The organism is Pseudomonas sediminis, from assembly GCF_002741105.1.
GTDB classification, from domain to species: domain Bacteria; phylum Pseudomonadota; class Gammaproteobacteria; order Pseudomonadales; family Pseudomonadaceae; genus Aquipseudomonas; species Aquipseudomonas sediminis.
This window is the reverse complement of sequence record NZ_NIQU01000003.1, coordinates 1-451,289: the sequence shown is the minus strand read 5'-3', so window position 1 is coordinate 451,289 and position 451,289 is coordinate 1. Positions and strand designations below refer to the sequence as shown.

The 451,289-nt window shown below is 62.0% G+C and carries 419 protein-coding genes, 5 tRNA genes and 6 pseudogenes (1 of these 430 running past the window's edge); 238 read left to right on the top strand and 192 right to left on the bottom strand.

The genetic code is table 11. From position 1 onward, the window contains the following. A protein-coding gene (locus tag CDO35_RS10135) for a lytic transglycosylase domain-containing protein (RefSeq protein ID WP_099524437.1) crosses the window boundary here: on the bottom strand, nt 1-1,398 show its 5' portion. It extends 177 nt beyond the left edge of the window; the window shows 1,398 of its 1,575 coding nt (coding positions 1-1,398); the start codon lies at nt 1,396-1,398; the stop codon falls past the left edge of the window. A 121-nt stretch (nt 1,399-1,519) separates the two neighbouring features. Next, nucleotides 1,520-2,293, bottom strand: a complete 774-nt coding sequence (gene gloB / locus CDO35_RS10130; RefSeq protein ID WP_099524435.1) for a hydroxyacylglutathione hydrolase — start codon at nt 2,291-2,293, stop codon at nt 1,520-1,522. Nucleotides 2,294-2,365: 72 nt separating this feature from the next. On the opposite strand from gloB, the gene CDO35_RS10125 reads away from it, so the two are divergent. From CDO35_RS10125 to nudC, 7 genes are all read left to right on the top strand, one after another. Further along, nucleotides 2,366-3,124 (top strand): class I SAM-dependent methyltransferase, encoded by a 759-nt coding sequence (locus tag CDO35_RS10125; RefSeq protein ID WP_099524434.1) that lies wholly within the window; start codon nt 2,366-2,368, stop codon nt 3,122-3,124. A 58-nt stretch (nt 3,125-3,182) separates the two neighbouring features. Then, a complete protein-coding gene (gene rnhA, locus CDO35_RS10120; RefSeq protein ID WP_099524432.1) occupies nt 3,183-3,635 on the top strand; it encodes a ribonuclease HI in 453 nt (150 codons plus the stop codon). A gap of 73 nt (nt 3,636-3,708) precedes the next feature. Further along, nucleotides 3,709-4,467, top strand: a complete 759-nt coding sequence (gene dnaQ, locus CDO35_RS10115; protein ID WP_099524431.1) for a DNA polymerase III subunit epsilon — start codon at nt 3,709-3,711, stop codon at nt 4,465-4,467. 121 nt (nt 4,468-4,588) lie between these two features. Then, complete coding sequence (locus tag CDO35_RS10110; protein ID WP_099524429.1) at nt 4,589-6,832, top strand: Orn/Lys/Arg family decarboxylase; 2,244 nt, start codon at nt 4,589-4,591, stop codon at nt 6,830-6,832. Between the two features lie 202 nt (nt 6,833-7,034). Beyond that, nucleotides 7,035-7,847, top strand: coding sequence for a crotonase/enoyl-CoA hydratase family protein (locus tag CDO35_RS10105; RefSeq protein WP_099524428.1), 813 nt, complete (start codon nt 7,035-7,037; stop codon nt 7,845-7,847). 37 nt (nt 7,848-7,884) lie between these two features. Continuing rightward, nucleotides 7,885-9,564 (top strand): FimL-related protein, encoded by a 1,680-nt coding sequence (locus CDO35_RS10100; RefSeq protein ID WP_099524426.1) that lies wholly within the window; start codon nt 7,885-7,887, stop codon nt 9,562-9,564. Continuing rightward, complete coding sequence (gene nudC / locus CDO35_RS10095; protein ID WP_099524416.1) at nt 9,564-10,388, top strand: NAD(+) diphosphatase; 825 nt, start codon at nt 9,564-9,566, stop codon at nt 10,386-10,388. Before CDO35_RS10100 ends, nudC begins: the two co-directional genes overlap by 1 nt. Before the next feature lie 91 nt (nt 10,389-10,479). On the opposite strand, the gene CDO35_RS10090 is transcribed toward nudC, so the two are convergent. Beyond that, nucleotides 10,480-11,259, bottom strand: coding sequence for a TSUP family transporter (locus CDO35_RS10090; protein ID WP_099524414.1), 780 nt, complete (start codon nt 11,257-11,259; stop codon nt 10,480-10,482). 103 nt (nt 11,260-11,362) lie between these two features. On the opposite strand from CDO35_RS10090, the gene CDO35_RS10085 reads away from it, so the two are divergent. Further along, entirely contained in the window at nt 11,363-12,010 is a 648-nt protein-coding gene (locus CDO35_RS10085) for a hypothetical protein (RefSeq protein ID WP_099524411.1), read from the top strand. A 129-nt stretch (nt 12,011-12,139) separates the two neighbouring features. Here CDO35_RS10085 and CDO35_RS10080 read toward each other — a convergent pair whose 3' ends face one another. From CDO35_RS10080 to CDO35_RS10065, 4 genes are all read right to left on the bottom strand, one after another. Then, nucleotides 12,140-12,907 carry an SDR family oxidoreductase gene (locus tag CDO35_RS10080; RefSeq protein WP_099524409.1) on the bottom strand — a complete coding sequence of 256 codons (768 nt, stop codon included), beginning with the start codon at nt 12,905-12,907 and terminating at the stop codon, nt 12,140-12,142. Between the two features lie 15 nt (nt 12,908-12,922). Beyond that, the gene (locus CDO35_RS10075) at nt 12,923-13,990 is read right to left on the bottom strand and encodes a phosphotransferase family protein (RefSeq protein WP_099524407.1); all 1,068 of its coding nucleotides are present in this window, start codon (nt 13,988-13,990) and stop codon (nt 12,923-12,925) included. Between the two features lie 220 nt (nt 13,991-14,210). Next, nucleotides 14,211-14,522, bottom strand: coding sequence for an SCP2 sterol-binding domain-containing protein (locus CDO35_RS10070; RefSeq protein ID WP_003459932.1), 312 nt, complete (start codon nt 14,520-14,522; stop codon nt 14,211-14,213). A 56-nt stretch (nt 14,523-14,578) separates the two neighbouring features. Then, a complete protein-coding gene (locus CDO35_RS10065; RefSeq protein WP_099524406.1) occupies nt 14,579-15,277 on the bottom strand; it encodes a histidine phosphatase family protein in 699 nt (232 codons plus the stop codon). Between the two features lie 200 nt (nt 15,278-15,477). Here CDO35_RS10065 and sohB point away from each other — a divergent pair, with 200 nt between their 5' ends. Together sohB and CDO35_RS10055 are read left to right on the top strand one after the other, a co-directional pair. Beyond that, nucleotides 15,478-16,497, top strand: coding sequence for a protease SohB (gene sohB, locus CDO35_RS10060; RefSeq protein ID WP_099524404.1), 1,020 nt, complete (start codon nt 15,478-15,480; stop codon nt 16,495-16,497). A 72-nt stretch (nt 16,498-16,569) separates the two neighbouring features. After that, complete coding sequence (locus CDO35_RS10055) at nt 16,570-17,559, top strand: YhdH/YhfP family quinone oxidoreductase (protein ID WP_099524578.1); 990 nt, start codon at nt 16,570-16,572, stop codon at nt 17,557-17,559. Nucleotides 17,560-17,598: 39 nt separating this feature from the next. Here the strand turns inward: CDO35_RS10055 and CDO35_RS10050 are convergent, their stop codons facing one another. After that, complete coding sequence (locus CDO35_RS10050) at nt 17,599-18,036, bottom strand: hotdog fold domain-containing protein (protein WP_099524402.1); 438 nt, start codon at nt 18,034-18,036, stop codon at nt 17,599-17,601. A gap of 103 nt (nt 18,037-18,139) precedes the next feature. On the opposite strand from CDO35_RS10050, the gene CDO35_RS10045 reads away from it, so the two are divergent. Then, nucleotides 18,140-18,724: a TetR/AcrR family transcriptional regulator gene (locus CDO35_RS10045; protein ID WP_099524400.1), complete on the top strand. Its 585-nt coding sequence runs from the start codon at nt 18,140-18,142 to the stop codon at nt 18,722-18,724. On the opposite strand, the gene CDO35_RS10040 is transcribed toward CDO35_RS10045, so the two are convergent. Beyond that, the gene (locus CDO35_RS10040; RefSeq protein ID WP_099524576.1) at nt 18,721-19,488 is read right to left on the bottom strand and encodes a DODA-type extradiol aromatic ring-opening family dioxygenase; all 768 of its coding nucleotides are present in this window, start codon (nt 19,486-19,488) and stop codon (nt 18,721-18,723) included. The genes CDO35_RS10045 and CDO35_RS10040 overlap by 4 nt on opposite strands. A gap of 105 nt (nt 19,489-19,593) precedes the next feature. On the opposite strand from CDO35_RS10040, the gene CDO35_RS10035 reads away from it, so the two are divergent. Next, a complete protein-coding gene (locus CDO35_RS10035) occupies nt 19,594-20,250 on the top strand; it encodes a thiopurine S-methyltransferase (RefSeq protein ID WP_099524398.1) in 657 nt (218 codons plus the stop codon). A 56-nt stretch (nt 20,251-20,306) separates the two neighbouring features. On the opposite strand, the gene htpX is transcribed toward CDO35_RS10035, so the two are convergent. From htpX to CDO35_RS10020, 3 genes are all read right to left on the bottom strand, one after another. Further along, a complete protein-coding gene (gene htpX, locus CDO35_RS10030) occupies nt 20,307-21,179 on the bottom strand; it encodes a protease HtpX (protein ID WP_099524396.1) in 873 nt (290 codons plus the stop codon). Nucleotides 21,180-21,273: 94 nt separating this feature from the next. After that, nucleotides 21,274-21,720 (bottom strand): hypothetical protein, encoded by a 447-nt coding sequence (locus CDO35_RS10025; protein WP_099524394.1) that lies wholly within the window; start codon nt 21,718-21,720, stop codon nt 21,274-21,276. A gap of 6 nt (nt 21,721-21,726) precedes the next feature. After that, nucleotides 21,727-22,938, bottom strand: coding sequence for a pyridoxal phosphate-dependent aminotransferase (locus CDO35_RS10020; protein ID WP_099524391.1), 1,212 nt, complete (start codon nt 22,936-22,938; stop codon nt 21,727-21,729). A 278-nt stretch (nt 22,939-23,216) separates the two neighbouring features. Here CDO35_RS10020 and msrB point away from each other — a divergent pair, with 278 nt between their 5' ends. Next, a complete protein-coding gene (msrB, locus tag CDO35_RS10015) occupies nt 23,217-23,612 on the top strand; it encodes a peptide-methionine (R)-S-oxide reductase MsrB (protein ID WP_099524388.1) in 396 nt (131 codons plus the stop codon). 41 nt (nt 23,613-23,653) lie between these two features. Here the strand turns inward: msrB and CDO35_RS22935 are convergent, their stop codons facing one another. Next, on the bottom strand, nt 23,654-23,827 hold the full coding sequence (locus tag CDO35_RS22935) for a PA1571 family protein (protein ID WP_166432395.1): 174 nt from the start codon (nt 23,825-23,827) through the stop codon (nt 23,654-23,656). Nucleotides 23,828-24,116: 289 nt separating this feature from the next. Between CDO35_RS22935 and CDO35_RS10010 the strand changes: the two genes are divergently transcribed. Genes CDO35_RS10010 through CDO35_RS09990 form a run of 5 tightly spaced genes read left to right on the top strand, consistent with a single transcriptional unit; the run spans nt 24,117 to nt 28,429 of the window. Continuing rightward, complete coding sequence (locus tag CDO35_RS10010) at nt 24,117-25,232, top strand: ATP-NAD kinase family protein (RefSeq protein ID WP_099524386.1); 1,116 nt, start codon at nt 24,117-24,119, stop codon at nt 25,230-25,232. A 9-nt stretch (nt 25,233-25,241) separates the two neighbouring features. Continuing rightward, nucleotides 25,242-25,832: a DUF1287 domain-containing protein gene (locus tag CDO35_RS10005; protein WP_099524383.1), complete on the top strand. Its 591-nt coding sequence runs from the start codon at nt 25,242-25,244 to the stop codon at nt 25,830-25,832. After that, nucleotides 25,829-26,263, top strand: a complete 435-nt coding sequence (locus CDO35_RS10000) for a thiol-disulfide oxidoreductase DCC family protein (RefSeq protein ID WP_099524381.1) — start codon at nt 25,829-25,831, stop codon at nt 26,261-26,263. Before CDO35_RS10005 ends, CDO35_RS10000 begins: the two co-directional genes overlap by 4 nt. Further along, nucleotides 26,256-26,663 (top strand): DoxX-like family protein, encoded by a 408-nt coding sequence (locus CDO35_RS09995; RefSeq protein ID WP_099524379.1) that lies wholly within the window; start codon nt 26,256-26,258, stop codon nt 26,661-26,663. The genes CDO35_RS10000 and CDO35_RS09995 overlap by 8 nt, the downstream gene beginning before the upstream one ends. A gap of 8 nt (nt 26,664-26,671) precedes the next feature. Beyond that, the gene (locus CDO35_RS09990) at nt 26,672-28,429 is read left to right on the top strand and encodes an ABC transporter transmembrane domain-containing protein (protein ID WP_099524378.1); all 1,758 of its coding nucleotides are present in this window, start codon (nt 26,672-26,674) and stop codon (nt 28,427-28,429) included. On the opposite strand, the gene rhtA is transcribed toward CDO35_RS09990, so the two are convergent. From rhtA to CDO35_RS09975, 3 genes are all read right to left on the bottom strand, one after another. Next, complete coding sequence (gene rhtA, locus CDO35_RS09985) at nt 28,426-29,277, bottom strand: threonine/homoserine exporter RhtA (RefSeq protein WP_099524376.1); 852 nt, start codon at nt 29,275-29,277, stop codon at nt 28,426-28,428. The two genes, CDO35_RS09990 and rhtA, sit on opposite strands and share 4 nt — an antisense overlap. 71 nt (nt 29,278-29,348) lie before the next feature. After that, nucleotides 29,349-29,630 carry a pyrimidine/purine nucleoside phosphorylase gene (ppnP, locus tag CDO35_RS09980; RefSeq protein WP_003459961.1) on the bottom strand — a complete coding sequence of 94 codons (282 nt, stop codon included), beginning with the start codon at nt 29,628-29,630 and terminating at the stop codon, nt 29,349-29,351. Nucleotides 29,631-29,768: 138 nt separating this feature from the next. After that, on the bottom strand, nt 29,769-30,317 hold the full coding sequence (locus CDO35_RS09975) for a 3'-5' exonuclease (protein WP_099524374.1): 549 nt from the start codon (nt 30,315-30,317) through the stop codon (nt 29,769-29,771). A 184-nt stretch (nt 30,318-30,501) separates the two neighbouring features. Between CDO35_RS09975 and CDO35_RS09970 the strand changes: the two genes are divergently transcribed. The 3 genes from CDO35_RS09970 to CDO35_RS09960 all read left to right on the top strand — a co-directional run bounded on the left by CDO35_RS09970 (nt 30,502) and on the right by CDO35_RS09960 (nt 32,538). Further along, nucleotides 30,502-31,374, top strand: a complete 873-nt coding sequence (locus CDO35_RS09970) for an NAD(P)-dependent oxidoreductase (RefSeq protein ID WP_099524372.1) — start codon at nt 30,502-30,504, stop codon at nt 31,372-31,374. A gap of 247 nt (nt 31,375-31,621) precedes the next feature. After that, complete coding sequence (locus tag CDO35_RS09965; RefSeq protein WP_099524370.1) at nt 31,622-31,873, top strand: YkgJ family cysteine cluster protein; 252 nt, start codon at nt 31,622-31,624, stop codon at nt 31,871-31,873. A gap of 65 nt (nt 31,874-31,938) precedes the next feature. Then, nucleotides 31,939-32,538, top strand: coding sequence for an START domain-containing protein (locus CDO35_RS09960; protein ID WP_099524368.1), 600 nt, complete (start codon nt 31,939-31,941; stop codon nt 32,536-32,538). Between the two features lie 64 nt (nt 32,539-32,602). Here the strand turns inward: CDO35_RS09960 and gltA are convergent, their stop codons facing one another. After that, on the bottom strand, nt 32,603-33,886 hold the full coding sequence (gene gltA / locus CDO35_RS09955; RefSeq protein ID WP_037000858.1) for a citrate synthase: 1,284 nt from the start codon (nt 33,884-33,886) through the stop codon (nt 32,603-32,605). A 363-nt stretch (nt 33,887-34,249) separates the two neighbouring features. Here gltA and sdhC point away from each other — a divergent pair, with 363 nt between their 5' ends. The 9 genes from sdhC to sucD all read left to right on the top strand — a co-directional run bounded on the left by sdhC (nt 34,250) and on the right by sucD (nt 45,658). Continuing rightward, entirely contained in the window at nt 34,250-34,624 is a 375-nt protein-coding gene (gene sdhC / locus CDO35_RS09950) for a succinate dehydrogenase, cytochrome b556 subunit (protein ID WP_099524365.1), read from the top strand. Then, nucleotides 34,618-34,986, top strand: coding sequence for a succinate dehydrogenase, hydrophobic membrane anchor protein (gene sdhD, locus CDO35_RS09945; RefSeq protein WP_037000860.1), 369 nt, complete (start codon nt 34,618-34,620; stop codon nt 34,984-34,986). Before sdhC ends, sdhD begins: the two co-directional genes overlap by 7 nt. A gap of 3 nt (nt 34,987-34,989) precedes the next feature. Next, nucleotides 34,990-36,762 carry a succinate dehydrogenase flavoprotein subunit gene (gene sdhA / locus CDO35_RS09940; protein WP_003459985.1) on the top strand — a complete coding sequence of 591 codons (1,773 nt, stop codon included), beginning with the start codon at nt 34,990-34,992 and terminating at the stop codon, nt 36,760-36,762. A gap of 11 nt (nt 36,763-36,773) precedes the next feature. After that, entirely contained in the window at nt 36,774-37,481 is a 708-nt protein-coding gene (locus CDO35_RS09935) for a succinate dehydrogenase iron-sulfur subunit (protein WP_003459986.1), read from the top strand. A 249-nt stretch (nt 37,482-37,730) separates the two neighbouring features. Continuing rightward, entirely contained in the window at nt 37,731-40,562 is a 2,832-nt protein-coding gene (locus CDO35_RS09930) for a 2-oxoglutarate dehydrogenase E1 component (protein ID WP_099524363.1), read from the top strand. Between the two features lie 64 nt (nt 40,563-40,626). Then, entirely contained in the window at nt 40,627-41,862 is a 1,236-nt protein-coding gene (odhB, locus tag CDO35_RS09925) for a 2-oxoglutarate dehydrogenase complex dihydrolipoyllysine-residue succinyltransferase (RefSeq protein ID WP_099524360.1), read from the top strand. 66 nt (nt 41,863-41,928) lie between these two features. Next, nucleotides 41,929-43,365 carry a dihydrolipoyl dehydrogenase gene (gene lpdA, locus CDO35_RS09920; RefSeq protein ID WP_099524359.1) on the top strand — a complete coding sequence of 479 codons (1,437 nt, stop codon included), beginning with the start codon at nt 41,929-41,931 and terminating at the stop codon, nt 43,363-43,365. A 239-nt stretch (nt 43,366-43,604) separates the two neighbouring features. Beyond that, nucleotides 43,605-44,771, top strand: coding sequence for an ADP-forming succinate--CoA ligase subunit beta (gene sucC, locus CDO35_RS09915; RefSeq protein WP_037051889.1), 1,167 nt, complete (start codon nt 43,605-43,607; stop codon nt 44,769-44,771). Further along, nucleotides 44,771-45,658, top strand: a complete 888-nt coding sequence (sucD, locus tag CDO35_RS09910; protein ID WP_059392427.1) for a succinate--CoA ligase subunit alpha — start codon at nt 44,771-44,773, stop codon at nt 45,656-45,658. Before sucC ends, sucD begins: the two co-directional genes overlap by 1 nt. A 131-nt stretch (nt 45,659-45,789) precedes the next feature. Here the strand turns inward: sucD and CDO35_RS09905 are convergent, their stop codons facing one another. Beyond that, a complete protein-coding gene (locus CDO35_RS09905; RefSeq protein ID WP_099524356.1) occupies nt 45,790-47,874 on the bottom strand; it encodes a TonB-dependent receptor family protein in 2,085 nt (694 codons plus the stop codon). A gap of 196 nt (nt 47,875-48,070) precedes the next feature. Between CDO35_RS09905 and CDO35_RS09900 the strand changes: the two genes are divergently transcribed. From CDO35_RS09900 to gntR, 4 genes are all read left to right on the top strand, one after another. Further along, nucleotides 48,071-49,192 carry a gluconokinase, GntK/IdnK-type gene (locus CDO35_RS09900; RefSeq protein WP_099524354.1) on the top strand — a complete coding sequence of 374 codons (1,122 nt, stop codon included), beginning with the start codon at nt 48,071-48,073 and terminating at the stop codon, nt 49,190-49,192. A gap of 49 nt (nt 49,193-49,241) precedes the next feature. Further along, complete coding sequence (locus CDO35_RS09895; RefSeq protein ID WP_099524351.1) at nt 49,242-50,519, top strand: TRAP transporter large permease; 1,278 nt, start codon at nt 49,242-49,244, stop codon at nt 50,517-50,519. A gap of 57 nt (nt 50,520-50,576) precedes the next feature. Beyond that, complete coding sequence (locus CDO35_RS09890; protein WP_099524350.1) at nt 50,577-51,590, top strand: TRAP transporter substrate-binding protein; 1,014 nt, start codon at nt 50,577-50,579, stop codon at nt 51,588-51,590. A 179-nt stretch (nt 51,591-51,769) separates the two neighbouring features. Further along, nucleotides 51,770-52,789 carry an HTH-type transcriptional regulator GntR gene (gntR, locus tag CDO35_RS09885; protein WP_099524348.1) on the top strand — a complete coding sequence of 340 codons (1,020 nt, stop codon included), beginning with the start codon at nt 51,770-51,772 and terminating at the stop codon, nt 52,787-52,789. 2 nt (nt 52,790-52,791) lie between these two features. Here gntR and CDO35_RS09880 read toward each other — a convergent pair whose 3' ends face one another. Next, the gene (locus tag CDO35_RS09880) at nt 52,792-53,823 is read right to left on the bottom strand and encodes a lipase secretion chaperone (protein WP_099524346.1); all 1,032 of its coding nucleotides are present in this window, start codon (nt 53,821-53,823) and stop codon (nt 52,792-52,794) included. An 84-nt stretch (nt 53,824-53,907) separates the two neighbouring features. Further along, nucleotides 53,908-54,861, bottom strand: coding sequence for a triacylglycerol lipase (locus tag CDO35_RS09875; protein ID WP_099524344.1), 954 nt, complete (start codon nt 54,859-54,861; stop codon nt 53,908-53,910). 513 nt (nt 54,862-55,374) lie between these two features. Between CDO35_RS09875 and CDO35_RS09870 the strand changes: the two genes are divergently transcribed. Next, entirely contained in the window at nt 55,375-55,683 is a 309-nt protein-coding gene (locus CDO35_RS09870) for a hypothetical protein (protein ID WP_017676783.1), read from the top strand. A 78-nt stretch (nt 55,684-55,761) separates the two neighbouring features. Here the strand turns inward: CDO35_RS09870 and greB are convergent, their stop codons facing one another. Genes greB through CDO35_RS09855 form a run of 3 tightly spaced genes read right to left on the bottom strand, consistent with a single transcriptional unit; the run spans nt 55,762 to nt 59,501 of the window. Then, nucleotides 55,762-56,259, bottom strand: coding sequence for a transcription elongation factor GreB (gene greB, locus CDO35_RS09865; protein ID WP_099524341.1), 498 nt, complete (start codon nt 56,257-56,259; stop codon nt 55,762-55,764). Nucleotides 56,260-56,313: 54 nt separating this feature from the next. Beyond that, nucleotides 56,314-58,818: an ABC transporter permease gene (locus CDO35_RS09860; RefSeq protein ID WP_099524338.1), complete on the bottom strand. Its 2,505-nt coding sequence runs from the start codon at nt 58,816-58,818 to the stop codon at nt 56,314-56,316. Next, the gene (locus CDO35_RS09855) at nt 58,818-59,501 is read right to left on the bottom strand and encodes an ABC transporter ATP-binding protein (RefSeq protein ID WP_099524335.1); all 684 of its coding nucleotides are present in this window, start codon (nt 59,499-59,501) and stop codon (nt 58,818-58,820) included. The genes CDO35_RS09860 and CDO35_RS09855 overlap by 1 nt, the downstream gene beginning before the upstream one ends. A gap of 11 nt (nt 59,502-59,512) precedes the next feature. On the opposite strand from CDO35_RS09855, the gene CDO35_RS09850 reads away from it, so the two are divergent. The 3 genes from CDO35_RS09850 (at nt 59,513) to CDO35_RS09840 (ending at nt 61,518) form a co-directional block, all read left to right on the top strand. Further along, nucleotides 59,513-60,118 (top strand): arylesterase, encoded by a 606-nt coding sequence (locus CDO35_RS09850; protein ID WP_099524333.1) that lies wholly within the window; start codon nt 59,513-59,515, stop codon nt 60,116-60,118. A gap of 90 nt (nt 60,119-60,208) precedes the next feature. Then, nucleotides 60,209-60,490 (top strand): hypothetical protein, encoded by a 282-nt coding sequence (locus tag CDO35_RS09845; protein WP_099524330.1) that lies wholly within the window; start codon nt 60,209-60,211, stop codon nt 60,488-60,490. Nucleotides 60,491-60,561: 71 nt separating this feature from the next. Beyond that, nucleotides 60,562-61,518 (top strand): L,D-transpeptidase family protein, encoded by a 957-nt coding sequence (locus tag CDO35_RS09840; protein ID WP_099524329.1) that lies wholly within the window; start codon nt 60,562-60,564, stop codon nt 61,516-61,518. 150 nt (nt 61,519-61,668) lie between these two features. Here the strand turns inward: CDO35_RS09840 and oprI are convergent, their stop codons facing one another. Further along, entirely contained in the window at nt 61,669-61,920 is a 252-nt protein-coding gene (gene oprI / locus CDO35_RS09835; RefSeq protein ID WP_003239826.1) for an outer membrane lipoprotei OprI, read from the bottom strand. A gap of 270 nt (nt 61,921-62,190) precedes the next feature. Between oprI and CDO35_RS09830 the strand changes: the two genes are divergently transcribed. Continuing rightward, nucleotides 62,191-63,564 carry a GntP family permease gene (locus CDO35_RS09830; RefSeq protein ID WP_099524326.1) on the top strand — a complete coding sequence of 458 codons (1,374 nt, stop codon included), beginning with the start codon at nt 62,191-62,193 and terminating at the stop codon, nt 63,562-63,564. A 146-nt stretch (nt 63,565-63,710) separates the two neighbouring features. Beyond that, the gene (locus CDO35_RS09825; protein WP_099524325.1) at nt 63,711-63,983 is read left to right on the top strand and encodes a GNAT family N-acetyltransferase; all 273 of its coding nucleotides are present in this window, start codon (nt 63,711-63,713) and stop codon (nt 63,981-63,983) included. Between the two features lie 119 nt (nt 63,984-64,102). Here the strand turns inward: CDO35_RS09825 and CDO35_RS09820 are convergent, their stop codons facing one another. The 3 genes from CDO35_RS09820 to CDO35_RS23245 form a co-directional block, all read right to left on the bottom strand. Continuing rightward, the gene (locus tag CDO35_RS09820) at nt 64,103-65,179 is read right to left on the bottom strand and encodes a 3-deoxy-7-phosphoheptulonate synthase (protein ID WP_039964564.1); all 1,077 of its coding nucleotides are present in this window, start codon (nt 65,177-65,179) and stop codon (nt 64,103-64,105) included. A gap of 195 nt (nt 65,180-65,374) precedes the next feature. Next, nucleotides 65,375-65,788, bottom strand: a complete 414-nt coding sequence (locus CDO35_RS09815; protein WP_099524323.1) for a PilZ domain-containing protein — start codon at nt 65,786-65,788, stop codon at nt 65,375-65,377. Between the two features lie 184 nt (nt 65,789-65,972). Beyond that, a complete protein-coding gene (locus tag CDO35_RS23245; protein ID WP_143507320.1) occupies nt 65,973-66,182 on the bottom strand; it encodes a hypothetical protein in 210 nt (69 codons plus the stop codon). Between CDO35_RS23245 and CDO35_RS09805 the strand changes: the two genes are divergently transcribed. The 4 genes from CDO35_RS09805 (at nt 66,173) to cysB (ending at nt 69,885) form a co-directional block, all read left to right on the top strand. Further along, nucleotides 66,173-67,129, top strand: a complete 957-nt coding sequence (locus tag CDO35_RS09805) for a putative 2-dehydropantoate 2-reductase (RefSeq protein ID WP_099524318.1) — start codon at nt 66,173-66,175, stop codon at nt 67,127-67,129. The two genes, CDO35_RS23245 and CDO35_RS09805, sit on opposite strands and share 10 nt — an antisense overlap. A 2-nt stretch (nt 67,130-67,131) precedes the next feature. Then, entirely contained in the window at nt 67,132-68,037 is a 906-nt protein-coding gene (locus tag CDO35_RS09800; RefSeq protein ID WP_099524315.1) for a 5'-nucleotidase, read from the top strand. 123 nt (nt 68,038-68,160) lie between these two features. Then, nucleotides 68,161-68,661 (top strand): universal stress protein, encoded by a 501-nt coding sequence (locus CDO35_RS09795; RefSeq protein WP_099524313.1) that lies wholly within the window; start codon nt 68,161-68,163, stop codon nt 68,659-68,661. 249 nt (nt 68,662-68,910) lie between these two features. Continuing rightward, a complete protein-coding gene (gene cysB, locus CDO35_RS09790) occupies nt 68,911-69,885 on the top strand; it encodes an HTH-type transcriptional regulator CysB (protein ID WP_037003999.1) in 975 nt (324 codons plus the stop codon). Nucleotides 69,886-69,948: 63 nt separating this feature from the next. Here cysB and CDO35_RS09785 read toward each other — a convergent pair whose 3' ends face one another. Further along, the gene (locus CDO35_RS09785) at nt 69,949-70,569 is read right to left on the bottom strand and encodes a phosphoadenosine phosphosulfate reductase domain-containing protein (RefSeq protein WP_099524311.1); all 621 of its coding nucleotides are present in this window, start codon (nt 70,567-70,569) and stop codon (nt 69,949-69,951) included. 175 nt (nt 70,570-70,744) lie between these two features. On the opposite strand from CDO35_RS09785, the gene thrH reads away from it, so the two are divergent. Further along, entirely contained in the window at nt 70,745-71,362 is a 618-nt protein-coding gene (thrH, locus tag CDO35_RS09780; RefSeq protein ID WP_099524309.1) for a bifunctional phosphoserine phosphatase/homoserine phosphotransferase ThrH, read from the top strand. Between the two features lie 51 nt (nt 71,363-71,413). On the opposite strand, the gene pabB is transcribed toward thrH, so the two are convergent. After that, complete coding sequence (gene pabB / locus CDO35_RS09775; protein WP_099524305.1) at nt 71,414-72,772, bottom strand: aminodeoxychorismate synthase component I; 1,359 nt, start codon at nt 72,770-72,772, stop codon at nt 71,414-71,416. A gap of 164 nt (nt 72,773-72,936) precedes the next feature. Here pabB and CDO35_RS09770 point away from each other — a divergent pair, with 164 nt between their 5' ends. Next, nucleotides 72,937-75,651 (top strand): winged helix-turn-helix domain-containing protein, encoded by a 2,715-nt coding sequence (locus CDO35_RS09770; RefSeq protein WP_099524303.1) that lies wholly within the window; start codon nt 72,937-72,939, stop codon nt 75,649-75,651. Continuing rightward, nucleotides 75,648-78,371 (top strand): helix-turn-helix transcriptional regulator, encoded by a 2,724-nt coding sequence (locus CDO35_RS09765; RefSeq protein WP_099524300.1) that lies wholly within the window; start codon nt 75,648-75,650, stop codon nt 78,369-78,371. The genes CDO35_RS09770 and CDO35_RS09765 overlap by 4 nt, the downstream gene beginning before the upstream one ends. 108 nt (nt 78,372-78,479) lie before the next feature. Here the strand turns inward: CDO35_RS09765 and CDO35_RS09760 are convergent, their stop codons facing one another. Genes CDO35_RS09760 through rloA form a run of 3 tightly spaced genes read right to left on the bottom strand, consistent with a single transcriptional unit; the run spans nt 78,480 to nt 81,536 of the window. Then, nucleotides 78,480-79,466: an alpha-L-glutamate ligase-like protein gene (locus CDO35_RS09760; RefSeq protein WP_099524298.1), complete on the bottom strand. Its 987-nt coding sequence runs from the start codon at nt 79,464-79,466 to the stop codon at nt 78,480-78,482. Nucleotides 79,467-79,470: 4 nt separating this feature from the next. Then, the gene (rloB, locus tag CDO35_RS09755) at nt 79,471-80,997 is read right to left on the bottom strand and encodes an osmotic stress tolerance membrane protein RloB (RefSeq protein WP_099524295.1); all 1,527 of its coding nucleotides are present in this window, start codon (nt 80,995-80,997) and stop codon (nt 79,471-79,473) included. 5 nt (nt 80,998-81,002) lie between these two features. Next, entirely contained in the window at nt 81,003-81,536 is a 534-nt protein-coding gene (gene rloA, locus CDO35_RS09750; RefSeq protein ID WP_099524292.1) for a retropepsin-like aspartic peptidase RloA, read from the bottom strand. Between the two features lie 304 nt (nt 81,537-81,840). On the opposite strand from rloA, the gene CDO35_RS09745 reads away from it, so the two are divergent. The 5 genes from CDO35_RS09745 (at nt 81,841) to prpF (ending at nt 88,667) form a co-directional block, all read left to right on the top strand. Next, nucleotides 81,841-82,563 (top strand): GntR family transcriptional regulator, encoded by a 723-nt coding sequence (locus CDO35_RS09745; protein ID WP_099524290.1) that lies wholly within the window; start codon nt 81,841-81,843, stop codon nt 82,561-82,563. Next, nucleotides 82,560-83,447 carry a methylisocitrate lyase gene (gene prpB, locus CDO35_RS09740; protein WP_099524288.1) on the top strand — a complete coding sequence of 296 codons (888 nt, stop codon included), beginning with the start codon at nt 82,560-82,562 and terminating at the stop codon, nt 83,445-83,447. Before CDO35_RS09745 ends, prpB begins: the two co-directional genes overlap by 4 nt. Before the next feature lie 119 nt (nt 83,448-83,566). Next, on the top strand, nt 83,567-84,724 hold the full coding sequence (gene prpC, locus CDO35_RS09735; protein WP_099524286.1) for a bifunctional 2-methylcitrate synthase/citrate synthase: 1,158 nt from the start codon (nt 83,567-83,569) through the stop codon (nt 84,722-84,724). Between the two features lie 13 nt (nt 84,725-84,737). Beyond that, nucleotides 84,738-87,347, top strand: a complete 2,610-nt coding sequence (gene acnD / locus CDO35_RS09730) for a Fe/S-dependent 2-methylisocitrate dehydratase AcnD (protein ID WP_166432398.1) — start codon at nt 84,738-84,740, stop codon at nt 87,345-87,347. 132 nt (nt 87,348-87,479) lie between these two features. After that, on the top strand, nt 87,480-88,667 hold the full coding sequence (gene prpF / locus CDO35_RS09725) for a 2-methylaconitate cis-trans isomerase PrpF (RefSeq protein ID WP_099524281.1): 1,188 nt from the start codon (nt 87,480-87,482) through the stop codon (nt 88,665-88,667). 66 nt (nt 88,668-88,733) lie between these two features. On the opposite strand, the gene ppsR is transcribed toward prpF, so the two are convergent. Next, entirely contained in the window at nt 88,734-89,552 is an 819-nt protein-coding gene (gene ppsR / locus CDO35_RS09720; protein WP_036999666.1) for a posphoenolpyruvate synthetase regulatory kinase/phosphorylase PpsR, read from the bottom strand. A 36-nt stretch (nt 89,553-89,588) separates the two neighbouring features. Continuing rightward, the gene (locus tag CDO35_RS23015; protein ID WP_243699065.1) at nt 89,589-89,786 is read right to left on the bottom strand and encodes a hypothetical protein; all 198 of its coding nucleotides are present in this window, start codon (nt 89,784-89,786) and stop codon (nt 89,589-89,591) included. On the opposite strand from CDO35_RS23015, the gene ppsA reads away from it, so the two are divergent. The 8 genes from ppsA (at nt 89,733) to CDO35_RS09680 (ending at nt 97,844) form a co-directional block, all read left to right on the top strand. After that, nucleotides 89,733-92,105 carry a phosphoenolpyruvate synthase gene (ppsA, locus tag CDO35_RS09715; RefSeq protein WP_099524279.1) on the top strand — a complete coding sequence of 791 codons (2,373 nt, stop codon included), beginning with the start codon at nt 89,733-89,735 and terminating at the stop codon, nt 92,103-92,105. The genes CDO35_RS23015 and ppsA overlap by 54 nt on opposite strands. A 168-nt stretch (nt 92,106-92,273) precedes the next feature. Beyond that, nucleotides 92,274-93,263, top strand: a complete 990-nt coding sequence (locus CDO35_RS09710) for an alpha/beta fold hydrolase (protein ID WP_099524277.1) — start codon at nt 92,274-92,276, stop codon at nt 93,261-93,263. Between the two features lie 213 nt (nt 93,264-93,476). Then, the gene (gene rraA / locus CDO35_RS09705; protein ID WP_099524275.1) at nt 93,477-93,965 is read left to right on the top strand and encodes a ribonuclease E activity regulator RraA; all 489 of its coding nucleotides are present in this window, start codon (nt 93,477-93,479) and stop codon (nt 93,963-93,965) included. A 4-nt stretch (nt 93,966-93,969) separates the two neighbouring features. Continuing rightward, nucleotides 93,970-94,956 (top strand): zinc transporter ZntB, encoded by a 987-nt coding sequence (locus tag CDO35_RS09700; protein ID WP_099524271.1) that lies wholly within the window; start codon nt 93,970-93,972, stop codon nt 94,954-94,956. Nucleotides 94,957-95,005: 49 nt separating this feature from the next. Beyond that, nucleotides 95,006-95,257: a CrfX protein gene (locus tag CDO35_RS09695; protein ID WP_425048536.1), complete on the top strand. Its 252-nt coding sequence runs from the start codon at nt 95,006-95,008 to the stop codon at nt 95,255-95,257. 1 nt (nt 95,258) lies between these two features. Further along, nucleotides 95,259-96,083, top strand: coding sequence for a mechanosensitive ion channel family protein (locus CDO35_RS09690; protein WP_099524265.1), 825 nt, complete (start codon nt 95,259-95,261; stop codon nt 96,081-96,083). 82 nt (nt 96,084-96,165) lie between these two features. Further along, nucleotides 96,166-96,756 (top strand): RNA polymerase sigma factor SigX, encoded by a 591-nt coding sequence (gene sigX / locus CDO35_RS09685; RefSeq protein ID WP_099524262.1) that lies wholly within the window; start codon nt 96,166-96,168, stop codon nt 96,754-96,756. A 107-nt stretch (nt 96,757-96,863) separates the two neighbouring features. After that, entirely contained in the window at nt 96,864-97,844 is a 981-nt protein-coding gene (locus tag CDO35_RS09680) for an OmpA family protein (protein ID WP_099524260.1), read from the top strand. A gap of 115 nt (nt 97,845-97,959) precedes the next feature. On the opposite strand, the gene cobA is transcribed toward CDO35_RS09680, so the two are convergent. The 10 genes from cobA to CDO35_RS09630 form a co-directional block, all read right to left on the bottom strand. Further along, entirely contained in the window at nt 97,960-98,703 is a 744-nt protein-coding gene (gene cobA / locus CDO35_RS09675; RefSeq protein ID WP_099524258.1) for a uroporphyrinogen-III C-methyltransferase, read from the bottom strand. An 80-nt stretch (nt 98,704-98,783) separates the two neighbouring features. Beyond that, nucleotides 98,784-101,498, bottom strand: a complete 2,715-nt coding sequence (locus CDO35_RS09670; RefSeq protein WP_099524256.1) for a nitrate reductase — start codon at nt 101,496-101,498, stop codon at nt 98,784-98,786. Between the two features lie 63 nt (nt 101,499-101,561). Next, entirely contained in the window at nt 101,562-101,870 is a 309-nt protein-coding gene (gene nirD, locus CDO35_RS09665; protein ID WP_099524253.1) for a nitrite reductase small subunit NirD, read from the bottom strand. After that, nucleotides 101,867-104,323, bottom strand: coding sequence for a nitrite reductase large subunit NirB (nirB, locus tag CDO35_RS09660; RefSeq protein WP_099524250.1), 2,457 nt, complete (start codon nt 104,321-104,323; stop codon nt 101,867-101,869). Before nirB ends, nirD begins: the two co-directional genes overlap by 4 nt. Before the next feature lie 591 nt (nt 104,324-104,914). Beyond that, nucleotides 104,915-105,361 (bottom strand): thioesterase family protein, encoded by a 447-nt coding sequence (locus CDO35_RS09655; RefSeq protein ID WP_099524248.1) that lies wholly within the window; start codon nt 105,359-105,361, stop codon nt 104,915-104,917. 37 nt (nt 105,362-105,398) lie between these two features. Then, nucleotides 105,399-106,088, bottom strand: a complete 690-nt coding sequence (locus CDO35_RS09650) for a polysaccharide lyase family 7 protein (protein ID WP_099524246.1) — start codon at nt 106,086-106,088, stop codon at nt 105,399-105,401. 97 nt (nt 106,089-106,185) lie between these two features. Then, complete coding sequence (locus CDO35_RS09645; protein WP_099524244.1) at nt 106,186-106,977, bottom strand: ABC transporter ATP-binding protein; 792 nt, start codon at nt 106,975-106,977, stop codon at nt 106,186-106,188. Between the two features lie 146 nt (nt 106,978-107,123). Then, on the bottom strand, nt 107,124-107,975 hold the full coding sequence (gene ntrB / locus CDO35_RS09640; protein ID WP_099524242.1) for a nitrate ABC transporter permease: 852 nt from the start codon (nt 107,973-107,975) through the stop codon (nt 107,124-107,126). Between the two features lie 12 nt (nt 107,976-107,987). Next, complete coding sequence (locus CDO35_RS09635) at nt 107,988-109,271, bottom strand: CmpA/NrtA family ABC transporter substrate-binding protein (protein WP_099524238.1); 1,284 nt, start codon at nt 109,269-109,271, stop codon at nt 107,988-107,990. Nucleotides 109,272-109,648: 377 nt separating this feature from the next. After that, nucleotides 109,649-109,963 carry a hypothetical protein gene (locus CDO35_RS09630; protein WP_012018520.1) on the bottom strand — a complete coding sequence of 105 codons (315 nt, stop codon included), beginning with the start codon at nt 109,961-109,963 and terminating at the stop codon, nt 109,649-109,651. A 147-nt stretch (nt 109,964-110,110) separates the two neighbouring features. Between CDO35_RS09630 and CDO35_RS09625 the strand changes: the two genes are divergently transcribed. After that, entirely contained in the window at nt 110,111-110,503 is a 393-nt protein-coding gene (locus tag CDO35_RS09625) for a hypothetical protein (RefSeq protein ID WP_099524235.1), read from the top strand. Between the two features lie 120 nt (nt 110,504-110,623). Here the strand turns inward: CDO35_RS09625 and CDO35_RS09620 are convergent, their stop codons facing one another. Then, entirely contained in the window at nt 110,624-111,313 is a 690-nt protein-coding gene (locus CDO35_RS09620) for a crotonase/enoyl-CoA hydratase family protein (protein WP_099524233.1), read from the bottom strand. Nucleotides 111,314-111,500: 187 nt separating this feature from the next. Between CDO35_RS09620 and CDO35_RS09615 the strand changes: the two genes are divergently transcribed. The 4 genes from CDO35_RS09615 (at nt 111,501) to galU (CDO35_RS09600) (ending at nt 114,608) form a co-directional block, all read left to right on the top strand. Next, entirely contained in the window at nt 111,501-111,719 is a 219-nt protein-coding gene (locus tag CDO35_RS09615; protein ID WP_099524231.1) for a hypothetical protein, read from the top strand. Between the two features lie 90 nt (nt 111,720-111,809). Then, nucleotides 111,810-111,899 (top strand) — tRNA-Ser (locus CDO35_RS09610). A 465-nt stretch (nt 111,900-112,364) separates the two neighbouring features. After that, nucleotides 112,365-113,726, top strand: a complete 1,362-nt coding sequence (locus CDO35_RS09605) for a UDP-glucose dehydrogenase family protein (RefSeq protein WP_099524229.1) — start codon at nt 112,365-112,367, stop codon at nt 113,724-113,726. Nucleotides 113,727-113,768: 42 nt separating this feature from the next. Then, nucleotides 113,769-114,608, top strand: coding sequence for a UTP--glucose-1-phosphate uridylyltransferase GalU (gene galU, locus CDO35_RS09600; protein WP_099524228.1), 840 nt, complete (start codon nt 113,769-113,771; stop codon nt 114,606-114,608). Between the two features lie 48 nt (nt 114,609-114,656). On the opposite strand, the gene CDO35_RS09595 is transcribed toward galU (CDO35_RS09600), so the two are convergent. Next, nucleotides 114,657-115,079 carry a VOC family protein gene (locus CDO35_RS09595; RefSeq protein WP_099524226.1) on the bottom strand — a complete coding sequence of 141 codons (423 nt, stop codon included), beginning with the start codon at nt 115,077-115,079 and terminating at the stop codon, nt 114,657-114,659. A 72-nt stretch (nt 115,080-115,151) separates the two neighbouring features. Between CDO35_RS09595 and gorA the strand changes: the two genes are divergently transcribed. The 7 genes and pseudogenes from gorA to CDO35_RS09560 all read left to right on the top strand — a co-directional run bounded on the left by gorA (nt 115,152) and on the right by CDO35_RS09560 (nt 120,251). Next, entirely contained in the window at nt 115,152-116,510 is a 1,359-nt protein-coding gene (gene gorA, locus CDO35_RS09590; RefSeq protein WP_099524224.1) for a glutathione-disulfide reductase, read from the top strand. A 7-nt stretch (nt 116,511-116,517) separates the two neighbouring features. After that, on the top strand, nt 116,518-117,141 hold the full coding sequence (locus tag CDO35_RS09585) for a trimeric intracellular cation channel family protein (RefSeq protein WP_003460159.1): 624 nt from the start codon (nt 116,518-116,520) through the stop codon (nt 117,139-117,141). 2 nt (nt 117,142-117,143) lie between these two features. Then, the gene (locus CDO35_RS09580) at nt 117,144-117,524 is read left to right on the top strand and encodes a VOC family protein (protein ID WP_099524221.1); all 381 of its coding nucleotides are present in this window, start codon (nt 117,144-117,146) and stop codon (nt 117,522-117,524) included. A 169-nt stretch (nt 117,525-117,693) separates the two neighbouring features. Next, entirely contained in the window at nt 117,694-118,560 is an 867-nt protein-coding gene (gene galU, locus CDO35_RS09575) for a UTP--glucose-1-phosphate uridylyltransferase GalU (RefSeq protein WP_099524218.1), read from the top strand. Nucleotides 118,561-118,585: 25 nt separating this feature from the next. Then, entirely contained in the window at nt 118,586-119,440 is an 855-nt protein-coding gene (locus tag CDO35_RS09570; RefSeq protein WP_099524215.1) for an SDR family oxidoreductase, read from the top strand. A 108-nt stretch (nt 119,441-119,548) separates the two neighbouring features. Then, nucleotides 119,549-119,680, top strand: a pseudogene (locus CDO35_RS09565) (con-10 family general stress protein); the annotation flags it as partial. Nucleotides 119,681-119,780: 100 nt separating this feature from the next. Beyond that, complete coding sequence (locus tag CDO35_RS09560) at nt 119,781-120,251, top strand: hemerythrin domain-containing protein (RefSeq protein ID WP_099524210.1); 471 nt, start codon at nt 119,781-119,783, stop codon at nt 120,249-120,251. A gap of 65 nt (nt 120,252-120,316) precedes the next feature. Here the strand turns inward: CDO35_RS09560 and CDO35_RS09555 are convergent, their stop codons facing one another. After that, complete coding sequence (locus CDO35_RS09555) at nt 120,317-121,285, bottom strand: methyltransferase (RefSeq protein WP_099524208.1); 969 nt, start codon at nt 121,283-121,285, stop codon at nt 120,317-120,319. 24 nt (nt 121,286-121,309) lie between these two features. Beyond that, the gene (locus CDO35_RS09550) at nt 121,310-122,701 is read right to left on the bottom strand and encodes an iron-containing redox enzyme family protein (protein WP_099524206.1); all 1,392 of its coding nucleotides are present in this window, start codon (nt 122,699-122,701) and stop codon (nt 121,310-121,312) included. Between the two features lie 172 nt (nt 122,702-122,873). Here CDO35_RS09550 and CDO35_RS09545 point away from each other — a divergent pair, with 172 nt between their 5' ends. The 3 genes from CDO35_RS09545 to CDO35_RS09535 all read left to right on the top strand — a co-directional run bounded on the left by CDO35_RS09545 (nt 122,874) and on the right by CDO35_RS09535 (nt 124,929). Further along, nucleotides 122,874-124,010: a carboxylate-amine ligase gene (locus CDO35_RS09545; protein WP_099524204.1), complete on the top strand. Its 1,137-nt coding sequence runs from the start codon at nt 122,874-122,876 to the stop codon at nt 124,008-124,010. Between the two features lie 79 nt (nt 124,011-124,089). Then, nucleotides 124,090-124,434 (top strand): YgaP family membrane protein, encoded by a 345-nt coding sequence (locus CDO35_RS09540; protein WP_099524201.1) that lies wholly within the window; start codon nt 124,090-124,092, stop codon nt 124,432-124,434. Nucleotides 124,435-124,506: 72 nt separating this feature from the next. After that, on the top strand, nt 124,507-124,929 hold the full coding sequence (locus CDO35_RS09535) for a hypothetical protein (RefSeq protein ID WP_099524199.1): 423 nt from the start codon (nt 124,507-124,509) through the stop codon (nt 124,927-124,929). Nucleotides 124,930-125,244: 315 nt separating this feature from the next. On the opposite strand, the gene CDO35_RS09525 is transcribed toward CDO35_RS09535, so the two are convergent. Then, a complete protein-coding gene (locus CDO35_RS09525; protein ID WP_099524194.1) occupies nt 125,245-125,625 on the bottom strand; it encodes a Rho termination factor N-terminal domain-containing protein in 381 nt (126 codons plus the stop codon). Between the two features lie 152 nt (nt 125,626-125,777). Here CDO35_RS09525 and CDO35_RS09520 point away from each other — a divergent pair, with 152 nt between their 5' ends. The 4 genes from CDO35_RS09520 (at nt 125,778) to glgB (ending at nt 133,913) form a co-directional block, all read left to right on the top strand. Next, entirely contained in the window at nt 125,778-126,302 is a 525-nt protein-coding gene (locus tag CDO35_RS09520; protein WP_099524191.1) for an MgtC/SapB family protein, read from the top strand. Nucleotides 126,303-126,455: 153 nt separating this feature from the next. Next, entirely contained in the window at nt 126,456-128,438 is a 1,983-nt protein-coding gene (locus CDO35_RS09515) for an alpha-1,4-glucan--maltose-1-phosphate maltosyltransferase (RefSeq protein ID WP_099524189.1), read from the top strand. Nucleotides 128,439-128,454: 16 nt separating this feature from the next. Continuing rightward, nucleotides 128,455-131,754, top strand: a complete 3,300-nt coding sequence (treS, locus tag CDO35_RS09510; RefSeq protein WP_099524187.1) for a maltose alpha-D-glucosyltransferase — start codon at nt 128,455-128,457, stop codon at nt 131,752-131,754. After that, nucleotides 131,751-133,913: a 1,4-alpha-glucan branching protein GlgB gene (gene glgB / locus CDO35_RS09505; RefSeq protein ID WP_099524185.1), complete on the top strand. Its 2,163-nt coding sequence runs from the start codon at nt 131,751-131,753 to the stop codon at nt 133,911-133,913. The genes treS and glgB overlap by 4 nt, the downstream gene beginning before the upstream one ends. A 128-nt stretch (nt 133,914-134,041) precedes the next feature. Here glgB and CDO35_RS09500 read toward each other — a convergent pair whose 3' ends face one another. The 4 genes from CDO35_RS09500 to CDO35_RS09485 all read right to left on the bottom strand — a co-directional run bounded on the left by CDO35_RS09500 (nt 134,042) and on the right by CDO35_RS09485 (nt 136,808). After that, nucleotides 134,042-134,455, bottom strand: a complete 414-nt coding sequence (locus CDO35_RS09500) for a CBS domain-containing protein (RefSeq protein ID WP_099524183.1) — start codon at nt 134,453-134,455, stop codon at nt 134,042-134,044. A gap of 69 nt (nt 134,456-134,524) precedes the next feature. Next, nucleotides 134,525-135,295, bottom strand: a complete 771-nt coding sequence (locus CDO35_RS09495; protein WP_099524180.1) for an alpha/beta hydrolase family protein — start codon at nt 135,293-135,295, stop codon at nt 134,525-134,527. Beyond that, on the bottom strand, nt 135,292-136,380 hold the full coding sequence (locus CDO35_RS09490; protein WP_099524574.1) for a DUF3182 family protein: 1,089 nt from the start codon (nt 136,378-136,380) through the stop codon (nt 135,292-135,294). The genes CDO35_RS09495 and CDO35_RS09490 overlap by 4 nt, the downstream gene beginning before the upstream one ends. Next, a complete protein-coding gene (locus CDO35_RS09485) occupies nt 136,380-136,808 on the bottom strand; it encodes a hypothetical protein (protein ID WP_243699064.1) in 429 nt (142 codons plus the stop codon). Before CDO35_RS09485 ends, CDO35_RS09490 begins: the two co-directional genes overlap by 1 nt. 183 nt (nt 136,809-136,991) lie before the next feature. Here CDO35_RS09485 and CDO35_RS09480 point away from each other — a divergent pair, with 183 nt between their 5' ends. Then, complete coding sequence (locus CDO35_RS09480) at nt 136,992-139,457, top strand: glycogen/starch/alpha-glucan phosphorylase (protein WP_099524176.1); 2,466 nt, start codon at nt 136,992-136,994, stop codon at nt 139,455-139,457. Between the two features lie 54 nt (nt 139,458-139,511). Here the strand turns inward: CDO35_RS09480 and CDO35_RS09475 are convergent, their stop codons facing one another. The 11 genes from CDO35_RS09475 to glgA form a co-directional block, all read right to left on the bottom strand. Next, nucleotides 139,512-139,733, bottom strand: coding sequence for a hypothetical protein (locus CDO35_RS09475; protein WP_099524173.1), 222 nt, complete (start codon nt 139,731-139,733; stop codon nt 139,512-139,514). Between the two features lie 155 nt (nt 139,734-139,888). Further along, complete coding sequence (locus CDO35_RS09470) at nt 139,889-140,863, bottom strand: lysylphosphatidylglycerol synthase domain-containing protein (RefSeq protein WP_099524171.1); 975 nt, start codon at nt 140,861-140,863, stop codon at nt 139,889-139,891. Beyond that, nucleotides 140,860-142,062 carry a cardiolipin synthase ClsB gene (gene clsB, locus CDO35_RS09465; RefSeq protein ID WP_099524169.1) on the bottom strand — a complete coding sequence of 401 codons (1,203 nt, stop codon included), beginning with the start codon at nt 142,060-142,062 and terminating at the stop codon, nt 140,860-140,862. The genes CDO35_RS09470 and clsB overlap by 4 nt, the downstream gene beginning before the upstream one ends. Further along, on the bottom strand, nt 142,059-142,847 hold the full coding sequence (locus CDO35_RS09460) for an endonuclease/exonuclease/phosphatase family protein (protein WP_099524167.1): 789 nt from the start codon (nt 142,845-142,847) through the stop codon (nt 142,059-142,061). The genes clsB and CDO35_RS09460 overlap by 4 nt, the downstream gene beginning before the upstream one ends. Before the next feature lie 16 nt (nt 142,848-142,863). Next, the gene (locus tag CDO35_RS09455) at nt 142,864-144,132 is read right to left on the bottom strand and encodes a zinc-dependent alcohol dehydrogenase (RefSeq protein ID WP_099524165.1); all 1,269 of its coding nucleotides are present in this window, start codon (nt 144,130-144,132) and stop codon (nt 142,864-142,866) included. 182 nt (nt 144,133-144,314) lie between these two features. Further along, the gene (glgX, locus tag CDO35_RS09450; protein ID WP_099524163.1) at nt 144,315-146,429 is read right to left on the bottom strand and encodes a glycogen debranching protein GlgX; all 2,115 of its coding nucleotides are present in this window, start codon (nt 146,427-146,429) and stop codon (nt 144,315-144,317) included. Nucleotides 146,430-146,439: 10 nt separating this feature from the next. After that, on the bottom strand, nt 146,440-146,691 hold the full coding sequence (locus tag CDO35_RS09445) for a DUF2934 domain-containing protein (RefSeq protein WP_099524161.1): 252 nt from the start codon (nt 146,689-146,691) through the stop codon (nt 146,440-146,442). Nucleotides 146,692-146,707: 16 nt separating this feature from the next. After that, a complete protein-coding gene (locus tag CDO35_RS09440; protein WP_099524158.1) occupies nt 146,708-149,449 on the bottom strand; it encodes a malto-oligosyltrehalose synthase in 2,742 nt (913 codons plus the stop codon). Then, complete coding sequence (gene malQ / locus CDO35_RS09435) at nt 149,442-151,496, bottom strand: 4-alpha-glucanotransferase (protein WP_099524156.1); 2,055 nt, start codon at nt 151,494-151,496, stop codon at nt 149,442-149,444. Before malQ ends, CDO35_RS09440 begins: the two co-directional genes overlap by 8 nt. Beyond that, complete coding sequence (gene treZ / locus CDO35_RS09430; RefSeq protein ID WP_099524154.1) at nt 151,493-153,223, bottom strand: malto-oligosyltrehalose trehalohydrolase; 1,731 nt, start codon at nt 153,221-153,223, stop codon at nt 151,493-151,495. Before treZ ends, malQ begins: the two co-directional genes overlap by 4 nt. A 23-nt stretch (nt 153,224-153,246) precedes the next feature. Then, nucleotides 153,247-154,782 (bottom strand): glycogen synthase GlgA, encoded by a 1,536-nt coding sequence (glgA, locus tag CDO35_RS09425; protein WP_099524152.1) that lies wholly within the window; start codon nt 154,780-154,782, stop codon nt 153,247-153,249. A gap of 225 nt (nt 154,783-155,007) precedes the next feature. On the opposite strand from glgA, the gene CDO35_RS09420 reads away from it, so the two are divergent. Next, a complete protein-coding gene (locus tag CDO35_RS09420) occupies nt 155,008-155,490 on the top strand; it encodes a CinA family protein (protein WP_099524150.1) in 483 nt (160 codons plus the stop codon). Nucleotides 155,491-155,537: 47 nt separating this feature from the next. On the opposite strand, the gene CDO35_RS09415 is transcribed toward CDO35_RS09420, so the two are convergent. Next, the gene (locus CDO35_RS09415) at nt 155,538-156,062 is read right to left on the bottom strand and encodes a DUF4142 domain-containing protein (protein ID WP_099524148.1); all 525 of its coding nucleotides are present in this window, start codon (nt 156,060-156,062) and stop codon (nt 155,538-155,540) included. A gap of 235 nt (nt 156,063-156,297) precedes the next feature. Here CDO35_RS09415 and katE point away from each other — a divergent pair, with 235 nt between their 5' ends. Continuing rightward, nucleotides 156,298-158,436: a catalase HPII gene (gene katE, locus CDO35_RS09410; protein ID WP_099524146.1), complete on the top strand. Its 2,139-nt coding sequence runs from the start codon at nt 156,298-156,300 to the stop codon at nt 158,434-158,436. 13 nt (nt 158,437-158,449) lie between these two features. On the opposite strand, the gene CDO35_RS22880 is transcribed toward katE, so the two are convergent. The 8 genes from CDO35_RS22880 to coxB form a co-directional block, all read right to left on the bottom strand. Continuing rightward, nucleotides 158,450-158,623 (bottom strand): hypothetical protein, encoded by a 174-nt coding sequence (locus tag CDO35_RS22880; protein WP_158233724.1) that lies wholly within the window; start codon nt 158,621-158,623, stop codon nt 158,450-158,452. Further along, nucleotides 158,620-158,949 carry a four-helix bundle copper-binding protein gene (locus tag CDO35_RS09405; RefSeq protein ID WP_099524573.1) on the bottom strand — a complete coding sequence of 110 codons (330 nt, stop codon included), beginning with the start codon at nt 158,947-158,949 and terminating at the stop codon, nt 158,620-158,622. Before CDO35_RS09405 ends, CDO35_RS22880 begins: the two co-directional genes overlap by 4 nt. Before the next feature lie 122 nt (nt 158,950-159,071). Continuing rightward, nucleotides 159,072-159,296, bottom strand: coding sequence for a PLD nuclease N-terminal domain-containing protein (locus CDO35_RS09400; RefSeq protein ID WP_099524144.1), 225 nt, complete (start codon nt 159,294-159,296; stop codon nt 159,072-159,074). A gap of 130 nt (nt 159,297-159,426) precedes the next feature. Further along, nucleotides 159,427-159,891 carry a hypothetical protein gene (locus CDO35_RS09395; RefSeq protein ID WP_243699063.1) on the bottom strand — a complete coding sequence of 155 codons (465 nt, stop codon included), beginning with the start codon at nt 159,889-159,891 and terminating at the stop codon, nt 159,427-159,429. Between the two features lie 6 nt (nt 159,892-159,897). After that, on the bottom strand, nt 159,898-160,215 hold the full coding sequence (locus CDO35_RS09390) for a DUF3509 domain-containing protein (protein ID WP_099524142.1): 318 nt from the start codon (nt 160,213-160,215) through the stop codon (nt 159,898-159,900). A 410-nt stretch (nt 160,216-160,625) separates the two neighbouring features. Beyond that, complete coding sequence (locus tag CDO35_RS09385) at nt 160,626-160,979, bottom strand: hypothetical protein (protein ID WP_099524140.1); 354 nt, start codon at nt 160,977-160,979, stop codon at nt 160,626-160,628. After that, on the bottom strand, nt 160,979-163,510 hold the full coding sequence (gene ctaD / locus CDO35_RS09380; protein ID WP_099524138.1) for a cytochrome c oxidase subunit I: 2,532 nt from the start codon (nt 163,508-163,510) through the stop codon (nt 160,979-160,981). The genes CDO35_RS09385 and ctaD overlap by 1 nt, the downstream gene beginning before the upstream one ends. Then, nucleotides 163,507-164,397: a cytochrome c oxidase subunit II gene (gene coxB, locus CDO35_RS09375; RefSeq protein ID WP_099524137.1), complete on the bottom strand. Its 891-nt coding sequence runs from the start codon at nt 164,395-164,397 to the stop codon at nt 163,507-163,509. Before coxB ends, ctaD begins: the two co-directional genes overlap by 4 nt. Nucleotides 164,398-164,532: 135 nt before the next feature. Between coxB and CDO35_RS09370 the strand changes: the two genes are divergently transcribed. Beyond that, entirely contained in the window at nt 164,533-164,991 is a 459-nt protein-coding gene (locus CDO35_RS09370) for a DUF2231 domain-containing protein (protein ID WP_099524135.1), read from the top strand. Between the two features lie 79 nt (nt 164,992-165,070). Here the strand turns inward: CDO35_RS09370 and CDO35_RS09365 are convergent, their stop codons facing one another. Further along, nucleotides 165,071-165,484 carry a CopD family protein gene (locus tag CDO35_RS09365; RefSeq protein ID WP_099524133.1) on the bottom strand — a complete coding sequence of 138 codons (414 nt, stop codon included), beginning with the start codon at nt 165,482-165,484 and terminating at the stop codon, nt 165,071-165,073. 554 nt (nt 165,485-166,038) lie between these two features. Between CDO35_RS09365 and CDO35_RS09360 the strand changes: the two genes are divergently transcribed. From CDO35_RS09360 to CDO35_RS09330, 7 genes and pseudogenes are all read left to right on the top strand, one after another. Further along, the gene (locus CDO35_RS09360) at nt 166,039-166,503 is read left to right on the top strand and encodes a ferritin-like domain-containing protein (protein ID WP_099524131.1); all 465 of its coding nucleotides are present in this window, start codon (nt 166,039-166,041) and stop codon (nt 166,501-166,503) included. Nucleotides 166,504-166,585: 82 nt separating this feature from the next. Then, nucleotides 166,586-167,020 carry a DUF2383 domain-containing protein gene (locus tag CDO35_RS09355; protein WP_099524129.1) on the top strand — a complete coding sequence of 145 codons (435 nt, stop codon included), beginning with the start codon at nt 166,586-166,588 and terminating at the stop codon, nt 167,018-167,020. 120 nt (nt 167,021-167,140) lie between these two features. Further along, nucleotides 167,141-168,105 (top strand): annotated as a pseudogene (locus CDO35_RS09350) (bifunctional GNAT family N-acetyltransferase/nucleoside diphosphate kinase regulator). Between the two features lie 643 nt (nt 168,106-168,748). Then, entirely contained in the window at nt 168,749-169,366 is a 618-nt protein-coding gene (imuA, locus tag CDO35_RS09345) for a translesion DNA synthesis-associated protein ImuA (RefSeq protein WP_099524127.1), read from the top strand. Nucleotides 169,367-169,373: 7 nt separating this feature from the next. Continuing rightward, the gene (locus tag CDO35_RS09340; RefSeq protein WP_099524125.1) at nt 169,374-170,783 is read left to right on the top strand and encodes a Y-family DNA polymerase; all 1,410 of its coding nucleotides are present in this window, start codon (nt 169,374-169,376) and stop codon (nt 170,781-170,783) included. Beyond that, entirely contained in the window at nt 170,780-173,848 is a 3,069-nt protein-coding gene (locus tag CDO35_RS09335) for an error-prone DNA polymerase (RefSeq protein ID WP_099524122.1), read from the top strand. The genes CDO35_RS09340 and CDO35_RS09335 overlap by 4 nt, the downstream gene beginning before the upstream one ends. A 346-nt stretch (nt 173,849-174,194) precedes the next feature. Further along, nucleotides 174,195-175,448 (top strand): OprD family porin, encoded by a 1,254-nt coding sequence (locus tag CDO35_RS09330; RefSeq protein WP_099524120.1) that lies wholly within the window; start codon nt 174,195-174,197, stop codon nt 175,446-175,448. A gap of 33 nt (nt 175,449-175,481) precedes the next feature. Here CDO35_RS09330 and pdxR read toward each other — a convergent pair whose 3' ends face one another. After that, nucleotides 175,482-176,981: a MocR-like pyridoxine biosynthesis transcription factor PdxR gene (pdxR, locus tag CDO35_RS09325; protein ID WP_099524118.1), complete on the bottom strand. Its 1,500-nt coding sequence runs from the start codon at nt 176,979-176,981 to the stop codon at nt 175,482-175,484. 123 nt (nt 176,982-177,104) lie between these two features. Between pdxR and CDO35_RS09320 the strand changes: the two genes are divergently transcribed. Next, the gene (locus CDO35_RS09320) at nt 177,105-178,310 is read left to right on the top strand and encodes an NAD(P)/FAD-dependent oxidoreductase (protein WP_099524116.1); all 1,206 of its coding nucleotides are present in this window, start codon (nt 177,105-177,107) and stop codon (nt 178,308-178,310) included. A 46-nt stretch (nt 178,311-178,356) separates the two neighbouring features. Here CDO35_RS09320 and CDO35_RS09315 read toward each other — a convergent pair whose 3' ends face one another. The 4 genes from CDO35_RS09315 to CDO35_RS09300 all read right to left on the bottom strand — a co-directional run bounded on the left by CDO35_RS09315 (nt 178,357) and on the right by CDO35_RS09300 (nt 182,070). Next, the gene (locus CDO35_RS09315; RefSeq protein ID WP_099524113.1) at nt 178,357-179,220 is read right to left on the bottom strand and encodes a helix-turn-helix transcriptional regulator; all 864 of its coding nucleotides are present in this window, start codon (nt 179,218-179,220) and stop codon (nt 178,357-178,359) included. Nucleotides 179,221-179,425: 205 nt separating this feature from the next. Next, the gene (locus CDO35_RS09310; RefSeq protein ID WP_099524111.1) at nt 179,426-179,929 is read right to left on the bottom strand and encodes a hypothetical protein; all 504 of its coding nucleotides are present in this window, start codon (nt 179,927-179,929) and stop codon (nt 179,426-179,428) included. A gap of 164 nt (nt 179,930-180,093) precedes the next feature. Beyond that, nucleotides 180,094-180,987: a chemotaxis protein CheV gene (locus tag CDO35_RS09305; RefSeq protein WP_099524109.1), complete on the bottom strand. Its 894-nt coding sequence runs from the start codon at nt 180,985-180,987 to the stop codon at nt 180,094-180,096. Nucleotides 180,988-181,047: 60 nt separating this feature from the next. Next, complete coding sequence (locus tag CDO35_RS09300) at nt 181,048-182,070, bottom strand: zinc-dependent alcohol dehydrogenase family protein (RefSeq protein WP_099524106.1); 1,023 nt, start codon at nt 182,068-182,070, stop codon at nt 181,048-181,050. Between the two features lie 218 nt (nt 182,071-182,288). Between CDO35_RS09300 and CDO35_RS09295 the strand changes: the two genes are divergently transcribed. The 4 genes from CDO35_RS09295 to CDO35_RS09280 all read left to right on the top strand — a co-directional run bounded on the left by CDO35_RS09295 (nt 182,289) and on the right by CDO35_RS09280 (nt 189,222). Then, nucleotides 182,289-183,203: a LysR family transcriptional regulator gene (locus CDO35_RS09295; protein ID WP_099524103.1), complete on the top strand. Its 915-nt coding sequence runs from the start codon at nt 182,289-182,291 to the stop codon at nt 183,201-183,203. 186 nt (nt 183,204-183,389) lie between these two features. After that, nucleotides 183,390-184,628 carry a multidrug efflux RND transporter periplasmic adaptor subunit MexE gene (gene mexE / locus CDO35_RS09290; protein WP_099524099.1) on the top strand — a complete coding sequence of 413 codons (1,239 nt, stop codon included), beginning with the start codon at nt 183,390-183,392 and terminating at the stop codon, nt 184,626-184,628. A 29-nt stretch (nt 184,629-184,657) separates the two neighbouring features. Further along, nucleotides 184,658-187,837: an efflux RND transporter permease subunit gene (locus CDO35_RS09285; protein ID WP_099524096.1), complete on the top strand. Its 3,180-nt coding sequence runs from the start codon at nt 184,658-184,660 to the stop codon at nt 187,835-187,837. Then, the gene (locus CDO35_RS09280) at nt 187,834-189,222 is read left to right on the top strand and encodes an efflux transporter outer membrane subunit (protein ID WP_099524094.1); all 1,389 of its coding nucleotides are present in this window, start codon (nt 187,834-187,836) and stop codon (nt 189,220-189,222) included. The genes CDO35_RS09285 and CDO35_RS09280 overlap by 4 nt, the downstream gene beginning before the upstream one ends. Before the next feature lie 67 nt (nt 189,223-189,289). Here the strand turns inward: CDO35_RS09280 and CDO35_RS09275 are convergent, their stop codons facing one another. Then, nucleotides 189,290-191,143, bottom strand: coding sequence for a sensor domain-containing diguanylate cyclase (locus CDO35_RS09275; RefSeq protein ID WP_099524092.1), 1,854 nt, complete (start codon nt 191,141-191,143; stop codon nt 189,290-189,292). Nucleotides 191,144-191,365: 222 nt separating this feature from the next. Between CDO35_RS09275 and CDO35_RS09270 the strand changes: the two genes are divergently transcribed. After that, entirely contained in the window at nt 191,366-191,719 is a 354-nt protein-coding gene (locus CDO35_RS09270) for an MmcQ/YjbR family DNA-binding protein (RefSeq protein WP_099524088.1), read from the top strand. Here CDO35_RS09270 and CDO35_RS09265 read toward each other — a convergent pair. Next, nucleotides 191,705-192,427: a DUF1294 domain-containing protein gene (locus CDO35_RS09265; RefSeq protein ID WP_099524086.1), complete on the bottom strand. Its 723-nt coding sequence runs from the start codon at nt 192,425-192,427 to the stop codon at nt 191,705-191,707. The genes CDO35_RS09270 and CDO35_RS09265 overlap by 15 nt on opposite strands. Continuing rightward, a complete protein-coding gene (locus CDO35_RS09260) occupies nt 192,424-193,254 on the bottom strand; it encodes an undecaprenyl-diphosphate phosphatase (RefSeq protein WP_099524084.1) in 831 nt (276 codons plus the stop codon). The genes CDO35_RS09265 and CDO35_RS09260 overlap by 4 nt, the downstream gene beginning before the upstream one ends. A 249-nt stretch (nt 193,255-193,503) precedes the next feature. On the opposite strand from CDO35_RS09260, the gene CDO35_RS09255 reads away from it, so the two are divergent. The 4 genes from CDO35_RS09255 to CDO35_RS09240 are packed head-to-tail and all read left to right on the top strand — an operon-like array spanning nt 193,504 to nt 196,928. After that, on the top strand, nt 193,504-195,138 hold the full coding sequence (locus CDO35_RS09255; RefSeq protein ID WP_099524082.1) for a methyl-accepting chemotaxis protein: 1,635 nt from the start codon (nt 193,504-193,506) through the stop codon (nt 195,136-195,138). A gap of 7 nt (nt 195,139-195,145) precedes the next feature. Beyond that, the gene (locus CDO35_RS09250; protein WP_099524081.1) at nt 195,146-195,760 is read left to right on the top strand and encodes a hypothetical protein; all 615 of its coding nucleotides are present in this window, start codon (nt 195,146-195,148) and stop codon (nt 195,758-195,760) included. 50 nt (nt 195,761-195,810) lie between these two features. Beyond that, complete coding sequence (pnuC, locus tag CDO35_RS09245; RefSeq protein ID WP_099524079.1) at nt 195,811-196,377, top strand: nicotinamide riboside transporter PnuC; 567 nt, start codon at nt 195,811-195,813, stop codon at nt 196,375-196,377. Next, a complete protein-coding gene (locus tag CDO35_RS09240; RefSeq protein WP_099524077.1) occupies nt 196,377-196,928 on the top strand; it encodes an AAA family ATPase in 552 nt (183 codons plus the stop codon). The genes pnuC and CDO35_RS09240 overlap by 1 nt, the downstream gene beginning before the upstream one ends. Here the strand turns inward: CDO35_RS09240 and CDO35_RS09235 are convergent. Both CDO35_RS09235 and CDO35_RS09230 read right to left on the bottom strand, forming a co-directional pair. After that, a complete protein-coding gene (locus CDO35_RS09235) occupies nt 196,896-197,363 on the bottom strand; it encodes a DUF3429 domain-containing protein (protein ID WP_099524076.1) in 468 nt (155 codons plus the stop codon). The two genes, CDO35_RS09240 and CDO35_RS09235, sit on opposite strands and share 33 nt — an antisense overlap. A 68-nt stretch (nt 197,364-197,431) precedes the next feature. Next, a complete protein-coding gene (locus tag CDO35_RS09230; protein ID WP_208019950.1) occupies nt 197,432-198,643 on the bottom strand; it encodes a sigma-54-dependent transcriptional regulator in 1,212 nt (403 codons plus the stop codon). A gap of 227 nt (nt 198,644-198,870) precedes the next feature. On the opposite strand from CDO35_RS09230, the gene CDO35_RS09225 reads away from it, so the two are divergent. The 4 genes from CDO35_RS09225 to CDO35_RS09210 all read left to right on the top strand — a co-directional run bounded on the left by CDO35_RS09225 (nt 198,871) and on the right by CDO35_RS09210 (nt 202,749). Further along, entirely contained in the window at nt 198,871-200,745 is a 1,875-nt protein-coding gene (locus CDO35_RS09225) for a di-heme-cytochrome C peroxidase (protein ID WP_099524073.1), read from the top strand. Between the two features lie 33 nt (nt 200,746-200,778). Beyond that, complete coding sequence (locus CDO35_RS09220; RefSeq protein ID WP_099524070.1) at nt 200,779-201,972, top strand: catalase family protein; 1,194 nt, start codon at nt 200,779-200,781, stop codon at nt 201,970-201,972. A 181-nt stretch (nt 201,973-202,153) separates the two neighbouring features. Next, nucleotides 202,154-202,420 carry a hypothetical protein gene (locus CDO35_RS09215; protein WP_099524068.1) on the top strand — a complete coding sequence of 89 codons (267 nt, stop codon included), beginning with the start codon at nt 202,154-202,156 and terminating at the stop codon, nt 202,418-202,420. Between the two features lie 101 nt (nt 202,421-202,521). Then, on the top strand, nt 202,522-202,749 hold the full coding sequence (locus CDO35_RS09210; RefSeq protein ID WP_099524066.1) for a DUF1272 domain-containing protein: 228 nt from the start codon (nt 202,522-202,524) through the stop codon (nt 202,747-202,749). Between the two features lie 50 nt (nt 202,750-202,799). Here the strand turns inward: CDO35_RS09210 and nfuA are convergent, their stop codons facing one another. The 3 genes from nfuA to CDO35_RS09195 form a co-directional block, all read right to left on the bottom strand. Further along, nucleotides 202,800-203,384 (bottom strand): Fe-S biogenesis protein NfuA, encoded by a 585-nt coding sequence (gene nfuA / locus CDO35_RS09205; protein WP_099524064.1) that lies wholly within the window; start codon nt 203,382-203,384, stop codon nt 202,800-202,802. A 70-nt stretch (nt 203,385-203,454) separates the two neighbouring features. After that, entirely contained in the window at nt 203,455-204,474 is a 1,020-nt protein-coding gene (locus CDO35_RS09200) for an acyltransferase family protein (RefSeq protein ID WP_099524062.1), read from the bottom strand. 181 nt (nt 204,475-204,655) lie between these two features. After that, nucleotides 204,656-206,932: a fatty acid cis/trans isomerase gene (locus tag CDO35_RS09195; RefSeq protein ID WP_099524060.1), complete on the bottom strand. Its 2,277-nt coding sequence runs from the start codon at nt 206,930-206,932 to the stop codon at nt 204,656-204,658. A 152-nt stretch (nt 206,933-207,084) separates the two neighbouring features. On the opposite strand from CDO35_RS09195, the gene metH reads away from it, so the two are divergent. Both metH and osmE read left to right on the top strand, forming a co-directional pair. Beyond that, the gene (metH, locus tag CDO35_RS09190) at nt 207,085-210,795 is read left to right on the top strand and encodes a methionine synthase (RefSeq protein ID WP_099524058.1); all 3,711 of its coding nucleotides are present in this window, start codon (nt 207,085-207,087) and stop codon (nt 210,793-210,795) included. A gap of 152 nt (nt 210,796-210,947) precedes the next feature. After that, nucleotides 210,948-211,283: an osmotically-inducible lipoprotein OsmE gene (gene osmE / locus CDO35_RS09185; protein ID WP_099524055.1), complete on the top strand. Its 336-nt coding sequence runs from the start codon at nt 210,948-210,950 to the stop codon at nt 211,281-211,283. A gap of 41 nt (nt 211,284-211,324) precedes the next feature. Here osmE and CDO35_RS23385 read toward each other — a convergent pair whose 3' ends face one another. Together CDO35_RS23385 and CDO35_RS09180 are read right to left on the bottom strand one after the other, a co-directional pair. Continuing rightward, nucleotides 211,325-211,411, bottom strand: coding sequence for a small membrane protein YohP (locus tag CDO35_RS23385; RefSeq protein WP_442873392.1), 87 nt, complete (start codon nt 211,409-211,411; stop codon nt 211,325-211,327). Between the two features lie 293 nt (nt 211,412-211,704). Beyond that, the gene (locus CDO35_RS09180) at nt 211,705-211,998 is read right to left on the bottom strand and encodes a DUF1883 domain-containing protein (RefSeq protein WP_074914993.1); all 294 of its coding nucleotides are present in this window, start codon (nt 211,996-211,998) and stop codon (nt 211,705-211,707) included. Between the two features lie 139 nt (nt 211,999-212,137). On the opposite strand from CDO35_RS09180, the gene CDO35_RS09175 reads away from it, so the two are divergent. From CDO35_RS09175 to CDO35_RS23235, 4 genes and pseudogenes are all read left to right on the top strand, one after another. Continuing rightward, nucleotides 212,138-213,163 carry a DUF5924 family protein gene (locus CDO35_RS09175; RefSeq protein ID WP_099524053.1) on the top strand — a complete coding sequence of 342 codons (1,026 nt, stop codon included), beginning with the start codon at nt 212,138-212,140 and terminating at the stop codon, nt 213,161-213,163. A 15-nt stretch (nt 213,164-213,178) separates the two neighbouring features. Next, nucleotides 213,179-214,228: an RNA methyltransferase gene (locus tag CDO35_RS09170; RefSeq protein WP_099524051.1), complete on the top strand. Its 1,050-nt coding sequence runs from the start codon at nt 213,179-213,181 to the stop codon at nt 214,226-214,228. 126 nt (nt 214,229-214,354) lie between these two features. After that, a pseudogene (locus CDO35_RS23240) lies at nt 214,355-215,380 on the top strand (HAMP domain-containing protein); the annotation flags it as partial. 30 nt (nt 215,381-215,410) lie between these two features. After that, nucleotides 215,411-216,238, top strand: coding sequence for a methyl-accepting chemotaxis protein (locus tag CDO35_RS23235; RefSeq protein WP_370605062.1), 828 nt, complete (start codon nt 215,411-215,413; stop codon nt 216,236-216,238). Nucleotides 216,239-216,420: 182 nt separating this feature from the next. On the opposite strand, the gene CDO35_RS09160 is transcribed toward CDO35_RS23235, so the two are convergent. The 4 genes from CDO35_RS09160 to CDO35_RS09145 are packed head-to-tail and all read right to left on the bottom strand — an operon-like array spanning nt 216,421 to nt 220,196. Beyond that, on the bottom strand, nt 216,421-217,497 hold the full coding sequence (locus tag CDO35_RS09160) for a polyamine ABC transporter substrate-binding protein (RefSeq protein WP_099524048.1): 1,077 nt from the start codon (nt 217,495-217,497) through the stop codon (nt 216,421-216,423). A gap of 49 nt (nt 217,498-217,546) precedes the next feature. Further along, nucleotides 217,547-217,888: a cupin domain-containing protein gene (locus CDO35_RS09155; protein WP_099524046.1), complete on the bottom strand. Its 342-nt coding sequence runs from the start codon at nt 217,886-217,888 to the stop codon at nt 217,547-217,549. Nucleotides 217,889-217,922: 34 nt separating this feature from the next. After that, complete coding sequence (locus tag CDO35_RS09150) at nt 217,923-219,329, bottom strand: NAD(P)/FAD-dependent oxidoreductase (RefSeq protein WP_099524043.1); 1,407 nt, start codon at nt 219,327-219,329, stop codon at nt 217,923-217,925. Nucleotides 219,330-219,374: 45 nt separating this feature from the next. Continuing rightward, the gene (locus CDO35_RS09145; RefSeq protein WP_099524041.1) at nt 219,375-220,196 is read right to left on the bottom strand and encodes an AraC family transcriptional regulator; all 822 of its coding nucleotides are present in this window, start codon (nt 220,194-220,196) and stop codon (nt 219,375-219,377) included. A gap of 118 nt (nt 220,197-220,314) precedes the next feature. Here CDO35_RS09145 and CDO35_RS09140 point away from each other — a divergent pair, with 118 nt between their 5' ends. Further along, nucleotides 220,315-220,542: a DUF2970 domain-containing protein gene (locus CDO35_RS09140; RefSeq protein WP_099524039.1), complete on the top strand. Its 228-nt coding sequence runs from the start codon at nt 220,315-220,317 to the stop codon at nt 220,540-220,542. Here the strand turns inward: CDO35_RS09140 and CDO35_RS09135 are convergent, their stop codons facing one another. Beyond that, on the bottom strand, nt 220,543-221,571 hold the full coding sequence (locus CDO35_RS09135) for an ABC transporter substrate-binding protein (protein ID WP_099524566.1): 1,029 nt from the start codon (nt 221,569-221,571) through the stop codon (nt 220,543-220,545). Between the two features lie 465 nt (nt 221,572-222,036). On the opposite strand from CDO35_RS09135, the gene CDO35_RS09130 reads away from it, so the two are divergent. The 3 genes from CDO35_RS09130 to CDO35_RS09120 all read left to right on the top strand — a co-directional run bounded on the left by CDO35_RS09130 (nt 222,037) and on the right by CDO35_RS09120 (nt 224,719). Then, nucleotides 222,037-223,695 carry a nitrite/sulfite reductase gene (locus tag CDO35_RS09130; protein ID WP_099524037.1) on the top strand — a complete coding sequence of 553 codons (1,659 nt, stop codon included), beginning with the start codon at nt 222,037-222,039 and terminating at the stop codon, nt 223,693-223,695. Beyond that, a complete protein-coding gene (locus CDO35_RS09125; RefSeq protein ID WP_099524035.1) occupies nt 223,679-224,176 on the top strand; it encodes a DUF934 domain-containing protein in 498 nt (165 codons plus the stop codon). The genes CDO35_RS09130 and CDO35_RS09125 overlap by 17 nt, the downstream gene beginning before the upstream one ends. Before the next feature lie 141 nt (nt 224,177-224,317). Beyond that, nucleotides 224,318-224,719 (top strand): transcriptional regulator, encoded by a 402-nt coding sequence (locus CDO35_RS09120; protein WP_099524033.1) that lies wholly within the window; start codon nt 224,318-224,320, stop codon nt 224,717-224,719. Between the two features lie 86 nt (nt 224,720-224,805). Here CDO35_RS09120 and CDO35_RS09115 read toward each other — a convergent pair whose 3' ends face one another. Together CDO35_RS09115 and CDO35_RS09110 are read right to left on the bottom strand one after the other, a co-directional pair. After that, complete coding sequence (locus CDO35_RS09115; protein WP_099524031.1) at nt 224,806-226,488, bottom strand: DEAD/DEAH box helicase; 1,683 nt, start codon at nt 226,486-226,488, stop codon at nt 224,806-224,808. A gap of 288 nt (nt 226,489-226,776) precedes the next feature. Continuing rightward, a complete protein-coding gene (locus tag CDO35_RS09110) occupies nt 226,777-227,556 on the bottom strand; it encodes a spermidine synthase (RefSeq protein ID WP_099524028.1) in 780 nt (259 codons plus the stop codon). Nucleotides 227,557-227,690: 134 nt separating this feature from the next. Between CDO35_RS09110 and CDO35_RS09105 the strand changes: the two genes are divergently transcribed. The 8 genes from CDO35_RS09105 (at nt 227,691) to CDO35_RS09070 (ending at nt 236,046) form a co-directional block, all read left to right on the top strand. Beyond that, complete coding sequence (locus tag CDO35_RS09105; protein ID WP_099524026.1) at nt 227,691-229,019, top strand: flavin-containing monooxygenase; 1,329 nt, start codon at nt 227,691-227,693, stop codon at nt 229,017-229,019. After that, entirely contained in the window at nt 229,016-229,954 is a 939-nt protein-coding gene (locus CDO35_RS09100) for a bile acid:sodium symporter family protein (RefSeq protein WP_099524024.1), read from the top strand. Before CDO35_RS09105 ends, CDO35_RS09100 begins: the two co-directional genes overlap by 4 nt. After that, nucleotides 229,954-230,736, top strand: a complete 783-nt coding sequence (locus tag CDO35_RS09095) for an SDR family NAD(P)-dependent oxidoreductase (RefSeq protein WP_099524022.1) — start codon at nt 229,954-229,956, stop codon at nt 230,734-230,736. The genes CDO35_RS09100 and CDO35_RS09095 overlap by 1 nt, the downstream gene beginning before the upstream one ends. Then, entirely contained in the window at nt 230,736-231,476 is a 741-nt protein-coding gene (locus CDO35_RS09090) for a sulfite exporter TauE/SafE family protein (RefSeq protein WP_099524020.1), read from the top strand. The genes CDO35_RS09095 and CDO35_RS09090 overlap by 1 nt, the downstream gene beginning before the upstream one ends. After that, nucleotides 231,473-233,266, top strand: a complete 1,794-nt coding sequence (locus CDO35_RS09085) for an N-acyl-D-amino-acid deacylase family protein (protein ID WP_099524018.1) — start codon at nt 231,473-231,475, stop codon at nt 233,264-233,266. Before CDO35_RS09090 ends, CDO35_RS09085 begins: the two co-directional genes overlap by 4 nt. Before the next feature lie 74 nt (nt 233,267-233,340). Continuing rightward, nucleotides 233,341-234,687, top strand: a complete 1,347-nt coding sequence (locus CDO35_RS09080) for a class II 3-deoxy-7-phosphoheptulonate synthase (protein WP_036999618.1) — start codon at nt 233,341-233,343, stop codon at nt 234,685-234,687. Between the two features lie 162 nt (nt 234,688-234,849). Continuing rightward, nucleotides 234,850-235,605, top strand: coding sequence for a metalloprotease LoiP (gene loiP / locus CDO35_RS09075; RefSeq protein WP_099524016.1), 756 nt, complete (start codon nt 234,850-234,852; stop codon nt 235,603-235,605). Nucleotides 235,606-235,656: 51 nt separating this feature from the next. Then, nucleotides 235,657-236,046 (top strand): lysozyme inhibitor LprI family protein, encoded by a 390-nt coding sequence (locus CDO35_RS09070; protein WP_099524014.1) that lies wholly within the window; start codon nt 235,657-235,659, stop codon nt 236,044-236,046. On the opposite strand, the gene CDO35_RS09065 is transcribed toward CDO35_RS09070, so the two are convergent. From CDO35_RS09065 to CDO35_RS09050, 4 genes are read right to left on the bottom strand one after another with little or no spacing between them, the layout of a single operon-like run. Continuing rightward, on the bottom strand, nt 236,043-237,236 hold the full coding sequence (locus CDO35_RS09065; RefSeq protein WP_099524012.1) for a winged helix-turn-helix domain-containing protein: 1,194 nt from the start codon (nt 237,234-237,236) through the stop codon (nt 236,043-236,045). The genes CDO35_RS09070 and CDO35_RS09065 overlap by 4 nt on opposite strands. Before the next feature lie 14 nt (nt 237,237-237,250). Then, entirely contained in the window at nt 237,251-237,697 is a 447-nt protein-coding gene (locus CDO35_RS09060) for a DUF3291 domain-containing protein (RefSeq protein ID WP_099524010.1), read from the bottom strand. A gap of 16 nt (nt 237,698-237,713) precedes the next feature. Continuing rightward, nucleotides 237,714-238,658 carry a DMT family transporter gene (locus CDO35_RS09055; RefSeq protein WP_099524008.1) on the bottom strand — a complete coding sequence of 315 codons (945 nt, stop codon included), beginning with the start codon at nt 238,656-238,658 and terminating at the stop codon, nt 237,714-237,716. A 24-nt stretch (nt 238,659-238,682) separates the two neighbouring features. Beyond that, a complete protein-coding gene (locus CDO35_RS09050; RefSeq protein ID WP_099524006.1) occupies nt 238,683-238,907 on the bottom strand; it encodes a DUF1127 domain-containing protein in 225 nt (74 codons plus the stop codon). A 97-nt stretch (nt 238,908-239,004) separates the two neighbouring features. Here CDO35_RS09050 and CDO35_RS09045 point away from each other — a divergent pair, with 97 nt between their 5' ends. Continuing rightward, nucleotides 239,005-239,859, top strand: coding sequence for a LysR family transcriptional regulator (locus tag CDO35_RS09045; protein ID WP_099524004.1), 855 nt, complete (start codon nt 239,005-239,007; stop codon nt 239,857-239,859). Here CDO35_RS09045 and CDO35_RS09040 read toward each other — a convergent pair. Continuing rightward, the gene (locus CDO35_RS09040) at nt 239,854-240,621 is read right to left on the bottom strand and encodes a sulfite exporter TauE/SafE family protein (RefSeq protein WP_099524001.1); all 768 of its coding nucleotides are present in this window, start codon (nt 240,619-240,621) and stop codon (nt 239,854-239,856) included. The genes CDO35_RS09045 and CDO35_RS09040 overlap by 6 nt on opposite strands. Nucleotides 240,622-240,721: 100 nt before the next feature. Here CDO35_RS09040 and CDO35_RS09035 point away from each other — a divergent pair, with 100 nt between their 5' ends. Then, complete coding sequence (locus tag CDO35_RS09035) at nt 240,722-241,684, top strand: LysR family transcriptional regulator (protein ID WP_099523999.1); 963 nt, start codon at nt 240,722-240,724, stop codon at nt 241,682-241,684. A gap of 94 nt (nt 241,685-241,778) precedes the next feature. Here the strand turns inward: CDO35_RS09035 and efp are convergent, their stop codons facing one another. The 3 genes from efp to CDO35_RS09020 form a co-directional block, all read right to left on the bottom strand. Then, complete coding sequence (gene efp / locus CDO35_RS09030; protein ID WP_003460252.1) at nt 241,779-242,351, bottom strand: elongation factor P; 573 nt, start codon at nt 242,349-242,351, stop codon at nt 241,779-241,781. Between the two features lie 34 nt (nt 242,352-242,385). After that, nucleotides 242,386-243,528: an elongation factor P maturation arginine rhamnosyltransferase EarP gene (gene earP, locus CDO35_RS09025; protein ID WP_099523997.1), complete on the bottom strand. Its 1,143-nt coding sequence runs from the start codon at nt 243,526-243,528 to the stop codon at nt 242,386-242,388. Between the two features lie 108 nt (nt 243,529-243,636). Next, entirely contained in the window at nt 243,637-243,843 is a 207-nt protein-coding gene (locus CDO35_RS09020) for a hypothetical protein (protein WP_099523996.1), read from the bottom strand. A gap of 254 nt (nt 243,844-244,097) precedes the next feature. Here CDO35_RS09020 and CDO35_RS09015 point away from each other — a divergent pair, with 254 nt between their 5' ends. Together CDO35_RS09015 and CDO35_RS09010 are read left to right on the top strand one after the other, a co-directional pair. Beyond that, nucleotides 244,098-245,423 (top strand): type II toxin-antitoxin system HipA family toxin, encoded by a 1,326-nt coding sequence (locus CDO35_RS09015; protein WP_099523994.1) that lies wholly within the window; start codon nt 244,098-244,100, stop codon nt 245,421-245,423. Further along, a complete protein-coding gene (locus CDO35_RS09010) occupies nt 245,424-245,693 on the top strand; it encodes a helix-turn-helix domain-containing protein (RefSeq protein ID WP_099523992.1) in 270 nt (89 codons plus the stop codon). Between the two features lie 357 nt (nt 245,694-246,050). On the opposite strand, the gene CDO35_RS09005 is transcribed toward CDO35_RS09010, so the two are convergent. The 7 genes from CDO35_RS09005 to CDO35_RS08975 all read right to left on the bottom strand — a co-directional run bounded on the left by CDO35_RS09005 (nt 246,051) and on the right by CDO35_RS08975 (nt 249,830). Beyond that, a tRNA-Leu gene (locus CDO35_RS09005) sits at nt 246,051-246,137 on the bottom strand. Between the two features lie 122 nt (nt 246,138-246,259). Beyond that, a tRNA-Cys gene (locus CDO35_RS09000) sits at nt 246,260-246,333 on the bottom strand. Nucleotides 246,334-246,371: 38 nt separating this feature from the next. Then, nucleotides 246,372-246,447, bottom strand: a tRNA-Gly gene (locus CDO35_RS08995). Nucleotides 246,448-246,514: 67 nt separating this feature from the next. After that, nucleotides 246,515-247,075, bottom strand: coding sequence for a CDP-diacylglycerol--glycerol-3-phosphate 3-phosphatidyltransferase (gene pgsA / locus CDO35_RS08990; RefSeq protein WP_099523990.1), 561 nt, complete (start codon nt 247,073-247,075; stop codon nt 246,515-246,517). A 33-nt stretch (nt 247,076-247,108) separates the two neighbouring features. Then, nucleotides 247,109-248,932, bottom strand: a complete 1,824-nt coding sequence (gene uvrC, locus CDO35_RS08985; RefSeq protein ID WP_099523987.1) for an excinuclease ABC subunit UvrC — start codon at nt 248,930-248,932, stop codon at nt 247,109-247,111. 2 nt (nt 248,933-248,934) lie between these two features. Next, nucleotides 248,935-249,579 (bottom strand): response regulator transcription factor GacA, encoded by a 645-nt coding sequence (gene gacA, locus CDO35_RS08980; protein ID WP_099523985.1) that lies wholly within the window; start codon nt 249,577-249,579, stop codon nt 248,935-248,937. A 163-nt stretch (nt 249,580-249,742) separates the two neighbouring features. Next, nucleotides 249,743-249,830 (bottom strand) — tRNA-Ser (locus CDO35_RS08975). A 164-nt stretch (nt 249,831-249,994) separates the two neighbouring features. Between CDO35_RS08975 and CDO35_RS08970 the strand changes: the two genes are divergently transcribed. From CDO35_RS08970 to CDO35_RS08940, 7 genes are all read left to right on the top strand, one after another. After that, entirely contained in the window at nt 249,995-250,663 is a 669-nt protein-coding gene (locus CDO35_RS08970) for a Bax inhibitor-1/YccA family protein (RefSeq protein WP_099523982.1), read from the top strand. Between the two features lie 124 nt (nt 250,664-250,787). Next, on the top strand, nt 250,788-251,180 hold the full coding sequence (gene tusD, locus CDO35_RS08965; protein WP_099523980.1) for a sulfurtransferase complex subunit TusD: 393 nt from the start codon (nt 250,788-250,790) through the stop codon (nt 251,178-251,180). Then, entirely contained in the window at nt 251,181-251,540 is a 360-nt protein-coding gene (gene tusC / locus CDO35_RS08960) for a sulfurtransferase complex subunit TusC (protein ID WP_099523977.1), read from the top strand. After that, nucleotides 251,540-251,839 carry a sulfurtransferase complex subunit TusB gene (tusB, locus tag CDO35_RS08955; RefSeq protein ID WP_099523975.1) on the top strand — a complete coding sequence of 100 codons (300 nt, stop codon included), beginning with the start codon at nt 251,540-251,542 and terminating at the stop codon, nt 251,837-251,839. Before tusC ends, tusB begins: the two co-directional genes overlap by 1 nt. Next, nucleotides 251,836-252,171 (top strand): TusE/DsrC/DsvC family sulfur relay protein, encoded by a 336-nt coding sequence (locus tag CDO35_RS08950; protein WP_099523972.1) that lies wholly within the window; start codon nt 251,836-251,838, stop codon nt 252,169-252,171. Before tusB ends, CDO35_RS08950 begins: the two co-directional genes overlap by 4 nt. Continuing rightward, nucleotides 252,168-253,163, top strand: coding sequence for a glycosyl transferase family protein (locus CDO35_RS08945; protein ID WP_099523970.1), 996 nt, complete (start codon nt 252,168-252,170; stop codon nt 253,161-253,163). The genes CDO35_RS08950 and CDO35_RS08945 overlap by 4 nt, the downstream gene beginning before the upstream one ends. A gap of 73 nt (nt 253,164-253,236) precedes the next feature. Next, the gene (locus CDO35_RS08940; protein ID WP_099523968.1) at nt 253,237-254,235 is read left to right on the top strand and encodes a glutathione S-transferase family protein; all 999 of its coding nucleotides are present in this window, start codon (nt 253,237-253,239) and stop codon (nt 254,233-254,235) included. 53 nt (nt 254,236-254,288) lie between these two features. Here CDO35_RS08940 and cysG read toward each other — a convergent pair whose 3' ends face one another. The 6 genes from cysG to CDO35_RS08910 all read right to left on the bottom strand — a co-directional run bounded on the left by cysG (nt 254,289) and on the right by CDO35_RS08910 (nt 262,048). Further along, the gene (gene cysG / locus CDO35_RS08935; protein WP_099523966.1) at nt 254,289-255,677 is read right to left on the bottom strand and encodes a siroheme synthase CysG; all 1,389 of its coding nucleotides are present in this window, start codon (nt 255,675-255,677) and stop codon (nt 254,289-254,291) included. Nucleotides 255,678-255,820: 143 nt separating this feature from the next. Beyond that, nucleotides 255,821-257,101, bottom strand: a complete 1,281-nt coding sequence (gene serS / locus CDO35_RS08930; protein WP_099523964.1) for a serine--tRNA ligase — start codon at nt 257,099-257,101, stop codon at nt 255,821-255,823. An 80-nt stretch (nt 257,102-257,181) separates the two neighbouring features. Next, complete coding sequence (gene crcB / locus CDO35_RS08925) at nt 257,182-257,562, bottom strand: fluoride efflux transporter CrcB (RefSeq protein ID WP_099523962.1); 381 nt, start codon at nt 257,560-257,562, stop codon at nt 257,182-257,184. Continuing rightward, the gene (locus tag CDO35_RS08920) at nt 257,562-258,884 is read right to left on the bottom strand and encodes a replication-associated recombination protein A (RefSeq protein WP_099523960.1); all 1,323 of its coding nucleotides are present in this window, start codon (nt 258,882-258,884) and stop codon (nt 257,562-257,564) included. The genes crcB and CDO35_RS08920 overlap by 1 nt, the downstream gene beginning before the upstream one ends. Nucleotides 258,885-258,887: 3 nt before the next feature. Next, on the bottom strand, nt 258,888-259,514 hold the full coding sequence (lolA, locus tag CDO35_RS08915; RefSeq protein WP_099523958.1) for an outer membrane lipoprotein periplasmic chaperone LolA: 627 nt from the start codon (nt 259,512-259,514) through the stop codon (nt 258,888-258,890). Between the two features lie 125 nt (nt 259,515-259,639). Beyond that, nucleotides 259,640-262,048 (bottom strand): DNA translocase FtsK, encoded by a 2,409-nt coding sequence (locus CDO35_RS08910; RefSeq protein ID WP_425048533.1) that lies wholly within the window; start codon nt 262,046-262,048, stop codon nt 259,640-259,642. Between the two features lie 194 nt (nt 262,049-262,242). On the opposite strand from CDO35_RS08910, the gene trxB reads away from it, so the two are divergent. From trxB to infA, 4 genes are all read left to right on the top strand, one after another. Beyond that, nucleotides 262,243-263,193: a thioredoxin-disulfide reductase gene (trxB, locus tag CDO35_RS08905; RefSeq protein WP_099523954.1), complete on the top strand. Its 951-nt coding sequence runs from the start codon at nt 262,243-262,245 to the stop codon at nt 263,191-263,193. Between the two features lie 56 nt (nt 263,194-263,249). Beyond that, nucleotides 263,250-263,930: a leucyl/phenylalanyl-tRNA--protein transferase gene (gene aat, locus CDO35_RS08900; protein WP_099523952.1), complete on the top strand. Its 681-nt coding sequence runs from the start codon at nt 263,250-263,252 to the stop codon at nt 263,928-263,930. A 54-nt stretch (nt 263,931-263,984) separates the two neighbouring features. Next, complete coding sequence (locus tag CDO35_RS08895; protein ID WP_099523950.1) at nt 263,985-264,692, top strand: arginyltransferase; 708 nt, start codon at nt 263,985-263,987, stop codon at nt 264,690-264,692. Between the two features lie 136 nt (nt 264,693-264,828). Continuing rightward, a complete protein-coding gene (infA, locus tag CDO35_RS08890) occupies nt 264,829-265,047 on the top strand; it encodes a translation initiation factor IF-1 (RefSeq protein ID WP_002553999.1) in 219 nt (72 codons plus the stop codon). Nucleotides 265,048-265,142: 95 nt separating this feature from the next. Here infA and clpA read toward each other — a convergent pair whose 3' ends face one another. Both clpA and clpS read right to left on the bottom strand, forming a co-directional pair. Continuing rightward, nucleotides 265,143-267,413, bottom strand: coding sequence for an ATP-dependent Clp protease ATP-binding subunit ClpA (gene clpA, locus CDO35_RS08885; protein WP_099523948.1), 2,271 nt, complete (start codon nt 267,411-267,413; stop codon nt 265,143-265,145). Nucleotides 267,414-267,442: 29 nt separating this feature from the next. Continuing rightward, nucleotides 267,443-267,805 (bottom strand): ATP-dependent Clp protease adapter ClpS, encoded by a 363-nt coding sequence (gene clpS, locus CDO35_RS08880; RefSeq protein ID WP_003460431.1) that lies wholly within the window; start codon nt 267,803-267,805, stop codon nt 267,443-267,445. Nucleotides 267,806-268,035: 230 nt separating this feature from the next. Between clpS and cspD the strand changes: the two genes are divergently transcribed. After that, nucleotides 268,036-268,305, top strand: a complete 270-nt coding sequence (gene cspD, locus CDO35_RS08875) for a cold shock domain-containing protein CspD (RefSeq protein WP_099523945.1) — start codon at nt 268,036-268,038, stop codon at nt 268,303-268,305. 99 nt (nt 268,306-268,404) lie between these two features. Here the strand turns inward: cspD and icd are convergent, their stop codons facing one another. Beyond that, nucleotides 268,405-269,661, bottom strand: coding sequence for an NADP-dependent isocitrate dehydrogenase (gene icd, locus CDO35_RS08870; RefSeq protein ID WP_099523942.1), 1,257 nt, complete (start codon nt 269,659-269,661; stop codon nt 268,405-268,407). Nucleotides 269,662-270,182: 521 nt separating this feature from the next. Between icd and CDO35_RS08865 the strand changes: the two genes are divergently transcribed. Together CDO35_RS08865 and CDO35_RS08860 are read left to right on the top strand one after the other, a co-directional pair. After that, nucleotides 270,183-272,411, top strand: a complete 2,229-nt coding sequence (locus CDO35_RS08865; RefSeq protein WP_099523941.1) for an NADP-dependent isocitrate dehydrogenase — start codon at nt 270,183-270,185, stop codon at nt 272,409-272,411. Between the two features lie 162 nt (nt 272,412-272,573). Next, complete coding sequence (locus CDO35_RS08860) at nt 272,574-273,011, top strand: NUDIX hydrolase (protein WP_099523940.1); 438 nt, start codon at nt 272,574-272,576, stop codon at nt 273,009-273,011. A gap of 34 nt (nt 273,012-273,045) precedes the next feature. Here the strand turns inward: CDO35_RS08860 and CDO35_RS08855 are convergent, their stop codons facing one another. The 4 genes from CDO35_RS08855 to CDO35_RS08840 form a co-directional block, all read right to left on the bottom strand. Continuing rightward, on the bottom strand, nt 273,046-274,428 hold the full coding sequence (locus CDO35_RS08855; RefSeq protein WP_099523938.1) for a tripartite tricarboxylate transporter permease: 1,383 nt from the start codon (nt 274,426-274,428) through the stop codon (nt 273,046-273,048). Continuing rightward, on the bottom strand, nt 274,428-274,946 hold the full coding sequence (locus CDO35_RS08850; protein WP_099523936.1) for a hypothetical protein: 519 nt from the start codon (nt 274,944-274,946) through the stop codon (nt 274,428-274,430). Before CDO35_RS08850 ends, CDO35_RS08855 begins: the two co-directional genes overlap by 1 nt. A 131-nt stretch (nt 274,947-275,077) precedes the next feature. Continuing rightward, nucleotides 275,078-275,989 carry a hydroxymethylglutaryl-CoA lyase gene (locus CDO35_RS08845; protein WP_099523934.1) on the bottom strand — a complete coding sequence of 304 codons (912 nt, stop codon included), beginning with the start codon at nt 275,987-275,989 and terminating at the stop codon, nt 275,078-275,080. Beyond that, nucleotides 275,986-277,272, bottom strand: a complete 1,287-nt coding sequence (locus tag CDO35_RS08840; protein WP_099523932.1) for a hydroxymethylglutaryl-CoA reductase, degradative — start codon at nt 277,270-277,272, stop codon at nt 275,986-275,988. The genes CDO35_RS08845 and CDO35_RS08840 overlap by 4 nt, the downstream gene beginning before the upstream one ends. 117 nt (nt 277,273-277,389) lie before the next feature. On the opposite strand from CDO35_RS08840, the gene CDO35_RS08835 reads away from it, so the two are divergent. The 11 genes from CDO35_RS08835 to CDO35_RS08785 all read left to right on the top strand — a co-directional run bounded on the left by CDO35_RS08835 (nt 277,390) and on the right by CDO35_RS08785 (nt 289,066). Next, on the top strand, nt 277,390-278,775 hold the full coding sequence (locus tag CDO35_RS08835; protein WP_099523930.1) for an aminotransferase-like domain-containing protein: 1,386 nt from the start codon (nt 277,390-277,392) through the stop codon (nt 278,773-278,775). 87 nt (nt 278,776-278,862) lie between these two features. Beyond that, nucleotides 278,863-279,975 carry a tRNA 2-thiouridine(34) synthase MnmA gene (gene mnmA / locus CDO35_RS08830; protein ID WP_099523928.1) on the top strand — a complete coding sequence of 371 codons (1,113 nt, stop codon included), beginning with the start codon at nt 278,863-278,865 and terminating at the stop codon, nt 279,973-279,975. Further along, on the top strand, nt 279,972-280,592 hold the full coding sequence (gene hflD / locus CDO35_RS08825) for a high frequency lysogenization protein HflD (RefSeq protein ID WP_099523925.1): 621 nt from the start codon (nt 279,972-279,974) through the stop codon (nt 280,590-280,592). Before mnmA ends, hflD begins: the two co-directional genes overlap by 4 nt. Before the next feature lie 2 nt (nt 280,593-280,594). After that, nucleotides 280,595-281,458, top strand: a complete 864-nt coding sequence (locus CDO35_RS08820) for a DMT family transporter (RefSeq protein WP_099523923.1) — start codon at nt 280,595-280,597, stop codon at nt 281,456-281,458. Between the two features lie 148 nt (nt 281,459-281,606). Continuing rightward, entirely contained in the window at nt 281,607-282,977 is a 1,371-nt protein-coding gene (gene purB, locus CDO35_RS08815; protein ID WP_072424092.1) for an adenylosuccinate lyase, read from the top strand. A 78-nt stretch (nt 282,978-283,055) separates the two neighbouring features. Further along, nucleotides 283,056-284,222 (top strand): ribosomal protein uL16 3-hydroxylase, encoded by a 1,167-nt coding sequence (locus tag CDO35_RS08810; protein WP_099523921.1) that lies wholly within the window; start codon nt 283,056-283,058, stop codon nt 284,220-284,222. Further along, entirely contained in the window at nt 284,215-284,640 is a 426-nt protein-coding gene (locus CDO35_RS08805; protein WP_036999437.1) for a GNAT family N-acetyltransferase, read from the top strand. The genes CDO35_RS08810 and CDO35_RS08805 overlap by 8 nt, the downstream gene beginning before the upstream one ends. A gap of 8 nt (nt 284,641-284,648) precedes the next feature. Then, the gene (locus CDO35_RS08800) at nt 284,649-285,290 is read left to right on the top strand and encodes a DUF7931 domain-containing protein (protein ID WP_099523919.1); all 642 of its coding nucleotides are present in this window, start codon (nt 284,649-284,651) and stop codon (nt 285,288-285,290) included. After that, entirely contained in the window at nt 285,287-286,096 is an 810-nt protein-coding gene (locus CDO35_RS08795; RefSeq protein ID WP_099523917.1) for a secretin N-terminal domain-containing protein, read from the top strand. The genes CDO35_RS08800 and CDO35_RS08795 overlap by 4 nt, the downstream gene beginning before the upstream one ends. Before the next feature lie 559 nt (nt 286,097-286,655). Continuing rightward, nucleotides 286,656-288,251, top strand: a complete 1,596-nt coding sequence (locus CDO35_RS08790; protein ID WP_074678646.1) for an isocitrate lyase — start codon at nt 286,656-286,658, stop codon at nt 288,249-288,251. A 152-nt stretch (nt 288,252-288,403) separates the two neighbouring features. Then, nucleotides 288,404-289,066 (top strand): hypothetical protein, encoded by a 663-nt coding sequence (locus CDO35_RS08785; RefSeq protein WP_099523916.1) that lies wholly within the window; start codon nt 288,404-288,406, stop codon nt 289,064-289,066. 45 nt (nt 289,067-289,111) lie between these two features. On the opposite strand, the gene CDO35_RS08780 is transcribed toward CDO35_RS08785, so the two are convergent. Then, nucleotides 289,112-290,509: a pectin acetylesterase-family hydrolase gene (locus CDO35_RS08780; protein ID WP_099523914.1), complete on the bottom strand. Its 1,398-nt coding sequence runs from the start codon at nt 290,507-290,509 to the stop codon at nt 289,112-289,114. 568 nt (nt 290,510-291,077) lie between these two features. Here CDO35_RS08780 and CDO35_RS08775 point away from each other — a divergent pair. The 13 genes from CDO35_RS08775 (at nt 291,078) to nuoN (ending at nt 305,915) form a co-directional block, all read left to right on the top strand. Next, nucleotides 291,078-291,491 (top strand): NADH-quinone oxidoreductase subunit A, encoded by a 414-nt coding sequence (locus tag CDO35_RS08775; RefSeq protein WP_099523912.1) that lies wholly within the window; start codon nt 291,078-291,080, stop codon nt 291,489-291,491. 10 nt (nt 291,492-291,501) lie between these two features. Then, the gene (locus CDO35_RS08770) at nt 291,502-292,179 is read left to right on the top strand and encodes a NuoB/complex I 20 kDa subunit family protein (protein ID WP_013715478.1); all 678 of its coding nucleotides are present in this window, start codon (nt 291,502-291,504) and stop codon (nt 292,177-292,179) included. A 63-nt stretch (nt 292,180-292,242) separates the two neighbouring features. After that, nucleotides 292,243-294,024 carry an NADH-quinone oxidoreductase subunit C/D gene (gene nuoC / locus CDO35_RS08765; protein ID WP_099523910.1) on the top strand — a complete coding sequence of 594 codons (1,782 nt, stop codon included), beginning with the start codon at nt 292,243-292,245 and terminating at the stop codon, nt 294,022-294,024. 2 nt (nt 294,025-294,026) lie between these two features. Then, nucleotides 294,027-294,521, top strand: a complete 495-nt coding sequence (nuoE, locus tag CDO35_RS08760; protein ID WP_425048532.1) for an NADH-quinone oxidoreductase subunit NuoE — start codon at nt 294,027-294,029, stop codon at nt 294,519-294,521. Beyond that, nucleotides 294,518-295,864, top strand: coding sequence for an NADH-quinone oxidoreductase subunit NuoF (gene nuoF / locus CDO35_RS08755; protein ID WP_099523908.1), 1,347 nt, complete (start codon nt 294,518-294,520; stop codon nt 295,862-295,864). The genes nuoE and nuoF overlap by 4 nt, the downstream gene beginning before the upstream one ends. A 58-nt stretch (nt 295,865-295,922) precedes the next feature. After that, entirely contained in the window at nt 295,923-298,646 is a 2,724-nt protein-coding gene (nuoG, locus tag CDO35_RS08750; RefSeq protein WP_099523905.1) for an NADH-quinone oxidoreductase subunit NuoG, read from the top strand. Beyond that, nucleotides 298,643-299,635, top strand: coding sequence for an NADH-quinone oxidoreductase subunit NuoH (gene nuoH / locus CDO35_RS08745; RefSeq protein WP_099523903.1), 993 nt, complete (start codon nt 298,643-298,645; stop codon nt 299,633-299,635). The genes nuoG and nuoH overlap by 4 nt, the downstream gene beginning before the upstream one ends. A gap of 13 nt (nt 299,636-299,648) precedes the next feature. Then, a complete protein-coding gene (gene nuoI / locus CDO35_RS08740; RefSeq protein WP_003460474.1) occupies nt 299,649-300,197 on the top strand; it encodes an NADH-quinone oxidoreductase subunit NuoI in 549 nt (182 codons plus the stop codon). Between the two features lie 9 nt (nt 300,198-300,206). Beyond that, nucleotides 300,207-300,716, top strand: coding sequence for an NADH-quinone oxidoreductase subunit J (gene nuoJ / locus CDO35_RS08735; RefSeq protein ID WP_041979356.1), 510 nt, complete (start codon nt 300,207-300,209; stop codon nt 300,714-300,716). Continuing rightward, entirely contained in the window at nt 300,713-301,021 is a 309-nt protein-coding gene (gene nuoK, locus CDO35_RS08730; RefSeq protein ID WP_003460477.1) for an NADH-quinone oxidoreductase subunit NuoK, read from the top strand. Before nuoJ ends, nuoK begins: the two co-directional genes overlap by 4 nt. Continuing rightward, complete coding sequence (gene nuoL, locus CDO35_RS08725) at nt 301,018-302,868, top strand: NADH-quinone oxidoreductase subunit L (protein WP_099523901.1); 1,851 nt, start codon at nt 301,018-301,020, stop codon at nt 302,866-302,868. The genes nuoK and nuoL overlap by 4 nt, the downstream gene beginning before the upstream one ends. Nucleotides 302,869-302,881: 13 nt before the next feature. Beyond that, nucleotides 302,882-304,411: an NADH-quinone oxidoreductase subunit M gene (gene nuoM, locus CDO35_RS08720; RefSeq protein WP_099523899.1), complete on the top strand. Its 1,530-nt coding sequence runs from the start codon at nt 302,882-302,884 to the stop codon at nt 304,409-304,411. A 19-nt stretch (nt 304,412-304,430) separates the two neighbouring features. Next, the gene (gene nuoN, locus CDO35_RS08715) at nt 304,431-305,915 is read left to right on the top strand and encodes an NADH-quinone oxidoreductase subunit NuoN (RefSeq protein WP_099523896.1); all 1,485 of its coding nucleotides are present in this window, start codon (nt 304,431-304,433) and stop codon (nt 305,913-305,915) included. 128 nt (nt 305,916-306,043) lie between these two features. On the opposite strand, the gene tam is transcribed toward nuoN, so the two are convergent. Beyond that, nucleotides 306,044-306,805, bottom strand: a complete 762-nt coding sequence (gene tam, locus CDO35_RS08710; RefSeq protein WP_099523894.1) for a trans-aconitate 2-methyltransferase — start codon at nt 306,803-306,805, stop codon at nt 306,044-306,046. Between the two features lie 312 nt (nt 306,806-307,117). Between tam and CDO35_RS08705 the strand changes: the two genes are divergently transcribed. After that, complete coding sequence (locus CDO35_RS08705; protein ID WP_099523893.1) at nt 307,118-308,125, top strand: TRAP transporter substrate-binding protein; 1,008 nt, start codon at nt 307,118-307,120, stop codon at nt 308,123-308,125. 24 nt (nt 308,126-308,149) lie between these two features. Here the strand turns inward: CDO35_RS08705 and CDO35_RS08700 are convergent, their stop codons facing one another. The 9 genes from CDO35_RS08700 to CDO35_RS08655 all read right to left on the bottom strand — a co-directional run bounded on the left by CDO35_RS08700 (nt 308,150) and on the right by CDO35_RS08655 (nt 326,554). After that, entirely contained in the window at nt 308,150-310,198 is a 2,049-nt protein-coding gene (locus CDO35_RS08700; protein WP_099523891.1) for a putative bifunctional diguanylate cyclase/phosphodiesterase, read from the bottom strand. A 155-nt stretch (nt 310,199-310,353) separates the two neighbouring features. Continuing rightward, nucleotides 310,354-311,823, bottom strand: a complete 1,470-nt coding sequence (locus CDO35_RS08695) for an efflux transporter outer membrane subunit (protein WP_099523889.1) — start codon at nt 311,821-311,823, stop codon at nt 310,354-310,356. Next, entirely contained in the window at nt 311,820-314,924 is a 3,105-nt protein-coding gene (locus CDO35_RS08690) for a multidrug efflux RND transporter permease subunit (protein ID WP_099523887.1), read from the bottom strand. Before CDO35_RS08690 ends, CDO35_RS08695 begins: the two co-directional genes overlap by 4 nt. A gap of 277 nt (nt 314,925-315,201) precedes the next feature. Beyond that, nucleotides 315,202-318,294 (bottom strand): MdtB/MuxB family multidrug efflux RND transporter permease subunit, encoded by a 3,093-nt coding sequence (locus CDO35_RS08680; protein WP_099523883.1) that lies wholly within the window; start codon nt 318,292-318,294, stop codon nt 315,202-315,204. After that, nucleotides 318,291-319,520 (bottom strand): MdtA/MuxA family multidrug efflux RND transporter periplasmic adaptor subunit, encoded by a 1,230-nt coding sequence (locus CDO35_RS08675; RefSeq protein ID WP_099523881.1) that lies wholly within the window; start codon nt 319,518-319,520, stop codon nt 318,291-318,293. Before CDO35_RS08675 ends, CDO35_RS08680 begins: the two co-directional genes overlap by 4 nt. A 238-nt stretch (nt 319,521-319,758) precedes the next feature. Then, nucleotides 319,759-320,259 (bottom strand): thiol peroxidase, encoded by a 501-nt coding sequence (gene tpx, locus CDO35_RS08670; protein ID WP_099523878.1) that lies wholly within the window; start codon nt 320,257-320,259, stop codon nt 319,759-319,761. A 174-nt stretch (nt 320,260-320,433) separates the two neighbouring features. Next, nucleotides 320,434-324,117, bottom strand: coding sequence for a translocation/assembly module TamB domain-containing protein (locus CDO35_RS08665; RefSeq protein WP_099523876.1), 3,684 nt, complete (start codon nt 324,115-324,117; stop codon nt 320,434-320,436). Next, the gene (locus CDO35_RS08660) at nt 324,114-325,841 is read right to left on the bottom strand and encodes an autotransporter assembly complex protein TamA (RefSeq protein ID WP_099523873.1); all 1,728 of its coding nucleotides are present in this window, start codon (nt 325,839-325,841) and stop codon (nt 324,114-324,116) included. Before CDO35_RS08660 ends, CDO35_RS08665 begins: the two co-directional genes overlap by 4 nt. A 68-nt stretch (nt 325,842-325,909) precedes the next feature. Further along, nucleotides 325,910-326,554, bottom strand: coding sequence for a GNAT family N-acetyltransferase (locus CDO35_RS08655; RefSeq protein ID WP_099523871.1), 645 nt, complete (start codon nt 326,552-326,554; stop codon nt 325,910-325,912). A 135-nt stretch (nt 326,555-326,689) separates the two neighbouring features. On the opposite strand from CDO35_RS08655, the gene xthA reads away from it, so the two are divergent. From xthA to CDO35_RS08635, 4 genes are all read left to right on the top strand, one after another. Beyond that, nucleotides 326,690-327,502 (top strand): exodeoxyribonuclease III, encoded by an 813-nt coding sequence (gene xthA, locus CDO35_RS08650; protein ID WP_099523869.1) that lies wholly within the window; start codon nt 326,690-326,692, stop codon nt 327,500-327,502. 102 nt (nt 327,503-327,604) lie between these two features. Continuing rightward, nucleotides 327,605-328,984, top strand: a complete 1,380-nt coding sequence (locus CDO35_RS08645) for a substrate-binding domain-containing protein (RefSeq protein ID WP_099523867.1) — start codon at nt 327,605-327,607, stop codon at nt 328,982-328,984. Nucleotides 328,985-329,147: 163 nt separating this feature from the next. Then, a complete protein-coding gene (locus CDO35_RS08640) occupies nt 329,148-330,137 on the top strand; it encodes a TerC family protein (protein WP_099523864.1) in 990 nt (329 codons plus the stop codon). Nucleotides 330,138-330,146: 9 nt separating this feature from the next. Next, entirely contained in the window at nt 330,147-330,326 is a 180-nt protein-coding gene (locus CDO35_RS08635) for a hypothetical protein (protein ID WP_099523862.1), read from the top strand. A 62-nt stretch (nt 330,327-330,388) separates the two neighbouring features. On the opposite strand, the gene CDO35_RS08630 is transcribed toward CDO35_RS08635, so the two are convergent. Further along, the gene (locus CDO35_RS08630; protein WP_099523860.1) at nt 330,389-331,618 is read right to left on the bottom strand and encodes an acyl-CoA dehydrogenase; all 1,230 of its coding nucleotides are present in this window, start codon (nt 331,616-331,618) and stop codon (nt 330,389-330,391) included. Between the two features lie 149 nt (nt 331,619-331,767). Between CDO35_RS08630 and CDO35_RS08625 the strand changes: the two genes are divergently transcribed. Then, nucleotides 331,768-332,703, top strand: coding sequence for a LysR family transcriptional regulator (locus CDO35_RS08625; RefSeq protein WP_099523858.1), 936 nt, complete (start codon nt 331,768-331,770; stop codon nt 332,701-332,703). Between the two features lie 85 nt (nt 332,704-332,788). Here the strand turns inward: CDO35_RS08625 and CDO35_RS08620 are convergent, their stop codons facing one another. Together CDO35_RS08620 and CDO35_RS08615 are read right to left on the bottom strand one after the other, a co-directional pair. Beyond that, a complete protein-coding gene (locus tag CDO35_RS08620) occupies nt 332,789-333,223 on the bottom strand; it encodes a DoxX family protein (RefSeq protein WP_099523856.1) in 435 nt (144 codons plus the stop codon). A 105-nt stretch (nt 333,224-333,328) separates the two neighbouring features. Further along, on the bottom strand, nt 333,329-334,744 hold the full coding sequence (locus CDO35_RS08615; RefSeq protein ID WP_099523854.1) for an MltF family protein: 1,416 nt from the start codon (nt 334,742-334,744) through the stop codon (nt 333,329-333,331). A 274-nt stretch (nt 334,745-335,018) separates the two neighbouring features. Between CDO35_RS08615 and CDO35_RS08610 the strand changes: the two genes are divergently transcribed. From CDO35_RS08610 to CDO35_RS08595, 4 genes are all read left to right on the top strand, one after another. After that, nucleotides 335,019-335,831 (top strand): TatD family hydrolase, encoded by an 813-nt coding sequence (locus CDO35_RS08610; protein WP_099523852.1) that lies wholly within the window; start codon nt 335,019-335,021, stop codon nt 335,829-335,831. Between the two features lie 98 nt (nt 335,832-335,929). After that, on the top strand, nt 335,930-337,393 hold the full coding sequence (locus CDO35_RS08605) for a methyl-accepting chemotaxis protein (RefSeq protein ID WP_099523849.1): 1,464 nt from the start codon (nt 335,930-335,932) through the stop codon (nt 337,391-337,393). A gap of 344 nt (nt 337,394-337,737) precedes the next feature. Beyond that, nucleotides 337,738-338,199, top strand: a complete 462-nt coding sequence (locus CDO35_RS08600; RefSeq protein WP_143507316.1) for a putative pterin-binding protein — start codon at nt 337,738-337,740, stop codon at nt 338,197-338,199. An 86-nt stretch (nt 338,200-338,285) separates the two neighbouring features. After that, entirely contained in the window at nt 338,286-339,779 is a 1,494-nt protein-coding gene (locus CDO35_RS08595) for a GGDEF domain-containing protein (RefSeq protein ID WP_243699061.1), read from the top strand. Nucleotides 339,780-339,792: 13 nt separating this feature from the next. Here the strand turns inward: CDO35_RS08595 and CDO35_RS08590 are convergent, their stop codons facing one another. The 9 genes and pseudogenes from CDO35_RS08590 to CDO35_RS08555 all read right to left on the bottom strand — a co-directional run bounded on the left by CDO35_RS08590 (nt 339,793) and on the right by CDO35_RS08555 (nt 348,467). Then, nucleotides 339,793-340,590, bottom strand: a complete 798-nt coding sequence (locus CDO35_RS08590; protein WP_099524563.1) for an acyl-CoA thioesterase — start codon at nt 340,588-340,590, stop codon at nt 339,793-339,795. A 106-nt stretch (nt 340,591-340,696) separates the two neighbouring features. Continuing rightward, nucleotides 340,697-341,467, bottom strand: coding sequence for a CHAD domain-containing protein (locus tag CDO35_RS08585; protein ID WP_099523843.1), 771 nt, complete (start codon nt 341,465-341,467; stop codon nt 340,697-340,699). Between the two features lie 72 nt (nt 341,468-341,539). Continuing rightward, entirely contained in the window at nt 341,540-343,525 is a 1,986-nt protein-coding gene (locus CDO35_RS08580; RefSeq protein WP_099523841.1) for a transglutaminase TgpA family protein, read from the bottom strand. Further along, nucleotides 343,522-344,478, bottom strand: coding sequence for a DUF58 domain-containing protein (locus tag CDO35_RS08575; RefSeq protein WP_099523839.1), 957 nt, complete (start codon nt 344,476-344,478; stop codon nt 343,522-343,524). The genes CDO35_RS08580 and CDO35_RS08575 overlap by 4 nt, the downstream gene beginning before the upstream one ends. After that, entirely contained in the window at nt 344,478-345,395 is a 918-nt protein-coding gene (locus tag CDO35_RS08570) for an AAA family ATPase (protein ID WP_003460516.1), read from the bottom strand. The genes CDO35_RS08575 and CDO35_RS08570 overlap by 1 nt, the downstream gene beginning before the upstream one ends. A gap of 95 nt (nt 345,396-345,490) precedes the next feature. After that, the gene (locus tag CDO35_RS23230) at nt 345,491-346,207 is read right to left on the bottom strand and encodes a methyl-accepting chemotaxis protein (RefSeq protein ID WP_425048535.1); all 717 of its coding nucleotides are present in this window, start codon (nt 346,205-346,207) and stop codon (nt 345,491-345,493) included. A 141-nt stretch (nt 346,208-346,348) separates the two neighbouring features. Next, a pseudogene (locus CDO35_RS23225) lies at nt 346,349-346,495 on the bottom strand (HAMP domain-containing protein); the annotation flags it as partial. A 1,088-nt stretch (nt 346,496-347,583) separates the two neighbouring features. Next, entirely contained in the window at nt 347,584-348,189 is a 606-nt protein-coding gene (locus CDO35_RS08560) for a flavin reductase family protein (protein ID WP_099523835.1), read from the bottom strand. Then, on the bottom strand, nt 348,189-348,467 hold the full coding sequence (locus tag CDO35_RS08555; RefSeq protein WP_099523833.1) for a hypothetical protein: 279 nt from the start codon (nt 348,465-348,467) through the stop codon (nt 348,189-348,191). The genes CDO35_RS08560 and CDO35_RS08555 overlap by 1 nt, the downstream gene beginning before the upstream one ends. A 233-nt stretch (nt 348,468-348,700) precedes the next feature. On the opposite strand from CDO35_RS08555, the gene CDO35_RS08550 reads away from it, so the two are divergent. Beyond that, nucleotides 348,701-349,711: a patatin-like phospholipase family protein gene (locus tag CDO35_RS08550; RefSeq protein WP_099523831.1), complete on the top strand. Its 1,011-nt coding sequence runs from the start codon at nt 348,701-348,703 to the stop codon at nt 349,709-349,711. On the opposite strand, the gene CDO35_RS08545 is transcribed toward CDO35_RS08550, so the two are convergent. The 11 genes from CDO35_RS08545 to CDO35_RS08495 all read right to left on the bottom strand — a co-directional run bounded on the left by CDO35_RS08545 (nt 349,712) and on the right by CDO35_RS08495 (nt 359,314). Next, nucleotides 349,712-350,797, bottom strand: coding sequence for an AI-2E family transporter (locus CDO35_RS08545; RefSeq protein WP_099523829.1), 1,086 nt, complete (start codon nt 350,795-350,797; stop codon nt 349,712-349,714). A 74-nt stretch (nt 350,798-350,871) separates the two neighbouring features. Beyond that, nucleotides 350,872-351,675 (bottom strand): DUF4892 domain-containing protein, encoded by an 804-nt coding sequence (locus CDO35_RS08540; protein ID WP_099523827.1) that lies wholly within the window; start codon nt 351,673-351,675, stop codon nt 350,872-350,874. A 139-nt stretch (nt 351,676-351,814) separates the two neighbouring features. Next, complete coding sequence (locus CDO35_RS08535) at nt 351,815-352,678, bottom strand: alpha/beta fold hydrolase (protein ID WP_099523825.1); 864 nt, start codon at nt 352,676-352,678, stop codon at nt 351,815-351,817. Next, a complete protein-coding gene (locus CDO35_RS08530) occupies nt 352,675-353,478 on the bottom strand; it encodes an alpha/beta fold hydrolase (protein ID WP_099523823.1) in 804 nt (267 codons plus the stop codon). The genes CDO35_RS08535 and CDO35_RS08530 overlap by 4 nt, the downstream gene beginning before the upstream one ends. A 99-nt stretch (nt 353,479-353,577) precedes the next feature. Continuing rightward, nucleotides 353,578-354,210, bottom strand: a complete 633-nt coding sequence (locus CDO35_RS08525) for a LysE family translocator (RefSeq protein ID WP_099523821.1) — start codon at nt 354,208-354,210, stop codon at nt 353,578-353,580. A gap of 40 nt (nt 354,211-354,250) precedes the next feature. After that, nucleotides 354,251-355,054 carry an AraC family transcriptional regulator gene (locus CDO35_RS08520; protein ID WP_099523819.1) on the bottom strand — a complete coding sequence of 268 codons (804 nt, stop codon included), beginning with the start codon at nt 355,052-355,054 and terminating at the stop codon, nt 354,251-354,253. A 58-nt stretch (nt 355,055-355,112) separates the two neighbouring features. Continuing rightward, nucleotides 355,113-355,556: a hotdog fold thioesterase gene (locus CDO35_RS08515; protein ID WP_099523817.1), complete on the bottom strand. Its 444-nt coding sequence runs from the start codon at nt 355,554-355,556 to the stop codon at nt 355,113-355,115. A gap of 53 nt (nt 355,557-355,609) precedes the next feature. Then, nucleotides 355,610-357,277: an AMP-binding protein gene (locus tag CDO35_RS08510; protein WP_099523815.1), complete on the bottom strand. Its 1,668-nt coding sequence runs from the start codon at nt 357,275-357,277 to the stop codon at nt 355,610-355,612. Nucleotides 357,278-357,459: 182 nt separating this feature from the next. Beyond that, complete coding sequence (sixA, locus tag CDO35_RS08505; RefSeq protein WP_099523813.1) at nt 357,460-357,918, bottom strand: phosphohistidine phosphatase SixA; 459 nt, start codon at nt 357,916-357,918, stop codon at nt 357,460-357,462. Further along, nucleotides 357,915-358,262 carry a DUF4389 domain-containing protein gene (locus tag CDO35_RS08500; RefSeq protein WP_099523811.1) on the bottom strand — a complete coding sequence of 116 codons (348 nt, stop codon included), beginning with the start codon at nt 358,260-358,262 and terminating at the stop codon, nt 357,915-357,917. Before CDO35_RS08500 ends, sixA begins: the two co-directional genes overlap by 4 nt. Nucleotides 358,263-358,291: 29 nt before the next feature. Next, nucleotides 358,292-359,314, bottom strand: coding sequence for an NAD(P)H-dependent glycerol-3-phosphate dehydrogenase (locus tag CDO35_RS08495; RefSeq protein WP_099523808.1), 1,023 nt, complete (start codon nt 359,312-359,314; stop codon nt 358,292-358,294). Nucleotides 359,315-359,596: 282 nt separating this feature from the next. Between CDO35_RS08495 and CDO35_RS08490 the strand changes: the two genes are divergently transcribed. From CDO35_RS08490 to fabB, 3 genes are all read left to right on the top strand, one after another. Beyond that, nucleotides 359,597-361,495 (top strand): response regulator, encoded by a 1,899-nt coding sequence (locus tag CDO35_RS08490; protein WP_208019948.1) that lies wholly within the window; start codon nt 359,597-359,599, stop codon nt 361,493-361,495. A gap of 220 nt (nt 361,496-361,715) precedes the next feature. Further along, nucleotides 361,716-362,231, top strand: a complete 516-nt coding sequence (gene fabA / locus CDO35_RS08485; RefSeq protein ID WP_099523804.1) for a 3-hydroxyacyl-[acyl-carrier-protein] dehydratase FabA — start codon at nt 361,716-361,718, stop codon at nt 362,229-362,231. An 11-nt stretch (nt 362,232-362,242) separates the two neighbouring features. Continuing rightward, the gene (fabB, locus tag CDO35_RS08480; RefSeq protein ID WP_099523802.1) at nt 362,243-363,463 is read left to right on the top strand and encodes a beta-ketoacyl-ACP synthase I; all 1,221 of its coding nucleotides are present in this window, start codon (nt 362,243-362,245) and stop codon (nt 363,461-363,463) included. A gap of 57 nt (nt 363,464-363,520) precedes the next feature. Here fabB and CDO35_RS08475 read toward each other — a convergent pair whose 3' ends face one another. The 5 genes from CDO35_RS08475 to CDO35_RS08455 form a co-directional block, all read right to left on the bottom strand. Next, nucleotides 363,521-365,146: a methyl-accepting chemotaxis protein gene (locus CDO35_RS08475; protein WP_099523800.1), complete on the bottom strand. Its 1,626-nt coding sequence runs from the start codon at nt 365,144-365,146 to the stop codon at nt 363,521-363,523. Between the two features lie 134 nt (nt 365,147-365,280). Further along, nucleotides 365,281-365,631, bottom strand: coding sequence for a hypothetical protein (locus tag CDO35_RS08470; protein ID WP_099523797.1), 351 nt, complete (start codon nt 365,629-365,631; stop codon nt 365,281-365,283). Nucleotides 365,632-365,635: 4 nt separating this feature from the next. After that, the gene (locus CDO35_RS08465; protein ID WP_099523795.1) at nt 365,636-366,316 is read right to left on the bottom strand and encodes a phosphatase domain-containing protein; all 681 of its coding nucleotides are present in this window, start codon (nt 366,314-366,316) and stop codon (nt 365,636-365,638) included. Beyond that, on the bottom strand, nt 366,313-367,038 hold the full coding sequence (locus tag CDO35_RS08460) for a phosphatase PAP2 family protein (RefSeq protein ID WP_099523793.1): 726 nt from the start codon (nt 367,036-367,038) through the stop codon (nt 366,313-366,315). The genes CDO35_RS08465 and CDO35_RS08460 overlap by 4 nt, the downstream gene beginning before the upstream one ends. A 9-nt stretch (nt 367,039-367,047) precedes the next feature. After that, on the bottom strand, nt 367,048-369,006 hold the full coding sequence (locus CDO35_RS08455; RefSeq protein WP_099523791.1) for an LTA synthase family protein: 1,959 nt from the start codon (nt 369,004-369,006) through the stop codon (nt 367,048-367,050). Between the two features lie 103 nt (nt 369,007-369,109). On the opposite strand from CDO35_RS08455, the gene CDO35_RS08450 reads away from it, so the two are divergent. The 5 genes from CDO35_RS08450 (at nt 369,110) to CDO35_RS08430 (ending at nt 372,911) form a co-directional block, all read left to right on the top strand. After that, a complete protein-coding gene (locus CDO35_RS08450) occupies nt 369,110-369,793 on the top strand; it encodes a response regulator transcription factor (protein WP_099523789.1) in 684 nt (227 codons plus the stop codon). Continuing rightward, complete coding sequence (locus CDO35_RS08445; protein ID WP_099523787.1) at nt 369,783-371,051, top strand: sensor histidine kinase; 1,269 nt, start codon at nt 369,783-369,785, stop codon at nt 371,049-371,051. Before CDO35_RS08450 ends, CDO35_RS08445 begins: the two co-directional genes overlap by 11 nt. Before the next feature lie 81 nt (nt 371,052-371,132). Then, nucleotides 371,133-371,822 carry a class I SAM-dependent methyltransferase gene (locus tag CDO35_RS08440; protein WP_099523785.1) on the top strand — a complete coding sequence of 230 codons (690 nt, stop codon included), beginning with the start codon at nt 371,133-371,135 and terminating at the stop codon, nt 371,820-371,822. A gap of 1 nt (nt 371,823) precedes the next feature. Then, the gene (locus CDO35_RS08435) at nt 371,824-372,528 is read left to right on the top strand and encodes a lipopolysaccharide kinase InaA family protein (RefSeq protein WP_099523783.1); all 705 of its coding nucleotides are present in this window, start codon (nt 371,824-371,826) and stop codon (nt 372,526-372,528) included. Then, a complete protein-coding gene (locus CDO35_RS08430; protein ID WP_099523781.1) occupies nt 372,525-372,911 on the top strand; it encodes a diacylglycerol kinase in 387 nt (128 codons plus the stop codon). Before CDO35_RS08435 ends, CDO35_RS08430 begins: the two co-directional genes overlap by 4 nt. Here CDO35_RS08430 and CDO35_RS08425 read toward each other — a convergent pair whose 3' ends face one another. Further along, complete coding sequence (locus CDO35_RS08425; protein WP_099523779.1) at nt 372,912-373,376, bottom strand: DUF3859 domain-containing protein; 465 nt, start codon at nt 373,374-373,376, stop codon at nt 372,912-372,914. Nucleotides 373,377-373,442: 66 nt separating this feature from the next. Beyond that, nucleotides 373,443-374,453: an amidohydrolase family protein gene (locus CDO35_RS08420; protein WP_099523777.1), complete on the bottom strand. Its 1,011-nt coding sequence runs from the start codon at nt 374,451-374,453 to the stop codon at nt 373,443-373,445. A gap of 740 nt (nt 374,454-375,193) precedes the next feature. Between CDO35_RS08420 and CDO35_RS23220 the strand changes: the two are divergent. The 9 genes and pseudogenes from CDO35_RS23220 to CDO35_RS08385 all read left to right on the top strand — a co-directional run. Beyond that, a pseudogene (locus CDO35_RS23220) lies at nt 375,194-375,535 on the top strand (methyl-accepting chemotaxis protein); the annotation flags it as partial. Nucleotides 375,536-375,958: 423 nt separating this feature from the next. Continuing rightward, nucleotides 375,959-376,099, top strand: coding sequence for a PDC sensor domain-containing protein (locus tag CDO35_RS23215; RefSeq protein ID WP_372237982.1), 141 nt, complete (start codon nt 375,959-375,961; stop codon nt 376,097-376,099). Between the two features lie 140 nt (nt 376,100-376,239). Further along, nucleotides 376,240-376,641: an OsmC family protein gene (locus tag CDO35_RS08410; RefSeq protein ID WP_099523773.1), complete on the top strand. Its 402-nt coding sequence runs from the start codon at nt 376,240-376,242 to the stop codon at nt 376,639-376,641. Next, nucleotides 376,638-377,498: a pirin family protein gene (locus tag CDO35_RS08405; RefSeq protein WP_099523771.1), complete on the top strand. Its 861-nt coding sequence runs from the start codon at nt 376,638-376,640 to the stop codon at nt 377,496-377,498. The genes CDO35_RS08410 and CDO35_RS08405 overlap by 4 nt, the downstream gene beginning before the upstream one ends. A 311-nt stretch (nt 377,499-377,809) precedes the next feature. Beyond that, nucleotides 377,810-377,950, top strand: a pseudogene (locus CDO35_RS23210) (hypothetical protein); the annotation flags it as partial. 77 nt (nt 377,951-378,027) lie between these two features. Continuing rightward, on the top strand, nt 378,028-378,366 hold the full coding sequence (locus tag CDO35_RS23010; RefSeq protein WP_243699060.1) for an SH3 domain-containing protein: 339 nt from the start codon (nt 378,028-378,030) through the stop codon (nt 378,364-378,366). 119 nt (nt 378,367-378,485) lie between these two features. Beyond that, complete coding sequence (locus tag CDO35_RS08395) at nt 378,486-379,034, top strand: sigma-70 family RNA polymerase sigma factor (RefSeq protein ID WP_099523769.1); 549 nt, start codon at nt 378,486-378,488, stop codon at nt 379,032-379,034. Then, on the top strand, nt 379,031-379,744 hold the full coding sequence (locus CDO35_RS08390) for an anti-sigma factor (protein WP_099523767.1): 714 nt from the start codon (nt 379,031-379,033) through the stop codon (nt 379,742-379,744). Before CDO35_RS08395 ends, CDO35_RS08390 begins: the two co-directional genes overlap by 4 nt. Nucleotides 379,745-379,926: 182 nt before the next feature. Continuing rightward, nucleotides 379,927-380,706, top strand: a complete 780-nt coding sequence (locus CDO35_RS08385; RefSeq protein WP_099523765.1) for a DUF4394 domain-containing protein — start codon at nt 379,927-379,929, stop codon at nt 380,704-380,706. A 61-nt stretch (nt 380,707-380,767) separates the two neighbouring features. Here CDO35_RS08385 and CDO35_RS08380 read toward each other — a convergent pair whose 3' ends face one another. The 7 genes from CDO35_RS08380 to CDO35_RS08350 all read right to left on the bottom strand — a co-directional run bounded on the left by CDO35_RS08380 (nt 380,768) and on the right by CDO35_RS08350 (nt 390,721). Then, complete coding sequence (locus CDO35_RS08380) at nt 380,768-381,556, bottom strand: dienelactone hydrolase family protein (RefSeq protein ID WP_099523763.1); 789 nt, start codon at nt 381,554-381,556, stop codon at nt 380,768-380,770. A 95-nt stretch (nt 381,557-381,651) separates the two neighbouring features. Continuing rightward, on the bottom strand, nt 381,652-382,656 hold the full coding sequence (locus CDO35_RS08375; RefSeq protein WP_099523761.1) for a response regulator: 1,005 nt from the start codon (nt 382,654-382,656) through the stop codon (nt 381,652-381,654). Continuing rightward, the gene (locus tag CDO35_RS08370; RefSeq protein ID WP_099523759.1) at nt 382,653-386,345 is read right to left on the bottom strand and encodes a PAS domain S-box protein; all 3,693 of its coding nucleotides are present in this window, start codon (nt 386,343-386,345) and stop codon (nt 382,653-382,655) included. The genes CDO35_RS08375 and CDO35_RS08370 overlap by 4 nt, the downstream gene beginning before the upstream one ends. Before the next feature lie 136 nt (nt 386,346-386,481). After that, on the bottom strand, nt 386,482-388,380 hold the full coding sequence (gene htpG, locus CDO35_RS08365) for a molecular chaperone HtpG (protein ID WP_099523757.1): 1,899 nt from the start codon (nt 388,378-388,380) through the stop codon (nt 386,482-386,484). Between the two features lie 101 nt (nt 388,381-388,481). Next, nucleotides 388,482-389,729 carry an MFS transporter gene (locus CDO35_RS08360; RefSeq protein ID WP_099523755.1) on the bottom strand — a complete coding sequence of 416 codons (1,248 nt, stop codon included), beginning with the start codon at nt 389,727-389,729 and terminating at the stop codon, nt 388,482-388,484. A 69-nt stretch (nt 389,730-389,798) separates the two neighbouring features. Beyond that, nucleotides 389,799-390,245, bottom strand: coding sequence for a PaaI family thioesterase (locus CDO35_RS08355; protein ID WP_099523753.1), 447 nt, complete (start codon nt 390,243-390,245; stop codon nt 389,799-389,801). Continuing rightward, complete coding sequence (locus tag CDO35_RS08350) at nt 390,242-390,721, bottom strand: PaaI family thioesterase (RefSeq protein ID WP_099523752.1); 480 nt, start codon at nt 390,719-390,721, stop codon at nt 390,242-390,244. Before CDO35_RS08350 ends, CDO35_RS08355 begins: the two co-directional genes overlap by 4 nt. A 174-nt stretch (nt 390,722-390,895) precedes the next feature. Here CDO35_RS08350 and CDO35_RS08345 point away from each other — a divergent pair, with 174 nt between their 5' ends. Further along, a complete protein-coding gene (locus CDO35_RS08345; RefSeq protein ID WP_003460576.1) occupies nt 390,896-391,192 on the top strand; it encodes a hypothetical protein in 297 nt (98 codons plus the stop codon). 42 nt (nt 391,193-391,234) lie between these two features. Here the strand turns inward: CDO35_RS08345 and CDO35_RS08340 are convergent, their stop codons facing one another. The 4 genes from CDO35_RS08340 to CDO35_RS08325 all read right to left on the bottom strand — a co-directional run bounded on the left by CDO35_RS08340 (nt 391,235) and on the right by CDO35_RS08325 (nt 394,950). After that, nucleotides 391,235-391,630, bottom strand: a complete 396-nt coding sequence (locus tag CDO35_RS08340) for an MAPEG family protein (protein ID WP_099523750.1) — start codon at nt 391,628-391,630, stop codon at nt 391,235-391,237. Continuing rightward, nucleotides 391,627-392,361: a DUF599 domain-containing protein gene (locus tag CDO35_RS08335; protein WP_099523748.1), complete on the bottom strand. Its 735-nt coding sequence runs from the start codon at nt 392,359-392,361 to the stop codon at nt 391,627-391,629. Before CDO35_RS08335 ends, CDO35_RS08340 begins: the two co-directional genes overlap by 4 nt. A 106-nt stretch (nt 392,362-392,467) precedes the next feature. Continuing rightward, nucleotides 392,468-393,784, bottom strand: coding sequence for a branched-chain amino acid transport system II carrier protein (gene brnQ, locus CDO35_RS08330; RefSeq protein WP_099523746.1), 1,317 nt, complete (start codon nt 393,782-393,784; stop codon nt 392,468-392,470). Nucleotides 393,785-394,200: 416 nt separating this feature from the next. Next, nucleotides 394,201-394,950, bottom strand: a complete 750-nt coding sequence (locus CDO35_RS08325; RefSeq protein ID WP_099523743.1) for a 3-oxoacyl-ACP reductase family protein — start codon at nt 394,948-394,950, stop codon at nt 394,201-394,203. Between the two features lie 120 nt (nt 394,951-395,070). Between CDO35_RS08325 and CDO35_RS08320 the strand changes: the two genes are divergently transcribed. Beyond that, nucleotides 395,071-396,003, top strand: coding sequence for a LysR family transcriptional regulator (locus tag CDO35_RS08320; protein WP_099523741.1), 933 nt, complete (start codon nt 395,071-395,073; stop codon nt 396,001-396,003). Between the two features lie 60 nt (nt 396,004-396,063). Here CDO35_RS08320 and cysS read toward each other — a convergent pair whose 3' ends face one another. Both cysS and CDO35_RS08310 read right to left on the bottom strand, forming a co-directional pair. Continuing rightward, nucleotides 396,064-397,449 carry a cysteine--tRNA ligase gene (gene cysS / locus CDO35_RS08315; protein WP_099523738.1) on the bottom strand — a complete coding sequence of 462 codons (1,386 nt, stop codon included), beginning with the start codon at nt 397,447-397,449 and terminating at the stop codon, nt 396,064-396,066. Further along, the gene (locus tag CDO35_RS08310; protein WP_099523736.1) at nt 397,450-399,114 is read right to left on the bottom strand and encodes a glutamine--tRNA ligase/YqeY domain fusion protein; all 1,665 of its coding nucleotides are present in this window, start codon (nt 399,112-399,114) and stop codon (nt 397,450-397,452) included. A 160-nt stretch (nt 399,115-399,274) separates the two neighbouring features. Between CDO35_RS08310 and CDO35_RS08305 the strand changes: the two genes are divergently transcribed. Next, nucleotides 399,275-399,772 carry a peptidylprolyl isomerase gene (locus tag CDO35_RS08305; RefSeq protein WP_099523734.1) on the top strand — a complete coding sequence of 166 codons (498 nt, stop codon included), beginning with the start codon at nt 399,275-399,277 and terminating at the stop codon, nt 399,770-399,772. Between the two features lie 4 nt (nt 399,773-399,776). After that, entirely contained in the window at nt 399,777-400,511 is a 735-nt protein-coding gene (lpxH, locus tag CDO35_RS08300; protein WP_099523732.1) for a UDP-2,3-diacylglucosamine diphosphatase, read from the top strand. Nucleotides 400,512-400,644: 133 nt separating this feature from the next. Here the strand turns inward: lpxH and CDO35_RS08295 are convergent, their stop codons facing one another. Next, the gene (locus CDO35_RS08295) at nt 400,645-401,325 is read right to left on the bottom strand and encodes a MiaE family protein (RefSeq protein ID WP_099523730.1); all 681 of its coding nucleotides are present in this window, start codon (nt 401,323-401,325) and stop codon (nt 400,645-400,647) included. 157 nt (nt 401,326-401,482) lie between these two features. Here CDO35_RS08295 and CDO35_RS08290 point away from each other — a divergent pair, with 157 nt between their 5' ends. Then, a complete protein-coding gene (locus CDO35_RS08290; RefSeq protein WP_099523727.1) occupies nt 401,483-402,346 on the top strand; it encodes a universal stress protein in 864 nt (287 codons plus the stop codon). Between the two features lie 62 nt (nt 402,347-402,408). On the opposite strand, the gene CDO35_RS08285 is transcribed toward CDO35_RS08290, so the two are convergent. Beyond that, nucleotides 402,409-402,885 (bottom strand): DUF1289 domain-containing protein, encoded by a 477-nt coding sequence (locus tag CDO35_RS08285; RefSeq protein ID WP_099523725.1) that lies wholly within the window; start codon nt 402,883-402,885, stop codon nt 402,409-402,411. 404 nt (nt 402,886-403,289) lie between these two features. On the opposite strand from CDO35_RS08285, the gene acnB reads away from it, so the two are divergent. The 9 genes from acnB (at nt 403,290) to CDO35_RS08240 (ending at nt 412,592) form a co-directional block, all read left to right on the top strand. Next, nucleotides 403,290-405,899 (top strand): bifunctional aconitate hydratase 2/2-methylisocitrate dehydratase, encoded by a 2,610-nt coding sequence (gene acnB / locus CDO35_RS08280; RefSeq protein WP_099523723.1) that lies wholly within the window; start codon nt 403,290-403,292, stop codon nt 405,897-405,899. A 148-nt stretch (nt 405,900-406,047) separates the two neighbouring features. Next, nucleotides 406,048-406,257, top strand: coding sequence for a YgdI/YgdR family lipoprotein (locus CDO35_RS08275; protein ID WP_099523720.1), 210 nt, complete (start codon nt 406,048-406,050; stop codon nt 406,255-406,257). Nucleotides 406,258-406,446: 189 nt separating this feature from the next. Further along, a complete protein-coding gene (locus tag CDO35_RS08270) occupies nt 406,447-407,658 on the top strand; it encodes a CmpA/NrtA family ABC transporter substrate-binding protein (protein WP_099523718.1) in 1,212 nt (403 codons plus the stop codon). An 18-nt stretch (nt 407,659-407,676) separates the two neighbouring features. After that, entirely contained in the window at nt 407,677-408,255 is a 579-nt protein-coding gene (locus tag CDO35_RS08265; protein ID WP_036999951.1) for an ANTAR domain-containing response regulator, read from the top strand. Nucleotides 408,256-408,400: 145 nt separating this feature from the next. Beyond that, nucleotides 408,401-409,750 (top strand): pyridoxal phosphate-dependent decarboxylase family protein, encoded by a 1,350-nt coding sequence (locus CDO35_RS08260; RefSeq protein ID WP_099523716.1) that lies wholly within the window; start codon nt 408,401-408,403, stop codon nt 409,748-409,750. 133 nt (nt 409,751-409,883) lie between these two features. Then, entirely contained in the window at nt 409,884-411,113 is a 1,230-nt protein-coding gene (gene alaC / locus CDO35_RS08255; RefSeq protein WP_099523715.1) for an alanine transaminase, read from the top strand. 162 nt (nt 411,114-411,275) lie between these two features. Continuing rightward, a complete protein-coding gene (locus tag CDO35_RS08250) occupies nt 411,276-411,998 on the top strand; it encodes a 1-acylglycerol-3-phosphate O-acyltransferase (RefSeq protein ID WP_099523713.1) in 723 nt (240 codons plus the stop codon). A 146-nt stretch (nt 411,999-412,144) separates the two neighbouring features. Next, the gene (locus tag CDO35_RS08245; RefSeq protein ID WP_099523711.1) at nt 412,145-412,339 is read left to right on the top strand and encodes a hypothetical protein; all 195 of its coding nucleotides are present in this window, start codon (nt 412,145-412,147) and stop codon (nt 412,337-412,339) included. Nucleotides 412,340-412,349: 10 nt separating this feature from the next. Next, nucleotides 412,350-412,592 carry a hypothetical protein gene (locus tag CDO35_RS08240; protein ID WP_003461396.1) on the top strand — a complete coding sequence of 81 codons (243 nt, stop codon included), beginning with the start codon at nt 412,350-412,352 and terminating at the stop codon, nt 412,590-412,592. A gap of 43 nt (nt 412,593-412,635) precedes the next feature. Here the strand turns inward: CDO35_RS08240 and CDO35_RS08235 are convergent, their stop codons facing one another. Continuing rightward, complete coding sequence (locus CDO35_RS08235; RefSeq protein ID WP_099523709.1) at nt 412,636-413,361, bottom strand: amidotransferase; 726 nt, start codon at nt 413,359-413,361, stop codon at nt 412,636-412,638. Between the two features lie 297 nt (nt 413,362-413,658). Here CDO35_RS08235 and CDO35_RS23080 point away from each other — a divergent pair, with 297 nt between their 5' ends. From CDO35_RS23080 to CDO35_RS08225, 3 genes are read left to right on the top strand one after another with little or no spacing between them, the layout of a single operon-like run. Then, nucleotides 413,659-413,772, top strand: coding sequence for a PA2485 family small membrane protein (locus CDO35_RS23080; RefSeq protein ID WP_279432779.1), 114 nt, complete (start codon nt 413,659-413,661; stop codon nt 413,770-413,772). Between the two features lie 20 nt (nt 413,773-413,792). After that, nucleotides 413,793-413,993, top strand: coding sequence for a type III secretion system co-regulatory protein PtrC (gene ptrC / locus CDO35_RS08230; RefSeq protein ID WP_003461392.1), 201 nt, complete (start codon nt 413,793-413,795; stop codon nt 413,991-413,993). A gap of 53 nt (nt 413,994-414,046) precedes the next feature. After that, nucleotides 414,047-414,313, top strand: coding sequence for a PepSY domain-containing protein (locus CDO35_RS08225; RefSeq protein ID WP_099523707.1), 267 nt, complete (start codon nt 414,047-414,049; stop codon nt 414,311-414,313). A 132-nt stretch (nt 414,314-414,445) separates the two neighbouring features. Here CDO35_RS08225 and CDO35_RS08220 read toward each other — a convergent pair whose 3' ends face one another. The 3 genes from CDO35_RS08220 to CDO35_RS08210 form a co-directional block, all read right to left on the bottom strand. Beyond that, nucleotides 414,446-416,590, bottom strand: a complete 2,145-nt coding sequence (locus tag CDO35_RS08220; protein WP_099523705.1) for a 3-hydroxyacyl-CoA dehydrogenase NAD-binding domain-containing protein — start codon at nt 416,588-416,590, stop codon at nt 414,446-414,448. A 16-nt stretch (nt 416,591-416,606) separates the two neighbouring features. Continuing rightward, a complete protein-coding gene (locus CDO35_RS08215) occupies nt 416,607-417,812 on the bottom strand; it encodes an acetyl-CoA C-acetyltransferase (protein ID WP_099523703.1) in 1,206 nt (401 codons plus the stop codon). A gap of 591 nt (nt 417,813-418,403) precedes the next feature. After that, on the bottom strand, nt 418,404-419,291 hold the full coding sequence (locus CDO35_RS08210) for an AEC family transporter (protein WP_099523701.1): 888 nt from the start codon (nt 419,289-419,291) through the stop codon (nt 418,404-418,406). A 94-nt stretch (nt 419,292-419,385) separates the two neighbouring features. Here CDO35_RS08210 and CDO35_RS08205 point away from each other — a divergent pair, with 94 nt between their 5' ends. The 3 genes from CDO35_RS08205 to CDO35_RS08195 all read left to right on the top strand — a co-directional run bounded on the left by CDO35_RS08205 (nt 419,386) and on the right by CDO35_RS08195 (nt 421,626). Further along, on the top strand, nt 419,386-419,745 hold the full coding sequence (locus CDO35_RS08205; RefSeq protein WP_099523699.1) for a rhodanese-like domain-containing protein: 360 nt from the start codon (nt 419,386-419,388) through the stop codon (nt 419,743-419,745). Continuing rightward, nucleotides 419,742-420,542, top strand: a complete 801-nt coding sequence (locus CDO35_RS08200; protein WP_099523697.1) for a c-type cytochrome — start codon at nt 419,742-419,744, stop codon at nt 420,540-420,542. Before CDO35_RS08205 ends, CDO35_RS08200 begins: the two co-directional genes overlap by 4 nt. A gap of 130 nt (nt 420,543-420,672) precedes the next feature. Next, nucleotides 420,673-421,626, top strand: a complete 954-nt coding sequence (locus CDO35_RS08195) for an ankyrin repeat domain-containing protein (protein ID WP_099523695.1) — start codon at nt 420,673-420,675, stop codon at nt 421,624-421,626. Nucleotides 421,627-421,678: 52 nt separating this feature from the next. On the opposite strand, the gene CDO35_RS08190 is transcribed toward CDO35_RS08195, so the two are convergent. The 4 genes from CDO35_RS08190 to CDO35_RS08175 form a co-directional block, all read right to left on the bottom strand. Further along, nucleotides 421,679-422,476 (bottom strand): transglutaminase family protein, encoded by a 798-nt coding sequence (locus tag CDO35_RS08190; protein ID WP_099523693.1) that lies wholly within the window; start codon nt 422,474-422,476, stop codon nt 421,679-421,681. Next, nucleotides 422,473-423,423 carry an alpha-E domain-containing protein gene (locus tag CDO35_RS08185; protein WP_061239121.1) on the bottom strand — a complete coding sequence of 317 codons (951 nt, stop codon included), beginning with the start codon at nt 423,421-423,423 and terminating at the stop codon, nt 422,473-422,475. The genes CDO35_RS08190 and CDO35_RS08185 overlap by 4 nt, the downstream gene beginning before the upstream one ends. A 2-nt stretch (nt 423,424-423,425) precedes the next feature. After that, complete coding sequence (locus tag CDO35_RS08180; protein WP_099523691.1) at nt 423,426-424,835, bottom strand: circularly permuted type 2 ATP-grasp protein; 1,410 nt, start codon at nt 424,833-424,835, stop codon at nt 423,426-423,428. A 345-nt stretch (nt 424,836-425,180) separates the two neighbouring features. Then, nucleotides 425,181-425,861 carry an alpha/beta family hydrolase gene (locus CDO35_RS08175; protein WP_341795472.1) on the bottom strand — a complete coding sequence of 227 codons (681 nt, stop codon included), beginning with the start codon at nt 425,859-425,861 and terminating at the stop codon, nt 425,181-425,183. A 101-nt stretch (nt 425,862-425,962) separates the two neighbouring features. On the opposite strand from CDO35_RS08175, the gene ccoN (CDO35_RS08170) reads away from it, so the two are divergent. The 14 genes from ccoN (CDO35_RS08170) to hemN all read left to right on the top strand — a co-directional run bounded on the left by ccoN (CDO35_RS08170) (nt 425,963) and on the right by hemN (nt 439,782). Continuing rightward, nucleotides 425,963-427,402, top strand: coding sequence for a cytochrome-c oxidase, cbb3-type subunit I (gene ccoN / locus CDO35_RS08170; protein ID WP_099523689.1), 1,440 nt, complete (start codon nt 425,963-425,965; stop codon nt 427,400-427,402). Beyond that, entirely contained in the window at nt 427,402-428,010 is a 609-nt protein-coding gene (gene ccoO, locus CDO35_RS08165; RefSeq protein WP_099523687.1) for a cytochrome-c oxidase, cbb3-type subunit II, read from the top strand. Before ccoN (CDO35_RS08170) ends, ccoO (CDO35_RS08165) begins: the two co-directional genes overlap by 1 nt. 5 nt (nt 428,011-428,015) lie before the next feature. After that, nucleotides 428,016-428,195 (top strand): CcoQ/FixQ family Cbb3-type cytochrome c oxidase assembly chaperone, encoded by a 180-nt coding sequence (locus CDO35_RS08160; protein WP_017677201.1) that lies wholly within the window; start codon nt 428,016-428,018, stop codon nt 428,193-428,195. Continuing rightward, nucleotides 428,192-429,118: a cytochrome-c oxidase, cbb3-type subunit III gene (gene ccoP / locus CDO35_RS08155; RefSeq protein ID WP_099523686.1), complete on the top strand. Its 927-nt coding sequence runs from the start codon at nt 428,192-428,194 to the stop codon at nt 429,116-429,118. Before CDO35_RS08160 ends, ccoP (CDO35_RS08155) begins: the two co-directional genes overlap by 4 nt. Before the next feature lie 348 nt (nt 429,119-429,466). Then, nucleotides 429,467-430,909 (top strand): cytochrome-c oxidase, cbb3-type subunit I, encoded by a 1,443-nt coding sequence (ccoN, locus tag CDO35_RS08150; RefSeq protein ID WP_099523684.1) that lies wholly within the window; start codon nt 429,467-429,469, stop codon nt 430,907-430,909. Beyond that, entirely contained in the window at nt 430,909-431,517 is a 609-nt protein-coding gene (gene ccoO, locus CDO35_RS08145; protein ID WP_013715226.1) for a cytochrome-c oxidase, cbb3-type subunit II, read from the top strand. Before ccoN (CDO35_RS08150) ends, ccoO (CDO35_RS08145) begins: the two co-directional genes overlap by 1 nt. A gap of 6 nt (nt 431,518-431,523) precedes the next feature. Further along, a complete protein-coding gene (locus CDO35_RS08140) occupies nt 431,524-431,712 on the top strand; it encodes a cbb3-type cytochrome oxidase subunit 3 (protein ID WP_099523682.1) in 189 nt (62 codons plus the stop codon). Continuing rightward, nucleotides 431,709-432,704 (top strand): cytochrome-c oxidase, cbb3-type subunit III, encoded by a 996-nt coding sequence (ccoP, locus tag CDO35_RS08135; protein WP_099523680.1) that lies wholly within the window; start codon nt 431,709-431,711, stop codon nt 432,702-432,704. The genes CDO35_RS08140 and ccoP (CDO35_RS08135) overlap by 4 nt, the downstream gene beginning before the upstream one ends. Nucleotides 432,705-432,864: 160 nt before the next feature. Further along, nucleotides 432,865-434,277, top strand: coding sequence for a cytochrome c oxidase accessory protein CcoG (gene ccoG, locus CDO35_RS08130; protein ID WP_099523677.1), 1,413 nt, complete (start codon nt 432,865-432,867; stop codon nt 434,275-434,277). Nucleotides 434,278-434,290: 13 nt separating this feature from the next. Continuing rightward, nucleotides 434,291-434,809 carry a FixH family protein gene (locus CDO35_RS08125; RefSeq protein WP_099523675.1) on the top strand — a complete coding sequence of 173 codons (519 nt, stop codon included), beginning with the start codon at nt 434,291-434,293 and terminating at the stop codon, nt 434,807-434,809. Nucleotides 434,810-434,817: 8 nt separating this feature from the next. Further along, complete coding sequence (locus CDO35_RS08120; RefSeq protein ID WP_099523673.1) at nt 434,818-437,226, top strand: heavy metal translocating P-type ATPase; 2,409 nt, start codon at nt 434,818-434,820, stop codon at nt 437,224-437,226. A 74-nt stretch (nt 437,227-437,300) separates the two neighbouring features. Then, nucleotides 437,301-437,507 (top strand): cbb3-type cytochrome oxidase assembly protein CcoS, encoded by a 207-nt coding sequence (gene ccoS / locus CDO35_RS08115; RefSeq protein WP_099523671.1) that lies wholly within the window; start codon nt 437,301-437,303, stop codon nt 437,505-437,507. Next, nucleotides 437,500-438,183, top strand: a complete 684-nt coding sequence (locus CDO35_RS08110) for a sulfite exporter TauE/SafE family protein (RefSeq protein ID WP_099523669.1) — start codon at nt 437,500-437,502, stop codon at nt 438,181-438,183. Before ccoS ends, CDO35_RS08110 begins: the two co-directional genes overlap by 8 nt. A 216-nt stretch (nt 438,184-438,399) precedes the next feature. Next, entirely contained in the window at nt 438,400-439,782 is a 1,383-nt protein-coding gene (hemN, locus tag CDO35_RS08105) for an oxygen-independent coproporphyrinogen III oxidase (protein ID WP_099523667.1), read from the top strand. A 51-nt stretch (nt 439,783-439,833) separates the two neighbouring features. On the opposite strand, the gene CDO35_RS08100 is transcribed toward hemN, so the two are convergent. Further along, nucleotides 439,834-440,277, bottom strand: coding sequence for a hypothetical protein (locus CDO35_RS08100; protein WP_099523665.1), 444 nt, complete (start codon nt 440,275-440,277; stop codon nt 439,834-439,836). A gap of 153 nt (nt 440,278-440,430) precedes the next feature. Between CDO35_RS08100 and fnr the strand changes: the two genes are divergently transcribed. The 7 genes from fnr to CDO35_RS08065 all read left to right on the top strand — a co-directional run bounded on the left by fnr (nt 440,431) and on the right by CDO35_RS08065 (nt 446,661). Beyond that, a complete protein-coding gene (gene fnr, locus CDO35_RS08095; RefSeq protein WP_074937467.1) occupies nt 440,431-441,165 on the top strand; it encodes a fumarate/nitrate reduction transcriptional regulator Fnr in 735 nt (244 codons plus the stop codon). Nucleotides 441,166-441,207: 42 nt separating this feature from the next. Beyond that, nucleotides 441,208-441,756: an adenine phosphoribosyltransferase gene (locus tag CDO35_RS08090; RefSeq protein WP_003460975.1), complete on the top strand. Its 549-nt coding sequence runs from the start codon at nt 441,208-441,210 to the stop codon at nt 441,754-441,756. Nucleotides 441,757-441,840: 84 nt separating this feature from the next. Then, nucleotides 441,841-442,656, top strand: coding sequence for an ion transporter (locus CDO35_RS08085; RefSeq protein ID WP_099524560.1), 816 nt, complete (start codon nt 441,841-441,843; stop codon nt 442,654-442,656). A gap of 233 nt (nt 442,657-442,889) precedes the next feature. Further along, on the top strand, nt 442,890-443,726 hold the full coding sequence (locus tag CDO35_RS08080) for a metal-dependent hydrolase (RefSeq protein ID WP_099523663.1): 837 nt from the start codon (nt 442,890-442,892) through the stop codon (nt 443,724-443,726). 50 nt (nt 443,727-443,776) lie between these two features. After that, nucleotides 443,777-445,330 carry a flavin-containing monooxygenase gene (locus tag CDO35_RS08075; RefSeq protein ID WP_099523661.1) on the top strand — a complete coding sequence of 518 codons (1,554 nt, stop codon included), beginning with the start codon at nt 443,777-443,779 and terminating at the stop codon, nt 445,328-445,330. Beyond that, a complete protein-coding gene (locus CDO35_RS08070) occupies nt 445,327-446,214 on the top strand; it encodes an SDR family NAD(P)-dependent oxidoreductase (protein WP_099523659.1) in 888 nt (295 codons plus the stop codon). Before CDO35_RS08075 ends, CDO35_RS08070 begins: the two co-directional genes overlap by 4 nt. A 198-nt stretch (nt 446,215-446,412) precedes the next feature. After that, nucleotides 446,413-446,661 carry a hypothetical protein gene (locus CDO35_RS08065; RefSeq protein ID WP_099523657.1) on the top strand — a complete coding sequence of 83 codons (249 nt, stop codon included), beginning with the start codon at nt 446,413-446,415 and terminating at the stop codon, nt 446,659-446,661. A gap of 82 nt (nt 446,662-446,743) precedes the next feature. On the opposite strand, the gene CDO35_RS08060 is transcribed toward CDO35_RS08065, so the two are convergent. The 3 genes from CDO35_RS08060 to CDO35_RS08050 form a co-directional block, all read right to left on the bottom strand. Next, the gene (locus tag CDO35_RS08060; RefSeq protein WP_099523655.1) at nt 446,744-446,959 is read right to left on the bottom strand and encodes a DUF3820 family protein; all 216 of its coding nucleotides are present in this window, start codon (nt 446,957-446,959) and stop codon (nt 446,744-446,746) included. Between the two features lie 68 nt (nt 446,960-447,027). Then, nucleotides 447,028-447,621 (bottom strand): 2-hydroxychromene-2-carboxylate isomerase, encoded by a 594-nt coding sequence (locus CDO35_RS08055; protein WP_099523653.1) that lies wholly within the window; start codon nt 447,619-447,621, stop codon nt 447,028-447,030. A gap of 43 nt (nt 447,622-447,664) precedes the next feature. Further along, nucleotides 447,665-448,396: an SDR family oxidoreductase gene (locus CDO35_RS08050; RefSeq protein WP_099523651.1), complete on the bottom strand. Its 732-nt coding sequence runs from the start codon at nt 448,394-448,396 to the stop codon at nt 447,665-447,667. A gap of 89 nt (nt 448,397-448,485) precedes the next feature. Between CDO35_RS08050 and CDO35_RS08045 the strand changes: the two genes are divergently transcribed. The 5 genes from CDO35_RS08045 to CDO35_RS08025 form a co-directional block, all read left to right on the top strand. Further along, complete coding sequence (locus tag CDO35_RS08045) at nt 448,486-449,052, top strand: TetR/AcrR family transcriptional regulator (protein WP_099523649.1); 567 nt, start codon at nt 448,486-448,488, stop codon at nt 449,050-449,052. A gap of 48 nt (nt 449,053-449,100) precedes the next feature. Then, nucleotides 449,101-449,751, top strand: a complete 651-nt coding sequence (locus CDO35_RS08040) for a YceH family protein (protein ID WP_099523647.1) — start codon at nt 449,101-449,103, stop codon at nt 449,749-449,751. Nucleotides 449,752-449,762: 11 nt separating this feature from the next. After that, nucleotides 449,763-450,101 (top strand): I78 family peptidase inhibitor, encoded by a 339-nt coding sequence (locus CDO35_RS08035; protein ID WP_166432397.1) that lies wholly within the window; start codon nt 449,763-449,765, stop codon nt 450,099-450,101. A gap of 69 nt (nt 450,102-450,170) precedes the next feature. After that, entirely contained in the window at nt 450,171-450,623 is a 453-nt protein-coding gene (locus tag CDO35_RS08030) for a MarR family winged helix-turn-helix transcriptional regulator (protein ID WP_099523645.1), read from the top strand. A gap of 364 nt (nt 450,624-450,987) precedes the next feature. After that, the coding region (locus CDO35_RS08025; protein WP_099523643.1) for an Ohr family peroxiredoxin at nt 450,988-451,289 on the top strand (302 nt) is incomplete at its 3' end.

The window sequence follows — 451,289 nt, the reverse complement described above, 5'->3', positions numbered from 1 at the left end:
GCTGGCGACACGCGCGCTGCTATCGGCGGCGGCCAGGGTGAGCACCTGGCCGACTTTCAAATCATTGCCCTGCAGCTTGTTCCAGCGCTTCAGATCATGCACGGCGACCTGGTTGGCGCGAGCGATCTGCCACAGGTTGTCGCCATTCTTCACTTGATAGGTCCGGCTGGCCACGCTCTGCGCGGTGTCGCGCTGTTGATACAGCGGCTCGCTCGGCTGCGTGCCAGGTTTGCCTGGAATGGTCAGTACCTGGCCGATGCTCAGGTTGTTGCTGCTCAGGCGATTGACGTCCTTGAGCATGTTCACTGAGAGGTGATGACGATTGGCAATGGCGTGCAGGCTATCGCCGGAGCGCACGGTGTAACTCTGCCAGTCGACCATTTCCTGCGGTTTCATCAAGGCCAGGTTGGCGCTGAGCATCTCGGCTTTGTCGGTTGGTACCAGCAGATGTTGCGGGCCATCGAGGGTAATGCCGCGCTTATAGGCCGGGTTGAGCTGCAGCAGTTCCTGTTCATCCAGGTCGGCCAGTTTGGCGACGCGGGCCAGATCCATGTGCTGCTTGATCGCGATCTGTTCGAAGTAGGGTTCGTTGGCGATCGGCGAGAGGGTCACGTTATAGGCTTCCGGCGTCAGGATCACCTGTGACAGCGCCAGTAGCTTGGGCACATAGTCTTCGGTTTCCTTGGGCAGCGACAGGTTCCAGTAGTCGCTGGGCAGGCCGAGCTTCTCGTTGCGTTCGATGGCGCGACTGATGCGGCCTTCGCCAGCGTTGTAGGCAGCCAGGGCGAGTAACCAGTCGCCGTTGAACATTTCGTGCAGGCGGCTGAGATAGTTGAGTGCGGCCTGGGTCGAGGCGGTGACGTCGCGGCGACCGTCATACCAGTTGGTCTGGCGCAGGTTGTAGTAACGGCCGGTAGACGGAATGAACTGCCAGAGGCCTACCGCGTGCGCCGAAGAATAGGCCTGTGGGTCGTAAGCGCTTTCGATCACCGGCAGCAGCGCCAGCTCCATCGGCATGTCGCGTTCAGCCAGGCGTTCGACGATGTAGTGGATATAGGGGGCGCTACGTTCGCTGACGGTGTCGACATGCTTCGGATTGCTGGCGTACCACAGGCGTACGCGCTCGATGCGCGGGTTGATGCCTATCTGATCCTGCAGCTTGAAGCCGTCGCGCATGCGCTCCCAGATATCGGTGTATTCGCGGGGTTTGACTTCGCTGCTGAGCCACTCGGGCTCACGTTCCATGCCGATGGCGCGGGAGGTATCGGCAGATCGATCCGGGGTGTCGCTGGGCAGGCTCTGACAACCGGCCAGGATCATGCAACACATCACTGCGAGCGCTCGAGAGCTTCGCGCCAATGCCTTTATATTCAATGGCTTGCGTGATGATAAAGGCATTGGCTGAGGTGTTCATCCCGACGAAAAATTCGGGCGATTCTAGGAATCGAGGCGGTGCTGGTCAAGTTTTCACCAGTCCTGGACTGGTCTTTTGCGGGCCTGTCGACCTTTTTCTCAGCAGCTAGAAGTTGTCTTTCCAGGCGCGCAGGCTAGCGAATACGGCGCTTGGCTCGCTCGACTGGAGGTCGTCGCGTCCGTTGGTCGCAGCGACGACCGAAGGTTCGCCAGCACGCAGGAAAGGATTGGTGGCCAGTTCCAGTTCGATGTTCGACGGCAGGCTGATGCGGCCTTCGTCGCGCCAGCGGCTCACTTCGGCCAGGCGTTCGTTCAAGCGCGCATTGTCCGGCTCGACGGCGTGGGCGAAGCGCAGGTTGCTCAAGGTGTATTCGTGGGTGCAGTACACAAGGGTACGGGCGGGCAGGGCCGCCAGGCGGCTGAGAGACTGATGCATCTGTTGCGGGGTGCCTTCGAACAGGCGGCCACATCCGCCTGCGAACAGGGTATCACCACAGAACAGCAGGTCCTGTCCGGCGTGGTAGTAAGCGATATGACCGAGCGTGTGGCCAGGCACGGCCATGACCTGGAAGCGCAGGCCGAGCACGTCGATCTCGTCGTTGTCGTTCAGATCGAGGTCACGGGCCGGGATCTTCTCCGCCGCCGGGCCGGCGACACGTGCGCCGGTGGCTTTCTTCAGTGTTTCGACACCGCCGACATGATCGAAGTGGTGGTGGGTGATCAGGATGTCGCTGAGCGTCCAGTCAGGACGGGCCTCCAGCCAGGCCATGACCGGCGCCGCGTCGCCGGGGTCGACCACGGCGCAGCGCTTGCTGCGGGCGTCCTGCAGCAGCCAGATATAGTTGTCATTGAAGGCGGGCAGCGCGTCGATCTGAATCATTGCGGGTCGCTAAGCTGGTGATAAAGGTGCATCTTAGACACGACATGCAGAACCTGTCATGCGGAGGCAGCGATGACTGATGAGGCATTCGCCCAGGCCGACCCTGAGTGGCTCAAGCTTATCGGCGAGGCGCGCGACTGGCTTGCCGGGCCGCTCGGCCAACTGTTGCTGGAGGAAGAGCGGCGCTTGCTGGAAGAGGAGCTGGCGCGTTTTTTCGGTGGTTATCTGGTGAACTACGGCCCTGGTGCGGAGGGGCCGCCCAAAGCGGGACAGATCCAGCACAACGTGCGCCTTGGCGCGCCGATGCCAGGCGTGCAGATCGTCTGCGAAGAGCAGTCCTGGCCGCTGGGCGAGCACGCTGCCGACGTGGTGGTGCTGCAACATGGCCTGGATTTCAGCCTGTCACCCCACGGCCTGTTGCGTGAGGCGGCGCGCAGCGTCAGACCTGGCGGGCATCTGTTGATTCTGGGTATTCACCCCTGGAGCGCCTGGGGCGTGCGTCGCCTGTTTGCCCGGGACGGTTTGGCCAAGGCACGTTGCATCGCCCCGAGCCGTGTCGGCGACTGGCTGAGTTTGCTGGGCTTTGCGTTGGAGAAACGGCGGTTCGGGTGCTATCGTCCGCCGCTCGCTTCGCTGGCCTGGCAAACGCGCCTGCTGCGAATGGAGAGCTGGGGCGATGCCTGGCAGTTGCCGGGCGCCGGTTGTTACCTGTTGGTAGCACGCAAGTTGGTGGTTGGTTTGCGTCCGTTGCGGCAGTCGCGCCGCGAGCCGATGGGCAAGTTGCTGCCGATGCCAGTGGCGAAGGTCAGTCGGCGTGATCTCGACAACTGATTGCGGCAATTTGCTGCCGGCCAGACTCCGGCCAAACAATTCTGTACAGAGCTTATGAATGTCTGAAAACCATGATGTGGTGATTTACACCGACGGTGCCTGCAAGGGCAATCCTGGCCCCGGAGGTTGGGGCGCGCTGCTGGTGTACAAAGGTGTGGAGAAGGAACTCTGGGGCGGAGACCCCAATACCACCAACAACCGCATGGAGCTGATGGCGGCGATTGCCGGCCTGATCGCGCTGACCCGGCCGTGCTCGGTCAAGCTGGTGACCGACTCGCAGTATGTGATGAAGGGTATCCAGGAATGGCTGCCGAACTGGAAGAAGCGCGGCTGGAAGACCGCTTCGAAAGAGCCGGTGAAAAACGCCGATCTCTGGCAGAAGCTGGATGAGGAAGTGAATCGCCATCAAGTGAGCTGGCAGTGGGTGCGCGGGCATACTGGTCACCCCGGCAACGAGCGTGCGGACCAGTTGGCCAATCGCGGCGTCGACGACGTGCGTGCGGCGCGCTGAGCGGTTATTCAGCACCTGAGTTAAGATGCTGCGCTGAGTGTGCGGCAACCCGAATAGATGAGAGAGGCAAGGCGTGACAACCGAGAACACCGTCAAACGCTACGTAGTGCTGGATACCGAAACCACGGGTATGCCGGTCACCGACGGGCACCGCATCATCGAGATCGGTTGTGTCGAATTGCTGGGCCGCCGTCTGACCGGGCGTCACTTCCACGTTTACCTCAACCCCGATCGTGAAATCGACGAAGGCGCCATCGCGGTTCACGGCATTACCAACGAATACGTGGCCGACAAGCCACGCTTCAAGGAAGTCGCCGATGAATTCTACGAGTTCATCAAGGGCGCCCAACTGATCATCCACAACGCGGCGTTCGACGTTGGTTTCATCAACAACGAATTTGCCTTGTTGGGGCAAAGCGAGCGCGCCGACGTCAGTGATTATTGCTCGGTGCTCGATACCCTGATGATGGCGCGCGAGCGTCATCCGGGGCAGCGCAACAGCCTCGATGCGCTGTGCAAGCGTTACGGCGTCGACAACTCCAACCGCGAACTGCACGGCGCCTTGCTCGACTCGGAGATTCTCGCCGACGTCTACCTGGCGATGACTGGCGGGCAGACCAATCTGTCCCTGGCCGGTGAAGGCTCCGATGGTGATGGCAGCGGGCGTCAGCAGGCCACGCCGATTCGCCGTCTTGACGCATCGCGTCCGCGTACTCGCGTCATTCGCGCCAGCGAAGACGAACTAGCGGCGCACATGGCGCGTCTGGCCGTGATCGAAAAATCCGCAGGCGGCCCGTCGCTGTGGGCGCAGTTGGAAAAAGCGCCGGAATAACCGAACAGCGCAATTGCGACCTTTTCTTATAGCGTGATGCACAGGGGGTTCCGCCGATCGGGGGGAGCCTCTACCCTGAGGTGATGGGCAGGCCAAGCCTGCCAGCCTTCAGGACGTCACAATGTATAAAGATCTCAAGTTTCCCGTCCTAATCGTGCATCGCGATATCAAGGCCGACACTGTGGCCGGTGATCGTGTGCGCGCCATCGCTCAGGAGCTTACCCAGGACGGTTTCAGCATTCTGCCCACGGCGAGCGCCGCTGAGGGGCGCATTGTCGCGTCCACCCACCACGGCCTGGCCTGCATCCTTGTGGCCGCCGAGGGAGCGGGGGAGAACAGCCGCCTGTTGCAGGACATGGTCGAGCTGATCCGCGTGGCGCGAGTGCGCGCACCGCAGTTGCCGATCTTCGCCCTGGGCGAGCAGGTCACCATCGAGAACGCGCCGGCCGAAGCCATGGCCGATCTCAACCACCTGCGCGGCATCCTCTATCTCTACGAAGACACTGTGTCGTTCCTCGCCAGGCAGGTGGCGCGTGCGGCGCACAACTACCTTGATGGCCTGCTACCGCCGTTCTTCAAGGCGCTGGTGCAGCACACCGCGCAATCCAACTATTCCTGGCACACGCCTGGTCATGGTGGTGGCGTAGCCTATCGCAAGAGTCCGGTGGGCCAGGCCTTCCACCAGTTCTTCGGTGAAAACACACTGCGTTCGGATTTGTCGGTGTCGGTGCCGGAGCTGGGCTCGCTGCTTGACCACACTGGCCCGCTGGCCGAAGCCGAGGCGCGCGCGGCGCGTAACTTCGGTGCCGACCACACCTTCTTCGTGATCAACGGGACCTCGACGGCGAACAAGATCGTCTGGCATTCGATGGTCGGCCGCGATGACCTGGTGCTGGTGGATCGCAACTGCCACAAGTCGATCCTGCACTCGATCATCATGACCGGCGCGATCCCGCTGTATCTCTGCCCCGAGCGCAATGAACTGGGGATCATCGGGCCGATTCCGCTCTCCGAGTTCAGCAAAGCGTCGATCCAGGCCAAGATCGACGCCAGCCCGCTGGCGCGCGGTCGTGCGCCCAAGGTCAAGCTGGCGGTGGTGACCAACTCCACCTATGACGGGCTTTGCTACAACGCTGAAATGGTCAAGCAGGCGCTGGGTGACTCGGTCGAGGTGCTGCACTTCGACGAAGCCTGGTACGCCTACGCCGCTTTCCACGAGTTCTACGCTGGCCGCTATGGTATGGGCACCCAGTACGATGAGCATTCACCGTTGGTGTTCACCACGCATTCGACGCACAAGCTGCTGGCAGCCTTCAGCCAGGCCTCGATGATTCACGTGCAGGATGGCGGGCAGCGTCAGCTGGACCGCGACCGTTTCAACGAAGCCTTCATGATGCACATCTCCACGTCGCCGCAGTACGGCATCATCGCCTCGCTGGATGTAGCTTCGGCGATGATGGAAGGACCTGCCGGCCGTTCGCTGATCCAGGAAACCTTCGACGAGGCGCTGAGCTTCCGCCGCGCTCTGGCCAATGTGCGGCGCAACCTGAGCGCCGAGGACTGGTGGTTCAGTATCTGGCAGCCGGGTGAGGCCGATGGCGCCGACAGCCTGAAGACCTCCGACTGGGTGTTGCAACCGGACGCCGACTGGCATGGCTTCGGCGAAGTGGCCGATGACTATGTGCTGCTCGATCCGATCAAGGTCACGTTGGTGATGCCCGGCCTCAATGCCGCCGGCAAGCTGGAGCAGCAGGGCATTCCCGCTGCGGTGGTCAGCAAGTTCCTCTGGGAGCGTGGGCTGGTGGTGGAGAAAACCGGCCTGTACTCCTTCCTGGTGCTGTTCTCCATGGGCATCACCAAAGGCAAGTGGAGCACGCTGCTGACCGAGCTGCTGGAGTTCAAGCGCAGCTACGACGCCAATCTGCCGTTGATCGATGTACTGCCCTCCATCGCCCACACGGGCGGCGGGCGCTATCAGGGTATGGGCCTGCGTGACCTGTGCGACGCGCTGCATGGCTGCTACCGCGAGAACGCCACGGCCAAAGCGCTGAAAAGCATGTACACGGCGCTGCCTGAGCTGGCCATCAAACCGGCTGATGCCTACGACCGCCTGGTGCGCGGCGAGGTCGAGGCGGTACCCATCGATCAATTGCAGGGGCGTATCGCGGCGGTGATGCTGGTGCCTTACCCGCCGGGTATTCCGTTGATCATGCCAGGCGAGCGCTTCACGGCGGCCACGCGCTCGATTCTCGACTACCTGGCGTTCGCGCGGACGTTCGACCAGGCCTTCCCAGGGTTCGATATCGACGTGCACGGTTTGCAGACCGAGGCGGGTGAGTACAGCGTGGATTGCCTGGTGGAGTAATCCTGCCGTGGATCTGTCGGGGAGCAAGATCCTCGACAGATCAATCTCTTATCTCTGACATTCAAAGCGGTTGTTAACGTCCGGGGCGTGCCCTGCGTCACAGTGGCAAGCATCGACTTTTATGGCGCGCTTGTTATAGTTGCTCGGTTATTAATCACAAAATTGTTACTGTGCTGCCGAGCCGCGGCTGAGGATGCCTGCCATGTCCGACTACAAAGCCTTCCGCGTCGAGCTGGCGGACAAGATCGCCTATGTGCAGATCAACCGTCCGGACAAGATCAACGCCATGAATGCCGATTTCTGGCGCGAGATCATCGAGATCTTCCAGTGGGTCGATGACAACGATGCGGTTCGTGTCGTGGTGCTCTCCGGTGCTGGCAAACACTTTTCCTCGGGCATCGACCTGATGCTGCTGGCCTCGGTCGGCGCTCAGCTGGGCAAGGACGTTGGTCGCAACGCCACGGCACTTCGCCGCAAGATTCTCGAGCTGCAAGCCTCCTTCAACGCCGTAGACAACTGCCGCAAGCCAGTGCTGGCTGCCATTCAGGGCTATTGCATCGGCGGTGCCATCGACCTGATCAGCGCTTGCGACATGCGTTATTCCACGCTCGATGCGCAGTTCTCGATCAAGGAGATCGACATGGGCATGGCTGCCGATGTCGGTACCCTGCAGCGTCTGCCGCGCATCATCGGCGACGGCATGATGCGCGAGCTGGCCTTCACCGGGCGCAACATCGATGGCACTGAAGCTGCCCGTATCGGCCTGGTCAATCGCACCTATGAAAATCAGGAGGCGCTGCTGGCCGGGGTGATGGAAATCGCCGCACAAATCGCCGCCAAGTCGCCGATTGCCGTGCGTGGCACCAAGGAAATGATTCGCTATATGCGCGATCACCGGGTCGACGATGGCCTTGAATACATCGCCACCTGGAACGCCGCCATGCTGCAATCGGAAGACCTGCGCCTGGCCATGGCGGCGCACATGACCAAGCAGAAGCCGGAGTTCGCCGACTGATGCCGTATTCGCTGATGTTCGCTGCGAGGCCTAGAGCATGGTAAGTGGAGCCACATCCCTGAATCTGGTGCGCGACGAGCTGTTCGTCACCATGGAAGAGGCCGAGCAGAGCCTGGAGCATTTCATCGCCGAGCGGCACAACGGCAGTCTGTTGCAGCAAGCGGTGGAAAGCCTGCACCAGGTTCGCGGCACGCTCAATCTGATCGAGCTGGCCGGCGCCGAACTGCTGGCTCAGGAAGTGCTGGATCAGGCCACTGACATTCCCGCTGGTGCTGGTGAGGAGCGCGACGCGCAGCTCTCGGCTCTGAGCAATGCCCTGCATGTGCTGCGCCGCTATCTGGAAAACGTCGACGCCCATCGCCAGGAAATGCCTGAACTGTTGCTGCCGGCGATCAACGATTTACGTCAGGCCGGCGCGCAGCAGCCGCTGCCGGAGAGTTTCTTCTTCAGCGTTCGCCTCGATCATGCGCGGCCGCACACGGCTACTCAGCCACTCGATGGCGCGGCCAAGCTGAGCGAAGGCAAGCGCCTGCGTCACATGTATCAGGTCGGACTGCTCGGTTTTATCCGTGAGCAGAATCCGCAGGCCAGCCTCAAGCTGATGGTGCGTGCCATGGCGCGCCTGGACAGCCTGTTCGCCAACGAGCCGCGTGGGCGCATGTGCTGGATTGGTGCCGCGGCCATCGAGGCACAGTGCGACGGTCAACTGCTAGCGCGCAAATCGCGCAAGCAGCTGTTTTCGCGAGTGGATCGCGAGCTCAAGCTGATGCTCGGCAACCCACAGTACGAGGCGCCGCGCAGCTTGTTGAAAGAGTTGCTGTATCTGGTCGCGCTCGCCGACAGTCATGGCCCGCACGCCACTGCTATGCGCGAAGTGTTCGGCCTCACGCCGCTGCCGTTCACCGACCACTTGCTGGAAGAGGAATACCAGCGACTCGCTGGGCCGGGCAAGGCGGTGATGCGCTCGCTATCCACGGCGATTCGCGAAGAGCTGGCCAGCGTCAAGGACATGCTCGACCTGCTCGAGCGTGGCACCTTGCAAGGTGAAACCCTGGGCACCCTGCATGCGTTGCTGGGCAAATTGGCCAAGACCCTGGGCATGGTCGGTTTGAATTCTGCCGGCAACTCGCTCGGTGCTCAGCTGCCGCAGGTTGCCGCCTGGAGTGAAGACACGCCGCCGCAGGCGGAGCAACTGCACAAGCTGGCTGATGCCGTGCTCTATGTCGAAGGTATGGTGGCCAGCCTGGAACGTGGCGAGGGTCGCGATCTCAGGCCGGCTGCTGTCGAGCCGGGCAATGAGGCCGACTCTTTCGCCACTCATCAACTCAACGAAGCCCGTATCGTGGTGGTCGATGAGGCTCAGGCCGGTTTGGCTCTGGCTAAACGCGCGATCACTGCGTATCTGGAATCGGCTGGCGACAAGATGCACCTGTCCAACGTGCCGTTCAGCTTGCAGGCCGTGCGGGGTGGCTTGTGGTTCCTCGAGCAGCGCCGCGCCGCGATGCTGGTCGGTGCCTGCGCCGACTATATCCAGGCGCGCATGCTCGAGTCCGCGCAAATGCCGTCGGAACAGATGCTGGAAACCTTGGCGGATGCCCTGAGCAGCCTTGAGTATTACTTGGAAGCCGGCGCTGTGATGCGTCCGGAAACCCGTCCCAGCGTGCTTGATCTGGCTGAGGAAAGCGTCAAGGCGCTGGGTATGCCGGTGGCGGCCTGATGGTCTGGCGCAATACCTTTCTCGATCCTGCTCAACCAGGCGGCTGGGCACTGCTCTACAACCAGCAGCATTTTCTCGCCGACAGCAATGGTGTGCTATTTCCGCGTGACTGGGTCAAGCGCCAGGATCTGCCGATTCTCGGCGAGCAGGGTATCGGTCATTTCGGTGAGGATGCCGTTTACCTGTTGCAACTCAAGCCTTCGGCCACCCTGGAGGGCTGCACCTGGCAGAGCCTGCGTCAGTTCATGCTGCAGGGCGAAGCAGAAACCTTCCGCATGCTGGCCTACGCCGCGCAGATTGGCACCTGGTATGCCGAACACCGCTATTGCGGCAGCTGCGGTGCACCGACTCGTCAGCTTCCTGGTGAGCGGGCGATGCGTTGCGACAGCTGCGAATCGCAGCACTATCCGCGTATCTCACCGAGCATGATCGTGCTAGTGACGCGTGGAGACGAGGTCCTTCTGGCGCGCTCGCCGCGTTTCGTGACAGGGGTCTACAGCACCCTGGCAGGCTTTGTCGAACCAGGCGAGTCGGTGGAGCATTGCGTGGCACGTGAGGTCCGTGAGGAAGTCGGTCTCGAGGTGAAGAATCTGCAGTACATCGGCAGCCAGGGCTGGCCGTTTCCGCATTCGCTGATGTTCGGCTTCCATGCCGAATATGCCGGTGGCGATATCGTCATGCAGGAAGACGAAATCGAGGATGCGCGCTGGTTCCGTGTCGATGACTTGCCGCCATTACCGGCGTCGCGCTCCATCGCTCGCCATCTGATCGACCTCTACGTCGCGCGCCGCCTCGGTCTGCCCGAGCCGACGCTGCCGACTTAGCACTCCTCATGTAGGAGCRGCTTCAGCCGCGAATTTCACCGACCATTTCGCGGCTGAAGCTGCTCCTGCACGATGCTATGTCCTGGCGGAGTTAACCGACCCAGTGCTGCCAGACCAGGCGGGCGGTAAGCGCCAGAACCACAGCGATGAATACCGGGCGGATGAATTTCGAGCCGCCGCCAATCGCCGTGCGCGCGCCGAGAAAGGCGCCGACCGTCAGTGCAGCGCCCATGCTCAGGCCGAGTACCCAGGCCACCTGGCCGAATGCGATGAACACCGCTAACGCAGCCGCGTTGCTGACGAAGTTCATGGTGCGTGCGACGCCACTGGCACGTACCAGGTCGAGTGGGTACATCAGCAGGCTGCTGACCGTCCAGAACGCCCCGGTGCCAGGGCCAGCCACGCCATCGTAGAAACCTAGCCCCAGCCCCTGTGGCCACTGCCGGCCACGAGCGATCGGCAGGTCGTGCTCGGCCGGTGCCTCCGGCATGCGGCCGAACAATAGATACAGACCGCAAGCGAAGACGATCACTGGCAACATCTGATTGAGCCAGGCGGCTGGCATCCAGTGCGCGATGACAGCGCCAGCCAGGGCACCGATCAGGGTTGCCAACAACGCGTTACGCCATTGCTTCGGGTCGAACAGCTTGCGCCGGTAGAAGGTCAGGGCGGCGGTGCCTGAGCCAAAGGTGGCGCACAGCTTGTTGGTACCCAGCACCAGGTGCGGTGGCAGGCCGGCAGTGAGCAGGGCGGGGATGGTCAGCAGACCGCCGCCACCGGCAATGGCGTCGATAAAACCAGCGATGAAGGCGACCAGGGCGAGAATGGCCAGTGTGCCGGGGTCGATGGCGAGCTCGAGAGCGAAGGGCATATTTAAAGTGTCGACTTGTGGGCGAATGCGCAGCCTGCTGGCTGTTCGTCGTGGAGAGAGCTGCGCATAATGCCGGGATTTCGCCATAGAAGGAACGCAATCGATGCAATACGACGGGTTGGCCTGGGCCGTGGCGCTGTTGGCCGTATTGGCGCTGCTGGTGGCATTGCGCATTCTGCTCAATACGGGCTGGTTCCTCGGCTGGTTGCGTGGCACCTGTGGTCTGGCATTTCTCGCGTTGGCAGGGCTGGTGGGCCTGGTGGCTTACGATCTGTATGCCTATGAGCCATTGCAGCAGGGCAAGCCCTTGGTGACGCTGAGCTTCAAGGCCGACGGCCCGCAGCGCTATCAGGTGACGTTGCTCGAAGGTGGGCGCGAGCGCACGGTTACCCTGGAGGGCGACATGTGGCAGCTCGATGGTCGGCTGATTCGCTGGAAAGGTCTGGCCGAGCTGATTGGCCTTGAGCCGGGTTATCGCCTGGAGCGTCTGTCAGGGCGTTTTCTGGCCATCGAGCAGCAGGCGCTGGCGCAACACGGTCGCGTGCAGTTGGCCGAAAGCCCCTATGGTGTGGACCTGTGGCGTTGGCTGCGGCTGAGCCAGCGTGATCTGCTGCTGTTCGACCCGCAGGCGCTGCGAGTGACCTATCTGCCGATTGCTGCCGATGCCGTCTATAGCGTCAGCCTGACGCCGACCGGTTTGCTGGCTGAACCGATGAACCCGGCAGCCGAAGCCGCGTTGAAGGATTGGTAAGCGGCAGCAGAGTGTGGCGGAAGTAGTGTGCGCCGTGCGCACCGATAGACCGAACCCATCTGCGGTGCGTAAGGCGCGCACTACAAAAAAGGCACCTGTAAGGTGCCTTTGTCGTTTATGCCATCGACCTCAGGAGAGGAAGCCGCCGTCCACGTTCAGCGCCACGCCGGTGGTGTAGCTGGAGGCGTCACTGGCCAGATACAGCACCGTGCCAGCCATCTCGCTCGGGTCGGCCACGCGCTTTAGCGGGATACGTTGCAGGGCGTGCTTGAGGATGGCGTCGTTCTTGGTCAGCGCTGAGGCGAACTTGGTGTCGGTCAGGCCGGGCAGCAGGGCGTTGCAGCGGATGCCGAACTGCGCGCATTCCTTGGCGAACACCTTGGTCATGCTGATCACCGCAGCCTTGGTCACCGAGTAGATGCCCTGGAACTCGCCGGGGGAGACGCCATTGATCGAGGCGACGTTGATGATCGAGCCGCCGCCGTTTTCCTTCATCAGCTTGCCGCCTTCGATGGACATGAAGTAGTAGCCGCGAATGTTCACGTCCACGGTCTTCTGGAAGGCGGAGAGGTCGGTGTCCAGCACGTTGCAGAACTGCGGGTTGGTCGCGGCGTTGTTGACCAGGATGTCGAGGCGACCGAACTGTTCCTTGATCTGCGCGAAGACGTTGGTGATCTGCTCCATCTCGCCGATGTGACAGGCGATGGCAGTGGCCTTGCCACCCTCGGCGGTGATGGCATCGGCCACGGCCTGGCAGCCGTCGATCTTGCGGCTGGAAACGATCACGTGGGCGCCTTGCTGGGCCAGCAACTTGGCGATGGCCTCGCCGATGCCACGGCTGGCGCCGGAAACGAAGGCGATCTTGCCGTCGAGGTCGAACAGTTGGGTCTTGGACATTGTGATTACCCCGGGTTAGAGAGTGGATTTACCGATGACCTGCAGGCACATCTGCTCCAGCAGCTTGTTCATGTGAATGAACTGGGCGAAGCGCTTGTCCTGGGTCTGGCCGTGATAGAAGCGGTAGTAGATTTGCTGCACAATGCCGGCCAGGCGGAACAGGCCGTAGGTGTAGTAGAAGTCGAAGCTCTTGATCTCGATGCCGGCTTTTTCGGCGTAGTAGTCGACGAACTGCTGGCGCGTGAGCATGCCCGGCGCGTTGCTTGGCTGGCGGCGCATCAGTTGCACTGGCGCCGGGTCGCCGGCTTCGATCCAGTAGGCCAGAGTGTTGCCCAGATCCATCAGCGGATCGCCGATGGTGGTCATCTCCCAGTCGAGCACGCCGATGATCTGCATCGGGTTGTTCGGGTCGAGGATCACGTTATCAAAGCGGTAGTCGTTGTGCACGATGCCCGGCTTGTGGTGGTCGGCCGGCATCTTGTCGTTGAGCCAGGCCTTGACCGGCTCCCAGCTCGGCGCGTCCGGAGTCAGGGCCTTCTCGTAGCGATCGCTCCAGCCCTTGATCTGGCGCTCGACATAACCTTCAGGCTTGCCCAGGTCGCCCAGGCCGCAGGCGTTGTAGTCGACGTTGTGCAGCTCCACCAGCTTGTCGATGAAGCTCTTGCACAGCGCGGCGGTCTGCTCGGCGCTGAAGTTCAGCTCGGCCGGCATTTCAGAGCGCAGGATGATGCCCTTGACCCGCTCCATCACGTAGAACTCGGCGCCGATCACCGACTCGTCGGTGCAGTGGACGTAGGCTTTCGGGCAGTAGGGGAAACCGGCATTGAGCTGATTGAGGATGCGGTACTCGCGGCCCATGTCATGCGCCGACTTGGCCTTGTGGCCGAAGGGCGGGCGGCGCAGGACGAACTCCTGCTGCGGGTACTCGATCAGGTAGGTCAGGTTCGAAGCGCCGCCGGGGAACTGGCTGATCTTCGCTTCACCGCTCAGGCCTGGAATATTGGCTTTCAGGTAGGTGTCGATGACGGCAGCATCGAGTTCTTCGCCAGTACGGATACGGGTGGATTGGTCAGTGAGCGCCATGCTTATCCCTTCTACTTATGATGGGTGCCCCAGATAATTGGCTAATCTAATGCTGCACCCTGGCTGTCACAAGCAATACGCGCCGTTATAGGCGGGCGTGTTGCACCTCGATCAAACTGCCTAATCAGTCATTTTCGACCTGACCTTTCGCTTGTGCGCAAGCAATAAAAAACCGGAGTGCCAGGACTCCGGTTTTCGTGTTTTGCGCTCAGCTCGCCGATCAGACCGGGAACAGTTCGCCCAGCTTCATCGCCAGCATCATGTCGCCTTCGGCGCGCAGCTTGCCAGCCATGAAGGCCTGCATGCCGTCGGTTTCGCCACTGACGATGCCCTTGAGGGTTTCGCTGTCCATGATCAGGGTCACGTTGGCGTTCGGGTTGTCGCCTTGCTCGAGGGCGCAGGTGCCGTCTTTGACGATCAGCGCGTAGTTCTCGCCATCTTCGATGTTGAATTGGAATACCAGATCCAGGCCTGCAGCGGCGCTGGCGTTGAACTTGGACTGCATGGTTTGGGCGATGTCAGCAACACTCATGGTCTTATCCTTTTTCGGTTTTTTCGCGCAGCCTCGCGGCCGCAGTGGGCTGGAGCTCATCGATAGGTGATGAGCTCCGGCGCCTTCAGCAGCTGTAAATGCACATGGCTGTTGAAGGAAGCCAGACTCACCTCGCTGCCACGGAATTTCAGCTGGCTGAGCGAGGTATTGACGATCTGCCAATTCAGTTCGAAGGCCTTTGCCGCCGGCACGCCGGTAATCAGGCGGAGCAGGGCGGTGATGGTGCCACCGGAAGTGAACACGGCGATATTCTGTTTGCTGCCTGCCTGCTCTAGGATGCGCCGCAGGCCGCCTTCGACTTGTTCGACATAAGCCTGCCAGCTCTGCAGGCCGGGTTTGTCATGCTCGCCGGATATCCAGCGCTGGATCAGTTTGGCGAACAGGCGCTGGAACTCGGCACGGTTCTGTGCACCGTTGCGCAGAATGTGCAGGGCTTCGGGCTCTTCCGGCAGCAGATCGGGCAGCAGCGTACGAATCACTGCATCGGCGTCGAATTCGTTGAAGGCTTCGTCTATATCCAGAGTCGGCGCATGGCTCATGCGCTGCAGGGCGGCGTTGGCGGTGTGCTGCTGGCGACGCAGGCTGCCACTGACGCAACGATCAAGGGCGATACCGAGTTGTTCGAGGTGTTCGCCCAGCACTTCGGCCTGGCGTACGCCGACGGGAGACAGGACATCGTAGTCGTCTGCACCGAATGAGGCCTGGCCATGTCGAATCAGATAGATGCTGCCCACGTCCGTATTGGTCCCGGCACGTTGAATGTTTCGCGAGGGTATGAGGAAGCTCAGGGGCTGTCAACGAAAAAACATACGCTTGTTTGAATTGCTTGTATGGCTATTGCAGCAACGCTGCCGAGGTTGGCCGCTAGGCCGCTGCGCCGGTATGCTTGAGCCTTTGTGCGCTCAGGCGCCGCTGCATTGTCCGAGGGGGATCCGTGGAGTTTCTTAGCGAGTACGCCAGCTTTCTGGCGAAAACCCTGACCCTGGTGGTCGCCATCGTCGTGGTGCTGGTGGCGATCGCCGCCACGCGCGGCAGGGGGCGGCGTGGCAGTGGCCAGCTACAGGTGCAGAAGCTCAATGACTTCTACAAGGATCTGCGCGAGCGCCTGGAGCAGAGCGTGTTGTCCAAGGATCAGCTCAAGGCTACGCGCAAGGCCGAGGCCAAGGCGGCCAAGCAGGAGAAGAAAACGCCGCCCAGCAAGCCACGGGTGTTCGTGCTGGATTTCGACGGCGATATCAAGGCATCGGCCACCGACAACCTGCGCCATGAAGTAACGGCGTTGTTGTCCATGGCCAAGGCCGAGGACGAAGTAGTGCTGCGCCTGGAAAGTGGTGGCGGCATGGTGCACAGCTACGGCCTGGCTTCGTCGCAGCTGGTGCGCATCCGCGATGCAGGCATCCCGCTGACCGTATGCGTGGACAAGGTAGCAGCCAGTGGCGGCTACATGATGGCCTGCATCGGCCAGAAGATTCTCAGTGCGCCTTTTGCCATTCTCGGCTCCATTGGCGTGGTGGCGCAGTTGCCCAATGTGCATCGTCTGCTGAAGAAGCACGAGATCGACTTTGAAGTGCTGACCGCCGGCGAGTACAAGCGCACGCTGACAGTATTTGGTGAGAACACTGAAAAGGGCCGGGAGAAATTCCAGGAAGATCTGGAAACCACTCACGAGCTGTTCAAAGGCTTTGTCGGTCGTTATCGCCCGCAGCTGGATATCGACGCCATCGCCACCGGTGAAGTCTGGCTGGGTATGGCCGCGCAGGAGCGCCTGCTGGTGGATGAACTGAAGACCAGCGACCAGTACCTGGCCGAACGCGCCGCCGAGGCTGAACTGTTCCATTTGCATTTCGCTCAGAAAAAGAGCCTGCAGGAGCGTGTCGGGCTTGCGGCCAGCATGGCGGCAGATCGCTTCGTCCTGACCTGGTTGAGCCGGCTCAATCAGCAACGCTTCTGGTAACGCTTCGTTCATGATGGGCTGCACGGCCGACTCGCGTCGCGCAGCAGCGAACCACGACAAGAGGAGAGGATGATGACCGAGTTCAAGGCCTTGCTGGTCAGCGAAGGCGCCGATGGCGGTTTCCAGCGTGAAGTAGTCCAGCGCAACGTCGAGCAGTTGCCGCAGGGCGAGTTGTTGATCCGCGTGCGCTATTCCTCGCTCAACTACAAGGACGCGCTGTCTGCCAGCGGCAATCGTGGTGTGACCAAGGCTTACCCGCATACGCCCGGTATCGACGCGGCGGGTGTGGTTGAGGCTTCCAGCGCTGCCGAATTCGCCGTGGGTGACGAGGTGATCGTCACCGGCTACGACCTAGGCATGAACACGGCCGGCGGCTTCGGTCAGTACATTCGTGTACCGGCCGCCTGGGCGATCAAGCGCCCGCAGGGGCTGCCGCTGCGCGAGGCGATGATCCTCGGCACCGCCGGCCTGACCGCCGCGCTGTGCGTGGACAAGCTGGAGCAGGCTGGCGTCACTCCGGAGTCCGGTACGGTGCTGGTCACTGGCGCTACCGGCGGGGTTGGCAGTATCGCGGTCGTGCTGCTCAAGCAGCTCGGTTATCGCGTAGCCGCGGCTACCGGCAAGGCCGAGCAGGCGGATTTTCTGCGTGGTCTGGGCGCCGACGAGATCGTCAGTCGCGAGGAGCTGCAGCAAGGCAGCGAGCGACCGATGCTCAAGGAGCGCTGGGCGGGCGCGGTCGATACCGTGGGTGGCGACATTCTGTTCAATGTGGTCAAGTCGCTGCGCCACAGCGGCAGCGTGGCCTGCTGCGGGCTGACCGCTGGCGTCGGCTTCCAGGCCTGCGTCCTGCCGTTCATCTTGCGCGGGGTCAACCTGCTGGGGGTGGATTCGGTGGAGCTGCCACTGGTGGTCAAGGCATCGATGTGGGACAAGCTCTCGCTGCAGTGGAAGCTCGATCTCTCGCCGCTGTGCCAGGAAATTGGCCTGGCGGAGTTGCCGGCGTCCATCGAGCGGATCCTGACTGGCGGCATGGTCGGCCGTATTCTGGTGCGACTCGACTGAATGTCTGAGCGAGGCCCGTCGATGACGGGCCTCTGCATTTCAGGCCTGGCTGACGTACATGGTGATCTCGGCGCGAAACACCGGCTTTTCACCGACGTAGGCCATTACTGGCACCTTGACGTCTCCGGTCTGCCCCCAGTTCACCTCGCTGCCATCGGCTACCGTGCGGATGTCGCCATCGGCCTTTGCCAGGTATTCCACTGTCATGCCCTTGGGAATCCAGCGGCAACCAGCGGGAATGGAGGCGTCGGTCATGCTGCCGGCGGCAAGCTCGGCAGCATTGCACAGCGCGATAGCGTGCACGGTGCCTATATGATTCAGTACTTCGCGGCGTTTGGCGAAGCGGACCTCGGCATAGCCTGGACGCAGCTCGACCATTTGCGGGGCGATGCTGGCGAAGTAGGGGGCGACCTGACCGATCATCGTGCTGAACTGGGTAGCACCGACCTGCTGGAACATCTGCAACATCTGACTCATGACTTTCTCCTGAGTGTTTGCGATTGAAGATGAGCGCGCGCCGGAGCAGTATACGAGGATTAGAAAGTTATTCTAGAAAAATATTCTAGTCATAAGGAGCGGTATGGCTCGTCCATCACGCAAAGATGAGATTCTGCAGGCTGCACTGGCGTGCTTTACCGAGCACGGCGTCGATGTCACCACCATCGAGATGATTCGTGACCGCTCTGGCGCGAGCATCGGCAGTCTGTATCACCACTTCGGTAACAAGGAGCGGATCATCGCCGCGCTCTATATGGCCGGTACCGCGCAGTACGCCGACCTGCTGCAGCGCGGATTTGCCAGCACGACCAGCGCCGAGGCTTGCGTCAAGTTGCTGGTGACCAGCTACATCGACTGGGTGGTGGCCAATCCGGATTGGGCGCGCTTCATCCTGCACAGCCGCAGTCGGGTCGAAGCGGGGGAGATGGGCGAAGCCCTGCGCGAAGCCAATCGTCAGCATTTCGCGCAGATTCTCACGGCGCTCGCCGAGTACCGCCTGCAGGGGCTGTTCAAGGCGCTGCCGGATGACTGTTTTGCCTCGGTGGTGATAGGCCCGACGCATGACCTGGCGCGGAACTGGCTGGCCGGCCGCACCCAGAGCGAGCTGGGTGAATGCCGTGAGCTGCTGGCGCAGATCGCCTGGGACAGCGTGAAAAGCAGCGACTAGTCGAAGCGATAGATGTCCATACCCAGTGCGCCGTAGGTGAAGCCTGCGTGAATCACGGAAAAGGCTTCGCCTGCGCCACGAGCGAAGAACAGCGGTAGCAGGTGTTCTTCGCTGGGATGGTTACGTACGGCGTTGGGTGCCTGCCGGCGGTAGTGGTGCAAGGCCTCTTCGTCGTTCGCTTCGAGCTTTTCCACCACCCAGTCGCGAAACTCCTTGGCCCAGGGCGTGATGACGTCGGGGCCGGCGCGCCAATCGAGCTCGCCGAGGTTGTGGGTGATGCTGCCGGAGCCGATAAGTAATATGCCTTGTTCACGCAGGCTGCTCAGTGCACGACCCACACGCGTCTGCTGCTCGGGGCCAAGGCGGCTGGGTAGCGAAAGCTGCACCACGGGGATATCGGCTTGCGGATACATCAGCGACAACGGAACCCAGGCGCCATGATCGAATGGGCGCCGGGCATCGAGCGCTGCCGGCAGGCCCGCGTGATTCAATTGCTCCGCGATCTCCTTGGCCAGTTCTGGTGCGCCGGGAGCAGGATACTGCACAGCGTACAAGGGCGCCGGAAAGCCGCCGAAATCGTGCCAGGTCTGCGGATGCTCGCCCGCCGTCAGCAGCAGTTGCTCGCTTTCCCAGTGCGCCGACACCACCACGATCGCCTTGGGCCTGGGCAGCTCGGCGGCCAGCCTGGCCAGTGCGGGGCCGCTGGCACCTGGGTCCAGGGCCAGCATGGGCGAACCGTGGGATATGAACAGTGAGGGCAGCATGACGATCAGCTCCTGAAGTAGGATGTCGCCATCTTCGTTGCTGGACCTATCGACTTCCAGCATAAATAGTTGAGCATTCCTATCGAATTTGTGGAGGTTTCACTCATGCACGAGGCGTTCTGGCAGGAGCGTTGGGCGCGCAGCCAAATCGGCTTTCATCAGGAGAAGGTCAACGGTTACCTGCGCCGGCACTGGGCTCGGCTTGGGCTCGCCGAACAGGCGGCGGTGCTGGTGCCGCTGTGTGGCAAGAGCCTAGACCTGGCCTGGCTGGCGGAACAGGGCCACACCGTGATTGGTGTCGAACTGGCCGAGCGCGCCGTGGAGGATTTTTTCGCCGAACGTGATGTACAGCCACAGATCTCGCAGCAGGGAGCGTTCAAGATCTATCAGGCCGGCAAGCTACGTATTCTCTGCGGCGACTTTTTCGCCCTGAGCCGTGACGACGTTGCCGGGTGCCAAGCGTTCTATGACCGCGCGGCGCTGATCGCGCTGCCGCCGGAGATGCGCGAGCGCTACGCCGCTCACCTGCAGGCGATTCTGCCGCCGGCCTGTCAGGGCCTGCTGGTGACCCTGGTGTACGACCAGCAACGCATGGATGGCCCGCCGTTCTCGGTCGAGGACGCCGAGGTCGAGCAGCGCTTCACGCCAGGTTGGGTGCCGCATGAGCTGGAGCGCAAGGATGTGCTGAGCGGCAACCCGCGGTTTGTCGAGAATCAGCTCGAGGCGGTGGAGGAAGTGGTGTTTCACCTGGCGCGCCGTTAAAGCAGCGAGCAATGAAAAAGGCGACCCTGAGGTCGCCTTTTGTTTTGCGGTTTCGATCAGCCGCGGCGGCGCAGCGCCTCGATGCGATCCTCCAGCGGCGGGTGGCTCATCAGCAGACCGGCCAGGCCGTTCTTCAGGCCGCCGTTGATGCCGAAGGCAGTCAGGCTGTCGGGCATCTGCACCGGAACGCCTTGCTCGGCGCGCAGACGCTGCAGCGCGGCGATCATGGCGCCGGTACCGGCCAGGCGGGCGCCGGCTTCATCAGCCTTGTACTCACGTTTGCGCGAGAACCACATGACGATGATGCTGGCCAGGATACCCAGCACCAGCTCGGCGAAGATGGTCGCGACGAAGTAGCCGATACCGTGGCCGTCTTCATTCTTCAGGATCGCCTTGTCGACGAAGTTACCGAAGATGCGCGCGAAGAACATCACGAAGGTGTTCACCACGCCCTGGATCAGTGCCAAGGTGACCATGTCGCCGTTGGCCACGTGGCCGATCTCGTGGGCCAGCACCGCGCGCACTTCATCAGGCGAGAAGCGCTCGAGCAGACCCTGGCTGACGGCGACCAGCGCGTCGTTCTTGTTCCAGCCGGTGGCGAAGGCGTTGGACTCGTAGGCCGGGAAGATACCGACTTCCGGCATCTTGATGCCGGCTTCACGGGACAGCTCCTCGACGGTCTGCAGCAGCCACTGTTCGTGACGGGTGCGCGGCTGGGTGATGATCTGCGTGCCGGTGCTCATCTTCGCCATCCACTTGGACAGGAACAGCGAGACCAGCGAACCGGCGAAACCGAACACGGCGCAGAAGATCAGCAGGCTGCCATGGTTCTGGCCGGTGAACCGATCGACCCCCAGCAGTTTGAGGGTGATGCTGGCGATAACCAGAACCGCCAGGTTGGTGGCCAGGAACAACATAATGCGCATCATGGTGTGAACGGACTCCTCACGGGGAAAGACGTACGAGTAATGCCGGCTATATAAGGGCGCCCCCCTGGGGCTTTCAACCAGCGACTATTTCAAACTATGTCTCTTGGCCGTGTAACGTGCTCTCGAACAGCAGGCGAGTGAGGCGGGCAGTGCGCTCACCGTGCTGCTGGGCCAGGGCCTCGCGCAGCTGAAAGGCTAGTGTGGCATGGACGCGGCGCACGCTCGGCGGCAACACTTCACCTTCGCGCAGGGCATGGGGAATCGCGCGCGACAGGCGCAGAAAACCCTTCTCGGTCAACACGGCCTGATCCAGTGCGTCATAGGCGATGGTCGACTCGAAACGCAGATAGCCTTCTTCGGCCAGCCACAACAGTGCACCCAGGCAGGCCTGGTGACGCTTGCTCGGCAGGCCGAATTCGTCCGGCTCCTCGCGCCCTATCAGGTCTTCCACGTACAGCGCCATCTTGCGCGGGAAGGCCTGGTAGAGCATGAGCAGGCCGCTGGCGGCGTCCTTGTAGAAGTCGTCTATCTGCAGGTCCATGTCGGCTTACTGGCTGTATCCCTTGAGGAAGTTGCCGATACGGCCGATGGCCTGCTCCAGATCGTCGACGCGGGGCAGGGTGACCACGCGGAAGTGATCCGGCCACGGCCAGTTGAAAGCGGTGCCCTGGACGATCAGCAGCTTCTCGGAAAGCAGCAGGTCGAGGACGAACTTCTCGTCATTGTGGATCGGGCAGACCTTCGGGTCGATCTTCGGGAAGGCGTACAGCGCGCCCATTGGTTTGACGCAGCTCACCCCGGGGATGTCGTTGAGCAGCTCCCAGGTACGGTTGCGCTGCTCCAGCAGGCGGCCGTTGGGCAGTACCAGGTCGTTGATGCTCTGGTAGCCACCGAGTGCGGTCTGGATCGCATGCTGGCTTGGCACGTTGGCGCACAGGCGCATGTTGGCCAGGATATCCAGGCCTTCGATGTAGCTCTGCGCCCTGTGTTTGGGCCCGGAGATGGCCACCCAGCCAGAGCGGAAACCGGCCACGCGGTAGCTCTTGGACAGGCCGTTGAAGGTCAGGCAGAGAACGTCCGGGGCCAGCGAGGCGGTGCTGATGTGCACGGCCTCGTCGTAGAGGATCTTGTCGTAGATCTCGTCGGAGAAGATCACCAGGTTGTGCTGGCGTGCCAGTTCGACGATATCCAGCAGCACTTCCTTCGAATACACCGCGCCGGTGGGGTTGTTCGGGTTGATCAGCACCAGGGCCTTGGTATTGGGCGTGATCTTGGCGCGCATGTCGGCGATGTCCGGGAACCAGCCGGCCTGCTCGTCGCACAGGTAGTGCACCGGCTTGCCGCCGGACAGCGCCACGGCGGCGGTCCACAGCGGGTAGTCGGGTGCCGGGATGAGTACCTCGTCACCGTTGTTGAGCAGCGCCTGCATGGCCATGACGATCAGCTCGGACACGCCGTTGCCGAGGTAGATGTCTTCGATGCCGACGCCTTCGACCTGCTTCTGCTGGTAATACTGCATCACCGCCTTGCGAGCGCTGAATAGGCCTTTGGAGTCGCTGTAGCCTTGAGCGGTGGGCAGGTTGCGGATGACGTCCTGAAGGATTTCTTCCGGTGCCTCGAAACCGAACGGCGCCGGGTTGCCGATGTTCAGCTTGAGGATGCGATGGCCTTCCTCTTCCAGACGCTTGGCGTGCTTGAGCACCGGCCCACGAATGTCGTAGCAGACGTTGGCGAGCTTGTTCGATTTGCTGACCTGCATGTAAGGAATCCCGAGCTAAGGAGAGCCCACGCAAATACGCTGCAAAATTCTCTCGACGGGGAATCTTGGCAGCCTGTAACGCGGGTGACAGACTGGGGTCGAATCATACGTGGCGCCCTGAGCGCGGCAAAGGTATCCGCCCGGCTTTTTTCTGGCCTGCCACAGGGTGCACAGTGACCGAGCAGTCGCACACCGCTCGCTTTGGCAGCGGTTGCCACCAGGCGCTGGCGCAGCCTGTAACGCCGCGTATCGCCCATTACCGAGGAGGAACTCCGTTCGTGGATAAAGTCGACAAACCCCTGGATAGCTGGCGCGAAGAGCTGACCGATGAGCAGTTTCATGTCTGCCGACTGGGCGGCACTGAGCGGCCGTTCACCGGCGCTTATCACGACAGCAAAACCCCTGGCATCTACCACTGCGCCTGCTGTGGCGAGGCGCTGTTCGACTCGGACGCGAAATACGACTCGGGCAGCGGTTGGCCGAGCTATTTTCAGCCGATCAATGACGAGGTGATCGCCAGCCTCGACGATTACAGCCATGGCATGCATCGCATCGAAGTCAAATGCGCCAAATGCGACGCGCACCTGGGGCATGTGTTCCCCGATGGCCCACGCCCGACCGGGTTGCGCTACTGCATCAACTCACTGTCGTTGAAACTGGTGCCGAGCGAGTAAGGTATGCGCGCTGGGCACGTTGAGAGCCCAGCGCAGCGGATTCACGCCTGCTGGCTGACGCGCTGGCGACTTTCTTCCAGGGCGTCACAGGCCTCTTGGATCATGTCTTCGGTAATGGGCACTTCGCGGCCTTGGCCGTCGATGATAAAACCGCCCACCGGTTCCTGCTGTTGCGCGGTGGCGGGACATTGGGCGGCGTTGTCTTGCAAGCTCATGGCCTGTCTCCTCATCAGTGGTGTGCGCCAGTCTGGGACATCCAGATGAAGGCGCGGTGACAATTAGGAACCTGCTCGAAGTCTGTTGCACGTCGGCCATGCTGCGTTGAAATCGGGCTCAGAAAGCTCATTTACTACTCGTAAACTCGCTTGCTCGCCCGATTTCGCCTTGCCTGGCTCTAGCTCGAAATACTTTAAACAGATTCCAAGACGGCGGAACTCCGTCACAAAACACAGTGCAAAAATCGTATTGCAGGCTGCGTGCCAGCCTGTGTGGAACGAGGAACTCATGTCGCGTTTTCATATTGGTCTGATCATCAACCCGCTGGCCGGCCTGGGTGGCCCGGCAGCGTTCAAGGGCAGCGACGGCATGGCCGAGCAGGCGCTGGCTCTGGGTGTCGAGCCAAAAGCTGCACAACGTACGCGCACTGCGCTTGAGCAGTTGTTGACCCTGCAAGAGCGCATTGAGTTCGTCAGCTACCCCGGCGCCATGGGTGGCGATCTTTTGGCGCAGATGGGCTTCGAACATCGTTTGCTGGGTGAGTTGAGCGAAGGTGCGACCACCGCCGAAGATACCCAGCGTGCGGTGCGGCAACTGCAGGACGCCGGTGTTGCGTTTATTCTCTTCGCCGGTGGCGACGGTACCGCGCGCGATGTTTGCGCCGCTGTCAGGGACGGGCAGCCGGTGTTGGGCATTCCTGCAGGGGTGAAGATCCAGTCCGGCGTCTATGCCATCAGCCCGCGAGCCGCGGGCGAACTGACGGCGCGCCTGGTAGACGGCGGCCTGGTGCGATTGGCCAGCGGCGAAGTGCGTGATATCGATGAGAGCGCCCTGCGTGAAGGCCGTGTCACCGCACGCTGGTATGGCGAACTGTGCGTGCCGCAGGAGGGCGGTTACGTGCAGGCAGTCAAGCAGGGTGGCGTGGAGTCCGAAGAGTTGGTGCTGGCCGATCTCGCCGCCTGGCTGGAGGCGGAGTGGGAGCCAGACGCGCGCTACGTGTTCGGCCCAGGCTCGACCCTGCACGGCCTGGCGCAGAACCTGGGGCTGGAAACCACCTTGCTGGGCGTCGATGTGATCGAAGCGGGGCAGGTGATTGCGCGTGACGTCAACGAAACCGAGCTGTTCGACCTGGTCGACGGGCACCCGACTTACCTGCTGGTGACCGCAATCGGCGGTCAGGGCCATATTGTCGGCCGTGGCAATCAGCAGATCAGCCCGCGTGTGCTGCGCGCCATCGGCTTGGAGCGCCTGCGTGTGGTGGCCACCAAGCGCAAGCTGGCGACGCTGGAGGGCCGGCCGCTGCTGGTCGACAGTGGTGACGTGGCGCTGGATGATGCCTTCCCCGATGCCGTGCGGGTCTGGGCGGGGTACAAGGAAGAGTTGCTTTACCCCTTGAGTCGATAGGAGATCGAAATGCGCATGCTGGTTCTACTGTTGGCTTGGTCGCTGGCGTTTGGCGCGCAAGCCATAGAGGCTGACAAGCTGGTGCTCGATGCGCGTACGCAGGTTGGCGTGACCTTGGGTTATGACCCGGCCTACCGCACGCTGAGCTATCCGGGCGGCGACGTACCGATGGTCACCGGCGTCTGCACTGACGTGGTGATCCGCGCGCTGCGTCAGCAGGGGCTGGATCTCCAGGAGGCGGTGCATCGCGACATGCGCGGCAACTTCGCCGCCTATCCTAAGAACTGGGGGCTGAGTCGCCCGGACAGCAACATCGATCACCGCCGCGTGCCCAACCTGATGACCTGGTTCAAGCGTCAGGGCTGGGCGCTTGCGGTCGAGGATGATGCTTCGGCCTACCGTGCCGGCGATATCGTTACCTGGGATCTGGGGCGTGGCCTTACCCATATCGGCATCGTCAGTGATCGTCAGGCTGCAACAGGCACACCGCTAGTGCTGCACAACATCGGCCGGGGCACGCAGGAGGAGGACATTCTGTTCGCCTACCGCATCACCGGCCATTACCGCCCGCTGGCGCAGCAGGCGAGCGCGGCTCAATGAGCAGGCAAACGCTACCGCCCGGCCCTGCTGCAGGCGAGCGCGTGGTCCTGTTCGACGGGGTCTGCAAGCTCTGCAATGGCTGGGCGAAGTTCCTCATTCGGCATGACCGCCAGCGCCAATTTCGTCTGGCTTCGGTGCAATCGGCGCAAGGCCAGGCATTGTTGACCTGGTATGGGCTGCCGACGGACCGTTTCGACACCATGGCGCTGATCGATGAGGCGGGGCTGCATGTACGCTCGAACGCGCTGCTGCGCATTCTTGCTCGCCTGCCCCAGCCCTGGCGTGCGCTCGCCTGGCTGCGCCTGGTTCCGCGCCCGTTGCGCGATTGGTGTTATGACCGCATCGCGCTGAATCGCTACCGTCTGTTCGGTCGGCATGAGGTCTGCCTTTTGCCCAGCGCCGACCATGCCGAGCGCTTCCTGCATGACTGAGGCGCGTCTGGCGCAGATTGCCTGGCTCGCTCGGCTGGCCTTGGCGTTGGTGTTCATCTGGCATGGGCTGGCACCGAAGATTCTCTGGCTCAGTCCTGATGAGGTGGCGATGATCGGGGCCCATCACTTGCCAGACCATCCGTTGTTCGCGCCACAAGTGATCGCGATCATTGGCGGCGTGGCCGAGATTTTCCTGGGTGTCCTGCTGCTCACGGTGCGTCGCCATCGTTGGCCCTTGTTGGTCGCGGGCGCGGTATTGCTGATGCTGCTGCTTGATGTTGCGCTGCTGAGCCCCCATCTGTTGATTCAGGCGTTCAATCCGCTTTCGACCAATCTGGCTGCGCTAGCCTTGTGTGCAGTGGCCTGGCTGGCTGAAGCGCCCTCGGCTGCTGACTCCTGAGACCTGTCATGACCTCGATGCTTTCTTCTCGCCAGCGTGGCGCCATGCGTCTGGCCTGGCGCTTCATCGCGCCTTATCGCGGCCGAGTGGTGGGCGCGCTGCTGGCGCTGATGTTCACGGCGGCGATCACCCTGTCAATGGGCCAGGGCATCAAGCTGCTTGTGGACCAGGGCCTGGCCACGCAATCGCCGGCAGCGCTGCGGCACTCCCTGCTGCTGTTTTTCGTGCTGGTACTGGCGTTGGCCTTCGGTACCTACACGCGTTTCTATCTGGTGTCGTGGATCGGCGAGCGGGTGGTCGCGGACATCCGCCGGCGGGTGTTCGATCACCTGATCGAGTTGCATCCAGGCTTCTACGAGAGCAATCGCAGCTCGGAGATCCAGTCGCGGCTGACCGCCGACACCACCTTGCTGCAATCGGTGATCGGCTCGTCGCTGTCGATGGCGCTGCGTAACCTGATCATGTTGATCGGTGGCAGCGTGCTGCTGGTGGTGACCAATCCCAAGCTCAGCGGTATCGTCCTGCTGGCCCTGCCGCTGGTGGTGGCGCCGATCCTGCTGTTCGGCCGCCGTGTGCGCGCGCTGTCGCGGCAGAGCCAGGACCGCGTGGCGGATGTCGGCAGCTACGTCGGCGAGACGCTGGGGCAGATCAAGACCGTGCAGGCCTACAACCATCAGAACGAGGACAAGCGACGCTTCGGTGAGTCGGCCGAGGCCGCTTTCGATGTGGCGCGCAAGCGCATCGCCCAGCGTTCCTGGCTGATCACCGTGGTCATCGTGCTGGTACTCGGTGCGGTGGGGGTGATGCTCTGGGTCGGCGGCATGGACGTGATCGCCGGGCGTATTTCCGGTGGTGAGCTGGCGGCTTTCGTGTTCTACAGCCTGATCGTCGGCTCGTCCTTCGGCACCCTGAGCGAGGTGATCGGTGAGTTGCAGCGCGCCGCAGGCGCCGCCGAGCGTATCGGCGAGCTATTGCGCGCCAGTAACGCCATCGTGGCGCCAGAACAGCCGCAGCATCTGCCGCAGCCGGTGCAGGGACGTATCGAGTTGCAGGGCGTGCGTTTCGCCTATCCGTCGCGCTCGGACAGCTATGCCGTCGATGGCATCGATTTGCAGGTGGCGGCAGGTGAAACCCTGGCGCTGGTGGGGCCGTCCGGTGCTGGCAAGTCGACGCTGTTCGACCTGCTGCTGCGTTTTTTCGACCCGCAGGGCGGGCGCATCCTCATCGACGGTGTGCCTATCGATCAGCTCGAGCCGCGCGAGCTGCGCGCCTGTTTCGCTCTGGTGTCACAGAATCCCGCGCTGTTCTTCGGCTCGGTCGAAGACAACATTCGCTACGGCCGCCTGGATGCCAGTCAGGCCGAAGTGGAGGCGGCCGCGCGAGCGGCACACGCCCATGAGTTCATCCAGCGTTTGCCGCAGGGCTACCAGACCCATCTCGGTGAGGCCGGGCTTGGGCTTTCCGGCGGCCAGCGTCAACGTCTGGCCATTGCTCGTGCCTTGCTGGCCGATGCGCCGATCCTGCTGCTCGACGAGGCCACCAGTGCGCTGGATGCCGAGAGTGAACACCTGATTCAGCAGGCGCTGCCATCGCTGATGGCCGGGCGTACCACGCTGGTGATCGCTCACCGTCTGGCCACGGTAAAGCAAGCGGATCGCATCGCAGTGATCGAGCAGGGCCGTTTGGCTGCCATCGGCAGCCATGCCGAGTTGATCGAAAGCAGCCCGCTCTATGCGCGGCTGGCCGAGTTGCAGTTCGGTACTTAACTTTTTGGCTTGATAGTGGCGGCCGCCCCGGCCGAGGCGACGATGATCGCGCCGACGGCCAGCCACTGGCCCCAGAGCAGCTTCTCGCCGAGAAAGGCCAGGCCGCACATTGCCGCGACTGCCGGCTCCAGGCTCATCAGTACGCTGAAGGTGCGCGCTGGTAGGCGCGTAAGGGCGACCATCTCCAGGCTGTAGGGCAGGGCCGAGGACAGCACCGCGACACCCAGGGCGATGGGCAGCAGGTCAAGGCTCAGCAGGTCACTGCCGGCATGCCAGACTCCGATGGGCAGTACCAGGAGAGCGGCGACCCAGGTGCCCAGGGCAACTGTGTGGCGGCCATGCTGGGCGCCGGCTTTCTGTCCGAAGATGATGTACAGCGACCAGCAAACACCCGCGCCGAGTGCCAGGGCTGCGCCGAGCGGATCGATGGCGTGTTGCGTGGCGCCGGTGGGCAAAAGCATCCATAACCCGACGACGGCCAGGATCACCCAGACGAAATCCAGCAGGCGGCGCGAAGAAAACAGCGCCAGGGCCAGCGGCCCGGTGAACTCCAGGGCCACGGCGATGCCCAGCGGAATGCTCTGTAGCGACATGTAGAACATCAGGTTCATGCCGCCCAGCGCCAGGCCGTAAGCCAGCAGGGCGTGGCACTTGCGCAGGTCCAGACGTGCACGCCACGGTTGCATCACCAGCGACAGGATGATCGCGCCGAGCACCAGGCGCAGCGCCGTGGTGCCTTCGGCACCGACCAGCGGGAACAGGTTCTTGGCCAGCGAGGCGCCGCTCTGGATCGAGACCATGGCCACCACGAGCAAGGCAATGGGGACGAGAAGTGCGCTGCGTGGCATGGGTATGTCCTGCTGGTGAGCATGAAAGAAAAAACCGGCCGCGAGGGCCGGTTTTTCATGAGGCCTGTGGCTTAGCGGTATTCGCAGAGGTAGGCGGTGTCTACGGCTACCTTGAGCTGGAACTTGCTGTTGGCCTCGACGGTGAACTTGCTGCCGGCTTCGAAGGTGTTCCAGCTGTCGCTGCCTGGCAGCTTGACGGTCAGAGCGCCGGCAACCACGTGCATGACTTCCAGCTGGCTGGTGCCGAATTCGTATTCGCCCGGGGCCATTACGCCGATGGTGGCAGGGCCTTCAGCCATGGTGAAACCGATGGATTTGACGGTGCCGTCGAAGTATTCGTTGACCTTGAACATCTGCGATTCCTCGGAAGGGGTTGAAAAAGTTGCTGGGAGCCATGTTTAACGTCGTGTGACGACGGCCCGAAGGGTGACCGCCATGCATGGCAGGCCATAAAAGGGTCGCCAGTATGCCCAAGCGCCTTTTCTTCGTCATCAGTCTTTAAGGGGCAATACCAGTGGCAGCAGGCGGGCGGTGTTACGCGCATCTTCGAGGGCGCGGTGCTGTTGCCCTTGAAACTGCATGCCAGCCAGTTGCAGTGCACTGTGCAGACCAACCGGGCGCTGCAATTGGCGCGCCTTGGCGAAAGCCTGTTTGAGGTTGAGGTGCGGCACCTCGGTCAGCAGACTGTGCACCTGATGTTGACGCCATTCCTGCTCCAGCTGGCGGCGGTCGTAATCACCCCAGCTGCTCCAGCCGACCAGGCGTGGCGCATGCTGGGTCAGCCAGCGCTCGAACTGAGCCCAGACCTGGGGCAGGGTAGCGGCGCTGTCGATCTCGGCCTGGGTGATATGGGTGAGTTCGCGGCAGAAATCGGTCAGGCAGGGGCGGCGCTGTGGCCTGATGAAGCGTTGAAAGTGATCGCGCTCATGACCGTCTGCTCCGACCAGGCTGGCTCCGATTTCGATGATTTCCATTTCTTCCATCGCCCAACCGCCTTCGTCGGTGGTGGCCTCCAGGTCGATGACTAGCCAATGCCCCATGGGCGCTCCTTAGAACCTGTCTGCGATCTGTTGCGCTTCGGCCTCACTGCATGGAAAAGGTTCCTGGTATCAGGACCAAGTTCAAGCCCCTGTGCTGAGCGGTACCGCAGGCAGTATGGAAGGCCTTTTCGGCCAGGGCAAACGTCGTGTTAGGCTCTGGCGCCTATATCTGCAGGAGGTCACTATGGCAAAGGTCGCGTTTCTCGGTTTGGGCGTCATGGGCTATCCGATGGCTGGGCATCTGGCCCGCAACGGTCATCAGGTGACTGTCTACAACCGCTCGCCGGGCAAGGCCGAGCAGTGGATGGGCGAGTATGCCGGCAGCAGTGCGCCGACCCCGCGTGAGGCGGTGGCAGGTGCCGAACTGGTGATGTGTTGTGTCGGCAATGATGACGACCTGCGCAGCGTGGTGCTCGGCGAGCAGGGCGCATTCGCTGGCATGGCGCCGGGCGCGATCCTGGTCGACCACACCACGGCTTCTGCTGATGTCGCGCGTGAGTTGGCAGCCATCGCGGTCGAGCGTGGCCTCGGCTTTCTAGATGCGCCGGTGTCTGGCGGTCAGGCGGGAGCGGTCAATGGCGTGCTGACCGTGATGGTCGGTGGTGAGGCCGAAACCTATGCTGTAGCCGAGCCGGTCATCCAGAGCTACGCGCGAATGATGCGCCTGATGGGGCCGGCCGGTAGCGGCCAGTTGAGCAAGATGGTCAATCAGATCTGCATCGCTGGTCTGGTTCAGGGGTTGGCAGAAGCGCTGAACTTCGCTCAGCGTGCAGGGCTGGATGGTCATGCGGTGGTCGATGTGATCAGCAAGGGCGCGGCGCAGTCCTGGCAGATGGAAAACCGCTACAAGACCATGCTGGCGGGCGAGTTCGACTTCGGCTTCGCGGTCGACTGGATGCGCAAGGACCTGTCGATTGTGCTCGAAGAGTCGCGTCGCAACGGCGCACAGCTGCCGGTGACGGCGCTGGTCGATCAGTTCTATGCCGATGTTCAATCAATGGGTGGTGGGCGCTGGGATACCTCCAGCCTGCTGGCCCGCCTGCAGCGTAACCGCTGATCGTGAAAGGCCTCGACGGCAAGCGCGTGCCTCATTAGCAGGCCGTTGAAAAACGTAGGCGAGGCAGCCAGTGCAATACCGATGGCGGCCCCGCAAAAACAGGCGAAAAGCGCAGTTTACGAGTTGTAAATGAGCATTTTGATCGGACTCGCGCACGAGCCTGTTTTTAACGCAGCAATGGCAACGTAGGTAGTTTTTCAGCGGCCTGTTAGGATCGCCGCCGTTCGTTTGTAGTCGAGGTCGTTTCATGGAGTGTCGTGCTGGTTGCGGTGCCTGCTGCATCGCGCCTTCCATCAGTTCTCCGATTCCAGGTATGCCCGATGGCAAGCCGGCCGGCGTGCGCTGTATTCATCTTGATGCCGAGTTTCTCTGCGCCATCTTCGGTCGCCCGGAGAGACCTGCTGTGTGCGGAGGTTTCAAGGCAGAAGAACAGTTGTGTGCGGATGACCGCGAGAGTGCCATTCGGATGCTGGGCTGGCTGGAGCAGGCGACGGCCTGACGATTTGAACCGCTTGCGGCCCGTGCGGGTCGAAACGCAAACAGTCCTTCCGGGAGTTGCTCGAAATGATGCGTTTTTCCGTTCTGGCCATGCTGTTGTGCGCGACCGCTGCCCAAGCTGCCGAAAGGCAGTGGCAGTTGGAGCGCGAGGAAGACGGTGTCAGCGTTTATCTGGCCGATGTGCCTGGGTCGAAGTACAAGGCCTATCGTGGCGTGGTGACGATCAAGGGCGACCTGGCTGCCGTACAAGCCGCGCAGGAGGATGTCGCCGGCTCCTGCTCCTGGATCTTCAGTTGCCAGCAGCAGCGACTGCTCGAGAGTAAGGGCGACGTGAGCGAGCTGTACACCCGTTTCGAAATGCCCTGGCCGGTGAAGGCGCGTGATTCGGTGATTCAGGTGACCACACGCACCGGTGCAGATGGCGGCGTCACGCGCCTGCTCAAGGCGGTGCCGGAGCGCTTGCCGGAGGAAAATGACTTCGTGCGGGTGCAGCGTATCGATGGCGAGTGGCATCTCAAACCGCTGGGTCAGGGCGAGGTGGAAGTGACCTACGAGGTGCACACTGAACCGGGCGGCAGCGTGCCCTCCTGGCTGGCCAACAGTTTCGTCGTCGATGCGCCGCTGCAAACGCTGCAGGGCTTGCGGGCGAAGGTGGAAGGACGCTGAGCCAGGCCCGCTCCGGGCAATAAAAAAGGCTGCCATTGGCAGCCTTTTTCGTTTCGCGGCGCTATCAGTCGCGGTTAGCCGGCAGATCACGCTGCTCGTAACCGGTGTACAGCTGGCGCGGACGGCCAATCTTGTACGGACCCGAAAGCATTTCCTTCCAGTGCGAGATCCAGCCCACGGTACGTGCCAGGGCGAAGATAACGGTGAACATCGAGGTCGGAATGCCGATGGCCTTGAGGATGATGCCCGAGTAGAAGTCCACGTTCGGGTACAGGTTGCGCTCTTTGAAGTACGGATCGGTCAGGGCGATCTCTTCCAGGCGCATGGCCAGTTCCAGCTGCGGGTCATTGGTGATGCCCAGTTCGCCGAGTACTTCGTCGCAGGTCTGCTTCATCACGGTGGCGCGCGGGTCGCGGTTCTTGTAAACGCGATGACCGAAGCCCATCAGCTTGAACGGGTCGTTCTTGTCCTTGGCCTTGGCGATGAACTTGTCGATGTTGGAAACGTCACCGATCTCGTCGAGCATTGCCAGTACGGCTTCGTTGGCGCCGCCGTGTGCCGGGCCCCACAGCGCAGCGATACCTGCTGCGATACAGGCGAACGGGTTGGCGCCCGAGGAGCCAGCCAGCCGTACGGTGGAGGTGGAGGCGTTCTGCTCATGGTCAGCGTGGAGGATGAAGATCTTGTCCATCGCCTTGGCCAGCACCGGGCTGATCGGTTTGATCTCGCACGGGGTGTTGAACATCATGTGCAGGAAGTTTTCCGCGTAATTCAGGTCATTGCGCGGGTACATCATGGGTTGGCCCATGGAGTACTTGTAGGTCATGGCGGCAATGGTCGGCATCTTGGCCACCAGGCGCATGGCCGACACTTCGCGGTGCTGCGGGTTATTGATGTCCAGCGAGTCGTGATAGAAGGCGGACAGGGCGCCAACTACGCCGCACATGATGGCCATCGGGTGGGCATCGCGGCGGAAGCCGTTGAAGAAGGTCTTCAGTTGCTCATGAACCATGGTGTGGTTCTTGATGGTGCTGACGAACTGGGCCTTTTCTTCCTTGCTCGGCAGTTCGCCATTGAGCAGCAGGTAGCAGGTTTCCAGGTAGTCGGATTGCTCGGCGAGCTGCTCGATGGGGTAGCCGCGGTGCAGCAGGATCCCTTGGTCGCCGTCGATATAGGTGATCTTCGACTCGCAAGAGGCGGTCGACATGAAACCAGGATCAAATGTGAACCGACCCGTGGCGGTCAGGCTCCGCACATCGATTACATCGGGACCAACAGTGCCGGTCAGAACGGGCAGTTCGACGGGGGCATTGCCCTCGATGATCAACTGCGCTTTTTTGTCAGCCATATGTGGCCTCCTAGTTATGCTTGAAATCATCAGACAGCCCCCCACGCAGGGCCCGCACCACTATAGTGGGATAAATCCGAAAGTCAATTTGCGAGAACCCAGGCAGTAGAAGGGTTTGAACGGTATTTTCAGCGAAAAAAGGGCGCTATTTACGCCATTTGTTTAAAGGCTGCAATGCGCTTTTTGGGGTAGGGCATTGCATTGTCATTAGTCTGCTAACTGTCTATACTCTGCGGCCGACCGCCACAGGCTTTAGGGCCGTGTCATGGCGGTTGTCACTCATTGGGTGATGGGTACCTTGCCAGTGCACTTCCCAACAACTTTGCCCTGATCGTTAGGGGCTCTCAGTGTGATAAAAAAGCCGTGAATAGCCAACGACCTGTAAACCTAGACCTTCGGACTATCAAGCTTCCGATCACCGCTTACACGTCCATTCTTCACCGTATCTCCGGTGTCATCCTCTTTGTCGGTATCGCCATTCTGCTGTTTGGCCTCGACAAGTCGCTGACCTCCGAAGAGGGCTTCGCCCAGGTGAAAGAATGCCTGACCAGCCCGCTGGCCAAGTTCGTGATCTGGGGTCTGTTGTCCGCTCTGCTGTACCACCTGGTGGCCGGTGTACGCCACTTGATCATGGACATGGGCATCGGTGAGACGCTGGAAGGCGGCAAGCTGGGCTCGAAAATCGTCGTCGTAGTGGCGGCGGTAGTGATCGTGCTGCTGGGGGTGTGGATATGGTAACTAATGTCACGAATTTCTCGCGTTCGGGCCTCTATGACTGGATGGCTCAGCGCGTTTCTGCGGTCGTTCTCGCGGCTTACACGCTGTTTCTGCTGGGCTATGTGATCTGTAATCCCGGTATGGGCTACGCCGAATGGCATGGCCTGTTCTCGCATACCGCAATGCGCATCTTCAGCCTGCTGGCCCTCGTTGCACTGAGCGTGCACGCCTGGGTCGGCATGTGGACTATTTCCACCGACTACCTGACGCCGATGGCGCTGGGCAAGTGGGCGACTGGTGTGCGTTTCCTGTTCCAGGCCGTGTGTGGCATCGCCATGTTCACGATGTTCGTCTGGGGCGTGCAGATTCTGTGGGGTTTCTGATTCATGGCTAGCATCCGTACTCTTTCCTATGACGCCATCATCGTTGGTGGCGGCGGCGCTGGCATGCGTGCCGCGCTGCAACTGGCTCAGGGCGGTCACAAGACTGCCGTGGTCACCAAGGTGTTCCCGACTCGTTCGCACACCGTTTCCGCTCAGGGTGGCATCACCTGTGCCATCGCTTCGGCCGACCCGAACGATGATTGGCGCTGGCACATGTACGATACCGTCAAGGGTTCCGACTACATCGGTGACCAGGACGCTATCGAATACATGTGCTCCGTCGGCCCGGAAGCGGTGTTCGAGCTCGAGCACATGGGGTTGCCGTTCTCCCGTACCGAGCAGGGCCGCATCTATCAGCGTCCGTTCGGTGGTCAGTCCAAGGGCCCGGATAACCCGACTCAGGCTGCTCGTACCTGCGCCGCTGCTGACCGTACCGGTCACGCCCTGCTGCACACCCTGTACCAGGCCAACCTGAAAGCCGGCACCTCGTTCCTCAACGAGTGGTACGCAGTCGATCTGGTGAAGAACCAGGACGGCGCCATCGTCGGCGTCATCGCCATCTGCATCGAAACTGGCGAAACCGTCTACATTCGCTCCAAGGCCGTGGTTCTGGCCACTGGTGGTGCTGGCCGTATCTACGCCTCCACCACCAACGCCCTGATCAACACCGGTGACGGCGTGGGCATGGCCCTGCGTGCCGGCGTGCCGGTGCAGGACATCGAAATGTGGCAGTTCCACCCGACCGGTATCGCCGGCGCTGGTGTACTGGTTACCGAAGGCTGCCGTGGTGAAGGTGGTTACCTGATCAACGCCCATGGCGAGCGCTTCATGGAGCGTTATGCGCCGAACGCCAAAGACCTGGCTGGTCGCGACGTCGTTGCCCGTTCCATGGTCAAGGAAGTCATCGCCGGCAACGGCTGTGGCCCGGACAAGGACCACGTACTGCTGAAGCTGGATCACCTGGGCGAGGAAGTGCTGCACAGCCGCCTGCCGGGTATCTGCGAACTGTCCAAGACCTTCGCCCACGTCGACCCAGTCGTCGCTCCGGTACCGGTCATCCCGACCTGCCACTACATGATGGGCGGCGTGCCGACCAACATTCATGGTCAGGCAATCACTCAGGACGCCAACGGCAACGACAAGATCATCGAAGGTCTGTTCGCTGTAGGTGAAGTGGCGTGCGTGTCGGTGCACGGTGCCAACCGTCTGGGCGGCAACTCGCTGCTCGACCTGGTGGTATTCGGCCGCGCCGCTGGCCTGCACCTGGAAAAAGCGCTGAAAGAAGGCGTGGAAGTCCGTGGTGCCAGCGAAACCGACATCGAACAGTCGCTGTCGCGTCTGGCTGGCGTCAACGAGCGCAGCACTGGCGAAGACGTCGCCCCGCTGCGTAAAGAGCTGCAACAGTGCATGCAAAACTACTTCGGTGTATTCCGTACTGGCGAATACATGCAGAAGGGCATCCAACAACTGGCCGACCTGCGTGAGCGCATCGCGAAAGTCAAAATCGCGGACAAGAGCCAGGCGTTCAACACTGCGCGTATCGAAGCGCTGGAACTGCAAAACCTGCTCGAAGTTGCTGAAGCGACCGCGGTCGCGGCCGAGGCTCGTAAAGAGTCCCGTGGCGCCCACGCTCGTGAAGACTTCGAGGAGCGCGACGATCAGAACTGGCTGTGCCATTCGCTCTACTTCCCGGGCGAGAAGCGCGTAGCCAAGCGTGACGTGAACTTCGCGCCGAAGACCGTTCCGGCATTTGAACCCAAGGTTCGGACTTATTAAGGGTGACTGATATGTTGCAAGTCAGTGTTTATCGCTACAACCCGGAGAAGGACGCTGCTCCGTTCATGCAGGACTTCCAGGTCGACACCGGCGGCAAGGACATCATGGTCCTCGACGTGCTGGCGCTGATCAAGGAACAGGACGAGGGCTTCTCCTACCGTCGTTCCTGCCGTGAAGGTGTATGTGGCTCCGACGGCATGAACATCAACGGCAAGAACGGCCTCGCGTGCATTACGCCGATCTCCGCTGCCGGCCTCAAGGGCGGCAAGCTGGTGATTCGTCCGTTGCCGGGCCTGCCGGTCATTCGTGACCTGGTCGTCGATATGAGCATCTTCTACAAGCAGTACGAGAAGGTGCAGCCGTTCCTGCAGAACGATACGCCGGCTCCGGCCATCGAGCGCCTGCAGACTCCGGAAGAGCGCGAGAAGCTCGACGGTCTGTACGAGTGCATTCTGTGCGCATGCTGCTCGACCAGCTGCCCGTCGTTCTGGTGGAACCCGGACAAGTTCCTCGGTCCCGCTGCACTGCTGCAGGCCTATCGTTTCCTGGCCGACAGCCGTGACACCAAGACCGCCGAGCGTCTGGCCTCGCTGGACGATCCGTTCAGTGTGTTCCGCTGCCGCGGCATCATGAACTGCGTGAACGTCTGCCCCAAGGGTCTGAACCCGACCAAGGCGATCGGTCACGTGCGTAACATGCTGCTGCAGAGCGGTACCTGATTCGCAAGTTGCTATACCTGTAACACCTGCGAGTCCGGCTTAGGTCGGCCTCGCAGTAAAGCCAGAGCTGCAGCCCACAAAGCCGCGGCTCATACTCGAAAAATATGACGACCAGCAGGGGCATCCGGGCTGGTACCCGGACTATCTGCGGGAACCCAAGTGGCTTCATCCGAGTCGCAGCATCATGACTTTGATTAAGGCTATGCGGTATTCACGCCGGTGGTGTCCCCTTACCGAGGGTGACCAAGCATGCAAGAAAGCGTGATGCAGCGCATGTGGGACAGTGCCCACCTATCCGGTGGCAACGCTGCCTACGTGGAAGAGCTCTACGAGCTCTACCTGCACGATCCCAACGCTGTGCCAGAAGAGTGGCGCACTTACTTCCAGAAGTTGCCGACCGACGGCAGCGCTGCAACGGACGTATCGCATTCGACCATTCGCGATCATTTCGTCCTGCTCGCCAAGAATTCGCGTCGTGCCCAGCCGGTTTCCGCCGGGGCCGTCAGCAGCGAGCACGAAAAGAAGCAGGTGGAAGTGCTGCGCTTGATCCAGGCCTACCGCATGCGTGGCCATCAGGCCGCCCAGCTTGACCCTCTGGGTCTGTGGGTGCGCACTGCGCCGTCTGACCTGTCGATCAATCACTACGGCCTGACCGACGCGGATCTGGACACCACATTCCGCACTGGCGAGCTGTACATCGGCAAGGAAGAGGCAACGCTACGCGAAATTCGCGATGCGCTGCAGCAGACATATTGTCGCACCATCGGTGCCGAGTTCACCCACATCGTCGACTCCGGTCAGCGCAACTGGTTCGCCCAGCGCCTGGAAAGCGTGCGCGGTCGTCCGCAGTTTTCCGCCGAAGTGCAGGCGCATGTGCTCGAGCGCGTCACCGCTGCCGAAGGTCTGGAAAAGTACCTGGGCACCAAGTACCCGGGCACCAAGCGTTTCGGTCTGGAGGGTGGCGAAAGCCTGATCCCGCTGCTGGACGAAATCATCCAGCGTTCCGGCTCCTACGGCACCAAGGAAGTGGTCATCGGTATGGCCCACCGCGGCCGTCTGAACGTCCTGGTCAACACCTTCGGCAAGAACCCGCGCGACCTGTTCGACGAGTTCGAAGGCAAGAAGACCGAGGGTCTGTCGTCCGGTGACGTGAAGTACCACCAGGGCTTTTCCTCCAACGTCATGACCGCTGGTGGCGAAGTGCACCTGGCGCTGGCGTTCAACCCTTCGCACCTGGAGATCGTTTCTCCGGTGGTCGAGGGTTCGGTGCGTGCTCGTCAGGATCGTCGCAGTGACGCCACTGGCGACAAGGTACTGCCGATTTCCATCCACGGTGACGCGGCTTTCGCCGGTCAGGGTGTGGTCATGGAAACCTTCCAGATGTCGCAGACCCGCGGCTACAAGACTGGCGGCACCATCCACATCGTGATCAACAACCAGGTCGGCTTCACCATCAGCAACCCGTTGGACGCACGCTCCACCGAGTACGCGACCGACGTGGCCAAGATGATCCAGGCGCCGATCTTCCATGTGAATGGTGATGATCCGGAAGCTGTGCTGTTCGTGACCCAGTTGGCTGTCGACTACCGCATGCAGTACAAGCGTGACGTGGTCATCGACCTGGTCTGCTACCGTCGCCGCGGCCACAACGAGGCCGACGAGCCAAATGGCACCCAGCCGCTGATGTACCAGCAGATCGCCAAGCAGCGCACCACCCGTGAACTGTACGCTGATGCCCTGATTGCGGCCGGCGCACAGACCAGCGACGACGTGCAGGCCAAGATCGACGAGTACCGCACGGCACTGGACAACGGCCAGCACGTGGTCAAGAGCCTGGTCAAGGAGCCGAACAAGGAGCTGTTCGTCGACTGGCGTCCTTACCTGGGCCATGCCTGGACCGCGCGTCATGACACCCGTTTCGATCTGAAGACCCTGCAGGACTTGTCCGCCAAGCTGCTGGAAATCCCGGAAGGTTTCCTGGTTCAGCGTCAGGTGGCGAAGATCCTCGAAGACCGTCAGAAGATGGGTGCGGGCGGCTTGCCGATCAACTGGGGCTTCGCCGAAACCATGGCCTACGCCACGCTGCTGGTTGAAGGTCACCCGATCCGCATGACCGGTCAGGACATCGGCCGCGGTACCTTCTCGCACCGTCACGCGGTGCTGCACAACCAGAAGGATGCGGCGACCTACGTTCCGCTGAAGAACCTGTACGACGGCCAGCCGAAGTTCGAACTGTACGACTCCTACCTCTCCGAGGAAGCGGTGCTGGCTTTCGAATACGGCTATGCCACCACCACGCCGAGTGCGCTGGTGATCTGGGAAGCCCAGTTCGGCGACTTCGCCAACGGTGCCCAGGTGGTATTCGACCAGTTCATTTCCAGTGGCGAGACCAAGTGGGGCCGTCTGTGCGGTCTGACCGTTCTGCTGCCGCACGGTTATGAAGGGCAGGGGCCTGAGCACAGCTCGGCGCGTCTGGAGCGTTACCTGCAATTGTGCGCCGAGCACAACATGCAGGTCTGCGTACCGACCACCCCAGCGCAGGTCTACCACATGCTGCGTCGCCAGGTGATCCGTCCGCTGCGCAAGCCGCTGGTGGTGCTGACGCCGAAGTCGCTGCTGCGCCACAAGCTGGCCATCTCGACTCTGGAAGATCTGGCCGAAGGCTCGTTCCAGACCGTGATCGGCGAGATCGATTCGCTGGACCCGAAAAAGGTCGAGCGTCTGGTCCTGTGCAGCGGCAAGGTCTACTACGACCTGCTGGAGAAGCGTCGTGCCGAGGGCCGCGAAGACATCGCTATCGTGCGTCTCGAGCAGCTCTATCCGTTCCCGGAAGACGATCTGGCCGAAGCACTGGCGCCGTATAAGAACCTCAAGCACATCGTCTGGTGTCAGGAAGAGCCGATGAACCAGGGCGCTTGGTACTGCAGCCAGCACCACATGCGTCGCGTCGCTACTGCACACAAGAAGTCGCTGCTCCTGGAGTACGCCGGTCGTGATGCCTCGGCTGCGCCAGCTTGTGGTTATGCGTCGATGCACGCCGAGCAGCAGGAAAAACTGCTGCAGGACGCCTTTACTGTTTAACGCCTTCATCCGGCAGGTGGCGAGTGCCACCTGCCGGTAAACCGAATTTAAGGAAACGCATACAATGGCTATCGAGATCAAAGCCCCAACCTTCCCGGAATCGGTTGCCGACGGCACCGTGGCCACCTGGCACAAGAAGCCGGGCGAAGCGGTCAAGCGCGATGAGCTGATCGTCGACATCGAAACCGACAAGGTCGTGATCGAAGTACTGGCTGAGGCCGATGGTGTCCTGGCTGAAATCATCAAGAACGAAGGCGATACCGTTCTCTCCAACGAGCTGCTGGGCAAGCTGACCGAAGGTGGCGCTGCCGCCGCCGCTCCGGCTGCCGCACCGGCCGCTGCCGCTGCCGCTGCTCCGGCCCAGGCTGCTGCTCCGGCTGCCGCTGCTAGTGACGACGCCATCCTCTCGCCGGCCGCACGCAAGCTGGCCGAAGAGAACGGTATCGACCCGAACAGCATTGCCGGCACCGGTAAGGGTGGCCGTGTGACCAAGGAAGACGTGGTCGCTGCCGTCGAAGCCAAGAAGAACGCCCCGGCTGCCGCTGCCAAGCCCGCCGCTGCCCCGGCTGCTGCCGCTGCTGTAGTCGCCACTGGCGACCGCACCGAGAAGCGTGTGCCGATGACCCGTCTGCGCGCCAAGATCGCCGAGCGTCTGGTCGAAGCCCAGTCCACCATGGCCATGCTGACCACCTTCAACGAAGTGGACATGACCGAAGTCATGGCCCTGCGTTCGAAGTACAAGGACCTGTTCGAGAAATCCCACAACGGCGTGCGTCTGGGCTTCATGTCGTTCTTCGTAAAGGCAGCTACCGAAGCGCTGAAGCGTTTCCCGGCAGTCAACGCCTCGATCGACGGCAACGACATCGTTTATCACGGCTACGCCGACATCGGTGTTGCAGTGTCCAGCGACCGTGGCCTGGTGGTGCCGGTATTGCGTAACGCCGAGCAAATGAGCCTGGCTGAAATCGAGAGCGGCATCGCCACCTTCGGCAAGAAAGCCAAAGACGGCAAGCTGTCGATCGAAGAAATGACTGGCGGCACCTTCACCATCACCAACGGTGGTACCTTTGGTTCGATGATGTCGACCCCGATCGTCAACCCGCCGCAGGCTGCGATCCTGGGTATGCACAATATCGTTCAGCGCCCGATGGCCATCAACGGCCAGGTGGTGATCCGTCCGATGATGTACCTGGCGCTGTCTTACGACCACCGCCTGATCGATGGTAAGGAAGCCGTGACCTTCCTGGTAACCATCAAGAACTTGCTTGAAGACCCGGCTCGCCTGCTGCTGGAAATCTAAAAGCCAGTCTCCTCCACGGCGGCCCTGTTCTCAGGGCCGTCCGGTTTATTCGAGAAGGAATACGTTATGACCCAGAAATTCGACGTGGTAGTCATCGGTGCCGGCCCTGGTGGCTATGTAGCCGCCATCAAAGCAGCGCAACTCGGCCTTAAGACTGCCTGCATCGAGAAGTACCAGGGCAGCGACGGCAAGGTCGCTCTCGGCGGCACTTGCCTGAACGTCGGTTGCATTCCGTCCAAGGCGCTGCTGGACAGCTCCTGGAAGTACCACGAAGCGAAAGACGGCTTCGCCGTGCATGGTATCGAAGCCAAAGGCGTGACCATCGACGTCCCGGCCATGGTGGCGCGCAAGAACACCATCATCAAGAACCTCACCGGCGGTGTTGCCGGTCTGTTCAAGGCCAACGGCGTGACCCTGCTCGAAGGTCACGGCAAGCTGCTGGCTGGCAAACAGGTCGAAGTCACTGGCACCGATGGCAAAAGCCAGGTGGTTGAAGCTGCTCACGTGATCATCGCCTCCGGCTCCAAGCCGGTCGAGATCCCGCCGGCTCCGGTCGATCAAGACGTGATCGTCGACTCCACTGGTGCCCTGGAATTCCAGAGCGTACCGAAGAAGCTGGGCGTCATCGGCGCTGGCGTAATCGGTCTGGAGCTGGGCTCGGTATGGGCTCGCCTGGGTGCTGAAGTCACCGTTCTGGAAGCCATGGACAAGTTCCTCGCGGCTGCCGACGAGCAGATCGCCAAGGAAGCCCAGAAGACCCTGACCAAGCAGGGCCTGGACATCCGCCTGGGTGCTCGCGTGACCGGTTCGGAGGTCAAGAAGAAGCAGGTTGTGGTCAGTTTCACTGACGCCAATGGCGAGCAGAAAATGACTTTCGACAAGCTGATCGTGGCCGTAGGCCGTCGTCCGGTGACCACCGATCTGCTGGCTGCTGACAGCGGCGTTGACCTGGACGAGCGCGGCTTCATCTTCGTCAACGACCAGTGCGAAACCAGCGTTCCGGGCGTCTACGCCATCGGTGACGTGGTCCGTGGCGCGATGCTCGCGCACAAAGCCTCGGAAGAGGGCGTGATGGTTGCTGAGCGCATCGCTGGCCACAAGGCGCAGATGAACTATGACCTGATCCCGTCCGTGATCTACACCCATCCGGAAATCGCATGGGTCGGCAAGACCGAGCAGCAACTGAAGGCTGAAGGCGTTGCAGTCAACGTCGGTACTTTCCCGTTCGCTGCCAGCGGTCGCGCCATGGCGGCCAACGACACTGGCGGTTTCGTCAAGGTCATTGCTGACGCCAACACCGACCGTGTGCTGGGTGTTCACGTGATCGGCCCAAGCGCTGCCGAGCTGGTACAGCAAGGCGCAATCGGCATGGAATTCGGCACCAGCGCCGAAGACCTGGGCATGATGGTCTTCTCCCACCCGACCCTGTCCGAGGCGCTGCACGAAGCGGCCCTGGCAGTGAACGGCGGCGCGATTCACATCGCCAATCGCAAGAAACGCTAAGCGTTAGTGGCCGACTCGTTCGGCCACTCAAGTTGTTGTAAGCCGCCGTGGTAGGCGGGGCGTCGTGTAATCGCCTCATCGCTACGGTGGTGTTTGCAAGCAGAACCACGTCGGGTGGCCCGCGTCGAGTCCAACTCGCAGCGCAAGCCCCCGACGGACTGCTTCGGCAGTCACAGGTGGCGCGGTATCACAAGTACAGCGCCGAATGCGCAATACCTAAACGAAGACGGTAGACAAGCATGAATCTTCACGAGTATCAGGGTAAGCAGCTGTTCGCTGAATACGGCCTGCCCGTATCCAAGGGTTTCGCGGTAGACACCCCGGAAGAAGCCGCAGAAGCCTGCGAAAAAATCGGCGGCAGCGAGTGGGTCGTCAAAGCTCAGGTCCACGCTGGTGGCCGCGGTAAAGCCGGTGGCGTAAAGCTGGTCAAGAGCAAAGAAGACGCCAAGGCCTTCGCCGCCAACTGGCTGGGCAAGCGTCTGGTGACCTACCAGACTGACGCCAACGGTCAGCCGGTCAGCAAAATCCTGGTCGAATCCTGCACTGACATCGCCAAGGAACTGTACCTGGGCGCTGTAGTGGACCGCTCCAGCCGTCGCATCGTGTTCATGGCTTCCACCGAAGGTGGCGTGGACATCGAGAAAGTGGCCCACGAAACTCCTGAGAAGATCCTCAAGGCCACCGTTGACCCGCTGGTCGGCGCTCAGCCGTACCAGGGTCGCGAGCTGGCTTTCCAGCTGGGCCTGGAAGGCAAGCAAGTCGCTCAGTTCGCCAAGATCTTCGTAGGTCTGGCCAAACTGTTCAAAGATCACGATCTGGCTCTGCTGGAAGTCAACCCGCTGGTCATCAAGGCCGACGGCGACCTGCACTGCCTGGACGCGAAGATCAACATCGACGCTAACGCCATGTACCGTCAGCCGAAGCTGAAGACCTTCCACGACCCGTCGCAAGACGATCCTCGTGAAGCCCACGCTGCCAGCTTCGAGCTGAACTACGTGGCCCTGGAAGGCAACATCGGCTGCATGGTCAACGGTGCCGGTCTGGCCATGGGTACCATGGACATCGTCAACCTGCACGGCGGCAAGCCAGCCAACTTCCTCGACGTAGGTGGCGGCGCAACCAAAGAGCGCGTGACCGAAGCCTTCAAGATCATCCTGTCCGACAGCAACGTTGCTGCCGTTCTGGTGAACATCTTCGGCGGCATCGTTCGTTGCGACATGATTGCCGAAGGCATCATCGGCGCAGTGAAAGAAGTCGGCGTGAAAATCCCGGTGGTCGTCCGCCTGGAAGGTAACAACGCTGAGCTGGGCGCCAAGGTCCTGGCTGAAAGCGGCCTGAACATCATCGCGGCAACCAGCCTGACCGACGCTGCTCAGCAAGTCGTCAAAGCTGCGGAGGGCAAGTAATGAGCGTCCTGATCAATAAAGACACCAAAGTCATCTGCCAGGGCTTCACCGGCTCGCAGGGTACTTTCCACTCCGAACAAGCCATCGCCTACGGCACCAAGATGGTTGGCGGCGTGACTCCGGGCAAGGGCGGCACCACTCACCTGGGCCTGCCGGTGTTCAACACCGTGAAAGAAGCCGTTGAAGCCACTGGCGCTGACGCTTCGGTCATCTACGTTCCGGCTCCGTTCTGCAAAGACTCGATCCTGGAAGCTGCATTCGGCGGCATCAAGCTGATCGTCTGCATCACCGAAGGCATTCCTACCCTGGACATGCTGGATGCCAAAGTCATCTGCGACGAGCTGGGCATTACCCTGATCGGCCCGAACTGCCCGGGCGTGATCACTCCCGGCGAGTGCAAGATCGGCATCATGCCGGGTCACATCCACCTGCCAGGCAAAGTCGGCATCGTGTCCCGTTCCGGCACCCTGACCTATGAAGCCGTGAAGCAGACCACCGACGCCGGTTTCGGCCAGTCCACCTGCGTGGGCATCGGCGGTGACCCCATCCCGGGCTCCAACTTCATCGACATCCTGAAGCTGTTCCAGGAAGACCCGAAGACCGAAGCGATCGTCATGATCGGTGAGATCGGCGGTTCGGCTGAAGAAGAAGCGGCTGCCTACATCAAGGCCAACGTCACCAAGCCTGTAGTTTCCTACATCGCTGGTGTGACCGCTCCTCCCGGCAAGCGCATGGGCCACGCTGGCGCCATCATCTCCGGCGGCAAGGGCACTGCAGACGAGAAATTCGCTGCACTGCAGGACGCTGGCGTGAAAACCGTGCGTTCCCTGGCTGACATCGGCAAGGCCCTGGCCGAGCTGACCGGTTGGGAAGTCAAGAAGGCCTAAGCCTTCGCTGACTGCATGCAAAAGGCCACCTTCGGGTGGCCTTTTCTGTTTTTGAGCTGTATTTGCCGATACACATCACCTGGCGTCCTATCCCACAAGAGGGGTGGAGACGCGAGTCTCAGTTGCCAGCCTCAATCGAACTGGTACTGCATGCCAGCGCCGACATACCAGGCGCGCTCCGGGCCGGGTTCGTAGTAGCGGCCGTTGCTATCGCCGACGATCACCGAGCCGATGTACTCGCGATCCAGCAGATTGTCGATGCGCAGCACCTGATTGAAGGTCATTGCACCGGCCTGCTGCTCGAAGCGAACTTGCCAGTTGAACAGCGCGTAGCTGGGTGCGGTCTTGGCTGTGTTGCTGTCTTCGACATACAACTGGCTGCGGTACAGGCCTTCGATGGCGGTGCTGAACCAGTCCAGCGGTTGCCAGGCCAGCTCGCCAAACAGCGTGCGCGCGGGAATGCCTGGCAGGCGATTGCCCGACTCGATCAATCGACCGTTGCTGGTGAAGTTCTTGCTATAGGTGGCGTCGATCTGTGTATAGGCGAGGTTGGCTCGCAAGGTGTCGCTCAGGCGGCTTTCCAGGGCCAGCTCGACGCCGCGGCGGCGAGTCTGGGCGGCGTTCTGGAAGCGTGATCGGCCTCCGCTGGCTGATTCGACCACCAGTTCGTCGTCGGTATCGATCTGGAACAGTGCCAGTTGCAGGCTGGTGGCCTCGGCCAGGCGTGCCTTGAGGCCGACTTCTACCTGCTCGCTGGTGGCCGGTTGCAGGTCGAAGCCGAAGCTGTTGCCGGGGCCGGAGTAGGACAACTCGTTCAGCGTCGGCGTCTCCACGCCCTTGCCCCAGCTGGCGTAGACATTCAGGCCTGGCAACAGGGCGTAACTGGCGCCCAGGGTCGGCGTCAGTTCGCGGTAGGTCACCGAGCCACTATCGTCGCCATTGCTCAGGAAACGGTCGTCCACGTCAAATTCCACCTGGCTGTGACGCAGGCCGGCCTGCAGCTCTAGCGTGCCCAGTTGCCAAGCGGCCTGGACGTAGGGCGACAGGCTGGTGACCTCGTTGCGCTCGTCGCGGCGCAGGTTGCCTTTTACGCCCAGGGTGCTGCCGACGAAGTTTTCAAAACCCTGGCGGTCGTCTCGCGAATAGTCGTAATCCAGGCCGGTGGTGACGGTCAGCAGGCTGCTGCCCAGGTCGAACGACTGAATCCAGCGGCTGCCGATGCCGTGAAAGCGGCGCTCGAAGTCGATCACGCCCCCGCCCTGGCGGGCAGGCGTTTGCGCACCGACTGGAATCGACTGGTACTGAATCACCCGTCGCGTACCGCTATATAGCGTGCTTTGCCAGGTGCCGGCGGCAAAGCTGCGCTCGTAGTTGAGCGCGAACTGACGATGATCGACGGTCTTGCGTGTATCGAACTCCAGTGCGCTGGGCGCGGCGCTGCGGCGGTCGCTCTTCACCTGAGCCCAGGTCAACCCTTGCGGGTCTTGCGTATCGTTCTGATCCAGCTCGCTGAAGCTCAAACTGAGCTTGCTGACATCGTCCGGGTACAGAGTCAGTTTGGCGAAGGTCTTGTCGAGGATGGCGTCGCTATGGTCGCGGTAGCCGTCGGTCTCGAAGTGCGAGCGGTTGATGATGAAACCAGCCTTGTCGTTGCCACCTTCGGCTGCGACGCGGGTGCGACTGGTGCCGTAGGCGGCTTGCGAGGTGTCGAGTGACAGCTTGGGTGGACCTTCGCCATCGCGCGAGAACAACTGGATGACCCCACCGGAGTTGCTGCCGTAAACGCTGGCGAAGGGGCCGCGCAGCACCTCGATACGTTCCAGGGTGTCGAGGTCGAAGGTCGCGGCCTGGCCTTGACCATCGGGGTTGGACAGCGGCACACCGTCAGCTAGCAGCTTGATACCGCGAATACCGAAGGCCGAACGGGCGCCGAAACCTCGCGAGGAGATCTGCAGGTCCTGCGCATAGTTCTGCCGGTTCTGCACCACCAGCCCCGGCACGCCGCCGAGCGCCTCGGACAGGTTGACGCCGGGTTTGCCGAGGGTGGCCTGTTCGGCATCAATGCGGTTGATGGAGAAGGGCAGTTGCCAGCCACTGGCCTGATAGCGGCTGCCGGTGACCACCAGCGGGTCGGCCTGGTAGGTGGCGTTTTCGGCCTGTGCAGTGAGTGACCAGAATAATGGGGGCAGCCAGAAGCAGGGGCTCAGCCGATACATAAGCAAAATGTCTCTCTTGGGGCCGGTAGGCGATCTTGAACGTGTCAGCCAGCAGCGGGCCATAGCTGGACGATCATCATTAATGAAAATGCTCTACGAAATGTTGCCAGGGGAGGGTTGTCGAACGATTTGGATAGCGCTAACATTCGGCTCAAACAATGAGCGGTACCACCTTGATGGTGCCCATGGAGTTCCCATGCAACAGCAGCCTCCCGCACTGCCTGCCCGTACCACCCTGGTGGTCATGGGGGTCAGTGGCTCCGGCAAGAGCGAGATCAGCCAGGCAGTCGCCACTGCCCTCGGTTGGCGTCATATAGAAGCCGATCATTTCCACCCCCCTGAGAACGTAGAGCGCATGCGCGCGGGCACCCCGCTGAGCGACGAAGACCGTCGCCACTGGCTGGATGCGCTGTGCGAGCAGATGCTGGCCGCGCAGGCCGCCGGTGAGTGCTTCGTGCTGGCCTGCTCGGCGCTCAAGCGCGCTTACCGCGAGCGCCTGCGTCAGGCGATTCCGGGATTGCAGTTCGTGCACCTGGATATCGATCACGCTACCGCTGTGCAGCGCGTGGGTGCTCGGCCTGGCCATTTCATGCCGACTTCGCTGGTTGACAGCCAATTCGCCACTCTCGAAAGCCCGGCAGGTGAACCATACGTACGTGTCGTCGATGCGCAGCAGTCGCGGCAAACGTTGGTGGCCGAGATCCAGGCCTGGGTACGTCGCGAAGCGGCGGAGGCCGTGTCGAGCCAGGCTGAGGATATGCTCGAGAGCGAAATTGATAGCGCTAACCAAGCGGCTCAGCTAGGTGCCGAACCCATCTATGAAGGGCGCATCGCGCGCCTGTTCGATCGCCTGACAGATGGAATGATGGCGGTGCTGATGGCCTTCATGGTGGTGGCGGTGTTCAGCAACGTGGTGCTGCGCTACGCATTCGGCACGGGTTGGCCTGGCGCAGAAGAGTTGTCGCGCCTGGCCTTCGTCTGGTTGGTATTCGTCGGCGTGGCCTCCGGCATGCGGCGGGGCGAACTGATGACATTCCGCATGATTCGCGACCGCTTCCCACTGCTGGCGCAACGGCTGGTGGATTCACTGAGCTGGATTCTAGTGGCAGGAGCGAGCCTGCTCTCGGCCTTGGGTGCCTGGAATCAGGTGCAATTCGGCTGGGGCAACGTTAGTACGGTGGTTGGTTACCCAGTGGTGCTGGCGATGCTACCGGTGCTGGCGAGCATGCTGGTGCTGGCGATTCTCGCCGTGGTGCAGTTGATCAACCTCTGGCGGCGTACGCCGCAGCCGGCCCTGAGTCAGGCACACGTCGAATGATGCTAGCTCCATTCCAACAAGACGGGCACTGCCCACCGAGGACCTGCCGATGACTGTCGCGGTATTTCTTTCTTCCCTGCTGGGGTTCATGGCATTCGGCATGCCCATCGCCTTTGCCCTGATCCTTACCGCGGCCGTACTGATGTGGTACCTGGATTTCTGGGACGTGCAGCTGCTGGCGCAGAACCTGCTGGCCGGCGCTGACAGCTTCCCGCTGCTGGCGGTACCTTTCTTCATCCTGGCCGGCGAGCTGATGAACGCCGGCGGCATTTCCCGGCGCATCATCGCGATGGCCCAGGCCTACTTTGGCCACCTGCGCGGAGGCCTCGGTTACGTTGCCATCGCCGCTGCCGTGCTGCTGGCCAGCATGTCCGGTTCGGCACTGGCCGATACTGCGGCGCTGGCCACCTTGCTGTTGCCGATGATGCGCCAGCGTGGTTATCCGGTGCATTCCTCGGCAGGTCTGGTAGCTGCTGGCGGCATCATCGCGCCAATTATTCCGCCATCGATGCCGTTCGTGATCTATGGCGTTGTCACCAACACCTCCATCAGCCAGCTGTTCATGGCGGGGCTGGTGCCGGGGCTGATCATGGGCGCAGGCCTGATCGTCGCCTGGACGCTGATCGCCCGCGGTTTCACCGAGCCGACGCCGCCCAAGGCCACTGCCGCCGAGCGTCGCCGTGTGCTGATCGACGGCGCCGCTGCCTTGATGTTGCCGGTGATCATCGTTGGCGGTCTGCGTTTCGGCATCTTCACGCCCACCGAAGCGGCGGTTGTCGCTGCGGTGTATGCCCTGGCCGTTTCCACCTTGCTCTACCGCGAGCTGAGCTGGAACGACCTGATGGAGACCCTGACCCGCGCCAGCCGCACCACGGCGTCGGTGATGTTCCTTTGCGCCGCGGCCACGGTATCGGCCTACATGATCACCCTGGCCCAGCTGCCGGACGAGATCGGCGCCATGCTCGGGCCACTGGCTGATCATCCAAGACTGCTGGTACTGGCGATCATGCTGTTGATGATCGCGGTAGGCATGGTGCTCGACCTGACGCCGACCATCCTGATTCTGGCACCGGTACTGGCGCCCATCGCGATCAAGGCTGGCGTCGATCCGGTGTACTTCGGCGTGATGTTCGTACTGATCGGCTCCATCGGCCTGATCACCCCGCCAGTCGGCACGGTACTCAACGTCGTCGGCGGTATCGGCAAGTTGCGCATGGAAGTGCTGGTACGCGGCGTCATGCCGTTCTTCCTGATCTATCTGATCATCGTCGCGGTGCTGGTGGCATTCCCGTCCATCGTTACCGTGCCGTTGGCCTGGTTGCGCTGAGTTGACCCAGCGGCGCTGGCGCGCCGTCATCATTCACAACAATAAGAGGTAGTCCCGATGAAACGTCCACTGCTCGCCATCCTCACTGCTGCCATGCTGTGCAGCCCGCTCGCCAGTTTCACCGCCCATGCCGATGACGTGCGTTCGCGCATGATCCGCTTCGGTTATGGTCTCAACGAGAACAGCAACCAGGGCCGTGCGGCCAAGCTGTTCGCCGAAGAGGTGGCCAAGGCTTCCGACGGCAAACTCAAGGTGCGCACTTTCGGCGCCGCCAGCCTGGGCTCCGACGATCAGATGCAGAGCGCGCTGATCGGTGGGGCGCAGGAAATGATGGTCGGTTCGACCGCGACTCTGGTGGGTATCACCAAGGAAATGGCCGTGTGGGACACGCCGTTCCTGTTCAGTAGCGCCGAGCAGGCCGATGCCGTGCTCGACGGCCCGGTGGGCCGCCAGGTCATGGACAAGCTGGAAGAGAAAGGCCTGGTCGGCTTGGTGTACTGGGAAAACGGCTTCCGTAACCTGACCAACAACAGCCGTCCGATCAGCAAGCTGGAGGACTTCTCCGGGGTCAAGTTGCGCGTGATGCCCAACCCGGTGTTTCTCGAGACCTTCAAGCTGATGGGTGCCAACGCGGTGCCGCTGCCGTTCTCCGAGCTGTTCACCGCGCTGGAGACCAAGGCCGTCGACGGCCAGGAAAACCCATTCAACACCATCCTCTCCTCGAAGTTCTACGAGGTGCAGAAGTACCTGACCGTGACCAATCACGTGTACAGCCCGTGGATCGTCACCGTGTCCAAGCGCTGGTGGGATGGCCTGTCGCAGACCGAGCAGAACATCCTGCTGGAGGCGGCCAAGAAGGCGCGTGACTTCGAGCGCAAGGATACCCGCGAGGAGGCAGCCCGCGCCCTGGCCGAGCTGAAGGAGAAGGGCATGCAGATCAACGAAGTGGAGCCCGTCGAAGTGCAGCGCATGCGTGAGCAGGCCGCGCCGGCGATCCAGAAAGTTGTCGATACGGTCGGCCAGCAACTGTTCGATCAGGTCCAGGCTGAAGCCGAGAAGGCCGCTCTATAAGAACTTGCCCATGTTCAGGTGCGACTGACGCGCAGCCGATCGTGGGCAGGTTTGCAGTTTCGCGGGGCACGCAGGTGGTAACGCTCCTTGCATGGTGACGTTACCCCGGGCGGCGTGTCCCGCGCTTTATTCATCGGCGGGGCTGGTAGAATCGCACACTGGTAAACAATGGAGGCGCTATGACTCAACGCCGTCGCCGGTCCGCCGAACGCGTCACCCTGTCCGATGTGGCCAAGGCAGCAGGCTGTTCGCTGATGTCTGCGTCGCGCGCCTTGTCGCAGCCGGGGCGGGTCTCCGATGCGCTGCGCGAGCAGGTGATGCGCGCGGCTCAGTCGCTGGGCTACGTGCCCAATCCTGCCGCACGGGCGCTGGCCAGTTCGCGTTCGAACCTGGTGGCGGTGGTGATTCCGTCGCTGTCCAACTCGGTGTTCGTCGATACCGTCGAGGCCATCCAGCGTGTGCTGATGCCGGCCGGCTTCGAGATGATGATTGGCGTCAGCCACTATCGGGTGGAGGAGGACGAGCGCCTGCTGCGCTCCTACCTGGCGCACCAGCCAGCTGGCCTCTTGCTTACGGGGTTCGAGCGCAGCGACGCGGCGCGGGAAATCCTCGGCGCCAGCAGTTGCCCCTTGGTAACGCTGATGGAGCTGAGCGAGGAGCCGGAGGACTACTGCGTCGGTTTCTCTCAGGTAGACGCTGGCGCCGCCATGACCCGTGCCCTGGTGCAGCGTGGTTACCGCCATATCGCCTTCGCCGCGGCGCAGCTCGATCCGCGTACCTTGCAGCGTGCCGAAGGCTATCGCCAGGTGATGCAGTACCTCAATCGCCACGACCCGGCGCTGGAGCTGCTGACACCGCAGTTGTCATCCATCGGCCTGGGCGCCGAACTGCTCGACCGCCTGCTGGCGCAGCAGCCGCAGATCGATGCGGTGTTCTTCAACAACGACGACCTGGCCATGGGTGCGCTGTTCCGCGCCCGGCAACTGGGGTTGGATGTGCCAGGGCGTCTGGCTATCGCCGGCTTCAACGACCTGCCTGCGGCGGCCTGGATGCATCCGGCCTTGAGCACGGTGCGTACCACGCGTGGGCGTATCGGCGAGTTGGCGGCGAACATGCTGTTGGCGCTGATGCGTGGTGAAACGCCAGAACAGCATTGCATCGACGTCGGTTTCGAACTGGTGATGCGCGACAGCGCCTGACGTTACTGCTTCTTGCTGGCGGCTGCCAATTGCTCGGCGGCATCCAGGCGCAGGCGTTCACGCTCATCGAACCGTTCGGCGGCCAGTGCCTCGATGGCCGCACGTTTGTCACCCGCGCTAAGGCCTTCGCTGGAGTCGATTCGCGCTTTCTCTGCGAGATAGCCATCCAGGCGTTTCTGCCAGTTCTGCCGCTGGCTATCCAGCGCCTCCAGGCGCGTGGTGGCTTCGGCGCCGACCAGTTGCTGACGCATCTGGCGGATCTGCGCGGCGCTGGCGCCCTCGGCCTGCAGTCGGGCCGTGTTCTGCCGCAGTTCCTGCTGCAGTTGTGGCAATACGGCGTCCTGCAGCTCTTCCGGCAGGGAGGCGCGCAGGCGGTCGACGGCAACACCTTTGTCCTCTGCGCTCATTTTGCCGTCGTGCTGGATAGCCAGGCGTTCCAGGGTGAAGCGGTTGTAGCCTTCCTCACGGGCGAAGAAGACCTGGTGCGTCTCGTTGTCGAACAGGCGCGCACGCAGCGCTTGTACGGCAGTTTCGCGCTGGCGCATGGCTTCGAGGTTGGCCATTTGCGGCAGGTCGCGCTCCAGCATCACCAGCTCTCGCTTGTAGCTCAGGTATTGCTCCAGCAGCGTCTGTGCGCGGGTTCGCGCCGGTTCCTGTAATTGGCTGTCGATGTAGCTGCGCAGACGTGAAACGCTGGCATCCAGGCTTTCTTCACCGATGCTGGCAAGGAAGTAATCGAAGATCCGCCGGATATCTTCGCTGATGACCAGGTTGCCGGCGGCATCCACGCGAAAGCTACCGTCGACTTCGGTGCCTACGAAGGAGCTGGGCAGGGCCAGCTTGCTGACCTTCTTCTGCTTCTGCGCGTCCTCGACGCTCGGGGCCATTGCCTGGGCAGTCGGCTGCGGCGCGGGCGGCGTAGCCGTGGCGGCGGGAGGGGTGAGGTGGGTGGTTTGGTGTCCGGGTTGCAGGTAGAGCATCAACGCCAGGCTGGCGGCGATCAGTAGAGGTAGGATGAATAAGGCTTTCTTCACGGCAGCTTCCAGTGAGGCGTCGGACCGGGGTTAGAGCTGATGCCTCGTAGGGTGCGACGTACACACCCTACGAGGCTTGGCTGTTTAGAGCCCGGCGTTCTTCAGGCGGTTGGCGTGCTGGCGGTAGACCGTCACCGGGTCGGTCTCGAACAGGCTGGTCAGGCCCAGGGTCTGGTTGACCTCGTCGAGGTGGTTCATCCGGTAGTTGTCACGAATCACCTGGCCCATGCGCGAGCTGCAGCGACCGACCAGGCCGTCGTTGGCTTCGCTGCCGAAGGTCAGCGAGGACGCGCCCATCAGCAGGTCGCTTGGGTCGAGCAGGTTGGTCAGCGGGCTGGTGCCGCTCCAGGAGTAGTAACGCACGCCATTGACGCTGTAGGCGCCTTCGCCGCAGGCGCTGGTGGGAATGCCTTGCGGAAACTTCGCATTGAAGCGCGCTGCGCCCTGGCTGTTGAGCGATTCCAGTGAGCCCAGTGCATTCTGTGGCGTGGTGCTGGAGCTGCCGGAAAGGAAGTTGATCAGCGTCCCCAGGCCGTTGACGATACCCACCAGCAGCGGCGTGGCAACCGGGCCGGCCGGGCCGTCGCTGATGCCCTTGAGGAAGTCGGCGGTGGCCGAACCCTTGTGCGGTGCGCCGACGCTGGTGACGGAGGCGACCAGGTCCGGGCGCACGGCGGCGACATAGCGGGTGGTCGGGCCACCGTGGCTGTGGCCGATCAGGTTGACCTTGCCCTTGCCGCTGATGGCGACGATATCCTCGACCTGCTGCAGTAATTGCTCGCCGCGTGCTTCGGAGGTGTCCAGCTGGCTGACTTCGGTGACATAGACGCTGGCGCCATCGCGGCGCAGAGCGGCCGGGATACCGTACCAGTAGTCGACGCCGAGGATGCTGTCGAAACCGAGCATGCCGTGGCCGAGGACGATGGGGTATTTGGTCTGGGTATAGCCGGATGAACCGAACCAGAAAGCCTGGGTCTGGCCACTGGCGAGCAGGCCGGTACCGAGACAGAGGGCGAGCAGGGTTTTATTGTTTTTCATGGGCGCTCTCGATGGATTTTGTTGAGGCAGTCAGCTGCTTCCAGCAACACAGATCACGCCCATTCCGTGGCGCGTACGGCGCAAGAACGATGGCAGGAAGCATGCCAGCGTCGCTGAACCACAAGCGAAGCCTCTAACCCGGGACTTTTGCTGATATTGGTGCGAACTGGCGGCGATATCGCTGGCTAAATTCTGTTACGTGTCGACACGCAAGATCATGCGAAAGGCCGCTACTCATCTGTTCATCGTGTGATTTTTGAGGCGGTGGCGGGGCGGGTTAGAAGGGGGCAAGTGGGCCGATTAGCCGCCGCCCAATCGAAGGTTGGGGGTAACGCTGGGTGCGCCTTGACAGTTTGCCGTGGGCTTCTCTAGGATGCGCGCTGCGCCGATTTAAACAGCTACTTGCGGGGCGCCACAGGGTGTTGTCATCAGCGCCTGAAATTCCGCTAAAGCGCTGGTTCGGTGTCGCCTCTCACCGCTGCCCAGCGGGATTCTCGAGGCGGAGACGCGACCATGATCTGTCCCCAACCCCTTATTCGCCTGGCGCCCATCACTTCGGGCCTGCTGCTGCGCAATCCGCGCGTGCTGCTTGGCGGCAGTCACCAACCTACCTTGCTTCGCTATCTCGAAGGCTGGCCCAAGCGCTGGGCCGGGTCACGCGCCTTTCGCATTCAGTTCGTGCAGAACGGTGAGTCGTTGAGTCGCTTCGCGCGGGATAGTTTTGACCTGGCGGTGATCCAGGCGCCGAGCGCCGAGGACCTGGCGCAAACCGTCGGTGAGCTGGTGCGTGTGGCGCGCCAGGGGCTGATCACCCGGCGTTAGTCGGGTTGCGAAGCCGGCCATCTGCGTAGGAGCGAGCCCTCCTCGTGAAGCTCTTCAAGCACCAGTTTTCGCGAGCACTTAGGGGTAATCGATCTCGACGATGTAGCAGGTCTTCTCGCCGCTGGGGCTGTGCACGCGAACCTCGGCATCCAGTTCCTTGCCGACCAGGGCGCGGGCCAGTGGCGAGTCGATGCTGATCAGGCCTAGTTTCAAATCCAGTTCGTCGGGACCAACGATACGGTAGCGCGACTGCTCGCCGTCCTCGTCTTCGATGGTGACCCAGGCACCGAAGTACACCTTGTTCGGATCGGACGGCTTGTCGCTGACGACCTTGAGCTTCTCCAGGCGCTTGGTGAGAAAGCGCACGCGGCTGTCGATCTCGCGCAGCATTTTCTTGCCGTAGGTGTACTCGGCATTTTCCGAGCGGTCGCCCTGGGCCGCGGCCTCGCTGACTGACTGCGTCACCTGTGGCCTGCGCACATGCCACAACTCATGAAGTTCGGCGCGCAGACGCGCTTCGCCTTCGGGCGTGATCAGTGGTGTACCGGCAGGGCGAGGGGGGCGATAGCGGCTCATGGTGTTCAGGGTCTGAAGAGGGGCGCCAAGTCTAGCAAACCCCTCTCAGGGTTCTCAGCCCTCACGTAGCACGCTTAACGGGCTGGCATTGAGTGCGCGTCGGGTGCCGAGAACACCGGCCAGACCGATCAGCAAGGCACCAATCAGCGGCAGCAGAAGCAGCCAGGGGTGCGGTTGCCAGCTCATATCGAAGGCATAGCGGTAGAGCAGGAAGCTCACCAGCTCACAGCCCAGCGCGGCGAGCAGGCCGGCGGCAGCGCCGAGCAGGCCGAACTCAGCACGTCGGGCGCTGATCAGTAACTTGCGCTCGGCGCCCAGAGCGCGCAGCAGTGCACCCTGACGAATACGTTCATCCAGGGTCGCCTGCAGTCCGGCGAGCAGAACGGTGATACCGGCCGCGAGTACGAACAGCAGCACATATTCGATGGCCAGGGTGACCTGGGCGAGGATGCTACGCAACTGTGCAAGAAGGGCATCGACCTGCAGCAAGGTGACGCTGGGGAAAGCGCGGCTGAGCTTGATCAGCTCTGCATCCTGGCCAGGCGGCAGGTAGAAGCTCGTCAGGTAAGTGGCAGGTAGATCCTGCAGGGTCTGCGGCTCGAAGATCATGTAGAAGTTCGGCTGGAAGCTGTCCCAGTCCACCTGGCGCAGGCTGGTGACCTGCGCCTCGCGCTCGATGCCGCCGACGTTGAAACGCAGGCGGTCGCCGAGCTTCAGCTGCAGACTTTCGGCCAGCTCGGCCTCGACGGAAACGCCAGGCAAATCGCTGGCGTGCTCGGCCTTCCACCAACTGCCGGCGGTGATCTGATTGTCAGGCGGCAGCTGCTCCGCCCAGGTCAGGCTCAGGTCGCGTTGGATGGCGCGTTCGCCGCGACTTTCCTTGGTCACCAGTTGGCGTACTGGCTCGTCGTTGATCATGATCAGGCGACCCGGTACCACCGGATACAGTGGCGCCGGGTGTGGCGACAGTTCGGCCAGGCGCGCGGCGAAGGCATCGCGCTCGGCCGGCAACACGTTGAGGGCGAAGTGGTTGGGCGCATCTTCCGGCAACTGGTCCTGCCAGGTGTCGAGTAGCTCGCCACGCAGCAGGGCGATCAGCGCCATGGCCAGCAGGATCAGGCCGAAGGCCAGCGATTGCCCTGCTGCAGCGAGCGGATGGCGCAGCAGTTGGCCGAGGCCCAGGCGCCAGGGCAAGGCGGCGCGTTGCAGCAGGCGGCGAAGGCTTTGCAGACCGAGCAGCAGCAGACCGCCGAGCAGCAATGCGGCGAGTAGACCGCCACCCAGCAGTGCCAGCGTCAGTTTCAGGTCCAGACTCAGGCGCCACATGATCAGGCCCAGCGCAACCAGCGCCGCACCGTAGACCAGCCAGGAACTGGCCGGTACCGGCAGCATGTCGCGGCGCAAGACGCGTAGCGGCGGCACGCGGCCGAGCGCAGCCAGCGGCGGCAGGGCGAAACCGGCCAGCGCCACCAAGCCGGTGGCCATCCCGGCCAATGCAGGCCAAAGATGGGCAGGTGGTAGGTCATCGGGGATCAGGCCACGCAGCAGATAGAACAGCACGTGCTGGCCAGCCCAGCCCAGCAGCGCGCCGATCACGCAGGCAACCAGCCCGAGCAACGCCAGTTGCAGGCCGAACAGTGCCAGCGCTTCGCGTCGCGACAGCCCGAGGCAGCGCAGCAGGGCGCTGGCGTCGAAGCGCCTTGCGGCGAAGCGTGCCGCCGACAGTGCCACTGCGACGCCGGCGAGCAGCACCGCCGCGAGGCTGGCCAGGTTCAGATAGCGTTCGGCACGGCCGAGGGCGCCGCCTACCTGGCGATTACCGTCACGGGCGTCGTCCAGGCGCTGATTGGGCTCCAGACCGGCTTCTACGGCCTGGCGGTAGGCGGCCAGGGCGTCGGCATCGCCGCGCCAGAGTTCGCGGAAGCGCACGCGACTGCCAGGCTGCACCACCTCGGTGGCGGCAAGGTCGTCCAGGTGCATCAGCACGCGCGGCGTCAGGCTGTAGAAATCGCCAGCGGTGTCCGGGTCATAGGTCAGCACGCGGCTCAAGCGCAGGGTCTTGGACCCTATTTCCAGTTCATCGCCAATCTTCAGATTCAGCGCGACCATCAGGCGTGCTTCGGCCCAGACCTCACCGGGGCGCGGGCTGGAACCCGCTTCCTCTGGTGCGTAGGGTTCGGCAGCGCTCCTCAGTTCGCCGCGCAGCGGATAACGGCTGTTGGCTGCCTTTACGCTGGCCAGTTGAATGCCATCCGCAGCGGCAACCACACTGGAAAACTCCACCGCCTGGGCGTGATCAAGGCCCAGCTTGAGCCCTGCGTCTATCTGTTCCTGGCTGGCGGGTGAGCTACCGCTCAGGCGTAGATCTGCGGCGAGAAACTCACTGGCGCGCAGCAGCATGGCGTCATTCAGGCGTGCGCTGAAATAGCCAATGGCGCTGCTCGCTGCCACTGCGACCAGCAAGGCGAAGAACAGCACCCGCAACTCGCCAGCGCGGGCATCGCGCAGCAGTTGGCGGGCAGCGAGCGAAAACAGGCGAGTCAAGGGCACGCGTTTCATCAGGGCTCCACGCGGTCGATCAGGTGTCCGGCTTCAAGGCGGATCAGGCGCTGGCAGCGGTGTGCCAGGCGCTCGTCATGGGTGACCAGCACCAAGGTGGTGCCGCGCTCCTGGTTGAGCTGAAAGAGCAGGTCGCTGATGCGTTCGCCGGTGTGGCTGTCGAGGTTACCGGTGGGTTCGTCGGCGAACAGCACGTCGGGCTCGGCGGCGAAGGCCCGCGCGATGGCCACGCGCTGTTGTTCGCCACCAGAAAGCTGGCGCGGGTAGTGGGTCAGGCGTTGGCCCAGGCCGACGCGTTCGAGTAGGGCTCGGGCGCGCTGGCGGGCATCGGCGTGACCTTCCAGCTCCAGCGGTAGCATCACGTTTTCCAGCGCGTTGAGGCTGTCGAGCAACTGGAACGACTGGAAGACGAAGCCCACGTGCTCGGCGCGCAGACGTGCACGCTGGTCCTCGTCGAGCTCGCTGAGGTTGTTGCCGGCCAGCAATACGGCGCCGCCGCTGGGCAGGTCGAGGCCAGCCAGCAGGCCGAGTAGGGTGGATTTTCCGGAGCCAGAGCTGCCGACGATGGCCAGGCTATCGCCTTTGTTCAGGTCGAGGTCGAGGTCATGAAGGATTGTCAGCTCGCCTTCCGTGCTGCTGACCACTTTGCTAAGGTTCCGCGCAGCGAGAATGCTCGAAGTCATGGAGATTCCAAATGCGTGCATGGTGGCTGAGTGGTGCCTTGGCCCTGATGTTCTGGGCTCAGGGAGCGGTTGCAGGCACCCTGCTTGTGGTCGGCGATAGTATCAGCGCCGCTTTTGGCCTGGATAGCCGCGTGGGGTGGGTTGCTTTGCTGGAAAAGCGCCTTGAGGAGGAGGGTTTCGAGCATACCGTGGTCAACGCGTCGATCAGCGGCGATACCAGTGCAGGCGGCGCCGCGCGGCTCTCTGCGCTGATCGCGGAGCATAAGCCGGAACTGGTCATCATCGAGTTGGGTGGCAACGATGGCCTGCGCGGGCAGCCTCCTGCGCAATTGCAACAGAATCTTGCGTCGATGGTTGAGAAATCACAGCAGGCAGGGGCCAAGGTGCTCATTTTGGGGATGCGTCTGCCGCCAAACTATGGGGCGCGCTACACCAAGGCTTTCGCCCAGGTGTTTGCTGATTTGGCGGAGCAGAAGAAGGTGCCGCTGGTGCCGTTTTTCCTCGAGGGCGTTGGTGGCGTGCCGGGAATGATGCAGGCCGACGGCATTCACCCGACCGAGTCTGCGCAGGCAGTGTTGCTGGACAACGTCTGGCCGACGTTGAAACCCATGCTTTGAGCGCCTGTGGATGTCGGAAAACTGAGTAGGCAGAGGCTTTTCCACCTCAGGCCTTTCGGCTAATGTGGCCGACCTGTCACGGAGCCCCAGATGCCGCGTCCCGCCTGGTCCCTTTATGCCTACCAACTGATCGAGCCGGATGAGCAGCTGGATCTGTTCGCCTGTCGTGAGGTGCGTGTGCACCTGGTGGCTCGTCAGTTGCGCCTGGGTGGGCATGCTGATCGCACATTGTGTGGTGGTTTGTTGCCGGCACAACCGCGTTGGCGGACCTTGGAAAAGGCCTGGCTGCGTGATCGTCGCTTGTGCCCAGCCTGCCTGGCGACATTCGAGGCCCAGCGTCAGGGACTGTGCTCGAATTGGGCAGATGGCTGACGCCTGCCCGGCTTGCAAATCGCGGTGTACAATCGCCGTAATATCATTCAACTCTTCAAGGGACATCCCGGATGTTGTCGCGCTTTTCTGCGGTCAACCGCTGCCTGACTCTGGTCGCACTGTGCTCCAGTGCCGCAGTGCAGGCTCTCGAACTTCCACTGCCGCCGCCAGGCGAGGATGTGGTGGGCCAGGTACATGTGATCAAGGCCAAGTACGAGGACACCTTTGCCGATCTGGGAACGGCAAACGACCTCGGCTATCTGGAAATGGTCGCAGCCAACCCAGGCGTCGACCCCTGGCTGCCGGGCGAGGGCAGCGAGATCATCCTGCCGACGCGTTACGTGCTGCCGCCGGGCCCACGTGAAGGTATCGTGATCAACCTGGCCGAGTACCGTCTCTACTACTTCCCGAAAGGGCAGAACGTCGTGCATACCTTCCCACTGGGCATCGGTCGTGAAGGCTGGGGATCACCACTGGGTGTTGGCCGGGTAACGGTGAAGACGCCGAACCCGGCCTGGTATCCGCCCCAGTCGATCCGTGATGAGCACGCTGCTGACGGCGATATTCTGCCCACTGTTGTGCCGCCAGGCCCGGACAATCCACTGGGCCCATACAAGATGACACTGTCGTTCCCGGGTTACCTGATCCATGGTTCGAACAAGAAGTTCGGTATCGGCATGCGCGTCAGCCATGGCTGCTTCCGCATGCTCAATCACAACGTGCTGGAGTTGGCGGGCATGGTGCCTGTCGGCACTCCCGTGCGCATTCTGAACGAGCCGTACAAGTTCGGCGTCAGCGGTGGCAAGGTCTATCTGGAAGCGCATGCGCCGCTGGATGATGAGGGTGATCCATCCGTCGTCGACAAGCACACGGCGGTGATCAATGCGCTGCTCAAGCGTGACGAACTCAGCGGCCTGCGTCTTGACTGGGAGATGGTTCGTGAAGTGGTTGCTGCCGAGGACGGCATGCCGGTGCCTATCGCGGCACAGACCGAGAGCGTGGTGGCGAGCAGCGACAGCCCGTTCTGATCACCCCAGTTGCAAAAGCCCGCCTGCATTCGTGTACGCGGGTTTTTTATTGTCTGGTAATCGAGCTGTTCTGAGGGTGGCAGGTCATTAGTGGGTAATAAAAAAGCCGCACCAGTTGCCTGGGGCGGCTTTCGAAGAAACGAGTCGCAATTACTTGCGGCTGGCTTTTTCCAGCATGCGCAGAGCGCGCTCATTGGCTTCGTCAGCAGTTTGCTGAGCTTTCTGAGCGGCGGCCAGAGCTTCATCAGCCTTGCGGTAGGCTTCGTCAGCACGGGCTTGAGCGCGAGCTGCTGCGTCTTCGGTAGCAGTCAGGCGAGCTTCGGTTTCTTTGGACATGCTGCTGCAACCGGTAGCCAGAACTGCGGCCAGAGCCAGAGCAGAGAATTTCAGAACGTTGTTCATCGTGTTCCCCTTGAGGTGGAGTTTTCCATAAAGAGCAATTCCCCAACTGCGGGAAATTAGCCGGCGTACATACTACCTATTACTTTTAGTAAGTAAACGGAGCCAGGGCAAGAGTTGCAGGTTTTTTTTCTTCGAGCAGGGCGCTGAAGGGTAGAGCCTGCGCGGGCTGGCTAAAAAACAGCCAGTTACGTAATCCATACAGTGTAGCGATTGTACGAACTGTTATAACTGTCCCGGCGTTGAAACTAAAACAATAAAGAGGGGATGCAGATGCTTGGGAATTTGGGGCTCTTGCTGGGCTTGGCGCTACTTATCTTCATGGCGTTGCGCGGGGTGAACATATTCATCGCCGCATTGCTCTGTTCGATTCTGGTGGCACTGACCAATGGCGTCGCCGTACCAGGTGCGCTGCTCGAGCACTTTCCATTCGGCCCCTTGGGTGCATTCACCTTTGCCGGCAAGTTCTTCGTGCTGTTTCTCTGTGGGGCGATCTTCGGCAAGGTCATGGCTGCCAGCCAGGCGGCCAGCAGTATTGCTCAGGCCATCACCCGCGGCCTGGGTACGCAGCGCACGCTCTGGGTGGCGATGCTGGTGTGTGCCGTTCTCACCTATGGCGGGGTGGTGGTATTCGTGGTGATCTTCACCATGTATCCGCTGGGTATTACCTTGATGCGCGAGGCCAATCTGCCCAAGCGATTGTTCTGCGCAGCCACGGCGCTGGGTGCGGGAACCTTCACCATGACGGCCTTGCCTGGCTCACCGTCGATTCACAACGTGATCGCCGCCAGTGCGTTGGGTACCGATCTGTTCGCAGGTGCCTGGATTGGTCTGCTCGCCTCGCTGGTAATGATCGTGTTGGGTATGGCCTATCTGCAACGCGAATGGCGTCTGGCGCGCGAGCGCGGTGAAGGGTTCGAGCCTAACGCGCAGGACGAACGTATGCAGCAGTTGGCCGGTGCGCCGGGTAGCGGGCCGCATTGGGGGATGGCGCTGGTGCCGATCATCGTGGTGCTGGGAATCATCCTGCTGCCGCGCCTGCTCGCTCTGTCCGGTGCGGCTGTACCGGGTGAGGGGGCTCTAGGTGGATTGTTGGTCTTCAGTCAGTCGCAGCCGATTCTCTGGCCCAGTCTGGCCTTGGTGATCGCTACCGGTGTCGCTGTGCTGATGTTTTCGGCGTTGCGTCGTAATACCCTCGGTCTGCTGGGGCAGGGGGCGGACGATGCGATCATGCCGCTGCTCAATACCGCTGCAGTTATCGGCTTTGGCGGTGTGGTTACCCAAACCGCAGGGTTCGCTCAGTTCGCCCAGTGGATACTGGGGGTGGATCTGCCGCCGCTGTTGTCGGTGTTCGCATCGGTCAGCGTGGTATCGGGGATCGTCGGTTCTTCGTCTGGTGGCCTGCAGATCTTCATGCAGACCCTGGCGCCGCGTTACCTGGATATGGGGGTGGACCCTGAGGTGTTGCACCGGATCGCCAATATCACCGCAGGTGGTCTCGATTCGCTGCCACATTGTGGTGCAGTGATTGCGATGCTGATGATCATGGGCCTGACTCACAAGCAGGCATACAAGGATATCTTCGTCATCACGGTACTGATCCCCGTGATTGCGGCTTTGCTCTGTATCGCAGTGTTGAGCTTCTGATTGCTCGTGGCTGGGCGGTTCGCCGACTGATAAGCTTGGCCAATTGCATAGGTCGGAAGTGGCATCAGAATTTGCGCTTTTGCCGCAGCACCGGTATGAAGTAAAAATAGATGCGCCGCTAATGGTTGGCGGCTAGAGGAGTGAAGATGAGCGAGGGTTTGTCCATCCACCATGACCAGACGAGTCACCAGTTCGTGACGACCGTCGATGGTGATCGTGCCTATCTGGCCTATATGGATCTGGGCAAGCAGACGCTGGACATCTATCGCACCTTCGTACCCAACGGCCTGCGTGGCCGTGGCATCGCCGCCGCACTGACCGAGCATGCCCTACAGTACGCCGAAGGCAAGGGTTACACGGTGATTCCGTCGTGCTCCTACGTCGAGCGCTACATGGAGCGACGTGCGCGTCACCAGTAGGATCGATTTGGAGACTTACAGCCCGCGCTGAGCGTCATGGTGGGCTGAAGCCCACCCTACGTGAATGCGGATACAAAAACGCCGGGCATTGCCCGGCGTTTTCGTTGCTGCTGCGATTTTTAGCCGCGAGGGCGCTTGGGCAGTACATCCTTGAGCTTGGCGTGCATGCTGCGCAGGCTTTTCTCGGTGGTATCCCAGTCGATACAGGCATCGGTGATGGATACGCCGTACTTGAGGTCGCACAGATTCTTCGGAATCGACTGGTTGCCCCAGCCCAGGTGACTCTCGACCATCAGGCCAACGATGGAGTTGTTGCCTTCGAGAATCTGGTTGGCCACGTTCTCCAGAACCAATGGCTGCAGGGCCGGGTCCTTGTTGGAGTTGGCGTGGCTGCAATCGACCATGATGTTTGGGCGAATGCCGGCTTTTGTCAGTTCCTGCTCACAAATGGCAACGCTGACCGAATCGTAGTTGGGCTTGCCGTTGCCGCCGCGCAATACCACGTGGCCATAGGCATTGCCCTTGGTGGTGACGATGGATACGCCACCTTCCTGGTTGATGCCGAGGAAGCGGTGCGGGCTGGAAACCGATTGCAGGGCGTTGATGGCCACGGTCAGGCCGCCATCGGTGCCGTTCTTGAAGCCAACGGCCGAGGACAGGCCCGAGGCCATTTCACGGTGGGTCTGGGATTCGGTGGTACGCGCACCGATGGCCGACCAACTGATCAGGTCCTGCAGGTACTGCGGGGAGATCGGGTCGAGCGCCTCGGTGGCGGTGGGCAGGCCCATTTCTGCCAGGTCGCGCAGCAGCTTGCGGCCGATGTGTAGGCCGTCCTGGATCTTGAACGAGTCATCCAGATAGGGGTCGTTGATCAGGCCTTTCCAGCCGACCGTGGTGCGCGGCTTCTCGAAGTACACGCGCATGACCAGGAACAGGCTATCGGATAGCTCGGCAGCCAGCACCTTGAGGCGCTCGGCATATTCGTGAGCGGCCTTGATGTCGTGGATGGAGCAAGGGCCGACGACCACGAACAGGCGATGATCCTTGCCGTCGAGGATGTCACGTACCACCTGGCGACCATGGGCGACGGTCTTCAGTGCGGCATCGGTCAGGGGGATTTCGCGTTTGAGCTGATCGGGGGTGATCAGGGTTTCGTTGGAAGCGACGTTGAGGTCGTCGATCGGTAAATCAGCCATCGTGCTATTCATCGGGTCAGGTCGTCAGGTCACGGGTGCCGGCCGCCAGCGATCCCCTATGGCGGTGCACAGCTAGTTGGTGCAGGGGGAGCCGAACCTTAGCGCGTACGGGGCTGCGCGACAATGGGCGTGAAGTCCAATGGGCCTCATAGATTGGCAGTATGAGGTGGCGTTTTGCTCCTTTAGAGGGTTTATTCAGGCGAGATAGGGAAACTCCGCAGCATGCTTGGCGATCCAGTCCTGAGCGCATTGCTCGATGGCCATGGGCTGGCCCGACTCATGTTCGAGTTGTTGTCGGTAATGCTGGATCTGGCAGACCTGCTCGACCATACGCGCACGAAACAAGGTGTCTTCATCGATGAAGGCGATGCCCACCAGATAATCCCCCTCCTGCCGCCGACACCAGGCCACGACGCCGGGATAGCGGGCCTGGTCGCCTAGTAGGGGAATACGTAGCTCCACCGAGGTACCGCGACGAAAGCCCCGCGACGAGTTGCACGCGACGCCGCCGAGGCTGATATTGTTCAGCCGTTGCCGGGGAATGCAGGCTTGTTTGCGCAGTACCAGTTCTACCGGCATGTCGCTTGGATGACGCAGAAACTTACGCATGAACACCGACCTTCAATGCAGGCAAACTGATATCAGTGAGTTCAGTATAGCGACGCAATTGGAATTGACCGATCTGGATGCTGATCGCCGCCTGCTCGACCTTCCTGGTGCGTCGCTGCTGGTGTTCACAAGCACGGGCTGTGCCAGCTGCCGCTGGGCGCGTCAGGTCTTGCCTGGCATGCCGCTACCAATAGAGCGACTGTGCTGGGTCGATGCAGGGCATAACGCCGGATTGGTGACGCGCTACGAGGTATTTCACTTGCCGGCGCTGTTTCTGGTAAAGGACGGTCATTTCTTTGGCGCGCTGCACACACGTCTTACCCTTTCCGATCTGGTTACCGCCTTGGGCGAGGCCTTGCTTCGCCCGGCTGAGGAGCTTCCCTGATGTCTCAATCCCCCACGCCGCGTATTGGCATTATCGGCACCGGTGCCATTGGCGGTTTCTACGGAACGATGCTGGCTCGCGCTGGCCATGACGTGCACTTTCTGCTGCGCAGCGAGTATGGCGCGGTGGTCGAGCGAGGCCTGCAGTTGAACAGTACGGTGCATGGTGCACTGAACCTGGCCCCGGTACAGGCCTACCAGCATGTCGACGAGATGCCGCCTTGCGACTGGTTACTGGTGGGCACCAAGACCACCGCCAATGCCGAGCTGGCGCCGCTGATTGCCAAGGCAGCAGCGCCAGGCGCCAAGGTGGTACTGCTGCAAAATGGCCTGGCAGTGGAAGATGAGCTGCGTCCACTGTTGCCCGATGACCTGCACCTGCTAGGCGGGCTCTGCTACATCTGCGTTCATCGTAGTGCCCCGGGCGTGATCGAACATCAGGCGCTGGGGGCGATCAACCTGGCCTATCACTCGGGCCCTCTGGCCGACGACGAGGCGCGCCTGGCGCTGGCCGAGGAGGGCGCCAGCCTGCTGCGCAGCACCGGCCTGGATTCGGCGGCGATGCGTGATCTGGCGCAAACGCGCTGGCAGAAGCTGGTGTGGAATATCCCTTATAACGGCCTGTCGGTGTTGCTCGATGCCGACACGCAGCGCCTGATGGGCAATCCCGACAGTCGCGCGTTGATCGCTGGCATGATGCAGGAGGTGGTGCAGGCCGCTCAGGCGCTGGGCTACAGCATGCCGGACAGCTACGCAGACAAACTGCTGGCTGCCACTCAGCGCATGCCTGATTACCTGCCGAGCATGTACCACGATTTCGCCCAGGGCCGCGTGGCGGAACTGCATGCCATCTACGAGGCGCCGCTATCAGCAGCGGACGCAGTGGGTTTCGATATGCCCAAGGTGCGCGCTCTGTATCAGGCACTGCGGTTCATTCAGGCTCGCCAGGAGGCCTAAATATGGGTAAGGGGCTGGGGGACAAACTGGTGCTGGCGATCTCTTCGCGGGCGCTTTTCGATCTGAGCGAAAGCCACCAGATCTACGAAAGCGAAGGCGTGGAGGCCTATCGCCGCTATCAGATCGAGCATGAAGACGAAGTGCTGATGCCGGGCGACGCCTTTCCCCTGGTGGAGAAGCTGCTGGGGCTCAACACGCGTCTCAGCGAGCAGCGTGTGGAAGTCATCTTGGTGTCGCGCAACAGTGCCGATACCGGGTTGCGCGCGTTCAACTCCATCCAGCACTACGGGCTCGGCATATCCCGCGCCGCCTTCGTGGGTGGCCGTAGCCCCGATCCTTATCTGGCAGCCTTTGGCTGTCATCTGTTTCTGTCTACTCATGCCGACGATGTGCGCAACGCGCTGAAGGCCGGTTTCGGCGCAGCCACGCTGCTTTCCGGTGGCGCGCGGCGGGCGAACAGCAACGAACTGCGCATCGCCTTCGATGGCGACGCCGTGCTGTTCTCCGACGATTCCGAGCGCGTCTACCAGAGTGGCGGTCTCAACGCCTTCCAGGATCATGAGCGCGAAGCCGCAAGGCAGGCGCTGCCGGGCGGGCCTTTCAAACCCTTCCTGGCGGCTCTGCACAGCCTGCAGCAGGAGTTTCCCGAGGCAGACTGCCCGATCCGTACCGCGTTGGTGACCGCACGTTCGGCGCCGGCGCATGAGCGGGTGATTCGCACCTTGCGTGAATGGAATATCCGCCTGGACGAATCCTTCTTCCTCGGTGGGCTGGACAAGTCGGCGGTGCTCGAAGCCTTCGCCGCCGACGTGTTCTTCGATGACCAGACAGGACACTGCGAAAAGGCTCGCCAAGTGGTCGCCACTGGTCATGTCCCGCATGGGGTGAGCAACGAGTTGCTGCCCTGAGCCGATGCAGGCGCTCAAGCGCCTGCATATAGCCATTCGTCCTAAATAACGCTGCCAATCTTGCTTTGTCTGATGCGCTGCTAAGCTCAATAAAGGGCCTGCGCCAGCAGTCGAGGAGGCCGTGTGATCCGTTCGATACTCTATGCCACCGATCTGGGGCTTTATGCTTCCTATGTGCTGCAGCACGCCCTTGCCATGAGCCGTAGCTTCAAGGCTGATCTGTATGTGGTGCATGCGGTTGAACCCATGGGGTTGTTCGCTGAGTCCGTACTCCAGACCTACCTGGATGAAGAAACCCTCGGGGAGCTTCGTCGCAATGGGTTGAGCACGGTCATGGCCAGCATCGAGCAGCGTGTGCTGGAGGGATTTCGCGACGAGTTGGGTGATGCTCAGCAGGATCTCGAACTGATTCGTGCCGTGCGGGTGCTGCAAGGGGACCCGCCCGCGATGATTCTTGAGGAGGCGCAGAAACTTGGGGTGGATCTGCTGGTCGTAGGCAGTCATAGCCATGGTGCGGACTTGGCCGTGCCGCTGGGTCGCACCGCCGCACGGATCGTGCAATTGTCGCAAGCACCGGTGTATCTGGTGCCCATGCTGCAACACCGTGGGCATGGAGATTTGTAAAAAGGGGTAAATAATAAAACGTTCTAGGCTGTTCTATTAAACCAATAATATGGTTATATACGGCATTGGCGGCTGTTGGCCTGCCTTACCAGGCCGTTGAAAAACGTAGGCGAGGCAGCCAGTGCAAGGCGAAAACAGGCGAGGACGCGGAGTTTACGAGTTGTAAATGAGCATTCCGAGCCTGTTTTTAACGCAGCAATGGCAACGCAGGTAGTTTTCAACGACTTGTTACTGCTCTGAGGGAAACATATGAAGCTCCAGCAATTGCGCTACATCTGGGAAGTTGCGCACCACGACCTCAACGTATCGGCTACCGCTCAGAGCCTGTACACCTCGCAACCAGGGATCAGCAAGCAGATTCGCTTGCTCGAGGATGAGCTGGGCGTGGAAGTTTTCGCCCGCAGCGGCAAGCACCTGACCCGCGTGACCCCAGCCGGGGAGCGCATCATCACGACGGCCGGCGAGATTCTGCGCAAGGTCGAGAGCATCAAGCAGATTGCCCAGGAGTTCTCCAACGAGAAGAAGGGCACCCTGTCCATCGCCACCACCCACACCCAGGCGCGTTATGCCCTGCCGCCGGTGATCAGCGCGTTCATCAAGCAATACCCGGATGTCGCTCTGCATATGCACCAGGGTACGCCAACGCAGATCGCCGAGATGGCGGCCGACGGCAGCGTGGATTTCGCCATCGCCACCGAAGGCCTGGAGATGTTCAACGACCTGATCATGATGCCTTGCTACCGCTGGAACCGCTGCGTGGTGGTGCCGCAGGGGCACCCGCTGACCAAGCTGCCAAAGCTGACCCTCGAGGCGCTGGCCGAGCACCCCATCGTCACCTACGTATTCGGCTTCACCGGCCGTTCTAAACTGGACGAGGCGTTCAGTCATCGTGGCCTGACGCCGAAGGTGGTGTTCACCGCAGCAGATGCTGACGTGATCAAAACCTATGTGCGCCTGAACCTGGGGGTGGGCATCGTGGCCAAGATGGCTGTCGACGCCAAGCTCGATCCGGATCTGGTGGTGCTCGATGCCGATGACCTGTTCGAGCCCAGCGTGACCAAGATCGGTTTCCGTCGCGGCACCTTCCTGCGTGGCTTCATGTGCGATTTCATCGAGCGTTTCGCCCCGCACCTGACCCGCGACATGCTGGCCAAAGCCGTGCAGTGCCACAATAAGTCCGAGCTGGAAGAGTTGTTCAGCGGCGTCGAACTGCCGATGCACTGAAGCCTGCTCTGAAACGAAAAATGGCGCCCAATGGGCGCCATTTTCGTTTCCGCACGAGCGTGATCAGTGGCTCAGGTGCAGGCCGCACTCGCGATTGTCCTCACCCTTGGTCGGGTCGAAGTAATCGAATTCGTTCGGCAGGTCATGGGCGACCAGGTACTGATACAGATCCTTGGACGACCAGTGCAGCAGCGGAGCGACCTTGATCAGACCGTCCGGGTTGATGCTGATCGGCTCCATCTGCGCGCGCACTGCGGTGTCGGTCGCACGCAGGGCGGTGAACCAGACGCTCGGAGCAGTCTCGCGTAGGGCGCGGGCGAACGGCTCGAGTTTCACCTCCTCGGTGAACGCCGCGTGACGCGGATCATCCAGTGCAGGTACCGGGCCGTCGATGGCTTCGCGATGCGCACGCGAACGCTTGGGCAGGTAGGTGATGAGGTTGAGGTTGAGCTTGCGGGCCACTTCATCGGCGAAGCGGTAGGTGGCCTCGGTGTTGTAGCCACTGTCCATCCAGACCACCGGGATATCCGGTTTGACCTGGCTGACCATATGCAGGATCACCGCTTCGAAGGGACGGAAGTTGGTGGTGCAGATGGCGGGTTTGCCCAGTCCGATGGCCCATTGAACCAGCTTTTCTGGCTGGTTGCCGAATTCGGCGTTGAGCGCGTCCAGGTCGAGTTCCATGGTGAGGACTCCAGATCGTGTGCGTGAGGGCGCGATGGTAGCAAAGGCAGGTTATGCGGCTAAATAACTAAGACGCTTGATGTGCTTCATTCCAGTTATAAGCAGGTCGCATTGCGCCAACCAAGCCCAGCGGCTAGAGTGCCGGCTCCTTTTTGGCTCAACCGAGGAGTGGCCTGTGGAAATCGCGTGTCTCGACCTGGAAGGTGTTCTGGTTCCGGAAATCTGGATCGCCTTTGCGGAAAAAACCGGCATCGAGTCGCTCAAGGCGACCACCCGCGACATCCCCGATTACGACGTGCTGATGCAGCAGCGCCTGCGCATTCTCGACGAGCACGGCCTGAAGCTCAAAGACATCCAGGACGTCATCGCTACCCTGAAGCCGCTCGATGGTGCTGTGGAGTTCGTCGACTGGCTGCGTGAGCGTTTCCAGGTGGTGATTCTCTCGGACACCTTCTATGAGTTCTCCCAGCCGCTGATGCGTCAGCTGGGTTTCCCGACGCTGTTGTGCCACCGCCTGATCACCGACGAGACCGATCGTGTGGTCAGCTACCAACTGCGCCAGAAGGATCCCAAACGCCAGTCCGTTCTCGCCTTCAAGAGCCTCTACTATCGAGTGATCGCGGCCGGTGACTCGTACAACGACACCACCATGCTCAGCGAAGCCCATGCCGGCATCCTGTTCCATGCGCCGGAAAACGTGATTCGCGAGTTCCCGCAATTCCCTGCCGTGCACACCTTCGAAGCGCTCAAGCAAGAGTTCCTCAAGGCGTCGAATCGCAAGCTGAGTCTGTAACGCCGATGCATGAAAAACGCCGCGAAATCGCGGCGTTTTCATTTGGGGTAGTTATTCGGTTGTGGCCGGCAGGCCTTCCAGCGTTTCCAGCAGCACCTTCACCTTGGTGATGGACTCCTGATACTCGGCCTGCCAATTGGAGTCGGCGACGATGCCGCCACCGCCCCAGCAGCTGATCTTGCCGTCCTTGACCAGCAGGCTGCGAATGGCAATGGAACTGTCCATCTCGCCGCGCACGTCGAGATACAGGAGCGAGCCGCAGTAGAGCCCGCGCCGGGTCGGTTCGAGCTCATCGATGATCTGCATGGCGCGGATCTTCGGCGCCCCGGTGATGGAGCCGCCGGGGAAACTGCAGGCAATCAGGTCCAGCGCATCCTTGCCAGGCGCAAGCTCGGCGGTGACGCAACTGACCAGGTGATGCACGTTGGGATAGCTCTCCAGGGCGAACAGCTCCGGCACTTTCACCGAGCCGATGCGGCAACTGCGGCCGAGATCGTTGCGCAGCAGGTCGACGATCATCAGGTTCTCGGCGCGATCCTTGCGGCTTTCCAGCAGCTCATGTGCCTGCGCCTGATCGTCATCAGCGTCATGGCCGCGGCGCCGGGTGCCTTTGATCGGGCGGGTTTCCACCTGACCGTCGCTGACCTTGAGAAAGCGCTCGGGCGACAGGCTCAGAATGGCATTGCCATTGCCCAGACTCTGGAATCCCGAGAAAGGTGTTGGGCAGGCCTGGCGCAGTGCCATATAAGCGCCCCAGGGATCGCCTTCGCAGGGCGCCTGAAAGCGCTGGGCGAAGTTCACCTGATAGCAATCGCCAGCGAGAATGTAGCCCTGGATACGTTCGATCGCCTGGCGATAACGGTGCTGGTCGATATCGGCCTGGAACGGTTGGGTCAGGTGGAAGGGCGCAGGCGCTTCGCTATGCGCTGCTTCGAACAGCGTCTGCAGGCGCTGGCGCTCTGCCTCTGGCAGTGCCGGGTGAAACAGCAGGGCGCTGGTCTCCAGCTGATGATCGCTGATCAGCGCCCAGGCGTAGAGGCCGAAGCGCGCATCTTCAAGGTCGAGATCATCGACGCTGTGCTCGGGTAGCACTTCCAGGCGGCGGCCGAAGTCATAAGACAGGTAACCGATCAAACCACCGACGAATGGCAGCTCATGCTGCATGGGTGCTTCGGCGGCCCCTAGGCTCTGTAGCGCGCTTCGCAGGCGTTGCAGGAAGTCGTTGGCCGATTCGTCGGACATGGGCGCCAGTTCTGCCAATGGCCAGGCGCTCATAAGGTCATAGCGTCCACGCTTGGCAGTCGGTCGCCCGGCATCCAGCAGTACGGCACCGGGGGCCTGGCGAATGCGCTGGAAGTAGTCGCAGGGATCGGTGCGGTAGGGAAGAGGGTGCAGAGAGCAACTGGGCATGCGTGGCAGTCGAAAGGGATGAAAGAGCGATTGTAGTCCGCCGCTAATATTCATCCTAGAGCTTCGGTCAGGTTTGCTCCGGCAGGCTCGGCTGATTAGTATGGAGTCGTGCCAGGATGTTGAACTGTCGTACCAAAATAATAATGAATGAAAGGGTCCAGGCCATGGATGTAGTGATTGCTCCAGCCGCTGGAAGCCTGCTGCGTTCAAAGCTGTCACCGCCTCAGGCATCCGCGGACTATCTGGCAAGACCGCAGGTGGATGCCGCGCTTTCGGCCCATTCCCACGCCCGCCTGGTACTGTTTTGCGCGCCTGCTGGCTTTGGCAAGACTACGGCGTTGGCGATGCTGCTCGAGCAGCGTCGTCAGGCCGGCAGCGCTGTTGCTTGGCTATCGTTGAGCTCTGCTGATGACGAGCCAGTACGTTTCTTCCAGCAACTGATCGGCGCCTTGGGACATGCACTGCCCGGGCTGGGTGATTACGCCCTGGGCTACCTGCGCAACACCATGCGCGTGCCCGTCGAGGCGGTAATGGAAAGCCTGCTGGTGGACCTGTCGCAGCGCTCGGAACCGCTGCTGCTGGTGCTCGACGACCTGCACCTGATTCAGGATGGCGAGCTTCTCCGCGCACTCAATCGTCTGGTCAAGTTGGCGCCGCCGAATTTCACCCTGGCCATCGGCAGCCGTTCGCAACCCGCTCTGGGTCTCGCCACGTTACGCGCCAAGGGGTTGTTGCTGGAGCTGGGTAGTGACGAGCTGAGGCTCAATGCCGAAGAGATGCGTGCTTATCTGAAGCGCAGCGGCCTGCGTCTCGATCCTCAGGTGCTCGATGCGCTTTACCGTCATACCGAGGGCTGGGTGGTGGGAGTGCATCTGGTCAGCCTGTGGCTGCATAACCACCCGCAACCGACTGAGCGCCTTGCCGCGTTGGGCGCAGACAAGAATGTACTAGGCGACTACTTGCTGCGCTCGGTGTTCGAGCAGTTGCCTGTCGAGCGGCAGGAGCAGTTGTTGGCGCTCGGGGTGGCACAGCAGCTCAGCGGCGAGCTGGTCAATGCCCTGACCGCGCGTCAGGATGGCCAGCAACTGCTGGAAGAGCTGGAGGCCATGCAACTGTTTCTCCTGCCCATGGATCGCGAGCGCCAGTGGTATCGCTTCCATAATCTGTTCGCCGAGTTTCTCCGCAGCCGGCTCAAGGACCGCGATCCGGAGCGTTTCAAACAGCTGCATTTCAATGCCAGCCTGTGGTTCACCAACCACCATATGCAGAACCTGGCCATCGAGCACGCCTGCTTGGCCGAAGACGCCGAGATGCTCGCCGCGCTGCTTGACGGCTGTGGTCTGGAGCTGATCAATCGTGGTCAGCTCAACCTCATCTACAAGTGGCGACAGCATGTGCCGGACGAAATCGCTGCGCGCTTTCCGGTGCTGGTGCTGGCTGATGTCTGGACCCGCGCGGCCGAGCTGGGTCTGAAGGAGGCCAACCGCATGCTCGATGAGCTGCTGGAGCGCTGGGCCGAGTCGCGCACGAACGGGCCATTGAGTGACAAGGTGCTGGCGACCCTGACGATCAAGGCGGTGATTGCCTTGCAGAAGGATGACCTGGATACCTGCGTCGATCTGGCGCGGCGCATCGAGGTGCAGTTGGGGCAGCACACTGCGTTTCTCGAGGTGGCGATCCTCACCGTGGGTGCCCTGGCCAGCGTGATGCTTGGCCAGGCCGAGCAGGCGCGCAAGTTGCTGGCGCTGGCGCAACAGCGCAACCACTTTCTCGAAGGCCGATATCTGGACATGCAGTTGGCCAATGTGGAAGTGCTCCTGTGTCTGGAACAGGGGCGAGTAAAGCAGGCGCAGTTGCTGTTCGAGCAGTTGCGTGCGCGGATGATGCCCTGGTTCGGCGAAAAGTCGCGTGCCGTAGTTCTGCCAACCATCAGTGAGTCGCTGATCGCCTATCAGCAGGGTCGCCTGGATGGCCTGCAGGATCGGCTGCGGTGGGCGTTGGCCACGGTCGATGTGATCAATCCGATCGACCTGTACGCCCAGGCGATGCTTTGCCTGGCACGGGTTCAGCGCCAGCAGGGGGCTCCGAAAGAAGCGATCGCGACCCTGGTGCTGATGCAGAACCTGGTGGCGCGCAACCATTCCTGGCGTTTTTATGTGCAGGCCGTGGGTGAGGAGATTGCATTGATCCTGCAGGAGCCGGCGGCCGAACGCAGCAAGCGCGCAGAGCAGCGTTTGAAATCGGTGGATTGGAGCAAGCTGGAAGGGTATTACGCGCAGCGCAATTTCAATCCTGTGCCGTGGGTGCTCGGTCTGAGCCGGGTGCGCCTGCAGCAGGCGCGCGGCTATTACAGCGAGGCGCTGCATGAGATCAGCCAGTTACGCAGCCAGTTACAGGATGACCGGCATGGGCTGCAGCAACTGCGTCTGGATCTGCTCGCTGCGCTGAGCTACCAGCGCCTGGGCTACCGGGAGCGGGCGCAGAGCTTGCTGGTGCAGTGCCTGATTGGCGCGGAGCGGGAAGAGGCGCGCAGTCTGTTCATCGAGGAGGGCGAGGCTGTGCGCCAGTTGCTGCAACAGCTGGAGTCTACTGAGCGCCAGCCGGCATTGCAGGCTTTCATCCGCAGTCTGTTGAGTGCCTGGCCCGGCCAGGAGTCGCAGCACGCCCTGGACGTGCTGGAGGAGGGGTTGACCGAGCGCGAGCGCGAGGTGGTCTGTCTGGCCGCCAAGGGCATGTCCAACGAAGAGATCGGCCAGCAGTTGGCGCTCGCCTTGGGTACCGTCAAATGGCACCTGCACAACATTTACGAAAAGCTCAAGGTGCGTAATCGCACCCAAGCCATACGACGTGCACGTGAGCTGAGCCTACTCGAATCATGAACAGCCAGAATCCGTCCCGCCAATCCGCTATCCCGTTATTGCGTACCAAGCTGTATCCCTCCTATGCCGAGGGCGCTACGCTGCTGGAACGCTCGGTTTTGATCGAGCGATTGATGGAGGCGCGTGAGCAGCGCCTGATCGTCCTCAGTGCACCCGCCGGCTTTGGCAAGAGCACCGTTCTCAGCCAGCTGCGCAGTCGCCTGCAGGCACAGGGAGCGCGAGTTGCCTGGCTGTCGTGCGACGACAGCGATAGCGAGCCGGCGAGGTTGCTGCAGTATCTGGTGGCGGCTGTCGCCGCTGTTTGTCCGGGCTTCGGCAGCACTGTCACTGCATTGCTGCAGGGTGAGATCAGCTGGCCGCTGGAGACGGCGATCGATGCATTTCTCGACGATCTGAACGGGCTGTCGGAGAGCCTCTATCTGATGCTCGATGACTTCCACCGCATCCGCCATCCCACGCTTGGTCAGAGCTCGCTCTATCTGCTCGAGCGCCTGCCCAGCCACGTCCGGCTGGTAGTCAGCACCCGTTATCAGCCGCGCTTTCTCGACGAGCCGCCTTCGCTCGGCGCCTGGGCATCCTGGCTCAAGGCCGAGGACCTGCGCCTGACACGCGCTGAGACCGCTGGTTACTTGCGCAGCATCAAGCGTCTGGCCCTGGAAGACAGCGAGATCAACCAGTTGCATGCGCGTACGGAAGGCTGGATCACGGCCTTGCACCTGGCGGCGCTGGCCTTGCCGCGTCAGCAAAACCGCGCGGCCTTTCTCGCCGGGCTGTCAGGGACCGAACGCAACATCGCCGATTATCTGGCCGAAGACGTGGTAGCCAGCCTGCCGGAAACCGTGCAGCTGTTTCTTGACCAGACTTCGGTACTCGATGAGTTCAACGCCGAGTTGTGCAACGCACTCACCGGGCGCCATGACGGTGGCGACATGCTGCGCCGCCTGCAGGGCGAGCAACTGTTCGTGATCGAGCTGGACGCGCAGGGCCAGTGGTTCCGCTATCACCACCTGTTCGCCGAGTTCCTGCAGGGGCGTCTGGCCAAGCGTGGCGACCCGGCTCACCTGCTGCATGCGGCGGCGCGCTGGTGCGAAAGCCATGACCTGGCTGACAAATCGATCAAGTACGCGTTGCGCGCGCGTGACTACGCCTTCGCCGCCGAGCTGCTGGAGCGCCAGGGCGCGCGCTTGATCGCCGGCAACCGGGTATACGGCATCCTCGCCATTCTCAAGGACGTCCCGTCGCTGGTGATCACCGAGCAGCCGGTGTTCCAGATCTTCTATGCCTGGCAATTGGCTTTCGAGCAGAAGTTCGCCGAGTCCGAGGCGTTGATCGAGGAAGTCAGCGCGCGCCTGACGCAGGGGCGTGGCAAGGGCATGCATTTCGGCCCGGTCGAGCTGCTGGCTGCTGCTCAGGTGCTCAAGGCATTGGTGTTGCTCTATCAGGACAAACTCGACGCCTGCCTCAAGGTCGCCGGCCATTGGCTGGCGCTGGTACCGCAGAACCAGCCGGTATTTCGCGCCAGCCTGGCCTGCGTGCAGGCTGCAGCGTTCGCATTGCTCGGCGAGTTCGGCGAGGCCGCCAAGGCCATCGCCGTGGCGCGTGAGAGTCTGCGTGATTGCGACAGCGAATACCTGCATGTGATGGCCAGCTTGATCGAGGCGTTGATCTGCAAGGAACACGGCGAACTCGAGCGCGGTCGCTCCCTGGCCGAAGCTGCGCGGGCAAGGGTCGTGCACGTGTTTGGGCTGCGCAGTCGAGTTGGCGGCCCGCTGGGGCTGGCTTATGCCGACCTGCTTTACGAACAGGATCGCCACGCTGCGATTCTCGCCGAGCTGCCGCTGGCCACTACCTGGCGTGATGTCGCCACGCCGGTGGAGCTGATCAGCCGCGGCAAGCTGGTCATGGCGCGCGCGCGTTTTTTCGCCGGTGCAGGGGAGCAGGGGCTGGAGGAACTTGATGAGTGGTTGAGCGGTTTGCAGGGGCCCGGCTACGAGCGGGTATTCGCCATCGCCATGGGGTGCAAGGTGCAGTTCCTGCTGTGGCTGCGCCGACCCAATGAGGCGCAGCGTGTTTATCTGCAGCTGGAGCGTCATCTGGCTGTACTGCCCGTCGAGCGCTATGGCGATGCGCATACGGCGTTGGCGCTGAGCCAGGCGCGCTTGGCACTGAGCGAACACTGGGTAGAGAGAGCCCAAACCAGCCTGGAGGAATGTCTGGCCAAGCAGGGGGCGGACCACCAGCGGGATCGGCGCCTGCACCTGAGCCTGCTGCTGTCAGTGGCTTACTGGCGCAAAGGTAATGGCGAAAAAGCCTTCGTGCTGTTGCAGACGACTCTCGAAGAGGCCTGGCAATGCGGTTATCGCCGCTTGTTTCAGGACGACGCCTTGTGGCTGCTGCCGCTCTGGAATGCCTGGAGCCGCGCCGAGCCCGAGCAAGCCGCGGCCTGGCAGGGCATTGCCGAAATGCTACGCGAGCAGTGCCGCAGGTTGGCTATCGATCCTGACAGTCTCGAGGAAAATCAGGGGGTGAGTCATCGCGAGCGGGAGATATTGCGGCTCGTGGCAGCGGGGCTGTCGAATCGCGATATTGCTGAGGCGGTGCACTTGTCTGAAGCCACCATCAAATGGCATCTGCATAACCTGTTTTCCCGTTTGGGCGTACGCAGCCGCACGCAAGCCGTGCTCAAGGGCAAGAGCTTGGGGCTGCTGAGCGAGGCGTGAGGAAGGCGGGCAAATATAGGCGGGGGCGCGTTGGCGACAGGCTATTGAGCGAGTCGCGAAGTGCAGCCGGGTCTGGGCGACCCGGCTGCACTTCGCGGCGCTAGCTGGTCAGACTTCCTTGCTGACGATGTGGCCGAACAGCTCCTGGGAGAAGCGTACGCGCTCTTCGGCGTCTTCCTGAATGCCTTTGGCTTTCAGCTCTTCCAGGCGCGCTTCCACGGCATGGGCGCGGTGGGTCAGGCCGCAGTCGTTGGCGATCTGGATGTTCAACCCGGGGCGGGCGTTGAGCTCGAGAATCAGCGGGCCCTTGTCCTGATCCAGCACCATGTCCACACCGATGTAGCCCAGGCCGCACAACTCATAGCAGCCGGCGGCGAGCTTCATGAAGCCGTCCCAGTTAGGCAGTTGCACGCCGTCCACTGCGTTGGTGGTGTCCGGGTGCTTGCTGATCTTGTTGTTCAGCCAGGTACCACGCAGGGTGATGCCAGTGGCCAGATCGACACCGACACCAATGGCGCCCTGGTGCAGGTTGGCCTTGCCATTGGACTGACGTGTCGGCAGGCGCAGCATGGCCATCACCGGGTAGCCCATCAGCACGATGATGCGGATGTCCGGCACGCCTTCGTAGCTGATGCTTTTGAAGATGGTGTCCGGGGTGACCCGGTATTCGATCAGCGCACGGTCACGGTGACCACCGAGCGAATACAACCCGGAGAGGATGCTGGAGATCTGCTGCTCCAGCTCCTCGTGGCTGACGATCTTGCCGGATACCGTCTTGAAACGATCCTCGAAGCGGTCGGCGATAACCGTGATGCCATCACCGCCTGCGCCTTGCGCCGGCTTGATCACGAAGTCATTGCGCCCGGCAATGATCTGATCGAGCTTGTCGATATCCTTCTCGGTCTCGATGACGCCGTACATTTCCGGCACATCGATGCCGGCCTCGATGGCCCGCTCCTTGGTGATGATCTTGTCGTCGACGATCGGGTACAGGTGCCGTTTGTTGTACTTCAGCACGTAGTCCGCGTTGCGTCGGTTGATGCCCATGATGCCTTTGGCTTCAAGGGCCTTCCACGTCTTGATCAGGCCGAACATGGTCTTAGTCCTTGAGGAAGGCTTTGAAACGGAACAGTTCGGTCAGGCGATAACCGCGGTAGCGACCCATCGCCAGCATGAAGCCTACCAGGATCAGCAGGATCGCCGGGAAGGTGAACACGAAGTACACCAGCTCGGGCACGCTCATCAGCAGGTGCGCGATAGTGGCGGCGAACAGCGTGCCAATGGCGACCTTGAAGGCATGGCTGCCGCCACGTTCTTCCCAGGTGATCGACAGGCGCTCGATGGTCATGGTCAGAATCACCATCGGGAACAGCGCAACCGACAGACCGCGTTCCAGGCCCAGCTTGTGGCTGAACAGGCTGATGGCGGCGATCAGTACCACGACGAAGGTCAGTACTACCGACAGGCGCGGCAGCATCTGCAGCTTCAGATGTTCCAGGTAGGAGCGTAATGACAGGCCGAGCGCAGTAATCACCGTGAACAGGAAGATACCGAAGCCCAGTTGGGTTTCGCGGAAGGCGAGGGCGATCAGTACCGGAGTGAAGGTACCCAGGGTCTGCAGACCGCCGAGGTTGCGCAGAATCAGAATGACCAGCACGCCGATCGGGATCATCACCATGATCATGAACGTCTGCTGGGTCTGCAGCGGCAGGCCGTATAGCGAGTATTCGAGGAAGCTGGCGTCGGTGTTCTCGTCAGTCAGCTTGGCCAGGCGGATAGCGTTCATCTCACTGTTGTTCAGGCTGAAGCTGACGGCGGCTTGACGGCCGCCTTCGAGGCTGACCAGATCGTCATCGCCGATCCACCAGACCAGGCGGTCGGCCGGCAGGCCTTGCTCACCGGATTCGGGGTTGAAATACAGCCACTTCTGGCCGTTGAAGCTGCGCAGCCACAGTTCTGGCGATTGCGCGACTTCGGCTTGCAGGCGAATGGTGTGCACGCGTTCCATCGGCACGTGAGCGATGGACAGCAGCAGCTCGACGACCTTGGCTTTGTTGACGGTGGAGGCATCGCCGCCGAGCAGCAGCTTGACGTTATCGTCGTTGGCGTTGTTGACGCGTTTGATGGTCTCGCTGATGAAGGTCTCGACGTCCGCCGAGTGCTGGCGAATCGGAGCGAGCAGGGCTTCGGCCGCGATCTTCTCAGGGCCTTCGACCGGGATGCTGTCGCGGAAGATCGGGCCTTTTGCAGGTGTCTGCTCACCGCTGTAACGCTTGGTCAGTACCAGACGGTAATAGAGGGTTTGTTTGCCGCTGGCGCGACGGGCCGACCAGGTGACGCGGCGGTTGCCGTCGACACGGTTGACGCTGACACCGTAGTTGTTGGAGATGAAGCTCTCGTTGAGGCTTACGTAATCCTGGTTCAGCGGCGGCACGAACATCTGCAGTTTCACCGGCTCACGCGGCGTCGCCTGGAATTCGACCCTGGCATCGATGTTCCACAGATCGTCGGTCTCGTCCTCGGTCACCGGAATGCCGAGAATGAAGATTTGGTATGCCGTAATCAGAACGCCCAAGGCCACCAGCAGGGTGATCAGGACTTTCAGATGTAGGTTCAGAGAGCGCATGGGAATTACTCGCCAGGGGTTGCGTCATCGGTGCAGTTGGGTTTGCCAGCTGCATATTTAAGGCTTGGATCGACCATGGCTTCGAAATGCTTGAGCGCTTCGGAGCCGATCAGAAGCGGGTATTGGAATGCGCTTCGGTCGGTCAAGTTCACTTCGATCGTGCGCAGGGTCTTGCCCATGCACAATTCAAGGTCGATTACCGGGCGTGCCGTGTAGGTCTTGCCTTCATCGGGATCGAAGTCGCCAGCACGGCGTTTGATCTTGCTGATACGTGATAGTGGACGCTCGATGGTGCGCTCATGGGCATCATCGATGGCCAGCACGAAACGCACCCAGGTTTCTCCGTCGCGTTTGAAGCGCTTGATGTCACGGGCGCTCAAGGACGCGGTTTTTGCGCCGGTATCGAGTTTGGCGGCTACCTGCAGGTCCAGTTCTTCTACGTGGATATATTCGTTCAGACCATAGATTGACTTGCCCATGGCCAGAGCCGGGCACAAGGTCAGCAGGCAGATCAGTAAGGAGAAGGGTTTCAGTCTCATGTGTCCTTGAGAGGGTATTGCCAGGGGCAGGTGAAGGGCAGCGTCTGGCGGCATCCTGCCATACAACGGCCTGCCATGAAGTCTAGCAGCCATGGCAAAAGGCGATAGCCGGGCATGAATGTGCGGATTCTAACATGGAGATTTTCCGTGCCGACAGACGCTTATGTAGCTTTCTGCAAGTAAGGTCGCGGCTCGCTCGCCTGGTTTGGCTGGAGACATTGTCGACAATACCTTGGTCTGCTTTGACCTTTATGGCTTTTTGGCGTAATTTCATGGTCATTGTATCTCTGTGGTGTCGACAATCATGCTGCTCGAGTCCGAAGTGTCTACAGCGCCCCAGGTGGATTCGGAAACACTTTCCGAACATGTTTTCCGCTTGATCCAAGCTGCCATCGTCAAGGGCGAGATCGCCCCGGGTAGCAAGATTTCCGAGCCTGAGCTGGCGCGCACCTATGGCATCAGTCGTGGTCCGTTGCGCGAGGCCATCCACCGTCTGGAAGGGCAGAAGCTGCTGGTGCGCGTCCCGCATGTGGGCGCGCGGGTGGTATCGCTCAGTCATGACGAACTGGTCGAGCTCTACGAAATTCGCGAGTCCTTGGAAGGCATGGCCTGCCGCCTGGCCGCTGAGCGCATGACCCAGCATGAGATCGATGAACTGCGCCGGGTGCTGGAGCTGCACGAGCAGGACGCTGCGTTCAAGGCCGGTGTCGGCTATTACCAGCAGGAAGGCGACTTCGACTTCCACTACCGGATCATCCAGGGCAGCGGCAACCGCACCCTGGCCAAACTGCTGTGCGACGAGCTCTATCAGCTGGTGCGCATGTACCGCCTGCAGTTCTCCGCCACACCCAACCGGCCACACCAGGCCTTCGCTGAACACCACCGCATTCTCGACGCCATCGAAGGCCGTGACGGCGAACTGGCCGAGCTGCTGATGCGCCGCCATATCGGCGCCTCCAAACGCAATATCGAGCGCCACTATAGAGAGACGCTCGCCACTTCATCCAAGACCCGAGGTGATTCATGACCCAGCTTTCTGCCGGCCAGCGCTTCCGCCAGGCCCTCGCCGAAGAGCAACCGCTGCAGGTGATCGGCGCGATCAACGCCAACCACGCACTGCTGGCCAAACGCGCCGGCTTTCGTGCCATCTACCTGTCTGGGGGTGGTGTCGCGGCCGGCTCGCTCGGTTTGCCGGATCTGGGCATCAACACCCTGGATGACGTGCTCATCGACGTACGCCGTATCACCGATGTCTGCGATCTGCCGCTGCTGGTGGACATCGACACCGGTTTCGGCCCGTCGGCTTTCAATATCGAGCGCACCATCAAGAACCTGATCAAGGCCGGCGCCGCCGCCGCGCATATCGAGGATCAGGTCGGCGCCAAGCGCTGTGGCCACCGTCCGGGCAAGGAGATCGTTTCCTGCGAGGAAATGTGCGACCGCGTGAAAGCTGCCGCTGATGCCAAGGCCGATCCTGACTTCTTCCTCATCGCCCGTACTGACGCCATCCAGGCTGAAGGTGTCGACGCCGCCATCGAACGGTGCCTGCGCTATGTCGAGGCCGGCGCCGATGCAATCTTCGCCGAGGCGGCTTACGACCTGCCGACCTATGCACGTTTCGTCAAAGAGCTGAATGTGCCGGTGCTGGCCAATATCACCGAATTCGGCGCCACGCCGCTGTTCACCCGCGACGAACTGGCCTCGGTCGGCGTCGCCATCCAGCTGTATCCGCTGTCGGCCTTCCGCGCGGCGAACAAGGCGGCGGAAAGTGTCTACACCTCGATTCGCCAGAACGGCCACCAGAAGGACGTGATCGAGCTGATGCAGACCCGCGCCGAACTCTACGACCGCATCGGCTACCACGCCTTCGAGCAGAAGCTCGACGCGCTGTTCGCCGCCGGCAAGAAGTAACGCGGCGCACGGATTTGCTTTGTGTAGGAGCGAATTTATTCGCGATTCGCGGATGAATCCGCTCCTACGGTTCACTACCGCTGACAGTAAGCAGAACAAGAAGATTTGAGGAGATGACCATGAGCGCCACCGAAACCACGCCAGGCTTCAAGCCGAAGAAATCCGTCGCCCTTAGCGGCACCGCCGCTGGTAATACCGCGCTGTGTACTGTCGGTCGTACCGGCAATGACCTGCACTACCGCGGTTACGACGTGCTGGATTTCGCCAACCGCTGCGAGTTCGAGGAAATCGCCCACCTGCTGGTGCACGGCAAGCTGCCCAACGTTGCCGAGCTGGCCGGCTACAAGGCCAAGCTCAAGGCCTTGCGCGGCCTGCCAGCAGGGGTGAAGGCGGCTCTGGAGCAACTGCCGCCATCAGCCCACCCGATGGACGTGATGCGCACCGCCGTCTCCGTACTCGGCTGCCTGGCGCCGGAGAAGGACGACCACAACCATCCGGGTGCCCGTGATATTGCCGACAAACTGATGGCCTCCCTCGGCTCGGCTCTCCTGTATTGGTACCACTACAGCCACAACGGCAAGCGCATCGATGTGGAGACCGATGACGACTCCATCGGCGGCCACTTCCTGCACCTGCTGCATGGCGAGAAACCGCGCGAGTCCTGGGTGCGCGCTATGCACACCTCGCTGAACCTGTATGCCGAGCATGAATTCAATGCCTCGACCTTCACCTCGCGGGTGATCGCCGGCACCGGCTCCGACCTGTTCTCCTGCATCGCCGGCGCCATCGGCGCGCTACGCGGGCCGAAACACGGCGGCGCCAACGAAGTGGCCTTCGAGGTGCAGAAGCGCTACGACAGCCCGGACGAAGCCGAGGCGGATATCCGCGAGCGAGTAGGGCGCAAGGAAGTGGTGATCGGCTTCGGTCATCCGGTCTACACCGTGAGCGACCCGCGCAACAAGGTGATCAAGGAAGTGGCCCGCGAGCTGTCCGTGGAGCAGGGCAATACCAAGATGTATGACATCGCCGAGCGCCTGGAAACCATCATGTGGGACATCAAGAAGATGTTCCCCAACCTCGACTGGTTCAGCGCCGTGAGCTACCACATGATGGGCGTGCCTACCGCCATGTTCACCCCGCTGTTCGTCATCGCTCGTACCGCCGGCTGGTCCGCCCACGTCATCGAACAACGCATCGACGGCAAGATCATCCGCCCGAGCGCCAACTACACAGGCCCCGAAGACCTGAAGTTCGTGCCGCTCAAGGACCGTAAATAAGATGAATGACACCGTGAATAGCCAATACCGCAAGCGGCTGCCCGGCACCGCGCTGGATTACTTCGATGCCCGTGAGGCGGTCGAGGCGATCCAGGCCGGCGCCTGGGACAAGCTGCCCTACACCTCGCGCGTACTCGCCGAGCAACTGGTGCGCCGCTGCGAGCCGCAGGATCTGACTGCCGCGCTGGAGCAACTGGTCCATCGCAAGCGCGACCTGGACTTTCCCTGGTATCCGGCACGCGTGGTCTGCCACGACATTCTTGGCCAGACCGCGTTGGTCGACCTGGCCGGCCTGCGTGATGCCATCGCTGAGCAGGGTGGTGACCCGTCCAAGGTCAACCCGGTGGTGCCGACCCAGTTGATCGTCGACCACTCGCTGGCCGTGGAAGCGCCGGGCTTTGATCCGGACGCCTTCGAGAAGAACCGCGCCATCGAGGATCGCCGCAACGAGGATCGCTTCCACTTCATCGACTGGACGAAAACCGCGTTCAAGAACGTCGACGTGATCCCGGCCGGCAACGGCATCATGCACCAGATCAACCTGGAGAAAATGAGCCCGGTGATCCAGGCGCGCGGCGGCATCGCCTTCCCCGATACCTGCGTCGGCACTGACTCGCACACCCCGCATGTGGATGCCCTGGGCGTGATCGCCATTGGCGTCGGCGGTCTGGAAGCCGAGACGGTGATGCTTGGCCACCCGTCGATGATGCGTTTGCCCGATATCGTCGGCGTCGAGCTGACCGGCAAGCGTCAACCTGGCATCACCGCCACCGATATTGTCCTGGCGATCACCGAGTTTCTGCGCAAGGAGCGGGTGGTGGGTGCCTACGTCGAGTTCTTCGGCGAGGGTGCGGACAGCCTGTCCATCGGCGACCGCGCGACCATCTCCAATATGTGCCCGGAATACGGCGCGACGGCCTCGATGTTCTATATCGACGGCCAGACCATCGACTACCTCAAACTCACCGGACGCGAGCCAGAGCAGGTGGCGCTGGTGGAAACCTACGCCAAGACCCTCGGCCTGTGGAGCGACGCACTGAAAACCGCCGAGTATGAGCGCGTGCTGCGATTCGACCTGGGTAGTGTCGTGCGCAACATGGCTGGCCCGAGCAACCCGCATCGCCGCCTGCCGACCTCGGCGCTGGCCGAGCGTGGCATTGCCGACGAAGCCAAGCTGCAGAGCGGCAAGGTCGAAGAGGCCGAAGGTCTGATGCCGGATGGCGCAGTGATCATCGCCGCCATCACCAGTTGCACCAACACCTCCAACCCGCGCAACGTCATCGCCGCCGGCCTGGTGGCGAAGAAGGCCAATGCGCTGGGCCTGGTGCGTAAGCCCTGGGTGAAAACGTCGTTCGCGCCGGGCTCCAAGGTCGCCAAGCTGTACCTGGAAGAGGCCGGTCTGCTGCCGGAGCTGGAAAAGCTCGGCTTCGGTATCGTCGCTTACGCCTGCACTACCTGCAACGGCATGTCCGGCGCGCTCGACCCGGTGATCCAGAAGGAAATCATCGACCGCGACCTGTATGCCACCGCAGTGCTTAGTGGCAACCGCAACTTCGACGGGCGCATCCATCCCTACGCCAAACAGGCATTCCTTGCCTCGCCGCCGCTGGTGGTCGCCTATGCCATCGCCGGCACTGTGCGTTTCGATATCGAGCAGGATGCGCTGGGCACCGATGCCCAAGGCAATCCCATCACGTTGAAGGATCTGTGGCCGAGCGACGAGGAAATCGACGCCATCGTCGCCGCGAGCGTGAAGCCCGAGCAGTTCAAGCAGATCTATATCCCGATGTTTGACCTGGGCAGCGTGCAGGAGGCAGAGAGCCCGCTGTACGACTGGCGCCCGATGTCCACCTATATCCGTCGCCCGCCTTACTGGGAAGGCGCGCTGGCCGGCGAGCGCACGCTTAAGGGCATGCGTCCGCTGGCGATCCTGCCGGACAACATCACCACCGATCACCTGTCGCCGTCCAACGCCATCCTGGCCGACTCGGCCGCCGGTGAGTACCTGGCGAAAATGGGCCTGCCGGAAGAGGACTTCAACTCCTACGCCACCCACCGCGGCGACCACCTGACCGCGCAGCGCGCGACCTTCGCCAACCCGCAACTGGTCAACGAGATGGCCGTGATCGACGGGCAGGTGAAGAAGGGTTCGCTGGCCCGAGTCGAGCCGCAAGGCCAGGTGATGCGCATGTGGGAAGCCATCGAAACCTACATGAATCGCAAGCAGAACCTGATCATCGTCGCCGGTGCCGACTACGGCCAGGGCTCGTCCCGTGACTGGGCGGCCAAGGGTGTGCGTTTGGCAGGAGTGGAGGTGATCGTTGCCGAAGGCTTCGAGCGCATCCACCGCACCAACCTGGTGGGCATGGGCGTGCTGCCGGTAGAGTTCAAGCCCGGCACCACGCGCCTGACCCTGGAGCTGGACGGTACCGAAACCTACGACATCGAGGGCGATATCTCGCCGCGTTGCGAGCTGACCCTGGCGATCAATCGCCGTAACGGCGAGGTGGTTCGGGTACCGGTGACCTGCCGACTGGATACCGCGGCGGATGTCAGCGTGTACAAGGCCGGCGGCGTGCTGCAGCGCTTCGCTAAAGACTTCCTCGAAGGCGCGGTGGCTTGACCTGACGCGATATGCCGGCCCGTCAATGGGTCGGCACAACTCCTATAGGTGCGCGTAGCCCGGATGCAATCCGGGGAGAACTGCGCCGTCATTCCCGGATTGCATCCGGGCTACTTTTTCAGGGCTGCGTGTATGTCCCATTTACCGCAAGTGAAAATCCCTGCCACCTACATGCGTGGCGGCACCAGCAAGGGCGTGTTCTTCCGTCTGCAGGATCTGCCCGAGCGCTGTCAGGTGCCGGGCGAGGCGCGCGACAAGCTGTTCATGCGCGTGATCGGCAGTCCCGATCCGTACGCGGCGCAGATCGACGGCATGGGCGGCGCGACCTCGAGCACTTCCAAGTGCGTGATCCTGTCGAAAAGCACTCAGCCCGAGCATGACGTCGATTACCTCTACGGCCAGGTCTCCATCGACAAGGCGTTCGTCGACTGGAGCGGCAACTGCGGCAACCTGTCCACCGCCGCCGGCGCCTTCGCCATTCATGCCGGCCTGATCGACCCTGCGCGGATTCCCGAGAACGGCACCTGCGTGGTGCGTATCTGGCAGGCCAATATCAACAAAACCATCATCGCCCATGTGCCGGTCAGCAATGGCCAGGTGCAGGAAACCGGCGACTTCGAGCTGGACGGGGTGACCTTCCCGGCAGCGGAGATCGTGCTGGAGTTCCTTGATCCGTCCGATGACGGCGAAGAGGGTGGCTCGATGTTTCCCACCGGCAATCTGGTCGATGATCTTGAAGTGCCGGGCATCGGTACCTTCAAGGCGACCATGATCACCGCTGGCATCCCGACCATCTTCGTCAATGCCGAGGACATCGGCTACCAGGGCACCGAGCTGCGCGAGGCCATCAATGGCGACCCGGCGCAACTGGCGCGTTTCGAGCAGATCCGTATTGCCGGTGCGCTGCGCATGGGGCTGATCAAAACGGCTGAGGAGGCTGCGACACGTCAGCACACTCCGAAGATCGCTTTCGTAAGTCCGCCCAAGGACTACCGCACCTCCAGCGGTAAGGAGGTCAAGGTCGGCGAGGCCGATCTGTTGGTGCGGGCGCTGTCCATGGGCAAGCTGCACCACGCCATGATGGGCACCTGTGCAGTGGCCATCGGTACAGCGGCGGCGATACCAGGTACGTTGGTCAACCTGGCGGCCGGTGGTGGCGAGCGTGAGGCGGTGCGTTTCGGCCATCCGTCCGGCACCTTGCGGGTCGGCGCGCAGGCCAGGCTGGTCGATGGTCAGTGGGCAGTGACCAAGGCGGTGATGAGCCGCAGTGCGCGCATCCTGATGGAAGGCTGGGTGCGTGTGCCGGGTGGCAGCTTCTAACGGCTGAAACTAGAAAAGGCTCGAAGTGTCGAGCCTTTTCTCTTTTGAAACATGAGCTTATGGTGGTTATTTAAGGCGTCGTTCAACACCTTTTTCCACCAGGATCTTGGCCGAAATCTCCTCGACCGAGAAATGCGTGGAGTTGATGAAGGCGATGTTTTCACGGCGGAACAGACCTTCCACCTCGCGCACTTCGAACTCGCACTGGGCGAAGCTGGCGTAACGGCTGTTGGGCTTGCGCTCGTGGCGGATGGCGGTGAGGCGATCCGGGTCGATGGTCAGGCCGAATAGCTTGTCGCGGTACTTCTTCAACGACTCTGGGAGCTGCAGGCGCTCCATGTCGTCTTCGGTCAGCGGGTAGTTGGCGGCGCGGATACCGTATTGCATGGCCATGTACAGGCAGGTTGGCGTCTTGCCGCAGCGCGACACGCCGACCAGGATCAGGTCGGCCTTGTCGTAGTAATGGGTGCGCGCACCATCGTCGTTGTCGAGGGCGAAGTTGACCGCCTCGATGCGCTCCATGTAGTTGGAGTGCTGGCCGATGGAGTGCGACTTGCCGACGGAGTAGGAGGAGTGCGAGCTCAGCTCCTGCTCCAGTGGCGAGAGGAAGGTCGAGAAGATGTCGATCATGAAACCATTGGCGGTATCGAGAATCGCACGAATATCGCGGTTGACGATGGTGTCGAAGATGATCGGACGGGCGCCGTCCCTTTCGGCGGCGGCATCGATTTGTTGTACCATGGCGCGCGCTTTATCGACGCTGTCGATGTAAGGGCGGGTCAGTTTGGTGAACTGAATGTTCTCGAACTGCGCGAGCAGGCTCTGGCCCAGGGTTTCGGCGGTGATGCCGGTGCCGTCGGAGATGAAGAAAGCGGTACGTTTCATTTGCGCCAAAGGCCTTAAGCTGAGTTCGATTCTTGGCTATGATAGGCCGCGTTTTACGCCGGGCCCACCGGGTTCGGCATTGTTACTTATACAAGGGCAAGGCCACAATCGCGCGACTTCGGTCGTTCGACATTGCGCAGCCCAATGAGCTTTTCCAATACAGTTAGTGGAGAGATCACCTTGGTAGAGTACGTAGTTTCCCTCGATAAGCTCGGCAATCACGATGTTGAGCATGTGGGGGGCAAGAACGCATCCCTCGGCGAGATGATCAGTAACCTGGCAGGCGCCGGTGTCTCGGTTCCCGGCGGTTTCGCCACTACGGCTCAGGCTTATCGCGACTTTCTCGAGCAAAGCGGCCTGAATGCGCAGATCCACGCAGCGCTCGACGCACTCGATGTCGATGACGTCAACGCCCTGGCCAAGACCGGCGCGCAGATTCGCCAGTGGGTGATGGACGCCGAGTTCCCGGCTGAGCTGGACAAGCAGATTCGCGAAGCCTTCGCCACCATGAGCGCAGGTAACGACAACATGGCTGTGGCCGTGCGCTCCTCCGCTACCGCTGAAGACCTGCCGGATGCTTCCTTTGCCGGTCAGCAGGAAACCTTCCTCAATATCCGCGGCGTGGACAACGTGATCCGTGCGGCCAAAGAAGTCTTCGCTTCCCTGTTCAACGATCGTGCCATCGCCTACCGCGTGCACCAGGGCTTCGACCACAAGCTGGTTGCTCTGTCTGCTGGCGTGCAGCGCATGGTGCGTTCGGAAACCGGTACCGCCGGTGTGATGTTCACCCTGGACACCGAGTCCGGCTTCCGTGACGTGGTGTTCATCACCGGCGCCTATGGCCTCGGCGAGACCGTTGTGCAGGGCGCAGTGAACCCCGACGAATTCTACGTGCACAAGCCGACCCTGGAAGCGGGCCGCCCGGCGATCCTGCGCCGCAACCTGGGCAGCAAGGCGATCAAAATGATCTACGGCGACGAAGCCAAGGCTGGTCGCTCGGTCAAGACCGTCGAAGTCGATCGCGCCGAACGCGCGCGCTTCTGCATCACCGATGCCGAGGTCAGCGAGCTGGCCAAACAGGCACTGATCATCGAGAAACACTACGGCCGCCCGATGGACATCGAGTGGGCCAAGGACGGTGACGACGGCAAGCTCTACATCGTGCAGGCCCGCCCGGAAACCGTGAAGAGCCGCGCCAGTGCCACCGTGATGGAGCGCTACCTGCTGAAAGAGAAGGGCACCGTTCTGGTCGAAGGCCGCGCCATCGGCCAGCGGATCGGCGCCGGCAAGGTGCGTGTGATTCACGACGTGTCCGAGATGGACAAGGTGCAGCCGGGCGACGTGCTGGTCTCCGACATGACCGACCCGGACTGGGAACCCGTGATGAAGCGCGCCAGCGCCATCGTCACCAATCGTGGCGGTCGTACCTGCCACGCGGCGATCATTGCCCGTGAGCTGGGCATTCCGGCCGTGGTCGGTTGCGGCAACGCCACCCAGGTGCTGAAAGATGGTCAGGGCGTCACCGTGTCCTGCGCCGAAGGCGACACCGGCTTCATCTTCGAAGGCGAACTGGGCTTCGACATTCGCAAGAACTCGGTCGACGCCATGCCGGACCTGCCGTTCAAGATCATGATGAACGTCGGTAACCCGGACCGTGCCTTCGACTTCGCTCAACTGCCGAACGAAGGCGTGGGCCTGGCCCGCCTGGAGTTCATCATCAATCGCATGATTGGTGTGCACCCCAAGGCGCTGCTGAACTTCGCTGGCCTGCCGCCGGAGATCAAGGACAGCGTCGAGAAGCGCATCGCCGGCTACGGTGATCCGGTCGACTTCTACGTCGAGAAGCTGGTCGAGGGCATCAGCACCCTGGCCGCGGCGTTCTGGCCGAAGAAGGTCATCGTGCGTCTGTCGGACTTCAAGTCCAACGAATACGCCAACCTGATCGGCGGCAAGCTGTATGAGCCGGAAGAAGAGAACCCGATGCTGGGCTTCCGTGGTGCTTCGCGCTACATCAGCGAATCCTTCCGCGACTGCTTCGAGCTGGAATGCCGCGCGCTGAAGAAAGTGCGCAACGAGATGGGCCTGACCAACGTCGAGATCATGGTGCCGTTCGTGCGTACCCTGGGCGAGGCGTCGCAAGTGGTCGAGCTACTGGCCAGCAATGGCCTGGCCCGCGGTCAGGATGGCCTGAAGGTCATCATGATGTGCGAGCTGCCGTCCAACGCCATTCTGGCTGAAGAGTTCCTCGAGTTCTTCGACGGTTTCTCCATCGGCTCCAACGACCTGACCCAGTTGACCCTGGGCCTGGACCGTGACTCCGGCATCGTCGCCCACCTGTTCGATGAACGTAACCCGGCCGTGAAGAAACTGCTGGCCAATGCCATTGCCGCCTGCAACAAGGCTGGCAAATACATCGGCATCTGCGGTCAGGGGCCGTCGGACCACCCGGATCTGGCCAAGTGGCTGATGGAGCAAGGTATCGAGAGCGTGTCACTGAACCCTGACTCGGTACTCGACACCTGGTTCTTCCTGGCCGAGACTCAGCCTGCCTGATGTTCATTGCGCAGGGCGGGTGTAACCCGCCTTGCATAGAGGCGAAGTTTCAAGAAAAACGCCGCGATTTCGCATAGAAGTTGCGGCGTTTCTCTTGAGCGGCTGGCAACAGGGCCGTTCCTGGCCTGATTTCCTTTGTGGCATAGCGCCATTGCGGTCACCTGATCCATGCAAAGCAGCAGTGAGCTTTTTCCCGTCGCCCTGATCAGCGCCGAATTACGCGGTGATCTGAGCGAGGATGTCTATCTTCTCAAACCCAACAACAGCCCCGACTCTAGCGTCGAGCTGGCCCTGACCCGGCTCGGCCGCGCAGGTGCCGAAGGCGAGCGCGGCGTCCCCGTGGTATTGCTGCATGGCAGCTTTTCCAACCGGCGCTTCTGGTATTCACCCAAGGCCATCGGCCTGGGGCCTTACCTGGCGCGTGCGGGGCTCGATGTGTGGATCGCAGAAATGCGCGGCCACGGCCTGTCGCCGCGCAACGAAAACTATCGAGACAACCATGTGGCGCAGTACGTGCGCTATGACCTTCCAGCTATTGCTGATTTCATCATCGAGCAGACCGGGCAAGCCGCGCACTGGATCGGTCATTCCCTCGGCGGAGTGATTCTGGCGGCAGCCCTCGGCGGTGGTTATCTCGATGAGGCGCGTGCGCGCTCGGCAGCCTTGTTCGGCAGCCAGATCAGTCGTATCTACTGGCCGCTCAAGTTGCCGCCGGTGGAGTGGGGCGGCCGCCTGCTGTTGCGTGCCTTTCCTTACCTTTCCGGGCGCCGGCTGAAGCGTGGCCCCGAAGACGAACCGACCGGCCTCGCACTGGAAACCCTGCGCTGGCTCAAGCTATTCGGGCGTTTCGGCGATGCCGATCAGGATTGGTGGGCTGGCCTGACTGAGGTGCGCATACCGATTCTGGCCGTAGGGGCGGCAGCCGATCAGCAGGACCCTGCCTGGGCCTGTCGCAAGTTGCTGGAGCAGTGCAGTGCAGCGCCGTCGCAGTTCTTGCTGCTAGGCAAGGAAAACGGCTTCTCCAGCGACTTCGGGCATATCGAAATGCTGGTCAGCAAGGAGGCGCAGCGTGAGGTATGGCCACTGACCGAGTATTGGTTGCAGCATCTGCAACTACCCGCCGGTTTTGCCGAGCAGGCCTCTGCTATAGGATCTTGAGCTGCTGCTTGAGATCGTCCCGGCGTTTCTTCGGCACGGGCTTAGCGGTAAGATGTGACGCATCATGCGTAGGCGGTCATTTCAGGTTCGCCTGCTTGCTTGTCGTTCATTGCCGGGCGGGTTCGTAGCGATAGCCCGATGCTGAATTGACTCGCTTCAAGCAGGTCCATGAAGGTGGCTGCCTTCTCATCCATTGTCGAAAGGAGCTCTGTCATGCACTACATCACCCCTGATCTGTGCGATGCCTATCCGGAACTGGTTCAGGTCGTCGAGCCCATGTTCGCCAACTACGGCGGCCGCGATTCTTTCGGTGGCCAGATCGTCACCATCAAGTGCCATGAGGACAACTCGCTGGTGAAGGAGCAGGTCGATCTACCTGGTCAGGGCAAGGTGCTGGTCGTGGATGGCGGCGGCTCCCTGCGACGTGCACTGCTTGGCGACATGCTGGCCGAGAAGGCGGCCAAGAACGGTTGGGAAGGTATCGTCGTGTATGGCTGCATCCGTGACGTCGACGTCATCGCGCAGACTGATCTGGGCGTGCAGGCGCTGGCCAGTCATCCGATGAAAACCGACAAGCGCGGCATCGGCGACCTGAATGTCCCCGTCACCTTTGGCGGCGTGACTTTCAAACCCGGTAATTACCTGTACGCCGACAACAACGGCGTCATCGTTTCCCCGCAAGCCTTGAACATGCCGGAATAATCCGATGCAGGATCAGGATTCGGCGCTGTTGCACGCTTTCGTGCTCGATGGTCGTGGCGGTGCGCGCAGCATCAGTCGCGAAGAACTGGACACCCTGCTGCTAGGTGAACAGGAAAGCCTTTGGCTGCACTGGGATCGCAGTCAGGAACAGTCACAACACTGGTTGCGCGAGCACAGCGGGCTGGATGAATTCAGCTGCAACCTGCTGCTGGAGGAAAATACCCGGCCACGTCTGCTGCCTCTGCCCGACGACGAGCTGCTGTTGTTCTTGCGCGGCGTCAACCGTAATCCCGGTGCCGAGCCGGAGGACATGGTGTCGGTGCGAATTTTCGCTGATGCCCAGCGGGTTATCTCCCTGCGTCAGCGTCCACTGCACGCAACCGATGCATTGATTACTGATCTGCTGGCGGGCAAGGGGCCGAAGACGTCGTCCGAGCTGCTCCTGGAGCTCGCCCGTCACCTCACCAGTCGCGTCGATGATCTGATTGCCGAGTTGAGTGAGCAGCTCGACGTCGAGGAGGATGGCCTCGATGGCGATGAGCGCTATCGTCCTGATCACGGCCTGGTGTTGCAGATACGTCGGCGGGCAGCCAGCTTGCGTCGGTTCCTGGCGCCGCAGCGAGATCTCTACGCGCAACTGGCGCGCAATCGACAGCCCTGGTTCGTCGATGACGACGATGACTACTGGAACGAGTTGAACAACCGCCTGACCCGCTATCTGGAAGAGCTGGAGCTGATTCGTGAGCGCGTCGGCCTGGTGTTGGAGGCAGAAAGCCGGCGTCTTGGTGAGCGCATGAACCGCATCATGTACCGCTTCACCGTGATCACTGGCCTGTTCCTGCCACTGACCTTTCTGACCGGTTTGCTGGGCATCAACGTTGGCGGAATCCCCGGGGCGGAAAACCCCGTTGGCTTCTTCATCGCCTGCGGCCTCATGGTCCTTCTGGCACTGGCCCAATTGCTGCTTTTTCGCCGTTGGCGTTGGCTGTGATGTGTGACTCATCCGCTGGCTACTTCGTCTAGCCGTGACATCCCGTGAGGTGCGCATGCACGATCCATTCGAAGAGTCTCTACGCGATTTGCTCAAGTCCTCGTCGTCCAGCCATGACGACGATGCTTGCCTGCACCGGGTTCTCAAGACCGCCAATCGCCAGGTCGGTGCTGGTGACCTGTTCAGCCTGATAGGCCACTGGGCGCAGGCTCTGATGATCGCTCTGAACAACGGTTCGGCGCATGTCGCGCCGGTCTCGCGCCGTAACCAATCCTCTGCTTCTGCTGATAAGGCCGACTGAAATGGAACTCGATCCCTGGACCCAAAGCCTGATCTCCGCGATGACCGCGTTGTGGACCAAGGTTGCCGGATTCATACCTAACCTGTTCGTTGCACTGGTATTGGTGCTGCTTGGTTTCGTTGTCGCCAAGTTGCTCGACACGCTGCTGTCCAAGCTGCTCGGCAAGGTCGGCCTGGACCGCCTGATGACAGGTACGGGTCTGACCAAGCTGCTGGCGCGCGTCGGCATTCACGCACCGGTATCGGCCCTGGTCGGCAAGATCGTCTATTGGTTCGTGCTGCTGATCTTCCTGGTGTCGGCCGCTGAATCGCTTGGTCTGCAGCGCGTTTCCGCGACGCTTGATGTGCTGGCGTTGTATCTACCGAAGGTTTTCGGCGCCGCCCTGGTATTGCTTGCCGGTGTGCTGCTGGCGCAGTTGGTCAGCAGCCTGATACGCGGCGCTGCCGAAGGTGTTGGCCTGGAGTATGCCAATGGGCTGGGGCGTGTTGCGCAAGGCCTGGTGATCATCATCAGTATCTCGGTGGCTATCGGCCAGCTGGAGATCAAGACCGACCTGCTCAACAACGTGATTGCCATCGTACTGATCTCCGTTGGTCTGGCGGTCGCGCTGGCGCTGGGCTTGGGCAGCCGTGATATCGCCAGCCAGATTCTCGCTGGTATTTATGTGCGCGAGCTGTATCAGGTTGGGCAACAAGTGCAGGTTGGTGAGGTCGAAGGGCAGATCGAAGAGATCGGCACAGTGAAAACCACCCTGTTGACCGATACTGGTGAGCTGGTATCGGTGGCAAATCGAGTGATGCTCGAGCAACGCGTGAACAGTCGCTGACGCCAATCTGTTATTTTATGTAGCTGCCCGACAGGCGTGACCTGCCGGGCGCTTTTCGTCCTGACTGTCGGCCCGACTCGTTTTGAACAAAGCCCAGCCCTTGCCCACGCGTTACAACCCCCGCGAGCTCACTGATGAAGAGCTGGTGGCGCGCGCCCACGACGAGCTTTTTCATATAACTCGTGCTTATGAAGAGCTGATGAGGCGCTACCAGCGCACATTATTTAACGTTTGTGCGCGTTATTTAGGGAACGAAAGGGATGCTGATGATGTCTGTCAGGAGGTGATGCTTAAAGTTCTCTATGGCCTTAAGAACTTTGAGGGTAAATCCAAGTTCAAAACCTGGCTTTACAGCATTACCTACAACGAATGCATTACTCAGTATCGAAAAGAGCGGCGGAAGCGTCGATTGGTTGACGCCTTAAGTTTGGACCCGCTCGAAGAAGCTTCCGACGACAAGACACCCAAAGTCGAGGAGCGAGGCGGTCTGGATCGCTGGTTGGTTCACGTCAACCCGATTGATCGCGAGATTCTAGTGCTACGTTTTGTCGCAGAGCTCGAGTTTCAAGAGATTGCTGACATCATGCACATGGGCTTGAGCGCAACAAAAATGCGCTACAAGCGAGCATTGGATCGGTTGCGGGATAAATTTTCGGAAACCTCCGAAACTTAGTTCAGCATTCCGACCACTAAGGGAGTGGCGAAACCTGATAAAATCGCCAACAAGTTGCCGACTGAATTAACGGTGACTTATTAACCACCAAGATGGGGATTTAACGGATGAAAGTAAAAAACACCTTGGGCGTAGTCATTGGCTCTCTCGTTGCCGCAACCTCCTTCGGCGCGCTGGCGCAAGGCCAAGGCGCCGTCGAGGTGGAGGGCTTCGTCAATCGCTACTTCACCGACGTTCAGCGTGATTACGCGCACAACGAAGGCAACCTGTTCGGTGGCAGCATCGGCTACTACCTGACTGACGACGTCGAACTGGCGCTGTCCTACGGCGAATACCACGACCTGCGTGGCGAAGGTTCGCAAGGCAGCAAAAACATCAAGGGCAACCTGACCGACCTGAAGGCCATCTACCACTTCGGTCAGCCGGGTGTTGGTCTGCGTCCGTACGTCTCTGCCGGTTTCGGCCATCAGAGCATCGGTGATGCCAACAGCGGTGGTCGCAACCACTCCACCCTGGCTATCGCTGGCGCTGGTGCCAAGTACTACTTCACCGAAATGTTCTACGCCCGTGCTGGCGTTGACGCTCTGTACAACATCGACCAGGGCGACACCGAGTGGCAAGCTGGCGTGGGTGTTGGTCTGAACTTCGGTGGTGGCAGCAAGCCTGCTCCGGCTCCGGTCGTAGCTGCTGCACCTGAGCCGATGCCAGAGCCTGCTCCTGAGCCGGTAATGGAAGCTGTTCGCGTTGAGCTGGACGTCAAGTTCGACTTCGACAAAGACCGCGTCAAAGAAGAAAGCTATGGCGACATCAAGAACCTGGCTGACTTCATGAATCAGTATCCGCAGACCACCACCACTGTTGAAGGTCACACCGACTCCGTTGGTAGCGACGCTTACAACCAGAAACTGTCCGAGCGTCGTGCAAACGCCGTTCGTGAAGTACTGGTTAACCAGTACGGTGTTGACGGTAGCCGCGTGAGCACTGCCGGTTACGGTGAAACCCGTCCGGTTGCTGACAACGCCACCGACGCTGGTCGCGCTATCAACCGTCGCGTTGAAGCTGAAGTAGAAGCCCAAGTTAAGCAGTAATGCTTCTGGTGCTTTAAGAAAAACCCGGCCTCGGCCGGGTTTTTTCTTTTCTGGAATAAAAAAGCCCGCCGAGGGGGCGACGGGCAAACAACGGCCTCGCAGGTGCGTGAAGCATTCACGCATGAAGGAGCAGGGGCATGCTGATTTGGGTGCTGGCGCGGGCGACTTCGCCGATCACCAGAATGGCCGGGCTTTTCAGAGCGAAGGCCATCGCGTCGTCCTGCATCGTTGCGAGGTGGCTGCGGCATTCGCGTTGCTCGGGCAGCGAGGCGTTCTCGATCATCGCTACCGGCATCTCATCGCTCATGCCGCCAGCGAGCAGGCCGTCACGAATGTCTGCCAACTTGGCCACGCCCATATAGACCACCAATGTCGTGCCGCTTTGGGCCAGGGCTGTCCAGTTCAATGAGCTGTCATCCTGAGTATGGGCCGTGACCAGGGTTACGCCGCGAGCCACACCGCGTAAGGTCAGAGGAATACCGCAGTTGGTGGCGCCAGCCAGCCCGGCGGTAATGCCGTTGACCGTTTCCACGTCGATTCCATGTTCGCCGAGCCAGTCGGCTTCCTCGCTGCCGCGACCAAAGATGCACGGATCGCCGCCTTTCAGGCGCACCACGCATTTGCCCTGGCGTGCATAGCGCAGCATCAAACGATGAATAAACGCCTGCGGGGTGGAGCGACAGCCACCGCGCTTGCCTACCGAGATGATACGCGCGCTGGGGCAATGCTCGAGCACGGCCGGGTTGACCAGATCGTCGATCATCACGATCTCGGCCTGGTTCAGCGCCTTGACTGCCTTGAGCGTCAGCAGCTCGGGATCACCGGGGCCGGCGCCTACCAGCCAGACTTTTGTATTCATGTTTACCACCTCTCGTTGGGTGTCGCGGGGCCGCCTAGGTCGTGCGCACCGGTTTTTTGCAGTGGTGCGCACAGCGCACCCTACGCGTGTGTCGTCACTGACTGCTGGGCCAGCAGGCGTTTGATTTCGGGTACACAGGAGCCACAACTGGTGCCGCATTTGAGCGTCTGCTTTAACCCATCCAGGTCCAGGCCGCGCTCTATGCCGACACGCACCGCGCCTTCGCTGACGTTCAGGCAGTTGCACAGGATCTTGCCGCCCAGGGTGGTGCTGGAATTGCCTGGCGGCGCGGAGACCGGCGCCAGCAGCCAGCGACGCAGGTCGGCATTGGCCTGGCCGTCCAGCCACAGGCTTCTGAGCCATTCACTGGCGGCGGTTTCCCCGGCCAGACGAATGCTGACGATACGGCCGTCCTCGATGCGCACACGTTTGCCCACTGCGCGGCGCGGGTCGTCGTAGGCCAGCACCGGACCTTCATTCAGGCGCAGCAGGCGGTCGATCTGCGTCAGCAGCTGTGGCTGCGGCGCCACGGCGCTGGCGGCGCGGATCAGCAGAGCGGGGCGCTCGCGACCGGTGGGGATGAGACTGGCGTAGGCGAACGCTTCGAACAGCGGGCGCAGGGCCTCGAAGCGGCTCTGCACTTCACCTTCGACCAGGGCGAACAGCTGCCAGGGCAGTTCTACCTTATCCACCTCAACGCCGGCATGCTTGAGCTCCGGCTGTTTGGACAGTGGATCGAACGCTGGCTGGGTCAGCACGTTGGTTCCGAGCCCCTTGAGGAAGCGATCGCCCCAGTGCATCGGCAGCCAGGCCTGGCCGGGACGCACCGACTCGTCGGCCTGCACCGGCAGGATCAGGCTGCCACGGCGGCTGCGCAGTTTGATTAGCTCGCCGTCCTGCAGGCGTCGGCGCCGCAGTTCGTCCGGGTGCAGGCCGAGTACGGCGGATTCGACATGGCCGAACAGGCGTGCGGCGGTGCCGGTGCGGCTCATACCGTGCCACTGATCGCGCAGGCGGCCGGTGTTGAGGGTGAGCGAATAGCGCGCCTCGCGCTTTTCCTTCGGCGCACGGTACGGGTCGGCGTGGAACTGTGCTCGCCCGCTGGCGGTGGGAAAATTCCCGTCGGAATAGAGGCGTTGGGTGCCTTGGTACGCGCCGACCGGGAACGGCCACTGCTGAGGACCTTGATCATCCAACAGCGCGTAGCTGAGCCCCGAGAGGTCGAGGTCGCGTTTGGCGGTCAGGTGTTTGTATTCCTCGAACAGCGCCTCGCTGCTGGAGAAGTCGAACAGGCTTGGCAGGCCGGGGCGGAGCAAAGTTTCCAGGCGACGAGCGAAGTCGCAAGTGATCGACCAATCGGGCCGCGCCTCTGCGGGTGCTGGCACGGCGCGGCGCACATGACTGACGCGGCGCTCGGAGTTGGTCACCGTGCCTTCCTTCTCGCCCCAGCTGGCGGCGGGTAGCAGCAGGTCGGCGTAGCGGCAGGTTTCGGTGGTGAAGAATGCCTCCTGGACCACGACGAAAGGGCAGGCGGCCAGGGCCTCGTGCACCTTGCTCTGGTTCGGCAGCGACTGCGCCGGGTTGGTGCAGGTGATCCACAGCGCCTTGATGCGTCCGTTGTGCACGGCATCGAACAGTTCGATGGCGGACAGACCAGGCGTTTCCGGTAGGGCGTCGACGCCCCAGTAGGCGGCGACTTCGGCTCGGTGTTCGGCGTTGCCGGCCTCGCGATGCCCCGGCAGCAGGTTGCTCAGGCTGCCGGTCTCGCGGCCGCCCATGGCGTTGGGCTGGCCCGTCAGCGAGAAGGGACCTGCGCCTGGCTTGCCGATTTGCCCGGTGGCCAGGTGCAGGTTGATCAACGCGCTGTTCTTCGCTGTGCCGGACGAGGACTGATTGAGCCCCATGCACCACAGCGAGAGGAAGGAAGGCGCCTTGCCGATCAGCTCGGCGCAGCGCTGCAGAGCGTCGAGGCTGATGCCGCAGATATCGGCGGTGGCGGCCGGGCTGTAGTCGCGCACCAGGTTCTTCAGCGCTTCGAAACCTTCGGTATGGGCGTCGATGTAGGCGCGGTCGACCCAGCCTTCCCACAGCAGGATATGCAGGATGCCGTGAAACAGCGCCACATCGGTGCCGGGCAGGATCGCCAGGTGCAGATCGGCCAGTTCGCAGGTGTCGGTACGCCGCGGGTCGATGACGATCACTTTCATCTCGGGGCGGCACGCCTTGGCTTCTTCCAGGCGGCGGAACAGCACCGGGTGTGCGTAGGCCATGTTGGAGCCGGCAATCAGCAGGCAGTCGCTCAGCTCGATGTCTTCATAGCTGCAGGGCGGAGCGTCGGCGCCGAGACTGCGCTTGTAGCCAACCACCGCCGAGCTCATGCACAGCCGCGAGTTGGAGTCGATGTTGTGGGTACCGACCAGGGCACGGGACAGTTTGTTGAAGGCGTAGTAGTCCTCGGTCAGCAACTGGCCGGAGATATAAAAGGCCACGCTGTCCGGTCCGTGCTCGCGAATGGTTTCGGCGAACACCGCTGCAGCGTGATTCAGAGCGCTGTCCCAGTCCGTGCGTGAGCGGCCCAAACCCTTGCCCAGGCGCAGTTCGGGGTAGAGTGCGCGAGCGTCGAGATCGCCGGTCAGGTGCAGAGTCGAGCCCTTGCTGCACAGTTTGCCGAAGTTGGCTGGGTGGCTGGGATCGCCGGCAACGCCGAGGATTTTCTCGCCGTCGTGCTCGATCAGTACGCCGCAGCCCACGCCGCAGTAGCAGCAGGTGGAGGCGGTGATTTGTGTGGGGGCCATATTCGTGACTCCTGCAGGAAGAGGATGGGAGGGCGTCGCGGCTAAAGCCCCTCCCACATGGCGTTACGCCAGGGCCAGCAACACCCGGCCGTTTTCGACCTTGGCCGCGTGCCGGTGCGCGCAACCGACGTCCGGCGCCATGGCCTCGCCGGACTCCAGCTCGATCTGCCAGTTGTGCAGCGGGCAGGCCACACGCTTGCCGTAGATCAAACCCTGGGACAGTGGGCCGCCCTTGTGCGGGCAGCGGTCGTCGAGAGCGAAAACCTCGTCGCCGCTGGTACGGAAGATGGCGATGTCACCCTTGGGGCCGCTGACGATGCGCGAGCCGAGCAGGTTGATCTCGTCCAGGGCGCAAATATCCAGCCAGTTCATACGGTGGCCTCCTCGAGTTGCACGACCTTGATGGTGTCGAATTCCTTCTTCAGCTGTGGCGTCTCGATGCGCTCCTTCCACGGGTCCTGCTCGAACGACAGGGCGTAGTGCAGGCGCGCGGCCAGGGCCTTACGGTTGGCTTCGTCTTCTAGCACCGCCTTCTTGATGTGCTCCATGCCGACGCGCTGCATGTAGTGCACGGTGCGCTCCAGGTAGAAGGCCTCTTCGCGGTAGAGCTGGAGGAAGGCGGCGTTGTATTCGCGCACTTCCTCGGCGGTCTTCACCTTGACGAAGAACTCGGCGACCTCGGTCTTGATGCCGCCGTTGCCGCCGATGTACAGCTCGAAGCCCGAATCCACACCGATGATGCCGACGTCCTTGATGCCGGCTTCGGCGCAGTTGCGCGGGCAGCCGGAGACCGCCAGCTTGACCTTGTGCGGCGACCACATGTTGAACAGGTCGTGTTCCAGGTCGATGCCGAGCTGGGTCGAGTTCTGCGTGCCGAAGCGGCAGAACTCGCTGCCGACGCAGGTTTTCACGGTGCGGATGGATTTGCCGTAGGCGTGGCCGGAGGGCATGTCCAGCTCTTTCCATACCGCTGGCAGGTCTTCCTTCTTGATGCCTAGTAGGTCGATGCGCTGGCCGCCGGTGACCTTGACCATGGGCACCTTGTACTTGTCGGCCACATCGGCGATGCGGCGCAGCTCCGACGGATTGGTCACGCCGCCCCACATGCGCGGCACCACCGAGTAGGTGCCGTCCTTCTGGATATTGGCGTGGGCACGCTCGTTGATCAGGCGCGACTGCGGGTCGTCCTTGGCCTCGCCCGGCCAGGTGGAGATCAGGTAGTAGTTCAGCGCCGGGCGACAGGTGGCGCAGCCGTTGGGCGTACTCCAGTTGAGAAACGTCATGGTCTGCGCCATGGAGGTCAGGTGTTGCTCGCGAATCGCCTTGCGGATCTGCCCGTGGTTGAGGTCGGAGCAGCCGCAGATGGCCTTCTCGCTCTTGGGCTTGACGTCAGCGGCGCCGCCGACGGTGCTGATCAGGATCTGCTCGACCAGGCCGGCGCAGGAGCCGCAGGAGCTGGCCGCCTTGGTGTGCTTTTTCACCTCGTCAACCGAGAATAAGCCGTTTTCCTGGATCGCCTTGACGATGGTGCCCTTGCACACGCCGTTGCAGCCGCAGATTTCCATGCTGTCGGGCATGTTGGCGGTCTTGTCGGCGCCCTGATGGCCGACGTCGCCGATGGCGCCCTCGCCGAACATCAGATGGTCGCGAATCTCGCTGACGTTGTGGTTCTCGCGGATCTGGCGGAAGTACCAGCCGCCATCGGCGGTGTCGCCGTACAGGCAGGCGCCGACCAGCACGTCATCCTTGATCACCAGCTTCTTGTACACGCCGCCGATGGGGTCGGAGAGGGTGATGGTCTCGGTGCCTTCTCCCCCCATGAACTCGCCAGCGGAGAACAGATCGATGCCGGTGACCTTGAGCTTGGTCGAGGTCACCGAGCCCTGGTAGCGCGAGTAGCCGAGCTGGGCCAGGTGGTTGGCGCAGACCTTGGCCTGCTCGAACAGCGGCGCCACCAGGCCGTAGGCGATGCCGCGGTGGCTGGCACATTCGCCGATGGCGTAGATGCGCGGATCAAAGGTCTGCAGGGTGTCGTTGACCAGGATGCCGCGGTTGCAGGCGATGCCGGCGCTCTCGGCCAGCTCGCTGTTGGGGCGGATGCCAGCAGCCATCACCACCAGATCGGCTGGGATCACTTCGCCGTCCTTGAACTTCACCGCGCAGACGCGGCCTTCGCCGTTGTCCAGCAGCTCGGCGGTGTGTTTGGGCAAGAGGAAGTTCAGGCCACGGTCTTCCAGGGACTTTTGCAGCAGCTCGCCGGCGGTGCGATCAAGCTGACGCTCCAGCAGCCAGTCGCCGATATGCACCACGGTGACGTCCATGCCGCGCAGCTTGAGGCCGTTGGCAGCTTCCAGGCCGAGCAGGCCGCCGCCGATGACCACCGCGTGTTTATGAGTCTTGGCGGTGTCCATCATGGTCTGGGTATCGGCGATGTCGCGGTAGCCGATCACACCGTCCAGGTCCTTACCCGGAATCGGCAGGATGAAAGGGTTGGAACCGGTCGCGATAAGCAGACGGTCGTATTCGGCCTCGCTGCCATCGTCTGCTATCACCAGGCGTTGCTTGCGGTCGATCTTGACCACCTTGCGCCCGAGCAGCAGCTTGATGCCGTTCTCCGCGTACCAGTTGAGATCGTTGAGCACGATCTCCTCGAAGGTCTGCTCGCCGGCCAACACCGGTGAGAGCAGGATACGGTTGTAGTTGGGGTGCGGCTCGGCGCCGAACACGGTGATGTCGTAAAGATCGGGAGCGAGCTTGAGCAGCTCTTCGAGGGTGCGCACACCCGCCATGCCGTTGCCGATCATCACCAGCTTGAGTTTTTGCATGCCGGCCATCTCCTGAGTCATGGATCACGGAAAAAGGTGGCTGCCAAAAATGGCAGGCCAGAAAAACAAAAAAGGCGTCCCGCTAGTCACCTAGCGAGGACACCTTTGTCCTATCCCGTTCTATCGGGAAGCGCACTGCTCGTCGTTGAGCCGCGCGCTTTAATCAAGTTGTACGGCTAGCAATGCAGCGCTTGTGCCAATTTGCCAAAACCGCAGATTTAGCGGGTTTCAGGGTGCAACATGACCGTGCGGCGCTGCTGCGGGCGCACCTTTTCAAGGCCGTGAGCGCCGATTTGGTGCGGCGCTGGCCAATCAGCGGCTGAGTTCGACCTTGCCTGCCGTATGCTCGGCCTGTATTGGCGCCTGCGTTGTGCTGGGCAAATGGGTCGTGGTGGCGTGAGTGGGAAGGGGAAGAGTGAGGAGTGGCCAGGCGGAGAGGCTGGCGATCAGAGCAGCGCGTTGAGCGCGATGGCGCATAGCTGGCATTGCGGTTCCTCCCAAGGTAGCTCTGCACCGGGGCTGCGCAGGGCTTTTATCGTTATGCACTAAGGCGTAGCAGATGGATTAGCAACTGTCACGCCAACAGGTCGGTTATCCGACCACGCGATTGACCTTGGGAAATTTGGCGCTGAAAGGCTCTGGCATCGGCACCACCTTCGACTGCAGATAATCGAAGAACACGAAGCCGGACTTGGCCATCGCCACGAGAGCGCCATCAGCCGGACGGGTGATGCGGAAGGTGATGTCGCCACCGTACTTGTTGAAATCCATCACGCCGACTTCGAACAGCAATTGGTCGCGCGCATGAGCCTCTGCGCGGTAGGTGGTGGCCAGGTCGGTGACGATGATGCCGCTGCCTTTTCCGTCGGTTTCGCGAATACCGAACTCGAAGAGGAAACGCGCACGCGCCTCGGAAATCATCGAGATCATCGAGTCATTGCCCAGGTGGTTGGCGCCGTTGATGTCGGTGACGCGCACGGTCAGGTGGGGGCTGTAGCAGTACTGGTCTTCGGGGAAATCGAGGGTCAGGCGTGCCATGGTCGAGCCTTGGTCGAGGAGAGCGGCGATTGTAACCTCAGCGGTGCAGGCTGTTGAGGTGGTAGAACGTGACGCGACCACCTTCGCTATCCGGTCCGTAATTGTCCTGGATGTAGGCGCCGGCCTTGAAGTACAGGTACTGCTTGCTCCAGCTGCTGCTCAACTGGCGGTAGAGCGAGCCGTCGTCGCCATCCGTGCTGGCCACGCTGATGCCGATGCGTCCGCTGGGTGTGACGCGCAGGTCGTAGCCGAAGCGCTCGCCAAGCTGGATGTTCTCGGCCAGCAGAATGTTCTGCACCTCGCTGTCGCCTGGGCGGGCGCGCAGCAGTGCCTCCACCCGGCCAACCCCTCGTCGATAGTGATATTGCAGCTTGAGCAGCGGATCGTTCTGGCTGCCTGGTGCATCGGTGCTGTGGATCTGACCGATCACCACCTTGTTGCGGCTGGGCACCTGGTCGACCTGTAGCACGGCACTGAGATAGCTGTCCGAACTGGCATGCAGCCAGTTATCGAGTGTGCCGTCGTGCTGGGTTTCGCGCAGTTCGCTACGCGGATAGCGCGCATCGGGCGTGGTCGAGCCGGTAACCGGCACCCAGAAGGTCACGCTACCGTCGGCATTGCGCCGAAAGTAACGGCTCTCATAACCGTTATTCAGGCGTTCGGTGGTGATGGTGGTCGGTGCCGGTTCGGTGGGAATCGACAGATTCCAGGTGGTGAGATCGAGCACGGGATTCTCTGCTTGTCGGTTGAGGGCCCTTGTTCGTCTCTGCGATGGAGCAGAGGTTCAACCGCCCCGGCCCTTGTGCCAGGGCGGTTCATTGCGCTCAGGCGGCCGGGCGTTGCTGGCGCTGGTAGAGGAACTCCAGCACGGCGGTACGGTAGGCGTGGTACTGCGGGTCATTGGCCAGCGCCAGACGGTCACGCGGGCGCGGCAGGTCGACGGCAAGGATTTCGCCGACGGTAGCGGCCGGGCCGTTGGTCATCATCACGATGCGATCAGACAGCAGCACGGCCTCGTCAACGTCATGCGTGACCATCACCACGGTGCTTTGGGTCTGCCCGACGATGCGCAGCAGTTCGTCCTGCAGGTGCGCGCGGGTCAAGGCATCGAGGGCACCGAACGGTTCGTCCATCAGCAGCACCTTGGGTTCCATGGCCAGGGCGCGGGCGATGCCGACGCGCTGCTTCATGCCACCGGATATCTCGTTGGGGTGCTTGTGCATGGCATGGTTGAGGCCGACCATGTTCAGCGCCTGCTCGGTGCGGGCCTTGAGCTGGGCCTTGTTTTCACGTGCACCGAAAACTTTTTCAACGGCCAGGTGCACGTTGCCGAAACAGGTCATCCAGGGCAGCAGGCTGTGGTTCTGGAACACCACGGCGCGCTCCGGGCCAGGGCCGTCGATCTCGCGGCCATTGCAGATCAGCCCGCCTTCGTTGGCGTCGAGCAGGCCGGCGATCAGGTTGAGTACGGTGGATTTGCCGCAGCCGGAGTGGCCGATCAGCGCCACGAACTCGCCGCGAGCGATGCTCAGGTTGACGTCTGCCAGTGCCTGGAAGCGGCCTTTCTTGGTGTCGAAGTGCTTGCTGACAGAGGTCAGCTCCACGAATTTGTCCATCGGAGTTCTCCCGTTCTGGCGCTGTGCTCCGAATTCAATCAGATGCACTTTCATTTAAAACAAAGACTTGGCGTCTATTGTTGAACTGACTTGTAGGTTGCGTAGCCCGATTGCATCCGGGCTACGCGTTGGCCGAACGCGCCGCTTCAGCTTGCGTAGTCAAAGCGCTTGGCGATCAGCAGCAGTATCTGCTCCAGCGCCAGACCCACCAGGCCGACGATGATGATGGCGATGAGAATGTGCTCGACGTTGAGGTTGTTCCACTCGTCCCACACCCAGAAGCCCAGGCCGATACCGCCGGTGAGCATCTCCGCAGCGACGATCACCAGCCAGGCCACGCCGATGGCCAGGCGAATGCCGGTCATCAGGTGCGGCAGCACGGCGGGAAAAAGGATGCGCGTCAGCACCTTGAATTCCGACAGCTTGAGCACACGGGCCACGTTCAGGTAATCCTGCGGCACGCTGGCCACGCCGGCGGCGGTGTTGAGGATGATTGGCCAGATCGAGCTGATGAATATCACCCAGATCGACGCCGGGCCAGCCGCCTCGAACACCAGCAGGCCGATCGGCAGCCAGGCCAGCGGCGAAACCGGGCGCAGCAGGCTGATGATCGGCGCGAGCATGCCGGCGAGAAAGGTGAAACGGCCGATGGCAAAACCCAGGGGAATGCCCACCAGCGCGGCTAGGCCGAAGCCGACGCCGACGCGGCCGAGCGAGTTGAGGATGTTCCAGCCGATGCCCATGTCATTGGGGCCGTTGTCGTAGAAAGGATCAGCGAACAGCACCAGGGCGGCTTGCCAGGTGCTCAAAGGGCCTGGCAGGCCTTCACTGTACTGGGCCAGCAGCGACCAGAAGCCGATGAAGGCGATGATGCCCAGCAGCGGGGCGATACCTGCCTTGAACAGGTTGCCCAGTGCGGCGGCGCTGGGCAGCAAGGCCTGCGCAGAGAGGCGCGGTTTGGCGATCGGCGGCAAGGGTGTTTTCAGGGGCGCATTCATGCTCACCTCCGGTCAGGCTTTGATGGCGAAGGAGTCGGCGTAGGCGGCCGGATTGCTGCCGTCCCAGACCACGCCGTCGATCAACGTGCTGCTGCGCAGCGGGCTGCTCGGCACGGGCAGTTTCAGCGCGCCAGCGGCCTCGGCGTAGAGCGCGGTCTGGTTGACCTGGGCGGCCACGGCCGCGTAATCCGGCGCATCCTTGAGCAGGCCCCAGCGCTTGAACTGGGTGAGGAACCACATGCCATCGGAGTGATAGGGGAAGTTGACGCTGCCATCCTTGCAGAAGGCCATGGCGTGTTCGTCCTTCCAGCTGTTGCCGAGGCCGTCCTCGTACTGGGCGAGAAAGCGCGGCTCGATCACCTGCACCGGCGCGTTGACGTACGCCTTGCCGGAAATCAGCTTGGCGGTGCTCTTGCGGTTCTCCTCGCTGGCCTCGATGAAGCGGCTGGCATCGAGAATCGCCATGATCAGTGCGCGGGCGGCATTGGGATACTGCTCGATGAAGGCACGGGTGGTGCCAAGCACCTTCTCCGGGTGATCCGGCCAGATCTGCTGCGTGGTGGTGGCGGTGAAACCGATCTTGTCGAAGATCGCCCGCGCGCCCCAGGGCTCGCCGACGCAGAAACCGTCCATGTTGCCGACGCGCATGTTGGCGACCATCTGCGGTGGCGGCACGACGATGGTCTTCACGTCGCTCATCGGGTTGATGCCGACGCTGGCCAGCCAGTAATACAGCCACATGGCGTGGGTGCCGGTGGGGAAGGTCTGGGCGAAGGTCAGCGGGTTACCGCCTTTCTTCACGTGTTCGGCCAGTTGCGCGCCGTTGGTCACGCCGGCTTCGCGCAGTTGCTTGGACAGAGTGATGGCCTGGCCATTCTGGTTCAGCCCCATCAGCACCGCCATGTCCCGCTGCGGCCCGGCCAGGCCGAGCTGGGCGCCGTACATCATGCCGTAGAGCACGTGGGCGGCATCCAGTTCGCCGGTGTTGAGCTTGTCGCGCACGCCGGCCCAGGAGGCCTCCTTGCTCGGGTTGATGGTCAGGCCGTATTTCTCGCCAAAACCCTGGGTGGCGGCAACCACCACTGAAGCGCAATCGGTCAGGGGAATGAAGCCGACGTTCAGCGCGGCTTTCTCCGGCGCATCGGAGCCGGCCGCCCAGGCTGCGCTGCGTAGCGAAGCCGGCGCCGACAGGCCGAGCGCGGCGATGCCGCTCACGGCGCCGGCCAGGGCGATGGATTGTTTGAGGAAGTTACGGCGGCTGGTGGCCAGGGGCTTGTTCGAATCACGATCGGTCATGAATCTAATCCTTGTCAGGCGCATAAACAAAAAACGGCGTACGCCAGGCCACCTCGATGGGAGGAAGGTGACCTGACGGACGCCGTTGTCCGTGATCCTCGGCCCGCCACCGTTGGCGTGCTACACAGGATTATTGACAGGGACATAGCAAAGGGCTTGCCAGCTTTTGTATACGACGGCCGAGCACGAGTATTCGGCGCCTGACAGGCGCAATAAAGATGCTGGCCTGTCAATTCTTAGCTATTAACAATCAACAACTTACAGATTACTTATGAAGTTGTTTATCTAGTCTGGGACCCAGCCCGCGCGCGGCTCGCCCTGCATGCTTCTGAGCCATTGCCGTGCATGAGCGGGCACCGCTGAGCCTTTTTGGGTCGTCAGGAGGCTGGTTGAACGCGCGCCTCCTCGACGAAGTCGCGCAGCCAACGCAACACTTCGACGGCTTCCCAGCGAGCTGGATCGAACAGCGCATAGGCCAGCCCCTGGTAACCGACCACATCCAGTTGCCGATGGTAGCCAGCGCGCTGCAACAGCGCCTCGATCTCGGCGAAGCAGGTATTGAAGTGCTGACGATTGAAGGGGGTGCGGCTCTCGGTGACGATGCCCTCGAGCTGCAGTTCCTCGACCATCTCGCGTACCCGCTCCAGCGGCATTCGGTTCACTCGGTGTTTCAGCTGCAGTACGTCCAGCATGATGGCGCTCCTGTGCAATCGATCATTTACCTGTGATGCCAAGCCTAATTCAAAAGCACTGTACAAATAAACAGTATTGGTGAATAGTAAGGCCACTGCAGACCTATCCGCCCACAAAACGGGCGCCTTGCGAGAGGAGAATTGGCAATGCAACAGATGCTGATGACGATTGTGCTATCGGTCTTCCTGTACGGCTGCGCTCAGCCCCAGGTCGAGCGACCCCAAGCCAACGGTGCCTATCTGGTGATCGAGGGCGAACAGGCCTGGGCCGTACTGGTCTCCGATGGCCAGCGTGTCGAGGAGGTGGGGACGGTGCTCGACGTGATTCGACTGCCCAGCCATCACTCCAACATAGCTGCCAGTTACGTGATCGAAACGCCCAACTGCGGCAAGCTGCAGTGGCTGACCGAACGCCATGGCGCTGCAGAAGGTGAAACCACGCTGTTGCCGGCCGCCTTCAACGAGCAACTGAGCAAGCCCGGTTGCGTGCTCGCACAAGGCCTGAGCCGAGCCTGGACGGCCCTTGACTACTCGGGCTAATCCGTAGGGTGCGCCGCACGCACAGCCATACGCCGGCGGATTGACTGGCTAGACGCACAAAGAAAAAAGCGCCGCGACCTTAACGGAAGCGGCGCTTTTCATTTATGGGCTGCCGAGTGCTTACAGCAGATGCTGCTTGTCCATCTCGATGGCGGCATCGAGGGTTTCCAGTAGCGCCTTGCGCACCTTCAGCTTGGTGTTCTTGTGCGCGGTCATGTTGATCTTCTTCATCTGCTGCGCCACCGCCTGAGCGGTAGCCTGCAATTGTTCGGCCGGCACCACCTTGTCAAGGAAGCCGGCATCTACCGCGCCAGCCGGGTCGAACATCTCGCCATTGATCACCGAACGGTGGAACGCAGACTTGCGCAGACGATCACGGGCCAGCTCGATACCGACGTGGTGCATGGTCATGCCGATCTGCACTTCATTCAGGCCGATATTGAACGGGCCTTCCACGCCGATACGGTAGTCGGCCGACAGCAGGATGAACGCACCCTTGGCCACGGCATGACCGGCACAGGCGACGATGATCGGGTAGGGGTGAGCGAGCATGCGCCGCGCCAGGGTAGAGCCAGCAGCGACCAGGTTGATTGCATTCTGCGGGCCCGAGGTCATCACCTTCAGGTCATAGCCGCCGGAAAGAATGCCCGGCTGACCGGTGATGATGACGATGGCGCGATCCTGCTCGGCGCGGTCGAGGGCGGCATTGAACGCAGCGATCACGTCAGGCGAGATGGCATTGACCTTGCCATTGCTCAGGGTGAGGGTGGCGATGCCGTCGTCGAGTTGGTAGCTGATCAGGTCGCTCATGGCGGTTTTCCTTGTTAGAGCCTTGGGGGCGAATGTGGGCAGAAGGTACTCAGCCGCAGCGCTCTGGTAAAGCGCCGCGGCTGACTGGCTGGTCAGTGCTTTTACCTATCGCGGCGATGCCGGATGGCAATTGGTCGAACGCAAAGCCAGGCCCTTAAGGTGAGCAGCGAACCGGAGGAGCTGCCCCATGAACACCCTGTATTCCATCCTTTATATGCTTGCCGTGATCGGCCTGCTGCTGGCCTCGGTCGTGCTCAGCGAAAGCCTCTACCTGCGCAGCCCATCCGGCGTGCTGCTGCTATTCGGCTTGGGCTTGTTCATGTCCCTGGGTTTTCTGTTGTTCGGCCACATTCGCTTCGACGAGCAGCCGTGCGACGAGCACGACGAAAACCCGCTGCGCTCTTAAGCGCATGAATCCTTTAAAAAAAATTTGCCATCGGGAAAACATTCGACTACATTAGCGCACCTCGACGGGCTGAACAGCCAATCGAGATCCGGTGAAGTGTCCGAGCGGTTGAAGGAGCACGCCTGGAAAGTGTGTATACGGGAAACCGTATCAAGAGTTCGAATCTCTTCTTCACCGCCACTTTCGCAATACCTGAAGCCCTGAAAGCTAACAAGCTTTCGGGGCTTTTTGCTTTCTGGCTTGTCGCTCTCCGCTTGGCGCAAGATGGCTAATCAGCCATCCGCTCGTTTCAACTCGATGGAGCAGGTGATTGCCTGGTCCGCCGTACACTTTCGCGCAGGCTTGCGAAATATCGTTGGTTAGCGGGCTGCGCTGGCTTGGATTCGGCGCCGGCCAGCAACTCCTTGCGTAGTTGCTGGCATTTCTCGTTTGGCATGGTCGTTCCCTTTAGGCAATTAGCTTGAACGGTTATTCGTCTGGCACGGCCAGGCCGTACTCCTTACCTGCAACGCCGAAGATACAGCCAAATCAGCCAATACCTGCCGATAACAGCGGGAGGCGCCTGTCATCATTCCTTCGTCGCTCCGTCATATCGCTGCCACCGCGATTGGTTGCAATCGCAGCATAGGCCAGGAGGATGCTGCGATGCAGATATGCGTGATTGGAGCAGGGTACGTAGGTTTGGTGACGGCCACCTGTTTTGCCGAAATGGGCAATCAGGTGGTCTGCGTCGAGCGAGATCCGCAGCGCGTCGCGATGCTTGCGCGAGGTGAGGTGCCGATCTATGAGCCTGGCCTGGAGGCGATGCTCAAGGCGCAGCTGGCCGGTGGGCAGCTCAGTTTCACTTCGCAGTTGAAGGCCGGCATCCGCCGCGCCGAGGTGATTTTCATTGCGGTGGGTACGCCCAGTGGCGAGGACGGTTCGGCTGATCTGAGCCATGTGCTGGCGGTTGCCGACGAGCTGGGTGAACGGCTCGATCATGCGTGCCTTATCGTGGACAAATCCACGGTACCGGTGGGCACTGCCGAGCGTGTGGCGCAGCGCATCAACGCCGGTCTGGCGCGTCGGGAGCAACGGGCGCGGGTGACCGTGGCTAGCAATCCGGAGTTTCTCAAGGAAGGTTCGGCGGTCGAGGACTTCATGCGCCCTGATCGGGTGATCGTCGGTTGTGACGACGAGCGTGGGCGTGAGTTGCTGCGCCGGTTGTATGCACCGTTCCTACGTAATCACGACCGCCTGTTGTGCATGGGCGTGCGCGCTGCGGAGTTCAGCAAGTACGCGGCCAATGCCTTTCTGGCGACCAAGATTTCCTTTATCAACGAGATGGCGGGCATCTGCGCGCGGCTGGGTGTGGATATCGAGGAGGTACGCCGCGGCATCGGTAGCGACCGGCGCATCGGCACGCACTTCATCTATGCCGGCTGTGGCTACGGCGGCTCGTGCTTTCCCAAGGATGTGAAGGCCCTGATCCGCACGGCGGAGCACGAGGGCATCGAGCCGGGCATCCTGCGTGCGGTCGAAGCGCGCAATGCGCTGCAGAAGACGCTGCTGTTCCAGGCCCTGCGCGAGCATTTCAACGGCCGTTTGCAGGGTCGGGTCGTCGCGCTCTGGGGGCTGGCATTCAAGCCCGGTACTGACGATCTGCGCGAGGCACCCAGTTTGGTGCTGCTCGATGCACTGTTAACGGCCGGCGCCAAGGTGCAGGCTTGCGACCCTGCTGCCACGGCAGCTGTGGCGGCGCGCTATGCGTCGGCCATCGAGGCGGGGCAGTTGGTGCTCAGCGAATCGCCCTATGCCGTCACCCCGGGGGCGGATGCGTTGGTGCTGGTGACGGAGTGGAAGCAGTTTCGTCAGCCGGATTTCCCGCGTATTCGCGGGGCGATGCGTATGCCGGTGCTGTTCGATGGGCGCAATATCTATGACGCCGATCAGTTGGCGGAGCTGGGTTTTCTTTATCGAGGTATCGGTCGACCTGCAAGCGGCAGTTGTAAGGCTAGCGCGGCTTGATAGACTGAGCGCGCATTCCAACCGTCCCCATTAGGGAGTCCCATGATCAAAAAATGCCTGTTCCCCGCTGCCGGTTACGGCACGCGCTTCCTGCCTGCTACCAAGGCAATGCCCAAGGAAATGCTTCCGGTGGTGAACAAGCCACTGATTCAGTACGGCGTCGAAGAAGCGCTGGAGGCTGGTCTGAGCCAGATCTCCATCGTCACCGGTCGCGGCAAGCGCGCGCTGGAAGACCATTTTGACGTGAGCTACGAGCTCGAGCACCAGATCAAGGGCACCGACAAAGAGAAGTATCTGGTTGGCATCCGTCGTCTGATCGACGAGTGCAGCTTCTCCTACACCCGCCAGGTAGAAATGAAAGGCCTGGGCCACGCCATCCTCTGCGGTCAGCCGCTGATCGGTGACGAGCCGTTCGCCGTGGTGCTGGCCGACGACCTGTGCCTGAACCTGGAAGGCGATAGCGTACTGGCGCAGATGGTCAAGCTGTACAACCAGTTCCGCTGCTCTATCGTCGCGATTCAGGAAGTGCCGAAGGACGAAACCTACAAATACGGCGTGATCGATGGCGAGATGATTCGCGACGACATCTACCGCGTCAGCAACATGGTGGAGAAGCCCAAGCCCGAGGACGCGCCGTCGAACCTGGCGATCATCGGTCGCTACATCCTGACCCCGGACATCTTCGACCTGATCCGCAGCACGCCGCCGGGCAAGGGTGGTGAGATCCAGATCACCGACGCCCTGATGCGCCAGGCCCAGCAGGGTTGCGTGATGGCGTACAAGTTCAAGGGCCAGCGTTTCGACTGCGGCAGCGCCGAGGGTTACATCGACGCGACCAACTTCTGCTTCGAGAACCTGTACAAGACCGGCAAGGCGTTCTGATACGCCTTCAGGTAAACGAAACGCCACCCTCGGGTGGCGTTTTGCATATCAGGGGATGGGCATTTCCTCGGAGCCAGGCCCTAATGGCTGGCCGTAGCTGAACTCGACGTAATTGCCGGCCGGGTCGCGTAGGCCGCAGTAATAGCCAACCGGATAGGGTTCGTCGCGTGGTGCCCAGATCAGGCAGCCGTCGTCTTCGGCCATGGCGGCGATGCGATCGACCTCTGCGCGGCTGCCCAGGGCAAAGCCGAAGTGGCTGTAGTCATTGGCAGCCAGGTTGCGGTCTTGCCCACCCGGCATGATCACGAAGATGAACTGGTGTTCCTTGCCTGGCTCGGCCATCCAGACGATGCGTGTGCCCTTGCCGGGGCGCTCGTGGATCACCTGCATGGCGCAGAAACGTTGATAGAAGGCGATGCAGGCGTCGAGATCGGGGACGTGCAGGGCCAGATGAGTCAGGGTCGGGCGCATGTTCTCCACCTCCGGCGTTCAGCTTAGCGCGGGCCTTTACGGTATGCTCCTCGTCTGCCAAGGAGATACCCCATGAGTTACGACTTCGACCTGTTCGTGATCGGCGCCGGTTCCGGCGGCGTACGTGCGGCGCGCTTCGCCGCTGGTTATGGTGCCCGCGTTGCGGTCGCCGAGAGCCGCTATCTGGGCGGCACCTGCGTCAATGTCGGTTGCGTACCGAAAAAGTTGCTGGTGTACGGCGCGCATTTCTCCGATGACTTCGAGCAGGCCTCCGGTTTCGGCTGGTCGCTGGGGGAAGCGAATTTCGACTGGGCGACATTGATCGCCAACAAGAACCGCGAGATCGAACGCCTCAATGGCATCTACCGCAACCTGTTGACCAACAGTGGTGTCAGTCTGTTCGAAGGTCATGCGCGTATCGTCGATGCGCATACCGTCGAAGTGAACGGCCAGCGTCATAGCACTGAACGCATTCTGATCGCCACTGGCGGCTGGCCGCAGATTCCCGACATTCCAGGTCGCGAACTCGCCATCAGCTCCAACGAAGCCTTCTTCCTCAAGCAGTTGCCCAAGCGCGTACTGGTGGTCGGCGGCGGTTATATCGCCGTGGAGTTCGCCTCGATTTTCCATGGCCTGGGCGCGCAGACTTCGTTGCTGTATCGCGGTGACCTGTTCCTGCGTGGCTTCGATGGTGCGGTGCGCGAGCACCTGCGCGATGAACTGAGCAAGAAGGGCCTGGACCTGCAGTTCAACGCCGACATCGCCAGCATCGAACGCAACGCTGACGGCAGCCTGGCCGCGACGCTCAAGGATGGTCGCGTACTGGAGGCCGATTGCGTGTTCTACGCCACCGGTCGCCGGCCGATGCTCGATAACCTCGGCCTGGAAAACGTCGAGGTGAAACTGGACAAGCGCGGCTACGTCGAGGTCGACGACCTGTTCCAGACCTCCGCGCAATCGATTCTCGCCCTTGGCGATGTGATCGGCCGCGTGCAGCTGACCCCGGTCGCACTGGCCGAAGGCATGGCCGTGGCGCGCCGGCTGTTCAAACCCGATGAGTACCGGCCGCTGGATTACAGCATGATCCCCACCGCCGTGTTCAGCCTGCCGAACATCGGCACCGTTGGCCTCAGCGAGGAGCAGGCTATCGAGGACGGGCACAAGGTGAAGATCTTCGAGAGCCGCTTCCGCCCGATGAAGCTGACGCTGACCGAGAACCCCGAGCGCACGCTGATGAAGCTGGTGGTCGATGCCGACAGCGACCGTGTGCTCGGCTGCCATATGGTCGGCCCGGAGGCCGGCGAGATCGTTCAGGGCCTGGCTGTCGCGCTGAAGGCCGGTGCGACCAAGCAGATCTTCGACGAGACCATCGGCGTGCACCCGAGCGCCGCCGAGGAGTTCGTCACCCTGCGTACGCCGGTCAGCCGCTGAGGACAGCATGGAAAAGCTTTTCTATGTCGCCGACCTGTTCGGCGTAGCGGTGTTCGCCATCACCGGTGCGCTGATGGCCGGGCGCAAGTCCATGGACCTGTTCGGCGTGCTGGTGATGGCCATCGTCACGGCACTGGGCGGCGGCACGCTGCGCGATCTGATTCTGGACAACCATCCGGTCAGCTGGATTCGCGATGACACCTACATCCTGGTCGCTTCCCTGGCGGCGCTGGGCACCGTGGCCTGGGTACGCATGACCCGCCCGATTCACGAAAAGGGCCTGCTGATCGCCGACGCCTTTGGTCTGGCTGTGTTTACCGTGTATGGCACTGAACTGGCGCTGCAACACGGTACGCCGATCAGCACCGCGGTGATCATGGGGGTGATGACTGGTGTGGTCGGCGGGGTGATTCGCGACGTGTTGTGCAACGAGATTCCGCTGATCTTCCAGAAGGAAATCTACGCCACGGCCTGCATCGCCGGCGCACTGACTTTTATCGGTCTGCGTGCCCTGGGCACGCCACACTGGCTGGATACCGCAGCGGCAATGTTCGTAGTGCTGGCAGCGCGCCTGGCGGCGATCCACTGGCACCTCGGGTTGCCACGTTTTCATCTTCTGGACAGGCATTGAGCATGATCGAGAGACTGGACCATCTGGTACTGACGGTGGCGGACATCGACGTCACCGTCGACTTTTACCAGCGTGTGCTGGGCATGCGTCACGAGCGCTTCGGTGCCGGGCGTAGCGCTCTGGTATTCGGCCAGCAGAAATTCAATCTGCATCAGGCCGGGCGAGAGTTCGAGCCCAAGGCGATCAAGCCAACACCGGGCGCCATCGATCTGTGCCTGATCACCCTGTGGCCGCTGGAGCGTGTAATGGCTCACCTGGCCGAGCAGGGCGTCACGGTAGAGGAGGGGCCGGTGGCACGTACTGGCGCCGTCGGGCCAATCGAATCGGTGTATTTTCGCGACCCGGACGGCAATCTGATCGAAGTGAGCCGTTATCTCGCCTAGAGGGCGGCTTGTCGTTCGCTGCGGCACCTCGGCATCTGCGTGCTGAGGTCGGGGCGCCGCACTTCGCAAAATTGCAGCAGCGAAACGGCGCTTGCTGAAATATCTTGAACCGTAAAGGTTCTAAACGGGTCAGGTTCTATTACCGAGTCACTCAATTGGTATAGAACCCATGATCAAGAAATGTTTGTTTCCCGCGGCCGGTTACGGCACCCGTTTTCTTCCCGCTACCAAGTCGATGCCCAAGGAAATGCTGCCGGTGGTCGACACCCCGTTGATCCAGTACGGCGTCGAAGAAGCACTGCAGGCCGGGCTGAATGAAATCGCCATCGTCACCGGTCGCGGCAAGCGCTCGTTGGAGGATCACTTCGATATCAGCTACGAGCTGGAGCACGAGATCTCCAACACCGGTAAGGAAAAATCCCTCAGTGGTGTGCGCCACCTGATCGATCAATGCACCTTCTCCTACACCCGTCAGGTGGAGATGAAGGGCCTGGGCCATGCGATTCTGACCGGTCGCCCGTTAATCGGTGACGAGGCTTTTGCCGTGGTGCTGGCCGATGACCTGTGCCTGAACCTGGACGGCGACGGCGTGCTGACCCAGATGGTCAAGCTCTACGAACAATTCCGCTGCTCCATCGTCGCCATCCAGGAGGTGCCGATGGACGAAGTCTCGCGCTATGGCGTGATTGCCGGCGAGGCGTTGCGCGACGATATCTTCCGCATCGACAGCATGGTGGAGAAGCCCAACCCGGAGGACGCGCCGTCGAATCTGGCGATCATCGGCCGCTACATCCTCACGCCCGATATCTTCTCGTTGATCGAGCAGACCGAGCCGGGCAAGAGCGGCGAAATCCAGATCACCGACGCGCTGATGAAGCAGGCCCAGCAGGGCTGTGTGCTGGCCTATAAGTTCAAGGGTCGCCGCTTCGATTGTGGGTCGGCCGAAGGCTACGTGCAGGCCACCAACTTCTGCTTCGAGAATCGCCACAAGACTCATCCGGTGATGACTGCGAGCCCGCAACTGAAGGCCGTCTGAACGCCAGCGAAAGGAGGAGTGAAGGATGAACGACAAGTCCCTGCCGCCTCAGCATCAGCAGCGGCAACCTGGTGTCGAACACGCCATGCGCCCTGAGCCGATCTACCTTGCCGATGATTACCGCGCCGCCGGCAAACTGACCGGCAAGGTGGCGATCATCACCGGCGGCGACAGCGGTATTGGCCGCGCTGTCGCCGTGCACTACGCCCTGGAAGGCGCCAAGGTTGCATTGGTTTACCTGAACGAGGATGAAGATGCGCAGAAAACCCTCGAAGAGGTGAAACATCACGGCGGTGAGGCCATCGCCCTTGCTGGTGACGTGGGCGACGGCGGCTTTTGCCAGTGCGTGGTCGACGCGGTGATCGCCAAGTGGGGACGTATCGACATCCTCATCAACAACGCCGGCGAACAGCATCCCGAACACAACCTCGAGGCCCTCGACCAGGCGCAGTGGGAGCAAACCTTCCGCACCAATATCTTCGCCATGTTCCACCTGACCAAGGTCGCGCTGGAGCATCTGCAGCCGGGCTCGAGCATCATCAATACCAGTTCGGTGACGGCCTACAAGGGCAACCCGATGCTGCTCGACTATTCCTCGACCAAGGGCGCGATCACCTCGTTCACCCGCTCGCTGTCGATCAACCTGGCGCCGCGTGGCATTCGCGTCAATGGCGTTGCACCCGGGCCGATCTGGACGCCGCTGATCCCGTCCACCTTCAGCGCCGAGAAGGTCTCCGAGTTCGGCGCCGACACACCGCTGGGGCGCCCTGGACAACCTGCAGAGGTTGCCCCGGCATTCGTTTATCTGGCCAGCAACGATGCCTCTTACGTCACCGGGCAGATGCTGCATGTCAACGGCGGCAGCGTGGTCAACGGCTGATGAAAAAAGCCTGAACGACTCGTGGCAGAACCTGCCTCATTTATGTAGAGGCAATAACGCCTCGCGAGTCACTATCAGGAGGTACCAGCAATGGCGACCAGTAAAAATCCGGGTAACTTCGCAAACGATCGTCAGAAAGCATCCGAAGCCGGCCGTAAGGGCGGTCACAACAGCGGCGGCAACTTTGCCAATGACCGTCAGAGAGCCGCCGAGGCCGGACGCAAAGGTGGTCAGAAAACCAAAAGCAGCCGCGAGTCGTGACTGTCATACCAGGGCCCGCTTTGCAGCGGGCCCTGGCATTTTTGTCGATGTGATTGGTAGACCTGAGGAGAGTAACACGATGAATGCCATCGAACTGCTGAAGAAGGACCACGAAACCGTCAAAGACCTGCTGAGCAAACTGGAAGGAACCACTGAGCGAGCGGTGCAGACGCGTAAAAAGCTGCTGCTCAAGATCGAGCAGGAATTGAAGGTCCATACCGAACTCGAAGAGCAGATTTTCTATCCCGCCTTCAGGCGCGCTGGCAGCAAGGATGACGCCGTGCTGGCCATCGAAGCGAAGGAGGAGCACCGTGCCGTCGAGGCGCTGGTACTGCCCGACATCAAGGAAACGTCGCCATCCACGCTCGAATTCGCAGGCAGGGTCAAGGTGCTCAAGGAGCTGCTGGAGCACCACATCGAGGAAGAGGAGCGTGACATGTTCCCGCAGGCCCGCAAGCTGCTGAGCAAGCAGCAGTTGGAGCAACTGGGCGAATCGATGGAAGTGCTGCGCAAGTCCCTGAAGAGCGGCGCGCAAGCCAAAGCGGCTTGAGTACAAGTGGTGGCCTGCGCCTACGTATGGTCGGCGCAGGTACTACAACCCTTTTCTTACAGCGCCTAGCGCTGGCGCAGACCAGGTTGATAGGTCAGGCGCAACGCCACGCAGGCAATACGCTCAGCCTGGGCATATTCGGCTTTCTGCAACTCTTCACCGAACACATCCGGATCGATCTCTTCGTAGTCCCAATCCCAGCAGGTGTCACGCAGCGATAAGCGTATGGAATTGAGCAAAGGGTCCTCGCCATCGACGATCGCTACCCCGGTGTAGAGCAACAGCGTGCCGCCGGGCGCCAGTCTTTCCATCGCCGTATCGAAAATCGCCAGAGACAGCCCGGCGCCGTGCTTGCCGCCGCCGTGGCGATAGATGCGCTGCTGTGGATCGAGCATATAGGGCGGGTTGGCGATGATCAGATCGAACTGTCCATCCACATCGCGCAGCAGATCACTGCTCTGTATGCGCAGGTTGTAGATGCCGGCCAGTCGGGCATTCACGGCGGTGAGGTTCAGCGCTTTGGGGTTTATATCCAGTGCCATCACTTCAGCACCCGGCCGCAGCAAGGCCGCCGTGATCGCGCCTGGGCCGGCGCCGCAGCCTATATCGGCAACACGTCGTAGCGGCTGATTGCTGTGCGTCAGGTAATCGCGCAGCAGGCGGGTGAAACGGTAGGTATCGGGGCCGAAGAACACCGCGTCGCTTTCCTCCGTTGGAAAACGCGAGTGCACATAGAGTCCGTCGCCCAGGCTGGACCAGCGCACCTGGCTGATCCAGCCTTGCGCGTGAGGTTGCAGCACTTCGGCCTCGCCCATGCATTCGACGATTTCCTCATCCAGCACGCCGTCAGCGAACGGCCGGCTCCAGCCGAAAACATCGCGCAAGTCCTTGGCCAACGCATTACCCGGACGCTGGTTGACGCGCTGATGAGTGAGCGGCGTCGGGGTGACGAAGCGATAACCGCGGGCACGCAAGAGCGTACCCAGGCGTAGCAGGGCGAGACTCTGCGGGGCGTTGAAGGCGGGTTCGAGCATGCGCGGGTTCCAGGGGCAGGGCGGCTACTGGATCAGCGCCGCGAAGGTACGAGTGGCTGCCAGGCCAGCACTGGACCAGTGCTGTGCGGGCGCCTGCAGGCCGATCAGACGAGCTTCGCGGCGATAGACGTCCATACCTTGCAGCTCCTGAATCAGCTCGCGGCGTTCGCGGTCCAGCTCGCCATGCTGCGTACCGCCTGCGAGCGAGAGTGCGGGTTGTGGCCGGCGCCGTGGACGGAAGGGTTTCGCTGGCGCGTCCGGTTGCCAGCTGCCGGCAATCCAGTCGTGCAGCAGCTGGCGCTCGTAGTTGCTGAAAACACCGAACATGGCGGCGCCAGGGCCTTGCATCAGGCGCCAGAAACGGCTGCAGGCCGGGTCCGTGTCGCGGCGTATCCAGTTATTGCTTTGCAGCGCTTCGAGAAAGCTCGCCACACTGCTGGTGCTGCCCAGCCATTCGTTGACCGTGCGACCGGCGATGCGGCAGTAGTCGGAATGCACCTGGCTGGCAACCGCACGCTTTTGCTCGAACATCTGCAGCAACTGTTGCTCCAGGTCGAAGCTTTCGATCACGTCCGTCGAGCCCACACCCAGCTCATTGAGCATGTAGCCACGCAGCACACGCTGGTAGAACACCTGGGCGTCGCCCACGCGCGGCAGGTTGGTCAGCACGCTCTGTACGGCCTTGGCAGCGTGGCCGCTGGATCCGTTGTCGATGGTGACGTGCAGCTTGAAATAGTAGGCGTCGATGTCCAGCTCATTGAGCTCGAAGGCACTGATCAACAGGTGCAGCGGCAATTGTTCGTAGCCGAGGTTGTAGCCGATCACTTCAGGCAGAAACTCGTCGGCCAGCAGGCCCAGCGCCAGTTGGATCGCACCCTGGCGATACAGGCTATCATCCAGTTCCAGAGTGTCGTCACAGCCTTGGCCAGCCAGCAGGCGCTGGTAGATCAGTACGTGATTCTGCGCCGCGAGCCCATCGCCAAGTTCTTCCAGGTAGGTGCGCACCAGCGGATACACGCGATAGTCGCGCCAGTGCGGCAGAACGCCGTACAGCCAGGCACCGTCGACCAGTTTCGTTGGTGCCACTGCCCGTAGAAAGTGCAGGGCATCAGCTTTGCGCGGGAAGTAACGGCGGCCTTCACCGGCATGTCGCTTGGCGAGATAGTCAGCGTAGTCCGCTGCTACCTGCTTGTGATGACGTTGCGACCAGGCCGCCAGTTCAAAGGGGCTTTGTGGCAGCTCGCAGGGTAGCTCCGCCACCTCCTGCAAGCACTCCAGCAGAAACTCGCGCGCCTGCGGATGGCCCGGTTCGGGCTCAGCCAACAGCTGCTGATAAAGGCTCTGAAACGGGCCTGAAACGGGAGCGAGCGAAACGGGCTGGGCTCCGGGGCTGTCGATGAAACTGGCTATCGACATGAGGCAGATCTCCTGAATAAGTCCATCTATAAGAGGGCGATGTGTTGCATAGGAGCTGTTTACCCGAATAAAGATTCCCCATGAATTTTCGCTGCCGGACAACTGATCAAAGAGGTTGAACTCAGGCCTCCCGACGATTCTCCACTGCAGGAACAACGGGAGCAGGCGAGTCATGGCAGCGAGCACATTCGGCATCGAGGAAGAGTATTTTTTGACAGACCTGGCCAGCCGCTGCGTAGCGCAGCACGGGGTCGAGGCATTCGCCATATCCAGTCGTCGCGCGCTGGGCCAGCGAGTGACGCGAGAGATGTTCGCCGCGCAGTTCGAAGTGGTCACTCCAGTGCTGCACAGCCTCGATGAGGCGCGCGACTGTCTGGGCCAGGCGCGCACCACCATGGCCGCGCTGGCCAGCGAGTTCGGCTGCGGCATTCTCGCTGCCGGCACCCATCCGTTGGGGCAATGGCGCAGCGTGCAGGCGACCGATATGGCGCGCTACCGGGCGATCTTCGACGACTATCGGATCGTCGCCAGCCGCAGCGTGCTGGCCGGGCTGCATGTGCATGTCGGTGTGCCCGAAGGCGTCGATCGCATTCGCCTGATGAACCGGCTGACGCCCTGGCTGCCACTATTGCTGGGGCTGAGTGCGTCCTCGCCGTTCTGGGATGGCCGCCCGTGCGGTTTGATGAGCTATCGCCAGGCAGTGTGCGATGAATGGCCGCGCATGGGCATCCCCGATCACTTTCGCGATGACGCCGAGTACCGGCGCTACCTGAAGGTGATGACTGATACCGACTGCATCGGCTCGGCCCTCAATCTGTGGTGGAACATTCGCCCGTCATTGCGTTTCCCCACCCTGGAGTTGCGTATCGCCGATGCTTGCCCGCGTCTGGACGATGCCCTGTGCATCGCCGGGCTGTTTCGCGCCATGCTCGGCCATGCCCTGGAAGCGCCGCACGATGATTGGTTCGATGACCCGCTGACCCGCATCCTTACCCTGGAAAACCGTTGGCGCGCCAAGCGCCGGGGCCTGCGCGGGCTGTTCATCGAACCGCGTAGCCAGAGCACCTTGCCATTCTCGGCCTGGCTCGATGAGGTGCTGGCCTGCATCGGTGAGCAGGTTGCGCCCAAGGACAGCTGGATTATTAGCCACGCGCGCAAGCTGGCGCGTGTCGGCGGCAGCGCCGAGTCCCAACTCATTACCTACCGCCGCGCTCGCAGCGGTGGCGCCGAGCATCGCGCAGCGCTGTTCGACGTGGTCGACAGGCTGATGCAGCAGACCGCCCTGCAGGACGTTCGGCAAATAGCCTGAACCTTTGCCGTGCACCTGACTTTCTAAATCTCACGGGGGCCGCAATGGGCTCCGCCATCCAACGCTAAGGAGAAACGCCATGTCACTGACGCATAACGTTCATCGTCTGGAACGTGCCATCTCACTCGCCTCCGGCGCCACCGCCATCGTCGCCGGGGTTTGCCAGGGCGGCTCGTCAGGCGTGCTCAAGGCCCTTGGCGGCGCTGCGCTGCTGCAGCGCGGGATCAGCGGACATTGCGTGGTTAAAGGCTTGATCAGCGACCCCAGGAGCGAACTCCAATGCCTGCGTGAGTGCGTAGCCGATCTGCGCGCGGCGCTACCGAAACTGCAGAAGGAGATGGAGCGGGTCAAAGGGCGCCAGGAAAGTCGGCTGAATCATGCGCTGGAAGAAACCTTTCCTGCCAGCGACCCGATTTCGCCTTGAGTCGAGCGTACGGGCGATGGCGTATCTGCGCTGTCGCCATGCGCGGCCCATATCGTTCGAAGGAGGTATCCCATGAAAGACACTACTCCAGGTTCCACCGCGGAACGAATCGATGAACAACCGCTGGACTTCAGCGATGACGAAGACAGCCTCGGCACCGGCGAGCCCACCTTGCAGCCAACCGCGCGCCCATCGTCCAACCCTGAAGATGAAATCGGCCTGACCGGCGCAGCGACCCTTGGCGAAAGCGAGCACGAGGACAACGTCAGCCTCGACGATCTCAGCCCGGATACGCTGATCGATGACAGCGGTGCGCGCTCGCCGTTAGAACGCGGTGGCGATGGTGCTCTCGATGAAGAGCTGAGCGTGGTCGAGGAGAGCGAGGTCGGTGGCGGCTTTGGCCTCGACGAAGCGGAACTGGCGCGCTCGGCTCCGCTCGATGGCAAACCCTGGACCGATGAAGTGGTATCCACCGACGACGAGGGCGAGCCATGAGCGCACATACCTGTGCATGCCCGCATTGCGACTGCGCGGTCGAGTCCCGTGAATGGGTTCACGATGTAGCGGGCGAAGATCTGCTGTATTGCTGCGAAGCCTGCATGCAGCGTCATCCCAAGGGCATGGTTCCGTGCCAGAGTGCTGGCTGCGATTGCGGCGAGCGCGTGGAGCGTGAGCGAGAATTGGCGTCTTGATAGGCGTCACTCCCGCGTAGGCGGGAGTCCGGCTCGCAGGGCGTTCTGGGTTTCCGCCTGCGCGGGAATGACTAGACCTTCAAGCCGACCTAGTCATTGCCCGAGGAGGTAATGCGCTTCAGGCGCTGGCCTTGCGTAGCGCCTGCAGCAGCTCGCCCTTGCTCATGCTGGAGCGCCCGCTGATATCCCGTTTGCGTGCCAGCTCCATCAGCTCGGTCTTGGTCATCGCTTCCAGGCGCTGGCCGGGCCGGGGCACGCCTTCGCGGGTCGCCACCGCACGCCGTGCCGAGGACTTGCGAGCAGCCTCTTTGCTGGCCGCGCTGGTCTTCTGCCCGGAACCGCCGGCTTTCTCACCACCGCCGGACTGTTTGTTGACCGTGGCCCAGGCGCGCGCCTCGGCCTCGTCTTCGGGTACGCCGCGCTCCTTGTAGCTGTCCTCGATGTGCTCGGCCTTGCGCTTCTGCTTGGCGGTGTATTTGTCTTTGCTGCCACGTGGCATGAGCGTTCTCCCGACTGGTTTGGGTCTCTAAGGGAACTGAATGCCTGATTGAGCACAGGTTCCCGGTTTCGGATAACCGGCGGCAACGATGACTCGAACCTCTGCGCGCCGGACTGGCTCTGATGCAAAGCATCCATGGAGATTGAACGACGATGGACGTACTCGAACGAATTCTCACGACCCTGGCGCAGGAGTTTTCCGACCTCGGCCAGGTGGAGCACATCACCCGCGCCACCTTGCGCCTGATTCTGGCCATGTTCCTCGGCGGCCTGCTCGGCTACGAACGCGAGGTCATGGGCAAGGCCGCCGGCATGCGCACGCACATGCTGGTGTGCCTCGGCGCAGCGATCTTCGTCATGGCGCTGGAGCAGGACGGCGCCGAAGCTGATGCCATGAGCCGGGTTATCCAGGGTATCGCCGCTGGCGTCGGTTTTCTCGGCGCCGGCACCATCCTCAAGGGACAGAACATCTCGGACGTCAAAGGCCTGACCACCGCCGCAGGTCTGTGGGCCTCGGCCGCTATCGGTGTGGCAGTCGGGCTAGGGCGCGAGGCCACCGCTGTGTTGTCCACGGCGATCGTGCTGGTGGTGCTGCACCTCATGCCGCTGATGGTCTACCCGGGCGCCAGGACCCAGCCGGACGACCAGACCGATGAAAAACCGGGCGACAGGCAATAGCCCGTTAACCCTCTGAGCGGGCAAAAACTGCCTGAACTTTTCCCTCTGCCTCCACCTCGGTATTTCTGACAGGTGCAGCGCTTCGCGCGCTGTCGCAAACCTGCCTGCCAATCCCTTCGAACACGTCTGCCAGGCGTAGAGGAGCCAGCAACGATGCCGTCCCCGCAATATGCCGACCAGACCGTCAGACACGCCATTGCCCAGCCTCGGATCGCTATCGAAGCGCTACAGCCGCTCATTGAAGGCGGCCGCTTCGCCAGCAAATGCCTGAGCGGCCGGCCGTTGCCGGTCAGTGCGGTGATATTCAGCGATGGCCATGAGCAACTGGCCGCCGACCTGCTGTGGCGCGCCAATGGCGAAGCCACCTGGCAGCGCACGCCGATGCGGGCCCTGGGCAATGATCGCTGGAGCGCAGAGCTGTGTATCGAGCAGCAGGGCCGCGGTGAATTCGCCATCGAAGCCTGGCTGGACGTTTACGCCAGCTTCCGCCAGGAGCTGGTGAAGAAGCTCGGCGCCAGCGTGCCGGTGGAACTCGAACTGCAGGAGGGCGCGCAGCTGGTCCGGCGTATCGCCGCACAGGCCCCGGACGGATTGCGTACCGAGCTGGCGTCGCTGATCGAACGCATGGAGGCCTCGCAATCGCAGACCGAGCGCGAAGCGGTGCTGATCGATCCTTCGGTCAACGAGCTGATGCGCCGCGCCGAATATCGTCCGCACCTGCTGCGTACACCCAACTACCCGTTGGATGTCGAGCGCCGCCTGGCCGAGTTCGCCAGCTGGTACGAGCTGTTTCCCCGTTCGCTGGGCGACGAGCAGCGCCACGGCAGCTTCGCCGACGTGCATGCGCGCATCCCGGAGATCGCCCGGATGGGCTTCGACGTGCTGTATTTCCCGCCCATCCATCCCATCGGCCGCAGCCATCGCAAGGGGCCGAACAACAGCCTCAAGGCCGGCCCGAACGACCCTGGCAGCCCCTATGCCATCGGCAGCGAGGAGGGCGGTCACGAGTCCGTGCACCCGCAGCTCGGCAGCCTCGAGGATTTTCGCCAGCTGGTGCGCGTTGCACGAGATCACGGCCTGGAGGTGGCGCTGGATTTTGCCGTGCAGTGCTCGCCCGATCACCCCTGGCTCGAGCAGCACCCCGGCTGGTTCAGTTGGCGCCCGGACGGCAGCATTCGCCATGCCGAGAATCCGCCGAAGAAGTACGAGGACATCGTCAACGTCGAGTTCTACGCCGAAGCGGCCATGCCCGACCTGTGGCTGGCATTGCGCGATGTGGTAATGGGCTGGGTGGAGCAGGGCGTGACGCTGTTTCGCGTCGACAACCCGCACACCAAACCGATGCCGTTCTGGGAGTGGCTGATCGCCGATGTGCGTGAACGCCACCCCGAGGTGATCTTCCTCTCCGAGGCTTTCACCCGCCCGGCGATGATGGCGCGCCTGGGCAAGCTAGGATTCAGCCAGAGCTACACCTACTTCACCTGGCGCAACACCAAGGCCGAGCTGCAGAGCTACCTGACTGAGCTGAACCAGGCGCCCTGGCGCGATTGCTACCGACCGAACTTCTTCGTCAACACACCGGATATCAATCCCTATTTCCTGCAGCGCAGCGGCCGGCCCGGCTTTCTCATCCGCGCCGCGCTGGCGACCATGGGCTCCGGGCTGTGGGGCATGTATTCGGGCTTCGAGCTGTGCGAGGCCGAGCCGGTGCCGGGCAAGGAGGAGTACTTCGATTCGGAGAAATACCAGCTGCGCCCGCGCGACTACCAGGCGCCCGGCAACATCAACGCCGAGATCGCCCGGCTCAACCAGATTCGCCGCGAGAATCCGGCGTTGCAGACCCACCTGGGCTTCCAGGCCTACACCGCGTGGAACGACAACATTCTCTATTTCGGCAAGCGCACGGCTGATCTGAGCAACTTCATTCTGATCGCCGTCAGCCTCGATCCGCATCATGCCCAGGAAGCGCACTTCGAACTGCCGCTGTGGGAGCTGGGTCTGCCAGACGATGCCTCGCTGGCTGGTGAAGACCTGATGAACGGCCACTGCTGGACCTGGCACGGCAAGGTGCAGTGGATGCGCATCGAACCCTGGCACCTGCCTTTCGGTATCTGGCGAATCCAGACCGCCCGCTGAACAACGGAGTAGCACCATGGCCAAGCGCAGCGCCGGCAAGACCTTTCTCAACGACCCGCAGTGGTACAAGGATGCAGTTATCTATCAGGTCCACGTGAAGTCCTTCTTCGATGCCAACAACGATGGCATCGGCGACTTCCAGGGCCTGATCGACAAGCTCGACTATATCGCCGAACTGGGGGTGAACACCCTCTGGCTGCTGCCGTTCTACCCCTCGCCACGGCGCGACGACGGCTATGACATCGCCAAGTACAACGATGTCCATCCGGACTATGGCAGCCTGGCCGACGCCCGCCGTTTCATCGCCGAGGCGCACCGGCGCGGCCTGCGCGTGATCACCGAGTTGGTGATCAACCACACCTCGGACCAGCACCCCTGGTTCCAGCGTGCTCGCCGGGCGAAGAAGGGCTCCAAGGCGCGCGACTATTACGTCTGGTCCGACAGCGACGAGAAATACGCCGGCACGCGGATCATCTTCATCGACAGCGAGAAGTCCAACTGGACCTGGGACGCCGTGGCCGGCCAGTACTTCTGGCACCGCTTCTACTCGCACCAGCCGGACCTCAATTTCGACAATCCCAAGGTGCTCGAAGCCGTGCTCGGGGTGATGCGCTTCTGGCTCGACATGGGCGTCGATGGCCTACGCCTGGACGCCATTCCGTACCTGATCGAGCGTGACGGCACCAGCAGCGAGAACCTGCCCGAGACACACGCCGTGCTCAAGCGCATCCGCGCCGAACTGGATGCGCGCTACCCGGATCGCTTGCTGCTGGCCGAGGCCAACCAGTGGCCGGAGGACACCCGACCTTACTTCGGTGAAGACGACGAATGTCATATGGCCTTCCATTTCCCGCTGATGCCGCGCATGTACATGGCCATCGCCCAGGAAGACCGCTTTCCGATCACCGACATCCTGCGCCAGACGCCGGAGATTCCGCCCAATTGCCAGTGGGCCATCTTCCTGCGCAACCACGATGAGCTGACCCTGGAAATGGTCACCGACGACGAGCGCGACTACCTGTGGAACTACTACGCCGCCGACAGTCGCGCACGGATCAACCTCGGCATTCGCCGGCGCCTGGCGCCCCTGGTAGGGCGTGACCGGCGACGCATCGAGCTGCTCAACAGCCTGCTGCTGTCGATGCCCGGCACGCCGACCCTGTACTACGGCGACGAGATCGGCATGGGCGACAACATTTACCTCGGCGATCGCGATGGCGTGCGTACGCCGATGCAGTGGTCGGTGGACCGCAACGGTGGCTTTTCCCGTGCTGACCCGGCCAGCCTGGTGCTGCCGCCGATCATGGACCCGCTGTACGGCTACCAGACCATCAACGTCGAGGCGCAGGCGCGCGACCCGCATTCGCTGCTCAACTGGACGCGGCGTATGCTCGCCATCCGCAACCAGCACAAGGCCTTTGGCCGTGGCACGCTAACGATGCTGACGCCGAGCAACCGGCGCATCCTGGCCTACCTGCGCGTGCATCGCGGCGAGGACGGCAGCGAGCAGCAGATCCTCTGCGTGGCCAACCTGTCCAGTGCGGCCCAGGCCGTCGAGCTGGAACTGGCCGACTACCGCGACCGGGTGCCGGTGGAAATGATCGGCGGCGCCTCGTTCCCACCCATTGGCCAGCTCACCTACCTGCTGACGTTGCCGCCGTATGGTTTCTACTGGTTCTACCTGGCCGACGCCTCGCAGATGCCCAGCTGGCACCTGAAACCGGTGGAGCGTATGCCGGAGCTACAGACCCTGGTGCTGGGTCGCACCCTGAGCGAAGTGATGGACGGGCGCGCGCGGCAGACGCTGGAGCGCGAGTCGCTGCCGCTGTATCTGCCCAAGCGCCGCTGGTTCGCGGGTGAACAGCGCCCGGCCGTCAGCGTGTTGTACGTGATGCCGCTTGGCGACGACGCCAACGCGCCGCTGCTGGCCGAGGTTCAGGTGACGGGGGGGGGCGGCGTCGAGCATTACCGCCTGCCGCTGGCGGCCGTGCCGGAACGCGCCGAGGGTAACGATCTACCACAGCAACTGTCGCTGGCCCGGCTGCGCCGGGGTCGCCATGTGGAGCTGCTGACCGATGCCTTCAGCCTGCCGCAGTTCAGCCAGCAGGTTCTGCGCCTGCTGCGTGAGCAGGCAGTGCTGCGCAGCGCTGGCGGCGAATTGCAGTTCCGCGCCGAGGCGGCGCTGCTGGCGCTCGAAGGTATCGACGAGAACGACTTCAAGCTGCTCTCCGCAGAGCAGTCCAACAGCTCGGCGCTGATCGGAGGGCAGGTGCTGCTCAAGCTACTGCGTCGCGGCTTCGCCGGTATCCACCCGGAAGTGGAGATGGGGCGTTTTCTGACCGATCACGGCTACGCCAACGTCGCACCATTTCTTGGCGAAGTGGTGCGGGTCGACGAGCAAGGCCAGCCCCATACACTGATGGTGATGCAACGTTATCTGGACAATCAGGGCGACGCCTGGCAATGGACGCTCAACACCCTCGACCGCGCCATCCGCGATCAGTTGGCCGGCGGTACCGCCGATCCGGATGTCGATGCGTTGGGCGAACTGCAACAGTTCGCCGGCGTGCTCGGCAAACGCGTCGGCGAGATGCACGCGGTACTGGCGCGGCCGGTTGAGAATCCGGACTTCGGTTATCAGCTCAGCGGCGAGCGCGACAGCGCCCACTGGGCCAAATCCATCACGGCGCAGCTGCAGGAAGCCTTGCAGGCTCTGGCTCGTCAGCGGGACGCCCTGAGCCCGGCGACAGCCGAACAGGCCGACTGGCTGCTGGCCAGGGAGAAATCCTTGCTGGAAGCCGTCACCCGCCTGGCAACGCAGGCGGCAGGTGGCCTGCGCATACGGGTGCATGGCGACCTTCACCTGGGCCAGGTCCTGGTGGTGCAGGGCGATGCCTACATCATCGACTTCGAGGGCGAGCCCAACCGCTCGCTGGAGGAGCGCCGCCAGCGCCACAGTCCGTTCAAGGACGTTGCCGGCATGCTGCGCTCCTTCGACTACGCGGCCGCGGTAGCCCAGCGCAACGCCGGCGGCGTGGAAGGCGCGGCGGACGCCCAGCAGGTAGTTCGCGACGTGGTGTCACGCTACCGCGAGCAAGCGTGCAGTGCCTTTCTCGATGCCTATCGTCTGGCCGCCAACGGCCTGCCCCACGAATGGCACGAACGCGAAGGCGAGGGCGCCGCCCTCGACCTGTTCTGCCTGGAAAAGGCTGTCTATGAAATCGTCTACGAAAGCGGCCACCGCCCCGACTGGATCGATGTCCCGTTGCAGGGGCTGGTGGATCTCGCTAACCAATTGCTAGGAGTGCGACCTTGAATCAGAACAGAGTGCAGCGCCTGCAGCGCGCCGAAGATGGCGATCCGTTCAGCTTCCTTGGTCCTCACCCGCAGGGCGACGAGAGCCTGGTGCGAGTCTGGCTGCCCGGTGCCGACGCGGTGGACCTGCTGGCCAGCGACGGCTCGCCGCTGGGGCGCATGCACTGCAGCGACCCGCAGGGCCTGTTCGAATTGCAGCTGCCCCAGGCGCAGCGCTACCGCCTGCGCATCCACTGGCCGGGTAGCGTGCAGGAAACGGAAGATCCCTATGCCTTCGGCCCGCTGCTGGGTGATACCGACCTCTACCTGTTCGCCGAAGGCAACCACCGTCAGCTGTGGCGCTGCCTGGGCTCGGCACCGATGGAGCATGAAGGCGTGCCTGGGGTGCGCTTCGCCGTCTGGGCGCCCAATGCGCGGCGGGTGTCGGTGGTTGGCGACTTCAACAGCTGGGACGGGCGCCGCCACCCCATGCGTTTGCGCTACCCGGCGGGCGTGTGGGAGCTGTTCATCCCGAGGCTGCAGCCCGGCGAATGCTACAAATACGAAATTCTCGGTGAGCACGGTGTGCTGCCGCTGCGCGCAGACCCCATGGCGCAAGCCACCGAGGTACCGCCGGCCACCGCCTCGAAGGTGCCACAGGATGAAGCCTTTGCCTGGCAGGACCAGCAGTGGATGAGCGAACGCCAGCAACGCCATGCTCCGCAGGCACCGCTGGCGATCTACGAGCTGCATGCCGGCTCCTGGCAATGGCATAACGATCATGCACCCGACTGGGACGAGCTGGCAGAACGGCTGATTCCCTACGTGCAGGACCTGGGCTTCACCCATATCGAACTGATGCCGATCATGGAGCACCCGTTCGGCGGTTCCTGGGGTTACCAGCCGCTGTCGATGTTCGCGCCCACCTCACGCTTCGGCAGCCCGCAACGCTTCGCTGCCTTCGTCGATCGCTGCCACCGCGCCGGCATCGGCGTGATTCTCGACTGGGTGCCGGGGCATTTCCCCAACGATGCCCACGGCCTGGCCGAGTTCGACGGCACCGCGCTTTACGAGTACGCGCACCCGTTCGAGGGTTTTCACCCGGACTGGAACACCTGCATCTACAACCTCGGCCGCACTGAGGTGCACGGTTTCATGCTGGCCAGCGCGCTGTACTGGTTGCGCGAGTACCACGTCGACGGCCTACGCGTGGATGCGGTGGCGTCGATGCTCTATCGCGATTATTCGCGTGAAGCGGGGCAGTGGATTCCCAACCGCCACGGCGGGCGCGAGAACCTGGAGGCTATCGAATTCCTCCAGCATCTCAACGAGGTGGTGCGCAACGAAGTGCCCGACGCGTTGATGATCGCCGAGGAATCCACCGCCTGGCCTGGCGTCAGTCGCCCGGTGCAGCAAGGCGGCCTGGGCTTCAGCCACAAATGGAACATGGGCTGGATGAACGACAGCCTGAGCTATATCCAGCAGGACCCGATGTACCGCCTGCACCATCACCACCAGATCACCTTCGGCCTGCATTACGCCTTCTCCGAGCGCTTTATCCTGCCGATCTCCCATGACGAGGTGGTGCACGGCAAACGCTCGCTGCTCGGGCGCATGCCCGGTGATCGCTGGCAGCAATTCGCCAACCTGCGCCTGTTCCTCGCCCTGATGTGGAGCCACCCGGGCAAGAAGCTGCTGTTCATGGGCTGCGAGTTCGGCCAGTGGGGCGAGTGGAACCACGACCAGCAACTGGACTGGTACCTGCTGCAGTATCCGGAGCATGCGGCTGCCCAGGCGCTGGTACGCGAGCTGAATCGCCTGTACCGCGAAGAGCCGGCGTTGCACCGCCTCGATGACCAGGACAGCGGTTTTCAATGGCTGGTCGGCGATGACGCACGCAACAGCGTGTTCGCCTGGCTGCGCGAGGGCGGCGAGGGCAGTGCACCGCTGCTGGTGGTGCACAACTTCACCCCGCAGGTGCTCGACGGCTATCGCATTGGCGTGCCGCACACCGGCCGCTGGCAGGTGCTGCTCAACAGCGATGAACGTCGCTGGAGCGGTTCGGGTGCCGGCACGCAGGGGGAGCTGCACAGCGAGCAACTGGCCGCTCATGGCCAGTCCGGTTCGTTGAATCTGCAATTGCCGCCGTTGGCGACGCTGATTCTGCGTCCGGCGCAATAAACGTCGCCGCTGAAGCGCCTCGCACGAAGGGCGAGGTGCGCTTTGGAGTGATGATTCTGGTCCAGCCAAATCCATAGTGGGAGAGGTTTAGCCTATCGCGGCTAAAGCCCCTCCCACAGAGGATCGGGTCAATTCGCGGAAGTCACGCCGCGCAGCACGGTGTCGTTGGCCATCCGGCTGTGACCGGAGGCGATATTGCCCAGCGAAACGATGCCGACCAGGCGTTTTTCGCGGTTGAGCACCGGCAAGCGGCGCAGCTTGATATCGGCCATGTTCGCGGCCACATGCTCGATGTCCTCGTCGTCGAAGCAATAGCGCACATCGCTGCTCATCACCTGGCGCACCGGTGTGCTGCCGTCCAGGCCAGCGGCAACGGCACGTACGGCAATGTCGCGGTCGGTAATCATGCCGATCAGACGGTCGCCTTCGTTGATCAGCAGTGCGCCGCTGTCGATATCGGCCATCAGCGTGGCGGCCTCGCGAATGCTGCGCTCAGGTTGGAGGGTGCGGACGTTGCGGGTCATGATTTTGCTGATTTTCATCGGTGTCTCCTTTTGCAGGCTGAGTAGGCGAATGCCCAGAACGAACCGCGTCATCGAAGGCTCAACGATTCAGGAATAGCGCACCAGGTGATGCGGGTAATCGCCTACCCGCGCGCCCACCACCATTTCGCTGACCCAATCGATCAGGATGCGCGTATAGGCTTGCTGATGACGGTCCTCACTGAGCCCATGGTCGGCACCGGCCATGGTGCGATGGGTCAGCGAGTGCGCCTTGTCGAAGGCATTGCGGTAGCTCATCAGAGTGGTGTGCGGGACGAAGTCGTCATGCTCGGACTCCACCAGCAGCACGTCGCCGCGAAATTCGCAGCAGGCAGCGAGCGCCAGATTGTCCTGCGCGCGCTGCGGCGTGCGCCGGTACTCGGCCAACCGTGCAACGTCCAGTTGGCGCTTGGGCAACTGCCACTGCGCGTCCCAATACAGCGCCGGCACGCGCAGGGCCAGCCAGCGCACCGGACGCCGCACGCTGAGCAAGGTAGCGAGGTAGCCGCCGTAGCTGGTACCGATCACTGCGATGCATTCGGGGTCGACCGCTTCGTGCTCGGCCAGCAGGTCGTAGGCAGCGAGAATGTCGGCCAGGTTGTCTTCGCGCGATACGCGCTCCTGCGCCTCGACGTTGCGTTCGTGCCCACGCAGGTCGAAGGTCAGGCACACACAGCCCAGCCCCGCGATACCACGGGCGCGTGCCAGGTCGCGTTGCTGGCTGCCGCCCCAGCCGTGCACGAAAAGCACGCCGGGGACCTTGTTCGGTGGGGTTAGTAGAGTTCCGGCGATGTGCTGGTCACCCACCAGAATGTCCAGGCTCTGGCTGCAGGCACTCATAACGGCCCCACCTTGACGTACTTGGCCAGTGGGCCGTCCTCGCTGTCCTGTCCCTGATACAGGCAGATCGAGTCTGGCGGCGGTGGTGCGTCCCGATAGTATTCATGGGTCGAGGCCTCCAGCGTGTGCAACTGCGGGTTCTTGATGAACGCTTCCAGGGCGAAGATTTCCGCCGCGCTGGCCCCGCCGACGCGCCAGGATTGCTCCAGCACGCCACTGCGTGTCTGCCCTCGCGCGTTCAGTCCCTGAGCCACGTCGTAGTTGCGCCGCGATGCCTGAATCGACGGGTACACCTCCAGCGCTGCCAGCTCGAAGATGCGCGCCTGCTGCACGGCCAGGCGCACGGCGCGCGGCAAGTCGAGGGTCATCTGCGCGGAGTAGTCACCGCGCACCAGCGTCAGGCGCGAGCCACCGTAGACCTGGTTACCCTGGCCATCCTCGGTCAATTGCTGGGTGCCGTGGTAGCTCAAGGTGACGCCCGCCACCCGGATCTGGCCAACGCTGTAGGTAGTGGGCTGCTGCAGGTCCTCCTCCAGCACCAGGCCCTGTTCCCTCACATGCTGCTCATCCAGTGCGGCCAGGACATTGTCCAGCTCATCAGGCGAGCGCACGACCTGCTGGCCTCGACCGCCGGTGCCGTCCACCGGTTTCAGGCGAATCGGCCCGGCGCGCAACAGCTGTTGTCCGGCCTCGGCAGCGTCTTCCAGGGCGAAGACGCTGAAGCCCTGCAAGGTGACGCCCTCGATCTGCCGGGCGAACCGCTCGGACCAGCCCACAGGCAAATGGCGAGGAGCGTCGAGGGCAGGGTGACTGATGGCCTTGGTGGCCAGAAAGGCATGTTCGAGCAGGCCGCCGAAGAAATCGTCCGGCCCGCCGATGCCCAGCGCGCTGACATCGCCGATCAGGGTGTCCTCTGGCAGGAAATAGTGGCGCCCGCGAATCTGCGTGCCCGGCTGATGCGGGCCGAGGAAGGGGCAGCCGAGCAGGGCGGCGAGTCTCTCGCCGAGCTGACGCTGCACCATGCGTTCATGGGCCATGTGCTGAGCGGTGCCCGGAAGCAAAAGCAGGCCTTTGTATGCGCCCATCATTTGTCCCGCCAGGTGCCGCCAGAGTTTTCACAGTCGATGCGCACCTGCTTGAGGTCGCCGACTCGGTAGTAGTGGGTGAGCACCTTGGCCTCGTTGGGCACGACGGGGCGCGCCTCGCCGCGATCGTCGTCGCCGGAGCGGTAGTTGGTCAGGGTTTCCTGGGTCAGCGCCGCTTCGCAACTGCCCAGCTTGGCCTCGGCACAACTGGCGACCTTGCGTTGCTCGCTGTTGATCATGTCGCCGGTTGCGTTATTGCACGACCAATCGATGGCGCCCTTGTCCATGCCGGTGAACTCGTAGCAGAACTCCTGTTCGACCTCCGCAATGGCATCGCTGGATGCGCTGGCACTGACGTAGCAGGCCTCGGCCAACGCGTCGCCGGTCGCTAACGCGCCGACCAGAAGGCCGGGAATGATGGCTCGCATGATGATCTCCTCGACAATGGCGTTCATGAGTTGTGAGGGTAGCCGCCAAGTCGAAGTTCAGGCTTTTTGATCAATGGGGCGCAGGCAGAAAAACCCTGAACTCATCAGTGCTGAGAAGGCCACAAAGAAAAGCCGAACCCATCGTTTCGGCTGTAATCGACGCGCGCGCGTGAGGGGATCGATATGAGCGAATCGCACAGCGAGGCCGGGAGTGCCGTAGCAGCGTTCAAGGCGGCCATCCTGGCCAAGCTGCGTTACGCCGTGGGCAAGGACCCGAGCACAGCTTTCGACCATGACTGGTTCGAGGCGCTGGCGCTGGCCACGCGCGACCATATGATCGACCGCTGGGAAGAGTCCTCCGCCCAGGTCGAGCGCCAGGGCGCCAAACGCGTTTATTACCTATCCCTGGAGTTTCTGATCGGCCGCTTGCTGGTGGACAACCTGAGCAACCTTGGCTTGCTCGACGTGGCGCGCCAGGCCATGGCCGAACTCGGTGTGGAGATGGAACGCATCCGTGAGGTCGAGCCAGACGCGGCGCTCGGTAATGGCGGGCTAGGGCGTCTGGCCGCCTGTTTCATGGAAAGTATGGCAACCCTGCGTTTGGCCGCTCACGGCTACGGCATTCGTTATGAACACGGGCTGTTTCGCCAGGCGATCGTCGATGGTTGGCAGGCCGAGCAGACCGAAACCTGGCTGGATTTTGGCAATCCCTGGGAGTTCGAACGCCCGGAAGTGGCGTATCGCATTGGCTTTGGCGGGGGCGTGGAGACCCTGGACGATGGTGCAGGCGGCACACGCCAGCATTGGCATCCGCAGGAGAGGGTGCGTGCCATCGCCTACGACACACCGGTGGTGGGTTGGCGCGGCGCCTCGGTCAATACCCTGCGGCTGTGGCGTGCGCGTGCCGAGGAAAACCTGCAGCTGGATCGTTTCAATGCCGGCGATCACTTCGGCGCGGTGGCCGGCGAGGTCCGCGCGGAGAGTATTTCGCGGGTGCTCTATCCAGCCGACGATACCGAGGCAGGGCAGGAGCTGCGCCTGCGTCAGGAATACTTTCTGGTTTCCGCCTCGCTGCAGGACCTGATCGAGCGCCATCTGCGCCTGCACCAGGACCTGCACAGCCTGGCGCAGCAGGTGGCGATCCAACTCAACGACACCCACCCGGCCATCGCCGTGGTCGAGCTGATGCGCCTGCTGGTGGACGAGCATCGTATGCCTTGGGCACAGGCCTGGCAGCTGACGGTGGCCACCACCGCCTACACCAACCATACGCTGCTGCCGGAGGCGCTGGAATCATGGCCGGTTTCATTGATGGAGCGCCTGCTGCCACGGCATCTGCAGATCATCTACCTGATCAACGCCGAACATATCGATGCGCTGCGCGCCAAGGACATCCATGACTTCCGCCTGCTGCGCGCGGTGTCGCTGATCGAGGAAGACCACGGCCGTCGCGTGCGCATGGGTAACCTGGCGTTCCTCGGTGCGCACAGCATCAACGGCGTTTCAGCGCTGCACACGCGGCTGATGCGCGACACGGTGTTTCGCGACCTTCATCGGCTCTATCCCGATCGAGTCAACAACAAGACCAATGGCGTGACCTTTCGCCGCTGGTTGTTCCAGGTCAATCCGGGATTGACGCATCTGCTCGTCGACGCGCTGGGCGAGCAGGTTCTGCATCGCCCCGAGGATCATCTGCAGGCGCTGGAACCTTTCGCCGAACGCCAGGATTTTCGCGACGAATATGCGCTCTGCCGCCAGCGCAACAAGGAAGCGCTGGCCGCACGGGTCCGGCAACTGCTGGGGATCAGCCTCGACACCACGGCCATCTTCGATGTGCACGTCAAACGCATCCACGAGTACAAGCGTCAGTTGCTCAACCTGCTGCACACCGTGGCTCTCTACCAGGCCATCCGCAACGATCCGACCACCGATTGGGTGCCGCGGGTGAAGATTTTCGCCGGTAAGGCGGCGGCCAGTTATCGCCAGGCCAAGCTGATCATCAAGCTGGCCAACGACATCAGCCGCACCATCAATGGTGACCCGACCGTACGGGGGCTGCTCAAGGTGGTGTTCATCCCCAACTACAACGTCAGCCTGGCCGAGACCATCATTCCTGCAGCCGACCTTTCCGAGCAGATTTCCACCGCCGGGCTGGAAGCTTCCGGCACCAGCAACATGAAGTTCGCCCTAAATGGCGCGCTGACCATTGGCACGCTGGACGGCGCCAATGTGGAAATGTGCGAGCGGGTCGGTGAAGAGAACCTGTTCATCTTCGGCATGACCGCCCAGCAGGTTGCCGCCCGGCAGCGCCAGGGCCTGGAGATGAGCGATGTGGTGGCAGATTCGGAACGACTGGAAGCCGCCCTTGGCGCCATTCGCGGCGGTGTATTCTCGCCGGACGATCCGGCGCGCTACGTGGGGTTGGTGGATGCGTTGCTGTACGAGGACCGTTTTATGGTCTGCGCCGACTTCGATGCCTACTGGAAGGCGCAGCGCCAGGTCGATCAACGCTGGCAGCGGCCCGAACAATGGTGGCGTTCGGCGGTGCTGAATACCGCGCGGATGGGCTGGTTCTCATCCGATCGCACCATCGCCGAATATGCCAAAGATATCTGGCAGGTGCCGCTGCCGCAGCGTGAGGGAGACTAGGCGCGGCCTGTTCAACCTCTTGCAGCGACCCACTGCAAGAGGTTGAACAGGCTTTCAGCGCTGTACGCGGTGCGCAGGCGTGCTGCCACCTTTCTTCGGATGCAGGATGCGCGTGACCTGAACGTCGGTGAACTCGTTGGGCCATTCGAAGGTGTGCAGGGCACTGAGGTAGAAGCGTGCCTGGTCCGGCGTGAGCTGCTCGCGCTCCGACTCGACTTCGACGCTGTGGGGTTGGTTGTGCAGGATGTAGCTGATCAGATGCAGTGGCTTGGCCATGCGAGGCCTCCGTTTTTGCTGAGTGATGTGAGATAGACCAGCCCACCTCGCTTGCAAGTTCCCGCCATCCGCCGGATGGCACCTATGGGGTATCGCAGCCTCTGCATCCGTTGCGCCTGGTGCAATTGCACCAGGTATCGCTTGTTCGCTATTCGCTAGCCGGGCTGGGTCTCGATGTGCTGCTCACCCTGCTTGCGCAGGGTTTTCGCACGCTTTTCCAGCACCAAGTAGGTGACGCTGGCCAGCAGCAGCGGCAGCAGATAATAGAGCACGCGATAGGCGAGCAGGGCGGCGATCAGGCTCGCCTGGCTGTACTGGTGCTGCAGCAGGGCGAGAAATACCGCCTCGAGCACGCCCAGGCCGGCGGGGATATGCGCCACCACTGCGGCCATGCAGCTGATCAGCAGCACGCCGAGTACCGAGGTATAGGCCGCACCCTCCGGCAACAGCCAGAAGATCAGCGCCGCCATCAGCGCCCAGTTGCTTGCGCCCAGGCACAGTTGCAGCAGTGCCATCTTCAGCAAGGGCAGGGTGATCGACCGCTCGCGCAAGTGCCACACGCGTTGCCGCGAGAAAGCGCAGATGCCGATGTAGGCACTGACCACCCCCAGCAGTGCGAACCCCACCAATTGCAGGCCGGTGACGCCCAGGCCCCAGTTGTCGGGCAACTGCACCAGGCGCATGGAGAAGATCACCCCGGCCAGCGCCATGTAGCCGGTCCAGTTGGTCAGCAGGCTGAGGCTGAGGATGCGTGTCACCGTCGAGGCGCTCAGGCCAAGGCGCATGTACAGCCGGTAGCGCATCGCCACGCCGCCAATCCAGGTGGTGAAGTTCAGGTTGAAGGCGTAACAGACCATCGCCACCGGCATGACCTGGCGCGCAGGCAGATGATGGCGACTGTACTGGCGGCCAAGCAGGTCATAGCAGCTGAACACCAGATAGCTGGCGCAGGCGATCAGCGCACCTACTGCCAGTGTTTGCACGCTGTAGTCGCTGAGCGACTGGCGCACTTCGCCCCAGTCCAGATTGCGCGCGAGCATATACAGCAATGCCGGTATGGCCAGTAGAAAGAACAGGGTCAGTGCGCGTTTTCCCCAGCGCATCCAGGGGTTGTTCTGAGCACCATTCATCCAGTTTTTTCCTCTTCATAGCCGCTGGCCTTGTCGGCTGGCTCCAGCGGTTTCAGTCTCTTGCGGTGCGCCGGCAGCCAGCCGGCGATGGCCGGAAACCGGCGCAGAAAGTGAAAACACAGGAACACCAGTGGCGCGCGCCACCAGTAGCCGCGTATCACGCGTTCGAGTTCGATGCGCTTGCAGTGCTCGGCGGACAGCTCGAGCAAATGGTCATGCAGGTAGTGATTGAAGGCCTGATCCTGAATCACCAGGTTGGCTTCCAGGTTCAGGGCCAGGCTCAGCGGGTCGAGGTTGCTCGAGCCCACTGTCGACCAATCGTCATCCACCAGCGCCACCTTGCCGTGCAGTGGGCGCTGGCAGTATTCATAGACCTCCACGCCGTGGCGCAGCAGGTAGTTGTAGAGCAGGCGCGAGAAGGCCTGGACCCAGCGCATGTCCGGCTGGCCCTGCAGGATCAGGGTGACCTTTACGCCACGCTGCGCCGCATTGCGCAAGGCGCGCAGCACGCGGTAACCAGGGAAGAAATAGGCGTTGGCGATCACTACGCGCGTGCGCGCCGATTCGAAGGCGCGCAGATGCTCGTCTTCGATATCAGTGGTGTGGCGCTCGTTGTCACGCTCCAGCAGCATCACCCGCGCATCGCCCACTGGCTCTCTGGTGGGCTGCGCCGGGCTGGGCTCGCTTACGGCGGGGCGCAGTAGACGCAGCATGGCCACGTGCAGGTCGCTGACGATTGGGCCTACCACTTCGACGGCGTAGTCCTGCTTGGCCATTTCACCGAAGTCGCCGAGATGGTCGGCCGAATAGTTGATGCCGCCGACGAAGGCGCGCTGGCCATCGATCACCACCAGCTTGCGGTGCAGGCGGCGAAACAGATTGGTACGCATGCCAAAACGCCGGGGGCTGGGATCGAAGACATGGATCTTCACGCCCTCGCGGGTCAGTGCTGCGACATACTCATGCTGCAGGTCGGCGGTGCCGTAGCCGTCCACGGCGAGGACGATGCGCACGCCGCGCCGCGCGGCCTCGATCAGTACCTCCTGCAGTTCGAGGCCGACCTTGTCTTCACGGATGATGAAGGTCTCCAGCAGCACCTCGATGCGTGCCGCGCGCATGCATTCGAACACCCGCGGGTAATAGTCTTCGCCATTGATCAGCAGGCGCAGCTGGTTACCGTCTCGCCATATTCCGCTCACAGGTGAATCTCCGCTGCCAGTGGCGCGTGATCGGAGAGGTGCGACCAGGGCCGAGTGGACAACACCTGCGGCTCGTGCGCCGAGGCGTTGCGGGTGTAGATACGATCAAGGCGTAGCAGCGGCATGCGTGCCGGGAAACTGCGCGCAGGTTTGCCGTGGCGATGCTCGAACGCTTCGCGCAGGCCATGGGGTGCCAGCAGGTCGTCCGCGCGCAGACGCCAGTCGTTGAAGTCACCGGCGACTATCACCGGCGCACTGGGCTCGAAGGTCGCCAGCAAATCCAGCAACAACCCCATCTGCTGCCGGCGGTGCGCCTCACGCAACCCCAGGTGCACGCACACCGCATGCACGGCATCGTGCCCCGGCACGTCGAGACGGCAATGCAGCAGGCCGCGTTGCTCGGTGCCGCTGACCGTCACGTCGAGGTTGTGATGTTCAAGGATGGGAAAGCGCGAGAGCAGGGCGTTGCCGTGGTGGCCGTCCGGGTAGACGGCATTGCGCCCGTAGGCGAACTGCGGCCACATGCTATCGGCAAGAAATTCGTACTGCGGCACGCTCGGCCAGTCATGGAAGCGTTTGGCGTGCAGGGCATGGTCGCCAAGCACCTCCTGCAGAAATACCAGGTCCGACCCGGTGGCCTGCACAGCGCTGCGCAATTCCGGCAGGATGAAACGACGGTTGAGAGCGGTGAAGCCCTTGTGCGTGTTGATCGTCAGCACGCGCAGGCGCTTGACCGGTGTCACGCGGTCGATGATCACCTCCGGTTTGGCAATGGTGTTGTTCATGTTCGGCCACGCTCGCTCACAGGCTGCCGGGCTTTTTCGAACGCGACTCACCGAGCGGATCGGCGTCGGCGATAGTACGATCGAGAAGCACCTCGCCATGCACCTGCTCTTCGCTGCCGTGGCTGGCGTCGTTCTTCGCCGGCTGCAGTTGCACCTTGATCCAGCCGCTGTCACGTCGATCGAAGGCCTTAAAGGCTTCGATGGCGTCACTCATGGGCTTGACCTGGGTGAGGATCTTCGCAGGGTCGATGCGTCCAGCCTGGACCATCTCGATCAGTTGCGGGATGTAGCGGCGGTGGTTGCAGTTGCCCATGTTGATGCTGAGGTTCTTGTTCATCGCCTGGCCGATGGGAAACTCACGTGCCTGGTGCGGATAAACGCCGATGATGCCCAGCGTGCCGGCCTTGGCCAGGGCATCGACGGCCCACTGCAAGGCCTGCTCGGGCGCATCGCCCGGTTGCCATTCGTGGCCTTCTGGCTGGCGCGGCGAGTGGCCGTGGGCAGGGCACTGGGCATCGATGCCCACGGCATCGATGGCACGGTCCACGCCAATGCCGTTGGTCAGCCGACGCAGGGTGTCGACCGGATCTTCGCGGTCGAAGTTGATCACTTCGGCGCCCTGACGGCGGGCCATGTCGAGGCGATCATCGAGGTGATCGATGGCGAATACGCGTGCGGCACCCAGCAGTTTGGCGCTGGCGATGGCGAACTGGCCGACCGGCCCGGCGCCGAAGACGGCGACGGTATCGCCGCTACCGACTTCGGCCAGTTTTGCGCCGAAATAACCGGTGGGGAAAATATCGGAGAGCAGGATGGCCTGGTCATCGCTGATCTCGCTGGGCAGTTTCACCAGGCCGATATTGGCGAAGGGAATGCGCGCCATCTCGGCCTGCAGGCCGTGGAAGGCGCCGGTGATCTCCGGCCCGCCGTAGAAGGAGGTGCCGGCCTGCTTGCCGTTGGGATTGGCCTCGTCGCACTGGGCGTAGTAGCCGGCTCGGCAATAGCTGCAATTGCCACAGGCGATGGTGGAGGGCACCACAACGCGATCGCCGATATTGAGATTGCGCACATCGCTGCCCAGCGCCTCGACGATGCCCACGGCCTCATGACCAAGGATGGTGCCCTTGCGCATGCCGCCCACTGTGCCACGCACAAAATGCAGGTCTGTACCGCAGATGGCCGAGGCGGTAATGCGAATGACCGCGTCGGTACTGGCCTGTACCTCGGGTTCTGGCACGTCATCCAGGCGGATGTCGCCGATGTCGTGAAATACCACTGCTTTCATGAATCTCTCCCGAGGCCGACCAGCTGGCCGGCGTAGGTGATTGTTTGCTTGGGACTGACGCGAAGCGTCACGCGCGCCGAAAGGTGGCGCTCCGCTCGAGCGGCGCCATGGGTTGTCCCAGCATCTATATTTTTCGAGTTGGCAGACGGAAGCAGGGTTCAGGCTTTTTTTCGCGGCGGCCTTTAGCGCAGTAACTCCAACAACTGCAGCGTGCGCCCGTGCAACTCCACCGCGTCCTGCTGCACAGGCCTTGGCACCGTTTGCGCGGTATGCGTATCGACCAGGCACAGCCAGTGGCGCCCGCCGTGCACTTCGGGCAGCTGGAATTCGCAGGGCTGGTGGTCGGCATTGAGCAGCAACAGCAGGGTGGCGTCGGCACCGCTGCGTTTGACACCCGAGGGCTGCGCACGGCCGTCCATGAGCATGCCCATGCAGCGCGCCTCCTCGTCGTGCCAGTGTTCCTCGGTCATTTCGCTGCCGTCCGGGGCCAGCCAGGTGACGTCCTTGACGTCCAGTTCCTCGTTGTAGTGCCCGACCAGAAAACGCTGGCGGCGCAGGATCGGGTAGCTCCGACGCAGGGCGATCAGGTGCTGGCAGAAGGCGAGCAGCTCGCGGCCTTCATCGTCGAGCGACCAGTCCACCCAGCTCAGCTCGTTGTCCTGGCAGTAGGCGTTGTTGTTACCGTGCTGGGTGCGGCCGAACTCGTCGCCGGCCAGCAGCATCGGCGTGCCCTGGGCGAACAGCAGGGTGGCCAGCAGGTTGCGCATCTGCTGCACGCGCAGGCTGCGAATCGATGGGTCGTCGGTGGCGCCCTCGCTGCCGTGGTTCCAGGAGAGGTTGCGGTCGGTGCCGTCCTGGTTGTTCTCGTCGTTGGCCTCGTTGTGCTTGTGGTCGTAGGACACCACGTCGCGCAGGGTGAAACCGTCATGCGCGGTGATGAAGTTGACCGAGGCGAAGGGCCGGCGCCCACGCTGGTTGTACAGATCGCCGGAGGCGGTTAGACGCCTTGCCAGTTCACCGAGCTCGCCGCGGTCGCCCTTCCAGTAGGCGCGCACGTTGTCGCGAAACTTGTCGTTCCATTCGGCCCAGCCCGGCGCAAAACCACCGACCTGATAGCCGCCGGGGCCGCAGTCCCAGGGCTCGGCGATCAGCTTGACCTTGCTCAGCACCGGGTCCTGACGGCAGGCGACAAGAAAGCTGTGGCGCTCGTTGAAACCATCGGCATAGCGCCCGAGGATGGTCGCCAGGTCGAAGCGAAAGCCATCCACGCGCATTTCGGTCGCCCAGTAGCGCAGCGAGTCGGTGACCATCTGCAGCACACAGGGGTGGCTCAGGTCCAGCGTGTTGCCGGTACCGGAGTCGTTGATGTAGTAGCGGCGTTCGTCCGGCAGCAGGCGGTAGTAGCTGGCGTTGTCGATACCGCGCATGGACAGCGTCGGACCGCGCTCGTTGCCCTCGGCGGTGTGGTTGTAGACCACATCGAGAATCAGCTCCAGGCCGGCCTTGTGCAGGTGCGCGACCATTTCCTTGAACTCACTGATGCGACCGCTGGAGAGATAGGCCGGGTGCGGGGCGAAGAAACCGATGCTGTTGTAGCCCCAGTAGTTGTTCATGCCCTTTTCCAGCAGATGCTGGTCGTTGACGAAGGCATGCACCGGCAGCAACTCGACGCTGGACACGCCCAGCTCGCGGATATGCCGCAGCAGTTCGGGGTTGGTCAGCCCGGCGCAGGTACCGCGCTGCGGCTCGGGCACCGCCGGATGACGCATGCTGATGCCGCGCAGATGCGTTTCGTAGATCACCGTGCGATCCCAGGGCGTGCGCAGGCTGGGTTGCTCGCCCCAGGTGAAGGCCGGGTCGATGACCTTGCACTTGGGCACGAATGGCGCGCTGTCGCGCTCATCGAAGCTCAGGTCACCGGCCGGGTCGCCGATGGTGTAGCCGAACAGCGCTTCAGACCACTGCAGCTTGCCCACCAACTGCTTGGCGTAAGGATCGATCAACAGCTTGTTGGGGTTGAAGCGGTGCCCGGCTTCGGGCTCGTAGGGACCGTATACGCGGTAACCATAAACCTGGCCGGGGCGGGCGTCAGGCAGGTAGCCGTGCCAGATTTCGTCGGTGTATTCCGGCAGCTCGATGCGTTCGATCTCCGTCTCACCGCGCTCGTCGAACAGGCACAGTTCGACCCGCGTGGCGTGCGCCGAGAACAGGGCAAAGTTGACTCCGAGGCCATCCCAACTGGCGCCCAGCGGGAACGGCGTGCCTTCGGTAACGCGTGAGCTCTGTTGATTGGACATGGTGGCGACCTCAGGCTTTCGGCGTCTTGGGTGTGCGCGGGGCACGGGGTTTCTTCAGCAGCGCGGGCTGTTCGGCCTCGCTCAGCGGCACCGTCTTGGGTTTGCTGACACGCCGCGGCTTGGCCTTGGGTTGGGCTTGCGCCTCGGCTTCGGCCAACTTGCTGGCCATTTTCCAGTGCCGCTCATGCTGGCCATGGGGGCGGCCTTCGGACTCCCAGATCTGAAAGGCAAACTCGCGTATGCGCTGCTCATCGACATTCATGGCGTAACTCCTGTGATCAAGGGGTAAGGCGAAGCAGATTGACCGGCAGCTCGGCCAGCGCGTCGGCAAGTGGCACCGCTTCGTGCGCTGCGACCTGGCAAGGAGTGAGCAGGCCGGTGACATGGCAGTGGTTGAATTCGCCCGGTAACACCACGGCGGTGTCGCCCCAACACTGTGCGGGAACATGCGGCAGGTCGTGCTCTGCGAGCAGGCCGGCGGCCAGGCGCGGCACGATCACCAGCAGGTGCTGGTCACCGTGACTACGCAGGAAGGCGAGCACCTGGGCGGCGTGTCTGCCCGTGACAGCCAGGGGCTGGTAACTGCCCTGGCTGAACAGCGACGGATGCGTCGCACGAATCGCCAGCACCTGCCGGATCAGCCATTGCTTGATGCGCCCGTCCTGCCAGCTGGCCAGCATGGCCGTTGGCTCATCATTGGCCTGTAATGCGTTTTGTCGCGCCGCGAAGTCCACCGGGCGACGGTTATCCGGGTCGACCAGACTGAAATCCCAGAACTCGCAGCCCTGGTACAGATCGGGTACGCCAGGCGTGGTCATGCGCAACAGACATTGCACCAGGCCGTTCAGGGCGCCAGCAGGGGCTATTGCCGCAACGCTATCAGCCAGCTCGGTGCGCAAGGCCAATCCGGCTGGCTCGCACAACAGGCGCCGCAAGAAATCAGCACAGGCAGCTTCGTGTTCGTCGTTCGGCGCACTCCAGGCGCTGTTGAGCTTGGCCTCGCGCAGTGCCTTGCGCTGCCAACCGAGCAGGCGCTGCAGGTAGGCATCGAGGCCGACGTCATCGTCCGCTTGCAGCCCCAGCGGCCAACTGCCGATCAGTGCCTGGTAGAGAATCGACTCTTCGCCGCCATCCGGCGCCAACTGCTTACTGCTACGCAGCGGTTGCGCAAGGTGATGCCAGTGTTTGACGCGTTCGGCGTACCAGGCGGCGCGTTCGCTGAGCACCGCCAGGCGTGCGCGGCAGTCCTCGCCACGTTTGTGGTCATGAGTGGCGGTGGCCAGCAGGTTGAGCGGGTGGTGGTTCGCACGTTCGACGCAGGCCTGGTGAAAATGCTCGACGCTGGCACTGAAATGCTCGGCATCGAAGCCCACGTCATAGCGCGACAGCAGCATGCCAGCACGATACAGCGCGGTGTCTTCGACGGCCTTGGCAGCCACTGGCGAGGTCAGCTGCTGGAAGCGCGTGAGCGCCTGGGCGCGCAAACGCCGCGCACGGCCAGGCGGCAGTGCACGTAGGAAGGCGCCGCCGAGCCAGTCGTCGAGATGTGGCAGCAAGGGCCAGTCAGCTTCGGCCAGGGTTTGCCGCGCGCCGTCCAATGCCTGCTGAAAGAACCGCCGATCCTGCTGTGAACGGCCGCAGGCCTGGGCGTAAGTGCGATACACCGGAAAATGCACGATCAGCTCGCGCAGCGCCCGGCGAATGGCACCGAGGGTCAGGTCGCGGGTGGCGATGTCATGTCGGGCGACGTGCAGTAGGCGCTGGGCAACTTCCTCCAGATCACCGGCCAGCGAGCCTTCCAGCACCAGGCGGCGCGCCTGCTGAATCTCGTCCTCGAACGCCGTCGGCCGGCCGCTGAGCGCTTGCCACAGTTCGCTGAGCGGCAGCTGACCGTGTGGATCGTGTTGCAGCAGCGACACCTGGTTCATGAACTCGTAGCCGGTAGTGCCGTCCACCGGCCACTCCTGCGGCAACTGTTCGCCAGCGCCGAGAATCTTCTCCACGAAGATAGGGAAGGGCGCATCGCCGCGCAGTTGCCGGATGCGCCGGCGCAGCCTACTGCAATAGGCACGCGGGTTAGCCAGGCCGTCGATATGATCGATGCGCAGGCCGTCGATCAGGCCGCGCTCAATCAGCTCGAAGACCTTGGCGTGCGTCTGCTCGAATACCTGGCGATGCTCGACGCGCAACGCACCCAGTTCATTGATATCGAAGAAGCGTCGCCAGTTGATGTCGTCCGCTGCGGTACGCCAGCTGGCTACGCGGTAATGCTGACGTTCGAGCAGTGCGTGCAGACGCTGCTGCGCCGCTTCGTCATGGCCTTGAAAGCTGGCCAGCATGGGCGCCACCTGGAGCGCCTTAGAGGTCAGTTCGATGCACAACTGATCGGCCTGTGCACGGCTGGCGTCATCATTGCCCAGGCGGGCGAAACGCTGACCCAGTTCGCGCAGGGCTTCATCCTCGCTGCGGCGCAGGATGCTGGCGTAGCTGGCTGGCGTCAGCGGCAGGCGGTGTTCGAAGTGCTGGGCGTGAAAGCGCCCGCGCTTGGCATCGAACACCAGTTCCAGCGTGCCGTCACGCAGCGCCTCGCCGTAGTCGCTGCGCAGAAATGGCACCAGCAACTGGCCACTGAGCAAGGGGTCGTGGGATTGCCACTGGATATCGAAAAACTCGGCGTAAGGGCTGCCTTGCCCCCATTCCAGCACGTCCAGCCACCAGGGGTTACCGTCGCCACCGACGGCCATGTGGTTGGGCACAATATCCAGGATCAACCCCATGTCATGGGCGCGCAGGGTTTCCACCAACTGCACCAGCGCGGCTTCGCCGCCCAGTTCGGGGTTGATCTGGCTCGGGTCGATCACGTCGTAGCCGTGTTGCGAGCCGGGGCGGGCGGTGAGAATCGGCGAGGCATACAGGTGGCTGATACCCAGCTGAGCCAAATAGGGCACTTGGGCCGCTGCATCGCGCAAGGTGAAATCCTTGTGCAGCTGCAGGCGCAGCGTGGCGCGCAATTCAGTCATTGCCAGCCTCCCGGCGTGCGCCATCGAGGCTGGCCAGACGCTCACTCGTGGCTGGCTGTTCCAGCAGTTCGTTGACCGTCAGCGGGTAGCGGCGCCGCCAGTTTGGGTGGACATCGCCCGGGCCGGGCAGGTTGGGCTGCTGCTCCAGGCCGCAGGCGTCCTCCAGCGGCAACAGGGTCAGTGGCGCCGGCGTGCGGCCGATATGCTCGATACAGGCTTGCAGGCAGGCATCGTCATCGCTGCCGGGCGCCATACCCTGGCGTTCGAACAGCTGGCGCAGCGCCACGCGCTCACCGGCACGCTCGGCGTGGTCGCCCTCCAGCAGCTCGGCGTCGCGCTGACCGGCGCGCACTCGCCATTCCAGATCGCGGCCGGCGAGCCAGCCCTTGATCGTCGGCAGGTCATGGGTGGTGGTGGTCGCCAGGGCATTGCCGGGCCAGCGTTCGGCCGGCACAAAACCCAGGTCGTCCTGCTCGAACAGCAGCACGCGGGTGCCGAGGATATTGCGCGCGGCGAGCTTGTCGCGCAGGCCTTCGGGCACAGTGCCGAGGTCTTCGCCGATCACCAGGGCACGATGGCGATGCGATTCCAGGGCCAGCAGGCGCAGCAGGTCATCCAGTGGGTAGCGCAGGTAGGCGCCGTGCTGCGACTCCGCGCCCTGTGGGATCACCCACAGCCGCTGCAGGCCCATTACATGGTCGATACGAATGCCGCCGGCATGCGCCAGGTTGGCCTGGAGCATCTCGATGTAGGCGCGAAAGCCGTGCTGCCGCAGACCCTGCGGCGAGAAAGCGGCAACGCCCCAGCTCTGCCCCTGACGATTGAGCACGTCGGGTGGCGCACCCACGGTGACCCGTGGCAGCAGTTCGTCCTGGCGCGACCAGGCCTGGCTGCCGGCGCAATCGGCTCCCACCGCCAGGTCGGCGATCAGACCGATGCCCATGCCGGCGCCGCTGGCAGTGGCCTGCGCGGTTTCCAGACCATGGGCGATCAGCCATTGGCAGAAGGCGTGAAAGCGCAGTTCATCGGCATGTTCGATGGCAAAACGGGTCACGGCGCCTTGATACGGGCTGCGCAACTCATCCGGCCAGGTACGCCAGTCGCCGCTCGTCCCTTCGCGCAAGCGCTGCGCGTGGATGGCCTCGAAGCAGCAATGCTGCTGCAGCGCATCGCCCCCGGCTGCGCGAAAGGCATCGAAGCGCGCCTGCAAATGGCCGGCGCTTTGGCAGAAATCCGCATACAACTGGCGCAACAGGCGCTGCCGAGTGGAGGCCACGGCTGGCCAGTCGATCAGCTCCAGCGACTCCAGCCGGGTCATCTCGCTGTGCAGCCCGGCAGTCTGAATGGCGCGCTTGACCCGTTCCTCGCCGAGCAAGGTGACGGGCGCGGCATACAGGGTATTGAAAAACAGCCGGCTGGACGGTGAGTAGGGGCCGTAGCTGCGCAAGTCGGCGCTGAACTGGGCGTGCACCGGGCTCAGGCCGATGGCATCGGCGCCGTGATTGGCGGCATGCCGGGCCAGATCCGCCACCGCCAACGTATCGCCCAGGCCGCCGTCGCCGGCGCGGCGCAAACCGTAGAGCTGGGCAGTCAGGCCCCAGATGCGGGTCTTGCCACACAGTTCCTGCACCGACATGCAGGCGGCGGGCGCTACGGCGAGCGCATGCTGAGTGTCGCGAATCTCCAGCTGGTAATAGCCAGGCTGCTGTTGCGCCGTCAAATGGCCGTCGTGGTCGAGCCGACCCTCGCTGACATTGCCGTGCTCATCGGTCAGCCGATAGGGGCTCTCGGCCGGGTAGAGGGTCAAGGCCAGTGGTTGATGCTGGTCCTGAAGCAACAGAGCGGAATCTTCCGGTACATGCTGGTGGTGCACCAGCGAGGTCAGGCTTTCGCGTATCTGTTCCGGGCTTTGCGCCGGATAGCCCAGCGCCTCCAACAGGTTGCGCTGGGCTTCTGCCGATACGCGCTGTGGCTGGCCGTAGGCATCGACCCAGTCGATGCTCAGATCCGCGGCCTGCGCCAGTTCGGCCAGTAGTTGATCACTCATCGGGCGGGCTCCAGGGTGACGAGGGCACTGCGCGGCGGCAATTGCGCCTGACGCAGGTCGGCATCGTCGGTGCGCAGGGTGTACAGGCGTTCGCCATGGATGGCCTCCGCAGGTAGGGAAACGGCGCTGGTCCCCAGGTTGATGGCGATACTCAGCGCCGGGCCATTGCCCAGTCGCCAGCGCGCCAGTACCGCGCCGTCACCCAACACCTGTGCACCCAGACTGCGCGCTTGCTCCAGCCCTGGCAGCAGGCGGCTATGGCGCACCTGCAACAGGCCGCGATAGAAGGCCAGCCATTCGCGCTGCTCAGGCTCCAGAGCAGGCGCCAGATCTGGCTGCGAGCGCTGGAAACTGGCCTCCGCATTGGGGTCGGCAATGGTTTCGCGGCTGTGCGGCGAGTTGAACTGGGAAAAATCGGCGAACTCGTTGCGCCGACCCTCGCGCACGGCGTTGGCCAGTTCGTCGTGGTAATCGGTGAAGAACAGAAAAGGCCGTTTGCAGCCCCATTCCTCACCCATGAACAGCAGTGGCACCATCGGGCACAGCAGCAGAAGCACGGTGGCGGCCTGCAGCGCGTCAACGTCGGCGAGCAGCGTCAGACGTTCGCCAAAGGCGCGGTTGCCCACCTGATCATGGTTCTGCAGAAACAGCACGAAGGCATGCGGCGGCAGGTCGGCGCTGGGTTCGCCGCGTGGTTGGCCATGGCGGTTGGCCTGCCCTTGGTAAACGAAGCCCTGCTCCAGGCAGGTGGCCAACTTGCGCGTCGGCGCCTGGGCGTAATCGGCGTAGTAGCTTTCGTTCTCGAAGGTCAGCAGCGCATGCAGAGTGTTGTGGCCGTCGTCGTTCCACTGCGCATCGAAGCCATCACGTAGCAGGTGCGCGGCGTTATGCTCGTTCTCCAGCACCAGATGCACATGACGTTGCTGCGGCAGCGCCGAGCGCACGCGCGCAGCCAGCTCCTTGAGGAAATCGTCATCGTCGATGGCGTGCACGGCGTCCAGACGCAAACCGTCGACGCGATAGTCCAGCAACCACATCAGGGCGTTTTCGCAGAAGAAGTCGCGCACCTGTGGGCGGCTGAAATCAATGGCCGCGCCCCAGGGCGTGATGCGTTCTTCATGGAAGAACTGCCGTGCGTACACGCCCAGATAATTGCCGTCCGGGCCGAAGTGGTTGTAGACCACATCGACGAATACCATCAGGCCGTAGGCATGGGCGCTGTCGATCAGTTGCTTGAGTTCATCGGGCGTACCGTAGGCGTTGGCCGGGGCAAACGGCAGCACGCCGTCATAGCCCCAGTTGCGCGTCCCGGAGAAGGCATTGAGCGGCATCAGCTGCAAGGCGGTAACGCCCAGATCAGCCAGGTGCGGCAGGTGCTCGATGACCTGCTGGAAACCACCGAACAGGCCGACGTGTAGCTCGTACAGCACCGTCTCGTGCCAGGGCCGGCCGTTCCAGTCGCGGTGATGCCAGATATAAGCCGAGTGATCGATGACCTGGCTGAAGCCATGTACGTCTTCGAGCTGGCGGCGCGAGGCCGGGTCCGGCACTGGCCACTGGCCGTCGATGCGGTAGCGATAGGCGGTGTCGGCCGGGCATTCGATCAGCGTCACGAACCAACCATCGTCCTGCGCCTGCATGGGCTGCAGCCCGCCATCTTGCAGTTCCAGCTCCACCTGTCGGCAACTGGGCGCCCACAGGGCGAAGCGCACGCGTCCATCGGCCATTGGCCGGGCACCATGGCTGAACATCAGCGCGGCGCCCGTTGAGCACTGGTCTGGCTCAGCAGACGTTGAAAAAGACGGTCATATGGCTGCACCGACTGGCGCCAGTAGAGCGGGGCGCTCATGGCCTGGCAGCGCATGGCTTCCAGCAGCTCGGGATGATCGAAGACCTGCAGCGCGCGGTCGATGGCCTGGCGATAGGCATCGGTCTGAGGCGCGTCGAAGAGAAAGCCGCTGACGCCATCCTCGATGGTGTCGGCCAGGCCGCCGGTGCAGCGGGCAATGGGCAGCGAGGCGTAGCGCTGGGCGTACATCTGGCTGAGGCCGCAGGGCTCGAAACGCGAAGGCATGAGCAGAAAGTCGCTGCCAGCGTACAGACGCCGCGCATCGCTTTCGTCAAAACCGATATGAACGCCGATACGTCCCGGATGGCGTCGTCCCAGCTCGGCCATGGCGGCCTCCAGTGCCGGTTCACCCTGGCCGATTACGCCAATGCGGCCGCCGCGCGCGACGATGTGTTCAGCCACTTCCAAGGTCAGATCTATGCCTTTCTGATGCACCAGGCGCGATACCACGGCGAACAGCGGCCCGTCGTCATCGAGCCCCAACCATTGCTGGACGTACTCGGCGTTGGCTCGTTTGCCCGCCCAGTCGCCAGCGCTGAAACCCTCCAGCAAGTGCGGGTCGCTCTCGGGGTGCCAGCTTTCGTCGATGCCGTTGGCGATGCCGCTGAGCTGGTCGTTCTGCACCTTGGCCCGCAGCAGGCCATCGAGACCACAGCCCTGTTCCGCCGAAGTGATTTCGCGGGCATAGCGGCGGCTCACGGTGGTGACATGCTGCGAGTAAGCAATGCCAGCCTTGAGGAATGACAGCTGCCCATAGAATTCCAGGCCCTCGACGCCGCAGGCCGTACTGGGTATTGCCAGTTCACTGGCGCAACGCATGTCACACAGGCCCTGATAAGCGAGGTTGTGAATGGTCAGCAAGGCGGGTGTATTGGCCTGGCGCCAGGCCATGTAGGCCGGCGCCATCGCTGCAGGCCAGTCATTGGCATGGACCAGCTCCGGGCGCCACTGGATGCCGGCATCGCCCGTGGCGATCTCTGCGGCGGCCAGGCCGAGACGGGCGAAACGGATGTGGTTGTCAGCCCAGTCGCGGCCATGCTCATCGACGTAAGGCGAGCCATCACGTTCGTACAGCGCATGGTTGAGCAGTACATAGACGATAAGCCCATCGGCCAGGTCCATACGGCCGATCTGGCAAGGAGGCAACGCCGCCAGGCCAGGCAACTGCCCGACGATGCGGATCGGTCGGCCGCTTTCCACCACTTGCCGGTAACCGGGGATCAGCAGGCGGATGTCGTGTTGCGGCGACAGCGCACGGGGCAAAGCGGCGGAAACATCGCCGAGCCCGCCGCACTTGATCAGATCAGCGAACTCCGAGGTGACGAACAGTACGCGCTTACGCTGCGGATGCTCACTGTGCATCTGCAAGGGAGGCTTGGCTGCGGCGCTAAGGGTGGGTGTGGCTTGGATGTGTGCGGAGGCTGCAGCGCTTGCCATGTCTCTCTCCATCGAGTTGTACCTGAGGACGACTCGCCTTGTCGGCGAGGGCCGTGGAGGAGTGCGATGAACGATTGCGCGATCTCCCCCTTACCCTTGAGCTGACGGGGCGATGCGAACAAAGGTTCGACCTTTTTTTGCAGAGCGAGCGCCCTGTAAACAGGTTGAACTTTGCCCATCCTGGCCGCTTCACAGAGCAACCTGGCAGCTAACAGGAGCAGGCAGATGCAAAGCGTCGAACAGGTGGTGAAATTTCTCGGCAAGTACAAGCTGCGTTTGGCCACTGCTGAATCCTGCACAGCGGGGCTTATCAGCTCACTGGTGGCCGATGTGCCTGGTAGCGGCCAGGTACTTGATTGCGCGTTCGTGACCTATTCGCCGCAGGCCAAGCAGCGTTGCCTGGGCGTCAATGCCGACACCATCGAGCGTTTCGGTCTCACCAGCGAAGAGGTTGCGCAGGAGATGGCGCTGGGCGCATTGCTACGCAGCGATGCCGATATCGTCCTGGCCAATACCGGCCTGGCGCAGGCAGAGGGAGAAAAGGACGGCGTGCAATGCATCGCCTGTGCTATTCGCCTCGAACAGCACCAGGGCATCGTCAGTGAAACGCTGAAGTTCAGCGGAGGTCGCAACCAGGTGCGTGAGCAAACGGCGCGCTATGCCCTGTTGCAGTTGCCTTATTACTACGAGCGTCTGCGTCAAGGCTGATTGGCCTGGCGAAGCCGGGCTGCACCAGCAGCCCGGTAGGCAAGGGATCACTCTTGCGGTAACTGGCCGTTCAACTGCTCAGCGCGCTGCAAATGCTGCTCCAGCTTGGGCAGCGCCTCACGAGCAAACGTAGCGAGCTCTTGGTCATCGACATTTACCGCGCGGCGGAACAGCTCGATGGTTTCGCGGTGAGCGACCACCTGATTGTTCATGTAGGCCTTGTCGAAGCTGTCCTCGCTGCGCAGTTTGAGCACCAGGGCCTTGGCCTGGTTGATCAGCTCGGCATCGTCGGAGACTTCCAGGTCCTTGCTCTTGGCCAGTTCGGCCAACTGCTGATTCGCCCGACGGTGGTCATCGATCATCATCTGCGCAAAGCCCTTGACCGCCTCGTTCTGCGATTTTTCCAGGGCCAGTTTGGCCGTTTCGATCTCGGCGATGCCTTTCGCCGATGCCTCTTCGACGAATTCCTCGCTGCTGATCGATTCCGCCTTGTTGGCGGCCTGCAGGCTGGTGACGGCGCAGATGGCGAAGGCGGCAGCGGCCAGTAAGGCCAGTGGTTTCAACGGGTGCATATTCGATCCTCCTGGGATGTGCGTTCACAGGGGTAGAAGGTGCAGGTCGCGACGAAGTTCAGAACAAATTCGCCGCGCTAGGCAAAGCGCAACGGCCCGCCAGCACTGGCTTAGCGGAAAAATTCAAGTCGAACGGAACTGCCGCACTGCGCCTCAAAAAGTACCCGGAGCGACTTTCCCGTCGCTTGCGTGGCCACCATGCATGACATGGCCACTGAATAACCAGGAGTAGCCAATGAGCAAGCAACCGAACCCCGCCGATAACAGCCAGATGGCTGGCAGCGACACGCTCGACCGCAACAACAGCAACGCCAAGCTCGAACAACTCGAGCGTTTCCGCGAGGACGCGACAGGGGAGGCGCTGACCACCAACACAGGGACGCGCATCGCCGACAATCAGAACAGCCTGCGCGGCGGTGAACGCGGGCCGACGCTGATGGAAGATTTCATCATGCGCGAGAAGATTACCCACTTCGACCACGAGCGCATTCCCGAGCGTGTGGTGCATGCACGCGGGGCTGGGGCACATGGCTATTTCGAGGTAACCGATCCGATCAGCGATCTGAGTTGCGCCGCGTTCCTCGGCGAAGCCGGCAAGCGCACCCCGGTTTTCGTGCGCTTTTCCACCGTGCAGGGGCCACGTGGCTCGGCCGATACGGTGCGCGACGTGCGCGGCTTTGCGGTGAAGTTCTACACCGAGGAGGGCAACTTCGACCTGGTCGGTAACAACATGCCGGTGTTCTTCATTCAGGATGCGATCAAGTTTCCCGACTTCGTTCATGCGGTCAAACCCGAGCCGCACAACGAGATCCCGACCGGCGCGTCGGCCCACGACACCTTCTGGGATTTCGTCTCGCTGACCCCAGAGTCGGCGCACATGGTGCTCTGGACGATGTCCGACCGCGCCATTCCCATCGCCTATCGCTCGATGCAGGGCTTCGGTGTGCACAGCTTTCGCCTGGTCAACGGCGAAGGCCAGAGCAAGCTGGTGAAGTTTCACTGGCGACCCAAGGCCGGGGTTTGTTCGCTGGTATGGGACGAAGCACAGAAACTCGCGGGCAAGGACCCGGACTTTCACCGTCGTGGCCTGTGGGAAGACATCGAGCGCGGCCTTTACCCGGAATGGGAACTGGGCCTGCAAGTGATGGACGAGGAGGACGCACTGAGCTTTGGCTTCGACCTGCTCGACCCGACCAAACTGGTACCCGAAGAGCGGGTGCCAGTGCGCGTAGTCGGGCGCATGGTGCTCAATCGCAACCCGGACAACTTCTTCGCTGAGACCGAACAGGCGGCGTTTCACATTGGTCACGTGGTGCCAGGCATCGACTTCAGCAACGATCCGCTGTTGCAGGGCCGGCTGTTCTCGTACACCGATACGCAGCTGCTGCGCCTGGGCGGCCCCAACTTCAACGAAATCCCGATCAATCGGCCGCTATGCCCGTTCCACAACAACCAGCGTGACGCGCCGCATCGCCAGCAGATCAATCGCGGCCGCGCTTCCTACGAGCCCAACTCGATCGACGGCAACTGGCCGCGTGAGACTCCGCCAGCGCCCAGTGGGGGTGGCTACAGCTCCTATCCCGAGCCACTGCAAGGGCACAAGGTACGGGTGCGCTCGGCCAGCTTTGGCGATCACTTCTCTCAGGCAACGCTGTTCTGGCGCAGCATGAGTGAGACTGAGCAGCAGCACATCGTCGACGCCTACAGCTTCGAGCTGTCGAAGGTCGAACGTCTGTACATTCGCGAACGTCAGGTGAAAGACATTCTCGCCCACATTGATCCGCTGCTGGCGTTGCGCGTGGCGGAGAATCTGGGGATCGATCTGGACAGTACCTCGACGCCAAAAATGGATGACAAGGCTGAGGTATCTCCCGCACTGAGTCAGATGAATCTGCTGCCCGGGGACATTCTCGGACGCCGTGTGGCGATCCTGCTCACCCCGGGCTGCAAGGCTGACGAGGTCGGCAGTCTGAAGAAGATGCTCGAAGCAGCCGGTGCCGTGGCCAAGCTCCTGGCGCCTTCTGCAGCGGCGCTGAAAGATTCTGACGGCCAACCGATGCAGCCCGATGGCAGCTTCGCGTCGGAGCCGTCGATTACTGTCGATGCGGTGTTCGTGCCAGGAGGTGAGTACGTACTCAAGACCCTGCAGGACGATGGCGTTGCCAAGCACTACTTGCTGGAAGCCTACAAGCACCTCAAACCCCTGGCGCTCAGCGGTGATGCCGCTCAGCTTGCGGCGCTGCTGGGCTTGGAGGAGGACGACGGCATGCTCTGCGGCGATAGCTTCGATCCGCTGTACATGCGCTTCGAAACAGCGCTGAAGCTGCATCGCATCTGGGCGCGGGAGATGCGCGCCAAGAGCATTCCAGCCTGAACCGACGCCCGGCCTAGCGCGGATTCTCGTCGCTTGGTCGGGTTTTTCTCTTACGCTGCGTCTTGGTCGATGGGCGCAGCGGCACTGGCGCATCGAGCTGCGAGCCGGGGTCTTCGTTACCGGGATCGTCCAGTAACGCCTCGCTGGAACGCGCCACTGGCGTTCTCGTGGTTTTGTCCGATTTCATGCTGGCTCCAGTAACGGCTCTTCTGCACACACCTGGCAGGTTCGCGCGCACTCCTGACAATGCGCGCTGGCGTGCTGCACGCATTCCTCGGCGCAGGCCAGGCAAGCAATCCTGCATAGCTGGCTGGCCACCGCAACGTAGGGGCTATTGCGCAGCATCAGCGTTGCAGTCAGGCGGCACAGGTCGGCGCAATCACGGCATAGCTCTACGCAGCGATAATGCTCGGCATTGCCCTCGCTCAGGCAGACCGAGGCACAGTGCTCGCAGGCGTTGGCACAACTGCTATAAGCGGTGGTGTGATCGAGATAGTTATACGCTTCTGACATGTTCATGCCTCGCTGTATAAGTGGTGTAGAGGTAATCATGAACGCCAACAAATAGTGGTTTTACTTTGCCGGCACTCGCACGCCGAGTAACTTCCTATAGGCATTAAAAAATATTATTTCGATCACTTGCTGTGCTCTGGAGAAGTTGGGCCTTCACCATGACCACGTGGACCGGCAATGCCCCAGATAATTAGCCCAACAACTGGGAATATCCAGATAAGCAGAGCCCAAAGTGTTTTGGTTCCGACGCTCTTGTCGCTACGAAACACGCTGATTACCGCCCACAGATGTACCAGGACGAGAAATGCAGCTATGGCAATGGAAAAGTAAATGACTGAATCCGGCATGACATGTCTCCTTTCATCAAGGTCCATACATGTCGACAGCCACTCCGATAATTCGCTCAGAAAATCGGAATGCGGAAACAGTGAGGGCGGGATAAAGGCCGGAAATACCAGCCGAGGGCGTCAAGGGCAGCTAGAAAGAGTGATTTGGCTTGATCACTTCGATCATCATGTTTTTAGGGCTGTACGTGTCGCTGTCGTGCAGCGAATCACGGTGTATGTCTCTGCAGGTCAGAATCGAGCGGGTGAACTCGAACTCTGCGTCAGGCCGCGCAGCAGCGGCAGTGTCCTTGCCACAGTCTTCGCAGTGTGGGGCGTTCAGAGCTTCGCTGTGAACCTGATAGCAGTTCGAGTCGATCTCCTGCAAAGAACGCTGCATCATCTGCGCTTCGGGTTGAGGTTGGGACAGCATCACCGCCAATGCGGACGGTTGAAAAGGCTGCCAGACCAGTAACACCACCAGGCATGTAGAACCGGCCATATAGGGCCACTCGTACATCAACTGGTGCCGATAGGGCATATGCCGTCTGATTCGTCCCAGCAGATCTTCCGGCTTGTTTAGAGCCGTCCTCGAATCGTTGTATCTCGGCACGAGCATATCTCCTCATTTCTTTTCGAGCTTTCTCATGGCCCATAAACGAGAGGCGCGTGTACGGAAAAGCGGCTCGCGCGAGTAGGTAGGTAATTGTGTGGCGCTGCAGTGTTTGACTGCCTCATTGACTGAGTCCGCATCTTCATCCAGGGTCATGTCGAAATGAATCAGGCGAATAACTTCTTGCGTCGAACAGCTTCCGTCGAGAACTCGGACTAGCTGACGCTCTGCATTGGCAACGGTAAGCACAACGCTGCCGTCTGGCCTGGGTGTCATCTCAACCTGGTAACTGGATAACGCCGATCTGATGTTTTCCAAATCATGTTTCATGAGCTTCTCCTTAATAGCACTCATCAAACATAACCATGTATTTAATTCATACCAACGATTGGGACGATTGGTATTAAAAAAAATCAAAATGACATCATCTACCAGAGTTATACAAGTTTACGCGGGGGAAGTTGATTGTCGGTGCCTATCCATGCCTCGATTATCGCATTCAATACTTTATTGTTTGAACACAGCACCTTGCCTCTAGCAATAAGTGAACTGCTTCGCAGCGACAGAAAAATACGCTGAAGCAAATGCGTCCCACGCTTTTCAGCGAACGCTGACCGCTGGCAAAAAACCTGGATAGAAGTTGTACAAGAGGTTGGCGCGCCTGAAGTCTGCGCTCCACCGAATACCGCTCGTCATTGCGGCAGCGGCAGTACCAGGTAGAAGGAGGAGGGCGAGGGGAATCAGAGGCATGGCGGCAGACTCAAGGTGGGCAGGGCGACGAAGACGGTGGCGATAGCGCCGATCAGGTTCACGCCAGCAGAGAGGCGAGCCACGAAGCGCGCGGGCTGGCCCTCACGCTGGTCCCTGGCAGCGCGCTGAAACAGCCAGGCCAAACCCAGCATGGCCACCATGGTGAGCAGGCTGAACAGGGCGAGCAGACCGTTCAGCCAGGTCCATTGCCCCTGAGCAGGGTCAGGCGGCGCCAGGGCGCAACCAACCGATAATCCGCCATAGAGCGCGACGAACCAGATACTCCAGAGCACCAGCCCGAGGGGAATGTGGATCGGGTTGTAGGGGGAGCGTAACGGCTGCATCACACACCTCCGAAGGTGGGCGGGAACAGCACCACGCTGCAGTAGGTGATCCACATCACGGCCAGACTGTATTGCCAGAATTGCTCGACCACCAAAGGCTCATAGGGCGTGCGCTTGCACACATAACCGTAATGCACGCGCAGGGCCTGCAAGGCGCTGAGAATGGTCGCCAGCGCACCATGCGCGAGGCTGTAGACGAGCATCACTACGATCACTGCATCATGCGCGGTGGCGCGTGGTGCCAGGTCTCCAGCCAGGATCGCCCAGAGCAGCAGCCCGGCGTGCAACGCGCCGAGTAGCGCGGTGCCGACAAAACAGGTGATCAACGCAGCAGGTTCACCCTGGCCCTGACGCAGACGGCGCAATACCGGGCGCTGCCAGAGCACGACGACGCTCAGCAACACGGCGCTGGCCAGCAGCAAACGCTGATCGATGACCGGGTCGTCCGGCACCAGCCAGTTCGGCGATACCGTCCATAGATAGAACCAGCCGAACAGCAGCGCCAGGTACAAGGCTCCGTTGGCCAGCAGGGTCACGCCCATACCCCACAAGCCAGGGCCATCACAGGTGCGTGAGTGCAGCGGCGGCTCGCCAGGCTGCACCCTTGCATCCGGCGCCGCCAACGGGTGCGCGCCGTTCTCCCAGCTCCAGCGCAGCAGCACCAGCACGGCAACGATGCTGGCCACCAGCGCGACCCAGTAGAACTTGCTCAACAGCCCCAGGCAGGTGAAGGCGATGAACAGCGAGGCGATGAAAGGCCACCAGCTATTGCCAGGCAGGTGGATGATCTCGCGCACCTTGCCGGTCAGCGGCTCGATACCCCAGGTTTCCCGCCGGCCATGGTCGATCACGGTGAGGGCGAATTCACCACGGTCGATGCGTTCCTCCAGGTCGGGCACCTCCCACAGTGGATGACGGGTGCGCACCGGTGGCAGGCTGACGAAGTTGTAGGGGCTGGGCGGCAGATGCGTACTCCACTCCAGGGTGTCCGCGTTCCAGGGATTTTTCGTGGCCTTCTGGCCGAAACGAAAGTGCAGGACGATATCCAGCAGCACCGTGGCGATGCCGATGGCCATGATGAAGCTGCCGATCGACGAAATCAGGTTGGGCAGGTCCCAGCCCAGGCCGGATTGGTAAGTGTAAATGCGCCGCGGCATGCCCATCAGGCCGGTCCAGTGCATGATCAGGAAGGTCAGGTTGAAGCCGATGAACACCAGCCAGAAGCCCCACTTGCCAAGGCGTACCGACGGCATGCGCCCGGAAAAGTGCGGCAGCCAGTAATAGATGCCGGCCAGTAGCGGGAAGAACATGCCACCCACCAGCACGTAGTGCATGTGCGCCACCACGAAGTGGGTGTCATGCACCTGCCAGTCGAAGGGCACCAGTGCCAGCATCACGCCGGTCAGCCCGCCGCAGACGAAGATCACCAGAAAACCCACCAACCACAGCATCGGCACGTGATACAGCGGCCTCCCGACCCATAATGTGGCGATCCAGGCGAACACCTGGATGCCGGTCGGGATCGCCACCAGCATGCTCGCCGCGGAGAAGAACGCCTGCGCCAGTTGCGGGATGCCCACGGTGAACATGTGGTGCACCCACAGACCGAAGCTGATGAAACCGGTGGTGAGGATCGCCAGCACCACCCAGCGGTAGCCCACCAGCGGCCGCTGGCAGAACACCGGCAGCAGGGTCGAGACGATGCCGGCCGCCGGCAGGAAGATGATGTACACCTCGGGATGGCCGAACAGCCAGAACAGGTGCTGCCAGAGAATCGGGTCACCGCCGCGCGCCACCTCGAAGAACGGCAGGCCAACCGCGCGCTCCAGCTCCAGCAGGATGCTGCCGAGGATCAGCGGCGGAAAACCGACCACGATCATCATGGCCATCACCAAGATGTACCAGGCATAGATCGGCATCTTGTTCAGTGACATGCCTTCGGCGCGGGTGCGCAGGATCGACACCACCAGCTCGACACCGGCCGACACCGCCGAGATTTCCACGAAGGTGATGCCGATCAGCCAGAAATCCGAGTTCGGCCCGGGCGTATGCACCGCGCTGGACAGCGGCGTGTACATGAACCAGCCAGCCTTTGGCGCGATGCCCAGCAGCAGACTGGCGCAGAGAATCAGCCCGCCGAACAGGTAGCACCAGTAACCCAGTGCCGACAGGCGTGGGAACACCAGGTCACGCGCGCCGAGCATCTTCGGAATCAAGTAGACCGCCAGGCCTTCCATCATCGGCACGGCGAACAGAAACATCATCACCGTGCCATGCATGGTGAAGACCTGGTTGTAGACGTCCGGCTCGAGAAAGTCGTAGCCCGGTATGGCCAGCTGCGTGCGCACCAGCATCGCCAGCAGGCCACCGAACAGGAAGAACCCGAGCCCGGTGAGCATGAAGCGAATACCGACAGTGGTGTGATTGACGATGGTCAGCGACTTCCAGCCGCGCGGGTTGCCCCATACGTCGTTGAACTGATCGTGCAGTTGTTCCTGGGCGGCAACCTGTTCGTTGCTTGGCGTAGTCACGGGCGCAGGGTCTCCAGCCAGTCGGCGATGGTGCTTAGGTGATCGGGGTCGAGGTCGTCATGCAGCGGCATGGCGTTGCCGGGTTTGAGCTGTTGGTGCTCGTGCAGCCAGCGCAACAGTGCACCTGGTTCATTGCTCAGCACGCCGGCGCCGAGCATCGATCGCGCACCGACATCGCTGAGATCCGGCGCGCGATTGCCTTCGCTCACGCCCGCCACGCGATGACACTGACCGCAATGGGCGTCGAACACCTCACCAGCCGGGCCGGGCAGGGCGCTGATCTGTTGTTCGCGGCGCGCCTGCAGCCAGTTGACGAAGTCTTCTTCGTCGTGAGCCTGCACATCGAGAATCATGTGCGTGTGCTGCGTGCCGCAGAACTCCGAGCACTGGCCACGAAAGGTGCCGGCCTGATCGGCCTGCAGGCGGATGCGGTTGTCCCGGCCGGGGATCATGTCGATCTTGCCGCCCAGGCGCGGCACCCAGAAGGAATGAATGACATCGGCGCTGGTGACGTCGAGGTCCACCGGCCTGCCGACCGGCAAGTGCAGCTGATTGGCAGTGACCACGCCACTGTCCGGGTAGCGCACCTCCCACCACCATTGATGGCCGATCACCTCGATGCGCATCGGCTGTTCACCGGCCAAGGGCAAAGGCAGCATGCGGTGGCCAATGGGAATGCCGAACAGCAGCAGGAGCAGCACGCTCAGGGTTGGTAACAGCAGCCCGCCGCCGACCAGCCAGCGCAGCGTCAATTGACGTGCACGGGCGGCATCCATCTGCGGCCCTTTGCGGCGCATGGCGTGCACCCACAGCGCGGTCACCACGATCAGCACCAGGGTGGCGAAGGCGCACATCGCCCACCACAGGATCGCCACCTCGCGCGCCATCGGTCCGGCCGGGTCGAGCGCCGATTGCGGCCCCTCGCAGGCAACGAGAAACGGAACTGCTAGCGTCAGCGTGGTCAACTTGAAACAGGGCGTCAGCCAATGACGCTTACGTTTGACCTGCTCAAGGAGGCCGGGATGGCCGAAATAAAGGAAGTTATCGTCAGTCGCGCCGCCATCGCCGGGCATCCGCTGCACCCGATGATGATCCACTTTCCAGTAGCCGCGCTGCTGGGCCTGGTGGCGACCGATATCGCCTATCTGCTGTTGGCCGATCCGTTCTGGGCGCGCGCCAGTCTCTGGCTGGCTGGCGTCGGCGCCTTCGGTGGCTGGGTGGCAAGCATGGCGGGGCTGGTCGATCTGCTTACGGTTGGCAGCATCCGGCGCAAGATCACCGCCTGGTGCCATGCCATCATCGCCGTGATGATGCTGTCTCTGGCATCGCTCAACTGGTTGCTGCGCTATGCCGGGCCGGAGCAGGGCATGGAACGCTGGGCACTGTACCTCTCGCTGCTGACCGCCGCGCTGATCGCTCTGGCGGCTTACCTGGGCGGGCGCCTGGTGTACGAACACGCCGTGGGCGTCGATACACGCTGAGCGAATCGGCTTCGGCTTGCCAGCTACTGGACGGTAGAGAGAGCGGGGCAGGCCGGGCATATTCTCGGGTACTCCGTGATCAGAAAGGTTTGGCCAGCACCAGCCACAGCGTGGCGCCGATCAGGGCGCTCAGCAGTAGGCCAATCAGCAGGCAGTTGCGCCGCAGTGCAGGTTCGGCGGCACGTTCGATACGCAGAATCAGTACGCCGCACAGGGCGTGACAGAGCACCATCCCGGCGACAGTGGTGAGCTTGAGGATCAACCAAGGGTCGAAAATAGCTTCACGTAGAAACAACGCGGTGCCCGAGCCGATGGCCAGCAAGGCAGCTGGCGTCGCGAGCAGGTTGAAGACTGTGCGTGTGAGGTGGGCATGGTCGCGATAGAACAGTTCATCGCTGCTGCGGGTGCCGGCTGCGATCATCGCAGGCAGGTACAGCAGCGCGCCGCACCAGCAGATCAGCGCCATGAAATGCAGCAGTTTGAGCAGTGGCATCGATGCTCTCCCATGCGTCCGTTCGTTGTGAGCACGTGGCCCTGATGGGCAGGCCACGACGTTGTGACTGCCTGATGGTGTTTGAGTTCGGCCACTCTCCAGAGCGCGCCAGGATCGTCTCCAGTCAGAAAAGAAGGAACCGCCGCAAGGAGAAGGAGGAGACGCTGCGGCGGCCCTGGGGAAGCAAGATGCTCGTTCGATTTGGCGCAATCGCGCCGGTCAGGTCACGAAACGGCCCCTGACAAAACTCCCCTGAAGTAGACAGAGTTCTACTGGCTGGCTTGCGTTCAAGCTTTTTGCCGGGCCTGTGATGATCAGCACAGCCATCGAAACGCAAAATATTGAAACCCAGCGCTAAGGGTTCATGACCGCGAAGACGCCCTCGGCATGCGGGTCGAGGTATCAACTGGTGCGTGCATACCTGAAGCCGGCTCAGCTTGCCGCTTGGAATATTCCCTGAACGATCAGCGTAGCCTGCACGTCGGAATCCATGTAGGCCCCAAGACGGGACATACCACCAAGCAATGGCCGTTTAGCCGGCCCGGAGACGACACATGGATCTCACCGACGACCGTAAAGACCTGGTACGCACCCTCAACAAGCTGATCGAAACCAGCAAAGACGGCGAGGCCGGCTTCAAGGTCTGCGCCGAAGACGTCAAACGCCCCGACATGAAGCAACTGTTCTCGCAGCGCTCGCGGCAATGCGCCGAAGCGGCGGAAGAGCTGCAACGAACCGTCCTGGAACTGGGTGGCGAACCCGAGGACAGCACCAGCGTGAGTGCAGACCTGCACCGCCGTTGGGTCGACCTGAAATCACTGGTCACTGGCAAGGATGAAGAGGCCATTCTCAACGAAGCCGAGCGCGGCGAAGACGTGGCCAAGGAGCGCTACAGCGAAGCGCTGACCAAGAATCTTCCACCGCAAATCCGCAGCCTGGTCGAGCGTCAATATCAGGGCGTGCTGCGCAATCATGATGAAGTGCGCGCGCTGCGCAACGTCGAACGCGCAAGAAGCTGATTGCTCCTGCTTGCCGGGCGTGCGCATTGCGCGCACCCGGCGTCAGTTCTTTGCATTCGAGTACGCAGGGGAGGAGTAGTGCATGCCGACGTTGGACAAGACCATCGCCCAGCTTAACCACCTTCTGCTGACGTGCCACGACGCCAGCTTGAGCTATCGACGTCTTGCAGGCAGCACGAGTAAATCCGAACAGCAGCGGCTATTCGCTGAGCGCGAACAGCAATGCTTGGTCTTGATGGACTGCCTGCGCAATCAGATCGTTACCTATGGCGGCCGACCGACACAGCATCCCAGCCTGTTCGGCGTACTTCGCCATGCCTGGAACAGTTTGAGCGCCTCGCTGTTGCCTGAGCGCGGCCGCGCCCGTTTACGCGCGGCACTGCACACCGAAAAACAAATTCGCCATGGTTTCGAGCAAGTGCTCGCGGAGCAGCTGTCACCACAGTTCCGTCAGCAGTTGCAGGAGCATAGTAGCTGTAGTGTGGAATTCGAAAGAGTCATACGCACGCAGCTGTAGCGGCAACTGCAGGAGAGGGCGGTTCAGCCCGTTGTGCAGGCTGTCGAAGAGAAAAGTGCGCAGACGGTTCGGCGTTACTCGCGTTATGGCTTAAAGTAACCGGTCGCCGAAAGAACCGTCATGGCCATAGCCATGAAGGGCTTTCATTCTTTACATATAAGTGTGTGGTGAAGATGAACAAGCCTTTCATTTCGCTGTGCCCTGAAATTACTCGGGCACACGCGCTGACGCTGATGGAGTGGTTGCAGGATGAGCGCGTCACCTGCTATCTGAGCGACTCGCGTCATGTTTCCCGTTCCATCGCGGAAGTCATCGATCGGACGCAGTTGCCGATCCTGACCCATCTGTTCAACCGGGGCGGCCGTTTCTTTATGGCCTATGACCGACATGACGAACCTGTGGGCTTTGTCCGTCTGGTCAAGACCGGCAGGGAGTGCGAGATCGTCCTAGTCATCGGAGACAGTAACAAATGGGGCCGAAACCTCGGCGCCCGTACGATCCGCGAAGGCATGAAACTGGCTTTTCTCGACATGCGCGCCGAGAAACTCATCGCCAAGATCCACCCGGACAACGTGCGCTCGCTGAAAGCTTTTGCGCGCAGCGGTTTTATGCTCGAGAACGAAACGCCGACATTGAAATCGTTTTCCATGACGGCGGGGTGTTATCGCCGGTTCCTGCGCGAAAGTGCCGGTACCGACGTTACAGGAATCCAAATCACTGAAATCGACAAGGCCAGGCTCGAGAATCTAATCGCACTTGAGGAGGGGCCGGCCATTGTCGAACTCGAACATGAGCTCGAGCGTGCTGTTGTCGTCAAGCCAGAGGAAGTGGCACGCAATGTCGTCACGATGAACTCCAGGGCCTTGCTGCAACTGGACGACGAAGAGATCGAAGTGGCCTTGGTCTATCCCGAAGACGCCGACAGCCGCGCCGGCAAATACTCGGTGTGTTCCGATATCGGCGCGGCCATTCTCGGCTACCAGGAGGGAGACGCCATCGACTGGCGGATTTCCGATCGGACTCTCCGGATCGAGATCAGTAAAGTGCTTTATCAACCGGAAGCGGCGGGCGATTTCCACCTGTAATCGCTCCTTTGACTCATCGTTACTTCATCAGGCACACAGTTGATGCCTGATGAGGGCGGGCCATCTGTTCTGGATGGCCGTAGGGAATTAAACCTGAGAAGCGATTGACCTCGGATCGTTGAAAGCGGATCTCTAGGCGAGAGGTCCATCTCACCCAATAAACAATTTAACATAATATACATTATGCGAACCTTTGGCTTATCCAATGTAGGGCTCTACTCTCGATTTGGCCAGACTGAATCACCTACGTTGGCTCCCAGACACTTGAAGCGCCGGGCTTCATCGTTCCCATGAACCATGTACTCCCATGGGCCTTGAGATCTTTCGCTTGGTCATTCTCTCAACCGCATCTGCAGCTCCGCTTTGCTGTCGACAGTCCGAGATGCGCGCAGCGATAAATTTCCGAGACGCCATTATGGGTTCGCTTCGAGTCAGCGTCTGCACAACACAACACGACGGATCGTATGGGTTGGTTGTGCGTAGATCGCGATTTCCTGGGTCGACACAATTTTCTCCGGGCTGATTTATTCGGCTGACTCGGCTGCGTCTCGGTAACCAGGTTGAGCACCTTATCGCGATTCTCTTGACCCATGCGTTGGCTCAAATAATACTGTATTCATATACAGCATCTGGTTGCTACTCCATGTCATCCGTGGTCGCGCTTGACCGGTTGATCGACGCTCGCCGCGTATGGCGAGGCCAGGTCGTTTCATCGCCATCGGGCGCCAATTTCTCAACTGGACATCATTTTCTCGACGCCGCACTGCCAGGTGGCGGCTGGCCCAAGGCTGCCCTCAGTGAAGTTCTCACTGCGGCGCCTGGCATCGGCGAGATGCGCTTGTTGTGGCCGACCCTTGCTAGCCTGACGGTTTCAGGCGAGCGAGTGGTGCTGATCTCCCCTCCTCATCTGCCCTACCCTCAGGCCTGGAGTGATGCCGGCGTCGATTTACGCCAATTGAGCATTATCCAGGCAGATGGCCGCGATGCTCTGTGGGCTGCCGAACAATGTTTGCGTTCGGGGAGTTGTGGCGCGGTGTTGAGCTGGTTGCGTCAGGCCGATGATCGTTCGCTGAGACGTCTGCAGGTGGCAGCTGCTACTGGGCAAACCCTGGCTTTCGCCTATCGGCCGCAGGCAGAAGCGACCAATCCTTCACCGGCAGCACTACGGCTGGTGCTCGACAGCCAGCCAGCACAGCTGCGGGTGATCAAGTGCCGTGGTGGTTTGCCGCCGGCTCGACCGCTCGCGCTTGCCTGGCATTGAGCCCTCCATGCTCTGGGCCTGCATCCTGTTGCCACAGTTGGCCATGGACGGCGTACAGCGTCACCGCGCCAACCCAGACGAGCCGTTGGTGCTGCTCAACGGCTCGCCACAACGGCGTGTTCTACAGGCGGTCAACCCGGCAGCTCGAGCCCTGGGGCTGAAACCCGGCCAGTCACTGACTGCAGCGCAGGCGCTGACACGCGGGTTTGCCACGGCAGAATACGATTGCGCGGCCATCGAGCGATGGCAGCAGTTTCTGGCCGCCTGGGCCTATGGTTTCAGTGCCCAGGTCAGCCTGCACTATCCGCGCTGTCTGCTGTTGGAGGTGCAATCCAGTCTGGGGCTGTTCGGCCCATGGCCGCGTTTCGAAGCGCGCTTGCGCGCCGAGCTGTCGGCGTTGGCCTTCCAGCATCGCATTGCTGTCGCGCCGAATCCTGCTGCGGCGCGGGTGCTGGTGAATGTCGGTGATGGACTGATGGCCAGTGATGGTCAGGCGCTCATGCAGATGCTCGCCCCCTTGCCAGTGGATCGGCTCGGGCTTTCTCCTGCAGCAACCACGGCCTTCAATCGCATGGGGCTCAGGCAGTTGCGGCAGCTGTTGGCGCTGCCACGTGACAGCCTGGCCAAACGCTTTCCTGCCGAAGTGCTACGTCATCTCGATACCTTGTCTGGCCAGCGTCCGCTAGCGCTGGACTTCTTCGTGCCTGCGGATGTTTTCGATACCCGTATCGAACTGAATTTCGAGGTGGAATCCCATCAGGCGCTGCTGTTCCCGTTGCGCCGACTGACAGCCGATCTGGCGGCTTACCTGGCCTGTCGTGACAGCGGCGTGCAGCGTTTCACCCTGCATCTGGAACACCGCGCGGGTGCCGATACGCAGATACCGGTGGGCCTGCTCAGCGCCGAGCGTGATCCCGGCATGCTGTTCGAGCTGACACGAGGCCGTCTGGAGCATCAGCAGCTGCCAGCGCCGGTGCTGGCCGTGCGGCTGGAGGCACGTGAATTGCCGGTCTTTACGCCGCAGCATCAGCAACTGTTCGACGAGCGACCGCAGCAGAACCAGCCCTGGGAGCAATTGCGCGAGCGGCTAAGGGCGCGCCTCGGTGATGACGCCCTGCATGGCCTCGGTGCCAGAGCCGATCATCGTCCCGAGCGTGCCTGGATCAACGACTCGACCAGCCCCTTGCTGCTTCCTTGTGGCCCGCGGCCAGGCTGGCTGTTGAGCGAACCCCAGCCGTTGCGCGAGGCCTCACTGCGCATCCTATCCGGCCCGGAACGCATCGAGTCCGGCTGGTGGGATGGCGAGGATGTGCGCCGCGACTATTACGTGGTGCAGACCCGTGCCGGGCAGCGCGGCTGGGCGTATCGGCCAGTCGGCAGCGATGGGCCGTTACTGCTGCACGGTTGGTTCGCATGAGCGATTACGCCGAACTGCATTGCCTGTCGAACTTCAGCTTCCAGCGCGGTGCGTCCAGTGCGCAGGAGTTGTTCGAGCGTGCGGCAAGGCTGAACTATCGTGCCTTGGCGATCACCGATGAGTGCACCCTGGCTGGCATCGTGCGCGCCTGGGAGGCCTCGAAAAAAACCGGGATCAAGCTGATCGTGGGCAGCGAAGTGCAGATCGAGCAAGGCCCAAAGCTGGTGCTACTGGCCGAGACCCTGACGGGCTATCAGGCGCTATGCGGCCTGATCACCCGGGCGCGGCGCAGAGCAGCAAAAGGTACCTACCGATTGCTGCACGAGGATTTCGTGGCGCCGCTCGATGGCTTGCTGGCCATCTGGCTCAGCGAGGGTGAAGTCAGCGCCCTGCCCTGGCTTCGCGCACTGTTTCCCGAGCGCCTGTGGCTAGGCGTTGAGTTGCATCGCGGCCCTGACGATACCGCGCGCCTGCAGCGCCTGCTCGAGCTGGCAGGCGATCACGACCTGCCGGCTGTGGCCTGTGGCGACGTGCACATGCATGCCCGTGGCCGCCGCGCACTGCAGGATTGCATGACTGCCATCCGTCATCATCTGCCCGTGGCCGAGGCTGGCGGCCATCTTTTCGCCAATGGCGAGCGGCATCTGCGCCGGTTTGATGAGCTGGCCGAACTGTATCCGCCCGAGCTGCTCGCTCAGAGTCTGCGCATCGCCGAGCGCTGCCACTTCGATCTCGACCAGCTGGAGTATCACTACCCGCACGAGCTGGTGCCGGCCGGTCATGACCCCACCTCCTGGCTGCGTGTTCTGGTGGAACGTGGCGCCGCCGAGCGCTGGCACAAAGGCGTGCCGGCCGCCGCCCGCGCGCAGATCGAGCACGAGTTGGCACTGATCGCCGAGCTGGAATACGAAAGCTACTTCCTGACTGTCCACGACATCGTCCGCTTCGCCCGTGAGCAGCACATCCTCTGCCAGGGTCGGGGTTCGGCGGCCAACTCCAGCGTCTGCTTCGCGCTCGGCATCACCGAGCTAGACCCTACGGAGAGCCGGCTGTTGTTCGAGCGCTTTCTCTCCCGCGAGCGCAACGAGCCGCCGGATATCGACGTCGATTTCGAGCACGAACGGCGCGAGGAAGTCATCCAGTACGTGTTTCGTCGCTACGGTCGAACGCGTGCGGCGCTCACCGCCGTGGTCAACACCTACCACGGCGCCGGGGCGATACGCGATGTCGCCAAGGCTCTCGGTTTGCCGCCTGATCAGGTCAATGCGCTGGCTGACTGCTGTGGCCGCTGGAGCAGCGGTCCGCCAACGCCCGAGCGTCTGCTGGAGGCAGGTTTCGATCCGCAGAGTCCACTGCTCAGGCGCGTGCTGATACTGACTGGCGAGCTGATCGGTTTTCCCCGTCACCTGTCGCAGCATCCGGGTGGTTTCGTTATCTCCGAGCACGCCCTCGACACACTGGTACCGGTGGAGAACGCGACCATGGCCGAGCGCACCGTCATTCAGTGGGACAAGGACGATCTGGATATGGTCGGCTTGCTCAAGGTCGACGTCCTGGCCCTGGGCATGCTCAGCGCACTGCGCCGTTGTTTCGGCCTGATCGAGCGCTACCGCGGCACGCAATGGACGCTGGCCACTTTGCCCAAGGAAGACCCGGCCACCTACGCCATGATTAGCCACGCAGATACCATCGGCGCCTTCCAGATCGAGTCACGCGCGCAGATGGCAATGCTGCCGCGCCTGCGCCCGAAGGCGTTCTACGACCTGGTGATCCAGGTGGCCATCGTCCGTCCGGGGCCGATCCAGGGTGACATGGTGCATCCCTACCTGCGTCGACGAAACGGCGAAGAACCGATCGATTATCCCTCTGATGAACTCAAACCGGTCTTCGAGCGCACGCTAGGCGTGCCGCTGTTTCAGGAACAGGTCATGGAGCTGGCCATCGTCGCCGCCGACTACACGCCCGGCGAGGCGGATGAACTACGCCGCAGCATGGCCGCCTGGAAACGCCATGGTGGCCTCGAACCACATCGTCAGCGACTCACTTCGCGCATGCTGGAGAAGGGTTACACGCAGGCATTCACTGAACGGATCTTTCGCCAGATCGAAGGCTTCGGCAGCTATGGCTTTCCCGAGTCGCACGCAGCCAGCTTCGCCCTGCTCGCCTATGCCAGTTGCTGGCTGAAGTGCCACGAGCCCGCTGCCTATGCCTGCGCTCTGGTCAACAGCTGGCCGATGGGCTTCTACAGTCCCGATCAGGTGCTGCAGGACGCACGGCGGCATGATGTCGAGGTGCGCCCCGTGGACGTGCGCTACAGCGACTGGGATTGCAGCCTGGAGCCCGATGAACGTGGCGAGCCGGCTATCCGCCTGGGGCTGAGGATGATTCGTGGCATGCGCGAAGACGACGCGCGCCGTATCGAACAGTCGCGCGAGTGCGGCGCATTCCGTGATGTCGAGGACCTCAGCATACGTGCACGCCTGGATGCATCGGCGCGCGAGCGATTGGCCGATGCAGGCGCGCTCTCCGGCCTGGTTGGCCACCGCTACCAGGCGCGCTGGGCGGTTGCTGGCGTCGAGGAGCAACTGCCACTGTTCGCAGGCGTGTCTGCGTCGGGTGAAGAAATCCTGAGTCTATCTGCTCCATCGCCAGGAGAAGATCTACTGACCGACTATGCCACCCTCGGCACCACGCTCGGTCCGCACCCTCTGGCCCTGCTGCGCCAGGAATTACGCACCCGGCGCTGCAAAAGCTCGCGGGAACTACAGGCAGTCGAGCACGGCCGACCTGTCAGCATTGCCGGTCTGGTGATCGGCCGGCAAAGGCCGCAAACAGCCAGCGGGGTCATTTTCGTCACCCTCGAAGATGAGTTCGGTCTGGTCAATGTGGTGGTCTGGCACGACCTGGCCGAGCGGCAGCGCCGCGTTCTGGTGCAGTCGCAAATGCTGCAGATCGATGGCCACCTGGAGACCGTCGACGGCGTACGCCACGTGATCGCCGGGCGCCTGACGGATATGACGGCATTGCTGACAGGGCTGGATATACGCAGTCGGGACTTTCACTGACCCGTCACCTGAACCACCACTCACGCCAGGCCAACAAAGGCGAGCACAAAAAAAGGCCGCACTGGATCACCAGGCGGCCACAAGTCGTCTTAACCAAAGGAGATGAAGCGGAGCCAGAGCGACGGCTTCCGGGAGTGTTGCAAAACCGCCGCCTATGGAATCTTCATCGGGGAGAAGCCTATCGCCGATCCTCCCGAATACCGCATCGAAGTCGTTGATAGTGATCATCGATCAGCTTGAATAGTGCATCTGCAGGCAGGGTGATAACTCTAAGCGCGCCCTCTGGGCCGGGCCTTACCTCGATGTGAGGCGCGTTGAAAACAGCACACCAACACCGGGAGCACTCATGCACAAGAAGCACTGTCTCGCGCTGGCTTGCAGCCTCGCGCTGGGCGGGCAGTTGGCTCATGCCAGCAGCCAGTCCGAAGCCAACGGTTTCGTCGAAGACGCCAGCCTCAATCTGTTGCTGCGCAACGCCTACTTCAACCGTGATTACAAAGACAACATCAACGACGCCAAGACCTGGGGCCAGGGTTTCATCGCCACCTTCGAGTCCGGCTTTACCCAAGGTACCGTCGGCTTCGGCGTCGATGCCTTCGGTCTGCTCGGGGTCAAGCTCGACAGTGGCCGCGGCCGCAACTATCGCGCCTTCTTCGACACCGATAGCGAAGGCCGTCCGGTGGACGACCTGTCCCAGGCCGGCGGTGCGGTGAAACTGCGCGTCTCCAATACCGTGATCAAGTACGGCAACCAGTTCCCTTCCCTGCCGGTACTGGCTCATGACGACAGCCGTCTGCTGCCACAGTCCTTCACCGGCACGCTGGTGACCAGCAACGAGATCGAAGGCCTGGAGCTGAACGCCGGCCGCTTCACCGCCGACAGCCCGATGGGCGACTCGGCGCGCGACCCCAATCGCCTCAAGAGCATCGACGTGCTCGGCGGCAGCTACGCCGTCAGCGATGACCTGAGCCTGGCGGTGTATCACGCCGATCTCGAGGACATGTACAAACGCTACTACGCCAACGTCAATTACAACCTGGCACTGGCGGCCGATCAGGCGCTGAACTTCGACTTCAACATCTACCGCACCAAGTACGACACCGGCTCGGTGGCCGCAGTCGATCTCGGCGGTGACGGCCAGGGTGATCGCAACACCATCTGGAGTCTGGCGGCCAAGTACAGCATCGGCGCTCATGCCTTCATCGTCGCGCATCAGCGCAACAGCGGCGATGCCGGCTTCGCCTACGACTACGGTGATGGCGGCGCCAGCATCTACCTGGCCAACTCCTACTACTCGGACTTCAACCTAAAGGACGAGCGCTCCTGGCAGGCCAGCTACGAGCTGGACTTCGCCGAGTACGGCGTGCCGGGTCTGCGCTACAAGTTCGCCTATGTACGCGGTGACAACATCGATACCGGCAACGATAACAACGGCACCGAGCGCGAGATCTTCAACCAGATCGGCTACACCATCCAGAGTGGCGCCGCCAAGGATCTGCACCTGCGTTTGCGTAACTCCATCTACCGTTCCAGCACCGATGTAGGGCCAGATCTCAACGAGATTCGCGCCTTCGTCGAATACCCGCTGAGCATCCTCTGATGGTCGCTGCCCCGGCCTTGGCCGGGGCAGTTCTCAACCACGCAGAGCTTGCGCAACGGCCCTGGCGGCATCCTCGATGGCACGCTCTTCATAAGGCGCAAAGCCCATTACCAGTCCCGGCCCTCGCGGATTGACGCAGTAACTTGCCAGTGGCAGCGCGTCGATACCGGCAGCCTGCAAACGCGCGAAAGCGTCTCGCTCGTTCTCAACCTGCAAACGGCAGGCGATATCCATACCCGCACGAATTTCCGGCACGTCGATCAGGCCTTGCCAATGCTTGTGCGCGGCGTCGGCGAAGGCACCGGCACGCGCTGCATAAATTTTGCGCATGCGCCGTACGTGACGGTCGAAATGCCCCTCGTGGATGAAGTCGGCCAGCACCGCCTGCGCCAGGCTGTTGGCGTGACGTGACATCAGCGCCGACGCGCGAGTGAAGCTTTCCACCAGGTGCTCAGGCAGCACCAGATAGGCCAGGCGAATCGAGGGAAACAGCAGTTTGCTGAAGGTGCCAGCCATGATCACCGAGTGCTCGGCGCCTAGCATCGAACGCAGTGCCGGAATGGGCTTGGCGATAAAACGATACTCGCTGTCGTAGTCGTCCTCGAAGATGTAGCTGCCCTGCTCCGCTGCCCACTTGAGCAAGGCTAGGCGGCGTGCAGGCGACAGTTCACCGCCGAGCGGCGCCTGCCGTGAGGGGGTGACATATGCAAGCCGAGCGCTTGCTGCCAGGTGTATGCCCTCGTCCACCTTGAGGCCGGAGCTATCCACCGGCACGTCCACTCGTGTCACGCCAGAGATATCCATCAACTGCCGTGCACCGGGATAACCCGGATCTTCCATCCAGACCTGGGCGTCACCGGGCGCCAGCACACGCAGGCATATATCCAGCCCCTGTTGCACGCTGCCAAGTACCAGGATGCGCTGCGGTGAAACCTGTACCCCACGGGCGATGGCCAGGTAGCTGGCGATGGCCTCGCGCAACTCAGGCAACCCTGCCGGATCGGAGTCGAGCAGCATGCTCAGGCGCGAGCTACGCAGTTGCTGCGTGTGCAACTTGCGCCACAGATCGATGGGAAAGGCCTTGATATCACCACGGTGAGGAAAGAACGGACGCAGGCCGGTTGGCAACGTGCGCCGAGAGAAAATTGGCTCGATTTCGGTCAGGCGCTTCATCCAGGGCGTATCGGGCGCTGTGCGCTTTGCCTCCACCTCGGCCACCACCTTACGCCGGACGTATCCGGCATTCAGCGTCGGGTCCGGCAATACCTCACTGACGCGCGTGCCGCTGCCGGTGCGTGCTCGCAGATAACCTTCGGAAAGCAGCTGCTGATAAGCCGCCTGTACCGTGCCGCGCGCCAGCTTGTAGTGCTCGGCCATGGCCCGCGTGCTGGGCAGTTTACTGCCTGCTGGTAGGCGCCCGCCCAGAATCGCACCGCGCAGCGACTCATACAGCCATCCCTGCAGGCTGGCTCCCTCCTCCGGCGCTCCCAGAGGCAGAAAGATAACTTGTGGTGGCGCTTTTTCGACTGGCATAAGGGCTCCAAAGTGGACCATTTATCTTTGTGGATATTGGATCAATACATTGATCCAAAACAACCACACAATCGATCCCGTCGACAGCCAACAGCTTTCTCTCCAACTACGGGAATTAACGATATGAAACAGCAGATCCTGATCATCGGCGCCGGTTTTGGCGGTATGTGGAGTGCGCTGAGCGCCGTTCGCCTGCTTGACCAGCACCAGCGCCTGGATGTCGCCGTCACCCTTCTCGCCCCTCAGGCCGACCTGCGCGTGCGTCCGCGCTTCTACGAAAGCGACCTGACCACTGTCGTTGCCCCGTTGGGGCCGTTGTTCGATGCGGTCGGTGTGCAATTCGTGCAAGGCAGCGCTACGCGTATCGATACCGCAGGCAAGCGAGTGATCTACCGCGATGCGAGCGGCGCCCAGGCCGAACTGAGTTTCGACCGGTTGATTCTGGCCTCCGGTAGCCAGGTCGCCCGACCGCCACTGGCCGGGATTGATCGCTTCGCCTTCGATGTCGACAGCCTGGAGTCGGCACAGCAACTCGAAAACCACCTGCAGAGCTTGCGCGACAAACCCGCAAGCCAGGCACGCAATACTGTCGTGGTAGTGGGCGGCGGTTTCACCGGTATCGAAACGGCCACGGAAATGCCGGCACGACTGCGCGCCATTCTGGGCAAGGAGGCCGATGTGCGGGTAATCGTCGTCGACATGGGTAAACAGGTCGGCAGCGTCATGGGTGAGCAGATCGCCTCGGTAATCGCCGAAGCCAGCGATACCCTGGGCGTGACCTGGAAGCTCGGCAGCCCGGTTTCTATGGTCGACGAGCATGGCGTGCAACTCGACAACGGCGAACGTATCGAAGCCAGCACCGTAGTCTGGACCGTCGGGGTTAAGGCCTCACCGCTGACGCAGCAGATCGATGGCGAGCGTGATGCTCTCGGACGCCTGCACGTCGACCGCAACCTGAAAGTGCTTGGTCAGGACGTCATCTACGCCACTGGCGATACGGCTTATGCCGCGGTGGATGATCGTGGCAATCATGCGCTGATGACCTGCCAGCACGCGATAGCTCTCGGCCGCTCTTCCGGCAATAACGCTGCAGCTGATCTACTGGGTGTCGAGCCGATTCCCTACAGCCAACCCAAGTACGTCACCTGTCTGGACCTGGGCGCCTGGGGTGCTGTGTTCACCGAAGGCTGGGAGCGCAAGGTAGTGCTGACCGGCAAGGAAGGCAAAGAGCTCAAGATGCAGATCAATACCCAGTGGATCTACCCGCCAGAAGCCAAGCGCGACATCGCCCTCGCTGCTGCGGACCCGTTGATTCCTGTGGTCGCCTGATCGCTGAAATATGCCCAGGGCACTGGCAGCCCTGGGCATACCATGCTCAGTCGCGGTAAATCTGCACCTGCAGCTTCGACGGCGGATCTTCCCCTTCAGCCTTTAACCATTCGCCTGGCGGTTGCCCGATTTGCTGGGCAAAGGTACGCGAGAACGACGCCTGCGATGCGTAGCCCACCGAGTCGGCGATCACCTTGATCGGCATTCCCTCACGCAGTAGATCCTGCGCCACCTTCATGCGCCAGGCCGTCACATAGGCCATGGGCGTCATGCTCATCACCTCAGAGAACAGCGCTGCAAACTTGGTACGCGACATCTTCGCCAGCTCGGCCAGACGCTCCACGCTCCAGGCCAGCTGAGGTTCCTGGTGAATGCAGATCAAGGCAGGCCCCAACTGACTGTCCTGTAGCGCGTATAGCAGACCGCTGGTAATGCGTCCTTCGCTCACCGCACGACGTACCAGCAGGACGAAGACGTATTCGAACAGCAGGTTCAGCGCCTTGCTCCGACCCGGTGCCGGCGTACGGAATTCGTTGACCAACGAACCGATCACCGGCCCAAGCTGCTCCAAGGCGCTCAGCGGAAACACCAGGGTTTCCAGGAGGCCCAGCGGAAATGGTTGCTGACCTGAACGTCCGAACTGGAACGAGGCGCAAATCAGATCTACGCCGCCTGGCTGGTGCGCGCGCAGCTTGTAACAGCAGGTGCTGGGGCAGAACAGCACGCTCGGTTCACTGATCGCGATGCGCGGTTTGTCGGCATGCACCATATCCAGTGCACCCCGCTCGATCACGTGAATAAAAGCCATGCCAGGGGGCTTGTCCAGCACCAGGGTACCGTCCACCGGGCCGGCGAATAACAGTCGCCCTTGCAGGCTCGTGCGCTCGAAGAACTCGGAAAGAACATCCATATTGAGAACGACCTGATCAAGATTCTTTGCGTTGGTGAAAGCTCAACCGGAGGTAACTCATGGGTTGAACTGTCGTCGATTGATAGACAGTTCAACCCGTGAAAATTCCAATGACTTTTCACCCAAAAAAGAATCATCCGTGATTTATTTCGCGGATTTTTACAGACCAAACCCAGGGATATTCGTCCACCACAGCGCACGCTGATCAGATCAGTCCATAAGAATGACCATCGCCTTCTGACAGGGCCTGCATCTTTGCTCGCTCCTCCATACGCTGGGCAATTTCTTCTTCGACTGCCTTCTGCTGCTCAGGTGGTAGCGCCTCGATCTCCTCTTCGGTCATGCCAATTTCCTTGAGGATGCTGTCGCGCATCTTTTCGGCCGGGGTCATCGCCATATAGGCCTTGAATGCCTCCAGTGCGGCGTTACTGCCCTCGTCGCCCAGTGGTTTTTCCACCTGCCCCGAACTGACCGATGTATCGACCTTGCCGTCTGACGCGTTCTGCAGCGCGACACGCAAGCGAGCAAAGCCCTCCTCCGTCGCCTGCCTGGCGCGGAACTCGCGCTCGGACTCGGCGTTAGCCGTGCGCGTGGTCTTCTCGACATTGCGCGCCAACTGGGCCAACCCGCCCTGCTCCTCACCGGGTTTGTTGCGAAACCCCGTCAGCGATATGCCACCGTAACTGCCAATACCTCCAATCGTGCTCATGCCGTGCTCCTTGACTGAGTTGCAATTGCCAGGCGCACTGAATCAAAGCGCATGCCAATTTATTAGGCGCACTTAACCAATTGAAAGTATTGAATATTTAGATGGACAAGGATGATGACGAGGCAAGCCCTTGCCGCTGGTGGCAAGGGCTTGCAGGGGCAGGCTTAGTGCTGACCGCTCATTTGCCGGAAGGCATCGAGCAGTGCCTGACTGAGATCGACCGAGGAGAACTTGGTCAGCACCGCGTTGGCACCGACCGAGCGTGCTTTCTCGGTATTCATGGTGCTGTCCAGCGAGGTGTGTAGTAGCACATAGGTATCGGCGATATCGGGGCTGCGACGAATTTCCTGAACCAGGCTGTAGCCGTCCATCTCCGGCATCTCGATGTCCGAGACCAGCAGCTCGAATGGCATGCCGGCCTGATGGTATTCATGCAGTTGTTGCAGGGCCGCCTGGGCGCTGCGCACTGCGGTGCAGTCGAGCCCCAGTTGGCGTAGCACGTTGAGGGTCTGTTGCAGCGCAACTTGCGAGTCGTCGACCAACAGCACACGGCGGCCTTGTAACAGGCGTGCGTCCTGGCCATCGAGCAGTTGCCCAACGGGGGCCTCTTCCAGTGCCGGGGCGATATCGTGCAGCACCTTCTCAATATCGAGAATCTGCACGATGGCGCCATCGATCTGGGTCACGCCAGTGATGAAGGCCCGATTACCGGCGCCGGCAGGTGGCGGACGCACGTCGCGGGTGGAGCACTGCACGATACGTTCGACACTTTTCACATGCAGGCCCTGACGCGAGCGACTCAGCTCGGTGACGATCAGGCAGCCATCGTCTTCGTCAGCCGCACCGCGTTCGCCGATGGCGCGCGCCAGGTCGATCACCGTCATCGCGGCGCCGCGCAAGGTGGCGATGCCGCGAACATTGGGGTGACGATTAGGCAGTTTGGTCAAGGCCGGACAGGGAATGATCTCATTGACCTTGAGCAGGTTGATTCCCAGCAGGCGGCCGCTATGCAAACGAAACAACAACAGCGATAGCGCGTCGCCAATAACCATACTCATGCAGCTTTCCTTGAACGAACAGTAACCCTACCGGGTATAGCGACCAGCTGGCTGCAGACTTTAATCCGCAGCCAGTTTCAGGGCCACCCGCCCACGGTTCGGGCAGGTCTCCATGTAGCGATGCGCGTCGACGAAGTCTTCGAAGTCGAACACCTTGTCGATCACCGGCGTTAGCAGACGGTCTGCCGTCATCTGGTTGATATGCGTGAGTGCGCGTTGCACAGCATCATTGTTCGGCTCGATCCCCAGTTCCGGGCAGCCAGTGAAATCCAGCACGCAGTGACGGAAGAACTGCAGGTGCTTCTTGAAGGCTGCGCAGGCAGGGAATGCCGTGTCGTTGCCGCCATTGATGCCGTACAGAATCAACTTGCCGCGCGGTGCAGCGATATCACCTAGCAGCTTCATCTGCGGGCCGGCGCACTGATCGAGAATCACCTCGACACCCTTGCCCTCGGTGTAGCGCTCGACTTCCAGAACCAGGTCCTGCTCTTCGGTCGTGATCACCTTGTCCGCACCCAGGCCACGCAGGAACTCGCGATCTTCCGAGGAACTGGTGGAGACGATGACCTTGGCGCCTAGTGCCTTGGCCAGTTGCACGGTCTGCGGCGCCATACAGTGGCTGGCCTCGGTGATCAGCACATGCTGACCAGGCTTGAGGTGCGCGAGATCGATCAGCGCCAGATAGCCGAATAGCAGGCTGGTGTAATGCACGCTGGCCTCGACCGGGCTGAGCACGTCGGGATATCGGGTCAGGGCGTGGCTGGGCATCAGCACCAGATCGCCCCAGGTCGGATAACGGTTCGGCGTGCTGGCAGGGAAACCGGCAACGGCGGTGCCCACGTCGAAGTCGCTCACGCCATCACCCAGCGCGGCCACAGTGCCGGCCAGTTCAAAGCCAGTACCGGCCGGCAGCTTGGCCTGCTCGGCCGCCAGGTTCTGCCGCCACAGCACGTCTTTCCAGCCCAGGCCTACGGCCTGAACGCGCACCAAGACTTCGCCAGGGCCGGGCACAGGCGTCGGAACCTCTTCGTACTGGAGCACATCGGCATCGCCGAACTTATGAAAACGGATCATGCGGGACATCGCTTACCTCGAGCTTGATCGCGGATTAACACTTCAATGACTGTGGACTCTATCCGCTGTGCGGCGGCGACACTATCAGACTCTATCGATAGTCTTCATGCCTGTCAGTGATTCAGCAGCTTTCAATCCGCTGCACACTGCCCGTACTATTGCCCGGGCAAAGGCTCTCATTTGCAGCGCCGTGCTGACAAGGCCCGTATCCCTCGAATGGTACCCGGATGAACCGCAACGACCTGCGTCGCCTCGATCTGAACCTGCTGATCGTCTTCGAGACCTTGATGCACGAGCGCAGTGTGACGCGGGCTGCAGAGAAGCTGTTTCTCGGCCAACCCGCCATCAGTGCGGCGCTGGCTCGCCTGCGTACCCTGTTCGATGACCCGCTGTTCGTGCGTACCGGGCGCAGCATGGAACCGACCCCGCGCGCGCAGGAGATCTTCGCCCTGCTCTCGCCGGCGCTGGACTCGATCTCCACCGCTGTCAGCCGCGCCTCAGACTTCGATCCAGCTACCAGCAAGGCGGTGTTTCGCATCGGCCTGTCCGATGACGTCGAGTTCGCCCTGCTACCCGCCCTCCTGCGCCGTATGCGCGCTGAAGCCCCTGGCGTGGTGCTGGTGATTCGCCGTACCAACTACCTGATGATGCCGGGGCTGCTGGCGTCGGGCGAAATTTCGGTGGGCGTTGCCTACACCGAGGAGCTGCCGGCCAACGCCAAACGCAAGATTCTCCGCCGCAGCAAGGCCAAGCTGCTGCGTGCCGACACCGTACCCGGGGCACTGAGCCTCGACGACTATTGCGCGCGCCCGCATGCGCTGGTGTCCTTCGCAGGGGACCTTACCGGCTTTATCGACGATGAGCTGGCCAAGGTCGGTCGCGAACGTCACATCGTACTGGCCGTTCCGCAGTTCAACGGCCTGGCGACCCTGTTGGCGGAAACCGATATCGTCGCCAGCGTGCCGGATTACACCGCCGCCGCCTTGACCGCGGCAGGCGGCCTGCGCGCCGAGGAGCTGCCGCTGGAAACGCAGACCTTCGAGCTGCACATGGCCTGGCGCGGCGCCCAGGACAATGACCCGGCCGAGCGCTGGCTACGTTCGCGCATTCAGATGTTCTGCGGCGACCCGGACAGCCTCTGATAAATATCTGGAAATGCACCATCCAAGTGCTTTCAGGAACCTTGGCGCACCCTCATAGATCGAAATTGATATAAGTCCGTCTTTTATCATTCCCGATGATATTCAAATTCATGGCATTCGATTCGTAGCCCTCCAAGACTCGTCGCAGACTCCGCCAATCCACAAATCCGACTGGCGGAGTCACCCATGGAACAGCAGCACAAGAACATCTGGATATTCCCTCTGGCCCTCGCCGGCGTCCTCGCACTCAGCGGCTGCGAACAGGCTGCGCAGACTCAGGCGCAAATGCCCGCACCCAAGGTCAGCGTTGCCGAAGTGATCGAGCAGCCGATCAACGAATGGGACGAGTTCACCGGGCGCCTCGAAGCACCACAATCCGTCGAAATCCGCCCACGCGTCTCCGGTTACATCGACAAGGTCGCCTTCAACGAAGGCACGCTGGTGAAGAAAGGCGATCTGCTGTTCCAGATCGACCCACGTCCATTCCAGGCTGAAGTCAAACGTCTCGAAGCCCAGTTGCAACAAGCTCGGGCCAGCCAGGCTCGGGCTGCCAACGAAGCCCGCCGTGGCGAACGCCTGCGTCAGAGCAACGCCATCTCCGCTGAGCTGGCCGATGCCCGTGCCAGCGCCGCCACCGAAGCTCAGGCTCAGGTCGCTGCGATTGCCGCCGAACTGGAAAACGCTCGCCTCAACCTTGGCTTCACGCGCATCACCGCGCCCATCGATGGCCGGGTCAGCCGTGCGGAAATCACCGAAGGCAACCTGGTTGGTGCGGGCGAAAGCCTGCTGACCTCGGTGGTTTCCACCGACAAGGTCTACGCCTACTTCGATGCCGACGAACGCGCCTTCCTCAAATATATCGAGCTGGCCCGTCAATCCGGCGCCGACGCCCGTGGTGCCAGCCCGGTTTACCTCGGCCTGTCCGATGAATCCGACCACCCGCACCTGGGCCAGTTGGACTTCCTCGACAACCAGGTCAACCCGCGCACCGGCACCATTCGTGGCCGCGCCGTGTTCGACAACCAGGATGGTCGCTTTACCCCGGGTCTGTACGCGCGCCTGAAACTGGTGGGCAGCAAGCCCTACGCCGCCACTCTGATCAAGGACGAAGCCGTCGGCACCGACCTGGGCAAGAAGTACGTGCTGGTGCTGGGCGACGACAACTCCGTGGCCTATCGCTCCATCGAGCTGGGGCCGAAGCTCGAAGGCTTGCGCATCGTGCGTAGCGGCCTGAGCAAGGGCGAGAAGATTGTCGTCAATGGCCTGCAGCGCGCCATGCCTGGCTCCACCGTCGATCCGCAACCCGTATCCATGGCCGATGACAGCACCCTCGAACAACTGGCCCGCATGCGCCAGGCCGTCGATGGCAGCCAGGCCCCGCGTGTTGCCGCTGAAAAAATCGAAGCTCGCTCGCCGCGCGGCTGATCAAGCCCGCGCGTCTAGAGGAAAGACCCATGAACTTTTCGCAATTCTTCATCCAGCGGCCGATCTTCGCCGCGGTGCTGTCACTGCTGATCCTGATCGGCGGCGCCATCTCGCTGTTCCAGCTACCGATCAGCGAATACCCAGAAGTGGTACCGCCTACCGTAGTGGTACGTGCCGATTTCCCCGGCGCCAACCCCAAGGTGATCGGTGAAACCGTCGCTTCGCCGCTGGAGCAGGCCATCGTCGGCGTCGAGGGCATGCTCTACATGTCGTCGCAGTCGACCATCGATGGTCGCCTGACGCTGACCGTGACCTTCGCCCTCGGCACCGATCTGGATAACGCCCAGGTGCAGGTGCAGAACCGCGTCACCCGCACCATGCCGACACTGCCCACTGAAGTGCAGCGTCTTGGCGTGACCGTGGACAAGGCCTCCCCGGACCTGACCATGGTGGTGCACCTGACCTCGCCGGATCAGCGCTACGACATGCTGTATCTGTCCAACTACGCCGCGCTCAACGTCAAGGATGAGCTAGCGCGCCTGGACGGCGTCGGCGACGTACAGCTGTTCGGTATGGGCAACTATTCACTGCGAGTGTGGCTCGACCCGAACAAGGTCGCCTCGCGCGGGCTCACCGCCACCGACGTGGTCACCGCGATTCGCGAACAGAACCGTCAGGTCGCCGCCGGTGCACTCGGCGCGCCGCCTTCCGATGCCGGCAACAGCTTCCAGCTGTCGATCAACGCCCAGGGTCGTCTGGTCTCCGAGGAAGAGTTCGAGAACATCATCATCCGCGTCGGTGACAACGGCGAGATTACTCGTCTGCGCGACATCGCCCGCGTCGAGCTGGGTTCCAACCAGTACGCCCTGCGCTCGTTGCTGGACAACCAGCCGGCGGTCGCCATCCCGGTGTTCCAACGTCCTGGCTCCAACGCCATCGATATTTCCGACTCGGTGCGCGAGCGTATGGCCGAGCTGAAGAAATCCTTCCCGCAAGGCATGGACTACGAAGTGGTGTATGACCCGACCATCTTCGTTCGCGGCTCCATCGAGGCAGTGGTGCACACCCTGCTCGAAGCTGTCGTGTTGGTGGTGCTCGTGGTCGTGCTTTTCCTGCAGACCTGGCGCGCTTCGATCATTCCCCTGGCAGCCGTACCGGTGTCCTTGATCGGCACCTTCGCGGTCATGCACATGTTCGGTTTCTCGCTCAACGCCCTGTCGCTGTTCGGCCTGGTATTGGCCATCGGTATCGTTGTGGACGACGCCATCGTCGTGGTGGAGAACGTCGAACGTAACATCGCCCTGGGCAAATCGCCGGTCGAGGCCACTCGCCAGGCCATGAAAGAAGTGACTGGCCCCATCGTCGCCACCGCCCTGGTGCTGTGCGCCGTGTTCGTGCCGACGGCCTTCATCTCCGGCCTGTCGGGCCAGTTCTATCAGCAGTTCGCACTGACCATCGCCATTTCCACGGTGATCTCGGCCATCAACTCGCTGACTCTGTCGCCGGCACTCGCCGCCATCTTGCTCAAGGACCACCACGCACCGAAAGATGCCTTCTCGCGTGGGCTCGACAAGCTGTTCGGTGGCTGGCTGTTCGCCCCGTTCAACCGCATGTTCGAGCGCGCCAGCAACCGCTACGTCGGTACCGTGCGTCGCGTACTGCGTGGCAGCAGCATCGCCATGCTGATCTACGGTGGCCTGCTGGTGCTTGGTTACCTGGGTTTCTCCAGCACGCCGGCCGGCTTCGTGCCGCAGCAGGACAAGCAGTATCTGGTGGCCTTCGCCCAGTTGCCCGACGCGGCGACGCTCGATCGCACCGAAGTGGTGATCAAGCGCATGAGCGAAATCGCCAGCAAGCATCCGGGCGTGGAAAACACCGTGGCCTTCCCGGGCCTGTCGATCAATGGCTTCACCAACAGCCCCAACAGCGGCATCGTTTTCGTCACGCTCAAGGACTTCGGCCTGCGCAAGGACGAAAGCATGTCTGCCGGCGCCATTGCCGCCGAGCTCAACGGCCAGTTCAGTGAGATTCAGGAGGCCTACCTCGCCATCTTCCCACCGCCGCCGGTACAGGGCCTGGGCACCATTGGCGGCTTCCGCCTGCAGATCCAGGACCGTGGCAACCTGGGCTATGAAGAGCTGTATACGCAGACCCAGAACATCCTCAACAAGGCCCGTCAGTTGCCGGAGCTGAGCCCGATGTCGGTGTTCACCAGCTACCAGGTCAACGTGCCGCAGGTCGATGCCGCCATCGACCGCGAAAAGGCCAAGACCCACGGTGTGGCCATCAGCGATATCTTCGACACCCTGCAGGTGTATCTGGGCTCGCTGTATGCCAACGACTTCAACCGTTTCGGCCGCACCTATCAGGTCAACGTCCAGGCCGACCAGCAATTCCGCCTGGAGCCGGAGCAGATCGGTCAACTCAAGGTACGCAACAACCGTGGCGAGATGGTGCCGCTGTCGACCTTCGTCAAGGTCGATGACAGCGCAGGTCCGGATCGGGTAATGCACTACAACGGCTTCCTCACTGCCGAGATCAACGGTGCCGCCGCGCCGGGTTACAGCTCGGGCCAGGCCGAAGCGGCCATCGCCAAGCTGCTCAACGAGGAACTGCCGATCGGTATGACCTTCGAATGGACGGACCTGACCTACCAGCAGATCCTCGCCGGCAATACCGCGATTTTCATCTTCCCGCTCTGCGTGCTGCTGGCCTTCCTTGTGCTGGCCGCCCAGTACGAAAGCTGGAGCCTGCCGCTGGCGGTGATCCTGATCGTGCCGATCGTGCTCTTCACCGCTATCACCGGGGTGATCATCGCGGGCCTCGACAACAACATCTTCACCCAGATCGGCTTGATCGTACTGGTAGGCCTGGCCTGCAAGAACGCGATCCTGATCGTCGAGTTCGCCAAGGAGAAACAGGAAGAAGGGCTTGATCGTGTCGCTGCTGTGCTTGAGTCCTGCCGCCTGCGCCTACGCCCGATTCTGATGACCTCGATCGCCTTCATCATGGCCGTGGTGCCGCTGGTGCTGTCCAGCGGTGCAGGTGCCGAGATGCGCCACTCCATGGGTGTGGCGGTGTTCTCCGGGATGATCGGTGTGACCTTCTTCGGTCTGCTGCTGACGCCTGTGTTCTATGTCCTGATCCGCGGTTCCGTCGAAAAACGCGAAGCCCGCAAAGCCGCCCGTCTGCAGGAGTCGCATGCATGAAAGTCTTTGCCCCCGCCCTCCTGACCCTGGCGCTGTCGGCCTGTGCCGTCGGCCCGGACTATCGAGCACCTGTGACCGACCCGGCGAGCATTGCCGCGCTGGAAGCGGCCGATTACGACCGTAGCCGGTTCGAAGCCGCTTGGTGGCAGCAATTCGACGACCCAACGCTGAACCAACTGGTGCAGCGCTCGCTGCAGGATAACCGCGAGCTGCGCGTAGCCTTCAACCGCCTGCGTGCGGCGCGGGCGATTCGCGATGACGTGGCCAACGATCGCTTTCCCACCGTGACCAGTCGCGCCAGTGGTGAGTTCGGCAAGGCCCAGCAGCCTCCAACCACGGACGAACGTATCCGTCAGGAACGTTACGACCTGGGGTTGGACATGGCTTGGGAGGTGGATCTGTTCGGCCGTATCCAGCGCCAATTGGAAGCCAGCGAAGCGCGCATCGAAGTCGCCGAAGCGGATTACTACCAGTTGCAGGTCAGTCTGATCGCCGAGCTGGTCGATGCCTACGGCACCCTGCGCGGCGCGCAACTGCGCGAAAGCATCGCCCGTGAAAACCTGAAGAATCAGCAGGATTCGCGTTCCATCACCGAGCAATTGCGCGATGCCGGCGTTGGTAACGAGTTGGACGTGCTGCGTGCCGATGCCCGCCTGGCCGCCACCGAAGCCAGCCTGCCGCAACTGCAGGCGCAACAGGTACGTGCTCAGAATCGCATCGCCACCCTGCTTGGCCAGCGCCCGGAGCAGTTGCAGATCGATCTGTCGCCCAAACCACTGCCGGTGATTGCCAAGGCGTTGCCCATCGGCAACCCAGGCGAACTGCTGCGCCGCCGCCCGGATATCCRGGCGGCCGAGCGTCAGTTGGCGGCGGCCACGGCAGAAGTCGGCGTAGCGACTGCCGACCTGTTTCCGCGGGTCAGTCTCTCCGGCTTTCTCGGTTTTACCGCCGGACGCGGCTCACAGCTGGGCTCGTCAGCTGCCCGCGCCTGGGGCGTAGCACCGAGCATCAGCTGGGCGGCCTTCGATCTGGGTAGCGTGCGTGCACGTCTGCGCGGCGCCGAAGCCGAGGCTGATGGCGCGCTGTCGCAGTACGAGCAGCAGGTGCTGCTGGCGTTGGAGGAGTCGGAAAACGCCTTCAGCGACTACGCCAAGCGCCAGCAGCGCCTGGTTTCCCTGGTGCGCCAGGCCGAAGCCAGTCGCGCGGCGGCGGATCAAGCAGCGATTCGCTATCGCGAAGGCACGGTAGATTTCCTCGTGCTGCTGGACGCCGAGCGCGAGCGCCTGGCCGCCGAAGATGCCCAGGCCTCTGCGGAGGTCGAGCTGTACAGCGGCATCGTCGCGATCTACAAGGCGCTCGGTGGCGGCTGGCAGCCGCAGGCCTGAACCCACTCTCCCCGGTCGGCGCCATGCCGACCCTCCTCAGCCCCAGGGTGGATGCTCTGGGGCTTTTTTATGCCTGCCCATCACACACCACGCGATTGCGACCTTGGCTCTTGGCACGGTACAACGCTGCATCGGCCCGCTGCAGAAGCGTCTGCGCAGGGCTGTTGGCGTCGCTCTGCATCAAGGCAATGCCGACGCTAATCGTGACGTGCCCCAAAGGCGAACGCTCGTGTGACAGCGTCAATGCTTCGACCGCCTTTACCAGTTTCTCGGCCATGCTTTGCGCCCCGGCAAGCCCGGTCGAAGGTGCGAGAAAGACGAATTCCTCACCGCCATAGCGTGCCACCAGGTCGGTGGAACGACTGATGGTTGCGGCCAGGGTGTGCGCAATCTGCTGCAGGCAGCTATCGCCGGCGGGGTGGCCGTAGTGGTCGTTGTAGGCCTTGAACCAGTCGACATCCAGCACGGCCAGGGCCAACGGCTCACCGACCCGCTGGGCGCGCTTGCATTCCTTGGCCAGCACCTCGTCGAAGTGACGACGGTTGGCGATGCCCGTCAGTGCGTCGGTCAGGCTGAGCGTCTCCAGCCGGCTATTGAGTACCTGCAGCTCTTCGGTACGCACGGCAACGCGGTGTTCCAGCTCACGTTCGGAATGCTGCAGGGTTTCCACCAGTTGTTCCTGGGTTTGCAGCAACCTGGCCTGAGCCTGCAGTTTTTCCTGACGCATCACGTTGATGCGGTCGGCCAGTGCGAAGGCCAGTAGCAGCATCTCCAGTGACGAGCCGATCTGCAGGCCGTCTTCCGTAAACGCGTTGGTCGGCAAGATGCCCAGGGCACGCAGGGTCGTGGTGGCCCCACCGAGAATCAGCAGGCCGAATGCAGCAAGGAAGAAGTAGGCGCTGCGCTGTCGCTTGAGGGCGCAGGCCAGCCCTACTCCCATCATCACGAAGGCGGTCAGTAAATAAACGAAGATAGCCACCCGTGAAACCTGTGGCAGGGCGACGGCGTAGATCAGCGGGGAAACCAGGTACAGGACCACCAACGCCAGCAAACCGCGGTCTACTTGCGGCAACAGGCGTGTGGTCTGCAGCATGCTGCGCATGAACAGCAACATCCCGCTCAGCGCCAGCGATGCGCCGGAGTAATACACCACGTTGGAGTTGAGCGGCAGGCCAAACAATGTCCAGTCGGGCGCCATGCCGTTCTTGATCGTCAAAGCGCAGACGGCGCACAACACGAAGGTCACATAGAGCAGGTAAATCCGCTCACGCAGGGCGATGAACAGCATCAGGTTGAACAGGATCATGGCGATGGCGATCCCCATGTAGCCGGCACGCGCCATGTAGTCTTCGCGCTCGTAAGCATGGAACGCCTGCACCGACCAGAGCTGTAACGGCACCAGCAGGCCTATGCTTGACTCGACCCGCAGGTACACCACTTGCTGAGAGTGCGCAGCCAGGTGCAGCGGGAAGACGAAGTTGCGATTGTCGTAGGCCTTGCCGCCCTGCGGGCGGTCAGCCCCGGTGAACCAGGCGCGATAGCCACCCTGCCCGTCTGGCACGTAGGCATCCACCAGGGATATACGTGGATTGTCGACCACCAGCAGGCGCGTCACCGACTGTTCGCTGGCGTTGTCGACGTCAAGACGAAACCAGTAGGCCGAACGGGTGAAGCCCAGTGCGAAGGATGAGCTGCCGACTTGTTCATATCGGAAGCGCTCGCTCATTTCGCGCGAGCTTACGTCCTCCAGCGTCAGCACTCGCGCGGCATCCTCCAGCATTCCGACATGTGTAGTCAGTGACAGCGGCTGCGTGCCCAGCTGCGCGACGTCGAGATAGCCAACATCGGCCCTTGTCGAGAGTGACAGCAGCAGGCTCAGTAGCAGCCAGGGAGAGAACCGAAGACGGCGATGGGCTTTCATGTAGGTTTTGACTGGGGCTCGGATGAGCTCCGACTCGCGCGTGATCACGGGGAGCAGAGTCTACAAGACTCCCCCGAGCGGCGCCAAAACGCCGGATGATCACAGCACTGCAACGCCAATAATCGTCGCCAGCATCTTCATGGACAGCACCAGAAAGCAGGGCTTACGCACTACCCTTCGGTGTCCGATAGACTGCTCAGCGGAATCGCCAGGGACATATCCATGACTGCAGACCAGATCGCCGCTTTCTGCCTAGCCCTACCCGGTGCCCGTGAAGACCTCAAATGGGGCAGCAACCGGGTGTTCTCGGTGGCGGGCAACAAGATGTTCGCCATCCTCGACTTTCTTGGCGAAGACCTGGCATTCAAGGTCGATAACGACCTGTTTCTTGGCTATGTCGACCGCCCGGGCATCCGCCCTGCCCCGTATCTGGCGCGCGCTCACTGGATCAGCATGAGCGCTCGGCAATTGCCGTTGGGTGACGACGAGCTGCGCCAGCTGCTGACTCGCTCGCATCAACTGGTGGTGCGCAAGCTGCCCAAACGCCTGCAACCCGGCCTGCTACTGGACGAATAAGGGGATATGACGGGCGATGTAGGCGCCATCGAGCAACAGCAGATCGATCCAGAACAACTGATGACCGGCGACGATCAGCCAGAAAACCGCCTGATAGGACGCCTTGCGCGTTTTGTGCCGGAACGCCTGCTGAGCGATCAGCGCGCCTGGCCAACCACCGGCCAGCTCAACCAGGTGCAGGGTGTTTTCCGCCGTGCGCTGACCACCGCTCTGAGCGCTGCGTTTATCCAGCCAGTACTGCATAAAGCTCAGCATGCTGGCCAGCAGATAGAGCGGTAGCAGCCACCAGAGTCCCTTGCCGAACAATGTCACGCAGCCGAGCAATGGCAAAACGCAGAGCAACGCGAACACCACAGCCTTGCCGGAGAAATTCTGGATAGTGCCCTGCGCCGCTGAACGCTGCGTGGGTTTGGTGACAGGCTTTCGCGTTGCTGGCGCGGCCTTGCCAGGCGCTTTCGGTTTACGCCGGATCGCCTGGCGATCGAGACTGAGCTCACCAGCCAGGCGCAAGTGTTCGGCACGTGGCCGCCCTCGCTCGTCAAGCCCCGCGATGAACAACACCTCGTCACCTGGCTGCGGGCGGCGATCACCGCGCATCACCGAGATATGCGCGAAGACCTCGCTGCCTCCGTCCTGCGGCTGGATGAAGCCAAAGCCCTTGGCGTCGTCCCAGCTTTTCAGACGCCCCTTGCGCTCGTTACCGATCACGGTTGCGCCGTACTCCAGTCGATCAGGTGCAACTGCCAGGTGGCGAGAATCACCAGGCCGAAGGCGATGCGGTACCAGGCGAACACCGCGTAACTGTGGCTGGTGATGAACTTGAGCAAGGCGCGCACGGTGATCATCGCCACGATGAAGGTGCTGACGAAACCGATGGCGAAGATCGGCAAGTCACTCATCTGCAGGATGTCGCGGTACTTGAACAGCGAATAGACCGTGGCCGCGACCATGGTCGGCATGGCCAGAAAGAACGAGAACTCGGTCGCGGCCTTGCGCGACAGGCCGAATACCAGGCCGCCGATGATGGTGGCGCCTGAGCGTGACGTGCCCGGAATCAGCGCCAGGCATTGCGCGAAACCAACCTTGAGCGCCAGTTTCCAGGTCATGTCGTCGACCGACTCGGCCTTTATCGCGTGTTCGCGCTTCTCCGCCCAGAGCATGATGACGCCACCGATGATCAACGCCATGGCCACGGTGATCGGATTGAACAGCCAGTGCTCGATCAGATCGGCGAAGGCCAGGCCGAAGATCACCGCAGGGATGAACGCCAACAGCAGATTGAAGGTGAAACGCTGGGCTTTCGGGTCACTGGGCAAGCCCACGACCACGCCGAGTACTTTCGCTCGAAATTCCCAGATAACGGCCAGAATGGCGCCGAGCTGGATGATGATCTTGAACGCCGTCGCGGTTTCGCCATTGAAGCCCAGCAGGTCACCGACCACGATCAGGTGTCCGGTGCTGGAAATCGGCAGGAACTCGGTCAGGCCTTCCACTATGCCCAGAATCAGGGCCTGAAAGGCCATCCAGATATCCATCAAATCCCCCAAAGCGTGGCGACTACCTACGCATAAATTTAAAACGTGGAGCTTGGCCCCGGCCGTGGGACACAAGTCAGTTGTGGAGGTTCCTGGCAGCGGTCTAACGCGGTGCTATTCAGGTTCTTTGCCGGGGTGCCGAAATGCTATCAGACAACTAGAGTGAATAATGCCTCGTTGTGCCAGTATTGCCCTGTGCCACTCGAAGCAGCCCTGAAGCCGACAATTACAACAATCAGGAATTCGTCCATGAACAGCTTGCGTAGTCTTCCCATCAGCCGACGTCTTTGGCTGATCCTCGCGTTGGCCATCCTGACGCTGATTTTGCAGGGCGCCTATATGCTGCGCCAGATCCATACCGACCTGTACCACGGCAAGTCGGAAAAGACCGAGCATGTGGTGCAGAGTGCCGCCGGTATCCTCAAGCACTTTCACAGCCTGGAAAGTGCCGGAAGCCTGAGCCGCGAAGAGGCACAGAAGCAGGCCATGGAGGTTATCCGCGGCTTGCGTTACGCCGGCCAGGAGTATTTCTGGATCAACGACCAGACCCCGGTCATGCTGATGCATCCGATGAATGCCAAGCTCGAAGGCCAGAATCTCGGTGGCTTCAAGGACCCGGATGGCAAAGAGCTGTTCAACGAGATGGTCGCTGTGACCCGTAGCAAAGGCGCGGGTCAGGTCGATTATCGCTGGCCCAAACCCGGCGCCACTGACCCGGTACCGAAGATTTCCTATGTCGAGCTGTTCCAGCCCTGGGGCTGGATTATTGGCTCCGGCGTCTATGTCGATGATGTTCAGGTGGAGTTCCGGGCTCAGGCGATCAAAGCCATGAGCATCGGTTTGCTGATTGCCGTGCTGCTGGCGGTGCTGGTCGTGCTGATCACGCGCAGCATCGTGCAGCCATTGCAAGCTGCAGTTGACGCCATGGCCAGCATTTCCAGCGGTGAAGGCGACCTGACCCGTAACCTCGACACCCACGGGCGTGACGAACTGACTGCCCTGGCAACCTACTTCAATGCCTTTACCGCAAAGCTGCGCCATGTGATCCGGCAGATGCTCGATTCAGCCGGTTCGCTCGATCAGGCCGCCCGCTCGCTTGGCGACATTTCCAGTGAGGCGCAGCGCCACAGCCAGCAACAGGCGCAGCAGATGGAGCTGGTCGCGACCGCCGTCAACGAGGTGACCTACGGTGTGCAGGACGTGGCGAAAAACGCCGAGCACGCCTCCAGCGAGATGCACACCGCCGAGGACCAGGCCAGACATGGCCAGCAGAACATCGAAGCGAGCCTGCGCCAGATCGATCAATTGTCGGGCACCATCGACAAGGCCGTCGAGGTGATCCAATCACTGGCCAGCGAGAGCACGCAGATCGGCAGCGTGCTGGAGGTGATCCGCTCCATCGCCGAGCAAACCAACCTGCTCGCCCTCAACGCTGCCATCGAGGCTGCCCGCGCCGGTGAGCAGGGGCGCGGTTTCGCTGTGGTTGCCGACGAAGTGAGGCTGCTGGCGCAACGTACGCAAACCTCCACCGCAGAAATTCAGGGCATGATCGAGCGTCTTCAGGGCAACTCCGAGGCCGCAGTCAAGGTGATCAACGAAAGCAGTCGCGCCTCCCAGCTGACTGTGGAACAAGCCAGCCAGGCCGGCGAAAGCCTCGCCCAGATCGCTCAGTCGCTACGCAACCTGACCGGTCTCAATGCCTCGATCGCCAGCGCCACCCTGCAGCAATCCCACGTGGTGGAGGACATCAATCAGAACGTCACGCAGACGGCAGCGCTGGCCCACAACACCGCCGAGGCTGCCGAGCAGTCGAGCGCGGCCAGCCAGCACCTGAAACAGCTGGCCGACCAGCTCAGTCGTCTGCTTGGGCAGTTCCGCGTATGAGTCGACCATGAGCAGCATGCAGCATCAGGAGGTCGATTTCAGTCGACCACAGAACCAGGACCTGATCTGGGACCTGGACAGCATGGCCCGCCGCGAGCTGGCCGAGCGTTTCATCAAGCTGTTCGAGAACCGCTTGTGCGTCTATTCCGAGTCGGTGGGGCAGCTGTACACCAACTACAGCCTGCACTTCCCCACCGATCTCGGGCGCAAGATGGTGGTGCTGCCCAATCCCTACGCCTTCCACGACACCCTGCACGGCATCGATAGCCAGGCCATCCGCAAGACGGGCCTGTGCGTGTTGCCGGGCAAGGTTCTGGGTAAACCGGGCCTGCTGCTCAGCACCCAGATCAGGGATGGCGGGCCGGCGCCCAAGACCATGCCCTTCAAACCAGCCCTGGCGCAGATCATCAGCAACCAGAAGAAAATCGGTGATCTGTTCCTGCCGGTGCTGATGAAGGGCGACCTGCGCGAGTTCGACCAGCAGATGCCCTATATCCACCTGCATCGCCTGCAGCTGGCACGCCTGGAGCGACTGTCGAGCTTCGAGCGTGACGACATCCAGCAAACCATCACCCGCAAGCTGCTGATGCTCTATCGACAAGCCGACAGCCTGGTGTGCTGAACCGCCTGCATCAGTACAATCGCCACCCTTCCCTGATTTGAGGGCGCCAGATGTCCTGGCTCGAAATCGTTGCTGCCGGGCTCGGCATCGTCGCTGTCTGGCTGACGGTCAGACAGAATCCCTGGTGCTGGCCAATCGGCCTGATCATGGTGCTGCTCTACGCCTGGCTGTTCTACGACTGGCGGCTGTATTCCAACTTGCTCTTGCAACTGTTGTTCGCCGCGCTGCAGCTCTACGGTTGGTGGCAGTGGACCCGTGGTGGAGACCGCCACGATGGACGCAAGGTCAGCCGCCTGGGTGTGGTCGCAGTTCTGACTGGATTGCTGATCGGCGCGCTCGGCGCCGGGTTGCTCGGCTACCTTATGGCCACTTATACCGATGCCAGCTCGCCCTGGCTGGATTCGGCACTGACCGCCTTCAGCCTGGTGGCGCAGCTGTGGATGGCGCAGAAACGCCTGCAATGCTGGGCGCTCTGGGTAATGGTCGATATCTGCTACGTAGCCTTCTTCCTGTATAGCGAGCTGTACCTGACTGCAGGACTCTACGCGGCCTTCACCGCACTGGCCGTCAGTGGCTGGCTTACCTGGCGCCGTGACCCGGCGTTGCAGCACGCGTAATGAAAGTTCTGGTGCTGACCGGTCCCGAGTCCAGCGGCAAGAGCTGGCTGGCAGCGCAAATACAGGCGCGCTTCGGTGGCGTGGTGGTGGGCGAGTACGTGCGCCACTTCATCGACGAACAACAGCGCGATACCTGCTATGCCGACATCGCCGAGATCGCGCGCGGCCAATTGGCCTGGGAGGATGCAGCGCGCGCAACCAGGCCGCCGCTGCTGATTCTCGACACGCACCTGCTGAGCAACATGCTCTGGAGCCGATCCCTGTTCGGCGATTGTCCGCACTGGTTGGAGGCCGAGTTGCTGGCGCGTCACTACGACCAGCATCTGTTACTCGACCCCGCAGGTGTGCCTTGGGTCGAGGACGGCCAGCGTTGCCAGCCTCAGTTGGTCGAGCGCCAGGCCTTTCATCAGGCCTGCAGGGACTGGCTGCAGGGAAACGGGCAGCGTTTCTGCGAACTGTCAGGTGGCTGGGATGAGCGGCGCCGGGCTGCGCTGGCGCAGGTCGCGACGCTGCTCGGCTCAGCGAATCAACACGCTGGCCCACGCCACTAACAGGCTCAGGCAGACCACCAGGGTCAACGGCGTACGCAGGGCCGGATACCATTGCGGCGCCAGCCCTACGCGTACTGCGTGCATGTCTGCCAGGTACAGGCCGATAAAGGCAAAAAGGAAAATCGGCAGGGACAAGCCAATCGGCAGTCCACCAGCCAATGCGGCCCAGCCCAGCAAGGGCGGAATTACCGACAGCCCCAGTTGCAGCTTAGCCTTTTCATCGGTTTCCTCCGCACGCATCGCCAAACCCCAGTGAATGGCGCCCATAAAGGCCAGAATCACCGCAGCAAAATCCAGCAGCGCGTCCAGCACGAAAGGCCGCCAGCCCAGGGGAATCACCCAGATCCCCAATGCACCACCAACGAATGGTACCAGCCCGGCATACCCCAGTAATCCGGCCAGTTGCGGCGGTTTCTCGGCCTCGAACGGGTGCATGACGATCTCCTTGCGATGGGGTTGCCGAGCACCTTAGCAGTGTTTCTCAAGCGTTACAGCCATGACCCTCAGCGCAGGCGATGCTTGTGCAACAAGCGATAGAAGGTTGGCCGCGAAATCCCGAGCGTGCGCGCGGCCTGGCTCATGTTGTTGGCGTAGCGGCCCAGCACGTCGTTGAGCGCCTGACGTTCGGCCCGTCGTATGTAGTCCTCCAGCGTCACTGGAGCATCGATGTTCGCTTGTGCCGGGCGCAAACCAAGATCGGCTGCAAGAATCTGCCGACCTTGAGCCAGCACCAAGGCGCGTACCACGTGATTGCGCAACTCACGCACATTGCCTGGCCAAGGATGGCTGATCATGGCATCCATCGCTTCCTCGCTGAAATGCCGATGATGCCGTCCGATCACCGCCCCGTGTTGTTTGGCAAAGTGCTCGGCCAGCAGCACCAGATCACCAGGATGTTCGCGCAGATTCGGCGTTTGCAGTTGCTGCGCCGCTAATAGATGAAACAGATCCGGTCTGAAGCGCCCCTGCTGCAGGGCCTGTACCAGCTCGCCTCGGTCCAGAGTCAATAGATGTGCTCGAGGATTGCACTGCAGGTAGTCCAACAACTTTTGCTGGTCGACCGCAGAGAGCCGAGATGCGTTTTCGAGCAGTACATTGGTGAAGCTCGACACTGCGAGAGACTCGGCGTCGAGAGACTCGTTGCAATCGATAGCGCGCATGGCCTGCGCAGCAAAAGATGAACGCTGGTGGAGCAAGCGCGCCAGCAGATGCTTGCCACTACCGCGCTCCCCACTGATAAACAGCGGACCATCGATACGACTGAGGCGATCCAGCTGCCGTCGCAGGCTACGCGCTGCGGCACAGTTGCCGAGAAACTGCGGTGCCTGTCGTGCGCTTTTCAATCTGCGCAAGCGGGTGCCTGTCTGCGCCTGTTGCAAGGTTTCCAGTAACCGGGGCAATTCCACCGGCAGTGTCAGCGCGGCGAAGCACCATTCGCCGACCAACTCTTCGCTATTGATCTGCTGCAATCGCTCGGCATCCGTCAGCACGATGCAACCAAGCCCAGTCAGTTGCAGTTGCTTGAGCAGCGCATGACTGGGCTGCTGATCGAGGTAAAGCAGGAGTGCATCACCTGCATGGCCGTTGAGCGTTTGAGGCGTGCAGCGCTGCACGCTCCAGCCAGCAGCCTGCAATGGCTGAAAAAGCGCTTCACACGCCTCGAATGGATCGAGCACCAGTAGTTGCCGGGGTGCGACGGAAACAGCCTCCAACATACTCCATCCTTGGCGCCATTATTTTGTAACCCCAATAAAAACAACAATTTGGCGCTCGCAAACGTAAAGCTAGCAAGAACTTTGACGCTTAATGGATCATTTCGCTATATGCGTCGTTCCTGCTGGTTATTGCAGAGGTTTCATAATCGCCGCGATGGCATCTTGCCAACAGCCTGCAGTGTTGGCATAACAGGCCGATTAATAAGAACGCTACAAGGAAGTCTCTGATGCGTCTGCTCCGTCGCACCTTGAAACTCGTCATATTGCTGGCACTGATCGGTCTGGCGGTGGTGCTGTATTACATCGCCAACCCCAACCTTCCTACCTATCAGCAGCCCAGCGACTTGCACTACCTGGACCAGTGGAGCGAAGAGCAGCGTCAGACTTATTACTACACGCCGCAGGGCACGACGGTAAAAGGCCTGCGTTATGACTGGATCAGCGCGCTGGAGATGCCGTTCGGCACCGAGAAATTCGCCCGCCTCGATTATCTGGCCCGCTTCGGCTTTCTTACTGACCCCAAGCAGCAGCCCAGCGCTCTGAACCCGGCCAATCTGCCGGTCGGCTTTACCCGCCATCAGGACAGCGAAAGCGGCGAGCATTTTCTCGATATCAGTTGCGCCGCCTGCCATACCGGCGAACTGCGCTACAAAGGCCAGGCCGTGCGTATCGATGGCGGTGCCGCCCTGCACTCCCTCGCCTCTACCGTACCGACCCTGCGCGGTGGCGGCTTCGGCCAAGCGCTGGGCATGAGCATGGCCTTCACCTATTACAACCCGCTGAAATTCCGTCGCTTTGCCCAGGAGGTCCTGGGCGAGCAGTACCCGCAAGGTCGCGACCAACTGCGCGAGGATTTCAAGCAAGTGCTCGACCGGCTGCTGGCGACTGCCTTCAACGACTGGCACCGCGGCCTGTATCCGACAGAAGAAGGCTTTGGCCGTACCGATGCATTCGGTCGTATCGCCAATACCGTATTCGGCGATGTTCTCGATGACGCCAACTACCGCGTCGCCAATGCCCCGGTCAGCTACCCGCAACTCTGGGACATCTGGAAATTCGACTGGGTGCAATGGAATGGCTCGGCCATGCAGCCGATGGCGCGCAACGTTGGCGAAGCCCTTGGCGTAGGCGCCAGCCTGCATCTGCTCGACGAACACGGCAAAGGCGTCGCCGAGGCTGATCGCTACGCCTCCAGCGTGCGCTTGCATGATCTCTACACCCTCGAGGAAACCCTGAAACAACTGCAGCCACCCAAGTGGCCAGAAGCCGTATTCGGCAAGGTGGACCTGCCCCTGGCAAGCCGTGGCAAAGCGCTCTACACCGAGAATTGCGCCTATTGCCATGCCCCCGATCCCAAGCCGCGTGATCAGCGCCTGGCGCCGTCGCGCGATCCCGAGTGGAAGATGCGCGTGGTACCGATCAGCATCGTCGGCACCGACCCAACCACCGCCGACAACATCGCTGACCACCGTTTCGATATCAGTCGCCTGGGCTGGACCAAAGCAGAGCTATCCAAGCTGGACGTGCGTCTTTACGGTGCCAGCCTCGATGAGGTCGATTTCAAGAGTATCTCCAGCGCCAAGGGCCTGGCCTACATCACCGCCTACGTGGAAAACCGCGCCTATCAGGACGCCGGCATAGGCCCGCGCCAGCGCAAGGAGATGGACGGTTATGGCCTGCCCATCGGCGTTCAGGAAAAGCGCGGCTACAAGGCCCGCCCTCTCGACGGCATCTGGGCTACTCCGCCCTTCCTGCACAACGGTTCGGTGCCCAACCTGTTCGAGTTGCTCTCTCCCGTATACGAGCGGCAGGCCCGGTTCTGGGTCGGTAACTTCGAATTCGATCCGGAACGCGTGGGTTATCGCAGCGACAAGTTCCCTGGCGGCTTCCTGCTCGATACCCGTGTGACCGGCAACGGCAATGGCGGTCATGAGTTCCGCGATGGTTGCCGCCAGGAGGGTGTCATAGGCCGTGCCCTGTCGCCGGACGAGCGCCTGGCACTGATCGAATACCTGAAAGTGCTGGGTAACGCCGAGCTGGAAACTCAGCTCACTGACGTGCCGGTACAAGCCTGGACGCCCGGCCCGAACTGCGAAGGCTGATTTCAACCGATATCTAGAACAAGGATTGCAACGATGTTGAAACGCTTCTGGCTCTGGCTCGGTCGCCTGCTCGGCAAACTGCTGCTCACCGTCGCCCTTGTAGGCCTGGTTGGCTGGGGCCTGGGCGAAGCCTATTACGCCTGGAAATTCTCCGGCCCGGTCTCTACGCAAGAACAGATCGAGCCGGATGAGGCCGCGCTCACCAGGCTGATCATCGAAGACGCTGTACGCATCGTCGAGCAACACCGCGATAACACCCGCGTACTGCGTGACGCCCACGCCAAGGCCCATGGCTGCGTGAAAGCCGAAGTACAGGTGCTGGAGACGCTGGATGAGTCACTGCGCCATGGCGTCTTCAGCGAACCCGGGCATACCTGGCAAGCCTGGATGCGCCTGTCCAACGGCAATGCCTACCCGCAGTTCGATCGTGCCCGCGATGCACGTGGTATGGCCATCAAGCTGCTCGACGTACCGGGCGAGAAACTCATGAAGAGCCCTGCGCATGCCGGCGAGCAGGACTTCGTGATGTTCAACCATCCGGCTTTCTTCGTTCGCGACGTGGCCGAGTACCGCACCAATTTCGCAGCTCAGGCAGATGGCAAGAAGGTCCAGGCCTTCTTCCCCAGCTTGGACCCGCGCACCTGGGAGGTGCGTCATCTGGTCATCGCCCTGAAAACGCTGGCTCCAGCACCAGAAAGCCCCGTGGCCACCACCTACAACTCCATTGCACCGTTCAAGCTCGGCGAGTCGAACATCAAGTATCGCGTGGTACCGGCACCGCAGAATTGCCCGCCCTACGAATTGCCGGAACAGAACAACGCCCTACCCAACTTCCTGCGCAATGCGCTTTACCAGCAGCTGTCACTCGACCGTGCGCCGGCGTGCTTTGAATTGCAGGTACAAAAACAGAACGCGCAGTACTACATGCCTATCGAAGATCCGAGTGTCGAGTGGAGCGAAAAGATATCGCCCTTCGAAAGCGTTGCCCGTATTACCGTGCCGCCTCAGGACTTCGATAGCCGGGAACAAAACCTGTTCTGCGACAATTTGTCCTTCAACCCCTGGCATGCACTTCCCGAACACCGCCCTATCGGCGGCATAAACCGTTTGCGCAAGTCGGTATATGAGGCAGTTAGTGCCTATCGTCATCAGCGAAACGCTCCAGCCCCCGCTAGCGTTGCGCCACAACCGACCCTGCAGGAAACAGAGGTGGAACTTTCGCAGTAGAAAGTTGTTGCCGGCGAGACGCCAGAAGTTTTCATCAGGGCACACTGCGCCAGTAATAAAACTTTTTTCAGCCATGTGTGACTTATGGATCTACTGAGTTCATCAACACTATTGAAAGGCCAACACCAATAACCTGTTGGCCGCAATTAATTGTTGGGATCAACTCGGAGAAACCGACCCCATGAACACACCGCTGCGTTTCAACGAAGCCCTGCTGATTGCCGATCGCGCCTTCCGCCCGTTCCAGTGCGTAGCCTGGGCTCCGCAGGACGGCACCGGCGTCGTCAGCATCAGCGTTATCGACCGCACCAACACTCGCCTGCTCGGCCGCCAGCTTTCCAGCGCCACTTACAGCGACCCGCAACAACTGGAAGACGCGCTGCAGCGTTCCCGCGATGAGCTGAGCAGCCAGGGTTTCGACCTGGCCCCGTGGAGCATGCCGGAGTAAAGCCTGTCGGGGGCGCCTTGCGCGCCCCCGGATATGCCCGTTGCGCCTGGCCTTCGGCGACTGCAGACTACTGCGATCCCCACTGAACCGAGCCTAGCGCCATGCTTGAACTGCGCCCTAATTGCGAGAACTGCGACTGCGACCTGCCTGCAGCCAGTAGCGACGCCTTGATCTGCTCCTTCGAGTGCACCTTCTGCCGGTCCTGCGCCGAGTCCGTGCTGGCGCTACGCTGCCCGAACTGCAGCGGCGAATTGGTGAAGCGCCCCATTCGCCCGGCCGAGAAGCTCGAACGCTTCCCCGCTTCCAGCAAACGCGTGCTCAAAGCCTGAAATGAAAACGGGGCGACCTGGTCGCCCCGTTTTCCTGTGCACTGCGCCTGTCAGTAGTAGGCGTTCTCGCGATTGCTGTGGTCAGTCACGTCACGCACACCCTTGAGTTCTGGAATGCGCTCGAGCAGGGTTTTCTCGATGCCTTCCTTGAGGGTGTAGTCGGCTTGGCCACAACCCTGGCAGCCGCCACCGAACTGCAGAACAGCGATCCCCTCTTCGACCACGTCGATCAGTGTCACCTGACCGCCGTGGCTAGCCAGACCGGGATTGATCTCGGTCTGCAGGTAGTAATTGATGCGCTCGTTCAGCGGGCTGTCTTCGTTGACCATCGGCACCTTGGCGTTCGGTGCCTTGATGGTCAGCTGGCCGCCCATACGATCAGTGGCGTAGTCGACGACAGCGTCATCCAGGAAAGGCTCGCTGACGCCATCGATCCAGGCGGTGAAGCTGGCCAGCCCAACGGCGGTGTCTTCAGGTTTTTGCTCACCCGGTTTGCAGTAGGCAATGCAGGTTTCCGCATAAGGCGTACCTGGCTGGGTGATGAAAACGCGGATGCCAATACCCGGTGTGTCCTGCTTGCTCAGCAGCTCGGCCAGGTAGTCTTCGGCAGCTTGAGTAATGATGATGGCGCTCATGGCAACTCCTCACGGTCATGCGGCGAATTGTACGCCAAGTGACGGCCTGAATATAGTCCTACTAATTTACTCAGGATAACGACTGCAGCTTTCCCGAGTCGTTTCGCTGCCCTATCCAGAGCTTGGCGCGCACGAAAAAGCGCTTTTCGATCAACTCGTAGCTGCCCCAGGCGGCCAACGCGATCACCGGTATACAGGCAGCGATGACCAGGGCTGGGGCCAGCCCCAGACGGGCCTGCAGGTACCAGCCCAGTGACAGTACGATCACGTGCAGCAGGTACACCGAATAGGAGCAATCGCCCATATGGCTGAGCAGGCGATTGCCCCGGAAACACGGCTCCATCGCAATGCAGGCCGCTACGATCAGCGCACTCGGCACGCCCCAGTGCAGCAGGCGCATGGAGTTGTCGAAGTGGTAGATGGTCAGCAGCGATGCGGCGATGACCAACAGCGGCAGCCAGAAGCCCTGACGAATCCAGCCACGCGTGTAGATCACGCCCAGCCCCATGCCGAAGACGAACTCATAGACGATGCTGTTGCGGTAGAAGTCGCTCATCCATGGCTGCGTGGCCAACAGGCCGAACACCGCCAGACTGAGGACGATGAACACCAGGCGCAAGCGCTCGGTGAAGATGAACGTCAGGGCGAACAGCAGGTAGAAGAACATCTCGTAATTCAACGTCCAGCCGACATTGAGCGTGGGATAGAGACCGAACCCTCCCGGGTTCTCGGCGGGAATGAAGAACAGCGAGAGCAGCAGATGATGCAGGTCGAATTCCTGCACCGGCATCACCGGGTTGGCAAAGGCGATGATCAGCGCTGCCATCACCGAGTAGAGCCAATAGGCCGGGACGATACGCAGTAGGCGATTGAGCATGAAGCGCCAGGGCGTGATGCGCTTGCCTTGAGTGGAGAGATAGATCACCAGGCCGCTGATGACGAAGAAGATGTCGACACCAACGGCGCCCCGCTCGGCAAACAGACGACCGAGGAAGCTGTCGGCCTGAAAATCGAAGAACACCTGCATGACATGATGAAAAACCACAACCCAGGCTGCCAGCGCCCGTAAAGCCTGTACTGAAACCAGCATGGAACCGCTATTCCCCCCCTGTCGCCAAGATCGAAACCGAGCGGCCTGGAATCAGGCAGCCTCAGCGTCCGACCGCAGCGGCAGGCGAAAGATCGATGGCACCTAACCGGCATCGACGGGCGGGCCCTAAGCAGCGCCGCAGAGACATCAATCCCTGCGGCGCCTGGCTTTCGGGGCGCGGCTAGAAGTTCTGGTAGCGATTCATGTCCAGCACCCCGGCCTCCAACGGCTGGGTTTCGCGGATGTGCTCGGCCAGGTCATGGAAATAGCGCCAGAACTCCGGATGGCTACGCCGCACACCCCAGCGCTCGACGATACGCTCGAAAGATTTTGCGTCGCTGACACCTTCCATCTGCTTGACGAAGGCATCCACCTCCCCCGCTTTTACCGTGAACAGGAAATTCGGGTAGCTGCTGAGCACTTCCGGGTAGATGGTCAGGGTGTCCAGGCGCGGTTGATAGCGCAGCTCCTCTCCCAACATGAACGCCACGTTGCTGTGCGCACGGTTGCGCAGCAGGCTGTAGATCTCTCGCGAGCCGTCGCTCAGTTCCACCCGCAGCATGGTCGCTTCCGGCAGTTCATCGATCACCCGCAAGCCGCCCGCCGGGCGACTGGCCAAGCGCGCCAGCGTCTGCTCGACATCTTGCAGCTCCCTGGGCAAACCGTCGCGATAACAATGTGCACCTGTACAGCGGTTGATTGGGTCAGGGCGTGCATTGAGCTTGGCGTAGCGCTGCAGTAGCTGCTCGGCGAACTGCTTCTTCGGATCATTGCCGCTCAGGCCAATGGCGCTCGGCGAACGATGGTCGACCGAGGTGTAGTCCAGCAGCATCTTCAACTTGCCGCTGTTCTGATACCAGTCGTCCAGATAAGCCTCACGTGAGCGCGCTGGCAGCAGGCGCAGAAAGTTCACTTCGGCGCCATTGCGGATCAGATCGAAATACAACCGCGTCTGTGCCTGGTGCGAAACGTTGCCGAACACGTCGAAGTTGACCACCAGTTGGTAGTAGGTGCGCTCCAGCAGCGGGTAATCCATCCACCAGAGGGTCTGCGGAATCTCGCCGAGCAGGCCTTTGCGCACCGAGGCACTGTCGTGCTGGCGGAAGATCGACAGCAGCGCGTTGTCATTGCCGCTCCAGATATGCGTCCAGTCAGCAGGAGGGGCGTCGGCGTAAGCGTCCTTGCGCAGCTTCTCGTAATCGTTGCGCTTGTCGCGATAGTTGCGCCACAAGCCCAGCAGATCGCCGATATCGTCGAACTGGCCGGGCATGGCCAACAGCGGCGTGGCCTCGCGCTGGTACTCGGCATCGGTGATATAGAGATCGTGCTCCGGCGCCTGGAACACGGCCCAGAAGTTGTCGCGAATCACGTCAGTGGCGATCTGCCCGCGGCACACCGGACCACGGATGAAGGTGCGCACGAAGTACTCGGCGTTATCCAGCATGAACTGATAGCGCGCGCGCGCCGGAATCGCGGCGAAGGTTTCGAAGGGGTTGGCGCGGCGTTGTGCGCCATAACCGGGGACAGCATCCAGCGTCCAGTCCTCACCGAAGAACATCTCCTTCACCCGTGCCAGCTTGGCGTCGCCCAGCGGATAGGTGATGTGCGTCTTGTGCACGATCACACCCTGGATCGGCCATAGGCGGTAATAGAACTCGGTGCCCGGATCATCATTGGGACGGCGCGTGGCGATGGGGTCGATGGGTTTGCCGCTGGGGGTACGCGAACGCACCATCTGGAAGAAATGCCCCGGCTCACCGCCCTCGAAATGCAGGTGGGCAAGGAACAGGTGCTCATACAACCAGCGCGAAACCAGATCCTCTCGCGCCCCGGGAGCGTTGAGGAAGTTCTCCCACTGCTCGACCTGGCGCAACTCGATGGCGCTGGGCTTCAGGGGCTGCTCGGCGACTGCTGCGCCCTGCGCCAGCCACTGTTCAAGGGTGGCGTATTCAGCATCGTCCAGGCCCGTCACAGCGAACGGCATGCCGCCATGGGGATTCTTTTGCGCGTAGGCGGCGAACTCACCCGGCAATGGGCAGCTGTTGCTGCGGGTGATGGCGATATCGAGCGTGTCTGGGAGCTTGGCATTGGGTTCCAGTGGCTGACTGCGGCCCAGCTCCAGCATGCGCTTGATCAGCGCGGCCTGGCCGTTCTCGTCATCGAGCACCGAATGAAAGTCGCGCTTACGCCAGGCCGCCTCGCCCTGTGCGTCCAGATAAAGTCGGGTAGTCGCTTGCGCCTGGCTGCGCGTGCCATCGTAGACCGGCTGTTTGCTGGCACCGCGCAGGATGCCTTCAGCACTGCCGAGATTGAGCTGGCACGGCGCGTCGTAGCAGGTATGGCAGGCTACGCACTTGTGGGTGAGGATCGGCTGAACATCGTCGATATAGGAAATCGCTTCCGCGCGAGCCAGGCCGGCTGCGAAAGAAAGGAGAAACAGAGCAGCGGGCTTGAGCATGGCCACGTCCTTGATTGCAATGCTGGCAATTCTAACGAGACGGCGAGCCTAGCAACATGAATGAAATTCATGGAAAGCCCGCTGACGCTCCAAAACCCTGCAGCTTTGCTATCATCGCGCACCTTTGTTTCCGCTTTGCTCAGGTAGTTCTCATGTCCGATCGCAGCGCCCGCCTCCAAGCCCTCCAGCAAGCCCTGAAGGAGCGCATCCTGATCCTCGACGGCGGCATGGGCACCATGATCCAGAGCTACAAGCTGGAAGAGGCCGACTACCGTGGCGAGCGCTTTGCCGACTGGCCGAGCGACGTCAAGGGCAACAACGACCTGCTGCTGCTCAGTCAGCCGCAGATCATTGCCGCCATCGAGAAGGCTTATCTGGATGCCGGCGCCGACATTCTGGAAACCAATACCTTCAACGCCACCCAGGTATCCCAGGCCGATTACGGCATGGAGTCGTTGGCCTATGAGCTGAACCTGGCCGGTGCCCGCGTGGCCCGTGAAGTGGCCGACGCCAAGACCCTGGAAACCCCGGATCGCCCACGCTTCGTCGCAGGCGTTTTAGGCCCGACCAGCCGTACCTGCTCGATCTCCCCGGACGTCAACGACCCTGGCTACCGCAACGTCACCTTCGATGAACTGGTGGAAAACTACACCGAGGCCACTCGCGGTCTGATCGCTGGCGGCGCCGACCTGATCCTGATCGAAACCATCTTCGACACCCTCAACGCCAAGGCAGCGATCTTCGCCGTGCAGCAGGTGTTCGACGAAGACGCCGTCGAGTTGCCGATCATGATTTCCGGCACCATCACCGATGCCTCTGGCCGCACCCTGTCTGGCCAGACCACGGAGGCGTTCTGGAACTCGGTGCGCCACGCCAACCCTATCTCCGTCGGCCTGAACTGCGCCCTTGGCGCCAAAGATCTGCGCCCGTACCTGGAAGAGCTGTCGAACAAGGCCGACACCCATGTGTCCGCCCACCCCAACGCCGGCCTGCCCAACGCTTTCGGTGAATACGACGAGAGCCCGGCCGAAATGGCCGCAGTGGTCGAAGAGTTCGCCGCCAGCGGCTTTCTCAACATCATCGGCGGTTGCTGCGGCACCACCCCGGCGCATATCCAGGCCATTGCTGAAGCCGTGGCCAAGTACCAGCCCCGCGCCATTCCAGAGATTCCCAAGGCCTGCCGTCTGTCGGGCCTGGAGCCGTTCACCATCGACCGCAAGTCGCTGTTCGTGAACGTCGGTGAACGCACCAACATCACCGGCTCGGCCAAGTTCGCCCGCCTGATCCGCGAGGAGAACTACACCGAGGCCCTGGAAGTCGCCCTGCAGCAGGTGGAAGCCGGCGCCCAGGTGATCGACATCAACATGGACGAGGGCATGCTCGATTCCAAGGCGGCCATGGTTCGCTTCCTCAACCTGATCGCCGGCGAGCCGGACATCTCGCGCGTGCCAATCATGATCGACTCCTCCAAGTGGGAAGTGATCGAGGCGGGCCTGAAGTGCATTCAGGGCAAGGGCATCGTCAACTCGATCTCCATGAAGGAAGGCGTCGAGCAGTTCAAGCACCACGCCAAGCTGTGCAAGCGCTATGGCGCCGCCGTGGTGGTGATGGCCTTCGACGAAGTGGGCCAGGCCGATACCGCGACGCGCAAGAAGGAAATCTGCCAGCGCAGCTACGACATTCTGGTGAACGAAGTGGGCTTCCCGCCGGAAGACATCATCTTCGACCCGAACATCTTCGCCGTGGCTACCGGCATCGAGGAACACAACAACTACGCGGTGGACTTCATCGAAGCCTGCGCCTACATCCGCGACAACCTGCCCTACGCCCTGTCCAGCGGCGGCGTATCCAACGTGTCGTTCTCGTTCCGTGGCAACAACCCGGTGCGCGAAGCGATCCACTCGGTGTTCCTCTACTACGCGATCAAGAACGGCCTGACCATGGGCATCGTCAACGCCGGCCAACTGGAAATCTATGACGAGATTCCCAAGGAGCTGCGCGACGCGGTCGAGGACGTGGTACTCAACCGTAACGACGGCGCTACCGAAGCGCTGCTGGCCATCGCCGACAAGTACAAGGGCGACGGCGCCGCCAAGGAAGTCGAGAACGAAGAGTGGCGCTCGCTGCCGGTCGACAAACGCCTGGAGCACGCGCTGGTCAAGGGCATCACCGCCTTCATCGTCGAGGACACCGAAGAGTGCCGCCAGCAGTGCGCGCGGCCCATCGAGGTCATCGAAGGCCCACTGATGAGCGGCATGAACGTGGTCGGCGACCTGTTCGGCTCGGGCAAGATGTTCCTGCCCCAGGTGGTCAAGTCCGCGCGGGTGATGAAGCAGGCCGTGGCGCACCTGATTCCCTTTATCGAAGCCGAGAAAGGTGACAAGCCGGAAGCCAAGGGCAAGATCCTGATGGCCACCGTGAAAGGCGACGTGCACGACATCGGCAAGAACATCGTCGGCGTGGTGCTGGGCTGTAACGGCTACGACATCGTCGACCTCGGCGTGATGGTGCCGGCGGAAAAAATCCTGCAAACCGCCATCGCCGAGAAGTGCGACATCATCGGCCTGTCCGGCCTGATCACCCCGTCGCTGGACGAAATGGTCCACGTCGCCAAGGAAATGCAACGCCAGGGTTTCACCCTGCCATTGATGATCGGCGGCGCGACCACCTCCAAGGCGCACACCGCAGTGAAGATCGACCCTCAATACAGCAACGACGCGGTGGTCTACGTCACCGACGCCTCGCGCGCCGTGGGCGTGGCCACCCAGCTGCTGTCCAAGGAGTTGAAGGCCGATTTCGTGCAGAAGACCCGCGACGAGTACGTAGTGGTGCGTGAGCGCACCGCCGCCCGCGCGACCCGCACCGAGCGCTTGAGCTACGACAACGCCGTCGCCAACAAGCCGTCGTTCGACTGGACCGGTTATAGCGCACCGAAACCGAGCTTCACCGGTGTCAAGGTGCTCGACGATATCGACCTCAACGTACTGGCCGAGTACATCGACTGGACGCCGTTTTTTATCTCCTGGGACCTGGCTGGCAAATACCCGCGCATCCTCACCGACGAAGTAGTCGGCGAAGCAGCCACCACCTTGTTTGCTGATGCCCAGGAACTGCTGAAAAAACTGATCGACGAGAAGCTGATCAAGGCCCGCGCGGTGCTTGGCTTCTGGCCTGCCAACCAGGTGCGTGACGACGATATCGAGGTGTACGGGGACAACGGCGAGCAACTCGCCACCCTGCACCACCTGCGCCAGCAGACCATCAAGCCGGACGGCAAGCCGAACCTGTCCCTGGCCGACTTCGTTGCACCGAAAAGCAGCGGCGTGACCGACTATGTGGGCGGTTTCATCACCACCGCTGGCATCGGCGCCGAGGAAGTCGCCAAGGCCTACGAGGCCAAGGGCGACGACTACAACGCAATCATGGTCAAGGCGCTGGCCGACCGCCTCGCCGAAGCCTGCGCCGAATGGCTGCACGAGCGCGTGCGCAAAGAGCACTGGGGCTACCAGCCGGACGAGCACCTGAGTAACGAGGAGCTGATCAAGGAAGCCTACAAGGGCATCCGCCCTGCGCCTGGCTACCCGGCCTGCCCGGACCACACCGAGAAAGGCACGCTGTTCAAGCTGCTCGACCCCGAGGCGGACTACAACAAGGCCGGCCGCAGCGGCGTGTTCCTCACCGAGCACTACGCCATGTTCCCGGCAGCAGCGGTCAGCGGCTGGTACTTCGCCCACCCCGAGGCGCAGTACTTCGCTGTCGGCAAGGTCGACAAGGATCAGATCGAAAGCTACAGCGAGCGCAAGGCGCAGGACATCAGCGTCAGCGAACGCTGGTTGATGCCCAACCTGGGCTACGACGACTGACGCAAAAGAGCCCGCAATCGCGGGCTCTTTTCATTCATACGGCAGCGAACGCGAGTCGACTCGCGCCGATTGTCAAAAAACACGAACTCCCAAGCCCGATCAATGCTCCAAGACTTACCGAGCCACTTCGGCTCGTTCGACGGAGCGATGACATGTACAAGCACAGCCTTGCAGTACTGGCAGTGGCAGCCGTGATGAGCGGTTGCTCGACTATCGAGAACCCAGCCGATTACGTGACCTTTCGCAATGAGCCACTGGTCAAGCAGGTCGACCACGGCATGACTCAAGAGCAGGTACGCACCCTCGGCGGGCCACCCTCTTCGGACGTGCGCAATAGCGTCACAGGCGGCACCTGCAACAACTATGTGCTGAATGTCGATGGTCTGGAGCAGCCCTATTATGTGGACTTCGACGTCAATGGCCGGGTCGACAGCAAGGGCTTCATGACCTGCGAACAGCACCAGGGCAACCTGCGCAAGCGGCTCTGAATGCGATCAGCCCCGCTGCGCGCAGCGGGGCTGACAACTGCCTAGAAGATCAGTGAGAGCAATCCCACCACCACGATCAGGCCGATGATGAAAATGATACCGACGGTGCCTCCGAGAAACTTCAGCATGCTGACTCTCCTTCTTGTGGGTTCATCAGCTCTGACCTCTTCCGGCTTGGCCGCGTTTAGTCTTTTTCTTCAGCGTCTCGCCTGACATGAAGGTCGCATCGGTATCAGGGCACCTCTAAAAACGTAGGCGAGGCCGCCAGCGCAATACCGATGGCGGCCCCGCAAAAACAGGCGAAAAACGACCGGGGTCGCGTCCGACTTTACGAGTTGTAAATGAGCATTTTGATCGGACTCGCGCACGAGCCTGTTTTTAACGCAGCGATGGCAACGCAGGTAGTTTTTAGAGGTGCCCTTCAGGCGCCCGGGCGACGGACGATCTTGATGCTGTATTCCATCTGCGGCTTGCGCGTCACGCTCACCGCACGACGGCTGACGGTATCCAGCGTGATGTTCCAGAAACCACCGGAGGGCACGCGGATCTTCGCCGGGAACTTGATAAAGGCGCCGCCGTGATAACTGTGACGACCACGGTTTCTGAAGGCGCGAAAGTTGGCATCGTTCATCAGGCGGATGTTGCAGGGTTGCGAACACTGGATGACCACCAGATCGCCCTCTTCCAGATGCTCACGTTGATGGATGAATTTCATCGTTTTCGGACTCGGTGGTGAAACGGGGGCGCAATAGTGCCGCAAGCAGCCCGGCACCGCCAGCGCAGCTGACGACTCGCTTGCAGCCAAGGCTCGGGCTACCTAGGATGCGCGCCCAACACTGCCATTTGCTACTGCCATGAAAGTCGTACTCGACCGCATCCCCACGCTGATCGCCCTGCTGCGCCGTTACCCAGGCCTGGTCGCCCTGTTCGGCTTCTGCTCGGGCGTGGCCAGTTTCCTCCTGGTGGACCGCCAGGCGCATCTGGCCAAGGTGCTCGGCGTGGTATTGCTGGTCAGTTGGGTCTGGCTGATTCTCGAGAACCTGCTGCGCGAACGCATTGCCCGGCGCTTCGGCTTCGAACTGCCGTTGCCGCTGCTGCGCTACGGCACGCAGATGATCCACCAGGAAAGTCTGTTCTTCGTGTTGCCGTTCTTCTTCATCACCACCACCTGGAACAGCGGGCAGTTGCTGTTCAGCGGACTGCTGGCGGTCGCCGCACTGGCCTCGATCACCGACCCGATCTATTACCGCTGGCTGGCGCCGCGGCGCTGGCTGCTGTTGATCCTTCACAGCCTGGCGCTGTTCGCGGTGCTGCTTACCGCGCTGCCGATCATCTTTCACCTGAGCACACCGCAGAGCTACCGGATCGCCCTGGCGGTTGCCACGGTACTGGCACTACCAAGTCTGCCCGGCTTGATCGGGTTCGCTGGTTGGCGACGCATTGTGTTGCTGGCGGCCCTGCCCCTGGCGATGGCCAGCGCCGGCTGGATGGCGCGAGTCTGGGTGCCGCCAGCAACGCTGTGGCTGACCGAGGTAGCGATCAGCGATCACTTCGATGGCGAGCAGCGCACGCCAGGCGAGAGCCTGCAGCAGATCAGCCCTGAGCAATTGCTCAATGACGGGCTCTACGCCTACACCTCGATCAATGCTCCACGTGGCCTCAACGAGCGCATCTACCACGTCTGGCAGCACAACGGTCAGGAAGTCGACCGCATTGCCCTGGACATCAACGGCGGGCGCAAGGAGGGCTATCGCGCCTGGACGCACAAACTCAACTTCCCCGCCTCGCCCGAAGGCCGCTGGCAGGTGCGGGTCGTCACCGAGGCCGGGCAGATGATCGGCGCGCTGCGCTTCGACGTGGTCGCCCCCACGGCCAAGTGATAGCATGCGCGCCCCATGCAGCTCACCGAACTCAACCAACGCCTCGCCGACCTTGGCGCCAAACCCCAGCATATCGGGCGGATTACCCGTGCCTGGCTGCAGGGCAAGCCGTTGGACACCGGCACCAAGCATCAGAAGACTGAAAACTTCCTGCCGCTGACGGTACGTGAAGGGCTGCCAGCTATCGCCAGCGAACTGGACGCACTGGCCCGCCTGCGCTCCGAACACCCTGGCGCCGACGGCTCGGCCCGCTTGCTGGTGGAACTGGCGGATAAACAGATGGTGGAAAGCGTACTGCTACCGCGCGATGGTCTGTGCATCTCCAGCCAGGTCGGCTGCGCCGTTGCCTGTGTGTTCTGCATGACGGGTAAGAGCGGCCTGCTGCGCCAGCTCAGCAGCGCCGAGATGGTCGCTCAGGTCGCCCTGGGTCGACGCTTTCGTCCGGTGAAGAAAGTGGTGTTCATGGGCATGGGCGAGCCGGCGCACAATCTCGACAACGTGCTTGAGGCCATCGATCTGCTCGGCACCGAGGGCGGTATCGGTCAGCGCAACCTGGTGTTTTCCACCGTAGGCGACCCGCGGGTATTCGAGCGCCTGCCCAAGCAACGCGTGCGCCCCGCCCTGGCGCTGTCGCTACACACCACTGATGCCGAACTGCGCCAGCGCCTGCTACCCAAGGCACCGCGCATCGATCCTGAAGAGCTGGTGGAACTGGGCGAAGCCTATGCCCGCACCATCGACTACCCGATTCAGTATCAGTGGACGCTGCTCAAAGGCATCAACGACAGCCAGGAAGAAATGGATAACATCCTGCGCCTGTTCAAGGGCAAGTTCGCCGTACTCAACCTTATCCCCTACAACAGCCTGGAAGCCGACGACTACCAGCGCCCCGACGGCGAGCGCATCGTCGAGATGGTGCGCTACCTGCACAGCCGTGGCGTGCTGACCAAAGTGCGCAACTCGGCTGGCCAGGATGTCGACGGTGGCTGCGGCCAACTGCGCGCCCGCGCGGTGGATGTGATCAACACCAGCCGCCTGCACAGAAAGCTCAAGAACGGCACCTGAGCGCCGATACAAAAACGTACAGAGAGACCACACGTCCCGCTGGCGAAAAGCCGGCACTGTATTTGCCTGTAGACAACTGCCTTGCATGGATGCAGCCCCGTCGTCTTGGTGCCCAGGAGCCCATTCATGAAAATCGCCCACAAGGTCGGTATCGCGGCCGCTACCGTGCTTTTCCTTACCACCAGCCTGCTGTCGCTGTCCCAGGTAAGCCAGGTTCGCGACACCCTGCGCAATCAGGTTGAGTCGAGCATTGCCGAATCGAGCAATGCATTGGCCAGACAGATCGAAAACTGGCTCAACGCCAAGTTGCGCCTGATCGACCTGATGTCGCAGACAATCGACAGCAACTACAGCCCTGAAGAAAACCAGCGAGTATTCGATTCACCGCTGCTGAAAAGTGAATTCATCCTGGTCTTCGGCGCGCTGGAAGCCGACGGCAAGCCCATCAAGAACAGCGCCGACTGGAAACCCAGCGCCGACTGGGACGGCCGCAAGCGCCCCTGGTATGCAACCGGCAAGGCTGGCAGCCAGGCAGTGCTGACTGAACCCTATGTCGACTCCACCACCAATGAAATTCTCATCTCTGCCGTGGCCCGAATCAGCAACGCTGGCCAGTTCCTCGGTGTGTTCGGTGGCGATATCCGCCTGCAATCGGTGGCCGATGCGGTCAACACCCTGGACTTCAATGGTGCAGGCTACGCCTTCCTGCTCAGTCGCTCGGGCAACATCATTTCCCACCCCAATGCCGAGTTCAACGGCAAGTCCTACAGCGCGCTGTTCGATGGTCAGAGCCCGGCGCTGGGCAAGGAGCTGCGCGAAGTAGATGCCGGCGACAAGAGCCTGCTGGTTTCCTTCACCCCGCTGCCCAACCTGCGCGGCATGGACTGGTACATCGGTGTGGTGCTGGACGAGAGCGTGGTGATGGCCGAGGCCAACCGCCTGACCTGGCTGGCAGTGGTCGGCACCGTGGTCGGCGTGGCCATCAGCCTGGTGGTGCTGGGCCTGCTGATGAACAGCCTGCTCAAGCCGCTGAGCCTGCTGAGCACCTCGCTGCGTGAGATCAACAGCGGCGAAGGTGACCTGACGCGCCGCCTGACGATCACCAGCAATGACGAGATCGGCGAGCTGTCGCAGGAATTCAACCGCTTCCTGCAAACCCTGCAGACGTTGATCGGTGACGTCATGGGCAGCTCTCGCCAGGTTCGCGAAAGCACGGCCCTGACCTCAAACGAGTCGGAACAGGCCGCGCGCCGCCTGCAGGAACAGCTGCAAGAGCTGGATCAGCTGGCCACTGCCATGCAGGAAATGGCCTCGACCGCCGAGGAAGTGGCGCGCAACGCCCAGGCTGCCGCCCAGGCCGCCGTTGCCGCCAACGAGGAGACCGAGAACGGGGTGCGCGTGGTGTCGCAATCCAGCGCAGCGATCCGCCATCTGGCCGACGAGATGGATGGCACCAGCCACGCTATCAACGAGCTGGCCAAGCTCAGCCACAACATCGAGTCGATCCTGCAGGTGATCACCAGCATCGCCGAGCAGACCAACCTGCTGGCACTGAACGCCGCCATCGAAGCCGCGCGTGCCGGCGAATCGGGTCGTGGCTTTGCTGTGGTGGCCGATGAGGTGCGCTCGCTGGCTTCGCGTACCCAGCAAGCCACCCAGGAAATCCGCCAGATGATCGACCAGCTGCAAGGCGGTGTGCGTCAGGCCGAAAGCCGCATGCAGCAGAGCCGCGATACGGCCAGCAAGACGGCCGAAGACGCCGGCGCGGCCAACGACATGCTCGGCCGCATCCGCGAGGCGATCACCCGCATCAATGACATGAACCTGCAGATCGCCACAGCAGCCGAGGAGCAGAGCGCGACCACCGAAGAGATCAACCGCAACACCACCAACATTCGCGACATCAGCCATGAACTGGCTGGCGGCGCCGAACAGCAGGTGCGTCAGTGCGGCTCGATGGTGGAACAGGTTGGCCAGCAGGATCGTCTGCTGGGGCGTTTCAAGGTCTGATGCCTGGATGATCTTGTCGTAGGAGCGAGGCCTGCGCTTTTTGTTCGCGAGCAGAGCTCGCTCCTACAGGAAAAAATAACGCCGCGAACCTGCAAAGGCTTGCGGCGTTTTTTTGTTTCAGAGCTGCATCAGGAGGTTCTGAAAAACTCACGGTCACTCCCGCGAAGGCGGGAGCCCAGCGCTCACACGCCGCTCTTGACCTTGCTCCAGATACGCGTGCGCACCCGGTCGATCTTCAGCGGCATGGCCTCAAGAGTGTACAGCTTGTCCATCACCGCCTCCGGTGGATACACGGTCGGATCGGCTTTCAGCGCCGGGTCGACCAGACCATCGGCCTTGGCGTTGCCATTGGCGTACTTCACATGATTGCTGATGGCCGCCATCACCTCTGGCTGCAGCAGGTAGTTCATGTAGGCATAACCACCCTCTTCGTTGCTGGCATCGACAGGCATAGCCACCATGTCGAACCAGATCGGCGCGCCTTCCTTGGGAATCTCGTACTGGATCTTCACCCCGTTGCCCGCTTCAGCGGCGCGAGCGCCAGCCTGCATGATGTCGCCGGAGAAGCCGACCGCCATGCAGATCTCGCCGTTGGCCAGGTCACCGACGTACTTGGATGAATGGAAGTAGCGCACGTTCTTGCGCATTTCCATCAGCAGCGCTTCGGCGCGCTTGTAGTCCTCGGGGTTCTTGCTGTGATGTGGCAAGCCCAGGTGATGCAAGGCGATCGGCAGCATCTCCGGGCCGTTGTCGAGGATGGCGACGCCGCATTCATTGAGCTTGGCCAGCTTGGCCGGATCGAACAGGACGTCCCAGCTGTCCATCTTCACGTCATCGCCGAGCACCGCGCGCACCTTGTCGACGTTGTAGCCGATCCCGGTACTGCCCCACAGATAAGGGAAACCGTGCTCGTTGCCCGGGTCGTTCACTTCCAGCGCCTTCATCAGCACCGGATTGAGATTGTTCCAGTTCGGCAGCTTGCTGCGGTCGAGTTTCTTCAGCGCGCCGCCCTCGATCTGCCGAGCCATGAAATGGTTGGAGGGGAACACCACGTCGTAACCGGAGCGACCGGCCATGAGCTTGGCGTCCAGCGTCTCGTTGCTGTCGTAGACGTCGTAATGAGTGCCCAGGCCGCTGCTCTTCTCGAACTGCTTGAGGGTGTCCGGGGCGATGTAATCGGTCCAGTTATAGATGCGCACGCTATCAGCGGCATGGGCGGTGCCGGCCAGGATCAGGCACGGCAGGAGTTTCTTCAGCATGGGATACCTCGTGAGTTGTTGTTCTAGGCAGTCACTGAAAAGGTGCTGATCAGAAGATCAGCACATAGGTTTTGCGCACCGTTTCTTGTATGTCCCAGATGCCGAGGGTATTGGCCGGCATCATCAGCGCGTCGCCGGCACGAATCTCGATGGGGTCGCCGCCGTCCGGGGTGAAGGTGCAACGTCCGGCGACGAAGTGGCAGAACTCCTGCTGCACGATCTGCCGGCGCCAGCGCCCCGGCGTGCACTCCCAAATACCGGTTTCCACGCCATCACTGCGCTCGACACTGGTGGTCGACGTGATCGCCACCGGCTCGCTCAGGGGGACGGCGACCGGATTGGACTCATCCAGAGCGACGTTGGGGGTGTTGCGAAAATGGGTGATGTTCATTGGTACTCCGGATAAAGGAACGGCTGGCATTCACTCAGCCCATCAGGCTTTCCATACGGGCCGCCACCGCTTGCGCCAGACGCCGGCGCCAGGCCGGGCTGCGCGGGTTGGCGAGGACTTCGTCCTCATGCACGAAGCTGCGGATGATCGCGTTGTAACCGAGCCAGCGGCAGGGTTCGGGCTCCCAGCGCCTCAGGCTGGAAATCGGGCTGTCGCTCAATACCCAGGGCTGGCGCAGCAATTCGCTGTCACGCCCGAGAATCAGGTCGGCCAGGGTGCGCCCGCCGAGGTTGGTGGCACCGACGCCCTCGCCGCCATAACCGCCAGACAGCGCGATGCGGCTGCGCGTGTCGCGCAACATGTGCGGCTGGAAACGCCGCGCCATACCCAGATTGCCGCCCCAGGAATGGGTGAAGCGCACATTGCGCAACTGCGGGAAGATTTCCCCCATCAGGTAGCGGCGCAGCCCCAGCTCGTCTTCAGTGAGATTGAAATCGCTGCGCAGGCGCCCGCCGAAGCGGTAGCCACCGCGCGCACCGAAGATCAGACGGTCATCGAGGCTGCGCTGGCCGTAGGTGACCTGGCGGCTGAATTCGCTGAATGCTTGCCCGTGCTCCAGGCCGATACCAGCCCAGACGTCCGCCGGCAGTGGCTCGGTGGCAACGATCAGGCTCTGCACCGGCAACTGGTGATTGCCCAACGGCGGCAAAGTGGCGGCATAGCCCTCGATGGCCGGCACCACCCAATCAGCCGTGACCCGGCCGTGAGCCGTGCGCACCAGGCCGGGCTGCCAGTCGATCACCGGGCTGCACTCGTAGAGTTCGACGCCCAGCCCCTCGACGCAGCGTGCCAGGCCCCGCACCAGCTTGGCCGGCTGGATCGTCCCGCAATGCGGGCTGTATAGCGCGCCGTAGGCATTGGCCACGCGCAACTGGGCAGCCAGTTCGCTCGGCGGCAGCCAGCGGTAGTCGTCTTCGCTCAGGCCCAGCGCACGCAGCTCTTTAAGGTACTCACGCAGGCGCACCTCCTGCTCGGGGTAGCGCGCCGCGCAATACAGCACACCGCCCCTGCGCAGGTCGCAGTCGATGCCCTCGCGGGCGACCACCGAGGCCACTTCATCGGGAATGCCGTGCAACAGGTCGAAGCTCGCCTTGCGCTCGGACGCCGGCAGGCCGGCCAACAAGCGATCCTCGCCGAGCAGGTTGCCCATCAACCAGCCGCCATTGCGCCCGGACGCACCGAAACCGGCGGTCTCGGCTTCCAGAATCACCACGCGCAGCTGCGGCGCCTGACGTTTGAGGTAATAGGCTGTCCATAGGCCGGTGTAACCCGCGCCGATGATCACCACGTCGGCATGCAGCTCGGCTTGCAGGCTGGGCCGCGCCTGCAGCGGATCATCGAGCTGATCCATCCACAGACTGATGTTGCGCCAGGGATTCATCCACGCCTCCGTCATCAATCGATGACCCAAGGCTAGTCGTGGCGATCAGTGGTTGTCTTGCGTGCGTGCCCGCGCGGAAATCTGCTTGAGGTAGGCTGTTGGCGACAGCCCGGTATGGCGCTTGAAGCAGCTGTAGAAGGCCGACAGCGAGTTGAAACCCGCCGCAAAAGCCAGCTCATCGATACGCTTGAGGTCGCTGCCCGCCTGCAAGCCATCGAGCAGGTACTGCAGGCGGGCGCGGTTGACGTAGCGGTAGAAGCTCTCGCCCAGCACCTGGTTGAGCAGGTGGGAGATCTGGTTACGGCTGTAACCCGTCGCAGCGGCCACCTGCTGCAGGTCCAGTTCAGGGTCGAGAAACGGCTGGCTGCGCTGGAAGTAGTCCTGCAGGTCCTGCGCCAGTTGGCCGAGCTGGCGGGTCGACAGCCCCAGGCGGCTGATGGCAGGGCGTGAACTGACAGCCTCGCCGACACCACGCGCCTCACGTACCAGCGTGGCGTATTCGTTGATGCGCCAGATCAACCCATCACGCACGGTGATGGCTTCACCGGTGCGGAACGACACCAGCCCTTCCCCGCCCTGCAGGCTGGTGCAGTACTGGATGAACGCGGTATGACCGTCGATGCGGATACGGTCGACATGCTCCAGCAGCTCGCCAGGGCGGCGCGGCAGGTTGTTCTCGACGTACTCACGCAGTTCGCCCAGGCGCATGCAGCGCTGCTGATAGAAGTCGTTGTACTCGATCTGCGGGTGATACAGCGCCATTACCGCGTCGAGGTCGCGGTGCTTCCAGCTCAGGTGGTAGCGCAGGATGGTTTCGCGGGTGCGCTCGGTCTGCGCGGCATCGTCAGCAAAAAGATCGTCAGGCATGGTCAAAGTCGGTGGTCAGCGCTCGCGCAGATTGCCTGATTCGCCGCAGCCAGCCTAGCCCCTAGTGCTGGCGTGGCGGTTGCGGACTATGCTTGCAGGACCGACGGAGAGGCTGACCATGAGTGATCAGGACAAAGACCCCCAACAGGCCCCGCTGACCCTGCGCGAAATGCTGCATAGCGTGCTGGCCGCTGCCCTTGGCGTACAGAGCGGGAAGAACCGTAGCCGCGACTTCAGCCGCGGCAAGCCCAGCCACTTCATCCTGCTCGGCGTGCTCTTCACCGCCTTGTTCGTGGTTGTATTACTGGCAGCGGTGAAACTGATCCTGCACCTGGCGACCGGCTGATCACTCCAGCAGGGAGGCGATCGAGCAGTCGTAGCGCGACTGCTCCGGGTGCTTGAGCAGGCTGAATTGACCAAAGTCCAGGCCGATATCCGGCCGGGCGAGGCGTTTCAGCAGTTTCTCCGACTGCTCTTTGTCAACCACGCGCAGTAAAGATGCCACCTGGTTTTCGCCGCCGCGCGTGATGAAATCCAAACCACGTCCGTGGTCACTGAGCATCACCATGGCACAGGCTCCGAGGATGAAGTGGCCGCTCGCCAGCACATCGATTCGCCCATCGATATGCGCCTGCAGCACCCGAGTCGAGTTGTTCAGGGCGGCATAGCGCAGATCTCTGCCCAGCTCATCAGCCGCACGCATCACGCCAAATGCCATTGCATCGTTGGCAGACCAGACCAGACTCACACCCGGATAGCGTGGCAAAAGGCTTACCGCCTGCTCATAGGCGCGTTGCTCCTGCCATTCACCGTGCACGGCCTGCATCAGCTTGATCTGCGGTGCTTCATTCAAGGCCCTCTGCAGGCCCGCCAGGCGCAGGATGGAGGAAGGCGTTTGCTTGACCCCGGAAAACGCCAGCAACTCGGCGGGCTGTCCCTCATTGAGGGCGATCAGGTCACGCCCCATCAGGTATCCGGCCTCTTCATCATTGGGTACCAGACTTCCCAACCAGTTGCGGTGGCGCTCGCGACTCCCACCGATCAGTGCCTGCTGTTCGTCAGTCAGGGTGCTATGAAGAGCAAACAGCTTGACCGCGCTGTTCTCGAACAAGCGCAACACCACTGGTCCCTGAAATTGCTCGTTGGTGAAGATCAGATAATCGGGATGCTCGCCATCGGGGACCTGCCGAGCATTGGCCAACATCCGCACAGGATCGCGTTCGCCATAGAGCACCTTGAGCTCCATGCCAAGATCGCCGGCGGCGTCCTGCATGTAGCGGGAGTAATCGCTCCAGAATGGCTCGTCGGAATAGCCGGGATTGAGGAAGATCACTAACGGCGCACGAGGTTGTGCTGTCACCGATGCGCAGCACAGCAATAGCCACAGGCCCAACACCCAACGGATCACGGCACCCCTCCCCAATTAACCGGGGCGCAGTATAGGGCGCAAATGACAAAAGGCCGACCGCTAATGCGCGTCGGCCTTTATCCTCACTGTCCGCTGACCCAGAAGACCGCAGTACCTACCGCAAGAAGGATCAGGCAAAAGATCGCCCAGGCATCGGTGACGCTGTCGGAATTTTCCACTTCGGTGTGTTCGTTCATGGTTCCCCCTCTTCTTGTGCTTTTGGGTGGTGCACACTGCATTTAAGACCAGCCTGAGCCATCGCTCAAACCATCTGGTTATGCTCTGGGGTAGTCTTATTCCTTAAACTCAGGTTTATATATTCAAACATCACTTTTACGCATAAACCTGAGCTGGTATCGTGCCCCGGCTCCTCGGGGAGTGCGCGGCCGTGCGCGCTGATTGGCAGTAAGTAGCCTGAAAACAGGACCCTTCATGTACGTATATGACCAGTACGATCAACAGATCGTCGAGGATCGCGTCAAGCAGTTCCGCGATCAAACCCGCCGCTATCTCTCCGGAGAGCTGAGCGGTGAGGAATTCCGTCCGCTGCGCCTGCAGAACGGTCTGTATATCCAGCGTTTCGCGCCGATGCTGCGCGTCGCCGTGCCTTACGGCCTGCTGTCGTCCGCCCAGGTTCGCGTGCTTGCGCGCATCGCCCGTGACTACGACAAAGGCTATGCCCACATCAGCACCCGGCAGAACGTCCAGTACAACTGGCCGGAGCTGGAAGACGTGCCGGAAATTCTCGCCGAGCTGGCCACCGTGCAGATGCACGCCATCCAGACCAGCGGCAACTGCATCCGCAACACCACCACCGACCAGTTCGCCGGTGTGGCCAAGGACGAGATCGTCGATCCGCGCCCCTGGTGCGAAATCATCCGTCAGTGGTCGACCTTCCACCCCGAGTTCAGCCACCTGCCGCGCAAGTTCAAGATCGCCGTCAACGGCGCAGTGGGCGACCGCGCTGCCATCGAAGTGCATGACATCGGCCTGGAGGCGGTGAAGAACGCCGCCGGCGAGCTGGGCTTCCGTGTTTCCGTCGGTGGCGGCCTGGGCCGTACCCCGATCGTCGGCAGTTTCATCAACGAATTCCTGCCGTGGCAGCACCTGATCAGCTATCTCGACGCCATCCTGCGTGTGTACAACCGCTATGGACGTCGCGACAACAAGTACAAGGCGCGCATCAAGATTCTGGTCAAGGCGCTGACCCCGGAAGTGTTCGCGCAGCGCGTGGACGCCGAATGGGCACACCTCAAGGATGGTCCGAGCACCCTGACCGAAGCCGAAGTCGCGCGCGTTGCCGCACACTTCGTCGACCCGGCCTACCTGGCCCTGCAGGACGAAGACGCCCTGCTCGCCCAGCAGAACGCCGAGCATCCAGGCTTCGCCCGCTGGCGCGAACGCAACACCTTCGCCCACAAGAAGCCCGGCTACGTTGCCGTGACCCTGTCGCTCAAGCCCACTGGCGTGGCGCCGGGCGACGTCACCGACAAGCAGCTCGATGCCATCGCCGACCTGGCCGATCGCTACAGCTTCGGCGAAGTGCGCAACAGCCATAACCAGAACATCATCCTCGCCGACGTCGAGCAGCGTCAGCTGCTGACCCTGTGGGGCGAACTGCGCGAGCAGGGCTTCGCCACGCCGAACGTCGGTCTGCTGACCGATATCATCTGCTGCCCGGGTGGCGACTTCTGCTCGCTGGCCAACGCCAAGTCGATCCCGATTGCCGAAGCAATTCAGCGCCGCTTCGATGACCTCGACTACCTGTTCGACATCGGCAATATCGACCTGAACATCTCCGGCTGCATGAACGCCTGTGGTCACCACCACGTTGGCCATATCGGCATCCTCGGCGTCGACAAGAAGGGCCAGGAGTTCTATCAGGTCTCGCTCGGCGGCAGCGCCGGCCGTGACGCCAGCCTGGCGCAGATCCTCGGCCCGTCCTTCGCCGAAGCGGACATGGCCGATGTGATCGACAAGATCATCAAGGTCTACGTCGAACAACGCACAGAAGAGGAAAGCTTCCTCGACACCTACCGCCGTGTCGGTATCGACCCGTTCAAGGAGCGCGTCTATGCAGCGAATCATTAAGAACGGTCAGGTGGTCGACGAAACCTGGCACCTGCTGGCCAAGGACGTGACCCTGGACGTCATCCCCAACTGCGACGACATCATCGTCCCGCTGACCCTGTGGCGCGAGCATGCTCACGCCCTCAAGGCCCGCGACGGCGGCCTTGGCGTGTGGCTGGAAGCTGGCGACGAGATCGAGGAAATTGCCGATGATCTGGCGCACTTCCAGGTGATCGCCCTCGAATTCCCGGCCTTCACCGACGGCCGCCACTCCTCCACCGCCTACCTGCTGCGTACCCGCTACGACTACAAAGGTGAAGTCCGCGCCATCGGCGACGTCCTGCGCGACCAGTTGTTCGCCCTGCGCCGCGTCGGCTTCGACGCCTTCGCCGTGCGTGCCGACAAGGACCCGTACGATGCGCTGAAGGCCTTCGAGGACTACAGCGAGGTTTACCAGGCTTCGGCCGATCAGCCACAACCACTGTTCCGTCGCCGCGCCTAATCACGGCAACTGGAACGCCCCAAACGCCCCGACTGGTTCGGGGCGTTTTGCTTTGCGCGCTCCACTCGAGTCATTCAAGTCGAACCCCAGCGCATGGGCGGAGTCGGACCTTATGAGTCCACCGCATAGGGAGAGACAGCCATGAAGCACGACTGGGACCTGATCGAGCGCCTGCTGCACGAGGCGCAGAACTCCGCTGGCAAACCGTTTGCCCCACGCCGCTACGCCGAAGACCTGGCAGCAGAACAGGAAAGCGCTGGCGATCCAGTACATGACCTCGATCACCTGCGCGCCGAGGCCACTCGCTACGAAGCGCGCCTGCTGGAGAACGGCTTCATCGAGCCGCGCCCGGAAGATCAAGGCGGCAACGGCGAAAACTTCGTGCTGACAGCGCGAGGCGCACAACTGCTGAGCATGCTCGACAGCAGCATCCCCGGCAGCGAGCACCCGCGTGAAGTGCTCGACGAAGCCGGCGAAGCGGCGTTGACGCCCGAGGTGTTCGAGCGCCTGGCGCCCAAGGCCAATCTTAGTGAAACCAGCTAACCAGTCTCGCGCAAATAAAAACGCCGCGCCTTGTAAAGGGCGCGGCGTTTTTGCTGATCCAGTGACAAGGCATCAAGCCTGGCGGATCAATCCTCGCGATAGCGACGCAGTTTCAGCGCCTTGCCAGCAACGCGGGTATCTTTCAACTTGCCGAGCAGACGGTCCAGGCCGTCTTCCGGCAGCTCGACCAGGCTGAAGGTTTCGCGAATCTGGATACGACCGATCGCTTCGCGAGCCAGACCACCTTCGTTGAGGATGGCGCCGAGCAGGTTCTTCGCGGCGATACCGTCGCGAGTACCCAGTGCAGTGCGGCAACGCACACGGCCTTCGGCCAGCGGCATCGGCGCACGGCGCTCGCGGTATTCGCCGCGCTCACCACCACGCTCGCCGTCACGTTCACGGCGCTCACGTGGAGCACCACCAACACCCGGCACCAGCGGCTGCTCGCGTTCGACGGTAGCCAGATCCAGCGCCTGACCATTGGTGGCCTTCTTCAGCAGCGCAGCGGCCAAAGCGCGTGGGCTGCAACCGATGTCGGCAGTCAGACGGTCGAGCAGGTCGCCATGACTGGCTTCAGCATCGGCCACCAGCGGCGCCAGGCTGCTGGTCAGCTTCTTGATACGGGCATCGAGCACTTGCTGGGCGTTCGGCAGCTTGACCTCACCGACCTTCTGCCCGGTGACACGTTCGATCACCTGCAGCATGCGACGCTCACGCGGGGTCACCAGCAGCAGCGCACGACCATCGCGACCGGCGCGGCCGGTACGGCCGATACGGTGTACGTAGGACTCCGGGTCGTACGGCATGTCGACGTTGAACACGTGGGTGATGCGCGGCACGTCGATACCACGAGCAGCAACGTCAGTCGCGACGACGATGTCCAGGCGGCCATCCTTGAGCGACTCGATCACGCGCTCACGCTGATTCTGGGCGATGTCGCCGTTCAGCGCAGCGGCCTTGAAGCCTTTGGCTTCCAGGGCAGCAGCCAGGTCCAGAGTAGCCTGCTTGGTGCGTACGAAAGCGATCAGCGCGTCAAAATCCTCGACTTCCAGCAGGCGCAGCACGGCGTTGGTCTTCTGATCGGCATGGATCATCAGGTGCGCCTGCTCGATACGCGAGACGGTCTGGGTCTTGGCAGCGATCTTGACGTGTTGCGGTTCGCGCAGGTGCTTTTCGGCGATGGCACGGATCGAATGCGGCAGCGTGGCGGAGAACAGCACGCTCTGGCGGCTTTCCGGCATGGCCTCGAAGATCACTTCGAGGTCATCCATGAAACCCAGCTTGAGCATCTCGTCAGCTTCGTCGAGTACCAGATGCTGAATGGTCGACAGCACTTTCTCGTCACGACGCAGGTGGTCGACAAGACGACCCGGCGTGGCGACGATGACCTGAGCGCCCTGGCGAATAGCCTTGAGCTGCGGGCCCATCGGTGCGCCACCGTATACGGCAACGACGTTCAGGCCAGGCATCTGCTTGGAGTAGGTTTCGAAGGCGGTGGCAACCTGCAGGGCCAGCTCACGAGTCGGCGCCAGGATCAGCACCTGCGGCTCGCGCTTGGCAGTGTCGATTTTCGACAGCAGCGGCAGCGCGAAGGCTGCGGTTTTACCGGTACCGGTCTGCGCCTGGCCGATCATGTCGTGGCCGGCGAGAATCACCGGAATGGCCTGCGACTGGATCGGAGACGGCTCTTCGTAACCGACAGCGGTCAGAGCGGCGAGAATATTGGGGTGAAGTCCGAGCGCGGCGAAGCCGCCGATTTCCTGGGTCATGGGTCTGCCTCAAGTGCATCCGCAAAGACCCATGTTCCAAAGCTGCGCATGCCGTGTAAGACCTTTTGGGTCACCCTGGCAGCCTGGTCGGCGGGGATTTGCGAAAACGTGATGAAAGTGAATCGTCAAGGATAGTCCGCTGGGGACTGGCTGCCGGGTTTAATTTCCCGGGCGAGTTGCGCTACCTGAACGTGGCCAGAAAATTGGCCGGCGCGTACTATACCGGAAAATCCTGACTCGGGTGCTGGTTTTTATCGATTGGCATGCATCCAGCCGCTCAACGGCGCATCAAGTGGCCGGACGCAACGCTTCGATCAGCGGTTGCAGCGAATAACCCAGGCTTGGTGCCAGTTCGCCGGCACGCATCTGCAGGCGTCCCAGGTCCAGCCTCTGCTCGAGGTCGGCGGGGATCAGCAGCACCACGTTGCCCTCCTTCACCGGGCACTCCCAATAGTGGCGATGGTAGAGACCGCGCAGCAATGCCGCGCCAAGCGGCTTGCCGTCGTTGCCCGCCCATTGGTTGATGATCAGCCAGCCACCTGGGTTGAGTTTTTCGCGGCAGCGCTCGAGAAAGCGCCAGGCCAGATGCCCGGCGCCCGGCCCCTGGTCGGTGTACAGGTCGAGAAAGATCAAATCGGCGGTTTCCGCGCTGTCGAGCAGCTCGGTGGCATCACCGATACGAATGGTCAACCGTGGATCGTCGTCCAGGCCGAGAAACTCCATGGCCAGGCGCGGCACGTCCGGGCGCAATTCGATGGCCTCGACGTCCTCCAGCGGCAGGAATTTCAGGCAGGCCTGGGTCAGGTTGCCGGCGCCCAGCCCCAGGAACAGCGCGGTTTCCGGTTCGTCGTGACACAGCGCGCCCAGCAGCATGGCGCGGGTGTAGTCGTACTCCAGCCAGCTCGGATCACCCTGAAACACGCAGCTCTGCTCGATGGCATCGCCGAACTCGAGAAAGCGATAGGCACCGATCTGCACCACACGGATCACCCCGAAGGCATCGCGCACTTCGGCCAGCAGAACCTCGTCCTGCAGTTGCAACTCGTCGTCCGGCGGCAACCCTGGCATCGAAACCTCCCCACAGTGACATCCCGTACCACAACAACCGGGCTAAAGGCGCCGATTGTCATTGAAGCAGCCGCCCCCGGTCACGCAATAATTCCAACACTTGCGCTGCACTCATAACAATAACGAGGTTCGCCATGTACGCCATCATAGGTGCCGGCCCCATGGGCCTGTGCACGGCACGGCAATTGAAGAAGTACGGCATCGATTTCGTCGGCTTCGAGCTGCACAGCGACGTTGGCGGCCTGTGGGATATCGATAACCCGCACAGCAGCATGTACCAATCGGCGCACCTGATCTCCTCTAAGGGCACCACCGAATTTCGTGAATTCCCCATGCGCGCCGAGGTGGCGCCCTACCCGCACCACAGCGAAATGCGCCGCTACTTTCGCGACTACGCCAGGCAGTTTCGTCTCTACGAGCATTACCAGTTCGACACCCGTGTGCTGCAGGTGCAGCGCCAGCAGCATGGCTGGAAGCTGATCAGCGAGCGCAACGGCGAGCAGCGCGAATGGCACTTCAAGGGCGTACTGATCGCCAATGGCACCCTGCATACGCCCAACCTGCCGCGCCTGCCCGGTGATTTCTCCGGCGAGTTGCTGCACTCCAATGCCTACAAGAGCGCGGATATATTCGCTGGCAAACGGGTGCTGGTGGTCGGCTGCGGCAACTCGGCCTGCGATATCGCCGTCGATGCCGTGCATCGCGCCGCCTCGGTCGACCTCTCGGTACGCCGTGGCTATCACTTCCTGCCCAAGTTCATCCTCGGCAAACCCACCGATACCTTCGGCGGTGCGATCAAGCTACCGCGCCGTCTCAAACAACTGGTCGACGGTCTGCTGGTGCGCGCCCTGGTCGGCAAACCCTCGCAGTACGGCCTGCCCGACCCGGACTACCGCCTGTACGAATCTCACCCGGTAATGAACTCGCTGGTGCTGCACCATATCGGCCACGGCGATATCCACCCTCGGGGCGACATCCAGTCGGTGAGCGGGCAAGGCGTGACCTTCGCCAACGGCGAACAGGCCGAATACGACCTGATCCTCATGGCTACCGGCTACAAGCTCGACTACCCCTTCATCGCCCGCGACGAGTTGAACTGGCCGCAAGAGGCCGGTGCACCGCAGCTGTACCTCAATGTCTTCCACCCCGAGCACGACGACCTGTTCATGCTCGGCATGGTCGAAGCTTCCGGCCTGGGCTGGCAGGGTCGTGACGAGCAGGCGGAGCTGGTCGCGCTGTATATCCGTCAACTGCAGGCCGGCAGCGCCGCCGCTCAGGCCCTGCGCCAGACCATTCGCGCTCGAGCCAGCCAGCGCCTGGATGGCGGCTATCGCTACCTGCAACTGGAGCGCATGGCCTATTACGTGCACAAGGACAGCTATCGTAGACGCATAGCCGAACACAGCGCCGCCCTGCGCCGTGAGCTGGCCAACGACGGCGTACTCGCTGCGCAGGGGGCATGAGCATGGAACAGGTGAATATCGCCTTTGACCCCAGCAGCCTGGTGCTGATCAACCTGATCGTTGCGTTGATGATGTTCGGCGTTTCCCTGGACCTGCGCGCCGAAGACTTCCGCCGCATCGCCCGCGCGCCCAAGGCCCCGGTGATTGGCATGCTGGCGCAATTTCTGCTGCTGCCGGCGCTGACCTGCCTGGTCTGCTGGGCCCTGGCCATCGAACCACAACTGGCGCTGGGCATGACCCTGATCGCCGCCTGCCCAGGCGGGAGCTTCTCCAACATCATGACCTGGATGGCGCGCGGCAACGTCGCGCTGTCGGTGAGCATGACCGCCGTTTCCAGCGTCGTCGCCAGCGTGCTGACACCACTCAACTTCGCCCTTTATGCCTGGCTCAATCCGCATACGCGGCCGTTGCTGACGCAGATCGAACTGGACCCGCTGAGCTTGCTGCTGCTCGTACTGCTGGTACTCGGCCTGCCTCTGCTGGCAGGCATGTGGATCGGCCGACGCTTCCCGCAACTGACGCTGAAAGTGGAAAAGCCCCTGCGCCTGTTCGCCTTGCTGGTAATGCTCGGTTTCGTCGCACTGGCCTTCAGCCGCAACCTCGAGCAGTTCACTCGGCATTTCCATCTGTTCTTCTGGCTGGTGGTGGCGCACAACGCCCTGGCGCTGAGCATTGGCTACCTCAGCGCACGCCTGAGCGGGCTGCCGGTGGCCGACCGCCGCGCCCTGACGCTGGAGGTGGGTATCCAGAATTCGGCGCTGGGTCTGGTGATCATCTTCACCTTCTTCCCGCAGGCCAGCGGCATGTTGCTGATTGCTGCGTTCTGGGGTTGCTGGCATCTGGTGTCCGGCCTCAGCCTGGCCTGGCTCTGGTCACGCAGACCGCCTGAAACCAGCACTGGGCTGACGCCTTTGCCCAGCACAGGAGAGCGATGATGCGCGTGGTTCTGATCACTGGCGCCGCCAGCGGCCTGGGCTGGCAACTGGCGCGCGCCTGTCACGCACGTGGCGATGCCCTGCTGCTCACCGATATCGATGCCAGCGGTCTCGCGGCTCGCGCCGATGAACTGGGCAGCGAGCGCGTGCTGACCCTTGCTGGCGACATCACCTACCCCGAGTTGCATGCACGCCTGCTCGACGGCTGCCGGCAGAGATTCGGCCGGTTGGACGTGCTGATCAACAACGCCGGCATCACCCACCGCTCGCCCACGCTGCGCACCGATCCTGTGGTATTTCGCAAGGTCATGGCGGTGGACTATCACGCACCGCTGGAACTGACCCTGGCCGCCCTGCCGCTGCTGCGTGAAAGCCGCGGCAAGGTGGTCGCCATCGGCTCCATGGCCGGCTGGATGCCGGTGCTCGGCCGCGCCGGTTACTGCGCCGCAAAAAGCGCCCTGGGCCAGGCCTTCGAGGTGCTGCGCGCCGAGATCGCCCGTGACGGCATCGGCCTGCTGATGGTCTATCCGAGCTTTCTCGATACGCCCATCGACCGCAATGCCTTGGGCGGCGACGGCAAACCGGCCGGCCATGCCCGCTCGACCATCGGCAGGATTCGCGGCGCCGACTGGATGGCAAGTCTGATTCTCGATGCACTGCAGCAGCGCCGCGAACGCCTGTTCCCTGATCGTGGCAGCTGGCTGGCGAGCCTGCTCTGGCGCCTGGCGCCGGCGCTGTACCACCGCAAGATGAGCCAGCGTTTCGCCGGGGAGATCACCTGATGGCCCTGGCGCCCTACGCCCTCGGCGGCTTCATTCTGCTGGCCTACACCCTGGAAGCCATTACAGGCTTTGGCAGCGTGGTCATCGCCCTGTCGCTCGGTGCATTGCTGCTGCCCATCGATCAATTGCTGCCGATCCTGGTTCCACTGAACATCTGCATGACCGGCTACCTGGTGCATCGCCACTGGCAGCAGATCGACCGCCGCCTGCTGCTTGGTACCCTGCTGCCCGGCATGCTCATCGGCACGCTGCTCGGCTATTGGCTGCTGCCTTATCTGGACACCCAGGCGTTGAAGGTCGGCTTCGGTGCGCTGATCGTCTGGTTCGCCGGCCGCGAACTGTGGCGCCTGCGCCGGGCAAGCGCACTGCCGCAACGCCCGACCTGGCTGACCCGTTGCATTACCATGGCTGCCGGACTTAGCCATGGACTGTTCGCCTCGGGCGGCCCGCTGCTGGTCTACGGCCTGGCCGGCACCCAACTGGACAAGACGCGGCTGCGCGCCACCTTGGTCACTGTCTGGTTCACCCTCAACAGCCTGCTTACCCTCGCCTTTCTGCTCGACGGCCGCCTGCTGCCGGCGCTGCCTCAGGTACTCACCTACGCCCCGCTTCTGCTTCTCGGCGTGTGGCTGGGCGAACGCCTGCATCGACGCTTCGACGAGCGTCGTTTCCGCCTCGCCATCTACATCCTGCTGTTGGTCACCGGCATTCTGCTGCTGGCGCCCTGGAGACTGCCATGAGCTACGACATCATCATCAACAACGGCCTGTACTTCGACGGCACCGGCGCGCCGGGCGCAATCCGCCATATCGGTATCCGTGACGGCAAGGTCGAGGTACTCAGCCTCAGCCCACTGGACGAGGCCGGTTGCCCTGAGGTGATCGACGCCAAGGGCCAGTGGCTCACCCCCGGCTTCCTGGAGATCCACTCGCACTACGATGCCGAGGTGATCGCCGCACCCGCACTGAAGGAGTCGGTGCGCCATGGCGTCACCAGCGTGACCATCGGCTCCTGCTCCATCAGCATGGTGCTGGCCGACGCCGAGGACTGCTCCGACCTGTTCACCCGCGTCGAAGCGGTGCCGCGCGAGTACGTGCTGCCGATCCTCAAGGAAAAGAAAACCTGGCGCGATGCCGCTGGTTATCGCGCCTTCTACGACCAGTTGCCGCTGGGGCCGAACATCAATTCCTTTCTCGGCCATTCCGAGCTGCGCGTGGCGGTGATGGGCCTGGAGCGCGCCACCAGCCGGGTGACGCCGAGCGAAGCCGAACTGACGCGTATGGAGCAACTGCTCGAAGAGGCGCTGGACGCTGGCTGTATCGGCCTGTCGGTAATGACCACGCGGCTGGACAAGATGGACGGCGACCGCGCCTGGTCCAGCCCGTTACCGTCGACCTTCGCCAGTTGGAAGGAGTTCTCCCGTCTGTTCGCCGTGCTGCGGCGGCGCGGCGCGGTGTTACAGGGCGCACCGAACGCGGTGACCAAGGTCAACGTGTTCGCCTTCCTCTGGCAGGCCCATGGCTGGTTCAGGAAACCGCTGAAATGCACCATGCTCACAGCGCTGGATCTAAAGTCGCAGCCGCTGCTGCACCGTTTCACCCGCCTTTCTGGCTGGCTGGCGAACAGGCTGCTACGCGGCCACTTCCGCTGGCAGACCCTGCCGGCGCCCTTCACCTTGCGCCTGGAAGGACTCAACGTGAATGCCTTCGAGGAATTCGGTGCCGGCGAGATCCTGCGCAACATCAAGGACCCGGATGAGCTCTACGCCAAGGTCAAGGAGCCAGCGTTCCGCGCCCTGTTCAAGAAGCAGGTAAAGGCCGTGCTGACCAAGGGCCTGTGGCACCGCGATTTCTCCGATTGCTGGGTGACCGAATGCCCGGATGCCAGCCTGGTCGGCAAGAACTTCAAGCAACTGGGCCAGGCGCGCGGCCTGGATGCGGTAGACGCCTACTTCGAGCTGGCCTGCCAGTACCGCGAGGCGCTGAAATGGACGACCTGCTACGGCAACCAACGCGAGGCGATCATGCGCAAGCTGCTGGCCAGCCCCTGGACACACCCCGGCTTCGCCGACTCCGGCGCGCACCTGCGTTCCATCGCCCAGTACAACTTCCCCCTGCGTTTTCTCAAGTACGTGCGGGACGCCGAATTGGCCGGCGAGCCATTCATGGAGCTGGGCAAGGCGGTGCGCCGCTGCAGCGGCGAGCTGGCCGACTTCATCGGCGTCGATGCCGGCTACCTGCGCGTCGGTGATCGTGCCGACCTGGTGCTGATCGATCCCGCCGGGCTCGACGATACGCTGGATGAACTGCACGAAGCGCCGATGGAAGTGCTCGGCCTTGTGCGGGTGGTCAAACGCAACGATGCAGCGGTCGCGCTGACCCTGATCAACGGCCGCATCGCCTATCGACGCAGCCAGGAATACCCGGATGACCTGGGCAAGGTGCAGCGCTACGGACGCTTCCTGCCAGCGCGTGATGTATCGCCGCGCACGCTACCTGCGCGGGCATTCGAGCCTGCCCCGGCGTCATGAGCCAATACACGTAGGGGCCGCGGGGCTTATCGGTTACCATGCGCCTCCGCCTGATCAACCGCTAGAGACGCAGCATGTCGAACGCCTGGAGCCCCGAAAGCTGGAGGGCCAAGCCCATCCAGCAGCAGCCTGAATACCCTGATGCCGCGCACTTGACCCGCGTCGAGCAAACTCTGGCCGGCTACCCGCCGCTGGTATTCGCCGGCGAGGCGCGCGAGCTGCGCCGCCAGTTCGCCGAGGTTACCCAGGGCCGCGCGTTCCTGCTGCAGGGCGGCGACTGCGCCGAGAGCTTCGCCGAGTTTTCCGCCGCGAAAATCCGTGACACCTTCAAGGTGCTGCTGCAGATGGCCATCGTAATGACCTTCGCCGCGGGCTGTCCGGTGGTCAAGGTCGGGCGCATGGCCGGCCAGTTCGCCAAGCCGCGCTCGTCCGGCAGCGAAACCATCGATGGCGTCACCCTGCCCGCTTACCGCGGCGACATCGTCAACGGCATCGGTTTCGACGTCGCCAGTCGCGTACCTGATCCGGAACGCCTGATGCAGGCCTACCACCAGGCCACCGCCAGCCTCAACCTGCTGCGCGCCTTCGCCCAGGGCGGCTTCGCCGATCTGCACCAGGTGCACCAGTGGAACCTCGACTTCATCGCCAACTCGGCGCTGGCCGAGAAATACCACCAGCTCGCCGGTCGCATCGACGAAACCCTGGCCTTCATGCGCGCCGTGGGCATGGACAGCGCGCCGCAACTGCGCGAAACCAGCTTCTTCACCGCCCACGAAGCGTTGCTGCTGAACTACGAAGAAGCCTTCGTCCGTCGCGACAGCCTCACCGGCCGCTGGTACGACTGCTCCGCGCACATGCTGTGGATCGGCGACCGCACCCGCCAGCTGGACGGTGCACACATCGAATTCATGCGCGGCATCGAGAACCCCATCGGTGTCAAGGTCGGCCCGAGCATGGACCCGGACGAGCTGATCCGCCTGATCGACACCCTCAACCCGGACAACGATCCGGGTCGCCTCAACCTGATCGTGCGCATGGGCGCGGACAAGGTCGAAGCGCACTTCCCGCGCCTGCTGCGCAAGGTCAAGGAAGAGGGTCGCCAGGTGCTGTGGAGCTCCGACCCCATGCACGGCAACACCATCAAGGCCAGCAGCGGCTACAAAACCCGCGATTTCGCGCAGATTCTCAGCGAAGTGCGGCAGTTCTTCGCCGTGCACCAGGCCGAAGGCACCTACGCCGGCGGCATCCATATCGAGATGACCGGGCAGAACGTCACCGAGTGCATCGGCGGTTCACGCCCGATCACCGAGGACGGCCTGTCCGACCGCTACCACACCCACTGCGACCCGCGCATGAATGCCGACCAGTCCCTGGAACTGGCCTTCATGATCGCCGAGACGCTGAAGCAGGTACGCCGCTGACCCTCAGCGCCCTGGCCACTGGCCAGGGCGCGAACCGGCTCGCACTTCTTTTGTGCGCTATCCGGCATAATACCGCCCCAACGCGAGCACCGTGCAGGTGCCAGAGATGCTACCCAGCCGGAAAGGACTCGCGGCCAACACCCCTCAACAAGGACGATGACCATGCAACTGCGCATCACCCTCTCCGCTTTCGCCCTGTCCAGCGCTGCATTGCTGACTGGCTGCCAGAACATGTCTCCCGACGCCATGCTGCAATCGGGCCTGATGGCCGTACAGGCCGCGACCCTCAGCGACGCCGAAGTACGCAGCATGTCCGACCAAGCCTGCGCCGAAATGGATGCCGAAGCCACTATCGCTGGCCCGAACAGCCCATACAGCAAGCGTCTGGACAAGATCGCCAACAACCTCGGCCATCAGATCAACGGCACGCCGATCACCTACAAGGTGTACCAGGCCGATGAAGTCAACGCCTGGGCCATGGCCAACGGTTGCGTACGCGTCTACAGCGGCCTGATGGACCTGATGACCGACAACGAAGTGGAAGGCGTGCTCGGCCACGAGATTGGCCACGTCGCCCTTGGCCACAGCAAGAAGGCCATGCAGACCGCCTACGCCACCACCGCCGCACGCAATGCTGCAGCCGCTTCGGGCAATGCCTCCGTCGCCGCCCTGTCCGCCTCGCAGCTCGGCGCCCTGGGTGAGCAACTGGTCAACGCGCAGTTCTCGCAAAGCCAGGAAAACGCCGCCGACAACTTCTCCTTCGACCTGCTGACCCAGCGCAACATCCCGCGCGACGGCCTGGTCACCGCGTTCGAGAAGCTGGCCAAGCTGGGCGGCGGCGAAAGCAGCATGTTCTCCTCGCACCCGGGCTCCAGCGACCGCGCCGCCAACATGCGCACCCGCCTGGCGGCCAAGTAAGCATCAGGTTCAGGGGCCGCAGTGCAGCCCCTGTCTCATTGGGAGATTGCCATGTCGATACTGCGTAACGGCTTGCTACCGCTCACTCTACTGCTGCCGCTCGGCGTCTGGGGTGACTACGACAAGCAGTACCAGGCCTGCCTGGACGCCAGCGGGATGATCAACAACGCCAGCGTCGCCGGCTGCGCCGAAGGTGTGTCGGAAACGGTGAAGAAGGAGATGAACCGCGTCTACCAGCAGCTGTTCCTCAAGCTGCAGGAAAGCCAGCCAGCGGACGCCGAACAGCTGGAAACGGCGCAGAAGGCCTGGTTGATCTACCGCAACGGCCAGTGCGACCTGCAGGGCAAGCACGTCGGCTCGCCGATGTACTACACCTGCCCGATGGAGCTGAATATCCAGCGCGTCGGAGAACTGAAGTTCCTGCTGGAAAACGGCGGCTAATCGAGCAAGTTCCGCAGATTGACGCTCGGCGCCAGCCACACCTCGGCCAGGCCCAGCCAATGCGCCAGCGCGCGCAGCGAATCGCCCAGCGCCAGACGCGCCTCCTCACTCAACACTGCTTCCTCCAGATGCACGGCATGCACTGCCAGGCGCCCGGCCGCGCGCTCGCTGCGCAGATCCACTCGCGCCAGCAGGCGTTCGTGGTGCAGAAACGGCAGCACGTAGTAGCCATACACGCGCTTGGCCTGCGGAGTGTAGATCTCCAGCCGATAGCGAAAGCCGAACAACCGCTCGGTGCGCTCGCGCTCCCAGATCAGTGAATCGAACGGTGAAAGCAACGCACTATGGCGAATACGCCGGGGAATGCGCGGTTCGCCCCGGCAATAGGCCGCCTGCCGCCAGCCCTGCACCGTGACGGGCAGCAGCTCGCCCGCCTCCACCAGTTCGGCGATACGGCGCTTGCTGTCACTGACGTCCAACCGGTAGTAGTCGCGCAAATCGCGCTCGGTCGCCACGCCCAAGGCATCGGCCGAACGCAGCAACAGGCGGCGCTGCGCTTCGGCCTCATCCTGGTCCGGGTGGTTCAACACCTCCACAGGAATGACCCGCTCCGGCAGATCGTACAGCCGCTCGAAGCCACGCCGTCCGGCAACCGTCACCTCGCCTGCGGCGAACAGCCATTCCAGCGCCGTCTTTTCCGCGCTCCAGTCCCACCAGGGGCCGGCCTTCTCGGTACGCGAGGACAGGCTGCCGGCGCCGAGCGCGCCGCGCTCGCGCACGGCCTGCAGTACGCTATCTAAAACGTCGCGCCGCTCGACACCGAACTTCGCCAACTCGCGATAGATGCCCTGCCCATCCGCCGCTCGGCGCATCCGCCAGCGCAGCAGCGGGTAAAGCTCCAGTGGCAACAAGGAGGCTTCGTGCCCCCAGTATTCGAACAGCCGCCGGCGCCGCGCGCGGCCCCAGGCCAGTTCATCTAGGTGCTCGGCCTGGTAATGACCGAGGCGGGAAAAAGCCGGTAAGTAGTGCGAGCGCACCAGGGCATTGACCGAATCGATCTGCAACACGCCCAAACGCTCGATCTGCGCCTGCAGGTGCTTGTGGCCAACGGCGCCGCGTGGCGTACGTCCGAAACCCTGGGCAGCCAGGGCCAGACGGCGCGCTTCAGCGAGAGAAAGAGAAAGGGTCATGGCGACTCAGCCTATCAGGCTGGCGCCGCGAACGCATGACGGAAGGTAAAGGCCTGCGCCGTCGCGCCATGCTCGCGCAGATGACCTAGGCGCTCGACAGCCTCGGTCACGCTTGGCCGATGCCCCGCCGGCACCCACCACAGCACCTGATGCGCCTGCTCGACGCGTTCGAACCATTCGCGACGGCGCTTGAGCATCTCGGTATGCGCCGATTTGTAGACGTAGTCACTGAGCGACTGCACATCCTCCCAAACCGACATGTTGACCAACACCTCGTCACCGAACGGACGAATCGCCGTGGCATCGCCCGCCTCGTCCTGCAAACGCCAGACATAGCCGGGCGAACCTTCTGCCAGCGCATTGATACGCTCCAGATTGGCGACGAAGTCAGCCATATCTGGTGACTCCAGCGGCGCCTTCATCCAGGCGATGTTCAGTTGAGCCAAGTGATAAGCGGGCAATTTCAGCCTCCTTGCGTCAGGGTTGTTGCGGCAGGCCACGCCAACCCGCCAGGCGACGGCGCAACCAGGCCTCGCTGCTGACCAGGGTGATGCCCGACAGCACCAGCGCCGCGCCGATGATGAAGTTCAGGGTCAGCGGTTCGTCCAGCACCAGCACGCCGAAGGTGACGCCAAACAGCGGGGTCATGAACGAGAACACTGCCATGTTCGAGGCCAGGTAGCGGCGCAGCAGCCAGAACCAGGTCAAGTAGGTGAAGAACGACACCACCACGCCCTGCAGCAGAATGCTGGCGATGGCCACAGGCGTCCAACGCAGCTGGGACAGGTCCACCACCATCAGTGCATAGGCCAGCAGCAGCACGAACGCCACCGCCAACTGATAGAAAAGGGTCAACCCGGCCGGCGCTTCGGACAGGCGCGAACCCCGCACGACGACCGTGGTCGCGCCCCAGGCCATGCCAGCGCACAGCCCCAACGCATCGCCCAGCAACATACCGGCATCGACCTCAGCCCAATTGCCACCGACGCCAAATGCCATCACCACCCCGCCGAAACACAGGGTGATACCCAGCCACTGCAGGCGTCGCAAGCGCTCGCTGGGCAATAGAAAGTGCAGCCCAAGCGCCGAGAAGATCGGCGCGGTATAAAGAAATACCGCCATATGCGAAGCCGTGGTGTAGTGCAGGCCAAGGGCGATGAAGAAGAACTCCAGTGCGAACAACACGCCCGCCAGCAATCCAGCCAGCCACGTCGAGCTGACCCATTCGCGCCATCCGCGCTGCCACAGCAAGAGCAAGCCGACCAGCACGGCGGCGATGCCGGAGCGCAAGGCCACCTGCAGCATGGGCGCGATATCGTCCGCGGCCAGCTTGATCGCCACCTGCTGACTGCCCCAGATGGCGCATAACAACATCATCAGCTGGAACAGGAAAAAATCGGAGCCCTTGCGCACCGCGTTCATTCAACAACTCCTGTCATGTACTACTCACTTTTTCAGCGGGTCATCCCAGAACGGCCGCTCGGCCTCCTGCAACACATCAGCTCGGGACAGTCCCAGGTCCTTCAATGCAGCATCATTCAGTTGCGCCAGCTGTGCCCGCTCGCGAGCCAGTTGACGCCAGCGCCGCAGCATACGCCATACACCGCCCAGCGACGGCAACCGTTCGAAGTGGATGGCCTGAGCCAACGCATAACCTTTCTGACCTTTCATCTTTTCGCCCTCCCTGTGGGGTTGGCGTCAGTGTCGGGTCCAGCTTAAGATCAATCCAACGAATGTTTCTTATGGAATCCATCTCGAGGATTGATGAATGGCCTTCCACCCCAGTATTGATACCGAATTGCTGCGCAGCTTTGTTGCCATCGCCGACACCGGCGGTTTCACCCGCGCCGCAGAAACGGTCAATCGTACCCAGTCAGCCGTGAGCATGCAGATGAAGCGGCTGGAGGAAGACGTGGTGCAACGCCCGTTATTCGAACGCGATGGCCGCCAGGTGCGGCTGACGCCAGAGGGCCAGGTGCTGCTGGGTTATGCGCGGCGCATCCTCAAGCTGCACGGCGAGGTACTCAACACCCTGCGCGAACCGCATATGGTCGGTGCCGTGCGCATCGGTACGCCGGACGACTACGTTATGCGCTTTCTGCCGGAGATACTCTCGCGCTTCGCCCAGGCCTATCCGCTGGTGCAAGTAGAGGTGCATTGCGAGCCGTCGGGACAACTGCTGCTGCGCCAGGATCTGGACCTCACCATCGTCACCCGCCAACCTGGCAAGGAGATCGGCCAACTGCTGCGCCAGGAGCGCTTCGCCTGGGCAGTGGCCCAGGGCTTCTGCCCGCACGAGCAAAATCCCATGCCGCTGGCCATGTTCAACGCCGACTGTTTCTGCCGCGAATGGGCCTGCAACGCGCTGGACACGATGGGTCGTCCCTACCGCATCGCCTATACCAGCCCCAGCCTGTCGGCGATCTTCGCCGTGGTACGCGCCGGCCTGGCCGTCACTGCGCAGCTGCAAAGCCTGATCACCCCCGACCTGCGCATGCTCGGCGAAGCCGAAGGCCTGCCGCTGCTGCCACTGACCAGCATCGTGCTGCTGCGCAATGAAAGTAGCCAGTCACCCGTCACCGAGTGCCTGGCCGATCACATCGTCGAAGGGTTTCGCTTATAGGCTGCCGCTCGACTCAAGCGCCAGCATCAGTGCGCAGAGCAGCAGGAAACCGCAGAACAGGGTGCGCAGCAGGCGCTCTGGCAGCGAATGCGCCAGGCGCACGCCCCAACTGATGCTGAGCAGACCACCAACCGCCAGCGGCACGCCCATCCACCAGTTGACCTGACCGTGCACAGCGTAGGTAAACAGCGTCACCCCGGTGCTGGGCAGCGCCAACGACAGCGAAAGTCCCTGCGCCACCACCTGCGTGGTGCCGAACACACTGGTCAGTACCGGCGTCGCCACTACGGCGCCGCCCACGCCGAACAGCCCGCCCATTGCACCAGACACCCCGCCCAGCACGCCGAACCAACCCCAGTGATGACGCAGCTCGCCGCTGGCCGGCGCCTGAGCCATCAGCATGCGCAGCAGGTTGTAGACCGCCAAAGCCAGTAGAAAACCGACGAAGGCCCAGCGCATGGTGCGCGAATCCACCTCCACCGCATACAGGGAGGCCAGCCAGGCGCAAAAGAAGCTGGTAACGCCGAGTAGCAGGGCATAGCGCAGATCGATGCGATTGCGTTGATGGTAACGCCAGATCGCCAGCATCACGTTCGGCACCACCATGACCAGTGCAGTCCCCTGAGCAAGCTGCTGATCCAGCCCAAAGACAATGCCCAGCACCGGAATGGCGATCAACCCACCACCGATGCCGAACAAGCCGCCCAATGTTCCCAGGCCCAGACCCAGCAATAGATTCAGCAACAGGTCGAACAGATTCATGACACCTCCAGATAGAGGACGCATGTTAGCCAGTCACGGCTAGCGCGGAAACGCACAGCAACGCACAATGGCTTTGCTTACTACGCACAAGCAGGTTGCCATGAACCCCGATACCCTGACCGACCAACTGGAACTCTTTCTCGACGTGCTGGAGACCGGCAGCTTCTCCGCAGCCGCCAGACGCCACCCGCTCACACCCTCGGCGGTGGCACGGCGCATCGACGCCCTGGAGCGCGCCATGGGCAGCAGTCTGTTCAGTCGCACGACCCATGCAGTACGCGTCACCCCGGCGGGTCTGGCGTTCGCTGAGCGCGCTAGGCGCATCCTCGCCGAGTTGCACCTGGCGCGCGCCGAAGCGGTCTCCTTGAGCAGCGCACCCGAAGGCATGATCCGTATTGACGCCCCCTCGCCTTTCGGCAGACGCCACCTGGCCCCGGCGATTGCAGAGTTCCTGCGCGCGAACCCCGGCCTGGACGTTCAGCTGCGGCTGATCGACAGCTTCATCGACCTGCAGGGCGAACACCTGGGCGAGGTGGATATCGTCGTGCGCATCGGCCCGCTACCGGACAGCCGACTGGTCGCCACGCCCCTGGCATCGATGACCCGCGTCGTCTGCGCCAGCCCGGACTACCTGCGTCGACGCGGCATCCCACGCAGCCCGCTGGAGCTGGAGCAACACGACGGCCTCGACTGGGACAGCCTCGCCCCACCCTACGCCTGGCGATTCGAAGTCGACGGCAAATTGCAGCTGTGCAAACCCAAGCGTTTGCGTCAGACCAGCAACAATGCAGAGACCTTGCTGTTCAGCGCCCTCGCTGGCCTTGGCGTCGCACACCTACCCACCTGGATGAGCAGCGATCATCTACAGCGCGGCGAGCTGATCCCGCTGTTCTGCGAACAGGGCTTGCCGCCCGTCGAGCCGGTGAGCATCTACGCCTTGCGCCTGGAACGCGAAGCCAGCCCACGGACTCGGCTGTTGCTGAGCTTCCTGAAGCAGCGCTTTGGCTTTCCACCGCCCTGGGACCAGGCGCTGCAAACCAGTCTGGCCATCCCACAGCAGTAAGGCTTGTGTGGGGGCGGCTTCAGCCGCGATAGCGCCCTGAAAATCAGGCACAAAAAACCCGGCACCTAGGCCGGGTTTCTCGTGCAGCTTACGCTCAGGCCGGAGCCTGGGTGCGGCCCTTATAGGAACCGTCACGGGTATCGATCTCGATCCAGTCGTCGATGTCGACGAACTCGGCAACCTTGATCTCGGTACCGTTGCGCAGCTTGGCAGGCTTCATCACCTTACCGGAGGTGTCGCCACGAGCAGCGTTCTCGGTGTAGACAACCTGGCGCACGATGGTGGTCGGCAGGTCAACGGAGATCACTTTGCCTTCGAAGAACACGGCTTCGCAGACGTCGCTCATGCCTTCTTCGATGAACGGCAGAACGCTTTCCAGATCTTCGGAACGCAGCTCGTAAGAGTTGTATTCCGGGTCCATGAACACGTAGTCCTCACCGCTGATGTAGGACAGGTTCACTTCCTTGCGCTCGAGAATCACCGGCTCCATCTTGTCGTCGGCTTTGTAGACGGTCTCGGTCTTGGAACCGTTGAGCAGGTTCTTCAGCTTCATCTTGACGATGGCGCTGTTACGACCGGACTTGGTGAACTCGGCCTTCTGGATCAGCCACGGCTGGCCATCGATCAGGGCCACGCTGTTGACTCTCATTTCTTGTGCAGTTTTCATGCGGATATCCGAAATATGCGGGAGGTACAGAAATCTAGGCCGCGTATGATAGCCAATTTAAGTAAAACTGTTCCAGCGCCGTGGCAAGATCCGACCGAGCGGCCTGCTGATCGCACCACTGCTCGGCGTGTCGCTGCAGTGCCGGCCATGCCGCGAGAAGCGCAGGCCAGGCCGCTTCCATCCCCTCGCCGGCGTTCCACGCACGCCAGAATTCAGCCTGAGCGGCGGCAATTTCTGGCACCAGATCAGCGCTGTAGATCGCCAGAAACGCCTCAAGTTTGTCCCAGTGCGCCCCCTCCTCTTGCGGGTAAATGTGCCAAAGCAGCGGTCGACCGGCCCATTGCGCGCGGATGAAGGAGTCCTCACCGCGCACCACATTCAAATCGCAGCACCATAACAGGCGGTCGTAGTCGTCCTGGGCCACGAAAGGCAGCACATGGATCAGCAGGTTACCGCGCCTGCTGTGATCACCCGGCGCCAATGGCCCTTCACCCAGCCAGGTCTGCAAATCGGCAAGAATCTTGCCCTGCGGCACCAGCAACTGCGTCGGCTGCGGATCGGCCGCCAGTGCATCCAGCCATCCTGCCAGGCCTGTATTCTCATAGGCGAATAGAGAAATCAGCCGCGCCCCGGGCTCACGCACCACGCCGAGTGACTGCAGGAACGCCTGCTGCGCCTGCGCGTCAGCCTGAAAGGCACGCCGCCGCGTCAGCAGATCGGCTTCGCGCAGCAAACCGCCCGTGCCCTCCACGAATCCAGGGAAGAAAAAGAACTTCTGCAAGCCTCCAGGCTGCGGCGATGGCAGGCCATGGCAGCCTGCGACCCAGTCCTCGGCACTGAGATACTCAAGATTCAGCCACAAACGGCGCGTACCGCTGAGAGTCATCGCCTCGATATAAGACGCAGGCAACTGGCAGGCGAAGGCCTCGATCACCACTTGCGCAGGCTCAACCACAGGGAACGGCTCCGCCCACTGGCGCACCTCGACACCACTCCAATGCTGACATTGGGCATCAAGGCTGGCCTCGGGGCACAAGCGCACGAACGCCCCCAGCTCGTCGACCCACAGACGCACCGCATGCCCCTGCTCGGCCGCCAGTTGCCGGGCCAACCGCCAGGTCACGCCGATATCACCGTAGTTGTCCACCACGCTGCAGAAGATGTCCCACCTGGCCACACTGCGCCCCTTCGGAAAATGATCACCATTCTAACCGGCGAACAAGAAAAAGCCCGCCAGAGGCGGGCCAAGGGGAGCGCTGGAGCGAGCGCGGGGTAAAACAGTGAATCAGGCCAGCAGCGAATCGCCCTCACGACGAATAGCACTGCTGAGCATCCAGACCGCCTGGCAAGCTAACGCAGCCTCGCGGGAGGCGAAGGGGCCGGCTTTCGGCTGGCCGTCCACCATCACCAGCCAGCACGCCATATGACCGTCGGAGCGGAGCTCAGCCGGCACGGCACTACCAACCAGGGAAACCACATCGATACGGGACATCATGACCTCCAATCCAACTCAAACTCTGTTGGGCTCAACATTAGGCCGATGCAGCGCTAGACAGAAATCAGTGCTCTCGATAGTGACCATGGATGTTGCCAATGGCAGCAGCGCAGGCGCCGACACAAGCTGCGCCATGCGAAAATAGGTATTAAAGTGCCCTTAAACCCAGCTACAAAGATAATTTAAGGCATTTTATTGCCTTTATTCGTGCCAATCACTAATCTAAACGGCATTAAAGTGCCGGAGCCTATATGCACTTCCTCACCCTGCAACTGTACAGTGGCTACGCTTGGCATGACGCCATGCATCTCAACTTCGAGCAGCCCGAGGCGGGCCTGGCGGGGGCGTGTTCTTTTGGCTATGAGCAGGCATATCTGCTTGAAACGCTGCAGCAAATTGGCAGCCGCCTTGAGCATGCAGTCAGCGCCACAGTGCCGCTGGACTGGGAATCCTATCGAGCAAGCGAAGCGCCTGCCTTCTTGCACGACATACTGCCCGCTGGAGCAGCAAGGCGCTTCCTGCTCCAGCGCCTGGGTGACCAAAAGCCCGAGAATCTTGGGCTGGATCTATTTTTGCTAAGTCGGTGCGCACCAGCACCGGTGGGCAGCCTGCGCATCAAGGAGGCAGCAGCGGCGCTTCAGGAAAGCCCGCGGTTAGGCTTCTCTCGTGAGGACATAATCAATCGCGATGCCCGTTTTCTCGAATACGCCTACGAGCAGGGTGCCGCTATCGGTGGCGCCACAGGCGCGGGTGGCGAAGCACCCAAACTGTTACTGACTGAAGACCGCGAGGGCGCCCTGCACCCGGATGCGGCCTTGCCAGATGAGTCTGCAACCCGCCACTGGTTTGTAAAGTTCGCGCGAAACCAGGCTAGGCAGACCGACCAAGACATTCTGCGTAGCGAGTTCAGCTACTACAGGGCCATTCAGCAGCTTGGTCTGGATACCGTACCCGCAGAAGGCCTGGCGCTAGAGGAAGGCCGCAAGCCTAGCCTGTGGATGCATCGTTTTGATCGTCACATTAGCGACGCAGGCGTAGAGCGCAGCGCCATGGAGTCCCTGTACTCACTCGCAGGAGTAACCGTGCCGGGCAGCTACCTACTGCACACCGACGCTCTGAACCACTTGATCAGGCTGTGGCAACAGACGGGGCAAGGCGCGCAAGTTGGCGACATGATCCTTGAGTATCTACAGCGAGACTTGCTCAACCAGATCCTTGGCAACTCAGATAACCATGGCCGCAATACTTCAATCTTGCGCAACAGCACAGGTTTGAAACTCGCCCCTATCTACGACCTTGCCCCAATGGTGATGGATGATGAAGGCATCACTCGCACCACAAAATGGCCTCAACCTATAGAGGTTGCCGGCGAGGTCAACTGGCGCCAAGCCTGCGCCGCACTCGCGAAATGGACTGATACCGACATTCTTTATGAAAGACTCAGAGACGCAGCAAAAAAATTCCTAGCCCTTCCCGACCTGCTGAGCGATCAGGGGTTACCAAACGCCACCATGAATCATCCGCGCATTGCGCTGCGGACCCTTCATCAAAGACTCAACCGATGGGAGCTCGTCTGAATGGATATTATCGAGCGCAACCGTATTCTGACCGAAATACAGACCCAACTGGCATCGGGCGAATTGACCATCGGCCAGGCTGTACGCAAATTACGAAAGGAAATCACCGGATTGCAGCAGGCCCGTTTCGCACAGATGTGCAAACTATCCCTGCGCGCCCTTCGGCAACTGGAACATGATGAGTCGAATCCAACCGTGCAGACCCTGAATGGCGTGTTCAATCCATTTGGGATGCAAGTCGGCATTGTGCCGAAGAGCCGAACGTCATAGAGGCCGCCAGTCCTCGCCATGAGGATTTGCTTAAGCGAGTCGCCATGCTCAAGGCAAACGGCTGGCCGTGCGTTATCAGGGCCAACCTACTTCCAGTTCCACGACCTGCGCGCCAAGGCCGTCACAGATTAGGCTGAATCGAGTGGGGATATTCTGAAAGCGCGGGATCAACTCGGGCACACAGTAGTCGTCATGGGTGCTGGAGACTGATTCCTGCGGACCTGATAGTCGAGAAGTATCCGGTCAAAGCAAGGTATCTTTGAACGAGATTCACACCGACGCGCAGAGTTGCGGACTGGAAAGATAATTGCGGACTGGCTAAGACCTGACGCAATCACTTGAAACCCGCATGGATAGTGGTGCCCGAAGCCGGACTCGAACCGGCACGCCCTTTCGAGCGAGAGATTTTAAGTCTCCTGCGTCTACCGATTTCGCCATTCGGGCGGTAGCGCTGTGCGAAGGACCGGACTATATACAGCCCTCCCTGTCCTCGCAAGGCATGTCAAAGCACATCAGGGAGAATTAAAAAGGCCTCGTAAATCATGGATCTACGAGGCCTTTTAGATTGGAGGCTGAGGTCGGAATCGAACCGGCGTTCACGGATTTGCAATCCGGTGCATAACCACTCTGCAACTCAGCCATGAAGCAAACGAGCCGCCTTGGCGACTCGTGTAAAACTGGAGCGGGAAACGAGACTCGAACTCGCGACCCCGACCTTGGCAAGGTCGTGCTCTACCAACTGAGCTATTCCCGCTTGTCTTGTCGACGGGCGCCATTCTATAGAATCGAATCGCGCCGTCAACCCTTTGATTCAAAAATACTTATTTCTTTTCCGAGGTGGTGCTGAGGTGCGGCCAGGCGGCCAGTAGATACTGCACCATGGACCACAATGTCAGCACCGCTGCGACCACCAGCAGGATGTATCCAAGCACCACCCAGAAGGTAAATACCGGCGGATTACCCAGCAGGATGACCAGCGCCAGCATCTGTGCTGCAGTTTTCCACTTGCCCAGGTTGGACACAGCTACATGTGCCCGAGCGCCTATCTCGGCCATCCATTCACGCAAAGCGGATACGACGATTTCGCGACCGATGATGGTTGCCGCGGCCAGCGTCAGCCAGAGATTGGAGTGTTCAGCCGCCAGCAATACTAGCGCCACCGCCACCATCAGCTTGTCCGCCACCGGATCGAGGAAGGCTCCGAAGGGCGTGCCCTGCTCCCAGCGACGAGCAAGATAACCATCAAGCCAGTCGGTCACGGCAGCAATCGCGAAGACGCCGCTGGCAGCCCAATAGCTCCAGGAGAACGGTAGATAGAACAACAGGATGAAGACCGGGATCAGCGCGACCCGGAGCACGGTAAGCAAGTTGGGGATGTTCATCGGCACAACTAGGCTGCGAGGTGAGCGGGCATTCTACTCGCTGTGCAGAGTGTCATAAATCAACTCGGCGAGCTTTTTACTGATTCCGGGCGCTTTGGCGATTTCTTCTGCGCTGGCACGTGACAATTCCTGCAGCCCACCAAAGTGATTGAGCAGCTCGCGCCGCCGCTTGGGGCCGATCCCTGCCACTTCCTCCAGGGTCGAGGTGCGTCGTGTTTTGCCACGCCGCGCACGGTGCCCGGTAATGGCGAAGCGGTGCGACTCGTCACGAATCTGCTGGATCAGGTGCAACGCCGGCGAATTGCCAGGCAAGGTGAACTCATGCTCGGCGTCGTTCAGGTAAAGCACTTCCAGACCAGGCTTGCGCGTCGTGCCCTTGGCCACGCCAAGCAGGATCAGATCCGGTACGGCCAGTTCCTGTAGCACCTCGCGCGCCATGGCCAACTGCCCCTTGCCACCGTCGACCAACAGCACATCGGGCAACTTGCCTTCGCCATCCTTGATCTTGCTGAAGCGCCGGGTCAGCGCCTGGTGCATCGCGGCGTAGTCGTCGCCTGCAGTGACGCCCTCGATATTGAAACGGCGATAGTCAGATTTCAGCGGGCCTTCAGGGCCGAATACCACGCAGGAGGCGACCGTCGCCTCACCACTGGAATGGCTGATATCGAAGCATTCCATGCGCTGCGGAGGTTCGTCCATTTCCAGCACGGTAGCCAGCGCCTCGAAGCGTTCGGCCAAATGCTGTCGGTTGGCTAGGCGGGCGGCCAGCGCCTGCTCAGCATTGGTCACAGCCAGTTGCTGCCAACGGGCTCGCGTGCCGCGCACACGCAAACTGATGCTGAGGCTGCGACCGCGCAGTGACTCGATGGCTTCGATCAGCGTGGCGAAATCCTCGTGCTGCACGTTAACGATCAGCTCGCTGGGCAGGTCGCGCTCGGCATTACCCAGGTAGTACTGGGCGAGGAAGGCCATCAGCACGTCACCGCCCTCCTCTTCGATCGCCACCTGCGGGAAGAAATTCTTGCTGCCCAGTACGCGACCGCCACGCACGCTGATCAGGTGCACACAAGCGCCCCCGGGGGTGAGCATCACAGCGACCACGTCGACGTCGCCAGTACCGCCTTCCATGCTTTGCTGGTCCTGCACGCGGCGCAGCATGGAAATCTGGTCACGCAGTTCGGCGGCGCGCTCGAACTCCAGGGCCATCGAAGCCTTTTCCATGCTGGCAGAGAGTTCTTCGCTCAGCGCATTGCTGCGGCCATCGAGAAACATCACCGAGTGGCGCACATCCTCGGCGTACTCCTCCGGGCTGACCAAGCCGACACAGGGGCCTTTGCAACGCTTGATCTGGTACTGCAGACAGGGGCGCGTGCGGTTCCTGTAGTAACTGTCCTCGCACTGGCGAACCAGGAAGGTCTTCTGCAGCAGGCTCAGGCTCTCGCGAATGGCCAATGCGCTGGGATAAGGGCCGAAATAGCGCCCCTTGGCCTTCTTCGCGCCGCGGTGGATGCCGAGCCGCGGAAAGTCGCCGTCGGAGAGAAATACGTAGGGATAGGATTTATCGTCGCGCAGCAGGATGTTGTACGGCGGCCGCCATTCCTTGATCAGGGTCTGCTCCAGCAGCAGCGCCTCGGTCTCGTTGGCGGTGATGGTGGTTTCGATCTGCGCGATACGCGCCGCCAGGGCGGCGGTCTTGGGCGCCTGGCCGGTCTTGCGGAAATAACTGGAGAGACGCTTCTTGAGGTTCTTCGCCTTGCCGACATAAAGGAGGCGCGCCTCGCTATCGAACATGCGATAGACGCCGGGGCGGCCACTGCAGGTCGCAAGGAAGGCACTCGAATCGAACGGAACGGACATTATCAGCTGACGGCGTCGACCATGCCGTGGCGAACCGCGAGCAGAGCCAGCTCGACATCGCTGGTGATGGAGAGCTTTTCGAAGATGCGGTAACGGTAGGTGTTGACCGTCTTCGGCGACAGGCACAGCTTGTCCGAGATGTTCTGCACCTTGTGGCAGTTGGCGATCATCAGGGCGATCTGGATCTCGCGCTCGGACAGCAGATCGAATGGCGAGCCACTGTTTTGCGGCTGGAAGGACTTCAGCGCCAGTTGCTGGGCGATTTGCGGGTCGATATAGCGCTGGCCGGCGAATACCAGGCGAATGGCCTGCACCATCTCATCCAGCGCGGCCCCCTTGGTCAGGTATCCAGCAGCGCCGGCCTGCAGCAAACGCGTCGGGAACGGATCTTCCTCGCACACGGTAACGGCAACCACCTTGATATCAGGGTGACTGCGCATCAGCTTGCGAGTGGCTTCCAGGCCTCCGATGCCGGGCATCTTGACGTCCATCAGGACAACATCGGGCTTGAGTTCGCGAACCTTGAGCAGGGCTTCTTCGCCAGTGCAGGCTTGCCCTACCACTTGCAGACCGTCGATATCGGCCAGCATGCGGGTGATGCCCGTGCGAACCAGATCGTGATCGTCGACAACCAGGACCCTAATCAATCGCCACCTCGTTGCACCTTGTCAGCCACCGTGCAACGACGGTGAGATTGAACTTGCCGGTCACCTTAGCAAAAAGCCAGGGCCTGACCTAGCTTGGCGCACGGATGTCAAAAAGCAAGCGCCAAATTAGGATCAGCAATTGCGTCGTAGCAATCTAGAGATTTGGCGGAAGCGGTGAGATTCGAACTCACGGATAGTTGCCCATCGACGGTTTTCAAGACCGTTGCCTTAAACCGCTCGGCCACGCTTCCGGATACTGAGTGCAGAGGCCAAGACTTTCACCTCCGCAGTAGTGCGGGCGGCAATCTTACCGGAACGCAACACACTGTCAAACTCTAAGTCTTGGCAGGCAACCCTGCTCTGTTATGATCCAGAGCATTCGTATTTGAAAGCCTCGTACTACAGGAGCGTCGCCATGCAAGAGCGAGATTACGCACTCAACCATTCTCAGGTTGAGCAACAGGAAGTCAGCAGCGTTCTGCGCAACACCTATGGTCTGTTGGCTATCACCCTGGCCTTCAGCGGCCTGGTTGCCTTCATCTCGCAGCGCGCAAACGTTCCTTATCCGAACATTTTCGTCGTGCTGATTGGCTTCTACGGCCTGTTCTTCCTCACCGCCAAGCTGCGCAACTCTTCGTGGGGCCTGCTTTCCACCCTCGCGCTGACCGGCTTCATGGGTTACACTCTCGGCCCTATTCTGAACCGCTACCTCGGTACGGCGAACGGCGCTGAAATCATCAGCTCTGCCTTTACCATGACTGCGCTGGTGTTTTTCGGTCTGTCTGCCTACGTGCTGACCACTCGCAAGGACATGAGCTTCCTCAGCGGCTTCATCACTGCCGGTTTCTTCGTTCTGCTGGGCGCCATTGTTGCCAGCTTCTTCTTCCAGATTAGCGGCCTGCAACTGGCGATCAGCGCTGGCTTCGTGCTGTTCTCCTCGGCGTGCATCCTGTTCCAGACCAGCGCCATCATCCATGGCGGTGAGCGTAACTACATCATGGCCACCATCAGTCTGTACGTCTCGATCTACAACCTGTTCATCAGCCTGCTGCAGATCTTCGGCATCATGGGCGGCGACGACTGATAGCGTTGCGGCTCCCCGGAAGCCCGCTTCGGCGGGCTTTTTCTTGCGCGTCTGTTTCGTGATTCTTTGTTTGCCAGGCACCCTGGCCTTATCATTGGCCCAGTTTTGCCTCGTCGGACGCCCCATGAAGTTTGCCATCGCCCTGTTCGCCGCCCCCCACCAGCCCGCGTCGCGTCGCGCATTGCGCTTCGCCCAGGCGACATTGGCCGGCGGCCACGAAATCGTTCGCCTGTTCTTCTATCAGGACGGCGTGCACAGCGCCTCCAGCAACGTGGTCAGCCCACAGGACGAGCTGGATCTGCCCAGGGAATGGCGCGAATTCGTTACCGCCAACGGGCTCGACTCGGTGCTCTGCATCGCCGCTGCCCTGCGCCGTGGTGTACTCAACGCCGAAGAAGCGCAGCGCTACGCCAGGTCGGCTGCCAACCTGGAGGCACCATGGGAGCTGTCTGGCTTGGGCCAGTTGCATGAGGCCGCGCAACAGGCCGACCGCCTGGTCTGCTTCGGAGGTCAGTGAATGAGCAAGTCACTGTTGATCATCAGCCGCCAAGCTCCCTGGAGCGGCCCTGGAGCGCGTGAGGCACTGGATATCGCCCTGGCCGGCGGCGCCTTCGACCTGCCCATCGGCATGCTGTTTCTCGATGACGGCGTTTTTCAGCTCAGCGCTGGACAGCAACCCGGCCAGCTGCAGCAGAAAAATCTCGGCGCCAACCTGCAGGCGCTACCGATGTTCGGTGTCGAGGAGCTGTACGCCAGCCAGCGCAGCCTGAGCGAGCGCGGCCTTGGCGACAGCGAACTGAATCTGGCAGTACAGCGACTCGACGACAGCGAGCTGACTGCCCTTCTCGAACGCTACGATCAGGTGATCACCCTCTGATGGCCACCCTGCACATTCTCTCCCATTCGCCGTTCACCGATAGCCGCCTCGCCAGTTGCCTGCGCTTGCTGGGCGCAGGCGACGCCCTGCTGCTCACTGGCGATGCAGTCTATGCACTGCAACCCGGCACGACCAATCTGCAAGCGCTGCAGCTGATGCCTGCCAGTGTCGCGCTCTACGCCCTGGACGAAGACCTGGCCGCCCGCGCGCTACAGGCGCCCGAGCGCGCTCAGGTCGTCGACTATCCAGAGTTCGTCGAGCTGTGCACCCGCTACGCCAAGGTCAATAGCTGGCTATGAGCACGCTTAACGTCGGCGGACGTGACATTGCCCTGGACAAGGACGGCTACCTGATCGACCTGCAGGATTGGTCACGCCCCATAGCCGAGGCGCTAGCCGCAGCGGAAGAGTTGCAACTGAGTGACGATCACTGGGAAATTCTCGACCTGCTGCGCGCCTTCTACGCGGAGTTTCAGCTGTCGCCCGCCAACCGTCCGCTGATCAAGTACGCTGCTCTGAAGCTCGGTACGGATAAAGGCAACAGCCTGCACCTCAATCGCCTGTTCAAGGGCACCCCCGCCAAACTCGCCGCCAAACTCGCTGGCCTGCCGAAACCGACCAATTGCCTATGAACCTGATCACCCCCGCCGAACATCCCTTCGCCCAGTTCGTGCGTATTCTCGGCAAGGGCAAGCGCGGTGCGCGCAGCCTGACGCGCGAGGAGGCCCGCGAAGCCATGGGCCTGCTGCTCGATGGCAAGGTCGAGGACACCCAGCTCGGCGCCTTCCTGATGCTGCTGCGGCACAAGGAAGAAAGCGCCGAAGAGCTCGCCGGTTTCACCGAAGCCATCCGCCCACGGCTCGCCGCCCCGAACATTCAGGTCGACCTGGACTGGCCCAGCTATGCCGGCAAGAAACGTCATCTGCCGTGGTACCTGCTGGCGGCCAAGGCCCTCGCTGCCAGTGGCGTACGCATCTTCATGCATGGCGGTGGTGCGCATACCGCAGGGCGCATGTATACCGAACAACTGCTGGAACAACTGGACATCCCCTACTGCCAGGACTGGCAAGCAGTGGAGGCGGCGCTCGACCAACACAGCCTGGCCTACAGCTACCTGGGCGACTGGATGCCGGCGCTTCAGCGCATGATCGATCTGCGCAACACCCTGGGCCTGCGCTCGCCTATCCATTCCCTGGCGCGAGTGATCAACCCGCTCGCTGCCCGCTGTGGACTGCAGAGCATCTTCCATCCCGGTTACCAGGCCGTGCATCGCGAGGCCAGTAGACTGCTGGGTGATCACGCCATCGTGATCAAGGGCGAAGGCGGCGAGATCGAGGTCAACCCGGACGGCGCCTGCCACCTATACGGCACGCTTGGTGGTGAGGACTGGGATGAAGAATGGCCCGCGCTATCGCCACAGCGCCATGTCAAACCCGAGCGACTCGACCCGGCCGTGCTAGGCGCCTTCTGGCGCGGCGAGCACGATGACGCTTACGGTCGCCTGGCGGTCATCGCCACCATGGCCGTCGCATTGCGCGGGTTGGGCCTGGATCGTGAAGCGGCATTCCTGCAGGCCCAGCAGCGCTGGGACGCACGGTTTCAATCTAATCAGTCGATTGCTTAAGCCAGCTTTTTCCACCTTTCAATCGAGTTCATCACGTTAGACTCCAGATTCATTCAAAACGGAGGCACACGTTATGGGCTTGTTGATCGACGGCCGCTGGCATGACCAATGGTACGACACCGGCGACAGTGGCCGCTTCCAGCGCGAAAGCGCACAACGCCGCAACTGGGTAACCGCCGACGGTAGCGCAGGGCCGAGCGGCAGCGGCGGCTTCAAGGCCGAGGCCGGGCGTTATCACCTCTATGTGTCGCTGGCCTGCCCCTGGGCTCATCGCACCCTGATCCTGCGCAAGCTCAAAGGCCTCGAATCGCTGATCGATGTCTCCGTGGTGAGCTGGTTGATGCGCGAACAGGGCTGGTCCTTCGACCGCGAGTTCGGCTCCAGCGGCGACCACCTCGATAACCTGGGCTACATGCATCAGCGCTACACCTCCGACGACAGTCATTACACCGGCCGCGTTACCGTACCCGTGCTGTGGGACAAGCAGACCGGCGGCATCGTCAGTAACGAGTCGGCTGAAATTATCCGCATGTTCAACAGCGCGTTCGACGGCCTGACCGGCAACGGCCTGGACTTCTACCCCGAACCGCTACGTGAGCGCATTGACCAGCTCAACGAGCGCATCTACCCGGCCGTGAACAACGGCGTTTACCGCGCAGGCTTCGCCACCACGCAGGAAGCCTACGAAGAGGCCTTCGACGAACTGTTCGCCATGCTCGACGAGCTGGAAGCACTGCTGGGCGAAAACCGCTACCTGGCAGGCGAATACCTGACCGAGGCGGACATTCGCCTGTTCACCACGCTGATTCGCTTCGATGCTGTCTATCACGGTCATTTCAAGTGCAACCTGCGACGCATCGAGGACTACCCGAACCTGTCCAACTGGCTACGCGAGCTGTACCAGTGGCCAGGCATCGCCGAGACGGTGGACTTCACCCACATCAAGTCGCACTACTACGCCAGCCACGCCACCATCAACCCGACTGGCGTGATACCCAAAGGGCCGCAGCAAGATTTCACTCGCGCACATGACCGCCAGCGTCTGCCGGGCAAAGGTGTGTTCCAGCGTTAGAAACGCGATGACTGGTGACTGAAGCCTCGACAACGAGGCTTCAGTGCTGGGCGTCAGATGCTGTTCTGAGCGCCTTCGAACCAAGCGAGCTTGTCACGCAGAGTGACCACTTCCCCAACTATCACCAGCGTGGGGGCGTGTACTTCGTGTTCGGCGACAAGCTCCGGCAGGGTTTCCAATGTGCCAGTGAAGACTCGCTGATTCTGCGTGGTGCCCTGCTGCACCAATGCCGCAGGCGTGGCGCCCGAACGGCCGTGCGCAATCAATTGTTCGCAGATACCCGGCAGGCCGACCAAGCCCATGTAGAACACCAGGGTTTGCCCCGGCGCGACCAGGTCCTGCCACGGCAAGTTGCTGCTGCCATCCTTGAGATGCCCGGTGACGAAACGAACCGACTGCGCATGGTCGCGATGGGTCAGCGGGATGCCGGCATAGGCCGCGCAACCGGACGCAGCGGTGATACCCGGCACGACCTGGAAGGGAATATCTTCCGCCGCCAGTTGCTCGATCTCCTCACCACCACGACCGAAGATGAACGGATCACCGCCTTTCAGGCGCAGCACACGCTTGCCCTGACGGGCCAGATCGATCAGCAACTGGTTGATCTGCTCCTGCGGCACCGCATGATCGGCGCGGCGCTTGCCGACGTAGATGCGCTCGGCATCGCGCCGGCACAGCTCGATGATGGCGGGAGCCACCAGGCGGTCGTAGAGCACCACATCGGCTTGCTGCATCAGGCGCAGGGCGCGAAAGGTCAGCAGATCGGGATCGCCCGGCCCAGCACCGACCAGATAGACCTCGCCCAGCGCACGTGGCGCTGCACCGGCCAGACGCTCCTCCAGCAGGCGCTCGGCCTCCTCCGGCTTGCCGGCAAACACGCTCTCGGCGATCTGCCCTTGAAACACGTCCTCCCAGAACACGCGGCGCTGTTGCACATCGGGGAACAGCTGCTTGACCTGCTCACGGAAGCGCTTGCCCAGGTTGGCCAACTGGCCGTAGGTGGCCGGAATCCAGGTCTCGATCTTGGCGCGGATCAGCCGCGCCAGCACCGGCGCATCGCCGCCACTGCTGACCGCGACGATCAGCGGCGAGCGATCGACGATGGCGGGAAAGATCACGCTGCACAGCGCCGGCGCATCCACCACGTTGACGGGAATACCCAGTGCCTGGGCGTCGGCTGAAATCTGCGCATTTAGCGGCACGTCATCGGTGGCAGCGATGACCAGGGCAACGCCCTGCAGATCACTGCTCACATAGCCGCGCAGGAAGATGCCGTCAGCGCCGGCCAGCGCCTGCAACTCACTGCGGATCTCCGGGGCGACCACGCGCAGCCGAGCACCGGCGTCGCTCAACAGGCGCGCCTTGCGCAGCGCAACCTCACCACCGCCGATCACCAGTACGGGGCGATCCTGCAGCTTGTGGAACAGCGGAAGGAATTGCATCAGATCAGCCTCATCAGAGGTCGGTCGTAGGGTGCGCTGCGCGCACCAATCTACGGTGTAAGGCCCTGGTGCGCATGGCGCACCCTACCTCCGTTGAAACGGGGCAGCTGCTAACGCCCCGTTTTTTGCGTCGTGATGGCCTATCAGCCGATCACTTCGATGCCGCCCATATAGGGCTTCAGCACCTCGGGAACACGAATGCTGCCATCGGCCTGCTGATAATTCTCCAGCACTGCCACCAGGGTGCGACCGACCGCCAGGCCAGAGCCATTGAGCGTGTGCAGCAGCTCCGGCTTGTTGGTTTCCGGGTTGCGGTAGCGCGCCTGCATGCGGCGTGCCTGGAAGTCGCCGCAGTTGGAGCAGGAAGAAATCTCGCGGTACTTGTCCTGGCTCGGCACCCAGACTTCCAGGTCGTAGGTTTTCACCGCGGAGAAGCCCATGTCACCCGTGCACAGGGCCAGCTTGCGATACGGCAGCTCAAGCAACTGCAGCACGCGCTCGGCATTGGCGGTCATGCCCTCCAGGGCCTCGAAGGACTTGGACGGCTCGACGATCTGCACCATCTCGACCTTGTCGAACTGATGCTGGCGAATCATGCCACGGGTATCACGCCCGGATGCGCCCGCCTCACTGCGGAAGCACGGCGTGTGGGCGACGAATTTCAGCGGCAGCTGTTTGGCATCGAGAATTTCGCCCGCGACGATATTGGTCAGCGACACTTCGGCAGTCGGGATCAGGTACAGGTCGGCCTGATCTTCACGGGCGATCTTGAACAGGTCTTCCTCGAACTTCGGCAGCTGACCAGTGCCCTGCAGCGCCGGAGCCTGCACCAGGTACGGTGTGTAAGCCTCTTCATAACCGTGCTCGCCGGTGTGCAGATTGATCATGAACTGCGCCAGGGCGCGATGCAGGCGCGCAATGGGGCCGCGCAGCAAGGCGAAACGCGCGCCGGAGAGCTTGGCAGCGGTCTCGAAGTCCAGCCAGCCGTGCTGCTCGCCGAGGGCGACGTGATCCTTGATCTCGAAATCGAAGCTACGCGGCGTACCCCAGCGTGCCACCTCGACGTTGCCGTCTTCATCGGCGCCCACCGGCACGGACTCGTGCGGCAGGTTGGGGATGTTCAGCAGCAGGTTGTCCAGCTCGCTCTGGATAGCGTCCAGCTCACGCTTGCCGGCTTCCAGGTCGTTGCCCATCTGGTCGACTTCCGCCAGCAGCGGCGCGATATCTTCGCCGCGGGCCTTGGCCTGACCGATGGACTTGGAACGGCTGTTGCGCTCGGCCTGCAGTTGCTCGGTGCGTACTTGCACCGACTTGCGCTGACTCTCCAGGGCCTCGAAGCGGGCGACGTCGAGGGCGAAGCCACGAGTGGCGAGGCGCTCGGCGATTTCGGTGAGTTGCGTGCGGACAAGTTTGGAATCGAGCATGTTCAGGTCTCAATACATCGACGAAAAAAGGTTGCGGCCACCAGCGTGACGCGGGTTGCAGAGTGTAAAGCTTTAGCGGGTCAGGATGCCAATCGAGCCAGGCTCAGACCGGCCCAGGCGGCCAGCAGACCGCCAATGATACTGAATGCCAGGTAACCGAAGGCCTCGGGCGCGCGACCGCCCTCCATCAGTTTCATGATTTCCAGGCTGAAAGACGAAAAAGTGGTGAAGCCACCCAGAACGCCAGTAATCAGTCCGGTACGCAGCTCCAGCGGCAGATCGGTACGGGTCAGGAACAAGCCTGAAAGCAGACCAATCAGCAGACAGCCGACGACGTTTACCGCAAAGGTACCCAGGTAGAAATGCCGGGGCCAGTTGCCCGCCACCCAACTGGCAACCAGAAAGCGCATGACCGAGCCAGCCGCGCCCCCTACAGCGACGGCAAGTGCTACACGAATCATCATTTTCTCCTCTGCCTCGGACTATTGGCGTCCTGACTGCGCAGATGTTGCAGCTTGTCGCGAATCTTCAACTCCAGGCCGCGTGGCACCGGGTCGTAATACTGGCGTGGCTGCAGATTTTCAGGGAAGTAATCCTCGCCCGCCGCGTAGGCATCGGGCTCGTCATGAGCGTAGCGGTATTCATCGCCGTAGCCGAGTTGCTTCATCAGCTTGGTGGGCGCATTGCGCAGGTGCAGCGGCACCTCCTGCGAGCCCTGCTCGGCGGCATCACGCATGGCCGCCTTGAAAGCCGTATAGACCGCATTGCTTTTTGGCGCACAGGCCAGATAAACGATGGCCTGGGCCACGGCCAGCTCGCCTTCCGGGCTGCCCAGGCGCTCCTGCACATCCCAGGCATTGAGGCACAGGGTCAGCGCGCGCGGGTCGGCGTTGCCGATATCCTCACTGGCCATGCGCACCACGCGACGGGCGATGTACAGCGGGTCGCAGCCGCCGTCGAGCATACGCGCGTACCAGTACAGCGCACCGTCCGGGCTGGAGCCACGCACTGACTTGTGCAGCGCTGAAATCTGGTCGTAGAAGGCTTCGCCGCCCTTGTCGAAACGGCGCCGGCTGTCGCCCAGCAGGTTCTGCAGCAGTTCGACGCCGATCTCGCCGTCGTCTTCCGCCAGATCGGCAGCATTCTCGAGAAAGTTGAGCAGGCGACGGCCATCGCCATCGGCAGCGGCCAGAAGAATCTGAAAGGCCTCGTCCGGCAGGCTAAGATGGCGATCACCCAAGCCTTTGGGGTCGCTCAGCGCACGATTGACCAGCTTGCGCATCGCCGCCTCGTCGAGGCTCTTGAGCACATAGACGCGTGCACGCGACAGCAGCGCATTGTTCAGCTCGAACGAGGGATTCTCGGTGGTGGCACCGATAAAGATCAGCGTGCCGTCTTCCACATAGGGCAGGAACGCATCCTGCTGGCTCTTGTTGAAGCGGTGCACTTCGTCGACGAAGAGGATGGTACGACGGCCGTACTGCGCCGCATGCTGCTGAGCCACCTCGACGGCCTGGCGGATCTCCTTGACCCCGGACAGCACCGCGGAGATGGTCTCGAAATGGGCGTCGGTGACCTTGGCCAGCAGGCGCGCCAGGGTGGTTTTGCCCACCCCTGGCGGCCCCCAGAAGATCATCGAGTGCAAAGCGCCCTGCTCCAGCGCCTCACGCAGCGGTTTGCCCGGCGCCAGCACATGCTCCTGCCCGACGTATTCGTCCAGGCTGGTTGCACGCAAACGCGCAGCCAGGGGCTGCGCGACGGGTTGGCGGCCGAACAGATCCACGCCTTACTCCTGGATGATGTCCACGCCTTGCGGGATGTCGAAGGTGAACTGGCCGTTATCGACCGGCTCGTTCATCTTCACATTGAGGAACAGGATGTTGGTGCGCTGGCCGATGCTGTCGATCAACTGCATGTCGTTGAGCACACGATTACGGAACGACAGGCGCAGGCTGTCGAACAGGCTGTCCTTGGCCTTGGGCTTGAGAATGAAGTCGACCACACTGCCGCCTTCCTTGTAGTCGATCTCGAAGTTCTCGCGAATCTGCGACACATCACCGGACAGCAACAGTGCCGGGGTGTGAGTCAGGCGCTGATCAAGGGTCTGAATGGTGACCTGCTCCAGATCCGGGTCATACAGCCAGACTTTTTCGCCGTTGGACACCAGCAGTTGCTCCATCGGCTGGTCGGTGTGCCAGCGGAACATACCCGGACGCTTGAGCAGCATTTCCCCGGCGGTTTCCTGCAACTGGGTGCCGCTGGCGTCGAGGGTCAGTTGAGAAAAGCGCGCACTGATGGTCTGCGCCTGGCTGAGCAGGTCGCTCAGGCGCTTGGTGGCGGCCTCTTCATCAGCCTGTGCAGTCAGCAGGGTAAAGCTCAGAGCAGCCAGCATCAGCAGGCGAATAACACGCATATAAACCCCTTGAGTCCGTATGAGAATGGCGAGGCGACTCCGCACCTCGCATTGCTCGGCAGCGCTTGGCTACCGTGAAGTCTTGTAGACCGCTAATTCAGTGGTTTGTCCGCGAGACGCAACACTCAGTCACGAGATGAACCGGGCGCGAGCACCTCGCGTGATCCGTTGGTATTCATCGAGCTGACCACGCCGGCCATCTCCATCGCCTCGATCATTCGCGCGGCGCGGTTGTAGCCGATCTTCAGCTTGCGCTGCACCGCGGAAATCGACGCGCGGCGGCTTTCCAGAACGAAGTTGACGGCTTCGTCGTACAGCGGATCTTCCTCGCTGCCCTCGCCACCTTCACCACCGCTGCTGCCCTCGAAGCCGCTGCCACCCTCTTCGGCACCGGCGAGGATGTCTTCGTTGTAATCCGGCGCGCCACGCAGCTTCCAGGCCTCGACCACGCGATGCACTTCATCGTCAGAGACGAAGGCACCGTGAACACGAATAGGCAAGCTGGTGCCAGGCGGCATGTAGAGCATGTCACCGTGACCCAACAGCTGCTCGGCGCCACCCTGGTCTATGATGGTGCGCGAATCGATCTTGCTGGAGACCTGGAACGCCATACGAGTCGGGATATTGGCCTTGATCAGACCGGTGATCACATCCACCGAGGGGCGCTGCGTGGCGAGGATCAGGTGAATACCGGCAGCACGTGCCTTCTGAGCGATACGCGCGATCAGCTCTTCTACCTTCTTGCCGACGATCATCATCATGTCGGCGAATTCGTCGACCACCACGACGATGGTCGGCAGCGGTTTGAGCAGCGGCGCTTCGTCTTCCATGCTTTCGCGGCGATACAGCGGATCGGACAGCGGCTCGCCAGCCTCGATGGCATCCTTGACCTTGCGGTTGAAGCCCGCCAGGTTGCGCACGCCCATTTTCGACATCAGCTTGTAGCGGCGTTCCATCTCGGCAACGCTCCAACGCAGGGCGTTGGCCGCCTCCTTCATGTCGGTGACGACCGGGCAAAGCAGGTGCGGAATACCCTCGTAGATCGACAACTCGAGCATTTTCGGGTCGATCATGATCAGCTTGGCGTCTTCCGGGCTGGACTTGAACAGGATCGACAGAATCATCGCATTCACGCCCACCGACTTACCGGAGCCGGTGGTACCGGCCACCAGCAGGTGCGGCATCTTGGCCAGATCGGTAATCACCGGTTTGCCGCCGATGTCGTGCCCCAGCGCCAGAGTGACCGGCGACTTGGCGTCATCGTATTCGGGCGTCGAAAGCACCTCGGAGAAACGCACGATCTGACGGTTCTCGTTGGGGATCTCGATACCAACGGTGGTCTTGCCGGGAATGACTTCCACCACCCGCACGCTGGTCACGGCCAGCGAACGCGCCAGGTCCTTGGCAAGGTTGGCGATGCGACTGACCTTGACCCCGGCAGCCGGCTGGATTTCGTAGCGGGTGATCACCGGGCCCGGATGGATCGAATCCACCGCGACCTCGACACCGAACTCCTTGAGCTTGATTTCCAGCAGATGGCCAACGCCCTTGAGCGATTCCGGCGAGTACTCGACCTTCTTGGCTTCCGCCGGGTCGAGCAGGGAGATCGGCGGCAAGGTGCCCTCCACCGCGCTGTCAACAAACAACGGCGCCTGTTTTTCCTTCTGCACACGCTTGCTCGGCTCAGGCGCCTTGACCACCGGAGGCGTGGCAATGACGGGAGCAGGACGTTTCTCGCGCTCGCTCATATGCTTGCTCAGCGACTCCTCGCGCTCGAGCAGGCGCTCCTTGACCTTGGCTTGCTCGCGGCGGTCCGACACCACCGGCGCAGCCACCTCGGTGACCCGCTCGTCCAGCTCGCGCAGCTGAATCTTCATCTGCTTGCGCTCGCTACGAGCATTCCACCAGCCGGTGATGGCGCCGTGAATCAGCTCGATCAGGTCGAGGGTGATCTTGCCGGTCAGATCCATCACACGGAACCAGGACAGATCGGTGAACACGGTCAAACCGAACAGGAACAGCGCCAGGAATATCAACGTGCTGCCCTGCACGTTCAGCGCATGCACGGCCAGATCGCCCAGACTGGCACCGAGCATACCGCCACCAGAGCCCTGCATGCCGGCGGCCGCAGCGAAATGAATGTCACCCAGCGCAGCGCCGGAAAGAATCAGGAAGACCAGACCAATGCTGTGCCAGGAAAACAGCCAGCCGTTCCAGTGCCAAGGTTGATTGCGCGCGCGGAACACCTGCCAGGTCTTGGCTGCCAGCAGGAGTGGGAAGATATAGGCGAAGTAACCCAGTGCGCCGAACAGCGCGCTGGAGAGCCAGGCGCCAATACTGCCGCCGGCGTTGATGACGCGCTCGACCTGCACACTGTTGTCCCACGCCGGATCAGCGGCGTTATAGGTCAACAGTGCCATCAGCAGGTACAGGCACATCGCGCCCAGGGCGATCAATGCGCCTTCCTTCAGTCGATACTGAAGCTTCTGACGCCAGTCGATAATCTGGGTGGTGGAATTCTTCAAAACAGCCATTTCCTGCGCCCTTGGCGCGTCCATCTGATGGTTAACCGCAGAAGCGGCCTATTGTAGGGCCAGCCTGACGCCGAGGCCAATTGCCAAGCTCCCGCACCCACCCCGCTTCGGTGTAGCATAGCCGCCAGCAGCTTCCATGCGGCTCAATTGGAGCACGCATTCTCTTTTGTGACAAAGGCTTATGGGGTTTTTTTATGAGCGAAGTCAAGCATTCCCGCCTGATCATCCTGGGTTCCGGCCCTGCCGGTTACAGCGCCGCCGTTTATGCCGCGCGCGCCAACCTCAAGCCCGTGGTCATCACCGGCATCCAGCCTGGCGGTCAGCTCACCACCACCACCGAAGTGGACAACTGGCCGGGTGACGTCGAAGGCCTCACCGGCCCGGCGCTGATGGAACGCATGCAAAAGCACGCCGAGCGTTTCGACACCGAGATCGTTTACGACCACATCCACACCGCCGAGTTGCAGAGCCGCCCCTTCGTGCTCAAGGGTGACAGCGGCACCTACAGCTGTGATGCACTGATCATCGCCACCGGCGCCAGCGCCCAGTACCTTGGCCTGCCGTCGGAAGAAGCATTCGCCGGCAAGGGCGTTTCCGCCTGCGCGACCTGCGACGGTTTCTTCTACCGCAATCAGGTAGTTGCTGTGATCGGCGGCGGCAACACCGCCGTGGAAGAAGCGCTTTACCTGTCCAACATCGCCAAGGAAGTGCACCTGGTGCACCGCCGCGACAAACTGCGCTCGGAGAAGATCCTGCAGGACAAGCTGTTCGACAAGGTCGAGAACGGCAACATGCGCCTGCACTGGAACCACACCTTGGACGAAGTATTGGGCGACCAGACCGGCGTGACCGGCGTACGCCTGAAAAGCACCGCCGATGGCAGCAGCAAAGAACTGACACTGGCCGGCGTTTTCATCGCCATCGGCCACAAGCCCAATACCGAGCTGTTCGTCGGCCAGTTGGACATGCATGACGGCTACCTGAAGATCAAAGGCGGCAGCGAAGGCAATGCCACCGCCACCAGCATCGAGGGTGTATTCGCCGCTGGCGACGTGGCCGATCACGTCTACCGCCAGGCCATCACCTCGGCCGGCGCAGGCTGCATGGCAGCGCTGGATGTCGAGAAATTCCTCGACGGCAACTGATGGTACAAGGGCGAGCACCATCGCTCGCCCTCCCCTCCTCCGCTGGACAAGCGCACATGCTGACCTGGCTGCAACGTGACTCACTGAAGTTCCCGCCGCTGGCAAAAGCCATGCGCGAACCCAATGGCCTGCTCGCCGCTGGCGGCGACCTGAGTGCTGACCGACTGATCAGCGCCTACCGCCACGGCTGCTTCCCCTGGTTCGACGATGGCCAGCCGATCCTCTGGTGGTCACCTGATCCGCGCACGGTGCTGTTCCCCGAAGAGCTGCACGTTTCTCGCAGCCTGGCCAAGCTGCTGAGACAAAATCGCTACCGCGTCACCTTCGACCAGGATTTTGCGGCCGTGATAAAAGCTTGCGCCGAGCCACGCGCCTACGCCGATGGCACCTGGATCACTCGCGGCATGCAGGACGCCTACCTGCAACTGCATCAGCGCGGCATTGCCCACTCCGTGGAAGTCTGGAGCAAGGGTGAGCTGGTTGGCGGGCTCTACGGCCTGGCCATGGGCCAGCTGTTCTTCGGCGAATCCATGTTCAGCCGCGCCGACAACGCCTCCAAGATCGGTTTCGCCACCCTCGTCGGCAAGCTGCGCGCATGGGGCTTCGTACTCATCGACTGCCAGATGCCCACGCAGCACCTGCACAGCTTCGGCGCAAGAGCCATACCGCGCGCGACATTCGCCGAGTACTTGCAGCGCCACCTCGATCTGCCAACTGCAGCGGACTGGCTCGCCTAGTCGAGCGGCCAAGCCTGGCATACACTCTTAGTCAGGCTTTTGCGAGACGACGCCATGACCGAGCTGGCCCGCCTGAAGTTCTATGCCACTCAACCTCATCCATGCAGCTATCTGCCGGAAGAACAGGCCACCACCCTGTTTCTCGACCCCAGCCAGCCCATGGACGTGCAGGTCTATGCCGAGCTGTCGGAACTGGGTTTTCGTCGCAGCGGTGACCACCTCTATCGGCCCCACTGCCAGCAGTGCACAGCCTGCATCCCGGCACGCATCCCAGCCGCGCGCTTTACGGCAAATCGCCAGCAGCGGCGCATCATCAAGCGTAATCAAGACATTGTCGTTCGCTGCGTGCGCCCGGTATTCAGCGAAGAGTATTACGCGCTCTATGTACGCTACATCGAGCAGCGCCACGCCGATGGCGACATGTACCCGCCGAGCCGCGAGCAGTTTTCGACCTTTCTGATTCGCGATCTGCCATTTTCACGCTTCTATGAGTTCCGCCTGCAAGACAAACTGCTCGCCATCGCTGTCACCGACGTTCTGCCGAATGGCCTGTCGGCCGTCTACACCTTCTACGATCCGGCTGAAGAGCGCCGCAGCCTTGGCCGATTCGCCATCCTCTGGCAAATCGGCGAAACCTCGCGCCTGGGGCTGGAGGCCGTCTATCTCGGCTACTGGATCAAGAACTGCCGCAAGATGAACTACAAGACCCAGTACCGCCCCATCGAACTTTTCGTCAATCAGCGCTGGACGCTGCTTACCTAGCCGCTCTGCCAGCCATCCAAACGCTCGACGATCCAAGCCACTTGGCGCAGCCCCCTGTTTTCGGGCACAATGCACGCCGCTTTTGCCTGGCGCCAGTTGCACCGGGCCATTTCCTGGATACCGAGGGCTTTACTGCATGTCGAAAGAAGACAGCTTCGAAATGGAAGGCACTGTCGTCGACACCCTGCCCAACACCATGTTCCGCGTGGAGTTGGAAAACGGGCACGTCGTTACCGCGCACATCTCCGGCAAGATGCGCAAGAACTACATCCGCATTCTCACTGGTGACAAGGTGCGTGTTGAGCTGACACCTTATGACTTGAGCAAAGGCCGCATCACCTACCGCGCCCGTTAAGCCAAGCACCAAACGAAAACGCCCGGCTTATGCCGGGCGTTTTCGTTGGCTCAGCGAAAGCCACCAGGGCTTTCGCTGAGCGTAAGGCCATTCGATCAGGCGACCTCTGCCGCCGTCTCGAACTCGAAGCTAGGCTCGCCATCCTTGATGTCGACGTGCACCACGCCGCCATGCTCGGCCAGCTCGCCGAAGAGGATTTCCTCTGCCAGCGGACGCTTGATCTTGTCCTGGATCAAACGCGCCATCGGCCGCGCGCCCATCATCACATCGTAACCGCGCTCGGCCAGCCAGCTGCGCGCCGCATCGCTGACTTCCAGCGTGACACGCTTGTCTTCCAGCTGCGCCTGCAGTTCGGTGAGGAACTTGTCGACGATGCTCTTGATGGTCTCGTGGCTCAGGCGACCGAACTGGATGATGGTATCCAGGCGGTTGCGGAACTCCGGCGTGAAGCTCTTCTTGATGACTTCCATGGCATCGGTGGAATGATCCTGCTGAGTGAAACCGATCGAGGCACGCGAGGCGGTTTCCGCGCCGGCGTTGGTGGTCATGATCAGGATCACGTTGCGGAAATCCGCCTTGCGCCCGTTGTTGTCGGTCAGCGTGCCGTGGTCCATCACCTGCAGCAGCAGGTTGAAGACTTCCGGATGCGCCTTCTCGATCTCATCGAGCAGCAGCACGCAGTGCGGCTGCTTGGTGATCGCCTCGGTCAGCAGACCACCCTGGTCGAAACCGACATAACCGGGCGGCGCACCGATCAAACGCGACACGGTGTGGCGCTCCATGTACTCGGACATGTCGAAACGCACCAGCTCGATGCCCATGGCCTTGGCCAGCTGCCGCGCGGCTTCTGTCTTGCCCACGCCCGTGGGACCGGCGAACAGGAAGGAGCCGACCGGCTTGTCCGGCGCCTTGAGACCGGCCCGCGACAGCTTGATGGCGGTCGAGAGCGAATCGATAGCGGCATCCTGACCGAAAACGGTGAGTTTCAGATCACGCTCCAAATTACGCAGCAGCTCCTTGTCGGAGCTCGATACGTGTTTTGGTGGAATCCGCGCGATCTTGGCCACGATGTCTTCGACCTGGGCGACTTCGATGCGCGACACCCGCTTGTCTTCCGGCTGCAGGCGCTGGTAGGCACCCGCCTCGTCGATCACGTCGATGGCCTTGTCCGGCATGTGCCGGTCATTGATGTAGCGCGCAGCTAGCTCGGCCGCTGCACGCAGGGCCTCGTCGCTGTACTCGATGTGGTGATGCTGCTCGAAGCGTGCCTTGAGCCCCTTGAGAATACCGACGGTGTCCTCTACCGAAGGCTCGACCACGTCGACCTTCTGGAAGCGTCGCGCCAGCGCGCGGTCCTTCTCGAAGATGCCGCGAAATTCCTGGAAGGTGGTGGAACCGATGCAGCGAATCTCACCCGACGACAGCACTGGCTTAAGCAGGTTGGACGCATCCATGACCCCGCCCGACGCCGCGCCCGCACCGATGATGGTGTGGATCTCGTCGATGAAAAGGATGGCATGTGGACGCTTGCGCAGCTCATTGAGCAGCGCCTTGAAGCGCTTCTCGAAGTCGCCGCGATACTTGGTGCCGGCCAGCAGCGCACCGAGATCCAGCGAATACACCACGCTGTCGGCCAGCAGATCAGGTACCTGCTCGTCGACGATACGCTTGGCCAGACCTTCGGCGATGGCGGTCTTGCCGACACCGGCCTCGCCTACCAGCAGCGGGTTGTTCTTGCGCCGACGCGCGAGAATCTGCGCAACGCGCTCGACTTCATGCTCACGCCCCACCAACGGGTCGATACGCCCCTGGCGGGCCAGCTCATTGAGATTGCTGGCGTAGGCATCCAGTGGATTGCTGGAGGTAGAGGACTCGCCGCCCTCCTCATCCTGCATCTCCTGATCGTTCTCGTGGTGATCACCATGCCCCGGCACCTTGGAGATGCCATGGGCGATGTAGTTGACCACATCGATGCGGGCCACACTCTGCTGCTTGAGCAGGAACACGGCCTGGCTTTCCTGCTCGCTGAAGATCGCGACCAGCACGTTGGCGCCGGTCACTTCACGCTTGCCGGAACTCTGCACGTGGAAGACCGCGCGCTGCAGAACACGCTGGAAACCTAGCGTTGGCTGGGTTTCGCGGTCTTCATCGTGCTGAGGAATCAATGGCGTAGTGGAGTCAATGAACTCCTGCAAATCGTGGCGTAGCTTGTCGAGGTTGGCCCCACAGGCCCGCAGCACACTGGCGGCTGCCTCGTTGTCCAGCAAGGCGAGCAGCAGATGCTCGACCGTCATGAACTCATGACGCTTGGCACGAGCCTCCTTGAAAGCCAGATTGAGGGTGACTTCGAGCTCTCGATTCAACATAGCTTCACCTCATATCCAAGTGGCCGGCGTTAACCGTCCTTCTCTATTTCACAGAGTAGCGGATGCTGGCTCTCTCGCGCGTACTGGTTGACCTGCATTGCTTTGGTCTCCGCAATATCGCGGGTGTACACACCACATACCGCACGCCCTTCTGTATGGACGGCGAGCATGATCTTGGTTGCCAGCTCCCGGTTCATGCCGAAAAACGTTTCGAGCACTTCGACGACGAAATCCATCGGGGTGTAGTCGTCATTGAATAAGACCACCTTGTACATCGGTGGTGCCTGCAATGCTGGCTTGGATTCCTGAACAGCGATACCAGAGGAGTCATCCTCATGCTCTGCCGGGTGATCCTGATTGAATGTTAGTCGAATCTGGCTACTTGCATGCATGCTGAAATCAGAGGTTCAGGGCTGGGCGAACGGGGATGCTAGAGGGAGTTTGACTGAGTTCTCAGCCATCCGCCGTATAGCCTTGACTAACGGCAAAAGGGTGTTACAACAAATGAATACCCACTGGTGGGTATCAGGGATTCCACGCCTTCGCCCAGCCTGGTCGGTTATCGCGCGGAATGAAGTGGATGATACTCCAGAGATGGAGTCCTTTGCAGAGGGATATCAGCATGCTCAGCGGTAAGGTCAAGTGGTTCAACAACGCCAAAGGCTATGGATTCATCCTGGCCGACGGCCGAGATGAGGACCTGTTCGCCCACTACTCGGCCATCCAGATGGACGGTTACAAGACACTCAAGGCCGGCCAGCCGGTCCGCTTCGATATCGTGCAAGGCCCCAAAGGACTGCATGCGGTCAATATCAGCGCAGCCAGCGCCACTCAGGATGCCCCCGTGGCAGCCACCCAGACGCAGAGTATCGCGAGCACTGCCGAAGTCTGAGCATCCTGACCAACAGCTTCATCGAATACGAGCACATGGATGTGCTGAACACGAAAAGGCCGGTCATTTGACCGGCCTTTTTTTCACACCTTAATCAGCCTACATATGGCTGATCATCGCATCGCCGAACTCGGAGCACGACATCAGCTTCGCACCCTCCATCAGACGCTCGAAGTCATAGGTCACGGTCTTGGCAGCAATGGCGCCGTTGGTGCCCTTGATGATCAGATCGGCCGCCTCGGCCCAGCCCATGTGACGCAACATCATCTCGGCTGAGAGAATGACCGAGCCCGGATTGACCTTGTCCTGGCCGGCGTATTTCGGTGCCGTGCCGTGAGTCGCCTCGAACATCGCCACGGAGTCGGAAAGGTTGGCACCCGGCGCGATACCGATGCCACCGACTTCGGCCGCCAGGGCGTCGGACAGATAGTCGCCATTGAGGTTGAGCGTGGCGATCACGTCATATTCGGCCGGACGCAGCAGGATCTGTTGCAGCATGGCGTCGGCAATCACATCCTTGACCACGATATTCTTGCCGGTACGCGGGTTCTTGAACTGCATCCAAGGGCCGCCATCGAGCAACTCGGCACCGAATTCGTCACGTGCGATTTCGTAACCCCACTCTTTGAAGGCACCTTCGGTGAACTTCATGATGTTGCCTTTGTGCACCAGGGTTAACGAACTGCGATCGTTGTCCACGGCGTACTGCAGCGCCTTGCGCACAAGGCGCTTGGTGCCAGCTTCGGAAACCGGCTTGATGCCGATGCCACACATATCGGTGAAGCGGATCTTCTTGACGCCCATTTCCTCGGTGAGGAACTTGATGACCTTCTCGGCTTCGGGGCTGCCAGCTTTCCATTCGACGCCGGCGTAGATGTCCTCGGAGTTCTCGCGGAAGATCACCATGTCGACGTCACCCGGCTTCTTCACTGGGCTGGGCACGCCTTCGAACCAGCGCACCGGGCGCAGGCAGACATACAGATCGAGCTCCTGACGCAATGCCACGTTCAGTGAGCGGATGCCGCCACCAACTGGCGTGGTCAGCGGGCCTTTGATCGAAACCACGTAATCACGCACAGCCTCGAGGGTTTCTTTCGGCAGCCAGGTGTCCTGATCGTACACCTGAGTGGCCTTTTCGCCGGCATAAACTTCCATCCAGGAGATCTTGCGAGCGCCGCCGTAGGCTTTTTCGACGGCGGCGTCGACGACTTTGATCATCACCGGGGAAATATCGACGCCGATACCATCACCCTCGATGAAAGGGATGATCGGGTTGTTCGGAACAGTCAGCGACATATCGGCATTAACGGTGATTTTGTCACCGGTGGCTGGCACCTGGATCTTTTGGTATCCCATGCTGGACTCCATCTTGTGGTTAGGAGCCTGCCGAACTTGACACTGTTCTACTGCGGAAAAGCCGGATTGGTCATTTTCTCCGCTTTTTCTCGTCAAATAGCTGGCTATTCTTCTCGAAAACTCGAAAAAACTGCCTCAACCCGGACTTTCCCTCGCAACGAACGGCCAAGCCCGCAAGGCTCCGACAGTGTGCACTCCCGAGAGTAGCGCAAAGCGTCCGGTGAAACATATGTGCAAAGGTCTTATTCAACTGGGCATTCTGCGGCGAGGTGCCGCAGTGGTATACTGCTTAGGTGACTAACGAGTCATAAGGGGTGACCTGTCTGGAACCAGGCAGCAACCTCTTGAAACCGGTAAACGGCAACCACTGTCTGCCGGCTCGAACTGCTCGACACTCTACGGGTGCATCCAACATCACCGCGGCGAGTCCTCGACCCGGCCCCGCCACCATGGGGCTCAAGTGCCTACCGGCACAGGTCGAGTTTCTATGCGCGCTCAGCAAAGAAGAGAGTTAACCCTAAATGTCCACCCCTTCGAAGATCATCTACACCTTCACCGACGAAGCTCCGGCCCTTGCTACCTATTCGCTTCTGCCCATTGTAGAAGCCTTTGCCGCATCGGCTGACATCTCCGTTGAAACCCGCGACATCTCTCTTGCTGGACGGATCCTGGCAAGCTTTGCCGACCGCCTGGACGCCGACAAACGCATCGATGACGACCTGGCCAAACTGGCCGAGCTGACTCTGCAGGCCGATGCCAACATCATCAAGCTGCCGAACATCAGCGCCTCCGTACCTCAGCTCAAGGCCGCCATCGCCGAGCTGCAGGCTCAGGGCTACGGCATTCCCGATTTCCCGGAAGACCCGCAAAGCGAAGAAGACAAGGAAGTTCGCGCCCGCTACGCCAAGATCCTTGGCAGCGCCGTGAACCCGGTTCTGCGCGAAGGCAACTCCGACCGCCGCGCTCCGGCCGCGGTAAAAGCCTACGCGCGCAAACACCCGCACAGCATGGGCAAGTGGAGCATGGCTTCGCAGTCCCACGCCGACTACATGCGTGGCGGCGACTTCTTCTCCAGCGAGCAGTCGATCACCATGGCCAAGGCCGGTGACGTGCGCATCGAGTTCGTTGGCAAGGACGGCAAGGTCGAAGTGAAGAAACAGCTCGCCCTGCAAGAAGGCGAAGTGTTCGACAGCATGTTCATGAGCTGCCGCAAGCTGCGTGATTTCTTCGAGAAGACCCTGCAAGACTGCAAGAACACCGGCGTGATGTGGTCCCTGCACGTCAAGGCGACCATGATGAAGGTCTCCCACCCGATCGTCTTCGGCCACGCTGTCAGCGTTTACTACAAGGACGTGTTCGACAAGTACGGCGACCTGTTCAAGGAACTGGGCGTCAACCCGAACAACGGTATCAGCAGCGTCTACGACAAGATCAAGTCGCTGCCGGCCTCCCAGCAGGAAGAAATCCTGCATGACATCCACGAGGTTTATGCCCATCGCCCGGAAATGGCCATGGTCGACTCGGTCAAGGGCATTACCAACCTGCACATCCCGAGCGACGTCATCGTCGACGCCTCGATGCCGGCCATGATCCGCAACTCCGGTCAGATGTGGGGCAAGGACGGTAAGCAGAAAGACACCAAGGCCGTCATGCCTGAGAGCACCTACGCTCGCATCTATCAGGAAATGATCAACTTCTGCAAAACCAACGGTGCGTTCGACCCGACCACCATGGGTACCGTGCCGAACGTTGGCCTGATGGCGCAGAAAGCTGAAGAGTACGGCTCTCACGACAAGACCTTCGAAATGACTGCCGATGGCACCATGCGCGTCGTGGCAGCCGACGGCACCGTGCTGATGCAGCACCAGGTCGAAGCCGGCGACATCTGGCGCGCCTGCCAGACCAAAGACGCGCCGATCCGCGACTGGGTCAAGCTGGCCGTTACCCGCGCCCGCCAGTCCGACACCCCGGCCATCTTCTGGCTGGACCCGGAGCGCGCCCACGACCGCGAACTACAGAAGAAGGTCGAGCTGTACCTCAAGGATTACGACCTGACCGGCCTGGACATCCGCATGATGGGCTATAACGAAGCCATCCGCGTCTCCATGGAGCGCATGATTCGCGGCCAGGACACCATCTCGGTGACCGGCAACGTGCTGCGCGACTACCTGACCGACCTGTTCCCGATCATGGAACTGGGCACCTCGGCCAAGATGCTGTCCATCGTTCCGCTGATGGCTGGCGGCGGCATGTACGAAACCGGTGCCGGCGGCTCGGCACCCAAGCACGTACAGCAGTTGGTCGAAGAGAACTACCTGCGCTGGGATTCCCTGGGTGAGTTCCTGGCCCTGGCCGTGTCGCTGGAAGAAACCGGCATCAAGACCGACAACGCCAAGGCCAAGGTACTGGGCAAGACCCTGGATCAGGCCACCGGCAAGCTGCTGGACAACAACAAGTCCCCAGCGCGTAAGGTCGGCGAGATCGACAACCGTGGCAGCCACTTCTACCTGGCGCTGTACTGGGCGCAAGCCCTGGCCGAGCAAAATGACAATGCCGAGCTGAAAGCCCGCTTCGCCCCGCTGGCCAAGCAACTGACCGAGCAGGAAGCGACCATCGTTGGCGAGCTGGCAGCCGTACAAGGCAAGCCGGCCGAAATCGGTGGCTACTACCGCTCCAACCCCGAGCTGACCAGCAAGGTGATGCGCCCTAGCAGCACCTTCAATGCCGCTCTGGCTGCACTGAATGCCTGATAAGGTTTGAGTGTAAAAAGAACCCCGGCCTGGTGCCGGGGTTCTTTATTTATGGATACGGACATCTCTGTAGACGCGAGCTCTGCTCGCGAAAAACAGCTTCGCGAGCAGAGCTCGCTCCTACAAGAACTTCATCCAGCAAATAATTCCTGAGAGAGCGAAATGGACTGGCAACCCCATATCACCGTGGCAACGGTGATCGAAGACAATGGCCGCTTCCTCTTCGTCGAAGAGTTCAAGGCCGGCCGCATGGTGCTCAACCAACCGGCCGGGCACCTGGAGGCCGACGAATCACTAAGCGAAGCCGCACTGCGCGAGACGCTCGAAGAAACCGGCTGGGAGGTGGAGCTCACCGCCTTGCTCGGCATCTATCTCTATACCGCGCCGAGCAATGGTGTGACCTATCAGCGCGTCTGCTTCATTGCCCGTCCCGTGCGCCATGACCCGGAGCGCGAGCTGGACGCCGACATCAGCGGCATTACCTGGTTGACGCGCAACGAGTTGGCCGACCAGCCCGAGCGCTGGCGCAGCGAGCTGGTGATGCAATGCGTGGATGATTACCTGGCTGGCATCAGCGGACCGCTGGAGTTGCTGCGCTAACGCCAGAGGCACCGCTGAACCCGAGGTTGCCCCCCTACCTCAACAACGCCAGCATGGCCGGCACGCTCAACACCGCCGTGTAGTACCCCATGAACTGCACGCCGATGTTGAACCCCAGGAAGCGCCCAAGGAAGCCACCGAGCAAGCCGATGGTGACGACCACCAGCACCCCGAGCAGGCCGCCCTCCCAGATCCCCACGACCAGTGCCAGGCCGATGAAGGTGGAAATGACCGCTTCGTGACTGATCTTGCGAAACACGAAGGACGCAGCCCGATGGGCGAAGCTCATGGAAAAGGGATAGGCGATCAGGATGGCGACAACCACCGCCAACATGCCGTAACCGAAGAACTCCCAGTAGTTCAGCAGGTTGTGCAGGTTATTGACCTCGCCCGTCGCGCTGTCAACGGTAAACCGCGGCGGCGCATTGAACAGCGGCGCTGCCGGCCCGGCGGCTACCGGGCTGAGCGGCAGGCCGAAGGCGATAAGGGGGATCAGCGCTTCTGCAATGTAGGTCGACTCGGTGACACCATTACGCGCGGTGATCACCGTGGTCAGCCGCTCGTATGCCTGCTTGATACGGGCACCGATCACCTCCCCCATGATCACCGTCATGGCCACGGGGCTGAACACGAAAGTGGCGCTGGTCACACTGGCAGCCATCGCGGTCATGCGCCGCTGGCGCTTGTTGATCACCCGAAACGGATTAGGAAAGTAGCCTTTCCAGCCCTTCATGTCCGGAGCCAGGGAAAAGACGCGAAAGCCATCGCGACGCATCTTCTCGCGCTCGACTGGCGCCAGCAGCGAGAACAGCGAGGCGATCAGCGGCGCGACTGCGATACCGAGGAAATAGCTGACGGCGAGCTTGACGTCGTACTGAGCTGTCAGCGTCTGCAAGGCCACGATGACCAGCACGAACGGCAACAGCGCCAGCACCGACGCCCAACGACCCGCCGAGAAGTAAGCAATGGCAAAGGCAGCGCAGAGAAAAACCCAGGGCGCGAACTGCTTGATCACATCGCCGAACGGCGCCAGCAACACCGCGAACAGCACCGATAACGGAACTGCGATCAGCGCGGCCATCGCACCGCCGGTGATCATCTTGCGCAACGCCACGTGGGGCACGCCGAGTCGGCGCAAGTAGTTGGCGTCGCCGATGAGCGCCGTCGCCATGGTGTCACCGGGAATTCCCAGCAGTGCGGTAGGAACGGCGTGGGTCATATGCTTGGCCACCGCGCCAGCCAGAAAGAAGGTAAGAATGCCGGCTGGCGGCGCACCCAGCATCACCACCAACATGGTCAAAGGCGCCAGGGTCGTGGTTTCATCGGTTCCTGAAACCAGACCAATCGCGGAGAACAGCACCGCACCGAACAAACCAAGCGCCAGCGCCATCAGAATTTCGTAGAGCAACCCTTCCATTACGAACGCCCTCCGCTTGGCTGCAGGGACGCATCTACCCCAGCGTCAGCCGCTGACGGCGCAGTCTGCTCACGGAGCTCGGCATCACGAAATAGCTCGTAGAGCCCCAGATCGCGCAGCTCGGCGATTACCTCGGGCGAGGTTTCCTCAAGGCGACCGAGGCTGCCGTACTCCTTGAGCAGATCGTTGACCACCTGCTCACGAAACGCCGGGTCCGCGGCATGCTCGATCACATCGCGCTTGGGCTTGAACAAAAGAGCACTGATCGTACCGCCAGCCAGGCAACCCAGAATTCCAAATAGCATGGCGTAGGCCTTGGCCATCTGCGCCGAATCCAGGATGCCGGCAAGAATCCATAAAGCCAGCGCATAGGTACCGAGACTGACGACAGAGCTGACCAGGATGGCCAGCACCAGATGCCTGGAATCCACGGTATCGCCCCACACTTCATAGAGGTTGTTGGTGTCGCGCGTGACCTCGGCCGGCGTGGTGGCCGGCCTGGCAAGTTCTTGAGTCATGGTGTCCCTCGCCCTTGCGGGCTCTTGTTGTTATTGAGGAAGCTGTTGCTTGGGCGGTCGCGAGACCGTCATTCATGGGTTATCGAGAGGCTGGCATCGACACCAATGTCATCTGCCAGCCCTTGCTGCTGTTATTGCTGGCTACCTGCTTTGCTGCGCAGAGCGGTGGCCACTCTGGATGCCGAGGCCTTGCCCAAAGCGGCATCGATAAAGGCGCCCGCCTCAAGCAACGCAGGAAGATCAACACCGGTGGCCAGTCCCTGCTCATGGAACAGGTAGACCAGCTCCTCGGTTGCCACGTTGCCAGTGGCGCCTGGCGAATACGGGCAACCGCCCAGTCCGGAGATCGAGCTGTCGAACACTCGCACGCCGGCCTCCAGGGCGGCCTGAACATTGGCCACTGCCATGCCATAGGTATCGTGGAAGTGTCCAGCCAAAGCAGCGATCGGCACCTCGCTGGCGCAGGCCTCAATGAGCTGCATGGCTCGCCCCGGCGTACCTCTGCCGATGGTGTCACCCAGACTGATCTCGTAGCAGCCCATGGCATACAGTTCACGGGCGACTCGAACCACGTCAGCCACCGGCACTTCACCGCTGAACGGACAACCCAGCACGCAGGACACGTAACCGCGTACGGCCACGCCCTGCTCCGCTGCCTTGCCAAGCACGGGCTGGAAGCGCTGCAGGCTTTCATCGATGGAGCAGTTGACATTGCGCTGCGAGAACGGCTCGGATGCAGATGCGAAAACCGCGACCTCTCTGCAGCCAACCGCAAGCGCAGCATCAAGCCCCTGGAGATTTGGCACCAGCGCCGTATAGGTTACGCCTGGGTGCTGCCGAAGCCGTCGCAGCACCTCGTCAGAGCCGGCCATCTGCGGAACCCAGCGCGGCGAGACGAACGCCCCGGCCTCCAGGGCTTGCAAACCGGCCGCAACCAGGCGCTCGATCAGCTCCACGCGTACCGCCACCGGCAGCGTCATGGCCTCGTTCTGCAGGCCGTCGCGTGCACCGACCTCTACCAGCCTTACCGCTTCCATGGTCATTGCCCACGCTTCTCGCGCAGCAGAACCTCCGCGCGATCAGCGCGCACATCTCGCGCCTCGACCATCCGTTTGACCAGCCAGTCCACCTCATCACCACGAGCACCGGCCGACAACGCGACATTACGCGCATGCAAGGCCATGTGACCGCGCTGAATGCCTTCGGTGGCCAGAGCACGCAGAGCCCCCAGGTTCTGCGCCAGCCCCACGGCGACTGCAATTTCGCCAAGCTCCTGGGCACTCTTGACGCCCAGAATGCGCAGCGACAACTGCGCCAGGGGATGAGTCTTGGTGGCGCCGCCCACCAGCCCCAGCGGCATGGGCATCTCAATAGTGCCGACCAGGTGACCTTGGCTGTCCTTCTCCCAGGTGGTCAGGGAACCGTAGTGACCATTGCGGCAGGCATAGGCGTGAGCACCGGCCTCCACCGCTCGCCAGTCGTTACCGGTGGCCACTACCAATGGATCGATGCCATTCATGATGCCTTTGTTGTGGGTCGCAGCTCGGTAGGGATCGATCGCCGCAAAGGTATAGGCATCGATCACCCCTTCGATGACTTCGGCGCCTTTGTATTCCGGCGTATCCAGCTGCTCCGGCGCGATACGCACCTGGGCGCGGGCCAGACGCAGATCGGCGAGGTTGGAGAGAATGCGCAAACGCACCTTGCCTCCGGTGAGCCGCTCCATCAGCGGCGCCACTGCCTCTGCCATGGTATTGACCGTATTGGCGCCCATGGCGTCGCGCACGTCGACGATCAGGTGAGCCACCAGCATCGGCCCGCGCGGGCTGTCGATGAAGGTGTGCACTTCGATATCGCGACAGCCTCCGCCCAGACTGTTCAGCAACTGATCCTTGCTGTTGGCCAGGGCGATGATCTCGTCCCTGCTGCGCAGCAGGCTGAGCCGCGCATTGTAGGGGTCGCTGACGCCAATGATCTGCACCTGAGCACGCATCAGTGGTGCGCTGCTGGAAGTCCGGAATCCACCTGTCGGCCGCGCCAGCTTGGCCATGAACGAAGCGGCAGCAACCACCGAAGGCTCCTCGACCACCAGTGGAATCACTACATCTCTGCCATTGATGCAAAAGTTGCTCGCCAGCGCGTAGGGCAGCTCGAACGTGCCAATCACGTTCTCGATCATGCCGTCGGCGATTTCTATCGGTAGTGCACCGGCATCACGGAGCAGGGCCGAGTCCTCGGCAGACAGACCGACCAGTTGCTGAACGTAGTCGAGTCGTTTCGAGGGCGACAGATTGCGGAAATTGGGCAGGCGGGAGTCGATGGACATCGGGGAGCTCTCTTGGAGTCGTTTGTTCTTGGTTGCGGAACACTATCCGCACTGTATCCCCGAAAAAAGGTACAGTTTGCCCAGACACTTCTTCCTTGTATCCACGACCTTTTCACCATGCCCAAACAAACCCTTGCACAAAAAGTGGCCGACGCCATTGCCAGGCAGATAGCCGAAGGCGCCCTGCAAGAGGGCAACAAACTGCCCTCGCTGCGCGAGTACATGCGCCTGCACGGGTACGCCAAGAACACCGTAATTACCGCTTACGAACACCTGGCATCACAGGGGCTGGTGGAGGCTCGGCATGGCAAGGGGTTCTTCGTCTGCAAGAACCTCAAAGCACGCAAGGAGGAGGACGAGCCACAGCCTTACACCCGAGCGCTGGACACCATCTGGATGATGCGCCAGCAGTTCGTGCGCGACCCTGGCCACTCACACCTGGGCGAAGGGTTTCCACCGATTGAATGGCTGATGGACATGCGCCTGGACAAATTCCACCGGCAAGTGGTGCGCGGCGGGGTGTCGACCCTGTTTCGCTACGGGACACGGCTGGGCAATCCCGATTTGCGCCAGCGCCTGGTGCAGAAGCTCGCGGACTACCAGATTGCCGTGTCACCACGGCAACTGGTCACCACCCTGGGCGCCAACCATGCAATGGACCTGATCATCCGTCGCTACGTGGCCCCTGGCGATACAGTGCTGGTCGAGGACCCTGGCTACTACCCGCTGTTCGGCAAGCTGCAACTGCAAGGAGCGCGCATGCTCGGCATTGCGCGAAAGACCGATGGCCCGGACCTCGACACACTGGAAAGCCTGCTGAAGAAGCACCGCCCCAAGCTGTTCTTTCTTCAGTCCGTGGGCCACAACCCGACCGGCTCCGACCTGTCCCCAGCCAAGGCACACCAGCTGTTGCAGCTTGCAGAAGTGCATGACCTGCTGCTGGTGGAAAACGACGCCATGGCTGACTTCAAGCCCAGCTCGGCGATAAAGCTGACGGCTTTGGACCAGTCCGAGCGCACCCTCTACCTGGGCAGTTTCTCCAAATCGATTTCAGCCGCCTTGCGCGTCGGCTTCATTGCCGGCAGCAAAAAACGCATCGAGGAACTGGCCGACCTGAAGATGCTGCTGCACAACAGCGGCGCCGAGTATAGCGAGCGCACCATCGATGTGATCCTCGCTGAAGGGCACTTCCTGCGTCACCTGTCGCGCCTTCAGGAGCGCTTGCGCGCCGCCACGCAACGCGGCCTGGAAGTGCTCGATGGGCTGGGTGCCGAGGTGTTCTGTCGACCCGAACAAAGCCTCTATCTGTGGGCTCGATTTCCCGGAGCCGATGATGCCAACACCCTCACCCGCCAGTGCCTGAGTCAGGGCGTGATGCTTGCTCCAGGCTCGATCTTCGCAGTCGACCGGCAGATGCCCGTGGCCTGGACGCGGCTCAATGTCGCCTACCTGGATGACCCGGCCTTTCGCCGCAGCCTCACACACCTGGGGCTGGCGCGATAACCTCGCCCGCCTCCTCGCCGGCGCACTGAACGGGCGCGGGCTTTCTGGTAGACTCGGCAGCTTTTCAGGCTTCACTCGCAGACTCCCATGCAAGCACCTAGCACCCAACGCGTGATCGTCGGCATGTCCGGCGGCGTCGATTCATCCGTTTCCGCCCTGCTGCTGATGGAACAGGGTTACCAGGTCGAAGGCCTGTTCATGAAGAACTGGGACGAAGACGACGGCACCGAATACTGCACCGCCATGGACGACCTGGCCGACGCCCGGGCCGTATGCGACCGCATCGGCATCAAGCTGCACACTGCCAACTTCGCCGCCGAGTACTGGGACAACGTGTTCGAGCACTTCCTCGCCGAATACAAGGCCGGCCGTACGCCGAACCCAGACATCCTGTGCAACCGCGAAATCAAGTTCAAAGCCTTCCTCGACTATGCCCTGTCGCTCGGTGCCGAACTGATCGCCACCGGTCACTACGTACGCCGCCGTGACGTCGATGGCCGTACCGAGTTGCTCAAGGGCCTGGACCCGAACAAGGACCAGAGCTATTTCCTGCACGCCGTCGGCGGCGAGCAGATCGCCAAGACCCTGTTCCCGGTTGGCGAGCTGGAAAAGCCGCAGGTACGCGCTATTGCCGAGAAATACGAGCTGGCCACGGCGAAGAAGAAGGACTCTACCGGCATCTGCTTTATCGGTGAGCGCCGCTTCAGTGACTTTCTCAAACAGTACCTGCCGGCTCAGCCAGGCGACATCGAGACCACCGAGGGCCAGGTCATCGGCCGCCATCACGGTCTGATGTACCACACAATCGGCCAGCGCCAGGGTCTTGGCATCGGCGGTCTCAAGGACGCCAGCGATGATCCCTGGTACGTGCTGCGCAAGGACCTGACGCGTAACGTACTTATCGTCGGCCAGGGCAACGAACACCCCTGGCTGTTCTCCCGCGCTCTGCTCGCCTCCGATATCTACTGGGTCAACCCAGTGGACCTGAGCGCTCCACGCCACCTGACCGCCAAGGTGCGCTACCGCCAGAATGACCAGCACTGCACCCTGGAGAAGACCGAGACCGGCTATCGCGCCGTGTTCGACGAGCCGCAGCGCGCCGTCACTCCGGGTCAGTCCGTGGTGTTCTATGACGGCGAGGTGTGCCTGGGTGGTGGCGTGATCGAAACCGCAGAAGCCTGGTACGAGGACGCCCAATGAGTCCGCTGCAGGAGCAACTGGTCGCCCTCGGCGCCGTATTCGAGGCAGCAGTGCTGGCCGACAAGATCGCCCGCACCGGCCAGGTCAGCGAAGCCTCGATGGGCTGCATGCTCGGCAGCCTGCTGGTACGCGATCCGAAAAGCACGCTGGACGTCTACGGCGGTGACGACCTCAACCTACGCGACGGTTATCGCGCCCTGATCAGCTCGCTGGAGCGCAATCCATCCGCCCTGCAGCGCGAGCCGTTGCGCTATGCACTGGCAATGGTCGGCCTGGAGCGCCAACTGGACAAGCGTGGCGACATGCTGCAGGTGATGGGCAGTCGCCTCGACCAGATCCAGCAACAGGTCGAGCATTTCGGCCTGGTCCATGACAACGTCATCGCTGCGTGCGGCGGCCTGTATCAGGACACCATCAGCACCTTCCGTCAGCGTATCCAGGTGCACGGCGACATGCGCTTCCTGCAGCAACCGAACAACGCGGCGAAGATCCGCGCACTGCTGCTCGCCGGTATTCGCTCGGCGCGCCTGTGGCGCCAGCTCGGCGGCCACCGCTGGCAGTTGGTGTTCAGCCGCAGCAAGCTGCTCAAAGAACTCTACGAACTGACGCGAAACTGACCATGGAGCCCGCCAGCCGCAGCGTAAAACCCCTACAGGGTGCCCTGCTGCTGGCGCTCTCAGCGCTGCTGTTCGCTTTTACCGGCGTCGGCATTCGCGAGATATCCAGCAGCGTCAACAACGAGTCGGTGGTGTTCTTCCGCAATCTGGTCGGCGTGTTGTTCTTCCTACCTTTGCTGCTGGTACGTGGCGTTCGCCCGCTACGCACGACACGCCTGAAGTCCCATCTGTGGCGCACCACCTACGGCCTGGCGGCGATGTACTGCTTCTTCTACGCCATCGCCCACCTGCCATTGGCCGACGCCATGCTGTTCACCTACTCGGCGCCGGTGTTCACCCCGCTGATCGCGCATATCTGGCTGAAGGAGCCGCTGACTCGACGCATGCTGGCCAGCAGCCTGATCGGTTTGTGCGGCGTGCTGCTGGTGGCCAAACCCAGCACCGCCCTGTTCGAGGGGCCCGCACTGTTTGGCCTGGCCGCCAGCCTGCTGGCGGCCTTCGCCTTCGTCTCCATCCGTGAAATGAGCGACAGCGAACCAGCAACGCGCATCGTCTTCTATTTTTCGCTGTTCAGCGCGCTGTTCTCCGCCATCCCGCTGACCTGGAGCTGGCAGCCACTGGATACCACTCAACTGAGCTGGCTGCTGGGCATCGGCCTGCTGGCCACCGCCAGCCAGGTGATCATGTCGCGCGCCTACGGCCTGGCGCCGCCGGGGCTGATTGGGCCGGTCGCCTACCTGGCCATCGTCTTCGCCGGCATCATCGCCTGGCTGCTCTGGGGCGAGGCGCCAGACACCCTGTCACTGCTCGGCGCAGCGCTGATTTTTGCCGCCAGTCTGTTATCGGTCGCACGACGCAGGACATAGGCGATCACGCGCCGGTTTTCATGTATGATATGCGCCCTTTTCGCCAGAGGTCGTCCAGGCACCTGAGCTAGCGCCCGCTTCACTGAAGCAGGCACGACGCGCAGCGACCCCGGATGGCTTTTCAGCCCGACAGCTCGAGAACGCCTACATGCAGCTTTCCTCGCTCACCGCGGTTTCCCCCGTCGACGGCCGCTACGCCGGCAAAACCAGCGCCCTGCGCCCTATCTTCAGCGAATACGGCCTGATCCGTAGCCGCGTACTGGTCGAAGTGCGCTGGCTGCAGCGCCTGGCCGCTCACGAGGGCATCCCGGAAGTCGCGCCCTTCTCCGCCGAAGCCAACGCCCTGCTCAACGAGCTGGCCGAGAACTTCGCCGTCGAGCACGCCGAGCGCGTCAAGGAAATCGAGCGCACCACCAACCACGACGTCAAGGCCGTGGAGTACCTGCTCAAGGAACAGGCTGCCAAGCTGCCGGAGCTGGACAAGGTCAGCGAGTTCATCCACTTCGCCTGCACCAGCGAGGACATCAACAACCTGTCCCACGCCCTGATGCTGCGCGAAGGCCGCGACAGCGTGCTGCTGCCGCTGATGAAGCAACTGGCAGGCGCCATTCGCGAACTGGCAGTGAAGTTCGCTGATGTGCCGATGCTCTCGCGCACCCACGGCCAACCGGCCTCGCCGACCACCCTGGGCAAGGAACTGGCCAACGTCGTCCACCGTCTGGAGCGCCAGATCGCTCAGGTCGCGGCCGTGCCGCTGCTGGGCAAGATCAACGGCGCCGTGGGCAACTACAACGCCCACCTGTCGGCCTACCCGAGCATCGACTGGGAAGCCAACGCGCGTCAGTTCATCGAAGGTGACCTGGGCCTGACCTGGAACCCCTACACCACCCAGATCGAGCCGCACGACTACATTGCCGAGCTGTTCGACGCCATCGCTCGCTTCAACACCATCCTGATCGACTTCGACCGCGACGTCTGGGGCTACATCTCCCTCGGTTACTTCAAGCAGAAGACCGTGGCTGGCGAGATCGGCTCCTCGACTATGCCGCACAAGGTCAACCCGATCGACTTCGAAAACTCCGAAGGCAACCTGGGCATCGCCAACGCGATCTTCCAGCACCTGGCCAGCAAGCTGCCGATCTCCCGCTGGCAGCGTGACCTGACCGACTCCACCGTGCTGCGTAACCTGGGTGTCGGCTTCGCTCACAGCGTCATCGCTTACGAAGCCAGCCTCAAGGGAATCAGCAAGTTGGAGCTCAATGCTCAGAAAATCGCTGAAGATTTGGACGCGTGCTGGGAAGTGCTCGCTGAGCCGATCCAGACCGTCATGCGTCGCTACGCCATCGAGAACCCGTACGAGAAGCTCAAGGAGCTGACCCGCGGCAAGGGCATCAGCCCCGAGGCCCTGCTGGCCTTCATCGACGGCCTGGACATGCCGACCGCCGCCAAGGAAGAGCTCAAGCAACTGACTCCGGCGCGCTACATCGGTAACGCCGTGGCCCAGGCCAAGCGGATCTAAGCGCGATCAGCCTCGAGGACGCCCGGCTGAGCCGGGCGTTTTTGTTTTAAGGTTTTTATCTATTTCAAGGGCTTACTGATGAATCCTGATACTCCGCTGCAATTGCTGGGTGGCCTCACAGCCCGTGAATTCCTGCGTGACTACTGGCAGAAGAAGCCGCTGCTGGTGCGCCAGGCGATCCCGGACTTCGAAAGCCCGATCAGCCCCGACGAACTGGCAGGTCTGGCGCTGGAAGAAGAAGTCGAATCGCGCCTGGTGATCGAGCACGGCGAACGCCCCTGGGAGCTGCAGCGCGGCCCGTTCAACGAAGACACCTTCCAGGATCTGCCCGAGCGCGACTGGACCCTGCTGGTGCAGGCCGTCGACCAGTTCGTGCCGGAAGTGGCCGAGCTGCTGGAAGACTTCAAGTTCCTGCCCAAGTGGCGCATCGACGATCTGATGATCAGCTTCGCTGCTCCCGGCGGCGGCGTCGGCCCGCATTTCGACAACTACGACGTATTCCTGCTGCAGGCTCACGGTCATCGCCGCTGGCAAGTTGGCCAGATGTGCGATTCCGACAGCCCGCTGCTCACCCACGCCGATCTGAAGATCCTGGCGCAATTCGAACCAACCGATGAATGGGTGCTGGCACCCGGCGACATGCTCTACCTGCCGCCACGCCTCGCCCACTGTGGCACCGCTGAGGATGATTGCATGACCTATTCCGTGGGCTTCCGCGCGCCGAGCGCCGCCGAAGTACTGACCCATTTCACTGATTTCCTCGGCCAGTTCCTGCCCGACGAAGAGCGTTACAGCGATGCCGACATCCAGCCGAGCGAGGATCCCAACCAGATCCAGCGTGACGCCCTGGAGCGCCTCAAGGCGCTGCTCAACGAGCACATGAGTGACGAACGCCTGCTGATGACCTGGTTCGGCCAGTTCATGACCGAGCCCAAGTACCCGGAGCTGGTTGCCGGCATCGAGATCGAGGAAGAAGACTTCCTCGGCGCCCTGGAAGATGGCGCGATCCTGATCCGCAATCCCAGCGCACGTATGGCCTGGTCGGAAGTCGGTGAAGACCTGGTGCTGTTCGCCAGCGGCCAGAGCCGCCTGGTTTCGGCCCGCCTGCGTGAGCTGCTGAAGCTGATCTGCAGCGCCGATGCGTTACATGTGGAAAACCTCGGCGCCTGGCTGGCCGACGACGAGGGGCGTACTCTGCTGTGGGAACTGGTCAAACAAGGCAGCCTGGGATTTGCCGATGAGTGAGATCACTGTCCGTGTCGCGGACTGGCATAGGGACAATGCCGAGCTTCGTCGTATCCGCGACAGCGTTTTCGTCGCCGAGCAATCGGTGCCGCCGGAACTGGAGTGGGACGCCGAAGATACCGACGCCGTGCATTTTCTCGCCGAGGAAGGCGATTACCCGGTTGGCACCGCACGTCTGCTGCCCGATGGCCATATCGGTCGCGTGTCGGTGCTCAAGGATTGGCGCGGCCTCAAGGTCGGAGAGAAACTGATGCAGGCAGTGATCGCCGAAGCGGAAAAACGCGGCCTGCATCAGCAAATGCTCACCGCTCAGGTGCACGCGACGCCGTTCTATGAAAGGCTAGGCTTCAGGATTGTCAGCGACGAGTACCTCGACGCCGGCATACCGCACGTGGATATGGTGCGCACCAGCCAGTAGAGAGCACGATGAACGACAAAGACGCCCCGGTCGAACCGATCGATACGCCAGATCCCATTGAACTGGCGGCCATCGAATTCGAGTCGCCGGGGCGTTTTGCCGTGCATAACCCCGACCCCATCACGCCAGATGCGGCACAGTGGGAGCCGGCCCCGTTCATACTTGGTCAGCACGAGCGCCTGGAGCGCTTCAGCCAGCCACAGCAGGCTCGCGCCCACATCCTGGCGTTGATCCAACAGGCCCAGCGCAGCCTGTGCCTGTACAGCGACGACCTGGAGCCCTGGCTCTATCACCACAGCAGTGTGCAGCAGGCCTGCACCCGGTTCTTGCTGAGCAGCCCACGAGCGCGCCTGCGTATCCTGCTACGCGACCCAACTCGCGCCGTGAAGGAAGGCCATCGTCTGCTCGCTCTGTCACGCCGATTGTCCTCCAACCTGCATATCCGCAAGCTTCATCCGGACTACGCCAACGAGGAGCTGGCCTACCTGATTGCCGATGACAGAGGCCTGTTCTTGCGGCCTGAACTCGATCAACAATCCGGCTACGCCCTGTACAACGACCCGGCGCGCGTGCGCCAACGCCAGGCCCAGTTCGACCAGGCCTGGGACACCAGCATCACCGACCCTGACCTGCGGAGCTTTCTGCTATGACCCTGCGCACGCTGTTCGCCGCCCTGCTTCTCGGCCTGTGCCTGCCACTGCAAGCGGCCACCGAGGTAATCCCACTGAATTACCGCACCGCCGACGACGTACTCGGCGTGGTGCAATCGATGCTCGGCAACGAGGGCAAGGTCAGCGCCTATGGCAACCAACTGATCGTCAATGCATCACCGGCCAAGATCGGCGAGGTGCGCGTGCTGCTGCAGCAACTCGACACCCGCCCGCGGCGCCTGCTGATCACCGTGGAAAGCGCTGACAGCAATTACCAGAACGACCGCGGCTATCGCGTCGACGGCACCCTCAGCGCCGGCAATGCCGAGGTCCAGGTCGGCCGTGGCGAAGTCAACGGCCGCGACCAGGTGCGCATCATCCGCCGCAGTACCGACAGCCGTGGTGGCGGCACCCAGCAGGTACAGGCAACCGAAGGCTATCCGGCACTGATCCAGGTCGGCCAGAGCGTGCCGCTGACCAACACCAGTACCGGCCCGTACGGCCAGGTTTACCAGGACACCCAGTATCGCGACGTGACGCGAGGTTTCTACGTGACAGCCAGCCTCTCTGGCGAACTCGTCCACGTTGCCATCAGCAGCCAGCGCGATCGCGTCAGCAACAGCCGCCCCGGCGTGATCGACGTGCAAAGCACCGACACGCGCGTCAGCGGTCGTCTCGGCGAATGGATAACCCTGGGCGGCGTCAGCGAGGAAACCAGCTCCAGCGGCCGTGACGTGTTGCGTCGACACACCACCCAGGGCCGCGAGGACATGTCGCTGCGCCTGAAGGTCGAAGCGATCGACTGACCCCCCGACCAAAGTCGCATCCCTTTCCCTCGCAAGCACCATGGACAACTCACGCAACCCGCGAAATGCCTGAAACGCCCACCCCATGGGCTGCACAGCGTGACCAAGCAGTCGCCGACTGAATATGTAGTAGTTTTAAAAAACCACTACAAAACGTTTGACGAAGCATTTTCCCAGAGGCATGATGGCCTCGCTCCCGCTAGCCAGGGGTCCTGAAAAGGATCTCCAGACCGCCCGCGAAGTACTTCGCGACGGTCCGTGTCCCAACAGCCCACAAGGCCGTACGACGAGGTTGCGACTGGAACGAAGTTGTCCTGAGGGACGGGGAAGCGTTTAGCGTCAGACAGATCGAAAACCCAGCAGGTGCCCAAGGTTTCCACGAGCCAACCGGCAAACGCGACGTTCTCGAAATGCTCGCCACATCCCCCCTCCTCGCGGTCAATCCTCGCCCCAGCCGTATTCTCGCCGTCAAAGTGGAAGCCTCCCGCAGCCACTGCATCCGTGCACGCATTGCGTGGGTAGTCGGTGCTCAACCAACACATTTTTTGAAGGATTGACCATGTCCGCATATCAAAACGACATCAAGGCTGTAGCCGCTCTGAAAGAGAAGTTCGGCAGCAGCTGGAGCGCTATCAACCCCGAGTCCGTCGCCCGTATGCGCGCTCAGAACCGCTTCAAGACCGGTCTGGAAATCGCTCAGTACACCGCTGACATCATGCGCAAGGACATGGAAGAGTACGACGCCGACTCCTCCGTCTACACCCAGTCGCTGGGTTGCTGGCACGGCTTCATCGGTCAGCAGAAGCTGATCTCGATCAAGAAGCACCTGAAGACCACCAACAAGCGCTACCTCTACCTGTCCGGCTGGATGGTCGCTGCTCTGCGCTCTGACTTCGGCCCGCTGCCGGATCAGTCGATGCACGAGAAAACCGCCGTCTCCGACCTGATCGAAGAGCTGTACACCTTCCTGCGTCAGGCCGACAGCCGCGAACTGGACCTGCTGTTCACCGCCCTGGACGCGGCTCGCGCAGCTGGCGATCAAGCCAAGGCTGCCGAGATCCAGAACCAGATCGACAACCACGAAACTCACATCGTGCCGATCATTGCCGACATCGACGCTGGTTTCGGTAACCCGGAAGCCACCTACCTGCTGGCCAAGCGCATGATCGAAGCCGGTGCTTGCTGCATCCAGATCGAGAACCAGGTTTCCGACGAGAAGCAGTGCGGCCACCAGGACGGCAAAGTGACCGTTCCTCACGCTGACTTCCTCGCCAAGATCGCTGCCGTTCGCTACGCCTTCCTCGAGCTGGGCATCGACAACGGCGTGATCGTTGCCCGTACCGACTCCCTGGGTGCCGGCCTGACCAAGCAGATCGCCGTAACCAACGAGCCGGGCGACCTGGGCGATCTGTACAACAGCTTCCTCGATTGCGAAGAAGTGTCCGCTGCCGACCTGGGCAATGGTGACGTCGTGATCAACCGCGGCGGCAAGCTGCTGCGTCCGAAGCGTCTGCCTTCCAACCTGTTCCAGTTCCGTGCTGGCACCGGCGAAGCGCGCTGCGTACTGGACTGCATCACCAGCCTGCAGAACGGTGCCGACCTGCTGTGGATCGAAACCGAGAAGCCGCACGTTGGCCAGATCGCGGCCATGGTCAACGAAATCCGTAAGACCATCCCGAATGCCAAGCTGGTTTACAACAACAGCCCGTCCTTCAACTGGACCCTGAACTTCCGTCAGCAGGTGTTCGATGCCATGGTTGCCGAAGGCAAGGACGTTTCCGCCTACGACCGCGCCAAACTGATGAGCGTCGAGTACGACGAAACCGAACTGGCCCAGGTTGCCGACGAGAAGATCCGCACCTTCCAGCGCGACGGTTCGGCTCAGGCTGGCATCTTCCACCACCTGATCACCCTGCCGACCTACCACACCGCAGCTCTGTCGACTGACAACCTGGCTAAAGGCTACTTCGCCGACCAGGGCATGCTGGCCTACGTGAAAGGTGTTCAGCGTCAGGAACTGCGTCAGGGTATCGCCTGCGTCAAGCACCAAAACATGGCTGGCTCCGACATCGGCGACAACCACAAAGAGTACTTCGCTGGCGAAGCTGCTCTGAAGGCGAGCGGTAAAGACAACACCATGAACCAGTTCCACTAAGAACGGTTCACCTGCTGCGGACCACGCATCCGCAGCAGCCTGTTTGCCTAATCTGCCCCGGCTTGCCGGGGCTTTTTTTCGTCTGCGTTTATTGTCCAGGCAAACCGGCCTTTCAGCTCCTAAGCTCAAATGACGCCTCCTGGAACCTGCCTATGCCCTCGCCTCGTTACGCCCTGCTATTGGGCAGCTGCCTTCTGATCGGCAGCGCAACCCTGACTTGGTACTGGCAACGCCCTGCCATTGAAGAACGCCTCAGCCTCGAGCCCGAGCAGCTGCCGACACCTCAAGCCGCGCAAGCCAGCCCGACGCCTGCATCGTCGCCCCTCAGCACGGAGCAGCTGCAACTGCTGGCCCGCCCGGAGATCCAGCAACAGGAACAACGCCTGGGATTTCATCAGCGCTATAGAGACCTCATCGAGCACGCAAAGCAGCTCGACGCCGAAAAGCGCGAAGCACAGGCGGAGGACCTGAGCAAAGGGCTCGATGCTATGGAGCAGCGAGGCGAGCTTGCATTGAGCGAGACCCTGCTGCTGCAGATTGCCCTGATCAAGGCCGTCAGCGAGGACGAAGCTGAGCAGAAAGCACGCGCCGAAGCGCTGATCAAACGCTATCAGGTCATCAGCGCAGAGCGCGAAGCCAGGCTGGAGCAGCAGCCTGACCCCAACTTCGAGCGCTACAAGGCCGAGGAAAAACGCATCGTCGAGGAGGTGCTCGAACTGCAGAACATTCCCGATGGACTCACACGCGACCAATATCTACGACAACGCCTGCAAGAGGCCCGCGAGCGCAATTACCGACAAGCTCCCAACAGCTGAACGCGGCGACAACCCAAGTTGTCGCCGCGTTGGTTCAACCCCTGTTCAGAGCATCTGGTCCAGCAGGTAATAAAGCAGATTGAAGGGTTTGTTGCGGTCAGCCATATCACTGCTTTCCGAAGCATCCAGTACCTGTCCACTGCCATCGAGAACGCTGCTGACAAAGTTGTCCAACTGCAGATTCTGCTCCTGGATATCGGAGTTGGCGAACTCGATGATGCTGGTGCAATGGCTTTCGTTGACGTTACGGAACTGCGGGAAATAACCACCGACATTACCCAGGCTGGCCAGTTGGCTGCGCAGACGCGTGGTGTCCGTCGCCCAGCGCTGCTTGATCAGGGCCTCCTTGGCAGCCTGGTTCGGCGCATTGACGATCTCCGGGTAGAAGCGCTCATAGGAATAGGATGAATAGTTCAGGTCCTGCCAGAAATGCGTATGCCCCATGCGATCACCCGGCAGATTGCTTGAAAGCGCCGGATACAGGCTGCCCAGGTCGTTGCTGTTGAAGCCCGGCAGACGCGCCTGCAGGTACTGCAAAGGCCCCTGAGCGGCATCGAGGCCCCAAGCCTGACGGATCAGGGTCTGCAGCGGATAAGAGGGGTACGCCTGATTATCGCCAGCCAAGGCGGTATACACCGGCCCGGAGTCGTTGATCAGATAGCCACGATCCGGCGCGATGTCCTGGCGCAGATTGGCGTAGTTGGTCAGGCTGCCGGCGCCGCCTGCACTGCACCCTGTGGTGAGCATCTGCGTCGGTCGTGGCAGGTTGTCCTTCAGCCACCCGACAACCGCGCGCATGTTCCGCAAGCCGTTGTGGTGCCATACCAACGGCGGATTTGCCCCTTGCGGGTCTTCGTAGATCGCCACCTTGTCGCCGGAGTAGATATCGCCCGTGCAATACGGCACATAGACCATGTTCCAGTTCTGCGTCTTGACGCGCGTCCAGGGGTGCAGACGCACGACGAAGGGGCTGACCAGACTTGCGCCCGGATTGAGCAGCGACATGTAGTCATTGGCAATCCCATCCGGATTGCGCGCACCACGTATGCCACTTTGCCCGCTGCAACTGGCGTAGTCCCAGCAGGCACCACCGCCCTCCAGGTAAACGATGGTATTGCGCGTGTTCGGCACGCGATTGATGAAGAACTTGTATGGCGAGCCATTGCCGCACACCGCCCCGGTCTGCGGCGCCATCTGAATCGTTTGCCAGCCGTAGTAATTACTGGGATTGAAGCCGCTGTTGAAACCACTCGGGTTAGCCAACAACGGGTAGGGTCCGACACGCTGCGCAGGCGTCACCGGATTGTCGGCCCTGGGCGGCGACACCAGATTGCTCAAGCTCTGCCAGAAATTGTAATCACCCAACTCCGCGCTGGCAGGCGCGCTCAGGGCTAGCAACAGAACGGCTGGGACAATACGCGGCAACGACTGGACAACAGGCATGGCAAAACCCCTCATATTGTTATTCGTACGAAGGGTCGGCATACCCAGGCAGGGCAACATCGCAGACCCAGCGGATGGTGGGCACTGCTCGATCAACTGCGCATCGCCACGGGGCGATTCATGCACGTTAGTACAAGATCAGTTGGACGGCACCTGGAGATGAATAACGTTTAGTGATAAGCCATGCCGCCGGCTATACGTTTTGAGAATCCAGCAAGCCATTCGATGCTTTCGCCTTAACACCAAAGTGGCAGCGAATTGCTCATCTCGCTGAGGGCAATCACGCTGCGAAATGAGGCAAATTAGCCGGATGAATGCGCCTTGAAATTGCCAGAGCAGAGTCATCAGCTATAGTCCTGAAACGCCAGCCCATACGGCTCGCTTCAGAATTACACCGATGCGACAAATCAATCAGAAATGATCGAATTTAGGGAATAATTTTTCTCTGAAAAATTTACTTACAGTTGGTCTGCACATAGTATTGTATACACACTTCGCGCCAACGCCCTCGACGGTGTCTGGTCGCTAAATAGATTAAAAGCCGTTCCTTAATTCAAGGAGTACCGGCATGCCTGATGCGGTAATGACCATGTCCCAGAACTGGGCTTTCGCTGTTTTCTTGCTGGGTGTCTGCGGGCTCATCGCCTTCATGCTCGGTGTTTCCAGCCTGCTCGGTAGCAAGGCCTGGGGGCGCAGCAAGAACGAGCCTTTCGAGTCGGGCATGCTTCCTACCGGCAGCGCGCGTCTGCGCCTGTCAGCCAAGTTCTATCTGGTCGCGATGCTCTTCGTGATCTTCGACGTTGAAGCCCTCTATCTCTTCGCTTGGGCAGTCTCGGTGCGCGAAAGCGGCTGGGCGGGCCTGATCGAAGCTACAGTTTTCATAGCAATTCTGTTGGCAGGTCTTGTCTATCTTTGGCGTATCGGCGCGCTCGATTGGGCACCGCAGGGACGTCGTGAACGGCAGGCGAAGCTAAAACAATGAGGCTTTGGCGATGCAATACAAACTTACTCGGGTCGACCCGAATGCGCCCAACGAGGCGTATCCGATCGGCCAGCGGGAGGTCGTCTCCGACCCGCTGCTAGAGGACCAGGTTCACAAGAACATCTACATGGGCAAGCTCTCGGACGTGCTTAACGGCGCGGTCAACTGGGGGCGCAAGAATTCCTTGTGGCCGTACAACTTCGGCCTGTCCTGCTGCTATGTGGAAATGACCACCGCCTTCACCGCCCCGCATGACGTGGCGCGTTTCGGTGCGGAAGTCATTCGCGCATCACCCCGCCAGGCCGACTTCATGGTCATCGCCGGCACCTGCTTCATCAAGATGGCGCCGGTTATCCAGCGTCTCTATGAGCAGATGCTGGAGCCCAAGTGGGTCATCTCCATGGGTTCATGCGCCAATTCCGGCGGCATGTACGACATCTACTCGGTCGTTCAGGGCGTGGACAAGTTCCTCCCCGTGGACGTCTACATTCCCGGCTGCCCGCCCCGTCCGGAGGCGTTCCTGCAAGGCTTGATGCTGCTGCAGGAATCCATCGGCCAGGAGCGCCGCCCGCTATCCTGGGTCGTTGGCGATCAAGGCATCTACCGTGCCGAAATGCCTTCGCAGAAGGAACAGCGCCGCGAGCAGCGAATCGCCGTTACCAACCTGCGTAGCCCCGACGAAGTCTGAGCCGATGCTTGCCTGCGCAAGCGTCATGCCCACTTTCTACGTTGATCGACAGCGACCGAGACCATGACTCAAGACACCGTTGTGTCCATACCGCCTTACAAGGCTGACGACCAGGACGTCGTCGCCGAACTGCGCGCCCGTTTTGGCGACGACAGTTTCACCCTGCAAGCGACCCGCACCGGCATGCCGGTTCTCTGGGTCGCCCGTGAGCGCCTTATCGAAGTGCTCACCTGCCTGCGCAACCTGCCGCGTCCCTACGTGATGCTCTACGACCTGCACGGCGTCGATGAGCGCCTGCGCACCCAACGTCGCGGCCTTCCCGATGCCGACTTCACGGTGTTCTATCACCTGATGTCGCTGGAGCGTAATAGTGATGTGATGATCAAGGTCGCCTTGTCCGAGCGCGACCTCAACCTGCCCACCGCCACCAGTATCTGGCCCAACGCCAACTGGTACGAGCGTGAAGTCTGGGATCTGTACGGCATCACCTTCGCCGGCCACCCGCACCTGAGCCGGATCATGATGCCGCCGACCTGGGAAGGTCACCCGCTGCGCAAGGACTACCCGGCGCGCGCCACCGAATTCGATCCATTCAGCCTGACCCTGGCCAAGCAACAGCTCGAGGAAGAAGCTGCGCGCTTCCGTCCCGAAGACTGGGGCATGAAGCGTGGTGGTGAGCACGAGGACTACATGTTCCTCAACCTCGGCCCCAACCACCCATCCGCCCACGGCGCCTTCCGCATCATCCTGCAGCTCGACGGTGAAGAGATCGTCGACTGCGTGCCGGAAATCGGTTACCACCACCGTGGTGCCGAGAAGATGGCCGAACGGCAGAGCTGGCACAGCTTCATCCCCTACACCGACCGCATCGACTATCTCGGCGGGGTGATGAACAACCTGCCCTACGTGCTCTCGGTGGAAAAACTCGCCGGCATCAAGGTGCCGGCCCGCGTCGACTTCATCCGCGTGATGATGGCCGAGTTCTTCCGCATCACCAGTCACCTGCTGTTCCTCGGCACCTACATCCAGGACGTCGGCGCCATGACCCCGGTGTTCTTCACCTTCACCGACCGCCAGCGCGCCTACAAGGTGATCGAAGCCATCACCGGCTTCCGCCTGCATCCGGCCTGGTATCGCATCGGTGGCGTCGCCCACGACCTGCCACGTGGCTGGGACAAGCTGGTCAAGGAATTCGTCGACTGGCTACCCAAGCGCCTCGACGAATACGAGAAGGCGGCGCTGAAGAACAGCATCCTCAAGGCCCGTACCATCGGTGTAGCGCAGTACAACACCAAGGAAGCGCTGGAATGGGGTACCACCGGCGCCGGCCTGCGCGCCACTGGTTGCGATTTCGACCTGCGCAAGGCACGCCCTTATTCCGGCTATGAGAACTTCGAATTCGAAGTGCCGCTGGCGGCCAATGGTGACGCCTATGATCGCTGCATGGTGCGCGTCGAAGAGATGCGCCAGAGCATCCGCATCATCGATCAGTGCCTGAAGAACATGCCGGAAGGCCCGTACAAGGCCGATCACCCGCTGACCACGCCGCCGCCGAAAGAGCGCACGCTGCAGCATATCGAAACCCTGATCACCCACTTCCTGCAGGTTTCCTGGGGCCCGGTCATGCCGGCCAACGAAGCCTTCCAGATGATCGAGGCGACCAAGGGCATCAACAGCTACTACCTGACGAGCGACGGCAGCACCATGAGCTACCGCACCCGGATTCGTACCCCCAGCTTCGCCCACCTGCAGCAGATCCCCTCGGTGATCCGCGGCAGCATGGTGGCGGATCTGATCGCCTATCTGGGCAGTATCGACTTCGTCATGGCCGACGTGGACCGCTGATCATGAATACGCTTATCAAGACAGACCGTTTCGTTCTCAGCGAAACCGAGCGCTCGGCCATCGAGCACGAGATGCACCACTACGAAGACCCGCGCGCTGCCAGCATCGAAGCGCTGAAGATCGTGCAGAAGGCCCGCGGCTGGGTGCCTGACGGCGCCGCTGACGCCATTGGCGCGATCCTCGGCATTCCCGCCAGCGACGTCGAGGGCGTGGCCACCTTCTATAGCCAGATATTCCGTCAGCCGGTGGGCCGCCATGTGATTCGCGTATGCGACAGCATGACCTGCTACATCGGCGGCCATGAATCGGTGGTCAGTGAGATGCAGAAGCAGCTTGGCATCGGCCTCGGCCAGACCACCAGCGATGAGCGTTTCACCCTGCTGCCGGTGTGCTGCCTAGGCAACTGCGACAAGGCCCCGGCGCTGATGATCGACGACGACACCTTCGGCGATGTGCAACTTGACGGCGTCGCCAAGCTGCTGGAGGCCTACAAATGAAGACCCTCACCTCCATCGGCCCAGCCAACCGCATCACTCGCAGCGAAGAAACCCATCCGCTGACCTGGCGCCTGCGTGACGACGCCCAGCCGGTATGGCTGGAGGAATACCAGCAGAAGAACGGCTACGCGGCTGCACGCAAGGCACTGACCGAAATGGCCCAGGCCGACATCGTGCAGACCGTCAAGGAGTCCGGCCTCAAGGGCCGTGGCGGCGCAGGCTTCCCCACGGGTGTGAAGTGGGGCCTGATGCCGGCTGACGAATCCATGAACATCCGCTACCTGCTGTGCAACGCGGACGAAATGGAGCCCAACACCTGGAAAGACCGCATGTTGATGGAACAGCTGCCCCACCTGCTGGTGGAAGGCATGCTGATCTCGGCGCGCGCGCTCAAGGCCTATCGTGGCTACATCTTCCTGCGTGGCGAGTACGTCGACGCCGCAGCCAACCTCAACCGCGCCATCGAGGAAGCCAAGGCCGCCGGCCTGCTCGGCAAGAACATCTTTGGTAGCGGCTTCGATTTCGAGCTGTTCGTGCACACCGGCGCCGGCCGCTACATCTGCGGCGAAGAAACCGCGCTGATCAACTCGCTGGAAGGCCGCCGCGCCAACCCGCGCGCCAAGCCGCCCTTCCCGGCTGCCGTCGGCGTCTGGGGCAAGCCGACCTGCGTCAACAACGTCGAAACCCTATGCAACGTGCCCGCGATCATTTCGGGCGGTGTCGACTGGTACAAGAGCCTCGCCCGCCCAGGCAGCGAAGACCACGGCACCAAGCTGATGGGCTTCTCCGGCAAGGTGAAGAACCCCGGCCTGTGGGAACTGCCGTTCGGTATCACCGCCCGCGAGCTGTTCGAGGACTACGCTGGCGGCATGCGCGACGGCTACAGGCTCAAGTGCTGGCAGCCTGGCGGCGCCGGTACCGGTTTCCTGCTGCCCGAGCACCTCGAGGCGCAGATGTACGCCGGCGGCATCGGCAAGGTCGGCACGCGTATGGGCACCGGCCTGGCGCTTGCGGTCGACGACTCGATCAATATGGTTTCCCTGCTACGCAACATGGAAGAGTTCTTCGCCCGCGAGTCCTGTGGCTGGTGCACGCCATGCCGCGATGGCCTGCCGTGGAGCGTGAAGATCCTCCGCGCCCTGGAACGCAAGCAAGGCACCGCCGAAGACATCCAGACCCTGCTCGGCCTGGTCAACTTCCTCGGCCCGGGCAAGACCTTCTGCGCGCATGCGCCAGGCGCCGTGGAGCCGTTGGGCAGTGCCATCAAGTATTTCCGTGAAGAGTTCGAGGCTGGTGTGGCCCAGGTGGCGAGTACGCCCCGCACGCCGGCAACCGCGAGCTGAACAGACGAATTCCCTTAGCCAGCCGCTTTAACCAGCGGGTAAACGAAGACTTAAAGAAATGGCCACTATCCACGTAGACGGCAAAGATTTCGAAGTCGATGGAGCAGACAACCTCCTGCAGGCCTGCCTGTCCCTCGGACTCGATATCCCCTACTTCTGCTGGCACCCGGCGCTTGGCAGCGTCGGTGCGTGCCGCCAGTGCGCGGTCAAGCAGTACAACGACGAGAACGACACCCGTGGTCGTATCGTCATGTCCTGCATGACGCCCGCCACCGACAACACCTGGATCAGCATCGACGACGACGAGTCCAAGGCGTTCCGCGCCAGCGTCGTCGAATGGCTGATGACCAATCACCCACACGACTGCCCTGTGTGCGAGGAAGGTGGTCACTGCCACTTGCAGGACATGACGGTGATGACGGGGCACAACGCCCGGCGCTACCGCTTTACCAAGCGGACTCATCAAAACCAAGAGTTGGGCCCGTTTATCGCCCACGAGATGAACCGCTGCATCGCCTGCTACCGCTGCGTGCGCTACTACAAGGACTACGCCGGCGGCACCGATCTGGGCGTCTACGGCGCACACGACAACGTGTACTTCGGCCGTGTCGAGGACGGCACGCTGGAAAGTGAGTTCTCCGGCAACCTGGTCGAGGTCTGCCCGACCGGCGTGTTCACCGACAAGACCCACTCCGAGCGCTACAACCGCAAGTGGGACATGCAGTTCGCCCCGAGCATCTGCCACGGCTGCTCCAGCGGCTGCAACATCAGCCCCGGTGAGCGCTACGGCGAGCTGCGCCGCATCGAGAACCGCTTCAACGGCTCGGTCAACCAGTACTTCCTCTGCGACCGCGGCCGCTTCGGCTATGGCTACGTCAACAATGCGGATCGCCCGCGCCAGCCGTTGCTGGCTGGCCAGGCCATCGGCATCGATGCCGCGCTGGACAAGGCCGCCGAGCTGCTCAAGGACAAGCGAGTGATTGGCATTGGCTCGCCGCGCGCCAGCCTCGAAGCCAACTTCGCCCTGCGCGAACTGGTGGGCGCCAGCAACTTCTATAGCGGCATCGCCGCCAGCGAACTGGCCAATATCCGCCTGATCCGCGACATCCTGCAGAACGGCCCGCTGCCGACGCCGACCCTGCGCGATGTCGAGCTGCACGACGCCATCTTCGTTCTTGGTGAAGACCTGACCCAGACCGCCGCACGCATGGCCCTGGCCCTGCGCCAGGCAGTCAAGGGCAAGGCCACCGAGATCGCTGCAAGTGCGCGTATTCAGGACTGGCACATGGCAGCGGTGCAGAACGTTGCGCAGCATGCTCGTCACCCGCTGTTTATCGCCAGCGTCGCGGAAACCCGCCTGGACGATGTGGCCGCCGAAAGCGTGCAGGCCGCGCCGGCTGATCTCGCCCGCCTGGGCTTCGCAGTGGCGCATGCCATCGATCCGAGCGCACCGGCCGTCGACGGTCTGGAAGCCGAGGCGCAGGCGCTGGTACAGCGCATCGCCGATGCCCTGCTGGCGGCCCAACGCCCGCTGATCGTCTCCGGGGCCTCGCTGGGCGACAAAGCCCTGATCGAAGCTGCCGCCAATATCGCCAGCGCGCTGAAGAACCGCGAGAAGAACGGCTCGCTGAGCCTGGTGGTACCGGAAGCCAACAGCCTGGGTCTGGCACTGCTTCTGGATAAAGAGCAGGGCGGTGAATCCGTCGATGCTGCGCTGGATGCCTTGAGCAACGGCCAGGCCGATGCCGTCATTGTGCTGGAAAACGACCTGTACCGCCGCGCCGATGCCGCCAAGGTCGATGCAGCGCTCAGCGCCGCACAGACAGTGATCGTCGCCGATCACCAGCACACCGCCACCAGCGAACGCTCCCACCTGCTGCTGCCTGTGGCGAGCTTCGCCGAAGGCGACGGCACCCTGGTCAGCCTCGAAGGTCGCGCCCAGCGCTTCTTCCAGGTCTATGAGCCGAGCTACTACGACAGCAATATTCTGATCCGCGAAGGCTGGCGCTGGCTGCACGCGCTGCACAGCACCCTGCAAGGCAAGGCCGTGGACTGGACACAACTGGATCAGGTCACCGAGGCCTGCGCCGCCAGCAACCCGCTGCTGGCCGGGATCAAGGACGCCGCGCCTAGCGCCTCGTTCCGCATCAAGGGCCTCAAGCTCGCCCGCGAGCCGCACCGCTACAGCGGCCGCACCGCCATGCGCGCCAACATCAGCGTGCACGAGCCGCGTCAGCCGCAGGATCAGGACAGCGCCTTCGCCTTCTCCATGGAAGGCTACGCCGGCAGCAAGGAAGATCGGCAGCAGATTCCGTTTGCCTGGTCGCCGGGCTGGAACTCGCCGCAGGCCTGGAACAAGTTCCAGGACGAGGTCGGTGGTCATCTGCGTGCCGGCGACCCCGGCGTGCGCCTGCTCGAAGCCGCCGGTAGCGCCCTGCCCTGGTTCGCCGTCAATGCTGCGTTCAACCCGGCAGCTGGCACCTGGCAGGTGGCGCCGCTGCACCACCTGTTCGGCAGCGAGGAAAACTCCGCGCGTGCCAAACCGATCCAGGAACGCATGCCCGAGCCCTACGTGGCCCTGGCCCGCGATGAGGCGGCACGCCTGGGCGTGAACGACGGTGCGCTGCTGGCCCTGCGCGTCAATGGCCAGGCACTGCGCCTGCCACTGCAGGTGCGTGATGATCTGGCCGTCGGTCTGGTCGGCCTGCCGGTTGGCCTGCCGGGCATTCCGGCAACAGTCGCCGGCGCCAGCGTGACCCTGCTGCAGGAGGCCGCGCAATGAGCTGGTTGACGCCCGAACTGATCGAGATCGTCATCGCGGTACTCAAGGCCATCGTCATCCTGCTGGTGGTGGTGGTCTGCGGCGCGCTGCTGAGCTTCGTCGAACGCCGTCTGCTCGGTTGGTGGCAGGATCGCTACGGCCCCAACCGTGTGGGGCCGTTCGGCATGTTTCAGATCGCCGCCGACATGATCAAGATGTTCTTCAAGGAGGACTGGACGCCGCCGTTCGCCGACAAGTTCATCTTCATCCTGGCGCCGATGATCGCCTTCTCGGCGATGCTGATGGCCTTCGCCATTATCCCCATCACCCCGAACTGGGGCGTGGCGGACTTGAACATCGGCATCCTGTTCTTCTTCGCCATGGCGGGCTTGTCGGTGTATGCCGTGCTGTTCGCTGGCTGGGCAAGCAACAACAAGTTCGCCCTGCTCGGTGCCCTGCGTGCTTCGGCGCAGACGGTGTCCTACGAGGTGTTCCTGGCCCTGGCTCTAATGGGCGTGGTGGCGCAGGTTGGCTCGTTCAACATGCGCGACATCGTCGATTACCAGGCGCAGAACCTGTGGTTCATCATTCCGCAGTTCTTCGGCTTCTGTACTTTCTTCATCGCTGCTGTCGCGGTGACCCACCGTCACCCGTTCGACCAGCCGGAAGCCGAGCAGGAGCTGGCCGACGGTTACCACATCGAATACGCCGGGATGAAATGGGGCATGTTCTTCGTCGGCGAATACGTGGCCATCGTCACCGTGTCGGCGCTGCTGGTAACCCTGTTCTTCGGTGGCTGGCACGGCCCGTTCGGCATCCTGCCGCAGATTCCGTTCTTCTGGTTTGCGCTGAAAACGGCCTTCTTCATCATGATCTTCATCCTGCTGCGCGCGTCGATCCCACGCCCGCGCTATGACCAGGTCATGGCCTTCAGCTGGAAGTTCTGCCTGCCGCTGACCCTGATCAACCTGCTGGTGACCGGCGCCGTCGTGCTGGCCACGGCCCAGTAAGGAGAACCACAGAATGTTCAAATACATATGGGACGTGCTGGTCGGTACCGGCACCCAACTGCGTAGCCTGGCCATGGTGTTCAGCCATGGCTTTCGTAAGCGCGACACCCTGCAATACCCTGAAGAACAGGTCTATCTGCCGCCGCGCTACCGTGGCCGCATCGTCCTGACCCGCGACCCCGACGGCGAGGAACGCTGCGTCGCCTGCAACCTGTGCGCAGTGGCCTGCCCGGTGGGCTGCATCTCGCTGCAAAAGGCCGAGACCGACGACGGTCGCTGGTACCCGGAGTTCTTCCGCATCAACTTCTCGCGCTGCATTTTCTGCGGCCTGTGCGAGGAAGCCTGCCCGACCACCGCGATCCAGCTCACCCCGGATTTCGAGATGGGCGAGTTCAAGCGCCAGGATCTGGTGTACGAGAAGGAAGACCTGCTGATCAGCGGCCCCGGCAAGAACCCGGACTACAACTTCTACCGCGTTGCCGGTATGGCCATCGCCGGCAAGCCCAAGGGCGCCGCGCAGAACGAGGCCGAGCCGATCAACGTGAAGAGCCTGCTGCCTTAGGAGTTTCTGATGGAATTCGCGTTTTACTTCGCCGCCGGTGTGGCGGTGGCAGCAACGGTCGGGGTGGTCACCAATACCAACCCGGTGCATGCCCTGCTCTATCTCATCGTCTCGCTGCTGGCGGTGTCGATGGTGTTCTTCGCCCTCGGCGCGCCCTTTGCCGGTGCGCTGGAAATCATCGTCTATGCCGGCGCCATCATGGTGCTGTTCGTCTTCGTGGTGATGATGCTCAACCTCGGCCCGGCTGCCGCCGAGCAGGAGCGCAAGTGGCTGACGCCCGGTATCTGGGTCGGCCCGGCGATTCTCAGCGCCCTGCTGCTCGGCCAGTTGCTCTATGTGCTGCTCAATCACGTCAGCGACGCCCATATCGGCCACACCACAGTGGAAGCCAAGGCAGTCGGTATCAGCCTGTTCGGCCCCTACCTGCTGGCGGTAGAGCTGGCCTCCATGCTGCTGCTCGCCGCACTGGTCGCTGCCTATCACCTGGGCCGCCATGACGCCAAGGAGCCCACCGTATGACCGGCATCCCACTCGAACACGGCCTGGCCCTGGCCGGCGTGCTGTTCTGCATCGGCCTGGTCGGTCTGATGGTGCGGCGCAACATCCTGTTCATCCTGATGAGCCTGGAAGTGATGATGAACGCCGCTGCACTGGCCTTCGTCGTGGCCGGCGCCCGCTGGGGCGCGGCTGACGGCCAGGTGATGTTCATTCTGGTGATCACGCTGGCAGCCGCCGAGGCCAGCATCGGCCTGGCGATCCTGCTGCAGCTGTATCGCCGCTTCAACACCCTGGATATCGACGCTGCCAGCGAGATGCGCGGATGAACCTTCTAGCCCTGACTCTATTCTTCCCGCTGCTCGGCTGGCTGCTGCTGGCCTTCTCGCGCGGACGCTTCTCGGAAAACACCAGTGCGCTGATCGGTGTCGGCTCCATCGGCCTGGCCGCCGCCAGCGCCGCCTGGGTCATTGCCGCCTTTCTCGGCAATCCGCCGGCTGACGGCACCTACAGCATGACCCTGTGGCAGTGGATGAGCGTCGAAGGCCTGGCGCCGAGCTTCACCCTGCATCTGGATGGGTTGTCCGCGACCATGCTCGGTGTGGTCACCGGCGTGGGTTTCCTGATCCACCTGTTCGCCAGCTGGTACATGCGCGGCGAGGAAGGCTATTCGCGCTTCTTCGCCTACACCAACCTGTTCATCTTCAGCATGTTGCTGCTGGTTCTAGGCGACAACCTGCTGGTGCTGTTCTTCGGCTGGGAAGGCGTCGGCCTGTGCTCGTACCTGCTGATCGGCTTCTACTACAAGCACGTACCCAACGGTAACGCAGCGCTCAAGGCCTTCATCGTCACCCGCGTCGGCGACGTGTTCCTGATGATCGGCATGTTCCTGCTGTTCATCAACCTCGGCACCCTGAACATTCAGGAGCTGATGGTGCTGGCACCGCAAAAATACGTGGCCAATGACGCCTGGCTGTGGGTCGCCACCCTGATGCTGCTGGGCGGCGCGGTCGGTAAATCCGCCCAATTGCCGCTGCAGACCTGGCTGGCCGACGCGATGGCCGGCCCGACCCCGGTGTCGGCGCTGATCCACGCGGCGACCATGGTGACCGCGGGCGTCTACTTGATCGCCCGTACCCACGGCCTGTTCCTGCTGACCCCGGAGATTCTCGAACTGGTCGGCATCGTCGGCGGCGTGACCCTGGTGCTGGCCGGTTTCGCCGCACTGGTGCAGACCGACATCAAGCGCATCCTCGCCTACTCGACCATGAGCCAGATCGGCTACATGTTCCTCGCCCTCGGCGTCGGCGCCTGGGACGCGGCGATCTTCCACCTGATGACCCACGCCTTCTTCAAGGCCCTGCTGTTCCTCGCTTCCGGTGCGGTGATCCACGCCTGCCACCACGAGCAGAACATCTTCAAGATGGGTGGTCTGTGGAAGAAGCTGCCGCTGGCCTACGCCAGCTTCGTCGTAGGCGGCGCGGCGCTGGCCGCCCTGCCGCTGCTGACCGCCGGCTTCTACTCCAAGGATGAAATCCTCTGGGAGGCCTTCGCCAGCGGCCATAGCGAGCTGCTCTACGCTGGCCTGGTTGGTGCCTTCCTGACCTCGATCTACACCTTCCGCCTGATCTTCATCGCCTTCCACGGCGAGCAGAAGACCGAGGCACACGCTGGTCATGGCATCGCCCACAACCTGCCGCTGATGGTGCTGATCGTGCTGTCGACCTTCATCGGCGCCTGGATCACCCCGCCGCTGGCTGGCGTGCTGCCGGAAAGTGCCGGCCATGCCGGTGGCGAGGCCAAGCACAGCCTGGAACTGCTCTCGGGGCTGATCGCGGTGAGCGGTATCGTCATCGCCGCCCTGCTCTTCCTCGGCCGGCGCCGCGTTGCCTCTGCCGTGGCGCAGAGCGCGCCAGGCCGCCTGTTGAGCGCCTTGTGGTTCGCCGCCTGGGGCTTCGATTGGCTCTACGACAAACTGTTCGTGCGCCCCTACCTTGCGCTCTGCCATCTGCTGCGCCGCGACCCCATCGACCGCGGCATCGGCCTGATTCCGCTGCTCGCGCGCGGTGGCAACGCCGCACTGGTGCGCAGCGAAACCGGCCAGGTGCGTTGGTACGCCGCTTCGATCGCCGGGGGCGCCGTGCTGGTGCTCGCCGTCATCCTCTTTTTGAGTTAAGGAAAACAGCCTGATGATTCTGCCCTGGCTAATCCTGATCCCCTTCATCGGCGGCCTGCTGTGCTGGCAAGGCGAGCGCTTCGGCCACGTCCTGCCGCGCTGGATCGCGCTGATCACCATGGGCCTGCTGTTCGGCCTGAGTCTGTGGCTATGGGTCAGCGGTGATTTCACCCTGGCACCGGCCCCGGACGGCGGCCCGCGCTGGGCCCACGAGTTCGTCATCGACTGGATTCCACGCCTGGGTATCACCATTCACCTGGCGATGGACGGTCTGTCGGTGCTGATGGTGACGCTCACCGGCCTGCTCGGTGTGCTCTCGGTACTCTGCTCGTGGAACGAGATCCAGAACCGCGTCGGCTTCTTCCACCTCAACCTGATGTGGATTCTCGGCGGCGTGGTCGGCGTGTTCCTCGCCGTCGACCTGTTCCTGTTCTTCTTCTTCTGGGAAATGATGCTGGTGCCGATGTACTTCCTCATCGCGCTCTGGGGTCATAGCGGCAGCGACGGTCGTACCCGTATCACCGCTGCTACCAAGTTCTTCATCTTCACCCAGGCCAGCGGCCTGATCATGCTGGTGTCGATCCTGGCCCTGGTGTTCGTGCACTTCAACCAGACCGGCGTGCTCAGCTTCAACTATGCCGACCTGCTGAAGACCGAACTGGCGCCTGGCACCGAATACCTGCTGATGCTCGGTTTCTTCGTCGCCTTCGCGGTGAAGTTCCCGGTGGTGCCGGTGCACTCCTGGCTGCCGGATGCCCATGCCCAGGCACCGACCGCTGGCTCCGTTGACTTGGCGGGTATCCTGCTGAAAACCGCCGCCTACGGCCTGCTGCGCTTCGCCCTGCCGCTGTTTCCCAACGCTTCGGCCGAATTCGCCCCCATCGCCCAGTGGCTCGGCGTGTTCGCCATCGTCTACGGCGCGCTGTTGTCGTTCGCGCAGACCGATATCAAGCGCCTGGTGGCCTACTCCAGCGTCTCGCACATGGGCTTCGTGCTGATCGCCATCTATTCGGGCAGCCAGATCGCCCTGCAAGGTGCGGTTGTGCAGATGGTCGCCCACGGCCTGTCCGCTGCTGCGCTGTTCATCCTCTGCGGCCAACTGTACGAGCGCGTGCACACCCGTGACCTGCGCCAGATGGGCGGGATCTGGGCGCGCATGCCCTGGCTGCCAGCCATCAGCCTGTTCTTCGCTGCTGCGGCGCTGGGCCTGCCGGGCACCGGCAACTTCGTCGGTGAATTCCTCATTCTGCTCGGCAGCTTCCCCAGCGCACCCTGGGTCGTGGTGCTGGCTGCCACCGGCCTGGTGCTCGGCTCGGTGTACGCCCTGGCGATGATTCACCGCGCCTACTTCGGCCCGGTGCAACAGGAAGCGCCGCTGCCCGGCCTCAAACCGCGCGAGCTGGCCATGGTGCTCGGCCTAGGCGTGCTGCTGATTCTGCTTGGCGTTTACCCGCAACCGGTGCTCGACACCTCCGCTGCCAGCATGCACGGCGTGCAGCAGTGGATGGCTGGCGCCCTCGATCAACTCGCCTCGGGCCGGTAAGGGTAAGGATTAGAGACTCATGGAACATCACGCTGTCGACTTCACCCTGCAACACCTGATCGCCCTGCTGCCGCTGCTGGTAACCAGCCTTACCGCTGTCGTGGTGATGCTAGCCATCGCCGCCAAGCGCAATCACACGGTGACATTCATCCTCTCGGTGGTGGGCCTGAACCTGGCGCTGCTGTCGCTGATTCCGACGCTGGAGGTGGCGCCGCTAGAGGTCACCCCGCTGCTGCTGATCGACACCTTCGCCTGCTACTACATGGCCCTGGTACTAGCGGCCAGCCTGGCCTGCATCACGCTGATCCATGCTTACCTGGGCGGTGATTCGGGCAAGGGCTATCCGGGCAACCGCGAGGAGCTGTACCTGCTGGTATTGCTGTCCGCAGCCGGTGGTCTGGTGCTGGTCAGCGCGCAGCACCTGGCCAGCCTGTTCATTGGCCTGGAACTGCTGTCGGTACCGACCTACGGCATGATCGCCTACGCCTTCTTCAACAAGCGCTCGCTGGAAGCCGGCATCAAGTACATGGTGTTGTCGGCCGCTGGTTCAGCCTTCCTGCTGTTCGGCATGGCGCTGCTGTATGCCGAGTCCGGCAATCTGGCCTTCGCCGATATCGGCGCCAGCCTGATGCGCGAGAGCAGCCAGCTGGTGCAGATCGGCATCGGCATGATGCTCATTGGCCTGGCCTTCAAGCTGTCGCTGGTGCCCTTCCACCTGTGGACGCCGGACGTCTACGAAGGTGCCCCTGCGCCGGTGGCCGCCTTCCTGGCCACTGCCAGCAAGGTGGCGGTGTTCGCCGTGCTGCTGCGCCTGTACCAGATATCCCCGGCCATGAGCGGCGGCTGGCTGAGCGAGCTGCTGACGCTGATCGCGATTGCCTCAATCCTGGTCGGTAACCTGCTGGCGCTGCTGCAGAACAACCTCAAGCGCCTGCTCGGTTATTCCTCCATCGCCCACTTCGGTTACCTGCTGGTGGCCCTTATCGCCAGCAAGGGGCTAGCGGTGGAAGCCGTGGGCGTGTACCTGGCCACCTACGTGCTGACCAGCCTGGGCGCCTTCGGTGTGATCACCCTGATGTCCACGCCCTACAGCGGCCGCGATGCCGATGCGCTGTACGAATACCGTGGCCTGTTCTGGCGCCGCCCGTACCTGACCGCCGTGCTCACGGTGATGATGCTGTCGCTGGCCGGCATTCCGCTGACCGCAGGCTTTATCGGCAAGTTCTACGTGATCGCTGCCGGCGTCGAGGCGCAACTGTGGTGGCTGCTCGGTGCCATGGTGCTGGGTAGCGCCATCGGCGTGTTCTATTACCTGCGGGTGATGGTCACCCTGTTCATGCGCGAACCCAACCTGCATCGCCACGACGCGCCCTTCGACTGGGGCCAGCGCGCCGGCGGTATCATGCTGCTGGTCGTTGCCCTGCTCGCCTTCTTCCTCGGCGTGTACCCGCAGCCGCTGCTGGAGCTGGTGCAGCAGGCAGGACTGGTCGCCCTGGCGCAGTAGGCGAAGCCCCGCAAACGAAGAGCCCCCGCAGATGCGGGGGCTTTCTTTTAGGGGTCGCGGCTAAAGCCCCTCCCACACAGATTCATGGTGACTTGTGGGAAGGGCTTTAGCCGCGACAGCTTGTTGCGCTAGCGCCGAGCGACCAAAAACAGACGCGGAAACGGCAACAATACTCGACCATCGGCCTGCGCCGGGTAGGCTTCACCGATCGCCGCCTGATAGCGTTCGAGAAAAGCTGCCTGCTGCTCGGCATCCAACGGCTGCAGGAATGGCAGCAACGCAGTGGATTTGAACCACTCCACCACCGCAGCAGCATCGTCCAGCACATGGAAGTAGGTGGTACGCCAGATATCCAGCTCACAGGCCTGAGTACTAAGGATGTCGTAGTAAGTCTGTGCGCTGTGCCGCTCGGCATGACGCACGTCACCAATCAGTTCAGCCCACGGCCCTTTTGCCGCCACTTCGCGGGCCAGGCGATGCGCGGGCTCTTGCAAATTGTCCGGTGTCTGGATCGCCAACCAGCCACCAGGTGCCAACTGCGCCAGCAATCTCGGGTATAGCTGGGCGTGATCGGGCAGCCATTGCAGCGAGGCGTTGGCCAGGATCAGCTGCGGCGCGCACTCGGCCTGCCAGTGCTGGATATCCGCCAACTGGAAAGTCACCTGCGGCAACCGTTCGCGCGCCGCACGCAACATGTCCTCGCTGCTGTCGATGCCGATCACCCGCGCCTCAGGCGCATGCGCCTGCAACACGGCAGTGGAGTTACCGGGGCCGCACCCCAGGTCGACGGCCAACTCGATACCGTCGCGCGGTACCGCTGCCAGTAGGTCATGTACCGGGCGGGTACGCTGACGTTCGAACAGCGAATATTGCTGGGCAGACCAACTCATCAGAAAACTCCTGGCTTCATTCGACCGGCAGAGGATAACAGGCCACGCGCCGCACTCCGCCACCGGCAGTTTTCCGCTGTAAAGCTTCTGGAACATGGCGGTTATCCGCCACCGCCTGTGCGCCAGATCACAGGCTTTTTACCAGCCCTGGCAGGCTGGCGGAAATTCGCCACACTGGCATAACCCTTGCCATGCAAGGATCAGCTCTGAACTGTCTGGGATGCTGCCTATATTCCCATAGCAGAACAGTGGAGCGACCAACACGAGGCCGCCGTAAAGGCGTCGCAACCGACAAGAAGAAAAGGAAGCAGTATGTTCAATCCAGTCCGCGCCCTGGCCGCATGCGCCTTGGCGTTAGCCTCTCTTGGTGCCAATACGGCACTGCCCGATGAACCTATCCTGATCAAGTTTTCCCACGTCGTCGCCGATGGCACGCCCAAGGGCCAGGGCGCACTGATGTTCAAACAGCTGGTCGAGGAGCGTCTGGCCGGTAAGGTCAAGGTCGAGGTCTACCCGAACTCCAGCCTTTACGGTGACGCCAACGAGCTGGAGGCACTGCGCAACGATGAGGTGCAGCTGCTGGCGCCCTCCCTGGCCAAATTCGAGCAGTACACCAAACAGTTGCAGGTGTTCGACCTGCCATTTCTGTTCGACGACATCGAAGCCGTCAACCGTTTTCAGAAGCGCTCAAAAGGCCGCCAACTGTTGCGCTCGATGGAAGACCATAACATCGTCGGCCTGGCCTATTGGCACAACGGCATGAAACAACTCTCTGCGACCCGCGCGTTGCATACACCCGGTGACGCCAATGGTCTGAGCTTCCGCATTCAGCCCTCGGCGGTGCTGGAGGCGCAATTCGGCCAGGTTGGCGCCAGCACCCAGAAGCTGCCCTTCGCAGAAGTGTTCAAGGCGCTGCAGAGCGGTCAGGTGCAAGGTGCGGAGAACCCCTGGTCGAACATCTACAGTCAGAAATTGCACGAAGTACAACCGTTCATCAGCGAAACCAACCATGGCGTGCTGGACTACATGCTGGTGAGCAACTCACGCTTCTGGTACGGCATCCCGCATCAGATCCGTGTGGAGTTGGAAGCCATCATCGATGAAGTCACCTATGCGGTGAACAAACAGGCCGAAGCCGCCAACCAGGCTGACCGCCAACGCATCATCGACTCCGGCCGTAGCCAGTTGATCAACCTCAGCAGCGAAGAGCGCGAAGCCTGGCGCAACGCCATGCGCCCGGTCTGGCAGCAGTTCGAATCGGTGATCGGCAGCGACGTGATCAAGGCCGCACAGACGGTCAATCGCAAGCAGCGCAATTGATGGCGGATATCCGCCAAGCACCGATCAGCTGGGAATATGCTCGGGCGGTAGTGGATGCCCGAGCAGGTAACCCTGCAACGAGTCACAGCCCAATTCGGTAAGGAACGCCTGTTGCTCGGGCGTCTCGACCCCTTCGGCGACGATGCGCAGGTCAAGCGCTTGGCCCAGGGCAACGATGGCGGAGACGATAGCCATGTCATCGCCGTCGTGCTCCAGGTCTCGCACGAAACCACGGTCGATCTTCAGTTCATTAGCTGGCAAACGCTTGAGATAGAGCAGGCTTGAATAGCCGGTACCGAAATCGTCGATGGCGATGTCCACCCCCATTTCGGCGAGCTGTTCGAGAATCACTTGGCTGGCGCTCACATCATGCATGGCAGTGCTTTCGGTGATTTCCAGAGTCAGGCAATTGGCCGGCAGCGCATGCCTGGCCAAGGTCTGGCGCACGGTTTCGACCAGTTCACCATGGCAGAACTGCAGCGCCGAGAGGTTCACCGCCACGCGCCAGTCCTGATGGCCCTGCTCGTACCACAAGCGCATTTGCCGACAGGCTTCATCCAGCACCCAGTCACCGATGGGAATGATCAGCCCAGTCTTCTCCGCCAGCCCGATGAAGCGCACCGGCGCCAGCAACCCCTGCTGCGGATGCTGCCAACGCAGCAAGGCCTCGGCACCGAGCATGCGCCCAGAGCCGCTGGCGAACTTTGGCTGGTAGTGCAGGCGCAGCTCGCCGCGCTCCAGGGCCACGCGCAGATCATGCAGCAACTGCAGTTGCTGCCGCGCATTGGTGTTCATCGAACTCTTGAAGAAGCTGTAACCGTTCTTGCCCAGACTCTTGGCGTGATACATCGCGGCATCAGCATTGACCAGCAACTCCTGCTGATCGATACCATCTCCCGGATACAACGCAATCCCCACACTGGTGGAGACACGCAGCTCATGACCGTCGATCTCGAAGGGCTGACTGAGCAGCCCCACCACATGGCTGGCCACGTTGCTTGCATCATCCGGATGACGCAACTCGGCCAGCAGCACGAACTCGTCACCACCGATACGCGCCAGGCTGTCATTGGCGCGTAGATGGGCACGCAGACGCTGCGCCACCGCGACCAACAATTGATCACCAACGTGATGACCAAAGGCATCGTTTACCGGTTTGAAGCCGTCCAGGTCCATGAACAGCAAGGCGAAATAACCGCCATTGCGCTGCAACTTGAGGATGTTCTGATTGATGCGATCTTCCAGCAGCAGGCGATTGGGCAGCTTGGTCAGGCCATCGTGCAGTGCCAACTGGGTGAGTTCGGCATTGGCCTTGGCCAGCGAACTGCTCAACAGTTCGGTGCGTGCTTCCAGACGTGCGTCGAGAATCGAGGTCAGCAAGGCGATGGCCAGCACGGCAAGGGTTGTGACGATCACCAGGCTCGCCAGCCAACCGCTGTCCAGGCCGCTGAAGGCTGCGCCGCAGAAGCTGCCTTCGGGGAAATTCGCAGCTGCCATGCCAGTGTAATGCATGCCGACGATGGCAAAGCCCATGATCACCGCCGCCCCGCCGCGAAACAAACGCACATGGCGCGTATGACGGCGCAGGCGGAAGGCGATGAGCAAGGCAGCGCCAGAGGCGGCGACAGCGATCAGCAGCGACAGCGCGAAGAGCAGCGGGTCATAGACGATACCGGGCTGCATGCGCATCGCGGCCATGCCGATGTAATGCATCGCACCGATGCCGGCGCCCATGGCTACAGCACCCAGGCATAGATGCCAGGCCGGCAGTTCGGGCTGGCTGACCAACCACAAGGCAAAGCCTGAGGCGAGCATGGCGATGGCCAGTGAGAGCAGGGTGATGGCAAGGTCGTAGCCAAGGTCTATCGGCAGTCTGAAGGCGAGCATGCCGACGAAGTGCATGGACCAGATGCCGAGCCCCATGGCCACGGCACCACCGCCGATCCACAGCACCCGCGCCGCACCCTGGGCGCCAGTGATACGCCCCGCCAGGTCGAGGGCGGTATAGGACGCCAGGATCGCCACGCAAAGCGAGAGAAAGACCAGGGCGAAATCGTAACTACCAATCAGCATCGCGGGACTCTGAACAGAAAGGACGCACGACCGAAGGGCAATAGCTGCCCCACACCAATAATGGCCAGTTGCGATCACTTGATACTAGAGTGCGAATCTTAGCGGAAACTTAGCTCCCAGGTCAGGCTGCGCATGCACCTGATGCTTATTCTCCTCTACTGACCCTCGCCATCGTGCAATTGCTGCAGCTGCCAGCCGCCACCCAGAGCAGCGATCAACTGCACACTGGCTGTCAGCCGGCTACCCAGCAGGGTGAGGTTGGTACGTTCGTTGTTCAGCGCAGTGGCCTGTACGGTGACCACGCTGTTGTAGTCGACGGTACCGGCGCGGTACTGGTTTTCGATCAGACGCAGCGACTCGCGCGCCGCATCCAACGCCTCCTGCTGCACCCCGCTCTCCTGCTCCAGCACGCGCAGCTGCACCAGGTAGTCCTCCACCTCGCGGAAGCTGTCCAGCACCGTCTGGCGGTATTGCGCCACGGTCTGATCATAGGCGGCTTCGCTGCGCTCCAGCTCCGCGCGGCGCGCACCGCCGTCGAACAGGGTCAGCGCCAGTTGCGGGCCTAGCGACCAGAAGCGGTTGGGCACTTCGATCCAGTCGGCGAAGCTGCTGCCCCGGTAACCGCCGCTGGCCGAAATCGTCAGATCGGGGAACCACGCCGCCTCGGCTACACCGATCTGCGCGTTGGCCGCCATCACCCGGCGCTCGGCCGCGGCGACGTCAGGACGGCGCTCGAGCAACTGCGAAGGCAGCGCCATGGGCACCTGGGGTAATGCCGGCAAGCTTTCGCGTGGCGCGATGGACAGTTCGGCCGGGCTGACGCCGACCAGCACGGCAATGGCATGCTCAAGCTGCGCGCGCTGCCACTCGAGATCGATGGCCTGTGCCTGGGTACTCTTGAGCTGGGTGGTGGCCTGGGACACGTCGGACTTGGGCACGATCCCGGCACGATACTGGTTCTCGGTCAGCCGTAAGGAGCGCGCGTAAGCGGCCACGGTGGCGTCGAGCAAACGCTTCTGTTCGTCGAGGATGCGCAGCTGCAGGTAGTTCTGCACCAACTCGCTCTGCAGGCTCAGGCGCGCTGCGGCCAGATCGGCGGCGCTGGCGTCGAACTCGGCACGACTGGCCTCCAGACCACGGCGCAGTTTGCCCCAGAGATCCAGCTCCCAGGCGGCATTGAGGCTGAGGTCATAGCTCTTGGAGATGCTTGATGCTCCAGAACCGCTGACGGTAACGCCATCTGTGGTGCGAATGGTGCTGTCACCACCGCCCTGCCCGGCCCGCGTCACCCCGGCGCTACCGGATAATGTCGGATAGAAACTGGCCCGCGCACCACGTACCAACGCCCGCGCCTGGCGATACTGGGCTTCGGCGGCGGCCAGGTTCTGGTTGGACAACTGCAGACGCTCGGCCAGTGCATTGAGCTCGGCATCGCCGTACAGCGCCCACCAGTTGCCACGCTCCAGAGCATCGGCCGGCGCCGCGGTTTTCCAACCATCGACTTGCTTGAACTGCGCAGGTGCCGCCAGTTCGGGACGCTGATAGTCAGGCCCCAGGGCGCAGCCGCCCAGCACGCCGGCGAGCAGCAAGGAGACAAGAGTTCGGGCGAAAGGAGCTCGATTCATAGCGGATTTTCCAACGAAGCATCGGTGCGCACGCCGCGCCAGCGGTTGACGCGATGGCGCAGGCGGTCGAAATAGAGGTAGACCACCGGAGTGGTATAGAGCGTCAGCATCTGGCTCAGCACCAGACCACCGACGATGGTGATACCCAGCGGTTGACGCATCTCCGAACCTTCGGCACTGCCCAGCACCAGCGGCAAGGCCCCCAGGATCGCAGCCAGGGTAGTCATCATGATCGGTCGGAAACGCAACAGGCACGCCTGGCGGATAGACTCCTGCGGACTCAGGCGCTCACCGCGCTCTAGTTGCAGGGCCAGATCGACCATCAGAATGGCATTCTTCTTGACGATGCCGATCAGCAGGAACAACCCCAGCAGCGAGATCAGGCTGAACTCCATGCCCACCAGTTGCAACGCCAGCAAGGCGCCAACTCCGGCCGACGGCAAGGTCGAAAGAATGGTCAGCGGATGCACGTAGCTCTCGTAGAGCACGCCCAATACGATGTACACCACCACCAGAGCCAATAGGATCATCAGCGGCTGATTGCCCTGGGTCTGCTGAAACGCCGCGCCGGTGCCGCCCAGCATACCCTGCACCTCGCTGGGCAGGCCGACACGAGCCACGGCGCTGTCGACGGCGCGGCTGGCCTGATCCAGGCTGACACCTTCGGCCAGGGAAAAACCGATGCTCTCGGCGGCGAACTGGCCCTGGTGGTTGACCCGATCCTCTTCCAGGCTGCGCTCCCAATGGGCGAAGGTGGACAGCGGCACCCGTGCGCCATCGGCGGTAATCAGCTGAATCTGGTCCAGCGCCTCGGGATGCTGGGCGTAGCGTGGGTTGATCTCCATCACCACGCTGTACTGGTTCAACGCTTCGTAGATGGTGGAAACCTGACGCTGACTGAAGGCGTTATTGAGCACCGCGGTGATCATGCTCATTTCCACGCCCAGGCGCTGCGCTGCCTCTCGATCCACTACCAGACGAATTTGCTGGGCTCCACTGTTCTCGCGGGCGTCGATATCGGTCAGCTCGGGCAGCGCACGCAGCGCCTCGCGCACCTTGGGTAGCCACTCACGCAGGGCATCGAGATCGCCCGAGAGCAGCATGTACTCGTTCTCCGAACTACGCCCCTCGCGCCCACCGATCTGCAGGTCCTGGTCCGGCATGAGGAACATGCGCCCACCGGGCACCTTCGGCACCGTGGCACGCAGGCGGTTGATCACCTGTTGTGATGACACGCCACGCTCGCTGATGGGCTTCAGGCGCACGATCATGAAGGCATTGTTGATCCCGCCTGCGCCGCCGATGAAGCCAGCCACACTGTCCACCGCCGGATCGGCCAGCACCGCCTTGCGGAAAATTTCCATCTTCGGCTGCATGACCTGGAAGGACAGCCCATTGTCGCCGCGAATGAAGCCGATCAACTGGCCAGTATCCTGCTGCGGCATGAAGGTCTTGGGAATGCTGACGAACAGATAGACGTTCAAGGCGATGGTCGCCAGCAGGCTGATGACCATCAGCAACGAATGACGCAGTGCCCAGTCCAGCGAACGCCCGTAGATAGCCAGCACCCGCGTCTGCAGGCGATCACCCCATTGCTGCAGGCGGCCGCGCGGCTGTTCGTCCTCGGCCTTGAGCCAGCGCGCGCAGAGCATCGGCGTCAACGTCAGCGACACCAGCAGGGAAATCACCACCGCCACGGCCAGGGTGATGGAAAACTCACGGAACAGCCGCTCGACGATGCCGCCCATGAACAGGATGGAGATGAACACCGCCACCAGCGACAGGTTCATCGACAGCAAGGTGAAACCCACCTCACGCGTGCCTTTGAACGCCGCAGCCATCGGCTTCTCGCCGTTATGGATGTGCCGGGCGATGTTCTCCAACACCACGATGGCATCGTCCACCACCAGGCCGGTGGCGATGATCAGCGCCATCAGCGACAGGTTGTTCAGCGAGAACCCCAGCAGGTACATGGCGGCGAAACTACCGATCAGCGACACCGGCACCGCCAGCGCCGGAATCAGCGCTGCCCGCCAACGTCCGAGAAACGCCAGCACCACCAGGATCACCAGACCCACGGCAATCAGCAGGGTCTGCTCGGCCTCGTGCAGGGTGGCACGGATTACCGGCGAGCGATCCATCGCCACCTCCAGCTCGACGCTGGCAGGAATCACCTCACGCAGTGCTGGCAGCTCGGCGCGGATGTCGCTGATGGTCTGCAGGATATTCGCCCCACTCTGCCGATTGATCACCAGCAGCACCGCTTCCTTGTCGTTGTAGAAGCCGCTGTTGTAGCGGTCTTCGACGCCATCGGTAACCGTGGCCACGTCGCCCAGGCGCACGGCAGCGCCGTCCTGGTAGCGGATGATCATCGGCAGATAATCGGCAGCCTTGGCCAACTGGTCGCTGGCCTGCACCTGCCAACGGCGCTGCTCGTCCTCGACCGCGCCCTTGGGACGCAGGGCGTTGCTGGCTGCGATGGTCTGGCGCACTTCGTCCAGCGCAATGCCATAGTGATCGAGCAGACGCGGCTCGAGGGAAACCCTTACTGCCGGCAGCGAACTACCGCCGACCTGCACCTCGCCCACACCGCCAACCTGGGACAGCTTTTGCGCCAGGATGGTCGACGCCACGTCGTATAGCTGGCCCTTATTCAGAGTGGTACTGGTCAGCGACAGCACCATGATCGGTGCCTGCGACGGGTTGATCTTGCGATAGCTGGGCATGGTGCGCATGCCGCTGGGCAGCAGTTCGCGCGCCGCATTGATCGCCGCCTGTACCTCGCGCGCCGCGGTGTTGATGTCCTTGTCCAGGTCGAACTGGATCATGATCCGCGTGCTGCCCTGGCTGCTGCGGCTGTTCATCTGGCTGACCCCGGCGATCGAGCCGAGCGAGCGTTCCAGCGGCGTGGCCACGGTCGAGGCCATGATCTGCGGACTGGCGCCAGGCAGGCTGGCCTGCACGGTGATGGTGGGGAAATCCATCTGTGGCAACGGCGCCACCGGTAGCAGGCCGAAGCTGACGCCGCCGAGCAGCATGATCGCCAGACTCAGCAGCAGCGTGGCCACCGGACGGCGAATGAAGGGGGCGGAGAGGTTCATGCGCGCCTGGCCTCAAGGCTTCGCCAGCCCTGTAGGGCACCTCTAAAAACTACCTGCGTTGCCATCGCTGCGTTAAAAACAGGCTGGAACGCCAGCCCGGTCAAATGCTCATTTACAACTCGTAAACTCCGCTTTTTCGCCTGCTTTTGCCTTGCGCTGGCTGCCTCGCCTACGTTTTTAGAGATGCCCTGTAGGAGCGGCTGGGCGGCATTCCGCTTCAGCCGCGAATCCCCTGCAACGACCTGTTCGCGGCTGAAGCCGCTCCTACCACGGCGGTTCATACCGCGACTCCGGCGGCGCTACGCCCACTAAAGCGCCGCGACAGACTATCGAAGTACAGGTAGATCACCGGCGTGGTGAACAGCGTCAGCACCTGGCTGACCAGCAGGCCACCGACCATTACCAGGCCCAGTGGCTGGCGCAGCTCAGCGCCGGAGCCCGAGGCGAGCATCAGCGGAATGGCACCGAACAGCGCCGCCAGGGTGGTCATCAGAATTGGCCGAAAGCGCAGCAACGCCGCCTGGTAGATCGCCGCCTCAGGCGCCATGCCCTGGTTGCGCTCGGCCTCGAGGGCGAAGTCGATCATCATGATCGCGTTCTTCTTGACGATGCCGATCAACAGGATGATGCCGATAATGGCGATCAGGCCCAGGTCGTTGCCCGTGAGCAGCAACGCCAGCAGCGCACCGACTCCCGCCGACGGCAGCGTGGACAAAATGGTGATCGGGTGGATATAGCTCTCGTAGAGCACGCCCAGCACGATGTACATGGTGACGATGGCCGCCAGGATCAGCAGCAAGGTCGACGACAACGACGCACGGAACGCCTCGGCAGCGCCCTGGAACTGGGTATTGATGCCGCCCGGCAGGCCGATCTCCTGCTCGACCCGCTCGATCACCGCCACTGCCTCGCCCAGCGACACGCCAGGCGCCAGGTTGAACGACAGGGTAACCGCCGGGAACTGACCGATATGATTGATCAGCAAACTGGCGGGCCGCTCCTCGATTTGCGCCAGGGATGACAGCGGCACCTGCTGGCCATCACCGGTGGCTACGTGAATCTGACGCAACGCGGCCAGGCCGATACGCCCGCCATCGCGGCTCTCCAGCACCACCCGGTACTGACTGGCCTGGGTGTAGATGGTGCTGATCTGGCGCTGGCCAAAAGCGTCATACAAGGCATCGTCGATAGTGCCGACGTTGATGCCCAGACGCGCCGCGGCGTCACGGTCGATATCCAGGAACACCTGCAGACCGCGGTTCTGCAGGTCGCTGGCCACGTCGGTCAGCTCCGGCTGCTCGCGCAGCGCCTCGACCAGGCGCGGCGTCCAGGTTTCCAACAACTGGCTGTCAGGCGACTCCAGGGTGAACTGGAACTGGGTACGGCTGATGCGATCCTCGATGGTCAGGTCCTGTACCGGCTGCATGAACAACTCGATACCGGGAACCTTCGCCAGCTCCGGACGCAAGCGCTCGATCACCTCGCTGGCGGTGACATCGCGCTCGGCGTGGGTTTTCAGGTTGATCAGCAAACGGCCGCTGTTGAGCGTGGGGTTATCGCCATCCACACCAATCGACGAGGACAGGCTGGCCACCGCCGGATCATGCAGGATCACGTCGGCCAGACGTTGTTGGCGCTCGCTCATTGCGCTGAAGGAAATCGACTGCGGCGCCTCGGAAATGCCCTGGATCACGCCGGTATCCTGTACCGGGAAGAAGCCCTTGGGCACCGCCATATACAGCAGCACGGTCAGGCCCAGCGTGGCCACGGCCACCAGCAGGGTCAGCGGCTGGTGACGCAGCACCCACTGCAACCACACGCCATAGCGTTCGATCATGCGGTCGATCACGCCACCAGCCGCGTGGTAGAAGCGCCCTTCCGACTCGGGCTTTTCGGCCTTGAGCAAGCGCGCGCACATCATCGGCGTGAGGGTCAGCGACACCACCAGGGAAATCAGGATGGCCACGGCCAGGGTGATGGCGAACTCACGGAACAGCCGCCCCACCACATCGGCCATGAACAGCAGCGGAATCAGCACGGCGATCAGCGAAAGGGTCAGCGAGACCAGGGTGAAGCCGATCTGTCGGGCCCCCTTGAGCGCAGCGTTGAGCGGCGTTTCGCCCTCCTCCAGATGACGGGCGATGTTCTCCAGCATGACGATGGCGTCGTCGACCACGAAGCCGGTGGCGATGGTCAGCGCCATCAGCGTCAGGTTGTTGATGGTGAAACCGGCCAGGTACATCACGCCGAAGGTGCCGATCAGCGACAGCGGCACGACGATGGACGGAATCAGGGTTGCCGACAGCTTGCGCAGGAACAGGAAGGTCACCATCACCACCAGGGCGATGGCCAGCAGCAGCTCGTGCTGCACGTCGCGCACGGCAGCACGGATGGTCTGGGTGCGGTCGGTGAGCACCTTGACCTCGACGCTGGCCGGCAGGCCTTCGGTCAGGTGTGGCAGCAGGGTTTGGATGCGGTCGACCACATCGATGACATTGGCGCCGGGTTGGCGCTGCACGTTCACCAACACCGCCTGGTTGCGATTGGCCCAGGCGGCCAGGCGCTCGTTCTCGGCGCCGTCGATGATCTCGGCGACATCTTTCAGGCGCAATGCCGAGCCGTTCTCGTAGTTGAGGATCAGCTCGCGGTATTCGTCGACCGACTTCAACTGGTCGTTGGCGTCGAGTTGGGAAACCCGCGTAGGACCGTCGAAATTGCCCTTGGGCTGGTTGACGTTGCTGGCCGTGATCAGGCTGCGCACATCGGCCAGGCTCAGGCCATAAGACGCGAGCGCCTCCGGGTTGACACGAATGCGCACGGCCGGACGTTGCCCGCCAGCCAGAGTCACCAAGCCGACGCCACTGGTTTGCGCCAGCTTCTGCGCCAGGCGGGTATCGACCAGGTCGTTGACCTGCGGCAATGGCATCGTCTTCGAGCTCACCGCCAGGGTCAGCACCGGTGTGTCAGCGGGGTTGACCTTGTTGTACACCGGCGGCGCCGGCAGATCGCCAGGCAAGAGGTTACTCGCCGCGTTGATCGCCGCCTGCACTTCCTGCTCGGCAACCGCCAGGGAGACATCGAGATTGAAGCGCAGGGTGATCACCGAAGCGCCGCCCGAGCTGGTCGAGGACATCTGCTTGAGCCCGGCCATCTGCCCGAACTGGCGCTCCAGCGGTGCGGTCACGGCGCTGGTCATCACATCCGGGCTGGCGCCTGGATAGAGGGTCAACACGCGGATGGTCGGGTAATCCACCTCCGGCAACGCCGACACCGGTAGCAGACGATAGGCGATCAGGCCGCTGAGGAAGATCGCCACCATCAACAGCGTGGTAGCGACCGGCCGCAGGATGAACGGGCGGGAGATGTTCATGCGTCATTCCGCACGGCGGCCTGGCCCGGCTCGGCCTGCCCTTCGGCGTCCGGCTTCTGTGCAGCACTCGGCTCGATCACTTCCACTTCGCTGCCATCACGCAGGCGGTCGGTGCCTTCCGTGACCAGGCGCTCGCCCTGCTGCACGCCCTCGTTGACCATGCTGCGCTCAGCGTCGCTGGCAACGATACTGACCGCGCGGATGCTCACCTTGTTATCGTCACCCACGACATAGACGAAGGTACCCTGGGTGCCGAACTGCACCGCAGCGGACGGAATGATGGTGGCGGCCGTGTGGGTTTCCACGCGCAAACGGGCGTTGACGAACTGATTGGGGAAGAGCATCTGCTCGGCGTTGTCGAAGCGCGCCTTGAGCTTGACCGTACCGGTGGTGGTGTCGATCTGGTTATCCAGGCTTTCCAGTACGCCCTCGGCCAGTTTCAGGCGTTCGCCACGGTCCCAGGCCTCGACGGCCAGGGCCGTACCGTCGCGGCGGCGCTGCAGCACAGCAGGCAGATCGCCCTCGGGGATGGTGAAGATCACCGCAATCGGATCGGCCTGGGTGATCACCACCAGGGGGGTGGTATCGCCGCTGCTGACCAGGTTACCGATATCCAGCTGACGCAGACCGAGACGCCCATCGATGGGCGCGCGAATCTGGGTGAAGTCGAGGTTGAGCTTGGCCGTGGCGACGTCGGCCTGGTTACTCTGCAGACTGCCACGGTACTGGTTGACCAGCGCCTGTTGGGTGTCCAGGGTCTGTTTGGCGATGCTGTCTTCGTCGTACAGCCCCTTGTAGCGCTGCAGGTCAAGCTCGGCGTTCTTCAGTTGCGCCTGGTTTTCCTGCAGCGCCCCCTGCGCCTGCTGCAAGGCCACCTGGTAAGGACGCGGGTCGATCACGGCCAACAGGTCACCGGCCTTGACCTGCTGGCCCTCCTCGAACAGCACCTTGACCAGCTCACCGTCGACCCGCGAACGCACGTTGACCGTGTTGTAGGAAGTCACCGTGCCAAGCGCCTTGAGCTCGATGGCGAACTCACCCTGCTTTACCTCGGCCACCCGCACCGGCACTGGTCCCATGTCACCGAAGCGGCCACGGCCCGTCTGCTGGCCTTGCGGCGCACTCGGCCAGAACCACCACAGCAGCAGAAGCAGCACGGCGAGCAACGTCAGGCCAATCAGCCACTGACGGGAGGAATTCGATGGGGACGGGGAAGCATTCGACATGGCAGGCGCTGTATCACTTTTTGTGGGAGTCGGCACGATAAGCACTGGCCGGCGTCAAGCAAAGCCCATTTACCCGCTTTTTACGCTGCCCTTACGTTACTAACTGTTTGTATCCGGCCATCCCTGACGGCCGCCTTGGTGGCGTCGCAAGCGACGCCACGAAAGGCTCCAGGCGTTTTTGCCAGGAGCAAATAAAAACGGCCTGCTAGGCAGGCCGTTTCACCGAGCGAGCAGCGCGTTACTTCAGTACCGCCAGGGCAGCCGCGTAGTCCGGCTCGTGGGCGATTTCGCCAACCAGCTCGCTGTGCAGCACCTTGTCGTTTTCATCTAGCACCACCACTGCGCGAGCAGCCAGGCCAGTCAGCGGGCCGCTGGCAATGGCCACACCGTAGTTCTTGAGGAACTCGGCACCGCGCAGGCTGGACAGGTTGACCACGCTTTCCAGACCTTCGGCACCGCAGAAGCGCGCCTGGGCGAACGGCAGGTCAGCGGAGATGCACAGCACCACGGTGTTGTTCAGTTGACCGGCTTCGGCGTTGAACTTGCGCACGGAGGTGGCACAGGTCGGGGTGTCGACGCTCGGGAAGATGTTCAGCACCTTGCGCTTGCCAGCCAGGCTGGCCAGGGTGACGTCGCTCAGGTCGCCAGCGACCAGGCTGAACGCCGGCGCCTGTTGGCCGGCCTGCGGCAGTTGACCGTCGACCTGCACCGGATTGCCTTTGAGAGTGACTTGCGCCATGGGAGTTTCCTTATCATTCAGGGAGTTGAAGGGCAAATATGTGACATGGGGTTCGCCGTGGCGAATGCCCCATCGAATGGCAGGTCACGGCCCGACCATCCGTCCAGACTAGCGCAGAAGTGCTGCCGATACACCCGCAGCCATGTAGGGATTTAGCAAAAGATCGTGCGACCATCAGAAGTCCCGGCGATAGAACAGGTCGAGCGAACTGGCCAGGCCACTGGCGGCCTCAAGGTAAAGACGCCGACTCAGCTCATAACGCAGGGCGATGGTATTGGCCGGCTCGAACACGCCAACGCCGTAACGCAGGCTGAGGCGCTCGGTGATATTGCCGCTGGCCACCACACTGGTGGTCACGCCACTGCCCTCGGTGTCGAGCTGGAAGTCCTGAATACCCAGGCTGTTGGCCAGGCCGGTGGTAATCGAGCTGCTGCCGGCCAGGCCGAGTGCCAGTGCCGCCTGGCCCAACATGTTGTTGTCACCACTGCTCTGCCCCAGTGGCCGGCCCAGCACCAGATAGGACAGTGCCTGCTCCTGACTCATGGCAGGTTCGGCGAATACAGTAGTCGTGGGTTGCTCGGCGCTGCCGGACAGGCGAATGCCGGCCACCACCGTGTCGACACGGCGAATCGCTTCGACGTCGAGGAACGGCTGGTCAACGGGCCCTGTGAATAACAGGCGCGCGCGGCGAATGGTCAAGCGCTGGCCATAGGCTCGGTAGCGACCGTTGACCAGATCCAGCTCACCGCGGGTATCGAGGTTATCGCCGATATGCACACGCCCACGCAGGTCGGCAGTCAGGCCGAAACCGCTGAAGGCCAGCTTGTCCTGACCCACCTCGACATCGACATCCATGGCAATGCCCATGCCTTGCTCGGCTTCCGGCACTTCACGACCGACCACCCGCGCGTCGTTGGAGACTTTCACGGTAGACGGCGGCAACTCGCGCACGCTGATCAGGCCGCGCGGCACGCCAACTTTGCCGCTGACCGCCAGACGCTGGGCACGCAGTTGTAATTGCAGATCGGGCTCGACCTCCAGCTCAGCGTAAGGCTCGACCTTCACCGGCAGACGCTGCCCCTGCATCGATAGATCACCCATCAATCCATCGGCCCAGTTCAGTTCACCGCTCAGGTTACCGCGGCCGTGTTCGCCACTGCGCCAGTTACCCGATAGCTGTACCTGCTCACCCGCGATCAATGCCTGAAGCTGCAAATCCTCCAGGCTTACCGGCAATTGGTTACCGGACAGCTCGCCGCCCTCCAGGCGTATCTGCCCGTTGATCTGCGGCGTCAGCAGATACCCGGAAATATTGCCACTGCCCTGCAGGCGCCCTTCGATTTTATCGGCGACTGGCACGAACGGGCGCAGCACCGCCAGATCGAAACCGCTCAGGAGGAACTCACCATTCAGCGGTTTGTTCTCCGGACGGGGGTCGATCTGCGCCTGCAACAGCAACTCCCCTAGGCGACTGCTGACGAAACGCAGCTCACTGTCCACCCGCTGCGGGCGTAGCGTGCTATCCAGGCGCAGGCTGTCGTAGGGGAATTCCAGCCACTGCTCTTCATCCGGCTGACGAATCCGCAGGTTGCCACTGCCGGCATTCAGCGAGACCTGGCCGTTGGGGCCACTGTCGGGCAGCTCGACCTTGAGCTGTCCGTCGAGACGACCCTGCCAGGCGAAATCATCGGGCAACCAGGGCTGCAGGCTGGCCAGGGGGAAATTCTCCAGGCGCCAGTCCAGGCTGGGCTGCGGCATCAGCCGTTGCTGCCCGCCGCAGAGGCTGGCGTCACCGGACTGCCAGCAATGCGCCCCCAGGTTCAGGCGGCCGCTGGCCAGGCGCTCCAGGCTCGCGGCCTGCTGCAATTGCCAGTCCTGGCCGCCGCTCTGCACACGACCACTGGCAATGCGCCCGCGCCAATCACCCTGCTCGCTGAGGTTGCCGTCCAGGGCCAAGGCCAGCTGCAACAGCGGGCCTTGCAGATCCAGCTCAAGTGCCTGACGGCGCTGGTCGCCACGCCCCTCGGCCTGTAGGCGCCCAAGATAGGTATCGCCGATACGGATACCGCGCAGATTCAAACCGACGCGCGCCTGCTGGCGAGCATCCAGCGTCGCATCCAACTGCAGGCGGCGCAGGCTGGGGTCGCCAAAAGCCAGACGCTCGCCACTCAACGCAAGCTGGCCTTGCGGCGCTTGCAACGTACCGGCCAGGGACAGCTGGCCCTGTATCTGGCCTTGCAGGCCGGGCCAGAGTTGCCCCAGCCGCGGCAACGCCAATTCCAGCTGGCCGCGCAAACGCTGATCCAGCGCACCCTGGCCGCTGATGCGGTTATCGCCCAGGCGCACCAGTAATCGCTCGAGCTGCCACTGCTCGCCGGCACCAGCGCCCTGTACCTGTAATTGCGCTGGCTGGCCACGCAGACGGCCGTTGAGGTCGATATCGGCCTTGGCCTGCAGTGCACCGGCATTGAAGCTACCCGAGGTATTCAGCGGCCCCGCCAGATTACCCGGCATCTCAGCCAGCCAGTAACCCGGGTCGAGGGCACTGAGCTGCAGCATGGCCTGCCAATCGATAGCGTCGGCGAAACCGATCTTGACCACCCCTTCGGCACGGCCCTGGCCAGCCACCAGTTGCAACTGCGGCAGGCTGACCTGGCCGAGATCGCCACTGACCGGACTGCTCAGGCTGAAGTCCCCTGCCGGCCCCTTGAGCTGCGCAGCAAAGTTACCCAGGTAATTACCTTCGCTGTAGCTGACTTCGGCCTGCAGTTGCTGCAGTGCCACGGGCGGCGGCTCATCCAGCGGGTACAGGCGCTGCCAGGGGAAATTCAGCCAATCGAGCTTGGCATCAGCCTGAAACGCCTCGCTCCAGGCAAGCATGCCGCTGAGCTGCAGATACTGCTGATCCTCAGCCTCGATGCGCAGCAATTCGATATCCGCGCCCTTGGCATCGACCCTGCCACGCAAGGTCAACGGCATCGGCGCCTGTTCGGCGGGCAGAGTGGCGCTACCATTGATGCGATAGCCGCTGCTCAGGTCACCCTTTGCCGACAACGTCAGCGCCTGTAGGTGCAGCGTCTGCGGCAAGGCGCTGCTGGCCTGGAAATCCTGGCTGGTCAGGCGCAGTTCAGCGGGTAGATGCTCAACCAGCGCCTGCACCTGCCCTTCGAGACGAGCATCGAGATAGCCACTGCTATCGGCCTCGATCATCAGGTTGCGTTGCAATTCGCCGCCTACCTGCAGCGCCACCTGCCAGGCCTTGCCATCGACCTCCGGCAACTGCAGGCGGCCACTCAGGGCCAGCGGCCAATTGCCCTGTGGTGTCAGCTGACCACTGACGTCCAGGCTCAGGTCGTCACGCTGCAAGGCCAGGCGCTGCAGCTCTACGCCCTGCTCGTTCCAGCTGGCGATCAGTTCGAGATCGCTCAGTTGCGTATGGCCGTCCAGGCGCAGTTCGCCCAGCTGGATATCACCCAACTGCAAGCGCAGTGGCAGGTTGAGGTTCGGCAGGCTCAACGGCTCATCGCTGGCCTCCTCACTTTCGGGCAGAGTCAAGGCGACCTGCTGCAGATGCAGACGATCCAGGCACAGCGTCAGGCGCAGCAGGCAGGACGGCGACCAGGCCATGTCCAGCTGCTGCAGCTCAACACGCATCTCGCCTTGCTGCCAAAGCAGCGCGTCGGCCTGCCAGGCCCCCCCGAGACGTCCTGCGAAATTGTCGACCTGTAGCCCAGGCACCTGGGCCAGCAACCAACGGCTGCCACCCTGGGTACCGAGCAGCGCCCATAAAGCGGCTACGAGTAGCAGCACCAAGCCGAGCAGACCGCCGGCCAGCCATTTCAGCAGGCGCCGGCTCATAGTTCAGGCCCCATGGAGAAATGCAGGCGCACGCCGCCGTCATCATCCAGCGCGTGGGCAAGGTCCAGGCGCAGCGGGCCCACCGGCGAAACCCAGCGCACGCCGAAGCCGACACCCGTCTTCAAGGTGGGAATGTCCAGCGAATTGAAGGAATTGCCCTGGTCGATGAAGGTCGCCAGGCGCCACTTGTCAGTGAGGCTGTATTGGTACTCGGCGCTGGCGGTGAACAGGTAACGGCCGCCGATCTTGTCACCTCGGTTGTTCTCCGGCGACAGGCTCTGATAGTCGTAACCGCGCACGCTCTGATCGCCACCGGCGAAGAAGCGCAGCGACGGCGGCACAGCGGAGAAACCATTGGTTTCGGTACCGCCGAGCTGCACGCGGCCGAGCAAACGGTGATTGTCGAATACGGTGGTCAGGCCCTTGAGCATGACGTTGCCATGCAGCACGTTGGCATCGGACAGCACGCCCTCGACGGCGCCGCGCAAATCGAACTGCACCCGGTAGCCCTGGTTAGGGTCGAGCCGGTTGTCGCTGCGCAACAGCGAATAGCTGACGCCAGGCATCAGCAAGGTGCTCAACCCGGAATCGTCGCCCAGGCGATATTCCTCGCGCTGCCATTTCACCGACAACACGCGTTGCCAGCCGCCGGGGCGCTGGCTGTGCCATTCCGGGCCGAGGGTGAGCAGCCGGCTCAGGCTGTCCTTGCTGGCCAGCTCTTCATACTGATAACCGCCGGCCAGGCGCAACTTGTCGGTCAGTGGCGGATCACCGGGAATGTCGTACCACAGGCCGACGTTCTGTCGCGGTGCGGATAGTTCGGTTTCGATACCGTAGCTATGCCCTTGAGGATTGCGCCAGTGACGCGTCCAGTTGGCGCGAAGGCGCGGCCCGACATCGGTGGAAAAGCCCAGCCCCAGCCCCATGGTGCGCGGCTCGCGCACCTGTAGCGCCACCGCCACGGGAATGCGCAACTGGTCGGCCTGGGTCGGGATGGCATCGACTCGCACCGATTCGAAATAGCCGCTGGACTGCAGCGCCTGATACAGCTCGGCGATCAATTCGGAGTCGTAGGGGGTGTCCGGATCGAACGGCACCATGCGCAGCAGCAGCTCTTCATCGAACGGGAAGTCACCGCTGAAAGCGATATCGCCCAGGCTGTAGCGCGGCCCACTGACGAATACCAGCTCGATATCGGCCACCCCGGCGGCCGGATCGATCTCCAGGCTCTGGCGAGAGAAGCGACCGTCGAAGAAACCGTAGCGCGAGGCCTGATTCTGGATCAGCCGCTTGGCGTCCTCATAGCGCCCATGATTGAGCACCGAGCCGGCTTTCAGACGGCTGGCATTGGGCACGCGAAAGGCCGGTAGCTCGCTGGCAGGCCCCTCGATGCGGATGTCGACGTTGCGCAGACGAATGCGTTCGCCGGGCTCCACCTCGAGCACCAGGCGCGGTGTTTCGCCCTCTTCGATACGACTACGAATGCGCGCCTGGTAATAACCCAGGGCCTGAGCCGCCTTGTCGGCCTCGCTCTCGGCGATACGACGCAAGCGCCGCAACGACTGCGCGTCGCGCCCATCCAGGCTGCCGACATAACCTTCGATATTGGCCTTGAGAGCCGAATTGCTCGGGGTGATTCGTACGTCGAGTTCGCTCGCTGCGAAGGCACCCGTACTGATCAGCAGCAGCGCCAGGCTGCGCTGAATATGTCCATATACACTCATGGCGGAGGATGCTACCACGGACTACAGCCCGCGCCAGAGCCGTTGCGTTTCTGCCAGACAGCCGGGGTTCAGGCGCTTGCTTTGACCACTGGCTGAGGGTTGGGATGGAAGAATACGTGCTCGACCACCGGACCGATAGCCAGCTCACCAATTTCTTCGTAACCCTGGCGCCGATAGAACTCCAGATAGCGCGCGTTGCCGGTGTCCAGCACCACCCCTTGCGAGCCGCTGTCCTGCGCGCACCAATCGTGCAGCGCCTCGAGCAGCTGTTCGCCGCGATGCTGACCCTGGAACTCAGGGTGAATGCCCAGGAGCGGAAGTACGTGATAAGGACCGGGAGGCAGGCTGGCGAGCACCGCATCGTGGTATTCGAGGTAGCGTTTGGTGCAGCCAAAGCCGGTGCTCAGCAGCATGCGCAGACGCCAACCCCAGCTCTCGGTGATATCCAGGCGACGCTGTGGCGGTGCGATCAGCGCTGCGCCGATCAACCGATCATCGATCAGCAGGCCGATGGCCGGCTGGTCTTCGGCGAAGTGCTGCTGCACCAGCTCGCGAATCGTCGCGCGCACGCGCTGATCGAAACCCGGGCGTTCGGCTTCGAACAGGTAAGCGAAGGTTGGCTCATGGCGATAGGCATGGTAGAGCAGCGAGCGTACCTCACGGGCGTAACCACCATCGAGCATGCGCACTTCTGCTGGGGCGTTATGGGGCATGGCGGACCTCTGTTTTTATAAGTTGTGGTTCAGCGCGTCACAGCCAACTTAGCACCACCACCCGGCACCCGCCAGGCGCTGGCCGCGAGCGTCGAGGATCGGCTAGCATCTCCTTTTGCCCAGGACCCGCTGCCCATGAAAATCGTCTCCTTCAATATCAACGGCCTGCGTGCGCGCCCTCATCAACTGCAAGCTCTAATCGAAAAACACCAGCCGGACGTGATTGGTCTGCAGGAAACCAAGGTGTCCGATGAGCAGTTCCCCGAAGCGGAGATTCGCCAGCTCGGCTACCACGTGCATTACCACGGTCAGAAAGGCCACTACGGCGTCGCCCTGCTCTCGCGCCAGGAGCCACTGAGCCTGCACAAGGGTTTCCCCGGCGATAATGAAGATTCCCAGCGGCGCTTCATCTACGGCACCTTCGCCGATGCCAATGGCAACCCGGTGACCGTCATGAATGGCTATTTCCCACAAGGCGAAAGCCGCGATCACCCGGTGAAGTTCCCGGCCAAACAGCGCTTCTATGCCGACCTGCAGCAACTGCTGGTGGAACGTTTCGAACCGCAGCAGGCACTGGTGGTGATGGGCGACATCAACATCAGTCCGGAAGATTGCGACATCGGCATCGGCGAGCCCAATCGCCTGCGCTGGTTGAAAACCGGCAAGTGCAGCTTCCTGCCGGAAGAACGCGAGTGGCTGGCGACCCTCAAGAGTTGGGGCCTGGTAGACAGCTTCCGTCACCTTAACCCCGAGGTGAATGACCGCTTCAGCTGGTTCGATTACCGCAGTCGCGGCTTCGAGGACGAACCCAAGCGCGGTCTGCGTATCGACGTGATCCTCGCCAGTCAGCCGCTGCAGGCGCGCTTCAAGGATGCCGGCATCGACTACGACCTGCGCGGCATGGAAAAGCCATCCGATCATGCGCCGATCTGGCTGGAGCTGAGCTGAAACACGTGAGGCGTGCAGATCACGCACGCCGTCATATCACTGCAATCTGACTGACTTAATCTGCGCGGCACTTCCTCTCACCCATTAGAAGGTGCCTGCCGCATGCCGCGCGCCCTGTCCGCCGACCGCGACCTCTGGGGTCGTACTCTGTCACTGCTGCTGATCGGTTTCATCTGTTATGCCCTGCCCCTTTCGGTCTTCGCCGCCCTGCCCGCCTCCGAAGGTGATCAACCGGTGCTGCGCATCCAGGGTTCCAACACCATTGGCGCCAAGCTCGGCCCAGAGCTGGTCAAAGGGTTGTTCGAAGCTCAAGGCCTGCATGACATTCGTACCGAGAACGGCGCCCGCGAGAACGAGCAACGCGTGCTGGCGCGCCGGGCCGATGGTCGTTTGGTCATCGTCGAGGTGGCGGCCCATGGCTCGGGTACCGGTTTCACTTCGCTCAAGGATGGCAGCGCCGATCTGGCCGCCTCGTCACGACCGATCAAGGATGGCGAGGCCGCTAGCCTGACGAAACTGGGCGACATGCATAGCCCGCAGAGCGAGCAGGTCATCGCCATTGACGGCCTGGCGATCATCGTCCACCCGTCAAACCCGGTTGCCGCCCTCAGCGTCGAGCAGATCGCGCAACTGTTCTCCGGCGAGATCGATGACTGGGCGGCGCTAGGTGGCAAGCCCGGCAAGGTTCGCGCCTATGCACGCGATGACAATTCCGGCACCTATGACACCTTCAAGGAGCTGGTGCTGGCTCCGGGCGGACGCACGCTGACGGCCAATGCCCAACGCTTCGAATCCAGCACCCAGCTGTCGGATTCGGTGAGCAGCGATCCCAACGGCATCGGCTTCATCGGCCTGCCCTACATTCGTCAGACCAAGGCTGTCGCCGTCGCAGCCGGCGACTCTCACCCCATGCCACCGAGCACCACACTAATCGCCACCGAGGACTACCCCCTGGCACGTCGCCTGTTTCTCTACAACGACCCGCAACTGACCAACCCATGGGCAAGCGCGCTGATCGACTTCGCCCACAGCCCACGCGGCCAGGCCATCGTCGACAGCAGCGGCTTCATCGCCCAGACCGTCCGGGCGATCCAGGTCGCCGCAGATGCGCAGATGCCAGCCGAGTACCAGCAACTGGCACAACAGGCGCAACGTTTGTCGGTGAACTTTCGCTTTCAGGAGGGCAGCGCAACGCTGGATAACAAGGCCCACCGCGATTTGCAGCGGGTGCTGAATTACCTCAGGCAACACGACAAGCTGCAGAACAAGGTAGCGCTGGTCGGTTTCGGCGATCCGAAGAGCGACCCTGAACGCGCCGAACTGCTGTCGAAACTGCGAGCCATGGCGGTGCGCCGCGAGCTGGCCAGACAGGGCGTACTGTTTCGCGAGATCACCGGCATGGGCAGCGAGCTGCCGGTGGCGGCCAATGATGAGGACAACGGCCGCATTCGCAATCGCCGCGTCGAGATCTGGGTTTACTGACGCCGGAAAATATTCCTCTGCAGGGGGCTTGGCAGCCTCTCGACTCGGCGTTAGCCTTTGCACCGCGTGACGCCGGGCCCCTCTGGCGGTGAGTGTTCTTACCGTGATGTCGGAGTCACTGAGTGAATTTTCTTTCAACTCAGGCAGACATAAGGGAGGGCTCATGGACGCTCTACTTGCCTTTTTGACATCCCCCATCTTCGGTACCCCCGGCTGGTTCTGGCTAGCTTTCCTGGTACTGATCATCACCCTGCTGGTACTCGACCTCGGCGTGCTGCATCGCGATCAGCATGAAATCGAGATGCGCGAGAGCCTGCTGCTGTATTCCGGCTACTTCAGTGTCGGCGTCGCCTTCGGCGGCTGGATCTGGTGGCAGCTTGGCGGCACCAAGGCGATGGAGTACTACACCGGTTTCCTGGTGGAGCAATCGCTGTCGATGGACAACGTCTTCGTCATGGCGATGATCCTCGGCTACTTCAATATCCCGCGTAAGTACCAGCACCGCGTGCTGTTCTGGGGCATTCTCGGAGTCATCGTGTTGCGCGCGATCATGATCGGCCTGGGCACGGCCTTGGTGCAGCAGTTCGACTGGATTCTCTACATCTTCGGCGCCTTCCTGCTGTTCAGCGGCATCAAGATGCTGCGCAGTGGCGGTGACGAGGAGTCGCACCCGGACCTGGCGCAGAATCCGGTGATCCGCTTCGTGCGCAAGCACATTCGCGTCACCGACGAGCTGCACGAAGGCAAGTTCCTGGTGCGCCTGAAGGATCGGGTCAGCGGCAAGCCGCTGCTGTACGCCACCCCGCTGCTGCTGGCGCTGGTGCTGATCGAACTGGCCGACCTGGTCTTCGCCGTGGACAGCGTACCTGCGGTTCTGGCCATCTCCCAGGACCCGTTCATCGTCTACACGTCGAACATCTTCGCCATTCTCGGCCTGCGTGCGCTGTACTTCGCCCTGGCCGCACTGATGCACCGCTTCATCTACCTGAAGTACGCCCTGGCGTTGGTGCTGATGTACATCGGCGGCAAGATCTTCCTGCACGACCTGATCAAGGTTCCCGCCCTGCTCTCACTTGGCGTAACCTTGGGTCTGCTGGCCGGTGGTGTACTCCTGTCGCTGCTGAAGACGCGAGACAAGGCCAGCGCTACCTGAGGAGAAGCGATGCGCGAAGTCTGCATAGAACTCATCGAGCGCCAGGGTCAACGGTTCTGGCAGGTGAAACTCGGACGACGCGCATTGACCTTTCAGGACGAGGCCGCTGCACGCGCCTTCGCCGCCCAACTGCATATGCGCATGGGCTGGCTGGGCCAGGAGCAGCGTTCGGACGACAGCTTGCCCTGACCCTGCAGATACAAAAGAAGAGGCCCGCATAAAAGCGGGCCTCTTTTCTTACCACCACTGCATCAACGGCTGGCTTTCATCACGTCACGCGGCACGTACTTGCCAATCTCGAACTTGCCGATCGCGGCGCGGTGCACCTCGTCCGGGCCGTCGGCCAGACGCAGAGTGCGCTGCATGGCGTACCAGTAAGCCAGCGGGAAGTCGTTGGAGACACCGGCACCGCCATGCATCTGGATCGCGCGGTCGATCACCTTAAGTGCCACGTTGGGCGCCACCACCTTGATCTGGGCGATTTCGCTGGCGGCGATCTTGTTGCCAACGGTATCCATCATGTAAGCCGCATTCAGTGTCAGCAGGCGGGCCTGGTTGATCTCCATGCGCGAATCGGCGATGTGATCGATATTGCCACCCAGGCGTGCCAACGGCTTGCCGAACGCAGTACGGCTCACGGCGCGCTTGCACATCAGCTCCAGGGCACGCTCGGCCATGCCGATCGAACGCATGCAGTGGTGGATGCGGCCTGGGCCAAGGCGGCCCTGGGCGATCTCGAAGCCACGGCCCTCGCCCAGCAAGACACTGTCGTACGGCACGCGCACGTTCTCGAACAGCACTTCGGCATGGCCATGCGGCGCATCGTCGTAGCCGAACACCGGCAACGGACGCAGTACGGTGACGCCTGGGGCATCCATCGGCACCAGAATCATCGAGTGCTGCTGGTGACGCGGCGCGTCCGGGTTGGTCAGGCCCATGAAGATCATCACCTTGCAGCGCGGGTCGCAGGCACCGGAGGTCCACCACTTGCGGCCATTGATGACCCATTCGTCGCCCTCGCGCCGAGCGTTGGCCTGCATATTGGTGGCATCCGAGGAGGCTACACCCGGCTCGGTCATGGCGAAAGCGGAGCGAATCTCGCCGGACAGCAGCGGCTCCAGCCACTGCTGCTTCTGCGCCTCGTTGCCGTAGCGCACCAGCACCTCCATGTTGCCGGTGTCCGGCGCGGCGCAGTTGAACGGCTCCGGGCCGATCAGCGAGCGCCCCATGATCTCGGCCAGCGGCGCGTATTCGGTGTTGGTCAGCCCCGCGCCGTAGTCCGACTCGGGCAGGAACAGGTTCCACAGGCCTTCGGCTTTGGCCTTGTTCTTCAACTCTTCCATGATCGCGGTCGGCTGCCAGCGATCGCCTTCTGCCACCTGCTGCTCGAATACCGCTTCGGCCGGATAAACGTGCGCCTCCATGAATGCGCTGACACGTTCACGCAGCTCTTGAACCTTCGGGGAATAGGCGAAATCCATGGGGTTACCTGTTTGTGACAAAGGGTGAGAGGTTGTGGAAATGATGCTAGAACAGCGCTTAAGATTTATCGAACCTATTTTCAGCGTGTATGAACATTCATAACCGATATATGATCGACTGATATCGACGCCCCTGGAGCACTGCCGGCATGAACCTGACCAAGGTGGATCTGAATCTCTTCATCGTCTTCGACGCCATCTACACCGAGGCCAATCTGACCCGTGCCGGACAAATCGTCGGCATCACCCAGCCGGCGGTGTCCAACGCCCTCGCCCGCCTGCGCGAAACCTTCAACGACCCGCTGTTCGTGCGCACCGCCCAGGGCATGGTGCCGACACCCATGGCACAGAACATCATCGGTTCGGTGCGTAACGCCCTGCAGCTGCTGCGCGTTTCAGTGCAGGAAAGCCGCACCTTCAACCCACAGCAGGCCGGCAAGACCTACCGCATCAGCATGACCGACCTGTCCGAGCAGATTCTTCTGCCGCCGCTGTTCCAGCGCTTGCGTCGTCTAGCGCCGAGCGTATGCATCGAGAGCTTCCTGGCCAAGCGCCGCGAAACCACCAAGGAGCTGGCAGCCGGCCGGCTCGACTTCGCCGTCGACGCGCCATTGAACACCGACCCGCAGGTTCGTCACGTCAAGCTGCTCGATGATCGCTACGTCTGCGCCATGCGCCCTGGCCACCCGCTAGCCAAGGAAAAGATCAGCCTCGACGAATACCTGTCTCTGACCCACATCCACATCTCCAGCCGCCGCAGCGGCCTCGGATACGTCGACCTGGCGCTGGGCAAGATGGGCATCCAGCGCAAGATTGCCCTGCGCTCGCAACACTATCTGATGGCCAGCAGCGTGATGCAGCAGACCGACATGGTGATGACCGTGCCGGAGCGCTTTGCCCGTCGCCACAACCTGCACCACGTGACGCTGCCGGTCGGTGACGTCCCCGCTCTGGAAACCCACCTGTACTGGCACGAGAGCACCGATCAGGATCCGGCCAACCGCTGGATGCGTGAACAGATGATCGAACTGGCGCAGCAGGTCGCCGCGCAGGAGAAGAAGACCGAACAAACCCCTGCCGCATGATTGCCCACCCCTGAACGCAAGAAGGCCCACCCCTGAACGCAAGAAGGCCCGCATTAGCGGGCCTTCTCGTTGTTACGGGGTCGAATCAGCGAGCAAGTTTGCTATCGACCGACAGCTTGCCAGCACCTTCGAACACCAGCGCGACGCTGATGGCCAGCAGGGCCAGGGCGAACTCGTAACCGTTGTTGCTCATGAAGAAACCGTTGGCCAGGTGCACGGTGAAGATCGCCACCAGCATGGTCACCGCCAGTAACGCCGCAGCCGGACGTACCAGCAGGCCGATGATCAGCGCCACACCGCCGAAGAACTCGGCGCTACCAGCTGCCAGCGCCATCAGGTAGCCCGGAGCCAGACCGATGCTCTCCATCCACTGCGCAACACCCGCCAGACCATAACCGCCAAACCAACCAAACAGTTTCTGCGAGCCGTGGGCGGCGAAGGTAATGCCGGCGACGATGCGCAGGATGGTGATACCCAGGCCGGCTTGGCTAGCGGTAATGCTTTTGATCAGGTTGTTCATTGCAAGGCATCCTTCGTTGTGTGGGGTAGATGGCGCATAGAATATCCAATTTATTTGATCATAAAACAGCAAAATACCGCTTATATAAATCGATTAATTTGATATTTAGTTGGCCGTCAGACGCCGTAACTGCGGCTCGAGCAAATAGCGCTCACGGTCATAAGCAAGGTAGTACTTATTCACCGCATTCACATAACTCACCACGCCCATGCCCATCTCTTCCATGGCCACACGCTCGACCTGGAAGAACCACTGATTGGGGTTGAGGCCTCGTCTGCGCGCCTCGGCACGCAGGCTCTGCACCCGTTGCGGCCCCAGGTTGTAGCCCGCCAGGACGAACGCCATGCGCTCGCGCTCATTGAGCTGCGGGCTATTGAAGAAGTTGCGACGGATCATCGCCAGGTACTTGCTGCTGGCCTGGACGTTACCGTCGAGGTTCTGGATATTGCTCACCCCCACGCTACGCGCAGCCGCTGGGGTGATCTGCATCAGGCCGGTTGCGCCACTGGCACCGCGCGCCGAAGGGTTCAACGTCGACTCCTTGAATGCCAGCGCAGCCAGCATCAGCCAATCGAAACCATGCTGCTCGGCATGCTGCTGCAGTACCGGGCGCACTTTCTCCAGGCGCTGTCGTTCAGTGCGCCCTAGTGGCGAATGCACTCTGTACAAGCGGCGATAGACACGTTGAAACGCCGCATCCTGGTCGGCCGGGCTCTGATAGCTGCTGAAGAAACGGTCGATGCTGGCACGCAGCATCGGCGCATCGGGGCGCACGAACCATTTCATGTCGCCATCACGCGCCAGGATCAAATGCTTGTCGACGCGCAACTTGGGCATCACCTTGGCCCAGCGCTCGGCTATCGGCAGCTCTACCGCCGTACGTTCGAAGATACCGGCCTGGACCATTTCCAGTACATCTTCGACGGCCAGGCTGGGGTCGACCCACTCGACCACAATGGGCGGCAGTTTGCGATCAGCCAGTTGCTGGTTGATCAACCTCAGCGCTTCGCCCACAGCGCTACCCGCCGGTAACGAGAGGCTACGCCCGGCCAATTGTTCAAGGCTGCGGTAATGCCGATTGCCCTGCTTGGAGACCAGCACCAGAGGCACCTCACGGCGAATCGCCGTGCTGGCACTGACATCATGCCCGGTGCGCACATTGAGCAATTCGCCGGGCGCGACCAGATCGCCCTCGCCGCGCTGCAGGGCGCCGAGTAACTGATCCTTGGCCTTGGGGATGATCTTCAGCCTGAGGCTGCGGCCATCACGGGAATTGCGATTGAGGTACTGCTCGAACGCACGCAGGCGGTGGTACTCCACGCCGATGCTCTGGCCCTTGACCGAGCCCGAGCTGTTGCGGCTCTGGTTGACCAGCACGCGCAGCTCACCGCTGCTGCGAATCGCCGGCAGATCGCGTGCACTGCGGGCCTGACTGCCAACCTCCGGCGGGCCGGCCATGCGCGCACTGACCGACAACGGCAGCGCGGCCAACAGGCACAGGATCAGCAGCAATCGCGACATCGACTCTCCAGAGAAGGCGGTTGGCCGCCGAAGCCTGATCCGGCTGGCAACCGGCTGCACGCCCCTGCGCGACAGACCGCCACCAGCCGTAAACCCGCCAAACAGGCTCCCAAGGCTGGCGGGGCGCGGAGATTGGCACAGCCAGACGCTGCAGCGCCACCCCACAACCTTGCATCAACCTTAAAAACAGCGACCAACTTATTGTTTTAAATCGACTTCCTGACGAACGGACACCATCTGCTATTCTGCCCCTTCGCGTTCAACAGGTGGCACCATGCAACTCATCGATATTGCCGTCAATCTCACCCACCCCAGCCTCGCTGTGCAGGCCGAGGCGCTGCTCGAACGTGCCTACGCAGCCGGCGTGTGTCAGCTGGTGCTGACCGGCACCAGTCTGAATGAAAGCGAGGCGAGCCTCGCACTTTGCCGACAGCTGGATAGCAGTGGCCAACGTCTGTTCAGTACCGCCGGGGTTCACCCGCATGATGCCAGCTCGTGGAACGGCGCCAGCAGCAATACTCTCAAGGCGCTGCTGGCGCAACCGCAAGTACGCGCCGTGGGTGAATGCGGCCTGGACTTCGATCGCGACTTCTCGCCGCGTCCGGCGCAGGAAAAAGCCCTGGAAGAGCAGTTGGCCCTGGCCGTCGAGCTGCAAATGCCGGTGTTTCTGCATGAGCGCGAAGCCAGCCAGCGCCTGGTGGAGATCCTGCGTGGCTATCGTGATCAGTTGCCGGCAGCGGTGGTGCACTGCTTTACCGGCGAACGCCGTGCACTCTATGCCTATCTCGATCTCGACCTGCATATCGGCATCACCGGCTGGGTCTGCGATGAACGTCGCGGCACGCATCTGCATCCGTTGCTCAAGGACATCCCCGGCGAGCGCCTGATGTTGGAGACCGATGCGCCCTTCCTGCTGCCGCGCAGCCTGCGACCCAAGCCCAAGAGCGGGCGTAACGAGCCCGCCTTTCTCGGCGAGGTGCTGCGCGAGGTGGCGCTGCACCGCGGGCAAAGCGAGGAAACCCTGGCAGCACAGACCACAACCTGTGCGCGAGCGTTCTTCGGCATGCCAGCCATAGCGGAAGACTAAGGCGCCAGAGTATTGATTGACGTCAAGGTTCTGGCTGCCAGCCAAGGCATACTACTGGCACTTGGCCAATAGAACGCAGCGAGACGGATAACAACAACATGAGCGCCTGGATCAGCGATCTTTCCCTTAAGTACAAATTCTGGGCGGTCAACGCCGTTGTCCTCGTCATCAGCCTGATCCTGGTGCTATTCGCCTTGCACATCGAGCAGCAGGCGCGCAGCGCCGATGCGCGCCAGGCAGCCGTGTCCCAAGCGCGCGTGCTGCAGCAGTGGCCAGAGCAGGCCACCTTGCCCAACGTAGCCGATATCCAGATGGTGCAAGGCAGCCTGCCGGGCGCTAAGGGAGCTCCTGACGCCAGCGGCTGGCAGGCACTGGCGCACGACGCCCTATTCGGTGATTCGCCGGTGATCGGTGTACAGCGCGTCACCCTCGGCAATGGACGTGATCTGGCGATCATGGTGCGCGCACCCAGCCTGCTCGACCTGTTCACCCAGCACGCGCTGACCTATGCCGTCGCGGTCGCCGTATTGATGCTGTTGCTGCTGGCTGCCTCGCAGTTGTTGATACGTTTTCTGCTCAGTCACCTCAACACCCTCAAGGATGTGATGCTGCAAGCCGAACGCAGCGGGGATCTGTCCCTGCGCGTGCCGCTGGACAGCCGTGACGAGGTCGGCCAGATGGCGGCCGCCTTCAACGCCATGCAAGCCGGTTATCAGCGCGTGGTCGGCACCGTCGACCAGGTGGCCAGCGAGCTGGACAGCAGCACCCGCGATATGGCCGAACGCATGGGGGCCGTGCGTCAGGGCATGCTCAGCCAGCAGAGCGAGACCGATCAGGCCGCTACCGCAATCAACGAAATGTCGGCCACCGTTCAACATATTGCCGACCACGCTGGTACTACCCGCGATCAGTCACTGAATGCCGACCAGCTGGCTCGTGCAGGCCAGCAGGTGGTCGAGCGTGTCGAACAATCCATCGCGGCCCTGTCGCAAGGTGTACGCCAGAGCGCCGGCAGCATCGAGCGCCTGGCCGAAGACAGTCAGCACATCAGTCGCGTGGTCGGCGTGATTCACGGCATCGCCGAGCAAACCAACCTGCTCGCTCTCAATGCCGCCATCGAGGCCGCCCGCGCCGGTGAAATGGGCCGCGGCTTCGCCGTGGTCGCCGACGAGGTGCGTAACCTGGCCAAGCGCGTACAGGACTCAACCGACGAAATCACCCAGATGATCGGTAATCTCCAGGGTGGCACCCGCGACGCCGTCGAATTCATGCGCGAAAGTTCGGAAAACGCCAATCACTGCGTACAACTGGCACAGGAGGCCGGGGAATCGCTGGCCGCCATCACTGCCGCCGTGGCCCTCATGCGCGACAGCAACACGCAGATTGCCGTGGCTGCCACGCAGCAGAGCCAGGTCGCCGAAGAAATGAGCCGCTCGGTGGTGGGCATCCGTGACGTGACCGAGCAGACCGTCGGCCAGACCCTCGAATCGGCCGCCACCAGTCAGCAACTGGCACAGCTGGCGGGCGAGCTGAACAAGGCCATTGGCCAATTGCGCTTGTAAGCCGCTTCAAGCAACGCGCTGTAAGGCATGACGCTACAAGCAAGGCCAATTCGTCGCAGGCTCGTGGCCGCCTAGTGCTCGCGCGCTCAAGCCGCCATATCTGGCAGTAGCGCACATCGCCTTCGTGTAGCCCCCTCCTGTTAACCAGTGCGCGGACAGCTCGTGACCTTCATGGGGTTTTCTGTTCAGCACTGCCTCGTGGTGCGCATGACGCAAACGATAGCAGGCAAATGTCCGTTCGTCAGACGATTTAAGGATTTTGGTCACAATGCGATAGAGTCGACAATAAATTGGCTAAAGACAGCAGTATGTCGCCGCATAGACATTTTTTTGTCGCTCTATTTTTGATACTCCTCTACCCGTTGCACGTTAATGCCGAGCCAGCGCCCTACCCGCTGGATCGTCCGGCACTGACCGTGTACCTGGCTGACGGCCAGCGCCTGGTATTCAGTCTCACCCAGTTACAGCAGATGCCGCTGGCTTCGATACGCTTGAGCACCCCGGAAGGCTTGCAACAGCAATGGCAGGGCGTACGCCTGAGGAAATTGCTCGAGCTCATTCCAGGTGCCGGCAACGGTCGCCCGCTGCATACCACTGCGCTCAATCACTACTCGGTACTCATTCCCTACGAGGATATCCAGCGCTACGACCCGCTGGTGGCCTATCAACTCGATGGCCGCTTGATGTCCATTCGCGACTACGGCCCGCTTTATTTGATCTACCCCTTCGACGATCACCCCGAACTGCGCCAGCAGATGTTCTACAACCGCTCCATCTGGCAACTCAGCGAGATCCATGTCGAGTGAATCCCATGTCAGATAAACCAGCGGCCACGGCCCAAGCCAGAAACTCCCGACTCAAACTCATCGCTTTGGCAGTGCTGGTAATTGCCATGACACTGACCGTTGCCGGCTCACTCTGGCTGGTGCAGAAGAAAGCCAGGCAGCTTGCCTTGCCGACCTTGCACAGCGAACTCTGGCAGGCTTACCAGATTCACATGGAAATGGATCGCCTGCTGCTGGCTGCACAGGACCTACTCAAAGGCAAGATGGCGCCTGACGACCTGGTGGTACGCGTACAGGTATTGCGTAGCCTCACTCAGCCGCTGGAAGGCCAGCACCTGTTCGACTTCCTCCCCGAATCGCGCCCGGCTGCGGAACGCACTCTGGAGCACGTCATCAGCCTTAGCCGCCAGTGGGATGAAAAGGCGCAATGGGGTGATGCAGTCGCTGCAAGGCAAGTCGCCGCACAGGCCACCGAGAGTCTGCCGGCGCTGCAAAAGCCAATGCATGAGGTGATGGTCGCCACCAATATCTCCCTGGCCAACGAGCTGGATGCCGAACGCCAGCACCTTTACGGCTACTTCACAGGCCTGGGCTGGGCACTGCTGGGATTGCTGATCGGGGTGTCCCTGCTGGTACTGCGCCTGGTCGGCAACTACCGCGAGGCCCGCGGGCTGTCGCACAACCTGATCGAACTGAACCAGCATCTGGAGCAGCGCGTAACCGAACGTACCACCGAGCTGGCCGAAGGCCAGGCCCTGCTCAAGCAGATTCTCGATGCCAGCCCCAGCGACGTGGTGCTGACTGACAGCGCAGGCAAGCAAGTGTACTTCGTCAATCAGCGCCTGATGCAGCGACTGAGCCTGGACAAGGCTAGCGACTTTTCGCTCAACCGCCTGTTCTGCAACGCCCGTGAAGCCCTGCACTTTCGCGAAGCATTGCTAGCGCGTCACCGTGTCGATGACTGGGAAGGCCTGCTGGCCGGCGAGCAGCCTTACTGGGGTGTGCTGTCCGGGCGCTTGCTGGAATACCGCGGCGGCCCGGCGCAACTGATATGGAGCTACGACATCAGCCTGCGCAAAGGCATGGAACAGGAGCTGCTGGTGCTGGCGACCACCGATGCCCTGACCGGATTGAGCAATCGCCACGCCTTCATGCAGCGCGCCACGGAGTTGCTCAAAACCGCGGAGCGTTTCGACCAGCCCTGCACCCTGCTGATGCTCGATATCGACCACTTCAAGCAGATCAACGACAGCCACGGCCACCAGATCGGTGACGAAGTGTTGACCGCTCTGGGGGAACTGCTCAAGAGGGAGTTGCGCGAGGTCGACATAATTGGTCGCCTGGGCGGCGAAGAATTCGCCGCACTACTGGCGCAGACAGATCAGATCGACGCCATGCAGGTGGCCGAGCGCCTGTGCGCCAGTGTCGAGGCCATGCAACTGCTTGGCTCGAGCGGCGCACCATTGAGGGTGACGCTGAGCATTGGCCTGGCCAGCCGGCACCCGGCGGAACCGCTGGAAGGAGCACTGGGGCGAGCTGATACGGCGCTCTACAAAGCCAAGAGCGCCGGGCGTAACCGTGTGGTCTGGGCCACCAACTGAAGCCCGCGATAGCTCAGCCAAACACCGTCACGGTCTGCCGGCTCAGGGCGATCAGCTCACCTGCGGGGGTCCACATCGCCGCCGCTACGTGCCCGTAACCATCGCGGGCGTGTTCGATGTCCGCGCGATACAGGCACCAGTCTTCGCTGCTGAGAGTGCGTAGCGGCTGGACGAACTCGATGGTCCAGGTCAGCGAGCTGCCCGGCGCCGGGCTTTTCAGATAGGGCAGCACCGCAGGCGGCCAGGCATCAACCAGTGCCAGCAAGTGCGCCTCGCTGAGCGCCTGTGGCTCGCGCTCACCACGCAAACGCACCCAGCCGCCCATCTGCCGCGATGGCGTGTTGCTGAAAGGCATGCCGCCGATGCCCCAGCGCATGGCCAGAAAGCGCGTGAATTCCGGCGTGACGTTGCGCACATAGGGCAACTCCTGACACTGCTCCACCGGCGTGATCTGCGGCGCGGGTAGCGCCTCCACGGCTATCGCCGAAGAACGTGATGCGCCAAAGCTGCCCTGCACCACGGTCACCACCTGACCGTCCTGAACCGCGCGCAAGAACATCTGGCTGACCGCCTTGCCCTCGCGCAGTACCTCGGCCTGAAAACTGACGGGAACATCCGGCGCCACGGGGCCGACGAAGGTGATGGCCAGTGAGCGCACCGGCCGGCCCTGCGGCACCTTGGCACGCATGGCCTCGAACGCCAGAGCCGCTACCAGACCGCCGAAACTGGCGCGGCCCTGCCCCCATTCAGCCGGGATCACCACGGCATCGGGATCGCGGCGCACCGCCTCAAGCATTTCGGAAAAGATCATATGCACCTCGGCATTCATCGATGGCGACGATCTTAGGGGATGCTGACGATTGAACGATAGTCCGCAAGGATGCCTATTCGGTCATATTTGCGGCGAGAATGACACCTTAGTCTGCATTCGGCAGGTCGCCATACAGCGCCAGCAAGGCATCATCGGCGCGCCCCTCTGCAGTCAGCAGAGCCTGCAGCCAGATGGCCCGGCAAGGTTCCAGGGACACCATCGCATCGGCCTGTGCCAGCCACTGCAGCCGATCGTGCCAGTCGCCTAGCGCGCCTTGCGCACGCTTGAGCCTGAGCTGCGCCGCCTTGCTCAAACGACTTTGTGCGGGGTAGGTTTCAGCGGCGTAACGCACGCGCTTGATCAACAGGCGCAGGCGGTGACGATCATGCGCCGGATCGCGCAACGCACGGGCCAGTTGTCGTTGCTGACGGCGCAGGCGACGCCGGATGCGCTTGTCTATATCGTTCAACTGGCCTTGCCTGGCGGCCTCACGCCAATTCGCCGGCCAGCCGTCGAGCAACAGCATCAGGTCCGCCAACTCGCGACTACTGGCAATGGCAGCGTAGCCTGCGGCGCGCTGCGCCTCATCGACAGGCGCCAGATGGGCCAAGCCCATTCGTGCCAACTCGGCGACCAGGACTTCGCGATCACGCAGTGGCCCACTGAGGCGGCCCAGCACCGCTGCTCCCTGCTCCAGAACATCTACAGCCGGCAAACCGCGTAACGGACGCAACAGGCTGCGCAATTGCCGCAGGGCAATGCGTAAATCGTGCAATGCCTCGGTATCGGTACAGTCGGCCAGCCGTGCCTGGCAGGCATACAACCGCACTTGCAGAGCCAGGACGCGGCCCAGGCAATGCTCGACGAAATCGCTCATGCTCGCTCCTCCAACCGAAGATGCATCAAGCTAACAGCCCGACCACCCACTCAAGCAAGTGGCCAATGGTCGCTAACGCGACAAGCGCCAGGGCAATGCTCTGCGCAAATCACTCAGTGCTTGCCGCAAAGCATCACGTGACGCCGGCCCGCCGGCATAGCGCTGCTGCTCGAAGCATCGGGCAAATGTCTCGATCTGCTCCGCCTGCTCGGGCAACTGCCGCGCCGCGCGCAACGCGAAGGAGCGTGCGCCCTCACCCGCTTCCCGGCGCACGTCATGGCGCGCCAACAGCCGCTCGAACTTGCGAAACGCCTGGCGTTGCGGATCAGGCCGCTGTTGCCAGGGTTTGAGCAGCCACAGCGCCAGCAGGCCAATCACAAGCGCTCCAGTGCCCACCAGAGCGATCGCCAGACGCTGCCAATCGAGGCTGCCGAACCAGTTCTGCAGCAGTTTCAGCTGCTGCTCACCCTGGTAACCCAGCACCCAGCGCTGCCAGCCGTAATTGAGATTCTCCCAGCTCATGCGCAACTGATTGAGCCAGGCCAGCTCGCGGTAGCGCAGCGGCGAGAAGGGTTGATCATCGAGAAAGCCATCCTCCGCGCTCAAGGCCTCTTCCAGCCCTTGTTCGATGCGCTCGGGGGCGACCTGGAACGTTGGATCGATGCTGCGCCAGCCACGGCCCGGCTGCCAGTACTCGACCCAGGCATGAGCATCGAACTGGCGTACCTGGATGTAGTTGCCGTTGGGATTGAGCTCACCGCCCTGATAACCGGCGACGACTCGTGCAGGAATGCCCGCCGCACGCAGCACGAAGGTCATCGCGCCAGCGTAGTGCGCACAGAAACCACGCCGGGTGTCGAACAGGAACTCATCGATGCTGTCACGCCCGAGAGGCTGCGGGCGCAGCGTGTAGACGTACGGTTCACGGTTGAAATGCTGCAGCACTGCGGCCACCAGCGCGTCGCTCTGCGGGTACTTTGCCTTCAGCTCAGCCGCCCAGGCGTGACTGCGCGGGTCGCCCTGCTCGGGCAGTTGCAGTGCCTGGCGCAAACCGGGTGGCTCTGCCGATGCTTCACGTGCTGCCTCAGGCCAGGAACGCACCTGGTACAGCAGGGGCCGATCTACCGGACGCAGCCTCTGCCAACGGAAGTCGTTCATCATCCGCCCGCTGTCCTGCGCCATCTCGCCGACATCCAGCACATACAGCCAACGCTTGCCGCTGGGCTGCATGATGATGCTGTAATCGAGCGATTCGCCTGCCTTGCTCCACTGCGGCGCGACGGGTACATCAGCGTAACTGGACTGCGACCAGCGTCTGCCATCGAAGCGCTCCAGAGTCAGAGCACGCCAATACAGCTGCCCTCTCGCCGGCACCTCACCCTCGAAGCTGGCGCGAAAGGCCAGTGCCGAGGAGCGACTGAGCTCAGCGATATCGGCTGGCTCCATGCTGTCCGACAGGCCAGTGACGCCCTTGTCGCTGGGCATTGGCAGTGACCACAACGGCCCCATGCGTGGAAAGAACACGAACAGCAACAGCATCAGCGGTATCGCTTGCAGGACCAGGCCACCCGCCAGACGCAGGGGTGGCCAGGGGCGTTCGGCAAAACCACTGTGCTGCAGGCCGACCAGCGCAGTCAGCAGCGCCGTAACCGGCAGCAGGCTGTAGAGCGCGGCAAGAATTCCGTCCTCGAATAGATAGGCGGTCACCACGCAGAAGAAACCGAGGAAGATCAGCACCAGCGCATCACGCCGCGTGCGCATCTCCAGCAGTTTGAGGGTGAAGGTGGCGATCAGCAGCACCGACGCGGCATCCAGCCCCACCAGCGTGCCACGCGAAAGCAGGATGCCAGCCAACACCAGCAGCACCAGGCCACCCTTTGCCCAACCATTGGGATAGCGCGCACGCATGCGGAAGATCTGCACGCGCCAACCGGCAGCGCCAAGCCAAAGCGCGATCATCCACAGCGGCAGATGTACCAGATGCGGCACGATCACCAGCACCTGGGCGACCAGCAACCAGGTCAGAGCGATCCTCGGAATACCCGGCAGACTGCTCATGCGCGCGCTCCGAACAACGCCAGGGCGCGCAAGCAAACATCGCGATGTCCCTCACCGTAATCCGGTGCGATCACCTGCCCAGGCAGTTGCAAGCCGAATGCCTGTTGCCGCTCGGTGAACTGCAGCACCCAGTAGCAGAGCAGCGACAAACGCATTTCGCTGTCGCCACCCAGGCTGTCGAAGTCCAACCACAGATCGCGGCCGCTGAGCATGGCGAAATCCTTGACCAGCAGGCCCTGGCCACGTGAATAGGCCTTCCAGTCCAGGCGCCGTTTCGAATCGCCCGGCTGATACTCGCGCAGACCCTGGAAATCATCGGCGCCCTGGCCGCGGGCACGCATGCCCTCTTCCTCCTCCTCTTCGCCCAGGCCTGCCGACAACGGCAGCTCACCCTCCAACGGCCGCGGGTAGACCAGCACCGCCTGATCCAGATCGACCCAGCTCCAGGCCACCAGCAAGCCCAACGGAAAACGGCTTTCCACCCTCAGACGCTCGGGTCGTAGCCAGCCACGTCTCACGGCTGGCTGGCTCAAATCCACTTCGGTCTGCCCCTGGCGCGGCACATCGCGCACTACCAGCTCAGACGGTGGCCAGCCCAGCGCCACGGCCTGGTGCTCGCGCTCAGGGCTCTCAAGGCGCACGCGAAAGCGCGCCTGCTCGCCGACGAACACTGCCCCGCCACCACCGGCCTTGAGCACCAGCCCGGCCAGGTTGCGGTAGGTATGCAGAATGGTGACGACGAACACCGATACCAGCAGGAAGGTCAGGCCATAGGCCAGGCTGTTCTGATAATTGATGCCCACCAGCAGCATCAGTAGAAGTGCCACGGCAAACACAGCCCCGACCCGACTGGGCAGAATGAAAATGCGCCGCTGATTCAAACGCACGCTGGCCGCTGGCGGAATACGCCTGGCCAACCAGCGCCGCCAGAGCGGCTTCAGCGCTGCACGCATCAGAGCGCCGGCACTTCGCGCAGCAACCATTGCACCAGACTGCCACCACCATGACCGGTAGGGTCGGCGCGCTCGCGCAGACGGTGCCCCACGACTGAAGGCAGCACCGCTTGCACGTCTTCGGGAATCACGTAATCACGTTCGGCCAGCAGCGCCCAGGCCCGCGCTGCAGCCAACAACGCCAGACTGGCCCGCGGTGACAAACCCCAGGCGAACTGCGGCTGACTACGCGTCGCCTCGACCAGACGCAGCACATAGTCGATCAGCGCATCGCTGGCACGCACCTTGGGCACCTGCGCCTGCAGGCGGGCCAGTTCGGCATGGTCGAGAATGGATTCCATGCGCGGCAACAGATCACGCCGGGCATCGCCCAGCAGCAAAGCCCGCTCCGCCGCTTGCGCCGGATAGCCCAGTGACAGACGCATGAGAAAGCGATCGAGTTGGGATTCGGGCAAGGCGAAGGTGCCGCCGCTGCTGACCGGGTTCTGCGTGGCGATGACGAAGAACGGCTCGGGCAACGGCCGGGTCGCGCCCTCGATGGTCACCTGGCCTTCTTCCATGGCTTCGAGTAACGCACTCTGGCTCTTCGGTGTGGCGCGGTTGATCTCGTCCGCCAGCACCAGCTCAGCGAAGATCGGCCCCGGATGAAAGACGAACTGCCCGCTGTCCTTGTCGAATACCGAGGTGCCAAGAATGTCGCCCGGCAGCAGGTCAGAGGTGAACTGGATACGCTGAAAGCTCAGCCCCAGCACGCGCGCCAGGGCATGGCTGAGGGTCGTCTTGCCCATGCCCGGCAGGTCTTCGATCAGCAGGTGACCACGCGCCAGCAGGCAGGTCAGTGCCAGGCGCACCTGCGCCTCTTTGCCCAGCAATACCTGATTGACCGAGTCGAGACAGGCATCCAGTTTGGTTCGCATCGTTGGCTCCTTATGCAGAACACTGATGCTACTGGGGCGCCGAGGCGTGGCATAGCTCTATGCAAAGTTTGCTCACGAAACTGTGAGGACAGACGCTATGTCAGGCGAAAGTGCCCTGCCATGCCCTGTAGCTCCCGCCCCAGCTCAGCCAGCTGGATGCTCGACGCGGCGGTCTCGTCCATGGCCGTGGCTGACTGATCGGCAATATCGCGGATCGAGGTGACGCTGCGGTTGATTTCCTCGGCCACGGCGGTTTGCTGCTCCGCTGCTGCGGCGATCTGCTGGTTCATCTCCGAGATCAGGCTCACCGCCTCGGCAATGGCCGTCAGGGCGCCTTCGGTCTGGCTGGCGTCGCCAACCGTCAGGCTCACCAGGCTGGCGCTCTGCTCCATGTCGGTCACCGCGCGGCGACTACCCTCGCGCAAGGCCGCTATCAGCGACTCGATTTCCGCGGTGGATTGCTGAGTGCGTTTTGCCAACGCTCGTACCTCATCGGCAACCACGGCAAAACCACGCCCCTGTTCTCCGGCACGCGCCGCTTCGATGGCCGCATTGAGCGCCAACAGGTTGGTTTGTTCGGCAACGCTCTTGATCACCTCAAGGACCGCATCGATGCGCTGAGTGTCCTGACTCAGGCGCTGAATACTCTTGGTGGTTGCGTCCATGGCACGAGCCAATTGCTCGATACGCTGCAGGGTCTGTCGCACCACCTGGCTACCGGCACCGACGCGCTGGTCAGCCTGCTCGGTGGAAGCCGCTGCCGCTTCGGCATTGCGCGCCACCTCATGCACCGTGGCAGTCATCTGACTCATGGCGGTGGCGACCTGATCGGTCTCCAGCTTCTGACCATTGACGCCCTGGCGCGTCTGCTCGGCAGTGGTCGAGAGGGTCTGGGCAGAACTGGAAATCTGCGCCACGCCCCCCTGAAGGCGACCAACCATATCCCGCAGGTTGGCGGACATTCCCTGCATGGCAGCGAGCAGTTGACCGATCTCGTCACGACGATCCTGTTCGATGCGCACACTGAGATCACCAGCGGCGATGGATTCAGCGAGGCCGATCACGCGCTTGAGCGGACGCACGATGGCCAGGCTGATCATGATTGCCGCGCTGAGGCCAAACAGCAGCGCCAGGGCCGCCGCCGCGATGATCAGGCCACTGCTGGCCTGACGCTCGGCATGCATGGCCTGACGCTGGGTTTCCAGGGCCAAATCGACCCGCTGCAGCAACTGCTCGACCTGAGCAACCAGTTGCCCATATACCTGTTTTTGTTGCTGCAGCTGGGTGGCGTATTCCTTCAGACGTTCATTGAAGGAGTCGACATTGACCACCACCTCACCAAGCACCGCGGCATAGCCGGGATCATCCAGCGCATCGCGCAACTCGGCAGCCAGGGCTTGCGCCTCGCCGGCCTGGGCAATTTCCGCCTGCTCGCTGCTATCGCTACGCCGACTGGCCTCCAGACGCTGGCGTGCCTGATCCAACGCCTGCAGCAGCAACTGATGGATCTTGCTGACCTTGCCAGCCTGCGCAACCGAGTCACCACCACGCTCCCCTTGGGAGCTCTTGAGCAGGTCGACGCCATCTTCGGCCAACCCCTCCTGCAGCAGATCCAGACTGTTGGCCGCGCTGACCACTAGCCAGTCAGCGGCTTGCAGGGACAGCTGCATGTTGTCGGTGAGTTCAACGTAACGGGCAAAAGCGCTGCGGTAGTCGGCAAGTGCAGGCTCGACCTGCGCCAGAATGGCAGCTGTGTCGCTATCGAGCTCACCTTGCAGCGCCTGTCCGGCCTGCAAAATACTCTCAGCCTGCTCTGCCAGCCGCTCGGCGTGCTGGCTGTCGCCACTCAGCGCGAACGCCTGCTCACTCTGGCGCATGCGCAGCACCTGCTCGCCAAGCGCACTCATGCGTTGCTGCAGCTCGGCGCCAGCACTGACTTCACGCAAAGCCAGCAGACCAGTAACCGCCACCAGAGCGGTCAGAACCAATACCAGAGCAAAACCCAGCATCAACTTGCTGGCCGTGCTCAGACTGGCCAGCCGCTTGCTCAATGAGCCACCCATGACAACCCCCTGCCTACTGCAGCCAGCCCGAATTCTGGAACATAGGAGCGCAGCGCTACTGGCGACAAGCCAGCAGACGCCAAGATGGCCGGGAGAGTTAACTGGACGTCGTTTTCAGAACGGGTTCAGGGCCGCTGCATCTGGAAAAGATCGCGTGTGCGGCAGTAGGCGCTGCCTCCCAGGCGACCGACCAGATCGAGCTTGCGCGGGTCGATACGCCCCTGCTCGTTGAGCACCGCATCATCGATATGCGCCAGCAGTACCTCGGCGAAGATCAGGTGACAATTGGGTTGTTGCGGCGGATAGGGCTGGATCTGCGCTACGCGGCATTCGAAGGTCACCGCTGCGCCAACGACGCGCTGCACGTCGATGCGCTCGCACGGCTGGCTGGCGATACCACAGTGGGCGAACTCGCTGACCTCATGGGACAGTATCGCAGCACTGGCATTCATCGCCTCGGCCTGGGCGAAGCTGACCAGTTGGATCGCCAGTTCGCCACTGGCCTGGGCATTGCGCAGGCTGTCCTTGAGGCTGCCGTCATCGCGAGTATTGACGTTGACCAGCAAGGTCGGCGGATTGTCGCTGATCACCTGAAAGAAGCTGAACGGCGCCAGGTTGGCTACGCCGTCGGCCGAACGTGTCGAAACCCAGGCGATGGGCCTGGGGGTCACACTGGAGGCCAGCCAGCGGTAGGCCTCAAGCGGGCTCAGATCGGCGAAATCGAGTTGCATCAACGTCCCGCTCGCGATTCACGAATGTAGAAGCGCGCACGTTCGGCCTTGCTGGTACAGCCTGCGTAGGCTTCGAACTGCTGCTGGGTCTTGGCAGCGGTGAGCAGAGAGAATGCCTTGGAATAGCTCACCGTACCGGCGAAGCCTTCGGCCTCGGCGATGCTCAGCTCCTTCCAGGCGGCATCCAGCTGATTGGCGCAGGTCTCACGGTAGACGGTCTTGCCGGCACAGCCGACGAGCGTCACCGCAAGCAGCGGCAAACAGATCCAGTGTTTCATCGACCACACTCCTCGAACGGATATGACTACGGGTTGGCCCAGACTATGACGCTGCGGCATGGGGAAAGTGCCCGGCGCCCGCCGCTTCGCTTGCCTGATCATACCGGCGCCGACGAACGGATGGCGAGCCCATCGCCCCTGCGAAGCGTCAGCCGACAGATTCTAGCAAACGCGCCCTTGGCTGAGCCTCATAGCCCGAGTAAGGTCGGAGCCTTCACAGAGGGAAGTTATCGATGAGCAAGAAAGTGGCGCTGGTGCTGGGCTCGGGAGGTGCGCGCGGCTATGCGCACATCGGCGTGATCGAGGAATTGCAAGCGCGCGGTTATGAAATCGGCTGCATCGCCGGCTGCTCGATGGGCGCGGTGGTCGGCGGCATCTTCGCCGCCGGCAAGTTGCGCGAATACCGTGAATGGACGGAAAGCCTGGATTATCTCGACGTGTTGCGCCTGCTCGATGTCAGCTTCCGCCTCGGCGCGATTCGCGGTGAGCGCGTATTCGGGCACATTCAGGAAATCGTTGGCGACGTGGATATCGAAAACCTCGCCATCCCCTTCACCGCCGTCGCCACCGATCTCACCAACCAGCAGGAAATCTGGTTCCAGGAAGGCTGCCTGCACCAGGCGATGCGTGCCTCGGCGGCGATCCCGAGCTTGTTCACTCCAGTCATCCAGGGCAAGCGCATGCTGGTCGACGGCGGTCTGCTCAACCCGTTGCCGATCGTCCCGGTGGTGTCCAGCCACTGCGACCTGATCATCGCGGTCAACCTCAACGCCACCAACCAGAATCACTACCAGTTGCCAGTGATCGAACGGCCTGCCGCTCTCAAGGGGCGCATCGACCAGTTGATGACGTCGCTCGGCTCGCGTCTGCCCAGTTTTCGCCGCAAGAGCGAGGACGAAACCCTGCTGCTCGCCGAGGAGCAGAGCCTCGCCGATGACGTCAGCCCGGCCGCGGCGCCTAGTCGCAAAGAGGACGATGAACCCGCGCCAAAATCCGCCAGCGGCTCACGCGTAGCCGAATTCAGCGGGCCAGCGTCACTACTGGAGCTGGTCAACCAGAGCTTCGAGGTGATGCAAACCTCATTGGCGCAGTACAAGATCGCCGGCTACCCGCCGGACATCCTGATCAACGTGCCCAAGCGTGCCTGCCGCTTCTTCGAGTTCTACAAGGCGCCGGAGCTGATCATGCTGGGTCGGCAGATCGCTCGCGACACCCTCGATAAATACGAAAGCGAACGCGGCTGATCAGCCGCGTGTTTCCTCGCCCGGCAGTGGTTTGTCGACCACTGCTTCAGCCGGCGGCGCCTTGTCCGCCACCCAGTCGCTGAGCAGGCTGTAGGCCACCGCCAGCAGGGTCGGGCCAAGGAACAGGCCCATGAAGCCGAAGGCCAGAATGCCACCGAATACGCCGAGCAGCACCACCACCAGCGGCAGGTTGCCGCCACGGCTGATCAGGTAGGGTTTGAGGATGTTGTCCACCCCACTGATGATGAAAAAGCCCCAGATACCCAGGAAGATCGCCATGCCGATCTCGCCCTGCCACACCAGCCAGGCCACAGCAGGGCCCCAGATCAGCGGAGGGATCATGATGAAGCTGAAGGCGAAGGTCAGCAGGCCCAGCACCAGGGCGCCCGGCACCCCGGCGATGACGAAACCGATGTAGGCCAGCACGGCCTGCGCGGCGGCGGTACCGATCACGCCGTTGACCACCCGCTGTACGGTGCCGGCGACCAGTTCCAGGTAATGATCGGCACGCTCGCCGATCAGTCGCTCTAGCAGGCTGTGCACGAACACCGCCAGGCGCGGCCCGTCACGGTAGAAGAAGAACACCAGCACCAGGCTCAGGGCCAGCTCGACCATGCCCGCACCGATCTTCGCACTACGTGCCACCAGCCAGTTGCCAACCTGGCCCAGATAGGGCCGCAGCGTGTCGAAGAAAGCTGCGCCCTGCTGATCGATGGTGCGCCACAGCTCCACCAGGCGATCACCGACCAGCGGAATACTGCCCAGCCAGCTCGGCGGTGGCGGCAGACCTTCGACCTGCAGATCCTTGACCAGCGCGTTGGCGTCCTTGATATGGTCGGCCAGGTTAAACCCCAGCCACACCAGCGGCACCGCCACCATGATCACCCAGACGCCGGTGAGGATGCCCGCCGCCAGCGCCATGCGCCCATTGAGCAACTGCGTCAGCAGACGCATCAGCGGCCAGCTGGCAAAGGCCAGCACGGCGGCCCAGAACAACGCCGACCAGAATGGTGCCAGCACCCAGAGGCTGGCGGCCAGCAGGCCGAGCAGAAGAATCTGCACCAGCAGACGATCATTAGTGGCCATCAAGCGAAACTCCCTTCGACGAAACGACAAAGCGCCCTTACGGGCGCTCTGTTATGGCGATTGCGAGTGCTAGCTTAACGCAACAAACGCACGCTCAGTGTTTCATCCGAACTTTCACCCAACTCCAGGCGAGCTTCGCGCACACGCTGCTCGATCAACGCCTCGCGCCAGGCTTCGGCCTGGCTACCGGCGAGGCTGACGCGCAAGGTGCTGTCGAGGTTGAGACTGCGCGCCAGCACTTCCACCCAGGCGCTGTCGGCCTTGGCTTCGTCGGGCAGTTTCAATTGTCCATCGGTACGCAACTGACGCAGCAAGGTCGCGGGCGTCGGCAGCAATACCCCCAGAGGGGCTTCAGCATCCAGTTGCTCGGCATGCAGGTAAGCGCGGCGATTTCCACGGGTGATGCTGTACAGCGCCAGCAAGCTCTCGTGGTTCGGCTCGGCCAGGCGCAACAGTGCATACGCCTGCTGGTCGTCGGAGCCATACAGCGTGGCATTACCGAACACCGAGTTGGCCCACAAGCTGCTCGCGCCACACTCACGGCCTTGGCACCAGTAAAGCAGTTCCGCGCCCTTCTCCAGCAGGGTTTCCCGCGCTTCGGTGAAGACCTGATCGGCACTGTGGGTGCGCGGCAGCTCGTAGGTCACCGCACTGTGCTGTCCCTGCACCAAGACCTCACGCTCATAGCGCAACCGCCCGCTGATGCGGCGAATGGAGCCTTGCGGGTAGATGCGCTCGACATCGGACGCTTCCTTGAAGGCGACGATGTGGCTGGCGGGGAAACGCGGCAATACCTCAAGGTCGCGACTGCCAGGCAGATCGGCTGCCAGCACGGCCCCACTGCAAAAGGTGGCAAGCGCTGCCGAGAACAGCTTCATGCGCCCCGTCATCGAGTGGAAACCTGTTGAAGGGAAGCGGCAGAGGGGCTTGCTGAGCAGCGAGTGGCGACGTTTAACGGGTCGATCATGCGATCCTCCATGGCAGACCGCCACACCTTTCCCCACGACTGCAGGCAAGTCAAGGCAAGCGCAGGAATGGATTGAAACAATCCGCTACGAGCTGCGCGCCGGCTTCGTCATCCAGATGCAGGTGGTGCCCGCCGGGCAGATGGTGCACGTCGAACGGCAGATCCTGCAGCAAGCTGCGCACGGCCGACTGTGCGCCCATCATGCCCTGCTCCGCCAACACCAGGCTGACCGGGCATTGCAGCGCGCGAACGAACGCCTGGGCATGGGCCCAGCTCAGACGCAGCGGCGACGGCAGGGTCAGGCGGCTATCGGTACGCCAGGTGTAACCGCCCGGCACCGGCATCAACCCTCGCTGCGCAAGCAGTTCGGCCGCCTCACGACTGACCGCCCCCACGCCCTTCATACGAGCTTCGACAGCACGCGCCATCTCGGCATACACCGGCTTGCGCTTGTCGGTGAGCGCCTGCCTGGCGCGCAGCGCTTCACCCAGCTTTTCCGGCGCCTGTTCGGCCTCACCGGTATAAGGCACCAGCCCGTCAATCAGCGCCAGGCGCGCGATCCGCTCCGGCATCGCCCCTGCCAGCAACACCGCAGTGATCGCGCCCATGGAGTGACCCAGGATGGAAAATCGCTCCCAGCCAAACTGCTCGGCGACCTGCAGGACGTCAAAGGCATAGTCCCACAGCGCGTAACCGGCGCCAGCCGAGCGGTGCTCGGAATGACCATGACCGGCGAAGTCCAGGGCGACGATGCGCACCCCCTCGAGCTTCGGCGCCAGCCGCGCGAAGCTCGCCGCGTTATCCAACCAACCGTGCAGCGCCAGCACCGGCACACCGTCCTCCGGCCCGTAGAGATGAGCGGCCAGCTCGATATGCGGCAAGCTCAGACGAACTTCCTCGAAACCCATGCTCATGCACGTTGCTCCTGGCTACCAGCCCAGCGGGTGAACAGCTGACGCAAAAGGTCGGCAGTCGCCTGAGGGCGCTCCAGCGGGAACATGTGTCCGCCCGGCAGGTTGTGATATTCGGCCCGCGGCATGCGCCGCAGCAGATGCGCATGATGCGGTAACACCACTCTACTGTGGCGGCCACGCACCAAGGCCAGCGGCACAGCCAGCTGCTGCGGCCTACCCGGCGAGGTATGCGGCACGCTGCGATAGATGCTGATCTCGGTGGCCGGGTCGAACTTCAGGCGTAGTCCCTGCTCCGCCCGTTGCAGACCGTGACTGACATAGGCGTCCAGACACTCGGGGTCGAAGCGGCGGAACAGGCTCTTGCCTGCGAAGTAATCGCGCGCCTCGACCAGATCGGCAAAGGCCTCGCGGCGCCCCAGGGTGCGGCCGGCGGGCGTGATTCGGTCGATGAAGCCAAAGCGCTTGGCGGCGCGAATCACCATACGGTCAGCCAGCGTCAGCACCGGCGAATCGAGCATCACTACCCCACGATATAACTCGGGGCGAAGCAAAGCGGCGTGATAGTGCAGCACGCCGCCGAGCGAATGGCCGACGCCCCAGACCGGCTCGCCACCGTCCTCAAGATGATGGATCAGCTCATCGACCAGATTCGACCAGTTGTCATTGACCGGAAAACGCGAGTCATGGCCGTGCTGCTCCAGGTGCTGCACCTGAAAATCCGGTGCCAGCGCGGCGAAAAGCTTGCCGTAGGTGGCGGATGGAAAGCCGTTGGCATGAGCGAAAAAGACCGGCTGCGGCATGCATCAAACTCGATAAGGCGAATGTGCCCGGATTCTCCGGCAGCTGCGCAGCAGTGGCAATGACCGTAACGGCCATTGATAGCGGTGCAATGGTCAGGGCTATAGCAGCAGGCGCCCGACGATGCTGGCCGCTACCAGCAGAAACACCAGACCGCAAACAAAGTCGATGGTTGGCGCTACCTGCAGCAGACGCTGACGCATCAGCGGTCGGCTCAGGGTCATACCGAGCAGGCCAAACCAGAACAGGCTCAGGCCAAACAACAGAGCAGCACAGGCCACCTTGCCGGGTAGCGACATGTCCGCCGGCACCAGACTGCTGAGCAGCGCCAGGAAGAACACCAGTGCCTTGGGGTTGCCCAGGTTGGTGAATACACCGCGCAGCCAGGGACCGAACAGCGAAGGCGCCAGTTCGCCCTCCAACCGTGTTGGCCCGGCGCCGCCACGCCACCAGGACCGCACCGCACCAATGCCCAGCCAGCCCAGATAAAGCGCGCCACCGATCTGCACCAGGTCGAACAACCATTCTGTGCGACTGAGCAGCAAAGCCACGCCACTGAGCACCAGTGTGCCATGCAGAAGAATGCCGCACGCCAGCCCAAGCGCACTGAGCAAGCCTGCACGCTGCCCTTGATGCAGGGCGGTGCGCACCACCAGCGCCACATCCGGGCCAGGGCTGATAAGGGCCACCGCGAACACGGCAGCCAGCGACAGCAAGACGGACGTCTCCTGCATGGTGATCTCCAGGAAAATGAAAACGGGATGTGTGAGTGGGTCAGCCCTGACGCAGACGCGCCGGTGGCAGACCGTAGGTGCGGCGAAACAACCGCGAGAAATGCGCCTGGTCGTAGAAGCCCAGGCGCAAGGCGATCTCGCTCAGAGGCTCACCTGCCAGCACCAGCGGCAATGCCCGCTGCAAACGCAGCTGCGTCAGCCACTGGTGCGGTGGCAAGCCGGTGTGCTCGCGGAAACGCCGCAACGCTTGCCAAGGGCTCATGGCGCAGAAGGTGGCGATTTCCTCCAGCGTTGGCGGATCGTCCAGACGGCTCTCCAGCCAATCGCGCAGACGCTGCCAGGTTTGCTGATCGAAGACGCGATGTGGCGCGCTGACACGCAGCGTCGAGCCCATCTCCAGCAAATGGGCCAGCGCCTGCCAGAGCGCTTCTTCCTGGGCCAGTTGCGAGCCTTCCAGCATCGCCGCATGAAATCGCTGCAGGTGCTGCGACAGCAAAGGATGACGCAAGCTGCTGGTGATCAGTCTTGGCGCGCCCTGACGACCGTCACTCAAGGTCCGACTGGCTTCATCCAGCCAGGAAGGATCGAACGCCATCACCCGGATGCGGTAACTCTGGCCATCCAGGCAGGCGCCGTCATGAATCCCCTCCGGCGCCATCAACAGTACGTCCCCTGCTCCGACATGCCGGCGCTCGCCGCCATAGGCGTAGCGATGCTGTCCCTGGATCAGCAGGCCGACGTGGTATTCCAGATGAAAATGCCGGGGAAAGGCGAAGCGGCGGTACTCGGCGTCGATCAGACGAACGCCGGGCAAGCTGCTTTGAATGTGAGTGATGTGATCCATGGCGCGTACTGTAGCGCCATGGACCAGGCAAATCTTGGATGAAATTGCAGGCCGAAAATCATAATTTCGGCGGTTGCTCACCCAGAGGCACGATGGCCATGGTCAGCCGCGAGATGCAACTGGCCTTGCCGTCATCGCCACTCAGGCGAATGTCCCAGACATGCGTGGTGCGGCCCAGGTGCACCGGCCGCGCCACGGCATGCACGCGCCCACTGCGCAAACCGCGCAGATGGTTGGCATTGACCTCCAGGCCGACACAGTAGAAACGGCTGCTGTCGATACACAGGTAGCTGGCGGTGGAGCCGAGGGTTTCCGCCAGCACCACAGAGGCGCCACCATGCAGCAGGCCGTAAGGCTGATGGGTACGCGAGTCGATCACCATGCTGGCGCTGAGCGACTCGTCGTCGAAGGCGTCGAAACGAATGTCCAGCACCTCGCCAATGCTGTTTTTCAAGGTCGCGTTGAGTGCATCGATATCGGGTGTTCGTTGCCACAATCCCATGAGCGTGTTCCTTGTCCGTTGAAACCGGGCCGGTCAGCCCGGCCCACTGATGCTCAATCGTGCCAGAGCACGGCTTCGCTGCGCTGCTGCCATTCGGCGAAACGCTCGCCGTAGGTGCCTTCGATCACCGCGCGCTTGATCTTCAGGGTTGGGGTGAGGAAACCGTTTTCCACCGCCCAGACCTCCTTGACCAGCACCAGACCTTGCAGCCGCTCATGATGATCGAGACGACCATTGACCTCGGCGAGCAAGGCCTTGAGGCTGCTTTCAAGCTCATCGCGGCTGTCATTGGCCGCCTCCTGGCGCCCCACATCAGAGAGCACGCACAGAGCGATGGGTTGCGGCAGGCCGTCGCCGACCACGCACACCTGCTCGATACGCGAGTGTTCACCGATGCGATTTTCGATCGGTGCCGGCGCGACATACTTGCCCTTGCTGGTCTTGAAGATTTCCTTGATACGCCCGGTAAGACGCAGGTTACCTTCGGCGTCCTGCTCGCCTTTGTCCCCAGTGCGCAGGAAGCCGTCGTCAGTCAGCGTCTCGGCGGTCTTCATCGGGTCCTTGAAGTAGCCCTGCATGGTCGCGCCACTGCGCACCTGAACTTCGCCATCCTCGGCGATGCGCACCTCGACACCGGGGTTGTTCTGGCCAATCCAGCCCTGCTTGAACTTGCCTGGCAAACAGACGTGGGAGTAACCACAGTTCTCGGTCATGCCATAAACCTCCTGGATCTCCATGCCTAGGCGGCGATACCAGTTGAGCAGTGTTTCAGGCACTGGCGCGGCGCCGGACAGCGCGTAGCGAATGGCGTCCAGGCCAAGGCCGGCGAGTACCTTACGACCGATGAAATGGCCGATGATTGGCAGCCGCAGCAGACGCTCGAGCTTCTGCGCCGGCATCTTGCTGTACACGCCCATCTGGAACTTGGTCCAGATACGCGGCACGCCGAACATGACGGTCGGCCGCGCGCGTTTGAGGTCCTCCAGAAAGGTATCCAGGCTCTCGGCAAAGAAGATCGTCTGCCCCGCGTAGATGGACGCTAACTCGACGAACATGCGCTCGGCCACGTGACACAGCGGCAGGTAGGAGATCAGCCGATCATCCTCGCCCACACCGAACAGCTTGATGGCATTGCTGGCGGCGAAGCCGAAATTGGAGAAGTTGTGCATCACGCCCTTGGGCGTGCCGGTGGTGCCGGAGGTGTAGATGATGGTGGCCAGCTGGTTGGCTGCGGGTTTGGGATCGTCCTGGATCGGCGCGCTGCGCTGCAGGTCATCCCAGCTGTAGTCGAAGCTGCCCTGCGGATGCAACGGCAGGCTCACGGTCGGCAAGCCCTGCGGCAAACCCGGCGCCATCGACGCCCAGTCATCGAGCTTGCCGACGAAGGCCAACGCAGCTTCTGAATGCTCCAGCACCTGGCGCATGGAGTCGGCGGTCAGGTTGGGATACAACGGTACCGAAACGTGGCCCGCCATCCAGATCGCCAGATCGGCAACGATCCAGTGCGCGCAGTTCTTGGAGATGATGGCGATGCGGCTACCCTGTGGCAGCTCGCGACTGCGCAACCAACTGGCTACGCGACGAGCCTGCTCACCGACATCGGCCCAGCTCAGCTCCAGCAGCTGGCCGCCCCCCAAAGGTTGCACCATGTAGCGTTTGTTCGGGTGCCTTGCTTCACGTTCGTAAAACAGCTCGAGCGGCAAACGGATTGCATCAGCCACAGGGCTTCCTCCTTTGTTGTTTTTGTAGGAATCAACCAAGCACTTGCTTGGTTGAATATTCCACGCAGACAAAAGAGGTGCAAGTTAAGAAATGTTTCTCGCCTGGAACATTTGCCGCCAAAGCGCGACAAGCCAGGCATGACGCAGCTGTGACGCCACAAGCGGCGCCACAGAGCGAAGGGTCAACGGGGGTGGATCAGCGCCAGAAGCTCCATCAGCCCGGCAGCCGGGATATCACCTTCCAGCTCAGCCAGGCTGGCAGTGCGCATAGGTAGTGGTTCCTGCCGGTGACCGTGCACCAGCAACCCGCCCAGTGCGCCGATCAATGGCTGATGGCTGACCAGCAGCACCTCTGCGCGCTCACGCTCATCGAGATACTTCAGGGCTTCACGGGGATCGCTATCGGGCGTCAGCCAGGTCACGGTGTTTATCTTGCCAGTGAACCCCAGTTCGCTGCGTACCAGCTCGGCAGTCTGCTGGGCACGCACATAGGGGCTGGCGACGATGGCAGTCAGCGGCCGGCCGGCGAGCTGAGCCGCGGCCTGCTGCACTTCCTTGCGACCATGAGCGGTGAGCTCGCGCGCAGCATCGCTGGCCGCCTGTGGCTCGGCCTCACCATGGCGCAGCAGCCATAACCTCACAGCTTTGGCTCCTCGTCGCGCACTGGATGCGGCGCAGGGGGAATGCTGTGCGCGGTTTCGCCTTCAGGTGCACGCGGCGTTGGCCAATCGGCGAACGGCCAGGGTTTTTCATCGGTATTGAAGGTGCCGAAACGACCGATCTGCGCCAGGTACTGGCTGAGGCTGTCGCCAAAGCCAAGCAGGCTGGCGTTCGGCGCGTCGTAGAACAGGCGATAACCAAGTTGCAGCAGCACCACGGCGCCGAGCAGCAATTCGGCCAACTGCCAGATGATGAGAAAGATCAGCATCCACAGAATGCGCAACAGAATCGATTCACGCGCCAATTCCTGCTTTTCATCGCTCATGAGTCACTCTCCTTGATTGGCTACCGGGTTCAGAAACCTGCAGTGGGGATGAAATCGACGTCGGTCTTGGGTTCACCGAGCATCAGCAATTCGATGACCTGAGCCAGCGTACGCCCCTCGAAGAGGATGGCATGCAGGCCAGCGACCAGCGGCATGTATACGTCCAGTTCTTCAGCACGGGCCTTGAGCACCTTCAGCGTATTGACCCCTTCGGCGACTTCGCCAAGGCGCTGCACCGCGTCGTCTAGGCTGAGACCTTCGCCCAGGGCGAAGCCGACCTGATAGTTGCGGCTCTTCGGTGACGAACAGGTGACGATCAGATCGCCGACGCCAGCCAGGCCGAGAAACGTCATCGGGTTGGCGCCGAGCTTGACCGCGAAACGGGTCATTTCCGCCAGGGCTCGGGTAATCAGCATGCTTTTGGTGTTCTCACCCATGCCCAGCGCCGCCGCCATGCCGGACATGATGGCGTAAACGTTCTTCAACGCGCCGCCGAGCTCGACGCCGAAACGGTCGGCACTGGCATAGACGCGGAAGGTCCGGCCATGCAAGGCCTGCTGCACGCGCAAGCACAGCTCTTCGTCTTCACTGGCGATCACTGTCGCGGTCAGCGCGTGATCAGCCACTTCCTTGGCCAAGTTCGGCCCGGACAGCACGCCAATGCGCGCCTCGGGAGCGATCTCCTCGAGAATCTGGCTCATCAGCTTGAAGGTCTTGGCCTCGATGCCCTTGGTGGTGCTGATCAGCATCTTGCCTGCCAGCAGTGGCGTAACCGGTTGCAGAGCATCGCGCAAAGCGCTGGAAGGCAATGCGACCAGCACCAGCTCGGCCTGCTGCAGTACACCACTGAGGTCACTGGTCGGCTCAATACCGCTATGCAGCTTGACGCCCTTCAGGTAGCGCGGGTTTTCGCCACTCTGGCGCATCTGCTCGGCCTGCTCGGGGTCACGCATCCATTGCAGGACGCGTTGGCCGTTCTCTGCCAGCAGGTTGGCCAGAGCGGTGCCGAAGCTGCCGCCGCCGAGTACAGCAATGGGTTGGGGCTGTGTCATAGGTCTTCCGAATGAGGCCATTGGTGATGGCGGTCTGCGTGCATTATACGGAGCCGAGAGTACCCGGCCAGGGCAAAAGTTCAGCGCTGGCCGTCAGTTAAGGGGGGCAAACGAGAATTACCGCAGAGTGCAGACACCTGCCGCTGGCAAAGCGCGTCGGGTCGGTTAACATGCTGGATCGACGTTAATTGCCAAGGATGATTCGTGCCCACAGGCAGCCCCTTGCCCCCACCCTGCACCTCTCGTCAGGCAGCAGCGCCGCTTTCCAAGGATGGTAGAGCCATGAACCAGCGTCGCGGCTGGAACATTCACACCCGCACCCAGCTGATCAGTGTCGGCCCGGCCCTGCTGCTGACCCTGCTGCTGACCGGCTTTCTCACCTTCACCCGCCTGCAGGACCTGCGCCTGGAGCAGGGCCATATCGGCCAGCTGATCGCCAATCAACTGGCGCCGGCCACCGAATACGGCGTGCTCAACGACAACCTCAACACACTGGAAAGCTTGCTGCGTGCCACCCTGAGCACCCCCGACGTGCGCTTCGCCGAAGTGCGCGACCGTGACGACAACATTCTCGTGTATGTCGAACGCCCCAAAGAACAAGGCCATAGCACGCCGCAAGTCGAGGTGTTCCAGGCCCCCATCCGCCTGCAAGGCCAGCCTGCCCGCACGCAAGCGCTGCCACCTTTGGGCAAGACACTCGGCGACGGCTACCTGGGCCGGGTGGTAGTGGGCATGTCCAATGACACCTTCAATACGCGTCAGCAGGAGATACTGTTCAAGGCCGGGATTCTGTCGCTGTTGGCGCTGCTGCTGACCTTTCTCCTCGCCAGGCGCCTGGCCAGGCGTCTGGCTCAGCCGTTGAGCGCCATGGGCCAAGCTCTGGAACGCATCCAGAGCGGCGATTATCGCCCTTCGCTGATCGAGCGTGGTAATGACGAGCTAACCGACCTCGCCCGGCATATCAACAACCTCGCCTGCGCCCTCGAGCAGAGCGGTCACGAGCAGCAACAGGCGATTGCCGAGCTGATCCAGGCGCGTGAGGAATCCGAGCAGGCCAACCGCGCCAAATCCGACTTCCTGGCGATGATGAGCCACGAACTGCGCACGCCGATGAATGGCGTACTGGGCATGCTGCAACTGCTGGAAACCACCAGCCTGAATGACGAGCAGACTGAATACGCCGCCCTGGCCACCGAATCCACCGAGCACCTGCTCAAGGTGATCAACGATATTCTCGATTTCTCGCGGATCGAACGCGGCGCACTGGAGCTCGAGGCCATCCCCTTCAGCCTGCTGGAGCTGCTGCAGGGCTCGGTTCAGGTGTTCCAGCACAGCGCTCAGCAACGCGGCCTGCAACTGCTGCTGGAAAACCAGCCAGGCCTGGAGCAGTTGGAGGTGCACGGTGACCCCACTCGCATCCGGCAGATTCTGGTCAACCTGATCGGCAACGCACTGAAGTTCACCGAAGAAGGCCAGATTCTTGTGCAAACCCGCTGGCAGCAGCTGGACGACCAGGTGCTGTGGTTCACCTGCGCCGTGCGCGACAGCGGTATTGGCATCGACGACGAGCGCCTGGAGCATATGTTCGATGCTTTCCAGCAGGCGGACACGTCGATTTCCCGCCGTTACGGCGGCACCGGCCTGGGCCTGCCGATCGCCCGCACCCTGGCCGAGCGCATGGGCGGCACCTTGCGCGCGGAAAGCCAACTGGGCACAGGCTCGGTGTTTACCCTGGAAATACCGCTGCCCTTTCTGGCCCGCAACGAACCCGTACAAAGCGGCGACACTCAGAACCTGGGTAGCGGCGAGGGTCAGTCGGTGTTGCTGGTGGAGGACAATCCGGTCAACCAGACGGTCATCGAGGCCATGTTGCGCAGCCTGGGCTATCAGGTCAGCCTGGTCGGCGATGGTCAGCAGGCCGTACAGAACTGCAGCCGACACGATTACGCCGCTATCCTGATGGACTGCAGGCTGCCCCTGATGGACGGTTACGAGGCGACGCGGCAGATCCGCCAGCTCCAGCAATGCCAGCAGGTGCCGATAATCGCCCTGACCGCCAATGCCCTGCAGGGCGACCGCGAAGCCTGCCTGGAAGCAGGAATGAACGATTACCTGGCAAAACCGTTCAAACGTGCAGATTTGCAACGCATTCTGCTGCGCTGGCTGCCAGCCCGACCATAGGCGAGTAGCGCCCGTGACAGCGCAGGGTTACAAGGAGAAACTGCTGTGCCTGTGACAACGTCAGTACAGCAGAGTACAACTGTACTCACTGCGCTGTGACTTTCACCACAACGCAACAGTCTATGACTAGGCTGCCGGCAGACGCCTACATTTAGAAAGACGTCGCCGGCCAGGACGATTCGCCCAGCCTTAGAAGCGTGGGGACAATTGAGGAGCTCGCATGACAAGACAAAACGCCTACACCCGGGAAGATCTGCTCGCCTGCAGCCGCGGCGAACTGTTCGGCCCGGGGAACGCGCAACTGCCCGCCCCAAACATGCTGATGATCGATCGCATCGCTCACATCAGCGAAACCGGCGGCAAGTACGGCAAGGGCGAAATCGTCGCTGAGCTCGATATCAATCCGGACCTGTGGTTCTTCGCCTGTCACTTCGAGGGCGACCCGGTAATGCCAGGCTGCCTCGGCCTCGACGCCATGTGGCAACTGGTCGGCTTCTACCTCGGCTGGCAAGGCAACCCCGGCCGCGGCCGCGCCCTGGGTAGCGGCGAAGTGAAATTCTTCGGTCAGGTACTGCCGACCGCCAAGAAAGTCACCTACAACATTCACATCAAGCGCACCATCAACCGCTCGCTGATCCTCGGCATCGCCGATGGCACCGTATCCGTCGACGGCCGTGAAATTTACAGCGCCGAAGGCCTGCGCGTCGGCCTCTTCACCTCCACCGACAGTTTCTGAAGGACTTGCACATGCGTCGTGTAGTGATCACCGGTCTGGGCATCGTTTCCTGCCTGGGCAATGACAAAGAAGCCGTTGCCGGCAGCCTTCGCGCGGGCAAATCAGGCATCCGCTTCAACCCCTCGTACGCCGAAATGGGCCTGCGCAGTCATGTCTCCGGTTCGGTCAACCTGAACCTGGAAGAAATGATCGACCGCAAACTGTTCCGTTTCATGGGAGATGCTGCGGCTTATGCCTATCTGTCGATGGAACAGGCGATCAAGGATTCCGGCCTCAGCGAAGAGCAGATTTCCAACCCGCGTACCGGCCTGATCGCCGGTTCCGGTGGTGCCTCCACCGTCAACCAGATGGAAGCCATCGATACCCTGCGCGAGAAAGGCGTCAAGCGCATCGGCCCATACCGCGTGACCCGCACCATGGGCAGCACCGTATCGGCGTGCCTGGCGACTCCGTTCAAGATCAAGGGCGTCAACTTCTCCATCTCCTCGGCCTGCGCCACCAGTGCGCATTGCATCGGCCAGGCCATGGAGCAGATCCAGCTGGGCAAGCAGGACGTGGTCTTCGCCGGCGGCGGTGAAGAAGAACATTGGAGCCAGAGCTGCCTGTTCGACGCCATGGGTGCCCTCTCCACCCAGTACAACGAAACCCCGGAAAAAGCCTCGCGCGCCTACGACGCCAAGCGTGACGGTTTCGTCATCGCCGGCGGCGGCGGCATGGTCGTGGTCGAGGAGCTGGAACACGCTCTGGCCCGCGGCGCCAAGATCTACGCGGAAATCGTCGGCTACGGCGCGACCTCCGACGGCTACGACATGGTCGCCCCGAGCGGTGAAGGCGCGATCCGCTGCATGCAGCAGGCGCTGGCCACCGTCGATACCCCGATCGACTACCTGAACACCCACGGCACTTCGACGCCAGTTGGCGACGTGGCGGAAATCAAAGGCGTGCGCGCCGTGTTCGGCGACAAGGCCCCGGCCATCAGCTCGACCAAGAGCCTGTCCGGCCACAGCCTCGGCGCTGCCGGCGTGCAGGAAGCGATCTACTGCATGCTGATGATGGAAGGTAACTTCATCGCCGCGTCGGCCAACATCGACGAGCTCGACCCGGAAGTCGCTGATATGCCGATCCAGCTCAGCACCGTCGAGAACGCCAAGCTCGATACCGTGATGAGCAACAGCTTCGGCTTCGGTGGCACCAACGCCACCCTGGTGCTCAAGCGCTGGGCCGGCAAGTAACTGCTACTGCGGTAAAGAAACGGCGCCTTCTGGCGCCGTTTTCGTTTCTGGCACTCCTCAGACCTTGAAGCGCGCCACCAGATTGTTCAAATCGACCGCCAGGCGTGAGAGTTCCTGACTCGCCGCGTTGGTCTGGTTGGCCCCCGCCGAGGTCTGCATCGACAGATCGCGAATGTTGACCAGGTTGCGATCCACCTCGCGGGCCACCTGCGCCTGCTCCTCCGACGCACTGGCGATCACTAGGTTGCGCTCGTTGATCGAGGAAATCGCCTGGGTGATCTGCTCCAGCGCAACACCGGCGGCCTGTGCCACTTCCAACGTGGAACGGGCGCGGCCGTTGCTGCTCTGCATGGCGCTGACGGCACGATCCGTACCGCTCTGGATGCCGCCGATCATCTGCTCGATTTCCTGGGTGGATTGCTGAGTGCGATGCGCAAGCGCCCTCACCTCGTCGGCAACCACGGCGAAACCGCGACCGGCGTCGCCAGCCCGCGCGGCCTCGATAGCAGCATTGAGCGCCAGCAAGTTGGTCTGCTCGGCGATAGAGCGAATCACGTCGAGCACCTTGCTGATCTCGTGCACACGCTCGGCCAATTGCTCGACCTCACCCGAGGTGCTGGTGACATCAGCTGCCAGTTGACCAATGGAGTCGACGGTCTGGCGCACCTGCTCACGTCCTTGCTGCGCAGTGACGTTCGACTCGCGCGACGCCTCGGACGTGCTGACCGCGTTGCGCGCGACCTCCTCCACCGCCGCCGTCATCTCGTTCACCGCAGTAGCGGCCTGCTCGATCTCGGTGTTCTGCTGATGCAGGCCGCGGGTGGAGTCCTCGGTCACCGCGTGCAGTTCCTCGGATGCCGAAGCCAGTTGGTTGGACGAATCGGAAATGCTCTGAATGGTGCTACGCAGGCTCTGCTGCATGCTTTTTAGCGCATTGAGCAACTGTGCAGGCTCGTCGCGACCTTCGACGTGGATATTCTGGGACAGATCACCCGACGCCACTACCTCGGCCAGGCGCACCGCTTCCGTCAGCGGCGCGACGATACTGCGGGTCAGTAACAATGCCAAAACCACGGTAGCCAGCGCCGCCAGCGCCATCATCACCACCACCCAGGTACGCGCCGAATCGAACACCTGCCCGGCTTCGCGAGCCGCCTCGGTAGCGCCCTGGCGGTTCAGCTCGGACAGATCGCGTAACGCACGGGTCATTTCATCGGCATGCTGATTGAGCGTGCCACGAGAGACGACAATGGCATCGTCGAAATTGCCCTGGCTGACGAAGGCGACGATCTTGCCTTGCTCCTGCAAGTAGGCCGCTTCGGCGCGGCGAAAGCCTTCATAAAGGCCTCTCTCATCGCTGCTGGAAATCAGCTTTTCGTAGGATGAATCGGCTGTACTGAGCGCATTGCGCAGATCATCTGCCAAGCGAAGATTGCGCTTTAGCTCCTCCGGCTCGCGGTTGAGCATCAGCCGTAGCGTCACGGCACGCAGGCGCAGTATGTCCTGGCTGACCTCGCCCAGTGCCATCACGCTTGGCAGCCAATCCTGATCGACAGCCTCCGACTGCTTGCGCATCTCGGTCATCTGGAACAGTGAAAATGAACCGAGCAGCAACACCAGCAAAGCCACCAGGCCGAACCCCAAAGCAGCCCGTGGAGCGATTGAAAGATTACGCAGCGACATGTCGTGAAACTCCTTTTGCGCGCAGAAATCGAGTCATCCCTGGCCATACCTGGCTAGGAATCGGGTGAGATTGCGCCGATCCCATCGTGCTATCGGCGCTATTTCCGCGCACTTTATAAGGAAAAGCGAAAAATCTAGCGCCGCAGCGCTTTGGCCATCGCCTGGTCGACATGCTGGCGCCATTCATCGTCGCGCCAGTGCTCCTCTCTTCGCGCCTGCCAGTCATCAATGCGCTGCACGTCCTCACACTGGCGAAACCCGTCATCCCAGCCCTGGGTGTAGAGCGGCTCGGCCATATAGCGTGATACGTCCTTGTCGAATCGTCCCAAAGGTCCGACTGCCGAACGCCCGCTACTGCAGCCGGCCTCGAAACCGTCGACGAAGGCCGGTGGATAATTGGCCGCCAACATCTGTTCGCGCAGGCTCTGGCAACCGAACAGGCTCACTAGCGCGAGCACGCAGACCAGCACGTGAGAGAAGCGCATGGCGTTATGCTCCTTCGATCACACCCAGCAACCGATCCTTGAGCGCACACATCGCCCAGGGGCTGGTGCTGCAGGCGCCAGTGGCCAGGGCCTCACGCAACGCTGGAATATCGGCGTCACGCAGATAACGTTCGGCGTCGCCCATACGCTCCTCGCCACCGAAGCCGCCGCCGGCCATCTCTGCCAGGGCCTGTTCCTTGCTCCAGTTTTGATAGATGACGCGATACAACGCGGCGATCAACCCGGTGCGATTTTGCCCATGCTTACAGTGAATCAGCACCGTGCCGCGCCCCTGTGCCTGGCGGATGCTGCGTAGCACCTCGATGACGTCGGTGTCGTCGATACGGTCCGTGCGTAGCGGCAGATGAACCTGCTGGACGCGCGGGTCAACCAGCCATTGATCGTCGCCCTGCTGGTAGAAATTGATCACCGTGGCAATACCGAGCGCCTGCAGTTGCGGCCAATCTTTCGCCGTTGGCAGCGCACTGCGGTACAGATCGGGCGTCATGCGATAGAGGTTGATACGGGTATCCAAGGCTTGCGCCCAGTTGGCTGGGCGTACGTCCTGCACAGGTACCGGAGAGGTCGTCGCTCCCCAGGCCATGCTCAGCGGCAGCGCCAGTAATGCGCCTGCGAACACCAGTGCGGCCAGCGCCAGGCGCAGACCCTGTACGATTCTGTTCATCGGCAGGTTTCTCCCCAGACGGTTTCTTGAGACGGACGCCACGCCAGCGGGGCGCGGTAAAGTAGCCAGCGATAGGTCAGCACGCAGATCACCCAGTCGATCAGCAGCGTCCACAGGTTGTGCGAAAGAAAATGCGCGCCCTGCAACATGCGCCCCAGGGAGAACAGCGAGCCCAGTCCCAGCGCGACACCCAGCGCGATGCGCGCAGCACGTGGGCGGCGGTCGCGCAGCACGAAAAACAGCGCCAGCAACGAGAACCCGGCCGAGGCATGTCCGCCTGGCCAGCAACGCCCGGGATTGGCTGTGGGCGTGCGTTCGGCGAGCAGCGGCGTGAACTGCTCCTGGCCACCGAACTCGTTCAGGCTCCAGGGGCAATGCATGCCGGTCAGCGTCTTCAGCGGCGTAACCACCGAGGTCGACAGGCCCAATGCCAACACCAGATAACCGAGCTGACGGCGCCAGGCGCGCAAGCGCGTCGGCAGCAGGCTGAGCACAAAGCCGGCGATGGCCAGCACACCCAGCACGATCACCGCCTGCTTGGCGCGGTCATGCAGGATGTCTTCGAGCCAGAAACTGCTGCGCCCGATGAACCCCTGACCGGGCTCGTAGAACAGATGAGCGAGGGCGAAATCCACAGGGCTGGGGTCGATCACCAGCAGCAACACCATCAGCAGCAGTGGAATACCCAGCGCCAGACGAAAATCGAAATAACGAGACGGCATGATCGTTCCTTAGCGCTGGCTGAGTTGCTGGCTCGGTTGATCATCGGGCTGCCAGGCAATCAGTCGCTTGCCGAAGGCGTGACTGGCGCCCTGGTAGTAGGCGATGTCGCGACGCAGCAACGGATCGCTGCCATCCACCCGCCACTCCTGACTCAGGCCCAAGGCATCGTCGTGGCGGCGCATGCCCTGGCGCGGGCTGAGAATCGCCAGGTTCTGCCCGTCGAACAGGCCCAGGTGCTGGTAATTGCCGAGCAGCGCTCGACCCTGTGCATGGTCGGCACGCAACAGGTTGCGGCCGAAGAAGGTAGAGACGTAGTCCAGGTTGAGCAGCCCAAGCAGCGTCGGCGCCACGTCGATCTGGCTGGCCACGTCGGCGTACTCGGCAGGCTTGATGTGTTTCGGCGCGTAGACGAACAGCGGGATGTGGTAGTTGGCCACCGGCAGGTCTTCCTGCCCGGCACTGCCTGCAGTGTGGTCAGCGACGAAGACGAACAGCGTGTTGTCGAACCAAGGCTTGCTACGCGCTTTGGCGAGGAACTGACCGATGGCGTAGTCGGTGTATTTCACCGCCCCTTCACGCCCATCACCGGAGGCAATGTCGATGCGCCCATCCGGATAGGTGTAGGGCCGGTGGTTGGAGGTGGTCATCAATTGCAGGAAGAACGGTTTGCCGGCTGCATGGTCGCTATCGGCCACCTTCAGCGCCTGATGGTAAAGGTCCTCGTCGGCCATGCCCCAGGCGTTCTGGAAGCTCATCTCGGCCTCGTCGACGCTGCTCTGATCGACGATGCGGTAGCCGTTACCGCCGAAGAAGGCGTTCATGTTGTCGAAGTAGCCACGACCGCCATAGACGAAGACGCTGTCGTAACCCTGTGCGCCAAGCTGCTGGCCGAGGCTGGCATAGCCGGATTCTCGGCCGATACGTTTGACGATGGAGCGCCCCGGGGTCGGCGGTACCGACAGGGTCAGCGCCTCCAGCCCGCGGTCGGTGCGCGTACCCGTGGCGTAGAAATTAGTGAAGGTCAGGCTGTGCTTGCGCAGCTCGTCGAGATTCGGGGTCAGACCACGCTTATCACCAAAACTGCCCAGGTACTTGGCGCTGAGGCTTTCGATGGTGACCAGTACCACATTGAGCTTGCGCGGCTGCCCAGGGTTATCGATCACCCGGCGAATGTCCTGCGGATCGCTACCAATGAAGCGGGCGTTGGGTTCGGCCACCTCGGCGCGCAGTTGCTCGGCCACCGCGGCATCAGGCAGGGTGGCGTAGAACTGCTGGTAATCCAGCTCGTTGTTACGAAACGCGGCGAAGAACTGGTACGGGCCGTTGCTCGCCAGTTCACGCTGGTAGGTGTTGCCGCCCAGCCCCCGCGGTGCGTCCTGCCCCACCAGGCCGCTGCACAAGCCTGTCAGCAGTGCCAGCATGACCAGTGCATAGGCCGCCTCCAGCCGGGGCAGGCGCGGCGCCTGCAAGGCCGCGCGCAGTGGTCGCCGTAGTGCCAGGGTCAGGCCGATGGCCAGTGCCGCGAGCAGTGCCAGCAAGGGATAGACCGGGTAGGACTCGAGGATGTTGTTCACCACCTCCTTGGAATAGACGAGGTAGTCCACGGCGATGAAGTTGAAACGCACGCCGAACTCGTCCCAGAACAGCCATTCGGCCACCGCAGTAAAGAACATCGCGAACAGGCTAATGGCCACCAGGGCGACCAGCAGGCGTTGATGCCAACGACGCTGCCATAACCAGGCCGGGCACAGCAGCAGGTAAAGCGCTAGCGGTACGGCGGCGTAGACCAGGAAGCTCAGGTCGTAGACCAGCCCCACCCCATACAACCCGAACAGCGCTGGCAAGGTCACGCCGGCATCGCTCAGGTGGCTGAGTAGCAACGTGCTGCGGGTGAGGAAGAAAACGGCCAGCCAGGCCAGCAGAATGATCGACAGATAACGAAGTTGCGCGTATTGAAGCCGAGGCATCGTATGATCCTTGTAGGATGAACGTGCCGCAGTCTGCGAGGCGAGCCGTGAGCCGCTCGTCAAAGCCGTGTGAAAAAATCGTCAAACCCAGGAATTACTCGCGATGCGCATTCTGGTCATCGAAGACAACCGAGACATCCTCGCCAACGTGCTCGACTACCTACAGCTCAAGGGCTTTTCCGTCGACTGCGCGCAGGACGGCCTGAGCGGTCTGCACCTGGCCAGCAGCGGTCATTACGACCTGATCGTGCTGGACATTATGCTGCCCGGCATCGACGGCTATCAGGTATGCAAGCGCCTGCGCGAGGATGGCCGCAGCGAGGTTCCCATCCTCATGCTGACCGCGCGCGATGCCCTCGATGACCGCCTGCAGGGTCTCAATGCCGGCGCCGACGACTACCTGATCAAGCCCTTCGCACTGTCCGAGCTGGTGGCACGCATCGAGGCGATCCTGCGCCGCAGCCGTGGCAGCCGCAAACGCCAGCTGCAAGTCGCCGACCTCAGCTACGACCTCGACACCCTGCATGTCAGCCGCGCCGGCCAGCCGCTCAAGCTCAATCCGCTGGGCCTCAAACTGCTGGCCATCCTCATGCAGCGCAGCCCAGCGGTAGTGCGCCGCGAGGCGCTGGAAGAATCGCTGTGGGGCGACGACTGCCCGGACAGCGACAGCCTGCGCAGCCACATCCACCAACTGCGCCAGGTACTCGACAAGCCCTTCCCCACGCCCTTACTCCACACCATCCATGGCGTCGGTTATCGCCTGGCGGAGAGCGCAGATGCCGTCTAAACAGCCTTTCGAACGGCGGATTCTGATCGCCTTCGTATTGATGACGGCCATGGTCAGCGGTCTGTTCTCGCTGAGCATCGTCGGCGTGGTGCATTTTATCGAAGAGCACCTGGTTTCCCAGGAAATGAGCCGCGAGCTGGGCGAAACGCTCAACGAAGACATCCGTCAGGGCCGCCCTCCGCGCCTGGACAGCAGCACGCAGTTCTTCTCCTCCTACCACGATCAGTACCTGATTCCCGAGCAGTACACCGGCCTGCAGGAAGGCTTCAACGAAGTGGTCAGCGGCGACGAGGCGTTCTACGTCTACGTGCAGAGAATCAACGGCGAAACCTACATGCTGGTGCAGGAACAGCAGGAGTTCGAAGCCCGCGAGAATGCCCTGTTCAACGTGGTGCTGGCCGGTTTCCTGCTGACTGTGGTGGCCGCCTGGGGCCTGGGGCTGATGATGGCGCGCAAGGTCATGGCGCCAGTCAGCCGTCTGGCCCAGCAGGTGCGCCATCGCGACCAGTTGCACCCGCTGGCGCCGCCCTTGGCACCGGACTACCCAGATGATGAGATCGGCCAGTTGGCCGCGGCCTTCGACAGCACCCTAGGCCAGGTGCGTCAGTCCCTGGAGCGCGAGCGACTCTTCACCAGCGACGTCAGCCACGAACTGCGTACACCGCTGATGGTCATCGCCACCTCCTGCGAACTGCTTGCCGAGGCGCCCCTGGGACCGCGCGAGAAGGACCAGGTGGCGCGCATCGCTCGCGCCAGCGAGGAAATGCGCGAGCTGGTGCAGACCTTCCTGCAACTGGCGCGGGACAAGAGCAACGAGGCGGCCTTCGGCGGCGACCGTACGCTCGCCAGCATCGCCCATGAGCAAGCAAGCCGCTGGGGCGCCTTGATGAAGGAGAAGGGTCTGGAATTCCAATTGATCGTGGAAGGCCAGGACGACGGCCGGTACAACGCCACCTTTCTCGGCACGGTGATGGCCAACCTGCTGCGCAACGCCCTGCACTACACCGAGCGCGGCGGTGTGCGTCTGACCCTCGAACAGTGCGCCTTCCGTATCGAAGACAGCGGTGCCGGCATTCCTGCCGAACAGCACGAGCGCATCTTCCAGCCCTTCGTTCGCGGCTCCCAGGCACGTGGCGAAGGGTTAGGCCTGGGACTGTCGCTGGTCAAACGCATCTGTGCCAAACAGGGCTGGCAGGTCAGCCTGCAGAGCGAACCGGGTCATACACGCTTCCGGGTGACACTGAACAACGGCGCTTGACGAAATTTTCACGCCCCTTTGACGTGGCCTTGATGCCCTGCTGTTTAGGGTGACGAACGTATCCATCAAGGGACGTTCGTCATGCCCAAGCTTAGCCCCATCGAGTTGGATTTTTCCCGCAAGTACGATTTCGATCACGCTCAGCAATACCTGCACAAGCACCAGGACGGCCTTTCCCGGCGCCTGTCGCACTGGCGCGACGTGCAGGTGGCGCGCCGCGCGCTGCAGATGGCCGATGAGCCGAACCTGGTACTCGACCTGCCCTGCGGTGCCGGACGCTTCTGGCCGATGCTCTGCGAGCAGCCGAATCGGGTGATCTTCGCCGCCGACAACTCTGCCGACATGATCGCCACCGCGCGCGCTGCGCAGGCACCCGAGGTAGTGGCGCGGGTCAACAGCTTTCGTACCTCCGCTTTCGATATCGACCTGGGTGCCAACGCGGTGGATTGCATCTTCTGCATCCGCCTGCTGCATCACATCGAATCGGCCGAACACCGGCTGGCCATTCTCCACGAGTTTCACCGTGTCAGCCGCGATACGGTGATCGTCTCGCTGTGGGTCGACGGCAACTACAAAGCCTGGAAACGCCGCCGTCTGGAGGCCAGCAGAATGGCTCAAGGTCGCGCGGCGGAAAACCAGAACCGCTTCGTCGTCGCACGGAACACAGTAGAGCGTGAATTCCGCCAGGCCGGTTTCAGCATTCTCGGCCACCTGGACTTCCTGCCCGGCTATGCCATGTGGCGTACCTATGTCCTGCGCAAGGAAGCCTGAGATGGGCATTCTCAGCGAACAGGCACTGGCTGCCCTACCCTCGACCGAATTCGACCGCTGGTGGCACAGCCCCGGCGAATGGGTCGAGCCCGCCAATCAACGCCGTGGCGGCGAAAGCGGTGTGTGCCTACTACAACACTGGGACACAAACCGACCACGGCTGTATTGCAAGCGCCAGAGCGGGCATCTCTACCGCTCGCTGCGTCACCCGTTGGGGCGACCAACCATCTTGCGCGAGCTGCAGGCCTACCGTGCCCTCGCCCGCCTGGGTATTCGAACGCCGAATATCGTCTACTGCTCGGCGCGCAAACAAAGTGGACAGTGGCAGGCGCTGCTGGTCACAGAAGCCTTGCCAGGTTTCATCAGCCTGGAGCAGTGGTACGAAGAGGCCCATGCCCCCAAGCTCAACCAGGCCATGCTGCAACGCCTGGCGGTCACCCTGGCGCGCCTGCACCTGGGTGGATGGCAGCATGGCTGCTGCTACGCCAAGCATCTGTTCGTCAAAGTGCGCAGCGATGGGGAGGTGGACATTGCCCTGTTGGATCTGGAGAAAAGCCGCCGGCATTGGCGTATTGCCAGCGCCTCGCGACGTGATCTCGGCCAATTGCAACGCCACGGCGGCAGCATGCCCGAAGCTGACATGCTCTACCTGCGCCAGGCTTACCAGCGAGCCTTGAACGATCCATGGGGCGGGCTGCAGCCATGAACGACGGCTCCGATCTTGACGCCCTGTCCTTCAAGGGCCGCCGCGGCCTGACGCGCATCTTCGACGCCACCGGTTATTCGCTCGCCGGGCTGCGCGCTGCCTACCAAGGTGAAGCTGCGTTCCGTCAGCTGGTGTGGTTGAACCTGGTGCTGCTACCGCTGGCCTGCCTGGTCGATGTCAGCCGCGCGGAACGGGCGCTGCTGGTGCTGGTGCCTTTGCTGGCGCTGGTGGTGGAGCTGCTCAATTCCGCCATCGAAGCGGTGGTCGACCGTATCTCGCTGAACCTGCACCCGCTGTCCAAACAGGCCAAGGACATGGGCAGCGCAGCTCAAATGGTCGCGCTGCTGATGATCGCCCTGACCTGGGCGATCATCCTGCTTTGATCAACGCACCATGAAGCGCTGTTCAGCCAGCTTGCGATCGCCCTGATAGACGATGAAATGCCATTCACCGGGCACCACTTCGTGGTGTTCGGTGAACTCGAAAGCCATCACGTCCTGCGGTGCACCGACCACCAGTTTCTGCTGCACTTCGAACTTGTCATGACGCTGACCATCCGCGGTGACCACACCAGGAGTGAGGTACAGCAATGTCAGTGGGGTATCGCCCTCGCGCTTGCCGGCGAGGCTGTAGCGCATACCGAACTTGGTGCCAAGCTTGGCGGGAATCTGCTCGGTGCGTTCGATGTCCTGATTGCTGCGGGTCAGTACCCGCTCGCCCGGCTGAAAATCCTGATACTGGCTACTGAAGATGCCGTATTCCACCGGCCCTTCGACACGGACGTCAGCCTGGCTCAGACCTGCCCAGACGAATAGACCGGCCATCACGGCCACTCGGGTGTAATGCATGGTGCGCTCCTCGTTGAGATGAGCGCGAGCCTATGACGCCCGAATGACAGCCTGATGACAGATAGGCTAGCGATCCAGCTCGGCCTGCACCTTGCGCGGAAGAATGGAAAGGAAATTGTCGCGCGCCACCTTGTGCGCCACGTCCTCGGGCAAGGCATCGAGGAACGGGTCGAAGCCCTTCATATACTCGCCCAGGCTGCCGAAGCGGCCGACCACATCCGAGCCCAACATGAAGCGTTCCGGATAGCTGCTGACCAGATGCACCCATTTCGGATCAGGTTTGCCGTCAGCATCCAGCAGATAGGGGCGCAGCATGGTCCAGGACAAATCGATATACAGGTTGGGGTATTGGCCGAGCATGCGCTCGACCGTGTCCAGGAGGAAGTCGAGTTTCTCCTGATGACGATGAATTTCGGCACTGGTGCCAGCATGCGCCCAGATGAAACGCACATGCGGATGGTTGCGCAGCGGCGCCTCGATTTCTTCCAGGAACAGCGGCTCACGTTCACGCTTGGAGGTGATGTTCGAATGCAGCATCACCGGCAGGTCGTATTCGGCAGCCAGGTGGAACACCCGTGCCAGCGCCTCGTTGTTGGCCCGCGGCGCACTGCCGTGGATCAGCGCAGTGAGGTCGTCGTGTCGGGTGAAGACCTCGCCGATGCCCTGCCACAGGCCAGGGTCGAGCTCGAGCATGCGGCGGATATGCGCATCGGCGTTCTTGTCGTTGGGGTTGAAGCCGGACAGAAACGGGTGGAAGCGCTTGCGCTGCTCGGCCGGCAGGCGCTTGTAAGCGGCGGCAATGAATACGTCGGTGGCACTGTACCAGTAGGCATTGGCGTCATCACCGGCGTAATAGCGCGGGCGTTTGGGCTCGTCCTCATCCCATTTTTTAGCCACCGGAATGCCGGAGAACATCACATGATCGACGTTGTTCTCTGCCATCTTCTCCAGCAACTCATCCATGCCGGCGCTTTCCTGGAAGAAGTCGACATAGTGCAGATGGGCATCGCTGTAGCGGTATTCGCGGGCCTGGGCGCTGCAGGCAATCACGGCGCTGAGCGCAAGTATCCATGGCATGGATCGAGATGTGAGCAAAGCGAGTCCTCCTGACGGTACGAGCAGCATAGACCGCCGGTCCGCTACGCAAGTTCTGCGAAGGCTCCCTGGCTTTGCGCACGCAGACGCACTTACATGGAGCACGAGCATGAAGAGCGCACCAAGCCAGAACATTATTAGCTAACTAACAGCCTGGGAGGAGCGTGGATGTGTCAGTCGATGATGGCACCTCGCTTGCAGTGTCTGCACTCAGACCAGCCAGGGGAATCACCATGTTGCAGTTGCTGCGCAAGCCAGCCCGCAAGGCCAAGGACGAGGCCGCATTGGACGCTCTGTTCCAACAGCACGACCTCACGACTCGACTCCCGGAGGACTACCAGTGGATGGTGCGCCTGAACGATTTCAGCGCCAGCCTCCAGCAGCGTATTCGCGCCAGTCTCGGCGCTGCCGTCGGCATCGCCGCGCACGCGCCGCAACTGGCACGCATCGCCGCGGCCAATCAACAAAGCGGACAGACCCTGGCGCAATCCTCGGAGCTGATCGCCAGCGCCAGCGAGCAGGTCACCACTACCCTGGATGCCGAACTGGTGCCCGGTGCCGGCGAAGTCGCGCGCCTGTCCGCCGAGGTTTCCGCCACCCTCCATCAGTGCCAGGAAAGTGGCCAGGCAGTGCTGCGTCAGGTTGAAGTAATCGACGCCAGCGAGGCGCAACTGGCTCAGGTGATCCAGCAACTGGCCGGGCAACTCGATGAAGTGAGCAAGGTCATCGGCGTGATTGCCAGCATCTCCCAACAGACCAATCTGCTGGCCTTGAACGCCGCCATCGAAGCCGCTCGCGCCGGCGAGCATGGCCGCGGCTTTGCCGTAGTCGCCGAAGAAGTGCGGCGCCTGGCGGGCCACACCACCGATGCCACTGGCCAGGTCAGCGGCATCATCGAGCGTTTTCGCGAGGGCATGCAGCAGCTTGGCGATGCCGGTCAGCATATGAATCAGGCAGTGGCCGACGGCCGCACCGGCATTATTGCCGTCAGCGCTGGACTGGATAGCACGCGCCAGGCCATGGATCGTCTCGACGCTCAGGTCGGCCAGATCGCCGCAGGCACCGAGCAGATTGGCCAGGCGGTACGCTCGATCAATGGCGATGTGCAGAACATCGCCCAGGTGGCCGGTGAGCTGCTCGGCAAAGCCGGCCAGGTTCTGCACCACAGTCAGGCGGTACGCGAGGATGGTGACCGCCTGCTCGCCGGGCTCGGCGACTTCCGCCTGGAGATTCACGCAGCCGTGCGCGCCAGCATCGAGCAACTGGCCACGCGCCCCGAGTTGGCCGGCGACGTGGCAGCAGCTGAACGCCTGCTTTCCGACACGCTGGCACGCGAAAGCCGTTTCGAGCTGTTCTATCTGGTAGATAGCCGCGGCGTGCAGATTTCCGAGAATATCTTCGCTGCAGATGTGGCGCACAGTGAGGGAGCCAGCTGTCGCGGCCGCGACTGGAGCCAGCGCCCCTGGTTCCGTGCCGTGGCCGAACGGATGGAGAGTCATATCACCCAGGTCTATCGTTCCTCGGCGACCGATGACTTCTGCTTCACCGTGTCGGTGCCTATCGTCGACAGCCAGGGGCGCCTGCTGCGAGTGCTGGGGGCCGATGTGCGCTTGTCGGCACTGGTGTGAACAGAGCTGCCTAAGCCAGGTCTGTTGACGCTTCGCCGCGACCGCGCCGGGAGCCCTTTCTCGCCGCAACGCGGCTTGCGCCGAAACGCCAACAGCGCCTAGGCTGGCGGAAATTGCCGTCACGCCTATAAGGAAGCGCCATGATCCGTATTCACAACAACAAGGGCCTGCAGCAGCAGATCGAAATCGGCTCGCACCAGCTCCTCGGCGATGTTTCGACCGAGCTCGGTGGTGAGGGCGCCGGCCCCGATCCGCACGACCTGTTCGACGCCTCGCTCGGCACCTGCAAGGCCATGACCCTGCTGCTTTATGCACGCCAGCGCGGCCTACCGCTGGAAGGCATCGACGTCAGCGTCGAACGTGACGACAGCGAAGAACGCCAAGGTAACTACCATCTGATCGTAGAGCTATCGCTCAAGGGGCCACTGGACGACGCCCAGCGCCAGCAACTGCTGCGCGTCGCCGACAAGTGCCCGATCCACAAGCTGATGACCACCACAGACATCCAGGTCGAAACCCGCCTGGCGGGAGCCAAGGCATGAGCGAACTACAGTTGATTCGCCCGCGCGCCGAAGACATCTCCGGGCAACCGATCCTGCGCCCCCTGCCCTCGGCCCGCTTTCGCAGCATCGGCCCGTTCGTGTTCTTCGATCACATGCTCGAGCACGACTACCCCGCCGGCAGCGGCATGAACATCGCCCAGCATCCGCATATCGGTCTGTCCACCCTCACCTACCTGTTCGAAGGCCAACTGCTGCATAAGGACAGCCTGGGTTCGGATCAGGTGGTGGGCCCTGGCGATGTCAGCTGGATGACCGCAGGGCGCGCCGTCGCCCATGTCGAGCGCACGCCGCCCGCACAACTAGGTCAGGACAAACGAGCGCATGGCCTGCAGGTCTGGCTGGCGCTGCCAGAGGCCGACGAGCAGTGCGAGCCGAGCTACAGCCATCACCCGGCTGAGTCGCTGCCGCGCAGCGATGCCATGGGCGTACAGATCACACTGATCGCTGGCAACGGCTTCTGTCTCGAATCGCCGGTGCCGGTTCGTTCGCCGACCCTGTATGCGCAGCTTCGCCTGGCCGCCGGTGCCAATCTGTTGATACCCGCCGAGCACAGCGAACGCGCGCTGTACCTGATCGACGGCGAAGCGGAGCTCGATGGCGAACCCCTGCCCAAGCACACCATGGCAGTGATTCCGGCAGGTGAAACACCCGTACTGAGTGCCTGCGGCGAATGCCACCTGGCCCTGATCGGCGGTGAGCCCATCGGCCCGCGTCGGATCAACTGGAACTTCGTCGCCACCACCCCGGAGCTGATCGACCAGGCGCGCAAACGCTGGGCCGCTGGCGACTGGCCGCAGGTGCCAGGCGAAAGCACGCGCATCGAACTGCCGCGTTAACTCCATCCCGTGCAGGCGCGCAACGGCGCCTGTCACCGCAAAGGACTGCCCTCTTGCCTCTGTATCGCACCCTCGCGGGCCTGCTGCTTTTACCTACGCAGGCCCTGGCCGATCTACCCCATTTCGAACCTGAGCCCGGACTGCATGCCCAGGTACAGCAGCAAGGCGAACGCTATTTTCTGCAACAACCCGACGGCAGCCGCTTCGAGCTAAGCATTCCCGAAGGCAACGAAGTCGACGCGCCCAGCTTCGATGTCGATGACTACGATCTCGATGGCTACCCCGATCTGGCCATCCGCGTATCGGTCGGGATGGTCAACTCCGCCTACCACGTTTATCTCTACCGCCCAGCACTGCGCCGCTTCGAGCGCTTGCAGATGCCGTCTGCGCTGATGGAGCGTGCCAATTGCTCGGAACTGTCGGAGTTGCAGCCCAATGCAGAGGAACGGGCGCTGTACAGCCACTGCCGCAGCGGGCCACGCTGGTACTACGACGCCTACCGTTTCGACGCCTCCGGTACGCGCCCTGGTTGTACAAAACGCTGCAGGTGCGCAACGACTACGATCCCGACGCCCCGGTGTTCTTCCCGGTATTCGAGAAGACGCTCGACCCTCAGGGCAAGGTCATCGCCAGCCGCGCGCTCGACGACAATGACCAAGCGCAGACCTGGACGGTACCCGCCTCACGCCTGTACCTCCACACACGCACGGACGACGCCAGCCGCAGCAAGGCCTACCTGATCGAGGGCGACGTCTGCGAAGTCCTTGAACAGCAGGAAAACTGGCTGCTGATTCGTTACCCCTCGCGCAAGGGACCATTGGAGCGCTGGGTGTCACTCGACGAGGCCTACGGCCAAACTCGGCCATGACGCCTCTCCCTTTGAATATGCTGTAACGCCTTCGCATTTTTTTGTTACCTGTGCGTGATCCAGAAGCGCAGTTGCCGGGTATAAGCTGCATGCGGATTTCTCAGGCCAACGGATGACCCATGGCAGATCGCAACTTCGATTACGAAAGCACCCTGGAAGCCTGCGCACGCGGCGACGAACGTGCCTTCCAGGCGCTTTACCGGCAGGAGGCTGGGCAGTTGCTCGGCCTGGCCATCAGCATGCTGGGCCGACGCGACATTGCCGAGGACTGTCTGCACGACGCTTTCGTGCGCATCTGGCAACACGCTGCGCGTTTCAGACGCGAGCTCGGTAGCGGCCGCGCCTGGGTACACAGCATCCTGCGCTACCGCGTACTCAACGCCCTGCGCAGTGGTGGCAGGTATGCCGAAGTCGACGATGAATTCATCGAACGCGTGCTGGACGACAGCCCGCAAGCCGAAGCGCAGGCGCTGGAGCAATCCGAACAGCGCCTGCTGCGTCGCTGCCTGCAGCGCCTGGAAAAACCGCGACGTCACCCGATCCTGCTGGCGTTCTACCGTGGTCTGACCCACGAGCAGATCGCCAGTCGCCTGAGCACACCGCTGGGCACCATCAAAGGCCGTATCCGCGCCGGCCTGCGCGCGCTGCAGGAGTGTCTGCAAGCATGATTCCGCAAGATCCCGAAGAACGCCGTGCCTTGATTGGCGAGTACCTGCTTGGTCTGCTCGACGAGCAGGACGCCGCCGAGGTTCAGCAGTTGCTCGAATCGGATGAAAGTGCTGCCCGTATGGCCCTGGAATGGGAACGGCACTTTCTCGACCTGAGCGACCAGCTACCGGCACAAGCCCCCTCGCCGGCACTCTGGGCCCGTATTCGACAGAGCCTGGGCCTGCACGATGCGCCACGCGCCAGCCCGCTGAGCAACTGGTGGAACAGCCTGCTGACCTGGCGCCTGACTGCAGCTGCGCTGGCCATGGCGCTGCTCGTAGCCGTTCTGATGCCGCTGTTGCGTACCCCGGATATCGCCGGCGAACGCTACACCGTGGTGCTGCAAGAGCCGGGCGAGGCTGCCAAGCCTGGCTGGGTGATCCAGGTCAGCAGTGACGGCACGCTCTCGCTTGATCCGCTGGTCGCTGATCAGGTTCCTGACGGTCGCGCACTGCAGTTCTGGACGCTGATCGACCCGGCCGACGGCCCGCGTTCGCTGGGTCTGGTCGAAGCCGGCCAGCCGCTGCGTCTGCCTGCCGAGCAAATCGGCGCCGTACAGGCCGGCCAGTTGTTCGAGCTGACTCTCGAACCGGCAGGCGGCTCGCCCTACAACCGCCCCAGCGGCCCGGTGCTATACATCGGTCGCGCCGTGCTGGCCAGCGCCAACTGAGCAGGTTGCCGGCCGCCTGGCCGGCAGCTTTCCTCCCCCGGGTACCCTGCGAAAAAATATTTTCATCCGCCGACATCCAACCCCGTTCCTCGCGGGTATAGCTCACAGGTGTTTCGTCGAGGCACCTGCGAAGCCGGCCAGCTGGCTTCGTCTCGATGCTGAAACCTTTATGAGGAACAACCATGAAACGCATCACTACCCTTTGCACCGCCGGCCTGCTGACCCTGAGCGCAGGTGCCGCCAGCGCCACCGAACTGCTCGCACTGGGCGCCGACGGCAAGCTGTTCAAGGTCGATGTCGCCAGCCTCAAGGTCACCGCCAGCATGGCTGTCAGCGGCGCCAGCGACCTGCGCGGCCTGGACGTCCGTCCGGCCAGCGGCCAGCTCTACGTCCTCAGCGGCACCGATCAGCTCTACACCCTGGACGCCGCCAGCGGTAAGGCGACCGCAGGCAGCAAGCTGCAAACCGCATTGGCTGGCAGCGGCCAGGCCGTGGTCGACTTCAACCCGGTGGCCGACCGCCTGCGCCTGCTCGGCCCGGACGGCACCAGCCTGCGGGTAAACGTCGATACCGGTGAAGTCGCCGTAGACGGCAAGGTCGCCTACGCCGCCGATGGCCCTTACGCTGGCAAGCAACCCAAGGTGGTCGCCGGTGCCTACACCAATGCCTATGCCGGCACCCAGAGCACCGCGCTGTACAACATCGACCTGGCCAGCGGCAGCCTGATGCTGCAGAACCCGCCGAACGATGGCGTACAGCAGGAAGTCGGCAAGGTCGCCGATGGCCTCAAAGCGGCCGCGATGGATATCGCCAGCGACGGCAAGGGTGGCAACACGGCCTACGTGCTGACCGGCAAGACTCTGCACAAGCTGGATCTGGACAGCGGCAAGCCCACCACCCTGGGCGACGTCGCGGATCTGCCGGACGGCATCATCGACATCGCCGTGCTGCCAGCGAAGTAAGACGAAAAAAGGCTGCGCCCATTGGGCGCAGCCTTTCGTTCAACGCGCGGCAAAGCCGCGGTCACTGCTCGGCGAACACCTCATCGAACAGATCGTTCATCGCCTTGAATGCTCGAGCAGCCACCACCGGGTGGTATTCGTTGCGACCCGGCACGTTGGCCTTGGGATTGGTGAACGAGTGCACGGCGCCGCCGTAGCTCACCAACTGCCAATCCACCTTGGCAGCCTTCATTTCCGAGACGAAACCGTCGACCTGCTCCTGCGGCACGGCTGGGTCGTCCGCACCATGCAGCACCAGTACCGGCGCCTTGATGTTCTTGGCATCGGCCGGATTGGGCGTATCCAGGTTGCCGTGGAAGGAAACGAATCCCTTCAGCGGCGCGCCCGAACGGGCCAGCTCCAATACCGTGCCACCACCGAAGCAGAAGCCGATGGCGCCGAGCCTGTCGAGATCCAGCGCCACCTCGCCGCTCTGCGCCTTGAGCACATCGACCGCTGCCTGGGCGCGCTTGCGCATCAGCGGACGGTCGGCGCGTACCTTGCCGGCCGCGGCGCCTGCCTCCTCAGCATTGCTGGGACGAATGGCCTTACCGTACATGTCGGCAACGAACACCACGTATTTGTCGCCCGCTGCGCGCGCCGCCTTGGCCACGGTGTCCTGGTTGACGCCCATCCAGTTGGGAACGGCTAACAAACCGGGGCGCGGGGTTGTCACCGAGTCGTCATAAACCAGCACTCCCTCGAAAGCCTCGCCCTCGATCTCATAGGAAATCGGCTTGGTCACGACGGCCGCATCGGCAAGACCGGCGAATGCCGCGCACAACAGGGGAACCAGTGTCTTCTTCTGCATGGTGAGGCCTGCCCTTGGCAATGGTAGGCCCCTAACAATAGCCTCACTGTGGACAATGACCAAGTCGATATGAGGCGGGTTTTAGACAGGAGGTTTCAAGCGACGGGCTGCTCGGCCCAGAGCTCCTTGATCTGCAGAATCTCGGGCAGGCAGGCGATGAACAGCTCGACCAGGCGCGGATCGAAATGACGACCGCTCTGCTCACGCAGGAAGTCGACCGCAGCCTCCACAGTCCATGCCTGCTTGTAAGGGCGCACGCTGGTCAGCGCATCGAACACATCGGCGATGGCAACAATGCGGCCCTCGAGAGGAATGTCTTCGCCACTCAGGCCATTGGGGTAGCCGCTGCCATCCCACTTCTCATGGTGCGACAGCGCGATCCGTTGCGCTGTGCGCAGCAACCCGGAGCTGTGCTCGCCGATGATTTTTGCTCCGATCTCCACGTGCTGGCGCATCACCTGCCACTCCTGCTCGTCGAGCTTGCCCGGCTTGCGTAGCACGGCATCGGGTATGCCAATCTTGCCGACATCATGCATGGGTGCCGCATTGAGCAACTCCTCGGCAGCGCTCTCGCTGAAGCCGGCGGCCAACGCCAGCACCTTGGAGAAATGGCTCATGCGGATAACGTGCAGGCCGGTCTCGTTGTCCTTGTATTCAGCCGCCATGCCCAGGCGCTGGACGATCTGCAAGCGAGTCTGTTTCAGCTCGTCGACCCGCACCAGTGACAGGTGGGTACGCACACGCGCACGCACGATCGGCGGGCTCACCGGCTTGGTGATGTAATCCACCGCGCCGACCTCGAAGCCACGCGCTTCATCGTCGACATCGCCAAGGGCGGTAACGAAGATCACCGGAATCGTATTCAGTAACGGATTGGCCTTGAGCTGTTCGCACACCTCATAGCCAGTCATGCCCGGCATCATCACGTCGAGCAGAATCAGGTCGGGCCGCTCACGCTCGGCCATTTCCAGGGCGCGCGGCCCTTCCTTGGCGAACAGCAGGCGATAGTCGTCCTGCAGGATATGGCGCAGCACCTGCAGGTTAGTGGGTTCGTCGTCGACCAACAGCAATAGCGGGCGAGTATCGGCAGCCAGAGTCATGATGCAGTCGCGTCCTCATCTTGCAGTCGCAGCAACAGTTGATCGAGCACCCGCAGGGCCTGATCGAAATCAAAATCATCCAGCGCCTGGCGCATGTCGTTCAAGGCCGCGCTGTAGGCCGTGCCCTCGGTGGTCTGCGCCATGGCAGCAAGGGCCTCATCGTCCAGACCGCCCCGCTGCAGCGCCTGTCGCAGCTGACTTGCCTGTTCACGCAGCGAGCGTGCGTCAACAGCCGAACTTTCGCTCGTAGACGCCGTATCCGGCACCTGCGGCACTACGTTCTTGACCGTCAGAAGGGCCTGCTCAAGCTCCGCAATCAATGCGGGCAACCCCTGCTCGTCCTGCGCCTGAAACGCCCGCTCGACCGACTGCCCCAGACTGGCAAGGCTGCTCATGGCCAGGTTTGCGGCAGCGCCATGCAGGCGATGCGCAAGCGCCTCGCCCTCTTGCCAGTCGCGTGCCGCCAGCAGTCGACTGAGGCGCACCGCCAGATCATGTTGTTCGCCAATAAACGTATTGATCGCCTGAGCCATACGCAGCGGCCCGCCCCACAGGCTGCTGCCGCGCACCCAGTCGAACAGGCCGCCGTCGGCGACACGAGTGGCACTGACTACTGCGCTGGGCACATCGGTCAGCCCGAGCAGGCGTGCAATTTCCCAGAGCAGTGCGTTGAGATCCAAAGGCTTCGAGGCGAAACCATTCATCCCCGAGTCCAACGCAGCCTGACGGTCCTGATCAAGTACGCTGGCGGTTAGAGCGATGATCGGAATCGGCTCTCGCGCCTCGGCGGCTTCCAGCTGGCGGATCCGTCGTGACGCTTCCAGGCCATCAACACCCGGCATCTGCACATCCATCAGGATCAGATCGAAACGCTGCTGGGTGAACGCCTGTATTGCGCCTTCACCATCGGCGACGCAGTGTACGCGATGGCCGAAATGCTCCAGGGTCAGTTGCAACAATTCGAGGTTCTGCGGCACGTCATCGGCCGCAAGAATATTCAACTGCCCCAGTTCAGGCAGCACGGCGCGTTGCTGCGACGCCAAGCGCTTGCCGGCGCGCAGCGGCAATTCGATGCTGAAGCAACTGCCTTGCCCTTCGGTACTTTCGACCCGCAAGCGTCCCCCCATCAACTCGACCAACTGCCGGGAGATGGTGGTGCCGAGGCCGGTGCCGCCAAAGCGCCGGCTCATCGAGGCATCAGCCTGAGCGAAAGGCTCGAAGATTTTCTCCAGGCGGTCGGCTGCGATACCGATGCCGGTGTCTTTCACCGCCAGACGCATCGCGCCTGGCTCCCCCGTCACTTTCAGGCGAACCTCGCCGTGCAGGGTGAACTTGACCGCATTGCCCAGCAGGTTGGTCAGGATCTGTTGCAAACGCAGTGGGTCGCCGCAGAAAAAATCGGTAGTCGTAGCCGGATAATCCAGATGCAGTTGCAAGCCTTTGCTTTCGGCCGCCAGACGCTGCGTCGCGAGTACCTGCTCGCACAGTTCGCGCAGGGAGAAATCCAGCTGTTCCAGCTCGATGGCGCCACGGTCGAGCTTGGCCGTGTCGAGGATGTCATTGAGCAAGCCCAGCAGCGAACGCGAGGAATGCTGCACGGTGCTCAGGTGACGACGCTGCTCGCTGGAAAGGGGCGTTTCCAGCAGCAGGTCGGTAAAACCGATGATGGCATTCATCGGCGTACGAATTTCATGACTCATGTTGGCCAGGAAGCTGCTACGTGCCGCTGCGGCGGCCTCGGCGCGATCACGAGCAGCCCGCAACTCCTGCTCCATCAGGCGTCGCGGGGTCAGATCAGTGGCCAGCTTGACCACTTTGAACGGCTTGCCGTCGGTATTGAAGATCGGGTTGTAGCTGGCCTGAATCCAGACCTCACGCCCATCCTTGCCTTTGCGACGATACTCACCAGTTCGGAAGTGGCCGGCTCGCAGGTCAGCCCAGCCCTGATGGTAGCTCTCACTCGCAATCTGCTCTGGGTAGCAGAACATGCGGTGATGGCGACCGACTACTTCCTCGCGCTCATAACCGAACAGTGCCAGGGCATTATCGTTGACCTCCAGGAGGTTACCCTCAAGATCGAATTCGATCAGCGCCATGGCCCTGCTGATCGCCGTCACCTTGCCTTCATACTCGGCGTTGCGTCGTTTGTTTTCGGTCTGATCGAGCAGCACGCCATCGATCCAGCGCGGCACACCTTGCTCATCGCAAACCGCACTGCCACTTTCCCAGATCCAGTGCTCCTTGCCGTCACGGTCGAACAGACGATACTCGACCGTGTAATTACGTCCCTGCTCGATGGCTGCAATCACCTGATCGGCAGTGGGCTGGTAGTCATCCGGGTGGTAAAGATCGGCGATCGAGCATCGCTGGCTGATGAAATCGTCAGCACTCCAGCCGGTCAGGGTCTGCACGGCATCGCTGATGAACAGCATGGTCCAGTCACGATCGAGCAGGCAGCGAAACGATACGCCAGGAATGTTGCTGATCAGCGAACGATACTGCTGCTCACTGCTGCGCAAAGCTTTTTCCATACGCTGTCGCTCGCTGATGTCGGCAACGAACACCACGAACAGCGGACGGCTATCCGCGTGAGTGATGCCAATGCTGATGCGTATGGGTTTTTCTTCGCCACCGCGGGTCAGGCACACCAGCTCCTGTTCCCCTGTCGGCAGCGTCAGGCGGCCGGTTCTGAGGTAGTCGGCCAGTAGCGTCTCCATCTCACCGACATAGCGAGCAGGCACCAGCGAGCGCATATGCATCCCCACCAACGCCTGTGGATCCCAACCGAACAGCTGCGAGACCGCGCGGTTGGCCGAACGCACTATGCCGCTATGGTCGACGGTGATGATGGCATCCAGGGCAGTATCGAAGATCGAGCGCAGGTGCTGTTCGCTGACCTTGAGCTGCCGACTCATACGTCGGTAGTGCAGCAGTGTGTTGACCGCTACCACGAAGACGGTCAGAGCAACGGTCAGTAACGTGATGGCAATGGCGATATAGCCGCTGTCGACTATCCCCATAGGTGCATCCGACTCGGGCGTGCCGACGAAGCGCGCCGCCGCCATTCCCGTGTAATGCATGCCACTGATGGCCAGCCCCATGACCAGAGCGCTGAGCAACAGCGCCCAGAGCGCCGGCAAACGCCCCTGCAGACCGAAGCGCACCCACAACGCCAGAATGGCAAGGGCAACGGCGACGACGATGGACAGGGCAAACATCCAGGGGTCATAACGTAGCAGCGGCGCCATCTGCATCGCCGCCATACCGCTGTAGTGCATGGCGCCAATACCGGCACCAACGAGCACACCACCGACACAGAGTTGCAGCAGGCTCAGGTCACGCCGCGCCAACAGACTCAGAGCGACCCAGGAGGCAGCCAGGCTCGGCAGCATCGATAACAGCGTGATCCCCAGATCGAAACGCACCGCCGCACACAGCTCGAAGGCGAGCATGCCGAGAAAATGCATGGCCCAGATGCCACCGCCGAGCGCGAGCGAACCAGTAAAGATCGTGATTTGTCGGGCGACGGGGTGCGTGCTATTGCGGGCTTCGCCAGCCAGTTGCAAGGCCATGCCAGCGGCGAATACGGCAATGGCCAGCGACAACAGCACCAGCTCGGGGTCGTAGCGACTCAGCACGAGGACACTTGGGTCCGCACCCATGATGAAGAACAACTCGAGAATCGACATACAACCCCAGGGCGCCGGCAGAAAGCCAGCTAATTGCCACCATCTGAAACGACGGGACTGCGCTTGTCAAATCCAGCTGAGCTATAGCGCCCATAGAAAAGCCCGCCGAAGCGGGCTTAGTCTAGTACCTGACCTGTCAGGCAGAAAGCTCCACCAGCAACTTGTTCAGACGCTGCACGTAAGCGGCAGGGTCTTTCAGGCTGTCGCCAGCGGCCAATGCGGCCTGGTCGAAGAGGATGTGCGACAGATCGGTGAAGCGATCCTCGTCCGGCTCGGCATCCAGGCGCTCGATCAGCGGGTGCACAGGGTTGAACTCGAAGATCGGTTTGGCGTCCGGCACTTTCTGCCCGCTGGCCTCGAGGATCTGGCGCATCTGCAGGCCGAGATCCTGCTCGCCGATGGCAAGAATAGCTGGCGAGTCGGTCAGGCGGTGAGATACGCGTACCTCGGCGACCTGCTCACCCAGCGCCCCCTTGAGGCGCTCGATCAGCCCCTCCTTGGCCTTGGCGACTTCTTCCTGGGCTTTCTTGTCCTCTTCCGAGTCCAGTTCGCCCAGATCCAGGTCGCCACGGGCCACGTCGACGAACTGCTTGCCATCGAACTCGGTCAGGTAGCTCATCAGCCACTCATCGATACGGTCGGTGAGCAACAGCACTTCGATGCCTTTCTTGCGGAAGACCTCCAGGTGCGGGCTGTTCTTGATCTGTGCGTAGCTTTCGCCAGTGAGGAAGTAGATCTTGTCCTGACCTTCCTTGACGCGGCCCAGGTAGTCAGCCAGCGAAACCGACTGCTCGTCACCTTCACCAGCGGTGGAGGCGAAACGCAGCAGGCCGGCGATCTTCTCCTTGTTGGCGAAGTCTTCCGCCGGGCCTTCCTTAAGTACCTGACCGAAGGCCTTCCAGAAGGTCTTGTAGTCGTCCGGTTTATCCTTGGCCAGCTTCTCCAGCATGTCCAGAACGCGCTTGGTCAGCGCCGATTTCATCGAATCGATGACCGGGCCGGACTGCAGGATTTCACGGGAAACGTTCAGCGACAGATCGTTGGAGTCGACCACACCCTTGATGAAGCGCAGGTACAACGGTAGGAACTGATCGGCCTGGTCCATGATGAATACGCGCTGCACGTAGAGCTTGAGACCCTTGGGCGCCTCGCGCTGGTACAGGTCAAACGGCGCACGGCTAGGCACGTAGAGCAGCGAGGTGTACTCCAGCTTGCCTTCGACCTTGTTGTGGCTCCAGCTCAGCGGGTTCTCGAAGTCATGGCCGACGTGCTTGTAGAACTCCTGGTATTCCTCGTCCTTGACCTCGGTACGCGGACGGGTCCACAGGGCGCTGGCGCGGTTGACGGTTTCCCACTCGATTTCGGCTGGCTTGTCTTCACCGTGATGCTCCTTCGGCAACTCGATGGGCAGCGCGATATGGTCGGAGTACTTCTTGACGATATTGCGCAGGCGCCAGCCGTCGGCGAACTCTTCTTCGCCGCTCTTCAGATGCAGAACGATGCGGGTACCACGCTCGGCTTTCTCGACGTTGGCGACTTCGAACTCGCCCTCGCCTTTGGATGACCAATGCACGCCTTCGCTGGCTGGGCTACCGGCACGGCGACTGAACACCTCGACCTGATCGGCGACGATGAACGCCGAATAGAAGCCCACACCAAACTGACCGATCAGGTGCGAATCCTTCCTCTGGTCGCCGGATAGGTTCTTCAGGAAGTCGGAGGTGCCGGATTTGGCGATGGTGCCCAGGTGCGCGATGACTTCCTCGCGACTCATGCCGATGCCGTTGTCCTCGAGGGTGACGGTCTTGGCATCCTTGTCGAAGGACAGGCGGATCTTCAGATCAGCGCCGCCTTCGAGCAGCTCCGGCTTGGCCAATGCTTCGAAACGCAGTTTGTCAGCAGCGTCTGAGGCGTTGGAGATCAACTCGCGCAGGAAGATTTCCTTGTTCGAGTACAGGGAATGGATCATCAGGTGAAGCAGTTGCTTCACCTCGGTCTGGAAGCCCAGGGTTTCTTTTTGAGTTTCCACACTCATGGTCTTCTAACTCCATCTGTAGGACAGGAACCGCTACTGCGGCGATGACCTACAAATGGGGCCAGCAAGATAAATTTCAAGGGCTTAGCAAAAACCCGCTGCTACGGCTCAAGCAGTTCCAAACGACCGATTTCTTCCGCTTTGAAGCTGAAGCTGGCCTGGCCGCCGCCAGTACCCATCTGCTGGCTCAGAAGAATGTTGCCGTCGTTATCGATACCGACGAAACGCCCCTCCACCGTGCCGCCATTGGCGCGACTCAAGCGCATGCTGAGGTTGCGGTACTGCTCCGGGTTGCGTTGCAAACGCGCCAGGCTGAAACGCTGACGACGGTCGACCGGACGGCTTAGGCGCTCCTCGACGGCCGTTGCTTCGACTTGTTGCGCCGGTTGTTTGGCCGCTACGGTGGGCAATGCCGGGAAGCGATCGCCATCCACCATCCAGCCCTGCTCGGAACGCTTGTGCAAACGAATGGGCAAGCGCTCGTCACGCCCGTCGACCTGCGCATCGACCTGCAACTCCAGGGTATCGCCCTCGAAGGTGAATACCGGCAGTTTCAGCTCACGCACATCGCGCGTGGCGAAACGCCGCTGCAGGTAATCCTGGAGGAGATAGGCGACAGTGTCGCGCGAGTCGAAGCGCGCATCGACGTGGCCATCGACATAGCGCAGGCGATCACGATACAGCTCGACCCGGCCACTCAGGCTGGTTTTGAAGCGCGGCGGCAAGACCAGATGGAAATCGCCGACCAGTCGGTTCGGCTCCTGCGGCTGCAGGTCCAGATGCAGGGTGTAGCCACGGCTCAGACGACGCGCCTCGGGCAGATCCTGCTCCGGTAACAGCCAGCTCAGCTCCACCTCGGGCAGGTTACCGCTGTCCTGGGGCAGCACGTCGATACGTACAGGACCCTCGACTGGCTGCGGCAGGCGGATACTCAGTTCACGCAGGGCGAAGAAATCCAGGCCTTCGCGCAGCACCAACACGCCATCGATCAGCTCACCCTGCTGCGGGTGAAATGGTTGCCCGTTGAGCTCACCGCCCAGATTGATGGCAAGCTCAGCCGGCGCCTGCACTTCGGGCTTTAGCCAGTCCAGGCGGACTATCGCCGCCAGACGTTCGGCATCCTTGCTGGCCAGCAACGTGAGACCTACCACCAGGGGAATCACACCAAGCCCGATCAGAGTGACCGCACTGCGCGCTCGCTGCCAGTGGCGCACGATGTAAATCAAGGTAATCGGCGGGATCAGGCTGCCCCAGCCCCACAACAGGCTGGTGGCGAACGCCCGCATGACCAGCCATACCAGACCAGCCAGCATCAGCAGCAGGCCACCAATTATCAGCAACGCATCCATCTACAGGGTCCTTGTCATGATTTCGCTGCGCTGCCGATCCGTTCCAACTGCCGGGCAAGTCTCAAGCGCTCAGGGCTCATCGACCTTGAAGTGGGCACGGGCGGTGGCAATCGGTTCGGTCTGCTTGGTCTGCCAGGCGGTAATCGCCACGTTGGCCACTCGACGCCCCTGCCGCCAGACCTGGCACTGCGCATAGGTGTCACGATAATGGCCGGCGCGCAGGTAATCTATCGAGAAGTCGATGATTTTGGGCAAATGTGGAATGCCCATGAACATCAATAGATGAAGCATGGCCGCATGCTCCATGAAACCGGCTATTACGCCACCATGCAGCGCCGGTAGTACCGGGTTGCCGATGCAATCGCGATTGGCTGGCAGACGAAAGACCATGTCGTCGCCCAGGCGCAGACACTCGATGCCCAGCAGTTTGGCGTAAGGGATCAGGCTGATCAGCGGGTCGTAGTCGTTCTGCTGGTGCGCACGCGCCACCAGTTGTTCAAGGCTCAACTCGCTCACGCGCCACCGCCTTGCTGAATATTCTGCTTCAGCTCAGCGCCACCCTGCGCGGCCTTGCCCATGCGCATGAAGGCGCCGACCACGTGGGCAATCGGTTGCTGCGGGTCGTCCTGATAAGCGTAGCCGCGGGTGAAGATGATATTGGGCGTAACGCGATAACACTCGGCGAAACCGAACACATCCTTGCCGGGATCGGCTGGGTGCATGTAGTCGATACGCAGATCAAGAGTCGGACAGATCTCGAACTCCGGCAGTACGCAGACCGTGGAGATACCACAGGTGGTGTCCATCAGCGTAGTGATGGCACCACCATGGATCACACCGGTGTCCGGATTGCCAACGATATGGGGTGTGTATGGCAAGCGCAGCGTCAGTCCTTTGCTGTCGGCCGACTCGACACGCATGCCCAGCACCTGACAATGACGCAACGCGGATAAAAACCGCTGCGCCCGCTCCTGAATCGACTGCTCGCTCATCACACTGCCGCTCTACTATGGCAAAAGCCGCGAATGATAGCGCCTTGGGCCTGGACTCACACCTGCCCCTGTACCGCTCTCATCGACTTGGGAACTTATTGGCACTGGCGATATTCGAAGTGACTGTGTGCTCTGGGGTCAGCCCAGCCACTTATAACTCTCACACATGGAGTGATGACCGTGAACAAACCTCTGACTTATGCCCTGCTGCTTGCCACTGCCCTGGGTCTCGCCGCCTGCGAGAAAACCCCGGAAGACAAGATGGAGTCGGCCAAGGAGTCAGTCTCCGAAGCGATGGAGAACCTGGGCGATGCAGCCAAAGACACCGGCGATGCCATCGAGCAGAAGACCAACGAAGCCTTGGGTAATGAACCTACCACTGGCGAAAAAATTGAGGATGCGGCCAGCGATGCGGCAGACGCCATCGAGGACGCCGGCGACGAAGCCAAAGACGCTGTCGACGGTCAGTAACCTAAGCTGAAAACCAAGAAGGCCCGCAATGCGGGCCTTCTTTTATTTCAGCGCCGGGCTGATCATCAGCAGCAGGCTACAGGCCAGGCCCACCACCCATACCAGGCTGCGCTGCCAGTGCAGATCCCACCAGTAGAACAGCATATACAGCACGCGACTGATAACGAAAGTGACGGCCAGAATGTCGATCAAAAAGCCGTAAGTCTGCGTGGTATGCGCCATCAGCACACCGACCGCAAACAGCGGGAACGCCTCGATGCTATTCAAATGCGCGGCCAGAGCACGCGCGCCGAAACCCGTTAGCCGCGCCTGCTGGGCACGCGGGTGATGGTTGTCATAGCGACCACCGCCCTCCTCGGCCATGGCCTTGGCCAGCGGGGCCTTGGCGATGAAGATCAACAAGGCGCTGATGAAGACGCACCAGAACGGCAGACTCATTCACTCTTCTCCTTGGCCACCTCGGCGGCCGGCGTTGGCGTATAGACCATCACTTCCAGAACATCGGAGTGGAATTCTCGGCGATACAGCACCACGACAACGCCGGCAGTCACCAGCATGAAGAACCATGGATTGATGAACCAGGACAGGGTTGCCATACCGAAATAATAGGCGCGCAAACCGAAGTTGAACTGGTTGGCCGCCATCGAAATCACCCGCGCCGTGCGCTCGGCGAAAGCCTTGCGCTCCTGCTCGGTGACATGCCGCTCGCCCAGCATTGGCGCCGAACCCACCAGCACCGCTGCGAAGTTGTATTGGCGCATGCACCAACTGAAGGTGAAGAAGGCATAGACGAAGATGATGCCCAGGCACAGCAACTTGATCTCGGATAGACCACGACTGGCTTGCTGCACGAAGGGAATGTCGGCCAGCAGTGACAGTGCACGGTCGGAAGCGCCCAGTACGGTGAGGATACCGGCCAGGATAATCAGCGTGCTGGAGGCGAAGAACGAGGCATTACGCTCGAGGTTACCGATCACGTTGGCGTCGGCAATGCGATTGTCGCGCAGCAGCATGCGGCGCATCCAGTCTTCACGGTAGAGATGCAGGACACTGGCGAGGCAGGGAGTGGTTTGCGCTTTTGCCGAGGCATAGCGGGTGTAGCCGCCCCAGCACAGAACGAACCACAGCGCGGCCAGAAAATGAGGCAAATACGGGTAGCTGTTGAGCATGCCAACTCCTTGTAAGACTGCGAAGGATTATAGCCAGGCTGCCTCTTTCCTTGTTCGACAAAAAAGGCCGCCTCGTGGGCAGCCTTAGTTTTGTTTCGAGCGCGCCTTACGCAGCAGTAGCGCTCTGACGCAGGCCCAGGATGCGATCCAGCGCCACCACCAGAACCAGCGTCACCGCCACCGGCAGCAGCCAGCCCAGGCTCTGGCCGGCCAACGGCAACTGCCCGAACCACGCGGGGACCTTGTCCGCCCAGGGAGTCGCGGCAACACCGTCGGCAACGCCGAAGACCAGCGTAACGGCCATCACCGGAACGAAAACCAGCGACTGGGAGATCCACAGGCGGTTGGCCAGGCTCAGCGCAACCAGAACGATAGCCAGCGGATAAAGCCCTACCAGAACCGGAATCGAGAAACTGATCAGTTGAGTCAGGCCCTGATTGGCCACCACCAGACTGAACAGGCCGAAGACGATCACCACGCTACGGTAGGAAACCGGCAACAGCTTGCTGAAGAACTCACCACACGCAGTCAGCAGGCCAACCGCAGTGGTCAGGCAGGCCAGGGTGATAACCACTGCCAGCAGCAGGCTGCCGGTGGTACCGAAGGTGTGCTGCACGTAAGTGGTCAGCACCTGCACACCGTTCTGCGCATCACCCGCGATGCCCTGGCTGGTAGCGCCGAGGTAGAACAGCGCCAGATAAACCAGCGACAAACCGGTGGCGGCGATGACGCCAGCGATCACCGAGTAACGTGTGACGAGACCGGCATCGCTAACACCACGGTCACGAATGGCGCTGGCGATCACGATGCCAAACACCAGTGCGCCCAAGGTATCCATGGTCAGATACCCCTGCAGGAAGCCCTGCACCAACGGCGCGTCACGGTAGCTTTCAGCTACAGCGCCAATCTCGCCAGCAGGCGCGAACAGCGCAGCACCGCCCAACACCAGCAGCGCAGCCAACAGGACCGGCGTGATGAATTTACCGATACGATCGACCAGTTGACCGGGATTGAGCGAGAGGAACAGCACAGCCGCGAAATACACCAGGGTATAGATCAGCAGTGGCGCACCGTCGTTGCCGGTGAACGGCGCGATGCCCATCTCGAAGGACACCACGGCGGTGCGCGGCGTAGCGAACAGCGGGCCGATGGCCAGGTACACCGCTACCGCAAGGATTGCACCCGCCACCTTACCCAGTGGCGCGGTGAGCAGATCCATACCGCCGCCCACGCGGGCCAGGGCCACCACAGTCAACAGCGGCAGGCCGACACCGGTCAGCAGAAAACCGATGGCGGCAGGAAACAGGTTCTCCCCCGCAGCCAGACCGGCACTGGGCGGGAAGATGATATTGCCTGCGCCGAGAAACAACGCAAATGTCATAAAGCCGAGGGCCAGGAGGTCCGAGCCTTTCAAACGAGTCATAAAGGGAAATACCACAGACAGGAAATCGAAGAGTTGCGGGGGTTTCCTTGAGGGATCGGGGAAACGTCACCCGAGCGTTTTGGCTCGAACCACTGCAGGCATCGCCAGGCGCTTGTGGCGCCACGGACACGATAAGGCGCGCATACTAACGAAAAGCGTCCATCAGCAGCACAGTTGGCGGACGAGCTGTCGAACTGGCGTAACTGACTGTCGCATCGGCAAAAAAAATCGAAAATCTGACCACCACACTTGCGAAATTCTGCCTCCGTCATCTGAAACGCCCATTACAGACTCGCCAACTCACTCGCAACGCAGAAGAAACCGAAACGACAAAGGCCACTCGGAAGCGCGGCCTTTGTCGTTAAGTGTGAGGCTTACTCGACCAGACAGCAGGTGGCACCACCCTACCTGCCTGCTCAGGCCGAGAAGCCGCCGTCGATGGTCAGGTTCGCCCCAGTGATGTAGGCCGCCTCGGGGCCGGCCAGATAGGCGACGAAGCTGGCGATTTCTTCGGCCTTGCCATAACGCGGCAGGGCCATGGTCTGCTTCAGCGACTCGGCAAAATCACCCTGATCCGGGTTCATGTCGGTATCAACCGGGCCGGGCTGCACATTGTTGACGGTGATGCCGCGCGGCCCCAGGTCACGCGCCAGGCCCTTGGTGAAACCAGCCACTGCGGCCTTACTCAGCGCATAGACCGAACCACCGGCGAATGGCATGCGCTCGGCGTTGGTGCTGCCGATGGTGATGATGCGACCACCCTCGCCCATCAGCCTCGCAGCCTCCTGGCTAGCGATCACCACGCTGCGCACGTTGACGTCCAGGATACGATCCAGATCCTCGATGCTGAATTCATCGATCGGCGCCACCGCCAGCACACCGGCATTGTTCACCAGGATATCGAGACGACCGAAGGCATCCACCGCATGGCGGATGGCGCCGCGAATGGCCTGCTCGTCACGGCTATCGGCCTGAATCGCGATGGCGCGGCCGCCAGCGGCTTCGATCTCACGCACCACATCGAGGGCACCTGCCGCCGATGAAACATAGGTCAGCGCAACGGCAGCACCTTCTTTTGCCAGGCGCTGGGCAATGGCGGCACCGATGCCGCGGGAGCCGCCCTGGATGAAGGCGACCTTGTTTTCGAGGGTTTTCTGAGTGCTCATGGGAAATCTCCTAAAACTGAGGGGTTGAATGGAACACGCCCCCAGTATTCACCCGAGATTCAAAACCGATAAGCTAGCAATCACGACATTCAGTCGATACCAAAGGTTTATGAAGCGACCATGGAAACCCTCAGCAGCATCGAGTGCTTCGTCCGCACCGCAGAGGCAGGCAGCTTCGCCGAAGCCGCGCGGCGCCTGGGTTTGACTCCGGCCGCCGTTGGCAAGAACGTTGCCCGCCTGGAGTCCAACCTCGGCGTGCGCCTGTTCCTGCGCAGCACACGCCGGCTGACGCTGACCGAATCCGGCGAGCGTTTTCTTGCAGAGGTGTCAGGCGGTCTGGCGAGCATTCAGGGCGCTGTGGCGAACCTGGCGAGCAGCCAGGGGCAACCTGCGGGTACGTTGAAGGTGAGCATGGGCGTGGCCTTCGGCCGCGACTACATCCTGCCGCACCTGGCCGATTTCCTCACGCGCTATCCGGCGATCAGCCCGGACTGGCACTTCGACAACCGTGCCGTCGATCTCATCGGTGAGGGTTTCGACGCGGCCATCGGCGGCGGCTTCGAATTGCCTCCCGGCGCGATTGCCCGGCAACTGGCGCCTGCCCACCGAGTGCTGCTGGCGGCACCGGCCTACCTGGCCAGACACGCTCCCATCGCACGACCGGAAGATCTGACGCAGCATGACGGCATTCTGATTCGCTCGCCGCAGACGGGCCGCGTGCGCAGCTGGCCGCTACGCACTCGTGATGATCAGCAAGCCACCCTCGAACTGCAGCAGCGCATGACCATGAATGATCCCGAGGCAGCTTGCCATGCCGCCCTACAAGGCCTTGGCATCACCCTGGTCAGCACCGTCCACGCGCTGCCCTATCTGCAACGCGGCAGCCTGCAGCGGGTATTACCGGACTGGTACGTCGACACCGGCAGCCTGAGCCTGTACTTCAGCGCGCAGAAGCTGCTGCCGGCCAAGACGCGAGTATTCATCGACTTCATCGTCGAGCGATTTCGCGAGCACCGCTGGGCGGAGCGTTTCGACGCTCGCCAACCACGCTAACGCTTGTCCCAGAAACGACAAAGGCCGCTGGATAGCGGCCTTTGTCGTTCAGCGCAGTACTTACTCGGCCAGGCGCCAGGTGGTACCACCCTTACCGTCTTCCAGCACCACGCCCATGGCGGTGAGCTGGTCACGGATACGGTCGCTTTCCGCCCAGTTCTTGTCCGCGCGAGCCTTCAGGCGCGCGGCGATCAGCGCCTCGACTTCGGCGGCATCGACCTTGCCAGCAGCTCCGGCCTGGAGGAATGCATCGGGTTCGAGCTGCAGCACGCCAAGCACGCTGGCCAGTTGCTTGAGCTGGGCGGCCAGGTCAGCAGCAGCCTGCACGTCGGATTCACGCAGGCGGTTGACCTCACGAATCATCTCGAACAGCACCGCGCAGGCTTCTGGCGAGTTGAAATCGTCGTCCATCGCGGCGCCGAAACGCTCGACGAAGGCTTCGCCACCAGCAGGCGTAGCTTCCGGCAGGCCTTTGAGGCCGTTGTAGAAGCGCTCCAGAGCGCCCTTAGCTTCCTTGAGACTCTCTTCCGAGTAATTGATCGGGCTGCGGTAGTGGCTGGACACCAGCAGGTAGCGCACCACTTCCGGGTGATACTTCTCCAGCACCTCGCGGATGGTGAAGAAGTTGCCCAGGCTCTTGGACATCTTCTCGCCATCCACGCGCACCGCGCCAGCGTGCATCCAGGCGTTGGCGTATTGCTTGCCGGTGGCTGCCTCGCTCTGCGCGATCTCGTTCTCGTGGTGCGGGAACACCAGATCCGGACCGCCGCCATGAATGTCGAAGGTCTCGCCCAGGCAGCAGGTGGACATCACCGAGCACTCGATATGCCAGCCCGGACGGCCTGCGCCCCAAGGCGACTCCCAGCTCGGCTCGCCCGGCTTGACACCCTTCCACAGGACGAAGTCCAGCGGGTCTTCCTTGGCCTCGTCGACCTCGATGCGCGCACCGATCTTCAGGTCTTCGATCTTCTTGCGCGACAGCTTGCCGTAACCAACGAACTTGCCGACGCGGTAGTACACGTCGCCATTACCCGGCGCGTAGGCAAAGCCCTTGTCGATCAGGGTCTGGATCATCTGGTGCATGCCGGTGATATGGCCGGTAGCGCGCGGTTCGATGTCCGGGCGCAGTACGTTCAGACGACCTTCGTCCTCGTGCATCGCCGCGATCATGCGCTCGACCAGCGCCTCGAACGACTCGCCGTTCTCGTTGGCGCGCTTGATGATCTTGTCGTCGATGTCGGTGATGTTACGCACGTAGGTCACGTCGTAGCCGCGCTGACGCAGCCAGCGGGTGACCACGTCGAAGGCGACCATCACGCGGGCGTGGCCGATGTGGCAGAAGTCGTAGACGGTCATGCCGCAGACGTACATGCGCACGCTGTTGCCTTCCAAAGGCTTGAACGGTTCTTTGACCTTGCTCAGGGTGTTGTAGATGGAAAGTGCCATTTACTGACCCCAGGAATCGCGCAGGGTGACGGTACGGTTGAACACCAACGCATCGGCAGTCGAGTCCTTGTCCAGGCAGAAGTAGCCTTCGCGCTCGAACTGGAAGCGATCCTCAGCTGCTGCCTTGGCCAGCGACGGCTCGGCGCGGCAACCGGTGAGCACCACCAGCGAATCCGGGTTGATGTTGTCGAGGAAGCTACCGCCCTCTTCCGCTTTCTCGGGGTTGGCCGAGCGGAACAGACGATCGTACAGGCGCACTTCGCACTCGACGCTCTCGGCGGCCGGCACCCAGTGGATCACGCCCTTGACTTTGCGGCCTTCCGGGTTCTTGCCCAGGGTGTTCTCGTCGTAAGAGCAACGCAGCTCGACGATATTGCCGGCAGCGTCTTTGACAGCCTCGTCGGCACGAATCACGTAGCTGCCACGCAGGCGCACTTCACCACCCGGGATCAGGCGCTTGAAGCCGTCCGGCGGGGTTTCTTCGAAATCGCTGGCGTCGATGTAGATCTCGCGGGAGAACGGCAGCACGCGAGTGCCGATGTCTTGCTTGGGATGGCGCGCCAGCTCCAGGTTCTCGACCTGGCCTTGCGGGTAGTTGGTGATCACCACCTTCAGAGGTTTGAGCACACACATGGCACGCGCGGCGTTGGCGTCCAGGTCGTCACGAATGGCGAACTCGAGCATGCCGATGTCCACCAGACCACCGGCGCGGTTGACGCCGATCATGTCGCAGAAGGCGCGGATCGAAGCCGGGGTATAGCCACGGCGACGGTAGCCGGACAGCGTCGACATGCGCGGGTCGTCCCAACCGTTGACGTGCTTTTCGTCCACCAGTTGCTTGAGTTTGCGCTTGCTGGTGATGGTGTAGTTCAGGTTCAGCCGGGCGAACTCGTACTGACGCGGCTGCGCCGGTACCGACAGGTTGGTCAGGAACCACTCGTACAGCGGACGATGGTCCTCAAACTCCAGGGTGCAGATGGAGTGAGTGATGCCCTCGATGGCGTCCGACTGGCCGTGGGTGAAGTCGTAGCTCGGGTAGATGCACCACTTGTCACCAGTCTGGTGGTGGTGGGCATGGCGGATGCGGTAGAGGATCGGGTCACGCAGGTTGATGTTCGGCGAGGCCATGTCGATCTTGGCACGCAGCGAACGGGCGCCGTCGGGGAACTCACCGGCCTTCATGCGGGCGAACAGATCGAGGTTTTCCTCGACGCTGCGCTCGCGGAACGGGCTGTTCTTGCCCGGCTCGGTCAGGTTGCCGCGGTACTCGCGCATTTCCTCGGCGTTCAGGTCGCAGACGAAGGCCTTGCCCGCCTTGATCAGCTCGACGGCCCAGGCATGCAGTTGGTCGAAATAGTTGGAGGCGTAGCGCTCCTCGCCGGCCCACTTGAAGCCCAGCCACTCGACATCGGCCTTGATCGCGTCGATGTATTCCTGGTCTTCCTTGGCCGGGTTGGTGTCGTCGAAACGCAGGTTGCACTGACCGCCGAACTCATCGGCCAGGCCGAAGTTCAGGCAGATGCTCTTGGCATGACCGATGTGCAGGTAGCCGTTGGGCTCCGGCGGGAAGCGGGTCACGATCTTGGCGTGCTTGCCGCTGTCCAGATCGGCCTGGACGATGGGGCGCAGGAAGTTGGCAGCTTTTTCGACGGTAGGCTTGCTCATGGTGTCCTTAACAATACTGGCGCGGCACAGGGTAGGCCGCTTCGGGCAAAGTCCGTATCATAACCAACCTGTCAAGCCCCTGACAGGGTGCATACCACCCTGACAAGCGCTGTTCACCCCCGAGCCATCGGCTCGAACCTGTCTCTTCACGGATACGATCATGATCAAACTGCACACCAACCACGGCGTCATCACCCTGAACCTGTTCGCCGACAAGGCCCCGGAAACCGTGGCCAACTTCGAGCAATACGTGAAGGAAGGTCATTACGACGGCACCGTTTTCCACCGCGTAATCGGCAATTTCATGATCCAGGGCGGCGGTTTCGAGCCAGGCATGAAACAGAAACCGACCCGCGCACCGATCAAGAACGAAGCCAACAACGGCGTCGCCAACAAGGTCGGCACCATCGCCATGGCCCGCACCATGGAGCCGCATTCGGCCAGCGCGCAGTTCTTCATCAACGTCGCCGACAACGCCTTCCTCAACCACAGCGCGCCGACCGTTCAGGGCTGGGGCTACGCCGTATTCGGTGAAGTGGTCGAAGGCATGGACGTGGTCGAGAAGATCAAGGGCGTCGCCACCACCATGAAATCCGGCCACCAGGACGTACCGGTGGACGACGTGATCATCGAGAAGGCCGAAGTCGTAGCCGAGTGAATCGATGATTCTGCTGATCTCCGATCTGCACCTCGAAGAGAAACGCCCGGATATCACCCGGGCGTTTCTGCATTTTCTCGTCACCCGCGCACGCCAGGCCGAGGCGCTGTACATCCTCGGCGACTTCTTCGAAGTCTGGATCGGCGACGACGGCATGACGCCCTTTCAACACGAGATCGCCCGCGCCCTGCGCGAGCTGAGTGATGCCGGCACGCGCATCTACCTGATGCATGGCAATCGCGACTTCCTTATCGGCAAGGCGTTCTGCCGCGAGGCGGGCTGCACCCTGCTGAGCGACCCGCACAAAGTGCAGATAGGCGGCGAGCCCGTGCTGCTGATGCATGGCGACAGCCTATGCACCCTCGATGTCGGCTACATGAAACTGCGCCGCTGGCTGCGCAACCCGCTGTCACTGCTGATTCTGCGCAACCTGCCGCTCAGCACCCGACAGAAGCTGGCGCGCAAACTGCGCAACGAAAGCCGCGCGCAGACACGGATGAAGGCCAGCGATATCGTCGATGTCACGCCGCAGGAAGTGGTCAAGGTGATGGACGAGTACGGCGTACGCACGCTGATCCATGGCCATACCCATAGGCCGGCGGTACATGAGCTGGAGGTGAACGGCCAACCGGCACGGCGCATCGTGCTGGGGGACTGGGATAGTCAGGGCTGGGCATTGCAGGTCGATGACCAGGGCTTCAATCAGGCGCCGTTCGAGTTGACGCCACTCTCACAGTAGCCGGATGAAATCCGGGCTACGAAAGCCCCACCCTGTTCGACTCGACCTGACCTTGTAGGAGCAGCTGGACGGTATTGCGTTTCAGCCGCGAAGACCACTATCACCGTTTTCGCGGCTGAAGCCGCTCCTACAATTATTGGAAAACTGCTTCACGGCTGCTTTCTGCAGGCACACCGCTATGGAAACGGAACTGCTCATCCGGCTTGGTGATCAGTTCCCGCTCCACCGCCCGCACCACCTCGATACGCGCGTCCACATCGGCCGCATCGCCATACAGGTAGGCGAGCTTGAGATACCCACGGTAGTGACGCCCTTCGCTCTCCAGCAATCCGGCGTAGAACTTGGCCAGCTCGGCATCCAGACGCGGTACCAGCGCGGCGAAGCGCTCGCAGGAGCGCGCCTCGATGAATGCGCCGACCACCAGCACATCCACCAACCGCTCCACTTCGCCACCGCGCAACAGTGCACGCAGCCCCGCGGCGTAGCGCGAGGCGGACACATGGCGAACCTCGATACCACGCCCACGAATGATCTTGCTCACCTGCTCGAAGTGCACCAGTTCCTCACGAGCCAAACGCGACATTCTCGCGGTCAATTCGGTCTTGGTCAGGTAGCGCCCCATCAGGCTCAGTGCCGTCTGTGCGGCCTTGTATTCCAGGTTGCGGTGGTCGAGCAGAAGGATCTCCTGCTGGCGCAAGGCCTCGTCCAGCCAGGCGTCGGGGGTGGCGACACCACCGAGAAACTCGAGAATTTCCTGCAGGATCGTGACAGGTTCCTCACCATTACTCGGAACATGCTGGGTATTTGACATCATATTTGAAGCGCTCTCGGTGCTGGCGAGGTTGGAAATGGCGGGCCATTATACGAGTGGCAGACCGGACGACCAGCACGCCGTTGATACAGGTCAAGAAGCGGCTGGTAATGACGCACCTATAGTTGGATAAGCGCTATTCACTCTCAGGGAGACGACCATGCAAGCGATCCGTAGCATTCTGGTGGTGATGGAGCCCCAGCACCCCGAAGGCCTCGCGCTGAAACGGGCAAAACTGATAGCGGGAGTCACCCAGTCGCACCTGCACCTGCTGGTGTGCGACAAGAAAGGCGACCACAACGACTGGCTTGGCGATCTCAGCAGCAGTCTCGGCGAAGAAGGTTTCAGCGTTTCCACCCAGCAGTCCTGGCATGACAACCCGCACCAGACCATCATCGCCGTGCAGCAGGCTGAAGGCTGTGGATTGGTGATCAAGCAACATCTGCCGGACAACCCACTGAAAAAGGCCCTGCTCACCCCGGAAGACTGGAAGTTGCTGCGCTATTGCCCAGGCCCGGTGCTGATGGTCAAGACCGAGCGCCCCTGGACCGGTGGGAACATCCTCGCTGCCGTGGACGTCGGTAACGCCGATGGCGAGCACCGCACCCTGCATGCCGGCATCATCAGCCATGGTTACGATATCGCCGGCCTGGCCAAGGGCACGCTGCACGTGACCACCGCGCATCCGACCCCGATGCTGTCAGCTGCCGATCCGACCTTTCAGCTAAAGGAAACCATCGAGGCCCGCTACCGCGAGCAATGCCGCAGTTTCCAGGCCGAATACGACATCAGCGACGAGCGCCTGCATGTGCTTGAAGGCCCAGCCGACGTGGTAATTCCGCAAGTTGCCCACCAGCTCGATGCGGCTGTCACGGTGATCGGCACGGTGGCGCGCACCGGGCTATCCGGTGCCCTGATCGGCAACACCGCCGAAGCCATACTCGACACGCTGGAAAGTGACGTGCTAGTGCTCAAGCCGGACGAAATCATCGCCCACCTCGAAGAGTTGGTGGCGCAGCGCTGAAGCACCTGCACAAATGAAAATGCCGCTCTGGACAGAGCGGCATTTCAACAACTGGCCTGCGGCTAGACCCGCACTTCCAGGCCTTCTCGCAGAAACTTGGGCGCGATGTAGCGCTCGTAGTGTGCTTCAGAGAGCAGGAAGAATTCGCGGTCGATGGCGTCACGCAATTCGGGCAGCGCCCAATTGCGGAATTCAGGCAGTACGACCATGCCGTATGCCTCCAGCTGATTGATCATCCGCGCGCCACGCGCGATCAGCTGATAGGCCCAGCAGTAAGGCGACTGTTGCGGCACGAAACGAATCTGCCGCTGTTCCAGCTGACTACGTAGACGCTGCTCATCGAATACCTCGACCTTGCCCGCCATCACCTGCACCAGCAGCACTTCCAGACGCGTCCAGACGGCGCGCTTCTCGTCGTCGTTGTAGCTGTTCCAGTTGATCACCTCATGATGGAAGCGCTTGCAACCGCGGCACACGACATCGCCGTAAACGGTTGAGCACAGCCCCACGCAGGGCGTCTTGATGCGCTGATTGGACATGGCGAAACAACATAAACAGCAAAACGGCCTGGCATCTTAGCCCTTTGTCTAATCCAGATCACCCCTGCCGATACGGGGACATCGACTTAACTTTATTCGCGCTTTCCATTAGAATCGGCCCGCCTTTTATGGCGCCAATGTCCGTTGGAAGCTGTTTTCAAAGCGTCACGAGCACAGTCGATCCTGCAGGTACGATGGCGGCGCAGCCACTTGGAGTCCCCCCGAGCGTCTGCGTCAGCCCTCATCAGAAACCGTCCTGCCGGCGTAAAACTTTGAAAGCAGCTTCTACAAGAGACTCATGAAACCTCGGCTGCTCGGCTCATAAAGTCGAAAAGCGCCTGGTTCATGGGTATCTGGATCGCGTCCCGGACAACCCTTTGGGACCACTGATGAGGGTAATAACTGTGCTTGAAGCCTATCGCAAACACGTAGCAGAGCGTGCCGCTCAGGGTATCGTGCCCCAGCCGCTGAACGCCGAACAAACCGCAGGCCTGGTCGAGCTGCTGAAAAACCCGCCGGCTGGCGAAGAAGAATTCCTCGTAGACCTGATCACCAACCGCGTACCGCCAGGCGTCGATGAAGCCGCCTACGTCAAGGCTGGTTTCCTCTCTGCCATCGCCAAGGGCGAAACCACTTCCCCGCTGATCAGCAAGCAACGCGCTGTCGAGCTGCTGGGCACCATGCAGGGCGGCTACAACATCGCCACTATGGTCGAGTTGCTGGACGACGCCGAACTGGCCGCCGTTGCCGCAGAACAGCTCAAGCACACCCTGCTGATGTTCGACGCCTTCCACGACGTGGCTGAAAAAGCCAAAGCCGGCAACGCTAACGCGAAAGCCGTGCTGCAGTCCTGGGCTGATGGCGAGTGGTTCAAGAAACGCCCGACCCTGGCCGACAAGATCAGCCTGCGCGTGTTCAAGGTCACTGGCGAAACCAACACCGACGACCTGTCCCCTGCCCCGGACGCCTGGTCGCGCCCTGACATCCCGCTGCACGCCCTAGCCATGCTGAAAATGGCCCGCGATGGCATCGTGCCGGACGTGCAAGGCTCCATTGGCCCGATGAAGCAGATCGAGCAAATGCGTGGCGAAGGCTTCCCGATCGCCTACGTCGGTGACGTGGTCGGTACCGGTTCCTCGCGTAAGTCCGCCACCAACTCGGTGCTGTGGTTCTTCGGCGACGACATCCCGTACGTGCCGAACAAGCGCGGCGGCGGCTTCTGCTTCGGCTCCAAGATTGCTCCGATCTTCTACAACACCATGGAAGACGCCGGCGCCCTGCCGATCGAATTCGATGTGTCGAACATCAACATGGGCGACGTGATCGACCTGTACCCGCACGCTGGCAAAGTCTGCAAGCACGGTACCGACGAAGTCATCACCACCTTCGAACTGAAGACCCCGGTACTGCTCGACGAAGTTCGCGCTGGCGGCCGTATACCGCTGATCGTCGGCCGCGGCCTGACCGAGAAAGCGCGCGCCGAGCTGGGCCTGGGCCCAACCGACCTGTTCAAACTGCCGGAAGCACCGGTCGACACTGGCAAGGGCTACACCCTGGCTCAGAAAATGGTCGGCAAGGCCTGCGGTCTGCCGGAAGGCAAAGGCGTCCGTCCGGGCACCTATTGCGAACCGAAAATGACCACCGTCGGCTCCCAGGACACCACTGGCCCGATGACCCGCGACGAGCTGAAAGACCTGGCGTGCCTGGGCTTCTCCGCTGATCTGGTGATGCAGTCCTTCTGCCACACTGCGGCCTATCCGAAGCCGATCGACGTCACTACCCACCACACCCTGCCGGATTTCATCCGCACCCGTGGCGGCGTGTCCCTGCGTCCGGGCGACGGCATCATCCACAGCTGGCTGAACCGCATGTTGCTGCCGGACACTGTCGGTACCGGTGGTGACTCGCACACCCGCTTCCCGATCGGCATCTCCTTCCCGGCCGGTTCCGGCCTGGTCGCCTTCGCCGCTGCCACTGGCGTCATGCCGCTGGATATGCCGGAGTCGGTGCTGGTGCGCTTCAAGGGCAAGCTGCAACCGGGCATCACCCTGCGTGACCTGGTACACGCCATCCCTTACTACGCCATCCAGAAGGGCCTGCTGACCGTCGAGAAGAAAGGCAAGATCAACGCCTTCTCCGGCCGCATCCTGGAAATCGAAGGCCTGGACGAACTGACCGTCGAGCAAGCGTTCGAACTGTCCGACGCCTCTGCCGAGCGCTCCGCTGCAGGTTGCACCATCAAGCTGCCGGAAAAAGCCATTGCCGAGTACCTGAAGTCGAACATCACCCTGCTGCGCTGGATGATCAGCGAAGGCTACGGCGATGCACGCACCATGGAGCGTCGCGCCCAAGCGATGGAAGCCTGGCTGGCCAACCCGGTCCTGCTCAGCGCCGACAAGGACGCCGAATACGCCGAAATCATCGAAATCGACCTGGCCGACGTCAAGGAGCCTGTGCTGTGCGCGCCGAACGACCCGGACGACGCGCGTCTGCTGTCGACCGTTCAGGGCGAGAAGATCGACGAAGTGTTCATCGGTTCGTGCATGACCAACATCGGCCACTTCCGCGCGGCCGGCAAGCTGCTGGACAAGGTCAAGGGTTCCATCCCGACCCGTCTGTGGCTGTCGCCGCCGACCAAGATGGACGCTCACCAGCTGACCGAAGAAGGCTACTACGGCATCTACGGCAAGGCCGGTGCCCGCATGGAAATGCCGGGTTGCTCGCTGTGCATGGGTAACCAGGCACGTGTGGCGGCGAACTCCACCGTGGTATCGACCTCGACGCGTAACTTCCCGAACCGTCTGGGCGATGGTGCCAACGTGTACCTGGCTTCTGCCGAGCTGGCCGCTGTCGCTTCCATCCTGGGCAAGCTGCCGACCGTCGAGGAGTACATGGAGTATGCGAAGAACATCGACAGCATGGCTGCCGATGTTTACCGCTACCTCAGCTTCGACCAGATCGCCGAGTTCCGCGAAGCCGCAGCTAGCGCCAAGATCCCGGTCGTTCAGGCCTGATCAAAGCGCAGTGAAAGGAGCCCCGCCTAGTGCGGGGCTTTTTTATATCTAAGCCAAATGCCTTTTGCCGCCCCCGGCTTGCAGCCGATGCGCCACCGTCTACCTTCTGAAATGGGGAGTTCCCCCGAGAACCATTCAGGAGCCCATCATGAAGCCATGGATCATCGTCGCCCTGTGCCTGTTTGGACTGGCCGGCTGCGCCAGCGAATACATCATCACCACCACCGATGGCCAGATGCTCACCAGCGATGGCAAGCCGGAACTGGACAAGGACACTGGCATGCTCGAATTCACTGACAGCGAGGGTCGCAAGCAGCAGATTCCGCAAAGCAGCGTCAAGCAGATGCTCGAGCGCTGAGGCCTCAACGGGCACTGGCATATGCCTTGCTTCATCTCACTGCAAAGGCCCTTCCAACGTCGGAAACGGCTTGATCGACAACGGCGTCGTATCGAATCCCGGAGCTTTCGCGCCTGGATCTGGTACGACGCTTTTTTATGGGCAGCCGTCCATGAATCAACGTTTTTTGCGTGAAGCTAAGGAAGCTGCATGAGCGAACACGACACCCCGCGCGACGATGCCCTGGCCTGGGCCTGGGGTAGCGACGCCCCGGAGAAGAGCATGCTGAACATCGGCTTCATGGTGCTGAGCGATTCGGCCTCGGTGATCGTCGCCGCGACTCAGGGCTTTGCCGAAAAGTATGGGCTGAGCCTCAGACTGCAACGTCAGACGTCCTGGGCCAGCTCGCGCGACCGCCTGCTCAGCGGCGAGCTGGACGCCGCCCACAGCCTGTATGGGCTGATCTATGGCGTGCAGCTGGGCCTTGGTGGTGCCGCGGCCACGGATATGGCCGTGCTCATGGGGCTGAACCAGAACGGCCAGAGCATCAACCTGTCGCACACCCTGCAAGACGCTGGCGTGACCAGCGGCGAAGCACTGCGCCAATACGTGCACCAGCATGAAGCACGCCTGACCTTCGCCCAGACCTTTCCCACCGGCACCCACGCAATGTGGCTTTACTACTGGCTGGCCAGCCAGGGCATCCATCCACTGCGCGACGTCGACAGCGTGGTGGTGCCGCCGCCACAGATGGTCGAACACCTGGAAGCCAAACGCATCGACGGTTTCTGCGTTGGCGAACCCTGGACCGCCAAGGCCGTCGATGAACAGCTCGGCTGCACCGTCACCACCATTCAGGCGATCTGGCCAGATCACCCGGAAAAGGTGCTGGGCTGTACCCGCGCCTTCGCCGAGCAGAACCCCAATACCGCCCGCGCCTTGATCATGGCGGTGCTCGACGCTGCACGCTTCATCGATGAGAGCGAAGAAAACAAACGCAGCACCGCCCTGCTACTCAGCGGTAGCGAATACGTCAACGCACCGGTTTCGGCGATCACCCCGCGTTTTCTCGGCCACTATCAGGACGGCCTCGGCCATGCCTGGCAGGATGAGCATCCGCTGCGCTTTCATGCCGGCGGGCTGGTCAACCATCCCTATCTGTCCGACGCCATGTGGTTCATGACCCAGTTCCGTCGCTGGGGCCTGTTGCGTAGCGATCCCGACTACCTGGAGGTGGCCCGCCAGGTCCAGCAACTGGCCCTGTACCGCGAGGCCGCATCGACGCTGGGCATACCGGTGCCGGGGGAAATGCGTAGCTCCATCCTGCAGGACGGCACGTGTTGGGACGGCAGCGACCCGGCCGCCTACGCGCGCAGCTTCCGCCTCCATGCCCTGGCCGACAGCTCGGCTGTCGCCCTGTAATTGCCGGGAGAGCGTCCGATGCTGCGTATCCTTCTGATCAACGACACCCCGAAGAAAGTCGGCCGCCTGAAATGTGCCCTGATCGAAGCGGGTTTCGAGGTGATCGACGAATCCGGCCTGACCATCGACCTGCCTGAGCGGGTCGAGGCGGTGCGCCCCGACGTCATCCTGATCGACACCGAATCCCCCGGCCGCGACGTGATGGAGCAGGTGGTGCTGGTCAGCCGCGACCAGCCACGGCCGATCGTGATGTTCACCGACGAGCACGACCCCGGCGTGATGCGCCAGGCGATCCAGAGCGGCGTCAGTGCCTATATCGTCGAGGGCATCCACGCCCAGCGCCTGCAACCGATCCTCGACGTGGCCATGGCCCGCTTCGAGAGCGATCAGGCACTGCGCGCACAGTTGCAGGCGCGCGACGCACAGTTGGCCGAACGCAAGCGCGTGGAGCTGGCCAAGGGTCTGCTGATGAAGATGAAGAGCTGCAACGAGGAAGAGGCCTACACTTTGATGCGGCGCCAGGCCATGAGCCGCCAGCAGAAACTGATCCAGGTGGCCGAGCAGATCATTGCGATGCACGACATGCTCGGCGGCTGAGCAACTGTACCGCTGAAACAGTTCACTGTATCGGTACGGACTGTATCACTCGGGCAACTGTTGCAGCCGCCTTCGTTGGCGCCTGTGTATGCCGCGCTCTGCAGGGCTCGGCTAGGGTAGACAGTCCCAAGCCGAGGATTCCCTGATGACCGAACACGACCTGCTGGCCGAAGCCGACCGCCGCGCCTTGGCCTACCTGGACAGCATTCCCACGCGCCGGGTCTTCCCCGACGCCTCAGCCATCGCCGCCCTGGCCACCTTCGACCAGTCCCTGCCAGAGCAAGGCCATGCTGCCGATCAGGTACTCTGCCAGCTCGACGAAATTGGCTCACCGGCTACCGTGGCGAGTAATGCCGCGCGTTACTTCGGTTTCGTCATCGGCGCGACACTGCCGGTGGCAGCAGCTGCGGAACGCCTGGTACTGGCCTGGGATCAATGCGCCTCGTCCTTCGACAATTCGCCAGTCGCTGATCGGCTGGAGAAGATTGCCGGACGCTGGGTTTGCCAAGCACTGGGGCTACCGGATCAGAGCGCCGTGGGATTTGGCACCAGTGCGACCGCCTGCACCCTGGCCTGTATTTCTGCCGCACGGCGCGTGTTGCTGGCACGCCAGGGCTGGGATTTTGATGGCGACGGATTACTCGGCGCACCGCAAATCCGCGTCGTACTCGCAGAAACGGCGCACATCACGGTGAAGAAAGCGCTGCGCGTGCTCGGCTTCGGCATGAACCACCTGCACTATGCACCAGTGGACGAGTACGGGCGTATCGACCCGGCCCGACTGCCTGAACTGGATGAACGCTCGCTACTGATATTGCAGGCCGGAGAGGTCAACACCGGCGAGTTCGACCGTTTTGCCGAGCTGATTGCCATCGCTCGCGAGGCTAACGCCTGGGTACATGTCGATGGCGCATTCGGCCTATGGGCACGAGCCTCATCCTCAGCGCATTTGCTTGAGGGCGTCGAGCTGGCAGATAGCTGGACGACCGATGGACACAAGTGGCTGAACACCCCTTACGACAGTGCAATGGCGATCTGCCGTGACGCCAATGCACTGGCCGCCGCGATGAACAGCGATGCTGCCTATGCCTCGGCAAGCAAGGATGCGCAGAAGAACCTGACACTGGAGTTCTCTCGTCGCGCCCGTGGCATCGCCATCTGGGCGGCCCTGGCCAATCTGGGCCGCACCGGCCTGCAAGCGATGATCGACCGCCATATCCGCCAGGCTGAAGAGCTGGCCAGCACATTACGCAACGCCGGCTATCAGGTACTGAACCGGGTTGTGCTGAACCAGGTATTGGTGCGTGGCGATACGGACGAACAGACCATTGCCATTCGCCAAGCAGCCCAGGCATCTGGCGAAGTCTGGTTCGGCCCGACCGTCTGGCAGGGCCGCCCCGCCTTTCGCCTGAGCCTCTGCTCCTGGCGCACCGAAGACGCCGATGTGGAGGCACTGGGTGCCTTGCTGCTGCGCTTGAAAGATGACTTGAGCTGAAGCGACTGATTCGCTGTTTTAGCCCGCAACTGCGCTGGACAGCGCAGTTCGGCAGCCCTTATCTTTAGCGCCGGCCACCGCAGTGGCCAACGTCGCTCGGACGGTTCCGGGCGCTTACGTATCCGAGGAAATCATGGCTGACAACGCCAAGCGCCGCTTTGCGCGCATCGATCGTCTCCCCCCCTACGTCTTCAACATCACCGCCGAACTGAAGATGGCCGCACGCCGTCGCGGTGAAGACATCATCGACTTCTCCATGGGCAACCCCGACGGTGCGACTCCGCCGCACATCGTCGAGAAGCTCGTGCAGGTCGCCCAGCGTGAAGACACCCACGGATACTCCACCTCCCGCGGTATTCCTCGCCTGCGCCGTGCTATCTCGCGCTGGTACAAGGACCGCTACGACGTGGAGATCGATCCGGAAAGCGAAGCCATCGTCACCATCGGCTCCAAGGAAGGACTGGCGCACCTGATGCTGGCCACCCTGGACCATGGCGATACCGTGCTGGTGCCCAACCCCAGCTACCCGATCCACATCTACGGCGCGGTGATCGCCGGTGCTCAGGTGCGCTCCGTACCGCTGGTGCCGGGCGTGGACTTCTTCGCCGAGCTGGAACGGGCGATTCGCGAGTCGATTCCCAAGCCGAAGATGATGATCCTCGGCTTCCCGTCCAACCCCACCGCACAGTGCGTGGAGCTGGACTTCTTCGAGCGCGTAGCCACCCTGGCCAAACAGTACGACGTACTGGTGGTGCACGACCTGGCCTACGCCGACATCGTCTACGACGGCTGGAAAGCGCCGTCGATCATGCAGGTACCGGGCGCCAAGGACATCGCGGTGGAGTTCTTCACCCTGTCCAAGAGCTACAACATGGCCGGCTGGCGGATCGGTTTCATGGTCGGCAACCCGGAGCTGGTCAGCGCCCTGGCGCGGATCAAGAGCTACCACGACTACGGCACCTTCACCCCGCTGCAGGTCGCGGCCATCGCCGCGCTGGAAGGTGACCAGCAGTGCGTGCGCGATATCGCCGAACAGTACCGGCAACGCCGTAACCTGTTGGTCAAGGGCCTGCACGAGATCGGCTGGATGGTGGAGAAGCCCAAGGCCTCGATGTACATCTGGGCCAAGATTCCCGACGCCTATGCCCATCTGGGCTCACTGGAATTCGCCAAGAAGCTGCTGGCAGAAGCCAAGGTCTGCGTCTCGCCCGGCCTGGGTTTTGGCGACTATGGCGACGACCATGTGCGCTTCGCCCTGATCGAGAACCAGGACCGCAGCCGCCAGGCAGTGCGAGGCATCAAGGCAATGTTTCGCGCCGACGGTTTGCTGCCAGGCAAGCCGGCCAAGGCAGAGACCGAGTAAGCATTGAAGGGCGCCGTAAGGCGCCCTTTCTACATGGGCATGGAAACCGACAAGTTCTGCGACAATTCAGGACGTTACGCACGCCAAGCGGTGGTTTCGAGCAATTGCCCGGCAGAGTGAACGCCCGTACACTGCGCGCCCCTTCCCTGACGGTTCTCCCCAATGCTCTTCGTTTTGCGCATGCTGCTGATGGGCGTGCATTTCATCCTGGCCGGCCTGCTCGGCCTGCTGCTCGGCCTGTGCCGCCCGTTCAATCCGGACAACAGCCGCCTCTGCGCCCGTCTTTATTCGCTGCCCGCCCTGTGCCTGCTGCGCCTGAAGCTGAAGACCGATGTACGCCCGCTGCTAGAGCACCAGCGTTCCTGCGTGATCATCGCCAACCACCAGTCCAACTTCGATCTTTACGTGCTGGGCCGCGTGGTACCGAAACGTACCGTGAGCATCGGCAAGAAGAGTCTCAAATGGGTGCCATTCTTCGGTCAGCTCTACTGGCTGGCCGGCAACGTGCTGATCGATCGCAGCAATGCCGTCGCCGCCAAGCGCGCGATGCTCACCACCACCGAAACCCTGCGCAATCGCGACACCTCGATCTGGGTATTCCCGGAAGGTACGCGCAACCTCGGCCGCGGTCTGCTCCCATTCAAGAAAGGAGCATTTCAGATGGCAATCGCGGCCGGCGTACCGATCATCCCGGTGTGCGTGAGCAACTACAGCCAATCCATGCGTCTGAATCGCTGGAACAGCGGCCGCATCATGATTCGCTCGCTGCCGGCCATCCCCACTGCCGGCCTGAGCCTGGATGACATGCCCGCGCTGATCGAACGTTGCCAGCAAGCCATGAGCGAATGCATCAGCAGCATGGACAAGGAACTGGCCTCGGCATGAGGCCTTACGCCAGGCGCGATCGCGAGCAGGTAGCTCGCGCCAGTCATCAAATCTATCGATAGTTACTCTGCCGCGCATCCATTATTCAATCGAAATGACTTAGGCGATTCTGTGCCCACGCCAACTCCTGACCTGGAGCACAGAACATGTCCCGCCTCTCTCAAGCCGCCCGCAACGGCGCTCTCGCTGCCATCGGCCTGTACCTGATCAGCACCTCGACGGTGCTGGTCGTGAGTTACGCTGCCGTCCAGCCAAGCACCCCGACCTTTGCACAAGCAGGCCCACTACAGAGCCTGATCGCTCATCTGCCCGCCCTGCTCGGCGCGCGCTCGCAAGGATGAGTGAACGGCCATGATCAAAAATCACCGCACCCGCCTGTTGGTGCTCGCCAGCCTGTCGCTGCTGACCACCTTGCTGGCCCTCAGTGGCATCGGCAAAGGCTCGGCTGGCGCCGTGGCGCGCAACATCGAATGCAGCCACAAACTGGCTCATCACCTGGATCTGGCCGAGAGCCTCAAACGGCAACGCAGCAGCCCGCCACCGAACAGAAGCGAACGGCTCTCGCCTTACTTCGTGCTTACTCAGCAGACATGAAAAAGCCCGGCTAACCGGGCTTTTTCATGTCTCGATATCAGACTCAGGCCTTGGCTTGCTTGCCCTGAGCGACAAAACGCATCATCCACTCCGCCACAGCACTGCCCTGCTGCGAGTGTTTGAGGCTATCCACGCCCTGCTGATAGATCTGCTCGCCAAGATGCTGCTGACGCAGCTCAAGCAGCGCCCGCGAGTAATCGTGAACGAACTCCGGGTGCCCCTGGAAGCACAACACCTGATCCTCGATGTGGTAGGCACCAATCGGGCAGAAGTCGCTGGAAGCCAGCAGCGTGGCCTTTTCCGGCAGGCGAGTGACTTGGTCCTGATGGCTGATCAGCAACTGCAGCTCATCCAGCTCTGGGCTCATCCACTCGGGCTTGCCCGCCAGACGATAACTATGCACGCCCACGCCCCACCCCTGCTCTGCACGCTCAGCCTTGCCGCCGAGCAGCAACGCCAGTAGCTGGTGACCAAAGCAGATGCCCAGCAGCTTGTCGCCACGCTTGTAGCGCTCGAGCAGATACTCCTTGAGCGTCTGAATCCAGGGGTCGCTGCCGAAAGAGTCAGCCTTGCTGCCCGTCACCAGATAGGCATCGAATTTCTCGCTATCGGGCGGGTAATGGCCATCCACCACGTTGTAGACACTGAACTCCGCCGCAACCGGCTGCTGAGCGAACAACTGCTCGAACATGCGGCCATAGCCCTGATACTGGTCGACCAGTTCGGGGCGGAGGATGTCAGTTTCCAGAATACAGATACGCAGTGGCATGAGGTTTCCTGTGATGAACACGCGGGCGGGTAATTTGTGCGTTTTTCTTAACATATGAAGTCGCACAAATAAATAGCCGACCCCGATTTTCAAGCAGATCCGCGATTATCGGCGCTGTGCAATGCCACGAACAGTCGTCAATTAAAATTGACGAAACTTTACCCTGTCAGTGCGTGGCGACGCTTCATCAGCCGCTTCGATAGTTACCATGCACGCCATTCACTTCTGTGATTGCACGCCCGCAGCGAATATCGCCACATCGGGCAGTCGCCCTCATCGCACAGAAGGAAATCGATCATGAGCATCTACGCCGCACTCGCCAGCTTCGCCGCCGCTTCCGCCTTCCAGACCGTCGTACCGGTTCGTCCCGAGCAGGCTGCCGCCCCAGCCCGCGACGTTCGTCCGAGCTGACACAACCCAGGAGAGCCGCCATGCACAGCCAACTCAGCCTGGACGCCTACGGCGTCACCTACGCCCACCTGCAAGATGGCAGCCTGCAGTTCGAAACCGAAGCCGCCCTGCAACTCGATGATGGCAGCATGTTGACCCTGCGCATGCCGACTCGCCATAGCGAGATGCTGGCGATCCACGAAGCCGTGTGCATCCGTCAGGGCTGGTGCCAGGCGGCGTGAGAAAGCGATGGTCTAGACTCCTCGTGACATTCACGGAACGAGGAACTGGCCCCATGCAAACACGCACTCTGATCGCCCTGTTCGCCGGCAGCCTGTTGCTTGCTGGCAACGCTCTCGCGGATCGCCCCGGCAGTGACTGGATCAACATCGACGAGGCTCTGAGCAAGGCACGTGCAGCTGGCTACACGGAGCTACACAAAATCGAAGCCGACAATGACGGTTACTGGGAAGGCGAAGGCCTGAAACAGGATGGCCGCCTTCACGAATTTCGTATCGACGGCAAGAGCGGTGCAGTGATTCGCGACCAGTTGGACGATTGACTCAGCCAGCCAATGAGAAACGGCCCTTTCGGGCCGTTTCTGCATCCGTAGGGTGCGCCGTGCGCACCGGGGACACTCCGCTTAAGCGGTGCGCATGGCCTGGGCGGCCCCGCGACACCCTACAAGGTAGGCTCAGAACGCCTCTCCCTTGGCGGCCTTTTCCAGCAACAGCGCAGGCGGCAGGAAACGCTCGCCGTACTGCTCGGCCAGGTACTGCGCACGGGCGACGAAGTCTTTCACCCCGTACTGGTTGATGAACTGCAGCGCACCGCCGGTCCAGGCGGCGAAGCCGATACCGAAGATCGAGCCGATATTGGCATCAGCCACTGACGTCAAGACGCCCTCTTCCACGCAGCGCACCGTCTCGATGGCCTGGATGAACAGGATGCGGTCGCGCACGTCCTCCTGCGATATCTGCGCATCGGCCTTCTCGAAACGTGCCTTGAGCTCGGGCCACAGGTGCTTCTTGCCTCCTACTGGGTAGTCGTAGAAGCCCATGCCCGCCGCTTTGCCCGGACGCTTGTACTCGTTGAGCATGAGGTCGATGACCGCAAAGGCCGGGTGTTCTGGGATGGATTTGCCCTCGGCCGCCAGATCCTTGATGGTCTGCTGGCGGATGTGGTTCATCAGGCTCATCGACACTTCGTCGCTGATCGCCAGCGGGCCGACCGGCATGCCAGCCTTGCGCGCCTCGTTCTCGATCATCGCGGCGCTGACGCCCTCACCGAGCATGGCCAGGCCTTCGTTGGTGAAGGTGCCGAACACCCGCGAGGTAAAGAAGCCGCGACTGTCGTTGACCACGATGGGCGTCTTCTTGATCTGCATGACGTAGTCGAAGCCGCGCGCCAGCGTTTCATCGCTGGTCTGCTCACCGCGGATGATTTCCACCAGCGGCATCTTGTCCACCGGACTGAAGAAATGCAGGCCGATGAATTTCTCCGGTTTGGCCACGGCAGCCGCCAGGCCGGTGATCGGCAGCGTCGAGGTGTTGGAGGCGATCACCGCATCGCTCAGCGCAGCAGCTTCGGCTGCCGCGGTGACCTTGCCCTTGAGCGCACGATCCTCGAATACGGCTTCGATGATCAGGTCGCAACCGGCGAAATCCGCCTCGCTATCGGTAGCCTTGATCAATGCCAGGAAGGCCTCGCGTTGCTCGGCCGTCATGTGGCCCTTGGCGACTTTCTTGTCGAGCAACTTGGCCGAATAGCTCTTGCCCTTCTCGGCCGCTTCGACGGACACGTCCTTGAGCACCACCTCGATACCGGCCGCCGCCGACACATAGGCGATGCCGGCGCCCATCATGCCGGCGCCGAGCACGCCGACTTTTTTCGTCTTGATTTTCGGATAGCCCTGTGGGCGCGAGCCGCCAGCGTTGATTTCGTTGAGCTGGAACCAGAAGGTGCCGATCATGTTCTTCGCCACCTGGCCGGTGGTCAGCTCGGTGAAGTAGCGCGCCTCGATGATCTGCGCGGTGTCGAAATCGACCTGCGCACCCTCGACAGCCGCGCACATGATCTTCTCCGGCGCCGGGAAGCAGCCCTTGGTCTTGTCGCGCAACACGCTCGGGGCGATGGCCAGCATCTGCGCCACGTTGGGCGAGCTGGGCGTGCCACCGGGAATCTTGTAGCCCTGCACGTCCCACGGCTGTTTGGCGGCCGGGTTGGCGACGATCCAGGCGCGGGCCTTGCTCAGCATCTCGTCGCGATCACTGGCCAGCTCATGAATCAAACCGGCCTTGAGCGCCGCGTCCGGGCGCACCTTCTTGCCTTCGGCCAGATACGGCAACGCCTTTTCCAGACCGAGCAGGCGCACCATACGCACTACCCCGCCACCGCCTGGCAGCAGACCGAGAGTCACTTCAGGCAAACCGAGCTGCACGTGGCTTTCGTTCAGGGCGATACGGTGATGACAGGCCAGGGCAATTTCCCAGCCGCCACCCAGCGCCGCACCGTTGATGGCGGCAACCACCGGCTTGCCGAGGGTTTCCAGGCGGCGTAGCTGGCCCTTGATCTTCAGGATCATCTCGTAGAAGCCCTGGGCATCGGCCTTGGTGACCTTGATCAGCTCATTGAGGTCACCGCCGGCGAAGAAGGTCTTCTTCGCCGAGGAGACGATCACCCCGGCAAGCGAATCCTTTTCCGTTTCCAGCCGGTCGACGACCTGGCCCATGGCTTCGCGATAGACCGCGTTCATGGTGTTGGCGCTCTGGCCGGGCATGTCTATGGTCAGGACGACGATATTGTCCTGACCTTTTTCGTAACGGATGGCGTCAGTCATTTTTATTATCTCCGCCTCAAACTCTTTCAATAATCGTTGCGATACCCATGCCGCCGCCGACGCAGAGCGTGGCCAGGCCGTAGCGCAGCTGACGTTTTTCGAGCTCGTCGAGCAGCGTGCCGAGAATGGCGCAGCCAGTGGCGCCGAGCGGATGGCCCATGGCGATGGAGCCACCGTTGACGTTGACCTTGTCCTCGCTCACGCCCATGTCCTTCATGAACTTCATCACCACCGAGGCGAAGGCCTCGTTGACCTCGAACAGGTCGATGTCGTCGATGGACAGCCCCGCCTTGGCCAGCGCCTTGCGCGTGGCCGGTGCTGGGCCGGTGAGCATGATGGTCGGGTCAGTGCTGGTCACTGCCGCCGCGACGATACGCGCGCGTGGTTTCAGGCCCAGCTCCTTGCCCTTGGCCTCGGAGCCGATCAACATCAGCGCCGCACCATCGACGATGCCCGAGCTGTTGCCGGGCGTGTGCACGTGCTCGATACGCTCGACATGGCTGTAGACGCGCAGCGCGGTGGAGTCGAAGCCCATCTGTCCCATCATCTCGAAGCTCGGCTTGAGCTTGCCGAGGCCTTCCAGGGTCGAATCGCCGCGAATGAACTCGTCATGGTCGAGCAGCACGATGCCGTTCTGGTCGGCGACCGGCACCAGCGACTTGGCGAACGAACCATCGGCGCTGGCACGCGCCGCCTTCTGCTGCGAACGCAGGGCGAAGGCGTCGACATCGGCGCGGCTGAAGCCTTCGAGGGTGGCGATCAGGTCGGCGCCGATACCCTGCGGCACGAAATTGCTGTGGATGTTGGTTTCCGGGTCCATCACCCAGGCACCGCCGTCGGAGCCCATGGGGATGCGCGACATGGATTCCACACCTCCGACCACCACCAGATCTTCGAAGCCGGAGCGCACCTTCATCGCCCCCAGGTTCACCGCCTCCAACCCAGACGCACAGAAACGGTTGAGCTGCACACCTGCCACGCTGACGTCCCAGTCCGCGACCATGGCAGCGGTCTTGGCGATAACGGCACCCTGATCGCCCACCGGCGTCACGCAACCGAGAACGATGTCATCCACCTGACTGGTGTCCAGATCATTGCGCACTTGCAGGGCGTTCAGCAGGCCGGCAACCAGTTGAACAGGCTTGACGCTGTACAGCGCGCCGTCCTTCTTGCCCTTGCCACGGGGCGTGCGCACCGCGTCGAAAATATATGCTTCGGTCATGGCGTCCTCGGAGACTATTACGGCGCTGGCGGAACATCATGCTCCGGCCACACCTGTTCTTATTGAGCCTGCTTACCATAGCGCCGAGACGCCGTGGCTCAATGACCGAAGCGCTCAGCGCCATTGACCACTGAGCTCAGACGAACGGTCGGTTGCCGGGTTGGCAGTGGCCCCAGCAAGCAAGCGCTCTGTCTCAAGGCCTGCGGCATGTCCTGCGAAGGCGCACATAGCTCGAACGTTTTAACAGGCCTCGGCTAGAAACCAAGTCATCTAAGGAAGTTGTGACACCAACCCTAGAGTTACACATGCGCCCTTGCACAAAGCGGCGCAGGGAGCCGCCGCCGGGTCATGCCGGGGCGGTGAGTCAGAACAACGCCCAGGCGTGACGCAGCGACCCACCAGGCAGTGCGGCAGGCGCTCGACGCCACACCCATAACAACAAAAGGCATACGGCCATGTTCAAACAGCCGAAATACCGCCAGGCTGGCGTCATCCTTTTCGCCACAGCGGTCATCCTGATCCTTCCCAATCTGACCCGTCTGGTCAGTTGATCCCCACCGTCCCCGCAACTGCGCAGACGCCGTAGCGCGTTCAGCGCAGTGCGGGTATCCACCACGCCAGCAGCAGTGGAATCAGCACGAAGGCCAGCAGTGTCGAGCACAGCACCAGACTCGCGACTTGCTCAGGTGAACGGCCTGCGCGCACCGCGAACAGGTAATTGAACACCGCCACTGGCATCGACGACTGCAGCACCAATACGGCATGCGCCAACGGCTGCAAGCCAATTGCCCAGCCGATGATCCAGCCCAGCGCCGCACCACAGAGAATGCGCAGCAATCCCAGCACTAGGCCGTTACCCAGGTGCTGCACACGGATACTGGCCAGTGACACCCCCAGCGTGATCAACATCAGCGGGATGGTCATGCCACCCAACAGGTCGACGGTATTAGCCAGCCAGCGCGGCAATTCAACATCGAGAAACAGCACTGGCAACACCAGCGCCAGGCTGATCATGATCGGGTTGAGCAACAGTCCCTTGACTGAAGCCGCTGCTCCGGAGAGCAGCATGCCGATACTGAAATGCCCCACCGACAGCACCAGGAAAAATGCCACCGCCAATGCCAGGCCAGGCTCACCGAAGGCGAACAGGGCCATGGGCAGGCCCATGTTGCCCGAGTTCGGGAACAGGTAGGCCGGTACCAGCACTTTCCAGTCCAGGCCGAACAGGCGACTCAGCAGCCAGCCGACCAGCCCCATGCACGAGGTCACCAGCACGCAGGCCAGGGCCATTTGCGAGAAGGCCCCAGCATCCAGCTCGGCACGGCTCAGGGTAGACAGCACCAGGCAAGGCGTACCGACATTGAGCACCAAGCGCGCGATGAAATCAGTGGGGTACTGGTGACCGCTGCGCACCCAGCCGTAGCCAATGCCTGCCGCAATCAGTACCGGAGCCAGAACGGCGAACAACTCGGCTAACATCTACTACCCCCGTCACGTCGAGCGAGGCATCCTAGACTGCACAAAAGGCTCGGGCAATGATGCCGGGTCCTATCAATTCGCTCTGGGGTCTGCCATGCGCCTGATTCTCCTGCTCACCAGCCTGTTCGCTCTGCTCACTGCCCATGCCAGTGAAATCGATCAGGCCGCCGCCATCTCCGCCTTGCAGCGCAGCGACAGCCTGCTGATCGACGTGCGTAGCGCCGAAGAATTCGCAGAAGGTGCACTGCCCGGCGCCATCCGTATCGGCCATGAAGATATAGCCGCCCAGATCGCCAGTGTCGCCCCGGACAAAGATCGCCCCCTAGTGCTCTACTGCCGCAGCGGTCGCCGCTCCGCCATCGCCCAGCAGAGCCTCGAGGAAATGGGCTATAGCCAGGTGATCAATGCCGGTGCCTATGACGAACTACGACCACTGCTGGAGCATCGCGAATGAGAGCTGCCCTGCTGCTGACTGTGGTCATCCTGAGCGGCGTGGCCCAGGCGGCCGAGTTCGAGGTGCAACTCAACGATGGCCGACGCGCCTGGAGCAGCAGCGAACTGCTCGAGCACCCGCAAGCGCGCGATATCGAGATCATCGATGACGTCAGCTACAAGCGCCCCATGCACTACCGCGCCGTGCCGATCAGTACGCTGCTGGAGGGTATCGAGCCCGGCGACCATCTCCAGGCCGTGGCGCTCGACGGTTTTGCCGCGGAACTGCCAGCCTCGATTCTCTTGGCCAAAGAAGGTGCAAAAGCCTGGCTGGCCATCGAAGATCCCGAGCATCCCTGGCCGCCGCTGGCACAGGGCAAACCCAGCGCGGGACCTTTCTACCTGGTCTGGACCGATCCTTCTGCCAGCCAGATCGGCCCCGAGCAGTGGCCCTTTCAGGTCGCCCGGATTCGTCAGCTGGCCGCTGTCGAACAGCGCTTCCCTGCCCTGCTCCCGGCGACGGATGCCAATGCTGAGGTGCAGGCGGGTTTCGCCGTCTACCAGAAGAACTGCATGGCCTGTCATCGCCTCAATGGCGCGGGTGATTCCGAGTTCGGGCCGGACCTGAACATTCCGCACAACCCGACCGAATATTTCACAGGCGATTTTCTACAGCGCTACATCCGCGACCCACAGAGCTTGCGGCGCTGGCCGCAGGGGCGTATGCCGGAATTTGATGCAAAGACTCTTAGCGATGCCGAGCTGAGAGAGCTAATTGCCTACCTAAAGCATATGTCAGGGAGAAAGATCTCCCGCTAGATAGACCCTCAGGCCCCAAGAAACCAAGAAACCTGAAAATAGAACAGAGCAACAACAGAAACCAAGCTATGCAAATCAAAAACACACAGCCAAGCTAGCTCTACCTACAAATTAGAACGGAATAGATAAAATGGAACTTTCGCCAATCACCAATCGCCCCGAATCTGCTAATACTCCTGACGAGGATGGCTACTATCCTTTGCATCACGCAGCTATGGACGAGTGCGCCAAAAACGAAGACGTTAAAGCACTGCTCGTTGCTGGCGCCGAATTAGAGGCTAGAACCAGACATGGTAGAACCGCACTACACCTCGCCTGCCTCTCGGGCAATCATCATATAGTCAAGTTCCTTATTTCTGTAGGAGCAAATATTGCGGCCATAGACGAGGACGGAAACACCCCAATACACATGGCAGTTGAAGGTAGCAATAGCTCGATAAAGCTACTCCTAGATGCAGGCGCCCAGATTGACCCGATCAATAATGAACGAAAAACACCTCTAATATTTGCCTGCGAGATTGGAAAAGTCGGTGCAATAAAAAACCTCTGTGATAGCGGAGCGAACACGAAAATTGATCAGTATTCAGAAAAGACGCTGATACGCCTAGCCATCGATTCATTCAAAAGCATATTTCCTTCAAACGCCCAGCAAATGATCAACTCCCTAATCAAGGCCGGCGCGGAGGTAGGGCGAAAAGACCCTTTAACGGGAAAAACAGAACTCCATATCATTGCAGAACTCACACACGACAAGTGGGATGGTGAGAAGCACCTCAATACCCTCAAGCTACTAATAAACAACAGTGGGAACCCATGGGAGAGAGACAAGGATGGAAAATCGCCCATCTCCATCATAAAAAATCAAGACATAGAATCACTCAAGCCTGCTCTTAAAAAGCATATAAAAGGGCGGGAAATATCCATAGCCACCAGCATTGAAACTATTGCAGAGCTCCGAGCCTTCTACTTCAACCAGTCAAAGCTAGGAAAGAACGAATTATATGAACTGCTGCGTGACGGCACGCCTGCGAAGCAGTACTTCACAGAGACACTTTCACTACCAAGCGCACTTATCGAGAGCTGATCCTTTCCAGAAACAGTCATGGCCCTGCCAAAAGGCGGGACCATGACTGTTTTCACTGCTGACGCACCTGCAGCAGTGGCGCCACCTGCACCTGCGCATGCATTTGCTCGCAACCGCCACCGCGGCGCATGCCACGTACCGGGCAGGCATCGAGGTAATCCAGGCCGACTGCCAGCTTCAGATGTCGCTCCGGGCGCGCCAGGCAGTTGGTCACGTCGAAGCTGTACCAAGCATCACCGACCCAGGCCTCGGCCCAGGCGTGGCTGGCCAGGTGCTCGGCATCGTCGGTATAGAGATAGCCCGACACATAGCGCGCTGGCACGCCCAGGCTGCGCGCGCAGGCGAGGAAGGCATGAGTGTGATCCTGGCAGACGCCACGGCGGCTGGCGAAGGCCTCAGCGGCACTGGTGTCCACTTCGGTGGTACCGGGCTGATAGGCAATGTGGGCGTTAAGCGCATGCATCAGGTCGATCAGGCCAGTGCGATCCACGCGCGCCTTGCTTTGCTGCGCGGCGAACTCACGAATGGCCTCATCGGCCTGGGTCAGACGGGTGAAGCGCAAGAACGGCAGCGCTGACTGGCGCTCGTGCTCGGCCTCGCAGGTTTCGTCGATCTCCACCTGGCCGCGGGCGCCGATGACGATGGACTCGTGCGGCTCGTCCAGGGTCAGCACGTGCAGAATGTTGCCGTAAGGGTCGAGCTGCGCGTGCACCGGGCGCGGCAGATCGAGCTGCCAACTGAGCACCTGCTGGCGTTCGCTGTCATGCGGGGTCAGGCGCAAGTACTGAATACTGGCGCGTACCTGGTCATCGTAGCGGTAGGTGGTGTCATGGCTGATCGAGAGTCTCATGCGACCTCCAGGTAGGACGTATGGATGGTATTGCCCAGCTGGCGCACCAGCAGGATGAAATCGGTAAGCCAGGCATGCAGGCCTTCGTCGAGCACTTCGTCGATGCTGGTGTAGCGCAGTCGCGCATCCAGCTCGGCGGCCAGGCGCTGCGCCGGTCGACCGTTCTCCCCCGGTAGACCCGCGAGCATCAGGTTGAGTTCTTCCATACAGGCGCGCAGCGAGCGCGGCACGTCGGGACGCAGCAGCAGCAGTTCGGCGACCTTGCGCGTACGTGGCGAGCCTCGATAGCTCTCGGCAAATGCCTCGAACGAGGACAACGCCCGCAGCAGCGCACTCCATTGGTAGTAGCTGCGCGCGGTGCGCTCCTCCAGCTCGTCGATCTCCTCGCCGAGCATTTCGTAGCGCGCATCGAGCAGGCGCAGGGTGTTATCGGCGCGCTCAATGAAAGTGCCCAGGCGGATGAAGCGGTAGGCCTCACCGCGCATGATGGTGCCGAAGGTGGCACCACGGAACAGGTGCGAACGCTCCTTGACCCACTCGCAAAAGCGGCTGATGCCGTAGCGGCCAAGGCCCTGCTCGGCGATCCCGCGCATCTCCAGCCAGCTGGCGTTGATGTTCTCCCACATGTCGGCGGTAATTCGGCCGCGCACCGCATGGGCGTTGCTGCGCGCAGCCTGCAGGCAGCAGTAGATACTGCCCGGGTTGCTCGCATCGAGGGCGAAGAAGTGCAGCATGCGCTCGGCATGCAACGGGCCGTGGCGCTCCAGGTAGTCGTCCAGGGTGCCGGTGATCAGCAGCGGCATGGCCAGTTCGTCGAGGCCATCGCCACGGCCGTCCTGCGGCATAAGCGACAGCGAATAGCTGACATCGAGCATGCGCGCGAGATTCTCGGCACGTTCCAGGTAGCGCGACATCCAGTACAGATCGGAGGCAGTTCTCGAAAGCATGGTCAGTCCTCCACCACCCAGGTGTCCTTGGTCCCGCCGCCTTGCGACGAATTGACCACCAGCGAGCCTTCGCGCAGTGCCACACGCGTCAGACCGCCAGGCACCAGGCGGGTTTCGCGGCCGGTCAGAACGAACGGACGCAGGTCGATATGGCGCGGTGCGATGCCGCGCTCGACGAAGGTCGGGCAGGTCGACAAGCACAGCGTCGGCTGAGCGATGTAGGCCTCCGGCTTGGCGATCAGGCGCGCGCGGAAGTTCTCGATCTCGGCCTTGCTCGCCGCCGGGCCGACCAGCATGCCGTAGCCGCCGGAGCCTTGGGTTTCCTTGACCACCAGCTCGGACAGATTGGCCAACACGTGGGACAGTTCTTCCGGTTTGCGGCACTGCCAGGTTGGCACGTTCTTAAGGATCGGCTCCTCGTCCAGATAGAAGCGGATCATGTCACCGACGTAGGGGTAGACCGACTTGTCGTCGGCCACGCCAGTGCCGATGGCGTTGGCCAGCACCACGTTGCGCGAACGATAGGCCGACAGCAGCCCAGCGACACCGAGCATCGAGTCGGGGTTGAAAGCCAATGGATCGAGGAAGGCGTCGTCAAGGCGGCGATAGATCACGTCCACCTGGCGCGCACCGGCAGTGGTGCGCATGTAGACCTTGTCGTCGCGGACGAACAGGTCGGCGCCTTCCACCAGTTCCACACCCATTTCACGGGCGAGGAACGCGTGTTCGAAGTAGGCGCTGTTGAAGCGCCCTGGGGTCAGTACCACGACCGTGGGGTTGTCCAGCGGGCTGGAGCTCTTCAGCGCATCGAGCAGCAGGTTCGGATAGTGATCCACCGGTGCCACACGTTGCGCGGCGAACAGCTCGGGGAACAGGCGCATCATCATCTTGCGGTCTTCGAGCATGTAGCTCACACCGCTGGGCGTGCGCAGGTTGTCTTCCAGCACGTAATAGCTGCCGTCGCCGTCACGCACCAGGTCGACCCCGGCGATGTGTGCGTAGATGTCACGATGCAGGTCGAGGCCCTGCATGGCCATCTGGTAACCCTCGTTGGCCAGCACCTGCTCGGCCGGGATGATCCCCGCTTTGATGATGCGCTGGTCGTGGTAAAGGTCGGCGAGGAACAGGTTGAGCGCCTGCACTCGCTGGATGCAGCCGCGCTCGACGATACGCCATTCGCTGGCGGGGATGGAGCGGGGAATGATGTCGAAGGGGATCAGTCGCTCGGTGCCCTGATCATCCCCATAGAGGGTGAAGGTGATACCGGCGCGGTGAAACAACAGGTCGGCTTCTCGTCGGCGCTGGGCCAGCAGATCGTCCGGCGTCTCTGCCAACCAGCGGGCAAATTCGCGGTAATGCGGGCGGACAGCGCCGCTCGCGTCGTACATCTCGTCATAAAAGGTGCGGGCCATGCCGTACTCCTTGTCACCCGGACTTGCAGCATCCTCTGCAAGGCCCGAGCCAGCACAATTAATCCTTTAAAATCAAAAACCTACCTATCAAACAAAAACATTACGCACCATTACGGTGCAATACGATGTTTCCGTCATGACGCACCGCCCCATTGCGTGGCACAGCGTGCCGCGCAGGGCAGCCATCCGCTTACCCATGCAGGTAAAAAGCCTGCAATGCCCGCACTGAAACGGGCCCGGACACTCAGCTGTCACATTGCGTGACCAAGCGGTCAAGCGCAACCGCTTTTACAGCGGCAGCGCGAGGAAAAAGTGTCCGAATACGAGCACGCGGCCGAGCTCGGATCAGTGTTTCATTCGCCCAAGAAACGCCGCGATCTGTGCCGCTGCAGTGGCGAGGTGCTGCTCATGGCTGAAGCCGGACGCCTTCAACGGCTTCAGGTCATGGTCGGCAGCCTGCAGCCAGTGCAGCTCGATGGCCGCTGACAGCTCATAGCCAGCAACGGCTTCGCGATTGCCCAGTGCGTCGCGTTCACCCTGGATGATCAGCGTTGGCGTGCGCAGCTCGGCGAGATGGGCGACGCGCGGTTTCTCGGGCTTGCCGGCGGCATAGAAGGGATAGCCGAGGCAAACCAGAGCGGAAGCCTCCAATTCGTCCGCCAGCAAGCTGGCCATCCGTCCGCCCATGGACTTGCCGCCGATGGCCACGGGGCCTGTGACCCGATGGCGCACCTGTGCATGCACATCACGCCATTGCTGCAGCAGTTGTGCCTGCGGATGGGGCGGTCGTTTACGCCCGTCCACCCGCCGCTGCGCCATGTAAGCGAACTCGAAACGCACCACACGCACGCCCCGCTCTGCCAGCCCCTGAGCCATGGCCTGCATGAACGGGCTGTCCATCGGCGCGCCGGCCCCGTGCGCGAGGATCAGCGTGCTCGATGCCGCCTGCGGCGGTTCGTCCCACTGCCAGGGCAGTCCCTGCTCGCATTGATCAGCGTCAATAAATCCAGATGGCCCTTTGCTCATGCTTGCCTCGCGTCGATATCCGTGGTGTCCGTGGCTTGCTCATGCCTGCGACCACCACGGTTATCGGCCGCTCTGCCATAACCGTGGATGGAAGCCCAGACATGAACACAACAACCCGTTCCGCCTACAACTACAGGGTGGTTCGCCAGTTCGCCATTATGACGGTGGTTTGGGGCATCGTCGGCATGGGACTCGGCGTATTCATCGCTGCCCAGCTGGCCTGGCCCGAACTCAACTTCAACCTACCGTGGACCAGCTTCGGCCGCCTGCGCCCACTGCATACCAATGCGGTGATCTTCGCCTTCGGTGGCTGCGCCTTGTTCGCCACCAGCTACTACGCGGTGCAACGCACCAGCCAGACCACGCTGTTCGCGCCGAAACTGGCGGCCTTCACCTTCTGGGGTTGGCAACTGGTGATCCTGCTTGCAGCCATCACCCTGCCCCTGGGCTGGACCAGCTCCAAGGAATACGCCGAACTGGAATGGCCAATCGACATCCTGATCACCATCGTGTGGGTGTCCTACGCCATCGTCTTCTTCGGCACGGTGATGCAGCGCAAGGTCAGCCACATATACGTGGGCAACTGGTTCTTCGGCGGGTTCATCCTCACCGTGGCCATCCTGCACGTGGTCAACAACCTAGAGATTCCGGTCACCCTGACCAAGTCCTACTCGCTGTATGCCGGCGCCACTGATGCGATGATCCAGTGGTGGTACGGCCATAACGCCGTGGGCTTCTTCCTCACCGCGGGCTTCCTGGGGATGATGTATTACTTCGTGCCCAAACAGGCCGGTCGCCCGGTCTACTCCTACCGCCTCTCCATCGTCCACTTCTGGGCGCTGATCGCGGTGTACATCTGGGCCGGCCCACACCACCTGCATTACACCGCGCTGCCGGACTGGGCACAGAGCCTGGGCATGGTGATGTCGCTGATCCTTCTGGCCCCGAGCTGGGGCGGCATGATCAACGGCATGATGACCCTCTCCGGTGCCTGGCACAAACTGCGTACCGACCCGATTCTGCGCTTTCTGGTGGTGTCCCTGGCCTTCTACGGCATGTCGACCTTCGAAGGTCCGATGATGGCCATCAAGACCGTCAACGCCCTGTCCCACTACACCGACTGGACCATCGGCCACGTGCATGCCGGCGCCCTCGGCTGGGTCGCCATGGTGTCGATCGGCTCGCTGTATCACCTGATTCCGAAGGTGTTCGGTCGTGAGCAGATGCACAGCATCGGCCTGATCAACGGCCACTTCTGGCTGGCCACCATCGGCACCGTGCTCTACATCGCCTCGATGTGGGTCAACGGCATCACCCAGGGCCTGATGTGGCGTGCAGTCAACGAAGACGGCACCCTCACCTACTCCTTCGTCGAAGCGCTGGAAGCCAGCCATGTCGGCTTCGTGGTGCGGGTGATCGGCGGCGCCATCTTCTTCGCCGGCATGCTGCTGATGGCCTGGAACGTCTGGCTGACCGTACGCAGCGCGAAATCCACCGAGATGGAAGCCGCTGCGCAGTTCTCGGTAGAAGGAGCCCACTGATGAAACACGAGATTCTCGAGAAGAACATAGGCCTGATGGCGCTGGTGATGATCCTGGCGGTCAGCATCGGCGGTCTGACGCAGATCGTCCCGCTGTTCTTCCAGGACGTCACCAACGAGCCGGTGGATGGCCTCAAGCCTTACAACGCGCTGCAACTGGAAGGCCGCGACATCTACATCCGCGAAGGCTGCGTCGGCTGCCATTCACAGATGATCCGCCCGTTCCGCGCCGAAACCGAGCGCTACGGCCACTACTCCGTCGCCGGCGAAAGCGTCTGGGATCACCCCTTCCTGTGGGGCTCCAAGCGTACCGGTCCGGACCTGGCCCGTGTCGGCGGTCGCTACTCGGACGAGTGGCATCGCGCTCACCTGTACAACCCGCGCAACGTCGTACCGGAGTCGATCATGCCCGCCTACCCTTGGTTGGTGGAGCACGCCCTCGACGGCAAGGACACCGCCAAGAAGATGAGCGCACTGCGCACATTGGGCGTGCCCTACAGCGACGACGATATCGCCGGGGCCAGCGACGCGGTCAAGGGCAAGAGCGAGATGGATGCTCTGGTCGCCTACCTGCAGGTGCTTGGCACCGCCGTGAAGAACAAGAGGTGAGTGCCATGTTCGAGCTTATCGATATCGGCACCCTGCGCGGCCTAGGCACCGCGCTGGTCCTGATCGCCTTCACCGCCGTCACCCTCTGGGCCTACAGCGGCAAACGCCGCGACGCTTTCGCCGAAGCCGCCAACCTGCCCTTCGCCGATGAGCCCAAGCCCGCCGTTTCGAGGACCCAAGCATGACCACCTTCTGGAGTTGGTACATCACCCTGCTGACCCTCGGCACCATGGTCGCCCTGTTCTGGTTGATCTTCGCCACTCGCAAGAGCGAGGTGCACAAGAGCCCGACCGAACAGACCATGGGCCATGCCTTCGATGGCATCGAGGAATATGACAACCCGCTGCCGAAGTGGTGGTTCATGCTGTTCCTCGGCACCCTGGTGTTCTCCGTGGGCTACCTGCTGCTGTATCCCGGCCTGGGCAACTTCAAGGGTCTGCTGCCGGGCTATGAGGACGGCTGGACTCAGGTCAACCAGTGGCAGCGCGAGATGAACCGTGCCGATGAGCAATACGGGCCGATCTTCGCCAAATATGCCGCCATGCCCATCGAAGAAGTGGCCAAGGACGAGCGCGCGCTGAAGATGGGCGGTCGTCTGTTCGCCTCCAACTGCGCGGTTTGCCACGGCTCCGATGCCAAGGGCAGCTACGGCTTCCCCAACCTGGCCGACAGTAGTTGGCGCTGGGGCGGCGAGCCGGAAACCATCAAGACCACCATCATGCATGGCCGTATGGGCATGATGCCGGCACAAGGCCCGGTGATCGGCGAAGATGGCGTACGCAACGTCGCCGCCTACGTCCTCACCGAACTCGGTGGCCGTGAACTGCCGGACGATGCCCAGGCCGACGTCGCCGCCGGCAAGCAGATCTTCGCCACCGTCTGCTCCGCCTGCCACACCCCGGCCGGCACCGGCATGCCGGCGATGGGCGCACCGAACCTGACTCAACCCAGCGCGTTCATCTACGGCAGCAGCTTCGCCCAACTGCAGCAGACCATTCGCTACGGGCGCAGCGGCAACATGCCAGCTCAGGGCGATTTCCTCGGCAATGACAAGGCCCACCTGCTGGCTGCCTATGTGCTCAAGCTGAGCCAGGGCGAAAACAAGTAACCTCCCCCTGCATTACCGGCGACCGAATCGCGGTCGCCGGCCCCTCCTCACACCTGTGCGACTCAGTGTCGCACCCGCCGACCAATAGCCCTGCAATTTCCTTGATCTGGGCTAAGCTGCCTTTCAGTCGCCATCTGTCACAACTCTAAGGCGATCCTTTCTTAGCGCTGCGCAAACTGGTTGCGCCAAAAGCTGACAGTGCTGTTTCCGAGGCCGTTGCAAACGGCTCGCGAAAAGCCCTGAAACCCTATTCGTGTCGGCACGTTGCGTTGCAATGGCTACCTGCTTTCTACATACTTGCCGCCGATTTTTGCCCCATAAAACTCCATTAACCGTGGAACCCCTAGCATGAGCACAGCAATCAGTCAGACTGCTTATAACTATAAGGTGGTCCGCCAGTTCGCCATTATGACGGTGATCTGGGGGGTCATTGGCATGGGTCTAGGCGTGTTCATCGCCGCACAACTCGTGTGGCCGGAACTCAACCTGGGCCTGCCGTGGACGAGCTTCGGCCGTCTGCGCCCGCTGCACACCAACGCGGTGATCTTCGCCTTCGGCGGATGCGCACTGTTTGCGACCTCGTATTACGTGGTCCAGCGCACCTGTCAGACGCGCCTGATCTCCGACGGTCTGGCTGCCTTCACCTTCTGGGGCTGGCAAGCGGTCATCGTCCTGGCGGTGATCACCCTGCCGATGGGCTACACCAGCTCCAAGGAATACGCCGAGCTCGAGTGGCCGGTCGACATCCTCCTGGGCATCGTCTGGATCACCTATCTGCTGGTGTTCTTCGGCACCATCGTCAAGCGCAAGACCAAGCACATCTATGTGGGCAACTGGTTCTTCGGTGCGTTCATCCTCGTGACCGCCATGCTGCACATCGTCAACAGCGCCGCCATGCCGGTGAGCCTGTTCAAGTCGTACTCGGCCTATGCCGGCGCGACCGACGCGATGATCCAGTGGTGGTACGGCCACAACGCCGTGGGCTTCTTCCTGACCACCGGCTTCCTGGGGATGATGTACTACTTCGTACCCAAGCAGGCCGAGCGTCCGATCTACTCGTATCGCCTGTCCATCGTGCACTTCTGGGCGCTGATCACCCTGTACATCTGGGCCGGTCCGCACCACCTGCACTACACCGCGCTGCCGGACTGGGCTCAGTCCCTCGGCATGGCCATGTCGGTCATCCTGCTGGCTCCGAGCTGGGGCGGCATGATCAACGGCATGATGAGCCTGTCTGGCGCCTGGCATAAGCTGCGCACCGACCCAATCCTGCGCTTCTTGGTGGTCTCCCTGGCCTTCTACGGCATGTCCACCTTCGAAGGCCCGATGATGGCCATCAAGACCGTCAACGCCCTGTCCCACTACACCGACTGGACTATCGGCCACGTGCACGCCGGCGCCCTCGGCTGGGTTGCGATGATCTCCATCGGCTCGCTGTATCACCTGCTGCCGAAAGTATTCGGTCGCGAGCAGATGCACAGCATCGCCCTGATCAACACCCACTTCTGGCTGGCGACCATCGGTACCGTGCTGTACATCGCCTCGATGTGGGTCAACGGCATCACCCAGGGTCTGATGTGGCGCGCAGTCAACGAAGACGGCACCCTCACTTACTCCTTCGTCGAAGCCCTTGAAGCCAGCCATGCAGGCTATGTCGTACGCATGATCGGCGGCGCCTTCTTCGTGACCGGCATGCTGCTGATGGCCTACAACACCTTCCGCACCGTGCGTGCCGCCAAGCCGGCTGAATACGAAGCGGCTGCGCAGATTCCCGCCGGAGTAGCTCACTGATGAAACACGAAATCATCGAGAAGAATATCGGCCTGATGGCGCTGCTGATGGTGATTGCCGTCAGCATCGGCGGCCTGACCCAGATCGTCCCGCTGTTCTTCCAGGACGTTACCAATGAGCCGGTGGAAGGCCTCAAGCCCTACACCGCGATGCAGCTGGAAGGTCGCGACATCTACATTCGCGAAGGCTGCGTCGGCTGCCACTCGCAGATGATCCGTCCGTTCCGCGCCGAAACCGAGCGCTACGGCCACTACTCCGTCGCTGGCGAAAGCGTCTGGGATCACCCCTTCCTGTGGGGCTCCAAGCGTACCGGTCCGGACCTGGCTCGCGTTGGCGGTCGTTACTCGGACGAGTGGCATCGTGCCCACCTGTACAACCCGCGCAACGTCGTGCCTGAGTCGAAAATGCCTGCCTACCCATGGCTGGTGGAGAACAAGCTCGACGGTCGCGACACCGCCAAGAAGATGGAAGTCATGCGTGGCTTCGGCATCCCCTACACCGACGAAGATATCGCCGGTGCTCGCGATGCAGTGAAAGGCAATACCGAAATGGACGCGCTGGTTGCGTATCTCCAGGTTCTCGGTACTTCCATCAAGAACAAACGGTAAGACGCTATGGACATCGGGATAATTCGCGGCATCGGCACGGCGGTCGTTTTCATCGCCTTCATTGGCGTGGTGCTCTGGGCCTACAGCAGCAAGCGCAAATCGAGCTTCGACGAAGCAGCCAACCTGCCCTTCGCCGACGATCCCAAGCCCGAGTCCAAGCGCGATCAAGACTCTTCCAGGAGCAATAACCAATGACCACGTTCTGGAGTTGGTACGTAACCATTCTGTCTCTGGGCACCATCTTCGCCCTGACCTGGCTGATCTTCGGCACCCGCAAGGGCCAGCGCCAGGAAACCACCGAAGAGACCGTCGGCCACAGCTTCGACGGCATCGAGGAGTATGACAACCCGCTGCCGAAGTGGTGGTTCATGCTGTTCGTCGCGACCATCATCTTCGCCCTCGGCTACCTCGCCCTGTACCCGGGCCTGGGTAACTGGAAAGGCCTGCTGCCGGGCTACGACTACGTCGACAGCGAAAAGGAAACGCCTTTCGCTGCTGGTGTACAGATCGCTGACGGCTCCATGCGTCACACCGGCTGGACCGGTGTGCACCAGTGGGAAAAGGAAATGGCGCGCGCCGATGAGCAGTACGGTCCGCTGTTCGCCAAATACGCCGCCATGCCGATCGAGGAAGTGGCCAAGGACGAGCAAGCCCTGAAAATGGGTGGTCGTCTGTTCGCCTCCAACTGCTCCGTTTGCCACGGCTCCGATGCCAAAGGCAGCTACGGCTTCCCCAACCTGACCGACAACGAGTGGCGTTGGGGCGGCGAGCCGGAAACCATCAAGACCACCATCCTCAAAGGTCGCGAAGGCGCCATGCCGGCTCAAGGCCCGGCCATCGGCGAAGACGGTGTACGCAACGTCGCTGCCTACGTGCTGACCCAACTGGGCGGTCGTGAACTGCCGGAAGGCGTGGAAGCCGATATCGAAGCAGGCCAGAAGGTCTTCGCTGGTACCTGTTTCGCCTGCCACGGCGCCGACGGCAAGGGTACCGCGGCCATGGGTGCACCGAACCTGACCAACCCGGCAGCGTTCATCTACGGCAGCAGCTACGCACAACTGCAGCAGAGCATCCGTTACGGTCGTCACGGCAAGATGCCGGCCCAGGAAGAATTCCTCGGCAACGACAAGGTGCACCTGCTGGCTGCCTACGTGTACAGCCTGTCGCACAAGGCACAAGAGCAGTAAGCACAGACGACTCTTTTGACAAGGGTCAATGAACGCCCGGGTCGCGACTGCTGGTCGCACCCGGGCGTTGTCTTTCAGGCGTACCATATAGTGATCGTGAACTGACCCTGACCGGCACGCATCGGCCCGGGCTGCCAACCAACCGCCGTGGTATGCATTGATGAGCGAACAGATTCCCGTACAGGACGTCACCCCTCCTCCTGCCAAGAATGCCAGCGTCGATCTCTACGCCAGCCGCGAGAAGATCTACACCCGCGCGTTCACCGGCCTGTTTCGCAACCTGCGGGTCGCTGGCGGCGCCCTCCTCTTCATTCTCTTCTTCGGCACGGTGTGGCTGAGCTGGAACGGCCGCCAGGCGGTCTGGTGGAACCTCCCCGAACGCAAATTCCACATTTTCAGCGCCACTTACTGGCCGCAGGACTTCATGCTGCTGTCCTGGCTGCTGATCATCTGCGCCTTCGGCCTGTTCTTCATCACCGTGTTCGCCGGCCGCGTCTGGTGCGGCTACACCTGCCCACAAAGCGTGTTCACCTGGGTATTCATGTGGGCGGAAAAAGTCACTGAAGGTGACCGCAACCAGCGCATGAAGCTGGACAAACAGCCCATGAGCGGCAAGAAATTCGGGCGCAAGCTGGCCAAGCATGGCATCTGGGTGGGCGTGTCACTGCTGACCGCGATCACCTTCGTTGGCTACTTCACGCCGATTCGTGACCTGGTGATCGAGATTTTTACCGGTGAAGCCAGCGGCTGGGCCTATTTCTGGATCGGTTTCTTCACCCTCGCCACCTACGGCAACGCCGGCTATCTGCGTGAGCAGGTATGCATCTACATGTGCCCGTACGCACGCTTCCAGAGCGTGATGTTCGACCAGGACACCCTGATCGTCTCCTACGATCCGCGCCGCGGCGAATCGCGCGGGCCGCGCAAGAAGGACGCCGATTACAAGGCACAAGGCCTCGGCGACTGCATCGACTGCAAGATGTGCGTGCAGGTCTGCCCCACTGGCATCGACATCCGTGATGGCCTGCAGATCGAGTGCATCGGCTGCGCCGCGTGTATCGACGCCTGCGACGACATCATGGACAAGATGAACTACCCCAAAGGGCTTATCAGCTACACCACTGAACACAACCTGTCTGGCCGCCAGACCCACCTGCTGCGCCCGCGCCTGATCGGGTACGCTGTCGCGCTGGTCGCCATGATCGGCCTGTTCGCCTGGGCCGTGGCCAATCGCCCGCTGGTGGAGCTGGACGTGCTCAAGGACCGCGTGCTGTTCCGCGAGAACGAGCGCGGCCACATCGAGAACGTTTACACCCTGAAGATCATGAACAAGTCGCAGCGCGACATGACCTACGTGATCAGCGCCGACGGCCTCGATGGCCTGGTCTACGAAGGCAAGCGCGAAGTGCGGGCCCTGGCGGGCGAGGTGTATTCCTTCCCGGTAGAGCTGTCCATCGCACCGGAGAAGCTGCCGTCGAGCGCCAACAACATCGTCTTCCACGTACAATCCGCGGATGACCCCAGTATCAAGAACGACGCCGACAGCCGTTTCATCGGCCCAAGCGTCCGCTGACAACGGAAAACGCATGACCGAGCAAACCCAATCGCCAGTCAAACCCTGGTACAAGCAGTTCTGGCCCTGGTTCATCCTGTTCCTGTTGGGCTACTCGGTGGTGCAGGGGCTGACCCTGCTCACCATCGCCACGAAGAATCCGCCTGGGCTGATCTCCGACGACTATTACGATGTCGGCAAGGGCATCAACCAATCGCTGGAACGCGAAAAGCTGGCCGAGCGTCTGCAACTGCATGGTGAGCTGGTGCTGGACAACACCACCGGTGTCGCCACCCTGTCGCTGGAAGGCAACAGCAGACCGCAGCAGATCGTCCTCAATCTGATCTCGCCAACCCAGCCGGAGCGAGATCGCCGCGTGATCCTGCAGCCCAATGCCGATGGCCAGTACCATGGGCAGATGGTCGATCAAGTCAGTGGTCGTCGCTTCGTTGAACTGCTCGGCCAGGAAGGCAGCCAGAACTGGCGCCTGTTCGAGGAAGAGAACATCACCGATGGCCAGACCATCATGATCGGTGACAACCCCTCCTACTGATCCCGCCGATGCCCGCCCCGACTCCTTGCTACCACTGTGGCCTGCCGGTTCCTGCCGGCAGCCAGTTCCGTGCCGACGTGCTCGGCCAGACTCGCGAGATGTGCTGCCCCGGCTGTCAGGCCGTGACCGAAGCCATCGTCGCCGGTGGTCTTGAGCATTACTACAGCCATCGCAGCGAAAACGCCGCCAACCCTCAGGCGCTGCCCGCTGCGCTGCCTGACGAACTGGCGCTGTACGACCGCAGTGATGTGCAGCAGCCCTTCGTCCAGCACGAAGGCGAGCTGAGTGAAACCCAGTTGCTGATCGAGGGCATCAGCTGTGCGGCCTGCGGCTGGCTGATCGAGAAGCACCTGCGCGGCGTGCCGGGCGTGGCCGAAGCGCACCTGAACCTGTCCAACCACCGCCTGCAGGTGCGCTGGCAGGACAGCCAGATACCCCTGAGCCAGCTACTCGCCGAGTTGCGCCGCATCGGCTATGCCGCGCACCCCTGGCGGGCAGACGAGGCCGCTGAACGCCTGGCTGCGGAAAACCGCCGGCGCATGCGCGAGCTGGGTGTGGCCGGGCTGCTGTGGATGCAGGTGATGATGGCGACCATGGCCACCTGGCCGGAATTCAACATCGACCTGTCGCCGGAGCTGGACAAGATCCTGCGCTGGACCAGCCTGTTCCTCACCACCCCCATCGTCTTCTACTGCTGCGGGCAGTTCTTCCGTGGCGCCCTGCGCGACCTGCGCACCCGTCACCTGACCATGGACGTCTCGGTCTCGCTGGCCATCGGCGGCGCCTACGTGGCCGGCATCTGGTCGACCATCACCGGCCAGGGCGAACTGTATTTCGACGCTGTGGGCATGTTCGCGCTATTCCTGCTCGCCGGCCGTTACCTGGAGCGCCGTGCGCGAGAACGCACGGCCGCCGCGACGGCGCAACTGGTGAAGCTGCTGCCGGCTTCTTGCCTGCGCCTAGACGACAGCGGCCAGAGCCAGCGCATCCTGCTCAGCGAGTTGCGTGAAGGCGAGCAGGTGCTGGTGCAGCCCGGTTCGCTGATTCCCGCCGACGGCCGCATCCGCGCTGGTCAGTCCAGCGTCGACGAATCACTGCTGACCGGCGAATACCTGCCGCTGCCACGCGGCATTGGCGACAGCGTCACCGCCGGCACGCTGAACGTCGAAGGCCCACTGACCGTCGAGGTGCAGGCACTCGGAGATGCCACGCGCCTGTCGGCCATCGTGCGCCTGCTGGAACGTGCGCAAAGCGAGAAACCACGTCTGGCGGAAATCGCCGACCGCGTCTCGCAGTGGTTTCTGCTGTTCATCCTGTTGGCGGCCGCCGTGGTCGGTTTCGCCTGGTGGGAAATCGACTCCAGCCGTGCCTTCTGGGTCGTGCTCGCCCTGCTCGTGGCTACCTGCCCCTGCGCCCTGGCCCTGGCCACCCCGACCGCCCTGACCACGGCCACCGGCACCCTGCACAAACTGGGCATGCTGCTGACCCGCGGCCACGTGCTCGAAGGCCTCAACCAGATCGACACCCTGGTACTGGACAAAACCGGCACGCTGACCGAAGGCCGCCTGACGCTCAAGGCGATCCACCCGCTGCGCAATCTCGACGAGGGTGATTGCCTGGCGCTGGCAGCGGCACTGGAAAACCGTTCGGAACACCCTATCGCCCGCGCCTTCAGCCAGGCGCCACGCGCGGCGGAATCTGTCGACAGCCACCCAGGCCAGGGCCTGCAGGGCAGCGTCGATGGTCGTCTGCTACGCATTGGTGAGGCCAGCTTCGTCTGCGCCCTCAGTGGCCAGGCCGTACCCGCGATTGCCAGCGAGCAAGGGCAATGGCTGCTGCTAGGCGACGAACAGGGGCCGCTAGCCTGGTTCGTTCTTGATGACCGCCTGCGTGAAGACGCCCCCGCGCTGATCGCCGCCGCCCGCGCCCGTGGCTGGCAAATTCATCTGCTCTCCGGCGACAGCTCGCCGATGGTGGGCGAAGTCGCCCGCCAACTGGGCATCGAAGACGCTCGGGGCGGCCTGACCCCGGATGCCAAGCTGGCGGTGCTCAAGCAGCTGCACAGCGAAGGGCGGCGCGTGCTGATGCTCGGCGATGGCGTCAACGACGTTCCGGTACTGGCCGCTGCCGATATCAGCGTGGCCATGGGCTCGGCCTCCGATCTGGCGAAAACCAGCGCCGATGCCGTGCTGCTGTCGAACCGCCTGAGCAGCCTGGTCGACGGCCTGAAGCTGGCCAAACGCACGCGCCGCATCATCATCGAAAACCTGGCCTGGGCGACGCTGTACAATGGCTTGGTACTGCCTTTCGCCGCCCTAGGCTGGATCACTCCGATCTGGGCTGCCGTGGGTATGTCTCTCAGCTCGCTGCTGGTGGTGCTCAACGCCTTGCGCCTGAGCCGAACCCCGAATACGTAGGAGCGAGCTTTGCTCGCAAGGAAGCGGTTCACGAGCAGCGCTCGCTCCTACTCAGATGTCACCTTGGAGATCGCATGTCCGCCCTCTACATCCTGATCCCTGTCGCCATCGGCCTGGTCGGTTTCGCCATCTGGCTGTTCTTCTGGGCGGTGGACAGCGGTCAGTACGACGATCTCGACGGCCCAGCGCACAGCATTCTGTTCGACGACGAAGATCCGCTGCACAAGGCGGGCGTCGAGCAGGCCGCGGACCACAACAAGCCGGGCAAACCTGATGCTTGAGCTGGCACCGCTGCTGGTGTCGGCGCTGATCCTTGGCCTGCTCGGCGGCGGCCATTGTCTCGGCATGTGCGGCGGCCTGATGGGCGCACTGACGCTGGCGATTCCCCCCGAGCAACACGGCAGGCGTCTCCAGCTGCTGTTGGCTTACAACCTCGGACGCATTCTCAGCTACAGCCTTGCAGGCTTGCTCCTGGGCCTGGCTGGCTGGGCCATTGCCGGCAGCCAAGCCGAAGTGGCGATGCGCACACTGGCAGCCTTGCTGCTGATCGCCATGGGTCTGTATCTGGCCGGCTGGTGGAGCGGGCTGACACGTATCGAAGCACTGGGCCGTGGCCTGTGGCGGCATATCCAACCGCTGACGCGGCGCTTCATGCCTGTCAGCAGCCTGCCACGCGCCCTGATTCTCGGCGGTTTATGGGGCTGGCTGCCGTGCGGGCTGGTCTACAGCACCCTGCTGTGGGCGTCGAGCCAGGGCAATGCACTGAACAGCGCGCTGCTGATGCTGGCCTTCGGCCTGGGCACCTGGCCGGTACTGCTGGCTACCGGCCTGGCTGCCGAACGCATCACCGCTCTGCTACGCAAGCGTGGCGTGCGCATGGCTGGCGGCTTGCTGGTCATCCTGTTCGGTATCTGGACCCTGCCCGGCCCACACCAGCACTGGCTGATGGGGCACTAGGAGCAGCTACAAGCAGCAAGCCTCAATCAGCAAGTAAAAGCACGACCAGACGTAGCCCGGATGTAATCCGGGAGCAAAACGCCCAACATCCCCGGATTGCATCCAGGCTACGCCGCGACAACACCTCCAGTGCTCAACGCGCCCTTGATTCAGGTCAAGGCCACCCTCTACGCGCATCCCTAGACTGGCCACACAGCCTGTCCAGGATTATTTCCCATGCTCGAAACCATCCAGTGGGATGCCGACCTGATCCGCCGCTACGATCTCGCCGGCCCGCGCTACACCTCCTACCCGACCGCCGTGCAGTTTCACGACGACATCGGTCCGTTCGACCTGCTGCATGCCCTGCGTGACAGTCGCAAAGCCAAACGTCCGCTGTCGCTTTACGTGCACGTGCCGTTCTGCGCGCACATCTGTTACTACTGCGCCTGCAACAAAGTCATCACCAAGGACCGCGGCCGCGCCCTGCCCTATCTGGAAAAGCTCGAGCGGGAGATCGAGATCATCAGCCGCTACATCGATCGCAACCAGCTAATCGAGCAGTTGCATTTCGGTGGCGGCACGCCGACCTTCCTCAGCCACGACGAACTGCGCCGACTGATGCAGCACCTGCGCCAACACTTCAGCCTGCTCGACGACGATTCCGGCGACTACAGCATCGAGATCGACCCCCGCGAGGCCGACTGGTCGACCATGGGCCTGCTGCGCGAGTTGGGCTTCAACCGTGTCAGCCTCGGCGTGCAGGATCTCGACCCCGAGGTGCAGCGCGCGGTCAACCGTCTGCAGACCCTGGAAGAGACCCGTGCCATTGTCGAGGCAGCACGCACCCTGCAGTTCCGCTCGGTGAACATTGACCTGATCTACGGCCTGCCCAAACAGACCCCACAGCGCTTCGCGCGCACCGTCGCCGAGGTCATCGCCCTGCAACCGGATCGCCTGTCACTGTTCAACTATGCGCACCTACCGGAACGCTTCATGCCGCAACGGCGCATCAACAACGATGACCTTCCCAGTCCGGGCGACAAACTGGCCATGCTGCAGGCCAGCATCGAACAGCTGACCCGCGCAGGGTATCGCTACATCGGCATGGACCACTTCGCCCTGCCCGACGATGAACTGGCCATCGCCCAGGAAGAAGGCACTCTGCAACGCAACTTCCAGGGCTATACCACCCATGGCCACTGCGACCTGATAGGCCTGGGCGTCTCCGCCATCAGCCAGATCGGCGATCTGTACAGCCAGAACGACAGCGATACCGCCAGTTATCAGCAGACCCTGGGCAACGGTCAATTGGCGACACGACGCGGCTTGCACTGCAACGCAGACGACCGCCTGCGCCGGGCGGTAATCCAGCAGTTGATCTGCCATTTCGAGTTGCGTTTCGCCGACATCGAACGCGCGCATGGCGTGGTGTTCCGCGATTACTTCGCCGCCCTCTGGCACGAGCTGGAACAGCTCGCGGGTGACGGCCTGATCGTGCTCGACGAACAAGGCATTCAGGTACGCCCGGCCGGGCGCCTGCTGGTGCGTTCGCTGTGCATGCTGTTCGACCGTTACCTTAACGATCAGGTGCGTCAGCGCTTTTCTCGGGTGATCTGAGCATGAATGAGTAGCCTGCGCCAGTGACGGACTCCGTCACTGGCTGCCGGATCAACCCATCGCCAGGGTGGCGGCGGTCTGCATCTGCTCACTCGACAGGCCGTTCTCGCGCATCAGTTTGATCAGGTTGGCATTGGCCGCCGTCAGTGCGCTGTTGAGCGACGCCAGCTCGCTCTGCAAGCCTTCAAGCTGCTGACGCTTGGTTTCTGCATCGAGGCTCTGATCGCTCATGACCGCCTCGATCTGCGCCTGCTTCTCGACGATCTGCGCACGCAACTCGCGGATCATCTTGAGCAGGTCCTTGATCGCCTGAGGCAAGTCGCTGTTATCGATGTCATCGTTCTTGTCGGCCTTGGCCGACATGCTCTTGCCCAGCTCGGACAGGGTCACGCGCAGCCCCTCGCGCACCTCCTCCGGAGTCTGCTCGCCTGCGGTAAATTGTCGCTGAACGCCCTGGACCAGATTATTCAACGGTCCCGTGGATGGTATGCGCATCGCGCTGCTCCCTGCGTTGGACTATGGTTCTACGATCTGGATCGGCACCCCGCGGCCAAACTTGAGCACTCGGTCAGCCCTGATATGGCTGGCCGCCACCCGAGCGCTGCTGTACCCTTACGAAAACTGCGTGTATATCCGGGAAGCCCGACGATGTCCGAGAGCATCAAGCTGCACAAGCAGCATCAAGCCCATTGCAAGGATTGCAGCCTGGCTGCCCTGTGCCTGCCCATTTCCCTGAACATGGAGGACATGGACGCGCTCGACGACATCGTCAAACGCGGCCGCCCGCTGAAAAAAGGCGAATTCCTGTTCCGCCAGGGCGATACCTTCGGCTCCGTGTTCGCCGTTCGTTCCGGTGCGCTGAAGACCTTCAGTCTGAGCGATGGCGGTGAGGAGCAGATCACCGGCTTTCACCTGCCCAGCGAGCTGGTCGGCCTGTCTGGCGTCGACGGCGAGCGCTACCCGGTTTCCGCGCAGGCGCTGGAAACCACCTCGGTCTGCGAGATTCCCTTCGAGCGCCTCGACGACCTGGCCCTGCAGTTGCCGCAGTTGCGTCGTCAGTTGATGCGTATCATGAGCCGTGAGATCCGTGACGATCAGCAGATGATGCTGTTGCTCTCGAAGAAGACCGCCGACGAACGCATCGCCACCTTCTTGGTCAACCTCTCTGCCCGCTTCCGCGCCCGCGGCTTCTCCGCCAACCAGTTCCGTCTGTCCATGTCGCGCAACGAAATTGGTAACTATTTGGGCCTTGCGGTGGAGACGGTGTCTCGCGTATTTACCCGCTTCCAACAGAACAAGCTTCTCGAAGCCGAAGGCAAGGAAGTGCACATCCTCGACCCGATCGAGCTGTGTGCTCTGGCAGGCGGCAATCTCGACGTTTGAGTTCGCACAGTTTTCGCGGGCTCAACGCATTAGGACCCCACGATGATCTTTGACGAATTCAGCATCAAGACCCTGATCCGCCCGGTACCGGACTTCCCCAAGCCGGGCGTCATCTTTCGCGACATCACCCCGCTGTTCCAGTCGCCGCGCGCCCTGCGCATGGTCGCCGACAGTTTCATCCAACGTTACGTGGAGGCCGAGTTCAGCCATATCGGCGCCATGGACGCGCGCGGCTTCCTGATCGGCTCAATCATCGCCTACGAACTGAACAAGCCTCTGGTGTTGTTTCGCAAGCAGGGCAAACTGCCGGCGGACGTCCTCAGCGAGGGTTACCAGACCGAATACGGCGAAGCCTTTCTCGAAGTGCACAGCGACAGTCTCTGTGAAGGCGATTCGGTACTGATCTTCGATGACCTGATCGCAACCGGCGGCACCCTGATCGCCGCGGCCAACCTGGTGCGCCGCATGCGCGCAACGATCTTCGAGGCCGCCGCGATCATCGACCTGCCTGAGCTGGGTGGCTCACAGAAGCTGCAGGACGCCGGCATCCCCACCTTCACGCTGACGGCCTTCGCCCTCGACGATCACTGAGCCGAAGCGCCTGCCAACCCTCAAGTGGGTTGATGATTCTGCCGGGCAATGCCCGGCATCACCGATGACCTTGACCAGACTCCCATGCACGAACTCGAACTGAATCCATCCAGCGACTGGCGTCAGCGCCTGGGCGCTGTCATGGACGGCGCCATCATTCAGCGCCTGATCACCCTGCTGATCGTCATCAATGCCGTGATTCTCGGCCTGCAGACGTCACCGTCGATCATGACCGACTGGGGCACGCCGCTGCTGATCCTCGATACCTTCATCCTCACCTGCTTCGTCATCGAGCTGGCGCTGCGCTTCACCGCCCGTGGCGTCGGCCTGCTGCGTGATCCCTGGGCCGTATTCGATTGCCTGGTGGTGGGCATCGCCCTGATACCGGCCAGCGGCCCCTTCGCTGTGCTACGCGCCTTGCGCGTGCTGCGGGTATTGCGACTGGTGTCGATCAACCCAAGCATGCGCAAGGTGGTGCAGGCGCTGCTCGCCTCGCTACCAGGCATGGGCAGCATCGTCATGCTGATGGGGTTGGTGTTCTATGTCGCCGCGGTGATGGCCACCCAGCTGTTCGGTGAGAGCTTTCCAGAGTGGTTCGGTAACATCGGCGCCAGCCTGTACACCCTGTTCCAGGTGATGACCCTGGAAAGCTGGTCGATGGGCATCGTGCGACCGGTAATGGAAGAACATCCGCTGGCCTGGCTGTTCTTCGTGCCCTATATCCTCGTCGCCACATTCATGATGCTCAACCTGTTCATCGCCGTTATCGTCAACGCGATGCAGAACACCCACGAGCCAAATGCCGAGGAGCAAGCCGCAGTAGCTCGCGAACAGGCAATTCTCGACGAGCTGCGCGCACTGCGCAGCGAGGTGGCCGAGCTGCGCCGTAACACGCCGTAAACCCCGCCACCAGCGCAATCCGCCGTCTCTGGCACGGTGGATTGCGCGCCCTCTCCCCTGTGTCAGCCCATCAGACCCGCCTTAAGTTGGCGGCGCTCAGCGCCCGCACGCACGATAGTTACATCGTTCAATGACACAGTTGGTCTGTCGAGATTGACCACCTGCGACCCCGAGTGCTGCCAACCAGAGCCGCACGACACTTGGGAGTTCCAACTCGGAAGAGGACTCGAACGATGAGCGCCAGTACCGCCCTACCGCAGCCAAAATCCAGCTTCCCCGTGCGTCGCATGGACTTCAGTTTCAGCGAAACACCGAAATACTGGTTCTATGACGACCCCTTCATGAGCCATTTCATGAACAACCTGTCGTCGCTGTTCCCTTACGGCGAGAAGTTCTTCGTCGACAGCGTGCGCGCCGTACGCGACCAGGTCAGCGAGCCGCAGCTGAAAAAGGACATCAGCGCCTTCATCGGTCAGGAGGCCATGCACTCCAAGGAGCATGCGGCCTACAACGACTACGCCAACGAGCACGATATCGACCTGGAACGCCTCGAGCTGCGCATCAAGGTGCTGCTGGAATGGGTCACCCGTTTCAGCACCAAGAAGCAGCGCCTGGCCGCCACCTGTGCCCTGGAACACTTCACCGCGACCATGGCCGAGCAACTGCTCAAGCGTGAAGACCTCACCACGCAGATGAACGACCCGAAGCTGTATCAACTGTGGATGTGGCACGCCATCGAGGAAAACGAGCACAAGGCCGTGTGCTACGACGTCTACCAGGAGGTCTACGGCGGCTACTTCACCCGCACGTTGGTGATGCTGCTGACCACTGCGCTGTTCTTCGGCGTGATCGGCTGGTTTCAGATCCATCTGCTGCGCAAGGACGGCCAGCTGTTCAACTGGCGCAGCTGGGGATTCGGCCTGAAGAAGCTGTTTGGCCCGCGCAACGGTTTCTTCACCAAGCTGCTTGGTCCGTACCTGGACTATTACCGCCCGGGCTTCCACCCCAAGGATCACGACACCGACAAACTGGAAAATCGTTGGCGCGAGCGCCTCGGTTTCAGTAACTGACGGCCCTTGGCGTGCAGACACCAACAAGAACGACAAGCAGGAGCTCGGCCATGAATGCGCCCGTGTCACCCCCTACCGCTGCCCGTCATTGCAAGATCGCCATTCTTGGCAGCGGTTTCTCCGGCCTCGGCATGGCCATTCGCCTCAAGCAGCAGGGTGAGCAGGATTTCCTGCTGTTCGAGAAGGAAGCCGGCGTTGGCGGAACCTGGCGGGTGAACAACTACCCGGGCTGCGGCTGCGACGTGCAATCACACCTGTATTCGTTCTCCTTCGAGCCGAACCCGAACTGGACGCGGATGTTCGCCAGGCAGCCGGAAATCAAGGCGTATCTGCAAGGTTGCTGGGAGAAGTATCGGCTGCAGGACAAGACCCTGCTGGGTACCGAAGTGGTGCAGATGCGCTGGGATGAGCACGCCGAGCTGTGGCACCTGCTGGATCGCGCCGGCAACCAGTACAGCGCACAGTTCGTGGTATCCGGCATGGGCGCCCTGTCCACGCCATCGATTCCCAAGCTCAAGGGCCTGGAGCACTTCACCGGCGAGGTGTTCCACTCACAGCAGTGGAATCACGACTATGACCTGACCGGCAAGCGCGTGGCGGTGATCGGTACCGGCGCCTCGGCCATCCAGTTCGTGCCGCAGATACAAAAGCAGGTTGCGCAGCTCGATCTCTACCAGCGCACGGCACCGTGGATCATGCCCAAGCCGGACCGCGCCATTCGCGATGATGAACGCGAGCGCTTCAAGCGCTTCCCTCTGGCGCAGAAACTCTGGCGCGGCGCCCTGTACAGCATCCTCGAAAGCCGGGTCATCGCCTTCGCCTTCGCCCCTCGCCTGCTGCGCATGGCCCAGGGCATCGCCAAGCTGTACATCAACAAGCAGATCAAGGACCCGGTACTGCGCGCCAAGGTGACCCCGGACTACACCATGGGCTGCAAGCGCGTGCTTATCTCCAACGACTACTACCCGGCACTGGTTCAGCCCAATGTCGAGGTGATCACCGATAGCGTCACCGAGATCCTGCCGCATGGCGTACGCACGGCCGATGGCCAGGAACGCGAGGTGGACGCCATCATCTTCGGTACCGGCTTCACTCCCAGCGACCCGCTGCCACGCGGCACGGTGTTCGGCCGTGGCGGCATCGACCTGCTCGACACCTGGCCCGAGGGCCCGGAAGCCTACAAGGGCACCATGACCGCTGGCTTCCCCAATCTGTTCTTCCTCATGGGGCCGAACACCGGCCTGGGCCACAACTCCATGATCTATATGATCGAGTCGCAGATCACCTATGTGCTTGGCGCCCTCAAGCAGCTTGAAGAGGGCCAGCTGCAGAGCCTGGAGCCCAGGCGCGAGGCGCAGGACGCCTTCAACAGGAAGATTCAGGGCACTCTCGGCAGCACCGTATGGAACACCGGCGGATGCATGAGCTGGTACCTGCACCCGGTCAGTGGCCGCAACTGCACGGTGTGGCCGGGCTTCACCTGGCGCTACCGCATGCTGACGCGTCACTTCGATCCCCCTGCCTACCACTTCAGCCGCAAGCAGGCCGCTCACCCGGCACAGAGCAACGCCGTCGCCCTCGATGTGCAGGAGACCAGCGCATGAAATCCTTCGAGAACAAGGTAGCCGCCATCACCGGCGCCGGCTCCGGTATCGGCCGCGCCCTCGCCTATCAGCTGGCACGCCAGGGCTGTCACCTGGCGCTGTCCGACGTCAACGTCGAAGGTCTTAAGGAAACCGCCGAGCAGGCGCGCAAACTTGGCGTCACCGTCAGCCAGCAGCGCGTCGACGTCGCCGACCGCGCAGCCGTCGAGGCCTGGGCCGAGCAGATCGTCAGCGAATTTGGCCGGGTCAATGCCATCTTCAACAATGCCGGCGTGGCTCAGGGTGGCACCGTGGAAGGCAACGATTACGCCGACTACGAGTGGATCATGAACATCAACTTCTGGGGCGTGATCAACGGCACCAAGGCCTTCCTGCCTTATCTCAAGGCGGCTGGCCAGGGCCATGTGGTCAACGTCTCCAGTGTCTTCGGCCTGTTCTCCCAGCCCGGCATGAGTGCCTACAATGCCAGCAAATTCGCCGTGCGTGGCTTTACCGAGTCACTGCGCCAGGAGTTGGACATGGCCGCTTGCGGGGTGTCCGCCAGTTGTGTGCACCCCGGCGGCATCCGCACCAACATCGCCAAGACCGCGCGCATGAACGACAGCTTGACCAAGGTCACCGGCCAGGCCGCCGAACAGGCGCGTCAGCAATTCAACGACCAGCTGCTGCGCACCACGCCGGAACAGGCGGCGAAGGTCATCGTAAATGGCGTGCTGGCCAACAAGCGGCGCATCCTCATCGGCGCCGATGCCCACGCTCTGGACTGGGTGCAGCGCAGCATGCCGGCGCTGTATCAGCGCCTGGTCACTATCTCGATGCGCTTGGCCGCCCGCTTCGCGCCCAAGCCACGAAACGCGGACAAGGCGCGCGAAGCGACTGAGTAGCCTCACAGCAAGCACCACACAAGGCCGGCCAATGCCGGCCCTGTGCGTTTGTCGGACAAAGCTCGCTGCTGCGCCAACTGGGCTAAGGTAGGAGAACAGACGCATCACTCATCCAAGCGGCGCCGCTACCGGCTCCCGGCTGGAACTTCGGTGTGGCGTCGACGCCGAGGGCGGCGCCTCGATCTACGAGGTGGCCTCATGAGCGCGCTTACCTGCACCCACCGCGACCACACCATCCGTGCCAGCGTCATGGAACACCCCGGCCTGCCGACACCCTGGGCCGGTGGTTGCCAGATCACCGATCCCGACGGCAACACCAGCAAGCGCCAGACCTTGCCGGTGGATTACGCCTTCATGGACGACCTGAGCAAAGCCCAGCACGCGTCCATCGCACACGGCAAATGGCTGGTGGATCAAAAGCTGGATCACGGGCGCAACTGGCATTGAGATGACGGCATTACCGTAGGGTGTGCTTTGCGCACCTCAATTCCTGCACGCGCATGCTGGTGCGCCTGGCACACCCTACGGCTTACGCATTCTTTCGCAGCGGGTCGAGCAGCGGCTTGAGGCCGTTGTGGTCGATCTCCTGCATCAGCGCCAGCAACTGACCCAGTTCGCCCTTGGGGAAGCCCGTGCGGGCGAACCAGTTGAGGTAGTGCCCCGGCAGATCGGCGATCAGCCGATCCTTGTACTTGCCATAAGGCATTCGGCGGGTCACCAGGAGTTTCAATGCTTCGGGGTTCATCGGGTACTCGAACGGCCGGACAATAATCCGGCCATTGTGCCAGGCATCGGGCCCTGTACGAAAAGCACCTAGGCGCGAAGGGCTTCGCGAACGAAATCCAGGCGATCCTGGCCAAAGAACATCTCCTCGCCGACGAAGCAAGTCGGAGCACCAAATACGCCGCGCTTGACCGCCTCCTCGGTAGTCGCCTTGAGTGCATCCTTCACTGCCGGTTCAGCGATCTGCGCCTGCAACTGTGCCGCATCGAAGCCAGCGGCCACCAGCACGCCTGCCACTTTGGCCGGATCGCCCATGTTCACCCCATCGACCCAGATAGCCCGGAATAGCGCCTGCAGGGCATGGTCGAAGCGCTCCGGCTGATGCAGTTGGACGGCTACCAGCAAGCGCATCAGCGTCAGAGTATTGATCGGGAAATGCGGGTTGAAACGCATCGGTACGCCGTAACGCTCGGCAAAACGTGCCAGGTCGCGAATCATGTAGCGGCCCTTGACCGGAATCATCGCTGGCGACGCGTTGCCAGTGGCCTGGAACACGCCACCAAGCAGCATCGGCCGATACACCAGCGCGGCGCCGGCCTCGCGGCACAGACTAGGCAACTGGGTATAAGCCAGGTAGGACGCAGGGCTGCCCAGGTCGAAGAAGAACTCCACCGTCTTGCTCATCAGGTTCACTCGCTCGTTATTGTGATTATGGGCTCAGCGCAGATTACCAGCGCTCCATCCATGGCCGCAGGTCCAGCTCGAAGGTCCAGGCATCACGCGGCTGGCTGTGCAGAAACCAGTAGCTGTCGGCGATGTGTTCGGGATCGAGAATGCCATCCTGATCCTTCTTGGCGTAGAGCTCCGGAAAGCTGTCACGGATGAACGCGGTATCGATGGCACCATCCACCACCACATGGGCGACATGCACGTTCAGCGGCCCCAGCTCACGCGCCATGCTCTGCGCCAGCGCCCGAATGCCATGCTTGGCTCCGGCGAACGCGGCGAACCCGGCAGCACCGCGCAAACCCGCAGTGGCGCCAGTGAACAAAATGGTGCCACGGCCGCGGCCGACCATGCGTCTGGCCACCGCCTGACTGGTCAGGAAGCCGGAGAAGCAAGCCATTTCCCAGATCTTGAAGTACTTGCGCGCGGTTTCCTCGAGAATGCTGCAGGGCACGTTGGCGCCGATATTGAACACCATTACCTCGATGGGGCCGATGTCACGCTCGATGTTCTCGACCAGTTCAGCCACCTGCTCCTCACGCCGTGCATCGGACGCGAAACCGTGGGCCTCACCGCCCTCGCCGCGGATTTCCTCCAGCAGCGGTTGCAGTTTGTCCAGGCTACGACGGGTGACGCAGGCGACATACCCCTCACGGGCGAAGCGCCGGGCGATGGCTCCGCCCGTGGCGTCACCGGCGCCAATGATCAACGCGACTTTCTTGTTTTCGTTCATGGCTTTCTCCATTGACTAACGATCGTTAGCTGAACGAACGTTATGCTATGCTTTCGGGCAGGTCAACCCAGCATAGAACGGAGTCATCCATGCGTTATTCCGCCGAACACAAGGCCGAAACCCGCGAGCGCCTGCTCGCCAGCAGCGGCGCGATTGCCAAGCAGCAAGGTTTTGCCGTGACCGGCGTGGATACGCTGATGAAAACCATCGGTCTGACCGGCGCGGCCTTCTACAGCCACTTTCCGAGCAAGGACGACCTGTTCGCCGAACTGATCGAGCGCGAGTTGCGCAACAGCCTGAGCCGCCTCGGCGGCGAAGCGGGTGACGCCGGGCGTGACAAGCTGCAACGCTGCCTGGCGGCCTATCTCAGCCTGGCGCATGTCGAACAGGCGGACAAAGGCTGCGTGCTGCCGGCACTGGGCGCGGAGATCGCCCGTGCCGATGAGCGCGTCAGGCTGCGTACCGAACAGCAGATCCTGCAGCTGCAAAGCACCTGGGCCGAGATCATCGGCGACCCGCAACTGGCCTGGACGATTCTCGCGCAATGCCTCGGCAGCCTGCTGCTGGCACGCATGATGGCCAGCGAGGAATCGCGCCAGCAGGTACTCGGCGCCAGCCTGGACATGCTCGAACACACATTGAAGCCTGTCAGCTGAGCGCGGATGCCGTTAACCTAGGTAGGTTCTTCCTGCCAGGATCGATCCATGTCGCACACCCCATCCCCGCTGGTTGGTGAAACCCCACTGCACGCCGTCGAGGTGCGCATCCTCGGCTGCTTGATCGAAAAGCAACTGACCACACCGGAAACCTACCCGCTGACGCTCAATGCCGTGCAACTAGCCTGCAACCAGAAGACCAGCCGCGAACCGCTGATGAACCTGGAAACCGGAGAAGTCGGGCGCTACCTGCGCAGCCTCGAAGGTCGCCAGTTGGTGCATCTGGTGATGGGCAGCCGTGCCGATCGCTGGGAACAGCGCTGCGACAAGCAGCTGGAGTTGGTCAAGCCGCAGACGGTATTGCTCGGTCTGCTGCTGTTGCGTGGCCCGCAAACGCTCAACGAGCTGCTCACGCGCAGCAACCGCATGCACGACTTCGACGATGTCGCAGAAGTCCAGCATCAACTGGAGCGCCTGATCGGTCGCGGGCTGGCCCTGCTGCTGCCTCGCCAAAGCGGTCAGCGCGAGGATCGCTACATGCATCTGCTCGGCGAGCCTGCCGATCTGGAGAGCCTCCTGGCGAGCCGCCCAGCTGCTCGCGGGGAGGCTGCGGCACCTAACGAAGATCGACTGGTCGAACTGGAAGCGCGCATCGCAGCGCTGGAAGAACGCCTGGCACGCCTAGAAGGCGCGCAATGACCGCTACACCTATGGAAAAGGAGCCCAACGCGTTGAACTTCAATACTCGTTTCAGCCTGATTCTCACCGCCGCACTGCTCGCCGCCGGCTGCAGCAGCAACGCCGAGAAGCCGACCTCCGCAGCCGCACCGAGCGGCGCAACGCCGGATAGCTGTACCTCGTCCGCTGCCGAACACTTCAAAGGCCAGGCCGCGACGCCCGAACTGCTCGAGCAGGCACGCCAGCAAGCCGGAGCCAGCACCGCCCGCATTCTCACGCCCGACAGCGTGGTGACCTTGGAATACAATGGGCAACGCCTTAACCTCAACGTCGATGATCAGCGAATGATCACCCGCGTATCCTGCGGCTGAGTCACCAGAGGTGCGGGTTGCCCGCACCACTTGCCGACAACGCCAACCACCCTTGCACAGGCCAATGCCATGACCTCCCAAGTGGAACCCTGCGCCGAGCTGATGCTGGATAACCAGCTGTGCTTCGCCCTCTATTCCACCTCGCTGATGATGACCAAGACCTACAAGCCCCTGCTGCAGGCGCTCGGTCTCACCTATCCGCAATACCTGGCCATGCTGGTGCTGTGGGAAAACGAGGGCATCACCGTCAGCGAGATCAGCGCACGCATGCTGACCGATCCGGGCTCATTGACACCTCTGCTCAAGCGCCTGGAAAGCGAAGGCCTGTTGCAACGCCAGCGCAGCAGTCAGGATGAACGTGTGGTACAGCTGTACCTGACCGACAAAGGTCGCGCCCTGCACGAACAAGCCAAAGCATTGCCTGCCTGCATCCTCAAGGCTTCAGCGTTGAGTGTGGAACAGTTGAGCAAGCTGCGTGATGACCTGATCGAATTACGCGGCCACCTGCAAGACGCCCTCTGACGCCTGGCGATGCCAGTCATCGCCTGCTCCCGCAGAACCCTGGCCCTTTCCTCTTTGGGCGAAACGCCGCGTGCGTCGTACCCAGCGACCTCACTGTGTATACGCGCCCACTCAAGCCCAACCAATGCTGAGCTGTAGCAGCCTCTGAATCGGGCAAATTCCCCCTGGTGTCGTCCGTAAGGCATGGATACATCCCTTGCCGGACGTGCTTATTCCTGAAAATCAAATCCCTATAACCAAATCTTCCACACGTTTATCTTGCGCACTAATATTTTGCGCAATATAGTTCGCCCCATGGAAACGGTTAGCGCACAAAAGATTAGCAAACCAATCCATCCCTAACTTACCGACAAGGATCAATGCCATGACTATCGAAAACGTTCTCTACCGTGCAACCGCTGAAGCCTTTGGTGGCCGTGAAGGCCGCGCTGTGTCCTCCGACGGCATCCTCGACATCGCCCTGACCACCCCGAAAGAACTCGGCGGTGCCGGCGGTAGCGGCACCAACCCGGAGCAGCTGTTCGCTGCCGGCTATTCCGCCTGCTTCCTCGGCGCCCTGAAATTCGTCGCCGCCCGCGACAAGCTGAGCATCCCGGCTGACACCTTCATCGAAGGCACCGTCGGCATCGGCGCCATCCCCACCGGCTTCGGCATCGAAGTGGAACT

Excerpts from the sequence above, each read along its gene's own strand:
- CDO35_RS08405 (WP_099523771.1), top strand. The coding sequence starts at position 376,638 with ATGAGCGAACTACAGTTGATTCGCCCGCGCGCCGAAGACATCTCCGGG.
- CDO35_RS09105 (WP_099524026.1), top strand. The coding sequence starts at position 227,691 with ATGTACGCCATCATAGGTGCCGGCCCCATGGGCCTGTGCACGGCACGG.
- CDO35_RS08465 (WP_099523795.1), bottom strand. The coding sequence starts at position 366,316 with ATGAACAGAATCGTACAGGGTCTGCGCCTGGCGCTGGCCGCACTGGTG.
- CDO35_RS08220 (WP_099523705.1), bottom strand. The coding sequence starts at position 416,590 with ATGACTGACGCCATCCGTTACGAAAAAGGTCAGGACAATATCGTCGTC.
- CDO35_RS08810 (WP_099523921.1), top strand. The coding sequence starts at position 283,056 with ATGAATCCTGATACTCCGCTGCAATTGCTGGGTGGCCTCACAGCCCGT.
- CDO35_RS09355 (WP_099524129.1), top strand. The coding sequence starts at position 166,586 with ATGCCGACGTTGGACAAGACCATCGCCCAGCTTAACCACCTTCTGCTG.
- CDO35_RS08945 (WP_099523970.1), top strand. The coding sequence starts at position 252,168 with ATGAACCTGATCACCCCCGCCGAACATCCCTTCGCCCAGTTCGTGCGT.
- uvrC (WP_099523987.1), bottom strand. The coding sequence starts at position 248,932 with ATGTCCGTTCCGTTCGATTCGAGTGCCTTCCTTGCGACCTGCAGTGGC.
- CDO35_RS08525 (WP_099523821.1), bottom strand. The coding sequence starts at position 354,210 with ATGCAGGAGACGTCCGTCTTGCTGTCGCTGGCTGCCGTGTTCGCGGTG.
- CDO35_RS09320 (WP_099524116.1), top strand. The coding sequence starts at position 177,105 with ATGAAACAGCAGATCCTGATCATCGGCGCCGGTTTTGGCGGTATGTGG.
- CDO35_RS23215 (WP_372237982.1), top strand. The coding sequence starts at position 375,959 with ATGGAGAGTCATATCACCCAGGTCTATCGTTCCTCGGCGACCGATGAC.
- crcB (WP_099523962.1), bottom strand. The coding sequence starts at position 257,562 with ATGATTCGTGTAGCACTTGCCGTCGCTGTAGGGGGCGCGGCTGGCTCG.
- ccoG (WP_099523677.1), top strand. The coding sequence starts at position 432,865 with ATGAGCGAACAGATTCCCGTACAGGACGTCACCCCTCCTCCTGCCAAG.
- CDO35_RS09485 (WP_243699064.1), bottom strand. The coding sequence starts at position 136,808 with ATGCGAGCCATCATTCCCGGCCTTCTGGTCGGCGCGTTAGCGACCGGC.
- CDO35_RS08100 (WP_099523665.1), bottom strand. The coding sequence starts at position 440,277 with ATGCGCATACCATCCACGGGACCGTTGAATAATCTGGTCCAGGGCGTT.
- CDO35_RS08705 (WP_099523893.1), top strand. The coding sequence starts at position 307,118 with ATGTTCAATCCAGTCCGCGCCCTGGCCGCATGCGCCTTGGCGTTAGCC.
- CDO35_RS09815 (WP_099524323.1), bottom strand. The coding sequence starts at position 65,788 with ATGCGTAAGTTTCTGCGTCATCCAAGCGACATGCCGGTAGAACTGGTA.
- CDO35_RS08395 (WP_099523769.1), top strand. The coding sequence starts at position 378,486 with ATGGCAGATCGCAACTTCGATTACGAAAGCACCCTGGAAGCCTGCGCA.
- tusB (WP_099523975.1), top strand. The coding sequence starts at position 251,540 with ATGGCCACCCTGCACATTCTCTCCCATTCGCCGTTCACCGATAGCCGC.
- CDO35_RS08835 (WP_099523930.1), top strand. The coding sequence starts at position 277,390 with ATGCCCAAACAAACCCTTGCACAAAAAGTGGCCGACGCCATTGCCAGG.
- CDO35_RS08250 (WP_099523713.1), top strand. The coding sequence starts at position 411,276 with ATGCTCTTCGTTTTGCGCATGCTGCTGATGGGCGTGCATTTCATCCTG.
- CDO35_RS09540 (WP_099524201.1), top strand. The coding sequence starts at position 124,090 with ATGTCACTGACGCATAACGTTCATCGTCTGGAACGTGCCATCTCACTC.
- CDO35_RS09625 (WP_099524235.1), top strand. The coding sequence starts at position 110,111 with ATGCAACAGATGCTGATGACGATTGTGCTATCGGTCTTCCTGTACGGC.
- CDO35_RS08675 (WP_099523881.1), bottom strand. The coding sequence starts at position 319,520 with ATGTCGAATGCTTCCCCGTCCCCATCGAATTCCTCCCGTCAGTGGCTG.
- htpG (WP_099523757.1), bottom strand. The coding sequence starts at position 388,380 with ATGAGTGTGGAAACTCAAAAAGAAACCCTGGGCTTCCAGACCGAGGTG.
- rloB (WP_099524295.1), bottom strand. The coding sequence starts at position 80,997 with ATGCGCTCTCTGAACCTACATCTGAAAGTCCTGATCACCCTGCTGGTG.
- CDO35_RS08450 (WP_099523789.1), top strand. The coding sequence starts at position 369,110 with ATGCGCATTCTGGTCATCGAAGACAACCGAGACATCCTCGCCAACGTG.
- CDO35_RS08690 (WP_099523887.1), bottom strand. The coding sequence starts at position 314,924 with ATGAACCTCTCCGCCCCCTTCATTCGCCGTCCGGTGGCCACGCTGCTG.
- CDO35_RS09140 (WP_099524039.1), top strand. The coding sequence starts at position 220,315 with ATGAGTGATCAGGACAAAGACCCCCAACAGGCCCCGCTGACCCTGCGC.
- CDO35_RS08320 (WP_099523741.1), top strand. The coding sequence starts at position 395,071 with ATGGAAACCCTCAGCAGCATCGAGTGCTTCGTCCGCACCGCAGAGGCA.
- CDO35_RS09330 (WP_099524120.1), top strand. The coding sequence starts at position 174,195 with ATGCACAAGAAGCACTGTCTCGCGCTGGCTTGCAGCCTCGCGCTGGGC.
- CDO35_RS09260 (WP_099524084.1), bottom strand. The coding sequence starts at position 193,254 with ATGGATATCTGGATGGCCTTTCAGGCCCTGATTCTGGGCATAGTGGAA.
- CDO35_RS08795 (WP_099523917.1), top strand. The coding sequence starts at position 285,287 with ATGACCCTGCGCACGCTGTTCGCCGCCCTGCTTCTCGGCCTGTGCCTG.
- pgsA (WP_099523990.1), bottom strand. The coding sequence starts at position 247,075 with ATGAACATCCCCAACTTGCTTACCGTGCTCCGGGTCGCGCTGATCCCG.
- CDO35_RS09220 (WP_099524070.1), top strand. The coding sequence starts at position 200,779 with ATGTTGAAACGCTTCTGGCTCTGGCTCGGTCGCCTGCTCGGCAAACTG.
- CDO35_RS09480 (WP_099524176.1), top strand. The coding sequence starts at position 136,992 with ATGAGCGAATCGCACAGCGAGGCCGGGAGTGCCGTAGCAGCGTTCAAG.
- CDO35_RS09595 (WP_099524226.1), bottom strand. The coding sequence starts at position 115,079 with ATGCGCCCGACCCTGACTCATCTGGCCCTGCACGTCCCCGATCTCGAC.
- CDO35_RS09250 (WP_099524081.1), top strand. The coding sequence starts at position 195,146 with ATGAGCAGCATGCAGCATCAGGAGGTCGATTTCAGTCGACCACAGAAC.
- CDO35_RS08370 (WP_099523759.1), bottom strand. The coding sequence starts at position 386,345 with ATGTCGATTCTCGAGTTGTTCTTCATCATGGGTGCGGACCCAAGTGTC.
- CDO35_RS09090 (WP_099524020.1), top strand. The coding sequence starts at position 230,736 with ATGGCCCTGGCGCCCTACGCCCTCGGCGGCTTCATTCTGCTGGCCTAC.
- CDO35_RS08295 (WP_099523730.1), bottom strand. The coding sequence starts at position 401,325 with ATGATGTCAAATACCCAGCATGTTCCGAGTAATGGTGAGGAACCTGTC.
- nfuA (WP_099524064.1), bottom strand. The coding sequence starts at position 203,384 with ATGAGCGCCATCATCATTACTCAAGCTGCCGAAGACTACCTGGCCGAG.
- CDO35_RS09800 (WP_099524315.1), top strand. The coding sequence starts at position 67,132 with ATGGGTAAGGGGCTGGGGGACAAACTGGTGCTGGCGATCTCTTCGCGG.
- tusD (WP_099523980.1), top strand. The coding sequence starts at position 250,788 with ATGAAGTTTGCCATCGCCCTGTTCGCCGCCCCCCACCAGCCCGCGTCG.
- CDO35_RS08035 (WP_166432397.1), top strand. The coding sequence starts at position 449,763 with ATGGAAAAGGAGCCCAACGCGTTGAACTTCAATACTCGTTTCAGCCTG.
- coxB (WP_099524137.1), bottom strand. The coding sequence starts at position 164,397 with ATGGCGCGCGAGGTGGCGATCCTGTGGTGGGCGATGTGCGCCTTCGCC.
- CDO35_RS08260 (WP_099523716.1), top strand. The coding sequence starts at position 408,401 with ATGACCGAACACGACCTGCTGGCCGAAGCCGACCGCCGCGCCTTGGCC.
- CDO35_RS08840 (WP_099523932.1), bottom strand. The coding sequence starts at position 277,272 with ATGTCCATCGACTCCCGCCTGCCCAATTTCCGCAATCTGTCGCCCTCG.
- hemN (WP_099523667.1), top strand. The coding sequence starts at position 438,400 with ATGCTCGAAACCATCCAGTGGGATGCCGACCTGATCCGCCGCTACGAT.
- CDO35_RS09860 (WP_099524338.1), bottom strand. The coding sequence starts at position 58,818 with ATGAAACGCGTGCCCTTGACTCGCCTGTTTTCGCTCGCTGCCCGCCAA.
- CDO35_RS08430 (WP_099523781.1), top strand. The coding sequence starts at position 372,525 with ATGAACGACGGCTCCGATCTTGACGCCCTGTCCTTCAAGGGCCGCCGC.
- CDO35_RS10025 (WP_099524394.1), bottom strand. The coding sequence starts at position 21,720 with ATGGACCTGCAGATAGACGACTTCTACAAGGACGCCGCCAGCGGCCTG.
- CDO35_RS08185 (WP_061239121.1), bottom strand. The coding sequence starts at position 423,423 with ATGCTTTCGAGAACTGCCTCCGATCTGTACTGGATGTCGCGCTACCTG.
- mexE (WP_099524099.1), top strand. The coding sequence starts at position 183,390 with ATGGAACAGCAGCACAAGAACATCTGGATATTCCCTCTGGCCCTCGCC.
- CDO35_RS08335 (WP_099523748.1), bottom strand. The coding sequence starts at position 392,361 with ATGCTCAACAGCTACCCGTATTTGCCTCATTTTCTGGCCGCGCTGTGG.
- CDO35_RS08605 (WP_099523849.1), top strand. The coding sequence starts at position 335,930 with ATGAGCGCCTGGATCAGCGATCTTTCCCTTAAGTACAAATTCTGGGCG.
- CDO35_RS08575 (WP_099523839.1), bottom strand. The coding sequence starts at position 344,478 with ATGCGTGCAGCGCTGAAGCCGCTCTGGCGGCGCTGGTTGGCCAGGCGT.
- CDO35_RS08085 (WP_099524560.1), top strand. The coding sequence starts at position 441,841 with ATGCACGAACTCGAACTGAATCCATCCAGCGACTGGCGTCAGCGCCTG.
- CDO35_RS10105 (WP_099524428.1), top strand. The coding sequence starts at position 7,035 with ATGTCCGACTACAAAGCCTTCCGCGTCGAGCTGGCGGACAAGATCGCC.
- xthA (WP_099523869.1), top strand. The coding sequence starts at position 326,690 with ATGAAAATCGTCTCCTTCAATATCAACGGCCTGCGTGCGCGCCCTCAT.
- gntR (WP_099524348.1), top strand. The coding sequence starts at position 51,770 with ATGACTCAACGCCGTCGCCGGTCCGCCGAACGCGTCACCCTGTCCGAT.
- CDO35_RS08240 (WP_003461396.1), top strand. The coding sequence starts at position 412,350 with ATGATCAAAAATCACCGCACCCGCCTGTTGGTGCTCGCCAGCCTGTCG.
- CDO35_RS08545 (WP_099523829.1), bottom strand. The coding sequence starts at position 350,797 with ATGGCCACTAATGATCGTCTGCTGGTGCAGATTCTTCTGCTCGGCCTG.
- CDO35_RS09440 (WP_099524158.1), bottom strand. The coding sequence starts at position 149,449 with ATGACTGAATTGCGCGCCACGCTGCGCCTGCAGCTGCACAAGGATTTC.
- CDO35_RS10085 (WP_099524411.1), top strand. The coding sequence starts at position 11,363 with ATGCAATACGACGGGTTGGCCTGGGCCGTGGCGCTGTTGGCCGTATTG.
- CDO35_RS09770 (WP_099524303.1), top strand. The coding sequence starts at position 72,937 with ATGGATGTAGTGATTGCTCCAGCCGCTGGAAGCCTGCTGCGTTCAAAG.
- CDO35_RS08590 (WP_099524563.1), bottom strand. The coding sequence starts at position 340,590 with ATGATCTTTTCCGAAATGCTTGAGGCGGTGCGCCGCGATCCCGATGCC.
- CDO35_RS09045 (WP_099524004.1), top strand. The coding sequence starts at position 239,005 with ATGGCCTTCCACCCCAGTATTGATACCGAATTGCTGCGCAGCTTTGTT.
- CDO35_RS09065 (WP_099524012.1), bottom strand. The coding sequence starts at position 237,236 with ATGACCCTTTCTCTTTCTCTCGCTGAAGCGCGCCGTCTGGCCCTGGCT.
- CDO35_RS09930 (WP_099524363.1), top strand. The coding sequence starts at position 37,731 with ATGCAAGAAAGCGTGATGCAGCGCATGTGGGACAGTGCCCACCTATCC.
- ppnP (WP_003459961.1), bottom strand. The coding sequence starts at position 29,630 with ATGTTCAAGGTCAACGAATACTTCGACGGCACCGTCAAATCCATCGGT.
- prpF (WP_099524281.1), top strand. The coding sequence starts at position 87,480 with ATGTCCCATTTACCGCAAGTGAAAATCCCTGCCACCTACATGCGTGGC.
- CDO35_RS08380 (WP_099523763.1), bottom strand. The coding sequence starts at position 381,556 with ATGCAGAAGAAGACACTGGTTCCCCTGTTGTGCGCGGCATTCGCCGGT.
- CDO35_RS08940 (WP_099523968.1), top strand. The coding sequence starts at position 253,237 with ATGGGCTTGTTGATCGACGGCCGCTGGCATGACCAATGGTACGACACC.
- CDO35_RS09335 (WP_099524122.1), top strand. The coding sequence starts at position 170,780 with ATGAGCGATTACGCCGAACTGCATTGCCTGTCGAACTTCAGCTTCCAG.
- CDO35_RS08440 (WP_099523785.1), top strand. The coding sequence starts at position 371,133 with ATGCCCAAGCTTAGCCCCATCGAGTTGGATTTTTCCCGCAAGTACGAT.
- nuoE (WP_425048532.1), top strand. The coding sequence starts at position 294,027 with ATGAATACGCTTATCAAGACAGACCGTTTCGTTCTCAGCGAAACCGAG.
- CDO35_RS10035 (WP_099524398.1), top strand. The coding sequence starts at position 19,594 with ATGCACGAGGCGTTCTGGCAGGAGCGTTGGGCGCGCAGCCAAATCGGC.
- CDO35_RS09400 (WP_099524144.1), bottom strand. The coding sequence starts at position 159,296 with ATGCCGGATTCAGTCATTTACTTTTCCATTGCCATAGCTGCATTTCTC.
- CDO35_RS09120 (WP_099524033.1), top strand. The coding sequence starts at position 224,318 with ATGAAGCACGACTGGGACCTGATCGAGCGCCTGCTGCACGAGGCGCAG.
- CDO35_RS08490 (WP_208019948.1), top strand. The coding sequence starts at position 359,597 with ATGAACCAGCGTCGCGGCTGGAACATTCACACCCGCACCCAGCTGATC.
- CDO35_RS09970 (WP_099524372.1), top strand. The coding sequence starts at position 30,502 with ATGGCAAAGGTCGCGTTTCTCGGTTTGGGCGTCATGGGCTATCCGATG.
- CDO35_RS09895 (WP_099524351.1), top strand. The coding sequence starts at position 49,242 with ATGACTGTCGCGGTATTTCTTTCTTCCCTGCTGGGGTTCATGGCATTC.
- CDO35_RS09975 (WP_099524374.1), bottom strand. The coding sequence starts at position 30,317 with ATGGGGCATTGGCTAGTCATCGACCTGGAGGCCACCACCGACGAAGGC.
- sdhD (WP_037000860.1), top strand. The coding sequence starts at position 34,618 with ATGGTAACTAATGTCACGAATTTCTCGCGTTCGGGCCTCTATGACTGG.
- CDO35_RS08210 (WP_099523701.1), bottom strand. The coding sequence starts at position 419,291 with ATGTTAGCCGAGTTGTTCGCCGTTCTGGCTCCGGTACTGATTGCGGCA.
- CDO35_RS09545 (WP_099524204.1), top strand. The coding sequence starts at position 122,874 with ATGGCAGCGAGCACATTCGGCATCGAGGAAGAGTATTTTTTGACAGAC.
- CDO35_RS08325 (WP_099523743.1), bottom strand. The coding sequence starts at position 394,950 with ATGAGCACTCAGAAAACCCTCGAAAACAAGGTCGCCTTCATCCAGGGC.
- CDO35_RS09845 (WP_099524330.1), top strand. The coding sequence starts at position 60,209 with ATGCCGCGTCCCGCCTGGTCCCTTTATGCCTACCAACTGATCGAGCCG.
- CDO35_RS23385 (WP_442873392.1), bottom strand. The coding sequence starts at position 211,411 with ATGCTGAAGTTTCTCGGAGGCACCGTCGGTATCATTTTCATCATCGGC.
- gltA (WP_037000858.1), bottom strand. The coding sequence starts at position 33,886 with ATGGCTGACAAAAAAGCGCAGTTGATCATCGAGGGCAATGCCCCCGTC.
- CDO35_RS09395 (WP_243699063.1), bottom strand. The coding sequence starts at position 159,891 with ATGCTCGTGCCGAGATACAACGATTCGAGGACGGCTCTAAACAAGCCG.
- CDO35_RS09855 (WP_099524335.1), bottom strand. The coding sequence starts at position 59,501 with ATGACTTCGAGCATTCTCGCTGCGCGGAACCTTAGCAAAGTGGTCAGC.
- odhB (WP_099524360.1), top strand. The coding sequence starts at position 40,627 with ATGGCTATCGAGATCAAAGCCCCAACCTTCCCGGAATCGGTTGCCGAC.
- CDO35_RS10125 (WP_099524434.1), top strand. The coding sequence starts at position 2,366 with ATGACTGATGAGGCATTCGCCCAGGCCGACCCTGAGTGGCTCAAGCTT.
- CDO35_RS08630 (WP_099523860.1), bottom strand. The coding sequence starts at position 331,618 with ATGGATTTCGCCTATTCCCCGAAGGTTCAAGAGCTGCGTGAACGTGTC.
- CDO35_RS09490 (WP_099524574.1), bottom strand. The coding sequence starts at position 136,380 with ATGGGCGCATACAAAGGCCTGCTTTTGCTTCCGGGCACCGCTCAGCAC.
- trxB (WP_099523954.1), top strand. The coding sequence starts at position 262,243 with ATGAGCGAAGTCAAGCATTCCCGCCTGATCATCCTGGGTTCCGGCCCT.
- CDO35_RS09525 (WP_099524194.1), bottom strand. The coding sequence starts at position 125,625 with ATGCCACGTGGCAGCAAAGACAAATACACCGCCAAGCAGAAGCGCAAG.
- lpxH (WP_099523732.1), top strand. The coding sequence starts at position 399,777 with ATGATTCTGCTGATCTCCGATCTGCACCTCGAAGAGAAACGCCCGGAT.
- CDO35_RS09690 (WP_099524265.1), top strand. The coding sequence starts at position 95,259 with ATGGAACTCGATCCCTGGACCCAAAGCCTGATCTCCGCGATGACCGCG.
- nirB (WP_099524250.1), bottom strand. The coding sequence starts at position 104,323 with ATGCAAAAACTCAAGCTGGTGATGATCGGCAACGGCATGGCGGGTGTG.
- CDO35_RS09585 (WP_003460159.1), top strand. The coding sequence starts at position 116,518 with ATGGAAAAGCTTTTCTATGTCGCCGACCTGTTCGGCGTAGCGGTGTTC.
- CDO35_RS08595 (WP_243699061.1), top strand. The coding sequence starts at position 338,286 with ATGACACTGACCGTTGCCGGCTCACTCTGGCTGGTGCAGAAGAAAGCC.
- CDO35_RS09415 (WP_099524148.1), bottom strand. The coding sequence starts at position 156,062 with ATGCACCCGTTGAAACCACTGGCCTTACTGGCCGCTGCCGCCTTCGCC.
- CDO35_RS09175 (WP_099524053.1), top strand. The coding sequence starts at position 212,138 with ATGAAAGTCGTACTCGACCGCATCCCCACGCTGATCGCCCTGCTGCGC.
- CDO35_RS08780 (WP_099523914.1), bottom strand. The coding sequence starts at position 290,509 with ATGCCTGTTGTCCAGTCGTTGCCGCGTATTGTCCCAGCCGTTCTGTTG.
- CDO35_RS08660 (WP_099523873.1), bottom strand. The coding sequence starts at position 325,841 with ATGAGTGTATATGGACATATTCAGCGCAGCCTGGCGCTGCTGCTGATC.
- CDO35_RS08640 (WP_099523864.1), top strand. The coding sequence starts at position 329,148 with ATGGACGCTCTACTTGCCTTTTTGACATCCCCCATCTTCGGTACCCCC.
- CDO35_RS10050 (WP_099524402.1), bottom strand. The coding sequence starts at position 18,036 with ATGAGTCAGATGTTGCAGATGTTCCAGCAGGTCGGTGCTACCCAGTTC.
- nuoN (WP_099523896.1), top strand. The coding sequence starts at position 304,431 with ATGGAACATCACGCTGTCGACTTCACCCTGCAACACCTGATCGCCCTG.
- CDO35_RS10090 (WP_099524414.1), bottom strand. The coding sequence starts at position 11,259 with ATGCCCTTCGCTCTCGAGCTCGCCATCGACCCCGGCACACTGGCCATT.
- CDO35_RS09550 (WP_099524206.1), bottom strand. The coding sequence starts at position 122,701 with ATGTCGATAGCCAGTTTCATCGACAGCCCCGGAGCCCAGCCCGTTTCG.
- CDO35_RS09365 (WP_099524133.1), bottom strand. The coding sequence starts at position 165,484 with ATGCCACTGCTCAAACTGCTGCATTTCATGGCGCTGATCTGCTGGTGC.
- tpx (WP_099523878.1), bottom strand. The coding sequence starts at position 320,259 with ATGGCGCAAGTCACTCTCAAAGGCAATCCGGTGCAGGTCGACGGTCAA.
- ccoN (WP_099523689.1), top strand. The coding sequence starts at position 425,963 with ATGAACACAACAACCCGTTCCGCCTACAACTACAGGGTGGTTCGCCAG.
- CDO35_RS09495 (WP_099524180.1), bottom strand. The coding sequence starts at position 135,295 with ATGAGTGCCTGCAGCCAGAGCCTGGACATTCTGGTGGGTGACCAGCAC.
- pnuC (WP_099524079.1), top strand. The coding sequence starts at position 195,811 with ATGTCCTGGCTCGAAATCGTTGCTGCCGGGCTCGGCATCGTCGCTGTC.
- CDO35_RS09270 (WP_099524088.1), top strand. The coding sequence starts at position 191,366 with ATGACTGCAGACCAGATCGCCGCTTTCTGCCTAGCCCTACCCGGTGCC.
- CDO35_RS08665 (WP_099523876.1), bottom strand. The coding sequence starts at position 324,117 with ATGAGCCGGCGCCTGCTGAAATGGCTGGCCGGCGGTCTGCTCGGCTTG.
- prpB (WP_099524288.1), top strand. The coding sequence starts at position 82,560 with ATGACCCAGCTTTCTGCCGGCCAGCGCTTCCGCCAGGCCCTCGCCGAA.
- ccoN (WP_099523684.1), top strand. The coding sequence starts at position 429,467 with ATGAGCACAGCAATCAGTCAGACTGCTTATAACTATAAGGTGGTCCGC.
- CDO35_RS08125 (WP_099523675.1), top strand. The coding sequence starts at position 434,291 with ATGACCGAGCAAACCCAATCGCCAGTCAAACCCTGGTACAAGCAGTTC.
- CDO35_RS09210 (WP_099524066.1), top strand. The coding sequence starts at position 202,522 with ATGCTTGAACTGCGCCCTAATTGCGAGAACTGCGACTGCGACCTGCCT.
- CDO35_RS08555 (WP_099523833.1), bottom strand. The coding sequence starts at position 348,467 with ATGAAACACTGGATCTGTTTGCCGCTGCTTGCGGTGACGCTCGTCGGC.
- CDO35_RS09455 (WP_099524165.1), bottom strand. The coding sequence starts at position 144,132 with ATGAAAGCAGTGGTATTTCACGACATCGGCGACATCCGCCTGGATGAC.
- CDO35_RS09160 (WP_099524048.1), bottom strand. The coding sequence starts at position 217,497 with ATGCTGAAGAAACTCCTGCCGTGCCTGATCCTGGCCGGCACCGCCCAT.
- CDO35_RS08620 (WP_099523856.1), bottom strand. The coding sequence starts at position 333,223 with ATGAACAACCTGATCAAAAGCATTACCGCTAGCCAAGCCGGCCTGGGT.
- CDO35_RS08390 (WP_099523767.1), top strand. The coding sequence starts at position 379,031 with ATGATTCCGCAAGATCCCGAAGAACGCCGTGCCTTGATTGGCGAGTAC.
- CDO35_RS10080 (WP_099524409.1), bottom strand. The coding sequence starts at position 12,907 with ATGTCCAAGACCCAACTGTTCGACCTCGACGGCAAGATCGCCTTCGTT.
- CDO35_RS09100 (WP_099524024.1), top strand. The coding sequence starts at position 229,016 with ATGAGCATGGAACAGGTGAATATCGCCTTTGACCCCAGCAGCCTGGTG.
- CDO35_RS09670 (WP_099524256.1), bottom strand. The coding sequence starts at position 101,498 with ATGGCCCCCACACAAATCACCGCCTCCACCTGCTGCTACTGCGGCGTG.
- CDO35_RS08050 (WP_099523651.1), bottom strand. The coding sequence starts at position 448,396 with ATGAACGAAAACAAGAAAGTCGCGTTGATCATTGGCGCCGGTGACGCC.
- CDO35_RS09085 (WP_099524018.1), top strand. The coding sequence starts at position 231,473 with ATGAGCTACGACATCATCATCAACAACGGCCTGTACTTCGACGGCACC.
- CDO35_RS08460 (WP_099523793.1), bottom strand. The coding sequence starts at position 367,038 with ATGCCGTCTCGTTATTTCGATTTTCGTCTGGCGCTGGGTATTCCACTG.
- CDO35_RS08340 (WP_099523750.1), bottom strand. The coding sequence starts at position 391,630 with ATGAGTCTGCCGTTCTGGTGCGTCTTCATCAGCGCCTTGTTGATCTTC.
- CDO35_RS09840 (WP_099524329.1), top strand. The coding sequence starts at position 60,562 with ATGTTGTCGCGCTTTTCTGCGGTCAACCGCTGCCTGACTCTGGTCGCA.
- CDO35_RS08570 (WP_003460516.1), bottom strand. The coding sequence starts at position 345,395 with ATGCGAACCAAACTGGATGCCTGTCTCGACTCGGTCAATCAGGTATTG.
- CDO35_RS09965 (WP_099524370.1), top strand. The coding sequence starts at position 31,622 with ATGGAGTGTCGTGCTGGTTGCGGTGCCTGCTGCATCGCGCCTTCCATC.
- ntrB (WP_099524242.1), bottom strand. The coding sequence starts at position 107,975 with ATGAATGCGCCCCTGAAAACACCCTTGCCGCCGATCGCCAAACCGCGC.
- CDO35_RS09990 (WP_099524378.1), top strand. The coding sequence starts at position 26,672 with ATGACCTCGATGCTTTCTTCTCGCCAGCGTGGCGCCATGCGTCTGGCC.
- CDO35_RS08500 (WP_099523811.1), bottom strand. The coding sequence starts at position 358,262 with ATGAGCGATGAAAAGCAGGAATTGGCGCGTGAATCGATTCTGTTGCGC.
- CDO35_RS08275 (WP_099523720.1), top strand. The coding sequence starts at position 406,048 with ATGAAGCCATGGATCATCGTCGCCCTGTGCCTGTTTGGACTGGCCGGC.
- CDO35_RS08215 (WP_099523703.1), bottom strand. The coding sequence starts at position 417,812 with ATGACCGAAGCATATATTTTCGACGCGGTGCGCACGCCCCGTGGCAAG.
- CDO35_RS09635 (WP_099524238.1), bottom strand. The coding sequence starts at position 109,271 with ATGACCGATCGTGATTCGAACAAGCCCCTGGCCACCAGCCGCCGTAAC.
- nirD (WP_099524253.1), bottom strand. The coding sequence starts at position 101,870 with ATGAACTGGCTGGATATTTGCGCCCTGGACGAGATCAACCTGCTCGGC.
- CDO35_RS09020 (WP_099523996.1), bottom strand. The coding sequence starts at position 243,843 with ATGTCCCGTATCGATGTGGTTTCCCTGGTTGGTAGTGCCGTGCCGGCT.
- CDO35_RS09215 (WP_099524068.1), top strand. The coding sequence starts at position 202,154 with ATGAACACACCGCTGCGTTTCAACGAAGCCCTGCTGATTGCCGATCGC.
- cysB (WP_037003999.1), top strand. The coding sequence starts at position 68,911 with ATGAAGCTCCAGCAATTGCGCTACATCTGGGAAGTTGCGCACCACGAC.
- CDO35_RS08865 (WP_099523941.1), top strand. The coding sequence starts at position 270,183 with ATGTCCACCCCTTCGAAGATCATCTACACCTTCACCGACGAAGCTCCG.
- CDO35_RS08070 (WP_099523659.1), top strand. The coding sequence starts at position 445,327 with ATGAAATCCTTCGAGAACAAGGTAGCCGCCATCACCGGCGCCGGCTCC.
- CDO35_RS08850 (WP_099523936.1), bottom strand. The coding sequence starts at position 274,946 with ATGACTCAAGAACTTGCCAGGCCGGCCACCACGCCGGCCGAGGTCACG.
- CDO35_RS08235 (WP_099523709.1), bottom strand. The coding sequence starts at position 413,361 with ATGCCACTGCGTATCTGTATTCTGGAAACTGACATCCTCCGCCCCGAA.
- CDO35_RS09200 (WP_099524062.1), bottom strand. The coding sequence starts at position 204,474 with ATGCTGGTTTCAGTACAGGCTTTACGGGCGCTGGCAGCCTGGGTTGTG.
- nuoL (WP_099523901.1), top strand. The coding sequence starts at position 301,018 with ATGAACCTTCTAGCCCTGACTCTATTCTTCCCGCTGCTCGGCTGGCTG.
- CDO35_RS08195 (WP_099523695.1), top strand. The coding sequence starts at position 420,673 with ATGGAACTTTCGCCAATCACCAATCGCCCCGAATCTGCTAATACTCCT.
- CDO35_RS09390 (WP_099524142.1), bottom strand. The coding sequence starts at position 160,215 with ATGAAACATGATTTGGAAAACATCAGATCGGCGTTATCCAGTTACCAG.
- CDO35_RS08455 (WP_099523791.1), bottom strand. The coding sequence starts at position 369,006 with ATGCCTCGGCTTCAATACGCGCAACTTCGTTATCTGTCGATCATTCTG.
- CDO35_RS08845 (WP_099523934.1), bottom strand. The coding sequence starts at position 275,989 with ATGACCATGGAAGCGGTAAGGCTGGTAGAGGTCGGTGCACGCGACGGC.
- CDO35_RS09360 (WP_099524131.1), top strand. The coding sequence starts at position 166,039 with ATGGATCTCACCGACGACCGTAAAGACCTGGTACGCACCCTCAACAAG.
- CDO35_RS08175 (WP_341795472.1), bottom strand. The coding sequence starts at position 425,861 with ATGAGCAAAGGGCCATCTGGATTTATTGACGCTGATCAATGCGAGCAG.
- CDO35_RS09170 (WP_099524051.1), top strand. The coding sequence starts at position 213,179 with ATGCAGCTCACCGAACTCAACCAACGCCTCGCCGACCTTGGCGCCAAA.
- CDO35_RS09305 (WP_099524109.1), bottom strand. The coding sequence starts at position 180,987 with ATGAGTATGGTTATTGGCGACGCGCTATCGCTGTTGTTGTTTCGTTTG.
- nudC (WP_099524416.1), top strand. The coding sequence starts at position 9,564 with ATGGTCTGGCGCAATACCTTTCTCGATCCTGCTCAACCAGGCGGCTGG.
- CDO35_RS08375 (WP_099523761.1), bottom strand. The coding sequence starts at position 382,656 with ATGACTCTGGCTGCCGATACTCGCCCGCTATTGCTGTTGGTCGACGAC.
- CDO35_RS10055 (WP_099524578.1), top strand. The coding sequence starts at position 16,570 with ATGACCGAGTTCAAGGCCTTGCTGGTCAGCGAAGGCGCCGATGGCGGT.
- CDO35_RS10070 (WP_003459932.1), bottom strand. The coding sequence starts at position 14,522 with ATGAGTGTTGCTGACATCGCCCAAACCATGCAGTCCAAGTTCAACGCC.
- CDO35_RS08110 (WP_099523669.1), top strand. The coding sequence starts at position 437,500 with ATGCTTGAGCTGGCACCGCTGCTGGTGTCGGCGCTGATCCTTGGCCTG.
- CDO35_RS09225 (WP_099524073.1), top strand. The coding sequence starts at position 198,871 with ATGCGTCTGCTCCGTCGCACCTTGAAACTCGTCATATTGCTGGCACTG.
- CDO35_RS08305 (WP_099523734.1), top strand. The coding sequence starts at position 399,275 with ATGATCAAACTGCACACCAACCACGGCGTCATCACCCTGAACCTGTTC.
- CDO35_RS09850 (WP_099524333.1), top strand. The coding sequence starts at position 59,513 with ATGCGTGCATGGTGGCTGAGTGGTGCCTTGGCCCTGATGTTCTGGGCT.
- CDO35_RS09420 (WP_099524150.1), top strand. The coding sequence starts at position 155,008 with ATGCAAAGCGTCGAACAGGTGGTGAAATTTCTCGGCAAGTACAAGCTG.
- fabA (WP_099523804.1), top strand. The coding sequence starts at position 361,716 with ATGACAAGACAAAACGCCTACACCCGGGAAGATCTGCTCGCCTGCAGC.
- CDO35_RS08435 (WP_099523783.1), top strand. The coding sequence starts at position 371,824 with ATGGGCATTCTCAGCGAACAGGCACTGGCTGCCCTACCCTCGACCGAA.
- CDO35_RS08695 (WP_099523889.1), bottom strand. The coding sequence starts at position 311,823 with ATGAATCGAGCTCCTTTCGCCCGAACTCTTGTCTCCTTGCTGCTCGCC.
- CDO35_RS08820 (WP_099523923.1), top strand. The coding sequence starts at position 280,595 with ATGGAGCCCGCCAGCCGCAGCGTAAAACCCCTACAGGGTGCCCTGCTG.
- katE (WP_099524146.1), top strand. The coding sequence starts at position 156,298 with ATGAGCAAGCAACCGAACCCCGCCGATAACAGCCAGATGGCTGGCAGC.
- treZ (WP_099524154.1), bottom strand. The coding sequence starts at position 153,223 with ATGGCCGATGGACGCGTGCGCTTCGCCCTGTGGGCGCCCAGTTGCCGA.
- CDO35_RS08700 (WP_099523891.1), bottom strand. The coding sequence starts at position 310,198 with ATGCTGATTGGTAGTTACGATTTCGCCCTGGTCTTTCTCTCGCTTTGC.
- clpA (WP_099523948.1), bottom strand. The coding sequence starts at position 267,413 with ATGTTGAATCGAGAGCTCGAAGTCACCCTCAATCTGGCTTTCAAGGAG.
- CDO35_RS08180 (WP_099523691.1), bottom strand. The coding sequence starts at position 424,835 with ATGGCCCGCACCTTTTATGACGAGATGTACGACGCGAGCGGCGCTGTC.
- CDO35_RS09785 (WP_099524311.1), bottom strand. The coding sequence starts at position 70,569 with ATGGAACTCGACCTGGACGCGCTCAACGCCGAATTCGGCAACCAGCCA.
- nuoM (WP_099523899.1), top strand. The coding sequence starts at position 302,882 with ATGATTCTGCCCTGGCTAATCCTGATCCCCTTCATCGGCGGCCTGCTG.
- CDO35_RS08680 (WP_099523883.1), bottom strand. The coding sequence starts at position 318,294 with ATGAACATCTCCCGCCCGTTCATCCTGCGGCCGGTCGCTACCACGCTG.
- CDO35_RS09340 (WP_099524125.1), top strand. The coding sequence starts at position 169,374 with ATGCTCTGGGCCTGCATCCTGTTGCCACAGTTGGCCATGGACGGCGTA.
- CDO35_RS09620 (WP_099524233.1), bottom strand. The coding sequence starts at position 111,313 with ATGAGCGACCTGATCAGCTACCAACTCGACGACGGCATCGCCACCCTC.
- CDO35_RS09760 (WP_099524298.1), bottom strand. The coding sequence starts at position 79,466 with ATGTTCGGCCTGATCAAGACGTGGAAGGCCCTTGAAGCCAAAGGCATC.
- CDO35_RS09125 (WP_099524035.1), top strand. The coding sequence starts at position 223,679 with ATGCAGCGAATCATTAAGAACGGTCAGGTGGTCGACGAAACCTGGCAC.
- CDO35_RS08350 (WP_099523752.1), bottom strand. The coding sequence starts at position 390,721 with ATGAGCGAGCAGTCGATTCAGGAGCGGGCGCAGCGGTTTTTATCCGCG.
- CDO35_RS08550 (WP_099523831.1), top strand. The coding sequence starts at position 348,701 with ATGAGCAAGAAAGTGGCGCTGGTGCTGGGCTCGGGAGGTGCGCGCGGC.
- CDO35_RS09035 (WP_099523999.1), top strand. The coding sequence starts at position 240,722 with ATGAACCCCGATACCCTGACCGACCAACTGGAACTCTTTCTCGACGTG.
- CDO35_RS08265 (WP_036999951.1), top strand. The coding sequence starts at position 407,677 with ATGCTGCGTATCCTTCTGATCAACGACACCCCGAAGAAAGTCGGCCGC.
- CDO35_RS09070 (WP_099524014.1), top strand. The coding sequence starts at position 235,657 with ATGTCGATACTGCGTAACGGCTTGCTACCGCTCACTCTACTGCTGCCG.
- osmE (WP_099524055.1), top strand. The coding sequence starts at position 210,948 with ATGTACAAGCACAGCCTTGCAGTACTGGCAGTGGCAGCCGTGATGAGC.
- CDO35_RS09515 (WP_099524189.1), top strand. The coding sequence starts at position 126,456 with ATGCCGTCCCCGCAATATGCCGACCAGACCGTCAGACACGCCATTGCC.
- CDO35_RS09130 (WP_099524037.1), top strand. The coding sequence starts at position 222,037 with ATGTACGTATATGACCAGTACGATCAACAGATCGTCGAGGATCGCGTC.
- rraA (WP_099524275.1), top strand. The coding sequence starts at position 93,477 with ATGCACTACATCACCCCTGATCTGTGCGATGCCTATCCGGAACTGGTT.
- CDO35_RS09300 (WP_099524106.1), bottom strand. The coding sequence starts at position 182,070 with ATGTCCCGCATGATCCGTTTTCATAAGTTCGGCGATGCCGATGTGCTC.
- CDO35_RS09655 (WP_099524248.1), bottom strand. The coding sequence starts at position 105,361 with ATGGCACGCCTGACCCTCGATTTCCCCGAAGACCAGTACTGCTACAGC.
- CDO35_RS10005 (WP_099524383.1), top strand. The coding sequence starts at position 25,242 with ATGCGCATGCTGGTTCTACTGTTGGCTTGGTCGCTGGCGTTTGGCGCG.
- CDO35_RS09615 (WP_099524231.1), top strand. The coding sequence starts at position 111,501 with ATGAACACCCTGTATTCCATCCTTTATATGCTTGCCGTGATCGGCCTG.
- CDO35_RS09560 (WP_099524210.1), top strand. The coding sequence starts at position 119,781 with ATGAATGCCATCGAACTGCTGAAGAAGGACCACGAAACCGTCAAAGAC.
- nuoI (WP_003460474.1), top strand. The coding sequence starts at position 299,649 with ATGTTCAAATACATATGGGACGTGCTGGTCGGTACCGGCACCCAACTG.
- CDO35_RS22880 (WP_158233724.1), bottom strand. The coding sequence starts at position 158,623 with ATGAAATCGGACAAAACCACGAGAACGCCAGTGGCGCGTTCCAGCGAG.
- lolA (WP_099523958.1), bottom strand. The coding sequence starts at position 259,514 with ATGCGTGTTATTCGCCTGCTGATGCTGGCTGCTCTGAGCTTTACCCTG.
- fnr (WP_074937467.1), top strand. The coding sequence starts at position 440,431 with ATGTCCGAGAGCATCAAGCTGCACAAGCAGCATCAAGCCCATTGCAAG.
- CDO35_RS09870 (WP_017676783.1), top strand. The coding sequence starts at position 55,375 with ATGATCTGTCCCCAACCCCTTATTCGCCTGGCGCCCATCACTTCGGGC.
- CDO35_RS08970 (WP_099523982.1), top strand. The coding sequence starts at position 249,995 with ATGCAAGAGCGAGATTACGCACTCAACCATTCTCAGGTTGAGCAACAG.
- prpC (WP_099524286.1), top strand. The coding sequence starts at position 83,567 with ATGAGCGCCACCGAAACCACGCCAGGCTTCAAGCCGAAGAAATCCGTC.
- CDO35_RS08790 (WP_074678646.1), top strand. The coding sequence starts at position 286,656 with ATGTCCGCATATCAAAACGACATCAAGGCTGTAGCCGCTCTGAAAGAG.
- CDO35_RS08785 (WP_099523916.1), top strand. The coding sequence starts at position 288,404 with ATGCCCTCGCCTCGTTACGCCCTGCTATTGGGCAGCTGCCTTCTGATC.
- gorA (WP_099524224.1), top strand. The coding sequence starts at position 115,152 with ATGAGTTACGACTTCGACCTGTTCGTGATCGGCGCCGGTTCCGGCGGC.
- CDO35_RS08200 (WP_099523697.1), top strand. The coding sequence starts at position 419,742 with ATGAGAGCTGCCCTGCTGCTGACTGTGGTCATCCTGAGCGGCGTGGCC.
- CDO35_RS08225 (WP_099523707.1), top strand. The coding sequence starts at position 414,047 with ATGCAAACACGCACTCTGATCGCCCTGTTCGCCGGCAGCCTGTTGCTT.
- CDO35_RS09700 (WP_099524271.1), top strand. The coding sequence starts at position 93,970 with ATGCAGGATCAGGATTCGGCGCTGTTGCACGCTTTCGTGCTCGATGGT.
- CDO35_RS08540 (WP_099523827.1), bottom strand. The coding sequence starts at position 351,675 with ATGAAGCTGTTCTCGGCAGCGCTTGCCACCTTTTGCAGTGGGGCCGTG.
- tam (WP_099523894.1), bottom strand. The coding sequence starts at position 306,805 with ATGAGTTGGTCTGCCCAGCAATATTCGCTGTTCGAACGTCAGCGTACC.
- CDO35_RS22935 (WP_166432395.1), bottom strand. The coding sequence starts at position 23,827 with ATGAGCTTGCAAGACAACGCCGCCCAATGTCCCGCCACCGCGCAACAG.
- htpX (WP_099524396.1), bottom strand. The coding sequence starts at position 21,179 with ATGATGCGCATTATGTTGTTCCTGGCCACCAACCTGGCGGTTCTGGTT.
- CDO35_RS08805 (WP_036999437.1), top strand. The coding sequence starts at position 284,215 with ATGAGTGAGATCACTGTCCGTGTCGCGGACTGGCATAGGGACAATGCC.
- CDO35_RS09765 (WP_099524300.1), top strand. The coding sequence starts at position 75,648 with ATGAACAGCCAGAATCCGTCCCGCCAATCCGCTATCCCGTTATTGCGT.
- CDO35_RS09960 (WP_099524368.1), top strand. The coding sequence starts at position 31,939 with ATGATGCGTTTTTCCGTTCTGGCCATGCTGTTGTGCGCGACCGCTGCC.
- CDO35_RS09535 (WP_099524199.1), top strand. The coding sequence starts at position 124,507 with ATGAAAGACACTACTCCAGGTTCCACCGCGGAACGAATCGATGAACAA.
- CDO35_RS08080 (WP_099523663.1), top strand. The coding sequence starts at position 442,890 with ATGAGCGCCAGTACCGCCCTACCGCAGCCAAAATCCAGCTTCCCCGTG.
- CDO35_RS08160 (WP_017677201.1), top strand. The coding sequence starts at position 428,016 with ATGTTCGAGCTTATCGATATCGGCACCCTGCGCGGCCTAGGCACCGCG.
- CDO35_RS08475 (WP_099523800.1), bottom strand. The coding sequence starts at position 365,146 with ATGTCGCTGCGTAATCTTTCAATCGCTCCACGGGCTGCTTTGGGGTTC.
- CDO35_RS08140 (WP_099523682.1), top strand. The coding sequence starts at position 431,524 with ATGGACATCGGGATAATTCGCGGCATCGGCACGGCGGTCGTTTTCATC.
- CDO35_RS09830 (WP_099524326.1), top strand. The coding sequence starts at position 62,191 with ATGCTTGGGAATTTGGGGCTCTTGCTGGGCTTGGCGCTACTTATCTTC.
- CDO35_RS09180 (WP_074914993.1), bottom strand. The coding sequence starts at position 211,998 with ATGAAATTCATCCATCAACGTGAGCATCTGGAAGAGGGCGATCTGGTG.
- CDO35_RS08045 (WP_099523649.1), top strand. The coding sequence starts at position 448,486 with ATGCGTTATTCCGCCGAACACAAGGCCGAAACCCGCGAGCGCCTGCTC.
- CDO35_RS09050 (WP_099524006.1), bottom strand. The coding sequence starts at position 238,907 with ATGAAAGGTCAGAAAGGTTATGCGTTGGCTCAGGCCATCCACTTCGAA.
- serS (WP_099523964.1), bottom strand. The coding sequence starts at position 257,101 with ATGCTCGATTCCAAACTTGTCCGCACGCAACTCACCGAAATCGCCGAG.
- CDO35_RS09055 (WP_099524008.1), bottom strand. The coding sequence starts at position 238,658 with ATGAACGCGGTGCGCAAGGGCTCCGATTTTTTCCTGTTCCAGCTGATG.
- CDO35_RS09095 (WP_099524022.1), top strand. The coding sequence starts at position 229,954 with ATGCGCGTGGTTCTGATCACTGGCGCCGCCAGCGGCCTGGGCTGGCAA.
- imuA (WP_099524127.1), top strand. The coding sequence starts at position 168,749 with ATGTCATCCGTGGTCGCGCTTGACCGGTTGATCGACGCTCGCCGCGTA.
- CDO35_RS09370 (WP_099524135.1), top strand. The coding sequence starts at position 164,533 with ATGGCCGAAATAAAGGAAGTTATCGTCAGTCGCGCCGCCATCGCCGGG.
- CDO35_RS09680 (WP_099524260.1), top strand. The coding sequence starts at position 96,864 with ATGAAAGTAAAAAACACCTTGGGCGTAGTCATTGGCTCTCTCGTTGCC.
- loiP (WP_099524016.1), top strand. The coding sequence starts at position 234,850 with ATGCAACTGCGCATCACCCTCTCCGCTTTCGCCCTGTCCAGCGCTGCA.
- CDO35_RS09580 (WP_099524221.1), top strand. The coding sequence starts at position 117,144 with ATGATCGAGAGACTGGACCATCTGGTACTGACGGTGGCGGACATCGAC.
- CDO35_RS08420 (WP_099523777.1), bottom strand. The coding sequence starts at position 374,453 with ATGCCATGGATACTTGCGCTCAGCGCCGTGATTGCCTGCAGCGCCCAG.
- CDO35_RS09110 (WP_099524028.1), bottom strand. The coding sequence starts at position 227,556 with ATGCCAGGGTTGCCGCCGGACGACGAGTTGCAACTGCAGGACGAGGTT.
- CDO35_RS10045 (WP_099524400.1), top strand. The coding sequence starts at position 18,140 with ATGGCTCGTCCATCACGCAAAGATGAGATTCTGCAGGCTGCACTGGCG.
- CDO35_RS08515 (WP_099523817.1), bottom strand. The coding sequence starts at position 355,556 with ATGGGATTGTGGCAACGAACACCCGATATCGATGCACTCAACGCGACC.
- CDO35_RS08910 (WP_425048533.1), bottom strand. The coding sequence starts at position 262,048 with ATGGCTGTTTTGAAGAATTCCACCACCCAGATTATCGACTGGCGTCAG.
- CDO35_RS08270 (WP_099523718.1), top strand. The coding sequence starts at position 406,447 with ATGAGCGAACACGACACCCCGCGCGACGATGCCCTGGCCTGGGCCTGG.
- CDO35_RS09255 (WP_099524082.1), top strand. The coding sequence starts at position 193,504 with ATGAACAGCTTGCGTAGTCTTCCCATCAGCCGACGTCTTTGGCTGATC.
- brnQ (WP_099523746.1), bottom strand. The coding sequence starts at position 393,784 with ATGACTCGTTTGAAAGGCTCGGACCTCCTGGCCCTCGGCTTTATGACA.
- CDO35_RS08860 (WP_099523940.1), top strand. The coding sequence starts at position 272,574 with ATGGACTGGCAACCCCATATCACCGTGGCAACGGTGATCGAAGACAAT.
- CDO35_RS09080 (WP_036999618.1), top strand. The coding sequence starts at position 233,341 with ATGTCGAACGCCTGGAGCCCCGAAAGCTGGAGGGCCAAGCCCATCCAG.
- CDO35_RS09630 (WP_012018520.1), bottom strand. The coding sequence starts at position 109,963 with ATGCTGGACGTACTGCAGCTGAAACACCGAGTGAACCGAATGCCGCTG.
- CDO35_RS08585 (WP_099523843.1), bottom strand. The coding sequence starts at position 341,467 with ATGAGCGATTTCGTCGAGCATTGCCTGGGCCGCGTCCTGGCTCTGCAA.
- CDO35_RS09745 (WP_099524290.1), top strand. The coding sequence starts at position 81,841 with ATGCTGCTCGAGTCCGAAGTGTCTACAGCGCCCCAGGTGGATTCGGAA.
- CDO35_RS08345 (WP_003460576.1), top strand. The coding sequence starts at position 390,896 with ATGACCGTGAACAAACCTCTGACTTATGCCCTGCTGCTTGCCACTGCC.
- mnmA (WP_099523928.1), top strand. The coding sequence starts at position 278,863 with ATGCAAGCACCTAGCACCCAACGCGTGATCGTCGGCATGTCCGGCGGC.
- CDO35_RS09295 (WP_099524103.1), top strand. The coding sequence starts at position 182,289 with ATGAACCGCAACGACCTGCGTCGCCTCGATCTGAACCTGCTGATCGTC.
- cysS (WP_099523738.1), bottom strand. The coding sequence starts at position 397,449 with ATGGCACTTTCCATCTACAACACCCTGAGCAAGGTCAAAGAACCGTTC.
- gloB (WP_099524435.1), bottom strand. The coding sequence starts at position 2,293 with ATGATTCAGATCGACGCGCTGCCCGCCTTCAATGACAACTATATCTGG.
- CDO35_RS09240 (WP_099524077.1), top strand. The coding sequence starts at position 196,377 with ATGAAAGTTCTGGTGCTGACCGGTCCCGAGTCCAGCGGCAAGAGCTGG.
- purB (WP_072424092.1), top strand. The coding sequence starts at position 281,607 with ATGCAGCTTTCCTCGCTCACCGCGGTTTCCCCCGTCGACGGCCGCTAC.
- CDO35_RS23235 (WP_370605062.1), top strand. The coding sequence starts at position 215,411 with ATGGGCAGCTCTCGCCAGGTTCGCGAAAGCACGGCCCTGACCTCAAAC.
- CDO35_RS09475 (WP_099524173.1), bottom strand. The coding sequence starts at position 139,733 with ATGGCCAAGCCACTGCATCTGATCAGCTACATCCTGCACAACCAACCC.
- tusC (WP_099523977.1), top strand. The coding sequence starts at position 251,181 with ATGAGCAAGTCACTGTTGATCATCAGCCGCCAAGCTCCCTGGAGCGGC.
- CDO35_RS08655 (WP_099523871.1), bottom strand. The coding sequence starts at position 326,554 with ATGCCCCATAACGCCCCAGCAGAAGTGCGCATGCTCGATGGTGGTTAC.
- CDO35_RS08610 (WP_099523852.1), top strand. The coding sequence starts at position 335,019 with ATGCAACTCATCGATATTGCCGTCAATCTCACCCACCCCAGCCTCGCT.
- CDO35_RS08580 (WP_099523841.1), bottom strand. The coding sequence starts at position 343,525 with ATGAGCAGTCTGCCGGGTATTCCGAGGATCGCTCTGACCTGGTTGCTG.
- ppsR (WP_036999666.1), bottom strand. The coding sequence starts at position 89,552 with ATGAAACGTACCGCTTTCTTCATCTCCGACGGCACCGGCATCACCGCC.
- CDO35_RS09040 (WP_099524001.1), bottom strand. The coding sequence starts at position 240,621 with ATGAATCTGTTCGACCTGTTGCTGAATCTATTGCTGGGTCTGGGCCTG.
- hflD (WP_099523925.1), top strand. The coding sequence starts at position 279,972 with ATGAGTCCGCTGCAGGAGCAACTGGTCGCCCTCGGCGCCGTATTCGAG.
- rloA (WP_099524292.1), bottom strand. The coding sequence starts at position 81,536 with ATGAGACTGAAACCCTTCTCCTTACTGATCTGCCTGCTGACCTTGTGC.
- rhtA (WP_099524376.1), bottom strand. The coding sequence starts at position 29,277 with ATGCCACGCAGCGCACTTCTCGTCCCCATTGCCTTGCTCGTGGTGGCC.
- CDO35_RS09275 (WP_099524092.1), bottom strand. The coding sequence starts at position 191,143 with ATGAAAGCCCATCGCCGTCTTCGGTTCTCTCCCTGGCTGCTACTGAGC.
- CDO35_RS10100 (WP_099524426.1), top strand. The coding sequence starts at position 7,885 with ATGGTAAGTGGAGCCACATCCCTGAATCTGGTGCGCGACGAGCTGTTC.
- CDO35_RS10110 (WP_099524429.1), top strand. The coding sequence starts at position 4,589 with ATGTATAAAGATCTCAAGTTTCCCGTCCTAATCGTGCATCGCGATATC.
- sucC (WP_037051889.1), top strand. The coding sequence starts at position 43,605 with ATGAATCTTCACGAGTATCAGGGTAAGCAGCTGTTCGCTGAATACGGC.
- CDO35_RS09385 (WP_099524140.1), bottom strand. The coding sequence starts at position 160,979 with ATGCAGCCGTTACGCTCCCCCTACAACCCGATCCACATTCCCCTCGGG.
- CDO35_RS09935 (WP_003459986.1), top strand. The coding sequence starts at position 36,774 with ATGTTGCAAGTCAGTGTTTATCGCTACAACCCGGAGAAGGACGCTGCT.
- pabB (WP_099524305.1), bottom strand. The coding sequence starts at position 72,772 with ATGCCCAGTTGCTCTCTGCACCCTCTTCCCTACCGCACCGATCCCTGC.
- CDO35_RS09285 (WP_099524096.1), top strand. The coding sequence starts at position 184,658 with ATGAACTTTTCGCAATTCTTCATCCAGCGGCCGATCTTCGCCGCGGTG.
- fabB (WP_099523802.1), top strand. The coding sequence starts at position 362,243 with ATGCGTCGTGTAGTGATCACCGGTCTGGGCATCGTTTCCTGCCTGGGC.
- CDO35_RS09520 (WP_099524191.1), top strand. The coding sequence starts at position 125,778 with ATGGACGTACTCGAACGAATTCTCACGACCCTGGCGCAGGAGTTTTCC.
- CDO35_RS09900 (WP_099524354.1), top strand. The coding sequence starts at position 48,071 with ATGCAACAGCAGCCTCCCGCACTGCCTGCCCGTACCACCCTGGTGGTC.
- nuoF (WP_099523908.1), top strand. The coding sequence starts at position 294,518 with ATGAAGACCCTCACCTCCATCGGCCCAGCCAACCGCATCACTCGCAGC.
- CDO35_RS08445 (WP_099523787.1), top strand. The coding sequence starts at position 369,783 with ATGCCGTCTAAACAGCCTTTCGAACGGCGGATTCTGATCGCCTTCGTA.
- CDO35_RS08060 (WP_099523655.1), bottom strand. The coding sequence starts at position 446,959 with ATGAACCCCGAAGCATTGAAACTCCTGGTGACCCGCCGAATGCCTTAT.
- CDO35_RS08055 (WP_099523653.1), bottom strand. The coding sequence starts at position 447,621 with ATGAGCAAGACGGTGGAGTTCTTCTTCGACCTGGGCAGCCCTGCGTCC.
- CDO35_RS08535 (WP_099523825.1), bottom strand. The coding sequence starts at position 352,678 with ATGAGCATGGGTTTCGAGGAAGTTCGTCTGAGCTTGCCGCATATCGAG.
- CDO35_RS09500 (WP_099524183.1), bottom strand. The coding sequence starts at position 134,455 with ATGAAAATCAGCAAAATCATGACCCGCAACGTCCGCACCCTCCAACCT.
- CDO35_RS09010 (WP_099523992.1), top strand. The coding sequence starts at position 245,424 with ATGGATATTATCGAGCGCAACCGTATTCTGACCGAAATACAGACCCAA.
- CDO35_RS09605 (WP_099524229.1), top strand. The coding sequence starts at position 112,365 with ATGCAGATATGCGTGATTGGAGCAGGGTACGTAGGTTTGGTGACGGCC.
- icd (WP_099523942.1), bottom strand. The coding sequence starts at position 269,661 with ATGGGATACCAAAAGATCCAGGTGCCAGCCACCGGTGACAAAATCACC.
- CDO35_RS08645 (WP_099523867.1), top strand. The coding sequence starts at position 327,605 with ATGCCGCGCGCCCTGTCCGCCGACCGCGACCTCTGGGGTCGTACTCTG.
- CDO35_RS08950 (WP_099523972.1), top strand. The coding sequence starts at position 251,836 with ATGAGCACGCTTAACGTCGGCGGACGTGACATTGCCCTGGACAAGGAC.
- CDO35_RS23015 (WP_243699065.1), bottom strand. The coding sequence starts at position 89,786 with ATGCTCAACATCGTGATTGCCGAGCTTATCGAGGGAAACTACGTACTC.
- nuoG (WP_099523905.1), top strand. The coding sequence starts at position 295,923 with ATGGCCACTATCCACGTAGACGGCAAAGATTTCGAAGTCGATGGAGCA.
- CDO35_RS09235 (WP_099524076.1), bottom strand. The coding sequence starts at position 197,363 with ATGCACCCGTTCGAGGCCGAGAAACCGCCGCAACTGGCCGGATTACTG.
- CDO35_RS09445 (WP_099524161.1), bottom strand. The coding sequence starts at position 146,691 with ATGAATGTCGATGAGCAGCGCATACGCGAGTTTGCCTTTCAGATCTGG.
- ccoP (WP_099523680.1), top strand. The coding sequence starts at position 431,709 with ATGACCACGTTCTGGAGTTGGTACGTAACCATTCTGTCTCTGGGCACC.
- CDO35_RS08030 (WP_099523645.1), top strand. The coding sequence starts at position 450,171 with ATGACCTCCCAAGTGGAACCCTGCGCCGAGCTGATGCTGGATAACCAG.
- nuoJ (WP_041979356.1), top strand. The coding sequence starts at position 300,207 with ATGGAATTCGCGTTTTACTTCGCCGCCGGTGTGGCGGTGGCAGCAACG.
- CDO35_RS10075 (WP_099524407.1), bottom strand. The coding sequence starts at position 13,990 with ATGGCGCTCACTGACCAATCCACCCGTATCCGTACTGGCGAAGAACTC.
- CDO35_RS08090 (WP_003460975.1), top strand. The coding sequence starts at position 441,208 with ATGATCTTTGACGAATTCAGCATCAAGACCCTGATCCGCCCGGTACCG.
- CDO35_RS10020 (WP_099524391.1), bottom strand. The coding sequence starts at position 22,938 with ATGCAGGTCAGCAAATCGAACAAGCTCGCCAACGTCTGCTACGACATT.
- ptrC (WP_003461392.1), top strand. The coding sequence starts at position 413,793 with ATGCACAGCCAACTCAGCCTGGACGCCTACGGCGTCACCTACGCCCAC.
- oprI (WP_003239826.1), bottom strand. The coding sequence starts at position 61,920 with ATGAACAACGTTCTGAAATTCTCTGCTCTGGCTCTGGCCGCAGTTCTG.
- CDO35_RS09905 (WP_099524356.1), bottom strand. The coding sequence starts at position 47,874 with ATGTATCGGCTGAGCCCCTGCTTCTGGCTGCCCCCATTATTCTGGTCA.
- malQ (WP_099524156.1), bottom strand. The coding sequence starts at position 151,496 with ATGAGTGATCAACTACTGGCCGAACTGGCGCAGGCCGCGGATCTGAGC.
- cspD (WP_099523945.1), top strand. The coding sequence starts at position 268,036 with ATGCTCAGCGGTAAGGTCAAGTGGTTCAACAACGCCAAAGGCTATGGA.
- CDO35_RS08205 (WP_099523699.1), top strand. The coding sequence starts at position 419,386 with ATGCGCCTGATTCTCCTGCTCACCAGCCTGTTCGCTCTGCTCACTGCC.
- CDO35_RS08625 (WP_099523858.1), top strand. The coding sequence starts at position 331,768 with ATGAACCTGACCAAGGTGGATCTGAATCTCTTCATCGTCTTCGACGCC.
- CDO35_RS09405 (WP_099524573.1), bottom strand. The coding sequence starts at position 158,949 with ATGTCAGAAGCGTATAACTATCTCGATCACACCACCGCTTATAGCAGT.
- CDO35_RS23230 (WP_425048535.1), bottom strand. The coding sequence starts at position 346,207 with ATGAGTCAGATGACTGCCACGGTGCATGAGGTGGCGCGCAATGCCGAA.
- CDO35_RS09155 (WP_099524046.1), bottom strand. The coding sequence starts at position 217,888 with ATGAACATCACCCATTTTCGCAACACCCCCAACGTCGCTCTGGATGAG.
- CDO35_RS08120 (WP_099523673.1), top strand. The coding sequence starts at position 434,818 with ATGCCCGCCCCGACTCCTTGCTACCACTGTGGCCTGCCGGTTCCTGCC.
- efp (WP_003460252.1), bottom strand. The coding sequence starts at position 242,351 with ATGAAAACTGCACAAGAAATGAGAGTCAACAGCGTGGCCCTGATCGAT.
- ccoP (WP_099523686.1), top strand. The coding sequence starts at position 428,192 with ATGACCACCTTCTGGAGTTGGTACATCACCCTGCTGACCCTCGGCACC.
- cobA (WP_099524258.1), bottom strand. The coding sequence starts at position 98,703 with ATGAATACAAAAGTCTGGCTGGTAGGCGCCGGCCCCGGTGATCCCGAG.
- CDO35_RS09470 (WP_099524171.1), bottom strand. The coding sequence starts at position 140,863 with ATGAATGGTGCTCAGAACAACCCCTGGATGCGCTGGGGAAAACGCGCA.
- CDO35_RS23080 (WP_279432779.1), top strand. The coding sequence starts at position 413,659 with ATGAGCATCTACGCCGCACTCGCCAGCTTCGCCGCCGCTTCCGCCTTC.
- CDO35_RS09805 (WP_099524318.1), top strand. The coding sequence starts at position 66,173 with ATGTCTCAATCCCCCACGCCGCGTATTGGCATTATCGGCACCGGTGCC.
- CDO35_RS08285 (WP_099523725.1), bottom strand. The coding sequence starts at position 402,885 with ATGTCCAATCAGCGCATCAAGACGCCCTGCGTGGGGCTGTGCTCAACC.
- CDO35_RS08770 (WP_013715478.1), top strand. The coding sequence starts at position 291,502 with ATGCAATACAAACTTACTCGGGTCGACCCGAATGCGCCCAACGAGGCG.
- CDO35_RS08495 (WP_099523808.1), bottom strand. The coding sequence starts at position 359,314 with ATGACACAGCCCCAACCCATTGCTGTACTCGGCGGCGGCAGCTTCGGC.
- treS (WP_099524187.1), top strand. The coding sequence starts at position 128,455 with ATGGCCAAGCGCAGCGCCGGCAAGACCTTTCTCAACGACCCGCAGTGG.
- CDO35_RS08895 (WP_099523950.1), top strand. The coding sequence starts at position 263,985 with ATGACCGAGCTGGCCCGCCTGAAGTTCTATGCCACTCAACCTCATCCA.
- CDO35_RS08065 (WP_099523657.1), top strand. The coding sequence starts at position 446,413 with ATGAGCGCGCTTACCTGCACCCACCGCGACCACACCATCCGTGCCAGC.
- sucD (WP_059392427.1), top strand. The coding sequence starts at position 44,771 with ATGAGCGTCCTGATCAATAAAGACACCAAAGTCATCTGCCAGGGCTTC.
- CDO35_RS09145 (WP_099524041.1), bottom strand. The coding sequence starts at position 220,196 with ATGCCTGACGATCTTTTTGCTGACGATGCCGCGCAGACCGAGCGCACC.
- nuoK (WP_003460477.1), top strand. The coding sequence starts at position 300,713 with ATGACCGGCATCCCACTCGAACACGGCCTGGCCCTGGCCGGCGTGCTG.
- galU (WP_099524228.1), top strand. The coding sequence starts at position 113,769 with ATGATCAAAAAATGCCTGTTCCCCGCTGCCGGTTACGGCACGCGCTTC.
- aat (WP_099523952.1), top strand. The coding sequence starts at position 263,250 with ATGCTGACCTGGCTGCAACGTGACTCACTGAAGTTCCCGCCGCTGGCA.
- CDO35_RS09195 (WP_099524060.1), bottom strand. The coding sequence starts at position 206,932 with ATGCTCAAGCCCGCTGCTCTGTTTCTCCTTTCTTTCGCAGCCGGCCTG.
- lpdA (WP_099524359.1), top strand. The coding sequence starts at position 41,929 with ATGACCCAGAAATTCGACGTGGTAGTCATCGGTGCCGGCCCTGGTGGC.
- rnhA (WP_099524432.1), top strand. The coding sequence starts at position 3,183 with ATGTCTGAAAACCATGATGTGGTGATTTACACCGACGGTGCCTGCAAG.
- CDO35_RS09995 (WP_099524379.1), top strand. The coding sequence starts at position 26,256 with ATGACTGAGGCGCGTCTGGCGCAGATTGCCTGGCTCGCTCGGCTGGCC.
- CDO35_RS08040 (WP_099523647.1), top strand. The coding sequence starts at position 449,101 with ATGTCGCACACCCCATCCCCGCTGGTTGGTGAAACCCCACTGCACGCC.
- CDO35_RS08245 (WP_099523711.1), top strand. The coding sequence starts at position 412,145 with ATGTCCCGCCTCTCTCAAGCCGCCCGCAACGGCGCTCTCGCTGCCATC.
- CDO35_RS09645 (WP_099524244.1), bottom strand. The coding sequence starts at position 106,977 with ATGGACAAATTCGTGGAGCTGACCTCTGTCAGCAAGCACTTCGACACC.
- CDO35_RS09115 (WP_099524031.1), bottom strand. The coding sequence starts at position 226,488 with ATGACCCAGGAAATCGGCGGCTTCGCCGCGCTCGGACTTCACCCCAAT.
- clpS (WP_003460431.1), bottom strand. The coding sequence starts at position 267,805 with ATGCATGCAAGTAGCCAGATTCGACTAACATTCAATCAGGATCACCCG.
- CDO35_RS09310 (WP_099524111.1), bottom strand. The coding sequence starts at position 179,929 with ATGAGCACGATTGGAGGTATTGGCAGTTACGGTGGCATATCGCTGACG.
- infA (WP_002553999.1), top strand. The coding sequence starts at position 264,829 with ATGTCGAAAGAAGACAGCTTCGAAATGGAAGGCACTGTCGTCGACACC.
- CDO35_RS09460 (WP_099524167.1), bottom strand. The coding sequence starts at position 142,847 with ATGAACAACACCATTGCCAAACCGGAGGTGATCATCGACCGCGTGACA.
- CDO35_RS08855 (WP_099523938.1), bottom strand. The coding sequence starts at position 274,428 with ATGGAAGGGTTGCTCTACGAAATTCTGATGGCGCTGGCGCTTGGTTTG.
- CDO35_RS09315 (WP_099524113.1), bottom strand. The coding sequence starts at position 179,220 with ATGGATGTTCTTTCCGAGTTCTTCGAGCGCACGAGCCTGCAAGGGCGA.
- glgX (WP_099524163.1), bottom strand. The coding sequence starts at position 146,429 with ATGTCCAATCAACAGAGCTCACGCGTTACCGAAGGCACGCCGTTCCCG.
- CDO35_RS09555 (WP_099524208.1), bottom strand. The coding sequence starts at position 121,285 with ATGCTCGAACCCGCCTTCAACGCCCCGCAGAGTCTCGCCCTGCTACGC.
- CDO35_RS08385 (WP_099523765.1), top strand. The coding sequence starts at position 379,927 with ATGAAACGCATCACTACCCTTTGCACCGCCGGCCTGCTGACCCTGAGC.
- CDO35_RS09015 (WP_099523994.1), top strand. The coding sequence starts at position 244,098 with ATGCACTTCCTCACCCTGCAACTGTACAGTGGCTACGCTTGGCATGAC.
- sdhA (WP_003459985.1), top strand. The coding sequence starts at position 34,990 with ATGGCTAGCATCCGTACTCTTTCCTATGACGCCATCATCGTTGGTGGC.
- metH (WP_099524058.1), top strand. The coding sequence starts at position 207,085 with ATGTCCGATCGCAGCGCCCGCCTCCAAGCCCTCCAGCAAGCCCTGAAG.
- CDO35_RS08190 (WP_099523693.1), bottom strand. The coding sequence starts at position 422,476 with ATGAGACTCTCGATCAGCCATGACACCACCTACCGCTACGATGACCAG.
- CDO35_RS08560 (WP_099523835.1), bottom strand. The coding sequence starts at position 348,189 with ATGCAACTCGATTTCGCCGATCTGAGCCCGCTTGAGGCCTACCGCTGG.
- glgA (WP_099524152.1), bottom strand. The coding sequence starts at position 154,782 with ATGGCAAGCGCTGCAGCCTCCGCACACATCCAAGCCACACCCACCCTT.
- CDO35_RS08470 (WP_099523797.1), bottom strand. The coding sequence starts at position 365,631 with ATGCGCTTCTCTCACGTGCTGGTCTGCGTGCTCGCGCTAGTGAGCCTG.
- pdxR (WP_099524118.1), bottom strand. The coding sequence starts at position 176,981 with ATGCCAGTCGAAAAAGCGCCACCACAAGTTATCTTTCTGCCTCTGGGA.
- CDO35_RS08360 (WP_099523755.1), bottom strand. The coding sequence starts at position 389,729 with ATGGATGCGTTGCTGATAATTGGTGGCCTGCTGCTGATGCTGGCTGGT.
- CDO35_RS10000 (WP_099524381.1), top strand. The coding sequence starts at position 25,829 with ATGAGCAGGCAAACGCTACCGCCCGGCCCTGCTGCAGGCGAGCGCGTG.
- CDO35_RS08775 (WP_099523912.1), top strand. The coding sequence starts at position 291,078 with ATGCCTGATGCGGTAATGACCATGTCCCAGAACTGGGCTTTCGCTGTT.
- CDO35_RS08310 (WP_099523736.1), bottom strand. The coding sequence starts at position 399,114 with ATGAGCAAGCCTACCGTCGAAAAAGCTGCCAACTTCCTGCGCCCCATC.
- CDO35_RS10040 (WP_099524576.1), bottom strand. The coding sequence starts at position 19,488 with ATGCTGCCCTCACTGTTCATATCCCACGGTTCGCCCATGCTGGCCCTG.
- CDO35_RS09890 (WP_099524350.1), top strand. The coding sequence starts at position 50,577 with ATGAAACGTCCACTGCTCGCCATCCTCACTGCTGCCATGCTGTGCAGC.
- CDO35_RS08635 (WP_099523862.1), top strand. The coding sequence starts at position 330,147 with ATGCGCGAAGTCTGCATAGAACTCATCGAGCGCCAGGGTCAACGGTTC.
- greB (WP_099524341.1), bottom strand. The coding sequence starts at position 56,259 with ATGAGCCGCTATCGCCCCCCTCGCCCTGCCGGTACACCACTGATCACG.
- CDO35_RS09150 (WP_099524043.1), bottom strand. The coding sequence starts at position 219,329 with ATGAATCCCTGGCGCAACATCAGTCTGTGGATGGATCAGCTCGATGAT.
- CDO35_RS10010 (WP_099524386.1), top strand. The coding sequence starts at position 24,117 with ATGTCGCGTTTTCATATTGGTCTGATCATCAACCCGCTGGCCGGCCTG.
- ccoO (WP_013715226.1), top strand. The coding sequence starts at position 430,909 with ATGAAACACGAAATCATCGAGAAGAATATCGGCCTGATGGCGCTGCTG.
- CDO35_RS08075 (WP_099523661.1), top strand. The coding sequence starts at position 443,777 with ATGAATGCGCCCGTGTCACCCCCTACCGCTGCCCGTCATTGCAAGATC.
- CDO35_RS08530 (WP_099523823.1), bottom strand. The coding sequence starts at position 353,478 with ATGCCGCAGCCGGTCTTTTTCGCTCATGCCAACGGCTTTCCATCCGCC.
- CDO35_RS09825 (WP_099524325.1), top strand. The coding sequence starts at position 63,711 with ATGAGCGAGGGTTTGTCCATCCACCATGACCAGACGAGTCACCAGTTC.
- CDO35_RS09875 (WP_099524344.1), bottom strand. The coding sequence starts at position 54,861 with ATGAAAAACAATAAAACCCTGCTCGCCCTCTGTCTCGGTACCGGCCTG.
- CDO35_RS09710 (WP_099524277.1), top strand. The coding sequence starts at position 92,274 with ATGCAAAGCAGCAGTGAGCTTTTTCCCGTCGCCCTGATCAGCGCCGAA.
- ccoO (WP_099523687.1), top strand. The coding sequence starts at position 427,402 with ATGAAACACGAGATTCTCGAGAAGAACATAGGCCTGATGGCGCTGGTG.
- CDO35_RS08800 (WP_099523919.1), top strand. The coding sequence starts at position 284,649 with ATGAACGACAAAGACGCCCCGGTCGAACCGATCGATACGCCAGATCCC.
- CDO35_RS09570 (WP_099524215.1), top strand. The coding sequence starts at position 118,586 with ATGAACGACAAGTCCCTGCCGCCTCAGCATCAGCAGCGGCAACCTGGT.
- nuoC (WP_099523910.1), top strand. The coding sequence starts at position 292,243 with ATGACTCAAGACACCGTTGTGTCCATACCGCCTTACAAGGCTGACGAC.
- ccoS (WP_099523671.1), top strand. The coding sequence starts at position 437,301 with ATGTCCGCCCTCTACATCCTGATCCCTGTCGCCATCGGCCTGGTCGGT.
- CDO35_RS08425 (WP_099523779.1), bottom strand. The coding sequence starts at position 373,376 with ATGCATTACACCCGAGTGGCCGTGATGGCCGGTCTATTCGTCTGGGCA.
- cysG (WP_099523966.1), bottom strand. The coding sequence starts at position 255,677 with ATGCAATTCCTTCCGCTGTTCCACAAGCTGCAGGATCGCCCCGTACTG.
- CDO35_RS08615 (WP_099523854.1), bottom strand. The coding sequence starts at position 334,744 with ATGTCGCGATTGCTGCTGATCCTGTGCCTGTTGGCCGCGCTGCCGTTG.
- CDO35_RS08290 (WP_099523727.1), top strand. The coding sequence starts at position 401,483 with ATGCAAGCGATCCGTAGCATTCTGGTGGTGATGGAGCCCCAGCACCCC.
- CDO35_RS08410 (WP_099523773.1), top strand. The coding sequence starts at position 376,240 with ATGATCCGTATTCACAACAACAAGGGCCTGCAGCAGCAGATCGAAATC.
- galU (WP_099524218.1), top strand. The coding sequence starts at position 117,694 with ATGATCAAGAAATGTTTGTTTCCCGCGGCCGGTTACGGCACCCGTTTT.
- CDO35_RS08520 (WP_099523819.1), bottom strand. The coding sequence starts at position 355,054 with ATGGATCACATCACTCACATTCAAAGCAGCTTGCCCGGCGTTCGTCTG.
- CDO35_RS09230 (WP_208019950.1), bottom strand. The coding sequence starts at position 198,643 with ATGTTGGAGGCTGTTTCCGTCGCACCCCGGCAACTACTGGTGCTCGAT.
- nuoH (WP_099523903.1), top strand. The coding sequence starts at position 298,643 with ATGAGCTGGTTGACGCCCGAACTGATCGAGATCGTCATCGCGGTACTC.
- alaC (WP_099523715.1), top strand. The coding sequence starts at position 409,884 with ATGGCTGACAACGCCAAGCGCCGCTTTGCGCGCATCGATCGTCTCCCC.
- CDO35_RS09820 (WP_039964564.1), bottom strand. The coding sequence starts at position 65,179 with ATGGCTGATTTACCGATCGACGACCTCAACGTCGCTTCCAACGAAACC.